The sequence below is a fragment of the Flavobacterium tagetis genome (assembly GCF_016735615.1).
In the GTDB taxonomy this organism is placed as follows: domain Bacteria; phylum Bacteroidota; class Bacteroidia; order Flavobacteriales; family Flavobacteriaceae; genus Flavobacterium; species Flavobacterium tagetis.
The window spans coordinates 1-461373 of sequence record NZ_JAERSF010000003.1; the positions used below are offsets into that span (position 1 = coordinate 1).

Here is a 461373-nt window from a genome sequence, read left to right on the forward strand (position 1 = left end):
GAAGTTAAGCCCGCCTGCGCAGATGGTACTGCATCATTGTGGGAGAGTATGTCGTCGCCTTTCTTTTGAAAACCCTATCCAATTCGGATGGGGTTTTCTGTTTTTATATGATTTTGAAAATTGTTTAATATAAAAGTAAAAGAATTAAAAAGTGCTCTATGATAAAAAGTCTTTAAACCACAGTCCTGAATTTTTTATTGTACGCTTTTGCGTTTCAAAATCTATATGAATCAATCCGAAACGTGCATTGTATCCTTCTGCCCATTCAAAATTATCAGTTAATGTCCAAACAAAGTAACCATCGACATTTAAACCATCTTGTTTGGCTTTTAAAATCTGTTCTAAATGATCCTGAATATAGTGAGTTCGTTTTATATCATGAACTTTTCCATTTTTTACAATATCAGGAAAAGCGGCTCCATTTTCGGTTATAATAATTTTTCTGATTCCGTCATATTCATTAAATTTTTTGAGAACATGATATAAGGCAGCGGGGTAAACTTCCCAGCCCATATCTGTTGCAATGACATTTCTTTTTTCGGCACTTACTAGTTCTGCACCAATATAAGGTATAAGCATGGCAGATTTTACTACTTCTCTAGTATAGCATTGTAACCCAATGAAATCGAAATCGAAATTTAGATTGTTTAAATCGCCATCTAAAATATAATTATTAAGCTTTTTTAGAACTGGAAGATCTTTCTGTGGATAACCTAGTCCTAAAATAGGCTCTATAAAAGTTCTATTTAGTAAAGTATCTACACGTTTTGCAGCTTCAATATCTTTTGTGTTTTCAGTGGCGGGTTCAATATGCGTGCATGAAAATGTAGTTCCGATATTGGCATGTGGAATTCTTTCGCGAATTATTTTAGCTCCAGCAGTAGTTGCCAGAGTAACATGGTGCATGGCTTTGAGGTAATTGGTGATTCCTTTTTTTCCAGGCGCGTGGATGCCTAAAAAATATCCCGCTCCAGTAAATACGGAAGGTTCATTAATCACCATCCAATTTTTAACACGATCACCAAAGTATTGTATGCAAACTTCGACATATTCTTTGAACCAAGAAACAGATTCGCGATTTGTCCAACCTCCTTTGACTTCAAGTTCATGTGGTAAATCCCAATGATAAAGTGTTATCCAAGGTTCGATTCCCGAAGCCAGCAAAGTATCAATAATTTTGTTGTAATAATCGATTCCTGCCTGATTTATAGGATGAACACCAGTTGGCATAATCCTTGGCCAGCTGATAGAAAACCTAAAATTGGGAATATTTAGTTCTTTAATTAGAAGAATGTCATCTTGATAACAGTTGTAAAAGTCACAAGCAGTTAGAGCATGATGTCCGTTTTTGATTTTTCCTTTTTGAGAAGTAAAAACATCCCAAATAGAAGAACCTTTTCCGTCGGCGTCATGTGCCCCTTCAATTTGGAAAGCAGCGGTAGAAATACCCCACAAGAAGTCGTTACCAAATTGGTTTTTGTTTAAAAATGAGCTTTCAATTTTATTCATTCAATAATACTTTCCTTTGTTTATAATGGTTTATTAATGCAGGAAAGAAGATTGCATTGCTCTTAAAAAAAGCCATTCTTTGAAAGATACTAGAAATTTTAAATTAAAGAATTTCATGACGATTAGTTTTATATCAAATTAAGAAAACTAATGTGAAATTATTGTAAAGTGATTATTATTAAATGATTAAATATGGTAGGACGGAAAGATAATTAATCTTCCCATCCACAAAGTGTCAATCGTAAGCCTTGAGCTTGTTTAAGCGATGTTTTTACAGTTTCACTGCGACAGCTCGATAAGCCTCGGCAGGTTTCTTTATAATGATATTTTTTTGCGCCATTTGATCCGCAAATGTAGACATTGGTCTGTGGTGGTCGAAATGAAGTTGCAAAAACAAAAAATAAGAGTAGAGTATATTTCATTAGATATTTTATTTGACAATTAATTGATATTCATTTCCTTTTTTATCTGTAGCTTTTAATTTTCCATATGAAATCCATTCGGTATTTATTTCGATTTCTGAAACCGTATCAGTGGTTAAAACTCCTGCGCCGTATTTACCCTGAACGTTAATATTCCCACAAACAGAATCTCCTGCGTTATTAATTCCTTTCACATCATAATTATACTCATAATTTCCAGGATTTCCTGTTCGATATTCATAGTGATAGGTTTTATTTACATGATACGTTCTGGCTTCTTCTGGAGTGATTGTCTTTCGGTCATCTGCAGTAATTGCCGATTTATAAAATGAATTTATTTTTGGCAATGGAGGCGGAGAGTCTGTCTCCTTACAGGAAAAAAATATAAATATTAAAAGTAAGATTGAGTAGTTTTTTTGCATAGGCAATTGCGGTATTTAGTTGGACAATTTTTTTTTGTTTTACTGTTTTATTGCTTCATCTATTTTACTAGATAAAAAGACATTTCCTAATATGCCAAAGCCAATGGTTTTGTTTTTTCCTTCGATAGTAACATTTGTTGTAGAAAAAACAATGTAATTTGATGAAGAAACTATATTGTCTACCAGAATGTTTACCATTGATTGTGCTAGAGCATCTCCTAATATTCCTCCAGCTTTTGACATTTCATCGTTCGAAGTTGTATTTTCTTTGTCAATTTCTTTTTCTAAAAATACATTCATTTTCAATTTTACTTCTTCTTTATGTTTTTCAGTTCCAGGATTAGTAAGTGCGGCGACCAATACAAACAAGCAAAATCCAACAATTATGTAATGTTTTGGTTTCATAGTGTTTTGGTTATTAGGTTAGTATTTTTTGTAATAAGATAAATCTAATTAGAATTCACTTTTTGAAAATGAGTACTTATACGGGATTTAGTTCTGTCTCATAAAGTGCCACCGTTTCTAGTAATTCTTTTTCATATTGATAAATATCATCAATTGATGAAATTGCAATTTTGGCCTCGGTTTTATTATTGTTGAAAAGGCTTATGTATTTTTTACCGCTGTTTAGGTGAAGTCTGCAAAGAGGTTTTCGATTATTATCGTCCAACAGTATTCCAAAATAGGATTGTGTATCACGAGAGACAATTCTGGCAACTGGCAGTTTTCGGCGTAAAATGGCTACTACTATACGATAACCGTCCAGTTCTTCTTCAGTTGTAACAACTTTGTTGTCATCTTCAATTGAGATAATTTCTTCATCTTGTTGTTTAATAGTTTCTTTGCTTAAAGCCGCATTTAAACGATCATTGATTTTGTCGTTAATAAATTGGCTAACCGATTTTTGAACTAAATCTTTAAATTCATCAACAACTTTTTCTGTTAGTCTACCTGTATATATTTTACTTGCAAAGAGTTTTGTAAAATCGTTTGAAGGACTTTCTAATTCAGCATTGATTAGTTTTTTTATTTCCTTAATGTACTTTAATGAACTGGCATTGCTTACAATATTATCGACATCAAAATTCGCTTTATGAAATTTTGCAATTTCGTTTATCGTATTTTCTTTTAGATTACAGATGTCAAATTCTAAAAAAGGCTTTTCATCCATTTTGTTTTGGTCATCTAAATCAGTGAAAAATTGATATTGGATTCCGTTTGTTATAAGTGCAAATCGAGTTTTGGTAACATGGAAATAACGAAATAACTGAGAATTATGAACTGTAAGTTTTTCTTTCCAACTTTTACATTCTACAATAATAATGGGTTCTCCGTTTTGAAAAATAGCATAATCTACTTTTTCGCCTTTTTTTAAGCCAAGATCGGCTGTAAATTCAGGGACTACTTCTAGCGGATTAAATGCATCGTATCCTAAAGCATGTATAAAAGGCAGTACAAAAGCATGTTTTGTAGATTCTTCGGTTTCAATTTTACTTTTAAGCTGATTTATTTTATCTGCTAATGATTTTAGTTGAATATTCATTTCCATTGGTCTGTAGTTTTAAATTAATACTCAAAAGTAAAATCAATCAAAACCAGTATTTTACGGAAATCCATAATCCGAAAATTAATTTGAAGAAATAAAAAAAGCTCCCAAAGGAGCTTTAAAAATTGAATAAAATAGAAATCTAAATTACTCCCATATCTTTTGTAATCGAAACCAAATGGACAGTGTTATTAGCTTTAAAAAAGTCTTTTAGCTTTGCCAATCTTTTTTCCATAGCACTTTTGCTATTTGGTTTTATGTCATTGCTTTTAAATATTTCAATAATCTCATCCTGAGATGTACCGTCAGATAAAAATTTTAGAATTTTTATATCAACATCGTCTATTTCGTAATTGCCTTTTTCTTGAAGTGCAGAAGCAACTTCTTGCGAAATAAATTTTTGATCTGAAGCCGAAATTATGGTAAGCGCTTTTTTAAGATCCTCAATACTATTTCTGCCTTTTAGAACAAAAGCATTAATTTCAGAATCCTCAAAAAGTGATTTTATGCGAGCACTTTTATCTTCAATAGAATAAGCGATGATTTTGATCTCAGGTTGCAGTTCACGAACTTTCTGAATCAGCTCATCGCCGCTGCCAATTTTTACTTCGCGATGGTCTTTTTTAAATGAAAGATCACTAATTAATAGATCGTATGGTTCATTATCCTGAATCGCTTTTCTTATTTTAAGAAATGCATCATCACAATATTTTGTGTGCTGAAAATTGGTAATATTGAAATCACTCAAAGTTTGTTTAATGGCTAAATTGAATTCTTCAAAATCTTCGGCTATAATTACTTTTTTAAACATAGGCTTTTATTTAGGCATTGTTATTTTTACTTTAAAACCCTTGTTAGGTTCTGTTTCAAAAGTAATAGTTCCTTTATTAGACAAAATACGGTTTTCCATATTTTGGAGACCATTTTTTATAATTTTTGATTTTTCGCAACCTTTTCCATTATCACTATAATCAATAAGTAGTGAATTTGAGTTCGTATAAAATTTTATAGATACTACAGGAGCCTCACTATGTTTTTTCATATTGACCATTAATTCATGTAAAACTCTCTGAATGGCAATCTTTTTTAAATCTTCAACCGAATCCCAATTTATTTTTTCAACACCATTTATAATAACATTTGTCTGACTGCTATTATAAGTAGAAAGCATTTCTTTTAAATTATCCGAAAAATTTGATCCAGTATCAATATCATTATTTTCTCGAGAAATTCCGCGAACGCGTGAGTAAATGTCATCGAGTTTTTGAAGCAAGTTTTCTTTATTGCTTTCGTCTGTTAAAGACTGAGTTTGTGTATAGGTTATAGCATGAAAAACATCATTTGCTAGTCCGTCATGGATATCTTTGGCAATTCGGGTTTCTGTACTATATGCTGTTTTTATTTTTTCAATTCGATTTCGGTTTTGATAAAACTTTCTTAAATAAAGCAGTAAAAGAAAGAGAGATGAAATGCCTATTATGAAAAATATCTTTTGATAATGCGCTTTTTGTAATGCAAGAGAAGTCTCGGCTTGCTCTAATCGCAGTTTCTGGTTTTCCTCCTTTTCTTTTTTTGAATCGTATTTAATTCGGGCAAACTTGTTTTTAAAGTTGTTTCGAACTTTTATTATGCTATCGTTTAAAAAAATGAATTTTTGCGCATAAGCATTTTGAGTTTCAGAATCGTTTGAAATGAGAAAAGATAATGCTTTTAAGCGCTCGTCAATACTGCGAAGTTTTGAGGCAGTTTCATATGCTTTTACGGCGTATTCATTTGATTTCTGAATATTGTTTTTTGAGTAATATTGAGCAAGATGCAGATTACTTCCAATGATTCCATATAAGTCCTGAACTTCATTTCTAATTTTAAGGCCTTCCTGCATTAAAGCGAGTCCTTTATCATTATTTCCAATTTGAAAATAGGCAAACCCCAGATTGTCTAAAACACGTGCTTTACTTGTTTTTGAAATTTGTTTTTCATTTAAAATCGATTCTAAAATCTGAATTGCTTTTTCATAATTTTTCTGCTCAATGTAAATAACAGCAATATTATTTAGAGGAGAGAATTTAGAAACATTATTTTCGGCATCTTTTATTGCTTCGTTATAATAATAAATTGCATCATCATAAATTGCCAGTTCTTTGTCTGCAATCCCGAAAAAGTTATTTATAGAAACGGTATAAATATCTTTCTTTTTAACATACGGAAGAGCTTCTGTGAGTGTTTCTTTACTTCCGTAATAATCGCCATTTATCTGTTGGATCGAAGCCATCTGAATTAAATTATAAACAATATTGGCGCTGTCTTTTAAAATTTCAAAATCTAATTTTGATTTATTGAAATTGAAAAAAGCACTATTGTAATTTTTGTTTTGGAGATTAGTTATGCCCAGATCTCTTACTTTAAAAGCTTCCTCACGGTTGTGGTCTACCTTAATAGGTGCAATTGTTTTTTCTTTACAAGAAAAGAAAAAGAGAATAATTAGCAGACAAAAAAACGGGGATCGTAACATAAATCTTACTTTCCCCGAAAATAGTAATTTATTATAAATTACAGTTTTTTTTCTAAAATATTACATTATTTTTTTGGCGGTGGCGGCACCACAACTGGATCGTCATCTGGTCCAGTGGCCTGCATATCTTTCGCCGGAATTGTATCATTTTTGACTTCTGTTTTGTTTTTAGCTGTTTCGAGTTCATCAGCAGTGCAAGAAAATAATGTAGTTGACAATAGCGCGCACGCTCCCAATAAATATAGAGTTTTCATTTTTTTATAGATTAAAAATTAGACATGAGGATTGCTGTCTGGAGTTTTTCCAGATTGTTTTTTAATGACAGCAATGCCAAATTTTGTTTGGGAAGTGAAGTGCGTAGAACCGTAAGATTTTCATCTATACTTCCCGGAATAAAATCCGTCTTACGGTTTTCCACACCTGGTACATGAACTAGTTTTGTACATTTGCTTTTGACCTGCAGATCAAAGCGATAACTAATTTTGTTGAGGCAAAGTAACAACCGTTTTGGCCCTGTGTTAATACGGAATTCCGGGATTTCCGATTAAATTTTGTAAAATCCCTGTTTTTCCCTATAAATCCTTAAAAACCCAAAAAAATGAAGCCTATGCATAACAATACTTTGGAAGATTTATATAAAAAAGCCATTAGGGAAAAATATGAAGAAGTAAAAAATGGTGATGATTTTTATTTCTTGAATGCTCCAACAAGAGGAAAACTAAATAAGTTATGTTGGGAAAAATTTGCAAATAACGATATGCATTCAAATGATTTGACTGTATTCAATTCTTTACTAGGACTTTCTTTTGATATTAGTTCAAAAAACAAGTTTAAGCAAGAGACAGATCTATTTAGACCAGTAGAAAAATTTTTTAAAGGAGAAACAGATCCAGATAAAATCGATGTTGTTGATATGGCAGCAATTTTGGTAGATTTTAATCCGAGACCTTTTAATAAGTTTAGAAAAGAAATTGATCCAGAGAATTTGAAATTGATAGAAGAGCTAAGAAATACCAAACATTATAAACCTGAATTTTCTTCTATTGGTTTTATTGATAATGTCGAAATGGAAAAATTTCCTAGTTTAAAAACTGAAGAGGTAAAAGAAGATTTAACCGAAGAAGTAAAGCAAGATGAAGCTGAAGTAATAGAACAAGACGAAAATCAGAACTTGGAAACAATTCCAGCGGGTATATCAACTTCTCTTAATGTAAGTGGAGAGGGGGGAGGAAAATCTGGAATAATAAAATATTCTATAATTGTAGCTTTTTCAGCTGGATTAGTGATGCTCATTTATTTAGCCTTCTTTCAAAAACAGTGCATGCAATGGTCGGGTGAGCATTATGAAAAAGTAAGCTGCGATTTGGAAGTGAATGGTTTAGCAAGCTTTAATGTTGTAGAACCTTTTGACAAAACCGTTTTTGACTTAAAAAAAATAAATGTATGTGATACAACGGCTTTTTTTGATAAAAATGGAGAAGCTATTGTCTGGTATGGCAAAACAGCAAATGGAATAGACTTCTTTAATGGACATGGAAGACATCCTGAAAATAATAGTTCTTTAAAACCTGTAACGAGATATATTTTGAATAAATATGTAAAAAAGTAAAAATCTATGTAAAATGCGATTTATGTAAAATATTCGTAGAATCATGAAATTTTTTGTAAGTATATACTTTTAATTTAGCATTATTGAATTAAATTAATAAAAAACAAAGAAATCATGAAAAATAGAAACTTTTTATTCGTATTAGCCTTAAGCGCGGGAATGTTCGTAACCTCTTGTAGTAACGACGATAATGAAGGAGAAACAATAGTTCCAATTCAAGGGAAATATAATCTAAGCCAAAAAGGAACAATTGTTAATGGACAGGAAGTATTGGTTGATGCACCAGAGAATGCGGCGGGATGTAACAGGGATTATTTAGATTTAAGATTAAGTAATGCCGCTGTTATTGGTGATTATAATGGATCTGATTGCGCTTTAACAGAAACTACTGGTACTTATGTAAGATCTCATAATGATTTGACTATCACGGTAGGAAATGTAAGTTCAACAAGTGATATCATGAACCTTACTAACAAAGAATTAAAAATTAAAGACAAAACAACTGGTGTAATTACAGTTTATACTAGATAATAAAATTGTTTTGAGATAATTTCAATTTCCTTTGAAATGAAAAAACGGAAACAGCTTATTTGCAGTTTCCGTTTTTTTATGGAATTTAGAATTTGAAATTTCAAAAAATCTTATTTTACAGGAATATAAATATCAAAAGAAGCTCCTTGATTTTGAATACCTGAAGCGGTGATAATTCCGTTATGGTTTTCAATAATTTTTTTCACAATCGCCAATCCGATTCCAGTTCCGTTGTAGCGGTCTCTGCCGTGAAGACGCTGAAAAACTTCGAATATTTTTTTGTTGTATTGCGCTTCAAAACCGATTCCGTTGTCTGAAACCTCTATGTAGCAATATTTTTTAGCAGGAATCAGTTTTTCGTTTTCTAAATCTTTTCCAAGGGCAATTTTACTTCTAATTTTAATTATAATTGGAATATCAGGATTTGAAAATTTTAACGAATTACTGATAAGGTTATAAAGTAATTGCTTGAATTGAAACGGAATAATATCAACTTCAACGCTTTGTTCAATTTCAATTACCGCACTTTTTTGATCTAGTTCTTCGGTTAAATCTTCTTTTACCTCATTTATAATTTGAGCAAGATCTGTTTTTATGAAAATGCGTTCCTGAATATTTGTTCTAGAATAAGCCAACAAATCATTAATTAAAGTTTGCATTCGCTGTGCTGCGTTTTGCATTCTTTTAAATTTATCTTTTCCGTTTTCTGATAAATGTTCTGCTTCTTTCTCTATAATCTGAGAAGCAAAAGTCTGTATTTTTCGAAGTGGTTCCTGTAAATCATGACTTGAGATATAAGCAAATGACTGAAGTTCTTTGTTCATTTCTTCCAATTCATTGTTTTTCTGCTCTAGTTCGAGGGCGTTCATTTTTAATTTATCATCGGCTTTTTTTCTTTCAGTTAAGTCATGTGTTACTTTTGAAAAACCAATGATATCGCCCTTTTTGTTATGAACTGCCGTAATAACTACACTTGCCCAAAATAGATTTCCGTTTTTACGCGCGCGCCAGCCTTCATGGATTACCTTTCCTTTTTCTCGCGCCAGTTCCAAAAGTTTCTCAGGTAGTTTAGCTTTCTGATCTTCTTTGGTATAAAAAACAGCAAAATATTTTCCGATAATTTCTTCTGCTTTGTAGCCTTTAATCTTTTCAGCTCCAACATTCCAGTTTTCTACAATGCCATAAGGATTCAAGTAGAGGATTGAATACTCTTGAACTTCTTCGACCATTAAATGATAACGTTCTTCACTTTTGCGAAGCGATTCGTTAATCTGAATTAATTCTCTTGTTCTGGCTGTAACCTGTTGTTCAAGTTCATGCGTAAAAGCCTTTTCGGTATGAATATCAGTAAAGGCACCTACCCATTTTACAATTTTATTGTCGGGTCCAAAAACAGGTTCGCCAATAACAGTATGCCATCTGTATGAACCGTCTTTTCTTCTCATTCGCACATCACAGCGGTACATTTCTCCCGTTGCGAGCGCGTGCTGCCAGATTTTGACATTTTCATCAAAATCATCTGGGTGAATCATTTTCTGCCATGAACCTTCTATTCCAGGTTCAATTCCAGTATATTCCAACCATCTTCCCGAAGTGAAAAGAGCATTTCCATCAGCATCGGTTTCCCAGATTAATTGCGGAATACTTTCGGTAAGCAATCGGAATCTTTTCTCGCTTTCTTCGATTTTCTTTCTTGCTTCAACTTTTTCCGTAACATCAATAAGCGTCATTCTAATTCCGGAAATCGAATTATCACTTTCGCGAAGCGGAGCAAATTCAAAATCTACATAAAATTGATTGCCAAATTTTTCATTATCAATAAAAAGTAAAGATTCAGATTCAGCATATACATTTCCAGATTCATAAACTTGTTTTAATAAATCTGCATATTTCTGTTTATTGAGTTCTGGAAATATTTCTAATATCTTTTTTCCTTGAACCTCGGTTTCTTCTTTTTTCCAGATATTCTTCAACAACACGAAATTGGCCATTTCGATCACAAAATCATTTCCTCGTAAAATGGCTTTTGGAACAGGCGATTGCATGATAAGATTGCGAAGTTTCTTTTCGCTTTCTTCAATTTTCTGCTGGTATTTTTTTTCTTCAGTGATATCCCGAATAGTCCCAATTAATTTTTCGGGCTGACGGTTTTCATCATAAAAAACTTTTCCTTTTCCTTCAATCCAATGTACCGATTGATCTTTCCAGATTACGCGAACTTCATAATTTAAGAAACCTGAACTCAAAGCTTCTTTGAAACCTTTATTTCGAATATGCAAATCATCGGGATGAAGATGCGCCAATAATTCTTCGTGAGTAAGCATTATATCTTCGGTATATCCGCCAATAATTTCAAGATATCTTTTAGAATAAGTCGGAATACGGGTTTTTACATTCAGTTCCCAAGTTCCCAATTCGCTGGCTTCCACAACAATTTTAAGACGATCCTCGTTTAGTTCGATTTTTTTTCTGGCTTCAACTTTTTCGCTTACTTCGGTAACAGTCACTAAAATTCCAGAGATAGTTCCATTTTCTTCTTTCAAAGGATGGTATAGGAAATCAAAATAAGAAGTTTCTATTTTTCCATATCGGTTTAAAGGAACAGGGACTTCAATTCCATGAAACGGAATTCCTGTATTTAAAACGTTGTCTAGTAAAGGACTAACGCTTTCTTTTACTTCTGGAAGAGAATCGTATAATGGTCTGCCAACAAAAGTTTGTTCTTCTCGGTCTATCAGTTTTAGATAAGCTTCGTTTGCCATTTCCACGACGTATTCTGGCCCGCGAAGAATCGTGATGCCAACAGGAGCTTGTCTTACAGTATCACGAAATCTCTTGTCGCTCTCTTCGATTTTCTGTTTGGCTAAATATAAATCTGTAATTTCTACAGCGGTATTCATTACTCCGTAAATTTTTCCAGTCAAATCATACAGAGGTGTAAAGCTATAATTGAAATAAAACGATTGCAAAACATTATCGATAACAATATCTATACGCGAATTTCTGGAGTGAAAGGATTGCCCTGTATTAAAGACCGATTCAACTTGTTCAAATACTGACTGATTTTGCAATTCAGGAAGAATTTCTTTATAAGTTTTTCCAATAACATCAGGACCTTTCCCCCAGATTTTTATGATTGATTCATTTGCGAGTTCAATACGCATTTCTTTCCCTACGTAAACAGCAATCGGAAAAGGAGCGTTTTCTACCAGCTGTCTTATTTTTTGTTCGCTTTCTTCTATTTTCGTGCGAGCCAAAACTTGAGCTGTAACTTCTGTAGCAATTGCTGCAACGCCAGAAATAGTTCCGTCAGGTTCACGCAAAGCTTCGTAGACAAAGTTGATATAAGTATTTTCGGTTTGTCCATTTCGATTTAATTGGACAAATAATTCGTCTGTGGTAATTTTTTTTCCGTCTGTAAAAACGTTCTGGAGAATTTCATCAAAGCCTTGTTTTTTTAATCTGGGCAAAGCTTCAAAAATAGGCTTATTAATTACATTTTCGGCTTTTGTTTCCCAAAGCTGGAGCATTTGTTCGTTGGCGATTTCAACAACATGATTTTCACCTCTAAAAATACACATGGCAACGGGAGCCTGCATAATATTATTGACAAATCTTGCATTACTTTCCTGTAACGCATCAGCAACAATTTTCTTTTCGGTGGTTTCGATAACCGTAACCAAAATTCCGCCAATAGTACCGTCTTCTATTTTTATCGGACTATAGGAAAAGTCAAAAAAACAATCTTCTGTATAGCCGTTTCGATGAAGCGGAACTTTAAAATCAGGAAAACTTACAGCATGTCCTTTCATAACATCGGCAAACATTGGTCCTATGGTATCCCAGATTTCAGCAAATGTATCTTTAGAACTTCCGCCTAAAGCTTCTGGATGTTTAGAAGCGCCAAGGATAGGACGAAAAGCATCATTGTAGAGTTGAGTATAATTTTTTCCCCACGCAATGTACATTCCAAACGGATTGCCGAGCATCATTGCGGTCATTGTTTTTAAACTTTGTGGCCATTTTTCAGGATCTCCCAATGGCGTTTGGCTCCAATCTGCAGAACGAATTAATTCTCCCATTTTTCCTCCTTCGGAAAGAAAATAATGTTCCTTTTTTTTGCGGTTCATTTCCAAAGAAGATTAAGGTTGCAGTATGAAATTGGCTCTTTCGGGCTGTTTAAATTTATTTTCTGATGCAATTGTCAGTGCTTTTTCGATTACGCTTTTAAGTTTAGAAAACTCACCTGGTTTTCTAATATAATAAGAAGCGCCTTTTTGATAAAGTTTATTTACTATTTCACTATCAAGCGAAGTAGAGAAAATGATTATAGGTAGGTTTTTCAGTTTCTCGTCATCTTTTATTTCATCCAAACATTCAATACCATTTTTCCGAGGCATATTTAAATCCAAAAAAATAACTTCTGGAAGATTAGAAATATTATTTTTTAAATAATCCATTAATTGTACGCCATCATGAACCGTTAAAAGATCGGCGCTGAAAGTTATTTCGTCGAGAGCTTCTTTAAAGAAAAGGCAGTCGTCTTCGTCGTCATCAGCCAGTAAAAGATGGTAACGCTCTTTACTCATTTTGTAGTCTCCTTAATTTTAGGGTTAAGTTTGTTTTGATAAATTTAACTTTTTTAAGTAAGATTTCCTGATTTTTTAGGAAGAATGTTTCTTTAAGGATGCAAAAAAGTGTTTTTGAGATCTATTTATTCTTTTAGACAATTTTATTTTGATAACAGCGTTTTATTAATTCTCACCATTTTTTCGTCAGAGAATTTGTTTTTTTGAGATTTACACTTTTTAAAAATTAAGAAATCAAAACCGCTCTAAACCCTTTCAAAATCTCACTTTTCAATTCCGAATTCTACAATTTTAGTGTATACCGTATCCAAAAAGTGTGAAATAATTACACACTCTTTTTTGTGTCTGTTTTTGTAAATCGCTCTATACCAGTTTAAAATCGTGTTGGCACGCCGCTTGCAAAATGTGTTAATGTCAAAATCTTTGATGTGTTTGTTTTTTTATTGTTTTTCGAAAGAGATTCAGATAAACTAGAAAAGAAAAGATTTTGCTAAAAGCCAAATTAAGCAAATTAAAAAAGGAGTATAAGCATGGAAAGCGAAACAATTATCTCAGAACAATTTTACACGAACAGCAGTTCAGCGATTAGCGAAAAAACAATAAACGGTTCTTTTTTCGGAACTAAACAAAAATCCCAAAAAATACATGTAGAAAGACCAACAAGTCCGTTTGGATTAGCGGTTCTTATCGGAACTTTTTTATTGCTCCTAGCAGGTGTTGGAGTAGTAATTCTGTTGCAAGATGATTTTGAGAAATTTCATTTTGAAAGAATTGCCTCAACTTGGGGATTACCATTTTTAATCATAACTACAATTTTATTCTTTTATCAGGCAGGAGTTTTCTTGTACAGTTCTTTCTTGTATTTGAGATATAAAGCAATTCCATCAGTGTCAGACGATTTATTGCCAACTTGTACGATTATCGTTCCAGCATACAATGAAGGAAAATTAGTTTGGGATACTTTATTGAGTCTTGCAGACAGTGATTATCCAGCAGAAAAATTACAGCTTTTAGCAATTGACGATGGAAGTAAAGATGATACTTGGTATTGGATGCAGGAAGCAAAAGCAAAATTGGGAGATCGTGTAACGATTTTTCAGCAACCAAAAAATCAAGGAAAACGTCAAGCCTTATACAGAGGGTTTAAATTAGGAACGGGGGAAATCTTTGTAACAGTAGATAGTGATTCTATTGTGAAAAAAGATACTTTAAGAAACTTAGTAAGTCCGTTTGTAGTAAACAAAAAATGTGGAGCCGTTGCAGGAAACGTTCAAGTTTTGAACAATAAAAAAGCGATTTTACCAAAAATGCTTAATGTAAGTTTCGTAATGAGTTTTGAATTCCAACGTTCTGCAGAGAGTGAGTTAGGTTCTGTATTATGTACGCCAGGCGCTTTGGCAGCTTACAAAAGAGACGCGGTTTTTAACTGTCTTCCAGAATGGATTAACCAGACTTTTATGGGAGAACCATCAGATATTGGAGAAGATCGTGCTTTAACTAATATGATTTTGAAACAAGGTTTTGAAGTGAAATTTCAAAGAAATGCAGTTGTGTTAACCAATGTTCCAGAAGAATATAAAGGGTTATACAAAATGTTCATTAGATGGGCGAGAAGTAACGTTCGTGAGAACCTTATGATGGCAAAATTTGTATTCAAAGATTTTAGAAAAGACTCAAAATTTGGACCTAGAATGTTATTCTTAAATCAGTTTTTCAAAATTGCAATGACGTATCCATTCTTATTGTTTATGTTTTATTTTATTGCAGTTCACCCAGTATTATTTTTGAGCTCAACATTAATGGCAATCTTAATCTTTTCAAGTTTTTCAATGTTGTTTTATGCAAAAAGATACACACTTTCAGAATCATTCTGGGCCTATTCATACAGTGTTTTTTACACTTTCAGTTTATTCTGGATTGCGCCTTATGCCATTGCAACAGCCAACAAAAAAGGCTGGTTGACAAGAGGCTTATAAACAAGTACACTTTCATTCTATATAAAACTCCACCCAAGAAAAAACCCGTTGCAAATTTTACAACGGGTTTTTTAGTGTTTTTATTTCGAATCTAAGGCAGCAATAATTTGCTTTTTCATTGTCGTATTTATATAGTCTAAAGCTTCAGCATAAGAAATTGAATATTTTCTTTCTATGTTTTGAAAATGCTCTGGAAAACTGCTTAAAATTTTATCATAATAAATATTGAGCTGTTTTTCTGAAGGCATTTCATACTTCAAACGAAGCTGAAATCTTCTTAATAAAGCACTATCAATTATCTCATAATGATTGGTCGCGCAAATCAATAAACTATCAGAAGGAAAATAATCAAAAAGCTGAATGATGGTATTGACCAAACGTCTCATTTCGCCCACGTCTTTATCGTCACTGTCACGGCTTTTTCCGATCTGGTCAAATTCGTCTAAAAATAAAACTGCTCTTTCTCTGATTGCTTTATCAAAAATGGCTTTCAAATTCTTAGAAGTTTCACCAATTCTCGAATCAACAACAGTGCTGAGGTTTACAATAATAATGTTTTTGCCTAACGTATTGGCAATTGCTTTTGCCGTTGTTGTTTTACCGCAGCCAGAACTTCCGTGCAGTAGAATTTTATTATCAACTTTAAGATTGTACTTTTTTAATTCTTCGATATATTGATGTTCTTTGATAATCTGAAGCAACGCTGCTTTATTTTCATCACTAAAAAATAAATCGTCTAAAGCAATTTTTTCAGTATCAATTACAGTAAGATCATTCAGGTTCATCTGTTTATTATTTGCTGCAAAATTAAGTTTTATTCTGCAATGTTTTCGTTCCAGATTTCTTTTCCTAAAAAGCGGTTTCCGAATATCGAAGTGCCAACTCGCACCATATTCGAACCTTCGGCAATGGCAAGTTCCAAATCTTGAGACATTCCCATAGAAAGTTTTAGATCGGTTAAACCTTCAATACTTTCTGAATAAATTTCATCTCGAATCGTTCTTAAAAGCCGTAGAGACGGAATCATTTTTTCTTTTTCAACATCCAACAGGCCAATTGTCATTAAACCTTTTATATTTAAGGTCTCACAAGTTTTTATTTTTTTTATGAAAGGTAAAACTTCATTTGGCGCCAATCCAAATTTACTTTCTTCGTAAGACGTATTTACTTGTACAAAAACGTCTAATTTTCGGTTTTGGCTTTGGAGTTGTTTATGAAGTTCTTCGGCTAGACTTATTCGATCCAAAGATTGAATGCAAGTAGCGTATTTCAAAACATCTTTTACTTTATTGGTCTGAAGATGTCCAATAAAATGACGCTCAACTGGAAGATCTTTCAAAATATCGTTTTTATCCCTCAATTCCTGCATTTTGTTTTCGCCCATTAATGTTTCGCCAGCTTCAATTGCAATGCGTATTTTTTCTGCAGGAACAGTTTTGGTTGCCAATAAAAGCTGTACTTCATCAGGATTTCGCCCAGCCATTTTACAGGCATTTTCGATACGCTGATGCACTTTAATCAAATTAAAAATAATATCGTTTTTCATACTGTAAAATTATGTTCAAATAGCAAAATCTTGCTGGACCAGTATATTTTAAAAAATGAAAAAACTGGATGATTTTCAACTTTTAAATCCTATGTAAATTTGCATCATAAAACAATAAAACTTAGTCCCTTAGTGACTTAGTAACTTAGAAACTTAGGAAATGAAAATAGCAGTTTGGGATACTTATGTAACCCGCAAAGACGGAAAAATTATGCACTTTGATATTTTGGTTGATGAAAATGTTAACGATGCAGAGCAAGTATATGAATATGGTAAAAAATACCTGAAAAGTGTAGAACAAGAAGGACAGGCTTTATCTTCTAAAGAATGCCGTTTCTGCCACATAGACAAAGCGCCGATTGAAGTTGAAAATCAGATTCGGGCAAATGGATTTTCTATTATTGAAATGGAAAACTGTAATTAACTTGTTGTTAAGTTAATTGAACGCTGATAAAAAAGATTCGCTATCGCGAAAACGCAGATTCACGCAGATTTTTAAAATCAGTTTTTTTCCGCGTCTTTGCAATAGCAAATCCGTAAAATCTGCGTCTAAATTTTAGTTATAGTAATTTAGCAATAGCTTTAATTCCTTCTTCCATTTGTTTTTCGGAAAGAGAAGCATAACCCAGACGAAAGCCTTTAATAGTTTGATCAAAGCTAAATCGACTCGGGCTCATAATCTGAATGCCTTGCAATTTTAACTTTTCAAAAATGTCTAGAACGTCAATTTCTTCTTTTGGTACAATCCAGAATGCAAGTCCGCCTTCGGGTTTTGTAAAAGTGATTTTATCTTGAAGATATTCATTTAGCAAACTTTCGAAATAATCTCTTTTGTTTTTATAAACCAAATTGGCTTTTTTAAGATGACGCTTTATTTTGCCTTCGTTGATGAGGTTTAAAATTGCTTCTTCCATAATATTATCGCCCTGAACATCGATTATCTTTCTATGATTTCCAATCTTCTGAATATTTTCATGAGAACTGGCTAAGTATCCAATACGAAGCGCTGGAGCAACAATTTTACTGAAAGTGCCAATATAAATGTAGTTTTTTAAAGCAGCATAACTTGAAATAGGAAGTATTGGGCGCTGTCCAAAATGAAACTCATTATCATAATCGTCCTCAATAATCGTAAAATTATATTGATTAGAAAGTTCAATCAATTTTAATCTCTTTTTTAGAGAAAGCGTTACCGTGGTTGGAAATTGATGATGAGGTGTAACATAAATGGTTTTTATATTTTTATGTTGGAGATATTTCTCAACCTGATCAATATCCAAACCGTCTGAGTTTACATTTACGGGAAGTAATGTTGCGCCAGCATTTTCAAAAGCTTCCCAAGCAGGTTTGTAACCCGGATTTTCGACCAAAACAAAATCGCCAGATTTTAAAATACAATGTGAAGCCAGATACATAGCCATTTGGCTTCCGCGTGTAATACAGATTTGATCCTGCGAAATACTCATACCGCGTTTGAAGTTCAGCATTTGAGCAATAGATTTTCTAAACTCCAAATTTCCCAATTCACTGCTATAACCCATAATCTGCCAGCGCGATTTTCGGCTAAACAATTCTCGATACGCTCTTGCCAAATCATTCATTGGCGCAAGACGGCTGTCGGGAAGCCCGTCATCAAAAACTAAAAAACTTTTAGGTTCTTCAATAACAATTTTCGGATCTATTTTATTTTCTGATAAATGATTGATGGTTGGAAGTGAATCTGTTACAAATGTTCCTTTTCTATCAATTGTTACGAGCCAGCCTTCGGTAGTTAGAACATCTAAAGCTTCTACAACCGTATTTCGATTTACTTTCAATAACTCGGCAAGCTGTCTACTTCCCGGAAGTGCATTTCCGCTTACGAGTTTACCAGTTTTTATGGCATCAATTACAGCATCGGCAATTTGCAGATAAATGGCTTTATCGGATTTTTTATCAAGCTGAATTTCTAAAGGCCAAGGACGAAGCATCTGGACTATTTATTATTTAGTAGAATGATTTTATTAGATAGTCCAAAGGTAATTTTTTCTGATGAATAAACGACATTGTTTGAGCTGAAAAAAAATCTTATTTTGTTGTTTTTTAGTCTTTTACGAATACTTTTATGAAAATCAGAGCTTTAGTTTTGCAGCGTTAAATGAATGATTATTAATGCTTTGAAATTGAAAAGGTAGATTTATGAAACTAGTATACTTATTATTCTTGCTTACCATGTGTTTTTGGGGAAATGCCAAACCAAAAGAAAAAAATGCAATAAACGATTCTGAAGAAGAACGTTTTAATCAGCAGATTGAAAATGTTAAAAAAATGATTGCCTCTGGCGCTTATAATTCTAAAACCGCATTCTTTATCGATATGAGAATTAAATCGGGTAAAAACAGATTCTTTGTTTATGATTTAGAAAACGATACAGTAATTGACGAAGGTTTAGTCGCAAATGGTGCAGGTTCTGAAACAGGTATAAAAGGAGAGTTGAAATTTAGCAATGAGCCCAATTCGAAGTGTACATCATTAGGACGTTATGCCATTGGAAAATCGTACAGAGGAATGTTTGGTAAAGCCTATGTTTTAAAAGGATTGGATCAAACCAATAATAACGCGGTTAAGAGAATGATTGTTCTGCATTCATATTCTGCAGTTCCAGAAGGAGAACAGGACCATTATATTTCCCTTAGCCAAGGTTGTCCAATGGTAAGTGAGGTATTTTTTAAAAGGCTCGAAAAAATAATAGACAGTTCGAAGTCGAATATAATTATGAACATTTATTATTAAAAATATACTTTATTTGGGATGTAATCTAAAAGAGGGTTTTTATATTTTTATTTAAAAAAAGAAAAGAGAGTATTTTATTTAGGAAATTTTGAGTTAAAAAATAAAACATAAAAAACTCAATTTTAGATTTAAAGAAATTGGCTACGTCATTTTGTTGAAATTTAATAAAAATACAATTTTAACGTAACAAGAATTTGTTTTTAAGATTTTAAAAAATTCGTTTTATTTTAATTCTGAATCTTACTTAAGTTTAAAAAATAAAGCAGTTTGGTAGTTAGAATTGAAAAATATACAAAGTTATAGTGTTTGTATAATTGAGGTTTATTGCGAAGATAAAAAGGTGTTGTCGAGAACAAATTAGGATTATTAACGGAATTTATTAAGTTTGTTGCGAATTATTCAATCTTCATAATCAATCATCATTGCCAAATTCCATCTTAAACCAGGATCAGATTTTAATTGATCGTCTTCGCGACGGCGATGAATTGGCATTGACAGAATTGTATAATAAATTTTGGCAGGCACTTTTTATGTCGGCTTACAATGTGATTAAAGACAAAGAATTGTGTGAGGATATCATTCAGGATATTTTCATGAATATCTGGCACAATCGCGAAAAAATAGAAATACGCATTTCACTGAAAGGGTATATGTATGCTTGCGCGAGATATCAGGTTTTTAATCATTTGAGAAAAAACAAAGATAAAGTTCATGTCGAACTTTTTGAGGATTTAGAAAAACGTTTCCTTTCTACAACTCCAGAAACACAATTAATGCACGACGAATTGGTGCAACAGCTTAATTTAATCATTGCAGGACTTCCTGAAAAATGTCAAGCTGTTTATAGACTAAGCCGTGAAGAACAGCTGAGTCATAAGGAAATTGCTGAAAGACTTAATATTTCTACAAAAACTGTCGAAAACCACATTACAAAAGCATTGAATACCATCCGCTCTTCTATGGGCGAAAGCATGAGTATGGCAATGATTTTATGGCTTTCAAAAAATATCTTTTAGCAAAATTAACAATGAAGTGGTTGGTTTGATGGTGTGTGGTTTTTCTTCTTTTTTAATTCTTTTTCAAAAAAAATCAAAAAAAAATACAATTTGGACTAGGGGGTATATTCCTTTTTGGTTACTTATCTCATATACTCCCGAAATAATACAATAAAAAATGAAAAAAGAGGATTTCTTACTGTTACTAAATAGATATCTTTCCGGTGATACGAATCTCGAGGAGAATAATAAATTATTGAATTATTACGAAAGTTTCCAAACCGATAAGGATTGGGATGAAACTTTGGGTTCTAAAGAAGAGCTTGAGTTTAGAATGAGAACGCGTCTTCAAAACGCCATTCGATCTGAAGAATCTCAAGTAATACCAATTCAGCCATTCTACACCAAAACAGCTTTCAAGCTAACAGCAGTGGCGGCGTCATTATTATTGCTGATTTCAATTTCATTAATAATAAGCAAAACAAATCCGCTTAAGATTGAAACTCCGCAAGTGGCACACAAAGAAATTTTGATCGGAAGCGATAAAGCCACTCTGACTCTGGAAGACGGCTCTGTAATTGCATTAGAAAAAGGAAAATCTTATACCAAAGGAAATGCTTCTAGTAACGGAGAAAAATTGGTTTACAATTCGAACGGAAAATCTGTAGCAATTGCCAATAACCTTTTAACGATTCCGAGAGGCGGACAGTTTTTTGTACAGCTTGCCGACAGTACAAAAGTTTGGCTAAATTCTGAATCACAATTAAAATATCCTGTTGCTTTTGTTGATGGACAAACCAGACAAGTAGAACTGGTTTATGGAGAAGCCTATTTTGAAGTATCGCCAAGTACTAAACATAAAGGTTCAAGATTTAAAGTTAAAACCCAAGAGCAGAATGTTGAAGTTATTGGAACCGAATTTAATATTAAAGCTTACAGAGACGAACCTGCAATTTACACCACTTTGGTAGAAGGAGTTGTTGCTGTGAGCAATGCTGCTAAAAAGCAAATTCTAACTCCGAGCCAACAGTCTAAAATAACGGAGTACAACGGAAATATCAGTGTTTATGAAGTCGATGTTTACAATGAAATTTCTTGGAGAAAAGGACTGTTTGTCTTTAAAGGAATGCCTCTAAAAGATATTGCGAGAGTATTGTCAAGATGGTACGATGTTGATATTGTATTTGCAGATCCAGCGCTTGGCAACGTTAAGTTTAATGGGGTTTTAAATAAGAATCAGAAATTAGAAGACATATTAACCACGATCAAGAATATTAATTTTATTAATGCCTATGAGAAAAAAGACAATAAGATTATAATCAGATAAAAAAGAAAAGGGATTAAAGTTTAGACCTCTCACCGTACTGCGCTTTATCCCTTTCTGTGTATCAACCAGTAAGTCAGTTTTATTAACCAACCAACCAATTAACATGTAAATTTATGAAATTTAAATTAACCAGTGCCTATTTCTATTTTAGAAAGCGGCTAATTATTAACATTATGAGAACTTTTATCTTCTTGTTTTGTACTACAATTTTTGGTTTTTCTCCCGTAAATCTATTTTCACAAAACACGAAAGTTGTAATTACAGCTGATAAAACAGTATCTGTTGACGAAGTTTTTGACATCATAAAAAAACAGACCAACTATACTTTTATTTATCAGGAAGATTTATTTAAAAATTTACCTAAAGTACATTTAAAAAAAGGAAAAATTAAAGTGAATGATTTATTGGAAGCTAGTTTTCCTGATAAAGATTTTGATTTTAGTTTGTCGAACGGAAACACAATTTTGGTTAGAAAACTGCCAAAAGATGTAGTGGTTTTTCAGTCAAAATTAATTGAAATTAAAGGTACTGTTACAAATGATAAAGGAGATCCTATTCCTGGTGTAAATATTAAAGTAAAAGGTACAGGTGCTGCTACTCAAACTGATTTTGACGGAAAGTATACTATTACAGCTCCAGAAGACGGACAGATTTTGTTTACTTATATCGGACACAAAGCACAAATTGTGGAGGTTAATAAAAGAAAAGTAATTAACGTTAAACTAGTTGAACAGAGAAATGAACTGGAGGGTGTTGTGGTTAATACCGGAGTTACTGTTCGTAAAAAGGAATTGATTACTGGAGCAGTTTCAACTTTTAGAGGTGAAGAATTAAGACAAATTTCGACACAAAATGTCGTTCAAGCTTTAAAGACATTAGATCCTTCATTTATTGTTTTGAGTAATAATATTGCAGGTTCTAATCCGAATGTGTTGCCAGTAATTGAGGTGAGAGGACAGACAAGTTTATCTGTTAATCAGGTAGACGATCAATTTAAAGAAGATCCAAATCAGCCACTGTTTATTTTGGACGGATTTCCAACTACTCTACAGCAGATCGTTGATTTAGATATCAATAGAATTGCAAGTGTTACTTTGCTTAAAGATGCGGCTTCTACAGCATTATACGGTTCACGTTCAGCAAATGGAGTTGTAGTTGTGGAGACAATTAAGCCAATTCCAGGAAAATTACAGCTTTCTTATGTTTATAATTCTTCTTATGAGTTAGCAGATTTGAGTGTTTATAATCTAATGAATGCTGAACAAAAACTGGAATTTGAAAGAATTTCTGGCGCTTATACTCCAAATATAGGAACTCCTTTGCCAACAGTTTATAAATGGGATGAGGTTTATAACCAGCGCTTGGCTGCGGTACGTCGTGGCGTAAATACATACTGGCTTAACGAACCAATTCAGATGGGATTAACATCTGGACACAGTTTAACAATTGGGGGAGGATCTGAAGAACTTCGATTTAATTTGGCTGGAAATTACAAAGCTGTTTCAGGAACAATGAAAGGCTCTGAGCATAATACTTGGGGCTATAATGTCAATGTAACCTACAAGCGAAAAAAAATTAGCATTAATAATAATTTATTTGTTGCAGGAGCTGATAATCAGGAATCTCCATACGGTGATTTTGCTACTTGGGCAAGAGTGAGCCCTTACTACGAAAAGTATAATGAAAATGGAGTGGCAACCCGCTATTTAGACGGTTCTTCTCTGCCATTGTCACCAAGCGAATTGGTTATTAATCAACCAGCAAATCCTTTGTATAATGTTAAATTAAATAGTTATGATAAAACAGGCGAATTTAATTTTACAAACAACTTCGCAATTAATTATGATTTTAATCCGCATATAAAAACAACTGCGGCTATTTCTGTTTCAAGAAATGATAAACAGAGAACAGCATTTATTTCGCCAGATGATACGCAGTATATCAATGATATTCCATCTGAGAAAGGACGATATAGAAGAAGGGATTATTTAACCAATAAATGGAATGCAAATATTGGAGGTACATATTCAAATGTTTTCAATAATGTTCACTCTGTAAACTATACAATGCGAGCTTCGGCATACGAAACCAATTATAATGCTTATGGATCAACTTTAAGAGGATTTCCTTTAGGAGTTCCAGGTGATCCGTCTTTTGCTTTTGGATTTGAAAAAAATTCACAGCCGTTTGTCGATAATGAATTAGTTAGAAGCGTTGATTTGACTAATCAGGTTAACTATGCTTATGACAGAAAATATTTGTTTGATTTTACTCAGACAATTTCTGGAGCAACCAATTTTGGAACCAACAAAAAATATTCTCCATACTGGGGTATAGGTTTTGGATGGAACATCAATAATGAGTTTAAGATGGACCAAGACATTGTCAACATTTTTAAAATTCGTGCCAATTTTGGACAAACAGGAAACCAAAATCTAGTAGGATATGCATCGCATGATATTTATGCATACGACCCTAACACGAATATTTTTGGCGCAGGATTAAACATTGTGCAATTATCAAATGCCGATTTGGAGCCTCAAAAAACAGAAGATTTATCTTTAGGATTAGATCTAGCAATGTTTAGAAACAGACTTACAGTGACTTTGGGAGCTTATAAGCGTCAGACTTCGCCACAAATTGTTGCCATAGATCTTGCAGCTTCTACTGGAGTTACTGCCTATCCGTTAAACGTAGGCTATATCACGACACGTGGTTTAGAGCTAAAAGCAAATTACAATATCATTAGTAATTTTAAACAAAACATCGTTTGGGGAATTGGTTTAACAGCGACCACAAATGAAAATGAATTGGGAGGTTTTAATAATGCATTGGCTTCTTTAAATGATGCTGCTAAGAAAACAACCAGTTTAACTAGATTTTACGATGGAGCAAGTACAAATGACCTTTGGGCTGTGCCTTCATTAGGAATTGATCCTGCAACAGGAAGAGAAGTTTTCTTAAAGAAAAACGGAGAACGCACTTTTGTTTTAGACAAAAAAGATGAGGTTGTAATGGGGAATTCTCGTGAAATTGCTACAGGTGTGGTTTCAACAACTTTTAATTACAAGAACTTTAATTTTGGAGTTTTCATCCGTTACAGTTTTGGAGCAGATCGATTTAATACTGCATTATATAATAAAGTTGAAAATATTACTTCAGACAATGTTTTTGACAATCAGGATGCAAGAGCATTTTCTGATCGATGGACAACGCCAGGACAAATGGCTCAATTCAAGGCTATTAGCATGACAAGTGTAACTCCTATTTCTTCACGTTTTATTCAAAAAGATGACTATTTAGCTGGAGAATCTCTTCGTATAGGATACCGAGTAACCAATAGAGAATGGCTTAACAAATCTGGTATGGCTGGATTAGGAATTAATGCTTATGCCAATGATTTTTTCAAAGTTTCGACTATAAAAGCCGAACGAGGAATTAGCTATCCTTTTTCAAGAATTTTCTCTTTAAGTCTAAACGTAACATTTTAATACCACTTAGTATGAATCAGTATTTAAATAAAATTGCATTATCAATCCTGATAGCATTTTCGGCAGTAAGCTGCAGCAATTTCTTGGATGTGGTGCCAAAAGATAAAATTTTAGAATCTCAAATATTTGAAAATGAAGCCGGAATGCAGAATGTGCATAACGGACTTTACGTAATGCTTGCATCTGATGAGCTTTACGGCAGGCAGCTAACAATGGATGCCGTAGATATTTTGGGACAGCAGTACAATATGCCAGCTTCGCATACTAAGACTAAAATGGCGACATATGCTTATGCAGAAGCCAATCCAAAAAAAGTTTTTACAGATATTTGGCAGAAAGCTTTTACCACAGTTTTATCAGCCAATAAATTTCTGGAAAGTTTAGATGAACACAGCGGAATTGTCTCTCAAGAAAAGGCTAATCTTTTAAAAGGCGAAACAATTGCAATACGAGCTATGCTGCATTTTGATATGCTAAGATTATTTGGCCCAATTTACAAAGTAGATCCTTCAATGCCTGCAATACCATATTATGATGCACCTGTAACTGCAAATAATCCGATCTTATCAGCAAAAGATGCCATGAGTAAGATATTGGCAGACATTGATGCTGCATTGGCACTTTTAGAAAAAGACCCCATTCTGACGACAGGAAAGTATAAAGCAACTACAGATTATGATTCAAACCCTTATTATTCTCAAAACAGAGGAATGAGAATGAATTATCTTGCTGTAAAATGCTTAAAAGCGCGTGTACTTTTATATGCGGGAGATAAAACAGGAGCTGCGACCGTAGCAAATGAAGTGATAGCTTTTACAAAATCGACTCCATTTTTCCCTTGGACTCCATTTCTAGATGCCACCAATGCTGCAAATCCGGATAGAATTTTTTCTTCAGAGAACTTTTTTGCTTTAAGTGATTATACTTTGTATAAAACACAAGAGGATCTGTTTGATTCTAAGTTGGCAGAACCTATGATTTATGCTCCTTTATTGAACAGATTGACCGCTGTTTTTGAGTCGAATGATAATGATTACAGAAGCTTGCCGAGTTGGAAAATCCCTGTAGTGGGAGGAAAAACTCAGAAAACCTTTTTTAAATATGCAGACGTGCCAGAGACCAAAATGGTTTTCCGTATGCAGATTCCAATGTTCAAACTTTCAGAAATGTATCTTATCGCTGCAGAAACTACACCAGTACCTGCAGATGGTATTGCTTTGTTGAATACACTTCGTTATAACAGAGGTCTGACAAATCTAGGAGCTACAGCAGTTTTGGCAACAGAAATAACAAAAGAATATAGGAAAGAATTTATGGGAGAGGGACAGTTATTCTTTTATTACAAAAGAAATAATACTACTGCAATTCCAAATGGTTCAACAACCTCTGGAAATATTACAATGGGACCGCTTCAATATGTTGTGCCTTTGCCAGATGCCGAAATCAATTTTCAATAATTTAAAAAGAGGAACATGAAAAAAATAGTGATTTTAAGCGTTGCATTTTTATTCTTTTTAGGATTTACTTCATGCAATCAAGATGAAATTGATACCTATCACGATACAGATAATATTTACTTTTCTCCATCTGTTTTTACAATTCCTGTAAACGGAGCATTGATTACGACAGATAGTACAGGATTTAGTTTTGCATTAGACAAACCAGCAATTGTAGATCGCATTTACAAAATTCCGATTAGAGTGCAAGGAAAAGTAAGTGATGCTGACAGAAAAGTAAAAGTTGTAATCGACTCAAAAAGTACTGCCATAGAAGGTACTCATTTTAAGCTTCCAGATAATATTGTCATGCATGCTGGCAAAGCAGTAGATACGATTGATGTAAAAGTATTTAGAACTGCTGACATGAAAACAAATTCTTTTTTACTGATTTTAAATTTGGAAGAAAATGAATCGTTTACCACTAATATGAAAAGTAAAGTGATTAATTCGCTTACAGGTAAAACCATGAGCCATATTTCATATAAATTAACTTTTGATGATAAATTATCGCAGCCTCCAGGATGGTTCGCAGGTTTTTTAGGAGTTTTTACAGAAAAGAAATTTTTCTTAATGTGCGATTTAATGCATTTAGATCCAAGTATGTTTAATCAGAAATTGGGCTCGACAGGATTATCAATTCCAGATATTCAATATTATCAAAACTTTATGAAACGCTATTTGGCAGATCAAAAAGCACAAGGGAATATTATTTATGAAGACGATGGAAAAGAAATGTTTTTTCCTTAAAACGCATTTATTTAAACTAAAAAATATAACACGATGTTAAAATATATAAAAATTCACTTAGCGCTTTCGGCATTGCTTGTTTTGGTTTACAGTTGTGCCGATGATGAAGGAAATTATAACTATAGCGAAATCAACGAAGTTCACGCAACTGGAATATTAGAATCATACACTGCTTATACAGGTGAGAAACTGACCATTAAGCCAGATTTAAATGTGACTCATGATGACAATACCAATCCTGATCGTTACACCTACGAATGGGCAGCCGTTAATACCTCAAAATTAGTGATGGAGTCTAAAACAGTTATTGGAACAGACAAAAATTTTGATACAGAAGTAAAGCTGCCTCCTGCAAAGTATTTAGTTTATTATTTTGTAAAAGATAAAGTTACAGGTATAACTTGGCAGCATGAACCTTTTACTTTAAATGTGGTTTCTTCCATTTATGAAGGTTGGTTGGTTATTGGAGATGTAAACGGAAAGCCTCGTTTAGATATGATATCTATGCTTCCTGGTGTAGAAACCCCTCGTATCATTACAGATGTTTTAGATGCATCAGGTTCAAATCTTAAGCTAATAGGAAAAGCTGTAGATGTAGAATGTTTTAACCAGCCTATATCTTCTCCTTTAATTTATGGAGTTTATGTAACCACAACAGAAAGCGGAAGTGCAAGATTAGATCCAGATTCTTTCGGGTGGACTTTAAGCCAAAATTTGGCATATGAAACCGTAGGAGGATCGCTGCCTACAAATTTTGGAGTCGATTTTATGAAATCGACTGGAAGTGGTGAAAACTTCATTTACAGTAAAGGAGATATTTACTATTTCTACAGAGTATTACAGGTAAAATATGGCTTGCCTCAAAATAAATTAGAATCTGAAACCAAAACTTTTTACGCAGCACCATTTATAGCAGAGAATGGTGGGTCATTAGGAACACCTGTTTTTTATGATCAGACAGCCAGACGTTTTGTGAGATACTCAACTTCAAAAGGAAGCTGTGCGCCAATGCCTCCTATTGCAGCCTCAGATAACTCTCTAGATTGGAATGATACTCACGCTGACTTGGTTTACATGACTACTTCTGGATTCAATCAAAATGAGAATTTTGCAGTTTTGAAGAGTACAATTAGCGGAAAATACCATCTGCTTCGTTTCAATAGAGCTTTGGCACAAGTGTATTACAAAGAAATTTTGAACGCACCCGATTTTGATAAAGCCACAAAATTTGCTGTGAGTCCAGATTCTGGTTATTTGTTTTATGCAGTTGGAGGAAAACTATATGAATACGATAACGGAACCCAGTCTGCAAAATTAATGTTGGATAAAGGCAGTGAAGAAATCACTTTTTTAGATTGTAATGCAAGAGCCAATAAATTATACAATAAAAAATTAATTGTTGGAAGTTATGGCACAACAGGAAAATTAGAATTATTTACAGTTCCTCCCGTAAATGGAGATTTGGTACTTGATTATAGTTACTCTGGTTTGTGTAAAATTGTCGACGTTGCTTACCGAGCGAGATAATTAAAAATTGTTAAATCAAAGCCGAATGGATTCTTAAAATTCATTCGGCTAAATAACCACATTTTATGAAACGATTTATTAGAATCGCAAGCGCAGTTTTGCTGCTTGCCTGTCCATCTATTGCCTTAAAAGCACAAGCGCAATCAACTCAAGAAAGTTGGGAACAAGCTAAAAAACAAGCACAAACAGAGAAGAAATTAATCTTTGTCGATTTGTATTTTACAGGCTGTATGCCATGTGCACAAATGGATAAAGAAGTATTTCCAGATCCAAAAGTTGCTTCGGTTTTAAATGCTGATTTTGTCACTTTCAAATCAGATATTTTAAAAGAAGAAATCGGTAAAAAGTTATGCATGAAATATGGCGTTACAGGGTTTCCGACTTTTTTATTGATGAATGCCGATGGAAAAATAATTGACATTGCAGGCGGTTTTCATAACGTGGAGCAATTTACTGCACTGCTTCTAAATGCAAAAGAAGCAGCCAAAAAAGGAATCTTCAAAAAGTATAGCCCAGAAATTCAAGAAAAAGATTATCCTGATTTTTACAAGCAAGCCTATCTAGACGGAAAAAGAAATGTTTCATTCGATGTTATCGATGCATATTTAAAATCTAAAGATGCTTCTGATGAAATTTCTTTCGTAATTATTACAGGTTTAAGAGTGGGTAAACAATACGATGATCCATTTCTTTTAGCAAGTAAAAAATTAGCAAAAGATTACGGAACATGGAATGTGACAACTCATGTATTCGGTATTTTACAGCGCAAGAAAAAAGAGTTCGAGAAAAAGAATGATTTAAAAGGATTTACAGAATTAGTAAATGACTCAAAAGAACTTTATACGCCAGAAGAGTTTACCAAATATTCTGGCATTTTATTAAAAGATTTTGGAGTAGAAAAAGTTGTAGTGAAACCAAATACGGCACAAAAGTAATTCGAAATGAAAAAGATACTATTCTTTTTAATACTGATTTTTAGCTGTACAATTCAGGCTCAAAACAGCATTCAAAAATCTATTAAAACTTTCGAAAAAGCTTTTCAGAACAAAAATTATAATGAAATTAAAGATCTTCTGGCGCCTCAGTTTACTGTTGGCGTTGGAGATTCTTCTTCAAACGAATTTTATTTGAACGGAATTTTTAAAGCATTTCCAGCTTTAGATTCTATTCAGGTTGGAAAATCTGTGGCGATTAAAAATGAAACTTTTGTACTGGTAGATTTTTGTTTTAATGGAAAAGAAAAAAAGCCGTCTCAAATTGTTTTCAACTCAGAAAATAAAATGCTGTACGTGACTTTCTTTGATTCTTTATACAGAGTTGACCGACATGCAGAAGTAAAAGAAGTAGCGAGCATTCCGTTTCAAATTATCGAAAACGGAATCACCATTAAAATAAAACTAAACAAAGCCGATCGTGAGTTTTTAATGCTCTTTGATACGGGTGCCGACGGAATGGCGCTCAATCCAGATAGTGCTTACAAAGCTGGCGTTGTCGTTACCAAAAGCAAATCGGCTTCTGTAGTTGGCGGAAGTCAGCAAGTGGATTATTCTGCAGACAACACTATTTATATTGGCGATCAGGTTCTCAAGAATCAAGGCTTGGTTATTTTCCCTAAACACGGTGTTTACGACGGATTATTTGGCGCAAATCTGCTTCGCAATTTTATCACATCGGTCAATTTTGATACGATGACGATTGACTTGTACAATTTTGGAAATTTTAAGTATTGGGGAAAAGCAAAACCATTGGTTTTTGATTATAAATCGGGACTTCCGGTAGTAAAAATGAATCTGACTTTTGAAGATAAAAAAACAGTCGAAGGCAGTTTCACTTTTGATACTGGAGCAGGTTACGATTTAATTGCTTATGGACCTTTCAACCATAAAAATAATCTAGAAGCAAGTTTAAAAACCGAATATTCGTCAGTCAATTATAGTTTAGGTAAACAAACCAAAATTGTGGGAGGAGCCATTCCAAATATTGCCATAAATGGAAACAATTTTCCAAACGTAACAATTGCCTTGCAAGAATATGACGAAGCTAATAAAAATTGGGCTTTTGCAGATGGTTCTCTCGGAATTGACTTAATCAGACGATTCAATTTTACAATCAATTTATTGGATAAAACCGTTTATCTCGAACCGAATAAGAATTTCAAAAAAGCATCTTCTATCTATTTGAGCGGACTTATTTTAGATTTTGACGAAAACCAGAATCTTCTAGTAAAAAGAATTATCGATCAGGAAAATGAAGATTTGAAGAAAGTCAAAATTGGCGCAAAAGTCACACAAATCAATGATTTTGAAGCCAAAGATTTATTGAATCCTGAAAATCTTAAAAAGCTGAAAGAAACTAAAGAAAGCAAAGATTTTATTATAGAACAAGGAGATCAATCCATGAGAATTTCAATTTAAAACTATCAACCAAAAAACAAAGAAACTATGAAAAAACACATTTTTTATTTCATTTTTACCTTCATCATGGTTCAAATGAGTTTTGCTGCAAATCTTTCAGAATATGCAGTAATTAGAGGAACAATTTCAATTCCAGATTTCAAAGCAAAAGAAATTACACTTTACAATGTTGAAGATGGAAAGCCAGCCGTTGCTGCTACCGCAAAAGTTAATTCGCTGGGGGAATTTGGCTTTATGACACCAGTTTCAGCTGCTGGCTTTTATTATGTAGATTACAGTCAGTTTAAAAGCAAAAAACAATTAATTCGTTTATATCTAGAACCTAAATTGGACATTAATTTAGCAGTAAATCAAACAAGTTATGTTTTAAGCGGAAAGAATATTGGACAAAATGCTTTAGTGCAAAAAGCAAACGAAATCTACAACGAGTTTGCTCCTTTTGCCCGTCTTGGCGAAAATATAACGTATTTGCAATTTTATCCATTTATTGATAAAGGTCTTGCTAAAGCAGATGAATTTTCAAAATCTATTAAAACGAAAGATGCTAATTTCAATAAATTATTAAAATTAGCAGTTGCAACAGATGTTGAAGAATTAACATACACTTTTTTCAGAATGCCAAGAACCGCATTTCCTGATAAAGATGACCGTCCAGCGGTAATCAAAACCTGGATGGCAGACAAAAAATTTACAGATCCAGATTTATTGAAATTAGCGAATGGAGTTTCTTTGATGACAAATTATTTTTTCTACGTAAGCGTTAATGGTAGCGAAAAACCAAAACGTTTAGACTTAACAGAATCAATTACTCATATTACAGATCCAGCTTTAAAAGATGTTTACCTTCGTGAAGAAGTTGCCACTTCAAGAATGAAAATTGAAGAATACGAAAAAATTGCGCCAAGCATTAAGCCTTTCATGATTTCTGATGCAAGCAAAGCATTTTTATTAGAATATGAAAAAGTATTGCATAAAAATGTAGGACAGAAAGGATTAGATTTTACGTATAATGACATTAACAATAAACCGGTTTCGTTTTCAGATTTTAAAGGTAAATTTGTGTACATCGATTTATGGGCAACTTGGTGCGGACCTTGTAAAGCAGAGATTCCTCACATGAAAAAAATCGAAGAAGATTATCACGGAAAAAATATTGTTTTTGTAAGTCTTTCATTAGATAAGCCAAAAGATGCTCAAAAATGGAAAGATTACGTTACCAAAGAACAATTAAAAGGAATTCAGTTAATGGCTGATAAAGATTTTAGTTCTGATGTAGCTAAAAACTATGATGTAAATGCAATTCCGAGATTTTTATTGTTTGATCCAAAAGGAAACATTATCAATGCAGATGCACTTCGTCCGTCAAATCCAGAGTTGAGAGAGCAACTGGATAAATTATTGAAGAGCTAAATAAGCACCTAATAATATTTTAACACATAGAATCATAGATCAAAAAAATGGAGAAAGATATTTTTAGAATCAAGATTTTCCACATAGTCACTATGTTTTTTACGATTAAGTGAAACGCCTTTTATAGGTAGCTAAACTATGTTTCTATGTGTTTAAAAATATTTAAAACATCAAACAAAAAACAAATGAAAAAAATATCTATAGTTCTTCTGCTTCTGACAGGTTTTATAAACTTGTCGCAAGCGCAAAACTTTAAAGCAACAGATCCGATTGCAGTCAACCAAAAAATAAAAAAAGGTGTTCTGTCAAACGGAATGACGTATTATATTTACCCGACAGATGTCAATAAAAATACGGCAAGTTATTATATCATTCAAAACGTTGGTTCAATTTTAGAAAACGACCAGCAGAAAGGTCTGGCGCATTTCTTAGAACACATGGCGTTTAACGGAACGAAAAATTTTGAAGGAAAAGGAATCCTGAATACGCTTCAAAAACAAGGTGCTGTTTTCGGCAGAAATATCAACGCATATACAAGCACAGACGAGACGGTTTACAACCTAGACAATATTCCGTCAAAAGATGGCGGAGTTGTCGATACTTGTTTGCTGGTTTTGCACGATTGGTCTAATTTCTTATCGCTTACAAATGAAGAAATCGATGCCGAACGTGGTGTAATTACCGAAGAATGGCGTACAAGACAAAATGCAAGAGCGAGAATTTACAATCAGTTAGCGCCTTATTATTACAATAATTCGCTTTATGCAGATCGTATGCCAATTGGCGATATGGATATTGTAAAGAACTTTAAATATCAAGTTTTAAAAGATTTCTATAAAGATTGGTATCGTCCAGATTTGCAGGCAATCGCAATTGTAGGAGATATTAATGCAGATGAAATTGAAGCAAAAATAAAGGAGCTTTTTGCAGATATTCCGACACCAGTAAATCCTAAAAAACGTTTTGAAATTGCGATTCCAGAAAGAACTGAACCAACTTTTAAACTGGCTTTAGATAAAGAAATTTCGGCTTCGAATATTAGCTATATGATTCGTCATACGGCTGAAAAATCAACAAATAACTATGCCGAATTAGAAAAATCTACTCAAAGAAACCTTGCTTTTTCTATCCTAAATAATCGTTTGGCAGAAATGGCGCAGAAACAAGAATGCCCATTTAAAAGTGCTTCAATTGGTTACCAAAATTTTTCTCGTTTAAATGATATTTGGATTTTGAATGTTTCTCCAAAACCAGAAAAACAAGCCGAAGCTTTTGCAATGGTCATGAACGAATGGGTTAGAGCTTATAAATTTGGTTTTTCTAAAGGAGAAATCGAAAGAGCGGTTGCAGAAAACATTTCAGGTTACGAAAATTATTTAGAAAAACTAAATGAGATTTCGCATAAAGATGTTATCGGAATGGTAAAAGATGATTATCTAAATCACGAAGTTATTGCCGATCCTAAAGCTGAATTTGAAATGGTTAAAAACATTTTGAAAAATGTGGACACCAAAATTCTTCAAGAGCAAATCAGTAAATTATATACGGCACAAAATCGTGTTGTAGCAGTTACAGGCGTAGAAAACGAGAATAACTTAACTCAGGAAAAAGCTTTTGATATTATTCAGAAAGCCGAAAACGATGCATCGTTACAGCCTTATGTGGATACTTTTGAGGGAAAAACACTTTTAGGAAATCTGAAAATCAATTCAGGAAAAATTGTTTCAGAGAAAAAAGAAACGGCAATCGATGCGACCACTTTTGTATTGAGCAATGGCGTAAAAGTGCATTATAAATTTGCAGATAAAAACAAAAAAGAGGTAGAGCTTAAAGCCGAAAGTTTTGGCGGAACTTCGTTGTACGAACCGCAAGATCTTCCATCAATTGGACGTACGACAACTTTGGCGATGATGTCTGGTGTTGGCGAACTTTCTAATGTTGATTTGGATAAAGTCTTAAAAGGAAAAATTGCCAATTCTTCTGTAAGCATCGGTTCGCTTAAAGAAACCGTTTCGGGATCTGCAAACGTGAAAGATATCGAAACGATGATGCAATTGGTTCATTTGCGTTTTGTGCAGCCAAGATTTGATAATCAGATGTATGCGCTGTTAAAGCAAAGATTGGAAAATTCGCTTAAAAACAGAGCAAATGATATCAATGCAAAAATGGATGATAGTTTATCTGTTGTGATTTATGGAAAAAACAATCCAAGAGTACAGCCATTTAATCAAAAATATATCGACGGTTTATCTTTTGATAAAATGAAAGCTTTCTATCTGGATCGTTTTGCAGATGTTTCAAACTTTGAATTTTATATTGTTGGAGATGTTACGCCAGAAGTTTTAAAACCTTTGTTAGAAAAATATATTGCGAGTATAAACGGAATTAAACGTAAAGAAAAATTTAAAACAGACATTCCGAAATGGACATCAAATAAAATTGATAGAGATGTTTTCATCAAAATGGAAACTCCGAAAAGTTCTGTTCGAATTGCCTTTTTAAAAGATGTTGCCTTTTCTCAAAGAAATAGAATCTTGGTTTCGTATTTAAGTGATGTGCTGACTTTGCGTTATACTGAAAGTCTTCGCGAAAAAGAAGGCGGAACTTACGGCGCACAAGTAAAAGGGAGCATCGATAAACTTCCAATTTCAAAGGCAAATCTTCAGATCAATTTTGATTGTGACGCTGATAAAGTAGAGCATTTACTGCCAATTGTGTATCAGGAAATTGATAAAATTAAAAAAGGAGAAATCGCTCCTGAAGACATTGAAAAAACAAGAACAAACTATTTGAAATCGAGAGAAGACAGCAAAAATTTTAATAGTTATAGCATGAACTTGATTTATAACTATTTTGAAAATGCTTACGATATGAATGACCCTAAAAATTATGTTGATATTGTAAAAAGCATCACAGCAAAAGATATTCAAGAATTTGCTAATTCATTTTTAGATAAAGCTGATTCTATGGAAGTCGTTTTCAAACCATTAAAATAATCTGATCCCTTTATTTATTAGAGTTTAATTTGTATTTCCCTATCAAATAGTTATTTTGAATTAGTAAGCAATTTAGTTTGTATAGCGGATTACTTAGAGGGTTGTTTTTTGCTATTCAACCCTCTTTCTAAAGATTTTTACCCATGAAAAAGAATATTTTTTTACTGGGCTTTTTCCTACTGTTTTCCATATTCGTAAAGGCTCAGATATACAATCCCATAAAATGGAAAACCAGTGTCGAGAAAATTTCTGATACTGAATACGAATTGCAGGCAAAAGCCATTATAGAATCGGGTTGGCATTTGTACAGTCAAGAAGTTGCAGACGGAGGACCGATTCCAACTCATTTTAATTTTATAAAAAGCGCAGATTTTCAGTTAACGGATGCTGTAAAAGAAGAAAAAGGAAAAACGGTTAACGATCCTGTCTTTAAAATGCAGATTAAGTTTTTTGAAAAGGAAACTACTTTTAAGCAGCGCGTTAAAATACTTTCGTCCAAACCTTTCAAGATCAAGGCTGAAGTCGAATTTATGGTTTGTAATGATGAAAATTGTTTGCCGCCAAGTTCAGACGAATTGGAGTTTGCCGTTAGCCCTTCCGCGAAAGCGAAAACTTTAATAGAAGCTGCTGTAAAGGAAGAAACAAAAGCAGAAGTAATAGATTCTTCGGTTACCGAAATAAAAAAAACAGTAGAAATTATTCCTGCTGAAGCTGTAAAAACACCTCAGAAAGAAATCAAAAAAAGAGAACCAAAGACCGAATCTAGAAGTTTGTGGACGATTTTTCTATTGTCGTTTTTCTCTGGATTTGCGGCATTGCTAACGCCTTGTGTTTTCCCTATGATTCCGATGACGGTGAGTTTTTTTACCAAACAAAGCAAAACCAAATCGCAAGGAATAAGAAAAGCCATTTTTTACGGAATCGCCATTATTGCTATTTATATCTTTTTGGGAGCCGTTGTAACTTGGGTTTTTGGAGCAGATTCGCTTAATGCACTTTCTACCAACGTTTGGTTTAATCTGATCTTTTTTGTGCTTTTAATGATTTTTGCGTTTTCATTTTTGGGTGCATTCGAAATCATGCTTCCAAATGCATGGGCAAACAAAGTCGATTCGCAAGCCGATAGAGGCGGAATCGTCGGAATATTGTTTATGGCTTTAGCTCTGGCAATTGTGTCTTTTTCTTGTACAGGACCAATCGTAGGCACTTTATTGGTCGAAGCTGCGTCACGCGGAGGAATTGCACCTTTTGTCGGAATGTTTGGTTTTTCTCTGGCTTTGGCTTTGCCATTTACTTTATTTGCTGCTTTTCCAGGCTGGCTGAATTCGCTTCCGAAATCGGGTGGATGGTTAAATTCTGTTAAAGTATTTTTAGGATTTTTAGAGATGGCTCTGGCCTTCAAATTCCTTTCTAATGCCGATTTGGTTTTGCAATTGCATTGGCTGGAAAGAGAAACTTTTCTAGCAATTTGGATTGCCATTTTTGGAACATTGGCTTTTTATTTATTCGGAAAAATTCAGCTGCCGCATGATAGTCCAGTTTCGAGTATTAGTGTTGGAAGATTAGGATTGGGCGTTTTGGTTTTGGCTTTCACTATTTATTTAATTCCGGGTATTTGGGGCGCGCCTCTTAAAATGATTAGCGGTTTTCCGCCACCGATGCATTATAGCGAAATTCCAAATGGTTTGAATAATTCCAGTCCAAAAGAAATAACTCAAAATCTTCCAGAAGGAGCAGAGCTTGGACCCCATAATATTATGGCATTTACTGACTATGATTTAGGTATGAAATATGCCAAAAAGATTGGAAAACCGGTTATGATAGATTTTACAGGTCACGCTTGTGTAAACTGCCGAAAAATGGAGGACAATGTTTGGTCTGACGAAAAGGTTCAGAAAATCTTAAAAGGCGATTTGGTTCTAATTTCGCTTTATGTAGACGATAAAAGAGAACTGAATCCGAGCGAACAGATTACTTCTCAGATAACTGGGAAAAAATTAAAATATATTGGTCAGAAATGGAGCGAATTTCAAACGCTGACATACAAAACCAATGCACAGCCATTTTATGTTTTAGTAGATCATAACGGAGAAACACTCAACGAAACCTCGGCTTATAATCCAGATATCGAAGAGTATTTGAATTGGCTTAAAAAAGGAGTTTCTAATTTTGAGAAAAGCTAAAATTCAGAATTCTTATTTATAATTATGTTGTTAATCAAAAAGGGAATAGTTTGCGAGCTATTCCCTTTTTTGTTCTTAGTATAGTAAGAAATTATTGCGTCTGGTAGAACACAAGTTTTTGCACTCCCGATAACTATCGGGATAAATTGATTTTCACAGATTTTTTTAGTTGCCACGAATTACACCAATTAACGCGAATCGGTTTTAATTTGAAGCTAAAAAATAATCTTTTTAATCCTTGAAATCTGTGGCAGAAAAATATTAAGAAAGCACTGTGTCTGGCAGAACACTAGTTTTTTGTGTAAAATTTAAAGTCAGCTGATCCAAATGCCCAAAGAAAAAAGTATCTAAAACCTGCTGAAAAACAGGATGCGCATTTTCAACCTGAACAAATAAACTCATAGAAGAATGCAATTTTTTGGCGCCTAAATCTCCCAGAATTCCCTCAGCCGATTTTTTGTTTAAAGTCAGTAAAAGTTTCGAAATCTCAATTAAATGTTTCGACAAAATCGGATGATTTAAGAATTCAGTAGCCTCTTTTAAATCGGCAACAGCATAATAATCAGAAATAGTGCTTTTCCCTAAACCTTTAATCTGCGGAAAAATAAACCACATCCAGTGTGTTTCTTTTTTGCCTTTTTTAATTTCAGAAAGAGCAGTCAAATACAATTTGTTTTGCGCGTCTAAAAATCGCGTCAAATCATTCTTAGCGTAGATCATGTTTTGATTCTGTATTAAATCGTTTATATATGGAGTTTCTTTAATAGGTAACACGGTTGCACTGCTTTAATATTCTTTGTCAAAATTTTCGAACATCAAAAGTAAAGCACCAATTTTATTAGAAGTTATAGAATTGCAGTTGGGCGTTATATAATTCCGATAACCCTGTAAGAATGCCTTGTTAATATAATTTTAAAGTTTTGAATGATTCTAAATTCTAATGTTATTTTAATGTTCCAGAAAAAAAATGGCTCTAACTTGCGCGCTCAGAAAAAATGTAATAAACGCCTTAAATCACTGGTATTTTCAATCAAAACAAGGTGATTTAGTTAAACTTTCAGCCTTTTTTAGAATATGTTGAACAAAATTAAAAATAGCTTTTTATGTAAATGCCTTCAGGTGTTACTAGTCGGCTATTTTCTAATTAGCAGCTTAAATATTTCTAATAGCGTAGGCCGAATCTTAAGCGATAATGCTGAAACTTATACGGTAAAAGGCATTACCTGCAACTTCTTGAAAAAAATCTTTAAATGTGATGGAGTTCCAGAAGAACTGGAAGACTATAAAACAAAAGATACCAAAACAGCTAAATTGGCAAAAGGAATTCCCTTAATGGAATATTTAGTTTCATCAGAATCTTTGATGCCTAATTTTTATTTTTTAATAGAATCAGAAGGGAAAAAATATATCGATAATACAATCTTCTCGTTTGGTTTTCATGGTAAAATAGACATACCGCCTCCTCGGTTGAATTCATAAATACTTGTTTTTTAAGGATTAGGATGAGAATCTTAATCCATATCTGCGGTTTTTGCCGTATATTTATTCTATGTAATAATCTTGTATTTATACTTTAAATTCATGACACCATTCAAACGATTTTACAACTTATTGCAGCTAGATAAGCGCGATGTGTATCAAATTATCTTCTATGCTGCATTTGCAGGGTTAGTAAATCTTTCTCTGCCTTTGGGAATCCAAGCAATTATTAATTTTATTCAAAGCGGACAGTTGAGCGTCTCGTGGATCGTTCTCGTAATTCTGGTTACGGTCGGAGTAGGCTTTGGAGGAGTGCTGACTATTTTGCAGCTTCGTATTGTAGAAAATCTGCAGCAGCGAATTTTTGTTCGATCTTCTTTTGAATTTGCTTATAGGATGCCCTTAATTAAATTTAAAGAAATGTACTCGGAGTATGCTCCAGAAAAAGCAAATCGTTTTTTCGATACTTTGATGGTACAGAAAGGAACTGCAAAACTATTGCTTGATTTCTGTACAGCGTTCCTTCAGGTTGGTCTGGGTATCATTTTATTAGTGCTTTACCATTCTTTCTTTATGGTAATCGGACTCCTTTTTATTGTCATATTATATGTCATTTTTAAATTTTCGTACAGAGACGGTTTAGAAACCAGTTTGAACGAATCGAAATTTAAATATAAAGTAGCAGCATGGCTTCAGGAAATTGCACGCAACAGAGAAAGTTTCCGCAGAAAAGGAGCTTTTGAATATGCTTTGGAAAGAAATGACGGCTACGTAACCAATTATGTCAATTACCGCGAAAAACACTTTCAGGTAATGAAGAAACAATATATTCAGCTTACTATTTTTAAAGTAATTGTTACTGCTGCCTTATTATCGATCGGTGGTTTTCTGGTAATTCACCACCAAATGAACATAGGGCAGTTCGTAGCAGCTGAAATTGTGATTGTATTATTGATCAACTCGGTCGAAAAAATTATTTTCGGACTGGAGTCTTTCTATGATGTTTTGACTTCTGTTGAAAAAATTGGTCAGGTGACCGATATGGAAATTTCGTGTGTTCCTCAAACTTCAGACAAAACAGAAAAAGGAATCAATATCGAAACCGAAAGCATCAGTTACAATTATCCAGAACACAATAAAAAATCACTTAAGAATATTAATCTAAAAATTGCTCAGGGAGAAAAAATCATTCTTACAGGAACAAATGGTGCGGGAAAAAGTACTTTACTGCGACTTCTTTCTGGGGTTTTAGAACCTGAAAGCGGTGCAATGTATGTGACTGATAATTATATGAATCGTCTTAACGAAGATACTTATAGAGCACAATCGGGAACACTTTTGCAAGGTGATACACTTTTTGCGGGAACCATACGCGAGAATATTGTTTTTGGAAATGAAAAACTAAATAGCGATGATTTAAAATGGGCTTTAGATAATGTTGGACTGACACCATACATTAAAACTTTTGAGAACGGATTGGAGAATCAAATCCATCCCGGCGGTCGTGAACTTTCTGCTTCTGATGTTCAAAAGATTCTTTTGGCAAGAAGTATTGTGGGTAAACCAAATATCTTATTCTTAGAAGATCCGGTTGATAAAATGGACGAAATTACTTCGAGTAAAATTGTTGATTTTTTACTTTCTGATGAAAATGACTGGACGGTTATTGTAACTTCTAAAAATGATGTTTGGAAAAGCAAATGCAGTCGTATGATTACGATTGATGACGGAAAAATTATTAACGACATAAAGCTTTAATCATGCTCAACCTATCTAAAGATAACAACGTACTTATAACGCCGGGCAAATACAAATCGATTACAAGCGTTGCCCGAAGACCTCATTACGAAATTTTAAACAAAGTCATAATCGGATTTTTGATTTTTGGTGTTGCCTGTCTTTTTCTGCCTTGGACACAGAATATTTCGGGAACTGGTTCTGTTACGACTTTAAAGCCAGACCAAAGACCGCAAACTGTTCACAATGCTATTGCTGGTAGAATCGAAAAATGGTTTGTAAAAGAAGGTGACTATGTAAAAAAAGGAGATACAATACTTTATATTTCGGAGATTAAAGAAGATTATTTGGATCCTAATCTTGTTGATAATACTAAACAGCAGGTAGATGCCAAAAAAATGGCGGTAGAATCGTATGGAGATAAAGTAAATTCTCTTGATGTTCAGGCACAATCGCTTAACACAGAAAGACAGTTGAAATTGCAGCAAGCGCAAAATAAAATTCGTCAGTCTCAGCTTAAAATAAAAAGTGACAGTATGGATTTGGTTGCGGTAAAAACACAGCTTCGAATTGCAAAAACACAGTTTGACCGTTCGACTGCTTTAAATAAAGAAGGTTTAAAACCAATGACAGATGTCGAGCAGAAAAGATTAAAACTGCAAGAATCTGAAGCGTATGTAATTACGCAGGAAAATAAATTACTGAGCAGTAAAAACGAATTGATAAATGCAAAAGTAGAAATCAGTAGAATCACTGCTGAATATGCTGAAAAAATATCAAAATCGAGAAGTGATAAGTTTACGGCTTTAAGCACGCAATACGATACAGAAGCTCAGGTAAATAAATTAGAAAACCAATATACTAATTACAGACTTAGAAATGGTTTGTACTACATTACAGCTCCACAGAGCGGTTATGTAAACCGTGCTTTGTTGGCTGGTCTTGGAGAAACAATTAAAGAAGGAACTCCTGTTGTAAGTATCATGCCGTCTAAATATGATATTGCCGTAGAAACGTATGTAGATCCAATCGATTTACCGCTGGTGCATAAAGGGGCAAAAGTTCGCGTTTGGTTTGACGGTTGGCCGAGAATTGTATTCTCAGGATGGCCAGGATTGTCTTATGGAACTTACGGAGGAAAAGTTGTTGCGATAGAAAACTTCATTAGTCCGAACGGAAAATACAGAATTTTGGTTTCGCCGGATGGAGAAGATCGCCATTGGCCAAAAGAATTGAGTATTGGTGCTGGAGCACAGAGTATTGCATTGTTAGAAACCGTTTCAGTTTGGTATGAGATTTGGCGAAACTTAAATGGTTTCCCGCCAAACTATTATAATTCAGGAGAAAAAGAAGAAAAAGGAAAGGAGAAAAAGTAAAATGAGAAATCTTGTAAAATTGTTTTCTTTCTTATTTCTATTGAGTTTTTCTACACTGCAGAGCCAGAATTTTAATCAAGAGGAGCTTACTTTTATTGAGTATTTGGGATATGTGAAAAAATATCATCCGCTCGTAAAACAAGCCAATCTTGAAGTGACAAACGCTCAGGCAAAATTGATGCTGGCTCGAGGTGGATTTGATCCAAAAATCGAAGTAGATTATAATAAGAAAGAATTTAAAGGCACAGAATATTATTCGTTATTAAACAGCAGTTTCAAAATTCCGACTTGGTACGGAATTGAAGTTAAAGCAGGTTTTGACGATACAGAGGGACAATATTACAATCCGCAGAACAAAACTCCAGAAGCAGGTTTAACCTCGCTAGGAATTAATGTTGCTTTGGGGCAGGGAATGTTCATTAACCAAAGAATGGCTGATGTTCGTGAAGGAAAACTTAACGTGAAACTAAGTGACGCACAGCGTAAATTGAGAGCAATTGAAGTTTTATACCAAGCAAGTGAAGCTTATTTTGAATGGAGAAAAAGCTACAACGAGGCTGAATTGTATAAAAATTACTTAGGTTTTGCCAGCACTCGCTTTGAAGGTGTTAAAAAATTAATTGCAGCTGGAGACGCGCCAGCAATTGATAGTGTTGAAGCTAAAATTACTGTACGAAACAGAGAACTGAATGTTGAAAACGGAAATTTAAAACTGGCAAAAGCAAAACTGAAACTAGCTAATTTTTTATGGATAGAAAATGTTCCGGTTGAATTGGGAGATTTAGTGAAACCAGAGCAGAATTTAATTCAGACCATAGAAGAGACTTTAAAAACAGATGCCATGATGGTTGATGTTGAATCATTAGATTCGCACCCAAAAATTCAGTCTCTGGAAACTAAAATAGATATTTTGGAAGTCAACCGCCAGCTGAAAGCCAATTCGTTGCTTCCAAAAATTAATGTGGGTTATAACTACATTTCAGAACCAAATTACTGGAATAATTTCAACGCTGATGATTATAAGTTTAATATCGATTTCAGTTTTCCGATTTTCTTAAGAAAAGAACGCGGAAGTTTAAAAATGGCAAAACTGAAAATTCAGGACATGCAGTTTGATATCGGACAGCAGCGATTAGAATTAAAAAATAAAATCAAAGCACAGCAGACTGAAATTGCTTCTTTAAGAAAACAGAAGGTCGTAATCGACAATCTGGTAAAAGATTATATGACTATGCTGAATTCAGAAGAGAAATTGTTCTCATTTGGAGAAAGTTCAATTTTCTTGATCAATTCAAGAGAAAATAATTTGGTTAGCGCAAAATTGTCTCAAATTAGTTTAGAAAACCAGTTTTATCTGTCTAATGCCGAGTTGTACAAAATATTGGCAAATCCAGATTAATTTAAAAAATATGTAGGCTGTACCAATCTGCATCATATTAATTTTCAGAATTTGAGTTTAAAAAGCTTTAGAAATTTTTCTAAAGCTTTTTTTGTTTTATAGAAATGTTTAGAAAAGCGGTTTCATGTTATAATATGAAACCGTTTTTTCAAAACTTGAAATAGTTCTTTCTTTAAATTTGATAGACTTTCGTATTTCGCAGCCGTTAATTTAATCTAGACCACATATGAATTTATTAAAAAGAAGTTTTCTTTTATTCTGTTGCATCATCCTTTCTCAAGTTTTAAAAGCCCAAGACGCTCCTTACACAATGGGATTTATTCCTGCATCTATAAGCGAAGTTGACGTTGCATTTCCGTTAATAGAAAAATGGCATTTGAGCGGTCAGGCTGATATGCAACTCGTTACTCAGGGAGCTTACACAAATGGAAATCCTTTTGAATACACACAGCGAAAAGTAATACGACCTTGGATTATTTATTCTGGTTTTAAAAATATGAAGCTTTGGTTAGGATATGCACACAATCAGAAATATGCGATAGAAGAAGCTGGGAATTATAAAACTTTAGAAAATAGGCTTATCGTTATGGGAACTTATACCCAAGAAATGCCGAAAGGATCTCTTTTTGAACAAGTGCGTTTTGAAACTAAATTTTTTGACGATAGAAACGGTAATCATCAAACTATACCAAGGCTAAGAGCTCGTTTTGGAGTCAATCATTATTTAAGACAAAGCAAAGAAAAACCAATTTTTCTAGCGCCCAATATTGGGTATTATACCGAATTGATGCTCAAATTTGCGTCGAAAGATTATGCTGAAGAACATTTTGATATTTTTAGATTATCGGTTTATTATACTGCTGGAATTACGCCAAATATCCACTTCTTAGCAGGCGTGATCGGACAAATGCAGCTGCGAACCAACGGAACTCAATTTGATGTTTACTACGGACCAATGGTTTCAGTAAAATACAGCGTAAAACCTAAAGAACGTGAAACTTTCGATAGCGTTGATGGTGGCGCAGATTAGCCAAATTATTTCTGACGATTTTAAAACAGTTTGTTTTGGTAAAAACTTATAATATTTAACTTTGGAATGTTATAAGAAATAAACCAAAAATGAAACAAGCGATTATAAATGCTGTCGTACACACAGGAGAAGAAATAATAGACAATGGAGTTGTAGTTGTAGAAAACGGAACTATTATTTCGGTGCAGAAAGAAATTCCAAACGAAATTAAGACAATAGATTTGGGCGGAAATCATCTTTCAGCAGGATTTATAGATATTCAAATTAATGGAGGGGAAAAATATTACTTCAGTCAGACACCAAACGAAGAAACCATTCAGGATATTTACGATGCTAGTATGAAATACGGCACAACGCATGTTTTGCCTTGTTTGATATCTTCATCAAGAGAAACTATTTTAGAAGGAATTGAAGCGGTTCGCAATTACATGAAAAAGCATAAGAATGGTGTAATTGGAATGCATTTAGAAGGGCCATTTTTAAATCCGCAAAGACGTGGAGCACATAGCATCGATCAGGTTAGAAAACCTACTGATGAAGAACTTGAAGAAATCATCAGCAAAGGAAAAGACGTTATCAAAGTCATTACGATAGCTCCTGAGTGTTTTACAGAAAAACAATTAAATATGCTGATTGAAAGTGGCATTACGATTTCAATCGGACATTCTACCATTACACATAAAGAAGCACAGCCTTATTTTGCAAAAGGAATCAATCTCGTAACCCATTTATTTAATGCTATGACACAGTTTGGACATCGTGAGCCAGGATTGGTGGGCGCTGTTTTTGAAAATGAAGAAGTTTATGCTCCAGTAATTTTAGATGGTGTGCATTGTGATTATGCTGCTGCAAAAATCGCTTATAAATTAAAACAGGACAAATTCTTCTTAATTAGCGATGCTACATTTTTAGGGCGTAAAGTAGCCAATTTTAAATGGGACAATTTTGATGCACACTTAGTTGATGGTTTCTACAGAAATGACGACGGGAATCTTGCTGGCGCTTCAATTTCAATGGCAGAAGCTGTGCAAAATGCTTATAATCATCTACATGTTTCTGCTGATGAAGCGATAAAAATGGCGACCACAAGAGTAGCCACTGCTATTGGTTTGCAAGGAAAAGTAGGAAAAATCGAGAAAGGTTTTCCTGCAAGCTTTGTTGAATTCGATTCTGATTTAGCTACAATCAAAACTTTAGATTTTAGGGAATAGAGACTTTAAAATCTGACCTTTAAGTATAGTAGTAGTTTACAAAAATTTACTTTTAGTAAACTTTTGGTTCGTATTTTTCTTGCAATCAGCTTGTATATACAAAGTATATTTATAGTTTTGCACGGATATTTAACCCCAAACCTACTTTACTTACTGATGAGAAAAAACACTCACTTTTTTGTATTTGCCTTATTGGCAAGTATTCTTTTAGGCTGTAGTGACGATGGAGATTCGTACAAGCCAAATTACCTGTCAAGCATTGATGCCACAGCTTTGCCTGCAGAAAATAAGCCAATGACCATGTTTGAAGATAACGAAGATCCTTCAATTATGTACAATAAAGCAGATCGCTGGTTTAGAGTAAATGAACCATTTCAGGTTATTCAAAAAGGAAAAGATTCTGTACAAGTTTCACTTTATTCTCCAGTTGGACTGACAGATGTAAAAGTTTACGCAAAACTGCCGAATTACGATAAGAAATTTTTGCTTTTTAGTTTTTCAAAAGTTCCTGCTTTTCACCGTTCATTTCATAAAATTCCTTTGACGGAACAGAAAAATGATTATTTGTTGGAAACAGGAAACACTGTAACCATCGATAAAATTGAAGGGTTTTCATCTGGAGCAATTGAATTTTCTGTAGAATCAGAAGATCCTTTATTTCAAAAATTCAAAAAAATAAAATCAAATCATTTGGTTCAGTTTCACGATGGCTATCATATTAATGAATTGGGTAAATTTCTTCCAATGAATCCAGCTTTAGCAAAAGAAGCCATTACCATGATTATCAATTATTCTTATGCCTTGAGCCACCCATTGTATTACAGCACATTTACCAATTTTGATAAATACAAACAAGAACAAGCTGCTACAGCTGGAACAGGAATAAACGGCGCATTAAACTGGCACGGAAATGCTGAAGATGTAGATGGTGTTTACGATTATTATTCTAAAGAAGAAATAGAAAAAATATACTGGAATTATCTAGATAAAAGAACCGTTTGGATGGCTATGGTAGGAGGAGATTCTGCTTGGGGCGGAGGAAATCTTGCATCACAATGGGAATCTGGTTATGTAACTGGACATTGGGTTGGAGAAATGTCGGTTTGGTCGCACGAATATTCACATCATATTGGTTTTAGCCATAGCAGTAATTTAGCAAATAGTGGAGAAGGCGGGGGCCAGCAGGAAATGCTGACAGATTTTTATAAATACTTGATTCATTTAAATGATCTTCCATTTACAGATCCAGACGTTTTGAAAACGTATGAAAAAACAGCTTACGTAAAAGGAAGTTATAAAAAACCAGTGTTTAAAATTAATCCGAAAAATCCATTTTTAGTCAAATATAAAGGCGAAGGAAAATGGAATTAAAATATAAATTACACATGAAACATATTCTGCCCCTAATTCTAGCACTTTGTTTGTTTACAAATTGTAGTAAAGACGACGCAGCATCTAAAGATTATACTTACTATTATCCAACAGATGAAGCTTCAATTACTAACGAAAATATTCCAGGAAGCACAGAAGCTTTTGATCCGAAAGGAATCGCTATTGCAAACGAGAAATTATACGTGATTAACGGAAATGTGCTAGAGATTTTTAATGCTTTGACATTGGCTCACATTAAAACAATAAAAGAATATACAAAAGGAGCAACAACAATTCCTTTAATGAGTTTGACATCAGTTTCTATTGATAACGGACGCATTTACGTAGGTAGTACAGAATCAAGACTATTTGTTTTTGATGAAATTACAAATGCTGGAATCAGTACGGTTGGAAATGGTCAGTGGTGGCAAACATTTGTTCACGTTTTTGGTGTGGTAGCAAAAGACGGATTGGTGTTCGTAAAAGAAAAAGAAAAGAGTATAAAAGTTCTTGATGCTACTCAAATTACAGAAACAAGCGATTGGAATTTAAAGCCTATTGCCAAATTGAATACTTTAAACGGATGGACAGAAGTGTATTCAATGGATGTTTTTGACGGAAATCTAGTGGTAGCAGGAAGAGATGCAAAGAGCTATTTGTATTATAATATTGCGAACATTAAGGCTAATGCGGCAGCTTCGTTAACAACTCCTATTGAGCCGCAAAAAGTTCAATTTGTAGATATTAAACCTATTGCAGTATCATTCGCTAAAGATTGGGCAGTTACTTCAGAAAACATAGGAAGTGCATCTTATTTAAAATTATATCCAAAAACTGAATTCAATAAAATGAATTACAAAGCGGTTTTAAGCGTTTCTGATATTTTAGGACAAAATCCGTTCGGAACTATAGTAGGCACTGCTCAGCTTGACGATCGTATTTTCTTGTCGGATAATACCAATAAAAAAATCAGAGTAATAAAACTGAACAAATCAGTAATTGCAGAACAGAATAATTAAGATTTTAATTTTCAATATTTAAAAATCCAAATTCCAAACTTCAAATCGGAATTTGGATTTTTTTTTGTTTAATTTTTAAAAAGTCTATTAAATTGATAGGTTAATAAAAGTTTTAAGGATTTATAGCTATAAATTGAAAATAACTATTTAAATTTGCACTCGCTATGAAGAAACAGAACCAGAAAATGAATAATTTTTATCGTTACAACATGATGTGCTGTGTTGTTGTAATGGTATTTATTGATCTGGCTTAATATATAAAATGATAAAATTTATTTCAAGAAAGCCTTTCAACTAACTTATGGAAGGCTTTCTTGTTTTTAAAGTGTAAAGAATGATTGAATTAAAAAATGTAACCAAAACTTTTCATCAGAAAGACAGAATTGTTGCTGCTTTGTCTGATGTCTCTTTAAAAGTTCCTGAGGGGAAAATTTTTGGTGTAATTGGAACTTCAGGAGCAGGAAAAAGTACGCTGATTCGCTGTGTGAATTTGTTGGAAAGGCCAACTTCTGGCGAAATTATCGTTGACGGAAAAGCTTTGATGCAGTTATCAAACGCAGAACTGGCGATTGAAAGAAGACAAATCGGAATGATTTTTCAGCATTTCAATTTACTTTCTTCTAGAACAGTTTTTGAAAATGTGGCTTTTCCGCTAGAATTGGCTGGAACGTCAAAAAGCGAAATCAAAACACGCGTTTTAGAATTATTGCAGTTGGTTGGATTGGCAGAAAAAGCCAACGATTATCCGGCAAGTCTTTCTGGTGGGCAAAAGCAAAGAGTTGCAATTGCAAGAACTTTAGCCAATAATCCGAAAGTTTTATTGTGCGATGAAGCGACAAGTGCGCTTGATCCTGCAACGACAAGATCGATTTTAAATTTATTGAAAGATATTAACAAACGTCTTAATATTACCGTTTTGCTGATTACGCATCAAATGGAAGTCGTAAAATCTATTTGCGATGAGGTGGCGGTTATCAGCCACGGAAAATTGATAGAGCAAGGAAGTGTGGGCGAAATCTTTGCAGATCCAAAACATGAATTGACAAGAGAATTTATTTCTTCTTCGCTTCATATTGAAGTTCCTTCTGTTTATCAGGAAAAATTACAAAAAGAAGACAACGGAAATTTGAATCCGTTGTTGAAACTGGAAATGACAGGAAAATCGGTTAACGAACCTGTTATCTCAGAAGTTTCAAGACTTTTTGATACTGATTTCAAAATTGTAAGCGCACAAATGGATCAGGCAGGAGAAGTTAATTTTGGCGTAATGCTGATTGAACTTTCAGGAAAACGCGAAAATTACGATGCAGCGATTCAATATTTTAACTCAAAACACATTAAAACAGAAATAATAGGTTATGTCTGATTCTCTTATAGATTTATTGTTAAAAGGAACATGGGAAACCATTGTTATGACTTTTGTATCGGGCTTTTTCGGTTTTTTATTAGGATTGCCAACAGGAATTTTACTGTTCTTAACCCGTAAAAATCAGATTCTTGAACAGCCAGTTTTAAACAGAACTTTGTCAGTTGTGGTAAATATTTTTCGTTCTATTCCATTCATTATTTTAATCGTTTGGATGATTCCGTTTACACGTGCAATTGTTGGAACTTCAATTGGCGTTAGTGCGGCTTTGGTTCCGTTAAGTATTGGTGCAGCGCCATTTATTGCCCGATTGGTAGAAAATAGTTTATTAAGTCTTCCGTCAGGATTAATTGAGGCGGCTAGAGCCTTGGGAGCAACTCCTTTGCAAATCGTGTACAAAGTATTATTGCCAGAAGCTTTACCTTCTTTAATCAATGCAGCTTCAATTACTTTAATCACACTTGTCGGATATTCTGCAATGGGCGGAGCTGTCGGTGCAGGTGGTTTAGGACAAGTAGGTTATCAATACGGATATATTGGTTATGATGCCGTAACAATGAACTCCGTTTTGGCTTTATTGGTCATTCTGGTATTCGTGATTCAGTTTGCAGGAGATAGATTATCAAAAAGATTCGATCATAGATAAAGTTTAGTCGAAAGTCGAAAGTCAAAAGTCAAAAGTCGAAAGTCAAAAGTTTAAAAAATTAAAAAGATACAATTATTATGAAATTAAATATTTTAAAGTCTGCTGGAGTTTTGGCTTTGGCGCTTGTTTTATCCAATTGCGGAAATAAAAAAAATAACGATCCTCATTTCATAAAAGTGGGTGTGGCTTCTGGACCAGAATTGAAAGTAGCAGAAGCGGCTAAAAAAGTAGCGAAAGAAAAATTCGGATTGGAAGTAGAATTGGTTTCTTTTAACGATTATGTAATTCCAAACGAGGCTTTAAGTCAAGGAGATATCGATGCAAATGCTTTTCAGCACAAACCATATTTAGACGAGCAATCGAAACAAAGAGGATACAAATTGGCTATTATCGGAAATACATTCGTATATCCAATTGCTGGTTATTCTAAAAAAATAAAAAGCCTTTCGGAATTAAAAAACGAAAGCACGATTATTATTCCAAATGATCCAACAAACGGTGGACGTTCGTTATTGCTTTTACAGAAAAACGGATTATTAAAACTAAAAGATGGCGTTGGTTTATTGCCAAAAGTAACAGACATTGTAAGCAATCCTAAAAACTTAAAAATTTTAGAATTAGAAGCGCCTCAATTGCCAAGAGCTTTAGATGACCAAAATGTTTCTATTGCAATTATCAACAATACTTTTGCTTCTGCAGCTGGACTAGTTCCATCTCGCGATGCTTTATTTGTTGAAGATAAAGATTCACCTTATGTAAATTTGGTGGTAAGCCGTGAAGACAATAAAAACGAAGAAAAAGTAAAACAATTTTTACAGGCATTTCAATCTCCAGAAGTTGAAAAAGCTGCCGAGCAAGAATTTAAAGGTGGAGCTGTAAGAGGCTGGTAGTCTTTTAAATTATGAGTTATGAGTTATGAGTGAGACGAGTCTTACTTATAGCTCCTATTTTTTTGTTTGTAGCCTATAACTTTGTAATAATAATGCATTGATTTTGTAATGTTTAAAAGTGATTTCTAGTTTAATTTTAGGCTTATTTCTAAAACAAAAATTATGAGATCAATTTGGACAGGTTCGGTAAGTTTTGGATTAATTAATATTCCAATAAAAATGTTTTCGGCGGTACAGGAAAGCAGTTTGGATATGGATATGCTTGATGCTAAAGATCATGCGAATATCAAGTTTAAACGCGTCAATGAAAATACGGGAAAAGAAGTTGATTTTGCGAATATCGTCAAAGGATATAATCTAGAAGGCAAATATATTATTCTGGAAGATTCCGATTTTGAAGCTGCAGATGCCATTAAAACCAAGACAATCGATATTGAAAGTTTTGCTTTCGAAAAAGAAATTCAAAGTATTTATTACGAACAACCGTACTATCTTGAACCTGATAAAGGCGCACTGAATGCGTACGGATTGCTTCGCGATGCGCTTGAAGCTTCAGGAAAAGTGGGGGTTACCAGATTTGTATTGCGAAACAAAGAAAGTCTGGCAATTTTGAAACCTTATAAAAATGTCATTGTTTTAAATAGAATTCGATTTGAACAGGAAATTAGAAGTACAGCGGAATTAAAACTGCCGCCAATGTCCAAAAAATCAACAAAAGAAATGGATATGGCCGAAAAACTAATCGATCAGCTGACTGAGAAATTTGATATTTCAGGTTTTAAAGACGAGTATACTGCCAAGCTTTTGGATATCATTAAAAAGAAAGCCAAAGGAAAACCACAGAAAGCAGCTCCAAAATTAAAAGTCGTACACAAACAAAGCGACGACTTAATGGAAATGCTGAAAGCAAGTTTAGAAAACAAAAAGAAAAAATCGTCTTAACCGTTTTGATCATTTTCTAGTTTGTGAATAATCTTCTTAATATTTGCGCCTTTAGATAAAACAGGTTTCCACAAATCTCCTTTTTTCTCAAAACGACTTAATACATTTTTGATGGTAAATTGCGACGGATGCAGTTTTTCATTCACTTCACTCCATTCTAAAGGCGTAGAAACTGTTGCGCCAGGTTTTGGACGAACAGAATACGGAGCCGCCAAAGTTTGTCCACGTCGGTTTTGTAAAAAATCAATATATAATTTATTGTTTCTTTTTTTAATGCTTCTGTCAACCGTGGTAATATCAGGAAGTCTAGATTGCACTTCTTTAGCAATTAATTCGCCTAGAATTTTTATAGAATCATAATCGTATTGCGCGCCAAGCGGAATGTAAATATGAAGACCAGAAGATCCAGAAGTTTTGCACAAACATTCCGTTTCCAATTCGTCTAAAACTTCTTTTACGACCAAAGCAGTTTGCACTACTTGGGTGAAATCATCTTTTGCAGGATCTAAATCAATTACGAGCCAATCTGGATTCTGAATATGTTTGATGGTCGAATTCCACGGATTCATTTCGATACACCCCAAATTTGCCATATAAAGCAACGTTTCTTTATTATTGCAGATAAGATAATCAATATCAGCATTGTTGGATTCTGAGAAGATTTTTTTGGTTTTAAGCCATTTCGGAATTTTATCGACATCAACATCTTTCTGATAAAAACTTGGAGAATCAATTCCGTTCGGAAAACGATTCATCGATTCTGGACGGTCTTTTAAATACGGTAAAATCAATTCTGAAACTTCATCATAATAATGAACAATATCGCCTTTTGTGATGCCGTCTTTAGGAAAATATACTTTGTTTTGATTGGTAAGATGCAATACCGTTTTACCGATTTTTAAATCGTAATCGTTCTCTGTTTTTTCCTTTTTATTTTCTGGTGTAATGGTCATTTCATCTGAATTTAGTTGGGTTGAATTGTCTTTTTTAAAGGATAAAAATACTTCCTCTGCTTTTTTGTCTACTCTTGTTCCGAGATAAACAGGATGTCGCAAATGCTGATCTTGCGTCCATTCTGAGAATTTAACTTGGCAAACCACTTTTGGCCGTAACCATTGAATTTTATCTCGAATTGGGATTTTTTCGTCAAGCGGAGATTTATCAATGAAATAAGGTTCTAATTGAGTATAAAGGTCTTTCAAAACAGTTTCTGTAAAACCTGTTCCACATTTTCCAATATATTCCAGTTTTTTGCCATCATATTGACCGAGAAGAATAGCGCCGAAATATTTCCTCGAGTTTTTAGGTTCGGTAATTCCAATAATTATAGCTTCTTCTTCGTTTGCAGTTTTTATTTTGAGCCAGTTTGTACTTCTTCGATTGATGGTGTAAGTGCTGTCGGCTTTTTTGGCAATTATGCCTTCGGTTTTATTTCTAACCGCTTTTTCAAATTGTTTAATTCCATCTCCGACAGTATGTTCAGAGTAAAAAACATTCGAAAAAGGATATTTATTGAAGAGAATTTTGAGCAGTTCTTTTCGTTCCAAAAGCGATAATTCGGTAATCAGATTTCCGTCCAAATTCAATAGATCAAAAACGTAATATTTGAGATTTCCTATTCCCGTTTTAATGTAGTTTTGAAGCAATTGGAAATCGGCTCTTCCAGCATCATTTTCCACTACAATTTCGCCATCAAGAACTACAGTATGATCTATTTGTTTTAATTCGTTGGCAATAGGTTTGAAATTAGCATTAAAAGAAATTTCATTTCTGCTGAATAAATCGACCTGCTGTGTATTAATAACCGCAATAGTTCTATAGCCGTCGTATTTATTTTCAAAGATCCATTCATCATCATCAAAAGGCTTTTCTCGAACGCTGGCAAGCATTGGTTTTATAAATTCAGCTATTTCAACTTTTGGATTAGACTTTTTTTTTACGGTTTTTTTCTCAACTGTTTTTTCTTCTGTTTTTGAAGCTAGTTTTTCAGCTTTTTCAATCAGCTGTTCCAAACTTCTTTTAGAAATTACCGATTTGTTTTTTTCTAAAATATCTTCAGTCGAAGTATATTTATCATTTTTCTTGATTAAAAGCCAAGCATTTTCCTGTTTACCGTGAAGTTTAACCAACGAAAATTCGCCTTTTAGTTTTTTTCCTTTTAAAACAAAACTCAAACGACCTTTTGCTAAATCGCTTAATAATTGTTTTTCATCAGAAGCTGTTTTTTCATCAGACGTATACGTTCCGTTATCCCATACAATTACATTTCCGGCGCCGTAATTTCCTTCTGGAATTGTGCCTTCAAAATCCTTATAACTGTACGGATGATCTTCGACCATCATGGCGAGACGTTTTACTTCAGGATCCATTGACGGGCCTTTTGGCACTGCCCAGCTTTTTAAAACGCCATCCATTTCTAGCCTAAAATCATAATGAAGATGCGACGCGGCATGTTTCTGCACAACAAAAATCAATTCGTTAGCCGATTTTTCAACTTTTCCTTTAGGTTCACGAGTTTGTTTAAAATCTCTTTTTTGATAGTATTTAGACAGTGACATAAGCTTTCATAAGTATTAAAATGGTTAATGAAAGAGAGTAAAGCGCCGTTGCTGTGACAGCAAAAATAATATGGGCAAAGAACAGCTGAATATAATAACCTTTAAAATCAATTGGGGGTTGATGATTGGTCATTTTAAATATGATAATCCAGCTGAGTATGCCAATTACACCACTGATAACTCCTAATATAAGAGCACTTAGTGGAGAAATTGGCAAAATATTCTTCACCCATACTATATGATATCCCATAACAAATAGAAAACCAATAATGTAATGTATCAGCCATCCCCAAGTTTTCTGAGATTCTTCGGAAAGGCTAATGTTTGTTTTTTTTAAAGCAAAACTCAATAAAACAGGTTCTTTGTACAATTCTCTAAAATTCTTCGACATAGCATAACTAAACCAAGTCATAGCTGATGTAGCCCCAATAGAAATTAAAATTAATTGTATAAAGATGTAAACCATACCGACCTTGTTTTTTAATTAAAACTCTATTCCAAAGTTACTTTAAAAAGGCTTTTTTCTTTTATAGGATTAAAAGTGGTACTTATATAATTATCAGTAATGTGTTGATTTAATTTGTGTTATGGTTCGAATGTTATAATCCTTAAGCTGAATTGTATAAATTTTAACTTGAAAAGCAATCTAACTTTGTTAGACTATTATTTGGGAAATACCTCACAAGCTAGAAATAATTCATTGAATGCTAAAATGTAAAATCAACAGAAAATGAAAAATTCAAAAAAAACAAACCAAGACAATTCTGATGGAAAACAGAACGATTTAGAATATAATAAATCAAATGCCGAGAACGAATTTTTAACCACCAACCAAGGCGTTAAAATAAACGACAACAACAATTCTTTAAAGTCTGGAGAAAGAGGCCCTTCTCTTTTGGAAGATTTCATATTGCGAGAAAAAATAACCCATTTTGATCATGAAAGAATTCCGGAGCGCATTGTTCACGCTCGTGGTTCAGGAGCTCATGGTTATTTTGAATTGTATAAAACCATGGAAAAATATACCAAAGCAGGTTTCTTAAACGATACAAGTATAAAAACACCCGTTTTTGTTCGTTTTTCGACTGTAGCGGGTTCAAGAGGATCTACCGATTTAGCTCGTGATGTTCGTGGTTTTGCAGTTAAATTTTATACTCAGGAAGGCGTTTTTGATTTGGTTGGAAATAATATGCCCATATTTTTTATTCAGGATGCTATGAAATTTCCAGACTTAATTCATGCCGTAAAAGCAGAACCGCATAATGAAATTCCACAGGCCGCTTCTGCACATGATACGTTTTGGGATTTTATTTCTCTAATGCCCGAATCGATGCACATGATTATGTGGGTAATGAGCGACAGAGCGATTCCGAGAAGTTTAAGAATGATGGAAGGTTTTGGCGTGCATACTTTTAGATTTGTAAATCATAAAAATGAATCGCATTTTGTAAAATTTCATTGGAAACCAAAATTAGGAACACATGGAGTTGCGTGGGATGAAGCACAGAAAATATCAGGAAAAAATTCGGATTTTCATAAACAGGATTTATGGGAAGCTATAGAAGCAGGAAATTTTCCAGAATGGGAATTGGGCGTGCAGATAATTCCTGAAAGCGACGAGCATAAATTTGATTTTGATTTGCTTGATCCAACAAAATTAGTTCCAGAAGAATTGGTTCCAGTAACTATCATCGGAAAGATGGTTTTGAATAAAAATCCAGATAACTTTTTTGCGGAAACAGAACAGGTGGCTTTTCATCCTGGACACATTGTTCCGGGAATTGATTTTACAAATGATCCTTTATTGCAAGGAAGGTTATTTTCTTATACCGATACGCAATTATCAAGATTAGGAAGTCCGAACTTTCATGAAATTCCAATTAACAGAACTATTGCGCCAATGCACAACAATCAGCGCGACGGGCATATGCGTCAGGAAATTGCTAAAGGCAAAGTGAGCTACCATCCAAACTCTTTAGGAGGCGGATGCCCGTTTCAAGCCAAAATGGATCAGGGCGGATTTGTGAGTTTCAATGAACGAGTAGATGCGCATAAAGTGCGAGAAAGAAGTAAAAGCTTTTCAGATCATTTTAGTCAGGCAGCGCTTTTTTACAACAGCCAAACCCCTATAGAACAAGATCATATTGCAAGTGCATTATCTTTTGAATTAGGAAAAGTAGAAACGGTTTCCATTAGAGAAAGAATGCTGGGACTTTTAAATCAGGTAAATGCTGACTTAGCGGCAAAGATTGCTAAAAATTTAGGAATTCCAGTTCCGAAAAATATCGAAAAACCAATTAATCATGGCGTTGGGGCAGATGATAAAGGAAATCAAGAACCTACAAAAGTAAAACCGAACGTAGGAAGTTCAGATGCTTTAAGCATGCTTAAAAATCCAACCATTTCGAATACAATTGCAACTCGACAAATAGCTTTTTTATGTGCTGACGGTGTAAGTGCAAATTCCATAAAAGTAATGAAAACAGCTTTGCAGAATGCTGGGGCGAAAGCCGTTATTATAGCACCGCATTTAGGAACTATTGTTTCTGCGGAAGGAACAGAAATTCCGGTAGAGCAAACTTATAAAATTGCGGCATCAGTACTTTTTGATGGTGTTTTTATTCCGGCTGGTAAAGGAATTGCAGATCTTTCAAAAATTAAAGAAGTAAAAGAATTTTTAAATGATTCGTATCATCATTGTAAATTTATTGCAGCTGAAGTCGAAGGAGTACAGGTACTAAAAAACAACAGCGATATAAAAGCTAAAGATCCAGGAGTTTTGACAAGTGAAAATAGTGCAGACAAATTACTAAGCACTTCGTTTATAAAAGCTTTGGGAAGACATCGTTTCTGGGAAAGAGAAAAAACTTTGTAAAAAATAAAACAAAATTCTAAAAACCATTCATTGATGTGAATGGTTTTTTGTTAAAAATAGGTTTCATTTTATAATATGAAACATTTTTACAAGTTTTTGATTATTAGTAATTTGTAATTTAGTGCGATTGTTAAAAACCACAGCCATGAGAAGAATTAATATTTTAGAATTTGTTTTCATTGCAAGAAATAATGCATTATTTATTCTTGCATTCTTTTGCATACAGGTTGGAGTAGGTCAAGAAAGTGGTAAATCTGAAACTCCAAAAGTATTGCCTCAGCCCGATTTTCATTTTCCAGGTTATGTAGGGAGGACTTATTTAGATTCCGATCCGCCACAATTTCCTCAACCAGTCAAGGCTCCAAAAGGAGCTCCAAATGTGGTGCTTATTTTATTGGATGATTCAGGATTTGGGCAATTCAGTACTTTTGGTGGAGGCGTGCCTTCTCCAACGATGGATAAGTTAGCAGCGGAAGGTATTCGTTACAATAAATTTCATACTACAGCACTTTGCAGTCCGACACGAGCGGCTTTAATCACAGGAAGAAATCACCATACAGCTACTTTTGGAGTTATTTCAGAAACGGCTACAGGATATGATGGCTACACTTGTGTGCTGCCAAGAAGTTGCGGTACAATTGGAGAAGTGCTTAAACAAAATGGCTATATGACCGCTTGGATTGGTAAAAACCACAATACGCCACCTTGGGAAACCAGTGAAGCAGGACCTTTTGACCGTTGGGCAAATGGTTTAGGTTTTGAATATTTTTACGGATTTAATGCGGGCGATATGAATCACTGGAATCCTGTTTTATACGAAAACAGAAATCTTGTTCCAGCTTCAAAAGATCCAGATTATCATATGACGGTTGATCTTGCGGATCATGCCATTTCATGGGTTCGAAAAGTAAAATCAATTGCGCCAGACCGACCATATTTTCTATACTTGGCACCAGGTGCAGCACATTCGCCACACCATGCGCCAAAAGAATGGATTGATAAATTTAAAGGCAAATTTGATATGGGTTGGGATGCTTACAGAGAACAGGCTTTTGAAAGACAGAAGAAATTGGGAGTTATTCCTTCTGATGCCAAATTAACAGCAAGACCAGAAAGTCTTCCTGCTTGGAGTTCGCTTAATGACGATCAAAAACGTTTGTATGCCAGAATGATGGAAGTATTTGCTGGTTACGGAGCGCATTGCGATTACGAAATGGGAAGAGTAGTAGATGCGGTAAAACAATTACCAGATGCAGATAATACGATTATTATTTATATAGCTGGAGATAACGGAGCCAGTGCAGAAGGCGGTATTGAAGGATCTGTAAATGAAAATCTGTTTTTTAATGGTATTTCAGAAAAATGGCAAGATAATATTAAAGTGATTGATGAATTAGGAGGACCGAAACATTTTAATCATTTTACTGCAGAATGGGCTTGGGCAATGTGTACGCCTTTTCAATGGACAAAACAAGTGGCAAGTCATTTTGGAGGAACTAGAAACCCGATGATTATTTCTTGGCCAGCAAAAATTAAAGACAAAGGAAGTTTAAGAAGTCAGTTTACGCACACTATAGATATTGTGCCAACTTTGTATGAAATTATCGGAATTACACCTCCAGAAACCATTAATGGGATAACTCAAAGTCCTATTGAAGGTATTAGTTTTGCCTATACTTTTAACGATGCTAAAGCCAAAGAGAAACATAATACTCAGTATTTTGAATTGGGCGTAAATAGAGGAATTTACAGTAAAGGCTGGATGGCATCGGCATTGTCTTTTGCGCCTTGGAATCCAAATAGAGGTGCATTTGATCCTGACAAACAAAAATGGGAACTTTATAAAGTAGATGAAGATTTTACACAAGCAAATGATTTGGCAGCGAAAAATCCGCAGAAATTGAGAGAATTGCAAGATTTATGGTGGGTTGAATCGTCTAAATATCATGTACTTCCTTTAGACTGGCGCGCCGTAGAAAGATTGAATGGTGAATTAATGGGAAGACCAACACTTGCTGGCGATGCTACTACTTTTACATATTATCCAGGACAAGTTGGATTGCCAAATGAAGCTTCTCCCCGTATTTTAAATAAATCTTGGTCGATTACAGCAGATTTAAATATTCCTGATAATGGCGCAGAAGGCATGATTGTTACTCATGGCGGTTTAGTTGGAGGTTATGGTTTATATGTACAGAACGGAAAACCTAGTTTTGTATACAACAATTTAGCATTAGAACGTCCTACAATTACAGGAAAAGAGGAATTACCAAAAGGGAAAGTTAAATTGGTTATTGATTTTAAATATGAAGGAAAAGAAAAAGAAATTGGTAAAGGTGCTACAGTAACTATGCTTGTAAATGGAAAAAAAGTAGCAGAAGAACATCTTGACCGGACAATCCCAATTCAAATATCATTAAATGAAGGTTTAGATGTTGGTATGGATGTAGGTTCTCCTGTCGATTTTAATTACAAGCTTCCTTTTGAATTTACCGGAAAAATTGAAAAAGTGACTTATAATCTTGAAGGTGCTAAAGAATCAAAATCAGCAAAAACTAAATAAATTTTAACACCTTGATAAAAGTATCAAAGTCTTCTAAATAAGGAGATTTTGATACTTTTTTCGTTTACTCTAATGTAATAATAGTTTCCAAGCTTTTGCTCAAAATAGAAACTGCTTTTTCCATTTCTTCTTTCTCCAAATTCCCAAATCCTAAACGTGTGGCAGTAAGATTTTTGGTTTGATATAAAATGGTCTTTGGCAGAAATAAACCTTGTTTGGAACATTCTTTTTGAAACTGAATCAGATTAAAATGATCCAGCCATTCGACCCAAATTGCCAATCCTCTTGGCGGAATCTTAAATTTGATTTTGCCTTTTAGTTTATCATTAAGAATTGAAATAAAATGATCGCGTCGTTCTTTATAGATTTTTTTATTTTTCTTTGAAAGACGATGCACCTCACCTTCGGTAATCCATTCGGTTAAAACTTGTTCTTTTATGACATCAATTCTTGGTTCGAGAATGTTTTGATGTTTTTCGAGTTCTTTGATAAACTCGGCAGGCGCGGCTACAAAACCATAGCTAAATCCTGATGGCAATGATTTTCCGAAAGAGCCAATATAAACCACTTTCTGATTGGAATCAAAAGCGGCCAAAGGCAAAACAGGATTGTTGTCGTAATGAAATTCAAAATCGTAATCGTCTTCCAAAATCATAAATCCGTATTGATTGGCCAATTCCAGAACTTCAATTCTTTTTTTAGCGCTAAGCGAAATAGTCGTTGGATAATGATAATTGGATGTTAAGTATAAAACCCTGATTTTGGTTGTTTCACAAATTTCCTTTAAACGCTTGGTATCAATTCCGTCTTCATTTACCGGAATAGAAATTATCTGCGCTCCCGTATTGGTTAGCGTCATGTTTGACATATAATATCCCGGCGAGGCAACTACTACTTTATCGCCTGGAGTAATAAGTACTTTTGTAACTAGATACAAAGCAATCTCGTGGCTGCTTGTTGTCAGAAGATTTGAAGTCGAAATACGAACTCCGCGAGTTAGATTCAGATAATTAGAAAAATGAGTTTTAAAATTAGAATGCGAACGTAGTTCTATTTGCTCATAAGTTTTAGACGTTTTTCGTCTTTTTAGTTTTGAAACGTATAATCTCGCCAAAACATCGGTTTGAACTAATCTTAAATCAGGCATTCCGTCATTAAATTGATACGGCAGATTACTGATTTCAATCGGACTTTCGAGAATGGTCGAACGCTGAAAACCAAAGCCAATATTGTCTTGAGAGACATTTTGCTCTTTCGCAGAAACAAATTCAGCTTTGTTTTTTTGCTTTTGCTGCGATAAAATAAAAGTTCCTTTGTTCGGAAGAGTTTCAATCCAGCCCTGTGATTCTAAATCCTGAAAGGCTTTGATTAAAGTGTTTCGGTTAACAGAAAGCACTTTACATAAAATTCTAGTGCCGGGAAGTTTTGTGCCTTCGGGAAGAAAACCTGTTTGTATGGCTTTGATAAATTCAAAAACAAGCTGCAAATAAATAGCTGTGCTTTCTTCTGGTTTAAGCTGAATAAAGCTTTTAAAAGGAATTTCAACCGGACTATCCATAATTTATAAACTGACACTTTTGTTGGTACGGCAAGATACTGCTTTTCTTAAAATTTTCAGGAAAAAAGAAAAGTGATCTTTACATAAGTGTTAGAACGATGACCAAATCAAACTATTAAGTCCGGCTGAAATTATTTAATTCATTCCGTAGGTAGAATCAATTTGTAATTGCAGTTTATCGTTCCGTAGGAACGTTTGATTCATATAATAGAGCGCTGTTATATAAAATCAGGTGTTCCTCTGGAACACAATGCAAAATGACATATTCTTTTTCTACCGACCAGATATTCCTGCGGAATATTAAACTAAACTTTAAAAATCAGTTTCTTTTTGTAGAAAATCCATAAAATAAACGACCAGAAAACAGCATAAGATAAAGCATAAGCGAGTGATGCGTTTAATGGGTTTTCAAAACAAGGAACAATTCCATGATTATAAATATACGCTTGAAGCCCGATTTCTTCGCCAGCTTTTTCAGGATCGGCTACTTTTATGCCGCTTAAAACTCTCGGAATTATTCCAGAAAAGAAAAATACAATCATCGGATTTACACCCCAGATCAGGAATAATTTGGTCCATTTTTTATACCCTTTAATATCGATTACAAAATATAAAAGTGTTAAACAGAGTGTTGCAATTCCGGCTGTATATAAAACATAAGAACTTGTCCAAAGCGATTTGTTAATAGGGAAGAAGATATTCCAAATTAAACCTCCAATTACTAAAGCAGTTCCTGCAATGGCGGTCTTTTTTACGATTTCCATTTTATCAACAGATAAGTTTAATAGCTGACCAATGTACATTCCTAGAATTCCAGTTCCAATGGCTGGCAAAGTGCTTAAGATTCCTTCTGGATCCCAAGTTTTAGAAGATGCCCATAAATGTCCGTTCAAAAGCGTATCATCGATCCAAGCGGCAAGATTGGTTCCTTTGTCGAAATTGGCAGGACCAAATCCAGGAACGGGAACAAAAGCCATTACAAGCCAATATCCAATTAAAAGTGTGGCTAAAACTAAAAGCTGTGTTTTCAAATTAGTTTTTAAATACAAAATAGAAGTAAAGAAATATACAATCGCAATTCGCTGTAAAACGCCTGGAATTCTGGTGTCTTCAAAATGTTCAAGTCCGCTAAATGATAATGAAATAAGAATTAGAAATACGCCAACGGCAAGAATGGTTTTTACTTTCATCGAAAAGTTTCCTAAAAGGGCATAAGCAACCGCAAAAGCAATTACTAATCGTAATCCTAATAACGGAATTCCTTCTAAACCAAATAAATGGATTCTGCTGAAAACACTTAAAAATAATCCTAAGCAGAAAATTCGAAGCGAACGAACTAAAATTTTATTGAAAACACTTCCGTCAAAATGTTTAACAGGCATTGCAAACGGAATTGCAGTTCCCATTATGAAAACAAAAAACGGGAAAACTAGGTCAGTAGGCGTACAACCATGCCATTCGGCGTGTTCTAGGGGCGGATAAATAGATGACCAGCTTCCCGGATTATTGACAATCGTCATTAAGAGAATGGTAAATCCTCTAAAGACATCGAGTGAAGTTAAACGTTCTTTTGTCATTGGGTTTGATAGTTTAGATTTTTTTTAAAGATGCAAGAAGCAAGATTATAGATTTTTGTTTTTTTGGAATTTGGAATTTAAATTTTGGAATTTTTATTTCATAATTGCATCTTGAATGATCTGTTGAATTTCTTCTCTGATTTTTCCTTTGGCTAATTTATTTTCGTCATTTACTACTTCTGGATAGGTTCTGTTAGATAAGAATACATAAACGATTTCTGTTTCTGGATCTGCCCACGCCATGTTGCCTGTAAAACCTGTGTGACCAAAACTTGCTTCAGAAACACAGTCGCAGGTTGGTCCGCCTTTGTGCACTCTTTTATCAAATCCTAAACCTCTTAGAACGCCTTGATTTTTATAATAGCAAGTATTAAAAGCATCAAAAGTCTGTGGAGAAAAATATTCAATGCCGCCGTAATTACCTTTTTGTAAAAACAGTTGCATCATTTTGGCAACATCCATCGCGTTAGAAAAAATTCCTGCGTGACCTGCAACTCCACCTTCCATTGCCGCGGCCATGTCGTGTACATAACCTTGAATTACCTGATGTCTGAAATAATTGTCAATTTCAGTTGGAGCAATATTGCTTTTATCAAATTTGTCTAAAGGATTGTAAAGCGTATTAGTCATTCCTAATGTGGTGAAGAAATTTTCTTTGCTCAGATCTTCTAATTTTTTATGTGTTTTTCTTTCTAAATATTCTTTTAAAATGATAAAAGTAAAATCACTGTATTTGTATTCTTTTTTTAGCGCTACAGGACTTTCAGCAATGATTTTCATAATCGTATCATGATAATCATTTCGAATATAAAGATTGTCGGCAACTTTTGTTGTAAAACCATTTTCGGCTGCTTTTCGATAATATTTTTCAGAAGGTTGGTTGTTGCTGTCTAATGTCGCTTTGTAAAACGGAATCCAAGCTTGAAGCCCTGCATAATGATTTAGGAGATCTTTGAAAGTTATATTTTCTTTGTTGGTTTTGGCAAAAAAAGGTAACATATCTTTCAGTTTGGTATCTAGCTCTACTTTATTTTTATCATATAATTGCATCACATTTGGCAATGTCGAAATCATTTTTGAAATCGAAGCCACATCGTATAAATCCGAATCGGTTACTTTTTTTCCGTTATCGTAAGTCTGAGCTCCGTACGATTTCTGAAAAATAACATTTCCTTTTCTAGCCACCAAAACCTGCATTCCTGGAGCCATTTTTCCGTCAATTGCTTTTTGCGCTACAGCATCAATTTTAGATAAAATGGCAGGATTCATTCCAGCATTTTCTGGAGCTGTAAATGCTAGGCGATTTAGTTTCTCTGTAGTTAAACCGTCATTTACATGGAAAGCATCATTGATAGAAACAGGCAATTTTCCTTTAGCTTCAATAGCACCAAAAAGCAATTCTGCCGAAACAACTTGACTGATATCAGAGTTTTGATATGACACTACCAATCCTTCAATATCATCAAAATTGTTGATTGATAATAGCGAATATGGTTTTGCAAAAATGTCTAAAATCACTTTGTTGTGTTTGGCAATTTCTTTCAACCAAAGCATTTCTTGTAATGTGAATTCTTGTTTTTCCCAAGCTTTATTTACTTTATGATAGCTGATAATAACCTTGTCGAACTTTTTCAATTCTTTATTCAGACTGTCAAGATTGGTATCTTTAACTTCTGTGATTTCGGTATATTTTTTCAGCGTAGAAATAAAAGAGCTGTTGATATCTTCACCCAGTTTTATGTAGGCAATTTTTTCACTTAAATCTTTTATTGGAAGAATTTCTTTTTCGTTTTTTAAAACTGTAATCGCATTTTCATACAATTTATAATGTAAAGCATCATTTTGCGACGGATTCAAATCATTATATAAATTATTTAAATCAATCGGTTTGTATTTATTTAATCCTGCTTTGTATTTAAAATGAAGAATTTTTTTAACAGAATGTGCCAATCTTTCTTCAGTAATTACTTGCGTATTGTAAGCCTCTTCCAATTTTTGGAAAGCCACTGGTACATTTTCAGGACAAAGTAAAATATCATTTCCAGCTAAAAGAACCGCAATTTCCAAATCTCCAGGTCCTTTAAAATTGGCAGCGCCTTTCATCGCCAAACCGTCTGTAAAAATCAATCCGTTGAAACCTAATTCTTTTTGAAGCAGATTGGTCACCACATTATAAGAAGCAGAAGAAGGGCAGTTTGGCTGTGTTTCTAAACTCGGAATATTAAGGTGTGCCACCATTACAGAAGCCAGACCTTCGTCGAATAATTTTTTGTACGGATACAATTCGACTAACTCTAGACGTTCTTTAGAAAAATTAACGGTAGGCAAGGCGTGATGTGAATCGGTTGAGGTATCTCCATGTCCAGGAAAGTGTTTTCCGGTACAGAAAACGCCATTTCCTTGTATTCCTTTCATTAAAGCAAGAGCTTTTTCGGTTACATTGACTTTATCTTCACCAAAAGAGCGGTTTCCAATAATTGGGTTTTTCGGATTGGTATTAATATCTAAAACAGGTGCAAAGTTAAAATGAACGCCGATTCGTTTATTTTCGGCTGCCATATTTCTTCCCACATTTTCAATTAAACTTAAATCCTGAATTGCGCCCAAAGTCATATTCCAAGGATAACGGTATGTAGAGTCCAATCGCATGGCTAATCCCCATTCGGCATCGATTCCGATCATCAAAGGCACTTTTGCTTTCGATTGATATAAGTTGGTCAATTTCGCCTGACGAACTGGCCCGCCTTGAAAGAAAATAACGTTTCCTATTTTGTAATCTTCAATCATTTTACTGATTTGGTTCACGTGTACAGAATCTTTGTTGGAATAGGCAGAAACCATAAACAATTGCCCGATTTTTTCTTGTACAGTCATTTTATTGTAAATGCTGTCAACCCAAGCCGTTTCTTTATCAGAATCTTTAAAGAAGGTTTTTTTATCTGAAGTATTTTTGGGTACGTAAACAACAGTGTCTGTTAAAGGAATATCCTTTTTATCATTTGTTGCTCCATTATTTTTTTTGGATGCGCAATTGGTAATTAAAAATATAAAAGCGGCGTATAAACTGATTTTTATGAATGAATTTTTCATATAATTTTTTTTTAAAATCAATTTGAGTTTAATACACTTAGACTCAAATTGATTCATCAATATTGATATGCTGAATTAGAAACTTATTTCTTTCTCACTTCGCGTACTAGTAACAAATAAACCTAAATAAGTAATTAATCCGTTTAGTATAATTAATTCATTATCAAAAACATATCCTGCAAATAAAACTTTAGAATATTCATTGATAAAATAGGTAAATAATGGAGAAAGCAAACAGATAAACGGAACCAGTTTGTCGTTTACGTGTCTTGATTTTTGGAACAAACCAAAAGCATATAATCCTAATAATGGACCATAAGTGTACGAAGCAACCTTAAAGATCATTCCTACGACCGAACTGTCATTGATTGAGTTGAAAATTAGGATGATAAAAAAGATTAAAATAGAAAAACTAATATGTACTAGATGTCTAATTTTTACGGTGTTTTTCTTATGGCTGTTTTCTGCTTTGTCCATGCCTAAAAAGTCAACACAGAAAGAAGTTGTTAAGGCTGTAAGGGCAGAATCTGTGGTTGCAAAAGTGGCAGCAATAATCCCTAATAAAAATACGATTGCAGGAATTAGCGCTAAATGATTTAATGCAATTTCAGGGAAAAGTAAATCGGTTCTAGGTTTTCCGGTAATTAAATCGGTTGGAACAGCGATTCCGTTTTTGTTGGCATAGATGTATAATAGTGCTCCAACGCTCAAAAAGAAAATATTGATTACAACAAAGATTCCTGTAAAAGTGAACATGTTTTTTTGTGCTTCGCCAATGTTTTTACAGCTTAAGTTTTTTTGCATTAAATCCTGATCTAAACCTGTCATGGCAATGGTTACGAACATTCCACCCAGAATTTGTTTTATGAAATGGAACTTGCTTCCCATAAAATCATCAAAGAAAAAAATCTTAGAATAATTACTGTTTTTTACTTCTTCAAAAGCGCTGATGGCACTTAAATCCATTCTGTCGCAAATGAAATAAATAGTAAGAAAAACAGAAGTAACCAAAAAGAATGTCTGTAAAGTATCGGTAATAATAATCGTTTTTAATCCGCCTCTGTAAGTATAAGAGAAGATTAAAAGCAGCGAAATTAAAACAGTAAACGCAAAAGGAACATGATAAAAATCGAAGACAAAACGCTGTAAAACGATTACCACCAAATATAGTCTGAATGCTGAGCTGATAGTTCGGCTGATTAAGAAAATTGAAGCTGCTGTTTTATAGCTAAAAAAGCCCATTCTTTGCTCAATATATCCATAAATCGAAGTCAGATTCATTCTATAATATAAAGGCAGCAATAATTTGGTAATGACAATAAATCCAAGCGCATTTCCTAAAACAAACTGAAAATATTTAAATTGTTCACCGCTTGGCGCTCCAACTTCACCAGGAACAGAAATAAATGTTACTCCAGAAAGAGCCGTTCCGATCATTCCGAAAGCAACTAAATACCATTTTGAATTTTTATTGGCAGTAAAAAAGGCTTCATTTCCGCTGTCTTTTCTGCTGACTCTGTGCGATATATAAAATAATGTTCCGAAATAAATGATAATTAGTAGAAGGATGGTACTTGGTGTCATTTTATGGTTTTGGTGATTTTTGGTTTTTTAAAATAATTCAGATCAGAAATTTTTTAAGTGACCTAACAGATTTTAGTCTGTCAGGTCGGTGTTAAAAACTCCAAAAAATGAATTTATTCAGCTTTTGAATTTGTATAAATCTATAAAAAGATTTTGATAGTGTGTTTTTTAGTTTTCCTGATTTTTGGTGTGCGCTAATAAAACAGCTCGCACACTTTTATGTTTTTGCAATAATTCATCGGCTGCCTCATATTCTAAATCAAGTTCTTCCATTATCATTTTGATAGCGCGTTTTACCAGTTTTTCGTTAGAAAGTTGCATGTCAACCATTTTGTTTCCTTTTACTTTTCCTAATTTGATCATTACCGAAGTAGAAATCATATTTAAAGTAAGTTTTTGAGCTGTCCCTGCTTTCATTCTCGTACTTCCCGTTAAGAATTCAGGACCTACGATCAATTCAATCGGGTAATCAGCTTCCTGAGCGATAAGTCCGTTACTGATGCAAGAAATACTTCCTGTCTTAATATTGTGTTCTTTTGCTTTTTTCAAAGCACCTAAAACGTAAGGTGTGTTTCCAGAAGCTGCAATTCCGATAATCATATCTAAGCTTGAAATTTCATACTTTGCTAAATCTTTCCATGCTTGTTCTGTATCGTCTTCTGCATTTTCTACTGCCTTTCTAATAGCAGTGTCTCCACCGGCAATAATTCCGATAATCATATCATGAGGAACACCAAAAGTAGGAGGACATTCAGATGCATCTAAAATTCCAATTCTTCCAGAAGTTCCAGCTCCGATATAAAATAATCTTCCGCCCAATTGCATTTTTTTTACAATGGCTTTAACCAGTTTTTCTATTTTAGGAATTTGCTCTTCTATAATATGCGGAACCTTTTTGTCTTCTGTATTAATGTTTGTAAGAAGTTCTTTCACGCTCATTTGATCCAAGTCTTTGTACAAAGATTCTTGTTCAGTTTCAGGATTTTTATTTTTCATTTTTCTTTTTTTTGATTGTTGAAACTACAATTCTTCAAATGTCAGTTTCTCTTTTTACATTAATATTTTGATATTTTAATCTAGAATGGAATTTAATTTTAAAACATAGAAACACAGGTTTTGATTTTTGTTTAAAAAGGTAACCAATCTTTAAAAAACAAACCAAAGAGAAATACATTTCTGCATAGCAATATATATGTGTGTGTTTATGCTAATGAAACGCTTTTTTGTAAGTCTATCAAAGTCTATGTTTCTATTGTTTAAAAAATTAAGTCTAAGGGAACTGAAATATTATTTATAAATCAGATATTTTGTTCGCATTTTTTTGAAGGCTTCAAGATCTTTCTGCCAAGTTTTTCTTATCTCTTTTTCAGAAACACCGCTTTCAATTTGCTGCTGTAATTTTTTTGTTCCTGCCAGTTTGGTAAAAAATCCGTTAAAGAATTTTGTTTTGTCGCTGGTATTCTGGTACGCTTTAATAATCCATTTCAGTTCTAATTGTTTCAATTTTGGATATGTCGTTAAATCTTCGCCAAAACATTCTTTTCCATTGTATAAAGGATCTTTTGCGCCAAAATTTGGCTTCGGAGTAAAACTGAAATTGGTTTTAGTCAAATATGGAGAACCGTAGATTTGAAATTGTTTTTCAGTTCCGCGCCCCATACTCACATTTGTTCCTTCAAAAAGACATAAACTTGCGTATAAATTTATAGATTGATCATTTGGTAAATTTGGAGACGGTTTTACCAATAAACTGTATGGCATTGTTCTGCTGTAGTCTACGCAAGGAATAACGGTTAGTTTACATTGAGCGCCATCTTTTAGCCATTTTTCTCCATTTACCATTTGCGCATATTCACCAATTGTCATTCCATGAAGAAGCGGAATAGGGTGCATACCGACAAAACTGGTAAATTCTTTTTCTAAAAGCGGTCCGTCTACGATAGAACCATTTGGATTTGGACGATCAAAAACAATAAGCGGAATGTTATTTTCTGCGCAAGCTTCCATTACATAATGCAAAGAAGAAATGTAGGTATAGAATCGTGCGCCTACATCTTGCAAGTCAAAAATCATGACATCAATTCCAGATAACTGAGTTGGTTTTGGTTTTTTGTTGTCGCCATAAAGCGAAATAATCGGCAATCCTGTTTTCGGATCTTTTCCGTCAACGATATGTTCGCCGGCATCGGCTGTTCCTCTAAATCCGTGCTCGGGAGCAAAGATAGTCTGAACATTAATTTTTTTCTCCAATAGAAAATCAACTACATGGGTTTTATTAGATAGAATTCCGGTTTGGTTGGTTACAATTCCGATTTTTTTATCTTTTAATAAAGGAAGGTATTTTTCGTAATTGTCAGCTCCCGTTTTTATAACAGCGTTATTGATTTCTGCTGAAATAACGGTTTTATTTGGCTGAATGGTTGCCGAATATGACGTAGCACAAAACAGAAATGCTGTAACAAAAGCACTTTTTGCTATAAATTTTATCATTTTAATACAGTTATTAGTTAGAGACAAAATGGACTAATAAAATTAAGATTTTATCGGAGTATATGAATGTTTTAGGCAGATTTGGGGAATCTAAAAACTAACAAGATATAACCTGCATGAATCAGGATTAACTTTTCTATTTGACCTTTTTATTGGTCACAATGTGTCTAAAAAGAGTATTTTAAAATACTGCCTCCGAAAAGTCTCACGTCGGAGGCAGTTGTATTAGATGTGATTTTTCAGTTGTTACCGAATTACCAACCTGGATTTTGTTTTAATTCTACACCTTGTGCTTTGTATAAATCAATGTCATTCGTTGGAATGTTCATTAAATAATGCTTAGGTTCAAAAGTTCTTGTACTTGCTGGGTATATTTTTACATAACCATTAGCATCAACGACAGTTTGAGAACCAACAGGAGTTCCAATTCTAGCACCCAGATTTACATCAGGATTTTTTGATGTGTCTAAATAATCACCTTTTTTCCAACGGTAAATATCAGCTTGTCTTAATGTTGTCCAGCTCATGAACTCGATTTGACGCTCACGACGAACTTCCCAAATCAACGGATTTACAACACCAGAAAGTTGTTCTAACGAAGAAGTTCTTCTTGGATCATTAATTTGTACTCCATTTGCAGAAGCATTTACTCCATCGGTAGTCAAAGGAGCAATTCCAGCACGTGTACGTACTTTATTGATTGATAAATCAAGATCGCTATTGGTTGCAGTTCCTAATTCAGCGCAAGCTTCAGCATAATTTAAATATACTTCGCTTAAAGTAAATAATGGAGCATCTGTATAGTTACGTCCTCCAGTTGTTACATCTGGACCTGTTGTAGCAGGGTTGTTGTATAATTCGAATACATATCCAGACATTGAAACCAAAGCTGCAGTACCAAAAGGTTTTCCTTTGTAACCATAATTAGCTGGGTTTACCGTTTTTGCAAAACGCGGATCTCTGTTTGCAAATGTTTTTGCAGCAGTATCATCACCTGTGTATTGGCTATTTCCAGACTGTTGAATAGGCAATCCGTTTGTTGTTACATAACTGTCAGCAGCCCATTTTGTTAATCCATACTGAATAGTTGAAGTATTCGTATAGTTTTGAAGAGAGTGCATCAATACGTTTGTTAAATAACGTTTTGCTAATATCACTTCTGTATTTCCAAGTAATTCAACTGAATTGTAAAGTCCTTTCCAATCTGCATTCAATTTGTAGCTTGGATTGTTCATAATCATTAATGAAGCTGCTTTTGCTTTGTTTAAGTAAGCGCTTCCATCTTGACCTAAATGGTATTTTCTATATGTACCTTCGTAAAGACAAGCATTACTTAATGCAGCGTAAGCAGTGTATTTGTTTGCAGTAGCGTTTTTATCATCGTTAACCAACATTAAATCTGCTGCTTCTTGAAGTTCTGCTATTACTTTGTCCATAATTTCAGCTCTTGGTTTTGAAGGAGCATATACTTCAGCATCGCCTTGAGCTAAATATTTGTCAGTATAAGGCACATCACCAAATTTTTGCACTAAACGGAAATACGTATAAGCTCTGAAAAATTTTGCAACTCCAATATAATGGTTCTTTTTTTCTGTTGACATGCTTACTGTAGGTACTTTTTCCAGCATCAGATTACAACGACGGATAAGTGTGTAATACTCATTCCAAGAATAAAGATTCGTAGTTGCAGCTGTAACTGGCATTTGGTAGAAAGTAAATGCAGACAAGTTATCATCTACTCTGTAATCACTTCCATGATAGTAGAAAAAAGAAAGTCCGATTGTAGTTCCGTTTCCATAACCATAAAAAGTATCATAATTAAGCCATGAAAAGGTTTTTACGTTATCTTCTGACTGCCAAAAGTTATCGTTTGTGAATTTATCTGCAGGATCATCTGTAAGATAATCTGAACAGCTAACTGCGCTTCCTGCAAGTAAAGCAGTTGCAAACATTAGCAGAAACTTAGATTTTATATTATATTTTTTCATTGTATGAGTTTTGAATAGTTAGAGATTAGAAAGCGATATCAACACCAACTGACCATGTTTTAGTGTAAGGATAAGCTCTTCCCCAGAAAACTTCTGTTTCGTCAATTTCAGGATCTACAGGAAGACGTTTGTCTGCCCAAGTCGCAATATTTTCACCAGAAGTATATAATCTTACTTTTTCTAATCCTGCTTTTTTCACAAGAACCGCTGGCAAATTATATCCGATAGTAAAGTTTTTTAGACGGAAATAAGACATGTCTAATAAATATCTTGTTGAAGTTACGAAGTTATTTTGTCCGTTTGTACCAGAACCAAAGGTATTCGCTTCGTTACCATAATATGGATTTGGCCAATAAGCACCTGTGTTTTGTGGAGTCCAGTAGTCTGCTTGGTTTTCATACATTTGCTGAGGTGCACGGTAGAAAGGCAATACAGCATCTGAAGCTGCCCAGTAATCACGTTTTCCAACTCCTTGGAAGAAAGCAGAGATATCAAATCCGCGGAATTTTCCACCCAATGTGATACCATATCTGTAACGAGGTGTAGAGTTACCAATTTTACGTAAATCCCCATGATCATCAGCAGTTCCAGCTCCACGAGTAATAGCTCCATCACCATCTAAATCTAAATAGTGAACGTCTCCAGCTCCATATTTAAAGTTACCACCCATTGTTTTAGAGTAGTCAACGCCATTTACCGTTTTACCATTGTTAGTAATTACATCATCAGCCTGAAGAAGTCTATCACTAGTTAATCCCCAGATTTGGCCAATTTCGTAACCATCATAATATGGTTTTGTATCAGTTGTTACTAAAGCTAATAATTTAGAAGTGTTGTTCCATTTTGTGATTACCGATTTAGAATCAGATAAAGCAAGATCAACAAAAACAGAAGCAGTTTCGCTAAGATTTTTATTAAAGTTTAACGAAAGTTCCCAACCTTGAGTTCTCATGTTTCCTGAGTTAGTCTGAGCAGAAGTCTGTCCAAATGAACCTGGAAGAGTTATACCAGGAGCAAGCATTCCTTTTGTATCACGCTGATACCAATCGAAAGAAGCACCAAGCATATCCAATATTTTAACATCGATACCCACATCTTTGGTCATTACTTTTTCCCATGTTAATGCAGGATCTACGTTTGTTGGTAAATTTGTAGAAGGAGGAATAGTAGCACCACTGTTAATCCAAGAAGGATTTTTAGCTGTCATAATCGATAAGAAAGCATTGTTTCCAACATTTTGGTTACCAATTGATCCGATAGAACCACGTAATTTAAGGTCGTTTAACCAGCTACGAGTTCCTTCCATAAATTTCTCGTTTACAATTTTGTATCCTACAGAAGCAGAAGGGAAGAATCCCCATTGTTCGTTAGTTGGGAATCTTGAAGAACCGTCATAACGAGCGTTAAGCTCTACTAAATAAATTCCGTTGTAATCATAGTTCACACGTCCAAAGAAACCTGCAATTGAATATTCTGTTACCGTTGGGTTTAAATCTGTGTTTGCAGCTCCAGAAACAAATTGCTCACCTACAGCAAGGTTGAATTCTGGTTTTGATTTATCTAAAAGCGTATTTCTTCTTGCATAGTTGCGAGATAAATTTTGCCATTCTGAGTTGAAACCAGCTAAGAATTTAAAATTATGTTTGTCAAATTGTTTTTTATAGTTACCATAAATGTTTACCACATTTGTAGTTGACTCTTGTTTTGACTGTCCAACAAAATCATTTCCTGTTTCAAGAGTTGCAGGAGTAGCAGTTTTAATTGTGTTGGCATCATATGGCATTGCAGACCAGCTGTCCCATGCTAAGAATTTACCACCATTTTGCTTTCTGTTGTAATAATCGTTTACACTGCTTATTTCAGTGATAAGGTTTAAATCTTTTGTAATATCAGCTGTAAATCTAGCACTTACTCTTGTATTACGTTTATTGTTTTCGTTTCTAGAAGCATTAGATAAATATCCTCCAGCTGTACGGAAATTGTATCCTCTGTAAGTTCCAAAATTCGGGAAATATTGTCCCCAACGAAGTGCGTAACCAAAGTAACCTCCGTAACCTGTATCATCAGTTCCAGAACCACCATAGTAATTAAACGGCTGATCGTAAGAACTGTTGATTGTCATTACTTTGAAATCTCCAGTAAGCCAATCTGCCAATTTTGTTGTAAAACCTAAATTGATGTTGATTCTTTGTCTCTTTTCCTGATTTACTCTTAACATACCATCTTGGTTTGTAAGTCCGAATGAAGCAAAGAATGAACTTTTATCTCCTAAGTTTCCTTGTGCAGAAATATTGTGTGTAGTTTGTAATGCATTGCTAGCATACAATTCTTTATTAGCATCCCAAACTCTGTAAAAATAAGGAACACCATTTTTTATTTCCCAATCTTCTCCATAAACCATTTCACGGCTTGTACGATTGTTTGCGTACTTTTCTTTCCAGTTTTTAATTCCGTCTAATAAAATGCTGTAGTTCTGACCAAAAATCTCTGGAGTAGAGCCGTCAGTTCTTGTTCCTGCAGCAATTAATCCTGGAATCTCTTCTGTTGGATCTAAGAATTTAAGCGTAGAAATCGGATTTACAAAAGCAGTATTTGCTGAATACGAAAATCTCACTTTTCCTTCGCCTGTTTTTCCACTTTTTGTAGTAATAAGAACTACACCAAACGCAGCACGAGCACCATAGATAGATGCAGAAGCAGCATCTTTAAGTACAGACATCGTTGCGATATCATTTGGGTTAATTAATGATAAATCTGTAGGAACACCATCAACTAATATTAAAGGATCATCTGAACCATTAACAGTACCCGCTCCACGAATGTTGATTTTTGCGGCACGGTTGATATTTCCTGAGTTGAAATTGATGTTTACACCAGGTGTAGTACCTTGTAAAGCTTTACTAACATCCGTTAACGGTCTGCTTCCAATTGTTTTGGCAACATCAATATTTGCAACAGCTCCCGTTAAGTTCGTTTTTTTCTGAGAAGCAAAACCTACAACAACAACTTCGTCTAGTTTCGAAGTGCTTTCTATAAGGCCAACATTTATTTTCTGTTGGCTTTCCACTTTAATTAACTGGGTTTCGTAACCCATATAACTAAAGCTTAGCGTACGTCCCGATGCTACAGAAATGCTGTAGTTTCCATCAAAGTCAGTTGTAGTACCGTTATTTGTTCCTTGAATAACGACGCTGACTCCAGGAATCGGAATTCCGTCTGATTTGCTTTTTACTGTTCCAGTAACTGTTTTTGCTTGTCCAAATGCTGTTTGAATGCACAAAACCAACACTGAAATAAAGAGTAACTTTTTCATGATTAATCTGGTTTTTTATGGTTGTTGTTGAGCAAATATATTTATTTATTGCATATAAATGCATTATTTTCTGTTTTTTTTCGAAAAATAATTTAAAAAACGCAAAATAACGCAAATTTTAATAAAAAATTAGAATTGAATTTGTTTTGAAAATCTTACTAATGCATGATTTTGCAGTTTTTAGACTCTTTTCTGATATGGAATGAAATATTTGATATATTTGCGATGAACTTTAACTTTTATAAAAAAGATGCTGAAAGCCGAAAGACATAAATATATAATGACTAAACTTATTGAAGACCAAAAAGTTGTTACAACAGATTTAGCTTTGGCTCTCGATTTGTCTGAAGATACAATAAGAAGAGATTTGAATGAATTGGACAGTAAAAAGCTGTTAGAAAAAGTATACGGCGGTGCGGTTCAGGTTAAAGAGAAATCTGCAAATGTCTTTGATATTGCTATAACTGCAGAAGAACAGAAAAAACAAATCGTGTCAAAAGCATTGTCATTACTTCATGACGATCAGGTTATTATAATGAGTGGAGGAAGCACTAATCTGGTTTTCGCAAAGTTAATTCCGGCCGATTTAAAAGCTACAATATATACGTATAGTTTACCGATAGCCATGCAATTGTCTCAGCATCCAAATATTGATTTGATTTTTATTGGAGGGAAAATGCAGAAAAACGCAATGGTGACAATTGGTATGGATGTGATTCAGGTAGTTTCTAAGATTAAAGCTGATATTTGTTTCATTGGAGCCAGCAGTATTAATATAAAACAAGGACTTACAGAAGTAGGTTATGAAATTTCAATTGTCAAAAAAGCTATGATAGAAGCTTCTGACAGAGTAGTTTCCATGTTTGCTTCAAATAAACTAAACACCAAAATGCCACACGGCGTTTGCGATCTTACCCAGCTGGATACTATTGTAACAGAATTAGATCCAGAAGATGAAAGACTAGATGAATATAGAAAATCTGGAGTCTTTATCTTATAATTTTGAACTTATCGACCGTTATTTTTGCGTTTTGTTGCGGTATCTTAATTTTATTATGTTAAAAAACGCAAAATAATGTATTTGTATGCTTTTTGTATCTATATTTGTTAAAACTAATTTTATTAGTCAGATATATTTATGAAAATCAATCCTTCGTGCACTTGCTATTTTTTCAGGTGTAATTTGAAGAAGTTCAATGCTTCCAAAAGGAACTTTAATAAATATTGAATTCTAAATAAAATTTAGAATGTCTTGTTTTTGCATAATGTCTTTTAGCAAAATGTAGAAATAAAACATGTATTAAAGAACCAAAAGCAACAGAACCAATTAAATGTCCGATTCTCTCCAATTACAAGAATTAGAAACTTCTTTAGAAGGAACTCTTTTTTATGATGACCTTCATAAAAAAATATATGCTACAGATGCCTCTGCTTATAGAATTATGCCTCTTGCCGTGGCTATTCCAAAATCAGAAAATGATATTATAAATATTATTCGGTTTGCTTCAAAAAATAAGATTTCAATAACGCCAAGAACAGCAGGGACTTCACTAGCTGGCCAAACCGTTGGAAGCGGAATCATTGTAGATGTCTCGAAACATTTTAATAAAATTGTTTCTTTTGATCCTAAAAAGAAAACTATAACCGTTCAGCCTGGTGTAATTCGAGATGAACTAAATTTATATTTAAAACCGCACGGACTGTTTTTTGCTCCAACAACATCAACAACCAATAGATGTATGATTGGTGGAATGGTCGGAAACAATTCATCTGGAACAACCTCAATTCGTTATGGTGTTACCCGAGATAAAATTGTAGAAATAAAAGCTGTTTTGAGTGACGGAACTACGGCGGTTTTTAAAGATTTAACTTCCGAAGAATTTATAGAGAAAACAAAAGGAGATTCTTTAGAAAATAAAATCTACAAGACTATTTACGAAGAACTTTCGAACAAAGAAAACCAGGAAGAAATCTTAAAAGAATTTCCAAAGCCAGAAATTCACAGACGAAATACAGGTTATGCGATTGATGTTTTATTGAAATCAAAACTTTTTTCGGGAACAGAAGATACCATCAATTTAGGAAAACTCCTTTGCGGAAGTGAAGGAACTTTGGCATTTACGACAGAAATCACTTTGAAAGTAGACGATTTGCCACCAGTAAACAATATTATGGTGGTGGCGCATTTTCATACCATTCAAGAAAGTTTGGAAGCCGTTGTTACAGCCATGAAACATCATTTGTACACTTGCGAAATGATGGATGACACCATATTAGATTGTACCAAAACCAATAGAGAACAGGCTAAAAACCGATTTTTTATTGTGGGCGAACCAAAGGCAGTGATTATGCTCGAAGTGGGATCACACATTAGTATGGAAGATGCCGAAATGCAAGCCGATGCTTTAATTAAAGATCTTCAAATTAATGGTTTCGGATATGCCTTGCCAAAAATTTACGGAACCGATATTGACAAAGTAAACGAAGTAAGAAAAGCAGGTCTTGGACTTTTAGGAAGTATTGTGGGCGACGACAAAGCAGCCGATTCTATTGAAGATACAGCGGTTGAATTGAGTGATCTTCCCAATTATATTGCTGATTTTGCAGCGATGATGGAAAGGCACGGACAAAGTGCGATTTATTATGCGCATGCTGGAGCGGGAGAACTGCATTTGCGTCCGAAGATAAATTTGAAAACAAAAGAAGGGTTGCATCAGTTTAGAAATTTATCTACTGAAGTAGCGCATTTAGTAAAAAAATATAGAGGTTCATTAAGCGGTGAACATGGTGACGGAATTCTACGCGGAGAGTTTTTGCCGTTTATGATTGGCGATAAAAACTACGAACTGCTGAAAAGAGTAAAAAAAGCATTTGATCCTGACACTATTTTGAATGTTGGCAAAATTGTAAATGCTTCTAAAATGGATGAAAACCTTCGTTTCGAAGCAGGGAGAGTAGAGCCTGAAATAAAAACGATTCAGGATTTCTCTGATAGTTTAGGAGTTTTGCGTGCTGCCGAAAAATGCAACGGATCGGGCGATTGCCGTAAAATGCCTTCAGCAGGCGGAACTTTATGTCCAAGTTATCGTGCCACAAGAAACGAAAAAGATACTACGCGTGCGCGTGCAAACGCTTTAAGAGAATATCTGACGAATTCTGAAAAAGAAAATAAATTCGATCACGAAGAATTATACAAGGTTTTTGAATTGTGTGTAAGCTGTAAAGCCTGCGCAAGCGAATGTCCGAGCAATGTAGACGTAGCAACTTTAAAAGCTGAATTTTTATACCAATACCAAAAAGCAAACGGATTTTCTTTCCGAAATAAAATCTTTGCTTTCAATTCAAAATTGAATGAATTGGGAAGCATTGCGCCATCTGTTACCAATTGGGCTTCTAATCTTTCATTCGTTAAAAAAAGAATGGGAATTGCGCCTGAAAGACAAGTGCCTTTATTGGCTCCAAAGACCTTTAGAAAATGGTATGAAAAGAACAAAAAAAGTAACATAAACAGTTCTTTTGAAAATGGTAGTGTTTATCTTTTCTGTGATGAATTTACTAATTACTATGATGTTTCAGTCGGAATCGATGCGTACGAACTGTTGACAGAATTAGGTTACAGAGTAATTGTAATTGATCATGAAGAAAGTGGAAGAGCTTTTATTTCAAAAGGTTTTCTGGAAGAAGCACAAGAAATTGCCAATAAAAATGTCAATACGTTTAAAAATATAATTTCTGCAAATACGCCTTTAATCGGAATCGAACCTTCAGCTATATTGACTTTCAGAGATGAATATCTCCGATTGGCTGCAGATAAAGAAAGTGCTGAAAAAGTAGCCCAAAATACCTTTACAATTGAGGAATTTTTTAAAAGAGAAATTGGAAACGGAAAAATTCACGCAGATCAATTTTCTGAAAAAGAGAAAAATATCAAAATTCACGGCCATTGTCATCAAAAGTCATTAAGCTCAGTTGAAGCTTCTTTTGCGATGCTGAATGTTCCAAAAAATAATACCGTTACGATTTACAATTCGGGCTGTTGCGGAATGGCGGGTTCATTTGGTTATGAAAAAGAACATTACGAAATCAGTATGAAGATGGGAGAAGATACGCTGTTTCCGAAAATCAGAGCGACAGAACCATCAACAGCAATTGCGGCGGCGGGAACTAGTTGTCGCCATCAAATTTTTGACGGAACGAACAGAAAAGCCATGCATCCCGTGACCATTTTAAAAGATTGTTTGAAATAATTTTTTGTATTTTCCCTGTGCTTTTCAGAAATATTATTTAAAAAAACATCAATTATGAAAAAAACAATTTATTCAATCTTATTACTGCTTTTTGTTTTTACGGCTAAAGCTGCTAAGGTTGATACTTTACAGGTTTTTAGTCCTTCGATGCAGAAGAATATTAAAACCTGTGTAATGGTTCCGGATAATTATAAAAAGAGCAAGAAAGCATTTCCTGTTGTTTACTTGCTTCACGGCTATAGCGGAAATTACCGTTCATGGGCAAAAGATTTTAAGGAACTAGGAAAACAAGTGGATCAATACGGTTTTATAGTGGTTGGTGTAGACGGGAATTATTCAAGCTGGTATTTTGATAGTCCGATAGATCCGAGTTTTAAATATGAAACTTATGTGGTAAAAGAGCTAGTTCCGTTTATGGACAAACAATACAGAACAATTGCAGACCGGAAAGCAAGAGCCATTTCAGGTTTGAGCATGGGGGGTCATGGTGCTTTGTATTTATCATTCAAACATCAAGATGTTTTTGGAGCAGCAGGAAGTATGAGTGGTGGAGTAGATTTTCGTCCGTTTCCTGAAAATTGGGATATCAAAAAACGATTAGGTTCAATTACAGAATTCCCAGAAAACTGGAATCAGAACACCGTTACCAATATGTTAGACTTGGTAAAAGACAATAAATTAAAACTGATTATTGACTGTGGAGTTGATGATTTCTTTATGAAAGTAAACAGAGAGCTTCATGCAAAAATGCTCGATCTAAAAATAAATCACGACTATATTGAGCGACCAGGAGAACACAATCTCAAATATTGGGAAAACTCATTAAAATATCAGCTTTTGTTTTTTCATGATTTCTTCAACGAAAATATAAAAACAAAGTAACGTTAAGTGTATTGCGAAACTACCGATAATTCATAATACACAAATTTTGGTTGGTTATCCCTAACAGGTTTCAAAACCTGTTAGGTATTTTTTTGCCACAGATTAAAGGATTAAAAAGATTTTTTTGTCAAAAGTTAAATCTATTGAATCTGCTAAATCTGCGAGAGAAAATAACCGACAAAGAATAAAAAAGCTTAAAAAAGAAAAAACTTTGCGCCTCTGTGCCTTTGCGAGATTAAAAAAAAGAAAATAAAACTTTGCGAAAATAGCGTAAACCACTGCGTTCTTTGCGGTTAAAATTTTCTACAAACAATATTATACTAACTACCTAAAATAATAATTTATGAAAAGCCTAAAAATTATGATTTTGGTATTGCTGATACAGACCAAAATTTTCAGTCAGCAATCTCCAAAAAGAGAAATGCGAGCCGCTTGGATTTCTACAGTAGAAAATATCGACTGGCCGTCTAAACCTGGTTTATCAGATAAAGAAATGAAGAACGAAATGATTGCCATTTTGGATAATCTACGTTCTTATAATATGAATACTGTAATTTTTCAAATTCGTCCAACTGCCGATGCGTATTACAAATCAACAAAAGAGCCAGCATCGCATTGGATAACAGGAACTCAAGGCGTTGCCCCAGGTTTTGATCCTTTGCAGATGATGATCGATGAAGCAGGAAAACGCGGAATGAACGTTCACGTTTGGCTGAATCCGTATCGTGTTCAGAAAGATACCGTGAGAGATGTGCTTTCAAAAAATCACTTATACTTTAAAAGACCAGATCTTTTCCTGACTTACGGAAAAACCAGATATTTTAATCCAGGTTTAAAAGAAACCAGAGATTTTGTGGCTTCTGTTGTGGGCGAAATTGTTCGTAAATATGATATTCAGGCTGTACATATGGATGATTATTTTTATCCATATAAAATTGCAGGACAAGAATTTCCAGATGAAAAAGCATTTGCTAAAGAACCACGTCAGTTTAAAGATAAAGATGATTGGAGAAGAGATAATGTCGATTTAATCATCAAACAAATCAGAGATACAATTATTGCCAATAAACCAGAAGTTGAATTCGGAATTTCGCCATTTGGAGTTTGGAGAAATATTGCCAAAGATTCTGAAGGTTCTAAAACTGTTGCTGGAGCTACAAACTACGATGATTTGTATGCGAATATCTTAAAATGGCAAAAAGAAAACTGGATCGATTATGTAACACCTCAAATATACTGGCACATTGGTTTTGACCGCGCCAATTTTGAAGTTTTGGCAAAATGGTGGGCAGAGCACAAATATGGAGCAAATGTTTACGTTGGCCATGGCGATTATAAAATTTCAACTTCGGCTAAAGAGCCAGAGTGGAGAAGTCCCGACCAAATTGTGAAACAGATTGAAATGATTCGCAAAATGCCTCAAATTGATGGGTCAATGCATTTTACAGCTTCGACTTTTCTGAAAAAAGGAGATACTTTGAGACAACCACTTCTTCAAAAAGAATATAAATACATTGCTTTAACTCCCGAAGCAAATAGAATCACAAGATTAAAACCAAAACCGCCAACAAATGCAGTAATATCTAAAAAAGGTGAGAAAGCGGTTTTAACATGGAAAGCGGCATTAAATGATAAAAAATATGTAATCTACAGATTTCCAAAAGGAAGAATTACCGATTTCTCAAATCCAGAGAATATTTATTATGTGACAACGGCTCTAAAATTAGAAGTGCCAAATCCAGATTTGGAAAACTACGTTTATGCGCTCACCGCTTTAAGTCAGACCCAGACAGAAAGCAGTCCGATAGAATTTTCAATAAAATAAAATATAAAAGAAATGAGAAAAAGTATTCTTCTATTAGCCATATTTCTAAGCTCGCTTAGTTTTGTACAAGCCCAAAAATTAGATATAATTCCGAAACCTGTATCGGTTCAGCAAAGTGCGGGACAATTTGTTTTTCCTTCGCCATTAAAAATTGTTGTCGATAAAAAACTAAAAAACAGCATCGATTATATCACCGCAGATTTTTCAAAAAATACTGGAATTAATCCAATTGTTTCCATCGGGAAAAAACACGGGAAAAATAATATTTCATTTCTAGTAGATAAAAAATTAGATCTTCCAAACGAAGGTTATCAATTGGAAATAAACCAAAACGGAATTTTCGTAAAAGGAAAAACAGATAAAGGAGTTTTAAACGGATTCCAGACTTTATTGCAAATTTGTTCAGCAAAAGAAGTTAAAAAAGGTTCTGTTCCTTTCGTAAAAATAGAAGATTATCCACGTTTTGACTGGCGTGGCATGATGCTCGATTGTTCTAGGCAATTCTTCGACAAACAAACCGTAAAAAACTATATCGATTGGCTGGCTGCGCATAAAATGAATGTTTTTCATTGGCATTTAACAGACGATAACGGCTGGAGAATCGAAATCAAATCGTTGCCAGATTTAACTTTAAAAGGCGCATGGAGAGGACCTGGCGAAGTTTTATTGCCATCTTACGGTTCTGGTGACAAACGTTACGGAGGGTTTTATACGCAAGAAGATATTAAAGAAGTCGTGGCTTATGCTGCAGATCGTGGTATTTCTGTAATGCCAGAGATTGAAATTCCGGGACATTCTCGTGCGGTAACGGCTTCGTATCCAGAAGTGGGTTGTGCGATTACGCAGGAACTAAAAAGTGTTCAGGGTGAAGTGAAAAATGTTTGGTGTGTAGGACGCGAAGAAAATTATGATCTTCTGGATTCGATTATCAGAGAAGTTTCAGGATTATTTCCATTCGAATATATTCATATTGCAGGAGACGAAGTCAATCGTGCCAATTGGGAACATTGCCCAAAATGTCAAGCTTTGATGGCAAAAGAAGGATTTACAGACAGTTTTCAGCTTCAGAATTATTTCTTTAGAAGGGTTCAAACCATTGTTGACAAATACCATAAAAAAACCGATGGATGGAACGAAATTCTGAAAGGAGGAGAAATCAATCCAAATACTTTGATTTCTGCTTGGCAAGGAATTAGTTACGGAATTGAATCGGCTAAAAAAGGATACAAAACCATCATGATGCCAGGACAGTTTACGTATTATGATATGGCGCAATCAGAAACAGAACGCGGCCATCGATGGGCGGCAATTACCGATACAAAAAGAGCGTATTCTTTTGAACCAATTCCTGATACCGATTTAACTCCAGAAGAACAAAAAAATGTAATTGGAGTTCAAGGTGCTTTGTGGAGCGAATATTTGGATCGTCCTGCAAGAATTATGGAATATCAAAGTTATCCGAGAATCAGCGCATTGTCTGAAATTGGCTGGTCTAAAAAAGAAGATAAAAACTGGGATGATTTTTATGGAAGATTAACAAACAGCCATTTAAAAAGATTGGCTGATATGGGAATTGCTTTTAGAGATTTTCCGCCAACAGCTATTTATAAAAACGGAACTATTACTGTAACGCCGCCTTATGAAGGTGCAGTTATCAGATTTGATAAAGACGGAAATGAGCCAACAAGACAATCGACTTTGTATACGGGACCGATTCAGACGAAAGATTATGAGCGTTATATGTTTAGAGTATTTTTTAATGAATATTCGGCAAGTCCTGCGGTGAAAGCTGAGAAATTGCCTGTTGCCAATTGGAATACTTCAAAAGCAGAAGTTTTGACTATTTCTGAAAATATTTCAGAACATGTTGATAAAAAAGGGATTTGGTATTTGACATTTAATCCGACAGATGATGGAGCAAACGGAACAATCAAAAATGTTTCGCTTTTTGAAAATGATAAATTAGTGCAGACTTATGAAGATGAAAAAGCTCTAAAATCAAAACCTCGTTTGAGATTTTTGATTGATAATTACAATGAAAAAAATACATACAGATTAGATTTTACAGTAGAAAATAAAGAAGAGAAAAAGTCGACTGCAAATGTAAAATTTAACTGTACGCCATACCAAGAACCAGAAGTAAAAGTGACTTCGTCGATGGCAGAAAATCCGAAGTTTCCAATTGCGAATCTGCAAGATTATAATGAAGAAACTTATTTACGTACTGATGTTGCCTGTAAAGATGGCGACTGGATTTTGTATACTTTTACCAATCCTGTAACTTCTTCTAAAATAGATGTTTTAACCGGAATTCCACATCATCCGAGATTCATTATTAATAATGGTTTTGTGGAATATTCATACAATGGAACTGATTTTATAAAAGGAGCTGATTTTGATTACGGAAACGCATCAATTTATCCGAAACAGCCTGTAAAAGCAGTTAGAATACAAATCACAGGAACCAATAATGAGCCTTTGATGGCGGGACAGGACTTAAAAATAAATCCATAGTGCTATGAAAAATATTGGTATTAAAATTATAATGGTTTCCTTGATTTTTCTTGGAACAAAAGGTTATTCACAGAAAAAAGCAAAGCAATCTTTTGATGTAAAAAGAAATGAGGTTTATATTGATTCGATGATGACAAATGCGCTCGAAAAAGGTTTTTTTCCAGGAGCTCAGATCATTGTAGGTACAGGAGATTCTAATCTCATATCTAAAAATTATGGTTATCATGATTATGCTAAAAAACAATTAGTAAAATCAGAAGATGTTTTTGATTTGGCTTCAATGTCAAAGGTTTTAGGAGCAACGATTGTTACGATGCGTTTGGTTAGTGATGGAAAGATTAAACTTACCGATCAAGTAGATGAAATTGTTCCAATGTATAAAAATACAGCCATTGCCGATTTAACTCTTTTTGAATTGCTAACACATACTTCTGGATTAACGCCAAGTATTACTTTTTATCAAGCATTGCTTTCTACACCAGACAATTCGCCTTTATTGAGCAATCAAAAATCGGAGCAATATGTTGAGCCTTTTGATAATATGTTTGTGAACAAAAATATTGTTTACGATTCTAAATATCTGGTTTTTGAACCAAAAGAAAATTGGGTTCAGATTTATAAAAATATGTGGCTGAATCCAGAATTTTATCCATCTGTTTATGAAAGGATTGCGAAAGCGAATACAAATCCGAGAGGAAAATATCTGTACAGCGATTTAAATTTGCTTTTGGTGAAGCAAATGATTGAAACGAAAACGGGCAAAAAACTCGATGAGTTCACAAATGAAATTTATACCGAATTAGGCATTTCAAAAATTGGATATAATCCGTTAAAATGGACTTCGATAGACAATGTAATGCCAACAGAAGTAGATAATTTCTTCAGAAAAGATACTGTAAAAGGTTATGTGCACGATGAAGCGGCCGCGATTTTTGGAGGAGTTTCTGGAAATGCAGGTTTGTTTGCCAACGCAGAATCGATTGCTGTAATCTGTAAAATGTTAATGAATAACGGAAATTATAAAGGAAAACAAATTCTAAAAGCCAAAGTTGTAAAAGAGTTTACAGATTCACCACTTGCAAAAGAAGGTATTTATAGAGGTTTAGGTTTTGATAAAAGAAAACCAGATGAGTTTTTCACCAAAGACGATTTTGGACATACGGGTTTTACAGGAACTTTTTTCTTTATGAATAGAAACACAAACCGATTTTTAATCATTTTGACCAATCGAGTTAACCCAACCAGAACAAACAGATTAATGTACAAAGACGATTTTAGTGCAAAAATCTGGAGACAAATTAATAAATGATTTTTTTCGCCACGAATTCACGAACTTTCAATATTAGATTAGTGTAATTCAGCATGTTTTTTAAACACACAGATTATAAAAAAAAATAATTCGTGAATTCGTGGCGAAAAAACTTTAAGCAAAAATATTCTCATGAAAAATATCATAATCTGCATACTAATTTCGGCAGTTTCTTTTGCGCAGCAAATAAAAACGGGAGCTGAGAATTCTGAAAAATATCTCCCTTTGTTAAAAGGTAAAACCATTGGAATCGTTACCAATCAAACGGGAATTATCACTAAAGAAAAACATCTAGTTGATTTTTTAGTAGAACAAAAAGTAAAAATTAAAACAATCTTCGCTCCTGAACACGGTTTTAGAGGAACGGCAGATGCAGGAGAACATGTATCGGACGAAATCGATTCTAAAACAGGTTTGTCAATTGTTTCGCTTTACGGGAAAAACAATAAACCAACTCCAGAGCAATTAAAAGGAATCGATATTATGATTTTTGATTTGCAGGATGTTGGAACGAGATTATACACGTATGTTTCTACTATGCACCGCATTATGGAAGCCTGCGCTGAGAACAATGTTCCACTGATTGTACTGGATCGTCCCAATCCGAATATCGCGATTGTCGACGGTCCGGTTTTGGACATTGCTTTCAAGAGCGGTATCGGAATGCATCCTACACCTTTGTTGCACGGAATGACTTTGGGTGAAGAAGCTAAAATGATCAACGGACAAAAATGGCTGAAAGATGGTGTTCAATGTAAATTGACTGTGATTCCATGTTTAAATTATACTAGAAAAAGCTCTTATAGTCTTCCTGTAAGACCTTCGCCAAATTTGCCAAACGATCAGGCGATTAATTTATACGTGAGTTTATGTCTTTTTGAAGGAACCAATGTGAGCATGGGACGTGGAACTGAAAAGCAGTTCCAAATTTACGGTTCGCCATATCTTCCAAAAAGTGATTTCGCTTTTACTCCAAAACCAAATTTTGGTGATAAAGATCCTTTGTATAATGGAGTGGAATGCAACGGAGAAGATTTATCTGCAATTCCAAAAATAAATAGATTAGAAATAAAATGGCTTATTAAAGCATATCAGACCACTGCTGATAAATCTAAGTTTTTCGACAAAAGAAAATTTGCTATTCGTGCAGGAAATGAAAAATTGCAACAGCAGATTGAAGCCGGAATTTCGGAAGAAGAAATTAGAAATAGCTGGAAAGAAGGTTTGGTAGCATTTAAAAAAATGCGAGCTAAATATTTGATTTATAAGTAATATCTCTCAGTTTTGCTTAGATTTTAGCAAAATAGATCATTTATTCATCCGGACTAGTTATAATTATAAAACTGGTATGCTTTATTGGTACGGTAAGAAACTACTTTTGCCAAAAAAATAGTAAACCAAAATGAAAAAAATCTATTTTGCTGCCTTTGCAGTAATTTGTACCAATTTTTACGCACAGACAAAAAAAGATTCCATCAACCAAATGGATGAAGTCATTATTAACGAAGGCCGTTTTAATACACCAATTTCTAAACAAAACAGAAATGTATATGTTATTTCGAGCGAAACCATTAAAAAACTGCCAGGAAGAACATTGCAAGAGGTATTGCAATATGCTAACGGAGTAGATATCAGACAAAGAGGGCCATTTGGAACTCAAGCCGACATTAGTGTTGATGGCGGAAGTTTTGAGCAGACTGTTGTTTTGCTGAACGGAGCAAAAGTAATCGACTCGCAAACTGCACACAATATGCTAAATTTACCTCTTCCGGTTGAAGCAATTGAAAGAATTGAAGTAGTTCGTGGTCCAGCTGCCAGAATTTACGGAATTAACAGTTTAACTGGAGCAATTAATATTATTACTAAAAAACCAACCGATTCTGGTTTTATGGTAAGCACTTATGCAGGTTCTAATTTCGAAAAAGATACGCAAGATACAGGTGATATTTTTTACGGAACAGGAATTCAGGCTGGAGCTGTTTTAGGTAAAGAAAAACAACAGCATATACTTTTTGCTTCGCACGATAAAAGCAATGGTTACCGTTACAATACAGCATTCGAAAACAATAAAATTTTCTATCAAGGAAATGTGCAGATCAATGATAAAAACGAAATCTTAGGTTCCGCAGGCTACATCAACAACGGATTTGGAGCAAACGGATTTTATGCTGCGCCAGGAGATAAAAACTCAACCGAAATTGTTCAGACTACCTTTGCCAATATTCAGTCCAATCATCAGATTACAGATAGCTGGAAAATTATGCCAAGAGTTACGTATAGATACAATTATGATGATTACCGTTATTTAGGAAACTCAAATTTAGCTGTTGGAAGAAGTCAGCATTACACAAATTCTATTGCAGGAGAATTAAACTCTACAGTTAAATTATCTAAAGGTGAAATTGGTTTTGGAGCTGAATTTAGAAACGAAAACATTCATTCTTCAAACATTGGAGATCACGATCGCGAAAACGTTGGGTTGTACGCAGAATACAGAAGAAGTTTCACTGAAAAATTAGACATTAATATCGGAACATATTTAAACTACAATTCAGATTATAAATGGCAGATTTATCCAGGAATCGATGCTAGTTATGCTATTACTGATGCCTTTAAAATTATTGGAAATGTAGGGACAAGCCAAAGAATTCCATCGTTTACAGATTTATATTTGAAACAAACAGGAAATGTTGGAAACCCAGATTTAGATTCAGAAAATGCTTTCCAAAGCGAAATCGGATTTAAATACAACAAAAGAGCTTTAAGTTTGAATGCGAATTATTTCTACAGAAAAATTGACAATTATATCGACTGGATGCGTAATGCTACAAATGTGCCTTGGCAGAGTCAAAACACTGGAGATTTAAATACAAACGGAATCAATTTACGTGGAACTTACAGATTTGATTTTTCTAAAGATTCTAGATTGAACATTCTTTTAGCATACACTTATCTAGATTCTGAATTCAAAAGTGCGCGTACAGAAATATATTCTAAATATGCAATTTCGTCATTAAAACATCAAATTACCAACACAATAGATTATCAGTTTAAAAACTTGTCTGTAATGTTTGCAACTCGTTTCAACGAAAGAATTACAGGGCCATCTTATTGGGTAAATGACTTTAGAGTAAGTCAGGCGATTAACAAGTTTACCATTTTCTTAGATGGACAGAATATTTTTAATGCAACTTATTACGAGGTAGGAGCGGTTCCGTTACCATCACGCTGGTTTACTTTGGGGGTAAAACTGGTAACTTTTTAAAGAGAATTTTTTTCAGAACTTTAGATTGTTAGAAACAGCCTGTAAGCTTTATGTTTGCAGGCTGTTTAATTTTTGAATGAATTTAAAACGGTTCTTTTTCTAAAATGTTAATTTTTTTTTAATTGGGAAATCATATAAACTTTTTTAAAAATGATATAATAATTTTATGGTTTAATTTGTTGAATTTTACTGAATTACGAATGAAATAATAATCAAGCTTTCAATTTTAAGAAAGTGTAAACCAGAAAAAAATGGACAGAAGAAATAATCAAAGCGATTTAGATCGAGAAGGTGTAGATCGTACTCAGGAATCAAATTGGGATCCAATTTTAGGATATCATATGTACTTTCCGCATGAGGAAAGTATAGATGAAGATTTAAAGGAAAGAAGCGAAGCTGTTCAAAAACCTAATACTGGAGATTGGGGAGATGATAGTGATTATGAAGAACTAAGGCATAAAAAGAGTTCTGACATGAATATTAGCACTTTTGGAAATGAAGACACAAAAACAGATTAATTTTAAAAAATAAAGGCTAACTTATCGATAAGTTTAGCCTTTGTTTTTTTGAAATAGTGTTGATTGAAGCAAAAATATAATTTGAGATCATTAAAAAAACATCTGCACAATTTTGCACAGATGCTTTCAAGTAAAAAAATGAAAAAGTGGGGGTGTTTTTTAATTAAATAATCTGAAGATGAGGTCTTACCTGCATACTGACAATATCACAACGTATAGGTTGTGATAAACAAAATAAAACGCTCATGGCAATGTCTTCTGCTTCTAGCATTTTCATTTCTTTTATTTTTTCTTTTTGAATTTCTTTTGGATCAGGCTGCATATCGCTTGTTACCGCGCCTGGCTCAATATGTGAAACTTTTATCCCTAATGGATTAATTTCTTTGCGAAGCGCAGTGCTAAAACCTCTTATGGCAGTTTTGGTTGCTACATAAATAACACCTGTTTTTTCTTTTGCTTCAGCGCTCATTGAACCAATGTTTACAATATGACCTGATTTTTGCCCTTTCATTCTGTTGACTGCTTCTTTTGCAAAAGTGATATATCCTAAAATATTGGTTTCTAAGATATATTTCCAATCTTCATATTCACCTTCAATGATCCCTCCGGCAGGCAGAGCGGCATTGTTTATTAAGATGTCTATTCCGCCTAGAACTTTATCAACTCTTTCCCAAATTCTGGTAATATCTTCTTTTTTGGTAATGTCTGCTGTTTCTCCATAAATTTCACCTTTAGATGATTTGGTTTTAATATCATCCATTGCGTGATAAAAATCGGTTTCATCTCTTCCAAAGATAAAAACTCGACCGCCTAGTGAAACCAGCAGATCTGCAATTGCTTTGCCAATTCCAGTTGTGCCGCCTGTTATTACAATCCGTTTTTGGGTAATAGTATCGGTAAAGTACTTTGATAAGATTTCCATACGATATACTTTTTGTTATTTAATTTTAATATTGCTTAAATTACTTTCAGCTGGCCCATTCAAAACCGTTCCGTCAGATGCAAATCTTGAACCGTGACACGGACAATCAAAAGATTTTTCGTCTGAATTCCATTGTACAATACAACCCAAATGCGGACAAACGGCAGAAAAAGCATGGAGCGTTTTATCGTAATCTCGATAGACTGCTACTTTTCGTAATCCGAAAGAAAGAATACCGCCTTCTCCGGGGGCTAAATCGGCTGTATTATCAAGATCAGATGCCGTAATCCAGTCAAGATATTGCGATGCCATATTTCCAGCTTCTTTCATGTAATCGCCAATTGCTTTAAAAGTAATTCGCGACGGATTGTATAATTCTTGCCATTTATTTTCAATTCCCTGAATCATGTCAGAAATAATCATGGCTCCAATAGTGGCATGCGTCATCCCGTTTCCAGAATCTCCCGTAATGATAAAAACATTCTGATCTCCCGGGTTTCTTCCTAGAAAGCCTAAAGAATCAAAAGGTTCCATCACTTGACCAGACCATTTATAACTGATTTCATCCAATAGAGGAAAATATTTTTTTGCCCAAATTTCTAAGAGTTCATAGCGAGAAAATTCAGAAATTCCTTCTTCGTCGGCTTGTCCCGTTTTATGATCTTCACCGCCAACAATTAGCAAATCATGTTCATCATCAAAATTTTGCAATCGCACGTAATGATAAGGTTGAGCAACCCATTTAGATTCTGGATCACCAGTATCCCACCACAAAGCATGAGGCAGACTGCCTTTCGGAATTTTCCCTCCAATAACGTAAGTTCTATAAGCATGCTGTTTGGTGTGCATAGTCAAGACATCATTTATTGGCGTATTGGTTGCAACCACAACATATTTGGCATTAAAATCAAAACCGTTTACAGTAGCGCCTTTTTCGGTTATATTTTCGGCGTGTGCTTCAGTATAAATAATTCCGCCCAAATTGATAATGGCTTTAAAAAGTCCTTTCAGGTAATGTAAAATATGAAATTGTGCCTGATTTTTAAAAGCCAAACATCTTTGATCCTGTGCTTCTGCCAATGAAGGAGTATGATTTAGTAGAACAGTTTCTAATCCGGCATTTTGAGTGGCTTCAAATTCTTTATCGAGATTTTTTTCTTTGTCATTAGGATGAAGGAATAAATAGCCATTTACTCTTTCAAAATCACAGTCGATGTTTAATTCGGTAATAATTTTTTCGATTTCATCAATCGCGGCAGAATGGCTTTCGGCAGCAAGTCTTGCATTTTCTTTTCCAAAAGTATTCTGAAGATAATAATATCGATCATCCAAAGCGCAAGTTAAATGAGCTGTAGTTCTTCCGGTTTCTCCGCTTCCTATAAAACCGTCTTCTACTAAAACTATTTTTTTTCCTGCTTTTAAAAGTTTGTAAGCAGTTGTGAGACCAGCAATACCTCCTCCGATAATAAGAACTTCGGTTTTAACATCCTTATTTGGTTTTTCGAAGGCAATTATATCAGTAGAATCAATCCAGAAAGATACATTATCACCAGAAGTAATGCTGCCTTCATTTATATTTTGATTTGAATTTTCCATTTTTAATCCTTTTAAAGAATGCAATACATTCATTTCAAAGCTACTAAGTAAATGTTGGAGTGTACTTACAGCTTTAATTCTAAAATTTTATAGGATTTCCAGCAGGGTTTTATGTAAGAATTAAAATAAATAGTATAAGCCGAACCATTTTAATACTACTTACTTAGCATAAATCTTACTTAGCATAAATCGTAAAATAGGTAATTATGAAAATAGTTTTGAGATTAAAAATAATGATTGTAATAGCTTTAATAGGAGCATTAAGTTCCTGTAAAAAAAATGATGGTTATAGCGACGAAATAGAAACTGTGGTATCGCCACTTGACAGCGGGAAAAATAAAACAGATAGCATAAAAATTGAAAACAAAATATCTACAGGAATTAATTCGACTCAAAAAAATGGATCCGAAAGTACAGTTGGAACAGGAAGCGGACCTAGTGAAAGTTCGCAAGATGGCGCTCTTTATACCCCCGCGACAGGCGTGCAAAAAGATAGTGTAAAAGCCCAAAAAGATAGTATAAAACGAAAAGAGAAATAGCATTATATAAAAAGCAGTTGAAATTGTGTAAAAAGCACATTTGTAAAAAAGACTATTTTTATAAAATCAAATAAGAAAATATTCATTTAAAAATATAATTATGAAAACGCAAATAACAACTAAAGCTGCATTTCTGATTCTTTTGGCAGGAGTGGCGTTCTCTTCTTGCAAAAAGAATGAAAGCACTACAATAGATTCATACGAAAATGATTCTATTCAAAGCACTATTGATACCGCCGGTCCAGAAGTGGATACAATTAGTATGGATTCAACAACTACAGTTAGAACCGATACTATTGCAAAATAAATTATTCGGTAATAAATAGACAAAAAGCTGAATCTTTAATGATTCAGCTTTTTTGATTTAATGATTAGATAAAAGTATTTAACGAATGTTAAAAGTAAAAACGTTTTTCTCTATATTTGAGAAAGAATTTAACAGTTTAAATGCCTTTTATATAGAAACAACTTTAGAAAAATACCTTTACTTAGTACGATAATGGAGCTAATAAATAATTTAGACCTTTTTCAGACCGTTTTTAATTCTGCACCAAATGGAATCGCGGTTTTAAAGTCTTTGTACGATAATAAAGATAAAGTAGAAGATTTTTCAATATTGCTGTTTAATACTTATATTATTAACTGGATCGACGACAAGGACTACAAAGGCAAACGATTCAGTAAAGTTTTCTCTAAAATTAAAGAAACCAACATTTTAGAACAGTTTATTGCAACAGCAGAAACTGGAACTGCAGCCAATTTTGAGCAATGGTATGGTAGCGAAACCGCCAAGCAATGTTTCAAATTTACTGTTGTAAAGCAAGATGAGGTGCTCGTGGTAACAATGGAAGATATCACAGAAAAGAAACACGCCGAAACTGCTCTTAAGAATGCATTGCTTAATGCAGAAAAGCAAAAAAGATTATACAATTCTATAATAAACGGAACTCCCGATCTGGTTTACGTATTTAATCTTGATTATAAATTTACTTACGCAAACAAAGCTTTGTTGACAATGTGGGGAAAGTCGGCGGAAGAATCAATTGGACGCGGATTAATTGAAAATGGTTACGAAGATTGGCATGCCGAAATGCACGAAAGAGAAATAGATTTTGTAGCAGCCGAAAAAAAATCAATTAGAGGAACTGTTTCTTTCCCGCATGCTGAATTAGGAAGAAGAATTTACGATTATATTTTGGTTCCCGTTTTTAATGAAAAAGGAGAAGTAGAGTTTGTTGCTGGAACAACACGAGATATCACTGAAAGTAAGCAAGCAGAGGAAAAATTACAGCAAAGTGAGAATCGTTTTAGAAAAATGATTCATCAAACGCCAGCCCCGACTTTAGTACTTAAAGGCGATGATCTTGTTATTGAGCAGATCAATAAACATATGCTGCAAATGATAGGTCGCGGAGAAGAAATTATAGGCAAGCGACTGATTGACGTTTTGCCAGAATTAGAAGGACAATATGTTTGGGAGCAAGTTTTAAAAGTTTACAATGAAGGAATTCCTTTTGATCAAAGTGAAGTTTTGGTTCCACACAACCGTACAGGAGAATTAAAAGACTACTATTATAATTTGGCTTATCGTCCGTTAATTGAAGACGGACAGATAACAGGAATGATTCAAGTGGCCGTTGAAGTTACGGAACAAGTCGTGGCACGCCAAAAAATGGAAGAAAGTGAAAGCCGTTTCCGAGCTTTAGTCAATGCATCATCAGATTTGGTTTATCGTATGGATGCCGATTGGATGATTATGCAAGATTTAGAAGGAGATGGGAGTCTGGCTGATCAAAATGAACGAGGCATCAATTGGCTGGATAAATTTATTCATGCTAGCGATTTGCAGATGGCCGTTCATCTTATTTCAAAATCAATAGTAGAAAAATCCATTTTTGAAATGGAGCATAGAGTCATTAATAAAGATGATTCTATCAGCTGGGTTTTTTCGAGAGTGGTGCCAATATTAGACGATCAAGAAAAAATTATAGAATGGTTTGGAGCATCAAGTGATATTACTTCGCAGAAAGAACTTCAAAATGTTATTGCAGAAAGTGGCGAACGATTTAGGCAACTAGCAGATTTGGTTCCGCAAATTATCTGGACAGCCAATTCAGAAGGTTTTGTTGATTATTACAATAGTCGTTGGTACGAATATACGGGTTTTGTAGAACAGGAATTTGGAGACCCAAGCTGGATTTCAAAATTACATGTAGATGATGTTTATTTAGTATCAAAAACTTGGTACGAAAGTGTTCATGCGGGTCTTCCGTATCAGCTTGAATTTCGTTTAAAAAATGCCAGCACAGGAGAATACCGTTGGTTTTTGAGTAAAGCGTTGCCTATTAGAGATAAAGAAGGTATAATTATCAATTGGTTTGGGACTTGCACCGATATTCATGAACAAAAGTCTATTACCGAAAAGTTAGAAATTTTAGTAGCAGATCGTACCAAAGAATTGCAGCGATCTAATGAAGATTTACAACAGTTTGCGCACGTTGCTTCTCATGATTTAAAAGAGCCGGTGCGAAAAATAAAAACTTTTTTAAGCCGTCTAGAAGATCATATGGAGGGACAGTTTGACGAATCTTCATCAAAATATATTGAACGAATTCATGTTGCTGCAGATCGGATGTTTAATATGATTGATGGTGTACTCGCATATTCTAAAATGAATGCCGATTTGCAAAAAGCAACAATTGTAGATTTAAATGTAGTTATTAAAAATATAGAAGCCGATCTCGAAATTGCACTTCAAGAATCAAATGGTAAAATTTATTTTGAAGAGCTTCCAACTATAGAGGGAGCTTCAGTATTGCTGTATCAGCTTTTTTACAACCTTATTAATAATTCAATTAAGTTTGCTAGAGAAGAAACTCCACCAGAAATTAATATTACAGCGACTGAGCAAATTGAAAATGGTGGGAGAGTTGCGATTATTACAGTAGAAGATAACGGAATTGGTTTTGATCTTGATCAAACAGGACGCATCTTTGAAACTTTTACCCGTTTAAATTCTAAGGATCGATATGAAGGAACAGGCCTAGGATTATCACTTTGTAAAAAAATAGCAGAGCGTCACGGAGGCAGTATTAATGCAACAGGAATTTCTAATAAAGGAGCTATTTTTATTATAACACTTCCATTTGAGCAAAAAGCAAAAGACATTTAATTATGCAAGAAAAGATGATTTTATTGGCGGATGACGATCAGGACGATGCAGAAATGTTCTGCGAAGCATTGGCAGAAATAGATAAAAGTATTGTTTGCCATTGTTCGGAAAACGGTAGCGGGATAATAAATGCCCTGAAAAATCAGGATATAATTCCAGAGATTGTTTTTTTGGATTTAAATATGCCAATTATGAATGGTTGGGAATGTCTTAAGCAATTAAAACAGGAGGAACGTTATAAAGATATTCCCGTAATAATGATTTCTACGTCGTCACATAGAAATGATATGGATACTGCAGCCAACCTTGGAGCAATGTGTTATTTTGTGAAGCCCAATAATTTTAACGATCTAAAACAAGTATTGCGATTAATTACCTTAAACCTTGAAAACGGATTACAAGAAGCTTTTTCAAATCTTGAAAAAAATAAATATCTGCATGTTTTTATTTGAGTCGAACTAGATTTTCTCCTTTGAAAAGTAAAACGTATGAATTTCTTTTATAAAAAAAGGATACATTAAAAATAAATATTTATCTTAACGTGTTGATTTATATCTGTTTGTATTGGATGTAAATATGTTTTTAAATAAAAAAATCAAAAAAAACACAATTTAAACTTGACTAATTCGGTAGAATTAATATATATTTGTGTCACAGAAAATTTATATAATGATACTTATCCAGAAAGACTGAGGGAATAGGCCCATTGAAGTCTTAGCAACCTGTTGCCGAATAAGGTGCTAAATCCTTCCGCTGTATGCGGGTAGATAAGAAAGATTTCTCCGTAAATCTGTTTAAGATCATCCAATAAAATCTTTATTATGAAAGCAGAATCAATTTTTTACGCCGGTTATGAACTCTTGAATTCCATTTTTGAAGAAAACAGCTTTGCGTTTTTCTAAATGAGAAAACATTAGTCTTTCCCAGATTCCCTTTATAAAAATAGCAATAACGCTAATGCTTTTGGCATTGGCCTGAAATTCTTTTGTCTAATCTTAAAAACTAAAATAAAATGAAAAAAATACTATTAGGTTTTGCTTTGCTTTTTGGAGCTGTTCAAACTCAAGCTCAGGAAAATAATTTACAATTAAAAGGAACTGTTGTCGACACCGTGGCACAATATGTCTATTTGCAGAAGTTTCACAATAAAATGTTTACCACGATAGATTCGGCAAATGTAAAAGACGGAAATTTTAGTTTTAAAACGAAAGTAAAAACACCAGAGTTATATGGACTGAGCGTCAATACAGAAAGTTCTCCATTGTATATTTTTCTTGAAAAAGATCCGATTACAGTAAAACTAAGTCCGAAGAAATATTATACGGCTTCTGTAGTTGAAGGTTCAACTTCTCAAGATTTGTTTGAAACTTATAAAAAGACGAAAGATGTAGAAATCAGTAAATTCATAACAGAACATCCAAAATCTATTGTTTCGGCTTATGTATTATATAGAAACTGGTCTTATAGATTAACGCCAGAACAAATTACACAAAATATTGCTTTGCTGGATAAAAGTCTTCAAAATACTACTTACGTGAAAGAATTAAAAGAACTGGCTATTGTTTTAGACGGATTAGCAGTAGGTAAAAAGGCCCCAGATTTTACAGCAAATGATCCTGACGGAAAGCCAGTTCGCCTTTATGAAAATTTGAAAGGTTACACTTTGGTTGATTTCTGGGCGTCTTGGTGTGGTCCATGTCGAAAAGAGAATCCAAATATTGTTGCGGCTTACAAAGAATTTCATGATAAAGGATTCAATATTGTGGCAATTTCTTTAGATAAAAAGAAAGAAAATTGGATTAAAGGAATTCAAGATGATAATTTAACATGGACACATGTTTCTGACTTGCTTTTCTGGAACAGTGCAGTTGCCAAATTATACGGTGTTAGAGCAATTCCTGGTAATTATTTAATTGATTCTAAAGGAATAATCGTTGCCAAAAACCTGCACGGAGAAGAATTACAATCTACATTAAAGTCACTTTTGGAGAATAAAATTTAATAAAGTTTCAAAAGAAGAAAAAGTAATAATACAATTTAGTTAATTTAAAATGGTAAGGATATGAATGCTATTGAGTCAACAACAAAACCAACAGAATCTGAGTGTTACTTCTCTAAGTTTAGAGAAAATACAGTAGGAATTGATCATATTTTCGAATCGGTTTATGGAGAACAAAATCTAGTTTACGCAGACTGGGTTGCCAGCGGAAGATTATACGCCCCGATTGAAGATATAATGCTCAATAAAATTGGTCCAATGATAGCCAATACACATTCATTTTCGAGTCAGACGGGAAAAACGTCTACTTATGCTTATCAGTATGCGAGAGAAATCATTAAAAATTCGGTTAATGCCAAAGAATCAGATGTTTTGGTAACAACGGGAAGCGGAATGACGGCTGCATTATCGAAACTGCAACGCATTATGGGAGTGAGAAAAAATTACGAATCTGAAATAGATAAACCAGTGGTTTTTATTACTCATATGGAACATCATTCCAATCAAGTTCCGTGGTATGAAATTAATGCAGATGTTGTGATTCTCTCCCCTGATGAAAATAATTTGGTCGACCCAAAAGTTCTTTCAGAAGAAATAAAAAAATATGCTGACAGAAGTTTAAAAATTGGCTCGTTTACAGCTTGTTCGAATGTTACGGGAATTATTACGCCATATCACGAATTAGCCAAAATTATGCATCAAAATGGTGGACTTTGTTTTGTAGATTTTGCTGCTTCAGCGCCGTATGTCAAAATCGATATGCACCCAAATGATCCAGAAGAACAACTAGATGCAATTTTCTTTTCTCCGCATAAATTTTTAGGAGGACCAGGAACGTGCGGTATTTTGGTTTTCGATGAAAAATTATACCAATCTGATTTTCCTGATAATCCGGGCGGCGGAAATGTAAAATGGACAAATCCGCTAGGAAAATATTGTTATAGTGATGTGATAGAAGTTAGGGAAGATGGTGGAACTCCAGGATTTCTGCAGGTTATTAGAACGGCATTGGCTTTAGAATTAAAAGAGCAAATGGGAGTTGAGAATATCAAAAAGAGAGAAAAAGAACTGCTTGATCTTTGTTTTTCTAGACTTCAAAAAATAAAAGGATTATCTATTTTAGGAGATTTAACAACAGAGAGAATTGGCTGTGTTTCTTTTATAATCGAAGATATTCACTACAATTTGATCGTGAGACTTTTAAATGACCGTTTCGGAATTCAGGTTCGTGGAGGCTGGTCGTGTGCGAGTACTTATGCGCATTATTTGTTCAATATCAACGAAAAGAAATCGACTGAAATTACAAATGAATTATTACAGCGAAATCAGACCAATAAGCCAGGTTGGGTTCGCTTATCATTGCATCCAATTACGACCAATGAAGAGCTTTTTTATATCTGTGATGCGATTGAAAAAATAGCTACGAATTATAAAAAATGGAAGAAAGATTACGAATATAATGCGGTTTCAAACGAATTTGAAAATCCGAAGATTAAAGATAACATCGAAAGAGATGTAAAAGAATGGTTTGAGTTAAGTTAGTTTTTAACCCGACAGAATTTATCCTAAACTTAGGAATTGTCGGGTTTAAAAAAAAGTTATTTGACTGAAATAAAAAAAAAGAATATAGTATGAAAACAATTCCGAGAAGAATCGTAACAGGTTTACGAAACGGAAAATCAATTATAGAAAAAGATGAGGTTGTAACGAATGTTTCAGAACATTTTCCAGGTTTGATTATTTCTGATATCTGGTCTACACATTCGACTCCTGCAAAATTTGAAGAAAAAGTTATTGAGAATACTGCTTTTCCAAATACGCCAAAAAACGGAAGTTATTTTCGTTACGTACAGATTCCGACCGATAAAGATTTGGGAGTGATAGCCTTAGAAGGAGAACCGCATCCGCTGATGCATCAGACCGATACTTTAGATTACATTATCATTATTTCTGGTGAAATTTATTTGATTGTAGACGAAGAAGAAACTTTACTGCAAGCTGGAGATATTGTAATTCAGCGCGGAACTAACCACGCGTGGAGCAACCGATCCGACTCGCCCTGTATTCAACTGGCGATTTTATTGGACGCCGCAAAAGCAGAATAATATAAATTACACGCCGATAACTACATTTTGATTTATTTGTAAAATTGCAATGATCTATTTGATTGTTGCAATTTTTTTATGGCTTAAAACAGGGCTGGAATTTCTTAAAATTGTTCCATTTTATAAAATGAAACAATTTTGATTGTTTATAGTATAAAGTATTGAATAAGAATTGTTTAAATTTATACGAAAATCATAATGTTGGAATAGCAGAATCCAAATTAACCATCGTAATTTTTCCGCCTAGCTAAAATTTAATTCTCTCGAAAGTTCTGCTAATGTTGATTGCAAATTTCCCAAAAGTGCAAAATTAAATCAATATCATCTCATGAGCTATTGGCGGTTTAAAGTTTTTCGTTTAAAGCATTTAGCTCTTTTTTTATTGAGCTGCAGTCTCAATGTAAGTTTTGCGCAGCAGGATGCGATCAGTCTGGCGTCTGCAAAAAAAATAAGATTGGATGAAGCCATTTTATTAGGCATTAAAAATAACCGTCAATTAAAATTGGCCAATGCAGATTTGGCTATTGCGAATGAAAATGTCAGTCAGGCCAAAATTGCAAAAGCGCCAAGAATAAGCTTAAATGGTGGCTATAATTATATTGGTGATCCCAAAATCTATGAAGGATTTTATGCTAGAAATGTTACCGTAGATTATTACGATCATCAAGGTTTTGCCAATATTGTTTCTTCACTCCCAATTTATGCTGGAAATGCCATTAATACCAGAATTAATCAGCAGGAATTAATCAGTGAGATGCAGGAATCTGCTGTGAAAATGACAGAAGCCGATGTCAAGAATGCGATTACAGAGCAATATTTTACACTTGAGAAATTATACCGTCAGATTGAGGTCACGAAACAGAATATTATCAATACCGATATCCGAATAAATCAGTTAAAATCGCGTGTAAAAAATGGTCAGAATCTTACGAGTGATCTTTTGAGAACCGAATTGCAGCAATCTAATTTTAAAGTTTCGGTTTTTAGAAGTACCAATACTATTCAGCTTATTAGCAATTATTTGGACATTTTAATCGGTTTTCCAACCAATACGATTCTGAAACCAGAAGTGACAGAAAGCATGATTCCGACAGAAAATATGAATCTACAGCAAAGTTTGGAAGAGGCTTTTCAGAATAGAGAGGAAATAAAACGGGCGGGAATAAGAATCAAGTTATCGGAATCGTCATTGAGTTTGACCAAAAGCGGATTTAAACCCAACTTAAATGCAAATATTATTCTGAATACCGAATATCCGGCGCAATGGCCCAATTATGTCAATATTCTCAATTATTGGGCGGCGGGACTTTCTTTGAATTGGGATATTTCGAGTTTTTATAATTTGAAACATCGCATTAGCGGCGATAAACTGGAAATTGATAAAAGTAATATTGCCCTAGAAGTGACCAAAGACCAAATTACTACCGAAGTTAAAAATGCTTATGTGAGATATGCAGAAAGCAAAGAAAATATCAAAACCTACAAAAAAGATGTAGAGTTGTCGATGAGCAATTATAAAATTGTGAAAAGCCGTTATGACAACGATTTTGCTTTAATCAGCGAGATTGTTGATGCAGAATTACAGCTGAACAACTCTAGAATTTCACTTGTAAACGCCAATTTAGATTTAATCATTCAATATTACTCACTTCAATATGCAATGGGCAAACTTTAATACATCTTGTTATGAGCGAAGCAGATACACAAAACGGAGCGGTTCAGAAAAATGAAAAAAGAAGAAACACAATTCTAACGGTATTGTCATTTGTTTTTTTGATTGCGGGCGGTTTGTGGATTTTAAGTTTATTCTTTGATTTCAGTTCTTATGAAACCACCAATAATGCCCAAGTTGAAGCTTACATCAATAATGTCGTGGCACGTGCTACGGGACATATTAAAGAAATACGTTTCGAAGCCAATCAGAAGGTTCAGAAAGGAGATACATTGGTTGTTTTAGACGATTCAGAATATATTATTAAAGTCAAGCAGGCCGAAGCAGATTTGGCTATAGCCGAAGGAAATTTGCATTCGTTGCAGCAAAATATTACGACTTCTATTTCTAATCAGGCTTCGGGAAAAGAGAAATTGGCTGGGGATTTGGCGAGTTTAGACAAAGCGCAAAAAGACTATCAGCGTTTCAAAAATATGTATGCCGATTCGGCCGTAACGCGAAATCAGTACGATCAGGTTATTTCCAAATTAAAATCGGAAGAAGCGTATGTAAAGGCGGGCAGAAAAGGTTTGGACGCGAGCAGTTCGATTACCAAACAGAGTTCTATTAATCTTGAAGCTGCCACGGCGACGGTTGCCAGAAAGAAAGCAGATCTGGATGCGGCAAAACTTCAATTGTCATATACAGTCATTATGGCTCCAACCAGTGGTTTTGTGGGCGAACGAAATTTGTCTATTGGCGAATTAATCAATGCTAACCAAACCATTGCGACAATTGTGCTAACTGAAAAATTATGGATTTCGGCCAATTTTAAAGAAACGCAAATAGAGAAAATAAAACAGGGACAAGAAGTAACCATTACGATTGATGCCTTGGATGGAAAAGAGTTTAAAGGAAAAGTAGTTGGTTTTTCTCCTGCCACGGGAGCCAAATTCTCAATGGTAGAACCCGATAATTCAACTGGAAATTTTGTAAAAATCACACAGCGTATTCCTGTTAGAATTGAATTTGAAACTCCCACAAAAGAGCTTCAGGAAGTAAGACCTGGAATGAATGTAACAGTTGATGTAAAAAAATAAAAGATGTTTGCAGGAAAAAAAGGAAGCGTTTTTACACTGACAGGATTGTACATCCTGACGATTCCTTTTTTTAACGGACTCAATGTTACGACTTATGATAATTCGCAGATATTAGGACATTTTGGTCCCTCTACAACCGCTTTTAGCTATGCGGTTTACGTTCCCATTTTTGTTATGCTAGCTTTTCTGCCTTTAGGTTTGAAATTAGGAAAACAAATCAAGGTTAGAACCATGATTTTATCGGTTTCATTTTTATCCTTAATCTTCAATACTGCTTCATTGTTTGCACCAACAATTGCTTGGTTTGTTTTATGCCGTTCTCTTTTGGCAATGGTTTCGGTTATAGGAATATTTGCTTCGATGGTGCCTATTTTATTAAAATACAATCCTGCTTTAAATATGGCTTTGCTGTACGGAATTTTTCAGTTTATCCAGAAAGGAAGCCAGCATTTGTATCAATATTTGGGAGCGCATTTTGTAAGTTTTCATAATTGGACGTTTGGAATTTATTTCCTGAATGTCAATTTTTTGATCTGCATTCTTTTGGCTTGGTATTTTTATAAAGCCGATGTGGCACCCATGAAAACCAAATTCCAATTTGATTGGCGAGGTTGGATCATCCTGATTTTATTTTTTACGATTATTCTTTTTTTATGTGCCGAAGGACAAACTAGAAATTGGTTCAGCGATCCTAAAATAACGCTGGCTTTTACAGTTTTATTTATTGTGGCAGGAATCTATCTGCTTCATGTTCGTTTTACGGAAGAACCTTTAATTAATCCCGATGTTTACAAATTTAAGAATGTGATTCCAGGCGCATTTTTGATGTTTTATATCGGATTAATAAATGGAACGGGAAGCGTCGTAACAGGATATATGACTAATATTTTAGGTTTTGATTCTGTTTTGGGAGCAGTAACGCATCTTTCGCTTTTAATTGGATTGTGCATCTCGATTCCGCTTTCGACTTATCTTTTATACAAACGCATTTATCTGGCTACGATTTGGGTAATTGGTTTTGCCTGCTACGGAATGTATCATATTATACTTTTTTTCAGATTTTATCCCGGAATCGATGCGTTTGATTTTTATCTGCCTTTAATTTTTAAAGGGTTAGGAATGGGGTTTCTTTTCCCTGTTTCACTCTTATATATTTCAGAAGGAATTCCTCCGTTTTTGAGCACGTCTCGCATGATGACGGGAATTATTGCTCAGGCTGTTTTTGCTTCTTTACTTGGAGGGGCTGTTTTAGGAACTTTTATTTCGAACATGAATGTACAGCATAAAACAGGTCTGAGTCAGCAATTGAGTCCGCTAAACAAACAGGCCGAACAACAGCTGGAAAACTCAAAAAGGCAATTTTTATTCATGGGATTATCAGATGCCGAAGCGCAGAAAAAAGCAGAGAAAAGCCTTTCCAATCAAACTTCTCAAGCTTCTATGTTATTGGCTTACAAAGATATTTATCTCGTAATGTCGGCAGTTTGTTTTCTTCCAATTTTTGTAATACTGATTTTCAAACTTTGGCGAAGACCAATTGGAAGAGTAGAAGTAGAGCCGATACCGATTTGAGGGTGAAGAGTAAAGAAGCAAGAAGCAAGAAGCAAGAATATAGAATATAGAATATAGAATATAGAATATAGAATTTGTCCTTAGGCTTTGATATTGGAATTTAGAATTTAGTTTTTTGGAATCTTAGGCTTCGGGATTGGAATTTGGAATTTAATATTTAGAATTTATATTATGATAGTTAAAAAAAGCCGTTTTTTATATCGCTTTTGGACACAAGAAAGCGGACTGAGTGGTATGCTGATACTTCTGTTTATCATGCACTTTATTATCATTCCGTTTTTTGGTGGTTATACGCGTTTTATGGCTGCGGTAAATATATTTTGGATGCTATTTCTCTTTGCCGGAATTATTGCATTATCCAAACATAAAAAGCAAGCTGTTCTGATCTCGATAATTCCCTTTTTGTTTATTATAACACAATGGATTAATTATTTTGAACATAATATTTTCATCCTCGTTGCCGATTTAATTCTCTCGGTTGCGATTATGCTGCTTTTGATCACTTTGGTTTTAATAAAGGTTTTAGAACCTGGTCCTGTAACAACTTATCGCATTGTAGGGTCAATTGTTGTGTACATGCTTTTGGTTCACTTTTGGTCTACGCTTTATTTATTTCTTTTCCAGCATATTGAAGGCTCTTTTCAAATAACCGAATCTAAATTTTCGAGTAATAGCGATCTAGCTAGTTTTATGTATTTCAGTTATGTCTGTATCACTTCTACGGGCTTTGGTGAGATTGTGCCTCTCCATCCTTTGGCTAGATCTTTAGTCCAAATCGAAGTGCTTACGGGCGTTTTATATCCCGTAATCTTAATTGGAAGACTGGTTTCAGATGCCAATTTTGCGACTAATAAGACTGGGAAGAATCAAGATTATAGAAGAAAGAGTAAAGATTAGAGAAGAAAGAGGCAAGAAGCAAGATTAAAGAAGTTAGAGTAGAGATTTATAGAGAGAATTCATTTACTATTAACAATTCACAATTCACAATTTACAACTCACAATTACCATTCACCATTAAAAACAATAACCATGAAAACAACCAATTCGACTAAAAAGAAAGAACTCTTTGATACTATTTTGCAGTTATTTTTTATTTTTCTCCTTGTGGGATTCTGTCTTAAGTTGCTGCTGCCTTTTTTTATGCCTATTCTTTGGGCTGTAATATTGTCTGTTGTGTTTTATCCTTTGTTTAATTCGCTGCAGCGAATATTAAAAGGACGTAAAGCACTGGCATCGGTTGTTATTACTATCTTGCTTATTGCTATTATGGTGGTGCCTCTTATTTATTTTCTTAAAGCGGCAAGCGGTAATTTTATAGAACTGAAAAACAGTTTTGAAGCAGGAACATTAAAAATTACTCCGCCAGGAGCTTCTATAAAAGAGTGGCCGATAATTGGTAAACCGCTTTATGAGTTTTTACTTTCTTTATCAACAGATTTGGAACAAAGTGTTGTAAAGTACCAAGATCAGATACGAGAATTGTCGTCTAAAATTATGGCCAGTATTTTGAGTTCTGGTGCTGCATTTCTTCAGTTTATATTGTCAGTAATTATTGCAGGAGTTTTATTAGTATCGCCAGGTGGTAAAACTTTCTTTATGAAATTTCTTAGAAAAATTGCAGGAAGTGAAGCCGAAGAAATTATGACCATTTCGGTTTCAACTATTTACCAAGTGGTTAAAGGTATTTTGGGCGTTGCCGTTATTCAGACCATTATTCAGGCAATTGGATTGTTTTGGGCCGATATTCCATACGCCGGAATTTTGACGTTGATCTGTCTGATATTTTCTATTCTACAGATCGGACCAATTATAATTAATATTGGCGTTATTATTTACCTTTTTTCAACAGGAGATTCTGGTTATGCTATTTTTTGGACGGTGTTTTTCATTATCAGCGGATTATCAGATAATGTTCTAAAACCATTATTGCTAGGAAAAGGCGCTCTTGTACCCATGCTCGTGATTTTTTTAGGTGTGATAGGCGGATTCATCATGTCAGGTTTTATAGGATTATTTGTTGGACCAATTGTGTTTTCAATAGGTTACAAACTCTTTGTTGCTTGGCTGGATGATAATTCAGAACCCATTGAAGAACCTGCCGAAGATATTGAGATTAGTTAATTGTGAAATGTAAGAGGTGAGAAGTGAAATCTGTTACGCAAGTAGTTTTTACATCTCACAATTCACATTTCACACCTTAAACTTTTTACACTTGAATTAACAATTAACAATTTATAATTCACAATTAAATAAAGTATTTTTGCAGGATTATAATTCTAGCAAATGAAACGTTCCGGTACAGCAGATCTTCCTTTACATTATGGACATGTTCCATTATGGCTTGCTGAACGAATGTCTAAACTTGGTTTTGCGATTGTAGAAACCATTGCGATGGAATTTTCGACTGCCGAAGTTATAAGTAAATTAAGTAATCCGTTTTGGTTTCAGAGTTTTGGAGCCGTAATGGGTATGGATTGGCATTCGTCTGGAATTACAACTTCGGTGCTTGGAGCATTAAAAAAATCGGTTAATCCGCATTCAAAAGAACTCGGAATTTATATCTGCGGAGGAAAAGGAAAATATTCTATGGCAACGCCGCAGGAACTTTTATTTGTGGGCGAAAAAACAGGTCTCGACGGAATTAATCTTGCCAGCTGTAGCAGACTTACCGCCAAAGTAGACAATACCGCCATTCAAGACGGATTTCAATTGTATCAGCATAATTTTATTGTTGATAATAAAGGACATTGGGCCGTTATTCAGCAAGGAATGAATCCGAATTCTCGAACAGCCAGAAGATATCATTGGCATTCGCAAGATTTAAAGTCTTTTATAAACGAACCTCACACTTTTATTTATGGCGAAAATCAAGGCGCAATTTTAAATCTTACTGCCAATGCCGCTACAAAATCTCGAGAAGGTATTTTAGAATTGGTAAAAGAATCACCAGTTAAAATCATAAAAGAAATGCAGCATCTTTCTATGCCCGCGCATCATGATGTGAGAATGGAAGATGTCAATATGAAAAGACTGGGCGCAATGCTTTGGACTACCCATGAAAACAAACCAGAAGATTTTGAAGAATTACTGCTTTTAAAAGGAATGGGACCAAGAGCTTTGCAGTCTTTAGCATTGGTAAGCGAAATAATTTACGGAACTCCAACACGATTTGAAGATCCAGCACGTTTTTCATTTGCTCATGGCGGAAAAGACGGACATCCGTTTCCTGTTCCCGTTAAAATCTATGATGAAACTATTGATACGCTTCAAAGAGCTATAAATCGTGCTAAAATCGGAAATAGCGATAAATTGAGTGCTATTCAGAAACTATCTGAGATTTCGCGGAAAGCAGAAGAAAGTTTTACACCAAACTCCAATTTCGATGCTTTAATTCAGAGAGAAAGAGAGGAATCGCATAAATACGGAGGAAGAACCGTTTTTGGCGATGCGAAACCTCCTAAAAAGAAACCTATAAACCCAAACAATCAGCTGGAATTATTTTAAAAATTATAATTTTCTATCAGCCTTTAGTTATATAAAAATCCAATAATGTCACAAAACGAAAAATCAATTTATACCTTACAATTCATTTTACTTTGCTTGAGTTCTTTATTATTTTCATCAAGTTTTAATATGATGATACCAGAGCTTCCAAATTACTTAAGCAGTCTTGGAGGAGCAGAATACAAAGGACTTATCATATCATTATTTACATTAACAGCTGCAATTTCCCGTCCGTTTAGTGGAAAACTTACAGACAAATGGGGACGTGTCCCTGTTATGGCAATAGGTTCTTCGGTTTGTGTGGTATGCGGATTTTTGTATCCTATTTTAAGTTCTGTTTCAGGATTCTTGCTTTTGCGTTTAGTTCATGGTTTTTCGACAGGATTTAAACCTACGTCAACATCAGCTTATGTCGCAGATATTATTCCGCAACACAGATGGGGCGAAGCACTCGGAATGCACGGATTATGTTTTAGTATTGGCGGAGCAATGGGACCAGCATTAGGCAGTATGATTGTGAATGCTTATGGAATGAATGCAATGTTTTACAGTTCGTCTTTTTTAGCTTTTTTATCGATTATTATTGTTTTTAATATGAAAGAAACGCTGGCGACAAAAGAGAAATTGAACAAATCTATGTTTTATATTGGACGAAATGATATTGTAGATAGAAATGTGTTCCCAGCAGGAATTATCACTTTTCTTTCGTACACCGCATTCGGACTTATTTTAACTTTAATTCCAGATTGGAGTGAACATTTAGGCGCAACGAATAAAGGATTGTTTTTTACAGCTTTTACAGTAGCTTCGGTTATGGTTCGTTTTGGCGCAGGAAAAGTTTCCGATAGGCATGGAAGACCAAAAGTAATCATGGCTGGATTAATCATAACTTCAATCGCTCTTTTTGTAATAAGTGCAGGACGAGATATCAATATGTTACTAGTCGGTGCCGGAATTTACGGAGTTGGTACCGGTATTTTATCACCAGCGATTAGTGCATGGACTATTGATATGAGTAATCCTGAACATAGAGGAAAAGCGGTTGCAACTATGTATATCTCAATGGAACTCGGAATTGGTTCTGGCGCTCTTTTAGGAGGAACTTATTATAACGATCAAATCAACCGTATACCGCAAATTATCAGATTCGACATACTCGTGTTAGTTCTAGGAATTGTGTATCTTACGTATTGGGCGAGAAATAAAAGGAGAATTAAAGCGTAATTCTAATGCTTATTTTTTTGAATGTTTAACTGCACTTTAAAATTGCCGTAATACGGATTGTCAGCCATTAAAGAATGCCCAATTACCAAAATATGATTTCCTTTTTGTTTGAGTGGAATTTGCATGTCCATTCCAAAAGGGCCGTCTGAGGTTTTATCAGGAAAAATAATTTGATTAAAACGAATGTTTCCTTTTCCTGCATCTGGAATTATTTGGGCGTTTAATTCGCCCAAATCTTCATTTTTAAATTGAACATATACTTTTGAATTGAGAGAATCTAAATGGCCTTCCGCTAAAAAAACATTTGCTTCATTCTTAAAATTCATAGCAATAGTGTCGCCAATTTGTTTATTCTCCTGCTTTTTTTCTTTTTGAGCAACGGGCGCTGGTGATTCAGCAGAAGCTTCTTTATTTTCCTTCTGCTGACATGAAAAAAAGAAAATTGAAATTAGAAGTAAAGACAAATTTTTCATAACAGTATTTTTTTAGCTTCGCATTTCAAAACTCCCAGGTTCTTCTTCATTCTCATCGTATTCGCCTACTGGTTTTTCATTTAAATCTTCTTCTTCCTCCCAGTCATTTTCATCATACTCTGAATGAAAATCATATTCAAGATTATCTTCCAATTCTCCAAGCTCTAGATTGTAATGGTTAGAAGCGGTCAGTCTATTGGTATAGTCGCCGTCTAGATAATCATCATAATTTAATAATAGCTGTTCCTCATAAGAATTCATTTCAAATCCAAACTCTTCTGACATGTAATTTTCTGATCTCATATAAATAACTTTTTAATGAATGAATAATCATATCTAATTTTCTAATTAGATTATTCTAAAATTACAGCCTTGGGACGCTAGCTGTCTTATATAATTTTCTTGCAGTATTGTCAAATTTTCATTTAATATGATATTAAGTTATAAAAAAAATGGAAGGAATTAAAATTTCCTGCCATTTTAAAGTAATGAATTGATTTGTTCAAGATTTAATTATCAAAGAAATAAACAATGAGCATCTTACATGGTTTAGAACTTTTGTTTAAAGGCACGTGTTTTAATCTTCCGTCAAAAAACAGAGAATCGCCTTCTTTTAAAGTATACGTTTCGTTTGCAATTAAATAATCTACTTCGCCAGATAAAATATATTTGTATTCATAGGCATCAGTAGTAACTTGATCTCTATAGCTGTTTGGCTCCAATGTCAGAAATACAATATCAACCGTTGAATTTTTTATGGTGCGTGTTAAAAAGCGCTCGTATAAAAATCCGCTTGAACCTTCTTTTTGAAACTGATCATAATCGTCTTTTCTCTTCACAATTACCAATTCTTCATCTTGGCTGATATCTTTAAAAAATTCGCTGAGGTTAATCTGTAAGGCAGTCACTATACTTAAAAGAACGGTTAGCGACGGAATACTTCTTCCGTTCTCAATCTGCGAAATCATTCCTTTTGTGACCCCGCTTAAATCGGCAAGTTCCTGTAACGTAAAGCCTTTCTCGGTTCTATATTGTTTGATGCGTTTGCTAATCTCTAAAATTACAACTCCTTCCATGTTTAGTATAAGTATACAAAGTTTATTTTAATTAAACATTATTTTACCTTTTGTTTACATATAGTAAACAAAGGTATAGTAATATTGCACTGTAAAAATAAACAAAAAATATGGAATTAATTGTATTTGATATGGCTGGTACTACAGTCCAAGACGAAAATAAAGTTGGCTTAACATTACAGACTGCTTTAAAAGAATTTGGTTATGAATTTTCTATCGAAGAAATCAATGTTGTAATGGGATATGAGAAACCAGTTGCCATTTCGATTTTAATAAATGACGAAAATGTAGATGCATCTTTAATAAATAAAATTCACCAATCGTTTGTAGAGAAAATGATTGCGTACTACAAACAAAGCAACGAAGTTCAAGCCACGCCAAACGCCTATGAAACCATTCAGTATTTAAGAAATAATGGAATTAAAGTAGCTTTTGATACCGGATTTTCTAGACCCATTGCCGATGCGATTTTCGAAAAATTAAATTGGAAACAAGGAGTTGATTTTGATTTCAGCATTACGTCAGACGAAGTAGAACACGGACGCCCTTATCCAGATATGATTTTTAAAGCGATGGAACATTTTAATATTTCTGATTCTTCTTTGGTTGGAAAAGTAGGCGATACAATGTCTGATCTTCAGCAGGGAGAAAATGCAAAATGCGGACTTGTGGTTGGAGTTACAACGGGCGCTTACAGCAGAGAAGAACTTCAAAATCACTATCACAATTATATTATTGATAACCTTTCAGAGTTAAAAAACATTTAATTTTTTAATAAATCATGAAAACATTCCTGTATGTTGTTATTGCATTGATCTTTAGCTCTTCTTACGCGCAAGAAGTTAAAGGTAAAATTAGTGCTGAATCTGGACCATTATATCCGGCTTCCATTTTGATTGTAGAAAAATCAAAAACGATAACCAATGACCGTAATGGTAATTTCTCTATAAAATTAGAACCTGGAGTGTACCATTTAGAAATTTCGAGCGAAAATTATGTTGCAAAACATATTTCGGTAACGGTTTCCAATAAAAATGTTGATTTAGGAAATGTAATAATAGGACAGGAAGAAAAGTTAGATGAGGTTGTTTTAGAATATTACACCAGCGGAGAGAAAAAGGCAATAGAAATGCGACAGAAATCTAACGCGATTATGGATGTAGTAAGCGCAGATGCAATGGGCAAGATGCCAGATATAAGTGCAGCAGAAGCAGTTCAGCGAATTCCTGGTGTGAGTATAGACCGAGATCAGGGAGAAGGAAGATATGTTACCGTAAGAGGTACGCCGTCTCAATGGAGTTCGGCAACCATTAATGGTGATCGTATGCCAGCAGCAAAAACTTCGGGAGATTTGTTAGGAAATCGTACCGTTCCGATGGATTTATTGCCGACAGAATTTCTGGAATATATTCAGGTAATTAAAGCGATTACTCCAGAATATGAAGGTGATGCAATTGGAGGAACAATCAATTATATTCCGAAATTTTCTCCTAAAAAAGAAACACTTCGTATTACGGGAAGTATTCCAGTTAATCTTCGCGCTGACGATAAAGTAGGTTTCAACAGTACAGTTTTGTACGGAAATCGATTGTTTAATAAAAAGTTTGGTTTTTTAGTAATGTCCAATTACAATCGTCGTACTTATTCTACAGATGATTACGAAGTGGTTTACGGAAATGAATTGCATAACGTAAACACGCTTGATGTGCGAAATTATCAAGGTGTGAGAACCAATACGGGATTTAATGCTGCGACAGATTTTCGTTTCAACAAAAGAAATAAAATCTATGCAAGAGGATATTATAGTCAGTTTTTGGATGAAGAAGACAACAGAAAAACGATGCATTATTTTAATAAAACAACGAGTAATGCGGTTTTAAGATGGAGTACAGTAGATTATTTATTTAAGAATTACGGAGGTGAATTTGGATACGAAAGCAAATTGACTGACAAATTGAAAATGAATGCAAAAGTAGCCTCATATACATCATGGGCAGGTTACAACGGGCCTTCGTCTGCAACTAAAAACGATCGTGGTTATTATTACGGAAACTGGATTCAAACTGTAAAATATGATAATCTGGTTAAAGTTGATGGTAAAGATTATAAATTCCTTCAAGGTGACGGACCAGCGGGTTATGTTGGTGATCCAGCAAATAACATTCAGCCGCATTTTGCTACGGCTTATAATCCAGAAAAATACTATTTAGATAGGTATGTAACTTCGATTCGTAATGTGGAAGAAAAAGATAAAGTTGCCGCTTTAGATTTTGATTATGATGCCAATGAAGATTTAAAAATCAAATTTGGAGGAAAATTTAGAGATAAAAGAAGCACTTACGACTATCGTTACATTACTTGGATTTACGATACAAAAGCACCAAAAGCGTATTTAAATCAGTGGGAAAGAGAACCTTTTCCGACGAATAATTGGTTTCCTGAGCTCAACAATACTTACGATAATCTGAAATTCAATTATCCGACAGAACGTTCTTTTATTGACCCGATGGGAAATCCTGCGATTGCAAAAAACTTAAAATACAATTATCAGGATGCTACAAACTCAAGTTATGCGACAGGTAATTATGATGCAACCGAAAAAGTTTGGGCAGGTTATGCATCTGGTGAATGGGATATAAACGAAGATTTCCGCTTGGTTGGAGGTATTCGCTACGAAAATACAGCGGTAGATGCCAAAAGTTATGAGTTTAATGACATTACAAAAGTCGTTACGCCAGTTTACGGAACTAAAAATTACGGAGCCTTTTTGCCAATGGCGCATTTAATTTACAAACCGTCTAAAAAGTTAGATTTAAGAGCGGCTGTAACCAGAACTTTTGCCCGTCCGGCTTTTAACGAATTAAGTCCGAGCACGAGAGTAAATCCAGATAATCATACTGTGGTAGAAGGAAATGTGGATTTAAAACCTACTTTTTCTTGGAACTACGATGTAATAGGAAGTTATTATTTAAACAAAAGTGATTATATAACAGGAAGTGCATTTTATAAAGATTTGTCAGATCTGATTTATACACAATCACATGATGAAATTAGAACTGTCGGCGGTGAAACGTTCTTATACAAAGTCTCAAAACCATTAAATTCTGATAATGCTTTTTTATACGGATTTGAAGTTGGTTTTAATAAAAAGTTCTCTGAACTGCCTGGGTTTTTGAGCTGTTTTAGTTTAAAAGGAAATTATACTTTTACCAAATCTGAAACGACATTGGAAGGAAGAGGAAATGAAAAAATAGGATTAATGAACCAGTCGCCAAATATTTTCAATGCATCGCTTATTTACGAATACAAAGGATTTGCGGCGAGATTAGCAGCCAATTATCGTGAAGCATTTTTAGTGGAGATTCGCGATAATCCGGGAGCCGACAGATATCAGGATAAAGATTTTCATTTGGATATGAATCTTTCTTACACGACGCCAAAGAATATTACTTTTTTCATTGACTTGAATAATCTTAATAATCAGGAATTACGCTACTATCATGGAGTAGTTTCAAGACCAGAACAAGTGGAGTATTACGGATTAAGAGGTCGAGTAGGGGCAAGTTATAGATTTTAATATTCAATAACATACAGATAACATTCAAACAGTAATATTGCCTATTTTATATTAAGATGAACAGAAGACGTTTTGTAAAACAATCAATGCTGGGGATGATGCCGTTGCTTTTTCCTTCATCATTTTTATCGCTGCTAAAATCCAATGAAAATAAATATTTTATTCATGGAATAGCTTCGGGAGATCCAACAGAAAATGCAATTATAATTTGGACACATATCAATACTTATTCGATTGGAGATTGCAAAATAGAATGGCAGGTTTCGACCGATAAAAATTTCGCAAGAGAAGTAAAAAAAGATTTTGTGACTACTTCTCAAGCAAAAGATTTCACGGTTAAAGTTGATGTTTCTGGCCTTAAAAAAAATCAGACTTATTATTACAGATTTATTTATGACAATGTTATTTCTGATGTTGGAGTATGTAAAACTCTTCCAGATTCAGCTGTAAAACCTTTGCAGATTGCGGTAATCAGCTGTAATAATTACGAGGATGGTTATTTTACTTCTTTTCGTCATATTGCAGATAATCCAGATATCGATTATGTTTTTCACTTAGGTGATTACATTTACGAATACGGAACGGGAGAATATTGCAATAAAGTTTTCTTGGAACAAAGCAACAGAAAAAATGATCCGTTGCATGAACTCGTTTCGCTAGGAGATTACAGAAAAAGATATGCTCTTTATCGTAAAGATAAAGAGCTTCAAAAAGCGCATCAGCATAAACCTTTCATCTGTATTTGGGATGATCACGAATTGGCTAACAATGCCTATAAAGACGGCGCCAAAAATCATCAGAGCGATGAAGGAAAATGGACAGAAAGAAGCGCGGCAGCAATGCAGGCTTATTTTGAATGGATGCCAGTAAGAGCGAAATCGGCTGAAGAAATGATTCGTTCCATAAAAATTGGAAACGATGCCAATTTTATTTTTCTGGAAGAAAGATTAGATGGAAGAGATAAACAGCTTTTAAGCAATGATCTAGGAAAACAAAGTCCAGACCGTAAAATGATTTCGTACAAACAGTTTAAATATTTATCTGACGAATTAAAAAATAGCAATGCACGTTGGAATTTTCTGGTCAATCAGGTTATGTTTACGGGCTATAAAAGCAAAAAAGAAGAATCGGTTAAAGAAGAAGATTGGTGGACAGGTTATCCATATCAACGAAATAGACTAATTGAAGTTTTCCAAGGATTAAAAAATCCGCCCATTATTTTGACAGGAGATCATCATCAAAGCCATGTTTTAGAATTATATGCGAAAGATGAGTTTTCAAAAGAAAATTTTGCAGGATGGGAGTTTTTAACGCCTTCGATAACTTCAAAAAATGACGATCGCCTTTCTGAAGAAAAGATCATCAAGAAAAGTGAAATGCTTTATAAATTAAATCCGCATATGGTGTACAATAACATCGCGGCTCATGGATATTTTATTTTGAATGTAGCTCAGAAAGAAATAAAAATAGATTACAAATTCAACAAAGATATTCTGCTGCCTAATAGTGGAGAAAGAAACGGACCTCAATTTAAAATTGATAATTTAAACAACTTAACAAAAAATGTGTAATTCTTGCGTAATGCTGTTTGATGACAGAGAAAGAAGTATTCTTCCTGAATTTACGGCACTTCCTGAGCTTAAAAAGGGAGAAATTTTAGTAAAAAACAAATACGCAACCTTATGCGGAAGTGATTTGCACACTTTTACAGGAAGACGAAAAGAACCATCGCCAATAGTTTTAGGTCATGAAATTGTGGGAGAAATTAGAGAAATGGCTTCCAATGAACCTTTTTACGATTTAAATGGAAATGTCTTAAAGTTAGGAGACATCATTACTTGGACGATTTTTGCCGCGCCAAATGAAGATGAATTTGTAAAAGATAAAATGCCACAAAAATCGGCTAGTCTTTTTAAGTATGGACATGTGAAATTTACTGAAGAGGAAAAATTTAACGGCGGATTAGGAACGCATTGCGTGCTAAAAAAAGGTACAGGAATTTTGAAACTGCCTTCATCTATAAACCAAAAATTTGCTCCAATAATCAATTGTGCCGGAGCAACTGCAATGGCTGCTTTTCGATTAATCGATAAAATTGAAAACAAAAACGTATTGATTCTTGGTGCCGGAGTTTTAGGTTTAATTGCAGCATCAATCGCAGATCAGAAAAAAGCGGCTTCGGTTACCATTCTGGATATTGATGATGAAAGACTCACAAAAAGTAAAGATTTTGGTGCAAAATATATTTATAATGCACAATCGCCAATTGCTGAACTAGAAAATATTACTTCCCAATTTTATAAAAAAGGTTTTGATGTTATAATAGATATGAGCGGTTCTGTTGAAGCTATAAAAACAGGATTGAACTTTAGCGCAATAGGGGCACAGCACATTTGGATTGGAGCTGTAACGCCAACAGAAGATATTGCGATAAATCCCGAAATGATGATCAGAAAATTATTGAGCATAAAAGGAATGCACAATTACAATTTTGAAGACTTTGTAAATGCCGTTTCTTTTTTTGAAGATCATTTTGAAGATTATCCTTTTCAAACTTTCATCGAAAAAGAATTTGAACTTAAAGAAACCAAAGAAGCATTTGAATATGCTATAAAACATAAGCCTTTCAGGGTTTTAATCAATATTTAAAAATGAGAACAATCTCAAAAAAATATCAAATGCTTTTTTTAACCATGTTTTGCTACCTGTTTTTCTATACAGGCAGACACAACTTCGGATGGGCAACAAAAGCAATGAGAGAAGATCTCGGAATTTCGTATACTTTTATTGGCTGGATTAGTTTTGCCATGCTGATTGGTTATTCAATTGGACAGTTTATTAACGGAAATCTGGCCGATCGCTTTAGTCCAAAATATTTGGTTCCGCTTGGAGCTTACCTTTCAATCGCTTGTAATTTAGGAATAAGCTTTACGCATTCGCCATACATGATTTTAATTTTATGGTTTTTAAATGGCTATTTTCAATCGATGGCCTGGGCGCCAGGCGGAAGAATTATTGCCAACTGGTTTTCTAGCGAAGAAAGAAACAAAGCATTCGGAATGTATACCATGGCGGCAGGATTTTCGTCTGCTGTAACTTTTGCGATTTCTATCTACATTACTTCGCTGCATTTAGAATGGCGAATGCTTTTTAGAATTCCCGTTTTATTGCTTTTAGTTTCAGCTACTGTTTTTCTGATATTCATAAAACCTTCGCCAGTTGCCGTAGAGAAAAAGTCCGGAGGATTTAATTTTGCTGAAATCAAGAAAAGCTACAGCGATGTTTTAGGAAATAAGAGGTTTAGAATTGTCTGTCTTGCGTTCGGTTTAGAAAGTATGGCACGCTACGGATTAATATTTTGGATTCCCGTACACTTTTTAGGAAACGATTGGCAGAAAGATCCTTCCTTAATTTGGGTAACATTCTTGTTGCCACTTGGCATGGCATTAGGCGCTTTTTCTTTTGGACAGCTTTCGACGTATTATTTTAAAAGTAATTATCGCTCCATTTTTTTCGGGATGCTTATTTGTTCGTGTCTTTCATTTCTGCTGTTTTTTACGCACAATGCAAATTTACTTGTAATAAGTCTGTTGCTTATAACCTGCGGGTTTTTTGTATACGGCCCTCAAGCAAACTTTTGGGCACTTTGTCCAGAAATTATGGGAACCGAAAGAACTGGAACTTCTATCGGAATAATGAATATGTGCGGTTATTTATTTGCCGCTTTGGGCGAACCGCTCCTCGGATTCATAATTGAAAAAACGGGAGAAACTAAATTCCTGTTTGCAATAATTGCTTTAATCTGCCTTCTTTCTTCACTGATTATTTATACCGTACAAGGAAAAAAGAAACTTTAAAATATTGTGTTTATGTTTTGATAATTTTTGTCAGGTGAATTTTTTGCTTGGCAGAAATTATCTTTTTTATGGGAAAAGAGAGCTAAGTTTTTATTACGTTTCTATTTGGACTTAGATACTTTTAGGGGGGAGTTACTTTTTTTTGATTTTGTTATATTTGTTAACTAACTATTATCTTTAAATATGATTGATTTTTTACTAAAGCATATTAATCCACAATACGTAATAATTGGTGGTGCACTTTTAACAGTATTCGGTAGTTATTTGGCATCAGAAAAAGCAGATAAGGAATCTGCTGAGAATGGACAAAAAGTTAGCTTGATTAAAGACTTAACTGTACAAATTAATAAATTATCAGTTATAAATAAAGATTTAGGAGAATTGAATATTGATTATTCTAAGAAAGCTGCTAGTGAACTAGATGAAAATAAAACTAGAGTTAAATTAATTGGATTGCTTTCGAGAGAAACAAAAAAACTAGCTGAAATTAATAATGTCTTTGCCAAACAAAATATTGAGTATTCAAAAAATAATGAATTTTTTGTAAAACAATTACAAGAAAAAACAGATGAACTTAATCGACAAGTAACAGGTGGCGATAGTTATCCTTATTTTGACGTAGCTTTCAATAGAGGCGATAATAAGATTTTGCTAAATGTCTATAATAATGGTGACGTAAAATTAGAGAATGTAAATATGGAAATACGGGACAATGTAAAAAGGAATTATCTCCTTTCTCTTGAAAAGGTAAATTTAGTGGAGATTAATAGTGAGAAATATTCAAAGTTTTTCGAAGTTTTATATCCTAATAATTCTACTAACGAATTTGATTTTAATCTTGACGGAAAATTTGATAATATAGAGTTAGGTATTGATTTTAAATTTGGTAACAGACATATTATTCAATATATTTTTGTTTATAATTATAAAAATTTAAACACTCGACTTGGGGAAGTGAAAATTGAAGAAAAGGGTAAAACTATTCTTCATTATACATATGGAGCGGATTTTGTACGACATTATTTGGTGAAGTAAAAAAATCCTAGTTTTTTGATGTGTTTCTAGACTTAGAAAAGAGTTGCCTCTATTTAATAAATGGCAATAAAAATGATAATTAACAAACAAAAAGCCTGTAAACAAATAGTTTACAGGCTTTTTTGTGGAGTCGCCGGGAATCGAACCCGGGTCCAAACAAGCAACTAAAGAGCTTTCTACACGCTTATTTCCTGATTGAATTTTCGATGTTGAGCTAGGCCAGAAACAACCACCCAACACTTATCTTCTTAATTTTCGAAATCCACCCGAAGCTCATGGAAATCTAGGTTTATTTTTACGGTTCCCCTGAACGGAACGCCACAAACCAAGGCTTTCCAGGAGAATCCAGCTTCTCTACCTTGTAGAGACGTGGCGCAATCTTACTATGATTCGGATTATGCAGCTAAAGCGTAATTATTTTCGCCGTGTAAAAGTTCGAGATCTTATATTTACGAGCAAGGTCTCAATGCTCGACGTGCTTACTGTTCAATTCGACTTGCTGTCAAAACCAGTCGACCCCAAAAAATAAGTCTGCAAATTTAGAGTATTTGAAATTACTTTCTGCTAAAATTTTAAAAAAAAGTCATAAAGTCCAAAGTTGAAAGTCCAAAGTCAGCATTGGCAACTGTTTTTAAGACTTTTGACTTTTGACTTTCGGCTTTACGACTATAATTTTACTCTTCGTCTTTAAAATTAAAAGGATAATCTCCAAAGATAGGAGCTAGTTTACGAACCGCATAAGTGTTTCTTGTCATCTTATTAGATAGCGCGATAATCGTAACACCTTCTTTCATTAAAGTAATGTAAGATGAGGTATTTCCGTGCCACCAGCCGTTATGGAAATAGAAATTTTGTCCTGTTTCCCAATTAATCATTCTAATTCCAAGGCCATAATTTTTAGTTCCTTTACGTTCATTGCTGTAACCAGTATAAACTTGTTTCAACAATTCAGGTTTTAAGAAATCAGGAGATTGTCTTGCGCGATCAAATTTTAAAAGATCTCTCGCTGTCGAAAAAATATTTTTGTCGCCATAGACATTGTCCAAATAATCAAAACCAATTTCTACACCATTTCCTTTATAAGAAGGAACGATTTTTTTTCTGTCTTTATCATCATCAAAAACATAAGTGTTTTTCATTCCAAGAGGTTTAAAGATCATTTCAGACATTGCTTCTTTATAACTTAAACCTGTAATTTTTTCAATAATAAGCGCCAGCATTGCATAATTGGTATTGCAATAGCTAAAACGAGTTCCAGTTCTAGATTCCAAACCAATATTTTTTGTTGCTAAAATATCCAAAATGTCTTTATTGGTCAATTGGTTATGTCTATCCCAAATTGATTTATCGCGGTCCGTGAAGTAAGCATAGTTGCGCATTCCTGTACGGTGATCCAATAACATTCTGATCGTGCATTCTTCGTATGGGAAAGTTTTTAGAATCGTATTTACTTTTTGGTCTAAGTCAATTTTGCCTGCATTGGCCAATTTTAAAACCGCTGTTGCAGTTAGTACTTTACTCACTGAAGCAATTTGCACAGGTGTTTCAGGAGTTATTTCCGTTCCTTCATTTTTATTGGCAAAACCATTATATTTTTCAAATAAAATCTGCCCATTTTTGGCCACTAAGAAGCTTCCATTCATGGTATTATTAGGCCAATTTTTGTTGTAAAAGTGATTTATTCTGCCAACAACCGAGTTTTTATAAGCCTGCGAAACTTTTGGTTCAGCTCCTAACGGCTTCATTTTAGGTAATGTATCTTCGACTGTTTGAGTTGTATCTGTTGCTGTTGTTTTGTTTTGACCACATGAACTTAAAACAAGCATTGAAAAAAGTAATTGTGGTATCTTTGTCTTTTTAAGGAAAATCATTTGCATCGTTCTTTAAAAACAAATATATCGAATTCAATTTTGTTGTATTCTTGGTTCTGAGGCTTTAATTTGTGTTTTTTAACATTTTTTTAAGAAAAGTAAATTTTAGTCGGTTGTTTTTCAGCTTTTAACGGTTTTTAAACATTTTAAATTGAATTTTTGAAACAAAATTTTAACTAAATTTGTTATATTTGAAACAAATACATCACAAAAAGTTATATTATTAAATACTAAAAAACCACACTAAATGAAATTTGGAATCATAAAAGAGAGAAAAAACCCGCCAGATAGAAGAGTTGTATTTTCTCCAAATGAATTGACAAAGCTAAAACAGCTTTATCACGATGCCTCTGTAAAAGTTGAAAGTTCTGATATCAGAATATTTTCTGATGATGATTATAAAAATATGGGAATTACCGTTGCAGATGACGTATCTGACTGCGATGTTTTATTTGGTGTAAAAGAAGTTCCTGTAGACGATTTGATTCCAAACAAAGCTTATTTCTTTTTTTCTCATACCATTAAAAAACAGCCTCATAATAGAAAACTGCTTCAGGCAATTTTAGAAAAAAATATCGATTTATACGATCATGAAACGATTGTAAACGAACACGACCATCGTTTAATTGGTTTCGGAAAATATGCCGGAATGGTGGGCGTTTATAACGGAATTCGTGCTTTCGGAATTAAATTTGAATTGTTTAAACTTCCAAAAGCAGAATCGCTTTCAGGAAAAGAGGATTTGATAAGGCATTTAAAACGCATTACAATGCCAGCTTTAAAGTTTGTGTTAACAGGAACTGGAAAGGTTGGGAGCGGAGCAAAAGAAATTTTGGATGCTATCAAAGTGAAAGAAATTACGATTGATAATTATTTGACTAAAAAATATGCTCAAGCGGTTTATGTGCAATTGGATGTTTTAGAATATAACAAAAGAAAAGACGGTCAGGTTTTAGATTTTGTAGATTTTGTTAAGCATCCTGAAGAGTATGAGTCAGATTTCGAGAGATTTACAAAAGTGTCTGATATTTATTTCGCTGGACATTTTCATGCCAATAATGCTCCAATGATTTTAACCAAAGAAATGCTGAATGCGAGTGATTGTAAATTGAAGGTTGTAGCTGATATTTCTTGTGATGTTAATGGACCGATTGCTTGTACAATACGTTCATCAACAATCGAAGAACCTTTATATGGGTATTTTCCTTTAGAAGATCGAGAAGTAGATTTCTTTCATCCAGCAGCGGTTGCAGTAATGGCAGTAGATAATCTGCCTTGCGAAATTCCAAAAGATGCCAGTGAAGGTTTCGGAGAACAATTTATGGAACACGTAATTCCAGCGTTCTTCAATGGAGATAAAGACGGAATTTTAAAACGCGCCAAAATCACTGAAAATGGAAAATTGACGGAAAGATTTAGCTATCTGCAAGACTATGTAGACGGTAAATAAGTTATGAGTTATGAGTTAGAAGTTAACCAACTTTGGCTATAAATAAAAAGGAGAAACATAAATGTTTCTCCTTTTTATTATTTACGATAGAGCAAAAACTCATAATTCATAACTCATAATTTAAAATTACACCATATCCTCAGGTTTCACCCAAGCATCAAAATCTTCTGGAGTTACGTAGCCAAGACGAACGGCTTCTTCTTTTAAAGTTGTTCCGTTTTTGTGAGCAGTTTGCGCAATTTCTGCAGCTTTATAATATCCAATTTTAGTGTTTAATGCGGTAACTAACATCAACGAATTATCTACTAATTCTTTAATTCGTTTATGATTTGGCTCAATTCCTTGTGCGCAATGTTCATCGAAAGAAACACAAGCATCGCCCAGCAATTGTGCCGATTGCAAAAAGTTGGCTGCCATTACAGGTTTAAAAACATTCAATTCATAATGTCCCTGCATTCCTCCAACTGCAATTGCCATATCATTTCCGATAACTTGTGCGCAAACCATTGTTAAAGCTTCACATTGCGTTGGGTTTACTTTTCCAGGCATGATAGAAGATCCTGGCTCGTTTTCAGGAATGTGAATTTCACCAATTCCAGATCTTGGACCAGAAGCTAACATTCTGATATCATTAGCGATTTTGTTTAAAGAAACGGCTAGTTGTTTTAAAGCTCCGTGTGTTTCTACAATGGCATCGTGTGCTGCAAGTGCTTCAAACTTGTTTTCTGCTGTTATAAAAGGATGTTTGGTGAATTTTGCAATATATTCGGCAACTTTTACATCGTAACCTTTTGGTGTGTTTAGTCCAGTTCCAACAGCGGTTCCTCCAAGGGCGATTTCAGACAAATGGGCTAAAGTATTTTTTAAAGCTTTTAATCCGAAGGCTAATTGTGTAGCATAACCTGAAATTTCTTGTCCAAGGGTTAAGGGTGTAGCGTCCATTAGGTGTGTACGCCCGATTTTGACAACATCTTTATATTCGGCTGCTTTTTTGGCTAAAGTAGCATGAAGTTTTTCTACACCAGGAATTGTTGTTTCTACAACCATTTTGTAAGCAGCAATATGCATTCCGGTTGGAAAAGTGTCGTTTGAAGATTGTGATTTATTTACATCGTCATTGGCTTTTATGAATTGTTCGCCTTCACCGATTTCAAAACCTTTAAGAACTTGAGCACGGTTGGCGATTACTTCGTTTACATTCATGTTGCTTTGCGTGCCAGAGCCTGTTTGCCAGATTACAAGCGGAAACTGATCGTCAAGTTTTCCTTCAAGAATTTCGTCGCAGACAGCAGCAATGGCATCTCTTTTTTCTATTGGCAGAACGCCTAAATCGTAATTGGCATAAGCAGCAGCTTTTTTTAGATAAGCAAAACCTTCAATGATTTCTTTTGGCATAGATGCCGCTGGTCCGATTTTGAAATTATTTCTGGAACGTTCTGTTTGCGCACCCCAATATTTATCGGCTGGGACTTGAACTTCTCCCATGGTGTCTTTTTCTATTCTGTATTTCATTATGTTGTTTGTAAAATGTTATCTGTAAAATGTGAAATGTCTAAATATGAATTGAAAAGTTTCTTTTGAAAATGAGTGTTTTAGCCCTGATGGGAGCGGTATCCTTTTGTGGCGGGGTTCGCCACAAAAGATATAGCGGACAGCAGGAAACAGCTTCTCGAAATTATTGTGATTTGTCTGAGCTCTTTATTTAAAAGGATTTCAAGTTCAAAAAAAGCTTATTTAAAATGAGTATAAATATACGTATAAATGTTATTTAACGAAAATTGATTTAGATTTTATTGCTGAGAAAAAATATATACCCTACATTTGTCGTAACATTCAAAAATTCCGGAAAACATGTTTGAATTTTCACAGTACTTAGGCTTTTTACTTTTCTTAACCATACTAACTATAGGGTTTTGGTTAATGTTTTTCTTAGTTGGTTTCGTATCTTACTGGGTTACGGGTGCTAGCTGGGAAATGATCAAAGAAAAAAGAGCCAGAAAAAGACAAGAAGAACAATCTATTTAATTTTAGATTGATGTCATAAAAAAAGAACCCAAAAGGTTCTTTTTTTTTGTGCCAAAAAAAAGAAATTCCAATACTGAAATTCCAAATTCCAATCCTTTGCGTTTAGAACTTTGTCAAAGTTTAAAACTTTGACAAAGTTGGATAATTAAGTAGATAGACTTAAAAAGAAAAATTCCAAATTCCAATGATAAAATTGGAATTTGGAATTTTTGTATTGTTATTTTTTATCCAGATTGGAATTTGGAATTTGGATTTTCAGTATTGGAATTTAAAAAGTTTTATCCCGGAAAATCTCCACCACCTTCTCCGCCGCCATCGTTTCTTGGCTGTGCGTTTTTATCTCTTTCGCTTTTTGGTTTGTTGAAACGGTAAGTGAATGATAAATTGAACTGACGTTTACGGAACTGGAATTCGCTATATGAATTTACATCATCTAGATACGTGTAAGATCTCATTTTTCTTGAATTGAATACGTCGCTAATGTTGAAAGCAATAGTTCCTTTGTCTTTCATAACATCTTTGCTGAAAGCAGTATTCATTCCGAATTGACCTAAGTTTTTACCTTGAGCCGTTTTTTGCTCTCCGTTGTACATTGCTGTCAACTGCCAGTCAATTTTGTATGGAAGGGTCACTTTAGAGTTTACTCTTGCAAACCAAGAATTAGCTTGATTGTCTAAATCCTGAACGATTAGATTTCCTTTAGTATCTGTGTAACTGTGTTCCCCTGTTGTTTTTACATTAAAGAAATTGAAGTTACTATTTAATTTCCACCATTTGTATGGAGTGTAATTGAATGTAAATTCGAAACCAAATTTTTGCTCTTTTCCTAAGTTGATAGGCTGGCTTTTGATTACAGGAACTCCATTAACTTCATCTCCTGTAGGAGATCGTACAAAGCTGAAAACATCTTTTGTGTCTTCAAAATATGCCGATGTATTGAATGTTACTTTATCCCATTTTTTGATGTAGCCAATATCATATTTATCTGTCAAAGAAGGGTCTAGATCTGGATTTCCTTGAAAGATGTTAACGTTACTAGCATAGTTAACTGCTGGGTTCATGAAACGTCCTCTTGGTCGAGACAAACGTTTACTATAGCTTGCAGAGAAGTTGCTTTGATCTGAAATTTCATAACTAATAAAAGCACTTGGAAACAAGTTGTTGTATTTTTTAGTATTGAAATCGCTGTTGTCTAATAAGTTAACGTGAATATCTGTATCTTCCCATCTTAAGCCAAATAAATAAGAGAATTTATTTACTTTGAAACCATACTGTGTGTAAAGCGCATTGATATTTTCTTTGTATTCTAAAGTATTTGATAGGTTAGGATCTTTTGCTCCTCCATTTTCAGTTACATAGTATTCGTTGTTTAAATCACCAAAACTTCCTTTGTAACCTGCTTCAAACTGACCGCCTTTTCCTAATGGAAGAACGTAATCTGCCTGAAATAATACTTGTTTTTGTATTTGATCGTTTAGCGTGTTATTGAAATTTGGTGAGGCAGTAATAGTACTGTTGCTGTCATCAGTATTTCTTGAAATAGAAAAATCAGCAGTAAGTTTGTGTCCCTTATCGTTGAAATTTTTAATCAAATTAGAAGTATACTCAAAGTTTTCACTTCCTGTATCTGCATTATTTAAACGATATGTTGTTCCTGTAAAATTGTGAGCAGCATCGTAGTTGTAATAGTTGATCAAGTCTCTATCGTCACCAGTGTTTTTTTGGTAATTGATGGCATTTGTCCAAAATGTAGATGGCGTTATGGTCCATTCAACACCAGCTCTTCCGTTAAAACCTTTTCTAATACGTTTTGTATCACGGTCTTCGTCTAAGAAACTTTTTGTTGTACCATCTGGATTTAAATATTCAGAATTTGTTTGTCCAGCACCTTCTGTAGTTCTGTAGTTGTAACCAGCAGTAGTGAAATAGTTTAGCTTTTCTGTTTTATAGTTTAAATTACCGCTTAAACCGTATGTTTCTGGTAAGCCTGTTGAGGCAATAAAAGTTCCGTTGAAGCCTTGGTTTTTACCTTTTTTAAGAATAATATTGATGATTCCAGATCCACCTTCTGCGTCGTAACGTGCTGATGGATTGGTAATAACTTCTACTTTCTCTATTGCATCTGCTGGGAGCTGTCTTAAAGCTTCTGCCATGTTTATAGCTTGCGAAGGTCTTCCGTCAATTAAAATGCGAATGTTGTCGCTTCCTCTTAAACTTACATTTCCTTCTGTATCAACAGAAACAGAAGGAACGTTGTCTAAAACATCGCTCACGCTTCCGCCTTTTACAATCATATCCTGACCAACGTTGTAAACTTTTTTGTCCAGTTTGATTTCTACGGTAGATTTTTCAGCGCGAACTACAACTTCATTTAGTTGTGCAGCATCTTCCGATAGGTTTACGACACCTAAATTGGTGTCATCTTGAATGCTTTTCTGTTTAATTTCAGTCGATTTGAATGAAATAAACTCGACTTTTATATCGTAAGTTCCAGGTGCAACCGCAACTTCAAATTCCCCTTTCGGATTTGTTATGCCGCCAGCAACAACTTTTGTGTCATTTGGTTTGGTAAGCGAAATTGTAGCGTATTCTAATGGTTGTTTGCTTACTTTCTCAAAAACTTTTCCAGTGACTTTTACTTTGTTTTTGCCACCTGGGCTTCCTTGTTGAGAGTAATTGTAAAAGCTTGTAAACAAGAATACAAGTAATACAGCAAATTTGATTTTTTTCATTTTCTGGTTTTCTTTTTCTCTTTAGACGGCAAATGTAGTTTTTGGTTTAAAGAGAGAAATCACAAAAAAATGTTAATAGGGTATTTTAGAATCAATCTAAAAAAGAAGCGACAAGTTCTGGATCTCGGCCAATTATCGCCTTTCCGTCTTTTACAACAATAGGACGCTCAATCAAAATCGGGTTTTCTACCATTGCCTTAATAATTTCGTCGTTGCTTAAGGTTTTGCCTTTAAAATTTTCAATCCAGATTTTTTCTTTGGTTCTTACAAGTTGGATTGGTTCAAGATTCAACTGGGCTAAAAGTATTTTTAACTGATCAAAAGTTGGAGTTTCGGTTAAGTAAGGTATAATTTCAAAATCTTGTTTTGATTGTTCAATAAAAGCAAGGCAATTTCTTGATTTTCCGCATCTCGGATTATGGTAAATTTGTATCATTTTGTTATATTTAATCGTTTCAAATATTCTTACAATAAAAAAGAGGTATTTTCGCATATCAAAAGTAAGATTAACTTATCGAATTAAATTCTCATTTTTTAAAATTTTAAATTTATGTTTTTAGAGCAAGGGATTAAACCCGAAAATAAATTTTGGAAATATCTTTTAGGATCAGTCTTTATTATTTCAGCGTCTTTTGTAGGGCAGATTCCATTAATAGCTGCTATAGAATTTAGAGCAAATCTAGGGCGTGAAATTATTTCGACTTCTAATGGAAATTACATGAAAATATTTGAACCCAATATTACGCTTTTCTTAGCATTGATTTCTTTTGTTTTTGCTATTGCTGCAATTTATTTTGTGGTAAAATACAAGCACAATCAAACTTTTTTATCAGTTACAACTTCAAGGCCAAAAGTAGATTGGAATCGAATTCTTTTTTCTTTCTTTTTATGGAGTTCGATTTCTGTTATAAGTTTTTTTATTGTTTATTTCATTTCTCCAGAGAATTTTGTTTTAAATTTTAAATTAGAGCCTTTTCTTATTTTGGTCGTTATAGGAGTTATTTTAATTCCCGTACAAACCAGCACAGAAGAATATGTTTTTAGAGGTTATTTAATGCAGGGATTTGCCAATTTAGCACACAATAGATGGTTTCCGCTTGTTATGACTTCAGTTATTTTTGGGTCTTTGCACTGGGGTAATCCTGAGGTAACTAAAATGGGTAATATAGTGATGATTTATTATATGGGTACAGGTTTATTTTTGGGAATAATTACTTTAATGGATGAAGGAATAGAATTGGCGCTTGGTTTTCACGCTGCTAATAATCTTGTAGGAGCATTATTAGTAACCTCCGACTGGTCTGCATTTCAAACCCATGCAATATTTAAAGATCTTTCAGAACCGTCAGCAGGAATAGACGTGCTTCTGCCTGTTGTAGTTATTTATCCAATTCTGCTTTTTATTTTCAGTAAAAAATATGGATGGACAAATTGGAAAGAAAGACTCACAGGAAATATTAATAATGTCGAATTAAAAGCTTAACAATATGCAAAACTTAACTCATAATAACGTTCATAATTATTTCAAATTAAATGGCTATCATTTAAATGCAAAAGATCTGTGCCGTGTCGCTTATAGTTTTATAAAAGAAGGTGATGCTTACGAACAGTCAATTGGAGAATTTTTTTTGGATTGGTTTGATAAAAAGGATTATGTCGAAATGACAACTTCTGGAACAACGGGACTTCCAAAACTGGTCAGATTAAAGAAACAGGCCATGATCCAGTCAGCTTTGGCAACAGGTGATTTTTTTGATTTGAAACCTGGCGATAAAGCGTTATTATGCCTGCCGACGCAATTTATAGCAGGAAAAATGATGCTGGTGAGAAGTTTAATTTTAGGTTTAGAATTAGATGTGGTTTCACCAAGTTTGCATCCATTGCAATTTAATACAACAACTTACGATTTTGTAGCAATGGTTCCGCTTCAGGTTCAAAATTCTATTGAGGGACTTTCAAAAGTGCGTAAGTTAATTATAGGTGGTGCAAAATTAGATTCGGCTCTTGAAGAAAAATTATTGTCGCTTAAAACAGAAATTTACGAAACATACGGAATGACCGAAACGATTACGCATATCGCTGCAAAACGTTTAGGCGATTCTGTTTTTTCGATTCTTCCAAATGTGAAAATTTCTCAGGATGATCGCCAATGTTTGGTAATTAATGTAGCTACAATTTCAGATGAACCAATTGTAACCAATGATTTGGTTGAATTGTTAAATGAACAGCAGTTTAAATTTTTAGGTAGAATTGATAACGTAATCAATAGTGGAGGAGTAAAGCTGATTCCGGAGCAGATTGAGGCTAAACTTATCGGAAAAATAAACAGCAGGTTTTTTGTAACAGGGCTTCCAGATACTACTTTAGGAGAAAAATTGGTTTTAGTTATTGAAGGAGAAAAAGAAGAATTTGCTCCTGATTTCTTTGACGTTTTAGGAAAGTACGAAAAGCCAAAAGAAATAGTTTTCGTTTCAAAATTCAAAGAAAATGAAAATGGAAAGTTGCTTCGTAAACCTACCCTTCAGGATTAAAATGTCAATATTTAAATTGCTTCGCCTGTTCGCTATCGCTCGAGTCCAAATTCCAATGCTGTGCGTTTAGAACTTTATCAAAGTTTTAAACTTTGACAAAGTTGGAATAAAAATAAAAAATCCCAAATTTCAATAACTCAGATTGAAATTTGGGATTTTAAATATTAAGCAATTCCAAGGTTGGAATTTGAAATTTAAATATTGGAATTTTCTATTTTTTACGTTCCATTAGCGCCATATAGAAACCATCAAAACCAGATTCTGAAGCTAACATTTTACGATCTTCAATAAAAGTAAATTGCTGTCCGATTTCTGTCTTTAAAAACTTCTCTACTTGTTCTTGGTTTTCTGATGGAAGTACTGAACAAGTTGCATAAACTAATTTCCCGCCTGGTTTTACAATTTTAGAATAGCTTTCTAAAACTTCGCTCTGAACTTTACGAATGTTGTCGATAAATTCAGGCTGTAATTTCCATTTAGAATCAGGGTTTCTTTTCAAAACTCCTAATCCGCTACAAGGTGCATCAATTAAAACACGGTCTGCTTTTTCGTGTAATTTTTTGATCACTTTTGTGCTGTCGATAATTCTGTATTCGATATTAAAAGCGCCATTTCTTTTTGCTCTTAATTTCAATTGTTTTAATTTGCTTTCGTACAAGTCCATTGCAATCAATTGCCCTTTATTTTCCATTAAAGAAGCCATATGCAATGTTTTTCCGCCCGCTCCAGCACAAGTATCAACAACGCGCATTCCTGGTTTTACATCCAAAAATCCTGCAACTAATTGAGAATTGGCATCTTGAACTTCAAAAAGTCCTTGCTTGAAAGCATCTGTTAAAAATACATTGGCTCTTTCTTTTAAAACAAGAGCTTCTGGCTGGTCTTTTAAATATTCAGTTTCAATATTTAAGTCCATTAAAGTATTGCGAAGGCTTTCTTTTGTGCCTTTTAAAGTGTTGGTTCTAAGGATAACTTTTGCTGGCTGATTTTGTGCCGCAATTTCTTTTGCCCAAACTTTTTCTCCAAGTTCTTTCACACCCAATTCATCCATCCAATCTGGAATAGATTCTTTGATAGCTCTAGTCTTGGATAATTCGTCAAAACGTCCTTTTATTTTTCTTTCAGGAGTTCCTTCCAATTGTCTCCAATCTGGAATTGGATAACCGCGTAAAACAGCCCAAACAGCAAACATTCTCCATAGATTGTCTCTGTCATAAGGTTCTTTTACTTCGGCAATTTCTGCGTATAATCGTTTCCAGCGAACAATTTCGTATATGGTTTCAGCAACAAACTTCCTGTCAGAACTTCCCCAACGTTTGTCTTTTTTTAATGCTCTAGCTACCACTTTATCGGCATATTCTCCTTCGTTGAAAATTGCATTTAAAGAGTCAATGGTAGTATAAACTAAATTTCTGTGTAATCTCATTTCTATAATTTGAGTTGCAAAGGTACTATTAATTGATTGAAAGTTAAATTTTTAATACTGAATCTTACTTTAGACTTTCACTAAATGAAAAAAACACTCTAATTTAGAGTGTTTTTTGAAATTATTGTTAAGCTTTTTATTCTTTTGAAATAATTCGCGTTAATCCAATATTTTCTGGAGCATGAAGCACCATTGGGAATTTTTCTATCTTAACAGAGCTGCTGTCTAGACCAAAAGCTCTTTCTTCAGACAAACTCAGTTTTTTGATAAAGAAGTAAGAATTCATGATAATGTTTTCATGCCATCTTAAATCATTGTCATTTGATAAGAATTTCTCGGACAATACAAATTTAAAGTCTCCAATAATATTGTTTTTGTTTAAAGATTCGTAACGGCTCGTAATATCTACTTCGCCACGTTTTACCATGTCTTTGATAACTTCTCTAAACATCAAATTGATTTTGGTTGGTTCTCTAAAACCTAAATTGAAATCAATTCTGTAAATATCGTCTTTCGCAATTTCTGTTACTTTGTATTGCGTTTTGTAAGGTTCGGTTAAAATATTAACGTGAACAAACCAATAAATATCAGCTCTTTTCGGGCGTTTTTGAAGGATCGAATAGATGATTTTTTCCTCCAATTCGTCAACACGATTTGCATTGGTCATATAAACCAAATGCGTAGCGTATTTCGGGATAGATAAATCTTGGCTTAATTCTACAAGAACTTGTTTGTAATCGTCAACCTTAACCACTTTAGTGTAGTTTTTATTGATTTTCTTAGCTAAATACCAGATTGTCATTACAGAAATCAATAAACTCGCGATGATTAATGTTACGTAACCACCTTCTGCAAATTTGGTAATATTAGCAAAAAGGAAACTGAACTCAATCAATAAATAAATAGTAATCAACGGTACCATGAAGTACAGTTTTACACGTTTCATGATTAAGTAGTAATTCAATAATATGGTAGTCATGATCATACACAAAATGATAGCAAGACCATAAGCATGTTCCATGTTTCCTGATTTCTCGAAATGTAGCACGATTCCAACACACCCAAAAAACAATAACCAGTTGATTGACGGAATGTATAATTGACCTTTTACTTCTGTTGGATATTTGATTTTTACTTTTGGCCAGAAGTTCAGACGCATTGCTTCGTTAATTAATGTAAACGAACCTGAGATAAGCGCTTGAGAGGCAATTACAGCCGCAAGAGTTGCAACTACAATTCCGAATGGCAAAAACCAATGTGGCATAATTAAGTAAAATGGGTTTCCATTTTCTCCTCCTAATTGTTGTAATGTGCTTCCTTCATGGTGAATTAAATAAGCTGCTTGACCAAAATAGTTTAAAACTAAAGTCGTTTTTACAAACATCCAGCTAATTCTGATATTTTTTCTACCACAGTGACCCATGTCAGAATATAAAGCCTCGGCTCCAGTTGTACATAAGAATACAAAACCAAGAACAAAGAAGCCATCAGGATGTATCGATAATAAATGATAAGCATAATATGGATTAATCGCTTTAATAACTTCTGGATAATTCAGGACCTGAATTGTTCCTAAAGTTCCCAACATGGCAAACCAGATTAACATCATTGGAGCAAAGAATTTACCAACCAATTTAGTTCCGAACTGCTGAATGGTGAATAAAACGAATAGAATTGTAATTACGATATACACGATAGTTTGTGTTTGCATCGTCGGGTAGAATGCTCTAATTCCTTCTACTGCAGATGAAATCGAAATAGGCGGAGTTATAATTCCGTCTGCGAGCAGGGCGCTACCTCCAATAATCGCGGGTACTATGAGCCATTGAATTTTTGTTTTCTTGACTAATGCATATAATGCAAAAATCCCTCCTTCACCGTGGTTGTCTGCACTTAAAGTAATAAGTACATATTTAATTGTAGTTTGTAATGTTAAGGTCCAAAACACACAAGAAATACCACCTAAAACAATATCGGCATTTATCGTGTGATCGCCCAAAATAGCCTTCATTACGTATAATGGAGAAGTTCCGATATCTCCATAAATAATCCCTAAAGTAATCAATAAACCCCCAATAGACAACTTACTATGTAAGTTTTTATGCGATGCGCTCATGTATAGTTTTATAAAAAGACGGTTGCAAATTTACTGTTTTAAAACAAATTAGCAGCAATTATAATTAAAAAGATAAAAAAAAGCACAATCGTAAAATTGTGCTTTCTTTTTTAAGTATTATTTAATTTGAAAATTAGCCTCTTCTGCCATTTCCTCTAGAACTTGAACCGTTATCTCTTTGGCTTTGTCCGCCTCTAGATTCTTGGTTTCCTCTAGAAGATTCTTGGCTCATATGTGGAGATTCTGAACGTTGACTTTGCTGTGGTCTGGCAGAATAATCTCTATTGGTACTGCTAGGCTGATTTTCTGAGTAACTTCTTGAACTTCTTTCGGCTCTTGGAGCAGACGCTCCACTATTAGAATAACCTCTTGATGTACTAGAAGTATTACTGTTGCCGTAATCTACTCTTTGAGTATTTTGAGTTCTTGGAGTAGTCTCAGCTCTTTGTGAATTATTTACTCTAGTTGAATAATCACGATTTGTACTTCTCTCTGTATTTACGCTTTCAGAACTTCTGCCTGTTGAGTTATAACCTCTATTGTTATTACTGCTTCTGTCAGCAGATGATCTGTTTGTTGTGTTTCTATTTTCAGCATATGTTCTGTTAGAAACACCATTATCAGATGTTGTTCTTCCTGTATAATTTCTGTTTGTATTATAAGTATTTCTATTAGCTTCTCTGCTTGCAACACGTCTTTGATCAAGTTCATATCTGTTTGATGTGTTGGCATGTCTTTCAGCAAAACTGTAGTTTGGACGCATTCTTTCGTAACCGTAAGTACGTCTTGTTTCATAGATTGCGGGAGCTCTATAGCTTCTTCTCGTATTTACATAATTGTATGTGTTATGTACATTGATGCAAACATTGATATTGCTTCTGTATCTATAAACAGGATAAGGTCTCCATGCAGCATAATACGTTGGATAATAACCCCAGTACCAAGTTGAATAATAAGGTCTGTAATTTGTTACCCAAAATGAAGTGTAAATAACAGGAACAACACTATAAACAGGCTCATAAATGTAATTTGCTCCATACAAGTAAGTATTTCCAACAATTTGAACGCTTACTTTATTATAGTTGTCTCTTTCCACATCTATAGTCGCAACGTCTTGGTAAACATCACGATCTAGAACCGCTTGGATAATAACAACGTGAGTTCTGTTTTCAACACTTTCGATTACACGTAAATAATCTACTTGGTCATCTCCATTAAGGTCAAGATTTGATATTTGATATTTTGGATCATTTAAACGTCTTTCAAAATCTTGAAGGTTAGCTGATTCTCCAAACATCGAAGCAACAGCTCTTAAATCTAAGTTATCGCTTATATCTGAGTTTTTTGCATATACAGTAGTCTGGCCTTGTACAGCACAAGAACTAAAAACTAAGGCTGATATCGCTATTAAAAGTAAATTCGCTTTCATGGCTAATTTGTATTAAATTATTTTGTGTTATGAGATATCCAATTACTGTGCCATAAAATTTATTTGTTATAGTCTTGGTGTTAATGTTTTGGTTTTTAATGTTTTAAAAGTTTGTGAAAATGGATTGATTAATTTTTTATATAAAGTTCTGTAAATGAAACAATAAATAGTCTTGTCGAAAAAAATAAGAAAATTAATTTTCTATGTGGGAATTAATTGTATTTTAGCATTAACCAAATTTTAAATTTCCTATGAAAAAACTCGCTTTATTTTGTGTTATTTTTATTTTGCTGATGTCTTTTAGGACATTTAATTATAAAACTGACGTTGTTTACAATAATGGCTTTACATCAATGACAATAGATACATTATTTAAAGACAGAATAAGTATTAGAGCGATTCTAATTGATAAAAATAAAGTTTGGTACGGAGCAGATAATTCTCGTTTTGGTTATTATGATTTGGATAAAAAAGAAAAATTTGAAGAACATATTTACCGTGATACGCTTAAATTGGAATTTAGAAGCATAGCGCAAACTTCAAAGGATATTTTTTTGCTGAGTGTGGCAAATCCAGCGCTTCTTTATTCAGTTTCTAAAAAAGACCGAAAAGTTAAATTGGTCTACAAAGAAGTTAATCCGAAAGTTTTTTACGACAGCATGCAGTTTTGGAATGATAAGGAAGGAATTGCAATTGGTGATCCAACAGAAGACACATTCTCAATTATTGTTACTCGCGATGGAGGAGAAACGTGGACAAAACTGCTTTCTGATAAATTGCCGACAAATAGCACAGGAGAAGCGGCCTTTGCTGCTAGTAACACTAATATTGTTATAAAAGGAAATGATACATGGTTAGTTTCAGGCGGAAAAAAAGCGCGTGTTTTTTATTCTCCGGATAAAGCAAAAACATGGAAAGTTGTAGAAACTCCTATTGTACAAGGAAAACAAATGACAGGAATTTTTACTGCCGATTTTTACGATTCTAAGCAAGGTTTTATTGCGGGAGGAGATTACGATCTTCCTAATAATAAAGCCAATAATAAAGCTTTTACAAAAGACGGTGGCAAAACTTGGCAATTAATTGGCCAAAATATGGGATTTGGTTATGCATCATGCATTCAATATGTCCCTGGGGGCAATGGAAGAGAAATTGTTTGTGTAGGTTCTGAAGGAATACAATATTCTCAAAATGGAGGAGAAAACTGGATGCAGCTTTCTACAGATAACAGATTTTTTACCATTCGATTTGTGAACAGAAACACTGCAATCGCTGCAGGACATAATAAAGTGGTTCGACTTAATTTTAAATAAAAAAATAAGAACCCTAAATAATAAAGTAAGTATTATTATATAGGGTTCTTATCGCTGTTGTTTCGTTTAGGTCAATCTTTGCCTTTATCTCGATATTGCTGCAATAGTTTTCGATTAAAATCGTCTTCAGATTTTTTAAGCAATAGTATCTTTTTGGCTGGAAGTACTTTTTTCAAGCTGTTCATGTATTTTTCACGAAGCTGATATATTTCTTTATCAGTACTTTCAATTTGAGATAATAATGTTGTTGCTTCTTTATCTGTAAGATTTTTAAGATTTTCATCTTTTAGCTGTCTCAGATACGTTTTCATTTTTAAATACTTTAATTCATATTGCTTATCATCATAAGCATTATAAATCGGCCAGAATTTTTCAGCTTCAGTTGAAGTCAATTCTAATTCTGTTGTTAAAAAAGACACTTTAAAAGCTTTAATTTTTTCTCGCTTTTCATCAATTTTTCCGCTTTGGGCAAAAATTGAAAAACTTGTCAGAAATAGCAGGAGTGGTAAAATGTTTTTTATTTTCATTGTTAAGCTAAGTTGTTGAGTTAAGTTTGATTTAATTTTGTTCTGAAATTAAGTGTTCTAAGTTTGGACTTGTTGCCAAGATATCTTCTAATGTTTCATCTTCCAAAGTAACATCGTTGCCTAATTTTTCAATATCGTTATCATCTAATTTTTGAATTAAATCATATTGGCTAATATTAGAATGATAGGATAAATAATTTTCTAAAGTAGCTTCATCAAGATCGTTTGAATTTGCTCTGTAATTATTTATGACAGGAACTAATAATGCAAAGCCAACTACGGCAGCGGCAGCGGTCCAAAGTGTTTTTTTACGTTTGTAAAAAGGAATTACTTTAACTTCTTTTTCGTTTAATTGCTGTAAAACCTTTTCTGAAAAATCATCAAAATAATGATCTGGAGCTTTAAAACCAGATTTTATTTTGGGTTCGTTTTCTAATTTAAATGTTTTCATAATACTTATAAGATAGTTTTAGTTACAAAAGGTTTAATTTGATGTAACATATAATTCGATTTTTTTTACTGCGTGATGATAAGATGCTTTAAGAGCTCCGACAGATGTCCCTAAAATATCTGCAATTTCTTCGTACTTTAATTCTTCAAAATATTTCATTTTAAAAACCAATTGCTGTTTCTCTGGAAGTGTTACAATTGCTTTTTGAAGTTTGATTTGAATTTCGTCTCCGTCAAAATATAGATCGGCTTTTAAACCATCAATAGTTTTGTTTTGCAGATCTTCAGATGAAATCCCGCTTAATTTTGCTTTTTGCGATAAAAAAGTCAAAGCTTCATTTGTGGCAATACGATACATCCAGGAAAAAAGTTTACTTTCTCCTTTAAAGTTTTTAAGATTTTGAAAGACTTTTACAAAAGTGTTCTGTAATACATCATCAGCATCATCATGATTCAAAACAATGTTTCGAATATGAGAATACAATGGGCGCTGATAATCAGACAAGAGTTTTTGAAACGCAGCATTTTGCGTTTCAGGGGTTAATAGTTGTTTTATAAATTCTTTCTCGTCTATCAAACTTTTTGTTTTGTAAACTTTTTTAATAGAAGTTAGACAGAATTTAATGCAAAAGGTTTAATGAACCTTTGGAAATTATTTAAAACTCTGAGTCTTCTTCTTGTGCAGGTGTTTGCGTTGGAGCAGGAGCTGGTGCTGCTGGCTTGCGTTTTACAGGTTCTGTGCGTGGCTGTTCAGTACGTGGTTCACTTGTTGTTTCGCCAGTATTTTCTGGAGCATAAACAGGATCGGTAACTGCAGCAGCAGGAACTACTTTTGGTTTTATTGGGAAATAAATTTCGGTTACCAATTTAGATGAAGCTTTTACATCCAATTTGCTTAATGTCAAAATTTCAAGATGCGACCAGCTTAAATCCGGAATAATCTTTTGATTGTTGATATAAGCTGTTGTTTTTGCAATAGCTTCATTTCTATGAGAATAATCTCCATTAAGCGTTGTTTTTACAGCATCAAAACCATTTAATTTTCCTGCTAAGATATCACTTCCTGAACTTGTTGAAATTTCTTTATTTATAGGAAGACAGATCGAAATTTTTGCTAAACCAGTTTTAGTGTCGTAAGTATGATAAATGATAAAAGGTTTTCCTACTGCAGACAATCCATTTGTTTCACTAAAATGAATAAGCTTCGGAATTACAATTCTGGCATTTTTGCTCACCTTGGCAATTTCGCTAGTAAAAGTCTGTTTGATATAAGGAGTTTCTGTTTTCTTTACCACTCCGTCTAGTGTAACGGCAAAAGTTTTGGTTTCGTAATCTAAGTTTTTATCAATATTGGCTAAGCTTTTTTCATAGATAGTTCCAATAACTCTGTCAGAACCGCCATGAAGAGCAGTATATATTTTAAACAAAAAGCTCATTGTTCCTTTTCCTTTCCAAGTAACTTTTGTTTTTCCGTTCAAAGTATCTTTTAAAGTCCAATTTACATCAGCTTCTGTGCCATCAAACTGCATTTTCTGGTCAATGCTTTCACCATCTTTCGTTTTAAGGATAATAGAATTTCCTTTTCCGTCTGCACCATCCCAATAAAATGTAGCTCCATTTCCGCTGGTTTTATTAGCGTAGGTCATTTTAATAGTTGGATCTTCAACCGACCATGATTCAAAATCCTCGTAATTTCTAAAGTCGTTCAGGTAGTTATAAACCGTTGCGCGAGGCGAATTGATAACTTTACTTCTTTCTACAGAAAAATCTCCTTTCTGAGTAGCAACAAAAACAGTAAGAGCAACAAAGCTTAAAAGTGCAAAAAGAAATAAATACTTTAGAATTTTCATGGCAGATTAATTGGTTTCGGTAAAGTTATAAATTTTATTATGAGTCTTACTAATAACCCAGAATTATTAGGTTTTATTTTATTGCGACCAGAATAATTTATCTTTTTAGAAAGATTTTAATTACGAATAAAAGGACAATGAAAAGCAGAAAGGCAAGGAGTACTTTGTAATTTCCTTTATAAAAGACTTTGTGTAATTTCAAATCTTTTCGATAAGCAAATATCATAATGATTACAAATGCAATAAAAAAACATACTCCAAATAGTATTTGACCTTGACTGAACATAGTTATAAAAATTTTTAGCAAATTTAGAGATTTGTAAACGATTTGCTGCTAAATTGCCTTTTCATTTCATTGAATAAATTTTCAGATTTATTAGAAAGAGACTTAAATTAGCAAAAAAAGAAAGACTACTATATGAAAAAACAACTTGACGCCGTAACCGAATTTCACACTGCTTTTAAAATTGGCCACAGTGCAACTCCAATTGCCGATGTAGGAGCAGAGAAAAAATTACTTCGTTATAATTTAATGAAGGAAGAAAATGAAGAATATTACGAAGCGGTTCAAAATAATGATTTGGTTGAAATTGCAGATGCACTTGGAGATATGATGTATATTTTATGCGGCACAATTATCGAGCACGGACTTCAAGATAAAATAGAAGCTGTTTTTGATGAAATCCAACGCAGCAATATGAGTAAATTGGGTGAAGATGGAAAACCAATTTATCGCGAAGACGGAAAAGTAATGAAAGGTCCAAATTATTTTAAACCTGATTTTTCTAAATTGTTGTAAAGAAGATTAAACGCAAAGAACGCTAGGTTTTTTTCTGTGGTTCTTGTAAAAGGTTAAGTTCGCAAAGCTTTGCGTTATTTTTGTCTGAGTTTAATCTTATTTCCACGATAAAATTTTATAATTAAGAAAAATAAAAAACCCGATAAAACTAAATTTATCGGGTTTCTTTTTAATATGGTTTTGGATTATTGAACTTTCACTGTCCAACCAAAAGTATCTTCAGAAAGTTTGTTTTGAAGACTTGTTAGTTTCTCTTTTAAGAAAGAAGCATAAGAATTTTCGATTGGAGCCATTTCGAAGTATTCATCTTTATAAGAGAATCCTTTGATAACACTGATTACAGCAGCAGTTCCTGCACCGAAGATTTCTTTCAAAGATCCGTTTTTAGCAGCTTCAACCAATTCTGAAACAATTACTGGACGAACATCAACTTTCAATCCTTCTTTTTCAGCCATTGCGATCAAACTTTTTCTAGTAACACCATCTAAAATTCTTTCGCTTGTTGGAGCAGTTAATAAAGTATCGTTGATTCTGAAGAAAACGTTCATTGTTCCAGCTTCTTCTAATTTTGTATGCGTTGCATCATCTGTCCAGATAACTTGTTGGAAACCATCTTTGTTTGCCAAGTTAGTTGGGTAAAACTGAGCAGCGTAGTTTCCGGCAGCTTTTGCAGCACCGATTCCACCATTTGCAGCTCTACTAAAATGCTCAGCAATGATAACTTTTACTTCACCTCCATAATATGCTTTTGCAGGAGAAAGTAAAATCATAAATTTATATTCGTCAGAAGGATTTGCAATAACTCCAGGACCTGTAGCAATCATAAATGGACGAATGTACATACTAGCTCCGTTTCCTCTTTGAATCCAATCTTTGTCTAATTTCAATAATTCATTTAAACCATCCATAAAAATAGCTTCAGGAACTTCTGGCATTGCCATTCTTAAAGCCGATTTATTGAAACGGTTAAAGTTTTCATCTGGTCTAAACAACCAAACATCATTATTGTCATCTTTATAAGCTTTCATTCCTTCGAAAATCGCTTGCCCGTAATGGAAGACTTTTGATGACGGATCCATTAAAATTGGTGCATAAGGCTTAATGACAGGGTTTTGCCATTGTCCGTTTTTAAAATCGCATTCGAATAAATGGTCTGTAAATACAGCACCAAAACTTAAGTTGTCAAAATCTACCTCGTTTATTTTTGTAGAAGCAGCTTTAATGATTTCAATTTTGCTCGTTTGAGTTGTACTCATAGTTATGTAAGTTTTTTGTGAGATATTCTTCACTATCAGAAATCTAAAGTGATGATATCGTGTAAATGGAATTTATTGAATGCAAAATTACGTAAAAATCTCTAAAACGTTTAGTGAAAATTCATTATTTATAGGTTTTGACTGAGATTTATTTATCCTATAATAAACTCAAATATTTGATTGATTTTTATAAAGAATTTATGAAAAAAGTGTCGTTTTTTAAGGCTTTACGCATTTGTTTTGACTAAATTTGATTATTGAAATAGCTTGAAAATCAATAAAAAGCTATTATTAAATTATTAAAAAGGTGAAAAGGGAAATAATTAAAACGCTAGATGGCTCAACTACAATTCGTTTGCCTGAATGGGACGAATGTTATCATTCTAAACATGGTGCAATTCAAGAAGCGAAGCATGTTTTTATTAAGAATGGATTGTCATTATTCGATAATCCTATAAGTATATTAGAAATAGGTTTCGGGACTGGTTTGAATGCTTTTATCACGTATTTAGAAGCTATTAGAAAAAATCAGAAAATTGATTATGTTGGAGTAGAAGCGTATCCTGTTGATTCAGATGAAATCTTGGAAATGAATTATGCAGCAGAACTTGACGCATTGGAATTTGAGAACATTTTTGAGAAAATGCATAAAAGCGAGTGGAATGAAAAAGCAGAAATTTGCGACTTGTTCTCGTTAACCAAAAGGAAACAATTTTTTCACGAAATAAACGATTTTGAAATTTTTGATTTGATTTACTTTGACGCCTTCGGATATAGAGTGCAGCCGGAGCTTTGGAGTACTCAAATTTTTCAGAAAATGTACAATAGTTTAAAACCAAATGGAGTTCTGGTTACATACGCAGCTCGAGGGGTTGTTAAAAGAAGTATGATCGAAGTCGGATTTACAGTAGAAAAATTAGCAGGGCCTCCAGGGAAAAGAGAAATGTTTCGAGCTTTTAAAAAGGTTTAAATGAGTAATTTAGAATAATTCTACATTGATTTATTTGTTTTAAGAAAACGTATTCGTTGCTAAAGTTTTTAAAAAAATAAGTTAAAAGTAATATTTATGTTAGTTATTTGTTTAAATTTGGTTCGAGTTTAAAAAAATAGATAACCCCCGAAAATCTTATTTTATTATGTCAAAAATGATGTTTGATTACACGAAATCAATACTTGAAAGAGTTAGTTTCGATCCGATACTTTTCTGCAAAGAGTTAGAAAAAGCTATCAAAACACTGTTACCTTACGAAATGGAACAATTGCAAGAGTGGTTACTTAATTTCGTTGTCGGAAAACCAGAATTAAAGCCAAGTCTACAGCTAATTAAAGTATAAAAGAAAGGAGCCAAATTGGCTCCTTTTTTATTACGCTTTCTTTTGTAATGGACTAATGATTTGAACATTCTGAAAAACAATTGCGCCTTTTACAACGCCTGCAATTGTAGATCTAAGTGCATCAATGATTTGCATTTTTAATTCGCTCTTTGGGTAAATTAAACTTACCTCTCGAGCAGGTTTTGGCTCCTTAAAATTACGGAGCTTCAGTTTGTCGGATTCTTTTAAGTCTAAGGTGTGCAAGTACGGAAGTAACGTTGTACCAAGGCCTTCATCTGCCAATTTAATCAAGGTTTCGAAGCTACCGCTTTGAATTTGGAAATTAGTTTGATCGGCGTCTGAGACATTTTTGCACAAATTCAAAATGCCGTCTCTAAAGCAATGTCCATCTTGTAACAGTAGGATTTCATTTAGATTTAAGTCGGCAACTTCAATTTCTTCTTTCTGGAAACTAGCGTGATGCTCTGGAATGTAAGCTACAAAAGGTTCAAAGTATAAAACAATTTCTTTAATTTTTTCGTCTTCAAGCGGAGTTGCGGCAATTGCAGCATCTAGATGTCCGTTTTTTAACTTCAGAATAATTTCTTCTGTATTAAGCTCTTCAATCAAGAGTTTTACTTTTGGGTATTTCTTAATGAAATTATTCAAAAACATTGGCAGAAGCGTAGGCATAATCGTTGGAATAATTCCTAGACGAAATTCTCCACCAATAAAACCTTTCTGCTGTTCTACAATATCTTTTATACGATCAGCCTCGTTTACGATGTTTTTTGCTTGACTTACAATTTTTTGTCCTATATCGGTAAGTTGGATCGGTTTTTTACTTCGGTCAAAAATTAAAATATTAAGTTCTTCTTCAATTTTTTGTATTTGCATACTTAGAGTTGGCTGAGTAACAAAGCATTTTTCTGCAGCAAGTGTAAAATTTTTATGCTCAGCAACCGCTAACACATATTGCAATTGAGTTATAGTCATGTTGATAGTAATTTGTGATGCAAAAATAAGAAAATATAATTTTTATTTATGTTTATTTTAATAAAGTTACTCTAAATTTGTAGTAAATTAGTGTAAAAAAATAGATTATGAAGACAAATATTTTAGGATTACCAGTAAAAGAGTCAGAATTATTAGTAAAAGAATTGAATGTATTATTGTCAAATTTTCAAGTGTATTATCAAAACTTGAGAGGAATTCACTGGAATATTCGTGGAAAACGTTTCTTTGATTTACATGTAAAATTTGAAGAGTTATATACAGATGCACAATTAAAAATTGATATGATCGCAGAAAGAGTTTTAACAATAGGAGGAACGCCTCTGCATACTTTCGAAGATTATATTAAAAATAATAAATTAACGGTTGGAAAAAATATTTCTAACGATGAAAAAGCAGTTCAATTGATTGTTCATTCTTTATCAGATTTATTAAAAATAGAAAGAGAGATATTGAACAAATCTGACGAAATAAACGATGAAGGTACCAATTCTATGATGAGTGACTTCATTGCTGAGCAGGAAAAAACAATTTGGATGATGAATGCTTGGTTAGAAGAATCATTATAAAATATTGGTTTTTAATAAAATAGAAGCAGAATGGAATGAAAATTGCATTCTGCTTTTTTGTTTATGTTAAATTTCTATAAAAATCTCTTTGATTTTATTTGTTTAACGCTATTTTTGCTTCAATGAAATTTATAGCTCGCATATTATTATTCATATTTATTGCCTTCTTATCGACCCCGACAATTGTTCAGGCGATTAAGAAAGGAAATAATACGGCTATATCTTTTAGTATCGCTGAAGAAGAAGTGCATAAAGAACTTAAAAATATAGTTCATCCTACTATTCTTGAGCATGAAGTTTTGATTCCGGTTTACATCGAGAAAAAAACAATCATTTCTGAAAACATTGTCAAACTAGACAACATCTCTCCGAGCATTTTTGCTCCACCACCTAACGTAGCATAATACTTCCGATTATTTCGAACTTTAGCCGCATTTCTATCGAGATGGGGTAAATCTTTAATGAATAATTTTTTTAGTATTATATTATGACAAAAAAAATCAATCTTTTTGCCAACCTTAAATCTGATTTTGCTTCAGGTTTAGTGGTTTTCTTGGTGGCTCTTCCGTTGTGTTTAGGTATTGCAATGGCTTCTGGAGCACCATTATTTTCTGGAATTATCGCTGGTGTTGTGGGTGGTATCGTAGTAGGATATTTGAGCCAGTCACATATTAGTGTATCGGGTCCAGCTGCTGGGTTAACAGCTATCATTTTAACCGCAATTACCGATTTAGGAGCTTTCGATGTATTTTTAATGTCTGTTTTTATTGCTGGATTAATTCAATTAGCATTAGGATTTTTAAAAGCAGGAAGCATATCGAACTATTTCCCGACAAACGTAATCGAGGGAATGTTAGCGGGTATCGGAATTATTATCATCTTAAAACAAATACCGCACGCTTTTGGTTATGATGCAGATTTCGAAGGAGATCAGGCTTTTATTCAAAATGATGGAAGTAATTCATTTTCATTTTTGTTTGATGTTCTAAATCATATTCACTTAGGGGCTGTGGTAGTTTCGGCAGTTTCATTGGTAATTTTATTGGCTTGGGAAAAAGTGCCTTTCTTAAAAAGAATTAAACTAGTTCCTGGAGCTTTGGTTGCTGTTATTGCTGGAGTAGTTTTAAACGAAATATTTGTATCTACAGGAAGCACTTTGGCAATTGCGAAAGAACATTTGGTTTCTTTGCCAGTTCCAAAATCTTTTGAAGACTTTAAATCAATTATAATTACACCAGACTTCACCGCTGTTACAAATCCGCAAGTTTGGGTAGTTGCTATTACAATTGCCATTGTCGCTTCTATTGAAACTCTTTTATGTATTGAGGCTTCTGATAGAATGGATGTGCAAAAACGTTACACAAACACCAATGTTGAACTTAGAGCACAAGGTGTGGGTAATATTGTAAGCTCTCTTTTAGGAGGTTTGCCAATGACATCTGTAGTTGTAAGATCTTCTGCGAATAATAATGCAGGAGCAAAATCTAAAATGTCAGCCATTATTCATGGTGTACTTTTATTAATAAGCGTATTGTCTATACCAGCAATTTTAAACAAAATTCCTTTGGCAACATTGGCTACTGTTTTGATTTTGGTCGGATATAAATTAGCAAAACCAGCAACCTTTATGCATTTCTGGGAAAAGGGGAAATACCAGTTTGTACCTTTCATTGCAACTTTGGTCTTTGTTGTTGCGACAGATTTGCTAAAAGGGGTTGCGCTGGGAATTATTATCAGTATCATCTTTGTTTTGAGAGGAAACTTAAAAAGAGCTTATGTTTTCAAGAAAGAAGAATATGAGGATGGAGATATCATTCATATTGATTTAGCTCAGGAAGTTTCGTTTTTAAATAAAGCGGCGATCAAACAAACATTGGCTGAAATTCCAGAAAATTCAAAAGTAATTATCAATGCTCATGATACCGAATATATTGCGCATGATGTTTTGGATTTAATTCGCGAGTTTAAAGAAACAAGAGCAGTTGATGAAAACATCAAAGTGAAGCTTAAAGGTTTTAAAGAAGCGTACGAATTAGAAAATACACCAGAAAATAGTAATCATGTTACGATTGAACATTATTATGATGTAGCGAAAAGGGAACTGGTTAAAAGAGAAGTTGTTAAAAGCGAATAATTAAAATAAGGTGTTTTTAAGGCCAAAGAAATGTCAAAATTTAGGTAACTTTACATCAAGTTCGTTTTTTGCGACTATTATAACTTAGAAATTACCACACAAAAAATAAAAGAAATGAGAAAATTTTATGAGCAGTTATTAGAGAACAATAAAAAGTGGGTAGAAACTTCATTAGCAAAAGATCCTAATTATTTTGCTGATTTAGCAAAAGGACAGCAACCACCATTATTATGGATTGGATGTTCTGACAGCCGTGTTCCTGCAAACGAAATTGTTGGTGCAAAACCAGGTGAAGTTTTTGTACATAGAAACATTGCCAATATGGTTGTGCATTCTGATATGAACATGCTTAGTGTTCTTGATTATGCAGTAAACGTTTTGAAAATTAAGCATATTATCGTGTGCGGACATTACGGATGCGGTGGTGTGAAAGCTGCAATGGGGCATCAGTCTGTTGGAATTATCGATAACTGGTTACGTCATATTAAAGATGAATACCGTCTGCATGATAAATACTTGAATTCTATTGAGAATGAAGAAGAGCGTTTTAATGCTTTTGTTGAAATCAATACTAAAGAGCAAGTTTACAACTTAGCAAAAACATCTATTGTTCAAAATGCTTGGAAAAATGGACAAGATTTAATGCTTCACGGATGGGTTTACGGATTAAATTCTGGTTTTGTAACCGATTTGAATGTAACAATCAGCTCAAATGATGAATTGGATTCAGTTTATCAATTAGATCTTTAATAGATAATGATAGAGATAAAAAATCGCCCTGAAAAGGGCGTTTTTTTTTTTATTCGTTTTCGTCTAAATTCTCATTAAATGCCGATGGAAGCATTGTTGGAATAAACTTAATTAGTATCGGTAATAGTAAACTTCCGCCAGGAAGTAAAAATATGGTTAGTGATGGAATGGTTTTGCAAATATCCAAAAGCTGTTTTTTTACCTTTTTCTTTTCCTTTGCATCCAAATCTCTTGTTGTAGAATAGGCAAGCAAAACCATTAATTCTTTACTCTGAACAATTTCCTTAATTAATCTATTTTTATTTCTAATGATCAGTTTTACAACGCTATGCGTCATTTGGTCATAAAAATGCTTAACAGGATTTGAATAATTAAAGTACGGAATCTTCTTTTTATGCGTGGTGATAAAAGTATTGGTTGTGTCCATACTTTTTGTTACAAAATCATCAGGAACTCCCATTGTTGATCCTAAAGCATATAGGAAATACGATTCTTCGTTTTCTACTACACCATCACTCCACAATGCCATTCCGGCCATGTCGATTAGATAATATTGTTCAAGCCTGTTTTTAAAGTAATCAAGATTTAAAGTTTCTAAAGTTTCAACCGTAACTTTTGAGAATTTTGAATAACGTATAGAAGCTTCAAAAAGTTTGATCAATAAATCGTCGTGTTGCGATTTTACAGTTTTAGTTTTTAAAGCCAAGCCAACAATTCCTAAAACAGTTTCTTCAATTCGTTTTAAATATTTTTCAGGAATTTCTCCGTGTTCTAAATATTGTCTAAAAGCTAAAACATCAATAAACAAAAGAGCATTCGTTACCAAATGCGAAAAGTTTTTACTGATGATACTGTCGTTGGTTTGAACTCTCTGATCAATAATGTTTTCCAGAGATAAGGAAGGGGTATCTTTAGGCAATAAAATTTTAAACAAATTAAAGCCTTCCGGGTTCATTTGTTTGTAAAACTTTAAAACTTCAGTAATAAAATTTTTAGGTTCCGAATTTCTTTTCTCTAAACAAAAAACATGATAGAGTGTATTAAGTAAAGCAACTTTTGAAATTTCGGTTTTAAACCAGCCTTTTATCGGAATCGGAATTTGAGAATCTATCGCAATAATATGTCCGTAAATGAATCCCGTTTCTCTCACTTTATAGTAAAACGAGTCCACTGTTTCAAAAGGAATTGCTTCTGAAAACTTCTGTTCACTAAAAAATTTATCGATCCAGCCTGGTGCTGATGGGTTAATCATGGACTTTATTTTGCTGATGCAAAGCTATGTCTTTTTCTTGTTTTAGGATTCATTTTAAAATGAAATAACCGCTAGATTTTGTTAAAAATAGCGGTTATTATGATTTTTCTTATTTGATGATTCCTGCGCAGGCAACTCTTCCTCCTGCATTTCCAGTTGGCTGGGTTGTAAAATCGTCTGTTCCGGCGTGTACAATTAAACCTTTACCAAGAACATCTTTGTTAGAATCTCCACATCCAACGCACCATTCGTCGGTAGTTAAAGTGATAGATCCGTTACCTTTTGCATCAGCGGTAAAGTTTCCAATATCACCTTTATGATATTCTCCAATTCCCCATTTTCCATGTTTTTTGAAAGTCGGATTCCAGTGTCCTCCAGCAGAACTTCCGTCTGCAGAACTACAATCTGCTTTTTCATGAATGTGAATTGCGTGAACTCCAGGTTCTAATCCAGTGATTTTTGCTGTAAAAGTTACTTTGCTATTTTTCTCAACAAAAGTAGCAGTTCCGGCTACTTTGCTGTTGCTTTTTGGTTCTAATGCAACAGTCAGAGTTTTAGCATCATTTGATTTGTTATTTGTTTTACAGCCAATGATTAAGGCTGTAATTATAGCGAACGAAACAATTAGTTTTTTCATATCTACGGGCATTTTTAGTTAAAGATTAAGTAAATTTAACATAAAATAACGGAATTGATTAACTCTAAAAGTTAAAAAAAAGTCAAACTATACGTTATAATTTGATATTGATTGAGTTAAAAACCGAAAATATTGTTTAAATTCGTATAGGTTTTTAACGAATAATTTCTGAAAACCATTTGTCTAATTCGCTCACATTTAATTCTTAATGTTATGATGAAAAAGATTTTTACCCTCGTTTTTTTTAGTTCGTTTTTAATTTCCTGCAAATGCGCAAAAACATATTCAGTTTCTAAACTTGATGGAACTTGGGAATTGAATTACATTTCTGGACCACGAATTGCTTTTGATGGATTATACCCAAATAAAAAACCAACCATACAATTTGATACCAAAACAAATCAGGTTTCTGGTAACGCAAGCTGTAATTCATACACAGGGAAATTGGTTGTTGATGGCAACAAAATTGATTTTACTCAGCCAATGGCAGTAACCAAAATGATGTGTTTGGATGGATTGCAAGGTGAACAAACTTATTTGAGTACGCTTCAAAAAATAACTTCTTACGATGTAACTGATGATGGTAAGACTTTGAATTTTATTTCTGGAGATATTGCCATGATGCGTTTTACTAAAAAATAGTGTTATGAAAACTACGATGTCTGTTTTACTGTTTTTGATTGTAATTAACTTTTCGGTTTCTGCACAGGAAAAGACAAAAAAAGAACTCAAACAGGAAAGAGAATTAAAGAAACAAAACGAAATTAAAGCGCTTATAGATAGTCGAAATTTTGTTTTTGAAGCTCAAAAAACAACGCCTCAAGGTGGGAGATTAATTCAGCTGGACTATAATACTTATTTTTTAAAGTTTAAAGTTGATAGCACAACTTGCGATCTTCCTTTTTTTGGACGTGGTTATAATGTAGGCTATAATACTGATGGCGGTATAAAATTTGAAGGGAAGCCGGAGAATATTAGAGTCGAAAGTAAAAAGAATAATACCATTCTAAAGGCAACAGTAAGAGGTAGAAGCGATGTCTATGATTTAACGTTTTCTATATTCTATAACGGAAGTACAACACTTTCTGTGAGTAGCAATAATAGAGGTCCAATTAGTTATGATGGAGTAATATATGCTCCAAAAACAGCAGAGAAATAATGATTTAATTCAATACTAAACTTGTCACAAATTCATCTGACTATATGATAAGAAAGTTTTTTTGGTTATTAAAGTGGCAGTTTTCGGTTTTGTTTTTCTTTTTTGGTGTGTGCAGCGTATTCGCTCAGGATTTGGAACCCAGAGTGTATGCAAATGTTCCTAAAGGTTTAAATGTAATTGCGGCAGGTTATGTTTTTATGAATGGAAATGTGCTGACAGATCCTTCTCTACCCATAAAAGATTTTACACTTCAAAGCCACAATATGGCTGTAAATTATATCAGAACTTTTGGGATGGCAGATAAACTGGCTCGTATACAGGTAGCGTTACCTTTTACGTTTATGGATGGATCTGCTGTAATTAGTGATCAGCTGATTACTGGCTCAAGAACTGGTTTTGCAGATATGAAAGTGCGTTTCGGAATTAATTTGCTAGGTTCTCCTGCACTTGATAAATCTGAATTCAGAAGTTTTGAGCAAAAAACAATTCTTGGAGTCAGTTTAGTTACTTCAATTCCAACAGGAAGATATTATGGTGATAAACAAGTAAATATTGGAACAAACCGCTGGGCTTTTAAACCTGAAATAGGGGTGTCGAAACGGTTTGCTCATGTATATGCCGAGGCCTATGGCGGGATGTGGTTTTATACGGATAATAATGATTATTTAGGAAAAAAATTAGAGCAAAAACCAACCTATAGCCTTCAGGCGCATGCAAGCTATTATTTTAAAAACCAAATGTGGGTTGGCTTCAATACGACTTGGTTTTTTGGAGGACGAACTATTACTGATGGAGTTTCAGATGATAGCCAGATTGATAACTGGAGAGTAGGAGGAACTTTTTCTACTCCAATTGCGAAAGGACAGTCGGTCAGATTTCAATATCATATTGGAGCATATACCAACAACGGACTAAATTATTATGCCTTATCAGCAGTTTATCAATATTCTTTCTTTTAAAATTTTGATTATGATTTAATGTGTTTAAAATCAGTATATTTGAGTATGCATATATTTTTAAAAACAAATTTAAAATTGAAACTATGAAAAAATTAAGTCTTATTCTTATCATGGCGATAGCCTCATTTTCATCGTATGCGCAATCTTCTTATAAAGAAGATTTGGAAGTAGTACAAAGTGTTTATGGAAAATCTAAAGCTGAATTGGTAAAACAGTACATGAATTTATCTGATGCGCAAGCAGCAGCTTTTACTAAAGTTTACGATAATTATGAAACGTCGCGAAAAGCTTTAGGGCAGACTAAGTTTCAATTGATAAATGATTATGCGGCTAATTATGAAACTTTAACCGATGAAAAAGCGGATCAATTGGCTAAAGCAACTTTGAAAAACCATATTGATTATGAGAAACTTTACTCTAAAACTTATAATCAGGCAAAAAAAGCGATTGGTTCTATAAATGCGGCAAAGTTTATTCAGCTTGAAGTATATCTTCAAACCATAATAAGAAGCGAAATTTTAGAAGCAATTCCGTTTATTGGAGAATTAGATAAGAATAAGGTGCAGTAATCTTATACGATTTATATAAAAAAAGGGAATCATTATGATTCCCTTTTGTATTATTTCTCAGTTTTAACTTTGTAAATTTCATTTACCATTCCGTCACGGAAACTATCTAAAGTAAGCTCCCAGAACATTATTCCTCCTAATTTTTTAGCTTTTACATATTCAGCTTTTGCTTTAATAGACTTTAAATCATCAGATGTTGCAAAAGTTTTCGTTGAAGCATTGTACCAATATGGTGCTTGAGCTTTTTCATCATAAAAATATTTCCAGCCGTTTGCTTCTGTATATGTTGTAGCGTAGTTTTTAAAGTCAACACCTTGAAAGTGTTCTCCAGCTTGATACAATCCATTATTGATGTTTTCTACATTTTTCCATTGTCTGGTATAAAATGCTCCTCCAATTACTAGTTTTTCAGCAGGAACACCAGCTTTTAATAAAAACTCAACAGCTCTATCTGTAGATTCTTCTTTAGGATTTGTGCTGTATAATGGAGTATGATGCCCCGTAACTTTTGAATATCCGTTTACTAAATCGTAACTCATGATATTGATGCGGTTTACATAAGGAGCAACAGCTTTCCAATCTATAGACTCATCTAAACATTTTTGAAAACCTCCTGCAGCAAAACTTAGTTCATATTTTTTTCCCAATGTCGAACGTAAAATTTTAAGAAGTTCTGTAAAATTAGGTTTGTCAGCAGCTTGGTATAAATGTCCAGGAAGTCCTTCGATTGATGGATATTCCCAATCTAAATCTAAACCATCAACTTTAAAATAATCGCTTACTTCTTTTACAGATTTTGCAAATTTTAAGCGTCCTTCAGCAGTTGAAAATGCTTCCGAGCATGGCTCACAGCCTCCCCAGCCACCAAGAGATAAGATAATTTTAAGTTGCGGATTTTTTGCTTTAAGCGAAACCAAATGCTTGATAGTGATAGAGTCTTTAGCTGAATCAACGCTTAATTTCCCATCTTTTAGATGGCAAAAACTAAAGATAATCTGGTTTAATTTTCCAATCTCATATTGGTCAATAAGTTGAGAATCGCCAGTATAGTAGGCAATGATATCCATTTTTTTGTTTTTCTGTGCGAAAGTAGTAGTAATACAAAAGCACAATAAAAATGATGCAATTAGGTTAATTTGTTTCATTATTTTGTTTTTTATAGTTTTTAGAATGTTAAATATACTGTAATACATTTAATATTTAACACCCTGAATGCTCTAGAAAGTCAATTTTAACGAATATTTTGCAAATTTCTGCAAAAATATTGCGTCTTGTAAGTGATGTCTTTCACTGATGTAACAAAAAAATAAGCCCGCGCAGTTTCGGACTTGCGCGGGCTTAAACAAATTAAAAGCTAAAAACTATTGTGATATTAGAAGCAGTAAGTATCTTCTGCTACTAATTTTGCTGCGATTTTTTCTCTCAATGCGACAACGTTTGGCAAGTTTGTATATTTTGTGAAACGTTTTAATCCCATTAACATCATACGTTGCTCGTCACCTTCAGCAAAAGAAGCAATTCCTTCTTTTCCTCTTAAGTTTACGATATCTACAGCTTTGTATAAGTATAATTTTGCCATAGCGATTTGCTCTTGAACTTTATCTTCTCCTTGAGCTTTTGCTAATTTTTCAGTTCTCAAAATTGTACTTTCAGCCATGTAGATTTCGATCAAGATATCAGAAGCAGCCATTAATAATTGTTGGTGAGCATCTAATTCAGGACCATATTTTTGAACGGCGCTACCAGCAACCATTAAGAAAACTTTCTTAAGGTTAGCAATAATTCCTTTTTCTTCAGAGAATAATTCAGAGAAATCTGGAGTATCAAAAGATGGAATTCCCATTAATTCTTCTTGAACTTTCATTGCTGGTCCAAGTAAATCAACGTGTCCTTTCATTGCTTTTTTGATCAACATACCAACAGAAAGCATTCTGTTGATTTCGTTTGTTCCTTCGTAGATACGAGCGATACGAGCATCTCTCCAAGCACTCTCCATTGGAGTATCTTCAGAGAATCCCATTCCACCAAAAATCTGAATTCCTTCATCAGAACAAGATTGAACGTCTTCAGAAACCGCTACTTTCAAGATAGAACACTCGATAGCATATTCTTCAACACCTTTTAATTCTGCTTCTTGATGAGAAGTTCCTTCTGCTTCACGAGCTGCAATTCTGTCTTCGATATCTTTTGCAGCACGGTAAGAAGCGCTTTCTCCAGCATAAGCGTTAGTCGCCATTTCAGCTAATTTAGAACGGATTGCTCCAAAAGATGAAATAGAAGTGTTGAACTGAATTCTTTCGTTAGCATATTTTACAGCTCCAGAAGTAACTCTTCTTTGAGCATCTAAACAAGCTGCAGCTAGTTTAATACGACCAACATTCAAAGCATTCATTGCAATTTTGAAACCGTTTCCTCTTTCAGACAGCATGTTTTCAACCGGAACTTTTGTTTCGTTGAAGAAAACCTGACGAGTAGAAGAAGCACGAATTCCTAATTTATGCTCTTCTTCATTCATAGAAATTCCGTTTGAAGGATCGTTTTCTACGATGAAACCTGTAATATTTTTATCATCTCCAATACGAGCAAAAACGATGAAAACGCTGCAGAAACCTGCATTCGAAATCCACATTTTTTGTCCTGTGATAGAGTAGTATTTTCCATCTTCAGATAAAACTGCTTTAGTTTTTCCTGAGTTAGCATCAGATCCTGCGCCTGGCTCAGTTAAGCAATAAGCACCAAACCATTCTCCAGTAGCCAATTTTGGAACGTATTTTTTCTTTTGTTCTTCAGTACCATAAAGGGTAATTGGCATAGTTCCAATTCCTGTATGCGCCCCAAATGCAGTTGAGAAAGAACCTGTTGCTCCAGAAATGTAGTCACAAACTAACATTGTAGAAACAAATCCCATTCCTAATCCGCCGTACTCTTCTGGAACCGCAACTCCAAGAAGTCCAAGTTCACCAGCTTTACGCATAGATGATTCTGTATAAGCGTAATCTTTTTTCTCAAAACGATCTTTGTGCGCCCATAATTCTTTGTCAACGAACTCTTTTACAGAGTCACGCATCATTAACTGCTCTTCCGAGAAATCTTCTGGTGTGAAGATATCTTCGCATTTTGTTTCTTTAACTAAAAACTGACCACCACGAGTCACGTTTTTTTCGATTGTATCTGCCATTTTGTTTTTGTTTTTTATGAAAGAAAATAGAATATAGAGTACAGAAAATAGACTTTTACTTTAGTCCGTTTTGAAAACCCATTGTCATCCTTTGGAATTCTTCTATTTTAATTTCTAATTGGTTAAATTGTATCTCGTTTATATATTTTCTATGTTTAGCAATCAATAATTGTGTAACTAGTTCAAATGAAGAACCAAGAGAAATGTCTAAAAAGTGACTAAAAGACTTATCAGTTCTGGAAGATCCTTCAGCAATATTACTAGGCATCGAAACCGAACATCTGCTTATTTGAGAACTCAAATCGTATCGTTCGTGTTTTGGAAATTCTATTAATATATCTGAAATTTCATTAGCAATCGCAATTCCGATCATCCAAATTTTTAAGTTCTTATAATTGTGTCTCATGTTTTTTTTGAGTCAATTTAAGAAATTAAAACAAAAAAGTAGGATTAGTACTATTTTTTTGTTTCATTTTTAAACATTTTATCATTTAAAAAATTTTATCTCTTTATTCTCAAAGAAAAACATCTATTCTCTTTGTTCTATATTCTATTCTCTTTTTAAATAACCTCGTAAATCCCAGCGCTTCCTTGTCCAGTCCCCACACACATCGAAACGATTCCGTATTTGTTACCTCTGCGTTTCATTTCGTCGAATAACTGAACAGAAAGTTTAGCTCCTGTACATCCCAGAGGGTGACCTAAAGCAATTGCTCCACCGTTTACGTTTACGATTTCTGGATTAATGTTTAATTCACGAGTTACTGCTAAAGCTTGTGAAGCAAAAGCCTCGTTTAATTCAATTAACTCAATATCGTTTAATGTTAATCCCGCTTGTTTCAACGCTTTCGGAATTGCTTTTACAGGACCAATACCCATAATTCTTGGCTCAACACCAGAAGAAGCAAAGTTTACCAAACGTGCAATTGGCTCAAGGTTTAATTCTTTTACCATTTCTTCGCTCATAATTAAAACGAATGCAGCACCGTCGCTCATTTGAGAAGAGTTACCCGCAGTTACACTTCCGTCAGCAGCAAAAACTGGTTTTAAACCTGCTAAAGCTTCTTTAGAAGTTCCCGCTCTTGGTCCTTCGTCTTTATTTACAACGTATGATTTTGTTTCTTTTTTACCATTTTCATTAATGAAAGTCTGTTCAACAGTAATTGGAACGATTTGTTTATCGAATTTTCCTTCTGCCTGCGCTTTTAACGCTTTCATGTGCGAGTTGTAAGCAAATTCATCTTGGTCTTCTCTAGATATTTTATATTGGTTAGCCACCGCTTCAGCAGTTAAACCCATTCCCCAATAATAATCTTCGTGACCTGCAGCAGCAACTTTATAATCCGGAGTTGGTTTGTAACCTCCCATCGGAATATAACTCATACTTTCTGCACCACCAGCGATGATACAATCTGCCATTCCTGATTGGATTTTAGCAGTCGCCATTCCGATAGTTTCTAATCCAGAAGCACAATAACGGTTTACTGTAACTCCAGGAACGTCTTCCACTTTTAATCCCATCAAAGAGATTAAACGTCCAACGTTTAAACCTTGTTCCGCTTCCGGCATGGCATTTCCTACCATCACGTCGTCGATACGTTTTTTGTCAAAATCAGGCAGTTCGTCCATCATAAACTGAATGGTTTCTGCAGCTAATTCATCAGGTCTTTTAAATCTAAAAACACCTTTTGGAGCTTTTCCAACTGCTGTTCTATATGCTTTTACTATATATGCTGTTTTCATTTGTTTTATTTTTTAAGAGTATAGAAGATAGAGTATAGAAAATAGACTTTTCGAAGTCTTAAATCTATATTCTATTCTCTTTGTTCTATTTTCTAATTTCTAAGTGGTTTTCCTTTAGTTAACATATATTGAATACGCTCCAGCGTTTTTCTTTCTGTACATAAACTCAAGAAAGCTTCACGTTCGATATCTAATAAGTATTGTTCAGATACTAAAGTTGCCTCAGATAAATCACCACCAGCCATTACATAAGCCAGTTTGTTAGCGATTTTCTTGTCGTGCTCAGAAATGTATTTTCCAGCTTGCATTTGATCTGTTCCAACTAAGAACATACCCAAAGCTTGTTTTCCTAGAACTTTAATATCATTTCTTCTGATTGGCTGTGTATATCCAGCTTCCGCTAATAATAAAGCATGTTTTTTAGCTTCTGCAATCTGACGATCTTTGTTTACGACAATAACGTCTTTTCCGTGCTGTAAAAGTCCAGTATCAAAAGCTTCATAACCAGAAGTCGAAACTTTAGCCATAGCGATTGTCAAGAAATACTCTTGAAGAACGTTCAATTCCACATCATTTTTGCGGAATAAATCAGAAGCTCTTAAAGTCATTTCTTTAGAACCACCACCGCCAGGGATAACTCCAACACCAAATTCAACTAATCCCATATACGTTTCTGCGGCAGCAACCACTTTATCAGCGTGTAAGCTCATTTCGCATCCACCACCAAAAGTCATTCCGTGAGGCGCAACTACAACTGGAATAGAAGAATAACGAACTCGCATCATGGTGTCTTGGAACAATTTAATCGCCATGTTCAATTCGTCGTATTCCTGCTCAACCGCCATCATGAAAATCATTCCGATATTAGCTCCAACAGAGAAATTCGCTGCTTGGTTTCCAATAACAAGACCTTGATATTCTTTTTCAGATAAGTCGATTGCTTTATTGATCGCTTGAAGAACATCACCACCAATTGTATTCATTTTAGATTGGAATTCTAAATTTAAGATTCCGTCTCCTAAATCCTGTATGATTGCACCACTGTTGCTCCAAACTTTTTTGCTTTCGCGAATGTTGTTCAGAATAATAAATGAATCTTGTCCAGGAACTTTTACTTGGGATTTTGTTGGAATATTATAGAAATAAGTAGCTCCTTCTTTTACAGTATAGAAACTATCGCTTCCAGAAGCCAACATTTCAGTAACCCATGCAGCAGGCGCTAAACCTTCTGCTTTCATGATTTCAATTCCTTTGGCAACACCAATAGCATCCCAGATTTCGAATGGACCATTTTCCCATCCAAAACCAGCTTTCATGGCATCATCAATTTTGTATAATTCGTCTGAGATTTCAGGAACTCTGTTTGACACGTAAGCAAACATTCCAGCGAAACTCTTACGGTAGAATTCTCCCGCTTTATCAGTACCTTTTACTAAAACTTTGAAACGATTGATAGGTTTATCGATAGTTTTAGTTAATTCTAAAGTTGCAAAATTTGCTTTTTTCGCAGCGCGGTATTCTAATGTATCTAAGTCTAAAGAAAGAATATCTTTATCTACTTTTTTGTAGAAACCTTGTCCAGTTTTGCTCCCTAACCAGTTATTTTCCATCATTTTGTTGATGAAATCAGGAAGTTTGAACAATTCATGTTGTTCGTCGTTCGGGCAGTTTTCGTAAATACCATTGGCAACGTGTACCAAAGTATCCAAACCAACAACGTCAACGGTACGGAAAGTAGCCGATTTTGGACGACCAATTACAGGACCAGTCAATTTATCAACTTCTTCAATTGTTAATCCCATTTCTTTTACCAAGTGGAATAAACTTTGGATTCCGTAAATACCAATTCTGTTTCCAATAAACGCCGGAGTATCTTTTGCAACAACCGAAGTTTTTCCTAAGAATTTTGATCCGTATTCGTTTAAGAAATCCAATACTTCAGTAGAAGTTTTTGGACCAGGAATAATTTCAAATAATTTTAAGTAACGCGCAGGGTTAAAAAAGTGAGTACCGCAGAAGTGTTGTTGGAAATCTTCGCTTCTTCCTTCACTCATAAAGTGAATTGGAATACCAGAAGTGTTTGAAGTAACTAAAGTTCCCGGTTTACGGAATTTCTCGATTTGTTCAAAAACTAATTTCTTAATGTCTAAACGCTCTACAACAACCTCGATAATCCAGTCAACATTAGCAATTTTTGCCATATCATCTGTTGTATTTCCAGTCGTAATTCTATTTGCGAATTTCTGACTGTAAATAGGAGATGGTTTCGATTTTAATGAATTCGCCAAATGTTCGTTTACCACACGGTTGCGAACGGCTTTACTTTCAAGTGTTAATCCTTTTTTAGCTTCAGCTTCGGTCAGTTCACGCGGTACAATGTCCAGAAGTAAAACTTCGACACCAATGTTAGCAAAATGACAAGCTATACCTGAACCCATAATTCCGGATCCAATTACAGCAACTTTTTTAATTGTGCGTTTCATACTTGTTATTATTTGTTTGTAGGAGAAAATAAATGCTTTTTAAAAACTATTTATTTTCTGTGTTTTCTGTTTGATTAAATATGTTTTTATCGTGAATCAGTTCATTGATAATTTCAGAAACCTCGATAAAATGATTCAGCTTTTCTTCCGAAACATGTTTTCTAACGGTTTCATTAAACTTTAGAACTGTATTTTTAGATAAATCTCTTTTTTCTTTTCCAAAATCGGTTAGGTAGATTAAAACGCCTCGCCCGTCGCTTGGGTTTTTCTTGCGAACAATTAAACCTTTTTCTTCCATAGATTTTAAGGTTCTTGTTAAGCTGGTGGCTTCCATTCCCATTCTTGGGCCAAGAGCCGTTGATGGAGTTCCTTCTTCCTTGTCCATACTTAAAAGAGCAAATCCTGTTGCCATTGTTGCATCATATTTAGCAGCCTCTTCATTATACATTCTTGAAACAGCCTGCCATGTTGCTCTCAAAATATAATCTATCGTTTTGTCTTTCATAGGTAACTATATCGATTTCAAATATAATTAAAAAATACTATGCATGCATATAATTTTTTAATAATTTTTTGGTTAGTTATAAAATATCCCTGATTTAGAGGGTTTTGGTTGTTTATTTTAAGTGTAATATACTATTCTTTTTTTAGATTTTAACATTTTTAATGCTGTAAAAATCCTTTTTTAGTTTTTAAAACGCATTTAATTCTGTATTCTGTAAAAAATTATGCATTTATTTCAGTTGGTTTTTCTGAATCGTAGCGTGTAATAGCGTCTTGAAGCATCTTTTTCATACGATTTCTCAGACCTTCTGGCTTTAAAATCTCCAAACAGCTTCCAAAACCTAACAGAAGTCGTTCCATTTCATAATTTGGTATTACATATATATGTATAATAATACTGCCGTCTTCATTTTCTTTGATTAATCGCTGAGAAGTATGCAAAGGTTTTGTAAGCACATAAGGCGCATTCGAAGCATCAACCCATAATTCAATACGTCTTGCATTTAATCCTGAATTTACTGTAACGCCAATTACATCTTTATAATAAATGTCGGCATCAAAATCTTCTTCTAAATAAGGATGATTAAAATCGTAATCAATAGAAATGATTCTGTCTAAAGCCAAATTGGTAATTGGTTGAGAAGTTTTTTTCTTTCCGATTAAAAACCACCGATTATTAAATTCTTTCAAGATAAAAGGATGAAAATGGAATTTCGTTTCTTCGGTAGATTTAAAAGATTTATAAGTAATAATGAGAACCATTTTCTTAATTATCGCCTGATAGATTTCATCCAAATAATACAGTCCTTTTAGTTTCTCATTTTTATCGAGATAAATAACAGGTTTGGTATGCGACTTTTCGGCGTAGATTTTATCTTCTAACCGCTGTAAAATATCCGATACATCATTAAATAGTGAGAAATCTTTAAATTGTTTCAGCATCGAAACGGTTTCCGTCAAAACATTCATATCGGTTTCCGTCAACGGAATATCGGTTATCGAAAAATCTTCGTCTTCATATTTATAATACTTTTTATCGTAAACCACGATTGGCGCATTATAACCCAATTTTTCACTTCGCATCAGCTGAATATCCATTTGAATGGTTCGTTTGCTGATTGGGTTTTGACGTCCTTCGTATTCAAATAGAGCTTCAGAACATTCTTCGATTAAATCTTCGAGTGTCCATTGTCTGTATTTATTTTGAAGGCATTTATCGATTGTTTTGTACCGAATTAAGGCGTTTTTGTTTTGTGACATTGCTTTGTGTGTTTTTGCTCGCAAAGTCGCTAAGACGCAAAGTTTTTTAATTCAATGATTATTAAGATTTGTTTCACGCAGATTAAAAATGATTTAGGCAGATTCAGCAGATTATTTTAAAAATAAAATCTTTTTAGATCTGCTCAAATCTGTAAAATCTGCGTGAAACAAAAAACTTTGCGTCTTAGCGACTTTGCGAGATTCAATTCTTTAGCTTAATAACTTTATTTCTTTTTCAATATTAACCCGAGCTTTTTCCTCATACAAACTCCTAAACGCATCAGTCTGAAAAATAAACGCATTCTCCAGAAAATGCTTCAATGCTTTCGCGCGTCCGGGTTTGTAGAGAAAATCAGGATAAATGCGGTATTCTTTTCGAATTTGTTCGAAATAGATTTTATAATTTTCCCAGTCTTTAGCAAGGATTTTTAAATCAAAATCGATTAACCAGTTAATGTCTTCAATTGCATTTTGCTGATGTTGCTGTGTTGCGCAGATTGCATCAAAAACTAATTGTTTATTTAGGGTGCTATTTTCAGATAGAATTGACAAAGCATATTCAGCACTTTTGAGTTCGTTATCTTTTTTGGAAGCCGAATACACAAAATCATGATAAAAGATTGAAAATAATATTTCATCTGGGTTTTGAAGTTTGTCTTTATAAATTTCAAAACTCTCAATCATTTCTTTTAAATGCGTGAGATTATGATAATGTCTTGATTTTTTGGAATATGCCTTTTCTAAATCCAGCCAGTTTTGCTGAATTTCATTTGCTGAAAAACCAATATTCAAAAGTAAATCAGAATATATTTTCTCTAAATTCATCTTGTTTTTTACTCAAATTTAAAATTCTTTTTTTACTGCGCAAAATAATTGCGTAGTAGTTTTGAAATCTTTGCTCAGGAAATAAAAACAAATAGTATTTCTAAAAAATGAAACAAAAATTTTACTACGCAAAATAACCGCGCACTAGTTTTAAAATCTTTGTTCAGAAATAAAAAACATACGTTCATAGAAATAGAAAAAAATAAAACAGGTCAAGTTTGAGTTACTTCGAAAACACTTTCCAATGTACCACTTACACCATTACCTTTTTATTTTATAATCATAATTGGGGCAGTAGCTCAGTGGTAGAGCAGGTAGTTTTGAAATTATCAATCAAAGGTCAATCAAAATTTACTTCTTACACTTTTAATGTCCGGGTCGTGGGTTCGAATCCCACCTGTTCCACAATTAATGGACAATTAAAACTTACTTCAGACAACGGCTACTTTTCGGTTCGAATCCGAACATAGTTTTAAAATCATCATTAATAAAAAAACGAGGGTCAAGATTAGCTTACTTCCGGGGTTTACCCCACCAAATTACGACTTTGAATCAGCTAATTCATTACACTCCAATTTCAGGTCAAGTGTTTCTTACTTCAAAATCTTTTAGGTAGAACTCAGAAACGCAATTATCTAAATTTTAAAAATTAAAAAAATGAAAACAAAAGAATTATTAAAAATCAGTTTACGTCAAAATGCTATTTTCATTCCGTCAGAAATGATTACGAATGACGTTAAAAATTTATCAGGAACAACATCCGTTTTGTTAGCCAATGTTTCAAAACTTGGATTTACATTTTCTGAATCATTGCTTCACGCTTTAAACAACGTAAACCCAAAATATAAAATTGAGGTTTTAGAAGTTTTGAGAGAAGTTTTAGGAACAGATAAAAATTGGACGCCATTGGTGAAAGAATGGAATGTTCCAACAGGAGAATCTGTTGTAGATCATATCATCACGTATTTCGGAAACGTTTTTAAAACTAAAAACGGAACAACTTTACAATGTGGGCATATTATCCCAGATAATACTTTCCCATTAGAAAGATACAACGGTTGTCCGTTCTGCGGAACTCCGTTTGAATTTGGTAAACTGGAAAATATCGGACAAGGTAGCAAATTGAAAATGTTGGAATTATGGACAGAAAAAGATTTAAATGATTTCTATATATCGTTATTACAATCTAAAACTGCTTTAGACGCTACTCAGGTAGATAGTTTAAAAATGGCGATGCACTATTTGCCTTTACCAAAAACCGAAGTAGCAATGAAGGAAACTTTAATGCTAGTGATCGATCTTTTGATTGAAAATGGTAAAGAAAATGAGGCTTCTCAGTTTTTGAAAACACCAACCGATATCTTACGATACTTATGGTACAAAAACACAGGAATGCTTCAAATTATCGAGCCAAAAACGATTATCAAAAGAACTTCAAAAAATGCACAGCATTTCCATAATGTTTTAGATACAAGCGTTCAGGCAAGAATTGCATCTCAAAAAGATTTGAAACTAAAATATTCCCGAAAAGAATGTTTAATGGTGGCAAACTGGTTGAACAATATGGATATGGACGTTGAAGCCATGTGCGAAACGATGCATCCAAAAAGAGGAATGTGGGTTCGTTTTATCCGTGCGTTGCGTTTGGCAGAATACAGCAAAAGAAAAGGGTTCGAAAAATTGAATTTTTTAATGGATGTTTTCTACAACCAAGTGTACGACGTTTGGCAAAGCAAAGTAGATTCGTCAAGATTGAAATTTGATGCCGATAAAACATTTGCTTTGTTAAAACAGCGTCCAGGATTATTTGCTCGTTCGTTATTTTCGAATATGCTATGGTTTGGTGCGGATGAAACAATTGCCCATTTTGAAGAAATCATCGATAAAGTTCCGGCTCGATTGGTGTTTACATTGAATATGTATGCTCAAAATTATTTTGATAAAAACATGCAGAGAAGTGTGAAACCTTTGGGTGGAACAAACAAACGAATTGAAGCAAACGCTTTATTGAAGTTGTACGAAGATTTTCAGTTGGAAGTAATGAAAAATCAAATCGAAGAATTGTGTCTTTTAGCCATGAAAAAACGATTTGCGAAAATTGCTAATACCAACAAAACAATCTATATCGATCCGCAATTGTTTAACATTCCGGTTTCTATAGGAGATCGAAGCGAAACCGTTCAGGATTTACCAGTTGCTTTAATGGGAACACGTTTCTCGGTTGAAGGTAGCGAAGTGCGATTGTTTATGCAATGGGGTAAAGATTTACCAGCGCAACATTTAGATATGGATTTGAGCTGTCATATCGCTTATGAAGATAAAGCCGATATTTGCTCTTTCAGCCGATTAACGACTACAGGTTGTCAGCATAGCGGCGATATCCGAAGCATTCCAGATAAAATTGGAACAGCCGAATATATCAACATCAACATCGATGAATTGGCGAAAGCCAAAGCTAAATTTGTAACTTTTACTTGCAACGCGTACAGCAATGGAAGTATTACGCCAAATCTGGTTGTAGGTTGGATGAACAGCAAACACCCGATGAAAATTTCGGAGAAAACAGGTGTAGCATACGATCCGTCGTGTGTAGATCATCAAGTTCGTGTGACGCAGAATGTGGCCAAAGGTTTGGTTTTTGGAGTGTTGGATATAGCCAAAAGAGAAATCGTTTGGTTAGAGATGACTTTCGGAGGTCAGGTTGTAGGCGGATTGGATTTCAAAGGCGTTCAGGCGTTGTTGTCAAAACTAAACAGCAAATTGAATATTGGTAGTTTGTTACAGCTTAAAGCGGAAGCCCAAGGTTTAACAATCACCGAAAATGAAATTGCCGATGAGGTTTATACGGCGCAATGGGCGATGAACCCGGCAGTTGTGACGCAATTATTAATTGATTAAAAGGTTCTAAGAGACTAAGATTCTGAGGTTCTAAGGTTTTTGTAGAGGCGCACTGCTGTGCGTCTTTGCAAAGATTGATAAATTTAATCTCGCAATCCCGATAGCTATCGGGAGCGAAGGGGCGAAGTTTTTTTTGCCACAGATTATGAGGATTAAAAGGATTTTTTATCTGCTGAATCTGCAATCCCGATAGCTATCGGGAGCGAAAAAAAATCTTTAAGTTACAGTAATCACAAAGTTTGTCATTTCGACCGAAGGGAGAAATCTCTACAAGTGACTCCGCAAAGAGAAGCCAATCTTTGTAGAGCTTCTTGCGGAGATTTCTCCTCCGTCGAAATGACAAAATTGAGGAGAAACTAAAAGAAAATTAATCTGCGCAAAATAACCGCGCAGTAACATTTAACCTTTGTACTATTAAAATAAAACAAACAATGAAAACACAAATAAACGGTACAGATATATTAGAATTAGGATTCCCAGAAGGAAAAATAATAGGAATTGCCTTAAAAATAAATAGCAAAAGAAACGGATTTACAAGAGAGGAAATGATCACAAATTTCAAAAACGTCTTAGAAACTCCAGAGAATTATATCGACGATAAAATCTTCAGCAAATTGGCTGTGGCTTTAATCGAAAAATCGAATGAAAAACCAGAAGATTTCATTGCTTTAAATGAAACTCCAAATGCGTATTCGGCTTACGGATTGGATCATATCGAAGACGGAGCTAGAAAACAAATGGAAGTGGCCATGAAACTTCCCGTTACAGTTGCGGGCGCTTTAATGCCAGACGCGCACCAAGGTTACGGATTGCCGATTGGTGGAGTTTTAGCCACAAAAAATGCCATTATTCCGTATGGTGTTGGGGTTGATATTGGGTGTAGAATGGCATTGTCGGTTTATGATATTCCAGAAGATTTTTACTTTGAAAACGAAGCAAAATTCAAAAGAGAATTAATTGCCAATTCGATTTTTGGAGCGGGTCACGGATTTCATGGTCAGTACAAATCAGATCATGCGGTTTTGGAGAATGAAACGTTTAATATGAATCCGTTTGTGAAGAACTTGAAAGATAAAGCTTGGTCGCAATTAGGATCTTCTGGTGGTGGAAATCACTTTGTCGAATTCGGAATCATGGAATTTGCACAAGACGATGCGGTTTTGAATATCCCAAAAGGGAAATATGTCGCTTTGTTAACGCATTCCGGTTCACGCGGAATGGGAGCAACCATTGCCGGACATTATACTAAAATTGCCAAAGATGAATGTAAACTTCCAGAAGTAGCCAAAAACTTGGCATATTTGGATATGAATTCGCAATTGGGTCAGGAATACTGGATGGCGATGAATTTGGCGGGAGATTACGCTTCGGCTTGTCACGAGATTATCCATAACAAAATGGAACGTGCTTTGGGTGCGACGATTTTAGCCAAAGTCGAAAACCATCATAATTTCGCATGGAAAGAAACCTGGAACGGCGAAGAAGTGATCGTACATAGAAAAGGAGCAACCCCAGCCGGAAAAGGCGTTATGGGAATCATTCCGGGAAGTATGACCGCACCGGGATTTTTGGTGAGAGGAAAAGGCGAGGAGAACGCCATTAATTCGGCTTCGCATGGAGCAGGAAGACAAATGAGCAGAACCCAAGCCATAAAAAACATCACACAAACCGAAATGAAATCGATCCTGAAAGATCATGGCGTTACGCTTATCGGAGCAGGTCTAGACGAAGCCCCAATGGCGTATAAAGATATCAATCAGGTGATGGAAGCGCAGAAAGAGTTAGTGGATGTTGTAGCGAAGTTTACGCCGAAATTGGTGAGAATGGCAGATGATGGGAGTAAAGAAGATTAATCTTCTTTTAGGTTCAAAGGGACAGAGTAACAAAGGGGCAGAGGTTTTTCCGCATTTTATGTCATTTCGAGGAACGAGAAATCACACGCGGGATTCGACAAAGATTGGAGACATTCTATGCGGAATTTCTAGTGCGATTTCTCCCTTCGGTCGAAATGACAAACTTTACAAAAAAAACTTAGCGACTCTGCGCCTTTGCGAGATTAAAAAAAAAACTTAGCATCTCAGAACCTTAGCAACTTAAAAAAAATAATAACCAACACAAAGAATAAAAAAAAACTTTGTGTCTTAGTGCCTTAGTGGCAAAAAAACAAAAAAAAATGAAAACATATATAGACATAGGAATCAACCTAACCAACAAACAATTCCAAAACGACATAGACGATGTCGTACAAGACGCGCTCGACGCCGATGTATCGCAAATGATACTCACGGGCACCAGCGTGCGAAATAGTGAAGAATCTGCGAAGATTGCGAGGCAGTATCCGGGCGTGTTGTACGCTACGGCGGGAATACATCCACATGATGCGAAGAGTTTTGATGCGCAGAGTATTTCGAAACTCAGGAAATTATTAGAACTGAAACACGTCGTTTCGGTTGGGGAATGCGGACTCGATTTTGATCGTGACTTTTCGCCCAGAAACAAACAGGAAGAATGTTACAAAGCCCAATTAGAATTGGCGATCGAAGTACAGAAACCTTTGTTTTTGCATGAAAGAAGCGCTTTTAGTTCTTTTATGAATATTACCAAAGACTATTTACCGCAATTGCCAAAAGCTGTTGTGCATTGTTTTACGGGAACCTTGCAAGAAGCCAAAATCTATCTCGATAACGGATTTTATCTCGGTTTTACGGGAGCGATTTCAGATGCCAAACGTTTCAGTCATTTAAAAGAAGTCATTCAGTACGTACCGCTCGATCGAATGCTGATTGAAACCGATGCGCCGTTTATGCTTCCTAAAAATGTACCAAACAGTCTCTTGAAGAAATACCATGAACGCCGTTGCGAACCGGCTTTTCTGCCGTATGTTGCCGGAACAATTGCACAGTTTAAAGGAATTACTTTGGCTAAAGTCGCGGAGGAAACCACTAGGAATTCTAAAAGCTTTTTTGGGATTTAAGTTCTAAAACTTTTATATAGATTTACAGAAAAATATAGCTATGGAACAAGAAAATGAAGATTTCAAGATACTCACAGATTATATATTGTCGATTAAATTTATGCAACGATTTGATTTTATTGATTTTATTGATTTTATTGATTTTGATTCAATTGAAGATTGGGCAATACAATTAATCAATTTAGGATGTGAGAATGAAGCTCTTTATACCTTAGCTACTTTTTATAAGCCTATTAATCCTGATGAGATTATGCCTTATTTAAAACGTACTTTTTTAGAATTGAATTTAAAAGAAAAGGAAGGAGATGAAGCGGAAATATGTTATGCTCGATATCATTTTAATAGAGTTATAAAAGGAGAAGATGTGGAAACAAATTCATTCTATGCTTCAATATTCTGTGATGGAGATGGTCTAAAATCGCATCCTGAAACGGAACTTGATTTTGGTGTTCTTAGTGAAATTTGGCTAGATATGAAATATGATCCTAACTATTGGTATAGAGGAGTTAATATTAGCAATATTGAGCAAAAAGTTATAGAAAAGGCTAAATGGTGGTTAAAAAATAATCCTATAAGTTAGAATATTTACGACTCAATTGAAATAGAAAGTTTTATCAATGACAAATCTTAAAAATAGAGGTAAAGAAGCAAGTGACGATGACTTATTCGGAACGGAGAAAATACAGTTGAAACTAAAAGAAGCTGTAACAGATTTGTCTTATTTTCTGAGCAGAGGTTATGGCGAAAAAGCAACATTAGCTTTAGTTGGAAACCGATATCGCTTAAATTCTCGACAGCAACAGGCAGTTCGTGGAATGAGCGCTTCTCAAAGTCAGATTGAAGATCGGCAATCTAAAGAAATTCAAAGTTCCGATTTAGAAGGAAAAGAAATTGCTATTGATGGTTTTAACGCTTTGATTTTATTAGAAAGTATTTTGTCAAACGCTTATGTTTTTAAAGGACAAGATGGTTTTATTCGTGATTTGTCAAGTGTACACGGAACTTACAAGAGAGTACAACAAACATCTCAGGCAATAGAAATGATTGCTGATTTTTACAAAAAAGAAAAGATAAAAACAATGTATTGGTTTTTTGATAAACCTGTTTCAAATAGCGGAAGATTGAAAAAGATGATAGAAGAAATAGCTATAGAAAATCAATACGATTGGCAAGTGGAATTGGTTTATAATCCCGATAAAGTCATTGCAGAAAGCAATTGGATTGCTGTCACTTCAGATGCCTGGATTTTGGATCATGCATCGTCGAATTTTAACCTTATGAAATATATACTGTCACAAATGAGTATAAAAGAAACTTTAATTAGTCTTGAGTAAAGAATAAAACCTTGCTTCGGCAGATTTTTTGTTTATATTTCTAATGACCATTTAATATTGATTATGGAAAGCCGTAAAGCATTTAATAGAATTTTATTCATTTTTGACGAAAAGAATAAGATAAATTAAGAAGTTTAAAATTAATAATTATGAAAAAGGGTTACGATATAATTATTCCTCAAAGTGATAAATTCAATGATTATTTTTTAAATGAAGAAGATAAGCCGATAATTTTACTTCCACATTTTAATTTTATAAATATTATAATTGGTGCTAATAATAGTGGTAAAAGTAGGTTTATTCGAAATTTAATGACTTTTGAAAAATTTGAAGCTATAAAAGACTTTCATAATAGTAAAGCTCTAGTGGACAGATATAATGAAAATGTCATTAAAGTAAATGAAACAATAAATATAAGAATACGAGCATTCAAACTCAGAGCTTCCTCTACAAGATATTTAGATGGAAGTCAACCAGATATTGAAAATGCTAATATATTAACTAAAAACATTTTGAAAGAGATAAAAGGAGACTCGCTCCAAGATTTTTTATCCATAGAAAATGGCAATAAAAAGAAATTCTTAGATTTGAATAAATACGATATAAAAAATCAATTTATTGAAGAATTTCAAGATATTGATGAGTCTTTCTTTAAAATTTATGAGAAGATTAAACGTTATTATATTCCTACATTGAGAACAGCACATTCTTTGTTTAATTATGAGGCAAAGAATTATTCTAAAATTGAGAACGATATTTATTTAGATACTCTAAATAATTATTATCATTTAAATAAGACTGATATTGATGTTTTTACAGGACTTCACCTATATAAAGAAATTTTAAATACAAGAAATTCGAAACGTGAAATAAGACGTAAATTTGATGATTTTGAGGAGTTCGTAAGGATTAATTTTTTTGATGGTAAGAAAATTGATATTGTAGCTGAATTTGATAAAGATCAGAGCTTGATTGGGAATAATAATTCTGAAATTATTAGTGTTCACATAGAAGGGGAAAAAGAAACTAGAAAACTTTATGAACTGGGGGATGGCATACAGGCAATAATAATTTTAATGTATAAAATTTTCATGGCCGAAATTAATTCATTTATATTTATTGATGAGCCGGAGTTAAATCTTCATCCAGGAATGCAAAGATTATTTTTAGAGCAAATTACTAAAAATGAAAATTTAAGAAGTAAAAATCTAACTTACATAATTACTACTCATTCAAATCATTTTTTAGATTTAACAATAGAAAAAGATAATGTTTCTATTTATTCGTTTTCACCAAAGAATAATGAATTAAATGATAAACAATTTACTATAAAAAATGTAAATGCAGGAGATAACTCATTGCTAAGAGAATTAGGTGTAAATAACTCTTCAGTTTTCATGGCAAATTGTAGTATCTGGGTTGAAGGAATATCAGATAGAAATTATATAAAAGCTTTTTTAAGGTCATATAAAAAGTATTTATTCGAGAATGAGAATAAGAAATATTATAGCATAAAAGAAGATATTGATTTTGCATTTTTTGAATATGCAGGTTCAAATATTGACCATTACATTTTTGAAAAAGAAGTTGAAGACAAAGATGAAAAAAATATTATTGATGATATACAGGCATTAGCTTTAAGTAATCGAATTTTTCTTTTAGCTGATTCAGATAATGAAATTAATGGTAAAAAATCTTCTTCAAAAAAAGCGAGATTACAATCTTTAGAAAATGCTAGAAACGAAAACTTTTTACCCAAAATAATTTGGAATTTTAGAGAAATAGAAAATTTACTTACAAATGATATCTGGGAAAAAGTTTTAATTAATTTTTGTCATGAAAATTTAGTACGTGATAATAAAGCAGACATTCAATTAAAGATTGAAGCTGCATTGTTGAAGCATAAGTATGGTGATTATAAGCAAAAATATATTGGCGAATTTTTAAATGTTCTAAGAGAAGAAATAGGTAGGATAGATAAAACTTACATTCTTAATAAATCATTTTATGAAACTAAAAAAGATAAAGTATTTGGGACAATCATAAATAAGAGATATCTAAGCGAGAGAGTTTTTGAGCAAAATTTTACGTGGGAAATTTTGTCGAAGAGTAAAGAGATTGAAAAATTAACTATTGAAATTTATAATTTTATAACTCGAAAATAATTAAGCATTAAAACGATAAAAAACGTAGGTTATTTCTTTCTTTTTTAAAGAAAAAACTTATATTTGCGCTGTCAAAATAAATCTAGGATTATATCCTGAAAACTTAATATAAGTTAATAATAAGCGAATCCCTCATTCACGTTGCTGGAGCTAGTGATAGCCCTAACGCATTTCCTAGAGATGTTTTGACACAACCGAAAATGAGGGATTTCGTGCGTTTAAAATTTTCCGTTATGTCAAAAGAAAATCAAAAACCAACACATCGTGATGTAGTGCCATCCGTAATTAATTTCCTTTCAGACGAATTGTTTGAGGGAGATTACAAAGAACAGCCCATGTATTTGCAGGAAATCTTCGAGCTATTAATGCATACAGAGTTTGGCGACGATATCAATTTAAGGCAAAAAATATTGAGCTGTTTAAGAACCAGCCGAAATCTGGCAGAAACGTTATCGCCATTTTCAGAGAAGCAGATTCAGAAGGCTTGTGTAAGCAATCGTAAATTATCCGAATAAAAACCCAAACCCTGCCAATACCAATTGGCAGGGTATTTTTTTGAGATCGATTTGTAATTTTATAAGAAATAAAGTTCTGTAAATAATATTGACATAACCTACACAATCTTGTCATTTCGACTTAAGGAGAAATCTTCGCAAGTAACTCCGCAACGTATATTGCCAATCTTTGTAGAGCTACTTGTGGAGATTTGCTTCGCCTGTTGGCTATCGCTCGAGTCTCCCTTCGGTCGAAATGACAAACTCGACGAAAAAAACTTTGAAAATAGCTAAACTATGTGAATTTAAATTAGTGAAACGCCTTTAAACATAAGAAAAGACTATGTTTCTATGTGTTGAAAATAATTATGTTCAAGAGTTTATTTCTAATATTTTTTTAACATTTAAAAGACATTATTTTAAGGACAAATCACTCTAAAATTCTTACATTACCCTTTCAAAATAAAAGCCGATAAAGATGAATATAAACATCTCAGTTAAACAATTAGGAAAAAAACATCCGCTACTTCAGGAAAAGAATATAGATCTAGCAGTAGAAAATCCTATTATTACTACCCAAAAACTCATAGAATCGATTGTTGATCATCAGGTACAATTGTTCCGTTCTTCATCCTTTGAGTTTGAAGACGAAGACAAAATCCATCTTCCAAAAGAAAATTATTTACCTATTCTTACCGATACCGGAAAAGTTGGTTTTGGCGCGCTGTACAATCACAACCAAGTAGATTTGGCCAAAGCGCAAGAAAATGCCATTGTAGCTTTTGAAGATGGTTTGTACGCTGTTTTCTACGGAGACGATCAGCTAGAAACGTTAACAGAGGAAATCGATTTATCTCAGAATAAAAACCTCACTTTTATCAGGCTTACGTTTTTGGCGGGAAGCTACTGGTAGTTAAATTCCAAAAAATAAATCCCAAATTCCAAAATCTGTTTGGGGAAATCCTTCGACTTCGCTAAGGAAGACAAAGTGAAGTAATCTAAAATCTAAAATCAGAAATCTAAAATAAACAATATGACAATTGAAGATTTATTAAAAAGTAAAGTAATAGAAAATCCAATTAAGAGATTTAAAAAAGAATTGGAAGAAATTGTAAACAGTAATTTGCTTTCTAAATTACTTTCTGGAAAAAAACTGAAAAAAGAAGTGGCGGAGTTTGGTCTAGAACTCTTGAAACTTCAGGACAATTATTACAGCAATTATATTTCGCTGGGTTCTAAAGAAGCCGAAAAGTTTGCCACTTTGGTAAAAGAGGATATATGGGAAGATAAAAACTATTACGACTTGCTGCTTTACTTTTTTGGCGAAGAAAATGCCGCATATGTGAAAGAAGCTTGGAGCAGATTGCCTCAAAAAATGTATCAGAACGGGTATACGCGAAGAGCTTTTAGAGCGCCTAATCATAAAAGTTATTTGCTGGTCAATCAGATTAATTTTCTGCGTTCTTTGCTTAACGGACCTTACAAATACAATTATCAGGACAGCACCACTTTTTATTATAATTTGAGTATTGAAGATGAAATTCGTTACGATACCGAGATTTCAAATACCATTACTAAATTCATGGTTTGGTCTGCTGCATTGGATTCTGGTAAAGAAGGACTTTTTCAATTATTTGAAGACATTATTTTCAATAAAGATCCGCACGGGAAAGTGTCTAGAAATATCATCAAAGCCCTTTTAAACAGCGAAAAGCAGGAAAACTGGGAGCTGGTAGAAAAACTGCTTCTGGCGGCTCAGCGTCAGGAAGGTTTGCGCCAGACGATTCTGGAAGCTTTAGACGAAACGAGTATCGGCGCTTTGCAATACATGATCAAAGTGCTTATTGATAATAAACTGACTCGTTTTTCATCGGTTGTAAGAGCGATTGACACGTGGACAGGTTTGGGTTGGGATTCTGAAAAAGAAACTACAGTTCGTAATATTATCGAGTTGGCTTCGGGTTATTTTTCAAAACCAGAAACGATTGCGACTGGTGTAAAAAGCAAAAATAATAACGAAGTCTACATGGCGCTTTGGGTTCAAGGTGTTTTAGATGTCGAGAAAACAGTTCCGTATTTGCACGAATTATTAGAAAAAGGTTCGGTCGAAAAGAAATCGCTGGTATTAAAATTTGCAGGAGAAACCAACGATCCTTATATCGAAATGCCCCTTTATTTTAAAGCGTTAGAAGATGAGAATTTACAGGTTTTGGCATTTGCAGTTCCGAGAATGAATGCTTTGTTGGAAGCCAATACAAAATCGAAGTTTTATATCGAAAACACAGATTATCCGAACTTCTTTGATAAAGTTTACAATCTTGCACAAAGCATTACAGAAAAAGAAAAAACTTTTGAAGGAAAAGTGTTTTCGTGGTTAAATGTAAAGTTCGAAAGAGATACGCTTTATGCCGCAGCGATTAATTTGGTTGGCGATAACAACGAAAGATTAGAAGCGGTTTTGCAACATTTTGAAGGCTTCTCGATCAATTTAAGAGAGAAACTTACTAGAAATTTATTGGGAAGTTTTTATAGCTATTCTTACTATAGCAATCAAAACAATCCAACCAAAACAGAGCCAACTGAATTTCAAAGAAATTTTGCGTTGCGTATTTTAAAAGACAGGGGCGAATCTCTTGTGGCTTCGGCGGTTAATGTTTTAAAAGATTTGAGTTTAACGGAAGATGAGTTGCTTATTTTTCAGGAATTATTTAAACGTAAAAATTCTAATTTAAAGAAAAATCTAACGTCGATTCTAATCAAACAAGAAGATCAGAAAGTAGTCAATTTTGTTAATCAGACCATAGAAAAAGGAGATTTAGAACAACGTATGTCTATGTTGGATGTGATGTTGCAGCTTCAGAAAAACAATAAACTGACGGATAAGGTTAATGATTGGGTAAAAGATTATTTGCAAAGACCAAAAATTACCGAAAAAGAAACCAAATTTATTGAGCAGTTAGAACCTTCAAAAAAACAAGACCTTTTAAGTGCAGAAAACGGTTACGGATTTTTTACGCCAAACGAAATTTCGGCTTACGAATTGCCAAAACCAAAAGCTGATTCTTTGTATGCAAAAGCGGTAAAAGAACATCAATACGGTTTCTCCAAATCGATGTCGCATATTAAAGGCGAAATTGCGAAGCTTTATAAATTGTTTGAAGAAAACAGAAATTACGAATACGAAACTGAAAATTACGATAATAGTAAATCGACTGTTTTATTAGGAAACTCTTTTAGACCATTAAAAAATCTAAAAGACGAAAAGAATTCAGAATTAGCAGCGACTAATTATCCATTGTATGAAGTTTGGGAAGAATGGTTTACCAAATCAGGTCTTGCCAATAGAGATTTGTTTTTAATGACGCTAGTAAGCAATTGCGATCGAAAAATATGGAGAGATTTTCTAGAAAAGCATGTTTTTTATTATAAAGAATTACTGCCTCACCAAAATAAAAGAGGTTACGATTGGGACAATGCAATTTTGAATATTCTGAATGCATTGCAGATTAAATATGTTTTTAGTGAAAAGGCTGATTTCTTAATCGACGCTTGTAGTGCATTATATGCCGATCTTCCGGACTCTGTAATAGAGTTTGAGTATAAGCCTGCTAAAGATGAGTATTATTACAATAACAACAACGGAAATGGCTGGCAGAGTCAAGGCTTTTTTGATATTTATCTGAACAAAATTGGTTTACTTGATTTAACAGAAGAACAAAATACTAAAGTCTGGAATCTATATAGATGGAGACAATTAAACGGTTTAGAAAAAAACAGATCTTTTGCCAAACCGCCAATTCATTTGTATTGCGTTGCGTTTGAGCAAAAATTAATTACCGAAGGCGAATTGTACGAGGGAATTTTAGAACCAGAAAGAATTTCTGTTTTAACCAGCGAGAAGAAGCATTACAGACATTTTGGAAGCGAAGATTTAATTAAAAAGTTTCCATTCTTAGTTCTGATGATTGATAAAATCAGAGAAACATTTTTGGATGTTGAGGTCAAAAGAGGAGATTCTAATACTACGGTAACGCATTTGGTGCAGAGTTTCCAAAAGGTTTTTGGAGCAAACCGCTTAGTCGAATTGATTACTGCGCTTGGAAAAGCAAGTTTGTACAAAGGTTATATTTATTCGTGGAGTTACACCGATTTAACGAAACAGAAATTATTTAGTTTCTTATTGAAAAGATGTTATCCGTTAGAAACTGATACACAGGCAAGTTTTAATGCTTTAATTAAAAAAGCTAAAATCTCTGAAGAGAGACTGATTCAGACTGCAATTTATGCCCCACAATGGCAAAAGTTTATCAGCAGTTATTTGGATTGGAATGGTTTGGACGAAGGAATTTGGTGGTTTCACGCGCATACCAAAACGGCATCTTACAGTGCTACAAATTCAGAATTAGAAAGTGAAGCGGCGAGATTTTCGACTTTAGATTTGCAAGATTTTAAAGATGGTGCTGTAGATAAAGATTGGTTTGTTTCGGCCTATAAAAAATTAGGCAAAGCCAAATGGGAAATGCTGTACGAATCGGCTAAATATGTAACAGATGGAAACGGACATCGTCGCGCACGATTATATGCAGACACCATTACAGGCGATTTGAAAATTAGAGAAGTTACGGCCAAAGTAAAAGACAAACGCGATCAGGATTATTTGCGTGTTTACGGTTTGGTGCCTTTAAGTAAAGCAAGTCCAGAAAAAGATATTTTGGCGCGTTACGAATATTTACAGCAGTTTAAAAAAGAAAGCAAAGAATTCGGTTCGATGAAACAGGCGAGCGAAGCTTTGGCGATTCGTGTGGCTTTAGAAAACTTAGCGAGAAATGCGGGTTATCCGGATCCAGTTCGTTTGACTTGGGCGATGGAAACGAAGCAAGTTCAGAATATTTTATCTAAAGAAACCGAAGTGGTTTTAGATGATGTTACGATAAGTTTGGTCATTAATAATGAAGGAAAAGCTGATTTGGTTACTTATAAAGCAGGAAAAGAATTAAAATCGATTCCGCCGAAATACAAAAAAGACAAAGGAATTCTAGAACTGACGAATTACAGAAAAACGATGCGCGAGCAATGGACTCGTTCAAGAAAAGGTTTGGAAGAAAGTATGATTCGCGGCGACGAGTTTTTATTCGCAGAAATGCAAAACCTTTTTGAGCATCCAATTATTTCAAAACATCTAGAGAAATTAGTTTTTATTTCTAATGACAATCAGATTGGTTTTTATGTTGATGGAAGTTTAGTTACTGGTTTAGGAGAAATGATTTCGTTAAACGAAAAACAGACTTTCAGAATTGCACACTGTTTCGATTTGCATAAAAATAATGTTTGGGTAGATTATCAGAAATATTGTTTTGATAATAAATTACAACAGCCTTTTAAACAGATTTTCAGAGAATTGTATGTTCCAACGCCAGATGAATTGAAAGAGAAATCAATTTCAAGACGTTATGCAGGACATCAAGTTCAACCAAATCAAACTTTGGCTTTATTGAAAACAAGAGGCTGGAAAGTAGATTACGAAGAAGGATTGCAGAAAGTTTTCCATAAAGAAGGCTATCAGGTAAAAATGTATGCGATGGCAGATTGGTTTTCGCCTGCAGATGTTGAGAGTCCGACTTTAGAAACTATCGAATTCCATTCTTTAAAAGATTTTAAAAACATTGCTTTTGAAGATATTAATCCGAGAATTTTCTCAGAAGTAATGCGCGATATTGATTTAGTTGTGAGCGTTGCCCATGTTGGCGGAGTTGATCCAGAAGCGAGTCATTCTTCTATCGAAATGAGAGCAGTATTGTTAAGAGAAACATTGCGCTTATTTAAAATTAAGAATGTAGAAATTACAGGAAACCATGCGATAATAAAAGGACAATTGGCAGAGTATAGCGTTCATTTAGGAAGTGCCGTTGTACATCAGATTCCAGGTAAATATTTGTCGATACTGCCAATTCATTCGCAACACAGAGGACGTTTGTTTCTTCCATTTGCAGATGACGATCCGAAATCGGCTGAGGTAATGTCTAAAGTTTTGTTGTTTGCTAAAGACAATGAAATTCAGGATCCAACAATTTTGAGTCAGATTGATAAGACGTATGCTTAAGATTGTAATGTTAGACACATCGAAAGAGTTTTGTCTCAAAAATTATAACAAAACCTGCAATATCAATTTGCAGGATTTTGTTATAAAAAAATATATTTTAGGTGTATTTTGTTAAATTATAACAAAATATACTACATTTGTATCTGCAATTAATAATAGAAAATACATATGATACTTTTAGCAAGCAAAAATTTTGAACGTTCGGCCGGAGATATTCCAGCTGATTGTACAGGATGCTATATGTATTTTTATGAAATTTAATTTAAAAATTAGAGTCAAACTCATCATAAAATAAAAAAGCGTCCTCATTTGAGGACGCTTTTTTTGCTTTATAGCACTTCGACTTCGCTCAACATGATAAGAAAATGATAGAAAAACAAACTAAAACTAGAAAAAACTAAAAAAATATTTAACCAAAATGTTTAATGATTAATAAAAATAGAGAGATATAGTCTTGGAAAGTAATCCGATGAGTAACAGTCATTTGATACAAAATAGAGATCTGCACCAGTTTGCGGACAGGAATTTCTTTGCTTTCATTTTGAAGTTAACTAATTGATAGTCAGAAAATTATTCTTGAAAAATATTTGGAAATATGAATTTTTCCATCATATCTTTGCCAAACAAATTTGAAACAAAGCATTTCAGAAAACAACAACAACAACAACAACAACAACAACAACAACAACAATTTCAATTTAAAGAATAAATAAAATGAGTTTTAAATTATACATACACAACCCAGAATTAGTAGCCGCGACTTCGTTTCGTGAATGCTTTTACATGTCGGTGCATCAATATAGGCAATAGGATAGTTATATCGTATTTGTTATAGAAGCACCTTTAATTGGGTGCTTTTTTTTTGTTTAGGTGTAAAGGTTCAGAGGCTCAAAGGGGCAAAAGAGAAAAACTGGGAAGATAACGGTGGTTGTTTACCCGCCTTGGACGCGGGAGGTCGCAGGTTCGAATCCTGCTTCCCAGACAAATGTTAAGAATACTTAGTATTTAAAAACTTAGTCTCTTAGAATCTTAGCAGCTCAGAAACTTAGAAAAATGTACGCAAAATAACTGCGCAGAACAATTGTAATATTTGTTCATGAAAGAATAAAAATGAAGTAAAAAATAGGAACGGTTAGTAGTAAGTACTAACGGATTAAGTTTAACAATAAAAATTTAAGGATGAATCAAGAAATAGGATTTACGTCGGACCATAGTGGTCAAACAGATAAACTCGAGACAAGTGAACTGTCGTTTGCCTCAATTAAAAAGAAAGATTTGGAACTGATTAACCTATGGAAAGAAAAGGTAAGTTTTAAGGAAATTATATATATCATATAGAGATTTTTCTCTGGTAAAGCAAGGGTGCTTTTAAACTTTTGTGATATTGGATTTCCCAGAAAACCTTCGATTTCCTGAGATTCCCATGAATTGCAAAAAAAAAAATGCCATGCAAAACAATACACTAGAAAAATACAAAAAAGCAATTAGAAAAAAATACGAGATAGAAAAAGAAGGTAAATACTTTGATTATTTGTACAAACCTTCTCGTGGAAAACTTCGTGATTTGTGCTGGCTAATTTTCGAAAACAACCCAACAAAGGATGACTTGAATGTTTTTAGTAATCTTTTGGGTTTAGATTTCGATCATAGCAAAAAGAATAAGTTTAAGGAGAAGAAAGATAAGTTCAGACCTATCGAAACTTTCTTCAAGGGAGAAACAGATCCGTCAAGCATTGATGCTATAAACATGGCAGCTATTTTGGTTGATTTTGAGCCACGTCCTTTTAAAAAGTTCTATGAAATGTCTAAAACGGAAGAAATAAAACCAGTTAAACGGATTGAGAAAGCTAAAGCAGTTTTTGAAAAAAAGAAATCTGCTAAAAAGGAAAAGCCTGAAAAAAAGTCTAAGAAAAGAAGTTTCTTTCTAGATTTTAAAAGCATGTTCTTCTAATGGTTTGCCACGAAGAAGCTAGTAAAAAAAAAAATTAGCCATAGATTTCAGAGATTAAAAGGATTAGATTATTAAAAAACCTGCCAAATCTGCTGAAACTGCTTGAAACTAATCTTAGCGTTGCTTAGCGTAAAACCTAGCACTCCTTGCGGTTAAAAAATCTCGCAAAGACGCGAAGACGCAAAGTTTTTAGCCACAGATTATAAGGATTAAAAAGATTATTTAAAAAAAATCTGCTCCAATCTGTTAGATCTGCGTGAAACAAATCTGAGCGCTCTTAGCGGTTAAAAAAACAATTATTTAAAAATTAAAAAAATGAAAACAACAGATAAAATTATTATTATCGATTTAGAAGCCACGTGTTGGCAAGGAGCAGTCCCGAAAGGTCAGCAGAATGAAATTATTGAAATAGGATTGGCGGTTTTAGATACCGAAACTGGAGAAATTTCGAAGAACAAAGGAATTTTAATTAGACCACAGCGTTCTAACGTTAGTCCGTTTTGTACCGAACTGACAACTATTACCCAGGATTTGCTGGATAAAAACGGAGTGAGTTTTGAAGAAGCTGTTGATTTGTTAATTGACGAATATAATCCTGATTTGTACACTTGGGCAAGTTATGGGCAATATGATTTGAATATGTTGACAAAACAATGTAAATCGTTTGGTATTCCATATCCGATGGGAGAGGAGCATATCAATGTAAAAGAGCATTTTGCTGAGAAGTTTGGCTTAAAGAGGTCTACAGGAATGAATGGCGCTCTACAATTGCTAAATATTCCATTGGAAGGAACACACCACCGCGGCATTGATGATGCTAAAAACATCGCTAAGATCTTGTATTGGTGCCTGAGAAACTAGAATGGTTTAAATCCACTCTCCAGTTGCATTATAATCATCTGGAAGATAAGTGAGATATTGAACCATTCGCGGTTTTTCACCTTTATTTGGTGTTGCACAATGCGGAAGTGCCTGATGCCAAATGATAAAATCTCCAGCATCTCCTACAATTGGTTTTGCTTTAAGAGTCTGTAACGCTTTTGTTCTTGGATTTTCATGAGGTGCTACTTTGTCCAACCATTCATCGATTTGGTTATGAAACCCAGGAACGCAATGAAAAGCTCCGTCATCTGGTCCACAATCAGTTAAATAAAGCAATCCTTGAAGGCCAAAAGTTAAAGGTTTTTTCAAACTCATATCCCAATGAAGCGGACTTCCCAGAAAATTAAAATTGGCTGTTTCAGGCGGATTAAAACTTACCTTGTCAATCGTTTTGTAAATTTTAGTGGTTTTATAAAGCTGTTCATATGCTTTTTTTACCCTTGGAGAAAAACGGTTCCGATTTAAAGTTTCGTGATCAGAAAAATTAAGCATAAGGCCTTTTTGATCTGCATGTCTTTCATACCAGCTTTCTTTGTTATTAGGATCCATTTTAAGATATTCCCAAATGGCTTTTTGAGTTTCCTCGCAGTCTTCTTTAGAAATGGCATTTTTAATAATTACATAGCCATTTTGGTTCCAGAATTCTAGATCTTGTTCAGACAGGACATTTTCAGTTAAATTTTCGATTTCGGGAGCAGAGTTTCGTTTTCGGCTATTAACCCATATTTTAAAAGTTTCAAAATCGGGTTTTTCGAAAAATAAAAACTGTAAAGTATCTTCCATACTAATACCCAACTGATACAAGGTTTTGATTTCGTTGTTCCAGTTTGTTTGATCGAGATCAGCATTTTTTGGCTCAACAGCACGTTTCCATAATTGTTCAAGGATATTCCAAGGCATAGCTTTTCAGTTGTAGAAGATAAAGCTAAAATACAGGATTTATGGTTTGATGTTCAAAGTAAAAATACCTGTTTTTTAATACTAAAAAAGGCTGTCTTAATTAAGACAGCCTTTTCGTTTGGTTATATTATTCTGATTTATTAATTGTTTCCGTAGATTTTTCCGTAAAGATCTTTATAAATCTCTTTAATAATTTTACGTTTCAATTTTAGAGTCGGAGTAAGCTGTCCGCCATCAATAGACCAAACATCTGGAGTAAGTTCAAAACGTTTTACTTGTTCCCAGTGTCCAAATTTTTTGTTGATGCTTTCCACTTCTTCATCGATACGTTTAATTACATCAGCATTAGCACTAATTTCTGCATCAGAACTTCCTAAAGTAATTTTATGGATTTTTGCCCATTCTTTTACAAATTCAAAGTTTGGTTGAATAAAAGCACCTGGCATTTTTTCGCCTTCACCAATAACCATAATCTGCTCAATAAAACGAGATTGTTTCATGGCATTTTCGATCATTTGCGGAGCGATATATTTACCGCCAGAAGTTTTGAACATTTCTTTTTTACGATCTGTAATTTTTAAGAAACCTTCACTGTCAATTTCTCCAATATCTCCTGTATGGAAATAGCCATCAATAACAGCTTCAGCAGTTTTCTCAGGATCTTTGTAGTAGCCTAACATTACGTTTGGTCCTTTTAACAGAATTTCTCCGTCTTCGGCAATTTTCACTTCTACATTACGAATTGGTTTTCCAACAGTTCCAATTTTAAAGCCTTTGTTTCTTTGATCGTTTACGGCAATTACCGGAGAAGTTTCAGTTAGACCATAACCTTCCATAACCGGAATTTCTGCAGCAGCAAAAACTCTTGTCAAACGTGGCTGTAAAGCGGCACTTCCAGAAACCATTAAATCTAAATTTCCTCCCAAACCTTCTTTCCATTTGCTGAAAATCAATTTGCGGGCAATTTTTAATTGAAATTCATACCAAGCACCATTTGCTCCGTATGGTTCATATCTTAAACCTAAATCGATAGCCCAGAAAAATAGTTTTTTCTTGATTCCTGTCAATTCAGCTCCTTTAGCATAAATTTTATCGTAAACTTTTTCTAAAAGTCTTGGTACAGCTGTAATTACAGTTGGACGAACTTCTTTTAGGTTATCACTGATCTTATCAATAGATTCTCCAAAATAAACCGATACACCATAATATTGATAGATGTATAAAATCATTCTTTCAAAAATATGGCAGATAGGCAAGAAGCTTAATGCAGTGCTTTTTCCTGGATCAAACGGAATTCTTGGCGAGCTGTCTAAAACATTCGACACAATATTTTTGTGTGAAAGCATAACTCCTTTTGGTCTTCCTGTAGTTCCAGAAGTGTAAATGATTGTCGCTAAATCATCCGTTTTGATGCTGTCTTTTCTAGCTTCAACTTCGCTTTGATTACTGTTGTCTTCACCTAAGACCAATAAATCTGACCAATGTTTGCATCCTGAAATTTCATTAAAAGAATAAACCTCTTTTAAAGAAGGCACATTGGCTTTAATAGCATTTACTTTCTGTAAAACTTCTTCATCAGAAACAAAGCAATAAATACTGCCGCTGTGATTTAAAATATATTCGTAATCTTCTTCTGCAATAGTTGGATAAATTGGAACGTTCTGCGCACCGGTTTGCAAAATACCAATATCCATTATATTCCACTCGGTACGGTTATTTGAACTAATTAAAGCAATTTTATCATCTTTCTGAACGCCCATACGCAATAATGCTCTCGAAATAGCATTTGCTTTTGCAATATATTCCTCGCTAGATGTTTTTTCCCAGACTCCATTTTTTTTGGTTGCAAGAGCAACTGGAAGGTTGTAAGTTTCTTGTTGATAATAGGGAAAATCAAAAAGGCGTGTGATTGAAACCATGTTTAATATATTGAATTTTATTGCAAATTAAATAAAATTTGGGTATGATTTTCAGTTTTATAAAATTTAATGGGAAAATTTATAGAGACTATTAAAAATCAACGAAAACGTTTTCTTTTTGATAGGAATTATTATCAAAAATGAAGAAATGTTTAAAAGGAAGGCAAAGTTTTATATGCTATTGAACATTATAATCCACATATTCTTTTACTCTTTCGCCCATTAAAAACATTTTTTTCTTGGCAAAGTGAATAGAAAATTGAGAATAATACCATTCTTCACTATCGTTTGGCCTGTACCAAAATGTGTAAGACGCACTATTGAATCCTTCTTTAAAAACAGGAACACCTTCATCTGTACATTCGATTCCCCAATTGATTTTTTGTTTGGTTAAATCTTCAGCTTGAATAAAACCTGTTCCATCTGGATTTAAAACTGTAATAGGCTGTTTTTGATTTAAAGGAGCGTAAGTTCCTTGAACTGGATATCCAATTGTAGTCGTAATATAACGTTCTTTTGAATTGTAAGTAATCTGATCTACGTGAACTTGCGAATGTGATGGCGTAACAGCAATAAATAAGCTGAAAACAAAAAGTAATTTTAAAAATTTCATTCTATGTAGGTTTAAGTGTTTTTGGGCCGAAAAAATCGAGTGGCTGATTTTTTACTGGGCGAATATAATCCAATTTTTTTATAGAATGGAAGCTTAAAAATACAAGAATGAAATTTTTATGTTTTATTTATTTTAAGTAAGTTTTTACTCTGTAGAAAACTGATTTTCGAGTAATTTTTCTTTAAAATCAGATCTGAAAGTGTAGGCAAAAGTAATCATCAAAGCACGTGTATCTGATTTGTTGGTTCGGTGATTGCTAAACAAAAGGGTATTGTTTTTATAACCGCTTTCTAAAGTGTTGAACATATCGGTGACAACCAAACCTAATCTAGCATTTCCTTTTCCTAATTTTTGCTGAAATCCCATATCAACATTGTAAATCGGAATTCTTTTTCCTTGCGGAGTTGCAACTGCAGAATTGTAATTTCCTATAATCTGAAGTTTTCCACCCTTCCACGGAACAAAATTATTAATTATTTTTCCATACCAGCTGAAAGCGCTGTTTACAATATCTTGTGCCTGCGGTAAATTGTCTGCATTGATGTTTTGCTGAAAAGCTGTCAAACTAATATTAGCATCATAAAAGCCAACTGGTTTAAGGGTGAAAATTGTTTCTAAACCATATGTAACAGTACTTCCAATATTTTGTGGCTGAAGTAAAATTACGCCATTGTCCAAAAGCTGTGCATATTGTCTAATTGCATCAGTTGCATTTCTGTAAAAGGCATTGGTTGAAAAGGAATAATTTTTCCAGTTTTTGTTATAGCTCATTTCAGCAATATGAATGATTTCCGGTTTTAAGTACGGATTTCCTCCATGCGGATTCAGGGCATCTGTAATGTCAATAAACGGATTTAAATCATCTAGATCAGGACGATTAATTCGTTTGCTATATCCTAGTTTGATAAATTCATCTGACTTTAAATTCAACTGTAAAGAAGCCGATGGAAAGATTTTTAAATAATTATTGCTGAATCGGTCACTATTATTTTGCGTCGCTCCGGCATTAGAAACATTTTCTGCACGCAAACCTAAATTGTATTTCCATTTCGGATTTTCGCTGTCGCCAATATAAGAATTCATCAGGCCATAAACGGCATTTATCTGTTCGTTAAATTTAAAAGTATTACTCGCTAACGGATTTACGACATATTCGCCATTAATCATATCAGCACTTTCAAAATCTGAATTAAAAAATCTGAAAGTTCCTTTGTAACCCGTTTCTATGATTGATTTTTCAGAAACTGGAAAAGTATAATTTACAATAGCATTAGAAATATTTTGATTTTCGTAATTGTGTGTTCGCTCTAATTGTGCGTCGCCAATCTGCTGCTGATATTCATCGTAATTATAAGTATCAATATCAGTGTTTTCTTTGTGTTTTCCGAAAGAAGAAGTAACTGAGGTATTTAAACTTTTTCGGTCATCATCAAATTTGCGATCATAAGTAAAAGCAAGTTCACCAACTTTTGAACGTTCCAGTTCTAAAGAATGTCTTCTGTTGCTGGAGTAAAATGCATTGGAGCTTGTGTTTACTTGTGTATATAAAGTTTCATCATTGTCTTGAGTTTCAATATTTCCCAATGCTTCAAAAGAAAAGCTGTTTTTTTCATTTGGAGAAAAATCGATATTTAATTTCAAATTCTGCAGACCTTCAGTTCGTTCGTCATTTCTATTTTGATGAATATAATGCTCATCATCAATAAAATAATTTGTTCGGTCGGCATTTATTTTTTTTGTTCTTCCTGCAAAACGATTATCATATCCTAAACCAAAATTCCATTTTTCTGTTTTATGATTAAATAGAACAGAACTATTGACTCTTCCTTTTGCTCCAAAACCTGCACCTAAAGCTACGGCACCATTTGTACCGCTTAGGTTGTTCTTTTTAAGCTTTATATTGATAATGCCACTTTCGGCATTGGCATCATATTTAGCGGTTGGACTGGTAATAATTTCAATGCTTTCAATACTGCTCGCCGCAATTTGATCCATGTTGGTAATAGCAGAATTTTTTCCATTTATCAAAATCATAGGAGATTTTCCTCTCAACGTAATACCTCCTTCGGCATCAACGGCAACAGTTGGAATGCTTTTTAGCATATCTGTGGCGGTTCCTCCTGTTTGCGAAATATTCGAAACAGCATTAAAAACAAAACCCTCATTAGTTTTCTGGATCTGTTTTTTCTGTGAGTTTACAACAACGGTATTAAGTTGATTGGCATCTTCTTGTAAAGTAATTATACCAAGTGAAATGGCATTGCCCGTATATTTTATTTTTTTAGAATTCGTTTTAAAACCTATAAGTTTAAACTGAAGCAGATAATCTCCTGGGGTTAGATTTTCTAAAAAGAAATTTCCAGAAGCATCTGTTACACTATAATTAACTGTTTTTGTTGAATCGATAGCATTTTTTAAAATAACATCAACAAATTCTACTGGATTTTTTCCGTCAGTAACAGTTCCTTGTAAAGAAGTTTTTTGACCAAATGTAAACTGGCTTGTAAGAATTATTAAAGCAATAAGGGCTGTATTTTGAATCATTTTTTTCATGAGACAAAGATATTTATCGAATGAAATGAAGCCTTATAAACAGCCTTAAGATATCATTAAGCTATTCTTATATGTTAATTAGAGTATGGTTAATGGATTAAAAAACAGGAATTTTCCCCTTTGAAAAACAGTAGTTTACCTTGTGAAATCAAATTTAGCTTGTTCTAATTTTACCTCAATCAAATGCGTAAGCCGAAAAGCAAAAGAGTAGGTACAAATTAAATCATGAAATTATGGAAACTGCTTTATTTTTAGCAATGGGCTGGTGCGGAACCAAGTACCCAGGCTGGTGGAGACGTTTTTGGAAAAATCCGCCACCACCTCCAGATCCAGAACCTTGGTGGACAATTGCATTAATCGGAATTGGTTTGGTAGCAGGAGCTGCCGGCGGATTATTCTTTAGTAGTGCCATCGCGGAAAATCAATTTTTTGCAGGTCAAAATGCAGTTGCTTCAGGGCTGTTTGCTTTTGGTGCTTCAAATGTTGTAACCGGTATTGCTTCTAGTTTTAGAAGTTAAAAAAAATGCTTCGACTTAGGGATAGCGTCGGAGCATTTTTTTATTTAGGTATTTTTTCGCATCGAATTTCACGAAGTTACTTTTCGCCACAGATTAAAGGATTAAAATGATTTTTTTTTAAGTAAAATAAAATCTGCGATAATCTTTTAATCTGTGGCTATAAAAAAAGAATTAGTGAAAATTAGTGTAATTCGTGGCATATAAAAAAAACGCCCGATAAATTCGGGCGCTTTTTGTAAAAATATATTTTCTTAGTTTTTCTCAATCCATTTTCTTGCATTGACAAAAGCTTCATGCCAAGGCGTAACCTCGTCATTTCTATCTTTTGGATAATGCGCCCAGTTCCATTGGAAAGTCGAACGCTCAATATGAGGCATCATCACCAAATGTCTTCCTGTTTTATCACACATCATAGCCGTGTTGTAGTCAGAACCATTAGGATTTGCAGGATATCCTTCGTAAGCGTATTTAGAAACAATGTTGTATTGGTCTTCTGCATAAGGTAATTTGAATTTACCTTCTCCGTGAGAAACCCAAACTCCTAAAGTGCTTCCAGCAAGAGTTGACAACATAACAGAATTGTTTTCTTGAACTGTTACAGAAGTAAAGATACTTTCGTGTTTCTGGCTTTCGTTATGAAGCATTTTTCCGTGAACTTCGTGCTCTGGATTAATAACTTCCAATTCCATAAACAACTGACATCCGTTACAAATTCCGACAGATAAAGTATCTTCTCTTTTGAAGAAATTATCTAAAGCTGTTTTTGCTTTTTCGTTGTATAAGAAAGCTCCAGCCCAGCCTTTAGCAGAACCTAAAACGTCAGAGTTAGAGAATCCACCAACAGCTCCAATGAACTGAATATCTTCAAGCGTTTCACGACCAGAAATTAAATCCGTCATGTGAACGTCTTTTACATCAAATCCAGCTAAGTACATTGCATTTGCCATTTCACGCTCAGAGTTACTTCCTTTTTCACGGATAATAGCTGCTTTTGGTCTTGGTTTAGAATTGTCGATTTCTGGTTTCTTTCCTGTAAAATGTGTTGGGAAAGTATAATTTAAAACCTGATTTTTATAGTTTTCAAAACGTGCTTGAGCTCTTCCGTTTTTAGATTGTTTTTGATCTAATAAATAAGAAGTTTCAAACCAAACATCTCTGTACTCCGCAATATCCAAATTATAAATTCCAAATTCCAAGCTTGGTTTGCTTTGAACTGTACCTAATTTGAAGAATTCAACATTATTAGCTTTTAATTTAGCTTCAACAGCTGCATCAGATTTTGCTTGGAATACGATTCCGATGTTTTCTGCGAAAAGGATTTTCAATAAGTCTTTTTCCGCGAAAGCGCTGAAATCAATTTTAGCTCCCAAATTCACATCAGCAAAACACAATTCTAATAAAGTAGTGATCAAACCACCGCTTCCGATATCATGTCCAGCTAAAATTTGGTTTTCACCAATTAAATCTTGGATTGTATTAAATGCATTTTTAAAGAAAGCCGAATCTTTAATAGTAGAAGTTTCGTTTCCGATTGTATTTCTGATTTGTGCAAAAGATGAACCTCCAAGTTTGAAATCGTCTTGAGACAAATTGATATAATAGATTGAATCTCCGTTTTTCTGTAAAACTGGTTCAACAACTTTTCTAATATCTGTACAGTTTCCAGCCGCTGAAATAATAACCGTTCCTGGTGCGATTACTTCGTCGTTTGGATATTTTTGTTTCATTGAAAGCGAATCTTTTCCAGTCGGAATATTGATTCCTAATTCAATTGCAAATTCTGAACAACCTTCAACAGCCGCATATAAACGAGCGTCTTCACCTTCGTTTTTACAAGCCCACATCCAGTTTGCAGATAAAGAAACTCCTTTTAACTGATCTTTAATTGGTGCCCAGATAAGGTTTGATAATGATTCTGCGATAGCATTTCTAGATCCAGCAACTGGATCAATCAAAGCAGCAATAGGAGCGTGGCCAATAGAAGTTGCAATACCTTCTTTTCCTAAATAATCCAGAGCCATAACTCCAACATTATTTAAAGGCAATTGTAACGGACCTGCATTTTGTTGTTTAGCTACTTTTCCTCCAACGCAACGGTCAACTTTGTTTGTTAACCAGTCTTTTGAAGCAACAGCTTCTAAACGTAAAACGTCTTTTAAATAGCTTTCGAAATCTGCAGCGTTGTAAGCAACTTCAGCATATTTTCTGTCTACTGTATTATCTGTCATAACCGTTTTTGGAGAACTTCCGAAGAAATCTTCTAAAGCATAATCCATAGGTTTTGAACCGTTAGTTTTTGATTGAAAAGTAAAACGGTGATCTCCCGTTACATCTCCAACTTCATACATTGGAGAACGCTCTCTGTCAGCAATTCTCTGTAAAGTATCGATATCTTTTTGACCAATAACCAATCCCATTCTTTCTTGAGACTCGTTACCGATAATTTCTTTTGCAGAAAGAGTAGGATCTCCAACTGGCAATTTATCTAAATCGATTAGACCTCCAGTTTCTTCCACTAATTCAGAAAGACAGTTTAAGTGTCCTCCAGCTCCGTGATCGTGAATAGAAACAATTGGATTGTTGTCGCTCTCTACTAAACCACGAATGGCGTTTGCAGCACGTTTTTGCATTTCAGGGTTTGAACGCTGAATCGCATTCAACTCAATTCCTGAACCGAAAGCTCCTGTATCTGCAGAAGAAACCGCAGCACCACCCATTCCGATTCTATAGTTTTCACCTCCAAGAATTACGATTTTATCGCCTTCTTTTGGTTTGTGTTTGATTGATTGATCTAATTTTCCGTAACCAATTCCACCCGCTTGCATGATTACTTTATCGTAACCAATTTTTCTGTTTTCTTCTTCGTGTTCGAAAGTCAAAACAGAACCTGTAATAAGCGGCTGACCAAATTTATTTCCAAAATCAGAAGCTCCGTTTGAAGCTTTGATTAAGATATCCATTGGTGTTTGGTACAACCATTTTCTTTCTTCCACTGCATTTTCCCATTTTCTATCTTCTTTCAAACGAGAGTAAGAGGTCATGTAAACAGCAGTTCCAGCTAATGGTAAAGATCCTTGACCTCCAGCTAAACGGTCACGAATTTCTCCTCCAGAACCTGTTGCGGCTCCGTTGAAAGGCTCAACTGTTGTTGGGAAATTGTGTGTTTCTGCTTTTAATGAGATTACAGAATCAAATTCTTTTATTTCGTAAAAATCAGGTTTATCTGCCGATTTTGGTGCAAACTGCTGCACTTTTGGCCCTTTTACAAAAGCAACGTTGTCTTTGTAAGCAGAAACAATATCGTTAGGATTTTCCTGAGATGTTTTTTTGATTAATTTGAAAAGAGAAGTTTCCTTTTCTTCGCCGTCGATCACAAAAGTTCCGTTGAAGATTTTGTGACGGCAGTGCTCTGAATTTGCTTGTGAAAAAGCAAAAATTTCAGAATCAGTTAATTTTCTTCCAAGTTTAGTAGAAAGATTGTTTAAGTATTCAACTTCTTCTTCGCTTAAAGCTAAACCTTCCACTTTGTTGTAAGCAGCAATATCATCAATCTCCAAAATTGGTTCTGGCTGAATATTGATAGTGAAGATTTCTTGATCTAATTCGTTGAATTTTTGAGAAAGCATTGGATCAAAATCAGTGAAATCTTCCGTTGCTGGATGAAATTCTTCGATTCTGATAATACCTGAAATACCCATATTTTGAGTAATTTCTACAGCATTTGTACTCCAAGGTGTAATCATGGTAGCGCGAGGACCAACAAAGAAACCTGTCAATGCAGATTTTTCGATCTTACTTGCGTCGGCAAAAAGCCAGTTTAATTTTGAAATGTCTTGAGCTGAAATTTCGTTTTGCGTTTGTACGGCAAAAACAGTTTTGCTTTGGTTTTCAAAGAAATGGATCATTTGTGTAGTTTGTTGTATTGAGCTGCAAATTTAATGTAAATAAATAGTAAGCGCAAATTTGAAAACCATCTCTTTTCAAAAAAAATGAAATTGCTTTTTTCTTGCATTTTTTCTACCAAAAAGACGCAATATCAAGAGGTTTCGGTCTATGATAAAATTTAAAGATTTAGTAATTTTTCTTTTTTGATATGTTCTGTAATATTAAACTTTTAGAAAGGAAAATATCAAAAATAAAACGGGCACAATTTTGAAGTTTACACTTCAGCAGATTTGCAAAATTTGCGAAATGCTGGATTAGACGAAAAATGATTTTCTAAAGAAAAATCTCTCAAGATTATGAAAAAAGCGGCAATTTGCCGCTTTTTAAGTTGATGAAAATCTAATTTTTAATTAATAATAACCTTTTTAAAAGCTGTTTTTTCTCCTTTTGTAATGTTAATAATATAGATTCCTGTTGGAAGATTATGTACTGAAACTTCGGGAGAAGTTGTGTTTTCTTGTTCGAAAACTTTCTGACCCGCGAATGAGAAAATTTCAACTGAATAAGGACTGTTTACAATCCCTGGTTGAATATCAAAATTTCCATTAGACGGGTTTGGGTAAATTGCAATTTCATCTGTAGCAACTTCTTCTTCGATTTCAGCAGTCTGAACCATTTTGCTGGCTAAGTTGTTGCAAGTGTCTTGCGAATACGAATCCCATTGTGCACTTAAATTGAATGTCGTGCTTGGAGAAGTTACAGTCGATTTTCTTCTTAAAGTAACATCTATAGCAAAATTGGCTGTTCCGCCATTGAAAGTTCCAATGATATCAATTAAAACACCGTTTTTAAATAAACCTACAGCATCATTTCCGTTAAAAGTGAGTTCAGTTGCTGTTGTTGAAATATTGGCAGCACTTGTAGAAAAACAGCTTGATGACATAGAACTGTTTACAATTACAAATTTGCTTCCAGTTACTAAAGTTCCGCTTAAAGCTAATCCTGTGCTCCAAGAACCCGCTCCGTTTGTCTGTTTTTTAATGGTATACGCAGACAAATTAACAGAGGCTCCCGTGTTGTTTGCAATTTCTAAAGCTTTGTTGTTTCCAGAACCTTCAATGTACTCAGAGAAAAGCAAATCAGTTGCGGTTCCTGTTCCGCTGCTGTTGGTGGTAACTGAAATCGTATTGCTTGAAGCAGAAGTATTTCCAGCAGCATCTTTTGCTTTTACATAAATAGAATATGCTGTAGAAGCGGTTAAACCAGTAATTGTTGCTGTTGTACCAGAAACAGTTGTTTTTAAAACACTATTCGCATAAACATCATAACTCGTAACCGCTACATTATCTGTTGAAGCTGTCCATGCAAGCGTAATTGAAGTTGCAGTTTTTGATGTTGAAGCTAAACTTGTTGGTGCACTCGGTGCTTGAGTATCGCCAGAAGGAGTTCCGCCCCAAATTTGATTCACATATTCTGGATGATCAATAAACGGATTACGATTATTTTGGCGTGAATAAATTGCATTATTTCTCGCTATTTCTCTTGCGCTTACAGGATCTTGCGCATGCCAAGCCAAAAGCATATTTAAGAAATCTGTTGTAAAAACTTGATTGCTTGAACCATTAAACATAGCGTAAGAATATCCTGCAACGGTGTTTTCGTATCGTGTTGCAAAATAAAAATACATTCTTGCAATATCGCCTTTAAAATCATTGATAGGTTCGAACACCGTTCCTGAATATCCAGAAACTGCACTTGATCCTAATTTGCTCCCGTTTTGTGATGTGTAGGTTGCAGAATTGACATTTCCATGCGGATAATTGGAACGCATTCCGTTTACTTTTCCGTCGGTTGGTGTAATAAAATGAGCATCGGCAACCATTGGCGACTGTTCATTAAAAACGGATTGTGGAATAATATGTTCTCTATTGTAACAATCGCCTTCAACAGAATAATTTCCGCATCTTTGAGTAGTTCCAGTTGTATAAGTGTACGGATCTGTTCCTGAAGGATTTTCAGAATACATATCTAAAACAGTTCCGTCATTCTCATAGAAATTGTCAACGTCTGAAGTTTGATAAGTGGTGTACAAACCAGCATATCCATTGTCAGTATGACCTTTAATAATATTATACAATTGTGTTTTTAAAGTGTAGCCCGTTCCTGTCGCAGTGCTGTAATATCCAGACGGAATCTGAGCGAAACCAACTGCAGTAAACATTAATAACCATAAAAAGTAGTTTTTTTTCATAAGTAATAGTTTTAAGATTTGGTTCAGAAATTAATTTTTAAAAACTTGATTGTTAGGTTTTTAAAAATATATTATAACAAATCTACTACTTTTATGAATGCGTTGCGTTAAGTGATGTTTAATTTTGGATATATTTTCTTACGCATTGTTTTTGTTGCCACTAAGGCGCTAAGGCACGAAGTTATTTCGACAGATTAGATTTTCGTTCCAATATTCAGTAGAGACGCACTTGAGTCTATGCAACGAATGTCCACAATACGTTAGACGCACTGCAGTGCGTCTCTACAGATATACTTTGTGACAAAAAGAAACCTTTGCGCCTTAGTGCCTTCGTGGCAAAACCATTATTTAGGAAAATCTTGACTTTGATAAGCACCCAAATCTGGCGGAGAAGTTCTTGTAATTCCTAAAATATCTGTTGGAATGATATATGCCTGATTCCCTTTCGCGAAAGCGGAAGATGTTTTATCAATATTAAACTTATTCTGCGAAACATTATAAAACTTCGGATTTTCATTCAGAATAATGTTGTTATAATGTTCTGTGTCAGTTTTAAACTGATAATCTGGATTTGTTGTGGAACTGCTAAATTTTAAAAGACAATTATTTAATTGGTACACAAATGCTGTGTTCGCATTTTTACTCAAATTAAATTCATTTGTAGCCGAACCGTAAATAATGCAATTATTAAAAGTTGCTTGAGTAAGCGGATTGGTTTCAGGAGTTACTCCAGCCAATGAATTGCTCAGGTTAACTGCAAATTGCGAAGGAGTCGACCAGTTATTGTTGAAAGTGCAGTGCGTAAATTTGTAATTTCCGCCATAAACACAAGACAAACTAGCTAATCCAGCATAATTGATAACAATGTTCTCTCCTTCAATTTGAGAGTTTTGAGCCAAAATTCCATATTCAGCACAATTGTAAATCTGCGAGTTTTTAATTCTTATTGTGTTTGAAGGACTTCTAAAATCTAAACCAATAACAGCATTTTTTAAAGTCAAATGATTGATAGCATTGTTGGCGCTTCCTTTTTCAAAAATAACCGATTTCCATTGTCCTGGAATATCAGAGTAAAGAGATTCTAAACGATCTCCTTCAAAAATAACTTCATTTTCTAATTTATCGGTTGAAGAAGAGGTTCCATTAATTTCAAGAGAAGCATTTTTAGCAACATACAATCCAGAATTGGCGTGAAAATGAACTCTTGCGCCAGCCGCAAAAGTTACGGTTTTATTTTCAGGAACTCCTGCGTAACCGTAAATAACATAAGGTTTGTCATTGGTAAAAAGAAGTTCATTTCCGTTTGTAGGATCGCTTTCACTTAAATAAAATCCGTCAACATCTTTGCCGTCTATTTTAATTTTTTCTTTTGTTCCGTCAGGATTTTGGTTGGGATATAAAAATACAGCATCTTGTATCAAAGTAACCAAAGCCACTTCTTGTAAATTAGTGCCACTATCAAATTGGATTTCGTCGGTATATAAAAAATCAGCTGGATTGGCATCTGTAATATCTGCAGTAGTTTCTATAAATATGTACAAACTGTCTTTTGCTAAAAGCGTAACATCTTTAAAAATTTTCCCTTCGTTGCCACTCATTCCGTCAACAGTCATTCTGTATTTAGAATTCAAGCCTTTTTTAAATTGTACAGTCGGAATGGAAATATCATTTTTACTTTGATTGTATACTTTTAATTGATACGTGCTTGAACCAATATTTTTAAAAACAGTATCTAAATAAACAGTGTCTTTTGAGAACTTTAAATCTCCAGTGCTGGCAACGGTATCAAAGTCAGTTCGACAAGAACTGAAAGCTAGAATTAAACCCAGAACGAAGATTGAAAAGTATTGACGCATTGTTGTTTTTCTTTTTTTTGCCACAGATTAAAAGAATTAAAAAGATTTTCCGCAATGCGTTAAAAAAATAAATCTGTGTTAATCTGTGTAATCTGTGGCAAAAAAAAGCCAAAGATTAATTTTGATTGTTTTTGTAAAAATAGCAAAAAACTGACAAGTTCATAATTGATTTTCAATTTTAGAATCCGATTTTTCGATTTATGTCTTATCTTTCTTTAATTTTACGATTTTAAAGAATGTTTTAATGAATTATACAAAAGAACAGATTTTAGCACGCTGTAATGAGTTTTCTAAAAACACATTAATGGAAACGCTAAAAATTGAATATATCGACGCTGGAGAAGATTTTTTAACTGCAAAAATGCCTGTAAATCCAAGCGTTCATCAACCAATGGGATTGTTGCACGGCGGCGCTTCTGTAGCTTTAGCAGAAAGTGTTGGAAGTGCGGCTTCTTTCTTTTTTATCAATCCGAAAGAGCAGGAGGTAAGAGGCATTGAAATCTCGGCAAATCATCTAAAAAGTATTCGTGAAGGTTATGTTTTCGGAACAGCCAGAATTATTCACAAAGGAAGAAGCCTTCATCTTTGGGAAATTAAAATTACCGATGAAGAAGGTAACTTGGTTTCGCTTTGCAAATTGACGAATATGGTTTTGGATAGAAAGAAAAGCGAATAAATATGAATTCATTTTTCTTAAAAATTAAAAAGCATAAAGAACAGAATTTACCTTTTGTACTTTATTCAAAACCCAATACAGAAAATTATGTTGGGATTTTACAGCAAAATAGTATTTTAAATACCGTTTTAGATTACAGCGAAAAAGGATTTGTTTTTGCTTCTTTTGATGAAAAACAATTGATCCTGATTCCAGAAAATGAATCGGAAATTATTACTGCCAATAAAGAAGCGACTTCATTTGAACCAATCGAAATTGATGATTTGAGTTTTGATCCAGAAGCTAAATTTCAGTATGAATATTTAGTGGCTCAGGGAATTCAGGCCATTAAAAATGAAGAATTCAAAAAGGTAGTTTTGTCACGAAGCGAAGAAGTGCCGTTGGCTGAATTTGATTTTATTGAAACTTTCAAGCATTTGGTTCAATTGTATCCAGCGACATTCTGTTATTGTTTTTTTCACCCGAAAATCGGACTTTGGATGGGAGCAACGCCTGAAAAACTTTTAAAGGCAAACGGAAATGTTTTTGAAACCATGGCTTTGGCGGGAACGCAAAAAGATAATCAGGAAGTAGAAATTGTTTGGCAGCAAAAAGAAAAAGACGAACAGCAATTTGTAACTGATTTTATTGTAAAAAGGCTTCGTGAATTTACGGCTTCGGTTATAGTTTCTGAGCCTTACAGTTTAAAAGCTGGATCGATTTGGCATATTAAAACAGATATTTCTGGAGTTTTAAAGGAAAATTCAACTTTAGAAGAAGTAATCGATACTTTGCATCCAACCCCAGCAGTTTGCGGACTTCCTAAAAAGAAATCGAAAGCATTTATTCTGGAAAACGAAAATTACGACAGAACTTTCTATACTGGTTTTTTAGGCGAATTAAATAGCACTTTTGACGGGAATAATTCAAGTTCTGATTTATTTGTAAATTTACGATGCATGCAAATTCAGGAAGATAAAGCTATTCTATATATGGGTTGCGGTATTACCAAAGAAAGCATCCCTGAAAAAGAATGGGAAGAAAGCGTCAACAAATCGATGACGATGAAAAGAGTTTTGAAAATAACTTATTAAATTGTTTCAAGTTTCAGGTTTCAAGTTTCACGTTCTGGTGACAACTTGAAACCTGAAACTTGAAACTTGAAACAAAAAAACAATGAAACTAGACATATTAGCCTTTGGCGCACATCCAGACGACGTAGAATTAGGTTGTGCTGGAACAATTTTAAAAGAAGTATCACTTGGTAAAAAAGTTGGCATTGTCGATTTAACGCGTGGTGAGTTAGGAACTCGCGGAACTGCAGAAATTAGAGATCAGGAAGCAAAAGATGCTGCGAAGATTTTAGGAGTTCTTGTGCGTGAAAATTTAGCTATGCGTGATGGTTTTTTTATTAATGATGAAAAACACCAATTGGAAGTCATCAAAATGATTCGTAAGTATAAACCAGAAATTGTATTATGCAATGCAATTGACGATCGCCATATTGATCACGGAAAAGGGAGTAAATTAGTTTCTGATTCTTGCTTTCTTTCGGGATTAATGAAAATTGAAACTATCGTTGATGGTGAAAAACAAGAAGCATGGAGGCCTAAAGTTGTATATCATTATATTCAGTGGAAAAATATTACTCCAGACTTCGTTGTGGATATTACAGGATTCGAAGAAAAAAAGGTAGAAGCGATTATGGCTTATAAAACCCAATTTTATGATCCGAATTCAAATGAACCAGCAACGCCAATTACGAGTAAAAACTTTTTTGAAAGCCTAAATTATCGTGCGCAAGACCTAGGAAGACTAGTTGGGAAAGATTTTGCCGAAGGTTTTACAGTTGAAAGGTGTTTGGCAGTCAATGGCTTAGGGAATCTGATGTAATTTTTATGAAAATTTTTCATTTTTTTCTTTGTAGAACTCAACCTTTGTTCTATATTTGCACTCGCTAAGCAGAAAAATGGTGGTTGTAGCTCAGCTGGTTAGAGTAGCGGTTTGTGGTGCCGCGGGTCGCCGGTTCGAACCCGGTCAGCCACCCAGATTTAAAGCCTTGAAGAAATTCAAGGCTTTTTTTGTTTTCTGAAGAAAACTAAAAAGTAAAATCCTAATTTTTTGAAATTCCAAATTCCAAAAGAATAGCAACTTGGAATTTGGAATTTTTTTATTGGAATTTCATTAAAAAAGCCCAACTGCATAGTTGGGCTTTTCTTGTGGTTATTATATTTGGTTTATGTATTATCTAATTTCTTGAAATGTAGTACCTTGTTTAATATCACCGGTTTTGTAACCTTTTTTAAACCAATACATTCTTTGTTCGGAAGTTCCATGAGTAAAAGAATCGGGAACAACATGTCCTTGCATTTTACTCTGAATAGCATCGTCTCCAACAGCATTTGCAGCACTTAATGCTTCCTCGATGTCTCCAGCATCTAAATTTTCCTGATTGTAATGCGCCCAAACGCCAGCGTAGAAATCAGCTTGTAATTCTAATGCTACAGATAATTTATTAGCTTCGGCCTCACTTTTTCCTTGTTGTTCCTGACGCATTTTTGCAGACGTTCCTAGCAAAGTTTGTATGTGGTGACCAATTTCATGGGCAATAACATAAGCAATGGCAAAATCGCCACCTTTTGCACCAAATTTACTTTTTAGTTCTTCAAAGAAACCTAAATCCATATATACTTTTCTGTCTCCTGGACAATAAAATGGACCAGAAGCCGATGATGCGCCTCCGCAGGCAGTTTGTACTCCGCCTTTAAAGAGCACTAACTTAGGTTTTTCATATGTCATGCCATTTTCGGCAAAAATTTTACTCCAAATGTCTTCATTATCGGCCAAAACAACTCTCACAAAATTCCCCATTTCTTCATCTTCCTTGCTCAATGGAGCAGCGGTTTCGGTTTGTTGACCTTGTCCGCCTTGCATTTGTTCTAGAATTGGTGCGATCTGTTGACCAGTTTCACCACCAAAAACATTCAGAAGCAAAACAATGATCCCAATAACTCCTCCGCCAATTATCGCTTTTCCTCCACCGGATATTGATCTTCTATCTTCGACATTATCACTTTGTCTTCTGCCTTGCCATTTCATATTGATTTTTTTTTTATTTTTTGTTTAAACTTTGTACGAATTTATGGATTTTTCATGATAAATTTTACAATTGAAACGTTTATGTTTTAGTTTCATTCTCAGCAAACGGTCTACGACAAAAAACTAAAATTTATCCTAGCCATTTAATTAAAGCTTCTTCAACACTTCCTTTCATAATTGGTTTAGAAATATAATCGTCCATTCCGGCAGAAATACATTTGTTGCGTTCTTCTTTTTCTGCTCCGGCGGTAACAGCGATTATAGGAACATCGCGTCCTTTTTTAGTATTTCTTATCGCTTTGGCAGTTTCGTAACCATTCATAATAGGCATCTGGATGTCCATAAAAATAATGGTTGGATTAATTTTTTCAAATTGCTGGATGGCTTCGTATCCATTTTCACATTCAAAAATAAAAGCATTATTGTAGAGATTTTTTATAATGGTCTTCAGAAGAAGCATGTTTACTTTGTTGTCTTCTACAATTAAAAAAGTAATATTGGTGCCGTTTGTTTCTATTTCGTCAGAATCTAGATCGATGTTTAAACTTTTGAGTTCGGCATTGTATTTATCATTAATGCTCTGGTTGCTAGTTTTTAGATTTAAATCAAAGAAAAATGTACTTCCTTCGTCAATTTTGCTTTCTAGCTGTAAACGGCTTTCCATTAAAGCTAGCAATTGGTTGGATATGGTTAAGCCTAATCCAGTTCCTCCAAATTTTCTGGTTGTAGAGCTATCTTCTTGTAAAAAAGCTTTAAAAATTTTCTTCTGATTTTTTTCTAAAATACCAATTCCAGTATCGATTACCGCAAAGCGAATAACACAGTTGTTGTTGTGATTTTTTTCTAAAACAGAAACGTTTAATTTGATAGAACCTTCAGTTGTAAATTTAACTGCATTTGAAAGCAGGTTGATCAAAATTTGCTTGATTCGAACAATATCTGTCCATATATATTTAGGTACATCAGGACTAATGTTTAATTCGAGTTTCAGGTCTTTTTTATTAGATTCATAAATAATTAAATCAAAAACTTGTCCTAGTATTTTTTTTATATCATATAAGTCAATAAAAAGTTCCAGTTTTCCAGCTTCAATTTTTGAGAAATCCAAAATATCATTAATAATTTCAAGAAGAGAATGGGCCGACTGGTTAATTGTGGTCATATATTTTTCTTGAATTTCCTCCAATTCTGTTTTCATTAATAAGTGTGTAAAACCAATAATTCCATTTAATGGAGTCCTGATTTCGTGAGACATATTAGCCAAAAAGTCAGATTTAGATTTGCTTGCGGCTTCGGCCAATTGCTTAGCTTTTATAGCGTCTTCGATTTCTTTTTTGCTTGTAATGTCAAAATAAATACCGCCAACAAATTCAATTTCATCATCTCGTTTAATTACATCTCCAAATTCTTCTATCCAAATAAACTCGCCACTCTTGCGTTGAATGCGATATACATTGTGCAAAGGCTTTCCGTTTTGCAGATTATCGATTTGATTGTTGATTACTTCATCTTTATCGTCTGGATGAATTAACGACAGAAAGGATAAATTATTTTCAATAAATTCAGATTTTGAATATCCTGTAAGATTTAAAACTTCATCGTTTAAGAATATTTTGGTAGAAAAAGCATCAAATTTTGATAAGTAAACCGTTCCAGGAATGTTGTTTGCAATCAATTTGAATTTTTCCTCACTTTCGATAATTTTAGTCTCGTTTCGGTTTCTTTCTAATGCAGAAGAAATGTTGTTTGCTAATACCTGAAAGATGTTAATTTCGTCTTCAGACCATTTTCTTTCAGATGTGCAATCGTCAAAACCGATAAAACCTGTAAAAATATCGTTAATGTAGATGGGTAAAATTAGGATAGATTGAATTTCATTGTCGATCAGAAGTTTTTTGAAGAATCCGTCATTAAGATTTTGAGTCAATGTGTTTAGGATTTTTCTTTGCGATGCGGCATCATAAATCTCTCTCAGATTTTCTTCTGTCATATGACGAAGAGGCGTTATTTGATGTGTGACTCCTTCGCGCGACCATTTATATTTTTGGCTAACCGTATTGTAGATTGGATCTTTTTCGTAATAATACATATGATCTACCTTTGCCGCTTTTCCAATAATGTTGTACGTTTCCTCAAACATTTGGTGAGTGGTTTTGCTCAGCAGGAACTTTTCGGTACATAAAGAAAGTGCAGATAAAAGCTGACTTTTCAGCTCTAATTTTCTTTCGGCCTCTAAACGCATTTGAGAAGAAATCGCAAGAGAAATAACATCTGATATGGTTTTTGCATAATTGATGTCCTCATTATCCCATTCTCGTTTCTGTTCGGTACTTTCAAAACAAGCAACACCGGCCAATTGGCCCGTTAAGAAAATGGGCACGTCAAGCATTGACTTGATATTGTTTGTTGTAAAGTAAAGTTTTTGAAATTCCGATGTTTCCAATTTATTAAATACGTCTGGCGCATTAATAATTGCTTTATTGTTTAATGTTTCAAAATAGATAGGATACGATTCTTTGTTTAAGATGTTTTTGTCATTTAAACTCTGATTGTCGAGACTGAAAAGATTTTTACAAGTAATCAAATCATTGTCATACTTCCAGAAACTTACGCGATTGGCATTGCTTATGGAAGCAGCTTCTTTTAATATTAAATTAATAACAGTATCTAATTCGTCGTATTTGCTAAAGTCTGTAGTTGATAGTTTTTTGGTGGAATTATTATAGGCTTCAATTTTTTTGAGACGTCTTTTTTTCTCGTTTTCGATATTTTTTTTCTCTGTGACATCTCTTGCAATTCCAGAAAATCCGATTGTTAATCCTAAATCATTTTTTCGGACAATAATTTTCTGTGACATCCATATTTCTTCTCCATTTTTCTTTAAAATAGGGATTTCAATTATTGGATAATTACTCTCGTTAAGCACTAAATTTTCGTAAAAATCAACAGCGCTATTGATGTAGTTTTCATGGATGAAATTTGAGTAGTGTTTTTTGATTATTTCGTTTTCAGTGTAACCGAGAGTCGAGATTCCAAATTCATTTATAAAAGTGAAATAACCTTCAGCATTAATTTCAAAAATAATATCGGTTGCGGTCTGAATTAGATTTTTATATTGATCCTGAACGATAACCTGTTCTGTAACATCTTGGCCTATACTTATAATCAAATCATCTGAAAACTTTTTATCTTTCCATTGAATGTATTTGTATTCACCACTTTTGGTTTTTAATTTTCTGATGTAGAGTTTGTTTTCGTGGTTTTTGATAGGGTCTAATTTTTCTTCTGAATCTTCAGTTAATTCCCAGAATTTTACGCCCATAACCTCTTCAGGCTGATATCCTAAAATGGGAGTTATGGTTTCGCTACAAAAGAGTATTTCGCTTTTTTGATTGGAAGCTATTGTAAGCGAATTGCCTTTGTGAACAATTTCATTTGCAAATCTAAAATTATCACGATTGTTTAATAAAACAGCATATTTTACTTGGTTTATAATGAAAATTAGAATGCAGAAATTAAGCAGTAAGATAGAAGATTTTATTGGAATAAGTTGAAATGATAACGTTGTAATTAGAAAGGCAAACGTTAATGCAACAAAAGTCCAGTAAATCTTTATTGGCTTGAGGATGTTGTACGAAAAGAAAAAAGAAATAAGGAAAACAATAATCGGTACAACATCATTTCTTAAAGTTACAATGTTGTAAGCAACATAACTGATATAAATGAAGAAGCACGAAATGAAAATCTGCTGGATTTGATCTCTCACCCATTTGATTCTATCTGTTACAGTGTAAATAATAAGAACAAAAACGCCAATGAGAACATTTACTACCAATAAACTTTTGGGTCTAATTTTGAAGATCTCATTTATAATCTCGATCACAATTACCGCAATGCCAAAGAATAAAATATAAAGCTGATATTCTCTGCTAACAGTATCTTGTTCTTTCTTTTTTTCTATGAAGTATCCAATTTTGGCTTTGATTCTGAAAAATTGATAAACCAAAAGCGAAAGAAAAGCAAAGAGCGATAATCCTAAAACAATAAGTTTATGATTGTTGTAGAAAATGATATCAGAATTAAACACATACCATCCAGTCATAATTGATTCGAAGGCACTTCCGCTAGCGGAAATTCCTGCGATAACCGAATTTAAAAAACTATAGTTTGCGGCCATAGATTTTGGGGTATGTTGGTTTAGTAAATAGCGTTTTGAAAATGCTTAAGAGAAGTGGTTAGATTCTCCGTAAATAAGAATTTTCGATTTTAATCTACATTGTATTTTCCAATTGAATCAATTGAATCTTCTTCTTCAGATTGTGTTCCAAAAATGGCAAAATAAGTAGCATATATCATAGAACTGTTAAAAACAACAGTAAAAATGACTCCTACGCAACAGCCAATAAAACCAACCATTGAACCAAGAAAACCGATGATAAAAAAAGCAAATATGTTGAGCGGGTTTTTAGTGACGATCACAATGCTAGATTTTATGGCATCTATAGCTCTAAGATTTCCGAAAACAATTAATGGAATTGATAAAAACATAAAGTAAGAAACCATAAATGAAATTAGATTTCCAACCAATAAGATTCCTGAACTTTCAACTAAATTGGCAAGAGCTGTTCCCAACAAGGCAGGAATGAATGCTGCGACAAAAATTTCTCCGAAATATGGAGCTTTGTAATAGCTGAAAATAGTTGAAACATTAAACTCAACATCTTTGTCTGCAGAATCGGCCATTTTTAAAAATCCAGCACCAAAAGGAGCTGTAAGTCCTGCAATTAAAGAAATGGCAACAGTTTGTATTACAAGCTGAATAGAGGTGAATTGTTGGTTCTCAAAGTCTTGAATAAAATCTTTTGTCATCGCTTCGGCTCCAAAGTAGGCAATCATTATACCCATAAAAGCTATAGCAGCAATAATTGAAAAAACTAAGATAATAAGGCCAGAATAAAGAGCTATTTTTTTATAGTTTTCGAAAGCGTGATTAAAAACCGTAGCAAAATCAAGGGAATAGCCATTTTTTTTGATGTCCTCAATTTGATCAAGTGTAGATTTCATTTTTATGTAAGATTGTTTTATAGACTTATAATATTTGAAAGGTATCTTGACGTAAATATAATATTTTTAATCAATTCCGTGTAAAAATCTATAAAACATTCCGAAATGTTTTTAACTGATTTATAGCCAGTCTAAAATTCTTTTTATTGAAGCCAATTTATCTTTGTAAGGAGCATAGCGCATAGGTAGATCCAGCCAGTTTCCTTTTTTTACGATTGCTTTATGATGAGAAAATGTGTCGAAGCTTCGCTTGCCATGATAGGCTCCAATTCCGCTGTGTCCGACACCACCAAAAGGCAGTCTGTTGTTAGAAAAATGAACAACTGTATCGTTTATACAGCCTCCTCCAAAAGAGTATTTTGAAATTAGTTTTTGTGAAAAAGAATTATTTTCGCTAAAAATATAAAATGAAAGAGGTTTCTCATAACGGCTTACGACTTTTTCGATGTCATTTTCATTTTCGTAAACCAGAATTGGCAGAATAGGGCCAAAGATTTCTTCTTTCATAACAGCGCTTTCCAAATCTGGTTCTTCCAGAAGAGTAGGAGCAATATAGAGTTTGTTGGCATCGCTTTCGCCACCAAACAAAACGTGCTCGCCTTGAATCATATTGGTTAATCGATACCAATTTTTTGTATTTATAATTCGTGCGAAATCAGGAGATTTGTCAATTTTCTTTCCGTACGCTTTTATGATTTCTTCAATCATATAGGAAATGAAATTGACTTTCATATTTTTCTGAATTAGGATATAATCAGGTGCAATACAGGTTTGTCCCGCATTGATAAATTTTCCCCAGACAATTCGTTTTGCAGCAAGTTTCAAATTTGCAGTTTCATCGATAATACATGGATTTTTTCCGCCCAATTCAAGAGTAACTGGTGTTAAATTTTCAGCAGCTGCTTTTGCGACAATTTTACCGACAGCGACACTTCCTGTAAAAAAGATATAATCCCAGCGCTGTGCCAGCAATTTATTCGAAACATCAACACCACCTTCAAAAACTTCTACGTGATTAATGTGAAATGTTTTTTCTATAATTTTTGCAATTACGGCTGATGTGTGAGGTGTAAGTTCAGACGGTTTTAAAACTACTCTGTTTCCTGCAGCAACTGCAGCAACTAGCGGACATAAAGCAAGCTGGAAAGGATAGTTCCAAGGAGCAATAATTAGTACATCCCCATAAGGTTCTTTATAGATATAATCGCTAGAAGGAAAGTTAAGTAGTGATGGGAAAACGCGTTTTGGTTTTGCCCATTTGTTGATGTTTTTGATAGCATCTTTAAGTTCCGAAATAACATAATTGGTTTCGGTCAAAACAGCTTCAAACTCTGGTTTTTTAAAGTCATCATACAAAGCTTTCACAATAAGATCTTCACTTTTCTGAATATTATACAATAACTTTTTTAGAGTTTCTTTTCGATATTTGATGTCGCTTTTAAAGTCCATTTTTCGATCTAGCTTGTTTTTTTCTCCCTGCAAGTTAATCGATAAAATTTAAAAATTTAACAATTAAATCATAAAAATCATACAGCATTCCAAATCGGATCATCTGGAGTGGAAGCAATAATTATGATATTCTCTTTTGAAACAGGATGTACAAAAGTTAGTTTTCGTGCATGAAGATGAATTCCGCCATCAGGGTTGCTTCTATCTGCACCGTATTTTAAATCTCCTTTAATAGGCGATCCAATTGCGCTTAATTGCGCGCGAATTTGATGATGACGTCCCGTATGCAAATTAATTTCCAATGCCGTATAATTTTGAAGTTCTTTGATTATGGTGTAATCTAAACTCGCTAATTTACTGTCAGGAACTTCTTTTAAGTGTGCTTTAGAAGTATTGTTTTTTTCGTTTCTTTTTAAAAAATGAATCAATTTTGCTGATGCTTCTTTAGGTTTGTTTTTTACAACAGCCCAATACGTTTTTTTAGTTTCGCGATTACTAAATAATTCATTCATTCGAGACAAAGCTTTGCTAGTTCGAGCAAAAACCACAATTCCGGTTGTAGGTCGATCCAAACGATGAATTACACCCAGAAAAACGTCTCCCGGTTTGTTGTATTTTGCCTTAATGTATTCTTTTACTACATCAGATAACGGTTTGTCGCCCGTTTTATCGCCTTGCACGATATCACCTACACGTTTGTTAACCACAATAATGTGATTGTCTTCATGAAGTATCTGTAAGTTATCTTTATTTGAAACGATTTTCATATTAGAATTTCGAATTATTTGGCTAAGCCCTATAACATGGCTTAAAAATAAACCTCCAGCTAAAGCTGGAGGCAATTTATAAAACTTTTGAACCTTTGTTACTTTGCCTCTTTGAATCTGAAAAATCTTAGTCCCGATAGCTATCGGGATAGGAACTTAGAACCTTAGCATCTTTAAAAAATTAATATTGTTCTTTCTCGTTAGGAAAATCACTAGCCTTAACATCAGCTGCGTATTGGCCAATTGCTTTTGTCATTTCTTCGTAAAGGTTTAGGTAACGGCGTAAGAAACGCGGACTAAACTCATTATTCATTCCCAACATATCGTGAATAACCAACACCTGTCCATCAACACCACCTCCAGCTCCAATTCCGATAACAGGAATAGAAATACTTTCGGCTACTTTTTTGGCAAGAGCTGCTGGAATTTTTTCCAAAACAACTGCAAAGCATCCTACTTTTTCAAGCATTTGAGCATCTTCGATTAACTTCTCAGCTTCTTCTTCTTCTTTAGCGCGAACCGTATAAGTTCCGAATTTATAGATAGATTGAGGAGTTAGTCCTAAATGTCCCATAACTGGGATTCCAGCATTTAATATTTTTTTGATAGACTCTTTAATTTCTTTTCCGCCTTCAAGTTTTACAGCATGCGCGCCACTTTCTTTCATGATTCTGATAGAAGAACGCAAAGCCTCTTTTGAATCTGACTGATAACTTCCGAAAGGCAAGTCAACTACAACCAAACCTCTTTCTACAGCACGAACTACAGAAGATGCATGATAAATCATTTGATCTAAAGTAATTGGCAGCGTTGTTTCGTGACCAGCCATTACGTTTGATGCCGAATCACCAACTAAAATTACATCGACACCAGCGGTATCAACAATTTTAGCCATTGTATAATCATACGCAGTAAGCATAGAGATTTTTTCTCCATTGCTTTTCATCTCAATTAATGATTTTGTTGTGATTCTTTTATAATCTTTCTTTGCTACTGACATTTTATTGTTTTTTTGATAATGTAAAAGTATTGAATAATTGTAAAATGGGAATCAGCAATAATAGAATATTTCGACAGAAAATTGTTTTCCGTCTTTAAATTCTAATCGGAATTGGCTGTCTTTTATTATAATACTGTAGATGTGAGGTGATTTTAGAGAAGCTTCAATATAAGTTCCATATTTTTCAATGAAAGCTTTTTCAGACAGTGAATAACATAAAATATTGTAAAGATTGAAAACTTTCTCCCTGATTTTGTTTTTTGCCACAGATTAAAAAGATTCACGCATATATTTTATTTCACGCAGATTTAAAAGGATTTAAGAAGATATTCGCAGATTTTTTATTTTAATCTAGAATCTGCAAAATCTGCGTCAAAAAATCATTTTAATCTTTTTAATCTGTGGCAAACAAATATTCTAGCAATCAGCCATATTTACGGCAACTGCAAGACCTCCTTCAGAAGTTTCTTTATATTTTGAATTCATGTCTTTTGCTGTTTCCCACATAGTATTAATCACTTTGTCTAGAGGAACTTTAGCATTTTTTGAATCTGTTTCTAAGGCTAATTCAGCAGCATTTATTGCTTTAATTGCGCCCATTGTATTTCTTTCTATACATGGAATTTGAACTAAACCTCCAATAGGATCGCAGGTTAAACCTAAATGATGTTCCATTGCAATTTCAGCAGCCATTAAAACTTGAGCAGGAGTTCCGCCCATCAATTCGCATAAAGCTCCCGCTGCCATAGCAGAAGAAACGCCAATTTCGGCCTGGCATCCTCCCATTGCTGCAGAAATAGTAGAACCTTTTTTGAAGATACTTCCAATTTCGCCTGCAACCATCAAAAATTGTTTGATTTCTTTTTCGCCCGCACTATGGTTTTCAATTACCATGTAGTACATTAAAACAGCAGGAATTACACCAGAACTTCCATTAGTAGGAGCAGTAACAACACGACCTAGAGACGCATTTACTTCATTCACGGCAAGTGCAAAACAGCTAACCCATTTTAGAATCTGACGAAATTTAACTTCAGTTTTTCTAATTTCTTCCAACCAGCTTTGCGGATCAGTATAATTGGATAATCCAATTAGGTTTTGGTGCATGTCAAAAGCTCTTCTACGTACGTGTAATCCACCAGGAAGAATACCTTCAGAGTGACAGCCAATGTACATACATTCTAGCATTGTATTCCAGATACGCATTAATTCTGAATGAACTTCTGCTTCTGGGCGCATCGAAATTTCATTTTGATATACAATTTCAGAAATTGTTTTATTTTCAGTAATCGTATAATTCAACAATTCAGCTGCGTTTTGAATTGGGTAAGGAAACGCGCATTTTATTGCTTTTTTTTCTTTCGCATTTGTACGTTCTTCTTTAACGACAAATCCGCCTCCGATAGAATAAAAAGTAGATTCATATTCAGAATCATCAGATTTGTAAGCTGTAAATTTCAAACCATTGGCATGAAACGGAAGAAAGTCTTTGTTGAAAACAATATCTTGAAGAAAAAAGAACGGAATCACTTTTTGGTTCCCCAAATTGATTTCGTTTGTAGTTTCTATCTTTTTAATAATTCCTGCAATATCTTCTACAGGAATATATTCAGGATCTTGTCCGCTCAAACCGAGCATAACGGCAAGATCTGTTGCGTGGCCTTTTCCAGTTAAAGAAAGTGAGCCATATAAGTCGACTTTTACTCTAGTAATGTCGTCTAAAATTGCTTCGTCTTTGAGCTCTTCAAGAAAACGTTCGGCAGCACGCCAAGGACCTAAAGTATGTGAGCTTGAAGGACCAACGCCAATTTTAAGCATATCAAAAACAGAGATACATTCTTCCATTGTTCAATTTTTGTTAAGACAAAGATAATCGAATAATGCAATTATGATTATTTTTTGAATGTTAATCTTGCATATTTGTTAAAAAAGATATTAAAATTTAATAATTCGGCAACGAAATAAATTTAAAACCTTAATATGCACATTAAGTAAAAAGTTCGCTATTTTTAGGTATTTTTGTGAAAGAACGAGTTGTGGAAAATACTCGATTCTTCAATATTAATACTTCTGGATTTTGTTTGAATTCTGAAAAATGTCTTTTTACAAATTATAATGCCACAAGAAGATAAAGTTACCATATGATAGAATTTTTCAGACATCTATTACAAGAATTCGAATTACCTTTAAGCAATCCAGTATTAATTTTTTCATTAATACTTTTTATAATTCTGCTTTCACCAATTTTACTTAAAAAGATTAATATTCCGGGAATTATCGGACTTATTATTTCAGGGGTTATTATTGGTCCGCACGGTTTAAATATCTTGGCAAAAAACTCTGCAGTCGATCTTTTCTCGACAATTGGACTTTTGTACATTATGTTTATTGCAGGGCTAGAATTGGATATGAATGAGTTTAAAGCCAATAGAAATAAGAGTTTGCTCTTCGGTTTTTTTACGTTCATTCTACCACTTTCAATTGGTTTTCCAGTTTGTTTTTATTTATTGAAATATGATTTTAATGCTAGCTTCTTAACAGCAAGTATGTTTGCAACGCACACCTTGGTGGCTTATCCTATTGTCAGCAAATTAGGAATAGCAAAAAATCAGGCAGTTGCTATTACAGTCGGCGGAACTATTTTGACAGATACTGCCGTTTTAATTATCCTGGCTGTAATTATGGGAAGCAGTCAAGGGAATCTAAATCAGGCATTTTGGGTTAAATTGATAATTTCTTTAGCTATTTTTTCTGCTATAATGTTTTTGATTATTCCACGTGTTGCAAAATGGTTTTTCAAGAAACTAGAAAGCGAAAAACATGCTCATTACATTTTTGTGCTTTCAGTCGTTTTCTTTGCAGCCTTTTTAGCTGAAGTAGCAGGAGTAGAGCCAATTATTGGAGCTTTCGTTGCTGGTTTGGCGTTAAATCCTTTAATTCCACATTCTTCGGCATTAATGAATAGGATTGAATTTATTGGAAACTCATTATTCATTCCGTTTTTCCTAATTTCAGTTGGAATGTTAGTTGATGTCAGCGTTATCTTAAGCGGACCAACTGCTTTAATCGTAGCAGGAACTTTGAGTGTTGTAGCAATATTTGGAAAATGGATTGCAGCATTTTTTACTCAAATTGTTTTTAAATATACTAGAACAGAAAGACAGCTTATTTTCGGGTTGAGCAGTGCGCACGCGGCGGCAACTTTAGCTGTGATTTTGGTTGGTTATAAAGCCAAAATTTTAGACGAAAACATTTTAAACGGAACTATTATTCTAATCCTGATTACATGTATTGTAGCTTCGTTTGCGACTGAAAAAGCAGCGAAGAAAATTGCAATTTGCGAAGAAGAGTTTTCTCATGAAGATGCTGAAAGAGATCAAATTTTAGACGAACACATTCTGATTCCACTGGCTAAGACTTCGGCCGCAGCAAGTTTATTGGATTTTGCCCTTTTGATAAAAGATAAAAAATCATCCAATCCAATTACTTTATTAACGATTGTTCCTAATAATAATCAGGCAGAAAAAAATATTTTAAAGTACAGAAAAGCGGCTGATAAATTTGTTATTCAAGGTTCAGCTTCAGAAGTTAAAATTAACACCATTGCCAGAATTGATCATAATCCTGCGAGTGGAATTGCTAGAACTTCAAAGGAAATCATGTCTGATATTGTAATTGTTGGATGGCCGAGAAAAACAGGATTTATTGATAAAATCTTTGGGGAAAATGTAGATTCCATAATCAATAATGTTGATAAAAATCTGTTTATCTGTAGATTCCAAAAGAATTTTATCGAAGAAAAAAGACTAGTTTTTATTTGTCCGCCATTTTCTGAGAGAGGCGTTGGATTTCATTTGTTGCTTCAGAAAATATGCCGTTTATCTCAAGAATTGAGCATTCCGATCGTACTTCATGCCGAATATAAAACGCATGAAACTATTCAGCAAATTGCCAATAATTTGAAATTGAACGCCAAACTAGGATTTAAAAATGTTTCTGATTGGGAAGATTTCGAAAGTATTTCAGACGAAATAAAACCAACCGATTTAGTAGTTTTCAATCTTTCAAGAAAAGGTTCAGTCTCTTATCAGTCTATTTTTGATAAACTGCCACAGAAATTTGAAAAATATTTCAACGATAACAATGTAATTTTAGTTTATCCGCAAGACGATAGGAAAGAAAGTTCAATGGATGCTTATGAAGATTTTACATCATCGCCTTTAGCAAAAGGAATCGAAGCTATAGAGCAGATTGGACGTGGTATTGGAAGTATTTTGAAGAAGAATTAAATTTCATTTTTATGAAAGTTTCTGGCGCGATATTATTTTTTGTTTTTGCTTCTGTTTTTTTGAGCTGTACAAGTAAAGTAAAACAAGAATCAGACATAAATTATCATAAGAATGATAGCGTTGTAAAATTTGTAAAACAAGAATTGCCTGAAAGTTTTGAAGAATTCAATAAAAAGTTTCATTCAGATTCGCTTTTTCAGGTTTCGAGAGTTGATTTTCCTATTGAAGGAAAGCATGTTGCTGGTTTTGAGCAATACAATTGGACACGAAAGAACTGGCAGTTTCAAGCAATTCCAGTTGCCGAAAAAACAGAAATTGGAGAATATCAGCATTCATTGGTAAAAACCGACACCTTGGTTACAGAAAGATTTTGGATTGATAACAGCGGTTTTGAGGTAGAGAGGCAATTTAAATTGATAGGTAATAAATGGTTTTTAATTTATTATAATGATATAAACTTGTAATGCTTCAAGGGGTATTCAATAAATTTTTAGAAAGAAAATAAATGAGAGAAAAAGCATTATTAATTACATTGTTGTTATCATGTTGCGCTTTTGGACAAAAAAACATTACTCATAAAGTTCGTTTACCATCAGATTTTACTGCCCCTTCTAGTTTAAAAGATGGTAAAATAACTAGACTTACGAAAAATGATAGTGTAGAATTAATTGGAAAATGTAAAAAGGGATGCGATTTTAATATTATTAAACTTGAAAAATATAAAGATGAGGCGTTCTCAATTACACAAGTTAGATCATTTGATAAGGAAGTTGTGCTAGAGATTTTACTAGATAAAAATGACGTTTATAATCTAACTACGCAACAAAATTATTTATTGAGTGATACTCTCGATACCAATAACTATAAAAACATTGATTTTGTAATTCCTGTGGGAAAGAGAATCGAGTTGCTATCTAAAGGAAGTAAATATTCGAGAATTTCTGTGTTTAAAGATAAAAGCTGTTTTGTTGGATTTGTTGAGAGTGAAGCAATAAAGGATGTTAAATTTAATAATAAATCTAAAACTATTTCTGTCGATTGTAGAGATAATTCATTGGTAAGAAAAGAAATGTATGACGATTTTGTAGAAGGAACTTACAAAGCAGTCGTGCATTATGGAAATCAAGTAAAACAAGAAACACAATTTGATGTAAAGTACGATCAAAATTTGTTAAAAGTTAGAGGTATAATTTTTAACGAATTTTACAATGAAAAGAAAACAGACAATTCTTCAAAATATGATTCCTTTATCTCTATTCTGATTTATGATAGAAAAGACAAAACATTAAAATATAATGATTTTGTTTATCAATTTGGCGTCGTAAATGATAGAGAAACGAGAGATGGTTTAAAATATAAAATTGTGAAAGTTAAATAATAATATTTTGAAATTTTTAAGCTCAGTAAAACTAGAATCTTAAATAAATATTGAAATGAATCACAAAATAAAATCAATCAGACCTTTTATTGGAGCTAAAAATTTCGAAATCTCAAGAAGCTTTTATCGTGATTTAGGATTTGAAGAAACAGTTTTAGAATCTAATTTTTCAGTTTTTAAATGGGGAGAAATCGCTTTTTATCTTCAAGATTATTACGATAAAAGTTGGATCGAAAATACCATGATTTTTGTCGAAGTTGATGATGTCGAACGCTATTATAGTGAGCTTTCAGCTTTAAATCTCCTTGAAAAGTATGAAGGAGTAAAATTAACTCCAATAAAATATCTAGATTGGGGAAGCGAATGTTTTCTACACGATCCAGCTGGCGTTTTATGGCATTTTGGAAAGTTCAAATGATATTTTTATCACGAATTTATTTTCAATAAAAATTAGTAAAAATTCGTGGAATTAGTGGCAAGCAAAAAAATCATCTCAATACAAAATCACCCAAAACACGCGTTGTGCTTTTGCGCTGATACCAGTCATTATAAACCAATTCTAAATTTTTGACTTCGAATTCTCCAAAATCATAATCACGGAATTTTTCTGCAATTTCTATTAGTTTTTTTGGATTTTGAAGTTTTTCCTGAAAGCGCATTATGGTCGAATGTGCGGTAGAAATTTCGTATCGGCTGTCTATAGATTGCTGTAATCCTGAATTTTTGAAATTTTCACGTAGTCTGTTTCGCAAATTATTCAGCGTTTCATCACTTGGAAATCCCTGAATCATAATTGCCGAAGGAGAAGCAGTTATGCCTTTGTAATGAATTTTTATTTTCTCCACATCAACAAGACTTCTGCAGATTACCTCAATATATTCGTTTGGCGAGATCTGATTTAAAGTAAATTTATCTGAACAAGAAATAATCGACATTACTGTAATATGAATATCTGAATCCGGATAAAAATACTGTCCAGGTTCTGCTTTTTTCAATTCGTTAATAAAAGTCTGAATATTGGCTTTAATTTCATCATTTGGGCGAATAAGCAGTGTGATTCCAAAACGCGAATCGGATTCGTTTTTAAGCTCAGAATCGATAGAGTATTTTCCTGCCGAAATGATTTCAGAAGATGTTTTATAAAGTTGGTTGTAGTGTTCGGTTAAATTCATTTATGGTATTATTTCTTTTTTGCTTTTTGCAGATTTTCTTTGACTCTAAATTTGACAATCTCAGTAATCAAATCATAAGGCATTGGATCTTTTAATGGAAATTGCACAGAACCTTTTCCTGATTTATATTTAGCAAGTTTTTCTGTAAAAGCTTCATGTCCGCTTGGTAAAGCATAAAGTCCAATATGATTTTTAAATGCGGCAAAATAAACCACAATTCCATTCTGTTCAAAAGCCGGCATCGAATAACTGATTTTCTCTTTAGCATCAGGTGCCGCTTTCTGAATTGTCATTCGAACTTTTTCTAAAACTTCCTGAACTTCATTCGGAAATCCACCAATGTATTCGTCTATGTTTTCGGGTTTTTTAACTTCCATTTTCTTTTGTTTTTTGAAGTTTCAAGTTGCCTTTCTTTGCAGTAAAATTTTTTGCGAAGAGTTCGCTAAGATATTTTAATTAGAGACCTAAGTTAAATCCTATATATTAAGTTCGCAAAGCGTTGTCTGTAAAAAGTTTTATCTGCCACAAAGCTTTGTGAACTTTTTCATTTTAAATGGCCTCAAAAAATACTTAGTGTACTTTGCGCAATCCTTCGCGATCTTTGCGGTAAACAAACACACACAGATTTTGCAATTAAATAAGATTAAGCAAGACCTTTCGGAAAACGATCCAAAACCAAATTCAACCGTAAATTATGCTCTAAATAAGCTTTTGCTCCAGCCAAAACCAAAGTAAAACCTTCAGTTGAATTACGAACTTGATCTATAATTTTATCTGTATCGCCATGAAAACCAGAATTGGTAATGCTCACAAAAGTTTCATTTTCGTTTAACGGACTAAAAACCCATTCTACTAGAGTAATTTCGTCAGGATTTCCCCATTCGATCACAATCTTTTTATTTTCTTGAATAACAAGTGTAGTAACAGAAAGAGAGAAACCATACATTTCCCAAGTCCATTCGGTTTTTTGGTTTTCTTCTAATTTCCCTGATCCTTTTGTAAACCAAAATTTACTTGTAATTTGTGGATCAATAAAAGCCTGAAAAACTTCTGAAACAGGTTTTCTTATCAGCATTTCGGCCTTTGCATATTTGTTGTTTTCTGTTTTCATTTTTTTTGAGGTTAGAGGTTGTTTGTTAGAAGTAAGATGGATTTGTAAATATAACTCTAAATTTTGTAGTTTTTGTTCTGAGGAGGCAACTCTTAACTCATAATTCACAATTTATAACTTTTTCTTATCGATCCATTTTCCTACAGTTGGTGCAGTATAACTTCTCATTTTATGCAATAAATCTTCAATAGAATCACTAACCAAAAGCATTTCTCGATTCACTTCTTTCAATAGTCCTTTTTCTGTCATGGTTTGCAGTAATGTTATTAGCGAATCGTAAAAACCGTTTACGTTCAAAATAGCGATTGGTTTTTTATGCAATCCTAATTGTGCCCAAGTCAGCATTTCAAAAAGTTCTTCTAGTGTCCCAAAACCGCCTGGAAGAGCAATGACACCATCACACAAATCGTTCATTTTGGTTTTTCTCTCGTGCATACTTTCTACCAAAATTAATTCGGTTAAACCTAAATGAGCGATTTCTTTAGATCTTAAAAAGTTAGGCAATACACCAATTACTTTTCCGCCAGCATTTAAAGCTCCGTCTGCAACCGCACCCATCAAACCTACATTTGCACCTCCATAAACTAGTTCTATATTTTGTTCTGCTAAAGTTTTGCCTAAAGCTGTTGCTTGTTCTTCGTAAATCTTTTCAGTGCCAAAACTTGAAGCACAGAAAACGGTAATTCTTTTCATTTTTTTTTATTTTTTGAGAAGGAAAAGAGGTAAGAAGAAAGAGATAAGACAATTTTTCCAGCTTCTTTCTTCTTGCCTCTTTCTTCTTTTATTTATTCTTTTTTCTTCAACTCATATTCAAAATACGGCACTTCGACACCATTAACGGTAAATGTCAGCTCATTGATTTTTTCTGCTCCAAGTTTAAGAACGGCTTTTTGCGAACGGAAATTTTCTGCGCCAACGTGAAAAAGTACCGAATTGACGTGTTGAAATGCGTAATCGATCATTGATTTTTTGTTTGCTTTATTGTACGGACCACCCCAATATTTTCTAGTAATAAAAGTGTACCCGATTCCAACATTCGATTTTTCTGGATTATAATCGTAGAAACTCGTTGTTCCCATTACTTCATTGGTTTGCTTGTCAAGAATTAGAAACGGACTTTTTGTGATTATTATATCAAAATAAGTTTTAAAAGAGCCTCTTTCATGTCTGTCCTTAGCCGGGTTTTGTTCCCAAATTAACGGATCTGAAGCGGCTTCAAATAATGCTTCAAAATGTTTTTCTTCTAAGGGAATTAATCTTGAGACTTCGTTTTCTAAAAAGTCTGGTCGTAAATTGAAGTTTGAAGTTTGCATTTTTATATTTTTTTGATTTTTAGTTAAAGACTAAATTTTTCTAATCTGCACACAGGAAACATCTTGCATCTTAATCTCTTTTCCTGTTTTTTTCAATAATCCAGTTTTAGAATCTCTTTTAAAAACGATAATATTTCCAGTTAGCACATTTGATGCAACTAAAAATTTTCCGCTTTCGTCTATGGCGAAAATTCTCGGATGTTTACCTAAAGTAGATTGATAACCAATGTTTTTCAAAAGCCCGTTTTCATCAATAGAGAAAATGGCAATATTATTTTCTTTCCCCCGATTTGTCGCATATAGAAACTTTCCGTCATGAGAAATATGAATATCTGAGCTTTCAAAACCTTCTGTTATTTTATCAGAATGTGTGGCAATGCGCTGGATTTTGTTCAAAACACCATTCTCATAATTGTAAACACTTATTTGTCCAGCCATTTCTTCAATGCAATATCCCCATTTTTGATTGGGATGAAAAGTAAAATGTCTTGGGCCAGCTTCTAAATCAGTTTTGGTAAATGGATTTTTAGTTTCTATTAAAGGCTTTTTCTGATTGTCATCAAAGGCATAACAGCGTATTTTATCTGCTCCTAAATCGGGTAAAAATAAATAATCGCATTGTGGAGAAAATACTGCCGAATGCACATGAGATCGGGTTTGTCTTTGTTTATTTACACTTCCGTCCATATATTGAAAATTCTGTGCAATAGAATCGATTTTACCGTTTTCCAAAAGCGGATAAATAGAAACACTTCCTTCTGTATAATTAGCATTGGCAAGCCATTTTCCGTTTTTATGAACAGAAACATAAACTGGATTTTCGCCACCGCTTCTTTGGCTATTTAAAAAAGTCAAAGTTTTTGCTGACGGATTAAATTCAAAACTGCTTACGCTTCCTGCATTTGGAGTTTTAGTGTCTGTGCAGGCGTAAACATATTTTCCGTTTGGAGAAATAGTTAAATAAGACGGATTTACAATATTTTTTGCAGAAGTAAATTTGGTCAGTTTCCCGTTTAATGTGTCCAATTGATAAACTTGAATAGCTTCAGCTGTTTTATCACGATTATATGATCCTAAAAAAATATAAGTATTTTGGGAAAAGATATTGGCTGTTATAAGAAAGCAAAAGGATAGAAATGTTATTTTTAGTTTCACGGTTTTTAGTTTATTTTGGTTTCAAGTTTCAAGTCTTGTATTCGTTGTCAGGCTGAGCGAAGTTGAAGCCCTAATGCTAATTGAAACGCCCTTCGACTTCGCTCAGGATGACATTACAATTAACAATTAACGAACATTTCGCCACCATTGTTTAAATTCTTGTTTTTCATTTTTTAGTTCTACTGCTTCGCCGATCATTGGTGTAATTAATGAAATCGGATTTTCAGATAAACGATTTAATTCAGTCACTTTATTTAGAGGTTCATCCCAAGAATGTAGCGATAAAGCAAATTTTGAAGAATGTACTGGAAATACTCTTTTTGCTTTTAAGTCTTTCATGGCTTTTATCACATCTTCTGGCATATTATGGATGTATTTCCATTTCTCGTTGTATTGGCCATTATCGAGCAAAGCAATATCAAAAGGCCCATATTTTTCGCCAATTTCAGCAAAATGAGAATCGTAACCGCTGTCGCCGCCCAAATACATTTTAAAATCGTTAGTTTCCAAAACAAAAGAAGTCCACAGTGTGTTGCATCTTTTAAAACCTCTGCCAGAAAAATGTCTTGATGGTGCGGTATGAATCGTAATGTTTTTATCTAATTGAATGGTGCTGTACCAATCTTTTTCGATGATACTTTCTGTTGGAAAACCCCAAAATTCGAAATGTGAACCAACTCCTAGAGCAGTAATGATTTTTTTTGTTTTGGGTTTTAATTTTAAAATTGTATCGTAATCCAAATGATCATAATGATCGTGTGTAATCAATAAATAATCAATTTCTGAAAGATCATCTACGGAATAAATATCAGAACCTTTGAAAGATTTTGTTGTGCCAGGAATAGGAGAGGCGTTTCCGCTGAAAACAGGATCTATTAAAAAACGCTTTCCTTCCAATTGAATAAAATAAGACGAATGTCCAAACCAAACTAAAATATCTTGATCAAGAGGAAGTTCGTGTAAATTGGTTTTTATGGACGGAATCAAATCTGTCGGGATTTTTCTTTCTACTTTTTTAAAGAAAAACTCAAACAAAACTCCAGCCATACTTTCACCTTCTGCAAGATCGGGTGTAAAAGATTGATTTTCGAATTTTCCATTTTTATATTGAGGAGAATTTTGAATTAAAGTTAATCTTTCGCCAGAAGGAGCTTTTCCAAATTTTGGATGCTGAAGAAATCTGAAAATAGCAAATAATAGTAAAAAGACTAGAATTAAGAATGTAATCATTTTATTTTGAGGGATATAATTTTTGAGTGTATTGAATAGAAAGTAAAATTATCTTTTTTAAGATTTCGATATCTATATCTGCTAATTTTTTGATGTAAATACAAGCTTTTGAAGAAGTATGTTTTCCTAATTTTGATAAAAGTTCCTCTCTTTTTTCTTCAGGCAGATAAAAATAGACGGTCATTGCTGTTTTCCTTGGCGAAAAACCAGCCAACGGAGCGTCACCTTCGTGACCACTTTCGTATTTGTAATGGTAACTTCCAAAGCCAATAATGCTTGGTCCCCACATTTTGGGTTCAAAACCTGTTATTTCTTGCATTATTTTTAGGAGTTCAAAAGCGTCATTTTTTTTAACTTCGTTTTCTACAGCGTTAATAAAATCAGTAACACTGTTTTGAGTTTCTGTGGTTTTATTTTTTGCCATTTTATTTACTTTTTACTTAATAAATCACTTCTTAAAAGAAAGTTTTTGATTTTGAATTCAGAAGCATAAAACAAATTAGAATCTTCCGGCATTTGATTTTCTAAAACAATTAGATTGATATCACTTTCGGGGAAATACAAATTTACAGAAGAAAAACCATCTCCTAATCCTGTATGCCCAAGATATTTAACGGATTCTTCTTCTACAATTCGAATTCCGTATCCATAAGGTTGTTTTTCTTTTCCGAAGAAATTGTGCTGAGATAAAATGGTATTTTTAATTAATAATTGATACGATTCTGGCTTTAGAATCTTTCCTTTATGGAGATTATTGTTCCAAATTGCTAAATCAGAAACTGTTGAGATAATGCCATCTGCGCCTAAAGTTTCATCTGTGATTTGTCTTGAGGTATCAGGTTCCAATTGATTTTTTACATTATAATAACCTGTTGCCAGATTTTGTTTTTTATCTTTTGAATAACAAAAAGTGTGATTCATTTTTAATTTCTTAAAAAGGGATTCGGCAACCTCTGTATAGCTTTTTTTAGAGCTGAATTCGACAATTTTTGCAACCAGATTAAAACTTAGATTCCCGTATTTAAAATCGGTTCCAGGTTTAAAAGCCAACGGTTTTTGTAAATCGATAATTCCGTGAGAATGGTTTAAGAGCTGATGAACCGTCACTGAATCTGCCCAAGTTTGAGTTAGTTCTGGCAAATATTTTTTGATTGGTGCATTCAAATCTACTTTTCCTTTTTCGACTTCCAATAAAAGTAAAACGGCAGCAATTAATTTGCTGTTAGACATGATTTCAAATTGGGTATCCATTTTTAATAGTTTTTTGGTTTCGAAATTCGAAAAACCTTCCACTTTTGAATACAGCGTTTTCCCATTTTTAGAAATTAAAACTACACCATTAAATTTTGGGTTTGAGTTTTGAATTATACTATCAATACTTTTTTTGTAATCCTCTTTTTTCTGAGCTGATGAATTGCAAGAAGCAAAAATTAAAACTAGGAGTAAAGAGATTTTGGCGATGCAGTTCATTTGTTTTGAATGGTGAATTGTTAATTATGAATTTTGAAATGTTGCGAATACGTTTTGTTGTTTATAGATTTAGTTTTTGAATTAATAATTTGCCATTAACAATTCACAATTAACTAAAACATTCCGTTTTCATTGATAGAATCTTTTGGAACGGGTTGTCCTAAATCCCAGAGTTCTACAATTTTGTCTTCTTTGAATTTGAGAATATGCACTACTGCAAAACCAATGTCTGAAGGCGTTTGTTTAAGATGAGAATGCACGGCAACCAAGTTTCCGTCTTCTAAAATATGATGTATTTTAAATACCTTATTCGGATTTGTTCTGGCAGATTCTTCCATGGCAAGCATTAAAGTATCTGCATCACCTTTGAAATAGGCGTTGTGATGCTTGAAATTCTTTCCGACATACAATCGAAAACCTTCATGAGAATGTCCTTTTGCTGCCAATTTCAGGAAGTTTTTAGCGATTTCTTTCTTAGTCATGATTCCAGATTTAAAAACGAACTAAGTTATGAAATTAAGTGCTACAAATTTTGCAGAAAAGGATTGGAATTTTATAAAATTAAATGACTTCAGATTTTATTTGACTAATATCTACGCCAAGTTTGAGGAATTCTTTTTCGCCTAATTCGGTTATATAAAAATGCTTTTCTGTGGGATTATTTTTGGCAATCCATTTTTTGTCGGCAAATGTTTCCAGAAGAATTTCTCCCAATTTACCGCCAATATGCTCATAGCATTTTTTTGCTGGTTTTATTGTTTTATCTCTCATTTGTTTTCTTTTTTACAGCAATTCTAGAAGCTAAATAAGCCATTGGAATGTATGCGAAAATTAAATCGACAAAACCAAACCAAATTGGCGATGGTAGTGTAAACATTGTTACAATACCTCCAAATAAAAAAAAAGCTCCAATTCCAAAAGCTAATTTTGTTTTATGATGAATTGCAGTTAAAGCCGTAGTTAATGCGCCGGCAAAGGTGCCTAGCGCATGGGCTAAAAATGGAAAAAGAAAATGCTTTGGCTCGAATAAATGCATTGTTGCTTTTAAACCTTCGGTAGTAGTAACGTCTGCACCATTTGGCGCTGGAATTATAGAGCTACTAATTAGAATGATGCTCATATTGACAACGCTTCCGATGACAAGACCTGCAATTATGGCCAAAGTATTTCTTAAAAATGGATTCATAGCTTTCGTTATTTATTACTACAACGAAAGTAAGAAAATTATTCTTTTGATGATAATGCTCTTTCGGTTTCTATTTGAGGTTTTCCAGTAGCATTAGGCTGTCCTTTGCCAGTTTCGATCAGTTTTTTCAAACTGTTTTCAATGTAATTGCTCCAGCCAGCTTTGCAAACGTCAAAACATTCGTATTCTGGTACTAAACCTACGTGTGTAAAAGTCAGTTTGGTTTTGTTTTCTTCTTTTGAAATATCAAAAATCGCTGTTGTATTAGTCCATTCTGTATCGTCTTTGGTAAAACTGAAATAATTTTCTTCAATCAGCCAGACGATTTTCTGATTCGGGATTACTTCAGTCAATTTTATTTTGCAACGGTGAACGTCTTCGTAATGGTATTTAAATTCGTCACCTTTGTTTGCTGTTTTTCCTTCAATTTCTTCAGACCACCATCCTCTAACATTTTGTATAGCTTTAAAAACTTCTTCAGGTGATTGATTAACAATTATTGTTGTGGTAAAATCGTGCGAGTTCATAATGAATTGATTTTTAAATTAGTAAAGTAAAATTACAATCTAAAAGTCAATTAGTTAAGGTGTTTTAGAGACAAATTTAAGGGGTGTTTCGGACAGAAAAATTATCAAACATTTTCGGTCAATAAGACAATACTCATAATGATTCCAAAAAAAACAATAATGCTTAATAAACCTATTAAAGTAACTCTCCATCCGCCAAAAGTTTCTCCGCCATTTTGAATATGATTTAGAATGTCCTGTTCTTGAAATTTTTTCAAGAAATAAGAAGCCACAACGGAATAAAGTACTGGAAAAAGAATGCTTGGAAAGTTATCAGGAATGATAAAAATAAGCCCAATAATTGCAATCATTGATAAGGCTGTAATAATCCATGTGTTTTTTGCTTTTTCAAAGTCGTTAAATGCTTTGAAGTTTTCTGCAATGCAATAACCTGCAACTAACGGACCTGCAAAAAATGTTCCTATCCTTATAGCTTTTTCTGAGTATATTTTCTCAGTTGGAATTTCTTCAAAAACTGATTTTTCTGTTGTGTCGTTTTGTATCATTTGAGGTTAGTTTATTTTTAAGGGATTATTTTATTGCTTTAATTCTTTGAGGAATTTGATTAATCAGTTCGAAATGTTTTACCATTACGTTTTCTAGTTCTAAAGTTCCTCCCAGAATAATCATTTCTTTTTGGGCAAAACGTTTTCCGAGTCGGTCTTCGAGCATTATTTTTTCCATGCTTTGTGCCATTTCAATTTCGTTAAGAAAATCATTCGGATGACCAGCTGTACAAATTACAAGTCCAAACGGAATGGTTTTCATTTTTCTCGAAGTTTCATTTTGCCCGTAAGCATATCCAACCGAATAAACACGATCGAACCAGCCTTTTAATTTTGCAGGACAATCGCTCCACCAAACTGGGTAAAGAAAAATGATGCAGTCTGCTTTTTCTATTTTTTCTTGTTCGTTTAAAACATCTTGCGGAATAGGAAGTTGTGTTTTTGCAAAACCTTCACGCTCATATTCTGCTTCAGACATATCACTTTCAAAATTGGAAGCATACAAATCTGAGATTTCAACATTCCAATTTTCATTAGCCAAAACAGATTTTAATCTTTCCAAAACCTGAAAAGTGTATGACTTTTTACTAGGATGTGAGTAAACAATTAAAATATTCATTTTTAGACTTTTTAGATTTATAATCGTTTCAAAGTTTAAATCAGTTCTGTACGAAAATACAAATTAAATCGAAATGAAATTATTCTTCTGAAAATTCTAAAATATCACCAGGCTGGCAATCCAAAACTTTGCAGATTGCTTCGAGTGTGCTAAAACGAATGGCTTTTGCTTTTCCTGTTTTTAAAATGGAAAGATTTGATAAAGTTAAATCTACTTTTTCTGAAAGCTCATTTAATGACATTTTTCTCTTTGCCATCATGACATCTAAATTTACTATTATGGGCATAATTTTTTGTTTAAATGGTTAAGTCAATTTCAGATTGAATTTCGATTCCTCTTTTAAAAATCTGACCTACAACAAACATCACAATTGCCATAAAGATCCAAATGCTATGACCTTCAAGATTTAGTGATTCTAAAGTTGGGAGTTTTACTCCATTTGAAGTTATCCAATTATTGAACTTGAAGGCCCAAAAAGAAAACAATCCGATTCCGAAAGCCAAGTACGAAAGATAAGATATAAAACGTCCCATTTCTGCTGTAAAAGGCTGCTCTATATTTAATTTTTTTTCATGCAACATTTTTACAATTAGATAAAACATAATTGCTTTTAAGGTTGCCACAATGCTGATAAAGCATATTTCTTGAATGTAAAAACTAGGGCTGAAATTATATAAATCTAAGAGATCAAGAAAACGTGCATTGTATGAATTTATAGTCATTGTATAAATCCCGTTAAAAAGATACATACCAGCTTCTACACATAAGCCAATAAAAATAATCCATGATAAAACATTCAGGATTTTTAGAATCTGTGGTGTTCCAATTTTTATTTCCATAATAAGCAAGATTAAAAGTAATGCTGCTAAAATAATAAAAATTTATTGATAAACAATAAATAAATGTCTTTTATCAAAAAAAAACTCCAGCATAAGATTTGCTGGAGTTGCTTTTTTTATGTTTGGAAAATATATTATTTGAGCACTTTTCTTTCGTTTTCAAGCATTTTTTCGATATTAAAATAAATTCCATCAACATTGTAAACGCCTTTTTCGAAACTTAAATAATCGCAATTATCTACAAGAGATTGTCCTTTTGACTCGATTTCAAAAAGGTTAAGCAGAATATATTCGTGATCGACCATTAGAACATGAAAGCCAGTTTCGCACTTTTTTCCGTCACCCGAAGAAAGAATGACGTTTAGAATGCTGTGAAATTTAAAGGATGCAATTTTTGCAGAAGTTTCATCGCCCTTTAAGTGATAAATATAGGCTAGATAGTTGAGCTGTCTTAAATCAAATGGGAAATCGTTTAAAGTGTTATTGGCCAGTTTTATGATTTCATCATAATCTGAAGTTTCAAGTTTTTCTTTAGCATAATAAGTGCGAAGTTTTTCGTCTTCGGGAGAAGTCCAAAATGCATTATATTTTGGTTGAAAAAAGTAGCCTAAATATAAATGACGATATTCATCATGCGTTAAAAGAGTATCATTTTTTACCAGTCTTTCCATTAATTTCGGATAAAAGAATTTCGAATTTTTATCATTGATTTCTTTTTCAATGGCTTTGTAATCTGGTTTTGTAAATCCAATTTCTTGTGAATGTAATTGTATTCCGAAACAAAAAAGGAGAAGAAAGATTAGTTGTTTTAGCATGATTTATAAGGTTTTAGGTTGAGTTTTAGGTCTAACTAAAATACAAATTATTTTAACACAAAATCTTCTTATAACTACAGATGCGTGAAGGATGGGAGCGGCATCCTTTTATGGTGGGGTTCACCATAAAAGATATAGCGGACAGCCTGACCCGGAGGGGGACGCCATATCAATTAAACTTTATTTTCAAGATTATTCAATATTCCACTTTCCTTTTTCTTTTGCAATATCGATTAATTTCTGACCGTGTTCTGTCATTAAATTTTGCTGAATCATGCGTTCGGCTCTTTCAATATTGGGTTTGCTCCATTTGTTGGTTTTCGGATTTCGGTGTGAGAAAGTAAGGTAATAGCTTTCTGTATCACGTTTTTTGCAAAGACTGTCAATCCAGCCAAAACAAAGCGCTTCTTCAGTTGCTTCAACTAAATTGACGCTTTGTGTTTTACTTTTTTTATGATACAAAATAAGCCAAACCGATTTTTCTATTTGACTATTTTTTTCAAGCCAATTGCGCCAATCTTGTCTGGTTGGAGCATATACAGCCAATTTTCCGTCTTTAGTTTCCATCTTTTTAGTTTTATTTTATAAAAGTAAAAGGAGTTTGTGACAACAGTGTGTCAGTAATAAAGTTAAAACTAAAAAACTGAAAATTAAAATATTATGTTTTTTTTGGGTTAATGTCCAAGTTGTTTTCGGAGATCTAAATTAAGGTTGTATTGTTCTTCAATAGGAATCATTTTTCTCTGAACTTTGTTGATATCGTTTCCTTCTTCAGTCCATAGAAAAGGATAAAAATTAAAAACCTGATCGCCATGTAATGCTGTAAGGTCTTTTTTCCAGTTTTCCCAACGGTTTCCAGCATAATATTTGTCTAAATCATTATTGAAACAAAACTCTAAAAACTCAGAATAAGTAATATCAAGTTGTTCGTATTCTAGATTGTCTGGGGCAAAATAATATACTTTTCCAAGATCTGTTCCCAATGCGCCTCCGTTTAATAGGTAAAAACCGCCTAGAGCATCGTCTGCAATTAAAAAGAAAGAAGGAGCTTCTCCAAACTCTTTAAAAGATTTTCCTTTGTTCCAATCAGGTAGGCTTCTATTAAGTTTTTGGCTTCCAGAACCAAGAATTCTGATCCAGCCATTATCAATTAAAATTCCGCCAGTTTTATACACTATAGCCCCCATTGGCGAACTGGTTGTAACTTGGGTGTTGTATAAAGCGTCTTTAGCTTTTTGAGGATCTGCTGGAAGAATTTCTACTTTGTTTTTGGCTGTATTTGCCCATTCTTTTACTAATTTCCAGCCAGAATCTGTCTGATCGATAAGTTCATTTAGTGGTCGCATTTTTGTTTGTGAAAAGGTTGTATGGGTTAAAAAAATAAAGGCGATTAAGGGAAAAAATTTCATTTTAGGTTTTATTGTTTTTGAGTTAATTGGTTATTTTAGTCGAAGCAGAACTCCTTTTCGTTTGACGATATTTTTATAATCCCATTGAATTTCTATGCTTTTTTCGAGCCAGCGTTTTAAATCTTCTTCGTTAATTTGATTAGCGTTTGTATAACGCATTTCTGCTGCTTTAAACGATCCTTCGTTTTGTAGTTTTTCTTCTTCAAAAGATTGTCCGCTCCAGAAAAGCAATCTAACAGAACCTTTTAGTTTACTGTAGCCTACAATTGGATTTCCGTCTAAAAACCAAACAGGATGCGCATGCCAGATTTTGTTTTCAGATTCGGTTAAATTCTGGTCTATTAAGTTATAAAGAAGATCGCAGATTTCTTTATCTTCAGCGGTCTGTGAATTATTATAAGTCTGAATTTCTGATTTCATAATAATTGATTTTTAATTAGGTACTGATTTTTGATAAAGTTATAAAAGATCTCAGGATTATTTTTATTGTAATCTTGTTATGAAACTGACAAGATAAATAAAAAATCCGATCTGCTAATACAAATCGGATTTTGCTACATTTATTGATTTTATTGTTGTAATTTTTTCATGAACTCATTTGAAGCAAGTTCTAAGGCTTTGTAATAATTCCCTTTTTTAAGTTCTGGAATAGAATACGTACTAATTATATTTTGTGTTTCCTCTTCGGTTAATTTATATTTTATAAAATTTACGCTTAAAACTTGAATTTGGCGTAATGATTTGCTGACAACAATTAATAGGGTAGGATCTAATCGTGGATCTTTTGATAAAAATTTATCAAGATCCATTGCAAACTCATCAAAAGACTGAAATGGCGCGAAAGAAGGAGTTGTTATAATAACAATTTTGTAAAGGTATTTTTTTTCGAAAGTGTTTAGAGTAGTGTTTAAATACTTGAGTTCTTCTGGTTTTAATACTTTTTCGAAATCGTTGACACAGTCAGTTGATTGAGCAAATGTGCCTTTTAAACGTGAAGCAAAATCGGTGTCGGTTTTTGTTTGGGCAGATAAAAGAACTGAGGTGAACAGCACTAGCGTAAAGAATAATTTTTTCATTCTGTGGCATATTAGATTTGGTGCAGCAAAAGTAGCATATTCTTTAATTTTAAACAGATGAAAAATAGAATAGTTTTGATTTGGATTTGAAAAAAAAGAGTTTTTATAAAAATGAAAATCCGACCTGTTTTTCACAAATCGGATTTTAAAGTTTTCTATTGCAATAAAGGCAATAAATGATCCCACTTTAATTCTTTTGCAAAATCTAAAGCAGTTTTGCCTGTTGCGGTTTTTGCATTTCTATCTGCGCCAGATTCTAATAAAACTTCAACAGATGTCTGATTGCCTGCAATAGTTTCACGATGTAGAAAAGTATAGCCTAATTCGTCTTGGTTGGATACTTCTTCGGGGTTATTGGCAACGAATTCAATAAGACTTTCTTTCATGTTTTTGCTCATTGGGTGTTCAATCAGATTTTCAGGTTTTTCTTTTTGTTCATTCACAACTAGAACATCATTGAAATCTCCAAAATCTAATCCCCAAGCTTCATCATGCGATTCTCTTTCATCTTCGCTCATCTCAGAGCGCATTGCTTGAATTGTAAATGCTCCATAAGTTTGGCCATCAATAGCAAACAGCCAGTCACTAATCTGATTTATCGGAATTGCAATTTCGTCTCCATTGTTTACATTAGTTAGTTCATCGGGATCATTTACTAAAATTCCGTATATGTTTTCACCATCAAAGTTTACATCGTTAATCCACATATGTTCTACGATAGTTTCTCCGTCTATTTCTTGAGTAAAAGCCAGTTTTACGCAAGCTACATCCAATCCTGGAACTATTCGTCTATATTCCCAAGATAATTCTCTCCAGAAATATTTAAAGGTTTCTTGAGCCTTTTTGTAAGCCTCAATCATTTTTGGATTTTCTCCGTCGGCGTAGAATATTTTTGTTTCTTCCATAAAAATGAATATTTATAATGATTTATAAAAGTAATCTTTTTATTACTTTGACAGAAATCTAATTTAGTTGTTTTCGATATTTGTTTGAAGCCCTTTTTGATGACCAAACCAGACGATTATCTTAATTGAATTTGAAGGAATAAAAAAATCCGATCTGTTTTCACAAATCGGATTTTATAAATTGAGAATTATATATAACCGTAAAACGGTATATTTTTACAAGTGAATTACTTCGCCGTAAGCATCAGCTACAGCTTCCATAACAGCCTCGCTCATTGTTGGGTGAGGGTGGATAGATTTAAGGATTTCGTGACCTGTAGTTTCTAGTTTACGAGCTACAACTGCTTCAGCAATCATATCTGTAACACCAGCACCAATCATGTGGCATCCTAACCATTCTCCGTATTTAGCATCGAAGATTACTTTTACGAATCCGTCAGCATTTCCAGCAGCTTTTGCTTTTCCAGAAGCTGAGAATGGGAATTTACCAATTTTTAATTCGTAACCTTTCTCTTTTGCTTGTTTTTCTGTTAAACCAACAGAAGCGATTTCTGGAGTTGCGTAAGTACAACCAGGAACGTTTCCGTAATCGATTGGGTCTACGTGAAGACCTTTAATTTTCTCCACACAGTTGATTCCTTCAGCAGAAGCAACGTGCGCTAAAGCTTGACCTGGAGTAACGTCTCCAATTGCGTAGTATCCTGGAATGTTAGTTTCGTTGTAAGCATTAACTAAGATTTTATCTCTGTCAACAGCAATTCCAACTTCTTCTAATCCGATATTTTCAATGTTTGTTTTAATTCCAACTGCAGAAAGTACGATATCAGCTTCTAGAACTTCTTCTCCTTTTGCTGTTTTAACGAAAGCTTTAACTCCAGCTCCTGTAGTGTCAATACGCTCAACAGAAGAGTTAGTCATTACTTTAATTCCAGATTTTTTCAAAGAACGCTCAAATTGTTTTGAGATATCTTCGTCTTCTACAGGAACTACGTTTGGCATAAATTCTACGATAGTAACATCTGTTCCCATTGAGTTGTAGAAGTGAGCGAACTCAACTCCAATTGCTCCAGAACCAACAATAATCATAGATTTTGGTTGAGTTGGCAAAGTCATTGCCTGACGGTATCCAATTACTTTTACACCATCTTGAGGTAAGTTTGGCAACTCGCGAGAACGAGCTCCAGTTGCGATGATAATGTGATCAGCGCTATATTCTGTAACTTTATTGTCTTTATCAGTAACGTCAAGTTTTTTCCCTGGTTTTAGTTTTCCAAAACCTTCGATAACGTCAATTTTGTTTTTTTTCATTAAGAATTGAACACCTTTGCTCATTCCTTCAGCAACACCACGGCTGCGTTGAATAACTGCAGGAAAATCTTTGTCAAATTCAGAAACTTTCAATCCGTAGTCAGAAGCGTGCTTAAGGTAATCAAAAACCTGAGCAGATTTTAAAAGCGCTTTTGTTGGGATACATCCCCAGTTAAGGCAAACTCCACCAAGATTTTCTTTTTCTACTACAGCAGTTTTAAAGCCTAATTGCGAAGCTCTAATCGCTGTTACATATCCTCCAGGACCACTTCCTAAAACAATAACGTCGTATTTCATTTTTTTTGCTTTTAGTATTAACTATCGAAAATGAAGTTTGTATTTCCGAAACTCATCTTTCGATTTCTTCTTTTGTTATTTGTGTTTGCGAATTTAAGGATTTATTTTAAAAAAAGGTAAGATGTAAAAAAGTAAAATGTGAAATGTTGATTTGAATATCATACATCTCACATTTTACCTTTAACATTTTACAAACACAATTAAATTTTCACGTGTCCCCAGTTTTCTCCGCTGGCAATTCTTCTGATCTGCATTTCGCTTACGCCAAATTGTTTTGCAATCATTTTAAGACGTGTCTTTTGTTCAGGTCTTGCTAGGATTTTCTTAATTAACATCACTTTTGTAGTGGTTAATTTTCGTCCGTCGGCTTTTAGATTGTGTTCAATTAAGTTCTTTTTTGCCTGAATAACGCGCGGACTTTTACGGCTGTGCGCCATCATTTCCTGCTTTGTTGCCCAGCGAAGATTACGTACATCATCGTTGGCTCTATTGTAATCTAAGTGCAGCACATATGTTTGTTCTTCCGATTCTTTCGGAATAAAATATTGAGCAACTAACTTATATAAGAAGAGATATTTATTTACGATTTTATCGTCTTTTTTAACCTTAAAACGGAAAGTCGGATATCCGTCGCTTAAACCTCCTTTAAGAATGCGGCCGTTTTCAATTTCATCGGTAAAACTTATTAATCGACCTCTATTTGAAATGGCGTATCTTAATTGTAATGAGGCATTTATTTCTATTTCTTTAAATTTTTCATCAGGATAAAATCTATTTTGTGGCATTGTCTTTTACATTTGATTTCTATACTCTCAAAGATAAAGAATAAACCAAAAATTTTTGCTATCTAGTTGATTGTGAAAGGTCAATTTTATGATTTCTATAACGCTAATTTAACGTTTTAAAGCGTTTTTAGCAGTTTTTAGTCGGATTTTAATTCACAATTTGTGAATACTGCAGTTTTTTAATTTAGGAAACGAATGTCAATTTATAGCTAAATAATTATTAAATTATTGATGTAGCCAATTTTTGAAATTATTAATTTTCTTTTTACTTATGAAAATCGTCTCAATTCGACGATCATATGAAAAAGGGTTTGACTTTAATTAAAAGTCAAACCCTTTTATTTTTAATCTTACACACTTTTTAGGAGTGTTTTTGATTTCCTATATTGTATTTGAAGCTTGAATAAACAATCGTATCAAAATCCAGTTTTAAAACGTATTTTAAATACTTAGTTCTTTTTTTAAGAAACAAATTAATTACAAGGAGGAGTTCTAAGAATCATGTGCACTGTGCTTTCTTTTGGGATGTTATAATCAGACAGTGTTCTGCCATCTTCAAGTTGTTTTCCTGCAAATATGATTCTTTGGCATTCAACAGGAATTCCTTCTTTATCGAATATTTTTGCCTTAAGATTTTCAATAGTATCCGAACTTTCGATCTCAATAGTTATAACTTTTCCAGTCAAAGTTTTTACAAAAATTTGCATTGAGAACGCATTAAGCGAAAACGCTAAAAATAAAACGATAAAAAGTAATTTTTTCTTCATAGGTTTTTTTCAAAAATGATTATTTATTCATCAAACTTAGTTATTTGTTTGTAAGAATGCAAGCGGTATTATTGAGTTATTATTAAATAACTTTACCTTAAATACAGGGAATAATCATGGTTTTAGTATTTAAATCTTTGTAAGATTTTGAGATTAAGTGATGTAGGATATTTCGCAAGTCTAATTAGCTACTGAAAATTGCGAATCGTACAGGTTTTTGTAATAGCCATCAGTTTTAGTGAGTAATTCTTGATGCGTTCCTTGTTCTACAATCAAGCCTTTATCCATCACCACAATTTTATCTGCATTTACAATTGTTGCTAATCTATGTGCAATAATAATAGAAGTTCTTCCTTTTGTAATTGTTTCTGTCGCACGCTGAATCATTTCTTCAGAATAGGTGTCGATAGAAGAAGTCGCTTCATCCAAAATTAAAATACTTGGGTTGCTCACATACGAACGCAAAAAAGCAATCAGCTGTCTTTGTCCAGACGAAAGCATAACGCCTCGTTCTTTTACATCAAAATCATAATTATCTGGAAGATTCATAATAAAATCATGAACACCAATTTTCTTTGCAGCATCAATAACTTTATCTCTCGTAATTGCAGGATTATGCAAAGTAATATTGTTGTAAATTGTATCGGCAAACAAAAATACATCTTGTAAAACAACAGCGATTTGTTTTCTTAAAGAAGCCAAAGTATAATTTTCGATATTTTCTCCATCAATGCAGATTGTTCCGCTATTGATTTCGTAAAAACGATTTAATAGGTTAATAATCGTCGATTTTCCTGCTCCTGTAGAACCTACAATGGCAATAGTTTGTCCTGCAGAAACCGATAAATCAATTCCTTTTATGACTTCTTCTTCTGGAATATAACTGAAACGAACGTCTTTAAAGTCAATTCGTCCATTAAAAACTGGCGCTTCAATTGTTCCAGTGTCTTGAATATGATCTTGTGTATCGATAATATCAAAAACACGATTGGCAGCAATCATTCCTAATTGCATTTCGTTAAATTTATCTGCAATTTGTCTCAACGGATTAAACAGCATTCCGATAAACATGGTGTATGAGAACAAATCTCCAAAAGTCGTGAAATGATCTCCATTTAAAATTCTAAATCCGCCATAAACTACAACCAAACCTAAAGTAATAGATGAAATAATATCTGCGATCGGGAAAAAGATCGAGTTGTACAAAATGGTCTTAATCCATGCTACTCTATGTTTGTTGTTGATTTCTTTAAAGTTATCGGCTTCGATTTTTTCACGGTTAAAAAGCTGAACGATTTTCATTCCTGTTACACGTTCCTGTACAAACGAGTTCATGTTGGCAATCTGCGTTCTTACTTCTTCAAAAGCCACCTGCATTTTGCGTTGGAAAATTCTGGTAACATAAACTAGAATTGGCATTGCAATTACAACAATCCAAGTTAATTTCCAGTTCATGTAAAACATGAAAATTAAAACTACGACCATTTTCATCAAGTCGCTTATAATCATAAACAAACCTTGGCTGAAAATACGCGCAATCGATTCAATATCCGAAACGGCACGCGTAACAAGTTGTCCAACCGGAACCAAATCAAAATACTTCATTCTGAAACTCAAAATATGTTGAAAAAGTTTGGTTCGAATGTCTTTTACAATATCTTGTCCGAGCCAGTTTGCCCAATAAACGAAGTAGAATTGAGAAAAAACTTCCATCAATAAAACTACTCCCATCAAAATGATGTACATCAGCAATCCCATTTTATCATGAGTTTTGATATAACCGTCGACCGTTTCTTTAAGCAAGTAAGGACGAAGTGCGGCAAAAATAGACAGCGAAATAGCAAAAATAATTACGCCGTAATAACGCCATTTATAAGGGCGGGTATATTTTAAAATTCGTTTGAATAATCCTGTGTCGAATGCTTTTGCTTTCATTTATTTTTTTGATGCTTTAAGCTTTAGGTTTTAGGCCGTAAGTTATTAGCTGTAAGTAGTTAGGGATAAGCTTAAAGCTTATTGTCTAAAGCCTAAAGCTTATAAATAATCGTAATAAATATTGGTTAAATATAAACCATGTGCTGGGACAGAAAACCCTGCTTTTTCTCTGTTTTTGCTGGCAATAATATTTTCAAAATCTGCCAGTGTGATTTTGTGTAATCCTATATTAATCAAAGTTCCCACAATTGCGCGAACCATATTTCTTAAAAACCGATTTGCCGAAATGGTAAAAATCAGTTTTCCATTTTCTTGTTTCCAATATGCCTCAAAAACCGTGCAATAAAATGTGTTTACGTCAGTATTAACTTTTGAAAAACACTGAAAATCGGTATGGTTCAATAATAACTGCGCTGCTTCATTCATTAAATTCACATCTAATTTTTGTGTAACATACCAGCTCAATTCCTGTAAAAACGGATTTTTTACTGTATTAATATGGTATTCGTAAGTTCGCTTTGTTGCGTCAAATCGGCAATGGGCATCGTCATGAACCGCGATGATGTCAAAAATCGCAATGTCTTTTGGTAAATACGAATTCAATTTATGAATTAATACCGGAATGTCTAAAGTCTTTTCTGTGTCAAAATGACCATACATTTCACTTGCATGAACTCCAGTATCTGTTCTTCCAGCACCCATAATGCTGATCGTTTGATTTAATAAAACCGAAAAAGCCTTATTTAAAGTTTCTTGAACTGAAGAAGCGTTAGGCTGTATTTGCCAGCCATGATAATGGGTTCCGTTATAAGCGAATTGAATAAAATATCTCATTTTAAGGGACAGAGGTTCTGAGGTGTAAAGGTACGAAAAAAAGTTACTAAGCTTCTAAGCTTCTAAGTTGCTAAGTTTTTTCTTTTTTAGTGACAAAGTAGATCTGTAGAGACCTTTCTGAAGTGCGTCTCACATCAGATTGTAAAACAACAAAATTGTAAACAACATGAAAGATATACTGGGGTTCATCTCTGCAGAAAAAAACTTAGTATCTTAGCACCTCAGAATCTTAGCCTCTTAAAAAAATGATCAAAATCCTACTTCTGTCAGACACCCATAGCCACATTGACGATACAATTTTAAAATATGTTGCTCAAGCAGATGAAGTTTGGCATGCGGGAGATATTGGCGATTTGGTTGTGACAGATACAATTAAAAAGCTAAAACCTTTAAGAGCGGTTTATGGAAATATTGACGATGCTAAGGCGCGATTAGAATTTCCGTTAAATAATCGTTTTTCATGCGAGAACGTATCGGTTTGGATTACGCATATTGGAGGCTATCCTGGTAAATACAATCAAAATGTTAGGGAAGAATTGGCTGCGAATCCTCCAAAATTATTTATTTGCGGTCATTCGCATATTTTAAAAGTTATGTTCGATAAAAAGAACAACTTATTGCATATGAATCCTGGTGCGGCTGGTAAAAGCGGTTTTCATAAAGTGAGAACCATGCTTCGATTTGTAATCGATGATGATAAAATTAAAGATTTAGAAATTATCGAAATAGGGGCGAAGTAATTAATGAGGCAACGGAATCTGAATTTTTATTTTAGTTCCTAGATTTTCTTTAGAAACAATTGATAAAGAACCTTTGTATTTTTTAATTCGAGCTCTAATTCTGTTTAGACCATAACCTTCAGCTTCTTTCAATTTCTGAGTTTTAAAACCAATTCCGTCATCATAAATGCGAAGGATTAATTGATTCTCTTTTTCGTTTAAAGAAAGTTTTGCCTTTTGGGCATTACTATGGTTGGTAATATTGCTGAATAGTTCTGTGACAATGAAATAAATCTTCATTTCAAATTTCTCGACGTATCTTCTGCTTGTCGAAATGGAGCTTGAAAATTCAAATTCAATGGCAGAATTAGAATTCTTTTCGCATAAATCTTCCAAGGCATAAATTAGTCCAAAACGGACCAAAAGAGAAGGAACAAGATCGTGAGACATATCTCTTAAAAGTTCATGTGCTTCGGAGAGAATGGTCTTTGCTTTTTGTATTTCGTCCGATTTTATATTGTTTTGCGCTGTAAAAGTATTTAAATGTAATCCTACAGAAGACAAAAGTGAATTGATGTTGTCGTGCAGAAAAGAAGCAATTTTTTTGCGTTCTACTTCTTGAGAATCTATGCCAGAATTAATAATGTCAAGAAGGATTTTCTGTTTGGTGTCTTTTCGTTTTATCTTTTGTTTTAGTTTGTTATTCTGGTATAAAAAGTAAAACAAAAGAAAAATGATAACAGTGAGTATAATAGATAAACTGACGATTTTTTTGTTCCGTAACTGTTCTGATTTGGTAAGATTATTAAATGCACTTTTGCCGTTTATTTCAGTTTGCGGAACTTCTGCCAGGTCTTTTGGCTGTGCGATACTATTTCCTTCAAAAATAATCAGCAAAAGGAGAGTTATAAAGAACTTTAGGCGAATCATAAAAAGCAATTTTTAAGGGTTAATCAAATTGTTTTTGAGGGCATATTTTACCAGGCCTATTGTGCTTTTTATATTAAGCTTTTTCATGATATTTTTGCGATGTGTTTCGACAGTATGTGAGCTGATAAAAAGTTTTTCGCTGATTTCTTTTCCGCTATATTCTAAACCAATTAAAATGATAATTTCAATCTCTCGTCGGCTTAAGACTGGATTTTCTATAACTATATTTGAGTTTAGTTTTGGGTTGTCTCTAAAAGTGTTGAAGATTTTTTCTCTCACGCCGTCGCTAAAGTATTCTTGTCCTTGATAAACAGCTTCAACGGCTTCGATAATATTTTCGCCAGCGCAGTTTTTTGTCAAATAGCCTTTTGCACCTAATTTCATTACTTCTTTTATGATTTTTAGATCATCATAGCTTGATAAAATAATGACTTTGCAAGGCAGTTGTTTTTCGTTAAATTCTTTCAGAGTTTCAATGCCATCTTTTTTGGGCATGCTGATATCTAAAATCAAAATATCGGCTTCGTCTTTCATAACATCATCATAAACAGTAGTGCCGTCTAGTGAAGTTCCTGCCACTTCAAAGTTTGAAACAGTTTGAAGCAAGTTGGATAGTCCATCAATTAAGACCTGATGATCATCTGCAAGATGAATCCTTATTTTTGGTGTCATGATTATTTGAATTTGAAAATACAAATTTATCACGAAAGGTATATTCTTATTGTACTCTTTAGGCTTGATTTATAATATAATAAGACAAAAAAAACCCGAATCAAAATTCGGGTTTTTCTTCGCACAAAATAAACTAAGTTTATAGGTTTACCTCAAACGATCAACAGATTTTACAAGATCTTCGTCCTTTTTGATGGCCTTATTAGCTAAAACTAATAACACGATAGCGACAATTGGCATGAACATCCCAATACCTTTCTCAGAGACCTCAGTCCCTCCAGATAAATTTAGTGATCGATATACAAATAATCCTAATAAAATTAAATTTAATATTATATTAAGTCTGTTTAGCACAAACTGATTTTGTCTCTTTTTAAATGAAATAATGCTGACAATACTAAGCATAGTTGTTAAGCCTAATAAAACCGCATAAAGTTGATCCTGCATAAAAAAGAATGGTTTTCCTGCACTAGTTGTCCAAAGCGGAACAAAAAGCATTAAAATGCCAGTTGCAGCAAAAGCTAGAAATAAATATACAGTCTGAATTCTTTGTATCATGGTCTAAAAATGTTTTACAAAAATATATTTTCTTTTTTTAAAATACTATTGTATGATAAAATTTTATTCGTATTATTGCATCATAATACCGTAAGCACTTCATACTGCGGTCAATTCAAATTAATTATCTACCTATTCTTTTTACAGTATTCCTTAAAATAATTAAATTCATAGAACATTCATGTTTGATATTTCTGCATTAAAAGAAATGAAGCTTTCTGAGCTTCAAGAAATAGCTAAGTTAGCTAAAACAATAAAGATTACCGGTGTCAAAAAAGAGACTTTAATTAGTCAGATTTTAGCACACCAAGAGAGCACTACTGCGCCTGCTGAAGCTTCTCAAACAAAGGTTGTTGCTGAAGCTAAAGAAGAAAAGCCAAAACGTGCTAGAATTGCGCCAGTAAAAACCAAAGCAGCAAATACAAAAAATGCTCCCGTTTTAGAATTTGATAAAGTAGAGGAAACTGTTCAAAAAAACGATACTGCTGAAACAGCTCAGCCAATTGCAGAAGTGGCAACTGAAGTAGTAGAGGAAAATAAAACACCGGCGATAAAAAAGGAGCCAAAAGGTGGAAAATTTAATAAACAGGCATACGAGAAAAAAGTAGCGCTGAAAAAAGAGAAAGAAACAGTAAAAGAAGTAGCTGCTACTGACGAAACTGTAGAGTCAACTCCATCAGAATCAATTGTTTCTGAGCCAACAGCAGAAACAGCTGAAAAAACTACACAAGCTCCTGCAAAAAAGATTAATCCGAATCAGAATAAAAATCAGAACCAGAACCAAAATCAAAACCCGAATCAGAACCAAAATCAGAACGGGAATGGCAATGGAAACGGAAATCACAATAACCAAAATCCTAATCACAAGAATAAAAAGAACAATAATAACTTCAGAGATTCAGACTTTGAATTTGATGGGATTATTGAAAGTGAAGGTGTTTTAGAAATGATGCCAGACGGTTACGGATTTTTACGTTCATCAGACTATAATTATTTAGCTTCTCCAGACGATATTTATTTATCAACTTCACAAATCAGATTATTTGGTTTAAAAACCGGAGATACTGTAAAAGGAGTAGTTCGTCCTCCAAAAGAAGGAGAGAAGTTTTTCCCATTGGTTCGTGTATTAAAAATTAACGGACACGATCCGCAAGTAGTTCGTGATAGAGTTTCTTTCGAACACTTGACACCAGTTTTTCCTTCAGAAAAATTCAAACTAGCCGAAAAAGGCAGTTCTATTTCAACAAGAATTATAGATTTGTTTTCACCAATAGGTAAAGGTCAGCGTGGTATGATCGTTGCACAGCCTAAAACAGGTAAAACAATGCTTCTTAAAGATATTGCAAACGCAATTGCAGCTAACCACCCAGAAGTTTATTTGATTGTTCTTCTTATTGATGAGCGTCCTGAGGAGGTTACAGATATGCAAAGAAGTGTTCGTGGAGAAGTTATCGCTTCAACTTTTGATAGAGAGCCACAAGAGCACGTTAAAATCGCAAATATCGTTCTTGAAAAAGCAAAACGTTTAGTGGAATGCGGTCATGATGTTGTGATTCTTTTAGACTCGATTACACGTTTAGCAAGAGCGTACAATACAGTTCAGCCAGCATCTGGAAAAGTATTAAGTGGAGGTGTGGATGCAAACGCATTGCAAAAACCAAAACGTTTCTTTGGAGCGGCTAGAAATGTAGAAAACGGAGGTTCTTTAAGTATCATCGCAACTGCATTAACAGAAACTGGTTCTAAAATGGACGAAGTTATCTTCGAGGAATTTAAAGGAACGGGTAACATGGAACTTCAATTAGACCGTAAGATAGCTAATAAACGTATTTTCCCTGCAATCGATCTTACATCGTCAAGTACACGTCGTGATGACTTATTATTAGACGAGAAAACATTACAAAGAATGTGGATTATGCGTAAGTATCTATCAGATATGAATCCAGTAGAATCTATGGACTTTGTAAACGACCGTTTCAAGAAAACGAAGAATAATGAGGAGTTTTTGATTTCTATGAATGACTAATTTAAGGAGCAAAGGTTCAAAGTTACAAAGGTTCTGAGGTTTTCTTTTGGAATTTATAAATATAAAAAAGGGATGAATTTTAAAATTCATCCCTTTTTGTTTTTTTAATTTTTGCAGTATAGGTTCTTGTCTAATAATCTTTGAACCTTTGCACCTCTGAACCTTTGCACCTATTTTTTATCAACTACAGGTCTATTCTCTCTATTAGCTAAATCCCAAGCTACAACAAAAGCCAGTTTTGTTCTTTTAGTTAAAGCGTCATATTCAATTTTTTGAGGTTCGTCGCCTTTTCCGTGGTAGTCTTCGTGAACTCCGTTGAAGAAGAAAACAGCTGGAATACCGTGTTTTGCAAAGTTGTAATGGTCAGAACGCTCATAGAAATGGTTTGGATCTTTAGGATCATTAAATTTAAAATCTAAGTCCATTTTGATGTATTTTTCGTTTTGAGCTACAACAGCATTGTGTAAATCAGAAGATAATCTGTCAGCACCAATTACATAAACGTAGTTGTTTGTATTTGAATGCTCAACGTCGCGGCGTCCGATCATGTCGATGTTGATATCGGCAATTGTGTTTGCGATAGGGAATAATGGATTTTCAGAATAATAACGAGATCCGTGTAAACCATGTTCTTCACCAGTTACATGAAGAAACAAAATAGAACGTTTTGGGCCATGACCTTGTTTTTTAGCTTTAGCAAAAGCTTTAGCCATTTCTATCACAGCTACAGTTCCAGAACCATCATCGTCAGCACCATTATAAACTTCACCATCTTTAATTCCCACGTGATCATAGTGTGCAGAAATTACTAAAACTTCATTTGGTTTTTCTGAACCTTCAATGTAAGCCCAGATATTTTCAGAATCTGGAAGGTTTTGATTGCGTCTTGCATTCATAAATGTAGCAGGAACTGGCTGATAGAAGTCTGAAGCTCCTTTTGGAAAAGAAATTCCGCTTTTTTTGTATTGTTCGATCATATAAAGACCTGCTTTTTTCTGTCCTTTAGAACCAGTTTCGCGGCCTTCCATTTCATCAGAAGCAACAGTATAAAGCATTTTTTTAAGATCTTTTTCGCTGATAGCTTTTACGTATTTTGTTGGATCCGAATTGTCTTTAGTTGTAGTTGACTGCGCAGTTTTACAAGAATACGCAGAGACAATTAAGAATAAAATGAGTATTTTTTTCATTTCTTATAGTTAGTGTAAATTAATAAATGTGTAAAGAACGTATAAAGTGAGTAAAAATAGGATAAAAAGAGAATTTATAATAAACAAGAAGAAGCTTTTTATAAAAGATACTATTCTTGACTCGCCATAAAAACGGTGATGTGCAGGATAAAAATAATAGCACATCCAAATGGTTCCTGCAAATGTTGTAATTGATGATATAAAAGACAGCGGACTATCTTCTCCAAAAAGACCAATTACTCTGTCGATGATAAACATGATGAGGAAAATCAGTAATAGGAAAGAAAAATAGTGGAGTGTGAAAATTCCATGATCAAAATAATACCATCTCTTTTTATTATGAAAAAGCCACAGGAAAAAAGCAAAAAACGGCATGATTATGAAGAGGATTTTAGGCAGGTTATGAAAGAACGATTCAACGAATTTTTCATAAATCTCTTTTTTGGTATATTTTTCCGTTACGTGTATTGCTTTTTTAGAAAACCAATAAGATGAAGCATTTAGCTTTTCATTTGGTTTTCCATATTTTTGAATCGAATCAATTTCTTTCATCGTTTTAAAATGAAAGTATCTTTTGTCGTCCTTTCTGCTTATATTTAGACTGTCAGTAGCCTTAGAGAGTTCTTTGTTAAGTGCTTCTTCACTTTTATCAATTTTTTCACCTACATTGTTTGGAAACATTGCAATTAACAAAAAGGTAATAAAACTTATAAAAATGTAAAGTCGAACCGGTGCAAGATAAGACAAACGTTTTCCTGAAAGGTATTCTTTTGTAAGTGTTGAAGGCTTGAACAATAGATTTTTAATGGTCTTCCAAAAAGCATTTTCGTAATGCGTTAAATCTTCAAAGAAATGAACAAATAAGTGATGAAAAGTTTTTCGGCTATCGCTGTTTTCTTGTCCGCAGTTGGGGCAGTATTTTTGTTCGACAACATGCCTGCAGTTTAGACAAGTTTTGTCTTCTCTAATTTTATTATGTGACATTGGTTTATGTAAATTGATTTGTTCTGGTAGTTTTTAAAATTATTTTTTCAGGACTTCGTTTAAGAAAAGCTGTAAATGGTCAAAAGATCTTTTTGCGGCAATAGCATTATATGCAGCGCCTTTAGAGTTATCGCTTCCAGCTTCAGGGTTTGTAAAAGAGTGAACCGCATTTGCATAATAAATCATTTCCCAGTCTGCTTTGCCATCACGCATTTCCTGTTGAAAAGCGGTAATTTCGTCTTTTGAAACAAAAGGATCATCAGCTCCATGGCAAATAAGAACTTTTGTAGAAATTGGTTCATTTTTTCTGCTCGCATCTTTTCCTAAACCGCCGTGAAAAGAAGCAATACCTTTTACATTCAAATGCCCTCGGGCAGCTTCAAGAACCCCGCTTCCTCCAAAGCAATATCCAATAGCAACAATATTGTCAGCATTTGCACCAGATTTGACTAATTCTTTCAAAGCAGCATCAATACGTTTTTGATAAGCTTCATAATTAGTTTTATAAAAACCAGCCTGTTTTCCTGCTTCACCTGTGTTTTTTGGATAATTTCCTTCACCATAAATATCGGCGATAAAAACGTGATAGCCCAGTTTAGATAATTCTTCTGCAATTCCTTTAGAAGCATTATCAATTCCTAGCCACGCTGGTAAAAGTAAGATTCCTGGATTGTTACTGCTTTTTTTAGCAGATTTTATAAATAAGCCGTTTAGCTGTTGGCTTCCTTCTGTATATTTTACTGGTTTTAATTGCGCATTCATAAGATTTGAGAATAAGATTGCACTGAATAAAATGATTATGGAGTTTTTCATGATTTCTTCAATTTTTAACAAATATCAGAAATATTATGTTACAAAAAAACCTCACAAGTAAATTCTTGTGAGGTTTTGTAGCCAATATTTTAAAAGAATATTTTCTTTTTTATAATGATATATTTCGTTTAAAAGCACAGCCCAGTTCCACAATAGAATCGGTTTTGTCAATGCCTGGAATTCCATCAATTTTTTCATAAAGGATTCGGCGCATGTGTTCATGATTTTTCGCAATGATTTTTATATAAAGCGTAAAAGAACCAGTTACATAATAGCATTCTGTAATCTCAGGGATTTCTTTAAGAGCTTCTATAATTCTTTCAGAATCAGAATCTTTGTTTAATGAGAGTCCAGTAAAAGAAGCCCAGTCGTACCCAATTTTCTTTTCTTGAATAATGGGTTTTATTCCGCCAATTACACCTTGTTCAATCATTCTATTAATACGCTGATGCACCATTGTATTTGATATTTTAAGATTAGTGGCGATAGAAGAGAAAGCCATTCTTCCGTCTTTTTCTAATTCTTTTAGGATACTAATATCAAATTCGTCTAATAATTCCATTCAGTAAAAATCGTTTTAAAATTGAGTCTTTTGCGATTCATAAAAGTAATTCTTTTTTTTAATAAACAGACATTGAATCACATTTCTCAAAAATAAATATGCCTTTTTCGAGGTGTTTAAATTTAAGTTTTGACTTTTATTTTGTTACATTTAAGTCAAAATTATGTTTTTTGGATTGTTATTTGTTTAATTTTAATATTTTTGTAGAAATAAAAAGCATATTTATGATAAGTACTGAAAAAACACTTTCGTCAAAATCAGAAGTTTTGATTGAAAAAGAAAACAAATATGGAGCTCATAATTACCATCCGCTTCCTGTAGTTTTAGAACGAGGAGAAGGTGTATATGTATGGGATGTTGACGGAAAGAAATATTATGATTTTTTATCTGCTTATTCTGCGGTAAATCAGGGTCATTGCCATCCAAAAATTGTGAATGCAATGGTAGAACAGGCGCAAAAACTGACTTTGACTTCTCGCGCTTTTTACAACGATAAATTAGGAAACTACGAAGAATATGTAACGAATTATTTTGGTTTCGATAAAGTTCTTCCAATGAATACAGGTGCTGAAGCAGTTGAAACAGCTTTGAAAATTTCTAGAAAATGGGCTTATGAAGTAAAAGGGATTCCAGAAAATCAAGCGCAAATTATTGTGTGCGAGAATAACTTTCACGGAAGAACTACAACTATCATTTCATTTTCGAATGATGAAACAGCACGCAAAAACTTCGGACCTTTTACAGATGGTTTCATTAAAATTAAATATGATAATTTGGAAGCTTTAGAAAACGCTTTAAATTCATCTAAAAATATTGCAGGATTTTTAGTAGAACCAATTCAAGGTGAAGCAGGAGTTTACGTTCCCTCTGAAGGCTATTTAGCGAAAGCAAAAGCACTTTGCGAAAAACACAATGTACTTTTTATTGCAGATGAGGTTCAGACAGGAATTGCGCGTACAGGAAAACTGTTAGCAGTTCATCATGAAAATGTACAGCCAGATGTTTTGATTTTAGGAAAAGCAATTTCTGGCGGAGTTTACCCAGTTTCGGCTGTTTTATGCAATGACGAAATCATGAATGTGATTAAGCCAGGACAGCACGGATCTACTTTTGGAGGAAATCCTGTTGCGGCGGCCGTAGCGATTGCAGCTTTGGAAGTGATTAAAGACGAAAAACTGGCTGAAAATGCAGAACGTTTGGGAGTTATTTTAAGAGATGGATTAAATAAAATCGCCGAAAAAAATAACTTAATTACGCTGGTTCGCGGAAAAGGTCTTTTGAATGCAATTGTAATCAATACAGACGAAGAATCTGATTTGGCTTGGGAAATCTGTTTGAAATTTAGAGATAACGGATTATTGGCAAAACCAACTCATGGAAACAAAATTAGATTAGCACCACCTTTGGTAATGACCGAAGAGCAAATTAATGAATGTCTTGAGATTATCGAGAAATCTTTGAATGAGTTTAAATAATTCTTTCTAATAATTTAAAAATAAAAGCAGCAAATTACTTGCTGCTTTTTTTGTAGACCATTTTTGTTTAAAAAGCGACTGCTGTAGTGACAATTGCTTTTTGTCATAATTACTAAAATATCAAAAAAGTAATTATTTCTTTGGAGCTGAGCCCGGAATCAATTCTCCTTTTTGTTTGAATTTGCTGTATTCTACAACTCCTGTTTTATCTGCCCAGTCGAAGTATTTTGCCGAAAGATCATTTACAATTCCAGGATTTTGTGCCGCAACGTTTGTTGTTTCCCCACGGTCTGTTTCAAGATTGTAAAGCTCCCATTGATAAGACGGATAAATAGAAACCAATTTCCATTTTCCTTCTCTAACGGCTCTGTTTCCAGCTCTTTCCCAGAATAAAGGAGCGCCACGGTTTACTTCTGAAACATTGTCAAATAAAACTGGCAGTAAACTTTTTCCAGGAAGCGGATTAGAGTTTATTCCATTTAAAACTTTAGGATATTCAATCCCGGCCAATTCGTAGAAAGTGGGAGCAAGATCTATAATATGTCCGGTTCCTTTATCGATTCTTCCTGCTTTAATTTTTGAAGGATACCAAGCGATGAATGGAGAACTGAATCCGCCTTCGTGCATATTGTTTTTATAATCTTGTAAAGGTGTATTTGATAAATATGCCCAGTTTTGCTCCTGATAATCAAAAGAGCCAGAAGAACCCACAGGTCCGTCATTTCGAACCAAACCTCTCCCTAACGGATTGTAGGTATTAAATCCGCCTTGAGCGCCATTATCAGAAATAAAAATAATTAGTGTGTTTTTATCCTTTTTCAGTTCTTTTAGCTTATTCAAAACTTTGCCCACATTCTGATCCATATTGTCAACCATTGCAGCATAGACTTCCATTTTTGCTTTCCAGAATTGTTTCTCATCATAAGTCAGTTTGCTCCATTCTGGAACTTCAGGATCTCTTGCCGAAACAGTTTGATTTGGTGGTAAGATGCCATTAGCTTTTAATTTCTCAATTCGTTTTTCTCTTAAAACATCCCAACCTTGATCAAATTTGCCTCTATATTTTGCAATATCAACAGGTTTTGCCTGTAATGGCCAGTGAGGCGCTGTAAAAGCTAAGTACAAAAAGAAAGGCTTATTTTCTTTGTTTTGTTCGTCTAAGAAAGTGACCGCATTATTACCGATTTCATCTGTAAAATAGTAAGAATCATCTTTTGGGTGCAGCTCTTCATTATTACGAATTAATTTTACTGGATAAGGCGTTTTTCCAAAAGGCAAAGGTTTGGTGTCAAAATAATTAGAAGCGCCTTTTAAGATGCCATAAAATTTATCAAAGCCTCTTTGGTTAGGCCACTGCGCTTGATCTTCAGAACCAACATGCCATTTTCCTGATAAAAGCGTGCTGTATCCGCCTGAGCGAAAAACTTCACCTAATGTCAGAGATTCTTTGTTTAAATAACCTTGATATGCTGGCAAACCCAGATTAACATCAAAAAAACCTACGCCAGCTTTATGCTGATATTGTCCCGTTAATAAGGAAGCTCTCGTAGGCGCGCAGATGGAGTTATTGTAAAATTCGCGAAGGCGTGTTCCTTCTTTTGCCAATCGATCTAGATTTGGAGTGCTAATTTCGGAGCCATAATTTCCTAAATCCGAATAACCCATGTCGTCGACCAAAATCAAAATAATATTTGGTTTTGAAGCATTATTTTGTGCATTTAATTTGTAAATACATGCCGTTCCTGAGAGAAGGAAAGAAAGTAAAATGTTTTTTAGTTTGGTATTCATAGTATTATATTTTGTTTTAAAGCTCTCTTTAAATTATTTGCTAAAGAGTAAAAAAGCAATGATAAGCGTAATGATGATATTAAATAACTGTGCGATTAAGAAAGTAATCAGAGGTTTTTTGCTATTGTTTTGAAGCAAATCTTTGAAATTGGTTTCTAAACCGATACTTGTAAATGCCAAAGCAAACCAAAGTCCCTGCAGATTCTTTAAACTTTCTTTTACAGTTTCTCTAGTTTCGGGTGTAATAAAAAAAGAGAAAACTATAGAAGCGCCAATAAACCCAATAACAAATTTTGGAAAACGTTCCCAGATGACATAAAGTGATGGTTTTGATTCTAAAACTTCTCCCGATTTGTTGTGTGTATAAGTCCAATAAATAGAAATGGCAAAAGCAGCAATTCCTAATAAAACGTTTTGAGAAAACTTTACAATGGTACTGATTTTTAATGCCGTTTCGCCAACCAAAGTTCCAGAAGCAACCACAGCGCCAGAAGTATCAATGCTTCCTCCGAGCCAAGCTCCTGTGACTTCTTCAGGAAAATTAAAATATTTAGCAATCATAGGCATAAAAATCATCATTGGAATTGCTGTGACCAAAACGATAGAAATTACATAAGATAATTTTTTAGAATCTCCTTTTATAGCTCCAGAAGTTGCAATCGCCGCCGAAACGCCACAGATAGAAACAGCACTCGAAATCATCATAGTTAATTCATCATCAATTTTTAATTTTCGGCAAAGCCAAAAAGCGAAATACCAGACGGATAAAACAACAACCAAAGCTTGAATTAACCCTAAAGATCCTGCTTTTAGAATGTCTGAAAAAATAACACTCGAGCCCAATAGAACCAAGCCAATTTTGACAAAAAGCTCAGTTGATAAAGCAGAACGAAACCATTCTGGAAGGTTGAATAAATTTCCAATTATTAATCCGATTATTAAACTGAAAATAACTGCTTCCAGATTTAATGCTTTGATTTTTGCATTTCCGGCAAGAATTAACGCAATTAAGGTAAGGAAATAAACTATTGGAAATGCAAGAATGAAATTTCTAACTGATTTTCCAACTAAAAAAGTTCCGATAATTCCAATTAAAAGGAAATAAATAAATTGGAGCCCTATAATTTGAAGGTTTTTGATTTGGAATACATTGGCAATTAAATCAGTTTCGTTTGTCCATTTAAAAATGGGAACTTCTGGAAGAAAAATAAAAAGTGAGATTCCGATAATGAGAAAACCGAGAATAACGACAGTCCAATCTTCGTGAATGGTAAATTTTGTTGCGGTTGACATTTGATTTTTTTCTTTCCTGCAAGGTTTCTAAAACCTTGTAGGTATTAAATAATTATTTCGAGCAGTTAAAAATTAAACCTACAAGGTTTTGGAAACCTTGCAGGTATCATGAACTGTGCTTACAAATCAACAAAGTACTTCTGTTTTCCAAAATTGAACTCATAATACGTCAAGTTTGGCCAAAGAGGTTTTATTAAACCATTTTCCCAAGTTTGCAGCGCAGTTTGCAATTCTTTTACCTTTTCAGGATTTTTTTGTGAGAGGTCTGTTGTTTCCGATTTATCTGAGGCTAGATTATACAGCCATTTTTCTTGTGTTTTTCCGCTAATGATTAATTTCCAGTCACCGCTTCTAATGGCTTTTGCATCGCCAGAACGCCAGTATAAATCTTTGTGCGCTGTTTTATTTTCATTGACCGTTTTCACTAAATCTACTCCGTCATAAACTCTGTCTTTTGGTAAATCAGAGCCAATCGCAGCTGCAATAGTTGTGAAAAAATCTAAAGTACTGACAGGCTGTTTGTATATAGTGTGCGGTTTTATTTTTCCTTTCCACGAAAGTGCAAACGGAACATTGATTCCGCCTTCAAAATGCGAAAATTTGCCACCCTTTAAAGGTGCATTTGTGGTAGCAAAAGTATAATCAGCACCACCGTTATCGCTGGCAAAAATGATTAAAGTATTGTCTTCAAGTCCTTCCTTTTTTACTTTCTCACGAATTCTTCCAATCGCATCATCTAAAGCACTGATCATGGCAAAATAAACACGTTTATTTTCGTCTTTGACATTCGAAAAACGATCGTAATATTTTTTGCGAACCTGAAATGGCGTATGCGGCGCGTTAAAAGGAATGTAAAGCAAGAAAGGTTTGTTTTTATTTTTATCAATAAAAGCTTCGGCTTCTTCAGCAAATTTTTCAGTTAAATAGGCTTTTTCGTCAATAACAGTAGTATCGCGACGAATTTTTCCGATTCCGACACGTCCATTACCCCAAATCATTTTATCGGTAAAATCTTTATGATGATGATTAATGATATCGGGATTGTCGTCTTCTGGAACATACAATGAAAATGCTTGATAAAATCCGTAATGATAATCGAAACCACGGTCTAAAGGAAAGAAACCTTTGTTGTGGCCTAAGTGCCATTTTCCAATAATTCCGGTGCTGTAACCTTGCCTTTTGGCTAAATCGGCAAAAGTAATTTCAGATTTCGGAAGACCTTGTGTTTTGATAGAAGCTTCATTTGGGTAATTGATTTTATTATTCAATCTCCAACCATCGGTATTCAGTAAATACTTAAAAGCATAATATTCCAGATTGTTTTTAGGATAACGGTCGCCAGGCTGATATTCGTGTCCAAAACGTTCTTGATACCTTCCCGTAATTAATCCAGCACGCGATGGCGAACAAATTGCAGCTGAAGCGTAACCGTCAGTAAAAGTAACGCCAGAAGCAGCCAGAGAATCAATCTGCGGAGTAGGAGTCGATTTTCCGCCGTAGAGCGAAATATCATATTTTCCTAAATCATCAGCAAGCAAGATAATGACATTGGTCTTTTTTCCTGAAACTGAATCAATAGTTGGCTTAGATGCTAAAAAAGTTTTTTTACCCTCTGCCAGTTTCTGATCTTCTTGTATTAAAGTGCCATCGGTATTAATTGGCCATAATAAAAACGCTGCCAGAATGAGAAGCACTATTAAAATGGGGATAACAATTTTTGTTATTTTTTTATAGGTTGCCATAGTTTGCTTTTTGGATGGTTTGTATTAGTATTTTGTCATCCTGAGGAACGAAGGATCACAAAAGTAATTCCGCAATCAGAGTCGACAATCTTTGTAGATTTTCGAGTGTGATCCTTCGTTTCTCAGGATGACAAACTGGATGAAAAAACGTTATTTAGAAGCCAACGCAACATCAACTTCGTTTTTCAAATCGTTAATTCCTTCTTTCTTAAAAATAATTTTCCCATTTTCATATAAAATCAAAGTAGGAAAGACTTTTACCGTTTTTAAATCGGCAATAACTTGCGGACTATCTTCTAATTCAATCTCTACGATTTTTAAATTATTTCCGTATTCTGCTCTAATGGTTTCTAAAATTGGTTTCACTTTTTTGCAAGCACCACAGTATTTCGAACCAATATCAACTAAAACTGTTTTATTTTCAGCTATAATTTTATTGAATTCGGCTAATGACAATTTACTTTTCAGATTAGAATAAAAGGGTTTTCCGTTCCCAATCCAATTTGCAATTCCGCCCTCTAAACTATAGGCTTCTGAGAAACCATTTTTTAATAATTCTTTTTCTAAAGCAACACTTCTGCCAGCTCCGATAGAATAAATAAAAACAGGTTTTGATTTATCTAGTTTAGCAACAGATTGCGCATAATTTTCAGATTGAAGATTAAAGTTTACTGCGCCTTCAATATGGTTTAAAGCAAATTCTTCAGACGTTCTAGCATCAACAATCTGTGGATTTTTTTGGCTTTTTATTTTCGAATAAAATGAATCTAACGGTAAAGAACTGTGGTTTTCATTTTGTGAAAAAGCAGCAACTGCCCAAAAGAAGGCAATTGCTGTTATACTGGTTTTTAAAATTTGATTTTTCATCTTGAGAAATATTAAACCTGTTCTAAAACTGGTGCAGGAGTTTCTTCTATAGCTAACTTAGGTTTTGACGGAAGTGATAATACGCCTTCGGCAAGCGAACTTCCTTCTTTTTTAGATTTAAAAATTGGCCAAAGAAACTGAGCGTACCATTCTTCTTGTTTGTATGATTTTGTTCCGAACGATTTTGGATATTTACGAGTTATTAGTCCAGTTCCGAAAATGATATCCCAGATAAAAAACATATTTCCAAAGTTTCCTTTAAAATGTCCAACGCCATCTCCGCTTGTGTCTGCATGATGCGCTTGATGTGTTGCAGGAGTAGAAATCAGTCTTTCTAAAACCCATGCTATCGGATGTAATACTCTGTATTTGTAAAAAGGTTTATCCCATGGAATGCTTGAATGCGCTCCTAAAGTGATGAAACTTTTGATTACTAAAACAAATAAAGCAGGAAGCCCTAAACCTAAATAAGTTAAAGTGGCTGTCAAATAAATTTGAGAAAAGAAAATTGTATAAATAAAATTTTGTCTCGAAGCCATCGCCATTCCCATATATGGAGCTGAGTGATGTGTTCTGTGAAAACGCCATAAAAAAGGAACTTGATGATGCAATCTATGATACCAATACTGCGTTAAATCATCGGCAATTGCGATCAAGAAAAAGCCTCCCCAAAACGGAACCCATGATAATGAATTAGCCAGATTTGGTAATAAATAAGGTAAAGCTGTTAAACTGAAAAAAGCGATTACAGGAGGCAAAAGCAATTTTGGAGCTAAGAAACAAACAATGTCTATTTTACGTTCTTCGCCTGTCCATTCGTCATCGTATAGACCAGCGGCAAATTCTATGATTCCCAAAACGATCATAAATACCGTTAATCCCCAAGTTCTGATATTAGAAAAAACAGGTTGTGCAAATTCTAAAAATGAAGGCAGTGTAATATGCGATTCACTTATAGCTCCACCTGTTAATTTAAAATAAAGGTAAATTGCCACTACAGGCAATGAATAAATGAAGAAACTTATTGTTAAGTCTCTTGTTAGTTTTTCTTTTTGAACTATTGCCATGATTTCTTATTTTAAAAATTGATTTACTACTGCTAATCCACCAGCCAGAATCGCTAGCGGAACTAAAAACAAGATTATCCCGACGACAATCTTTTTTCCTATAATTTCATAATCTACTCGTTTCATAATTATTCTTTTTTATAACCTGCAAGGTTTCTCAAACCTTGCAGGTTCTGTTATTAATTATTGGTTCCTCCAGGTTTAGTTGCTTGTTTGATTAAGTCAGAAACTGTTTTTCCTTTATCGGCACCAGTATTGTGAATTCTTCTGTTGTAAACATCCTGCCAGTCAATCAGTGGATATAGATTGTTTTCTTTTGCTTGTTCGTCAAATAATTTTTGAAGTTCAGCCAGTTTTTCAGGATATTTTTTCGCCAGATTATTACGTTCGTTAAAATCTTCGTTTAGGTTATACAATTCCCAAACATCAGTATCGAAGTTGCTTGGAGCAGGTTTTTCGTTGCTTCCTAAAGACTTTTTCACAGCAAAAGAATCTGGTAAATGCGCAGCCGAAGCTTTCCATCCGTCTTTATAAATGGCTCTGTTTCCGAAGATGTAGTAATACTGAACTTTGTGCAATGATTCTGCTTTTGGATTATCTAAAGAAGCTTGGAATGAAGAACCTTGAATAATGTCTTGTTTAATTCCTTTGATATATTCTGGTGCTTTAATTCCAGCAATAGCCAAAGTGGTAGGAAGCAAATCTGTCACGTGGCTATATTGATTTCTGATACCACCTTTGTCTTTAATTCCGTTGGGATAAAAAACAATCAACGGATTACGAGTTCCACCTTCTGAATGTGCATCTTGTTTCCAGTTTTTGAAAGGAGCATTTGTTGCCTGTGCCCATCCTAAAGGATAATTCGTGTTTAAACCTTTTGCAGTTCCGATTTCACCAATATTATTCAAATTGCTTTGGAAGTTTTCTTCATCCGTTTTTCCTTGAGCAAATAAACTTTGGTTGATTGTTCCTTGCAGAGTTCCTTCTTTACTAGCGCCGTTATCACCAATCGCAACAAAGATTAAAGTATTATCCAATTGTCCGCTTTGTTTTAAGTAATCTACAACTCTTCCAATTTCATAATCGGTATACGTTAAGAATCCTGCGTAAACTTCCATGAATCTTGCGTATACTTTCTTTTGGTCTGGAGTTAATTTTTTCCATTCTGTAATTAAAGCGTTACGATCTGGCAGTCCTGCATTTTGAGGAAATATTCCTAATTTCTTTTGGTTTGCCAATACTTTTTCGCGGTAAACATCCCAGCCTTCGTCAAATTTTCCTTTATATGGTTCAACCCATTTTTCGGCAACCTGATGAGGTGCGTGAACCGCTCCTGGCGCATAGTATAAGAAGAATGGTTTTCCCGGCGCTGCTTTTTGCTGTTTCTGGATATAGCTGATGGCTTTGTCAGTAATCAATTCATTCAAATGGCGTCCGTCAGGTTTAATGTGAACTTGATCTTCTACCAAATCAGGATTATATTGATCAGTTTGAGAACCTAAGAATCCGTAGAAATGATCGAAACCTTTTCCAGTCGGCCATCTGTCAAACGGACCTGCATCTGTTGCATCTTCATCTGGTGTAACTCCGTATTTTCCAACTGCAAAAGTGTTGTATCCGTTATCACGTAAGATTTCTGCAATGGTTCCTTTATCAGAAGGAATTCTTCCATCCCAACCTGGGAAACCTGCAGATAAAATAGTGTGCGAAAACCCACTTACGTGAACTCTTCCTGAATTTCTTCCCGTTAATAAAGCGGCACGGGTAGGAGCGCAAATTGCTGTTGTATGGAAGTTGGTATAACGCAAACCATTATTTGCCAGATTATCAAAAGTAGGAGTGTTGATCAATCCTCCAAAAGCGCTTGAAGCTCCAAAGCCAACATCATCCAAAAGAATCCAAACAATATTCGGAGCGCCTTTTGGTGCAGTTACAGGATCTGGCCAATATTCTTTAGAATCTGCTAAAGTTTTGCCGATAGTTCCTTTAAATTCTGTTTTTTCTTGTGCTATTCCCAATTGTGCAATTAGGAAAGCTGTAATCAAAAGCCCTTTCTTTGGGCTTTTGACAGCGATACTATTTTTAAAATTTTTCATTGTTTTATAGTTTTTTTAGTTAAAAGGTCCTTTTAATAATCAAGATTTTTTTAACACATAGAATCATAGTTTTTAGAACCGATAAAAGGCGTTTCACTTATTTCAATTCACATAGCAACTATGTGTGGAGAAACGAGTTTCTTTTTTGCTTTCTTTTTTAATAATTTAAAATCTATGTTTCTATGTGTTTAATTTTTTTTTAATATCCAGGATTCTGAGGTAATCCATCAGGGTTGATATTTCTCTCACTTTGCGGAATCGGATAAAGATTATTTCTTTCTGAAACTGAGTTTTTGGCTGTTACTTTTTTCACTTCGGTAACCAATGTTCCCCATCTTACCAGATCGTACCAGCGCTGTCCTTCCTGAACAAATTCCTTTTTGCGCTCTTCCTGAATTGCTGCTCTAAAAGAGGTCTGATTTAATCCAACTAAATCAACAGTTGCATCTGGAGTTGTAATAGGTTTTCCAAAAGCTCTTCTGCGAACTTGATTGATTAATTCGTATGCTTCGGCGGTTGGTCCTCCTTGTTCATTTATCGCTTCCGCTAAAGACAAAAGGATGTCCGCATAACGAATAACCGGAAAGTTGATCGCTACGTTTCCTGGAGTAGCCAAATTGGATAAATCCATGTATTTTTTGAAGATTGGTTTTGGAAAAGTGTATAGTGTTCCTGTTGCTGGGTTAAGCAATTGTTTGGCATAACTAACATCTCTTCTTTTATCTCCTGCAGCATAGATATCGTAAAATAAAGCAACGTCTGAAATAATATCTGCTGGCTCTGTCGCTGTAAAGCCAGTTAATGATGTTGCCTGAAAAGTGCTTCCGCTAGAACCATTTCCTGCTTGATTTGGCTCAAATTGAACCGAGAAAATATGCTCTTTTCCGTTCTTTTTTGTTTTAGTGAAAATATCTTGAAAATCTTCAAACAAAGCGTATCCGTAACCGCCATCGATTACTTCTCTAGATTTTGCAATAGCATTTGGCCAGTCTTTTCTAGTGAGATATACTTTTGCTAAAATCGCTTTTGCTGCTCCCGATGTAGCGCGTCCAGCATCTGTTGCAGTATACGTTTTTGGAAGAGCTTCAGCATCTGTTAAATCTTTAATGATTTGATTGTAAACTTCGTCAACCGTAGAACGATTTGTTTTTAAATCTCCTAAATTGATAGAAGTTGCTTCATGCAAAACAATTGGAACTCCACCCCAAAGACGAACTGCTTGAAAATATAGGAGACCTCTAATAAATTTAGCTTCGTTAATCAATCTGGTCTTGATCACATCAGAACCAGATACTTTCGGAATATTGTCAATAGAAACATTGGCTCTATTAATTCCATTATAAATTTGTCGCCAAGCCACTTGAACACGATCTGAAGTCGCATCATGCGTTAAACTGCTCAAAGCTCTAACCTGCGGATTGGTTGCTGAAACTCCCGCCGCCGCATAATCTGAAGCCATATCGGTTAAGAAATAAAGGTTTCTACCAAACAAACTCTGCTCGCCTGGATCAAGACTTAATGAAGCGTAAACAGCAGTTACACTGGCAGTAGCATCATCTTGCGTAACAAAATAATTGTCTTCGGTTACAAAAGAGGTAGGTGTTACCTCTAGATCAGCGCACGATACCAGTAGGCCAGCGCTTAAAAGGAATGTTATAATGATCTTTTTCATTTTGATATTTTTTTACTTAGAAAGTTACGTTCAAGCCCGAGATGAATGTTTTGGAGTTTGGATAAGAGCCAAAATCAATTCCGGGATATAAGTTGTTTTGTTCGTATGAACTTACCTCTGGATCATAGCCAGTGTACTTGGTCCATGTGATTAGGTTTTCTGCTGAGATGTAAACTTTTACGCTTTTTGTTCCCAGCTTTTTAGAAACGCTTTTAGGTAAAGTGTATCCTAATGTGATTAATTTCAATCTGAGGAAAGAAGCATCTTCTACGTATCGTTCCGAAACAATTCCTAGTGGTGAACTAGAAGCTCTTGGAATTTCATTACTTGGATTTGTTGGTGTCCAGCGATCATTTAGAGTCGCAGCCGCATTGGTTCCAAGTGTAGAAATTTCTAACTGCTGATTTAAAGCATTAAAGATTTTTCCGCCGTATGCTCCTTGAAAAGAGAAATTCAAGTCAAAATCATTGTATGAAACCGTATTACTGAAACTTCCAACAAATTTTGGCTGAGAAGTGCCTAAGTTTCCTTTGTCAAGAGCCGTAATTACACCATCTCCGTTTGTGTCAACATATTTTCTATCCCCAACTTTTGTATTCGCTAAACTGTTGATTTTAGGTTGTGTATTAACTTCTTCTTGCGTCTGGAAAATTCCGTTGGTTTTATATCCCCAAAAAGTTCCTAAAGGCAATCCTACTTTTACAATTACGGGTTGTTGTTGTAGCAAGGATCCGTTTGGCACTACAGGAAAAAACTCGTTTACACCATTTCCGATTTCTGTAACTTTATTTCTATTTAAAGAAAAAACGATGTTCGAATTCCATGCAAAGTTTTTTGTTTTTATATTTTCAGTTGTTAAACCAACCTCAAAACCTTTATTTTCAACTCCACCAATATTCTGAAGTACGGTTGCATAACCAGAACTCAAAGGCACAGGAACGTTGATTAAAAGGTCTTTTGTTTTCTTATAATAAACATCAAAAACAAAATTGATTTTTCGATCTAATAATGATAAATCCAATCCAACGTTGTATTGATTCGTTTTTTCCCATTTCAAATCTGGATTTGCCAATCGGGTAGGAGCAAGACCTGTGTACAAAGTTCCTCCGAAAGAATAATTTACAGAGCCCATTGAAGCCAGTGGAAGATAGTTTCCAATTTCTTGGTTTCCGGTGGTTCCTGCTGTAATTCTAAGTTTTGCTTCGGTTACACCTTTAATGTTGTTGGCAAATTCTTCGTCTGTAATATTCCAAGAAAATCCTGCAGATGGGAAATAGCCCCAAAGCGATTCTGAACCAAATCTAGAAGAACCGTCTGCACGTCCAGATAAAGTGAAATTGTATTTTCCTTTATAAGAATAATTTACTCTCGCTAACCAAGATTTCAGAACACTTTCGTAAGCATCACTATATGGTTTTACAGGAACACCATCTTGAATTGCGTTGTAAGTATTAGCATCATTAACAAAAGTTTGTGCACCTGCATTTACAACCTCGCCTTTTGTATATTGAAGCGTGTAACCTCCTAGAGCAGAGAATTTATGATCTTCGCCAAAATGAGTATTATAATTCAGCGTATTTTCATTCAAAACAGAACTTACCAATCTTTCACCAATAGAAGCTAGACCTTTTGTTCCTGCGCCAGTAGTGGTGTTTGAAGGCGCGTAATAATTTTGTTTTGTATTTAAAACATCGCCGCTTACAGCTACTTTTGCAGTTAATTCCTTATTGAATTTATATTCACCAAACAAACTGGTCAGAATTCTATTTAATTTGGTTTCGTTAGTTGTATTATCCAAATCGTTAATCGGATTCGGAACATAACCATTTACAGAAGTTGCGTAAGGATTGTTCGTTACATTATAACTCCCATCTGCATTTTTGATAGGAACAACCGGAGCAGTTAAAACAACGCTAACCAATGGGTTTGGATTTCTTCCAGCGGCCGCGCCACCATTTGTACCAACACCATTTGCAATCGAATTGGTATAATTGGCATTTACGCCAAATTTAAATTTCTGAGAATAATTTCTTTCATAGTTTGCTCGAAGCGAAATACGTTTAAAATCAGATCCTAAAACAATACCATCTTGATCAAAATATCCTGCAGAAATTGCATATCGTGATTTCTCATCTCCGCCTGAAAAAGACAAATTATGGTTTTGCACAGGTGCTGCAGTTACAAATGCTGCAGATTGCCAATCATAGTTTCCAGAAGTTTTTAAAGCTTCAATTTGAGCTGGTGAGAAAGAAGGTGCCTGTCCAATACTTGCCTGAACATCGTTTCTTAAACTTGCCCATTCGCTGGCATTCATTAACTTCAGTTTTTTTGAAATATTCTGAAATCCGAAATAGCCTTGGTATGAAATATTATCCTGTCCTTTTGTTCCTTTTTTAGTTGTAATAATTACAACTCCATTGGCACCTCTAGAACCATAAATTGCTGTTGCCGAAGCGTCTTTTAGAACTTCAATAGATTCTATATCAGCAGGATTAATGGTCGAAAGAACATTTACAGTTGCCCCAGCATAAGTTACTCCAGCTCCACTGTTGCTGTTATCGTTGTAAATTAAAATCCCGTCAACCACATAAAGCGGTTCGTTACCTGCCGTAATGGAGTTCCCTCCTCGAATACGAACACTTGAAGAAGCACCAGGACGGCCAGAACTTTGTGTGACTACAACTCCTGCTACAGCGCCTCTTAAAAGATTATCTGCGGATGAGGTTACCTGAGATAAATTGGCTTTTGGAACCGAAGCTACAGAACCTGTAATGTCTTTTCTCTTTTGAGTTCCATAACCCACAACTACTAATTCGTCTAGTTCTTGACGTTCTTCTTTAAGATTAATAATGACTGGATTTTTCTCAACAATGATTTCTAATTTTTTATATCCGATGTAACTTACAATCAAAGTATAAGGGAATTTTTGCCCTGTTTGAAAGTAAAATTTTCCCTCAGTATCTGTTACGACACCGTGAGTTGTTCCTTTAATATTAACAGAAGCGCCAATAATTGGCTGATTGGTAATAGCGTCTACTACAGTTCCGTCAAGTTTAGATTGAATAAGAGGCGTGGTATTTTGGGCTTGTATTCCTGCCGTTATAAAGAGTAACTGCAAGAGTATATATAGGTTTAATTTTTTTTTCATTTCTTTGTACTGGTTTTAAGTAATTAACAAGACGCCCTGAGCACTGTTTATACAGCACTCTAAAAAGTGTTCTTGATTTAGTGATAAATGTTCTTTAAGCCTCGCCATTTCTGTTGCCGCAGAAATGGCTTTTTTTATTTACAGCAACAGCTTTGCATTGTTTTCATTTTAGTTCTTTTAATTGTTAGTTATTTATTTAATTATTGAATAATACATATAGTTTCAAGAATCTGACCCCAACACAAATAAATGTATTGGAAGAGATCTTAGGTTAAATTCAGTAAATATTTTTGGTGGTGTTTTTTATGTTTTGCTTCGATATGAATTCTAAAGGCAAACAAAATAAAAGTAGATTATTAACAACAGAAACACATATAACAAATAGTGCTATAAGTGTATTTTTTAGGAAGAATGTAACGCAATATGCTTTCTGTTGTTTTCACAATAATAGTTTTTAAGGTTTGAAATATTATTTTAAACTCTACTAATCCTATAGACAAAGTTAAATTTTATATAATAAAAACCAAAAGTTTGTAAAGTTTTTTTCTAAAAAATATTCATTTTAATTAGAACTTAAAGATTTATTGTCACGGAATGCCTTGTTGTAATTGATTTCGTGCCTAAATTACTGATTTATTTAAATGTTAAATTTAGAATTAGAAATACAGAAAAATGTAGTATTTATCTCTTTTTTATAAATTTAAAAGCTATCGAGAGGGGCTACATTGATATCGAAAAACTTCTGAAAAACATCTTTTTAGTTTTAAAATAAGTTTTTTTTATACTGTTCTTTTTTGATGTTGGTTATAACAACTCTGCAGAAATAAAGTCATGTTGAATCTCAATTTTATTAATATTTGTTTTATAGCAGTTTATGCAATACTTTGATAAAATACTCTTTTATCCTTTAATATGATATTTGTCATTTTTAGCAAGAATTTAAGCATGTAGTTTTGCTTTGTAATTGAGGAATATTATTCTCAATCTAAATCAAAGTAATTTTCTATTTATGGGCAATTTATCTCAGTCTCACAGAATTTTATTCCTTAACACACTTGCTTTTACAATTTGTTTTGCTTGTTGGACTTTAAACGGCGTTTTGATAACTTTTTTGGCAGATAAAGGAATATTTAATTTCACTGTGGTAGAAATTGGTTGGTTATTAGGAATTCCAATTCTTTCAGGTTCTATATTCAGACTTCCAATCGGGATTTTAACTGATAAATATGGAGGAAAAGTTGTGTTTTCTGCTTTACTATTGCTTTGCTCAATTCCATTTTTTTTGATGCCATTCGCAAGTTCATTCTGGACCTTTGCCATTCTTAGTTTTTTCTTTGGTTTAGTAGGAACCAGTTTTGCAGTAGGAATTGGTTATACCTCAATTTGGTACCCTAAGGAATGGCAAGGAAGAGCTTTGGGAATTTTTGGAATGGGAAATGCAGGTGCAGCAGTTACTACTTTTATTGCACCAACCTTATTAAATAATTTATCAGAAGGTGATTCTGTTAACGGTTGGAAGATGCTTCCTGTTATTTATGGAATAACACTAGTACTTGTAGGGATTTTATTTGTTGTTTTTGCTAAAAATAAAACCAATAAGGTCGCTTCTAAAACGATTGTCGAATTAATATCACCTCTTAAAAAAGCTAGAGTCTGGAGATTCGGGGCTTATTACTTCTTAGTTTTCGGATTTTTTGTTGCCTATTCGCAATGGCTTCTTCCAAACTTTATGAATGTCTATAGTACAAGTTTAGTCATGGGAGGAATGTTTGCCACAATGTTCAGTTTGCCATCTGGTGTAATTAGAGCTTTAGGAGGGTACTTATCAGATAAATTCGGAGCCCGAAAAGTTATGTATTGGGTTTTAGGTTCTTCAATTGTAATTAGCTTTTTGTTGATGTTTCCAAAGATGGAAATCATTACGACTGGTCCTGGTGTTATGTCTCTTACCACTGGAACAGTTACAGAAATTACTGCAAATGAAATAACCGTAAACGGAAAAAAACATCAAATCAACAACAAAAAAGATTTTGAAACTAACAGTGAGTCTTCTGTTTTTCCTGTAAAAAAATCATGGCAGGAGATTGTCGTAGAGCAAAATCAGGAAGTTAAAAAGAAAGAATTATTAGCTCATGGAATTACACAAATTAATTTCAGCGCGAATCTTTGGGTATATCTCGTTCTGGTAATACTTATTGGGATTTCATGGGGAATTGGTAAAGCAGCAGTATATAAACATATTCCAGAGTATTTCCCTAATGAAGTTGGAGTTGTGGGGGGAATGGTTGGTTTAATTGGAGGTTTAGGAGGGTTTTTAGGGCCTATAATATTTGGATACCTCCTTAATTATACCGGACTCTGGACTAGCTCATGGATTTTCATATTTCTTGTTTCTGTACTTTGTTTGGTATGGATGCACAGTACAATAATAAAAGCTATGAGAACTAAATCTCCAAATTTTGTGAGACAAATAGAAGATAATCAATAATTAAAAACAAAATAAAAATGAAAACTTGGTTAGAAAAATGGAACCCGGAAGATGAAGCATATTGGAATTCTGAGGGAAGTAAAATAGCATGGAGAACTTTAATTATAACAACAATTACCTTAACATTATCATTTGCGTCATGGTTTATGATGAGTGTTATTGCAGTCAAATTGCCAGGTTTAGGATTTAATTTTTCTAAAGATCAGCTTTTTTGGTTAACAGCAATTCCAGGGCTAGCAGCAGGATTATTAAGAATTATACACACCTTTCTGCTTCCAATATTTGGAACTCGTCATATTATATCTTTTGCGACAGCAATTAAATTAATTCCCGTAATAGGAATTGGTTTTGCTATTATGAATGTAAATACGCCTTTTTGGGTTTTTGCTGTTTTAGCCTTTACAACTGGTTTTGGAGGAGGAGATTTTTCTTCTTATATGCCAAGTACAAGTTTGTTTTTCCCTCAGAGATTAAAAGGGACCGCATTAGGAATTCAGGCAGGAATTGGAAATTTTGGCGTTTCAATAGCGCAATTCGTTACGCCGTTAGTTATTAGTGTCGGAATTTTTGGAGCATCAACTATTTTTACAAGCATTGACCCAAAAGAAACATTGGCTGTATTTCAAAATTCATCAATAGAAAAACAAAAAGAAGTTTTTGGAGCTCTAGATACCGAAGTGCAAACTAAAATTTTATCTAACGTAAAGAAAAATATTGTTGATTCTGTAAGTACAGCCGTGAAGTCTAATGATAACGTAATTGTTTTTACTTCACTTCCCATTAAAGCAAAAGCAAAAGCGATTGCAAACGCAAATCCAAAATTGGCTGAAAAAATAATAAACAATATTAGTACTGAAAATGCAGCGGTAAAAAACAAACCAATCTACCTACAGTCTGCAGCATTTTGGTACGCGCCATTTCTAATAATTATGGCATTTATAAGCTGGTTCTATTTAAGAAGCATTCCAATGAAAGCTTCGGTTAAGGAACAATTTGATATTTTCTCAAATAAACATACTTGGTATTGTACAATTACTTACGTGATGACTTTTGGAACTTTTGCAGGTTTATCTGCGGCATTTCCTTTAATGATTAAATTTTTATATGGAGATTTTCCTAATGCACCAGATCCTTTAGTATATGCTTTTTATGGTCCGTTGATTGGATCAGCAAGTAGAATTGCTTTTGGATTTGTTGCTGATAAAGTCGGAGGTGCCATTTTGACAACCATAACAGGACTAGGAATTCTGGCAGGAGCCATTATTTTGGTTACTCAAGGATTAGTTGCGCCTACAAGTTTGGATCAATTTCCTCTTTTTGTGACTGTAATTCTAGCAATGTTCTTTTTCACAGGAATTGGAAATGCAGGTACTTTTAGACAATATCCAATTATTTTTAAAGAAAATCCTCGTCAGGCTGCAGGAGTTATAGGATGGACTGCAGCAATTGCAGCTTTTGGACCTTTTATCTTTTCTAAGTTAATTGGAAATAATATTTCTGCTAACGGTACTGTAAATCAGTTTTTTATTGGGGTTTGTTTCTTCACTATAGTAGCTACAGGAATAAATTGGTGGTTCTACAATCGTAAGAATTGTGAGAAACCAAGTTAAATAAAGTAATCATTTAATTTTATTAAAGATGAAAGATAAAACATTTAATGGAAAAGCTTTATTTGTGGCAACACTGGTTTCTATACTAACTATTGTACTTGTTTTTTATGGTTCCAGAGAATTGCAAAATTTTGATGCAGCCCTTGTTACTTATTTATTCGGAACCGTATTTGCTTTCTTCGGAATTGTTTATCGATACACAGTCTGGTTGCAGCGTCCTCCGACTTGGATGTATTTTAAAAGAAGTATCAAGTTCCTCTTTACCGGAAAAATATTTGCGCATTTATGGTTTTTAGGAAAAGAATCTGTTCAGAATATTTTACTTCAAAAATTCATTTATCCAAGAAGTAAATGGAGATGGTTTGCGCATTTTTGTATTGCACTAGGATGTTTATCAGCTTTTGCAATTACAATTCCGCTAACATTTGGATGGATTCATTTTACATTAGCACCAAATTCCATTTCAATATACGAAGCTCATTTCTTCGGATTCAAAATGATGGATTTTCAAATAAATTCCTTTTTGGCTTTCTTAATATTTCATGCATTAAACTGGTCTTCATGGCTAGTTATTATTGGCTCGGTTTATTATTTAAGAAGAAGATTAACTAATCCAGGATTAATTGCAACACAAACTTTTGAAGGAGATTTACTGCCACTAATTTTATTAATCGCAATCTCAGTAACGGGATTATGTTTAACCTATTCTTATCAGTTCATGAAAGGCTTTGCGTATGACTTCCTAGCTGTAATTCATGCGGTAACAGTAATTATGTTTTTGATTTGGATTCCGTTTGGAAAATTCTTCCATATTATTCAGCGTCCGGCTCAAATAGGAGCACACATTTACAAACAGGAAGGGATTAAAAAAGGAATGGCAGTTTGTCCACATACCGGGGAAGAATTCGCAACAAAACTTCATATAGAAGATTTAAAAATCGTTACGAGTCAGTTAGGATTCGATTTTACTCTTGAGGATGGAAGTTCTCATCTTGATTTGAGCCCAGAAGGGAAAAGATCACGATTAGCCCAAGCACATCTAAAAGCCAGATCTCAAGGAGGTAATTTATTTGGATAATTTCAAAAGTTTTAGACTTAAAGTTTCAAGGTTTTGTGTGAAACTTTAAATAAAAAATAATTTCATGTTTTAGGTTTCAAGTTTCACCTTTTACGGATAATTTGAGGCCTAAAATAAAAAATAAAAAATATGGCAAAACTACCAGTATCACCAGAAAAAATCATAGAAGTTTTCGGACCTCATAAAAATTATGCGCCTCAAGACGGTTATGAAGGAAAAGACGAGCCAGACGAAATTGTAAAAACGCATTGTTGTTTTTGCGGTATGCAATGTGGTATTCAATTATTAATAAAAGAAAATAAAGTGGTGGGTTTTGAACCTTGGATGGAATTTCCTTTTAACGAAGGACGTTTATGCCCAAAAGGTGTACAGCGTTATCTTCAAAATAATCATCCGGACAGACTTTTGCATCCGATACAAAGGGTGGAAGGAAAAGGATTTGAGAAAATGTCATGGGATGATGCAATGGATAAAACCATTTCTGAGATTAAGCGAATTCAGGAAAAATATGGGAAAAATGCTTTTTCTATGCTTTCGGGGGTTTCACTTAGCAATGAAAAAAGTTATTTGGTAGGAAAATTTGCCCGTGTCGCTCTTCAAACAAAGAATCTGGATTATAATGGAAGACTTTGCATGGTCAGTGCCGGTGCCGGAAATAAAAAAGCATTTGGTCTGGATCGTGCTTCAAATAATTATTCAGATCTGGAATATGCCGAAGTAATTATCGTGACAGGTGCAAATATCAGTGAAACTTTTCCAACATTGACACACTGGATTTGGAAAGCAAGAGATCGTGGTGCTAAATTGATTGTTATTGATCCAAGAATGATCCCAATGGCAAGAACAGCGGACATTCACTTGGATATAAGACCTGGTACAGATTCTGCTTTGTACGGTGCTATGTTGAAATATTTGGTAGACCATGACATGCTAGATCATGATTTTATTGATAATTATACATCAGGTTTTCAGGAAACGATAGACGCTGTGAAAGATTATACATTAGAATGGGCAGAGGAAATAACAGGTATTGATAAAAACAAAATTAAAGAAGCGGCAGAATTATGGGGTAAGGCCAAAACAAGTTTCTTGCTTCATGCACGAGGTATCGAACAGCATTCTAAAGGAGTAGATAATGTTGTGGGATGCATCAATTTAGTTTTGGCAACAGGCAGAATTGGAAAACCTTATTGCGGATATGGAACAATAACAGGACAAGGCAATGGACAAGGAGGAAGAGAACATGGTCATAAATGTGATCAATTGCCAGGAAATAGAGATATAGAGAATCCAGAACATCGTAAATATATAGCTGGAGTATGGGGAATTGATGAAAAGGATATGCCTGGAAAAGGTCTTTCAGCTTATGAAATTATTGACGCTATTCATAGAGGAGAAATAAAAGGTTTGCTTTCGATCTGTTTTAATCCATTAGTATCACTTCCAAATAACAATTATGTGCGAGAAGCGCTGGAAAAGTTAGAGTTTTACGTTTGTATTGATTTCTTTTTAAATGAAACTGCCCGCCACGCCGATATTGTTTTGGCAGGCTCTTTACAAGAGGAAGAAGAAGGAACTACAACTTCTGCAGAAGGGCGTGTTATAAGAGTAAGACAAGCTGTAACGCCTCCAGGAGAAGCACGAACAGATACTTCTATACTATTAGAAATTGCTAAAAGACTGGGGAAGGAAGATAAATTCTCCTATGATAACAGCGAGGCCATTTTTAATGAACTTAGGGTGGCTTCAAAAGGTGGCACAGCAGATTATTTTGGAATTTCATATAAAAAAATAGAAGATAATATGGGGGTGTTCTGGCCTTGTCCAACAGAAAGCCATCAAGGAACTCCGAGATTATGGGAAGATAAAAAGTTTAAAACGCCAGATGGAAAAGCGCATTTTAACCCAGCACCATACAGATTGCCGAGTGAAGTTACAGATAAGGAATATCCAGTTACTTTAACAACAGGACGGGTAGTTTCTCAATATTTAAGTGGAACACAAACCCGTAGAATTGGAAAATTAGTAGACCAATTTCCTGAACCATTTATAGAAATTCATCCAGATTTGGCAACAAAATACGGAATAAAACAGAGAGAATTAGTGAAGGTGTCAACCAGAAGAGGTCAAGGAGTTTTTCCGGCAAATATTGTAGAAACAATTAGAAGGGATACCGTTTTTGTGCCTTATCACTGGCCTGGTCTCAAATCAGCAAATCAATTAACAATTGCGACCTTGGATCCTGTTTCTAAAATGCCTGAATTCAAAGTTTGTGCGTGTCAATTGGAACCGCTCGGAACAATTGCCCCACCGTCTAAAGAATCTGAAGCTTTTGCAAGTGTTTAATCTATAGAAGTAACCATGAATTTGACCAATTTTAATACAAAAGAAGAGTTTTTTGTAGATATGCAACGTTGCATTGGTTGTAAAGCCTGTGAAATGGCTTGCGCCGAATGCGAAACAAACGGACAGCAAACCTTAATAAGTGTAAACTATGTAGATCGTTCATCGACAATTCAAACAACCGTTCAGGTTTGCATGCATTGCGAAGATCCTGTTTGTGCAAATGTCTGCCCGGCTGATGCTATTTCGCAAGACGAATTTGGCGTTGTACATACCGCAAGTACAGAAAGATGTATAGGATGTTCTAACTGCGTTATGGCTTGTCCTTTTGGCGTTCCAAAAAAAGTAGAAGAGTATGATTTAATGATGAAATGTACTATGTGCTACGATAGAACAAGTGTGGGCAAAAAACCAATGTGTGCCACAGTTTGTCCAAGTGGTGCATTGTTCTACGGAACGAGAGAACAAATTGAAGAAATGAGACCAAACAGTACACCAATCAATAACTTCATTTTTGGGCAGGAAAAAGTCAAAACAAAAGTCAATATTATGATGCCAAAAGGAAGTACAGAATTAAGAATTTATTAAATATCGAGTCATGTCAAAAGAAGATAATTTAAATCAAAACTGGAAAAAAGATTTCCCCATAAAAAAACAGGAATCCATACAGGTGAGCAGACGCGATTTCGCTAAATTCCTGACTTTTGTTTCTGGCGGATTAATGGTAGGAAGTGGTTTTGTAACCGCAAAAGCTTTTTTGTTGCCAAAAGAAGAAGTACAAGGCGAACATTTTATCTGCAATAAAGAAGATGTTCCAATAGGAGGAACAAGAGGTTTTGTTTTAGAAGGAAGTACAATTCCATACATATTAATTCATTTAGAAAGTGGCGAATTTAGAGCTTACGAGCAAAAATGTACCCATCTTTCCTGTTCTGTGTTTTATAAACCGGGAACTGGGATCATCCATTGCCCTTGTCACGAAGGTTCATTTGATGCCATGACAGGAGACGTAATAGCCGGACCACCGCCAAGAGCTTTACCACAATTAGAAGTGGTTTTTAAAGAAAATGCTGTTTTTGTAAAAGCATTAATAGAAAAAAAAGATAGCTGATTTTAAAATTTTGAATTATGAGTACTTTTAGACGAAGCCAAAATGAGGCAAATCCTAATAAGCTGAATAATATACTTTCAACACTTATTTTTATTTTAATTTTAAACGTAAGTATTCAAATCTGGCTTTTATATGCATCACTGAATAATGCACTAGAAAACAATAAAGAAATTTTGATTCCAGCATTTATAGCTTCAGCAATCTTATTTTTTATTGGTTTTGCATGGTTATATTATCTTCCAAAAGGCAATTTTAGAAAGAAATAAGCAAAATCTCTTAAACTTTAAAAGCTATTTCAGTTTTTATGAATCTATTTAAAAGAATTGCGTTAAATTTATATTTAAAAAAAAATAGATACTTAATTGATTGAACTAAGTAAAAATACTTATATTTGTGATAAGTATTTTTTTGCTTATAAAAAATAGTCTAAATGATAAAAGTTGAAGAAGCCATAACGATAATTGAAGCAAACAGCAATAGGATGCCAGCAAAGCTAGTTTCTGTTAGTAAAGCATTAGGTTTTGTCTTGGCCAAAAAAGTAATTTCGCCAATAAACATGCCACCGTTTCGACAATCAGCTATGGATGGATACGCTTTTACACACAGTATTAGACATCAATATGATATTATTGGAACCTCGCAGGCTGGAGATCATTCTAATATAAAGTTAAAAAATACCGAAGCAATTAGAATATTTACGGGTGCTTTTGTTCCAGATAATGCAGATACAGTGGTAATGCAGGAACATGTGATGGCAAATAAGGATTCGATTTTGATTGCCACAATGCCGGAAAAGTTTTCAAATGTTCGTTCAAAAGGTGAGCAGATTGGAAAAGATGAAGTAGTTTTTGAAGCCAATACTTTAATTACTCCTGCGGCAATTGGATTTTTAGCTTGTCTGGGAATTACAGAAGTTGAGGTTTATAAAAAGCCAAAAGTGGCCATTTTAGTGACAGGAAATGAATTAATACAGCCTGGCAAAAAATTAAGAAAAGGAAAAATATTTGAAAGTAATTCGATTATGCTCCAAGCTGCGCTTCAAACAATAGGGATTGAAAAAGCAAAAGTTTATCGCGTAAAAGATAATTTGAAAGCAACAAAAAAAGCTTTAAAAGATATTTTAAAAAAGTATGATATTGTTCTAATTTCTGGTGGAATTTCAGTTGGAGATTATGATTTTGTAAAAGAAGCATTACTGCAAAATGAAGTAAAGGAACTTTTTTATAAAATCAATCAAAAACCAGGAAAACCAATGTTCTTTGGCTCGAAAAATGAAACTTTAGTCTTTGCATTACCAGGAAATCCAGCTTCTTCGCTAACAAACTTTTACATTTATGTTTTGCCGGCGATAAAAAACAGAATGGGATTTTCTGAAATTCATAAAACAAAAGTAGTTCGAAAATTAAATTCAGAAATTAAGAATGATACAGGAAAAACATTATTCTTAAAAGCAAAGTACGACGAAACAAATGTTACAGTATTGAATGGTCAGAGTTCAGCAATGCTCAATACATTTGCTGTTGCCAACAGTTTATTGATTGTCCCTGAAAATGTTGAAGAATATAAAAAAGGTCAATTGGTAACATTATTGCCAATAGACTAAATTTTAGATTTTAAGAATAAAGAGAATAGATTTTTAAGAAAGATGCTGAAAACCGCTGTATAAATAAAAACATATAGGAGAAGCGATTAAACAGTTAACCCAAAAAACGATTAAACAAAAAATGAACCTATTAAGTTCCGAAAATATAGTATTATTCAGCTTCGCATTAATTGTAATTGCGTTTTTATATTCAAGCGTAGGGCATGGAGGAGCATCAGGATATTTGGCCTTGATGAGCATTTTTGCTTTTCCAGTTTCAGTAATGAAACCATCGGCTTTATTGTTGAATTTGTTTGTTTCGAGTATTTCGTTTTTGTTTTATTATAAAAATAATTATTTCAAGCCCAAATTGTTTTATCCGTTTGCAATTGCATCGATTCCGGCAGCATTTATTGGAGGTTTTATAACTTTAGATAATGCGATTTATAAAATTGTTTTAGGAATTGTTTTGGTTTTTGCAGCGCTGAGATTGTTTGGTGTATTTAATTTTAAAGAAAAGGAAGAGGTAAAAATTAATCTTCCGTTTGCTTTGGCAATTGGTTTTGCCATCGGATTATTATCTGGAATGCTGGGAATTGGCGGTGGAATTATATTAAGTCCGATTCTGTTATTTTTAGGATGGGCATCAGTGAAAGAATCGGCTGCGATTTCGAGTTTATTCATTTTTGTAAACTCATTTGCTGGAATGATGGGATTCTTTTTAGGAGGAAAAACGATTCCGATGGAAAGTTTCTATCTCGTTCCAATTGCTGTAGTAGGAGGAATATTAGGGGGATTTTACGGAAGTGGCTCTTTCTCTAACAGAACATTAAAAATGGTTTTAGGAACAGTGATTTTAATGGCAAGCGTTAAATTGATTTTTCCTTGAAATAGAATAAGATTTAAGTCCAAAATTCTATGAAATTTGTGCCTAAATAATAACAGAAACCTGAAACATAAAAGCTATGGAAACACTAACAGTATTTATTCTTTGCGGAGGAAAAAGCACCAGAATGCAGTCAGAAAAAGGATTGGTTTTGTTTCAGGATAAACCATTTATTGAGCACATCATTCAGGCGATTTTACCAATTACAGATCAAATTAAACTAATTACGGCCTCAAAAGAATACGATTATTTAGAGTATGAAAAGATATCAGATTTAATTGCAGATAAAGGACCTCTGGGAGGAATTTACACGGCATTATCACATTCAGAAACTGAGTTCAATCTTATTTTAAGTTGTGATATTCCGTTAATTTCAACCGAATTATTACAGGAATTAATTTCAAAACATACACAAGAAGCTGGAATTACAGTTTTTGCATCCGAGAGCAAAACACATCCATTGATTGGAATTTATTCAAAAAATATTGTTCCGATTATTAAAGAAGCGATTGATTCCGACGAATTAAAAATGATGGATTTGCTAGCGAAATTACCGCATCAGATTATTAACATAGAAGAAAGTGAGAACTTTCATTTAACCAATATTAATTCGGCTGACGAGTTAAACGACCTGAATATCAATTTAACTTAAAAGACTATGCGAAATTTAAAAACACCAAAATTAACGATTGTGGGCGCAGGTCCAGGCGACGTTGAATTGATTACGGTAAAAGCGATTAAAGCTTTAAAAAGTGCCGATGTAGTTTTGTATGATGCTTTGGTAAACGAAGAATTATTGGAATACGCATCAAATGCAGAAATTGTTTTTGTTGGAAAACGTTTAGGCTGTCACGTTTACACACAAGATCAGATCAATGATTTGATTGTTTCTATGGCAAAAACTCATGGACATGTGGTTCGTTTGAAAGGCGGCGACCCGTTTGTTTTTGGAAGAGGAAGTGAAGAAATCGAATTTGCAGAAGATTTTGGAATCGAAACAGCTATTGTCCCTGGAATTTCATCTGCTTTAGGAGTTCCAGCCTCAGTTGGAATCAGTTTGACACAGCGAAAAGTTGCCGAAAGTTTCTGGGTTATCACAGGAACGACTTCAGACCATAAATTGTCAAAAGATATTTTGTTAGCATCAAAATCGGCAGCAACGGTGGTTATTTTAATGGGAATGCATAAATTAGACGAAATCATTTCAATCTATCAGCAAAATAGAAATGACGATCTTCCAATTGCGATTATCCAGAACGGAACAAAAAACTCAGAGCAAAAAGTGATTGGAACTATCAATACAATTACTAAATTGGTAGCAGAAAAAAATATATCATCACCAGCCATTATCGTGATTGGTGAAGTAGTAAGAAATACATCGAGTTGGATTTCGTATTTTCAAGAACACTTTGAAGACGAGTTCATTTTCCAAAATTTAAATTTATAAAAATGATAGAGGTTAAATATTTTGGAGCTGTTGCTGAAAAAACAAAATGTGAATTCGAAAAACTATCTTTTTCAGAAGAATTATCATTGCAAAAATTGTTGCAGGATTTGAACGGAAAATACGATTTCGAATCTCTGACTTTTAGTGTTGCAGTAAATCAAAAAATAGTTTCTAAAACTTCAGATTATACTTTACAGACCAGAGATATTGTAGCACTATTGCCACCATTTGCGGGTGGTTAATTAAAAAAGAATGAAAAAATCAACAAGATATAACCGACAGACTATTCTTCCTGAAATAGGAGAGGAAGGCCAGTATAAATTATCAAAAGCGAAAGTTTTGGTGATTGGTGCAGGTGGCTTGGGTGCTGCAGTTTTGCCTTATTTGGCCGGTGCAGGAGTTGGTGAAATCGGAATTGTTGATGATGATATAATTGATGTTTCAAATCTTCATCGTCAGGTTATTTATAAAACTTCGGCTGTTGGAAAATCCAAAGCAGAAGAAACTAAAACGATGATTTCAGAATTAAATCCAGAAATAAAAGTCAATGCTTTTTCTGAAAAATTATCTGGAAGAAATGTCATTTCATTATTTGAAAAATATGATATTATTGTTGATGCAACAGATAATATTGCAATAAAATATTTAATTAATGATGCTTGTCTTGTAACCAATAAACCAATGGTTTACGGATCTATTTTTAGATTTCAGGGACAAGTTTCTGTTTTCAACTATCAAAACGGACCAACTTACAGATGTTTATATCCTGACGAAAATTCGAGTGTGGTAAATTGCGAAGACGCTGGTGTAATTGGAGTTTCTGTTGGAATTATCGGAATGTTTCAGGCTAATGAAGCCATAAAAATGATTCTTGGAGTTGGAGATGTTTTAAGCGGAAAGATTCTGGTTTATAATGTTTTGAAAAATGAGCAACAGAAATATGATTTCGAAAAGAGTTCAGAACTAGAAATGGCTAAAGAAGATTTCGAACAGAAATACAATTCATTTGAAAATCAGGTTGAAGAAATAAAATTTGAGCTTATTTTGGATGAAATAGAAAATGATGAGGTTCTTTTTTTAGATGTTCGAAATGATGATGAGCAACCAAAAATAAATTTGAAAAACGGCTTTCAGATTCCATTGATGAATCTAGAAAATGAAATTAGAAAACTGAATTCAAATCAAACTATTTACATTTTTTGCCAATCTGGAATCAGAAGTAAAATTGCGGTAGAATTGCTTCAAAAGCATCAATTTAAAAATATAAAAAGCATTGCTGGAGGTGCCTTGGCAATGAAGAAGTTATTAGCAACGGAGATAAATTTATAGCCACAGATTTTAAGGATTAAAAAGGATTATAAGTTAGCATGTCACCCTGAGCGAAGTCGAAGGGCGTTCCAATTGGACGTGGGCTTCGACTTCGCTCAGCCTGACAAAAGAAAAAAAACTTTAAAATTCGTGAATTCGTCGCTATCAAAAAAATATAAAAAATGAGTAAAAATGTATTTGTAGAAGGACCGATTTCTCCAGAATTTATTGCAGAATCGATCGCCAAACATCAATCCAAACATACTATTGGAGCACATAATATTTTTCTAGGACAAGTTCGTGCCGATGTTATTCACGACAATACCGTCGTAGCAATTGATTATTCGGCGTATAAAGACATGGCAAATGAAGCTTTATATGCAATTCGAGAAAAAGCTTTCGCCAAATTCGATTTAACCTGTATGCACATCTACCATAGTTTGGGCGTTGTAAAAGCGGGCGAAATATGTTTGTTTGTTTTCGTTTCCGCAACGCGACGCAAACAAGTTTATGAAGCAACAGAAGCTATTGTAAACTGGATTAAAACAGATGTTCCGATTTTTGGGAAAGAAATGTTTGAAAATGATACATTCACTTGGAAACAAAATACCTAAGAAATTATAATGGTAGATATTACGCATAAAATAAGCACTTTAAGAGTCGCAACTGCAACCGCAATTGTAAAAGTCAGCAAACAGGAAACAATTGATGCTGTTGTGAATAATCTAGTGCCAAAAGGAAACGTGTTTGAAATGGCCAAAACGGCTGGATTGTTTGCGGTAAAAAATACCCATTTATCCATTCCTGATTGTCACCCGCTACCAATTGAATTTACTTCTGTAGAGTATAATATTGAAGGTCTAGATATTCATATTATTTTCAAAGTAAAAACAGTTTACAAAACAGGGGTTGAGGTTGAAGCGATGCACGGTGCATCGATTGTTGCATTAACAATGTACGATATGCTAAAACCAATTGATAAAGAAATTGAGATTTCGACCATCAAATTAATAAATAAAGAAGGAGGAAAATCTTCTTTTAAAAATAAATTCCCAAATGCTATAAAAGCGGCGGTTTTTGTTTGTTCCGATTCGATTTTTGCTGGAGATAAAGAAGATCGTTCTGGAAAAACAATTGTAGAAAAATTAGATTCGCACGGAGTTGAAACTTCTCATTACGAAATCATTCCAGATGAATTAGATATCATTCAGGAAAAAACTAAGGCTTTCGCCAAAGAAAATCAGCTGGTAATTTTTACAGGCGGAACTGGATTATCTCCAAGAGATGTAACTCCAGAAGCTTTAGAACCAATTTTAGAAAGTAGAATTCCTGGAATTGAAGAAGCTATTCGCAATTACGGTCAGCAAAGAATGCCGTATGCGATGCTTTCTAGAAGTGTTGCGGGAACTTTAGGAAAAGCTCTAGTTTTGGCTTTGCCAGGTTCGACAAATGGAGTAAGAGAATCAATGGATGCTATTTTTCCGCACGTAATGCACGTTTTTCATATTTTAAAAGGAAAAAATCATGACAGCCTCTAACACTATTTTGACGGACGGTTTTGGTCGCAAGCATAATTATCTGCGCATTTCGCTGCTGGAAAAATGCAACCTGCGTTGTACGTACTGCATGCCGGCAGATGGAATCGCTTTGTCTCCAAAGGCCAGTTTAATGACGACTGAAGAGATTTTTGCAATTGCTGAAACTTTCGTAAAAAATGGTGTTGATAAAATAAGATTAACTGGCGGTGAGCCTTTACTTAGAAAAGATTTTCCAGAAATCATTTCAAAATTATCTGAATTAAATGTTTCACTTTCTATTACCACAAATGGAATTTTAATTGATAGGCACATTGAAGTCTTAAAGCAATCCAATGTAAAAAAAATCAATTTAAGTTTAGATACTTTAGTTTCTTCAAAATTTCATTCTATAACGCTTAGAAACCAGTTTGAAAAAGTAATTGATAATCTGCATTTGCTTTTGAATAATAATTTTCATGTAAAAGTAAATGTCGTTTTGATGAAAGGTTTCAATGATAACGAAATTGTTGATTTTGTAAAATTGACTCAGTTTCTGCCTATTTCTGTACGATTTATCGAATTTATGCCTTTTGCAGGAAACGAGTGGGACAGAAGCAAAATGGTTTCGCAACAAGAAATTTTATCTTTGGTTGAAACTCAATTTTCTTCAGAAGAAATTCTGAAATTAGAAGACGAAAAAAACTTCACTTCAAGAAACTATAAAGTAAAAGGTTTTCAAGGCGATTTTGGTATTATTAGTTCCATCACAAATCCGTTTTGTGATAGTTGCAACCGCATCCGCTTGACGGCAGACGGAAAAATAAAAAACTGCCTTTTCTCTAATTCAGAAACTGACTTATTGACTGCTTTTAGAAATGGAAAATCTATTACTGATTTGATTTCAGAATCGATTCAGAATAAAAAGAAAGTAAGGGCAGGAATGGTTACGATGGATGAAATGGACGATCCTACAAAACATTTTGATAATCGCAGTATGATTGCGATTGGGGGGTAAGTAATTGTGAATTGTCAGGCTGAGCGAAGTCGAAGCCTAATTCGCATGGTTTGTGATTGTGAGAAGCGAAGCAATTACGTTTGTTATGACTTATTGTTAGTGCATTTTGCTTCGTAATGATTTACTTAGTGGAATAAAAAAAGGTTCAACTCGTAAAGTCAAACCTTTTCAAAATTATTTTTTCTTTTTCGCTTTTGCCTTTTTCTGAGCCTTAGCTTTTTTGTCAGCAATTTTTTTGGCTTTAGCTTTCTCTTTTGCCTTTTTTGCTTTTTCTTTTTCCTTTTCGGCCGTTTTTAGTTTTGCTTTTTTAGCTTTTTCTAATTTTTTGATAACAGCTTTAATTGTTTTTTCTCTTTTCTTTTCTTTCTCTTTTTTGGCTTTGAGTTTAGCTTTAAGCTTTGATTTTATGTCGTTTTTTTCTTTGCCAATTTTCTCAACAGTTACAACAGGTTTGTTTTCTGAAACATCATTGGTTTTAATTTCTACAATTTCAGAAACAATAGGTTCTTTTTTTGCAGTGACTGCTGCTGCTTTTTTTACAGTTGCACTCGGAGTTGTTTTAGAAGCTGCTCTTACTGGTGTTTTTGCTACAGGTTTTACAGTTGCGGCTGGTGCCTTAGTTGCAGTCGATCTTGCGGCAGTGGATTTTGAAGTAGTTGTTTTTGCTGCAGGTGTTTTTGCAGCAGTTCTTGTCGTTCTTTTAACCGTTGTCTTAGTTTCTGGTTGCACTTCTGTAGTGGTTTCTACAGCTGTTTCTGCTGGAATATCAGTATTATTTACAGCAGGAGTACTTGAATTTCGTTTTATCATAACTGTATTTTTTATTGAGTAATAGATGTTAACCAAGTGGTTTTAAAGCTTATGAAGTATGATACTTTAATATAAATTCTTAGTTAAGCTAAATATACGCAATTTTTGAATACAAAACACTAAGGTGATTTAGAACTCATTAATTTTCAACTGTTTCCAAAATTATAAAATTACTTTTTGGCGCTTCACAAAGAGAACAGCAGTAACTTTCAGGAAGATTTTCAAACAGAAGACCTTTTGGAATTCCCTGAGTCTCGTCTCCGTATTCAGAATTGTAAAGTGTTAAGCATTCTTGGCATTGGTAAATATCCAACTGTGGCTTTTCTTTTTTCGTTGTATTTTCTGTTGTTTCTACAGTCGTGTTGCCCAGTTCATCGAAATATTTTCTGCTTAGTTCAATTAAAATTGTTGGCAATTCTAGTTTATCAATATCTTGAGAATGCACAATATATTCACGCGTATTTGGATCGAAATTCTTCGCAAATAATACATTATAAGTATCTCTGATTTTGATAGATTCTAAAGCAGCCGGAAGTTCATTTTTTTCGATGACAATCGAAGTAAAATAATGTCCGTCGCGGTTGTATTCTGAAATTCCGAAATTTAAACCGTAGGTGCTGATGTCGAATTGATCTAAAGTTCGAACCAAGAAAGTTTTAAGATTCAATGCCCATTCCATTGCAACGGGTAAATGCCAGTTGAGTTCTAATAACGAATGACGAACGTTGATTCCTCTTTTTCCTAAAAACTTTTCCCACTCCAATTTTCGGTCTTTAGGAATTCCCTTGATAATGAAAGATTTCCATGGTGTGATACAGATTTTTCCGATTTTGCATTCAAAACACAAATCGCACATTTCTTTTAGGAAATCCAAATCGTATAAATTATTTCTCCAGTATAACCCCAACCAATATTGATCGATTCCCATTCGATTCATTCCTTCGTAATACGGAAATGGATAAAATGGAATATTTAATGGTTTGTCAATTGTTCTATTATTAGTATCTAAAGCTTCACTCACTAAAGCAAAAAGGGTCTCTATATCAGCAGAATCTTCTTCTGAAATTTTTTCAATTTCGTAATAAATCTTAGCCAAATCCCAGCTATAAAGCAAAACAGGATAAACTTTTATCTTTTCCCATTTAGGAAGACGAATGTATAAATACCAATAATCTTCATGCTCTGAAGCGATAAAGTTTAAATGCCCTGTAAACAAAGGAACCAATTGCTGTTTCGGATCAGTTATATTGACTTTAAGTTTTGGCTGTTCTTTAAACTCTTCCAAAATATATAAAAAACGGTTTCCCGTAAGCCAGTTAGTATTTCTAAAAATATCAGTAGAAACATAAGAAGAAACGATATTGTTGCCACTTTTTTGATCAGGATAAACAAAATGATGTTTCCCTAAAGTAGTTTTATCCAAAGATTTAAACCCTTTAGGAAAAATAATATCCTGTCTGGAACCAAACGAAATTGAATCCAGACCTTCTTCAAAAGCGATGTTTACAACTTCTCTAAGTTCTCCTGGCGAAATAACGCCTCCTTTTACTATTAATCTTGTTAGTTCCATCTTGTTTTTTTGTTTCAGGTTTTTCTTTGTTTCAGGTTTGACGTTGCTTTACTTTGAACATGAATTTTACCGCAAAGTTCGCAAAGGTTTTCCGCAAAGTTTCGCAAAGTTTTTTTTGTTTTATAATAAGTTGCCAAAGTTCACAAAGCTTTGGGTAAGGATTCTAGCGCATAGCTTTGCGAACTTTTTTCAATAGAAAACAAGTGTATGCACATAATATTATTCTTTGCGAAACTTTGCGGAAAACCTTTGCGAACTTTGCGTTTAGATCAACACAATATAACAACTACACTTTACACTTTGCCAATATTTCCTTTACCTCTGTTTTACAGCTTCCGCATCCTAAACCTGCGCCCGTATTTTTGCATAATTCGGTGAAATCATTTACGCCACTTTTAATGGTTTCTTCAATATTTTCAGCGCCAACTTGACTGCATGAACAAACTAATTTTCCTAAAACTGGTTTTGCATTTGAACTTCCTCTCAAAAGCGTATTTCGTTTGTCTGATAATTCAATTTTGCTTTCGATCATGGTTTTGAATTCGGCAAACTCATTTTTATCGCCCATCAAAATAGCACCAACCAGAAGATCGTCTTTTACGATACATTTTTTGTAATAACGTTTTTTCAAATCAGCAAAAACAATTTCTTCATACGAATCGTCATTTTCTGGAATTGTAATATCACCAATACTACAAAGATTAATGTCTTCTAATTTTAGAATATTCATTAAAATCGAACCTTTGTAATAACTGCTAATATCGCCCGCTAAAAAGTTAGCCAAAATATCGGCTTGTTCTTCGGCGGCAGAAGTAATTCCGAACAGTTTATTATCAAATTCAGCTATTTCGCCAATCGCAAAAATATCTGGATTTGAAGTCTGTAAATATTGATTCACTTTAACGCCTCGTCCGCAAGAAAGTCCGCTTTCTCTCGCAATTTCGATGTTTGGAATCGTTCCAATTGTATACACAATGGCATTTGCGGTGATGATTTTTCCACTTTTTAAAGCAATTTCAATTTCGTTTGGATTATCAGTTTCGAAGACCGTACTTACTTCATTATCAAAATAAATTTGAATGTCGCGAAGCTGAACTTCTTCTGCCAATAATTTACTTGAAATTAGATCCAATTGGCGTTCCATCAAACGCGAAGCGCGCTGAATAATCGTAGTTTTTACTTTTTTATGTTTTAAGGCTGCTGCTAATTCTAATCCTAACAATCCACCGCCGATAATTACGACATGTTGTTCTTCAGGCGGAAGATTGGTGCTGTCCAAATGTTTTTTTAAACGATCAGCATCTTCTTTTCTTCTCACGGTGAATCGACCTGGAAGATGAAGCTGTGCATTTTCTGGAATAAACGGACGGCTACCGGTTGCTATAATCAAAGAATCGAAAGTATGAATTTCGCCCTGACTGTCAACAATTGTTTTTTGTTTTGAATCTAATTTTTCAATTGCTACGCCGGCTTTCATAGTAATTTTTAGTTTATTGAAAGCTTCGCCGTCTTTTACTTTTAAAAGCTGTTCCCAACTGAATTCTCCCGTCATATATTCAGGAAGCAAAACGCGGTTGTAAAATGGATTCATTTCATTAGAAAAAACAATAATTTCATCGGTTAAATTGAATTCGCGATAGTTTTGAATGAATCGGAATGAAGCCGCTCCAGCGCCAACAATGGCAATTTTCTGAAATGGTTTTACATATTTTTTAATCGAAACGGTTGTGAACTTAAAATCAGGTTCTTTTGAAATTGGATCGACAACAGTATTTGTTAAATTATTGGTTCTATTTAAATCATTTTCAAGCTGTTTTCCCCAATGCATCGGTAGAAAAACGACTTTTTCTTTGATCGAATCGGTAACTTTTGCTTTTACACGGACTTCTCCGTTTTTGCTCGAAACGATGACAATGTCACCATTTTTGATGTCGTTTTTAAAAGCATCAATCGGATTTATTTCTAATACTGGACTTGGAATATGAGTTAATAGTCTCGATACTTTTCCAGTTTTTGTCATCGTATGCCATTGATCGCGAATTCTTCCTGTTGTTAAAATAAAAGGAAATTCGTCATTTGGTTGCACTGATGTATTTTCAATGGAAACTGGCAAATTAAAAATCGCTTTCCCAGAAGGTGTATAGAATTTTTTATCTGTAAATAATCTAGGTGTTCCAGGATGATTGTAATCTGGAACTGGCCATTGAAAAGTACCTTCGTTTTTTAAGCGATTATAATTTAAGAATGAAATATCAATATTAGTATTTTTAGTAAGCGCACAATGCTCTTTATAAATTTCTTCGGCACTGTTGAAATTGAAGCCATTGAAATTCATTTTCTTAGCAAATCGAATTAAGATTTCAATATCTGGAAGAGCTTCTCCAGGCGCATTAATTCCTTTTGGCAGATAAGAAATGCGACGCTCCGAATTGGTCATCGTTCCTTCTTTTTCTAACCAACCTGCTGCAGGTAGTAATAAATCGGCAAATTTTGCTGTATCTGCATTATGCGAAATATCCTGAACGACTACGAATTTTGCGTTTTGAAGTGCTTTTTCTGCTCTTCTCGAATCGGGTAAACTTACTAACGGATTGGTGCAGATAATCCAAACTGCTTTCATTTTTCCAGATTCTAGGGCTTCAAACATTTCTGTTGCCGTTAGACCCGGTTTGTCTGAAATCTCGTCAACGCCCCAAAAGTCAGCAACTTCTTTGCGATGTGTTGGGTTTGCAATGTCTTTGTGCGCCGCCAAAAGAGTTGCCATTCCGCCAACTTCACGTCCTCCCATTGCGTTTGGCTGACCTGTTAATGAAAATGGCCCAGAACCTGGTTTTCCAACTTGCCCAGTTAATAAAGATAAATTAAGCAATGCTGTATTTTTATCAACTCCAACAGCGCTTTGGTTTAATCCCATTGCCCAAAGAGAAATAAATCCTTTAGCTTTTCCGATAATATCTGCAGCAAGCTTAATATCGTTTACAGAAATTCCGCAAAGTTTCGAAGCTTTTTCAAGCGAAGTACCTAAAACTAAGTCTTTGTATTGTTTGAAATTTTCGGCGTGATTTTTAACGAAATCATGATCTACATAACCTTTTTCGATAATACGTCTGGCAATAGCATGATATAAAATAATGTCTGAACCCGGAATAATCTGCAGATGCAAATCGGCGAAAGCGGCAGTATCTGTTCGTCTTGGATCAATACAAATTATTTTAGTCTTCGGATTTTTTTCTTTGTGTTTCTCTAGTCGTCTGAAAAGAATAGGGTGGCACCAAGCAGGATTTGCGCCTGTAATTAAAAAAGTGTCAGCCAGTTCGATATCATCATAAGCAATGGGAACAGAATCTTCTCCGAAAGTCTTTTTATATCCCACAACTGCAGAACTCATACAAAGTCTAGAATTGGTGTCGATATTATTCGTTTTCAGAAAGCCTTTTACGAGTTTGTTGACTAAGTAATATTCCTCGGTTAAGCATTGTCCTGAAATATAAAAGCCAACGCTGTCTGGCCCGTGTTTTTTAATAATGGAAGAAAAAACAGCTGCAGCTCGATCAAGAGCTGTATCCCAGTTTACGCGTTCGAGTGGATAAGATTTACTTCCTCGCATTTCAGGATATAAAATTCTGTCAGACGTATCATTAACTACGTAATGCAAATTCATTCCTTTAGAACATAACATTCCTTTGTTTACAGGATGATCTTTATCGCCTTCTACCATTACGCCATTTTTAGCATCGTTGGTTACGATTATACCGCAGCCAACGCCGCAGTAGGAACAGGTAGTTTTGATCTTCGTAGTTTGCATTAGAGTTCTATTTAGAGATACTACTTTTATTGATTGGTCTGACTTCATAAAAAGTACTTATGCAAAAATAAGTATTTTTACGTATTGATACGTATTTTTTGGATTTATTTTTTTAATTTTGATGAAAATAAATGAAGGACAACAAATTAGTTTTTAATCTGCTAAAATTTAGACTCATGAAAGAAGAGCAAACCATTTGTTATTCCTGCGTCAATGAAAATTGTTTTATCAAGAAGCATCTGCATTTAGAACAGATGGCAGGTTATGTTTCTAAAAAGCAAAACATTATCTGTAAAAAATCAGATCGGTTTATTACAGAAGGCGCGCCATTGCAAGGACTTTTTTTTATTTGTAAAGGAAAAGTGAAAACAGTAAAAACCGGAATTAACGGTCGTGAACAAATTGTTCGTTTAACCAAAAACGGTGATATCATAGGTTTCCGCGGATTTGGAACGAGTAAGCGTTATCTTATTGGTGCTTATGCGCTTGAAGATACCGTTTTGTGTAATTTCAGCAACGAAACAATGCTCGAAATTTTACAGCATATTCCTGAGTTTACTTATGCTTTAATGTTATTCTACGCAGAAGAATTAAACAAAAGCGAAAACAATATCCGTAAAATTGCACACATGAATGTTCGTGAACGTGTAATTGATTTGCTGCTTTATATTCATCGTAAATTTGGACAAACGAATGGTCTGATTGATATTGAGCTTTCGCGAAAAGAAATTGCCGATTTTGCTGGAACTACAGAAGAGCAAGCAATACGTATTTTATCAAGTCTTAAAAAAGAATCGTTGATTAAAACGGAAGGAAAGCGTGTTGGGATTTTAGAAGTTTCAGAGTTAAGATCTGAAATTATGGAGCATAAGTATTTTTAAGGTTCTAAGTTGCTAAGATTCTAAGATGCTAAGGTTTGGTGTTGATGTAAAAATTTTGATTTTTTTTGTAGAGACGCACTGCAGTGCGTCTTTAGTGCAGTGCGTCTCTACGTCGAGTGTAATTTATTTTTTTCTTCCCACAAATCGAATTACAGATCCTGTGCCGTTGTGGAACAGACCTTCACTGAGCTCGATTTCTTTTTCTTCCAATTCTATGATTTCATAATTTGGAAAATCAGCTTTGATTTCTTCGATTGAAAAAAGAGATTCAATGTCTTTTGGTCCGCCAACTTTTTCATTTTTAGTAACATATTCTAAATGTTTTTTGCTGAAAGCTTCAAAAATTATAATGCCATTTTTTCGTAAAAGTTTATCAAGTTGTTGATGAATTTCAGATTTAATTTCAGCAGGGAAATGAGCATAAATCAAAGCAATTGCATCAAATTGTTCTTCTTGAAAATCTAAAATTTCCAGTTCGCCAACTTGATAATCAATTGAAACATTATTTGCTTCTGCTAGTTTTAAAGCTTTGTTTCTTCCTTCTTCACTAATATCAAATGCAGAAACTTCCCAACCTAATTTTGCAGCAAAAACGGCATTTCGTCCTTCTCCTTCGGCAGGAAAAAGAATAGTACCTGTTTCTAGTTTTTCAATTTGTTCTTTAAGGTAATTGTTAGGTTCTTCGCCGTATGCAAATTCTTCAGTTTTATAACGGTCATCCCAACGTTGAGTCCAGTTGTTCATAGTTTATATATTGAATTTAATTATTAAAGGTTTGTGATCGCTGTACAAAGTCCAATCTTTGTAAGTGCCGACTTCAACACTTTCTAAAACTTCAATAAAATCATTAGAAGCAAAACAATAATCGAGATGATAAGGTTTGTTTTCATGACGATACAAGTACCAAGTCGGATGCTCTTCTTTACCTTGAATTTGATTGAAGTATTTGTGATAAGTGCTAAAAATGTTCTTTTCGGCTAATTTATTTACTACCGTTGTATGATTTCCTTCTCTTCGAGGTTTGTCCCAAATCGTGTTGCTGTTGAAATCTCCAATTAAAATGGTTTTGGTTTCTTTGATTAAATTTTCATAATAATTAATCGCTTTCCAAATCTGCGTTACATAAGCGCCATCTTTATCCGCTGGATTATTTGCCCAAATAGCAAATAGGGTGAAGTCAATTTTTCCGCCTGTTACTGCAATTGGAAGAATGTTTTTAAAATTAGGATTATGACATTTTAAAAGTTGGAATCTATAATCTCCATATGAAAAAACACCAACTCCTTTATTCGGATTTGTTCCATACCAAAGTACATCTGAAGGTAATTTTGTGTTGTTTAGGAATTTGAGCTTTTCGTTATTTTCACACTCAGAAATTACAGCAATATCAGGATTAAAAGCTTGAATAAACTGAGCTTTTTTTCTGAATGCCATATTGCAATTCCAAGCGATGAGTTTCATGTTTAAAATATCTCTTAAGAAATTAAAATAGCCGAAATGCTTATCAAATATACTTAATTAGAAGTTTAAAACCAGTTTCTTCAAGAACAAAAATGCCTTTTCTCAATTTTGAAAAAAGGCAAATTAAAGATGTATTTTAATCATAGTTTAATCTTAACCAACAAGTCTTGTTGTACCGCAATTGATGTCAATTTCTGCAAAATGATGTTTTCCTATCACAATAAGAAGTTTGTCTGTATTATAACCAACGTATCTTATTTCAGGTTCGCCTTTTTGAGGTTTTCCGCAGATCGAAATTACATTGGTTTGCCATTTCAATTTTTTTCTTTTGTAAGCAGAGATTGTTTGTAAATCATTTTCAACATAATAAACAATATTGTTTTTCTTGATTCCTCTTTTTTGCGTTTTCGCAAAATTTATTTCTGAGTTTTTAGAAATTAAGGCATCATTGTACTTTTGCGCGATGCCTGTTTGCGTGACAATAAAAGTCAGCAAAGACAATTTTAGAAATGGTTTCATTAGGATAGAATTGGGGGTTCATAATCGATTCAAATATAAATAATTAAACATATAATTTACATTATTATGAAATAAAAAAAATACCCTTTTCCAGAAATAGGAAAAGGGTAAAATATTCTAGTTAATTTTAAAGAAAAATTATTTTTTCCAGCTAAAAATTTTAGGATCAACAGATATCATCAACCAAGCCCAATTATTGGTGTGGCTAGCATCTCCGTTTTTAATAAATTCCATTGTTTTAGATCCAAACATTTGAGAATAACCTCCACTAAGAGTTATATTTTTTTTGAAATTATATCCAAAAGTGGCATCAATTTCAGTTCCTAAATAAGAATCTAATTTTTCATTTGTAGGTGTAACTACATCAGCAGCTGATAAGAATACGTGCGGAATCAAAGCAAATTGCCATTTGTTTACATTGTAATTCAATTTTAAGAAAGCGTCTTGTAAACCAACACTGTTTAAGTGGTTTCCAACATAAAAATAATCCATATAGCCATTGAACCCGTGGTTAGTTCCAAAAATCGGGTTAAAAGATTTGATTACTGTACTTCCGTCATTTGAAGCTTTTCCAGATAAAAATTCGTAACCTAAACCGGCTTTGAAAGAATCTGTTATGCTATAATTAAAATTTGCTGCCGCATTCCACGCGCTTACTTGTAAATCAGTACTTTTTCCAGTTTGTCCGTATACCCAAAAATTACTGTCTATTTTGCCTGTTTTATAAGTTAAATACGGACCGAAAGTTTGTTTGTAATCAACTAAAAGTTTCGCATCAGCATTCGCATATTCGTAACCAGTGTTAAGTGCTAAGAAGCTTAAACCTAATTTTTCGCTAAATTGATTATGATACCAAGCATACTGCATAGCTTTATAATTGGCAACTGTATAAGGAGTTTGAACTACATTTTCGGCATTTGAATTGTAAGCGCCTCCAAAATCTAATTTTTGAGTTTCATTATGAAAAGAAACTGTTAATGCATCATGACTTTGGCCTTGTTGTGCCCAATCCATTTCACCCAGAATACGCTGATTATCATAAGAAAGAACCTGACGTCCCATTCTTGCGCTCCATTTTTCGGTAAAATTATATTGTGCCCAAGCTTCAAAAACTGCGACTCCATTTTTATCGGCAACTGTTGCAGGAGCAACATCACCCCATGTTCTGGTATTTTGAAAAGTCAATTTTACAATCAAATCTTCTTGTTTATAATTAAAGTTCAGACGAGAACGCTGCGAAATTTGTGAGGTTCCTTTTTGTCCTTCTGGAAGGAGGGTTTTGTAACCGTTACGATATTCAAAACGCGGTCTAATTTGTAGATTTACATCTAATTCTTGGGCTTGTATTTCAAAACTTAATCCCACGATAAGTATTAAAATTAGTTTAAGTTTTTTCATAAATTCTTGTATTTTTATCGGAAGTAAATTTATAAGAAAATACCATCATAAAATATGATTACGGTCATGTTTTTAATTTTTTTTTAATCTAAGTTTAATACGCAGGCTCCAATTTTGCTTTATTTACTTTAACTTCTTTTTTCTTAGATAGTTGTGTAATAGTGTAATGCATCCAAACTAAACAGGCCGTTGAAAAGATTAGAATAAAAATCCATGAACTTGACCAGATTCCAGTTGCAGTTAGTAAATATCCGAAGATAATAGGACCTAAAAATCCACCTAAACCACCAATCATTCCGACCATTCCCCCCACAACGCCGACTTCTTTTGGAAAATATTCAGGAATATGTTTGTAAACTGCCGCTTTTCCAATTCCCCAAGAAATCCCGATCAGAATAACCAAAACCAGAAACACCCACATATTAGCATCGAACTTAATAACAGTCACGCCTTTTGCGATTAGTTCTTTTTTGGCAACGCTTTGATTGTGTGCTACAACCACATCCTGCCAGCTTGAAGTAGTAGGGAAAATGGTATTTTCAGCTGTATTAGTTGTTTTTTGTGCAATAGGATATTCTTTATCTCCAACTTTTACCGTTTTATCACTGATTTCATTTACAACACCTTTTTTAGCAGCTAATATTCCTGGGCCTGAAGTCGTAATTTCCATTTTAGGAATAGATAATAATGCACTTAAAACTACTGAAGAGCTCAAAACCCAATACATCACTTTTCGGGCACCAAATTTATCTGATAAATAACCACCAAAAGCTCTAATTACTCCAGAAGGCAAACTGAACATCGTCGCAAACAATCCTCCCATAACCAAACTTGTTTGGTACACGTTCATGAAGTTTGGCAATAACCATTGAGAATAGGCTACAAAACACCCAAAGACTAAGAAGTAATAAGCTCCAAAACGCCAAACTCTTTGTGATCTTAGAGGCGTAAGCATTTGTGAAATAGTTTTACCATTGCTTTCTATTTTTTTGTTTTGAGCGAAAATTAAAAAGGCAACACCAATTACTACTAATGAAATGGCGTAAATAACAGGAAGAACTTTCCATCCATTTTGCGGGTCATCTATTGAGAAATGATTTAATAATGAAGGCGCTAAAAAGGTTGTGATAGCTGCGCCAGCATTTCCCATACCAAAGATTCCAAGTGCGCGACCTTGCCATTCTTTTGGATACCAAATTGAGGTATATCCAATTCCTACTGCAAAACTAGTTCCTACCATTCCGAAGAAGAAACTAAGTACAGCAAACATGAAAAAACTGTCAGCATAAGGAAGAAGAAACAACGGAATTGAACTTAAAAGCAGTAAAAGTGAAAAAACGTATTTTCCGCCAAATTTATCTGTCAAAATTCCAATTGGAAGACGCATAATCGAACCTGTTAAAATTGGAATACCCAAAAGCCATCCAACTTGAATAACGTCCCAGTGGAAAATTCCGTTATCGACTAAAAAAGTTACTAGAACTCCGTTTAATGTCCAACAAGCAAAACACACTGTAAAAGCCAATGTGTTCAAAAATAAAATTTTGTGTGATTGCGATAGTGATTTTGTATTTTTCATAGCACTTATATTTTTTATGTAAAAATAAGTACTACGACTTAGTTAAATCCTGCCAAAACGCAGTTTTTGAAAAAAAAATACGTATTTATACGTATTTTTTTAAATTAAGGAATACTCTGCCGCTTTATTAGAAAGTTCCATTAGGTTTTTCACTTTTAGCTTTTTCATCAGGTTAAAACGATGTACTTCGGCAGTTCTTTTGCTGATATCTAGTGCTTCAGCGATTTCTTTGTTTCCTTTTCCAGATAAAAGAAGTGTAAGGATTTCTTTTTCTCTTTTAGTAATCATCATCTCTTCACCTAAAGTTTGTTTAGGTTCTAATGATGCAGAAGAATTAGTCAGTTGACTGATTAAAATAGAAGAAATATCACCACTGAAATATTTTCCTCCAGCAGAAACTGTATGCAATGCCTTTAAGAATTCTTCTTTGCTTGAACCTTTTAATAAATAACCGTCGGCTCCAGCTTTTATCGATTTCAATACATATTCTTCCGATTCGTGCATTGAGAGCATGATGATTTTTACGCTATTATTTTCGCTTCTAAGTTTTTCTACTACCTCGATACCAGTTAAGTTTGGCATGCGAATATCTACTATAAGTAAATCTGGTAGGGTTGCAGCAACTACTTCCAAAGCATCTGTACCATCAATTGCTTCGCCTACAACCTCGATGTTTGCTTCGTTTTCCAGTAAGGATTTGATTCCATCTCTAACAAAAACATGGTCATCTGCCAGTACTACTCGAATGATATTGCTCATGGTTTACTTAATTTAGATTCTAAATTTTTACGTATATTCATCTATAAAGAAGACGCTAATATACGTACTTTTTTTATTTAAAATTCCAATTTTTTGAAATTCCAAATTCCAATATTAAAAAATCATTAGAAGTAATTGTAATATCAATAGAAATTGCAAAAACAATTTTAATATCTAAATTAAAATCTCAACAACTGGTATTGTCAGGCTGAGCGGAGTCGAAGCCCGCGCTAAGAAATTCTGTAATCCAAATCGCCAATCTTTGTAGAGCTACCTGTGGAGATTTCTCGTTCCTCGAAATGACAAGATTGTGAGACAGTTTTGTAGTGAACTTTGAAAAAGTTTTTTATGTAAAGTTTGTCATCTCGACGAAGGAGAGATCTCACTAAGAATTCGACAAAGATTGACGATTTAGATTGCGGAGCTTCTCGTGTGATCTCTCCTTCGTCGAGATGACAAAAAATGCTGAAAAGATTTTGTAATAACTTAAATGATCTTTTGAAAATGATTGCTCGCGAGAGGGATAGGAGCAAGCTACCGAAGTAGCGCGGATAGCCCGACAGGATTAGAAAAAGTGAGCGTATATAGACAAAGTTTGTTTGCCACTTTTTCTAATCCTGGCTCGCCCTAATTATAATGTGACAATTTGATAATTAGAAAATTACTTAGCAGATTTACTTTGCGAGGCTTCGACTTCGCTCAGCCTGACAAATGGATATTAGATTTTTAGGTAAATTATCAAATTTTGTAATTTACACATTGTCTCATTTAAGAATAGGGATGTTGAAGGTAATTCTGGTTCCTTCGCCCGGAATGGAGTTCATGAAAACGCGTCCGTTGATGTATTGAATTCTTTCTTTCATAAACAAAAGTCCCATTCCGGATTCGCTGTTGCGTTTTTTGTCTACTGAACTGACGTCAAAACCTTTTCCGTTATCATCGACAATTATACTTAGAAGTGTTTCACTGTGCGAAAGCTGTACAATTATATGTGACGATTCGGCATATTTGATAGCGTTGTTTATGGCTTCTTGTGTTAATCGATAAATATTGATTTCGATTAAGGAATCAAGGCGCTGATCAAAATCGGTTTTATTGTAAAAAAGAATTTCTTTTCCTGTTAGTTTAGAAAGTTCCTGTGTAAGTTTTGAAAGTGACGAAACGATTCCGTGATCACTTAATTCAGGTGGCATTAGGTTGAAAGTTGCCGTACGAACACCTTTTATAATGTCTAGTGAGAGTTTCTTTAAATATTCAATTTTTTGTTCTGATTTTTCTCTATCATCCAGATTGATGCTTTCCAGACTAAATTTTAAACCTGTTAACATTTGACCAATTCCGTCGTGAATTTCTTTGGCGATTCGATTTTGCTCATTTTCTTGATTTTCAACTATTTTACTTGAAATAATCTTCTGCTGATTGATTTTTTCAGTTGTATTTTCAAGATTTAAACGTTCTACTTCGCGCTGTGCTTTTTTGCGTTCGGTGATATTGAAACAAACAATCAAAAGTTCCAGTTCGTCTTTTTTGATCATCACAGGAACCATCGATAAATCAAGCCAGATTTCTTTTTCGTCTTTATTTACAATTTTAATTTCGCCTTGCCAGCCACTACGCTGTTTTTCGAAAATTAGACGATCGAAATTGACTTGTTCTTTTTCGTCTTCCGTTAGAACTTCAGAGAATTTTTTATTGGATGAAAACTTTGTATAATTAAGAAGTTTGGCAAATTTTTCTCCAATATGAATTATGGAACCGTCTGGTGAAATTCGGCAATAAAGTAAAGTGTTTTCCATCGCATAATTGAGCGATTTTAATTCTTTTACCGAGTTTTCTTTGATCTCACTTATAATTTCGGTGTCGTATGCCAGTTTTAAAGCTTTCTTTTCAGAAGATAAAAGTTGGGCAATTAACTTTTCGATTTTTTTGTTGGTTGGTTTGAAAATGAAGAAAAATTCTAGAAGAAGGACTAAAAGCGTAAAGCCGAAAATCCAATATTCTATTCGGCGTTGTTCAGTTACTTTTTCGTGCGCTTCAAGATCGTATTGGGTTACAATCTGATTCATTTTCGAAAGGAAAATGCCTTCGTTTTCTAAAATAATCTGAACCAATTTTTGATTTTCGGAAGTTGATTTTTTCTGTTGTAAATTCAACAAAAAAGAATCTGTAGTTTGTGCAATTTTATTGAAAATCGGATTAATTTCAAGATATAATTTAGAAAGTGTTTCTGATTTTTCTTTTGGAAAAGCCAAACTATCATTTCCGTTTTCCAGTGCATTTTGGTTTTTCTCCCAAAGCTCTAAAACCTCTTTTAAATGCGAAGCTTTTTTGGCTGTCGCCGAATCAGAAACGTAATGTAATATCAGAACTTCTTTTACGATTTTCTGGCTCAACATTCTCTGTTTTCCAGAAAAGTTTATGATTTTAGAATCGCTTAACTGTTGATTCAGATTGTATTGTACTAAAAATTGACTGACAATTATAGTTAAGGCAATAGTAAGAAGCGCAAAAAAATACAGACGGCGTAAATTTTTGAAAGTGATTTTTTCTGCAGCTTCTTGATTGCTTTTTTTCATATCTTTTTACAATCCTAAAGAAGCTTTTATAAGGTTTAAATTTTCTTTAGAATATTTTATTTTTAAGGCTTCTTGATGTCCTTTATCCGACATTTTATCCCAAGTTTTCTTGATGATGTTTTTAAGCTTTTCTTCGTCGTGTTTTTCTACGAAAGGTTCTAAATAATATTCAAGGAAAACAAGGCAAATTACATCTTCCAATAATTGGGTTTCAGCATCTTTTTTAAGTAGTTTTTTCTCAATTAAGAAAGAAACGCGATCGATAAAAGTTTGATCATAACCTGCTTTTGTTAGAATCTCGGCAGTAGTTTTTGCGTGGAATTTTTTTAATTCTTCTCTCCATTTCAAATAACCAACACGATCCATTGGGTATGATTCGCGAGCAACTTTCCATCGGCAAATATGTTGCGCTTTTGAAGCAATCTGAATTTCTTCTGATGCATTCGGTTCAAACTCCATTAGTCTTTTGTACATCCTGTCTGAATACAATAATTCTTTTGGATATTCTTTGTTTTGGTCTAATTCGATGTTTGGATCTTGAGCGTTTTCAGCATCAATCCATTCGCTTGCTTTTTGAAAAGGTGTAGTCATTTTTTGGTTTGATAATAGAATTTCAAAGATACGGAATTTGTTAAAATGTGAAATATGAAATGTGAGTTGTAAAAAGTGAAAAATCAGAATAGACGTTTTACATCTAACTTTTTACATTTCACTATTCACAATTTTTCTAATCCACAAACCCAACAAAAACTTCATCTTCAACAATTTTAATCGGATAAGTTGCAATGCTGTATTCTTCGCCGTTTAAGTTCGAGCCATCAACAAGTGAAAAGGTTTTTTTATGCATCGGACATGCAATTTTCGGAATATCATCTGTAGATCCTGTCATTCCTCTTGATAATACCATTTCCATTTTGTGTGGACAGGCGTTTTGGCAAGCATACCATTCGTTTCGGCGTGTGAAATTGAAAATGGCGATTTGTTTGTTTTTGTATTTGATGCATCCGCCTCGGTTGGTCGGGAAATCTTCAACTTTACCTGCTTTGAACCAAATTGTTGCATCGCTCGCGTGAACTGTTTCGTATTGATTTAAGATTTCTTCCATTTTGTTTAAATTTTGATTTCCTGTTTCTTGTCCCTCTTTTTACAATCAAGAGAGTTTTGATGGCGCAGTAAAAAAGAGGGCAAGAAGGACAGCAAACGTTTAATGATTTTTTTTCTTTTTTTTGGAGCTTATTATTTTTTGAAACACATAGAAACATAGTTTTTTTGTTTGAGAAAAAGAAAATTAAAAGAAACTAGTTTCTAACACATAGCTATGTGTATTTATGCAAGTGAAACGCCTTTTAAGGTTTAGTAATTCTATGTCTCTATGTGTTTAAAAAATTTATTTACGACCAAGCTTTAGGCATTTTTTGATCTCTTAATGGCACAAAAGCAATGTTGTCATCTTTCTCGTCTGAGTTCACAAAATGATTGAAACGTTTTAATAATCTTGGTTTTTCCAAAACTTGTTTCCATTCACATTCAAAAGTGTTTACTAAAGTCTGCATTTCAGCTTCAAGCGTTTCGCAGATTCCTAAACTGTCTTCGATAATTACTTGTTTCAAATACTCTAAACCTCCATCTAGTTTTTCCAACCAAGTTGAAGTTCTAATTAGCGGGCCAGCAGTGCGGATGTAATACATTAAAAATCTGTCCATGTATTTGATTACGGTTTCTTTGTCGATTTTCTCGGCTAGTAAAACTGCGTGTTTTGGATTTGCACCACCATTTCCAGCGATGTATAAATTCCATCCGCCTTCAACAGCGATTAATCCGAAATCTTTTCCGCGCGCTTCTGCACATTCGCGAATGCAAGCCGAAACGCCACCTTTTAATTTATGCGGAGAACGAATTCCTTTGTATCTGTTTTCTAGCTCGATGGCAAATCCAGCGCTGTCGTCCATTCCGTAACGGCACCAAGCATTTCCGACACAGCTTTTTACTGCACGCAATGATTTTCCGTAAGCGTGACCGCTTTCAAAACCATTATCGATTAATATTTTCCAGATTTTTGGCAAGTCACTTAAATGCGCTCCGAATAAATCAACTCTTTGTGCTCCAGTGATTTTAGTATACAAATCGAATTGTTTTGCCACTTCGCCAATTACGATTAATTTCTCGGCTGTAATTTCTCCTCCCGCAACTCTTGGAACAACGGAATAAGTTCCGTTTCGTTGAATGTTTGCTAAAAATCTGTCGTTTGTATCTTGAGTTGTTACATGCTTGTTTGCGGTATCGTTGTATATACTTGAGAAAATAGAAGCAACAACTGGTTTACAAACTTCGCATCCGTCGCCTTTTCCGTGATGATCTAGAACGTCGTAGAAATTCTCATATTTGTTGATTTTTACCAAATCAAATAATTCCTGACGTGTGTAGCTAAAATGTTCGCAGATCACTTCTTTTACTTCTTTTCCTAAAGATTTCTGTGTTGCTTTTACCAAATCAGAAACCATTGGTTTACAGCCTCCACAGCCAGAAGTTGCTTTAGTCGCTTTAACGACATCTGAAAGTGAAGAACAGCTTTCATCTAAAATTTTACAGCAGATAGCGCCTTTTGTAACATTTTCACAAGAACAAATTACGGCAGTATCTGGTAAATCCATTACGCTTCCTAAGGAAGAACCTTCAGAACCATCGCGAGAGCCTAAAATCAAATCTTCTGGATTTTTAGGCAATGCCATTTCGTTGATGTAAATCTGAAAAAGCGAATTGTAATCGCTGGAATCTCCAACTAAAATTCCGCCCAATAGTTTTTTAGAATCTTTGGTAACGTTGATTCTTTTATAAATGCCACTTAATTTATTCTCATAAATAATAGCCGTAACGTCATTATTTTCAATAAAAGGATCACCAAAACTCGCAACTTCAACACCAATTAATTTTAATTGTGTTGACATATCGATGGTTTCTCTCATGGTTTTGTCACCATTTAAGATCTGCTCCGCGGCTACATCGGCCATTTCGTAACCTGGCGCAACGAGTCCGTAAATGTTATGGTTGTAAAGTGCTGCTTCTCCAATCGCAAAAATCGAAGGATCTGATGTTCGCATTTGATTGTTTACCACAATTCCGCCTCGTACACCAACTTCAAGTCCTGAAACTCTAGCTAGTTCGTCACGAGGTTTAATTCCAGCAGATATAACCAGCATATCTACTTTTAACAATTCGTCGTTGGCAAACATCATTCCTGTTATACTTTCGTTTCCGTCAATATATTGTGTTACTTTATTAAGATGAATTCCGATGTTTAATTCTTCAATTTTAGATTGCAGCATATCACTCGCGCCTTGATCCAATTGCCTCGGCATTAAACGAGGAGCAAATTCCACCACATGCGGATTCAATCCCAAATCTCTAACCGCTTTTGCCGCTTCAAGTCCTAATAAACCGCCACCTAAAACGGCTGCTTCTGTTGCACCTTTTTGTTTTATTTTTTTGGCGTATGCCATAATTGCATCTAGATCTTCGATGGTTCTGTAAACAAAAACACCTTCTTTTTCTACACCTTCAATTGGTGGTACAAATGCCGAAGAACCTGTGGCTAAAACTAAGTAGTCGTACGTATGCGTTTTGCCTAAGTGTGTATGAATTGTTTTTACATCACGATTAATATCTGTAATTAACTCTGATGTATTTAGAATAATATTGTTTTCTGCGTACCAATTGGTCGTTGATAGTGATAAATCATCTGCTGTCTTTCCTCCAAAGTACTCGCTTAAGTGAACGCGATCGTAGGCGCGTCTTGGTTCTTCTCCAAATACTGTGATTTGATACTTTTCTTGTCCTGATTTTGCAACAAACTTTTCGCAAAATTTATAACCAACCATGCCGTTTCCAACTACTATTACTCTAATCATGATTTCTTTAATTAAGTATTACTATGCAAATATAAGTATTTGTACTTATAAAAATACGTATTCTATTATTTTTTGAGCAATAATTATGTTTTGATTACTACGTATTTTGACGTAATCTTTTACGTAGTGCGGATTTCGAATGATTTTTTACTTACTTAGTTTTTTAAATTTGAAAGGATTCTAAATAAGCATTTCAAAAAAATGTTGTAAATTCATAAGAATTTTACAGGTATTTTATGCACAAGAACTTTTTTAAACTAAAATCTCATGAAAAAAATACTTTCAATATTGTTGTTTTCATTTTTAATAATAGGATGTAAAACGGCTGCAAATAAAGAAACTGTCGGAAGCACTTCGACAAGTTCTACAGAAGAGGATTTAAAATGTTATTTTAAAGGAACAGGAAACGAGCCGTTTTGGGGAATTAAAATAGGGAATGAGGAAATTGTTTTTACCTCATTAATACCAGGAAAAGAAAAAATCATTTTTCCTGCCGTTGATGCGATTAGAGCAATGGATGCTAATGTGAAAATGTACAAAGTCAATAATGAAACGGCTTCTGCGACTATTACGATTCAGCAGTTAGATTGTCAAGATTCCATGTCTGGTGCGATTTCTCCCTATAGTGTAAAAGTCGAAATTAGAAATAATTCAGAATTAGAAGCAAAGAAACTTAGCGGGTGCGGAAAATACATCACCGATTATCGACTTCACGATATTTGGGTTTTGGAAGAATTAAACGGCTATAAAGTCTTTGCAACAGATTTTCAGAAAGAAATGCCGCGAATTGAAATTAATTCATCTGAGAATAGATTTTCTGGCTATGGCGGCTGTAACGCAATAAGCGGTTCTATCTTTTATGAAAAAGATTTGCTTCGATTTTCAAAAGTACTTTCAACTCTTATGGCTTGTCCTTCTGGAAATAAGGAAAGTGAATTTACTAAAGCTTTGCAAAGTACAACAACCTATTCGATTGGAAATAATCAATTGACGTTATCAAATCCTTCCGGGAAATTGGCTGTTTTTAAGAAGGTGGATTAGTTTTTTGTCTTTTTTACACATTTTTTTGTCATTTCGACGAAGGAGAAATTTCCACGAGAAGCTCCACAAAGATTGGCTTATTGGAACGTAGCTACTTGCGAAGATTTCTCCTTCGTCGAAATGACAATATTGTGTTGAACTCTTTGTCTTCAACGGATTGAAATCCGTTGCTACCAATATTTTGTTCCTACGGAACTTTTTAAATATGATGTTTTTTATTCCGTTAATTCCTTAGGCTCTTCATCTTCCGCCTCTTCTTCAATAAAATCCAATTCTAAAGCTTTTACGCTCTGAACGGCATTTCCAGCAATACCTCGAATCGAACCATACATTCCTAAAGTATTGTGAACCACTTTTTCGATTTGTTTTTCGCGCTGCTTCCAGATTCTCTGCATTGCTCTTTTTTCAGAATCTAAGTCGCTTTGCATTTGCGTAAAACCTTCTACAATTCCTTCAATCTGCAAACGGAATTCGTTGCTGGTCAAGAAATCGTATAGCATCGACATTTTATCGCCTTTGTTTTCCTGAGCCTGGACCGCTTGATTGATCTGAATTAAAGACTGACGTAAAACAGCGCTCAAACCTTTAAACTCTTCATATGTACAAATCCAGATTCCGTCACGCATTCCCATTCGATCCATTCCTGAAGGCATAACTTCAGTCACTAAAACTCCAATATTCGCTCTTTTGGTTCTAATATCGTTTTTGAATTTCTCAATCCATGAAGGTTGAAACGCTTTGGTTCTTTTACTTTCGTAATAAATAGAACCGCAGTTTTGATGTTCTCGTGTATTTACAACTTGAAGACAATCAGCACCATTGGCCCCTTTTTTAATTTCATCAATACTATCAAGAGGGAAATTGTTTGCAAGCCATTCTTCGATTGCTAATTCCATTACTTCTCCTTGCAATTGCATAGAACCTTGTTCCTGCTTGCGTTTCATTTCTTCCGTCAGCTTTTTTTGTTCTTCCAGCTGTTTCTGAAGTTCTTTGAATTTTAACTCGTTTTTATCGTCTTCCTGTTTTCTAATTTTTTCACGTTCCAAAGCCAATTGAGCGTTCAATTGTTTTTCGGCTTCGGCCTGAATGGCTTCTTTCATTTCCAGTTTTTCGCGCTGCAATTTTGCGATTTCCCCTTCCATTTTATTTAATTCTCTGATTTTTTCCGATTTTTCAGAGAGTTCTTTTTCCATTAAAAGCAAACGATCTTTGTTTTCTTCTTCAAGTTTTGCCTTTAGTTTTTCGGAGATTTCTTTTTCGGCTGTTTTTTTCTCGCGTTCTAAACGTTCAGCAAAAAGTTCATTTTCCTGTTTTTTCTTCGCTTCAAATTCGGATTTGGCTTTTTCTAATTGTTCATTTTTAAGCTCTAATTCACGGTTTTGAATATTCGCTTTTTGTTGAAATTCTTTACGGATACTATCTTCTAATTGATGTTTTAAGACATCATTTACGTCGATAGGAGTTCCGCAGTTTGGACACTGAATTGAAGATTGTTCAGCCATTTTTTATTGAAGTTTTATTGTAGAATTTGAATTTGCTAAGATATTTAAAAGTTCTCTTTTTATGATGTGGATTTCTGTACTAATTTGTAACGAATTTTTGTTATGGCTACGAAGTCGCTAAGAGACTAAGTTTTTTTGCCACAGATTATAATGATTAAAAAGGATTTTCTCTCATTTTTGTCATTTCGACGAAGGAGAAATCTTCGCAAGTGACTCCATTCCTAATAAGCCAATCTTTGTGGAGCTTCTTGTAGAGATTTCTCCTTCGTCGAAATGACAAATTACATGGGTAAATGTGTACTAGAAAAAGCTTAGCGCTTTTGTTGCAACAAAAACTCTGAGGCAGATCGAGTAATCTCAGAATCATCGTCTTTTGAAGTAATCAAGGAAACATTCGTATATAAATTCACTTTTTTCAATTCAATAAACCCGATCTCAGAATCCTGATTGTTTTTGGTAACGTTTGAGGGAACAATCGAAATTCCCAAGCCGTTTTTTACTAATTGTACGATTGAGTTAATATTATTCGCTTCGTGAATAATCTTTGGTGTAAATCCATAAAAAGCACAAAGTTCTAATAAAACTTCATGATAATGTGGAGCATAATCTTTATTGAAGAATACAAACGTTTCGTCTTTTAGATTTGCAATTTCATTTTCGGACTTTATATGAATGGATTTTTTATTATAAACTAATGAGAAACCATCTTTAAACCATAAATGTGATTTTATTTTTGGCGAATGAATGGGCGACCGAATAATTCCCATTTCGATTTTTCCTTGTTCTAAAGCATCAATTTGTTTAGTGGTTGAAATTTCGAAAAGTTTGAAGTTTACATATGGAAACTGCGCTTTCAGATGTTTGATTAAATCTGAAATCACAGCAGAATATATTGAACTAATGTAAGCGATCCTGAATTCGCCAGAAACGTTTTCTGCTATCTTTTTTGTTTTCGTAGAAATGTGTTCTAAGTTCTGGAAAAGAGTTTTAACTTCTTTTTCAAAATATTTACCGGCTTCAGTCAGTTCTACTTTTTTGTTGTTTCTGATAAAAAGTTTTGCCTGAAGTTCTTCTTCCAATTCTGCGATTTGTCGGCTTAATGGAGGTTGAGAAATAAAGAGCTTTTCTGAAGCTTTGGTAAAGTTTAGTTCTTCGGCTACAGCCAAAAAATATTTTAAATGACGTAATTCCATGATACTTTAAAAGTATTATTAATTGATAAAAATAGTATTTTTAAAGTATTTATGAAAAGAATAGTTTTGGAAAAGCAAAAAATAAGTCTCTCGTAGATTGAGTAGATACAGTAGATTATTAATTTTAGATAAATCATCTTAATCATAATAATAACCCAATCATATAATAGCAAAAAGATTAGCTCAATCTGCTTGACCTGCGAGAGATTAAAAAAAAAGACCATGAAAAAATCAACTATTGCAGAAATCAAAGAACGATTTGACAATGATGTCGAACGATTTTCAAATTTAGAAACAGGACAAGTCGCTACAATCGACGCTACTATTTCTTTAGAATTAATAACTGAAGCTTCAAAACGCATTGTTCCAAATGCTACGAATGTTTTGGATGTAGGATGCGGAGCTGGAAATTATACTTTAAAAATGTTGTCAAAACTACCAAACTTAAATTGCACTTTGGTCGATTTGAGTTTGCCAATGTTAGATCGCGCTTTTGAAAGAGTTTCAGCAGAAACAAATGGAAAAGTTGAAATAAAACAGGGTGATATCCGAGAAATAGATTTAGAAGAAAACAGTTTTGATATTATCTTGGCTGGAGCGGTTTTGCATCATTTGCGTGACGATCAAGATTGGGAAACGACTTTCACAAAATTATTCAAATTGTTGAAACCAGGTGGCTGTCTGATGATTTCTGATTTAATCACGCAAGACACAGAATTATTGAACGAATATACTTGGCAACGTTATGGAGAATATTTAGAAGGAGTAGGAGGGGCAGAGTACCACCAGAAAGTTTTGGATTATATCGAAAAAGAAGATTCACCAAGATCTATGAATTATCAATTGGATTTGATGAAAAAAGTAGGTTTTTCAAAAGTTGAAATCTTACATAAAAATATGTGTTTTGGAGCCTTTGGAGGAATAAAATAAGACGTCAATTAAATATAAAAAAGTATAGATATTTTAATGAAACTGCCTTACGGGGCAGTTTTTTATTTTCTGGTAGTAAGTTGAAAATTTAATAGGAACTAGTTAATATACAATTGCTTTACAATAAGATAATATCATTTTCTTGTATCTCATTTAAATATTTTTATCAAAAAAAATAACAATACATAAAATAATAAAGGGATAAAGTGACGCGTCTCTTTATTGATTTTATGGGAATTAACCAGTATCACTAACCTAATAACTACCATTTTGAAAAAACACTACTTATTTGGAGCAGTTTTTCTGCTTCAGTTTTTTGTGTCCTTTGGACAGAATCCGACCCGATGCGGTACCCAATTATCTCAAAAAGAAGAAGCCGCTTTTGTAAAGTCATTATCAAAAATTAAAACCTGGAAAAAAGGGAGTACGTCAAAAATGACGGTGGTTCCTTATATTATTCCGGTGGTATTCCATATTCTAACTGATGGAACCAATGTTAGTAGTGGTTTAACTAAAGAGAAAATGAAATGCAGAATTGATGATGCTTTACTTACTGTAAATAAAGATTTTAATGGTTTGTTTCCAGAATATGCCAATACTGATCCGCGTTTTGATGGCGTTAAAAGTAAGATGAATATTCAGTTTGTTTTGGCTACTGTCGATCCAGATGGAAACCCATTAGAAATACCTGGTTTAGATTGGCATCCAGAGGCACATGTGAGTGATGGATATGATCCTAAAATCTACAATTATATTTGGTATGGTAAAAATAACAGATATTATCTGGATGTTTTAGTTGTTGATGAACCTAACACAGGTCAAGGATCTGTTGGCTCTGGACATGCATTTTTGCCAATTCAAGATGCTATTCCCCGAGTAACTTACAATCATAGATATATTGGAAGCACATGCGGATCTGATGCCAGTGCTACTTTCGCAAAAGTAATGACGCATGAGTTCGGCCATTATTTTGGATTAAAACACACTTTTCAAGATGATTGCGATCCTATTAATGATGGTATGGCCGATACTCCGCCAACAAAAGTTGGTGAAGGCTGTGCTAGAAATGTACTCAATAGTTGTGGGGTTTATGCCAATGCTGAGAATCACATGGATTACAATGTAGACTGCCAAAATATGTTTACAAGAGATCAGACCAATGCCATGACATATTGGTTAGATGATGCTTCTGTGGCGCGATACCCAAGAGGTTTTTTATGGCAGCAAAGCAATCTTAGCTCTGTTGGAGTGATAGAATCTGTACCTGTAGCAAATTTTACTAGTAGTACTACATCGGTTTGTTCTGGAAAAGCAATTGTTTTTAAAGATCGCTCTTTAGGTTTGCCTACTTCAAGGTTGTGGACTTTTGAAGGCGGAACTCCTTCTACATCTACAGAATCTAATCCGACTGTTGTTTATAATACTTCAGGAGTATTCAAGGTAAAATTGGAGGTTACAAATTCTTTAGGAACAAATGCCAAAGAAACACCTAATTATACTGAAGTAGACCAAAAATCAGCTGTAAATTTAACGGAGAGTTTTTCGGGAACTTTTCCTCCACGAGGATGGGAAATTTCTAATCCTGATAATGGATTAGAATGGGAAAAGCGAAATGGTATTGGACATAACGACAGTTCTTGTATGATTATGAACAATGCAGATAATGCTGTTTTGGGTTCTTTAGATTATATAAGATTGCCGTATTTTGATTTTACGGCAGGACAAAATAGTCAGATGTTTTTTGATGTAGCTTATACAAAATTTGATGATTCGAGTCCGGATATTCTAAAAGTGCAGGTTTCAACAGATTGTGGACAAACATGGAATGATGTTTACTCTAAAACACATACGGTTTTGCAGACTACTGAAGTGCCAACTGCTTTAGCAAATAATTGGGTGCCAACTTCCGATGCTAATTGGAGAAAAGAAGTGGTTGATTTGAGCGCCTATCAAGGAAATGCAAACGTTTCTATTCGATTTGCAAATGTTTCTGGGTATGGAACTAGAATTTGGATTGATAACGTAAATGTAGCCGTAACACAAGCAACGACTCCAGTTTCTGATTTTGCTTCGAATGTAAGAGACACAAGATGTACGAATCTGACTGTTCCGTTTCTAGATGTTTCAACAGGAAACCCTACATCTTGGGAATGGTCTTTTCCTGGAGGAACACCTGCAACTTCTACAGATAAAAATCCTGTGGTAACTTATAATTCGCCAGGTTCTTATGCGGTTACACTTTCGACAAAAAATACAAATGGAACAGGAACAGTTTTAACTAAAAGCGACTTTGTAAAGATAGTTGATCCAGACAGGATTTCTTATACTGAGAATTTTGAAAATTCTTTTCCTCCTGCAGAATGGGAGATTGTTAATCCGGACAATAAATTGACTTGGGAGAAACGAGCAGATGCAGGGCATAATTCTTCATCATGTATGGTAATGAATAATGCAGATAATGATAAAGTTGGTGCAATTGATGAAATTATTCTAAAACCAATCGATATGTCTGTTGGAGTAACCGATTTTTCATTTGATGTTGCTTATGCAAAATTTGATACAGAGAGCCCTGATGTTTTAGAAATTCTGGCTTCTAAAGATTGCGGTACTACTTGGAAAAGTGTTTATTTAAAGACGCATATGGAATTAGAAACATTTGTAAGTAGCGACCCGAATAACTGGATTCCAACAGCAGAGTCGCATTGGAGAACAGAAAGAGTATTGCTGACAGAATTTAAGGGTTCTTCTAATGTTTTGCTTAAATTTAAAAACACTTCAGGATATGGATCTAGAATATGGATTGACAATGTTAAATTTACTTTTGACAGTAAAGAAAGCCCGTTCTCAGAATTTGCCATAGAAAATGATAAAATATGCAGCGATTTGCCAATTGCATTTAAGGATATTTCAACAGGAGAACCAACTTCTTGGTTGTGGTCATTTCCAGGTGGTTCTCCGTCTTCTTCTACAAATAAAACGCCAGCCGTTATTTATGAAAACCCAGGAACTTATGATGTTTCTCTAACGGCTACCAATGCTTATGGAACTGGAACTGTAATGCATAAGACAGGAGTGGTGGTTGTAAAAGAAAAAAATAGTATTCCGTATTTTGAAAATTTTGAATCAAGTTTTCCTATTCAGGATTGGGAGATAATTAACCCTGATAAAGATGCTATAACTTGGGAAAAACGTTCTGATGTTGGAAAAGGAGATTTGTCTTGTCTGGTTATTAATAATGCAGATAATCCTTCAGGTTTGATTGATGAACTGATTTTAAAACCATTTGATTTTTCTTCTGTTTCAAGTCCATTTTTATATTTCGATTTAGCATATACTCAATATTTAAATGCCTTTGACCCAACACCTGCTCCTGATCAAATTGAGATATTCGCATCTTCAGATTGTGGAGCAACATGGACGTCAGTTTATTCAAAAAATCAATTGCAATTGCAGACTGTTTCGCCTCCAATTCAAGATGATAAATCGACTCCATCAACAAATGAAACAAATGATTGGATTCCGACCAAAAATTCTGATTGGAGAGAAGAGAAAATTGATTTAGGCATTGTAAAAAATCAAAAGAATGTGTTGCTTAAAATAAAGAATACTTCTGGGTACGGAACAAGAATTTGGTTTGATAATTTGAAAATAGATAATGGACCAAATTTATCTACAGCCAAATCTCAGAAACCAATTAATTTAGATGGCGTTCAAATATATCCAAATCCGTCAAGCGATGTATTTTACTTGACAACACCATCTTCTGGGGACGATTATACTGTTACGGTTCTTAATGTTGCTGGACAAGTGATTTATAACGAAAAATTCCAAACCAAAAATAATAACAGTAAAGCTATCAATTTGGGAGGGCAAGCAAAAGGAGTATATTTTTTAAATTTGACTTCTTCGTCTAAAAAGACTTTTAGCCAGAAAATAATAAAGCAATAGCTTAAAAATTAAAGACAAAAAAGACTGCATCCATAATAAATAGGTTGCAGTCTTTTTTTGTCTTTTAAATATATTTATTCTATTTCTGAAGTGTTTTTTGCTTTCGGAGCGGGAAATTTAGATCTAAAATCAAAAACTAATTCTGACGCTCCATTTTGCTGCAAATAATCTAATTTTTCTACAGCTTCTTCAAGAGTAGGGATGTGTCCTTTTGGAATCCACCACATAGCGGTATGCGCTTTTCCGAATTTTTGAAACCATTCTTTTCGACGTTTTAAAAAGTCACTGTGAAAAGTTTTGTACATGTAATGTTCTAAAGTTTCAATGTTTTCCCAAACCGAAACATTGATAATAATCTGTTCATCATTGTACGGATTCAGACTTGTAGCATTATCAGTTTCGTCTTTTAATCGCCAGACAAAACCTTCACTTTCTTCAGCTATGGTATTTATAACATCTAAATTATCTACAAATTCTTTCATAATTGGGTCGTTAATATCGACGCCTTTCATTTTGGCAATATTGATTTCGGCAAGATGGTAATTGCTCATAAAATATAGATTTCTGAATTTTAGGCAATTTAGCTTTTTTCTGAATATTGTGTAGGATTTTTTTTCGCCACGAATTACACGAATTGCACTAATTTTTATATCCTCAATTGAAAAATTAATTCGTGAAAATTTATGTAATTCGTGGCAAGCAAAACTTATAAAGTTTGTACTGTTTTGTAAACCTGAATCGGGCTTGAAACTAGGTGTTCGGTTTTTTTGATGAATTCTTGCAAATACGACTGATTGTTATGCAAGTCTAATCCTGGTTGATCTTTCCATTCTTCCCAAAGAATAAAAATATTCTCGGTAGTGTGTAAATCGTAACGAATACATGCAGCTTCTTTTCTAGTTTCGGTTACTAGATGTGTCAGCAGGTTTTGAACTTCAATTAAATGCTCTGGTTTACTTTTTAAAATTGCTGTAATCGAAATCATAATTATAAGTTTTTAAAAGTTTGTTCTAAATGTTTCGTATAATTCTCTTTAAATATAGCAATATTTTCTGGTGTTGCGCCTTTTTCCACATCATGAAAATGAAATCCATTTATTTTTTCCATTCCTGTGAATTTGTTCATTTTGTGGAAACCAAACATTACGCCATCATCGACAGAAGTTTGATCGAAGAATTCTCCTGGAAGAGTAAAAGCAGTTGCAGGTGCGTTCCAACTTGTGGTAAGCATGTATTTACGACCGTGTAAAAGTCCGCCAGTTCCGTAGTTGATGTCAGGATTTACACGACTTCTTCCGTCGCTTTTATAAATTCCTTTGTTGTGGCCTGCTGTGAAAACATCGTCTATGTATTTTTTGAAAAGGTTTGGCAACTGAAACCACCACACAGGTGTGTGGTAAATAATTATATCTGCCCAAACAAATTTTTCTACTTCTTTGTCAAGATTGATATTGTCTTCTACATGAGTTGTTTTAATTTCGTATTCGTTATTTTTTGAAAGAAAGTCAATCGTCCAGTCTTGAACTGTTTTATTAAATTTTCCTCCTGAATGGGCAAATTTTTGTCCGCCGTTAATTATAAATATCTTTTTCATTTTAATTGTTACTTCTTTTGAAAATGGACGCGTAAGGGATTGAGGCGGTATCTCCCGATTTAGAAAAACAAGGTCTTTTAGCCGTAGTTTTTGTTAATTGGGAATTTAGCTGAAAGCCCGATTCGCCGCGGCAACACGCCCAAATTCTATTTATTTAATTTTTTGAGATTTTTTTTTTAACACATAGAAACATAGAATTTTTTTTCTGGAAAAGAGAATGGAAAGAAACTAGTTTCTAACACATAGTTCACAAAGTTTGTCATTCCGAGGAACGAGGAATCTCCACGAGAAACTCTACAAAGATTGGCAACTCACCGTGCGGAGTTACTTGTGGAGATTCCTCGTTCCTCGGAATGACAAGATTACGTTGACTATGTTTATTAATGCAAGTGAAACGCCTTTATAGACAAAGTATAACTATGTTTCTATGTGTTTAAAATATTATTTTATTTTAGCAATAGCCTGATTGATGAATTCTAATTCTGAAGCAGATAGGTCGAAATCCATTGTTTTGGCGTTTGAAATAGCTTGTTCTGCGTTTCTTGCTCCTGCTAGAACAATTGAAATTCCTTTTTGTAAAGTCGTCCAGCGTAAAACCAATTGTGATAAGCTTGCTTCTTTTGCATGTGCTAAAGAAGTTAATTCTTCAACTAAAGTTTTTACTTTTTGAAGATCAAACTGATTGAAATAACCATTTCTATGATCGTTTTCTTTCAATTTGCTATCAGTGAAATATTTCCCAGTCAATAAACCTCTTTCCATTGGACTGTAGGCAATGATTCCGATGTTTTCTGCAACTGTGAAAGGAATTAGTTCTTCTTCAATTTTGCGATTCAGCATGCTGTATGCCACTTGATTTGAAGCCACTTGAATTGTTTTCTGTGCTTCCTGAATTTGTGCTGTATTATAATTACTTACTCCAAAAGCTCTAATTTTTCCTTGTTGAATTAAAGTTTCAACAGCTTCCATTGTTTCAGAAATTGGAGTTGTTGAATCTGGCCAGTGAATTTGCAGTAAATCGATATAATCCGTTTGAAGACGTTTTAAGCTTTCTTCAACCTCTTTAATTACGTTTGCTTTTGATGAATATTTGTAAATCGGAACTTTTTTACCGTTGTCGTCTGCATCGAAAAAGAAATCACCTTTTCCGTTATTACTTCCGTCCCAAACCAAACCGAATTTAGTAAGTAATTGAATTTTAGAACGATCATAAGGTTTTATGGCTTCGCCTATCATTTCTTCGCTTAAACCAAATCCGTAAAAAGGAGCAGTGTCGATTGTCGTAACACCGTGGTCAATTGAAGCTTGAACAGATTCTATTGAATCTTTCTTTTCTGTTCCGCCCCACATGGTTCCTCCAATGGCGAATGCACCATAAGTAATAGCTGATAATTCAAGTTCTGAGTTGCCTAGTTTTCTATATTCCATGATTGTGATTTTTTATGTTTAAAATTGATGAGGCAAAATTATACCGTTTTTACGATTCTTATTTGGTATATATTTGTCTTTTTTAGGTATATTTGCATCTTCAAATAAATGGAATTATGAAAAAAGAAAACTTATATGAGCCTTTTACGGTTTCTTTTGAGACGCTGAATGAATATCCAGACGTGGGAGATCGACATAATTTTTTCGAATTGGTTTATATTCTGGAAGGTACAGGAAGACAATGTATTAATAAGAATATTTTTGAATATGATCCTGGGCATTTGTTTTTATTGACGCCTGAAGATTGTCATAATTTTACAATTGAAACTGAAACGAAATTCTTCTTTTTAAGATTTAATGATATTTATTTGAAAAATTCGAGTCTGCAGAATGAAAATATTCAGCGATTGGAATATATTCTTCAGAATGCCAATCATCAGCCAGGTTGTATTCTAAAAAATGATCCTGATAAATGTCTGGTAAAAGTGATGATTGAAGCAATTTGCAGAGAACATCAAGATAAAGATGTTTACAATCAGGAATTGATTCAGCAGTTGGTGAATACATTGATTATTATTGTGGCAAGAAATATTGCAAAATATCTTCCTGAACAAGTAACAATCAATACTGAAGCTAAAGCGATGGATATCCTGCAATATATTCAGAACAATATTTATTATCCAGAAAAGATTAAAGCGGAATCAATTAGTGATTATTTCGGAATTTCGAATACTTATTTAGGGCGTTATTTTAAGAAACATGCCAGCGAAACGATGCAACAGTATATAAGTAATTATAAAACGAAACTGATAGAACATCGTTTACAGTTTAGTGATAAACGCATTAATGAAATTGCATACGAATTTGGTTTTACTGATGAAAGCCATTTCAATAAGTTTTTTAGAAAACAAAAAGGCTATAGTCCATCTGAGTTTAGAAAGTCGATTCGATTGAGTGCGTAGTTTTTGTTTGCCACAAATTACAATACTTAGCGCGAATTTTTTTTGCCACAGATTATAAGGATTAAAAGGATTTTTTATTTTACGCAGATTTTAAATGATTTTGGTAGATTTAAAAAAGATTTTTTAAATAAATTAAATCTGCGAGAGAAAAAAAAATAAAAAAAACCTTTGTAAGTCAGCGTTTTAATAAAGCGAATTTGTTTTATTCGCGAACTTTAATTCTCTTTTCCAATTATAAAATCAAAATGCTCGGTTTTACCAGCTTTTAAATTATTGATTTCATTCTGAATTAATTCTTCTATTGAATCTGCTACTATGAGACGTGACCAGGATTCATTTTGTAGTTCGATAATTTGTCCAAACTTTCCTTTTTCGGCTGGATTTGTATCGTAAAGAAGATAGTCTCCGTTTCTTCCAGTAGCAAATGGAATCCATTTTGGGTTTGCGTAATTATTGGTTTGGATTTTTTCGAAATCTATTTCCTGTTCTGGTAAATCTTCTTCATCAAATTGCAAATCTTGTATCGAATTCCATTCTTCTGCAATGTCTTGAAACGGAATTAAATCATAACTCCAATTGTTTACCCCAAACTGAAAAGCAGCTGTTACAGGATCGTAATCTACATTTTGAACTTTGTAAAAGTTGATAAGTGCCGGAGGTATTATAATATTGTCTTCTAGTTCTGCGTGTTCTTGAATATCTTCTACAGAAATTCCTTCCGCAAGATTGTAATAATCATTGTTCGTGGAGACGATTTTATTGATTTCAGAAATCCATTCTTGCCATAAAGGTTTAAATGATTGAAATTCAGGATCAAGTGATGCACTGATTTTCTTTTCTTTTTCTTCAGCAGCTGAAATGCTTAAACTTGTAATTTTTCCATCTTCTTTATCAAACCAAACACTAATGCCACTTAATATAAAAGCGCCGCTTCGGTCTCCTTTAAAGAGTTTTACAAGCTGATTTTTGTTGCTTTCGTAGTAATGAAATAATTCTTGGCCGTCAAAAATAAATTCTCCTGAAAAGATACTTTTTGCGCAATAATCATATTCGCTAAGTTCGAGTTCAACAGCAAGGCTTTCGACTTTATTTCCTTCTTTAGAAAAAGCCATAATTCCTTGGTTGTCCCAAGTGTAAATATGATTGTATTGTTTTTTAAGATATCTGGATTCTCCTAAAGCTTGTTTTAAAACTGTTATATCAATTGGGAATTCGATGTTTACATTGTTAATCAGAAAGCCTGTTTTGGATAATTCAAGTTTTGTCATTTTGCTTTTTTGGGAATTAGATAATTTTCTTGATTACACGAAGTTTGTGAGTGTGTTTGTTTAATTCAGGGTTGTAAATTCCGGTGTGGTCTAAACGGTCAATGCGTACTTTTCCACTTGCGTGAATGATGTAATTGTTTTCCATTATGATGCCGACATGGGTAATATTTCCTTCTTCATTATCAAAAAAGGCTAAATCTCCAGCTTCGCATTCTTCAATAAAACTCAAAGGATCGCCTTCAAGCGCTTGTTGAGAAGCATCGCGATGAATTTTATAACCGTTCAATTTGTAAACCATTTGAGTAAAGCCTGAGCAGTCAATCCCAAAAGGTGTTTTTCCTCCCCATAAATACGGAGCATTCAAGTACATAAAAGCGGTTTTAATTAAGGCGCTTTTAGGTTTGATGCCACTTGTTTTGGTTCCTTCAAAATCAAAGTTTGAAGTATTGATTTCGCTGTTATTTAAAAAGGATAAGGAAGCTCCAAGCGGAATAGGAAGCAGTAGATTATTTGGAGCACTGATGTAATCAATTAAATCGGCATTTAAAATAATTGACTCTTTGCTCAAAAGGTCAAATTGCTCTTTGGTAATTTCCTGATATTGCTTAGAATCTACCCAGCCTTCGTAATCATCATATTGAATTCTGATTCGCGCCCATTGATTATGACGTTCTAAAATTTCGATATGCTCGCCAAACAAGAGCTGTGTAACAATTTCACTTCTGTCGCTGGCTTCAGCTCGAACAGGTACTATGGCTAAATTGCAAATTCCAAACATTTAAGGAAATTTATTAGTTGAAAATCAGGAGTCATACTTATAACTCCTGATTTTTTAAGATATTGTTTTAAGCTCTTTCGATAACAATTGCCGATGCGCCACCGCCACCGTTGCAGATTGCAGCAGCTCCAGTTTTTGCATTGTTTTGTTCTAAAACATTTAGTAAAGTTACAATAATACGTGCTCCAGAAGCTCCAAGAGGATGCCCTAAAGAAACAGCGCCACCATTTACGTTTACTTTATTGTTATCTAAATTTAAAATTTTAGCATTGGCTAATCCAACTACAGAAAAAGCTTCGTTGAATTCGAAGAAATCAACATCTGAAATTGAGATTCCTGCCTTGTCTAAAGCTTTTGGTAATGCTTTTGCTGGACTTGTTGTAAACCATTTTGGTTCTTGAGCCGCATCTGCATAGCCTTTTATGTATGCTAAAGGCTTTAAACCTAATGCACTTGCTTTTTCTTCAGACATTAAAACTAACGCGGCAGCTCCGTCATTGATTGTTGAAGCGTTCGCAGCGGTTACAGTTCCGTCTTTTGTGAAAACTGGTGCTAAAGATGGAATTTTATCTAATTTCACATTAGTATATTCTTCATCTTTTGAAAATATAATGGGTTCACCGCGTCTTTGTGGTACTTCAACAGGAACAACTTCATTGTCGAATTTTCCAGCGTCCCAAGCTTTGGCACTTCTTTCGTATGATTGGATAGCGAAAGCATCTTGTTCTTCACGAGTGATTTTATATTCAGAAGCACACAAATCAGCGCAAACTCCCATTGCATTGTTGTCGTAAGCATCTGTCAAACCATCTTTCTGCATTCCGTCAAGCATAGTTGCAGGGCCAAATTTGTTTCCAGCACGCATTTGTACATAGTGAGGAATCAAGCTCATGCTTTCCATTCCGCCCGCTACTACGATTTCTGCGTCTCCACATGCGATTGCTTGTGCAGCAAACATTACAGCTTTCATTCCAGAAGCACATACTTTGTTTACTGTTGTAGCAGCAACTTCTTCAGACAGACCAGCAAAAAGTGCTGCTTGGCGAGCCGGTGCTTGCCCGACACCTGCCTGAATTACATTCCCCATGAAAACTTCATCGACTAATTTTGGGTCAAGATTAATTTTTGAAAGCGCTCCTTTTATGGCAGCAGCTCCTAATTTTGGTGCAGGTACAGTAGATAACCCGCCCATGAAACTTCCGATAGGTGTTCTAACGGCAGAAACGATAACAACTCTTTTGTTCATTTTCTGTTTAATAATAGTTAGTAAGCAAATTTAATGTTTATTTGAATAAATTCAAATTTTGTATTGAATCACGATGATTTTAAATTTAAGGTGAAATTTTTGTTAATTCTATTTGTTTGATTGTGAAGTGGTTTTGAAAAAAGATGAAAAAAAACTAAAAAAACTCAAAAAAAAGCTTGTGAGAAAAGGAATGTTGTTATACATTTGCACTCGCAAAACGGAAGCAATTCCACTAGCAAGGAGAGGTGCCAGAGCGGTAATGGAGCAGATTGCTAATCTGTCGACGGGTAACCGTCGCCAGGGTTCGAGTCCCTGTCTCTCCGCTTAAATTTTGCCTCGGGGTGTAGCGTAGCCCGGTTATCGCGCCTGCTTTGGGAGCAGGAGGCCGCAGGTTCGAATCCTGCCACCCCGACTACAATTGAAATAATGGACGCATAGCTCAGCTGGATAGAGCACCTGCCTTCTAAGCAGGCGGTCGAAGGTTCGAATCCTTCTGCGTTCACAAAAAGTCACTCAAGTAGAGTGACTTTTTTGTTTTTTATGTATATAGGTTTGATTTCTATTCTTAGAAATTTAAAAATAATGGTTCCATAGCTCAGCTGGATAGAGCAACGCACTTCTAATGCGTAGGTCGAAGGTTCGAATCCTTCTGGGATCACTTTATAGGATGATCATTTTTTGATCATCCTTTTTTGTTTTGTACCTATTTTGCTTATTTTTAGTTTTTCTTGATTAAAAAGCATTAATGGTATGAGAATAGCAATACTTGGAGCTCATAAGGTTGGTAAAACCACATTGGCGGAAAAACTGCATGAAATTCTTCCTGATTATGAGTTTTATTCAGAACCGTATTTTGAACTGCAGGAAATGGGTTTTGATTTCTCTGAAATGCCTATTGCGGATGATTATATAATCCAGTTAGAACATTCTTTAAAGCAAATTGTAAGAAGTAACAGGAACGCTATTTTTGACCGCTGCCCCATTGATCTTTTAGCATATGCTTTAGCGGTCGATGATAAATTAAATTTCTCGTCAATATTTAATAAAATTCAAAATACAATTAAAGAAATTGATGTGTTTGTATTTGTTCCTATTGAAAAGCCAGATAGAATTTTATGCTCAGATTCTGATTTACCTGAACTGAGAGATAAGGTGAATGATATTATTGGCGAACTAATTCTTGATTTTGATTTGGAAGTAATTGAAGTAAAAGGAAGTTTATCTGAAAGATTAGATCAAATTCAAAATAAAATATTAAAGAGAAAAAATAAATAAAGACCAAACATTCTTGAACGCTTGGTCTTTATTCGTTTGTAATATTTGTTTTTAATGAAAATTACATTTATCAATAATTGTCAAATTCTCTTCGTTTGTAAAAAGTATCGTCATTACTTTCAGAAGCAAGGCGCGATTCTTCAGTAGGATAATAAGAATTCAATACTCTTCTTTCGTATTCCCTGTCAAAATCATTTTGCCAGTTATATCTGCTTGTTTTTCTAAATGTATCATATCCAATATTGTTGGCCATGACAATTTTAGTGTCTTTATTTATACTCACAGAACCAATTGGTATAATAATGTGGCTGTCTCCATCTTTATAGATAAATTCCTTTCCATTTTCATTTGCAATTGCATCATGCACTTCATTACGACTGTCTTCAATTAATCCTTTGTCTAAATTAACGTCAAGATAAACAACACGTTGCATATCTTTATTAACCCAAAGGTTATCAATTTTTCCTATTGTGCGGTTGTCTGCGTCTACAATTTTCCAACCTCTTACATCAGAATAGTTTGAAGCAACTTTATAATCAGAAAGCTCGTCTAATCTGTATAAATTTCTATCTTTATTTTCCATAGTTTCTTAATAATTTGCTGTGCTATCTACACTAGAATTGTTTTCGATTTCCATTCTGTTTTCGTTTTGCACTTGATCATCTCTCAAAAAGACATAGTATACAAGTGCTGAGATCAATAGGACTGCTACAATCCATGGCCAAATTGGCTTCTTTTTCTCAATCTTAATTTCTGCCATAACCTATATTTTTTATTGTGAATATTTAATTTTATAATAAAGGTACAAATGAGGGAAGTCTTGGGAAGTATTTAATTTTTGATAGAATTTATACAATTCCCAGTTAGCTGAAAAAAGATTTTTGCAGGCTTAATTGCTTGAAATATGTTTATTTGATCTTGTGATATTTTAAATATTTCCAATGTTTACGGGCATTTCTTACTTTCTTAAAATATTTTGCACTAAATTGCTTCTTCATTTTTAATTCTAATAACAAATAAAATTTTTACTACGCCCCATGAATGAAGAAATAAATTTTTACCGAAACGCCAAGAAAACAAGAAGCTTACTTTTATATGCTAGTGCATTAAGTTTTTTATTAGCAATTGCATTTTTATACGGAATAGGAACTTTTGATGGAGTATTTAAAATAAAACTATCTATTGCTTCAGGTGCTATTCTTTTGATAATGCTTGTCTTGATATTTAAAATGCTTGCAAGTATAAAGGACAAATCTCCATTAATTCAAATAGATTCAAATGGTTTTTCTGGAAGAGCAACTCCAGTAGCTAAAGCTTTCGGAAGAATAGAGTGGCAAGATGTTATCGATTTACAATTAACGAAAGTAGGAGGTGATACTTTGATAGCCATTACTATTGACAATATATCTAAGTATGATGGTCGTGTTTCTAAATTTCTTTGGAAAATGGCTTATGACGAACAAAATTCGAAATTGAATATAATGTACTCGGCTTCAGAAATTGGAATTAATGCAGATGAATTGTATAGGCTGTTTTTAGAACATTGGAAAAAATAAAATAGTCAGTTATAAAATTTAAGGAGCCACTTTAATGAAGTGGCTCTTTTGTTAATTCTAAATGCAAAATTGGATATGGTTTTCCACAGCCGTCTAAATCAGAGGTAGATTTTATCTCAAATCCAAAACGTTTGTAAAACGCTGTGGCTGTTTGGTTATCTGTATTTACGTCAACTTTCGAGATTTTAAGCTCTTCAATTGCATACAATAATAGTTGTTTACCAATTCCTTTTCCAATTTGGTTTGCTGTTACAAACAACATTTCTAAGTTTTCTTCATGAGTTCCGACAAAACCAATAATTTGTTGTTGGTCATTTTTTATGCAGTGCAAAGAAACATTGTCAAAAAAGTTTGGAATAATCTCTTTGTAAAATATAAAATCTTCGGGTTTTAAGAAATCATGTGTCGCTTTTACCGAAGATTCCCAAACCGAAATCAGTTCAGGATATTCTGTTTTATTTACTTTTTGAATCACAGTCTTGATTGTTTAATTTTTTGATGACTGGCAAAAATAGCAATTATGTGTAATATTGAATTTATCTTTTGCCTGCTGCCCAGAAAATTGAATTTCTCAAAAGAGTAGTGTAAGCTTCGTTTTCAAATAATTCTGGCGCATGTCCCATAAAAATGTAAACATTTCGCGAAGCAAAGCGATCGTTTGTCCACACTACAGGATGATCTCCCATTTTTATTTTTGAATCAGGCTGGTAAGTAGATTCATCAACTGAAGCTAGAACATGAACATCTGGCCGCGGACTTTTATCATAAATATACCATTCTTCTTTTTGTATGAGAAAATCAGAAGGCATTCCTTTCGTTACAGGATGAAATTTATCTTCGATATTTACTTTTCCACTTGCAAAATCAGGAATGTAATTCACAAATCTGATTCCGCCCATAAAATCAGAAAACCAGTTCCACATTGGGTATCCATCAAACTCCCCAAGTAAAGTAGCATGATGCAAACCAACCCAACCGCCTTTTCCGCTGTTCATGTATTTCTGAAATGCCTGCATCGATTCTTCGCTCCAAGTATACGGAGGATAATCTAATTGTATAAAAACTTGATATTGTTTTAAAAGTGCTTCATTGATTGTTTTGGTGCTTTCAATATAATCAATGGTAAAGCTGCTATCAATGGCGAGTTTGTTCAGCCATGGTTTTGCTGCTTTTGTAAACGGAAGATGATGTCCGCCATTTTCGTATAAAACTAAAGCTTTAAAATGTGTTTTTTTCTGTTTTTGAGCCAGACTGTCCTGCTGAAAGAAACAGCTTAAAATAAGTACAAGAAATACTATCGAATTTTTCATGAAAGCAATTTGTTAAGTCGAATTAATTACGGTTCAACCGTTGCAGTTATAGCTTGTAAAAACCACGCAGAATGCGGAATCCATTGTTCGGTCCAGCGCCATTCATTGCCTTTGTCTTCCATTTTAAAATCAATTCCAGAACCATCGCCATTTCCATCTTTTCCTGTAATCCCGTTAGAAATACCGCCTTTTTCAGATCCATGTCCGTAATTAGAATGCATGTAAGGCACATTGTTTTCTCCAAATTTGGACAAAAAGCACATAGAATACGGATTGCAACCTAAAATCCAAGATAATTGCTGTGCGGCATACAAATCAAGCGATTTTTTTGTGTCACTATTTTTTTGAATTGAAAGACTTTTTCCGCCTTCTATAGCCGCAGTTGCCAATGAAGCCAATCTAGCATTTTCGCCTTGCCACCACCAGCCGGTTTCATTATCGTGCGGAATAAAAATCCGTCTTGGATTTTATTATTAAATAAAAAACTTTGCCTTGCATAACCAAACGGATTAGCGACATTGTTTGTAACGTTTAAATTGTATTCCAAAGCTTTTTTGATAATATTTTCTGCAGCAGTTCTTTCTTTACCGTCAGATTCTTTTTTCAGATATCTCGTTAGTGCTACAATCGGCAAACCTGCATCGGATGCATGCCAAAACGGACGATTTCCATCGTTGCTTCTAAACCAGCCTTTATCCGTCATTCGGCTTTCAAGTTTATGAGCCCATTTTCTGGCTTCATCTTTATAAAAATTATCATTGGTGGCAATCCATAATTCTGTTGCCGCCATTAAAGCACAATAATCATCTATGATGTTTTCTTTTCCGTCGTCATCATATTTTGTGTTATTGATTAAAAGGTGGGCATAAGCTCGTTTTGCTCCATCCAAATATTGTTTTGAAGTAAAATCTCCGCTCTTATTCCATTTTGAAATTCTAGCAAGTGACGCTATTGCCATTCCTGCGCCTTCACGAAAAGCAGATTGATATTCGTCAGTAGTAACACTATTGGCTTTTAATCCAACAATTCTTCGTGCTGAAGGATTTTTGTCAAAGTAGCTGAAAACAATCATATAAAAATAATCTTCATCAGAAAGACAGCGCATCATGTAATCGGCTCCCCAAATGGCTTCATTATCCAAAGAGTCTTTTATTTTCCATTGCACGAGCTTTTTTGAAATGGTTTCGGATGTATTTATAAGAGACCAAGTTACCAAAGGAGTTTGTTGAGGCGATACAAAATTAGCGTAAGCCAAATGCGAAAAATACTTGCTTACATCTCCAGATGCATCACACCATCCGCCGTGAACATCTACTTTTTTTGTGCTTCCAAACAATAACATGTTTTTGTCAGCTTCAAGTTCTTCGGGTGTGTTGGCTCTTTGTTTGTTGTAATAATGTATAATTGAAGAAATGGTGCGTTTTGCCAGAATGTTTTCCTCAATTGAAAAACGGACAGAAGTATATATCTGATCTGCAATTTTGAATGATACTTTGTAATTTCCAGGTTTTTGAAAAGATGAAAAATTGGCTTTATAATAAAATTTGCCCAATTTCCAGTCATCGACACTTTCAGCTTTTCCTATTTTAGAAGTAAAAACTGTTTTTCCAGAATCAGCATCTATAATGTCAAAAGTTGAATTCAAAAGATTGCTGTGATATTCAATAATAGCAATTTTTGGACTTTTTGGATCAAAGCCTACTTGGTTTACGTGTATGATAGTTTTGCTATAAGCTGAAATAGAAATGAGCAAAACTGTTAGAGTGTATCTTAATTGTTTTCTGAGTTTTAGCATGGTTTTAGTTTTTTAGCTAGTAGAAGAGGCAAATTACAAAAAAGGGAAAATTTTTCTAAGCTAAATTGTCTTACGCTAAAAACTGAAATTTACAATGCAAACAAGTTTTATTGGGGTTTGTGCTAAAATTGAAAAACCAATGATGTGTATTTGATGTGATTTTTGGGAGCAGATTAAGATTATTTTAATTCATCATCCTTTTCACTTTTTCCATCTGATTAAAACATTTAGAGTGTATTTCTAGACCTTCTTTGTATTGTTCAAGACTCATTCCGTATAAATTAGGAATATATTCTAAATCCATTTTATTTGCTGATGATATTTCAAATTGGTTTTGAATTGTATCTGGGTGGCTGTTTTCTTTTTTATAGTTGCGGTTGGACATAAAATTAAAAATTTGATTGTGGAAAGGTTTATAATAATTTTCTAGGCTTCTGAGGTTAAAAGTTTTATTTTTTCAATTGCTTGTTTGTTTTCATATGCTACTTCTACTAATGCTAATAAAATATCATTTCTAAGTATTGTTTTGTTTCTGACGTTTCTAATTACAGCTTTAGTTGGAGCGCGCTGTCCTTTTTTAATAATATGAGCAATAGTAAGATCAACATACGTTACAGGTAAATGCTTATCTATAAATTCATAAGCTTTTTTATTGTGAGAATTATCTTCTTTAAAATTGCTATTATTGATTAATTTTGACATATATTTGCTAATTATTATTTACATGCTTTTAAGTTATGTAAATGTAGGAATATTATTATATTTATTATTCTTTTTAATGTTAAAAAATATATTTAAGCTATATTTTGTTTGAATTTAAATGATGATGTATCACGAGAAACTAAGCAAATTCTTTAAGGATAAAGGATTAAAGCAAAAGGAAGTTGGGGCAATCTTAGGATTTAGCCCAGCAATGATTGGAAGGTATTTACATGGAACGGCTAGTATAGGTTCTGAATTTATTCTTAGTTTAAGTAAAAATTTTCCGGATGTAGATTTGAATGACCTTTTTGCTCCTAATGAGCAAAATATGGTTAATGAAGTTGGAGCAGTTTATGAAAAACAGACTATTTTGAATGATTTACAAGAAATAGAAGGTAGAATTCATAATATTAGACTGCGTTTGGCCGACAAAAAGTTTGAGGAATAATAGAAAATTTTCCAAAAAGAAGTCTAACAATTCTAATTTTAACAGCAACAAAAAACCACTTTTTCAGAGTGGTTTTTTGTTATAAAATACTTGATTTTTAATTGAATCTATACAGAGAGGTTAAGTTTTTTTTTATTAAATTTGGTTAACAATTTCTAGCAGTAACCAATATGGAAAAATTAAAACGACCGGTTTATGTTAAACCAGGAGCAGATGATTTTTTTAAAAAGATGCGTTTAGAAGTGAATGAAACGGTCTTAAAAAACTCGTCTTTGTATGTATTAAATGTTGTGAAGTCTTTAGGGCTTCTGGCAGTATTTTTTTTGTTCTATGCCTGTATTTTATTTTTCGGGAACCAGACTCCCTTGTTGTTTCTTTTTTATATTTTGTCTGGTATTACAATGATCGTTTTATTTATAAATGCTTTTCATGATGCTGCACATGGAGCTTTGTTCAAAAAGCCAAAGCATAATGAATGGTTTTTATATGTTTTAGAACTTTTTGGGAGTAATCATTGGCTTTGGATGCGACGTCATATAAGTCTGCATCATGCTTATCCAAACGTGCCAGATTGGGACGTAGATATCAAACAAAGCGATATTATTAGAATATTCCCAAACAGTCCGTTGTTTAATTATCACAAGTATCAACACATTTATATGTGGTTTATTTATCCTCTTTATAGCCTAAACTGGCTTTATATTAGAGATTTTAAAGATTTCTTTGGCACAAAAGATAATTATGTAAAGAAAGTTGTAGATAAAATCCCGAGACAAGAAGTTTACAGACTGTTTGCGGCTAAGATTATAAATCTTATTTATTTGCTTTTTATCCCGATGATGCTTTTAAGCCAGCCTTGGTATATGGTGCTTTTTGCTTGGCTGTCTATGCATTTATGCGGTAGTGCAATTGGTGTTGTGGCATTGGTTTCGACACATGTTGATGAAGATGCTCACTTTCCTCATACAGATGAAGACGGAAACCTTTCAGATACATGGGTAATGCATCAAATGATTGTTACTAAGGATTTTAGTACAGAAAGCAAATTGGCTAATTTTCTTTACGGCGGATTTACACATCACGTAGCGCATCATCTTTTTCCCGCCGTTGGACATACATACTATCCGTACATTACGCCAATAATAAGACGTTATGCAGAAGAATATAATTTGCCATACACCTCGTATCCGTTTTATCATGCTGTTCGTTCTCATTTTAGAATGCTGAGAGATAAAGGTGTAAGAGAGAATATTTTAGTTACGGGAGAAATATAACTTTGAGGATATTTAATAAAAAAAAAGCGGTTCAAAAAACCGCTTTTTTTATGATGTATTATTTTTTAGTTTCTGTATTCTCCTTTTTGATATTTAAATCTTTTAAAAAATTGCCTTTAATCTCAACATCAAAATTGTCTTCTTTAAAAATGGTTAGTTTTGACTCAGAAAATTTGTAGACATTGATTTTATTGTTTTTAACGTCAATATACAAATCGTAAGAATACGTACTGCAATCGTGTTGTTTACAACCCCACGCATGAAGTACGTTATCTTGTTTTTCAAATGGAGTTTCGGTATTCCAATTTTTTACCATTTGATCATAATCTGCAGCTAACAATTTTTTCAACCTAGGAGCTAAACTGCTTTTGGTTAAAAACTGTGTTCCAATGACACTTTTATCTACTAAACCATACAAAGTGTCATTTGGGTTTAGAACAATGCTGTCTTCTTTTAAGGCTTCAGTTTTTATAGAAGTAGAATCTGTTTTAGGAACTTCTTTTATAATTTCTTTTTTGCAGGAAAATAAGATTAAACTGCTTACAAGTGCTGCTGAAATGTATTTGGCTCTGTAATTCATAATATAACTGGTTTTTAGAATTAATAATTTAATTTACAAAGTCGTAAAGAGCTTATTTTCATAAAGATATTAAAAATAATGTTTAGATTGAAAGGAATTTATGACGAATTATGGATTTATAAAAAGCATAGTTTTGTCCTTAAAGAGAAATCGTAGAATCGGTTTTTAGGATTTTTTTGTTTAATTTCAATTTTTAAAATCATCTGATAATGAATCATACTTTCAAAATATTAGCTTTTTTTCTTTTTGGAATAGGCTGTTTACATGCACAAAATGAAACTTATACAGCATCAGCTGAAGTAAAGATTTCGGATACCACATTTGTGAATCTGCGAGATTATAGCAACGATTTTGTGTATGATATGAAATATGCAACAGAAGATAATTTTTTAAAAACTAAAGTTTACGACTGTGCCGAATGTATGCTTCGTTTAAAGACCGTAAAGGCATTAATTGCGGCCAATAAAGATTTTTTAAGGAAAGGTTATAGAATCAAATTATATGATTGTTACAGGCCTTTGGATATTCAAAAGAAAATGTGGGAGATTGTATCGAATCCTATCTATGTAGCAGATCCAAAAAAAGGCTCCATCCACAATAGAGGAGGAGCCGTAGATATTTCTTTGGTTGATATAACCGGAAAAGAAGTTGATATGGGAACTTCTTTTGATTTTTTCGGAATTATGGCCAGTCATAATTTTAAACAGCTCTCAAAAGAAATTCTTTCAAAAAGAGCTTATTTAAAGAATACAATGATTAAAAATGGCTTTAATTCATTTGATTCTGAGTGGTGGCATTATAACTTAAAAGCAGGTTTAAAAGATAAAGTTTCCAACCAGAAATGGAAATGCGATTAATTACTCAACGCACCTGATATTATCCATAAAATAAGTATTCGGATTGGTTACCTTTCCTGTTAATTCAGAAGTTAGTTCTCGTTTTACGATATAATCTTCTGTATTAGTAAGGTATTTTATTCGCATGATTGAAATTGGAGATTTTTTCAGTTCTTCATAATTATCTTTCATAAACATAAAAATCCCAGTGTTGATACGGTTGTCAAAACCTTTTTCATCACGTACAAGTGTACCGCAGTTTTCTTGATTGATGTGCATTAGCGTGACAATCTTTCCATTTTCTAATTGCAAAAATATTTTTGAGTTTTTGTCAAAACAGTTTGCTTTGATGAAATCTTTGCTTTTTTGAATAGATTGAAGGTTTAATGTTGGTAAACCATCAGTTTGAGCCAAAGAGAAGAAAATATAATTAAAGCTTCCGCCAAAATATTTCTCACTCATCAAATATTCATTTGTTATTTTATAAGATCCGATAGAGTCATTTACATTTACACTGTATTCACATGGTTTTTGTGCAAATGCGGTAATAGTCAATAAAAAAAGAGTTAGTGTAATTAGTTGTTTCATTGTATTAGTTTATTTTGGTGCAAATTAAAACTATTTTGTTATCTTTTACATCAGTTGTAAAAAAACAATACAAATTACCTCCATTTTTTATTTTCCACTTTTTTCTAATGTTTTCAACCGTTTCAGGAAAATTACGAGTAGTAATATTTGCCTGTTTATTTGCCAGTTCGTTTTTCATCTCATTTTTGTTGTACGAAAAGGCTCTCTGAATCTCAAATTTTCTTCCAGGAAAATCTATTAAATCTTCAGAAGTATATAGGTGAGAATGTTTATGAAGTTTATCAATTTGAAAAGCGATGCTTACTTCATCAAAACCACCAGATTTCATAATTGCTGCATTTGGCTCATAAAGATATTTCTTTGGAAAATCATAAAGCGGATATGAAACTTCTTCGCCTAAAACAAACTCAAAAGTCTCAAGTTTTTCTTTTAAAATATTAGCAGTTTTTAAAGTTATTTCGTTTGAATACCCTTTGTGAATTTCAAAAAGCAATTCCTTAACTTCATTTTCGAGCGCTATAATATGAATGGTTTTTACATTTTTTAATTCCGACAATCCCGCTGAAATATCTAATAAAGGTGCAGTTTTAATTAAAATATGATCTGATTTTTCGAAATAGAAATCAAGTAATTCAGGAACATTTGGCAGACAGTCTTTTAGCATAAAAACTTTGCCTTTGCTGTCGTTTCTTCGCGAAGGATCAATATAAATCCAATCGTATTTTTGTTTGGTTTCTTCTAATAAATGAATAGAATCACCAGCGTAAAAAGTGCAATTTTCAACCTGCAGCTGTTTGAAATTGTGCGATACTATTGCTGATAATTCTTCATTAATTTCGCAATGCGTTATCGATTTAAATTTCTTCGAAAAATAATAATCATCAACGCCAAAACCGCCAGTTAAATCAATTAAAGATTCACCAGAAATTAAAGAAGCTTTGTACGCAGCCGTTTTTTCCGAAGATGTTTGTTCTACAGATATTTTGCTGGGATAAATGATGTTTTCGGCCGCAAACCAAGTCGGAAGTTTTTCTTTAGCTTTTGTTCGGGATTCAATTTGATTCAATATTAAAATCCAGTCCACATTGGGAAATGGATTTTTTTGTAACGCCAATTTTGTTATATCTGCACCAGTATTTTGAATTATATATTCTTGAATTTCTGGATGCAAAATAGGATTGTTCAAAGCTAAATTCTTTCGGTTAATACGGAGACAATTTTATTATCAGGAAAAAATTCTTTTAAAATTACTTTAATCATTGTAAACGCAGGGATAGCGATTATCATGCCTACAATTCCAAACGTAATACCACTGATTAAAATAACCAAGAATATTTCTAACGGATGCGAATTTACGCTTTTTGACGAAATTATTGGCTGGCTAATATTATTGTCAATTGCTTGAACCAATAAAAATCCAATAATAACATAAATGGTTGTTGGTAGAATTTCTGATTGAAAATCTTTTCCGATCATGCTTATCATGGTAAGAATTCCAGCTAAGGTGGTTCCGATAATTGGGCCCAAATATGGAATTATATTTAGAATGGCACACAAAAAAGCAATTACAAAGGCATTTTTATTTCCGAAGATTAGCAATACAATTAGATATAGAATAAATACGACAATTAATTGCAATAACAAACCAACAAAATATCGGGTTAGCAAGTGATTAATCTTTTCGATTGAGTTCAAAATTTTATCTTCATTAGAATCTGGTAATATTCTTCTTGCTTGATCTTTAAAAATATCTTGATCTTTAATAAAAAAGAAAGTAATAAAAAATACAGATACCAATCCCATTCCCATATCGGCCATAAAGTTGATTATAGTATTGATAAAACCTGTAAAATAGCTGAAATCTAAGAAAGAAATAAGCTTAGAATCTTTTATAACTTTATTTAAGTCAATATGCGGAATATTAAAATACTCTTCAAGATGTGTTTCTGTTTCTATAAATTTAGTTTGAAGATGTGCTGTATCAAGAAGTGCTAGATTGTTTGCTTGAGAAATAATTAAAGGAACAAACAATAGAATAAAGCCTACAATTAGAAAAATAAAAAAGATAATTGTTGTTGTGGCGGCCATCGAATTGCTGAATTTTAATTTGTTCCTTAAAAACAAGACCATCGGATTTGCAATGAGACACAATATTAATGAAATACATAAATAAACAATTACGGTTTGGATTTCATATAAAAAATATAAAACGATACCAATTATCAATATGGTTGCTAAAGCTCTTAATATTCCGTTCGAAATAGTTTTTGATGTTATCATGCTTAAAATTTAGACTATAAATATAGGAAAAAGCATTCTAAAATTTAGTAGTAAACAAAAAAAGCGAGATGAAATCATCTCGCTTTTAATTAAGTTTTTTATTATTATGGTTGTGCAAAAGATGCTCTAGCACCTCCAGTTGTAAAAATAGCCGATATTCTATTTTTCTGTCCTGTTGAGAACATATACATTGCAGCATCATCCACATAATCCATGTAGTTCATTGTCATTTCTACAGGTGTTCCAGAACAAGTGCTGTAGTGTGGATATGCAGGAACTCCATAGTTTGCAGTATTATGAGTAGGAGTATCTGCAACAAGATCGCTTCCGCATGTTGCATCTCCCCAAATGTGACGTAAGTTCATCCAGTGACCAACTTCATGTGTAGCTGTTCTTCCTAAGTTAAATGGAGCATTTGCTGAACCAGATAAGCCAAAGTATTTAGGATCGATCACTACTCCATCAGTAGATGAAGCACCTCCAGGAAATTGTGCATAACCTAAAATTCCGCCACCAATAACGCATGACCACATGTTTAATTTTGTAGTTGGAGAAGTTGGTGCAATTCCACCCTGAGCAGTTTTTTTCATAGCATCATTTGTTCCCCAAGAAGTTTTAGTTGTAGATTTTCTAATAACCTGATCTAAAACAAAAGTAATTCCAATGTTCGCTTTAACTCCTGAGAATAATGCTGGTACATTATTGTAATCAGAGTTTAATGCATTAAAATCTTTGTTTAAAACATCGATTTGCGATTGAATTTGTGCATTCGAAATGTTTTCTGCAGTAGTTCTGTAAAGAACATTCACTACTACTGGAATTTCAATTTTTCCATTTACTAAACGTCCTGTAAAACCTGAACCTGCATGTGCTGCAGTAAAAGTTTCAATTTCGTTCATTCTGATTGCCAATGATGGATCAGCTTTTAATTGAGCTTCTAAAACTTCTTGTGTTGCACATCCTCTTCTAGAAGCAACACTAGTATCTGCATTAGCAGAATCAGATGATTGGTCATTTTGGCAAGCAAACAGCATTAATGTTGCAAATGTGGTAATAATAACTTTTTTCATAATAATTTGGGTTTTTTGTTATAAAAATGTTGATTAGTTGAATAATGCGACAATTTTATAACAAAATACCTTTCGTGCAAAATATTAGAATAGAAATTTTGTGAGAAATTTTACAACCCCTTACAAACATTGATTCCTACAAAAAATAACTCATAAAAATTATACAGTATTTTCTTTCTTTTGTATTTTTGAAATGCATTTGGTCGTGATTATCTGTTGTTTAACGATAATTTAAATAAACAAATCACTAATAAGTCAGAATATTACTTCAAAGGAAGTTTTTCAGAATTCGATTTTTTTTACAAAGAAGTAATCTCATAAAGTGCAATACTTGCAGCTTGTACAACATTCATGCTGCTGTTTTTGCCAAACATATTGATATGCACAATTTGATGAGAAAGTTTTAGAAGTTCTTCAGATATTCCATTAATCTCGCTTCCAATCAGAAGGGCGATTTTTTTGTCGAAAGGGATCATAACTTCTCTTAGAGGTTTGCTGTTAGAAGTAATTTCTAAAGCAATAATCTCAAAATTATTATCATTCAGATAAGAGTGAAGTTCAGTATAATTTTCAATTATAGAATGAGGCACATGAAGATGTGTGCTTCGTGAAGTTTTATTGATTTTACGAGGCGTCAGCGGAATATCTTTTCCGAAAAATATAATGTTTTCAACTCCAAAAGCTTCAGAAATACGAAACAAAGAACCGATATTTTGCTGAAAGTAAATATGATCGCATACCAAAGTAATGGGAAACGTTTTTCTTTCAAATTGATTTTCTTCGTGAGTCAGCTGCACTTTCTAAGATTTAATTAGTAAAAATATAATTGATAATGTTGGCACCCATTTTAAGCGCTTTATCTCTTACGTTCGCAGGATCATTATGTACTTCTGCATCTTCCCAACCATCACCTAAATCACATTCGTAAGTATAAAGTAAAACTAGTTTATTGTCTATGAAAATTCCAAATGCTTGAGGACGAGTTCCGTCATGTTCGTGAATTTTTGGTAATCCGTTCGGGAAGGGAAATGGCTTCTGAAAAATAGGATGATTTGCAGGAAGCTCAACTAAATTATTGTTTGGAAATATCTTTTTGATTTCTTTTCGAATAAACTGATCCATTCCATAATTATCATCAATATGCAGAAAACCTCCAGCAGTAAGATAATTTCTCAAGTTTGTTACGTCAGCATCACTAAAGACAACATTTCCGTGTCCCGTCATGTGTACAAAAGGATATGAAAATAAATCTGGATTGCTAGGTTCTACAGTTGAAGGTTTGCTTTTGATACGAGTATTAATATTGGCATTGCAAAAATTGATCAAATTTGGTAGCGAAGTCGGATTTGCATACCAATCGCCGCCGCCACTGTATTTAAGCAAAGCAATTTCTTGAGAAAAAGAAGAGATTGAAATCAATAAAAGCAACAGATATATTTTTCTCATAATACTTTAAATAAAACAAATTAATTAGGAACCTCATTAAAAAAAACAATACTATGACAAGCTACAACAGCTGCTGTTTCTGTTCTTAAACGTGTATTTCCTAAAGTTACAGGCTTGTAATTATTTTCTAATGCCAATGCAATTTCTTTTTCAGAAAAATCACCTTCTGGTCCAATTAAGATAGTAACGTCTTCATTTGGTTTTAAAACCTCTTTCAATGATTTTTTATCGGTTTCTTCGCAGTGTGCAATTAATTGGAGACCATTTTGTTTTTGTTTAATGAATTCTTTAAACGAAATAGCTTCATTCAATTTCGGAAGAAACGTTTCGTTGCATTGTTTCATTGCCGATAGGATGATTTTTTCAAAGCGATCACGATTAATTACTTTTCGTTCAGAACGATCACAGAAAATTGGCGTGATTTCCTGAATTCCAATTTCGGTGGCTTTTTCCAAAAACCATTCAAAACGATCATTCATTTTAGTTGGAGCAACAGCCAAATGCAAATGGAATTTTGGTTTTTCTGCATTCGTAATATTAAGAACTTCAACCGTGCATTTATTGTCTGAAGCTAATGTAATTTGGGTTTCAAATAAAAGTCCAAAACCGTTTGTAACATGCAGAATATCTGCATCTTTCTTTCTGAGAACTTTTATAATATGACGGCTTTCTTCTTTGTCAAAAGAAAAGCTTTCGGTTGTCGAGTCTATATTCGGATTAAAAAATAACTGCATGATTAAAATTCGATTCTTGCTTTAGAAACGACAGCAGAAGTTTCAAAACGATTAGATAAGTATTTTTGGTATCCTACAATTCCAATCATTGCAGCATTATCGGTTGTGTATTCAAATTTCGGAATGAATGTTTTCCATCCGTATTTGCTTTCGGTCTCTTTTAGTGTGTTTCTAATTCCTGAATTTGCTGAAACTCCACCGCCAATTGCAATTTGTGTAATTCCCGTTTCTTTTACAGCAAGTTTTATTTTATCCATCAAAATCTCGATAATTGTATGCTGAATGGAAGCGCAAATATCATTTAAGTTTTCTTCAATAAAATTAGGATTCTGCTGTTTATTTTTTTGAATGAAATATAAAATGGCTGTTTTCAGTCCAGAGAAACTAAAATCTAATCCCGGAACTTTCGGTTTTGTAAAAGGAAACGCTTTTGGATTCCCCTCTTTAGCATATTTATCAATCAAAGGCCCGCCAGGATAAGGAAGTCCAAGAATTTTAGCGCTCTTGTCAAATGCCTCACCAACCGCATCGTCTGTCGTTTCTCCGATAATTTCCATATCAAAAAAGCTATTCACTTTTACAATCTGAGTGTGTCCTCCACTAATCGTTAAAGCTAAAAAAGGAAATTCTGGTTTATCGTAACCTTCTTCATCAATAAAATGAGCTAATATATGAGCATGCATATGATTTACAGCAATTAGCGGCACATTTAAGGCTAGTGATAACGATTTGCTAAAAGAAGTTCCGACCAATAAAGAGCCCATTAATCCTGGACCTTGCGTGAATGCGATTGCGCTTAACTGTTCTTTTTGTACATTTGCTTTACGAAGTGCAGCATCTATCACTGGGACAATATTCTGCTGATGCGCGCGTGAGGCCAATTCAGGAACAACACCTCCGTATTGATTATGAATTAATTGATTGGCTACAACATTTGACAATACTTTGTCGTTATGTAAAACCGCGGCAGCAGTATCATCGCATGAACTTTCGATGGCTAGAATAAAAACCTCTGGATTTTGCATATAAAGGCACAAATTTTGAATTATATTTGACAAATCAAATTATTATATTTCTTTGATTTAAGCAGTGCCCCAAAATTAAAGAATTTTTATCAAAAACAGCCGTTCTTTGTCTGTTCAAATAAATTAAAAGAAAACTAAAATTAAAGAAGCTATCAAAAAAGTAAAGAAAATAATATCAAGGACCTTAATTGTGTTGATTTTACTTTTGTTAGCACTTGCTATCATACTATCTCTTCCTGTGGTTCAAACACAGATTGCTAATTATGTTACAAACTCGTTAAACGAAGATTATAAGGTTAATATTAATGTTGAAAAAACAGCAATTAATATTTTTGGTGGAGTAAAATTAAAAAAAGTAACGATTTTAGATCATCATAAAAAAACGATGATTTATTCGGATATCATTACAACGGATATTGCCAGTTTCAGTAGGCTGTTAGACGGAGATTTAATTTTTGGAGATTTGCGTTTGACAGGTTTAATTTTTAATCTGAAAACCTACAAAGGCGAAGATGAAAATAATATCAATAAATTCATTCAAGCTTTTGAAGTTGAAGATACTCCTAAGAAAAAATCAACAAAGCATTTTTTGCTAACAGCTAAAAACGCTTATATCGAAAAAGGAAGATTTTCTGTTGTTGATGAAAATAAAACTACTCCAAAATTTCTGGATTTTACGAAATTGAACGCTTATATCAGCGAGTTTAAATTATACGGGCCAGATGTAAATACAAACATTCACCGATTTTCATTTATGGATCATCGCGGTTTGTATGTTTCTAATTTTGCAGGGAAATTCAGTTATACCAAAAAGCAGATTAAAGTTGAAAATCTGGCTATTAAAACCAAAAGATCTTCAATTTATGGTGTAGCAATTTTAAATTATAAACCATCAGATTTTCTTGATTTTACAGATAAAGTTCGATTCGATGTTTTAATAGATTCTTCTTCTATTGCAACAAACGATATTCGTCATTTTTATGATGGTTTGGGTAAAAATCAGCATTTTAAACTGAAAACCAAATTAGACGGTCCGTTGAATAATATGACGCTTACAAGATTGAGATTAAGCGATACAAACGGATCAAAAATTAACGGAACAATCAATTTTAGAAATCTTTTAGGCAGTAAGGAACAGAAGTTTTCTATGGATGGAAAATTTGATAAACTGCTTTCTAGTTATAATGATCTGGTAATTTTACTTCCTGGGGTTTTAGGAAAAAGGCTTCCTAAAGAAATGAAAAAAATAGGTAAGTTTAATATTGTCGGTAAAGCTAAAGTTTCGACTACAGCATTAGAAACAGATTTTAAAATGGCAACCGATATTGGAAATGGTCAAGTCGATCTTCATATGAATAATATGGATTTTATTGACAGAGCATCTTATTCTGGAAATATTATTTTGACAAATTTTGATGTTGGAACTGTTTTAAGCAGGAAAGATATTGGCAAAACTACATTGAATCTTGATGTTGATGGAGTTGGTTTTACAGAGAAATATTTGAATACGGTTGTTAAAGGAGATATTTCTAAACTGGATTACAATAAATACACCTATAATAATATAGTAGTAAACGGAAATTTTAAGCTTCCTTATTACAAAGGGCAAATTGCGATAAACGATCCAAACTTGAACTTAAGTTTTGATGGTTTGTTGGATTTGAGTAAAAGAGAGAATCGTTATGATTTTCATATCAATGTTGAAAATTCAGATTTAAGAAAACTTAAGTTTGTAAGCGATTCAATCTCACATTTTAAAGGAGATGTAGTAGTTCAGCTGACTGGAAATTCTATTGAAAACCTTCAGGGAGATATATTTATAAATGATGCAGAATATCAAAACCCAAAAGCGACTTATGCTTTTGATCAAGTCAATCTGAATTCTAGTTTTGATGGCGATCGTTTGAGAACCATTACAATCAGTTCAAATGACGTTGTGGATGGAAAAATTGTGGGTAAATTTAGATTCGACCAATTAGATAAATTGGTTATGAATTCTGTAGGTAGCTTATATACTAATTACAAACCTTATAAAGTTAGAAAAGGACAGTTTTTACGCTTTAATTTTCGTGTTTATGATAAAGTGGTTGAAATGCTTTATCCAGAAATAAATATTGATTCATCTACGGTTGTACGAGGAAAAATAGATTCTGATTTGCAAGAATTTAAATTCCGTTTTAGATCTAAAAAAATTACCGCCGCCAAAAATACATTTGATAACATCCGTATTAATATTGACAATAAAAATCCGCTTTACAATGCGTATGTCGAATTAGATAGCATTAAGACGCCTTATTATAAAATACGTGATTTTAATTTGATTAATGTTACTGCAAATGATACTCTTTATGTGCGTTCGGAGTTTAAAGGAGGAAATGAGGGAGAAGATTACTTTAATCTAGATTTGTATCATACAATTGACAAGAGTAAAAATAATATTGTCGGAATTAAGAAATCTGAAATGAAGTTTAAAGACTATATATGGTATTTAAACGAAGATGCTGAAAAAGACAATCAGATTATTATTGACCAATATTTTAAAAACTTCACGTTCGATAATATCGTTTTATCTCATGAAAATCAGAAAATTGATTTAAATGGAGTTATAAAAGGTACCGATTATAAAGATTTGGAGCTGACTTTTGAAGATGTTGATATAAATAAAATCACACCTGTAAATTCCAAATTTGTATTTGATGGTAATCTGAATGGAAATGTCAATTATAAGCAGAATAAGAATGTTTATCAGCCCACGGCGTCTATAAAAATTGATCATCTGGTCATGAATAAGACAGAATTGGGTACGCTTAATTTTGATATCTCTGGAGATGAAAGCTTCAAAAAATTTACGGTTAATTCGTCGATTCAAAATGGCTTTACCGAATCGTTTAGAGCAAACGGAACTTTCGCGGTAGAGAATAAAGAAACTATCATGGATATGAGTCTGAAACTTGAAGGTTTTAATCTCGCTACATTGGGCACTATAGGTGGCGATGTCTTGTCGAACGTTCGAGGTTCTGTTTCTGGAAATGCTGCTGTTATCGGGAATTTAAAAAAACCAGAAATAAATGGGCGTCTATATGTAGAAAAAGCTGGAATGACAATTCCATATCTAAATACAGATTACGAACTTAGTGATCGAACGGTAATTGATTTAACCAATGAAAAATTCTTGTTTAGAAATAATCAGTTAACCGATACTAAATATGGCACAAAAGGTTTGCTGAACGGGAGTATAGAGCATAATAATTTTGGCGATTGGAAATTAGATTTAAATATTACTTCTAAACGACTAGTTGCGCTTGATACAAAAGATAGTGATGATGCCGCTTATTTTGGAACAGCGTTTATAAATGGTACTGCCAGTATAAAAGGTCCTGTAGAGAGTCTTTTTATTAAGGTAGATGCAAAATCTGAAAAAGGTACAGAAGTTAAGATTCCAATTAATAATGCGCAAAGTGTTGGAGAAAGCAATTGGATTCATTTTGTAACGCCAAAAGAAAAGTATAATCTCGAGAACGGAATTGTTGAAAAAACAAGAGACTATAACGGACTTGAGCTGGAATTTGATTTTGATATTACGCCAGATGCAGAAGTAGAAGTTATTCTTGATCGAAATTCTGGACATGGTATGAAAGGAAAAGGATATGGATCTCTTTTGTTTAAAATTAATACATTAGGTAAGTTTAATATGTGGGGAGATTTCCAGGCATATGAAGGTACCTACAATTTTAAATACGGCGGACTTATCGACAAAAAGTTTACGGTTAAAAAAGGTGGTTCTATTATTTGGGAAGGAAACCCAATGCGTGCTCAGCTGAATTTGGAAGCGGTTTATAAAACGCAAGCCAATCCAGCAGTGCTTTTAGATAATACTTCGTCATTCAATAAAAAAGTGCCGGTAGAGGTTGTTATTGGATTGAGAGGAGATTTGGCGAGTCCAGAACCTAACTTCGATATTCAGTTTCCATCGGTTAGTAATGTTTTAAAATCGGAGATACAATATAAACTTGACGATAAAGATATTCGTCAGACACAAGCGCTTTACTTATTATCAACAGGTTCGTTTATGAGTACCGACGGATTCAGTCAGGGAGATTTTTCTGGAACATTAACAGAAACTGCTTCGAGTTTATTAGGAGGAATTATTAAATCGGATAATGATAAAGTAAATATAGACTTAAATTATATTGCAGCAGATAGAAGAACAGGGCAGGAGGTTGATGGTCAGTTTGTGGCTAATATATCTTCTCAGGTTAATGAACGAATTACTATCAATGGTAAATTGGGAGTTCCTGTTGGTGGTGTAAACGAATCTGCGATTGTTGGAGATATCGAGATATTGTATCGTGTAAATGAAGACGGAACAATGAACCTTCGTTTGTTCAATAAAGAAAACGATATTAATTATATAGGACAAGGAATTGGTTATACACAAGGAGTAGGTATTTCTTATGAAGTAGATTTTGATACCTTTAGCGAGCTTGTAAATAAGCTGTTTAAAAATCATAAAATAGAAAAAGCAGTAAAAGGTTCTTCTCATGACGATGTTCAAGACTCATATCTTCCTGAGTACATGAGTTTTTCAAACAAGAAAGATTCAGAAAAAAACAAGAAAAAAGCGAAAGAAGACGAGGAGAAACGAAAAAAAGAAGAAGAAAAGAAGAAAAAAGACCAGAAACAAACCGATCCGACTAATAATCAAGGGTTAATTCCAGACAACGATTATTAACACTTTGTTAAAAATACACTTTTATAAAACCATTATTCTCATAATGGTTTTTTTTGTGCTAAATTTAAGCACTCTAATAAAATTTTCCATGTGAGCGGGAAATTCTGATTTTTATAACACTTCATCAGGGTATTGTTAATTTTGACGATTTAATTAAAAAAATACTGTTTTATTATTTTTAATGAAATTTTTTCCTAGAAAAAACTTATTAACGAAAACGTTTGAATTTAACAGATTTTATTAATTTATGATAATCGTAACCCGAAAAGTGCTGAATGTTTGCTAATTTTACACTTTAATACTTAAATAATGCCAAAAACAATAAAAAAAGTAGGTGTTCTTACCTCAGGAGGAGATTCACCTGGAATGAATGCTGCAATACGATCAGTTGTTCGAACTTGCGCATACCATAATATAGAATGCATCGGAATTTATAGAGGGTATCAAGGAATGATTGAAGGAGACTTCAAAGACATGGGACCACGAAGCGTAAATAATATTGTAAACAAAGGTGGAACGATCTTAAAATCGGCTCGTTCAGTTGAGTTTAGAACCCCTGAAGGTAGAAAGAAAGCACACGAAAACTTAGTAAAGGCTGGTGTAGATGCTTTGGTTGTTATTGGTGGTGATGGTAGTTTTACTGGAGGATTAATTTTTAATTCAGAATTTGGTTTTCCGGTAATGGGAATTCCTGGTACAATCGATAATGATATATATGGTACAAGTTTTACTTTAGGGTATGACACAGCTTTAAATACCGTTGTAGACTGTATAGATAAAATTCGAGATACAGCAAGTTCTCATAACCGTCTTTTCTTTGTAGAAGTTATGGGTAGAGATGCTGGTCACATTGCTCTTAACGCTGGTATTGGTGCGGGAGCAGAAGAAATCCTTATTCCTGAAGAAGATTTAGGTTTAGATCGTCTTTTAGATTCACTTCAAAAAAGTAAAGCGTCAGGAAAATCATCTAGTATTGTTGTTATTGCTGAGGGAGATAAAATTGGTAAAAACGTATTTGAATTAAAAGATTACGTTGAAGCTAATTTGCCTGAATACGATGTGCGTGTTTCTGTATTAGGACACATGCAACGTGGTGGTTCTCCATCTTGTTTTGATCGCGTTTTAGCAAGCCGTTTAGGAGTTAAAGCTGTTGAGTCTTTAATTGAAGGAAAATCGAACTACATGGTTGGACTTCGTGAAGATAAAGTGATTCTAACGCCACTTGAGCAGGCTATCAAAGGTAAATCAGAAATTGATAGAGAATTATTAAGAGTGTCAGACATCATGTCGACATAACCAATATAAAGTTTAAAAAAGAAAGAGAAGTTTATTGTGAGGAAATTAGACTTTGAATTAGTGTAATAAAAACAAAAGCAAAAAATTTAGTAAAATGTCAAAAGTAAAATTAGGAATAAACGGATTTGGACGTATCGGAAGAATCGTTTTTAGAGAATCTTTCAATAGAGATAATGTAGAAGTTGTTGCAATCAACGACTTGTTAGACGTAGATCACTTAGCTTATTTATTAAAATATGATTCAGTTCACGGTCGTTTCAACGGAACTGTAGAAGTTAAAGAAGGGAAACTTTATGTAAACGGAAGAAACATCCGTATCACTGCAGAAAGAAATCCAGCTGACTTAAAATGGAATGAAGTAGATGTAGATGTAGTAGCTGAATGTACTGGTATCTTCACAACTATCGAAACTGCAAGTGAGCATTTAAAAGGTGGTGCTAAGAAAGTAATCATTTCTGCTCCTTCTGCTGATGCTCCAATGTTTGTAATGGGAGTTAACCACGAAACTGCAAAAGCTTCTGATTTAGTTGTTTCTAACGCTTCTTGTACTACAAACTGTTTAGCTCCATTGGCTAAAGTTATTCACGATAATTTCGAAATCGTTGAAGGTTTAATGACTACTGTTCACGCAACTACTTCAACTCAAATGACAGCTGACGGACCTTCTAGAAAAGACTGGAGAGGTGGACGTGCTGCTGCTATCAATATTATTCCTTCTTCAACAGGTGCTGCTAAAGCGGTTGGAAAAGTTATTCCATCTTTGAATGGAAAATTAACTGGAATGTCTTTCCGTGTTCCTACTGCTGACGTTTCTGTAGTAGATTTAACTGTAAAAGTAGCAAAAGAAACTACTTACGAAGAAATCTTAGCTGTATTGAAAAAAGCTTCAGAAAACGAAATGAAAGGTATCTTAGGATATACTGAAGATGCAGTTGTGTCTCAAGATTTTATCTCAGATAAAAGAACTTCAATCGTTGATGCTGGTGCAGGAATCGGATTAAACTCTACTTTCTTTAAATTGGTATCTTGGTATGACAATGAGTACGGATACTCAAGCAAATTAATTGATTTATCTGTACATATTGCAGGTTTAAAATAATAATATATATTTTTGCAAAATCCCGTTACTTTACAATAACGGGATTTTCTTATTTTGTTACCTCTATAATTAATGTAAAAAATACACTTTTAAATTAAAAATAGAAAAACCTAATTCCAAAAACTAAACAAATGAAATTAATAGTTGACAGTGGATCTACTAAAGCCGATTGGATTGCGATAGATGATAATGGAAAAGTATTATTCACAACACAAACTTTAGGATTAAATCCTGAAATTCTAGACGAGCCAGAAATCATAGAAAGATTAAATGACCGTTTCGATATTTTACAAAACAAAAAAAACGCTACACATTTATTCTTTTACGGTGCCGGTTGTGGTACAGACAGAATGAAAGAGTGGTTAAAAAGAATCTTTCAAGAATATTTTTCTAACGCGATTGTAGACGTTCAAGAAGATACTTATGCTGCTGTTTATGCAACAACTCCAAAAGGAGAAGAAGCGATTGTTTCTATTTTAGGAACGGGTTCTAATTGCAGTTATTTTGATGGAAAAGTATTGCATCAAAAAGTACAATCATTAGGGTATATCGTTATGGATGATTGTAGTGGTAATGTTTTTGGGAAAGAATTAATTAGAAAATACTATTTTAATAAAATGCCAAAAGAATTAGCGGTTGAGCTTGAAAAAGAGTACGACGTTGATCCAGATTTTATTAAAAACAAATTATATAAAGAACCAAACCCGAATGCTTATTTAGCTACTTATGCTAAATTCTTAATTAAGCATAAAGACACAGAGTTCTGTAGAAAAATTATCTTCAAAGGAATGAAGTCGTTCGTTAAGAATTACATCAAACAATTTGATAACTGCAAAGAAGTTCCAGTACATTTTGTTGGTTCTATTGCATTTTATTTGAAAGATGAATTACAAGAAACATTTAACAAATATGAACTTCAATTAGGGAATGTTTTAAGAAGACCTATTGATGGATTAATTGCTTACCATGTCGCTAATCAATAGTTCTGGTTTTATGGAAATTGCCATTATTGCTCATGATGGAAAAAAAGCTGATTTAATTGATTTTTTAATCAAAAATGAAGCTGTTTTACACAATGAAAAAATAAGGCTTATTGGTACTGGTACTACGGGAGGAAAAGCAGAAGCTGCTGGATTTAAAACTCAGAGAATGCTCTCTGGACCTCTTGGAGGCGATGCACAAATTGCAGGAAGAGTTGCGGAAGGAATTACACAAATGGTTTTCTTTTTTAAAGATCCTTTGTCAAGTCATCCGCACGAAGCTGATATTAATATGCTAATTCGTGTTTGCGATGTGCATAATGTGCCGCTGGCAACTAATGAAGCAACGGCACAATTATTATTAGATGCTATTGCACAGCAATTATAGAAATTTCTACATTAACATTTTTTGGCAAACATGCCACTTGAACCGTTTCACGAGCTGGAGCGGTTTTTTCGTTAAAATAAGAACCGTAAACGGTATTTATTGCTCCAAAGTTATTCATGTCCATAATGAAAATAGTTGACTTTACAACGTTCTCAAAAGTCATGTCTGCAGCTTCAAGAATAGCAGCGATGTTTTTCATAACTTGATTGGTTTCGTCATTGATATTGTCTGTAACCAATTCTCCTGACTCAGGATTGATTGCAATTTGTCCAGAAGCATAAAGTGTGTTTCCAGATAATACGGCTTGATTATACGGTCCGATTGGAGCCGGAGCTTTCTCGGTAAAAATGATTTTTTTCATAATGAAATTTATTTTGATTCGAAAGTAGTTTATCTATTTGAAACGCTTCGTTTGTTCCATTTGATATCGCTAAGCATGCCAGATTTAATTCCGATAAAGAAGTTCCAGTTAGAATTTGTTCCCAATGGCTGCCAGTTAAACGCCATTCTCCAGCTTAACAAATCTCTTTCAAAACGGAATTGTGTAAAGGTAACCCCTTTTTGTACGAAATCATAACCTGTAGAAACCCCTGCTTTCCATTTAGGAGTAAGGTCGGTATTGATAGAAATCATGATAGAGTTTCCAGAAATAGTGTTTTCTCGTTTTACGTTTGAATATGTTAGCGAGTAGGCAAGTGTCATATCCCACGGAACTTTAGAATTGAAGAATTCCGTAATTACATCATCTTTTTCAGGTTCATTGGCAAACTGGCTATTACGGCTGTCATTTAAGTCTGTATTCGTTCCAAACAAGTCATCGCTTCGTCCACCGTTTCGTTGGCTCTGAGTATTCTTTTCTTTTTCTTTTCCAGTTCCTTTGTTTGAGAATGAATAGTTTACTGTTACGTTTGCACTTGTCATTCTAAATAAGCTTCCGCCATTGTCAATGTTGAATTTATCAATTTTGTTACCTCCATTATCAATCGCATAAGGATCTAATGTTGCACCAAAATTCATATTCATTTTATTGTCAAAAAACTGAGTTCCACCACTGACTAACACAGGTTGCCATCCGAAAGTTGATTTCCCATCAGCATTGAAATTGTAACTTGTGCTAAAGTTTAAGTTGTTTAACAGCATGATCTTTTTAGGCTCTGTTTTTGTGCTGTCTCGATCTCTTACTTTAGCTTCAAAAGTATTACTCAAGGCAAAACCAACAATGTTTGAGTTATCTTTTCCTGGTGCTCCGTATAATCCGTTTTCAAATCTTGTATACTCAGAGGTAATTCTTCCTGAAGCATCGACTGCGTATGTGTCGTAGTATTTTTCAAAACTTGGAGTATAGGCGTAGGTAATACTCGGACGCATTACGTGTCTAATAGACTGGATTCTTTTATCGTCACCAAAATTAAAGGTTCCGTAAATCGTAGTACCTAAATTGGTGCTGAAGTTGTAAGTTCTAAAAGAATCAAAACCATTTACATTTTTGTTAACTGTTTGCGCAGAACTAGGGTCGTAAACTTTTTGAATGGTTTTATTGACCCATGTTTCCTGATAAGTTGTAGATGCTCCTGCACTAAAATATTTGAAAATTTTGAAGTTAGTGCTCAACGGAATTGTATGCTGCATTCCTAATTGGGCGTCATCAAACATCTGTGGCTTGAAAAACAAAGAATCTTTTGTTTTAAAATAGTTTTTACCGCTTACATTATACTGTAAGTTGATATTTTTGATTAATCCTTTCTTTACGCCATTTTTTCCAACAAAAGGATATACACGATCAATACTTCCTTGTAAAGACGGAAGTGTCATGATAATATCTTCTGTTTGCGTATTCTGGCTATGAGTTGCAGATAATGATATACGCGAACCAGGAATAGTGTTAAATGTTTTGTTGTATGAAATAGACGAACTTAATGTGTTATTTAAGTTAGAGCCAATGTTTGCTTGGTTGATGGATTGTTTAAAATACTTACTACTACCCATGTTGACAGAAGCGGAGAAAGTAGAATTTGGATTTGATTTGGTGTCTTTAGAGTGTGACCACTGAATATTGTAAATATTTTGTTTTGAATAATCAGGATAACCACGTTCACTATTAATTAAATTCTCGAAACGAATGTTTACATTTCCTCTATACTTATATCGTTTGGCATACGCCGATTCGAATCGCATGGCATAACTTCCATTGGTGTAATAATCTCCAAGTACAGTCAAATCGTAATTATCGCTTAGTGCGAAGTAATAACCTCCATTTTGCAATGAAAATCCACGTGTGTTAGAATCGTTATAACTTGGAATAATAATACCAGAAACGCTTTTTTCTTTACTTAACGGAAAAAAACCATAAGGCAGTGCAAGCGGAGTAGGGACATCAGCAATTACCATTTGGGTTAAACCAGCAACAATTTTTTTACCAGGAACAAATTTAATTCTGCTGGTCTGAAAGTAGTATTCAGGGTTGTCGATATCTTGAGCAGTTGTAATACGGGCTCCTTTTAAAAAGTATACAGAGTCGTTTTCTTTTTTAGTGACAGAAGCTTTAATGTTTAACTCGCCTTGTTTTGTTCTCGAATTATAAATTAATGCTTTTTTTGTTTTAAAATTAAAACGGATAGAATCGGGTTGTACCTCACTTGCTCCCTGTTTGAAGTTAGGATATTGAGTTAAAACCCCTGCAGAATCCTTAATTCTTCCTGCATAAACTTCATCTTTTTCATAATTAAGAACAATTATACCCGATTTTAATTCTACATCTTTATAGTATAATTCAGCCTCGTTATATAAAGTGATCAGCTTTTTTTTCTGGTCAATTTTAGCATAATCTTTGGCTACATATCTTACTTTTCCGTCCAAAAAAGTCTTTTTGGGTTTAACTGTATCAAGTTTTATGGTGTCTGTAATCGCAGTATTTTCTTTATCTGTTTGTTTTACAGCAGGTAAAGGTTTTTTTTTGTTTTTTATTTCTTGCGAATATAAATTACCACAACCTATAGTTAGGAAAAATGATATTAAAACGATATTAAATAAGTTTGTATGCAAAGGTTTAAATGCTATTTTTGTAAAATTATGGCTTGTTTTTTGACATGTCAAACTTACATATAATTTTTTGGCAAAAATAATCAATTCTAAAAATTATAACAGCTGCATTTTATTAAAATTAACTTTTAGATTTATGAATAGAATTAACAAATTTAAAGTAATATTTACTTTATTTCTAATAATATCGTCATTTTGTGCTCATAGTCAGTCAAATGTGTTTAAGGTTACGCTAGACGCGGGACATGGAGATCACGACTTTGGGGCTGTTTATAGCGGACGAATTGAAAAAAATATTGCTTTAGCTATTGTTTTGAAAGTGGGAAAGATTTTAGAACTTAATCCTAATGTTAATGTAATATATACTCGTAAAACAGATGTTTTTATAGATTTGGTTGAAAGAGCTAATATTGCTAACAGAGCAAATTCGAATATTTTTGTTTCTATTCACTGTAATGCCAATAAAAATACTGCTGCCGACGGAACTGAAACTTATGTAATGGGTTTAAGTAAAGTAGCATCAAACCTTGAAGCGGCGAAAAAAGAGAACTCGGTAATTACATTAGAGAAAGATTACAAACGTAAATATGAAGGTTATGATCCTAATTCTCCGGAGTCTATGATTGGTATGACTTTGATGCAGGAAGAATATTTAGATAATAGTATTACGCTTGCAACTAAAATCGAGGAGAATTTTGAGAAATTAGGTAAGAAACTTCGTCACGGAGGAGTAAAGCAAGCTCCTTTTATGGTACTTCATAAAGCTTATATGCCAAGAGTTTTGGTTGAAACAGGATTTGTTTCTAATCCGACAGAAGGAAATATTCTGAATTCTGAAGAAGGTCAAGATGATATTGCAAAAGCAATTGCAGAAGCAATTTTAAGTTATAAACGTGAATACTTTGGGACAGGAGCGGAAGCTGCTGAGAGTCGGCCCGTAAGAGATACCACTCCTGCAAAACCAAAAACAACTGCACCAGTTGCAGTAGCGAAGAATGCTCCAAAAGGAACATTTTTTAAGGTGCAACTTATTGCAAGTATCAAAAAAACACCTTTAGAGGCTAAAAACTTTAAAGGTTTGAAAAATGTAACGATGGTATACGAAAATAATATTTATAAATATTTCTACGAAGAAACTTCAAGTTACGAAACAGCTCAAAAATATCTGCAAGAAGCTAAAAGTAAAGGATATGGCGCTGCGTTTTTAGTAGCAACTAAAGATGGAGAAAAAATCAGTATTCAGGACGCGATTAAATAATAAGCACAAGTTCGAATATTTATATTAATTTTGTACAAACACTTAGAATTTTGAAACTAACAAGAGAAATTAAAACGGCTATTTTAGTCATCGTATCTATTTTATTATTTATCTGGGGATATAGTTTTTTAAAAGGTAGAGATCTTTTTACTAATTATACAGTATTATACGCTGAGTATGATAATGTTGAGGATCTGTCTCCGTCAGCACCAGTAACATTAAATGGACTTGCAATTGGTAAAGTAAATAAAATTACAATTGATGAAGTAACTGGTAAATTACTAGTAGAACTTCAGCTTAAAACAGATTTTCCAATTTCTAAAAGTAGTACAGCGGCAATTTATTCTCCGAGTTTAATTGGAGGAAAACAAATTAAAATTGTTCCAAATTTTGCTGACAAAGAGTTGGCACAAGACGGACAGAAATTAGTATCTACTGTTGAATTGGGATTGACAGAATCATTGGGAGGAAAAATTGAACCAATTCAGCAAAAGCTTGATAAAATGCTTTTGAATATTGATAATCTGGTTACAGGATTAAATAATACTTTAGATAAAAATACTCAAGAAAATCTGAAGAAAACAATTGCTGAGCTAAGCCAGACTATGACTCAATTTCATAAAGCTTCTGGAAGTCTTAATAATATCTTGGATACTAATAAAGGACAGATTAATGGAATGGTTACAAATTTCAATAAAATGTCTGGTAATTTCAATAAAATTTCAGATTCATTAAACAAAGCAGATTTAGGTAAAACGGTTCGTAACTTGAATCAAACTCTAGCTAAAGTTGATGTTTTAATGAGCAACTTGAATTCAGGAAAAGGTACAGCAGGAAAAATACTTAACGATGAGGCTTTGTATAATAACCTGACTAAAACTTCAAAAGAACTTGAATTGTTATTACAGGATCTTCGTCTTTATCCAACTCGTTACGTAAATGTTTCTCTTTTTGGAAAGAAAAACAAACCATATGTAGCACCAACAGAAGAAACAAACTCAACTGATAAAAAATAATTGTAAATGAGTTATTTAGATAATATTTTATTCGCGGTACTTCTTATAGTAGGTTTCGGTTTTTTTGCAGCGAGCGTAAAAAAAATCATCCGAAATATTAATTTAGGAGTCGATGTAGATCGAAAAGATAATCCTAAAGCTCGTTGGAAAAACATGGCATTGATTGCTCTTGGGCAGTCAAAAATGGTGAGACGCCCTGTTGCAGGAATCCTTCATATTTTTGTATATGTAGGTTTCGTAATAATTAATATCGAATTACTCGAAATCATCATAGACGGGTTATTTGGAACTCATAGAGTTTTTGCGCCTCATTTAGGTGTAGTTTATGATGTTCTAATTGCTTCATTTGAAATATTGGCAATACTTGTAATTATTGCTGTAGTTACTTTCTGGATCAGAAGAAATGTAATTCGTTTAAAACGTTTTATAAATTCTGATTTGAATGGATTTCCAAAAAGTGATGCCAATTACATTCTGTATTTTGAAACAGTTTTAATGATTCTGTTTTTATTAATGAATGCTTCAGATTTGCATTTGCAGAATGTTCCAGGAGGATATTCTCATTTTCATAAAGCAGGAAGTTATCCAATAAGTCAATTTATAGCGCCAATTTTTAATGGTACGTCTAACGAAGCAGTTGGATTACTATTTGAAGTTTTCTGGTGGCTACATATTGTGGGTATTTTAGTTTTTATGAACTATTTATACTTTTCAAAACACTTGCACATTCTTTTGGCTTTCCCAAATACATATTTTGCAAACTTAAAACCAGAAGGACAATTTGATAATTTAGCTTCTGTTACAAAAGAGGTGAAATTAATGATGGATCCAAATGCTGATCCGTTTGCGGCAGCTCCGGTTGATGAAAACGCGGCTCCGAGTAAATTTGGTGCAAGCGATGTTCAGGATTTAAACTGGGTTCAGTTATTAAATGCTTATACATGTACAGAATGCGGACGTTGTACTTCGTCTTGTCCAGCAAATCAAACGGGTAAAAAATTGTCTCCACGTAAAATTATGATGGATACAAGAGATCGTTTAACAGAAGTTGGAAAAAATATCGATGCCAATAAAGGTGTGTTTGTTCCAGATAATAAATCACTTCTAAACGATTATATTACTCCAGAAGAATTATGGGCTTGTACCTCTTGTAATGCTTGCGTTGAAGAATGCCCTGTAAATATTAGTCCGTTATCTATTATTATGGATATGCGTCGTTACTTGGTTATGGAACAAAGTGCTGCTCCAATGTCATTAAACGCAATGATGACTAACATTGAAAATAACGGTGCACCATGGCAATATAGCCAGCAAGACCGTTTAAATTGGAAAAACGAGAATTAAGATTTATTGTTTAATCGGTTAGTTGTTTAACCGTTTGATCGATTTTAAAATAATATTTCGGTTTTTTATAGAATTGTCATGCTGCTTTTAGCAATTAAACAATTTCACGATTAACCGATTAAACAAAAGTGAGAGAAATGTCAGAAAATTTAGTAGTACCAACAATGGCAGAAATGCTTGCCGAAGGAAAACAGCCAGAAGTTTTGTTTTGGGTAGGTTGCGCAGGAAGTTTTGATGATAGAGCAAAAAAAATTACTAAAGCGTTTGTGCGAATTTTAAATCGCACCAATGTTTCTTTTGCGGTTTTAGGTACAGAAGAGAGTTGTACTGGTGATCCTGCAAAGAGAGCTGGAAATGAGTTTTTATTTCAAATGCAGGCCATGATGAATATCGAGGTTTTGAATGCTTATGAAGCTAAAAAAATCGTTACGGCTTGTCCGCACTGTTTTAATACTTTAAAAAATGAATATCCTGAGTTGGGAGGAAATTACGAAGTTATTCATCATACAGAATTTTTGAAATCATTAATTGATGATGGAAGATTAACTGTTGAAGGTGGACAATTTAAAGGAAAGAAAATCACTTTCCACGATCCTTGTTATTTAGGAAGAGCAAATAAAGTCTACGAAGCGCCAAGAGATTTAATTCAGAAATTAGACGTTGAATTAGTAGAAATGAAACGTTCTAAAGCAAATGGATTATGTTGTGGAGCAGGTGGGGCGCAAATGTTTAAAGATGCTGAGCCTGGAAACAAAGAAGTAAATGTTCTTCGTACAGAAGATGCATTAGAAGTAAAACCAGATATCATTGCAGCGGGATGTCCATTCTGCAATACGATGTTGACGGACGGAATTAAACATCAAGAAAAAGAAGGACAGGTTAAAGTTCTGGATATCGCTGAATTAATTGCGAATGCACAGGATTTGTAATCTGAGGTTCTAAGATGCTAAGGTTCTAAGATTGAATCTTAAAAATCTAAAATTACCAATCTAAAATCTAAAATTAAAAATGTATATACCTTTTGAAAATTTACCAGGTGAATCTAGAGTCTGGATTTACCAGTCGAACAGAAAATTTTCTGAGGAAGAGTTTTCTGAAATAGAAACTGATTTAAAAGCTTTTGTAGAGCAATGGGCTGCACATGGCACAAGTTTGGAAGCTTCATTTTTATTGAAGTACAATCGATTTATAATACTAGCAGTAAATCAAGAAGTGCAAGCGGCTACAGGATGTTCTATAGATAGTTCGGTTGAGTTTATTCAAAGTTTAGAGAAAAAGTACAACGTTGATTTGCTTGATAAAATGAATGTTACTTTTAAACTAGGAGAACATATTGCACATAAACCATTAATTGATTTCAAGAAAATGGTAAAAGATAAGTCAGTTTCTGAGAATACAATTGTTTTCAATAATTTGGTAAACAATATAGAAGAATTCAACGAATCTTGGGAAGTTCCTGCTGCTGACAGTTGGCACAGTAGATTTTTCTAAGAAGAAATAATTAAAATATTTAAACGGCATGAAATAATAGATTTTGTGCCTTTTTTTATGGTTTCAAGTTTCAAGTTTAAAACTTGGCAGGTTAGTTTGAAGTATTAGAAGTTTCTGAAAATATTTATTAACTGGAATTAATCTAATTTTGTCAAAAATCTAACAATTTAAACGGTTAATTAAACGCTATTTTTGAGTATTTTCGTAGAATTAAATTTAATCCATGAAAATAGCAATCGTCTGTTATCCTACTTTTGGAGGTAGTGGTGTAGTAGCCACAGAGTTAGGTCTCGAATTAGCCAGAAGAGGACACGAAATACATTTTATCACATATAGTCAGCCAGTTAGATTGGCACTTTTGAATCCGAATGTTCATTATCACGAAGTAAACGTTCCGGAATATCCTTTGTTTCATTATCAGCCTTATGAATTAGCGTTATCGAGCAAATTGGTCGATATGGTGAAATTGTACAAAATAGAGCTTCTGCATGTGCATTATGCCATTCCTCATGCTTATGCAGGTTACATGGCAAAACAAATGCTGAAAAATGAAGGTATTAATCTTCCGATGATTACTACGCTTCACGGAACTGATATTACGCTTGTAGGAAATCACCCGTTTTATAAACCTGCGGTGACTTTCAGTATCAATAAATCAGATTATGTGACTTCAGTTTCTCAGAGTTTAAAAGATGATACTTTGAAATTATTCAAAATCAAGAATAAAATTAAAGTGATTCCAAACTTTATTGAACTGGACAAAGTAAAGAAAGATCCAAATGCGCCTTGTCATCGTTATGTAATGGCAAATGAGAATGAGCGTATTATTACCCATATCAGTAACTTTAGAAAAGTAAAACGTATTCCAGATATCATTAAGATTTTTTATAACGTTCAAAAAGAAATTCCAGCTAAATTAATGATGGTTGGAGACGGACCAGAAAAAGAAAAAGCTGAATTGTTATGTCAAGAATTAGGAATTTTAGATAAAGTGATTTTCTTTGGAAATAGTCATGAGATTGATAAAATCTTATGTATGACCGATTTATTTTTGCTTCCTTCAGAAACTGAAAGTTTTGGTTTGGCGGCATTGGAAGCGATGGCGTGTGGTGTTCCAGTTATTTCGAGTAATTCTGGCGGATTGCCTGAAGTTAATTTTGATGGTTTTTCTGGATACTTAAGCAATGTTGGAAATGTTGAAGAAATGGCGCAAAATGCTTTAAAAATTTTAAAAGACGACGCAGTTTTAAGTCAGTTTAAGGCAAATGCATTAGAAGTGGCGAGAAAATTTGATATTAAAAACATATTGCCTAAATATGAAGCTTTATATCAGAAAGCAGTTGATGATTATAAGTTGGAAAAGCACTAATTTAAAAGGATAAAATGAAAAAAGTAATTTCTGTTTTAGCGATTTTTGTTATGATTTCTTGCGGAGTGAAGAAAATTGAAAGTTCAAATGCGTTGTACGAAGTTCTAACGAAACAATCGGACGGCGGTGGAAATATTAAATTTTTTGAAATTCTGACTGAGCCGAATGAAATTAAAATGCTTGAAAATGATCCTCTTTTGGCTGATAAAATGAAAGATCCAAATATTCATGATTATAATTATGTGATTTTGAATATGGGCGAAAAAAACACAAGCGGTTATAATATTGATGTTGAAAAGGTTGAAGAAACAGATAAAAATATCATTATAACTGTAAAAGAAAACAGCCCTGCAAAAGACGCAATGACCATGCAGGTGATTTCATATCCTTATACGGTTGTAAAAATCCATTCGAAGAAAGAAATTGTTATTAAATAAAATTATATAAAGATTGAGCTTCGACTCCGCTCAGTCTGACATTGATTGCTTTTAGGAAGCGATTTCAAAGTTTGTCAGGCTGAGCGGAGTCGAAGCCCTTTTTTAAATTTGTTTTGAAACCATAAAAAAAGCCTGTCGCTTTAAACGACAGGCTTCTTCTTACAATTATTTTTTATTTTTATTTAGAATCTGAATTTGACACCTAAACCAACGTCAAATCCAAAATTATCATCATCGTAATATCCTGAACCAATTTCCGGTCTTGCGTCTAATGATAAAGTAAGTGGCACTTCTTTAAATCTATATTCTATACCGATATCTCCAGCTGCAAAAACATAAGTTCCGCTATCGCTGTATCTGTAATTGTTGTTGTAGTAATCGTGATCCCAAGCAGCTAGTCCACCTCCGACACCAGCATACCAGTTAAAACCTCCGTCGATATTCCAAACCCATTGGTAAAGAGCAACTCCTTTTATAGCGTCTACATCACTGCTGTTTCTCCATCCTAAATCAAATTCAAGTCTGTTTTTTTGATTTAATCCTAATTGGTATGATATTTCTCCTCCAAATCCGTTGTTGTCGCCCAAACGTAATCCTAAAGCGTGTTTCGAAATTTCTTGCGATTGAGCCGTAAATGCTAAACCAAGAAGCATAATGGCAGATAAAAGTATCTTCTTCATAAAAGTTGTAAATTAATTTTTTTCAAATGTATTATTACAGTCAGATAGAGAACGTATAATATTTTTGAAAATTGTTATATAATTTACATTTTTAGAAATTTGAAGCGTTAAAATTCTTAAAAAACTGTTTCTGAGCGTTCTATTTTAGTATTATCGAAGAAATTAGCTGAGAGGTGAGAAGATCTTCCATTTCTAATAGATTTTCTTCTTCGGCAAAATTACTGGCTTTATAAGAAAACAGTTTCCAGCGTTTTTTATGGTATTCTAGAGCGGTTAAGTTTTCTACCCAGTCACCAGAATTAAGGTATAGAGTAGAACCGTGTTTGTTTTCTTTTGTAACGATTTTGGGTTCATGAATGTGCCCGCAAATAACATAATCGTAATTTTTTTCTATTGCTAGATCGGTTGCAGTAGTTTCAAAATCAGAAATAAATTTTACCGCTTTTTTAACGCTTGCTTTTATTTTTTTAGAAAAAGAATAAGGTTCACGTCCTAATTTTGCCAGACACCAGTTGGCAAATCGGTTTGTTAAAATCAGATAATCGTAACCTAATCCGCCTAGTTTTGCAATCCATTTTGAATGCTGAACAGAGGCGTCAAAAACGTCTCCGTGAAAAATCCAGGCTTTTTTATCGTCTAATTCTAAAACCAATTTATCAACCAGAGCAAAATTTCCCATATTCATATCACTGAATTTTCGAAGTATTTCGTCATGATTTCCAGTAATATAATACACCTTTGTTCCTTTAGAAGCCATTCCGATAATACGCTGAATAACGCGCAAATGTGCTTTTGGAAAATAAGATTTACGAAACTGCCAAGCATCAATTATATCGCCATTTAAAACTAAAGTTTTGGGTTTAATGCTTGAAAGATAGTTGTTTAGTTCTTTCGCGTGACTTCCGTAAGTTCCTAAATGAACATCAGAAAGAACGACCAATTCGACATTTCTTTTTTTCAATTTTTCTTGATTTGAAGTTTTACAAATGAAAGAAAGTTTGTGAAATTTGAGTTTATTAAAAGGTTATCAAAAAGAGGATAATTTTACCAAATTGTGATTTTTATCCCATTTAATGTTTCGTTAATAATACCAGTTTTAAATTTTTTAATTTAATTCATAAAACTTACATTTGCTCAAAACAAAACACAATGGCAGGAAACAGCTTCGGCACACTATATAAAGTAACTACATTTGGAGAATCTCACGGTGAAGCTTTAGGCGGAATTATTGACGGATGCCCTCCAGGAATACAATTAGATTTTGAAGCAATTGAAGTAGATATGGCTCGTAGAAAGCCAGGTCAATCAGCAATTGTTACACAAAGAAAAGAACCAGACAGCGTTCAGTTTCTATCAGGAATATTTGAAGGAAAAACTACTGGAACTCCAATTGGTTTCATTATTCCAAATACCAATCAAAAATCAGACGATTATTCACATATAAAAGATAACTACAGACCAAGCCATGCTGACTATGTTTACGATCAAAAATATGGTTTTCGCGATTATCGAGGTGGTGGAAGAAGTTCTGCAAGAGAAACAGCAAGCAGAGTAGTAGCAGGAGCAATTGCAAAACAAATGTTGCCTGAAATTAAGATTAATGCTTATGTTTCTTCTGTTGGACCAATTCATTTAGATACGCCTTATCAGGAGTTGGATTTTTCTAAAATAGAAAGTAATCCAGTGCGTTGTCCAGATGAAAAATCTGCAGCGATTATGGAAGAATATATTCGTGACATTCGTAAACAAGGAGATACCGTTGGTGGTGTTGTAACTTGTGTAATTCAGAATGTTCCAGTTGGTTTAGGAGAACCAGTATTTGATAAGCTTCATGCAGAATTAGGAAAAGCAATGCTTTCTATTAATGCGGTAAAAGGTTTTGAGTACGGAAGCGGTTTCTCTGGTTCTGAAATGAAAGGAAGTGAACATAATGATTTATACAATCCCGACGGAACTACAAAAACAAATCTTTCTGGTGGAATTCAAGGTGGTATAAGCAACGGAATGGATATCTATTTCAGAGTTGCTTTTAAACCTGTTGCAACCATTATGCAGACTCAAGAGTCTTTAGATAATAAAGGAAATATTACACCAATGACAGGAAAAGGGCGTCATGATCCGTGTGTAGTGCCTCGCGCAGTGCCAATCGTAGAAGCGATGGCCGCAATTGTTTTGGCAGATTTTTATTTAATCAACAAAACATATTAATAAAAGGTAAGACAGTGAGGGTCTTATTATTTTAATAATTAAAAAATAATTTAATGCAAGAAGTTACAGAAACTAAAAAACAATCATTTCTTTCGGGATTAACAGGGCAAATTATAATTGCGATGGTTCTAGGAGCCATTTTAGGAATTATATTGCACAATAGTATTTCACCCGAAGCAGCGCAGGCATTTAGCAATAAAATTAAGATGCTGGCGACCATCTTTATTCGTTTGGTGCAAATGATTATTTCTCCATTGGTTTTTACAACTTTGGTGGTTGGAATTGCAAAATTGGGAGATATTAAAACCGTTGGAAGAATTGGAGGAAAAGCCATTGGCTGGTTTTTTACAGCGTCATTTATTTCTCTTTTAATTGGATTGTTTTATGTAAATGTTTTGCAACCGGGCGTTGGTCTAAAATTAGATCACGTTGATATGGCAGCGGCTTCTGAAGTTACAGGTAAAACACAAAATCTATCTTTTGATAATTTCGTTGAGCATATTGTGCCAAAAAGTATTGTCGAAGCTATGGCAACTAATGAAATTCTGCAGATTGTAGTTTTCTCAATCTTCTTCGGATTGGCAGCTGCTTCTTTAGGAGATACCGTAAAACCAATTATTGGTGCTTTCGATAAGTTATCGCACGTTGTTTTGAAAATGGTAAACTATGTAATGAAGTTTGCGCCAATTGGAGTTTTTGGAGCCATTGCAGGTGTGTTTGCCATTAGAGATGCAGAAGAATTGGTTATTACTTACTTTAAATTTTTCGGTTCGTTTTTAATTGGTATCAGTACTCTCTGGGTTATTTTAATTGCCATTGGTTATATTTTCCTTAAAGGAAGAATGACTGAATTATTAAGACGTATTACTGGGCCTTTGGCGATTGCTTTTGGAACAACAAGTAGTGAAGCTGTATTTCCAAAATTGACTGAAGAATTAGAAGGTTTTGGTGTAAAAGATAAAATTGTTTCTTTTATGCTTCCTCTTGGGTATTCGTTTAATCTTGACGGAAGTATGATGTACATGACTTTTGCAAGTATTTTTATTGCTCAATTCTACAATGTGCATTTAGATTTAGGAACTCAAATGGCGATGCTTTTAGTTTTAATGCTTACGAGTAAAGGTATTGCAGGTGTGCCAAGAGCGAGTTTGGTTGTAGTTGCGGCAACTTGCGGAATGTTTGATATTCCGATTGAGGGAATTGCTTTAATTCTTCCAATTGACCATTTCTGCGATATGTTTAGAAGTGCTACTAATGTATTAGGAAATGCATTAGCAACATCTGTTGTAGGACAATGGGAAAACAATAAAGAATAATAAAAGAACTGAGATTTTAATTTTTTTATCCAGTTATTGAAATAATATTTGAAAAGCTGTATTTTTTTATGAAATACAGCTTTTTTTTATTTTAAAGTGTATATTTGATCAAATTAGCCGATTAATGCCCCACAAACGGATTTTTTTACTTTTTCTATTGGTTCTGAATTGCTTTGCCAATTCAGCAATCGCGCAATCTAATTGTAACCTCGATCCTAAAATTGATAAGAATGTAAAGAAAGCGCTTTTAAATTTTAGAGAATCTAACTTCGAAAAATCACTCATCTATTCCAGAGTTGCTTTAAATGCTGCGACAGCAATAAAAGATTATTGCCTTACAGCTCGTTCGTATAATATTATAGCTGCAAATTATAATGAATTGGAAGAGTATGATAAAGCCATTTTTTTCTATAAAAAAGGTTTGTATTATGCTAATAAAACTAATAACGATTCCTTAAAATGTAACCTTTATAATAATTTAGGAAACATGTATTGTTTTGGAAAAGAACAATTTGATGAAGGAATTCGGAGTTATAAAAAAGCAGTAGCTTATGCTTTGAAAATAAATGATTTAAAAGAGGTTTATTTTACAAACGTAAATATTGCATGGGCTTATTTTGATATTGGAAATTACAATCAGGGTTATCTCTTTTTAAAGTATGTAAACAGTACTAAAATAAAGTATAATGACGAATCAACAGAGGTTATTGTTGCTATGTTGAATGGTATTTACTCTAGTTATAAAAATGATAGTAAGGAAGCTAATGCTTATTTTTTGAGTGCTATTGAATCGGGCAAAAAATGTCAGGAGAAAATAGATCTGTCACGTGCTTACTTAGAATATTCACATTTTTTAAATAAAACCAATAGGCATAGAGAGGCGTACGATGCACTTGTTAAACATTATGATCTTTCGGCTAAACTATACGATGTTAAGAAAATTAAAAAAGCTTCTCAAGCTGGTTTAAGTTTAGAATTGGATGAATACAAAAGGCAGATTGATAAAGTTGAGGGAGAAAAAGTAGAGCAATCTCAAAGTTTAAGAAAATCAAAAATCATTGTAATTCTTTTTATTTTGATTTCGCTGATTCTTTTAATTTTGATAGTTACCCTGATAAAGAACATCAGATACAAGAAAAAACATAATTTAGAGCTTCTTAAAGCGAAAGAAATTGCAGAAGAAGCCTCTTTGCTTAAAACACAATTTATATCGACTATAAGTCATGAATTGCGCACCCCACTTTATGGTGTTGTGGGCATTACTAATATGTTGCTCGAAGAACACAAAGAGATATCAAGAAGCCAGCATTTAAGTTCATTAAAATTTTCTGCAAGATATTTATTGTCTCTGGTAAATGATATTTTACAGATTAATAAGATTGAAGAAAACAAAATCGTTTTGGAGAGCTTGACTTTTAATATTTCTGATGAAATTACGGTAATCAAGAACTCTCTTTCTTTTCTTTCTCAGAAAAACAATAATAGCATTTCTATTGATATAGATTCTCATATTCCAGAATATTTAATTGGAGATAAATTGCGTTTGGCCCAGATTTTAATGAACTTGGTCAGCAATGCATTGAAATTTACCAAAGACGGGCAAGTTGAAATTATTGTAAAACTTAATAAAGTAGAAGGAAAGCTCCATTATTTAGATTTTTTGATAAAAGACAACGGAATAGGAATCGCAGTGGTAGACCAAAACAAAATTTTTGAAAAGTTTGTTCAAGTTGGTCGAAAAGATGAAGATTATCAAGGTACAGGTTTAGGACTTAGTATTGTAAAAAGACTTTTAGGACTTTTTGGAAGCACCATTACTTTGGACAGTGATTTAGGAAAAGGAACTGCATTTTCTTTTACAATTGCCTTTGAGCATGATTTAGCGAAAACGAAAAGTATTATTGATGAAATTGAAGTTGACTTGACTTCAAGTGAGGTTTATAAAATTTTAGTAGTCGAAGATAACTTGATTAATCAGCTTGTGACTAAAAAGATTATCGAAAAGAATAATTATTCCTGTAAGGTAGTCGATGATGGTTTTGCAGCGCTTAAAGCTTTGGAAAATGAAACGTTCGATTTGATTTTAATGGATATTAATATGCCTTTAATGAACGGATTTGAAACAACCAAACGAATACGTCTTCAAGGTATAGAAACTCCAATTGTCGCTTTGACGGCTTTTGATAAAGATGAAATTACAGATGAAGCAATTTCTTCAGGAATGAATGATATTATTATTAAACCTTTTGAACCAGTTAAATTATTTAAAATAATCAATTTCCTTATAAAAGAAAAAAACGCTGTTTAATACCAGCGTTTTTTGTTTTTTTTAGCGTTTGTTGATTTTCTCGATTTGTGAGCTCCACCGCTTCTGTTTGAGCTTTTAGGTTTTTCTCCAGCTTCTGGACTTCCAGAATGCCATTGATACGGATGATCTGCAATCGTTTTTACGTCAACTTTTATTAATTTTTGAATGTCTTTCCAGTAAGGGAGTTCATCTTTTCCGCAGAAAGAAATTGCAATTCCGCCATTTCCTGCGCGACCTGTACGCCCAATTCGGTGAACATAAGTTTCAGGAATATTAGGCAAATCAAAATTGATTACATACGGCAATTGCTCAATGTCAATTCCTCGTGCCGCGATATCGGTTGCAACCAAAACGCCAACTTCTTTATTTTTAAAAGCGTCAAGAACTCTTTGTCTTGCATTTTGCGATTTGTCTCCGTGAATTGCCTCAGCAGGAATATCTTTTTTACGAAGCGCTTTTACAACATTGTCAGCACCGTGTTTTGTTCTCGAAAAAACAAGTACGTTTGATAAGTTTTCCTCTTTTATTAAGCTATAAAGCAAGTTTCTTTTTTCTGTTTTATCAACAAAATAAATGCGCTGTTCGACATTTTCTGCTGTAGAAGAAACTGGAGAAACTTCAACTTTTTCTGGATCTTGAAGAAACATTTCTGCAAGTTCGCGAATTGCAATTGGCATTGTTGCAGAGAAAAGTAACGTTTGTCTGTTTTTAGGAGTCAGTTTTACGATTTTTTTGACATCGTTTATAAAACCCATATCCAGCATCTGATCGGCTTCATCTAGTACTAAAGTGTGCAAATGATTTAAATCAAGAAAACCTTGTTTATGAAGGTCTAATAAACGTCCTGGAGTGGCAACTAAAATATCAACTCCATTTTTTAAAGCATCTACTTGCGGATTCTGAGAAACTCCTCCGAAAATAGTCAGCTGCGTTAAGTTGGTGTATTTTGCATAAGTGTCAAAACTTTGACCGATCTGCACTGCTAGTTCGCGAGTAGGCGTAACCACAAGCGCACGAATCACTTTTGCTTTTTTTGATGAACCGACAATTCGGTGTAATTGATGTATGATTGGAATAGCAAATGCTGCCGTTTTTCCTGTTCCTGTCTGTGCACAGCCAATTAAATCACGCCCTTCTAATACAATCGGAATTGATTTTTCCTGAATTGGAGTCGGATTTAAGTAGCCTTCTTCAAATACGGCTTTTTGTATACTTTTTGAAAGTGATAGATCTTCGAATAACATATCTTTGGTATTTAGTATTTCAGTTTTAATAACTAAAATGCTGTGCAAAGATATGTTTATTCGTCCAATCGTTTGTTTGAATTTGCTTTTATTTGGCAAACAGTCCTTACGGCTTAATCAAATAGGATATTTATAATCAAGCTGGTTCGATATTCGCTTTGATAAAATCGGTTACCAAATAGCCAATCAATTTACCTATTAAATTATTGTTTGGAGAATTGTCTAAATCTGGTGCGCCTTCGCAAATGTGCAGATATGTAGCGTGCTTATGTTCTCCAAAGAATGAAACAAACTGTCTCAATTCTTCGACAGAAAATCCGCTAATTGTCATGGCACTGCTGGCAATGTTTGGAATTGCGTCTAGGTCGACTTCGATTCCGAAAGCATCATTTTTAATAAAATCCAAAGCCGTAATCATTTCACGGTTAAAGTCTTTTTCTTTTCTAATATTGACGCTGTCATAGGTGTTATATCGAACACGATCCTCCAATTTTTTTATAATGTCCAAAACGCTTTTGGAAGTGTAATTTTCGTGAAGTCCAAAAATGAAATATTTCTTTAAAAAACCTTCTTCATAAGCGTATGAAAATCCATTTCCGCTATGACGACCTTCTAAAATCCTAAAGTCAGAGTGTGCGTCAAAGTTTACAGCGTTTACAGGTTTTCCTTTCGCAAGAGCGGCACCTTTAATATTTCCGTATGCATTATTATGGCCTCCTCCGATAATAATTGGCGTTTTTCCAGCTTTAATTATGGTAAAGATGATATGAGACACTTCTTTGTCTATTTTTTCAACGAGCTGGCTTAATTTTGAACGATCGTCAATATCATTAAAATCAAGATTTTCTACTTCGCGCATTTCATTTGCAACATTAATTTGTCCTAAAACAATGATGTTGCTTCCTTTACAAAATCTATTATGCTGAATGTTTGCAATGCTTTTTATGGCACATTGCCATGCTGAAGCAGCTCCAGGCCTTCCGTAATTGGCGCGCACACCAATATCTTCAGGAATTCCTAAAAGAACATATTTTGCTTCACTTTCTTTGAGAAAATTAACTTTGTCAGCTCCTGGCGGAATGACAATCATCTTTTCTCCGAACTTTATTTCACCACTTCTATGATTTGTAACTTTGGCTAAATCATTTATAGTGAAAGGGATTAATTTTTCCATGAAAAAAATTTATTTTCCAAAAATAATATAATTGTAGAAACTTACGTTATTACCTTATATTAATTCTTAAATTTGTTATTAAAGAAAATTATTTAAATATGGAAAACCCAAAGAACAACAATTCAAGTCTAAAGGCGGTAATCGCAGTTTTAGCAGTCCTACTGATCGGTAGTTTAGTGTATATTTTTAAATTATCTTCTGATACAGAAGTAGTTAAAACTGAGCTTACAACAACTTTGACAGAAAAAGAATCTGTAATGAAAGATTTACAGGAGTTAAAAGCGACTTATGATGCTGCAATTGCTGAAAACACTTCAATGTCTGACGAATTAATCCAAGAAAGAGATAAAGTAGTGGCTTTAATGGATGATTTGAACAAGTCTAAAGGAGATGTTTCTAAATACAGATCTCAAGTTCAAGCAATGCAGAGCAAAATGAAAACTTTGGTTGCTGAAAACGATGAGTTGAAAAAACAAAATGGTGTTTTAACTACTCAAAGAGATAGTACTATTGTAGTTTTAGGAGAATCTAAGAAATACAACGAAGTATTAGTTGGTCAAAATGAAGAACTAGCTAAAACTGTAGAAAAAGGTTCTAAATTATCTGTATTAAATACTAAAACTTCAGCTTACAAATTGAAAAGCTCAGGAAAACAAATCGAAACTGATAAAGCAAGCCGTGCTGATGTTTTGAAAGTTAGTTTTACAATTGCAGAAAATCAAATTGCAAAATCTGGAGATAAAACGTATTATGTTCAAGTTATTGATGCTAAAAACAATGTTTTGGGAGAAAAGAAAACAGAAAGTTTTGGAGATAACACATTAACTTATAGTTTTAAAACTACAGTTAAGTATGAAAATAAAACTGTACAAGTAAGTGAAGATCTTCCAGGAAAAGATTTTGCTAAAGGAACTTATTTTATCAATGTATTTGATAATGATGAGTTAGTTTCTAAAACTAGTTTCAGTTTAAGATAATTTTGCCAAAGGGAATAAAATACCACTAAGATATTAAAGGTCTGTGATTTTTTCACAGGCCTTTTTTTATGGGATAATGTGTGGTGATTTTTTCAATTTAATCTGTATATATCTGCCATAATCTTTTTACATCTGCGTGAAACATTTTGCGCATAGAATTTTTTTTACGCAGATGTAAAAAGATTTTGGTTGATCTAAATTAGATTTTGCAGATTAGATTAAATTATTTTAAGTAAGTATGCTTCTTTAACTAGAATCTATTCGTTGGTGGTTGCTTGTAAAAACAGCAATTGATTGCGAAATTGCAATAATGCATTATGTTGTATATCAATCTGATTTTGAAAAGTACCAATATTGCTTTTAGTATAATTTTGATTATTTTTTAATTCCTCATAAACTTTATCAGATAAATCTTTTTCAAAACCTTGTTTATACATATCCAATAAACGTTGAAAAGTTATGTCAGGATAAATAAAATGTTCAGCTCCATTATTATCGTCTATGTATTTTTGCAGAAGAGATTGAACTTCTTAATGAAGTTTTTGCGTGGTTAGAAAAATACCTAACAAATTATTTCTTTCTTCATCAGGTTTTGAGTGAAAAGTTTTCTTATATGTTAACCAAGCAATAAGAAGTCCTGCTATACCTATAAAGATTTCCATATTTGTTTTTGTTCAAATATAGTAAATAAAAAAACCTCTAATTAAAGAGGCTTTCATTTCATATTGTTGCATTTTAAGTTTGTCCTTTGTTTGATGTAAAGTGGGTATCTTACCTTATTTTATTCTATTTCACCCACTGAATTATTTTAAAATTTCACCTTCAATGAAAACAGATTCTATAAGATTGCTTCCAAAAGCGTAAGGAATTTGGTAATAAGAGGAAATTGGTTTTGTTAGAATCAGATTGGCTTTTTTGCCTTTTGTGATACTTCCGTGTGTTTCTGAAAGTCCCATTGCGTAGGCGCCGTTTATGGTTGCTGCATTAATTGCTTCTTCTGGCGTCATTTTCATTTTGATGCAGGCTGTTGCTACAACAAAATTCATATTTCCTGATGGAGTAGAACCAGGGTTAAAATCTGTTGCTAAGGCTAGAGGTAAACCAGCTTTTATCATTTCTCGGGCAGGCGTGTACGGAATGCTTAAAAAATAAGAGCAAGAAGGCAAAGCAACAGGCATTGTTTCGGTATCTTTTAAGGCTTCAATATCTTCTGGGTTCATAATTTCAAGATGATCTACAGAAAGTGCGTTAAATTTAACGCCAGCCTGAATTCCGCCAATAGAATTAAATTGATTGACATGAATTTTTGGTTTCAAGCCAAAGGCCAAACCTGCTTCCATTATTTTTTCGGTTTCTTCTACAGAAAAATAACCGCTTTCGCAGAAAACATCTACGTAATCTGCTAGTTTGTTTTTTGATATTTCTGGTAGCATTTCGTTAATCATTTCGTCAAGATAGCCTGCTTTATCGTTTTTGTAATGTAAAGGAAAAGCATGTGCGCCTAGAAATGTAGCTTTGATGGCGATAGGATGGTTTTCTGCCAATTTTTTAATTACACGAAGCATTTTCAATTCCCCATCGACCGTTAATCCGTAACCCGATTTAATTTCTACAGCACCAGTTCCCAAATGCATTACTTCTTCTAAACGAACTTTAGATTGCTCATAAATTTCTTCTTCAGAAGTTTCGTTTAGTTTTTTAGCCGAATTTAAAATTCCACCACCACGATTGGCTATTTCTTCATAAGAAAGGCCATTGATTCGGTCTACAAATTCTTGCTCGCGATTTCCTGCATAAACAATATGCGTGTGGCTGTCGCACCAAGACGGAAGAACAACTTTTCCAGTTGCATCAATAATTTTAGCAGCTTTGATTTCTGGAAGATTATCCATTGAGCCGAAATCTTCAATTAAATTGTCTTTTAATACCAAAAAAGCATTTTTAATTGTTGGAAGTTTGGCCATTTCCGCACCCGAAACTTTAGTGATAGAAGTTTCGCGAACTTGTAATAACTCTTGTATGTTTATGATTAATGTTGTCATTTTTTGTGGGATATATGTAAAAACACAAATTTGCTTCGTCTATTCCCTTCGGTCGAGTCACAAATTTTCACTTATGAATGAGTGAAAATTTATGAAATTTGTGTCAGATTGGAATTTAGAATTTTAAAAATTCAATATTATTATCTTTATTCAGAAACGGTAATTTCGAACATTTTGCTCCAGTTTTTACCCGTTACAAAAATGGTTTTAGTTTTAGGATTGTATGCAATACCGTTTAAAACATCATCTTTTGTAATGTCTGTCATTGTTTTTCTTAAATCAGATAAATTTAAAATGGCTTCAACAGCTCCCGAATTAGGATTTACGACAGCAATAGCATCTTTAAACCACACATTTGCATAGATCTTCCCATTGATCCATTCGATTTCATTAACGGCTTTAATTTTAGATTCTCCCGAATAAACATTGATGTAATCAATCATTTTTTGAGTAGCAGGGTCAACTTTCCAAATTTTTTCCGTTCCATCAGTTTGGTAAATATGTTTTCCGTCATTTGTCATTCCCCAACCTTCAATATCTTTTTCGTAGTCAAAGGTTTTTTCAAGTTTTAAAGTTTTTGCGTTGTAAATAAATCCTTTTTTGTTTTTATACGTCAATTGGAATAATTTATCATTTATAAATGTAATTCCTTCTCCAAAATATTGTTGGTCAAGATCTATTTGTTTGTAAACTTTACCTGTTTTATAATCGTATTTTTTTACAAAAGATGCTCCTTCTTGTCCAGTGCTTTCATATAAAGTGTCTTTATAAAACTCTAAACCTTCTGTAAAAGCTTTTTTGTCGTGAGGAAAAGTATTTACAACTTTATATTTTAACAATTTAGGTTCGATATCTGAAACGACCTCAATTCTTTTAGTTGCGTCAGAAGAATCTCCACCAAAATATACCGTAGCTTTTAAGTATTGGTATCCTAATTTTTGATCTATTAATTCAAATCTAAAGTTTTCGGCACCCTTTTTTCCTCCGACTCTTTTGTCGTTTATGAAGTAGGCAACACTGTCGATTTCTTTCGAATTTGGGTTTAAAATTCCGATATTAAGCGCTTCTTTTTGGGTAAGATGAGCCGGAAATGCAGAATCATCGATAGTAAATAAAGAATTTTCACCTTTATTTTTCTCTTTACATCCAATTAATGTGATTCCTAATAAAATGACAGCTAGGAAGTTATATTTTTTCATAGTTTAAAATTTGAATAAGGCAATATACGACGATATTTTTATTGCCGCAAAGGTCTTGCAAAAATATAAAAAGGTTGTATATTTGCACCGGCAAGTCCTACACGACCAGCTCCTGCAGACTCCCCCAGGATGGGAACATAGCAAGGGTACGTGGTTGAGCGGTGCGATGTAGGTCGCTTGCCATTTTTTTAGAATTTAATTAGTTTTGTAATCTTCCTTTCAGGAGGATTTTTTTATTTTTGGACCTTTCAGGAGTTAGAAGTTAAACCGACAACGTTAAATTCTACTCATTAGATAATCATATTTAACTTATAACATTTAACATCTAACTTAGAAATGAGTAAAGTCGTTTTAATTACCGGAGGATCATCAGGAATTGGAAAATCTATTGGAGAGTTTTTACATCAAAAAGGTTTTATTGTATACGGAACAAGCAGAAATCCTGAGAAAGTTTTAAATTCAGTTTTTCCTTTGGTGGCTTTAGATGTCAGAAATTCTGATTCTATTAAAAACGCTGTAAATAAAATTATTGAAACTTCTGGAAGATTGGATATTGTGATCAACAATGCTGGAGTTGGAATTACAGGGCCTCTTGAAGAAATTCCGACAGAAGAAATTCGAAACAATTTTGAAACGAACTTTTTTGGTCCGATTGAAGTCATGAAAGCTGCGCTTCCGCAGATGCGTAAACAAAATTCTGGACTTATCATCAATATAACTTCAATTGCTGGTTATATGGGACTTCCGTACAGAAGTGTTTATTCGGCTTCAAAAGGAGCTTTAGAATTAATCACAGAAGCTTTGAGAATGGAAGTGAAGTCTTTTGGAATTGAAATTACAAATGTTGCGCCTGGAGATTTTGCGACGAATATTGCTGCTGGACGCTATCATGCGCCAGTTATTAAAGATTCCGCTTATGAAAAGGTTTATGGTGAAGTTCTGGCAACAATGAATGATCATGTTGATGCAGGAAGTAATCCAAATGAAATGGCTGAGGCTGTTTACAAAATTATTCAGACTAAAAAACCAAATGTGCATTATAAAGTTGGTGCTTTTATGCAGAAGTTTTCGATTGTATTGAAACGTGCACTTCCAGATAAAATGTATGAGAAGATGCTTATGAATCATTATAAGTTATAAATCGCAATTAATTACTTGATTTTAGATTTAAATCACAAATTGATTTAATTTTTGAAATTGTTATTGGTATTGATTTCGTAATTTTGCACCTGCGTTTGCGTGAGGGATAGGAGCAGACTACCGAAGTAGTGCGGATAGCCCGACCAGATTTGAGAAAGGCGCTTATAAACGTTCTGATGAGTGCGCCTTTTGCAAATATGGTCACGCCCAGAATAAATCAACACAATTTAAATAATATAAATTATGAAATTTTTTATTGACACAGCTAATTTAGCTCAAATTAAAGAAGCACAAGCTTTAGGTGTTTTGGATGGTGTGACGACTAATCCGTCATTAATGGCAAAAGAAGGAATCACTGGAAAAAACAATATCCTTAAGCATTATGTTGACATTTGCAATCTTGTTGATGGTGATGTAAGTGCAGAAGTTAACGCTCTTGACTTTGAAGGTATGGTTAAAGAAGGCGAGGAGCTAGCTGAATTGCATGAGCAGATTGTTGTAAAACTTCCTATGACTAAGGAAGGTGTTATGGCAGCTAAATATTTTTCTGATAAAGGAATTAAAACTAACGTAACTCTTGTTTTCTCTGTAGGACAAGCTATTTTGGCTGCTAAAGCTGGAGCTACTTATGTTTCTCCGTTTGTTGGCCGTTTAGATGATGTTTCTACTGACGGATTGAATTTAATTCAGGAAATTAGAGAGGTTTATGATAACTACGGTTACGAAACTCAAATTTTAGCAGCTTCTGTACGTCACACAATGCATATTGTAAACTGTGCTAAAATTGGTGCTGATGTTATGACAGGACCACTTTCTGCAATTTACGGTTTATTGAAACACCCATTGACAGATATCGGTTTGGCTCAGTTTGTTGCTGACTTTGAAAAAGGAAATAAATAATCCTCAGATATTTGCAAAATTTAAATCGCCTTTTTTCTAACGAGAAAAGGCGATTTTTTTTACTTTTATATTGAATCTTAAATAGTTAAATATGAAAGTTGTCTTATTTATGTTGTCTTTTTTTGTAGCGAGTTTTTCTGTAAACGCTCAGGCCGCTAAAGTCATCACTTCAGTAAATGAAGCGGGCGATGTTGCTACTTATGAATTGGATTGTTCTGTTAAATTTCAAACTCTTGCTAAGGGGCTTCGGTATAACATTACAAGGCACGAATTTAAAGGTCCGGAATTGAAAAACTCTTACCGTCTTTTATTGGTAATGGACGGATTTTATTCGAAAACATTAAACAGTGAGATGACTATCTCGGCTGTTTTAAGTGATGGAACAAAAATAGAAGCAAGAAAAACAATAGAAGATGACGGCTTTTTTGACGGAGCCTGCACTTTGAAAATAAAAGACCCGCAAGCACTTTTAAATGCCGATATTGACAAGGTAATTGTTCATGCCGACAAAGATGTTGTTTATGTTTTAACGGCTCAAAACAAGGCTGTTTTTAAGAAGAATTTGAGCAATATTATTAATGCGAAGTAAGGTTCTAAGATTCTAAGATACTAAGTTTCTAAGGCTTTTGCTTTACGATAAAAAAAAATCCAAATTCCGATAGTAAATTGGAATTTGGATTTTTATATATTGGAGTTTTTTAATTTTTAGTGTCCGCCACCAGCGCTTTCGATATGGCTGATTCCTTGTCTTTTTAGAATTTTAGGGCAATAGAAACCGTAGAATCCTAAATAAGCAAAACCAAGAAGTGGTATGATATAAGAGAAATGTGTGTATGTAATGCCGAAAATTCCGTCTGGATTTGTAGCGTCTAAATCACAGATACTTCCTTGCAATAACGGAATTACTCCACCTCCAAGAATCATCATGATTAAGAAAGATGATGCCTTTCCTGTGTTTTTTCCTAATCCAGCGATTGCTAAATCGAAGATTGAAGGCCACATGATAGATAGGAATAATCCTCCAGAGATAAAGAAGAATTTAGCGATTTCTGGGTCTGGCCAAGCTAATCCTAATGCCATCATAGTTAATCCTGAAATTCCGAAAAGCATTAATGTTTTTCCAGCGTTTTTACCACCAACAAAACTTACTGCAATAAATAGTAAAATCCAGAATGGGTAGATGTAGAATGAAGAAACATCGTGAGCGGCAAAGATATTAGCTCCAATGATTACTCCAAATGCTGCAGCTGGTACGATAAATTTAAGAGCCGTATTTACTAAGTTTGAAGTGTTAAACACGTTTGCTCCACCGTTCCAACGACCAATCATTAAACTTCCCCAATAAAGAGCAATAAATGGTGCTACTGCGTCTTCTAATATGTTTCCGAATTCGTGAGTGTGTAATAACGCAGGTAAATTACTAATGATAGTTACCTCAGTTCCAACATAAATAAAAATCCCTAACATTCCCAAATATAATTGCGGATAGTCAAGGATATTAAAACTGCTGTGTTTGTCTTTGATGATTGCTTCTTCCTCTTTTACTGGATCTTCAATTTTAGAAAAATTCATAAAAACGGCAACAGCGATAAATGCAAGACCTAAAATGATGAATGGCAATTTAATATCTTCTAATGAAAGAGCTGTTTTTTTGTTGTCTCCCATTCCGAATAAAGCGATACCTAATAAAATAGCTCCGATTGTTGTTCCAAAAGAGTTGATTCCTCCTGCAAGTGTTAAACGGTGCGCTCCAGTTTCTGGACTTCCCATTTTAATAGCTAATGGGTTTGCTACAATTTGCTGAATTGAGAATCCTAATCCCACTGTAAATAAAGCTGTTAAGAAGAAAGGGAAACTTTGAATTGTAGCTGCTGGAACGAATAAAAATGAACCTACAGCAGACAAAATTAATCCTGCAGATAAGGTTCTTTTGTAGCCGTATTTTTGTAAAACGTCTACTTTTAAAGAAACGATAAAGAATATAATTGATCCAACAAAATAAGCTGCATAGAAAGCCCATGCTACTAATTGAGATTGTACTTGCGATAACGTAAATACTTTTTTGAATACTGGAATCAGGATATCATTGGCAGATCCAACAAAACCCCAAAAGAAGAAGACGATTATCAAAGAGATAAATTGCCCCCATTTGGTTTGCACATTTTCTGAACTCATAATAATAAGGTTAATTTTTTATTTTATTGTTTTTTGAAGACCGTAAATATATTTGTTAGGATTATCAAAAAAAAATAAAAAGGTATAAATAATGTTAAATTTAAACCAACGACTATGTTTTTTCAACAAAGTGTTAATTTTAACCTACTTAGAAAATGTAATTCGTAATTATATTTTATTCCAATATCTTGTTTTTTACCTCTTTGCTGTAGTTTCTGCCTATCGGAATGTTGTAAGATTGTATTTGAACGCGGTTTCCTTCTATAGATTTTACTTTATTTAGAGCAATTACATAAGATTTATGTATTCTAAGGAAACGATCTGCAGGTAATTCTTCTGATAGTGATGTAAGAGATTTATGAGTAATATAAGTTTTATCTGGTGTGACCACTTTGATATATTCTTTCATTCCTTCAACGAATAGAATTTCTTCAATATTAATTTTCATCATTTTTTTATCGACTTTGATAAAAATATGTGAATCGCCTTTTGCTGTTTCGACCTTAATATTGTTTTTGAGATTGTATTCGGTGGTGATTTTATTAATGCATTTTATGAATCTTGGCAACGGAATTGGTTTTACCAAATAATCTAATACATCCAAATCATAACTTTCGGCTGCAAATTCTCTAAAAGCAGTGGTAATGATGACTTTCGTTTTATTTTCGATGAGGCTGATAAGTTCAAAACCTGTCATCATTGGCATGTTAATGTCTAAAAAGACGGCATCGACAGGAGTACTGTTTATAAAATCGAGCGCCTCTAAAGAGTTAGTGAATGTTCCTACAACTTCAAAGTCTGTAAAATTGGTAAAATAATTTTCTAGAACTTTAATCGCTAAAGGCTCATCATCAATTAACACACATTTAATTTTCATTCTGAGTAGGTATTTGTAATCTAATTATATAGAAATTTAGTTTGGTCTGGTGTTTAAGACTAAAATTATTTTTGTAAATCAGTTTTAGTCTTTTTTTTGTATTTACCAATCCAATTCCTTTTTTTGGATTATGATTTTGTGAAATTACAAAATTATTTAAGATTTCAAAATCGAGTATTTTGTTGTCGATAACTTTACAGTTGATTTTTATTTTTAAATTTTTGTTATTTAAACCGCCATGTTTGAAAGCATTTTCGACTAAAGAAATAAAGATCAGTGGCGGAACAACTACATCATCAATATTCGATTCTAAATTAATGGTTACTTCAACATTTTCAAAACGGAGCTTTTCAATTTCAATATAATTCTGGATATAATCGATTTCCTTTATCAACGGAACAAATTTAGTTCCTTTAACATCATATAAAACGTATTCCATCAAATTGGAAAGTTTGATGATTACATCTGGAACTTTCTTTGAAGACTCTAATGATAAAGCATACAGATTGTTTAAGGTATTGAAGAAAAAATGAGGCTGAATCTGGTTTTCAAGATACTTAAGTTTAATTTTAAATTGGTTTTCTCTTAAAGATCTATTTCTTTCACGCTCTCTTAGCCATGTTAGTGTAAGATAAACTGATGAAGCCATTGCCAATACGTACAACTCTCCAATGCAAACGGCAACTATGTGATTAATTTCAAAAGGATGGTATTCTCTATTGGCTTCAGGCCAAATATTTTCAGATATAATGTAATAAGTAAGTGCTGTTTTAGCTAAATAAATGGCAAATAAACTCAGAAGCAGTAAAAAAGTATACATAATATACTTTTGCTTAAGTACATATCTAGGAACTAAAACAAATAAATTTAGATATACTAATGGTATAACCAGTGAAAATTCAATCAAATTAGATTTAAAGGCATACGGGTAATCATTGAAATAAGCTCCCCATCTTAAAAAGTTTAAAGTAAAATATACTCCCCAAAACCAGATATGATTTTGTAGTTTAATGTCAAATTTAACTTTTCTTATTTCTTTCAACTGGCTTTAAGTTCTTTATGGATTTTTAGTTTTTCTTAACAATACTGAAATATTGTGCAACTTTAAACAATTAACTGCTAAAAGCCAATTTTTTTGAATAAAATTTCGCAAAAAAAGGATATTGGTGCTTAATTTTTCTATTAGAACGTTTTCGTAAAGCGTATTATTGAATGATTTATGTCGTTCGTTTAAATTTTATTGCTGTTGGTTTAATTTATTTTTTTTAACAATGCCTTAAGAATAATTTTACTTCATAACTAACAAAATAAAAATAAACATGAAAAAAATTTTCTTAATCTTTATGATTGTTTTTACGGCGCAAGTTTCTCTTGCACAAGTAAAAAATGTCAAAGGTGTGATTACAGATTCTGACGGTATGCCATTACCAGGAGCTTCTGTTGCTGTACAAGGAGGTCAAAAGGGAACAACTACCGATTTTGACGGATTGTATACTATTGAAGTTCAAAAAGGTCAGAGCTTGGTTTTTACTTATGTAGGACTAGAAACTCAGACGATAGCTGTAGGTGACGCTTCTACAATTAATGTGAAGATGGTTCAAGGAGCTTCAAATGCATTAAACGAAGTTGTAGTAACTTCTTTAGGTGTTAAGAAAACAAGAAAATCTTTGACTTATGCAGCTCAGGAACTTAAAGGAGAAGAGTTGACTCGTGTAAAAGATGCCAACGTTATTAATACAATTGCAGGTAAAGTTGCGGGTGTTGCAGTAACAAAAAGTTCTGGTGGTACTGGAGGATCTACAAAAGTTGTAATTCGTGGTAACTCTTCTATCATGAACAGCCAGCCGCTTTATGTTATTGATGGTATTCCTATGTATAATGGTACTTCAAATCAACAGGGTAATACAAATGCTTCAAATGATTCATTTGGTAGTACTGCTGGAGGTAACCGTGACGGAGGAGATGTTATTTCTTTGATTAATCCAGACGACTACGAAGGAATGACTGTACTTAAAGGTGCAGCGGCTTCTGTATTATACGGATCTCAAGGAGCAAATGGAGTTATTTTATTGTCTTCTAAAAAAGTTAAAGAGAACACTGGAAATTTAGCTATTTCTTCTGTTACTACTTTTGAATCTGTTCATTCATTACCAGAATTTCAGTACGAATATGGTACTGCTGGTGCACAAAAATCTTGGGGAGGAAAAGTACAGTCAAATGATTTTGTAAAAGACTTCTTTGGTACAGGAGTTACTCAAATTACTTCTGCAGCTTTTACAACTGGATCTGATGTTTCTTCAACAAGTATATCTTACGCTAATACTACAGCTTCAGGAGTTATTGAAGGTAACGGCTTAAAGAAAAACAACTTTGGAATTCGCCAGACAGGTAAATTTTTCAATAATAAATTGACTGTTTCTGCTGATGCAAAATATACATCTCAAACAATTAATAACAGACCTGTAAACGGACTTTACTCAAACCCATTAACGGGAGTTTATTTGTTCCAAAGAGGAAATGACTTTAATTATTATAGAGATAATTTCGAAACATTTATTCCTTCTAGAAACCTATACGGTCAAAACTTTTACAGCGCACCAAATGCTGATATTTATGTTCAGAATCCTTATTGGCTAATCAACAGAAATAAATCTATTGATAAAGATAATTTCTTCAATGGAAATTTAGCTTTAGAATACAAAGCAAACAATTGGTTAAGCATTGCTGCAAGATATAGCTATAACAGAGTTGAAAACGATTATGATAAAAAGATTTATGCTACAACTAATACTTCTTTATCTAATATAAACGGTAGATATATAAATGTTGGTAATTTAAGCACACAACGTTACGGAGATTTGATTGCTAAAATTAATACTAATTTCAACGAAGATTTTAGCTTTAATGCTATCGTAGGAGCAAGTATCAATAATACATTAGCAAATCAACAGACTACGTTAGATTCTGGTATTGTTGGCGGACTTGTAAATGCTAACTTGTTTACATTGGGGAATTTTGCAAATGCTAGTGGTTTAGATAACTTAAGCCTTCAGGCTACAGGTTCTTCAAGAGAGGTTCAGTCAATTTTTGCTTCTGCAACTTTTGGTTATAAAAATATGTTATACTTAGATGTTACAGGACGTAATGATTGGTCTTCTACTTTAGTAAATACTGATACTCCATCTTATTTTTATCCATCTGTAGGGGTTACTGCTCTTATTAGTGAAATGGCAACAATGCCAGAATGGATTAACTTCGGAAAAGTGAGAGGAACTTATGCTCAAGTGGGTAATGACGTTTCTGCTTTTGTAACTTCTCCAAAATCAACTATCCAGGGTGGTAATATTATTCCTCCAGTAGTTGGGCCAAGACCAGGTGAAGGATTAAAACCTGAATTAAAATCAGAATTTGAATTTGGTACTGAATGGAGAATGTTCAACAATAGATTAGGTTTTGAAATTTCTTACTATAACTCAGAAACTAAAAATCAATACATCCAAGTTCCTGCTCCAGCAACAAACCCATACGGTTATACTTTCTACGGAATAAACGCTGGTAGCATAGAAAATAAAGGACTTGAGCTTGTTGTTAGCGGAAAAATTATTGAGGGGCAAAAATTCTCATGGGAAACTATGGTAAATTATTCTCACAATAGAAATAAAGTAAAAGAAATTCCAGCAGAATTAGGAGGTCAAATTCCATTAACTCCTGTAAATAATATTAATTACAGATACTCTTTAACTGAAGGAAGACCATTTGGTGTTATTGAAGGAAAAGGTATCGTGAGAAATGATAAAGGGGAAATTGTTTTAGATGATAAAGGAAACTTAGCAGTTGAAGCTGATTTCCACGAAGTAGGTAATGCAAACCCTGATTTTATGTTAGGCTGGTCAAATACATTTAAATTTGGTTCTTTCACAGCTAACTTCTTGATCGATGGTCGTTTTGGAGGAGATGTAATGAGTATTACTGAAGGTATGAATGATTTTTATGGAGTATCAAAAAGATCTGGAGATGCTAGAAATGCTGGTGGTGTTGCTGTAAATGCAGTTATGCCTGATGGTACGAAAGTAACTAAGATAGATGCTCAAAAATATTATGAAGCTGTAGGTGGTCTTAACGGTGCTACTGCTGAGTATGTGTATGATGCAACAAACGTTAGTTTAAGAGAGGTTTCACTTGGATATACTTTCAACAAAAAAGCAATTCCATTTGTTAATACAGCAACTTTATCATTAATCGCAAGAAACTTATTCTTCTTTTACAAAGATGCACCATTCGATCCAAACATTGCTTTAAGTACAGGTCAGGGCTTACAAGGAGTTGATATTTATGGTTTACCATCAACAAGAAGTATTGGTCTTAATTTAAATGTAACTTTCTAATTAAAACATCATGAAAACAAATAATATAAAAAAATCACTAATCTGTCTTGGTCTTTTGGCTTTAGTTGGTTGTACAGATAATTTTGACGAGATTAATAGTAATCCTGATGGTTTTACACAAGAGGAACTAACGCAAGACTTTAATCATATTAAAGGGCCTTTTACTACGATGTTTGACAACGTGATGGTAAATGTACCAGGGTGGAAGTATCAGGTGGCTATTGATTTATCGGGTAACACTTGGGGTGGATATACTACAGCACCAGGTTTTGACGGTAATAATAATCTTTCTTATGCGCTTGCTGACAACTGGAACCTTTGGGGTTGGGAAGCTATTTACACGCAAGTAATGGCAAATTACTTAAAAGTTGAAGCGGCATCTAAAGGAAAATATGATGAGTTTTATGCTTTGGCAACAATAGTTAAAGTACAGACTTTACATAAAGCTGCAGATTCATGGGGACCAATAGTTTATTCTAAATTAGGTACTACAGATGCAGCAATTGGGTATGATTCTCAAGAAGAAGCTTATGGCTTAATGTTTAAAGATTTAGATTTTGCTGTTACAGAATTAACAAAAAGAATTGATGCAGGAGAAGCAAGTTCTTTTACAAAAATCGATCGTTCGACTTATAAAGGAGACTATACAAAATGGGTTAGATATGCAAACTCTTTACGTTTAAGATTAGCAATGCGTATTGTAAAAGTTAATCCAACATTAGCTAAAGCGGAAGCCGAAAAAGCAATTAGCCAAAAATTTGGTGTAATGACAGTAAATGCAGACAGCTTTATTGTGAATAAAGATGTTTCACAACACCCACTTAGAGTTGCTGCTTACGAATATAATGATAGTCGTATGTCTGCAGATATGGAGTCTATCATGGGAGGTTACAGTGATCCTAGAATAAGTGTTTATTTTAAAACTTCAGAAGAGTTTCCTGGAGAATATAAAGGAATTCGCACTGGTGGTATTCTTGGTGATAAGTCAAAACACATTAAGTTTTCGAACTTTGGTAAGATAATAGATGAAGACAAACAAGTTGTTTGGTTAAATGCAGCTGAGATTTACTTCTTAAGAGCAGAAGGAGCTTTAAGAGGCTGGAATATGGGCGGTGACGCAGCAACATTCTACAAAGCAGGTATTACGGCTTCTTTTGAACAGCTTTCTGTAGGTGGTGCTTCTGACTATATTGCAAATAATGTAAAAACAGCTAAAGATTATGTAGATCCAGTTGCTCCATTCAATAGTGGTTTAGCTGTAAATAAAGTAACTGTTGCTTGGGATGAAGCTGCAAGTAACGAAGTGAAATTGCAAAAAATCATTACTCAAAAATGGATTGCTAATTTCCCTGACGGTATGGAAGCTTGGGCTGAGCACCGTAGAACAGGTTACCCTAAATTATTACCAATTCTTAACAACCAAAGTGCTGGCGCTATTACTACAGAGTATGGTGTAAGAAGAATAAACTTTGTTTCTACTGAAAAAGACGGAAATCCAGAAGGTCTTAAAACAGGTATTGCAAAACTTAACGGTCCTGATAATGGTGGAACTAGAACTTGGTGGGATGTTAATGCTCCAAATTTCTAAAAACGAGAATATTAAGTTTGGTTAGTAGTATGGTATAGATGGCGAAAGCTATCTATACCATTCTTAAAGCCAAAATGGTAATTACTACAAAAAAGAAAAGAAATGAAAAGTGCTTTAGAAATAAAACCTGATATTAGTTACAAAAGCGCGGGAAAGTTTGAAGAAACTCGATTTGAAAAAATTCATATCGAAATCTTTAAAAATTCTATTGAGGCTTCTGTAATTGTAGCACAGGAAATTGCGCAGCTAATTAGATCTAAGCAGGAGAAAAATAAATCTTGTGTTTTAGGTCTTGCAACAGGTTCTTCTCCTATCAAAGTTTATGAGGAACTAGTGAGAATGCACAGAGAAGAAGGACTTAGTTTTAGCAATGTAGTTACCTTTAATTTGGATGAGTATTATCCAATGACTAAGGAGAACAATCAGAGCTATCATTATTTCATGCATGAGCATCTTTTTAATCATATTGATATCAAACCTGAAAATATTAATATTCCTGATGGTACAGTGGCAATTGATGAAATTAATCAATATTGCATTGACTATGAAATGAATATTAAAAATGCTGGAGGTCTTGATTTTCAATTGTTAGGAATTGGTAGAACAGGACATGTTGGATTTAACGAGCCAGGTTCGCATATCAATTCAGGAACAAGAATTATTACCTTAGATCATATCACAAGAGTCGATGCATCATCAGCTTTTAATGGTATTGATAATGTGCCGAAACGTGCCATAACAATGGGAGTTTCAACCATTATGAGATCAAAACGTATTGTTTTGATGGCTTGGGGACAAAACAAAGCGGATATTATCAAAAGAACAGTTCAAGGCGATATTAGTTCAGAAGTTCCTGCTACATTTTTACAAAATCATCCAAATGCAACTTTTGTTTTAGATCAGTCTGCTGCATCAGAATTAACTCGTTTCAAAACACCTTGGTTAGTTGGCGAATGTCTTTGGACACCTGAACTAAAAAGTAAAGCTATTGTTTGGCTTTGTCAAAAAACAAAACAATCTATTCTAAAGTTAACAGACCGCGATTATAACAATAACGGAATGTCTGATCTTTTGGCCCAAGAAGGTTCTGCTTATGATATGAACATTAACATGTTTAATATTCTGCAACATACCATTACAGGATGGCCAGGAGGTAAACCAAACACAGATGATTCATTTCGTCCAGAAAGGGCAAATCCTGCAAAAAAGAGAGTAATTCTTTTTAGTCCGCACCCAGACGATGATGTGATTTCTATGGGAGGAACATTTTCTAAGCTAATCAAACAAGGGCATGATGTTCATGTAGTGTACCAGACTTCAGGAAATATTGCAGTTTCAGATGATGAAGCTTTAAAATTTGCAGAAGTAGCCAGTGATTTTATCGGTGATGAAAAATCAGATATCAATTTCAAATCGGTTATCGAGTTTTTAAATAACAAATCTGAAAACCAAATCGATTCTTTGGAAGTTCGCAAATTAAAAGGATTGATTAGAAGAAGAGAATCTTACGGAGCAACAAGATATATTGGACTGAAAGATGAAAACACACACTTTTTAGATCTTCCTTTTTATGAAACTGGACAAGTTAAAAAGAATCCGTTAGGACCAGAAGATATTGCTATTGTAAAAGATATTATCGCAAAAATAAAACCGCATCAGGTTTTTGCTGCTGGAGATTTAGCAGATCCGCACGGAACGCATGAGGTTTGTTTAAATGCCATTTTTGCCGCATTAAAAGAACTTAAAACAGAACCATATATGAATGACTGTTGGTTATGGCTTTATAGAGGAGCTTGGCACGAATGGGACATTCATGAAATAGATATGGCTGTTCCTTTAAGTCCGTCTGAAGTTTTATTAAAACGTCATGCCATTTTACATCATCAGTCTCAAAAAGATAGAGTAATGTTTCAAGGGAATGACTCTCGTGAATTCTGGGTTAGAGCAGAAGATCGAAATAAAAATACAGCCATCTTATATGATGAATTAGGTTTGGCTGAATATGAAGCGATTGAAGCATTTAAACGTTTTGATTACTAAAAAAATACCGATTCATTTATAATGAAATGAATCAAATAGCAAAATTCAGATTGATCTCATAGCAAAGTGAGGTAAAAGCTGAAATCATTCTGAGTTTTGTTTTTTATATAAATTTAGGATACTTATTAAAAACTATCCAAACCCAAAAAAAAGAAAAATGAAATATCTATTTGTACTATTATTTGCAGGTATATCAGCAGGAGCTCAAGTCCAGAAAGAGCAACTGAATCTTATGCCTTGGCCTCAGAATGTTGTTATTAATGACGGTAATTTTAATTTGAATAAAAATTTTAAAGTAAACATTACAGGAAATCCAAATCCAAGAATTTTTGGAGGAGTAACTCGTTTTTTGCGCCGTTTAGATGGTAGAACAGGTATATTTTTCGAACAAGGTTTTATTGAAAAATTAAATGAAGTTCCAAATGCAGAATTACAGATCAATTGTACCAAAAGCGGTAAAATTGGTTTATACGAAGACGAAAGCTATCATTTAGATATCGCTTCAAATAAAATCACTCTAAACGCTTCAAGTGATTTAGGTGCTTTACATGGTTTGGAGACATTGTTGCAGATGCTTCAAAACAATTCAAAATCATTTTATTTTCCAGTTTCAAAAATTTCAGATTTTCCAAGATTTACATGGAGAGGTTTGATGATGGATGTTTCTAGACATTTTCAGCCAATTGATGTTGTTAAAAGAAATATTGATGCATTGGCGGCTATGAAAATGAATGTTTTTCATTGGCATTTGGTTGATGATCAAGGTTGGAGAATTGAAATGAAAAAACATCCAAAGTTTACTCAATTAGCTTCGGATGGAATGTATTACACACAAGAGGAAATTAAAAATATCGTAAAATATGCTGATGAGCGCGGTATTTTAATTGTTCCAGAAATAGATGTTCCAGGTCACGGATCTGCAATTTTAACGGCTTATCCAGAAATTGGCAGCAAAGTAATCACGTTGACAGGAGGAACATCCGAAAAAAATATTCAAGGTACAGCAATCGCTACCTATGGAATTGAAAGAAATGCGGGTATTTTTTCGCCAACATTAGATCCTTCAAATCCTAAAACATACCAGCTTTTAAGTGAAGTTTTTGATGAGGTTTGTCCTTTGTTTTCAGGTGCTTATTTCCATATCGGAGGAGATGAGAATGAAGGGAAAGATTGGGATGCAAACCCTAAGATTCAAGAATTTAAAAAGAAACATAATTTAAAAACCAACCACGAATTGCAAACGTATTTCACAATGCAATTAGCACCGATGTTAAAGAAACACGGAAAACAATTGATGGGTTGGGAAGAAATTTTAACCAAAGATTTGTCTAAAGAAGCTATTGTACATTCTTGGAGAGGTCCAAATGAAGGAATGCCTGCTGGACAATCTCTTGTAGATGCTGTTAAAAAAGGATATAAAACAGTTTTATCAAACGGATATTATATCGATTTGATGTATCCAATTGCAAGCCATTACTTAAACGATCCAATGCCAAAAGGAGCTAATTTGACCAATGATGAAAAAGCAAGAATTCTAGGAGGAGAAGCTACAATGTGGACAGAATTGGCTACACCGACAACTATTGATTCAAGAATTTGGCCAAGAACCGCAGCAATTGCAGAAAGATTATGGTCGGCAGAAGATGTTGTTGATGTTGAGAATATGCGTAAACGCTTAGAAAATATTTCTTTTAGATTAGAAGAATTGGGTATTACACATATTCGAAACAAAGATGTGATTTTAAGAAATATTGCAAACAATCAAGATATCAAATCATTGGAAGAGTTCTCTAATGTAAGCGAACCTTTGAAAGGATATACTAGAAATAAAGGCGGAACAGAATATCAAATGTATTCTCCGTTTACCTTATTTGCAGACGCTTGCGGGCCAGACGCAAAAGATGCTCTTGCATTTGATGCAGCTGTAAGCCAATATTTAGCAAATAAGTCGGCAGATAACAAAGCCAAAGTAGTAGCCTTTTTTACAAAATGGATTGCAGTTCACAAAGGATTAACAGAATTAAGCAATAATGCGCCATTGGTGCAACCAATATTACCATTGTCTAAAAAACTAAATGATGCTTCTCAGGAATTATTATTGGTTTTAGATAATAAATCAACTTTAGCGCCGGCAGATCTGAAAAAATTGATTGAACAATGCAATACAAAAGATCATGCAGATGTAGAACTGTCTGTTTATGAGAGTTTGAAGAAATTAATTTAGAGTTGGATTTGAATTAGTATTTAGTACGTTTTTAAGACTGCTAATGTTTTTTTAGAGTGTTGATTATCTCTGCCATGATTTGTGGCAGAGGTAATTACGATTAAAATTTTAAGATCTATTTTGTAGATCTATATATAAAGTAATTATTCATAAACTAAAAAAAATAACCAATAACGGAGTATTAACCTTAAAAAAACCAAATAGAGAGAATACAACAAAACATGACAAAAAAAAGAGTATAGATTGATGAGTCGTCCCAAATTTATCATTTGTATTTAACATTAATTTTTTAAAAAATTATAAATAAATATCAATCACTACTATTGGCTAATGATTATGTAAAAATCAGTAATAGTAATATTTATCTATAGAATTTAATTTGAGTTTATTTCCAATCGACAGCAGCCTTCCAACCTGCAGTTGAGCGAAACCCAGAAGCTTAAAGCTGCTGTGGCCCAATTACTTATTTTCTATTAACTAATATTTATTAATTATGAAACATTATTACAGATTGCTCTTTTTGTTACTGTTTCCCTTACTTGCGTTGGCACAACCAGCCCATGGAAAAAAAGTAGTGGGGTATTATGCGCAATGGTCTATTTATGCTCGGGATTTTAATGTTCCGAAAATCGATGGAAGTAAATTGACGCATTTAAATTATTCTTTTTATGGGACAACTTATGATCCCGCACATCCTGAGAATACAAAATTAAAATGTTTGGACACTTATGCTGATTATGAGCATATGGAAGGCGGTATTCCGTGGGATGCTCCAGTAAAAGGAAACTTTTATGACTTAATGAAATTGAAAGAAAAGTATCCTCATTTAAAAATTTTAATCTCTGTAGGAGGCTGGACAAAAGGTCAAGATCTTTCTCCAATTGCTGCAAGTCCTGTAGCAAGAGCAGCTTTAGCAGCAGATATGGCAAACTTCATTACTACATATCCATTTATTGACGGTTTCGATATTGATTGGGAATATCCTCTTTCTGGCGGAACTGATGGTACAGAAATAGTAAATGGTGCGCCTGTTCCTCCACAAAAATATAGTCCTGATGATAATAAAAATTTAGTTCTTTTATTAAAAGCAATGCGTCAGGCAATGCCAAATAAACTGGTTACGATTGCTGCTGGAAACAATGTTAGAAATGTTGCTAAACAGTATTTAGGGCCAAACAATAGAGCACAATACGGAATGACAGAAGACATTTCAACTTATTGTGATTATATCACTTATTTCGGATATGATTTTGGAGGTAACTGGTATGATAAAACTTGTTATAATGCTCCTTTATATGCAAGTGGAAATCCAAACGATCCGTTGTATGGCGCAACGCAATCAGAATCATTAGACGAATTAACCAATCAATATCTAAACGTAATTGGTTTTCCTGCGAATAAATTAATCATGGGATTGCCTTTCTATGGAAAAAAATTCGATAATGTTGCTGCAAATTCTACAAACGGATTATTTGTTTCTGCACCAAGATATGTAGTTCCTGGATGTACAAATCCGCAAAACCCAACAGGAACGTGGGATGGTTCTGGAGCTTGTGAAAAATCTGGAAGTATCGAAATCTGCGATTTAGTCGGAAATCCAGTTACTAATTCACATGCTTACTTAGATCCAAATACAATGATGGTAACGCCATCTGCAGCTTCGGCAGGATGGGTTCGTTATTTTGATAATACTACTAAAGTTCCTTATTTATATAATGCTACTAGAAAAGAGTTTATTTCTTACGAAGATAAACAGTCAATGGATTTAAAAGTACAATACATTAAATCTAAAAACTTAGCGGGAGGTATGATTTGGGAATTATCTCAGGATACCAGAGGTGCAATTCCGAATTCATTATTAAACCAAGTTGATGCTTCTTTCGGTAGCGTTGTTCCTGGAACTGTAAGCATTTCGGGTTCTGTAAAAAACGGATCTGCTTTGGTTACAAACGTTACTGTTGAATTGCGTAATGCAGCCAATGCAGTTATCCAAACAGTGGCTTCTCAAACAGGAAACTTTACATTTAATAATTTAACTTCTGGACAAAATTATTCGTTAACAGCTGTAAAAGCTAGTTATACTTTTGTTCCTGTAAGTTTAACAAATGTTACAGTTAATCAGACTGGCGTTACAATCAACGGATCTCAGCCAACTTATACTGTAAGCGGAACCGTTTTAGACGGAACAACAGGAGTTTCGGGCGTAACCGTTTCTGCAGTTTCTGGAAGCACAACTTTAACAGCAGTTTCGAACACAAGCGGAACTTATAGCGTTGCAGGATTAACAGCAGGTTTAAACTTTACAGTTACCGCTGCAAAATCTGGATTCTCTTATACTCCAGCTTCAACGGTTTACAATGCAATTGATGCTAATAAAACGTTGAACTTTACACAAGGTGCTGCAGTGGTAACGTATACAGTAAGCGGAACAGTTCTTAACGGAACAACTCCAGTTTCTGGCGTAACAGTTACTGCATCTTCTACTGCAGGAAATGTTACTGCAACAACCAATTCAAGTGGAGCATATTCATTGACTTTAGCTTCTGGTGGAAATTATACAGTAACGGCAGCTTTAACTGGTCAGACATTTACACCAGCTTCAACAGTATATTCTAATTTGAATGCGAATAAAACGTTGAATTTTGCTCAAGATGTTGCAACAACTACAAGTAAAATTAGCGGAACGGTTAAAAACGGAACTATTCCTGTTGCGGGTGCAAAAGTAGAGATCGTTTTGCCATGGACAGATAATGCACATCCGTGGAAAAGTGTTCTGGCAACAACAGATGCACAAGGAAAATACAGTTTTGATAATGCTGTTACAGACGGTTATACAACTATTACAAGTTTAAAATTAAATACTTGGTCAAATGGAGAAGTAAATTATTACCCAAATAATTTGGCAAACTTTCCTGTTCCATCAACTCCAACAGTTTACAACTTTAATACAAGTTCAACGGCTAAAGCAGCATTAGCGGCAGCGACGAACTTAATTAGCGGAACTGTGAAAAATGGTTCTACGCCTGTTGCGAATGCAAAAGTGGAAATCGTTTTACCATGGACAGACAACACACACAATTGGAAAAGCGTTCTAGCAACAACAGATGCTTCAGGAAACTATACTTTTGATAATTCAGTTGTAGCAGGTTATAATCAGATTTTAAGCTTGAAATTAAATTCTTGGCAAAATGGAGAAGTAGCTTATTACCCAAATAATCTGGCAAACTTCGCAGTTCCAACAACGCCAACGGTTTATAATTTCAATACACAAACAACGGTTGTGACTAAGCCAGTCGTGGCTATTACGGCTCCAACAGCTTCGACGGTAGCTATAAACTTAGGATCATCAATTAATTTTGTGGCAACTATTGGATTAAGTGCTGCAGATGCGACTACAATCTCATCTGTTGTATTTAATTTAGACGGACAAACTATAAGTGCTACCAATTCATCAGGAACTTATACATCGGTTTGGACACCGGTTGCTAATCAGTTTGGAGTTTCTCATACGTTAACCGTTACTGCTACTGCATCAAACGGACAAACAGATGCAAAAACTTATAGTTTTACATTAACTTGTTCAGGTGCAAATTGTCCAAACACATTACCTGTAATTACTTGGAATTCGCCATCAAATACAACTGTTTACCAAAGCTCTTTCCAAGCTGTGCCAATTTCAGTTACAGCTGTTGATAGTGACGGAACAGTTTCTGGTGTTACAATTACCATAAATGGTGGCACGTTTAACATGACAGCTGGTACAAATAATACTTATACATATAATTTTACTCCAACTGCTTATCAGGATTATCCAATTGTAATTAAAGCAACCGATAGTAAAGCGGCTGTAACTACATTAAACAATACTATTAAAATTGCTACAATAAGTGGTAATAGATTTATTCCGCTTCCATCTAAAATTATTTTAGGGTATGCGCACTCTTGGGAAAATACTTCAGCTCCATTCTTATATTTTTCTCAAATAAAAGGAAGTAAATTTAACGTAGTTGATTACGCTTTCGTAGAAACAGTTAATCGCGATGGTTATACGCCAATATTAACTACAAATGACGCTAGATATTTGACCAATGGCGTTTTTGATAAGCAATTGTTGAAAAATGATATAAAAACTTTAAGAGATAGCGGAGTTCCTGTTATTGTTTCTATTGGAGGTCAAAATGGGCATGTTGTTTTAGAAAATGTAACTCAGAAAAATATTTTCGTTAATGGTTTAAAAGCAATTATCGACGAATATCAATTTGATGGAGTTGATATTGATTTTGAAGGCGGATCTATGAATTTTAGTGCAGGAGGATTAAGAGATATTTCTTATGTGGGTATTTCTGCTTATCCAAGATTGAAAAACGTAGTAGATGCTTTCAAAGAATTAAAAGCATACTATGGACCTGGATTCTTATTGACTGCAGCACCAGAAACACAATATGTACAAGGAGGATATACTACTTATACAGATACGTTTGGTTCGTTCTTGCCAATTATTCAAAACTTGCGTAACGAATTGGATTTGTTAGCAGTACAATTGTATAATACAGGAGGAGAAAACGGATTAGACGGCCAGTATTATGGTACAGCTAAGAAAGCAAACATGGTTACAGCCTTAACCGATATGATCATAAAAGGGTATAACATTGCTTCAACAGGAATGCATTTTGATGGCTTGCCAGCTTCTAAAGTTCTTATTGCATTACCAGCTTGTCCGAGTGCAGCAGGTAGCGGATATCTAACTCCGACAGAAGGAATCAATGCTATGGATTATTTAAGAAACGGAACCAATTTTTCTGGAAGAACATATACTATGCAGCCAGGCGGACCATATCCTTCTTTAAGAGGTTTAATGACTTGGTCTGTAAACTGGGATGCCTCTTCTTGCGGAAATTCATCTGAATTGTCTAAAGCATATGCAGCTTATTTTGCATCGCAAGGCACAGCAAAAACATTGGTTCTAGACGATATTACGGCTGAAAGTAATACAACTGTGGCTTATTTTAGAAACAATACTTTATCGGTATCTAATGAAACAGAAGACATTGCTCAAGTTGATGTATTCAATACGATAGGGCAGAATGTTACAAGTCATAGAAACATTCAAAACAATAAAGAAGTACTGCTTAATTGCCCAAGTTTTGCTAGTAAACAGATTTTTGTTGTGATAGTAACCGATAAATCGGGACATAAGAAATCACTTAAAGTAATGAACTTTTTAAACTAAAAAATAATTGAAAATCTAGAAATAAAAAAAACGGGACGATTAAAATTGAGTTTGGTTATTTATGTTTTAATCTATTTTATTTCTAACAAATGTGGCTTTAGGTAATTTGTTATTTGGTTTTTGCCTAAAGATGCACATTATGAACCTGGTAGTTTTTACTGCCAGGTTTTTTTATGTTATATTGATAAAAAATGGAATATATAGTGCTCTGTAATTTCTTTTAAAAGTATTTTGCAGTAATATTTAAATTTAAAGTAAGATGAAAAATAGCATCTCTATTATGAAATATATTTTCTGTATAATTGGTTTGATAATATGGGTGCAAGCCTTTTATATTTATAAAGAAAAACAGACTTTTTTAGAAAAGTTAAGTACCGTTCCGGGTATTGTGGTAGATGAAGTAGAAACCAATAGTCCAACTATATCTTTTGTTACAAAAGACGGCACACAGATTCAATTTACGCCTGATAGCAATAATAATCCGTTAAATTATAGTCCAGGCGAAAAAGTTGAAGTTTTGTACGATCCGAACAATCCTAAAACAGCAAAATTAAATGCTTTCTTTTTTTTATATCTAGGAATATTAGTTGTAGGAATTATGGGAGCAATTTTCGTTTTAGTTAGCTTCTCATTTTTTAGATCCGATTATTTAAAAAGGAAGAAAAAACACTTTTTACAGCAAAATGGCAAACGCATTGTGACAAGATTTAAAGGACTACAGCTTAATATGCATGTGACTGTCAACAGCAGTCATCCTTATTTTATTTGTAGCAAATGGTTGGATTCTATAAATAATAAGACCTATGTTTTTAAAAGTGAAGATATTTGGCTTGATCCTAAAGATATTGTAATTCCTCAGGAAATTGAAGTTTTAATTGATCCATTAAATCCGGAAGAATATTATATGGATATTTCTTTTTTATCTGTAAAGAATTAATAATTAAAGCTTTTCTTGATTAGGATTTAAAGACAAATACGGAATTAAAACTTTGGGAAAATCATTTGTGTTCTTTAGGGTTAAAAAAATCGTACTTTTGAATTCAGAATTATTGCCTTAAATCTAATGAAGAAATCAATCACCATTATTATTACATTTCTAGTTTTTACTTTTTCTTTTGCTCAAAATAAATTCGGAAATCCAGAAGTTGATCCATTACAAATTCAGAAAACTTACGAGCAATGGTCGGTTTATAATAAAGGAATTATGCTTTCTAGAGATTTCACTTCACTTGATAGTGAATCAAAAGAAATCTCAAAAGAGGCTTTTCTAGATAAATTAGCAAACGAAAACTACATTCCAATTAGATTAAAATCTGAAGCGAATATTTATGTTTATAAGCTTTTCAAAATTCAGCCCAAAACCGATACAAGTATAAAAGCAACAATTAACCAGATTGGTTTTGATGCTTTTAAAAACTACAAAATGGAAGGAACCGCTTTTCCGCAATTCTCATTCAAAGATTTAGACGGAAATCTGGTAACCAACGAATCCATGAAAGGAAAATTCATTGTAATAAAATGCTGGTACATTCACTGCACACCATGTATTAGAGAATTCCCTCAAGTCAACAAACTAGTTGAAGAATATAAGGACAGAAATGATATTGTCTTTATGAGTTTAGCCGAAGATTCAGCAGAACAATTAAAAACATTTTTAGCCAGAAAACGACTTTCATATTCTGTAATTCCCGATATGAAAGAATATATGAATAATGCTTTACAGCTAAATTCATTCCCAACACATTTCATTCTAAATAAAGAAGGAATGATTGCAAAAGTGCTTCCTAATTTTGAGAGTTTAGAAGTGGCTTTGGCTAAGGAAAGTAAGCTTTAGGTGAATTTAAGAAACAGTTTGTCATTTCGACTGAAAGGAGAAATCGCACGAGAAACTCTACAAAGTATATCTTCAATCTTTGTCGATCAACTAGTGCGATTTCTCCTTTCAGTCGAAATGACAAGATTACCTAGCAATCAGATTGGTAAAACAAAACTCTGCGCCTTTGCGCCTCTGCGAGAACCCATCATCAGCATAAAAAACTTTGAACCTTTGCCTCTTTGCAACTCTGAACCTTTTTCCGTACTTTTGCACCAAATTAATTAAAAAGACATTCATGTTAACAGTCAATAATTTATCAGTTCAGTTTGGTAAAAGAATTTTATTCGACGAAGTAAACACTACGTTTACTCACGGAAATATTTACGGCGTTATTGGAGCAAATGGTGCAGGAAAATCTACTTTCTTAAAAGTGATTTCTGGCGACATTGATCCAACTTCGGGGCATATTCATTTAGAGCCAGGAAAACGTATGTCGGTTTTAAACCAGAACCACAACATGTTCGACGAGCATACTGTTTTGGAAACCGTTTTAATGGGAAATAAAGTTCTGTATGCTGTTAAAAAAGAAATGGATGAACTTTATTTAGATTATAATGATGCTAATGCAGATAGAATAGGGGAGTTACAAGTTCAGTTTGAAGAAATGAACGGATGGAACGCCGATTCTGATGCAGCAGCCATGTTATCTAACTTAGGAATCACAGAAGCAGATCATTATACTTTAATGAGCGACATGGAAGGAAAAATGAAAGTACGTGTGCTTTTGGCGCAGGCACTTTTCGGAAATCCTGATTTGCTTATTATGGATGAGCCTACCAACGATTTGGATTTCGAGACAATCGCTTGGTTAGAAAACTTCTTAGCAAACTACGAAAATACTGTAATCGTTGTATCTCACGACCGTCACTTTTTAGATGCGGTTTGTACACATATTTCTGATATTGATTTCGGAAAAATCAATCACTACTCAGGAAACTATACTTTCTGGTACGAGTCTAGCCAATTAGCGGCAAAACAGCGTGCGCAGCAAAACAAAAAAGCAGAAGAGAAGAAACAAGAGTTGGAAGAATTTATTCGTCGTTTTAGTGCAAACGTGGCGAAATCGAAACAAGCTACTTCTCGTAAAAAAATGATTTCGAAATTGAATATTGCCGAAATCAAACCATCTAGCCGTCGTTACCCTGCGATTATTTTCGATCAGGATCGTGAAGCTGGAGATCAGATTTTAAATGTAGAAAACTTATCTGCTTCTGTAGAAGGAGAAGTTCTTTTCAAAGATGTTGATTTGAATATGGCAAAAGGCGATAAAATCGTTCTTTTCTCTAAAGATTCACGTGCTACAACAGCTTTCTACGAAATCTTAAACGGAGAACAAAAAGCAGATTCTGGAACTTTCGATTGGGGAATTACAACCAATCAAGCGTATTTGCCAGCTGAAAATCATAAATACTTTGAAAACGATTTGAGTTTAGTTGACTGGTTACGTCAGTATGCTAAAACGGAAGAAGAGCGCGATGAGGTATTTATTAGAGGTTTCTTAGGAAAAATGATTTTCTCTGGAGAAGAAGCTCTTAAAACATCAAGAGTTTTATCTGGAGGAGAAAAAGTACGTTGTATGTTGTCTAGAATGATGATGGAGCGTGCAAACGTTTTAATGTTAGACGAACCTACAAACCACTTAGATTTGGAGTCTATTACAGCTTTCAATAACTCATTGAAAAACTTTAAAGGTTCTGTAATCTTTACAACGCATGACCACGAATTCGCGCAAACTGTTGGTAACAGAATCGTAGAATTGACACCAAACGGAGTTATCGACCGTTACATGACATTTGACGAATATCTTGATGATGAAAAAATTCAAGAACAAAGAAAAAAGATGTACAATCTTTAATTTTTAAATTGCAATAATATTAAAATCCCAAATTCCAATTTTTGTGAATTTGGGATTTTTTATTCTATATCTTTTACGCATAGTTTGTCATTTCGACCGAAGGGAGAAATCTTCGCGAGAAGCTCAACAAAGATTGACCTTTGTTCCATACCCGTAAAAAAATCTCAGAATCCATTTTTAATTTGGGATTTTTTTTGTCTTAATAATTTTTCGTGTGAATTTTCATTCAATCATAAAGTGTTGTATTTGTAAGAAAAATATATTTATTTTAGAAAAAGCAAGTGAGCATGAAGAACATTCAAAAAGGTATAAAAGTACTATTGTTGATGGCTACATTCCATGTAGGCATAGCGCAGGAGTATAATAAAATTAATTCGTCGTCGATTTCATATTTAAACAATGGCTTCTTGTCGAATAATTTTATAAGCATAGAAAATGCAAATAAAACGAAACTCAAAAACGGGTTTTATGAAATGAATAGGGATGGTAGAAAAATGCAATTTTATATTAACGAAAAAGGAAATGTAGACGGAACTTTTAAAGAATACAACTCAAACGGGACTTTAGGAATACAAACATTGCTTAATAATGGCAAGTTAATAAGTACGACTGCGGTTGATTCTAATGGAAAAACTATAGAGAGTTTAAATGTTGGAAAGGATGCGAAAAGTGGACATCAATTTTTCAATAGAAAAAAGTATGATTCTTTGGGAGCGTTAGTTGAGCAAATCGATTATAATTGGGATAAAAAAGAAATAAAAACGTCAAATTATGAAAATAAGAAACTTGTTTCAGAAACTATCATTTTTGATGAATATAAGATTTGGAATTCAAATGGAGATATAACTGAAGCCAAGTTAACTCATCCGAAAAATACAAGCTATAAAATAGAAAAGAAATACTATCCAAATGGAAAATTGAAAAGTTCTAGATTTACAGACAGTCAATCTATTGAAGGAGAATTGAAAGAATATACAGAAGCCGGCGTTTTGATAAAAAGTAAAAAGACCTCTACGGACAAAATTAACAATGAAAAAATATATAAATTAGAAGAAGTTGAGGTAAAACCAAGCTATCCATCAGGAATAGATTCATTCTATAAATTTTTCTCCAAAAATTTTGTAAAGCCCAATCAAGAAGGGCTGCAAGGAACAATTTATATGGATTTTGTTGTTGAAAAAGACGGTTCTTTATCTGCTTTTCGCTGTTTTAAAGATATTGGATATGCAACAGGAGCAGAAGCAATTCGGGTTTTGAAACTATCTCCAAAATGGAATCCCGCCAAGATAGACGGTAAAAAAGTCAGATGTGTTTATGTATTAAAAGTTCCAAGTAAATAAAAAATAGAAAAATCCCAAACGCCAAGTTTTAAATTGGAATTTGGGATTTTTTTTATTGTTTATTGATAAACTATTTGCTTCCGAACATTTTAGCGAAAATCCAGATAATAATCGCAATAATAAAAATTACGATAAAAATCCCGAATCCCATTCCGGCTTTAAAAATGTCTCCTATAACTTCACAGCTTGTAAATGAAAACAGTATTACAAAAACCATTAACAATCTTAGTATTTTATTTTGCATGATTCTGATATTTTAAATTGATACTTAAAATTACTTCAGGAATAGGCAAAATGTGTTATAGAATTTTTTGGAAATGTTTTAGGATTTGGAGCTATTGAATTAAAATAAATACTTATTTTGAGACCTATAAATTATATTGTCGAATTGTCATTCTTTTTAACGAAATTAAAAATTCCTAGACCAATATAAGCAACAAGAAATGTTATCATAAACGCGATTAATGTGTTGTTATATGATGAAATACGATCAACTTCTCTTTTTATTGATTCATCATTAGATTTAATCTCTCTTTTTAAATCTTCTATATCTCTTTTCATTGCTGCTATTTCTACAAATTTTCGAGGATTATCTTGCAATAAAGAGTTTAGGGAATTCACATTTTCAGACAATTCAGAATACTGTTTTTGAATTTTTAAGATTTCAATTTTAATAGTATCGGATTTATTATATTTTTTTTGGGGAATGATGTATGCTCTATTAATTTTTTTCTCAAGTTCTCGAATTTCAAAGTCTAGTTTGTTTTGTATTTCAATATCTTGATTTTTGTCTGTTAAAAGATTTGTTATTTTAGGAAACATTGAAAGTACAGAAGCTATTATACCTATAATTAAGGGGAAAACCAATTTGTTAAAATCAGAATTTAAAAGAATGTGAAATTTATACTTGTTTTTTAGTCTAAAAAAATCATTTCTATTTAGTGAGTAAATGTTATTTTTCTCCAGAATGATGTTTTTACTTATTAATTTATTTAATACTTCTTTTATTTCTTCTTCAGAATAGGTTTCATAATTAAAAAATCTATATAATGCTGAAAATGTGTATCTTTTTGGTTGGTTAGGATTGTCAAGAATCATTTTCTTAAGTAAGATTTTTTCAAGATTTTGATTTTCTATTTCTTTTTTCTTCATTTTAATATGTGAAATTTATAATTAATTATTTTACTTGCCGTAAGATTTCTTTTGTAATAAGATTAATTTGCATAATTACGAACTTCAAGTAAGATTAGAAAAAATATAAATATTTTAATAAAGAATATTTCCCCAGCCGACACCCCAACAAATAAAATCAGATTCCGTATATTTGCGCAACCAAACATTACAATTACTTATGAGTCAAAAAGTATTACTTAATTCGAAAGAAGTTACTATCATACTCCATCGTTTGGCTTGTCAGTTAATCGAAAAACATCTTGATTTCTCTGAAACTATTTTAGTTGGAATTCAGCCAAGAGGTGTTTTTTTAGCTGAACGTTTAAAACAAATATTAGAAAACGAATACAAGGTTCCTGAAATTTCTCTAGGATATCTGGACATCACTTTTTTTAGAGATGATTTCCGTCGTACTGATAAACCGCTTGAAGCCAATAAAACCCAAATCAATTTTATAGTCGAAGACAAAAAAGTCATTTTTATCGATGACGTTTTGTTTACTGGACGAAGCATTCGTTCTGCCTTAACTGCCATTCAATCTTTTGGGAGACCTTCAGAAATTGAATTGTTGGTTTTAATAGACAGACGTTTCAGCCGACATTTGCCAATTCAGCCCGATTATAGAGGCCGTCAGGTAGATGCTATTAATGGTGAAAAAGTAATTGTAAGCTGGAAAGAAAATGATGGTGAAGATGTTGTTCACCTAGTGACGAATTAAGTTTAATCGGTTAACCGGTTAATTGTTTAATCGGTAATAACACCGATTAAGCGATTTGAAAAAAAAACGATTAAACAATTCAACGATTAAACATATAAACACACACAATGAAAGAATTAAGCGTAAATCATTTATTAGGAATAAAATATATCAATGAGAATGATATTAACCTGATTTTTGAAACGGCAGATCATTTTAAAGAAGTCATTAATAGACCGATTAAAAAAGTTCCTTCATTACGAGATATTACTATTGCTAATATTTTCTTCGAAAACAGTACCAGAACCAAACTCTCTTTCGAATTAGCGCAGAAACGTTTATCTGCTGACGTCATCAGTTTTTCTGCAGCTCAGTCATCGGTTAAAAAAGGAGAGACCTTGATTGATACTGTAAATAATATCCTTTCGATGAAAGTTGATATGGTTGTAATGCGTCACTCTAATCCTGGAGCGGCTTATTTTTTATCTAAAAATGTCAAAGCAAGTATTGTAAACGCCGGAGACGGAGCGCATGAGCATCCAACTCAGGCTTTATTAGATAGTTATTCGATTAGAGAAAAATTAGGAGATGTTGCTGGAAAAAAAGTAGTTATTGTAGGTGATATTCTGCACTCACGCGTAGCGCTTTCAAACATATATGCTTTGCAGATGCAAGGCGCAGAAGTAAAAGTTTGCGGACCAAAAACATTGATTCCGAGATATATTGAATCGCTTGGTGTTACAGTTGAACCAAATTTAAGAAAAGCATTAGAATGGTGTGATGTTGCGAATATGCTTCGTGTACAAAACGAACGTATGGATGTGAATTTTTTTCCATCAACGCGTGAATACGCACAACAATATGGAGTAGACAAACCACTTTTGGATTCGCTAGGAAAAGAAATCGTAATCATGCACCCAGGACCAATTAACAGAGGAGTAGAGATTACTTCTGAGGTGGCCGATTCTGATCATTCGGTTATTTTGAATCAGGTGGAGAATGGAGTTGCGATTAGAATGGCGGTTATTTATTTGCTGGCTTCTAAGATTCAATAGTTTTTTAGTTTTCAGTCGCAGTTTTCAGTTTTGAAATAGGTGTTACACTGAGCGTAAAACTTGAAACCTGAAACTTGAAACAACAAAAAAACTTAGTAAATTAGCATAACAAATATAAGCCCCTCAAAAATATAAAATGAAAGTAGATCAAAAAGGACATACCGTTACGATTAAAGATACGCAAGGAGATGTAAATGCTTTCTTGGAAAAAGTAACGCAACAATTTAAAACCTTTGAAAAACAAAATATTATAATCGACTTATCGGCAGATTCTAATATTTCAGAAAATGATTTAAAAGCTTTTTTACCACTTTCTAAAGTTCAGAAAAAAGCAAAAAAATCGTTTGTAATTGTAGCAACCGATCTTGATTTTAATGCTATTTCAGATAAATTGGTTGTAGTGCCTTCTCTTTTAGAAGCTCATGATATTATCGAAATGGAAGAAATCGAAAGAGACTTAGGTTTTTAAGAATTAACAATTGATAATTAATAATTGTCAATTATCAATTATCAATTGAGAAATGAAGTTAACTATACTTGGCTGTTATGCCGCAACTCCCAGAACGCTTACTAATCCGACTTCGCAAGTTTTAGATATTAAGAACAGATTGTTTTTAATTGATTGTGGAGAAGGAACTCAAGTACAGCTTCGTAAAAACAAGATTAAATTCTCAAAAATTAATCACATTTTTATCTCGCATCTTCATGGCGATCATTTGTATGGATTAATAGGAACTATTTCGACTTTTTCGCTTTTAGGTAGAACCACAGATTTGCATATTTATGGGCCAAAAGGAATTAAGGAATTGATCTTAATTCAATTAAAATTGACAGAATCTTGGACGACTTATTCTTTGTTTTTTCACGAATTAGAATCGAATCAAAGTGAAGTCATTTTTGAAGACAAAAAGGTCATTGTGAAAACAATTCCGCTAAAGCATCGTGTTTATACCAATGGTTATCTTTTTCAGGAAAAGCCAGATGAGAGAAAATTAGATGTCGAAGCTGTTCAGCGCTATAACATTCATGTTGCTTATTATCAGAAAATAAAAAATGGTGGAGACATTACGCTTGATGATGGAACAGTAATAGAAAACGAAAAACTTACTTTTGATCCACCTCCAGCAAAAAGTTATGCTTTTTGCTCAGATACGGTTTACAACGAAGAGATAATTCCGATTATACAAAATACAGACATTTTATATCACGAATCTACGTTTTTAGAATCTGAAGCAAGATTGGCAGAAAAAACACTGCATTCGACAGCAAAAGAAGCGGCAAGTATTGCTTTAAAAGCCAATGTTAAACAACTTATTTTAGGTCATTATTCAACGCGTTACGATGGTTTGGAGCCATTTAAAAAAGAAGCAGAAGAAGTTTTTCCAAATGTACTTTTAGCAGATGATGGAGTTAGTTTTGAGTTTTAAAAAAGATGCTAAGATACTAAGGTTCTAAGATGCTAAGTTTGTATGTAATTATCGCCCTGAGCGGAGTTTAAGGGTTGTTGTAATGAGAAGGACTTCGACTTCGTTCAGCCTGACAAACTAGAAACAAAAAAAAATCTAAAATCTAAAGTCTAAAGTCAACAATCTAAAATAATAAATCATGAATGATTTAAGTAATTATAGAAAATCTTACGAGAAGAGTGAATTATTAGAAACGAATATTCCGGAAGATCCGATTAATCTCTTTAACCGATGGTTTCATGAGGTGGAAGATTTTGGTGGAAGCGGAGAGGTGAATGCTATGACCGTTTCGACAATTGGATTAGATGGTTTTCCAAAATCGCGTGTGGTTTTATTGAAGAAATTTTCTGAGGAAGGTTTTATATTTTATACGAATTATAATTCTGAAAAAGGAAAAGCGATCGAAGCAAACCCGAATATTTGTTTGTCCTTTTTTTGGCAAGAAATGGAGCGCCAGGTTATCATTAAAGGAATCGCTCAGAAAACATCAGAAATTATTTCTGATAATTATTTTGATTCTCGTCCTGATGGAAGCAAACTTGGAGCAATTGTTTCTCACCAAAGCGAAGTAATTCCGTCAAGAACATTTTTGGAAGAAAACTTAAAAAAACTAGAAACTGAGTTTGAAGGAAAAGCAATTCCTAGACCTGAAAACTGGGGCGGTTATATTGTAACTCCGCTTCAAGTTGAATTCTGGCAAGGAAGACCAAATAGACTTCATGATCGAATTCGTTATACCAGTCAGTCAGATTTTTCTTGGAAGATTGAAAGGTTATCTTCGTAAAAGTATTTTTACGTAGGAATTTTATATATGAAATAAAAAAATAAGTGCATTTCATCGATTATTTTTGCACTTTAACGGTAAATTGAATACGTTTGGAATACAAATAACGCAAACGATATTTATTCAAAGATAAATTTAAAGGATTTGCCCCAACATTTACTTTAAACCGCTAAAATGCTGATGATTATGAAAAAGATTATGCGCACCATGTTGTTCATTGCGATTTTAGTCGCAATGAACGCATGTTCTGCTGACACTGCCGAAGCAAGCTCGGATTCTACAACTCCAACAGAAACGCTTGTTGCAAACTACACATATAACGATACCGAAATAGAAACAATGAGGTTGATAAACGAATACCGTGTGAGTGTTGGTTTAAATGCCTTAGAAAGAATTAATCATATATCTTATAAATGTGAGGAACATAATAAGTATATGATTGAAAATAATGTTGTAGACCATAACGATTTTGTTGCTAGGTCTACTAATATGACTAATGTATTAGGAGCGAAAAAAGTAGGAGAGAATGTTGCTTACAATTATAAAACTCCTGAGGCGGCAGTAAGAGCTTGGCTTGATAGCCCAGGCCACAAAGAAAATATTGTTGGCGATTATACCCATTTCGGATTATCTGTGACAACAGATTCTGCTACAGGAAAAAAATATTATACTAACATATTTGTTAAGCTTTAAAGATTTATTGAACAGGTTGGTTTTTTAAAAGTCGTTGTGATTCATAGAATTGTAACGACTTTTTAAATTAAAAAAAGCCGCCGATAGGCAGCTTTTTCTGTATGTCTTTTTAAGGTTATAATGCTGTAATAATAAACTCACTTCGTCTGTTTGCCTGATGTTCTGCTTCAGTACATGGAACTCCGTCAGCACATTTATTTACAAGCTCGGTTTCTCCATAACCTCTTCCGGTTAATCGGTTTGGAGCAATTCCGTTTTTAACGAGCCATTGTACAGTTGATTTTGCTCTTCGATCAGATAAAGCTTCGTTGTATTGATGAGAAGCTCTGCTGTCTGTGTGCGAACGAATGTCTAGTTTCATGTTTGGATAATCGTTCATAACAGCTAGTATTTTTTCTAGATCTAAAGCAGCTTCTGTTCTAATGTTAGATTTATCTAAATCAAAATAAATCATTTTAATACCGAAACATTTTCCTAAATCATCACCAACTGTAACTTTGCAGGTTGCTTTTTCCAGAGCGATCGGAAGATTAGTTTTGCCACTTGTTTTTTCAATAGTAACACTCAATTCTCTTGTTGTGTACTCAGGTTTCTCTGCTCTTACGTAATACGTTTTTCCGCATTCTACATCAAAGGTATATAAGCCAGTGCCATCTGCAACTGCAGAATTTTTTAGATTCATTTGATCATCATATAATGTAACTTTTGCCCCTGGAAGCGCAGCTCCTGTTTCAGCATCTGATATTATTCCGTACAGCTCTTGTGTACATCTGAGTCTTCTTGTTTCCAGGAATTTATAAATGTCGTCAGATCCTTGACCGCCGTCTTTATTGGAAGAGAAGAAGCCTCTTCTTGTTTCAGGATCAATAATATAAGCAAAATCATCTTTTGGAGAATTGACATCTGCACCTAAATTTTGAATATTACTTATTTTTCCATTTTTATCAATGTTGGCAACAAAAACATCTAAACCTCCTAAACCAGGATGTCCGTCAGAAGCAAAATAAATCTCGTTCTCAGAAGTTAAATAAGGATATGTTTCTTTTCCTTCTGTATTAATTGTATTTCCGAGATTTTCCGGCGGACCATAACCACCGTTAGAATTTATGTTTACTTTATATAAATCAGATTCTCCAATAGAACCAGGCATATCAGAAGCAAAATACAAAGTTTTTTCGTCTGGACTAAGAGCTGGGTGAGCCGTGCTATAATTATTGCTATTGAAAGGAAGCTCGGTAATATTGGTCCATTTATTATCTTTCCCTAGTTCTGCTTTATAAAGTTTTATTAATGTGACTTTGCTTTCGTCTTTTCCTTTTTTTCCATCAATAAAATTGTTTCTGGTAAAATAGACTGTTTTTCCGTCTTTTGTAAAAACAGGAGAAGCCTCATGAAATTTGGTATTTATAGCCGACTTAAATTTGTTTACTTTAGATGTTCCGCCTGTTGCAGGGTCTAAATCGGCATCATAGATATTGGTAAAATATTCTCCTGTCCATTTGTGTTTACGTTTTATAAAATTTCCGGTGTCTCTTGCAGAAGCAAAGTAAATTTTGTTATTGTAAACAAATGATCCGTAATCTGAGTACCTACTATTTATACCAGCGTCTTCTATCTGGTACCTCCCAGAATTAGCTTTTATCTGGTCCATATAGTTTGCATCTTCTTTATAAAGCTTTCCTCTATTATCATTTTTTGAAATGGCATTAAAATCTTCCAAAAGCTTATTGGCTTTGGCCATATCACCAGTTGACTTTAGGGACTGCGCATATCGAAAAAAGTATTCTGGTTCGGGATTCGGATTCATTGCAAATAATTCGCCGTACCATTTTGCCGCATTTTGAAAATCTGAATTAAAGTAATAGGCATTTCCCAGTTTTTTAAACATGTCTTCAGATTTGTAGCCCTTATTCGCAACTTTTTCATAAATTTTTATTGCGTCTACATAGGCATAGCTATCGTATTTCTTGTCTGCAGAATTTATTTTTGACTGCTGAGCATAACAGCTAAATGAAAAAGCGCCTATAATTGTAACGAAAAGTAGTGTATAGTTTTTCATGATACCTTATTTTTAGAAGAAACGAGGAGTTGTCATTTTGCCTTTGTTTGAGAAGAATTCATAACGCAGGAATATCTCATGTGAACCTGAATTATAATTATTTAATTTGGTAGTTTCTCGATCATAGCCATAACCTAAATAAAGTCCGTCTGTAATCTGAAATCCGACCATAGCACTCAAAGAAGCGCTCCATCTATAGGCTGCACCAATCATAAATTTATCATAGAACATGAAATTTGCAGATACATCTACCTGAAGCGGTGCCCCTTGAACCATTTTAGTTAAAATAGCGGGTTTAAATTTTATATACTGATATTTATCAAGATCGAAAACATAACCTCCAATTAAATAGTAATTGATTTTGTCTTTGTAAATCGCAACATCATTATCGTCGTAACGATTTGTTTCAATAAAATTAGGGACAGAAAAGCCTATATATGCTTTATCAGAATGCCAATAAACTCCAGCACCAACATTTGGAGAGAATTTATTATTTAAATCCTGAAACTGAGGATCGCCTTGATCTGCAGGATTTAATTTGTTTACATCTAAGTTGAAGATATTTGCAGTTCCTTTAATACCAAATGAAAGTTTAAAATCTGCAGATGTCTGAATTGTATAAGATAGATCGACTGAGATGTTGTTTTCATTTGTAGGACCAATTTTGTCATTTACTAATGAAGCTCCTATACCTAGTCTGCTATTATTTAGTGGAGAGTTAACTGAGAAACTGCTTGTTTCTGGCGCTCCGTCAAGACCAACCCATTGAGTACGGTAAAGACCAAAAATACTAAGTGCTCCACGAGAACCTGCATAGGCAGGATTTATACTGATTGTGTTATACATATATTGTGTATACTGAGCGTCTTGCTGTGAATACCCTGAACATGTAACTAACAGAATGACGAAGAAAAATAATTTTGTTCTCATAGTAGATTTTATTAATTTAATAATTACTATTGACTTTTAAATCGCTGAAATTCAGTGTTGTTAATCAAAATTAATCAAAAATTTCGGATTTTTTAGCACGCTGCGAAAAAAGGTTTCGCAGCGTGCTTTTTGGTTATTTTGATAGATATAAATATCCGTCTAATTTATGATCTTGAACATTGTTGTTTCCATCCAGAGATTTATAGTTAATAATGTAAAAATAAGTTCCAGTTGGTAGTCCGTCAGATTGCTTAACAGTTGTTCTTCCTCTTGAAGTTCCATCAAAAGCATTTGTTGTATTGTTGTAATTTGTAGTTTCAAACACTAAAACTCCCCAGCGATTATATATTTCAACAGAATTGCCTGGATAACAAGTTGTGTCATCAATATTATCAATTTTGAAGAAATCGTTTATGTTGTCGCCGTTTGGAGAGAATGCATTATGTACTAATACATTACCACAAGCTAAGACTTTACAATCATCATTTATTTCCATGTTTAGAACTATGCTTCTAGGGCATTTTTCATCGGCTATTATATATTCGAAAACATATTTGCCTAATGCTAAACCAAAAGGGTTAAGAATGCCTCCTTGTAGGGCGTTGGTATTGTTTCTATCTTGCCAAACTCCCGTTGTAGGACTACCTTCAGGTAGCAAGTTGCTTAAATTAACCAATGTAGAATCATCGTTACATGCTGTGCCGCTAACCTCTACAACTCCATTTGGAACTACTATGATAGTAACAATTGCAGAATCACAATTTTCAGAACTTGACTTATCACAGATTGTGTAGTTGTAAGTATAAGTACCAGCAGGTGTTAAGCTAGATACGTTTACGTTTCCAGAAGCATCAACTGTAATGTTTGGATCTGTTTTGGTATTATTTCCTGCGGCAATAAGTGTAAAGTTTACTAAATCTATAGTTACAGGAGTTCTTCCTTTTAAATCGTTACTCAATATATTACCCACTACTCCAAAAGAGTTACATCCAATATTATTGAAGGTATCATCATTTGCAACTAGAGGAGAAATTATAGTAACAGTCACTATTGCAGTATCACAGTTTCCAAAATCTGCTTTTTCACAAATTTGGTAAGTTAATGTATATGTACCGCCTTGTGTATTTGGTGCAACATTTATAGTTCCGTCAGGACCTATTGTTATTGATCCTGTTGGGTCGGCAATAGTTGTTGTTAATGTTACATCATTTATGTTTACTGCCGTACCGTTTAGCGTATCATTAGTTAAAACGTTACCTACAGTAGTTTGTGTTGGACCTCCTATTATTGGCGCAGGATTATCATCATTAGCAACTATTGCAAATGTTGGTCTAGCAGTACAATATGGATCTGCTGGCGGATAATTTAATGTAATTGTCTCGCTAGGGTTTACAGATATAGTCACATTAGCTGTTGGGCGTAATTTCTCAAATCCATCAGGAGCTTCAATCCATTTGTTATTCTCAAAAACCCAGCCTGGCCAGTCAATTCCATTTCCTTGACCATCTACTATTGCACCTGGCCATAGTACACGTCCGCTTAATGGCAGATCGGTCATTGTTGTTACAATATTGTTATTACTGTCTGCCCATGCAATGGTCACTCCATTTACAGGAGTAAAGTTTACAGGTGTTACTACATAATCAACATAAGGAACATCATTAACACATATTGAGGTCGCTGTAACGGTCATTACTGGAGCTTCAATTGTAACTGTAACAGTTGCAGTATCGCAGTTGTCTGTCTGATCAGCTTCGCAAATTTGATATACCATTGATAATGTTCCTACTGGAGCATTTGGTAATACATCAACTGAACCATCAGCATTTAATTGTAAAAACTCGTTTGGTGTTACAGTTGTTATAATAACTTCGGATACAGTTACAGGATTTCCTTCCAAAGTATCATTTGTCAACACATTTAATACATTAGTTGTAGTATGATTTACTCCCGCAATTGGACCTGCTGTATCATCATTAGCTACAATGTCTTTGTATTCTTTACAGCTTACGCCGAAATCAATATCTAAATGAACTAAATCTTCTGGTGTAATTGTTACGACATAGCCACTATCTGTTGTTGTTGTACAAACGGTATGCAATTGCGTTTTATTTGTTTTTCCAGTTATGTTTTTAGCAGACATTGAAGGAATAACTTTTACCAAGCCAGTAAATCCTAAGTTTGCGGCCACAGTATCGAAATTAGCATCTCTTACCAATTTTACTGTATATTGTCCGTAAGGATTTTCTGTTTCTGGACGTTCTCTCCAGAATCCTTCAATTCCGACAATAACTTCTGCATGGAATCCATTTGGTCCATCAACAATTACATTGGGACTAAGTGCGTTTCCGAAACCACCTGCATTTAATTCCCCAACATTTTGAGTGCCAGTATAGCTTCCGTCTCCGTTAAGATCTATCCATTCCCATTGGCTGTAATCTATAGCTCCATTTGAATCTGGAATATTTTTAGTTACAACTCCGTCATTATTAGCATCGTACCATTCATCTTGAATTCCGTTGCTGTTAGTATCGTACCAAACATAATCTCCAAGAACAGGAAGTTTTGAAGCTCCGTATTCGAAGTTATGAACTTGGAAAACACATTCTTCTAGAGTAGTAAAGAATAAGCTGGAATCAATAGGATATAATTGATATGCACTATTTAAATTAGCATCTTGTACTTGTACTAAATAACTGCCGGCAGGCATTCCTGTGAAGCTGTACATTCCGTCTGCACCTGTAATATGCATTTGTATTGGTCCTGTAGTTGTTCCTTGAGGAATCAATGTTACAGGTACATTTGCAAGAGGAGTATTAGTATCTACATTTATGATTTGACCAGATATTTTAACTCTATAATTTGGCTCTGTAATCACAACTGTTGCAGTTGCTGTACAAGTTTCATTTTCAGTATTTACTGCAGATGTAGCAGTAACTGTATAGGTTCCAGCTGGTAGATTAGTATTTCCAACTACCTCATTATTTTGATTGGTAATAACCACAGTAGCTCCAGGACTGCTGGTAACTGCAATTGAACCATCGCTTTCTCCTTGGCAACTTACATTTGTTGCAATACCGCTCACCGAAACTTTATTTTCAACTGTAAAGGTTTGCACCAATTCAGTTTTATTACCTGCACAGTCTGTTAGAGTATAAGTTCTGGTTAAAATATAAGCCTCTCCATTGCATCCAGTGCCTCCATTGTTAGTGTCGCTTACAGTGATATTTACAGTTCCTGAGCAGTTGTCTGTCGCATCTTTTATATCATTTGGACTTCCTGCTGGAATGTCTGCTGCACTTTGTAGATTAGCAACATCTGCTGGTGCGGTACCAGTTGGAGGTGTAGTATCTCTTACAGTAATAATTTGAGTATAAGAAATTGAATTTCCTCCACAATCACTTGTTGACCAGTTACGAGTTAAGGTATATTCTGTACCGCATTCGTTTTTGATATCGCTTTTAGTTTCACTGAAAACAATTGGTAAGTTTCCATTGCAATTATCAGAAGCTTCCATATTAAATGGTTCTGGAACTGCATCACAAGAAACTGTAATGTCTGCTGGAAGGTCACCAACGAAAGTTGGTTTTGTAGTATCCTGAATTGTAATTACCTGAGTAAAAATGTCAGATGTATTACCGCAGCCGTCTTTTACAGTCCATGTGTTGGTGTAAGTTCCAGCGTTTGCACAATTTTCAGAAGCTACGAACTGTCCGCTAACTTTAGTGATGTTAGTAACATCAGCATCACATAAGTCAGAAGCTGTTGGGAACTGAGCCTGAGCAGTGGCAAGTGCTTCTGTATTACTGCACTCTAAAGTTACATCTAGAGAACCTGCTTGAGTTGTCCAAGTTGGAGCAGTTGTATCTTGAATTGTAATTATTTGAGTGAAAATCTCAGAAGTATTTCCGCAGTCATCTTTAACTGTCCAAGTGTTGGTATACGTTCCTGCATTTCCGCATCCTTGAGAAGCTACGAACTGTCCGCTAACTTTAGTGATGTTAGTAACATCAGCATCGCATAAGTCGGAAGCTGTTGGAAATTGAGCCTGAGCAGTAGCAAGACCAGCCGCATCACTACATTCTAAAGTTGCATTTAGAGTACCTGCAACAGTATTCCATGTTGGTGCTGTAGTATCTTGGATTGTGATTACCTGAGTGAAAGTCTGAGAAGTATTTCCGCAGTCATCTTTAACCGTCCAAGTGTTGGTATATGTTCCAGCATTTCCGCATCCTTGAGAAGCTACGAACTGCCCGCTAACTTTAGTGATGTTAGTAACATTAGCATCGCATAAGTCAGAAGCTGTTGGAAATTGAGCCTGAGCGATGGCAAGACCTTCAGGGTCATTGCATTCTAAAGTTGCATTCAAGGCTGTTGGAGCAGTTGTCCAAGTTGGAGCAGTTGTATCTTGAATTGTAATTATTTGAGTGAAAATCTCAGAAGTATTTCCGCAGTCATCTTTAACTGTCCAAGTGTTGGTATACGTTCCTGCATTTCCGCATCCTTGAGAAGCTACGAACTGTCCGCTAACTTTAGTGATGTTAGTAACATCAGCATCGCATAAGTCAGAAGCTGTTGGAAATTGAGCCTGAGCAGTAGCAAGACCAGCCGCATCACTACATTCTAAAGTTGCATTCAAGGCTGTTGGAGCAGTTGTCCAAGTTGGAGCAGTTGTATCTTGGATTGTGATTACTTGAGTGAAAGTCTCAGAAGTATTTCCACAATCATCTTTAACTGTCCAAGTGTTAGTATATGTTCCGGCATTTCCGCATCCTTGAGAAGCTACGAACGGTCCGCTTACTTTAGTGATGTTGGTTAAATCAAGATCGCAAGCACCTGAAGCAGTTGGGAATAAAGCCTGAGCAGAAGCTAAACCTTGTTGGTCGCTACATTCAACAGTACGATTTAAAGAACCTGCTTGAGTTGTCCAAGTTGGAATACTTGTATCTTGAATAGTGATTACTTGTGTGAATACGGAAGATGTATTATTGCAGACATCTTTTGCAGTCCAAGTGTTGGTGTACGTTCCAGAATTAGCACAATTACCTACAGTGAAAGTTCCACTTGTTTTTGTGTAAGTCACGGTTCCTCCACAATTATCTGTAGCAACGGGAGCTTGGCTTTGAGCAGTATTCAATCCTGAAATATCACTACATTGTAAAGTAACATTTAAAGAACCCGCTTGAGTTGTCCAAGTTGGAGCAGTATTATCCTGAATAGTGATCACCTGAGTGAAAACAGCAGATGTGTTATTGCAGACATCCTTAGCAGTCCAAGTGTTGGTATAGGTTCCAGAATTTGCGCAGTTTCCTGCAGTGAAAGCACCGCTTGTTTTTGTGTAAGTCACGGTTCCTCCACAATTATCTGTAGCAACGGGAGCTTGGCTTTGAGCCGCTGTTAATCCTGCCGCATCGCTGCATTGCAGAGTAACATTTAGTGTTCCAGCTGCAGTATCCCAAGTAGGAGCAGTATTATCCTGAATAGTGATCACCTGAGTGAAAACGGCTGATGTGTTATTGCAGACATCCTTAGCAGTCCAAGTATTGGTGTAGGTTCCAGAATTTGCGCAGTTTCCTGCTGAGAAAGCGCCGCTTGTTTTTGTATAAGTCACAGTTCCTCCGCAATTATCTGTAGCAACAGGAGCCTGGCCTTGAGCCGCAGTTAATCCTGCTGCATCGCTGCATTGCAAAGTGACATTCAGTGTTCCAGCCGCAGTATCCCAAGTAGGAGCAGTATTATCCTGAATAGTGATCACCTGTGTGAATACTGAAGATGTGTTATTGCAGACATCCTTAGCAGTCCAAGTGTTGGTGTAGGTTCCAGAATTAGCGCAGTTTCCTGCTGTGAAAGCGCCACTCACTTTTGTATAAGTCACGGTTCCTCCGCAATTATCTGTAGCAACGGGAGCCTGGCCTTGAGCCGCTGTTAATCCTGCCGCATCGCTGCATTGCAGAGTAACATTTAGTGTTCCAGCTGCAGTATCCCAAGTAGGAGCAGTATTATCCTGAATAGTGATCACCTGTGTGAATACTGAAGATGTGTTATTGCAGACATCCTTAGCAGTCCAAGTGTTGGTGTACGTTCCAGAATTTGCACAGTTTCCTGCAGTGAAAGCACCGCTTGTTTTTGTATAAGTCACAGTTCCTCCGCAGTTGTCAGTAGCAACAGGAGCCTGGCCTTGAGCCGCTGTTAATCCTGCCGCATCGCTGCATTGCAGAGTAACATTTAAAGAACCTGCTTGAGTTGTCCAATTCGGAGCAGTAGTATCTTCAATAGTGATTACCTGAGTGAAAACAGCTGATGTGTTGTTGCAGACATCTTTCGCAGTCCAAGTGTTGGTATAGGTTCCAGAATTTGCGCAGTTTCCTGCAGTGAAAGCACCGCTTGTTTTTGTATAAGTCACAGTTCCTCCGCAATTATCTGTAGCAACAGGAGCCTGGCCTTGAGCCGCTGTTAATCCTGCCGCATCGCTGCATTGCAGAGTAACATTTAAAGAACCTGCTTGGGTTGTCCAAGTTGGAGCAGTATTGTCTTGAATAGTAATCACCTGAGTAAAAACAGCTGATGTATTATTGCAGACATCTTTCGCAGTCCAAGTGTTGGTATAGGTTCCAGAGTTTGCGCAGTTTCCTGCTGAGAAAGCGCCGCTCACTTTTGTATAAGTCACAGTTCCTCCGCAATTATCTGTAGCAACGGGAGCTTGGCCCTGAGCAGCTGTTAATCCTGCCGCATCGCTGCATTGCAGAGTAACATTTAAAGAACCTGCTTGGGTTGTCCAAGTTGGAGCAGTATTGTCTTGAATAGTAATCACCTGAGTGAAAACAGCTGATGTATTATTGCAGATATCCTTAGCAGTCCAAGTGTTGGTATAGGTTCCAGAATTTGCGCAGTTTCCTGCAGTGAAAGCGCCGCTCACTTTTGTATAAGTCACAGTTCCTCCGCAATTATCTGTAGCAACAGGAGTCTGGCCTTGAGCCGCTGTTAATCCTGCCGCATCGCTGCATTGCAGAGTAACATTTAAAGAACCTGCTTGGGTTGTCCAAGTTGGAGCAGTATTGTCTTGAATAGTAATCACCTGAGTGAAAACAGCTGATGTGTTGTTGCAGATATCCTTAGCAGTCCAAGTGTTGGTGTAGGTTCCAGAATTTGCGCAGTTTCCTGCTGAGAAAGCGCCACTTGTTTTTGTGTAAGTCACAGTTCCTCCGCAATTGTCAGTAGCAACGGGAGCTTGGCCCTGAGCCGCTGTTAATCCTGCCGCATCGCTGCATTGCAAAGTGACATTCAGTGTTCCAGCCGCAGTATCCCAAGTTGGAGCAGTATTGTCTTGAATAGTGATCACCTGTGTGAAAACAGCTGATGTGTTATTGCAGACATCCTTAGCAGTCCAAGTGTTGGTGTAGGTTCCAGAATTAGCACAATTACCTACAGTGAAAGTTCCGCTTGTTTTAGTATAAGTTACGGTTCCTCCACAATTATCTGTAGCAACGGGAGCCTGGCCTTGAGCGGCTGTTAATCCTGCCGCATCACTGCATTGAAGAGTAGTGTTAAGAGCAGTTGCTGCAGTTGTCCAAGTTGGGGCCGTGGTATCGTTAATTGAAATAGTTTGTACGGCGGTGACATTTCCACAACTTGTTGTAACTTTAAAAGTACGAGTAACTACAATTGGACATGTTCCTGTTGCAAAATCAGAATAAGATATGGTGTAAGATCCAATTGAGCCACTATTAGAGATTGATCCTCCGGCTGTGTTTAATTGGGCAAGCGTTATATTGGTGCTTGCAGCACTATATGGAAGTCCTGTTATTGCAGCAGTACTACATCCTGAAATGCTTGCATTTGCAGGCGCGACAAGAGCAGGTGCTGGGCTAATTGAAACAGTTACATCAGCAGAAGTTAATTCACAGTTAGTAACGCCATTTTTTACTTTTACTTTATATACTCCGCTAGCTGTAGCCACAAGAGTAGAAGAAGTTTCGTTTGGCAATACTGAATTATCTTTATACCAAACATAAGTTGGTGAGGCTGCATTTGTATTCGCAGTCAAAGTAGTAGACCCGCATGCTGTTAAAGTTCCTGTAATCACAGGTGCACACGGAACAAAATAACTAGGACTGGTTATTGCCTTCGAATCATTGGCACAAGATGAATTTTGATAATTCAAAGTTGAGGTGCTGACAGTTTGATTTCCGCAAGCAGATCCAGTTGGAGTCAATTGATAATTTAAAGTAATGGTTTCTGAGTTTAAGAAATCGGTATTCCATGTAATTACTTGTCCAGATAATGAAGCTGTACCTTTAGTTGTTGTAATTGCACTAATTGTAAAGCCTGGAATAATGGTTTCTTTAGCAACCAAACTTTGAGCAACCCATGAGATTTGAGTAGCAATCTGGTTGTAAATAGCAGTAAGATTAGCTCCGCTTTGTGTAATATAAGCAGCACTTCCCTGAATATTATCTAAAGTATATTTAGCAATATTTTGATCACTGTTGTTCGTATTTATATTTCCGCTGATACCACCAAATAGACCTACAGAAAAAACTTGATTGTTGTATACAACACTATTTTTTGTTGTAGTCTTAGCGTTTGTTGCAGCATTTATAGCATCTGTAACGCATTGAGATGTTTTACTAACATTACAACTAGTATTTCCATTTGTGCCAGTTCGATTCGTAACCCCATCCGTAAGTAAAATTATTGCTCTTGCTGTACTACAATCAAAACGGCCATTGGTTTCCAATTCTGTTTCAGATCTTACAATACCAGCATAAATATTGGTTAAATCAGTAGCCTGTAAAGAATTAATTTGATTCGTGATGAGAGTTACACCATTAGCATCTAAATAAGTTAAGCCTATTTTTAGCGTAGCAGTAGTACTGTAAGCAACAATTGCAATTCGGTTTTGAGGATTTGCTTTTGCTTGATTAAGAAAAGCCAATGCAGCATCTTTAGCATAATCCATGGAGGTTTTAAAATCCCCTTGAATTGTGTTACCCATACTACCCGAAATATCAATAGCAAGAACTACATCAGAATTTCGAGTAATCGGATTTGCACCTGTAATATCTACTTTTACATTTACAACACCGCAATTAGTTGAATTAGCCGTTACGGTTTTGTTTGTAGTTATTGTTTGTGCAAGACCTACTGTTGATGACAGAAGAAATAATACAACAAATTGTATTTTTTTTATATCTCGTAAAAAATTGTTTAAAAAAAGTAATTGTTTTTCCATTTTAAATCATTTTAAAAGAACTTGATATATCTCGTTTAATCATTAACTGGATTAATGATGTAGGTGTGTAAAACAGTAGCAACAGAATAGTTGGTACAGTTTTTTGAAGTTGCGGTAATCTCATTGCAAGACCATTTTTGTATTGAAGTGCCTGCAGGAATTGTGATGTGGATATAAAAATTTGCAGATTCTCCAGCGCTAAGTGTTATTTCACTTAAAGAATTTCGCGAAGAATTTATAAAATCAGTATTGATCGAAACATTTCCTGAAGCAGAACTTCCGTCAGTATTTGTGCAAGAAGAATTAATATTCTTAGAGCTTAAAACAAAAGTGTCTGCAGATGAGCTGTTGTTCGTCAGAACCATAGAGTAGTAAGTCCCATCGAGAGGAGTGCTCCTGATGTTTCCATTGTTTTCCACAATCAACGTCGCATTGCACGAACCTGATTGCGCTGATGAAATTGTAGCGACAAAGAGAAAGAGTAATGTCATTAAATTTTTCTCAAAAATATTTTTCCAAGAAAAAATCGACATACAATCGCTTACAAATTTCACTGCTTTTTCAAGAGTAGATTTAGTTTTCATAACTTAAGATTTTATTTTAAAGTATTTATGAAATTTTAACAGAATCAAAGTTATATTAGAGTTTTTCTAATATGATTTTTTTATCTGTAACTAACCAAAAAACTCGTTGAAGTGTTGTTTTTTTATAAAAAATTGACTCGAAAACGCATTTTTTTAACTCAAAAAAGTAAAATTTTTTCGTACATTTTTTTGCTTTTTTGGTGAAAACGACTTTGTTTTAAATGTTGTAAATGATTAAAAATCAAGTATTTAGTTAAAATTTTAAAAAAATGCATAATATCGATTAAATGCTAATTTCATGGATGAATGACATAAAATAAACATTCTTCTTTTTCGATTTTATGTTAATGTTAATGTTTTGCGAATAATGTATTCTTGTTAAAATTTTTGTTATAATGTTAACAGAAGTAAAAAAAAGAAAAGGTTTAAAATTTCTTTTGTAAATTAGAACTTAATTAAAAAATGACCTGCAATTCAGGTTTTTAAAATTTGCTACTTATGAAAAATCTTATATTAATACGTCATGCCAAATCTAGTTGGGAAGCACCATTGAAAGATTTCGATCGCCCATTAATGAAAAGAGGAATTTTAGATGCACATGATGTTTCATTAAATATTTCAGAGTATCTTCCAAAAACGTATATTATTTGGAGCAGCCCTGCGGCGAGAGCCACAGAAACTGCTTTAATTTTTGCGCAAAACATATCTTATCCATTAGAAAGTATTATTTTTAAAGATGATCTATACACTTTTGACGAGAAACAACTCGAAAAAGTTATTAAATCGTGTGATAATAGTTTTGAAAGCGTTATTCTTTTTGGACATAACGAGGCTATTACAAATTTTGTTAATAAATTTGGGGATGTTTTTATAGAAAATGTACCAACCTCAGGCTTTGTTTCGTTACAGTTTGATGCCGAAAGTTGGGACACGATCCATAAGGGCAAAACACATAAAACTATTTTCCCCAAAGATTTAAAATAATTACAGTGTACGAACAGAAATATATCGATAGAGAAAAAAGCTGGTTAGCGTTTAATGCAAGAGTACTTCAAGAAGCAGCAGACAATACAGTGCCACTTTTAGACAGACTGCGTTTTGTTGGAATTTTTTCAAACAACTTAGACGAATTTTTTAGAGTTCGGTACGCGGCCATTCGACGATTGAGTCTCTCAGGTATTTCTGGAGAAAAATATTTAGGTGGTATTTCTGCTCACCAATTAATTAAAGATATTACCGAAATCGTAATTCAGCAGCAATCCGAAAGTTTGCGTATTCTAGGAAATATTGAAGCTGAGTTAGAATCTGAGAATATTTTTATTATCAACGAAACTCAGATTACACCAAAACAAGAGTGTTTCTTAAAAGACTTCTATACCCAAAAATTGAGTCCGGAATTGGTAACCATCATTTTAAATGATTTGGCCGTTTTTCCAATTCTAAAAGATACTTTAGGATATTTGGCAGTTCGTTTGGAATTAGCTAATGATGAGGTTCGTTATGCTTTAATTGAAATTCCAAAAAACATTAACAGATTTGTTGTGCTTCCTTCTGAGGACGAAAAACAATATGTCATTTTAATTGACGATGTTATTCGTTTCAAATTGAAAAACATCTTTAATATATTTGATTATAAGAGCGTTTCTGCGCACATGATCAAAATTACGCGTGATGCGCAATTGGATATAGATAGTGATTTGAGTAAAAGTATGCTCGAAAAAATTTCGAACTCTGTAAAAGATCGTCGAATAGGAGAACCTGTTCGTTTTATTTACGATAATTTAATTGAAGAAGATACCCTACAATTTTTCTTAGATAAAATGAAAATTGTAGAAACAGATAGTATAATCCCTGGAGGAAGATATCACAACCGCCGAGATTATATGAGTTTTCCAAATCTTGGCAGATATGATTTGTTGTATAAACCAAACGAACCGTTGCCAGTTCCAGGTTTGAGTTTGGAAGGAAGTATTCTGGAAAAAATCTCTAAGAAAGATTATTTGGTTCATGCACCATATCAATCATTTTCATATCTGACTAAATTTTTGCGTGAAGCTGCTTTAGATCCAAAAGTAACCAGCATTAAAATTACCTTATATCGTTTAGCTAAGAACTCGCAAATCATCAGTTCACTAATAAACGCTGCCAAAAACGGTAAAAGAGTAGTGGTGCAAATTGAACTTCAGGCACGTTTTGATGAAGCTTCGAATATTTCGTATGCAGAACAAATGCAGACAGAAGGTATCGAACTTATTTTTGGTATCAAAGGATTGAAAGTACACAGTAAAATTTGTGTAATCGAAAGATTGGAAGAAGGCAAAAATCGTCGTTATGGATTTATTTCAACTGGAAACTTCAACGAGTCAACAGCTAAAATTTATACCGATGTAACGCTATTTACTTGTCATCAAGGAATTTTAAAAGATACCTCTAAAATATTTGAATTCTTTGATATCAATTATAGAGTTCACAGATACAAACATTTAATTGTATCGCCTCATTATACAAGAACTAAATTCATCAAACTGATTGATCGTGAAATTCTTCATGCACTTGCTGGAAGAAAAACGCATATCAAATTAAAAATGAATAGTTTATCCGATTTTAAAATGATCGATAAATTATATGAAGCAAGTAATGCAGGAGTAAAAATTCAGCTTCAGGTAAGAGGAATATGTTCTCTAATTCCAGGAATTCCAGGTATGAGCGAAAACATCGAGGCCATAAGTATTGTAGATAATTACTTAGAACATTCGCGAGTTTATATTTTCGGAAATGCTGGTTTGACCGAAGTTTACATTTCGTCTGCTGATTTCATGACCAGAAATCTTGACGGAAGAGTAGAAGTAACCTGTCCGATTTACGACCTTGAAATCAAAAAAGAATTGATTGATAACTTTAATATTGCGTGGAAAGGAAACGTAAAAGTGAGATATCACTCCTATAAATTAGATAATAAATATAAGCCTAAAAATCATCATGCCCCATTTAGAGCACAATTTGAAACCTATAAATATTATCAGAATAAAGTAGCCATACTAGAAGAGGTGCCTCAAAAAATAAATTAATAATAAATACCAATTTCAAATCATAAAGTGAGCATGATTAATATTAGGAAGTTTGCAGCGATAGATATCGGTTCAAATGCCATGAGGCTTTTGATCGCTAACGTTGTGGAACAAGAAGGTAAAGAACCGCAGTTTAATAAAAGTTCCCTTGTTCGTGTGCCAATTCGTTTAGGACAAGACGCCTTCACAGTTGGAGAAATTTCACCAGAAAATATAGATCGAATGGTAGATGCCATGAAAGCATTCAACCTTTTGATGAAAGTACATAAGGTAGAACGTTATATGGCATTTGCAACTTCTGCAATGCGCGAAGCCTATAATGCAAAAGAAGTTGTGGCTTTAATTAAGAAAAAAGCCGACATTAAAATCGAGATTATCGATGGTAAAAAAGAAGCGGCAATTATTGCTTCTACAGATTTGCATCATTTAATTAAATCTGATGAAACCTATCTTTTTGTAGATGTTGGAGGTGGAAGTACCGAGTTTACGTTATTCTCTGACGGGAAAATGATTACTTCAAGATCTTTTAAAGCGGGAACTGTTCGTTTGTTGAACAATATGGTTCATGATTCAGTTTGGGATGAAATCGAAAAATGGATTAAAACCAACACGGCAGATTATGATGAGGTAACGCTGATTGGTTCTGGAGGAAACATCAATAAGTTGTTTAAAATGTCTGGAAAACAGCAGGAAAAACCACTTTCGTACATTTATGTTAATTCACAGTATGCATTTTTAAATTCACTGACTTACGAACAGAGAATTGCCGAATTAGGTTTGAACTCCGACCGTGCCGATGTAATTATCCACGCAACCCGTATTTATCTGAATGCAATGAAATGGAGTGGTGCACGCCAGATTTATGTTCCTAAAATCGGACTTTCCGATGGTATCGTAAAAGCAATGTATTACGGTAAAATTTAATATTTTATTTAAATGAATAAAGGCAGACTTGAAGCTTTCAGTGATGGCGTTTTGGCAATCATTATAACTATTATGATTCTGGAAATTAAAGCGCCTGAAGGGCATGAGTTTTCAGATTTAAAACCGCTTATTCCGAAGTTTTTGAGCTATATTTTGAGCTTTATTTACGTCGGGATATACTGGAATAATCACCACTATTTACTTCATAGTTTGTCAAAAGTAAACGGAAAAGTATTGTGGAGTAATCTGCATTTTTTGTTTTGGCTGTCTTTAATTCCCGTTTCTACTGCTTGGATGGGAGAACATAATTTTGAAAAAGCTGCAATGACAATGTATGGTGTTGTGTTGCTTCTTTCGGCAATCTCTTATATTATCTTGCAATACACTATTATGTGCAGTGAAGGAAGCAATTCTGCTTTAAGAAAAGCACTTAACAAAGATTATAAAGGCAAAATCTCCTTAGTTCTATACATTATCGGAATTGTTACGGCATTCTTTAACCAGTGGGTTTCTGGAGCTGCTTATTTTACAGTTGCAATGTTATGGCTTATTCCAGACAAAAGAATCGGAAGAATTTTTTCTTCAAACGAATAATATATGAAATCTGTCTTTCAGTCCATTCAAGATTTTTCTGCCGATGAAATAAATCTTTTAGATAGTTTGATCACATTTCGAACAGTAAAAAAAGGAGAACTTTTATTGGCTGAAAATCAGGTTTGCAATGAAATAGTTTTTATCGAAAAAGGAATTCTTCGTTCCTTTTTTTTAAATCATAAAGGAGACGAAATCACCAACTGTTTTGCTTTTGAAAACGAATTTATGGCTTCTTTTGCCAGTTTTATCACAGGAGAAAAAGCAGAAGAAAATATTCAGGCTTTAACCGATACAGAATTACAAATTCTAGACCGAAAATCTTTAGAAAAACTCTACCAATCAGGTTTTAACTGGCAAGAAACAGGTAGGAAATTAACCGAATTAGAATTTGTAAACCTGCACAAAAGGATGGTTTCTTTTCAGAAACTATCAGGAGCACAACGTTACGAAGAACTTTGCCAAAATCATCAAAAGTATATTCAGTTAATTCCGTTGCAATACTTAGCTTCTTATCTAGGAATCACCCCAAGACATTTAAGCAGAATTAGAAAAGCTGTGATTTGATATTTTTGTTTCACGCAGATTTAGAATGATTTGAGCAGATTTCTATCTGATTTTTTATTCATTTTAAATAGAAATTTGCATAAATCTATCACAGATCAAAATATCTGCATAATCTGCTCAATCTGCGTGAAAAATTATTTTTAGCTTACCAAAAGACTATGTGTTCAAATCAAGATTTGTTTTTTGCTCTTTTACATGAGAATAAAAACTATGTTTCTATGTGTTTAAATTTTAGGCTGAGATTGAAAATATTCTTTTAATCTGTGATCTCGATAGCTATCGAGGCGATAAAAAAAGCTTTTTAGGACATTTGTCCAGTAAAAGAAAATATCCTAATAGTATTTTTGAAAAAACATAAACATGAAAAAAATACTGATTATAAACGGACACCCGAATGCAGAAAGCTTCAATTTTGGAATTGCAGAATCGTATCAAGAAGGTGCAATCGCTTCTGGCGCAACAGTAGAAACCATTACAATTGCCGATTTAAATTTTAATCCAAATCTTAAATTTGGGTATCAAAAGCGAACAGATTTAGAACCAGATTTACTGGAATCTTGGAAAAAAATCAAAAGAGCAGATCATTTGGTTTGGATTCATCCTGTTTGGTGGGGCGGACTTCCAGCGATAACAAAAGGTTTTATTGACCGATTATTTCTGCCGGGAATGGCTTTTCAATATCGTGAAAATTCAGTTTGGTGGGATAAATTGCTAAAAGGCAAAACGGCTCATATCATCACAACTCTAGATCAACCAAGTTGGTATTATAGATTGTTTTTCGGAAGACCTAGTGTAAATCAGTTAAAGAAATGTACTTTAGAATTTTGCGGTGTAAAACCCGTAAGAGTAAGTTATATCGGAATTATAAAAGGTTCTAAGGAAGAGCAAAGAAAGAAATGGCTTGAAAAAGTCTACAATTTCGGACTTAAAAACAAATAATTTTTGTTACAAATTACCAGAATAAATTGATTCGCGGTAGAAACAAGAGATTAAAGATTTATATCCAATCCAAATGTAGTGCGTAAAAGTTCAATGCTTGGATTGATTTCTAAGAAGCGATTGTATCGATCTTGATCGTTAAGAGCTCTTACTGCTTTAATCTCTTCGTTTACAATTACTTCAATTGTAATGTCATGATTATGTAAGTGACCTTTTAAATATCCTAATAAACCGTTCATCTGACCCTCAAAATCCAATTTGGAACCTTCATTTGGCAGCTCATAATAAATTGTTGTGCCGTCCAGAGTAGGGTCACTAATCAATAGAATCGATTCCATAATCTTAAGACCTTTTTGGCCTAAACGTTCCGCATATTTGTTCCAATGAAGACGCATATCGGTTTCGTTAAATTCTTCAGTTAGAAAAACAGTAGTAGGCTTAACGTACGATTTGCTGTTTGCTTCCATTTCTTTTTTCTTGCGAATACTGGCAAGAGAAAAAGCAGAGACTTTGGGAGCACCATTTGTTTCTGTTTTTGGAGCTTCTGGAGTTTGAACTTCTGGAGTTTCAGCAACTTGCTGCGGTTGAGAAACGGCAGTTTTAGTTTCAGTTACAGCTTGAGAAGTTGGATTCTGAGTTGCAGTAGAGCTTTCGACTTTCTGCTTTGGACTTTGGACTTCTACAATAGAATAGCCTCCATTTTTAAAGTAAACAGGCGGAATTATGAATTGCTCAACTTTTTTTTTTCTCCATCAAAGTTGATAGAGGCCAATTGCATCAAGCATAATTCAATTAAAAGGCGTTGATTCTGGCTTAATTTGTATTTTAAATCGCAGTCGTTTGCAATGTCAATTCCTTTAAGTAAAAACTCTTGAGAACATTTTTGAGATTGAACGGCATACATTTGCTGCGCTTGTTCGCCAACTTCTAATAAAGTAATAGTAGAAGGTGTTTTGCTTACTAATAAATCTCTGAAATGAGAAGCCAAACCAGCAATAAAATGATGTCCGTCAAAACCTTTGGCTAAGATATCATTGTATGCCAATAAAAGCTTCGGAATTTCATTTTCCAGAAGTAAATCGGTAATCGAAATGTAAGTCTCGTAATCTAAAACGTTTAGATTTTCTGTTACTGCCTGACGCGTTAAGTTGGTTCCGCAGTACGAAACTACACGGTCAAAAATAGACAGAGCATCACGCATCGCACCATCAGCTTTTTGAGCAATAATGTGCAATGCATCGTCTTCAAAAACGATTCCTTGACTTTCAGCAACATCAGCCAAATGTTCTTTAGCATCTTTTACTGTAATTCTTTTGAAATCAAAAATTTGGCAACGAGATAAAATCGTTGGAAGAATTTTGTGTTTTTCTGTTGTTGCTAAAATGAAAATAGCATGTTTTGGCGGTTCTTCTAACGTTTTAAGAAAAGCATTAAAAGCAGCCGAAGACAACATATGGACCTCGTCAATGATATATACTTTGTATTGTCCAGTTTGTGGCGGGATTCTAACCTGATCGATAAGGTTACGAATATCATCAACTGAGTTGTTTGAAGCAGCATCTAGCTCAAAAACGTTAAATGCGAAATCTTCGGTAGGATCGTCATATCCAGGCTGATTTATCTTTCTAGCCAAGATACGGGCGCAAGTAGTTTTACCAACTCCACGTGGTCCTGTAAATAAAAGAGCAGAAGCTAAGTGATTGGTTTCAATAGCATTCAACAAAGTGTTTGTAATGGCTTTTTGTCCCACAACATCCTTAAAGGTTTGCGGGCGATATTTTCTTGCCGATACTACAAATTGTTCCATATTCTCTTTTATTGGATAGCAAATATAGAGTATAATTTAATGATTTAAAAATTTAAAAATTGAAAGATTTTTAAGTGATTGAATTGTAGAAAGAAAAAAAAATTATCTGCAACGTTTAAAGAAAAAGTAATACTTTTAATGCAAAATATTTAACAGCCTATTTATTATTAATTAGAAAATATGAACGCAAAACAAATCGTTAGATTAAGTAATATTATCGGAATCACTTCTATACTTTTATTAGTGTATTGGGTTTTTACATTTATTGTAATTGAGGTTTTCGGATTAAAGGTTTTTAGGGAAAATATGACCGAAAGCTTTTATTTGAGCATTCTCGGAATTCTTGCTCTTATGGCTGGATCTCTTATAGTGAATCTCATGTTTAATTTAACGAGAATTGCCGAAAGAAAAAATGAAGAAGCAGTAAATGTCAAATCCACCAGACGTAAAGTTTTGACTTTGCTTTTAATTTTTCCATTAATCCTGATTATACTTTTTGGAGGCAATTATCTGACTTCTGCTAAAAAAGAAAAAATGCTGATTGATTCTGCAAAATCTATTATAGAATCAAACAAGTCAAATAGTGATAAACTTCTAAATTATACTTTTTCTAAAGCATATATCAAGGAAACCACTGGTATTTTAAGAGTTTTGTCTGAAACAGATAAAAACTTCCCAAGTGTAACCTTAATTGTAAAAGATTCCATTAAAGGTTCTTCTGTTTTTCTTGGTTTTAATGCATATTACAATGAAAGTTTGGATACAAATGATAGTGTACAGCCTAAGAAAGTAAATTATATTTATAAGACAACTAAAGAAGAAAGAGCTTATTTGAATGAGGTTTTTGATAAAAACAATGATGAATTGCGCTATAGTTCGAGAAAAGGAAATTATGAATTGTTTTATCCATATAAAAAGAATGGAAAAACGATCATTATCTACTTTTCTGAACAGCAGCGATATGGCAAAATAGGAAGCTGATAAATTTATAAGTTATGAAGAAGTATTTTCTACTGTTAGTTTTGCTTGCATCATTTGGCGGAAAAGCACAAAAAACGCGAACGAGTCCAATTTATCAGTTGCGAATCTATGAGATTTTCGAAAGCAATAAAAAAGAATTTCACGAACGTTTTCGCGATCATGCCATGCGTATTATGAAGAAATACGATTTTAAGATTATTTCTATTTACGAATCAAAATCAGATAAAAAAACCGAGTTTGTCTATTTTCTAGAATGGCCAAATGAAGCAACAATGAAAAAAGCTTGGGAAGATTTTAGAAAAGATCAGGAATGGATTGATATCAAAAAACAATATACAGCAAAATATGGTGATGTTGTTGGGAATATAGAAGATCGGGTTTTGACGAAGCTTGATTATTCACCTAATTAAAGTTTTTGTCGATAGAATTTATTGAAACCTTAAATTGAAAAATTTGAGGTTTTTTTATGTGCTTCTATTAAGAAAAGAACAAAATTCAATTACTGAAAAACTTATAAAACTCATCCTAATATCATATAACCTTTTGATATTTAATCTGTTTAATTTTAAATGGTTAACTATTAAAAGAAAATATTATGAAAATGAGAACCATTTTATTAGGAATGAGCCTTAGTATTGCTTTAGTGTCATGCAAACCAAGCGATGCTGATGTTGAAAAAGCAATCAATGAAAAATTAAATGATCCAGATATCCAAGTTACAGTGCATGAAGGTGTGGCCACAATTACAGGTGTTTGTGATGACGAAATTTTCAAAAAAAACATTGAAAAAAGTGTAAGGGCTACCAAAGGCGTTAAATCTGTGGTTAATACTTGCGAATTGGCCAGAGCCAATCAAGAGCCAGCTGCCACTACTGTTGTTATTAATTCAGATGCCGATTTGGATAAATCGGTTAGTAAAGTTGTAGATGCTTACGATGGCGTTAGTGCTACAGTTGTTGGCGGTGTTGTGACACTTTCTGGAGAAATTAAAAAAGACAAACTCCAATCTCGTATACAGCGCATTCAGGAACTGAAACCTAAAAAAGTAGATAACAAATTAGTTGTAAAATAAGTTAAAAAAAGAATTGCAAGGTAAGTTGAGGAAATATAATTGATTTACTAAGTTAATCAATCGTGCTTAAGTGTTGATAATAAGGATTAAAGGTATTCTTTAAGTAGTTTTTTATCTATTAACTTGATTTTATTTGTAAGATTTTACACAATATATTAGAGTTGTTTTCGTTTTGAGATTATATTAATTTAAAAAATCTTATGAAAACTAAATCTATTTTATTAGCAATTTGTATTGCATTTTCGGTGGTAGCCTGTAAACCTAATGATGAAAAAATTCAAAAAGAAATCACAGCAAAAATGGCTAATATGCCAGGAATGCAAGTTTCTGTTGTAAAAGGAGTCGCAACAATTTCAGGAGTTTGCAAAGATGAATCTTGTAAAGAAAGTTGTGAGAATATTGTTAAAGGTGTGAAAGGCGTAAAGTCTGTAGTTAATAACTGCATAATTGATGCTCCTAAATCTGTTGAAGAAGTTGAGGCGGTAAAAATTAATCCAGATGCAGTTTTAAATACAGCTGTTGGTGAAGTGGTAAAAATGTACGGTGGTGTGAGTGCATCAGTTTCTGATGGAATTGTTACTTTGACAGGAAGTATTAAAAAAAGTCAGTTGCCAACTTTGATTAAAAGTGTTCAAGAATTAAAACCTAAAAAGGTTAATAACAAATTAATTATAAAATAAAGTTGTTATGAGTTTACAAGATAAATATAAAGAATTGACAAATCTGGCTTCTCAGTTAGAAATAGCTAATTTACAGGTAAGAGAACAGGATAATGTTTTGTATATTGATGGAGAAGCAAATTCTGCGTCGGACAAAGAAAGGCTTTGGAATGTTTATGGAGAAATAGATCCCGATTACAGATCTGCAGATGTAGTAATGAATATTGAAGTTGCTGTAGGTGCTACAACGGGCTATACAGTTAAAAGTGGTGATTCTCTTTCTAAAATCGGAAAAGCACACGGTGTTTCATGGCAGGCTATTTATGAAGCCAATAAAGATATTATTAAAAACCCAGATATCATTCAGCCAGGCTGGAAGTTGAAAATACCAACAGCATAATTTATTTATGCTGTGTCATGAAAGTCCATCTTAATGATGGGCTTTTTTATTATGATTCAATTGTAAAGAGCGTAAGATTTTGTTTGTTTTATGTCATTCCTAGTTAAGAAAGAATTTCGATTTCTAGGAATGACATAGATTATTGAATCATTTTTTGTTCTCATTTGCTTTTACTTGATTTATAAAAGATTCTTTCTTTTGAAACCGATTGCTCTAGCCCTGATGGTAGCGGCATCCTTTTGTGGCAGGGTTCGCCACAAAGATACAGCGGACAGCAGGTTCCCGGCTCCTAAAAACTATCTTCTCTTAATGCTTAAATCTAATAAAAACTGCGCTGTTTCCTGATCTGAATCAGCTGAGAAACCAGCGACATAAACTCCTTTTTTCCCCGTAGTCGACTTAATTCCGTATACAACTGCCTCATCCGCTGGGTCTGACTCACCCTCGTATCGATACACATGAACAATTTCAAATTTCTCAGGATTCTTTTTAATCGCGTCTGCATTTCGATTAAAATCACATGTAAATCCTTTTTCATTCAATTGATCTAAAGCCTTTGAAACAGTTGCGTAATGATACATTCTTTTCATGATAAACTGAATTTAAATTATAGATTTTTAAAGATAACTATTTTAAAATTAAAAAGTTATGATAAAATTCATAAAATCTGAAATTTAAAATCATTATTGTTAGTTCTTAAATCGCTACTTTTGCAGCGCAGACCGCCTTATCGTCGTTCCGTCCCGATAGCTATCGGGATCGGGAGGGAGGAAAGTCCGGACACCACAGAGAAGCATAGCGGGTAACGCCCGTCGGTTTCGATGAAAATCGGGATTAGGACAAGTGCAGCAGAAAGTATGTACAGGTAATGCTGTAGTGAAACCAGGTAAACTCTATGCGGTGAAATACCAAGTATATCGGCATTTAAGGGCTTCTCGTTCGTTGCCGAAGGGTAGGTAGATTGAGTCCCGAAGTAATTCGGGATCTAGATAAATGATAAGGTATTGTCGCGTTGCAAAACAAGACAAGAACAGAATCCGGCTTATAGGTCTGCATTTTTTATATATTTGTGAACTATCTAACTTAATTTCATGAATATTACCACTCCAAATTCTTCTTCAAAACCTCAAAAAAGTCTTTTTAGGACTGTTGTAACCAATCTTACTTTTTGGGTTTTAATTGCTATTATTACGGGCGTTTTACTCGGACATTTTTCTCCAGAAAATGGCGTGAAAATGGAATTTCTAGGCAAGAAATTTATTCAGCTTATTTCACTTTTTATTGGTCCGATTATCTTCCTGACAATTGTTTTGGGAATTTCGGGAATGGGAAATCTAAAAAAAGTAGGACGAATAGGCGTAAAAGCTTTAACTTATTTTGAAGTGGTTTCGACCGTTGCTCTAGCAATTGGCGTAGGAGTTGCCTATTTTTTTAAACCTGGAAAAATTGATAAATCGGGACTGACTTTTGGCGATGCAAGCCAATATACAAATGGCGCAGCAAAGGATTTTTCTTGGTTGCAGTTCTTTTTATCCAATTTTACGTTGCAGGTTTTATTAGCGGCTATTATCTGCGGAATTGCCTTGAATTTTTACCAGAAAAGAGAACAGACTATTTTGGTTTTGGAACGATTTTCTAAAGTGGTTTTCTTCGGATTAAAATATGTAATGTATCTCGCTCCAATTGGTGCTTTTGGAGGAATGTCGTACACAATCGGGAAATTCGGTCTGGCAACTTTGATTCCGCTTGGTAAATTGATGCTTTGCGTTTATTTGACGATGGCATTGTTTGTCTTTTTGGTTTTGGGAAGTATATTGAGATATTATAAAATCAGCATTCTTTCGATTTTAAAATATATTAAAGAAGAACTTTTGCTAGTTCTGGGAACTTCATCTTCGGAAGCTGCTTTGCCAAGTATTATGGTAAAATTGGAGAGAATGGGATGCAGTAAATCGGTCGTAGGATTGGTGATTCCGACGGGTTATTCTTTTAATCTGGACGGAACTTCGATTTATCTTTCGATGTCGGTGCTTTTCATTGCACAATTATACGATGTTCATTTGAGTTTTTTCGAAATCCTAACCGTTATCGGAATTTTAATGATTACTTCAAAAGGCGCAGCAGGCGTAACAGGAAGCGGATTTATTGTTTTGGCTTCAACCTTAACGGCTTTGCATAAAATTCCAGTTGAAGGATTAGCATTTTTATTGGGCGTAGATAAATTTATGAGCGAAGCCAGAGCGATTACCAATTTAATAGGAAACACAGTTGCGACGATTATAATTTCTAAAACAGAAAGAGATTTTGTAGAGTTGGATTTGAGCAATCCTGAGGGTAAATGAAATTGATTATGTTTTAATTTTTCCCGCAGATTGAGCAAATTTAAGAGATTTTTTAAAATTACAATCTGTGAAATCTGCAAAATCTGCGAGAGAAAAAACTTTGAGTCTTAGTGCCTTCGTAGCAATTCTTTTTTAGCTCTCGTCTTTTGTAGTTCGCACCAAGCTGATGCCTGATGTGAAAAATACGATTCCTAATATTCCGTAAATAATAAGCGATTTTATATCTCTGGTTTCTCCAGACGTGCCAGCAAAAATAACAGCTGTATAAATAAGTCCTATAATTCCGAGGATTGTAAGCAATCCGCCGAAAAATCTTTTTAGGTTCATGATTGTTAGATTTAAAAGTTCTCTAACAAAGTTAAATTCCGATAAGTTAATTGCTGTTATACAATTGCTTATAAGAAATTATATGATTTACAGGATGTTATTTTTCAATTTTAAATTCCAACCCGATGTTTCTAACGCTTTCTATTTTGATTTTAGGATCTGAATTAAAATATTTTCTAAGCCTGCTGATAAAAACATCCATGCTGCGCCCAGAGAAATAATCGTCTTTTTTCCAGACAGACATTAAAATTTGATCTCGCTTTAGTAACTGGTTATGGTTAAGATACAAATACTCAATAAGAGATGCTTCCATTTCGGTGAGTTGCTGAACGTGGTTTTTATTGTTAAGCGTTAAACGTTCGTTATCAAAAATATACGAACCAATTTCGATGATATTATTTCCGTCTAGACTTCTTTTTTGCTCGATTCGCTTTAGAATGTTCTGTAAACGAAGAACCAGTTCGTCGACTTCAAAAGGTTTAGCGATGTAGTCGTCTGCACCAAGTTTTAGACCGATGATTTTATCTTCTTTCAACTTTCTTGCCGTTAGAAAAATAAAAGGAATTTCAGGATTGATAGTAATTATTTTTTCAGCCAATGAAAATCCGTCCATCTTGGGCATCATTACATCAAAAATGCAAATATCAAAAATCTGATTTTTAAAATAGTCTAAAGCTATTTCGCCATTTTCTGCCCAGATTACTTCAAATTGATGCAATTCTAGGTATTGTTTTAAAATTGCCGCAAAGTCAAAATCGTCTTCGGCTAAAAGTAATCTTTTCAAAATAAGGGAATTAAACTTTTAATAAAATAGTAAACTGAGTTCCTTTTCCTAAATCGCTAATAACGTTAACAGAACCCTGATGTGCTTTTACGATTTGGTCAACATAATATAATCCTAAACCTAAGCCTTTTGTATTGTGCAGATTTCCTTGTTCGACGCGATAAAATTTCTCGAAAAGAAAGGCTTGTTTGTTTTTGGCAATTCCAATTCCGTCATCTTCAAAACTAATTGAGAATTGTTTTTCCGCAATTTTTGTTTTTATTGTAATCGTATTTGAACCGTATTTTACAGCATTTTCCAGAACATTCAAAAAAGCAGTTGTTAAATGAAATTTATCTAAAACTAGAATTGTTTTCTGAGTTTGAAAATCGGTTTTAAGATTGATTTTTGGAAAAGTAATTTTAAAATCATTGACAATAGAAAGCAGGAAATCTTCGGCATCTATTTTTTCCTTTTGCAATTCAATTTCATTTTCTGCCAAAGAATTTGCCATAACCTGATCGATCAAATTTTGCAGACGGTTATTCTGACGTGAAATTGTGCTTACAATCGCGTTGAAATTTTCTTCGTTTTCACGAATGCTTTTCTGTGCTAGAATCTTTGTAGAAATTCCTAAAGTTGCCAATGGCGTTTTAAGTTCGTGCGTAATATTATTGATAAAATCGGTTTTTACATCACTCACTTTTTTCTGTTTGATTAAAGCTTTTAAGGCAATGACAAAAAGCGTGATTAAAGTTAGAATTGATAATAAAGACAGAATAAGAATAAAAGTCATTCGCCTCAAAATAATCATTTCCCAATCAATTACAGAAACGTACATAGAATCTTCTGTCAGCAATTGATATTCCTGATTTTCAAACGTTCCGTTGGTTGTTCCAACATAATTTCTCACTAAAAAAGCATGATTTAGCGAAGCCAGATTTCCATACAATTTATTCTGGATAAAAGGTTTTTCCGAGAAAATCGTATCGGCTTTTTTAGCACTTTGATACAGAATAAACTTGTTGAGGACAATCGCAAAATCAATTTTGAAATTCGGTAAATCTCGTTCAAATTTTCGCTGAAGATCGTGCGTTACAGCATTTTGATATTCATTTCTTAAAACGCCAATCTTAATATCGAGTTTAGTGTTTTTTCCTTTTATATATTTTTCAGAAAGGCTTTTGTAAAGTGCTTCTTTTTTTGCCACCAAGGCCGAATCAATATCGCTATAGTTATTAGAAATCTGGGCAATTTCATTTTTAATCTGCGTATGAAACTGCGCGACTTTATATTCGTAGGCTGTTTTTACCAAATAACATTGTACCGTCATAAGCACGATGAGCGCTATGACAGAAAATGTGATTAATAAATTGATTCTTTGTTTCATATTCTTTTAAAATTCTGTTTCAAAAATACGGCTTTTACCATACAAATAGCAGATTAACCCTGCATTAACCTACGATTAACTTTCGGAACTAGATTTTCAAAGCATTTTTGCAGCAACATTAATCAATTTCAATTTTAAAATGAACCTTTATCTGCCACTTAAACTTCTAATAACACTTTTGCTTTTTTGTCTTTCATTTATTGCGAATGCACAGAATGAAATACCAAAAGATTCTATTTCAAATCAATTAGATGAAATTGTCATCGCCCAGGAGAAAAAGACATTTACAAACTCAAACGGAAATATAAAAGTTGACGTTGCCAATTCGGTTTACAATTCAATTCCAAATCCGGTCGATTTGCTTTCGAAACTGCCATCGGTTCAAGTAAGTACTGATCGTGAAAGTATTTCGATTGTCGGAAAAGGAAATCCGCTCATTTATATTGACGGCCAAAAAGGAACGATAACTGATTTGAATGCCTTGAGCGTCGCTGATATAAAGACTATTGAAATTATAAAGAATCCGTCTTCAAAATATGAAGCCGAAGGTCGCGCCGTGATTTTAATTGCCAGAAAATTGAGTAAAAAAGACAGTTTTAGAACTGAAATTTCTGAAGTGGCATCTTTCAAAAAGCATTATAATAATTATTTAGGGTTCAATTCTAGTTTTAAAAAAGGTAAATTAGAATGGAAAGCCAATTTTAACTACAATAAATTAAATCCTTGGGAAAGACATACTTTAGAATATGAGATTCCAAAAGCTTCAATTGTTTCCGATTATGATGTTATGGCGAATACACACCGCAATCAATACGTTTTTGGAGGCGGAATGTTTTATAAAATAAAGGAGGAGGATTATTTCTCGATTAATGTAAATGGAAAACTTCAGAATGATACTTTCGATATTAATACTTTTACGTTCAATCAAAATCAGGATCAGATCAATAATGTTTTTACGCTGAGTGATAATTCGAGTAAAAAGGATTTTGTCAATGCATTTGTAAATTATTCAAAAAAAATAAAATCGATCAACACGCAGCTTTTTGCTGGTTTTCAGTATTCAAATTTTAATCAGCATCTGGAAAGTTTAGTAGCCAACAATTATAACGAAACCGATTTTGAATTGTCGCAAAACCGCGATCAGAAATTTAATGTTGATGTCTTTTCTGGAAGAATCGATTTGGAGAAAAAGTTTAAAAATGAAATGAATCTAGAATATGGTGCACTGTATTTAAAGGCAAAATCGTTATCAAACGCAGACATTTTTGATTTTGAGAAAAACATTAACGAAATTTCAGATTATGATTTTAAAGAAGAAAACCTCGCTGCTTATATCCAGTTTTCTAGAAAACTCAAAAAAGTCGATTTCTCATTCGGATTAAGAGCGGAAAACACCAATGTTTATGCAAAGTTTAGAACGCAAGTTGCACCTTCAATCGATAAAAATTATACCAATTTGTTTCCGAAAGCCAATATTACTTTTCCTATTGACAGCACAAAAAGTATTATTCTAGATTATGCGAAAAGCATTGTGAGACCTAAGTATTCTTCATTAAGTCAGATTGCTACCTATATAAATCCGTATTTTTTATATGGCAGTAGTATAAATTTAGGACCAGCATTTGTAGATGAAATTTCGAGTACCTTCCAATATTTAGACAAAACTTTAAAATTTGGTTATTATCATACTAAAGATGTCGTTAATCCGACTTTTGTATTCAATGATGAAACAAATGTGCTGATGATTACCGATATTAATTTTAAGCGAGAAACGGGTTTTACAATAGATTTGACGCTTCCCTTTACTTATAAATTCTGGACTACAACAAATTCTCTTGTTTTTGCAAAAAGTAAGACTGAAGATGACAGAGCTTTATTGCATCCATCAAAACCTTATTTATATTATTATTCCAATAACACTTTTAAACTGCCGAAAGATTTCAGTTTTGTTCTTTCTTTTTGGGGAATGACAAAACAAAACGATGGAATTTTTGAACGAAAAGCCAATTTTATTGTCGATTTATCGCTGGTAAAAACATTCGGCAAAAACTGGAGCTGTACTTTAAATTATAATGATATTTTTAAAGCTACGACTTATACAGATGCTTTTAGCATTAATAATATAAATTCAAAGTTTAAATATTGGGTTGATGCAAATGAGATTTCTATTGCAGTTCGTTATTCTTTCGGAAAGATAAAAGATTCAGAATACAAAGGAAAAAGCATCAATGAGAGTGAAAATAGAATCAGATAAGGTTTGAAAAACCAAAAAATAAAATCCCAAATTCCAATTTCTCAGAAGCATTGAGATTGGAATTTGGGATTTCAATATTTTAATATTTAAAAATTTACCCTTCGTCTTCTTCCGTTTCTTTTTTAGAAATATCGTGCGGTAATTCTTCGTCATCGTCAGTAGAATTTAGTTCGAAGAAACTAAAAAACGAACCACCGTAACTTTTCTGGAAAGAAAAGTTAATCATGTGGTCTAGTTTTGTATACTTTGAATGTTCGATAATCATCATGCCGTCTTCTTCCAATAAATCTCTTTCAAAAACCGTTAGCACAATTTTTTCAAAAGTTGCTTGGTCTAAGCCATAAGGCGGATCTGCAAAAATAATGTCGTAAGTTGTTTTAGAGTTTTCTAAGAATTTAAAAACATCACTTTTAGTTGCAGCAATATCAAAATCGTATTCCGATGAAACTTGTTTGATAAATTTTACGCATCCGAAATCACCATCAACAGAGGTAATAGGAGCACTTCCGCGTGAAGCAAACTCATAACTGATGTTTCCTGTTCCCGAAAATAAATCTAAAACCTTTAAACTGTCAAAATTAAAATGATTATTTAAAACATTAAATAATGCTTCTTTACTCATGTCAGTCGTTGGTCTTACAGGTAGATTTTTTGGCGGAAAAATTCGGCGTCCTTTGTATTTTCCTGAAATGATTCTCATGATTGAAATAAGATATAATGTTTTTGATTTTGAGCAGTTGTAAAGCTGTTTTTCTCTTTTAGTTTTGATACATCCATAAAAGAAATATGGCGCACGTATTTGTAAGCTATAGCGTAAAAAGGATCATTTTCTGAAATCGTTCCTAATAATTCTAATTTGAAACTTTCAGGATTCATGCTCATTTGCTCTGCCGTAAATAAAATGTAATAGATGAAATCTTCTGGAGTATTGTATTCGAACGAATTAAACAATAAAAGTTTTTGATTTTGTACCACGATAATTTCAAAATTACCATGATTAAAATTCACGATCATTTTCTTGTCGTCATTGTTTCTTGAGTTATCTAGAATTTTCTCGACCAAAATGCTGTTGGCATGTTTAGAATTAAAAGAACCCACATTGTCAATCAGGAAGTTGTTGATATTCACATACGGAATATAAACCGAATTCATCTGGTAATTAGGAATTTGATCAAAAGTAAAGTGATCTGTTTCAAATACTTTTGTAGTGTATTGCAGATAACTTCCTAAATAATTCTCATCAAATAAAGCAGTGGGAACAAAAGTCGAGAAATTGTTATTATGGATAACCATTACTTCGTCGTAAGTTTCTTTTAATTCAGGATTAGTCTTGAAAGCATTGCTGAATAAATCTTCAATTCGAGGCGTTTTGTTGGTAGTGTCAAACTTTATTTCTTTAAAAGAAGTAATGACATTGTTTAAAGTATCAAAACAGCAGAATGAAAATCCAGTCAGGGAAACCTGAATAGAAAGTTTTCTGTAATTTTTTGAAGTAATGTTAGTATTTTGTAATGACATAGTTGATTTACAATTCGTTACCTGTTTTAAATCAAGAAAGAATTTAAGCGACCACAAACTTACAAATTAAAAAGGAACAATTATAATTGCAATTTCAAAAAACAATTTGAATCTAAGTTTAAAACAAGGTTAAGAAAAAGTATATTTATTTGGAAATTAATTAGTTAATATATTTTGCTCTTTTGATTGTTGAATGTGTCTTATTATTTGAAGAATTTTAAAGTTTGGAATTTAAAGATTGGAATTTAAAATTTAAAAAGACGACCTTTGTATTTCAATATTATTTTATGAATTCTGCACAGTTTTACGGTATTTTACAAAAGCGATTTCCTTTTCCTCCAACTTATAAACAGGATATTTTTTTTCAGAAAATTGCCATTTTCCTAACCGAACCTCAAAACGACACCATTTTTGTTTTGAAAGGATATGCCGGTACGGGAAAAACAACTGTAATTTCTACCATTGTCAATAATTTAAGCGATATCAATAAAAAGTACGTTTTATTGGCACCAACGGGACGTGCGGCAAAAGTAATTGCCAATTATTCTAATAATCCAGCTTTTACAATTCATAAAAAAATATATTTTCCGAAGAAATCTTCTGGTGGTGGAGTAGCTTTTACCAAACAAGTCAACAAACACAAAAACACCATTTTTATCGTCGATGAGGCTTCGATGATTTCAGACAGTACTTTAGACAGCGGTTCACTTCTGGACGATTTGATTAATTATGTCTATTCTGGGCAAAACTGTAAAATGATACTTTTGGGAGATACAGCTCAGCTTCCGCCAGTCAATTTGGATGTTAGTCCAGCTTTGGATATTGATACTTTGGGTTTTCATTACAGTAAGGAAATTGATCATATCGAATTGGATGAAGTAATGCGTCAGGAAGAAAGTTCAGGAATTTTATACAATGCGACAGAATTGCGTGAATTGCTCAAAGAAAGCTTCATTACCGAATTCCGATTCAATGTAAAGAAGTTTAAAGATATTGTTCGTTTGACCGATGGTTATGACATTCAAGATGCGATCAATATGGCGTATAGCAATTATAGTATTGAAGATACTGCTTTTATTGTTCGTTCTAATAAAAGAGCCAATCAATATAATGAACAGATTCGAAGCCGAATTTTGTTTAAAGAAAGCGAACTTTCGGTTGGAGATTTCTTGATGGTGGTAAAAAATAATTATTTCTGGCTGAAAGAAACTGATGAAGCGGGATTTATTGCCAACGGTGATATCATAGAAGTTTTAGAACTTTTCGGAATTAGAGAATTATACGGCTTTAAGTTTGCGAAAGTAAAAATCAGAATGGTCGATTATTCAGAACAAAAGCCTTTTGAAACGGTTTTAATTCTAGATACTTTAACCAGCGAATCACCATCTTTGACGTATGAAGAATCAAATCGTCTATACGAAGAAGTGATGAAAGATTATGAAGACGAACCAACCAAATACAAGAGATTTCAAAAAGTAAAAGAAAACGAATATTTCAACGGATTACAGGTGAAATTCTCATATGCGATAACGTGTCACAAATCGCAAGGTGGACAATGGAATACGGTTTTTATAGAACAGCCATTTCTGCCAAACGGAATTGATACTGATTACATTAGATGGCTTTACACCGCTATGACACGTGCTAAAAATAAGCTATATTTGATAGGCTTTAAAGACGAGAGTTTTGAAGAATAATTGTTTGCCACGAATTTCACGAATTAGCACGAATTATTTTTTTTAAGTTATGTAAATTAGTGTAATTCGTGAAATTCGTGGCAAAAAAAAGTTTTACCAAATGACAACATTAAACGACTTACATTCGATTTCGTCGACGTTTTCGAATACAGATAAAATGCCGGTTCTGTTTTTAGGACACGGCAGCCCAATGAATGCTATTGAAGAAAATCAGTTTGTAACTGGTTTTCGTAATTTGGCGAAAACACTACCACAACCCAACGCTATTTTATGTGTTTCTGCGCATTGGTTTACAAAAGGAACAAAAGTAACGTCAATGGAAATGCCAAGAACCATTCATGATTTTGGAGGTTTTCCACAAGCGCTTTTTGATGTTCAGTACCCAGCAAAAGGAAGTCCGGAATTGGCCGTTGAAACGCAAAAGATTTTAGATCCCGTAATGGTCGAATTAGACGAGCATTGGGGTTTAGATCATGGCGCTTGGAGTGTGATTAAACATTTGTATCCAAACGCAGATGTTCCGGTAATTCAGTTGAGCATCGATTATACCAAATCGGGGCAATATCATTTTGAATTGGCTCAAAAACTACAGGCACTACGCTACAAAGGCGTTTTAATCATCGGAAGCGGAAATATTGTCCACAATCTAAGAATGGTTGATTTTAGAAATTTTGATAAAGATAATTACGGTTACGATTGGGCTATAGAAGCACGAGAAACCGTAAATAATTATTTATTAGATGGAAATTTCCAACCTTTAATTGATTTCGAAAAACTAAATAAAGCTGTTCAATTGGCAGTTCCAACACCAGAACATTATCTTCCGTTATTGTATACTTTAGGTTTAAAAGATAAAAAGGATGAATTGGATTTGTTTAATGATAAACTATTAGCAGGTTCTCTAAGTATGACTTCTGTAAAAATTATGTAATTTATTTCCTCAAGTTGTAAGCATAGAGATAACCATCGGCACTTCCGTAAAAAATAACATTATTGCTAATAAATGGAGAAGAAACAATTGGCCCTAATTTGTAAAATTCATTCATTACTCTTTGATTCTCTGCATAAATTGACAAATCGGTTGCTTTTGCTGCGTGACTAAAATCTAAAAGATCATTGTTTAAAATTGTTTTTGCGTACTTGTCTCTATTTTCGGTTGGAGTAACTTGGAATTCTTTTTTAGAAAGTAAATTCAGGCTGAAGAAATTCCCCGAAAAATCTCCAAAATAAATTGTATTGCCAGCGATGGCGGGTGAAGAGTAAATATATCCATTTCCTTTAAAACGGTACTTTTCTTCTCCAGTTTTTGCGTCCAATGCCAATAGAGCATAAGTGTCTGAAGTTCCTACATAAACGGTATTGTCTTTTATAACAGCCGAACTCAGAATCCAAGAGTTTTCGGCATTGTATTTCCATATTAACTTTCCAGTTTTAGTATCGAGTGCAAAAAAATAAGGATCTCTTGCTCCAAAATAAACGATGCCATTTGAGACAGTTGCAGAAGCTTGAATTCCTGTAAAACCTGTTTTTATTTCGGTTGAGAATTTCCATTTTTCTTTTCCTGTTTTGCAGTCCAAAGCATAAAAAATACCATCCCATCCGCCAAAATAAACGGTGCTTTTATCTAAAACTGGTGTACTATGTATAGCGGCTTTTGTTTTGAAAGTCCATTTCAAACTGCCTTTTTTGGCATCAACAGCATATAGATTTCCGTCGCTGCTGCCGAAAATTACCAATGCAGTTTTAGGATCTAAATAAATAACAGGCGTTGAAAGGTAAAAGTCCCATAAGTCAGCCATTAATAAATTGCTTGGTTTCATGCCCCACATTCCAATTTCACTGTACCAATGTTCGCCTTTGGTTTTAAAACGCCATATCTCTTTTCCTGTTTTAGCATTTAGAGCATAATAATGACCATCAAAACTCCCGAAATAAACAATATCATTGTAAAGGCTTGCAGAACTGTGAACGGCGCCATTGGTTTTAAATTTCCATTTCTGTTTTCCCAATTTTTCATCGATAGCATAAAAATAACCATCTTCACTTCCGATATAAACCATTCCGTTTTGTGCGATGGGAGAAGAAAAGATTTTACCTTCGGTTTTAAATTTCCATTTTAAATCTTGTAAAGGCTGATAATCTTTTCCTGAAAAAAATCGGTTAGAAAAAGCATTTACAATAGTAGGTTTGCTGTTTTGAGAAAAAGCATTTGAGCTTAAAATTAAAAAGAAATAGAGCAGGAGGGAAGTAAACTTTCTTTTCATGTTGTTTTTTTCTTATAAAAGTAAAAATATTATAACATATTAAAATACAATGGTTTAATAAAAGTGTTATAAATATATTTTAGAATGCGTTTTGCAAATAGTATATCTGTTTTTAGATGGAAATAGCCAAAGAAGGCTTCAAAGTTTTCCAATCGTTTTCCATTTAATTTGTTTATTTTTGTGTAAGTAATTGTTAGTCAGTTGATTATTTTGTTTTTATCTTCTTTTTTTAAGTAGTTTTTTAAATGCCTTTTGTGATTAACTGGTGATAATTTAAAAAAGGATAGAAGATGTTTACAAATCAAGTAAGAGTGCGGCATCAGCACTATAATCACTGATAAAATTAAGATGAATCCAAACAAGGCATTATGGGAAAAAGGCGATTTTACGCGCGTTGCAGAATCTATGAGAGAAAGCGGTGCAGAATTGGTTGCCAAAATAGGAATTAAAGAAAATAGTAACGTTCTAGATCTCGGCTGTGGCGATGGTACTACTGCGATACCTTCGGCAAAATTTGGTGCCAATGTTTTAGGTGTTGATATAGCAAGAAATTTAGTTGAAGCTGGCAATATTCGAGCAAAAAAAGAAGGATTGGATAATATTGTATTTCAAGAAGGTGACGCAACCGATTTGAATGAATTGGAAAATCAATCTTACGATGTTACAATGAGCATTTTTGGAGCAATGTTTGCCCCAAAACCTTTTGATGTTGCTAAAGAAATGGTTCGTGTTACAAAACCTGGAGGTAAAGTTATTATGGGTAATTGGATACCAGGAGATCCAACATTGATTGCACAAATCTTAAAAATTAGTTCTGAATTTACACCACCGCCTCCTGAGGGTTTCGTAAGCCCAATGCTTTGGGGTATTGAGGATAACGTAATCGAAAGATTCACAAATGCAGGTGTTCCTAAAGAGAATATTTCTTTTGAGAGAGATACCTTTACATTTAAAGCAGCATTCCCGCCTTCGGAGTGGCTAAATCGATTAAAAAATTATTATGGTCCAACTATGAACGCTTTTGAAGCTGCCGAACAAAACGGGAAAACTTCGGATTTGTATGCTAAACTTGAAGGATTAGTTAATAGCCAAAACCAAAGTAATGACAATTCTACATTAATTCCAGCAACTTATCTTCGTGTTACAGTTTCGGTTTAATTTTTTGTCTTAATATTCTTAAACATGATTTTCAACTTTTACAGAAATTGAAAAACAGAAAATTTAAAAGTAATTTTTGCATATTTGCAAACACTTAAAACCAGTGAAAGTTAAATTACTAATTTTTGAGTTTTTTAAACTCAGTAAAATATAAGAATGAAAATAATAGCAGTAATTCCAGCCAGATATGCTTCAACACGTTTTCCAGCAAAATTAATGCAGGATTTAGGTGGCAAAACAGTGATTCTGAGAACCTATGAAGCAGCAGTTTCGACAGCATTGTTTGATGATGTTTTTGTAGTAACTGATTCTGATTTAATTTTTGACGAAATTATTTCTAATGGCGGAAAAGCCATTATGAGCATCAAAGAACACGAATCAGGAAGTGACCGTATTGCAGAAGCAGTTGCTAATCTTGATGTTGATATTGTAGTAAATGTTCAGGGTGATGAGCCTTTTACAGAAGCAGAACCTTTGGCACAGGTTTTATCTGTCTTTAAAAATGATCCCGATAAGAAAATCGATTTGGCTTCGCTAATGCGCGAAATCACAAATGAAGATGAAATCAATAATCCGAATAATGTAAAAGTGGTGGTAGACCAATCGCAGTTTGCATTGTATTTTTCAAGATCTGTAATTCCGTATCCGAGAGAGAAAAATGTGGGAGTAAGATATTTTCAGCATATCGGAATTTATGCTTTCAGAAAACAAGCATTATTGGATTTTTACAATCTTCCAATGAAATCTTTAGAAGCTTCTGAGAAGTTAGAGCAATTACGCTATTTAGAATTCGGAAAACGTATCAAAATGGTCGAAACGACTCACGTTGGAATCGGAATTGATACAGCTGAGGATTTGGAAAGAGCGAGAGCGATGTTGCGAGATATTTAATTCTTGGGATGTAACGCAGACGAAACGGATTCGCTTTAGACAAAGCGCTAATTTTAGTTTTCTATTCTTTGCATCTGTCAGGCTGAGCGAAGTCGAAGCCTATATTCCAATTGGAGTACCTTCGACTTCGCTCAGGATGACAAAAAATGAGAAAAATTAAAAGCTCCAAATCTAAATTGAGATTTGGAGCTTTTTTAATATCTAAAACAAAGTAAATTACTGATATAAAGCAGGATATTTTGCAGGGTTAACTTCGTGCATCATGGCGTAAATTTTCTCATAAATATCTTCTGCAGAAGGTTTAGAGAAGTAATCGCCATCAGTTCCATAAGCAGGTCTATGTGCTTTTGCTGCTAAAGTTTGCGGTTTGCTGTCTAAATATTTGTAAGCATCTTGTTCTTCTAAAATCTGCTGTAAAATAAACGCTGAAGCTCCACCAGGAACATCTTCATCAATTACTAAAAGACGGTTTGTTTTAGCAATACTTTTTACGATGTCTTTGTTAATATCAAATGGAAGTAAAGATTGAACGTCAATAACTTCGCAATCAATTCCTTTTTCTGCTAATTCATTAGCTGCTTGCATAACCAATCTTAAAGTTGATCCGTAAGAAACCAAAGTAATGTCAGAACCTTCTCTTAAATTCTCTACAACTCCAATTGGCGTTTTGAATTCGCCAAAATTTAGAGGAGTTTTTTCTTTTAAACGATATCCGTTCAAACATTCGATAACCAAAGCAGGCTCGTCACATTCTAACAAAGTGTTGTAAAAACCAGCTGCTTGTGTCATATCTCTCGGAACCAAAACGTGAATTCCACGAATTGCATTGATAATCATTCCCATTGGAGAACCAGAATGCCAGATTCCTTCCAAACGGTGTCCGCGGGTTCTAATGATTAATGGTGCTTTTTGTTTTCCAACAGTTCTATATTGTAAGGTAGCTAAATCGTCACTCATGATCTGAATAGCGTACAATAAATAATCTAAATACTGAATTTCAGCAATTGGGCGTAAACCTCTCAATGCCATTCCGATTCCTTGACCAATAATAGTCGCTTCACGAATTCCCACATCGGCAACACGAAGTTCTCCGTATTTTTCTTGCATTCCTTCTAGACCTTGATTTACGTCTCCGATGTTTCCAACATCTTCACCGAAAATTAAAGTCTCAGGATATTTTGCAAATAGAGCATCAAAGTTATCACGAAGAATCATTCTACCATCCAAATCTGCTTTTGCATTTTCAGCATATTTAGGAAGAACTTTTTGTACAGAATATACATTTTGTTCAGACTCAGAATGCAGATTACTGCTAAATTTTTCCTGAGTTTCATTCAAGAAACTTGTAATCCAATTTGATAAAAGAACTTTGCTGTTTGGCACTTCAATAAAACGAAGAATCTTTCTAGCGTAAACTAATAATTCTTTCTTTAAAGGCGCTTTAATTGCTGCCAATTCAGAAATTAATTTTTTGATTCTTTCTTTATGATTAATGCTTGCTTCGGCAATTTGCTCCAATAAAGCTAAAAGATTTTTTTGCTCATCAATAATTGGATTGATGAAGCTGTTCCAAGCTTCTTTTTTAGCTTCTAGAACTTCTTTCTTTAATTCGAAATCAAGTTCTGCCAATTCCTCTGGAGAAGCAATATTTATGGCAATCATCCAAAGACGCATTTGACGAATACAGTCAAAATCTCTTTCCCAAGCTAGTCTTTCTGCACTTTTGTAACGTTCGTGAGAACCAGAAGTAGAATGACCTTGTGGCTGCGTTAATTCGTTTACGTGAATTAAAACAGGAATATGTTCTTCGCGTGCAATTGCTCCAGCTCTTTCGTAAGTAGAAACCAGTTCGGCATAATCCCAGCCTTTTACTCTAAAGATTTCATAACCTTTAGAATCTTCATCGCGCTGATATCCTTTTAATATTTCAGAAATATTTTCTTTAGTAGTCTGATGTTTAGCATGAACAGAAATTCCATATTCGTCATCCCAAACACTCATTACCATCGGAACCTGAAGAACTCCTGCAGCGTTTATGGTTTCAAAAAATAAACCTTCAGAAGTGCTGGCGTTACCAATAGTTCCCCAAGCTACTTCATTTCCATTAACAGAAAACTTGTCTTTAATAGTAATTCCGTCAACCTCTCTATAAATTTTTGATGCTTGAGCCAAACCAAGTAACCTTGGCATTTGTCCTGCTGTTGGAGATATATCTGAACTTGAATTTTTTTGTTTTGTTAAATCTTTCCAAGAGCCATCTTCGTTTAAACTGTGCGTTACAAAATGTCCTCCCATTTGTCTTCCTGCAGACATCGGATCAAAAGCTAAATCGGTGTGACCGTATAAACCGGCAAAAAACTGTTTAGCGTCCAATTCGCCGATAGCCATCATAAAAGTTTGGTCGCGATAGTATCCAGAACGGAAATCTCCGTTTTTAAAAGCTTTTGCCATTGCCAGTTGTGGGACTTCTTTTCCGTCTCCGAAAATCCCAAATTTAGCTTTTCCTGTTAATACTTCTTTTCGACCTAAAAGACTACATTCACGGCTTGTTACCGCAATTCTATAGTCATTCAATACCTCAGTTTTGAAATCTTCAAATGTCAGTGTAGTATTGTTTTTTTCTTTTATCATAATCTTGTAGGGTCATGTTGTTTATGTCGCGAAATTACTTAAAAACAATCAATAATCATAATTCTTTGAAATAAATATAATTTAATTATTTGTATTCAAATCTATAAACTAAGTATTTTATATGTGTTATTTTTATGTAAAATTTAATTTTATTGATAATTTCGCAAGTTTTTATTTAAAATTCATTTGATTAAAACCATTTTCGGGTGAAAAGAGTAACTAATGTTTTTGGTGAGAAAGTGATGATAAATCGTATTTTTTCATTGTATTTAGGCTGTGTTATTTCCCATCCATTATTAGAATAAACAGGAAAATATAGTTCAAAGTAGTCAGGCACAAGGTTTAAACGTACTCCAGAATCATACGCAAAGAACTCGCCTTGATGCTTATTTTTCAAGAAACCAATATCTCCATAAAGTTCCACCCAGTTCCATATCGCGTAGCTGGCATTTAAAGTTGTCATCCATTGGTTAGCGTATGAAGGTTCTAGTTGCGATTTAAAACCTCCTTCTGCAATAACATATTGTTGGCTAAAAAAGCCTGTACTTTCAGATCTTCCAAACAAATTGTAATCAAATAAATAATCTGTTGGACGATCTAAACCAAAACTAAAATAGTCTGAGTTTGTTGTGTTGTACAAGAAACTTCCAGCATATAATCTTAAATTTAACTTTTTGTTATTTTGAAATAATCTTCTGTATTCTACTTCTCCAGAAACTTTTCCAAATCCGCTAGAAAACTGCAAATCGGTCATAAAACTAAAATGATCGATTAATTCTGTTTTTGTGTTAGAGTAGCGGGCATTAAAAATAGAATAATTAGGTGACGAATTGTCTGTAATATAATCGCTTGCTTCACGGTTCACGATAACCTGTCGAAACATAAACATTTGCTTTCTATTGTCTCTGAAGTCTTTTTCGCGAATGCGAAACACTACCATTGGATTTAATCTTAAATAAGTAGCATCTGGGGCATAATGAAAATAATTCTGACTGATAGAATATCTAACATTATACAAGGTGCTGTTTCTGTAATATTGATTCCATGAAAAAGCTGATGAACCAGAAATTGTCCCTGCTTTTATAGAATATGCGGGGTTAATGTCAAAGTTAAAAGGCTTGTCTAAAATGGTTTTATTATGAAAACGAATTCCAGGCGTAAAACCATCATAATAATTATAATTTAATGTCGGAATATATAGGATCTGATTATAATCTGGATCTTCTAAATCTTTAGCAAAATTAAATTTTATAGGACGATTCAGAGAAACATGTTTTAGAGATCTCCAGTTGTTTCGTTGATTGTATTCTGGAACCTCATTATTGTAATTAATGACGATTTTGTCCGCATTTTTTCGGCTGAACTCATAAACAGAATCTTTTTTGGTAGGTTCAATCCATTCTTTAAATACGACTTCTTTCTTTTTAATGCCATAAATCGGAATAGGAGCATAGATTCCAGTTTTATTTTTAACCGAAAATTTAACGCTGTCTGCAGTCCTCGAAACATTCGAAAATTTATAATCTATAATATCTCTAGAATCAATAATAGTTTTAAAGAACCAATCGATATTTTTTGGACTTTTTTGAGTTAAGATTTTTTCAAAATCCTCACGATTTGATTGCCCAAATTGGTTTAGATTGTAAAATTCTTTTACACTTTTAGGAACAATATCATGATTAAGATAATCGTCTAAATAACTCAAACTTAAACCAGCGCGATATTTACTGGCAATCTGTTCGTTAAATTTTATTAGCGTGTTTTTTGGATCTCCCAGTGGCTGATCCAGATTTTTTCGTGCCATCAGCATATAATAATAGCTGTATTGCTCATTAAAAGTCAGATTGGTAATATTATAACTTTTAAAGAGCTTCATGTCTGAAAGTCTTCCTAGCATTTTTTCGTCCTGATGATGCTCTTCCATATATTTCATCATCGTATAAATCTGGATTCCGTCATAGACCCAATTGTCTTTTCGTGGATCTAAACGCAGACTATTTTTGAGATAATTATTTAAAAAAGTTTTCAAAAACTGAATTTCAAACATAAAATCATCCTCAAAAGGACTTATAAACGATGGCAGCTGATTTAAACCATAAAACGGATTTCTATCATAATCTGCTTGAGAAACCGTGATTTTTTCATGCGGATATTTCCCAATAAATTTTTCAGCATAAGAAACTACTCGGTTAATAATAATAGCTTTCTGAAATTCGTCTATTTTTTTGTTTTTTAAATTGGTTTCAACCTGTAGAGATCCATTATCATAGATTCTAAAACTGTTTTGTTTTTCGATATAAAGGCTAAAATCGGTTCTATTTCTACCAGAAAAAGAGTAAACATTGTAGCTCTCATTGCTTGTGTCTTTGGTAACCGAATTTAAATCGGTAGTAATAAAATACTGATTCGGGACTTTAATTTCCACCTCATAATCACTCACCGCATTGGCAATATCATCCAGATTGAAATTGTTGTATTTTACAAAAAGTCCATTTTCAAAACGAGCAGGGCTTAAAAACCAATTTTTTAATGCCATGCCGCCATTTTGAGTAAACCCAAAATGAGTGAATTTGTCATTCGGTATTTTGACAATATAATTAAGGTGCAGATCAATTTTTTCGTTAGGAAGAAGTTTGCGATTCAACTTGACAATAATGTAATCTGGATTCTGGGGATTTCTTTCCCATTCTAGAGCAGAATAATTGGTTTCAGTTAAATTTATGATTGTTGTTTTTCCTCTATCAGCAGCCTTTGCCAAATGAAAACCTCTGTAAAATTCATCAGAAAAACGTTTTGCCAAAGGTGTATTTTTGTCAACAAAAGCGTTGTTCCAGTCATTTAAAACAATCGAAACCAACGTATCATTTGTAGTATTATGATAAGTAAGATCCTGTTTTATATTCAGTGTTTTAAGTTCAAGATTTACCGCCACTTCCATCTTTGAGAGATGTTGTGCAGTTAGTTTTATCGAAAATGATAAAGCTAAAAAGAGGTAAATAATTTTATAAAGTGCTTTCAAATAATGGCTTAAAAATTATAAGAGATACTTATGTTACGGACATATTGAAGTTACGGATTTTTGTAAAAATAGTATAAAAAAAGCTGTTTAAAAAAACAGCTTTTAATTTTTGCGTATTTGCAGTATAATTTAACCATATCAGTGATATAAGTTCATTTAAAAGAATCGCTTTGAACGTTGCGATTAAATATAGTTATAATCACTTTGATGCTTTGAAAAATTAGAAATTCGGACTTAAATCGTACTTTTTGTAGAATTTATCCAATGCCTCTACAACTTCGTCTTCTGTATCTACAATTTTAAACAAATTCAAATCTTCTGGGCTTACTGTGTGCATTTTTTCAACTAAAACAGTTTTAACCCATTCAATTAAGCCAGACCAGAATTCAACTCCAACCAAAATAATCGGAAACTTTCCAATTTTCTTCGTCTGAATCAAAGTGATGGCTTCAAACATTTCGTCTAAAGTTCCAAAACCTCCTGGCATAACCACAAAACCTTGCGAATATTTTACGAACATTACTTTTCTCACAAAGAAATAGTCGAAATTTAAGTTTTTATCATGGTCAATGTACGGATTGAAATGCTGCTCAAACGGAAGTTCGATATTTAAACCAACCGAAGTTCCTCCGCCCAAATGTGCTCCTTTATTACCAGCTTCCATAATTCCGGGACCACCTCCTGTAATCACACCGTAACCTGCTTTACTGATTTTATAAGCGATTTTTTCTGCCAACTGGTAGTACTTATCCTCTGGTTTTGTTCTCGCCGATCCAAAAATAGAAACACAAGGACCAATACGTCCCATTGCTTCGTAACCATTTACAAACTCAGACATAATTTTAAAAATTGCCCAGCTGTCATTGGTTTTAATTTCATTCCACGTTCTTTGTTTCAAACGGTCTTGAATTACTTTATCTTCATCATTATCAAAATCTTCTAATCTCATTTTAGGTATTTTAATTTATTATTATGTTTTATGTAATCGGAAGAAGGAGCTGATTCCTGCTGTCCGCTATATTCCCGATAAACAAAAACTACGGCTAAAAAGCCTTGTTTTTCTAAATCGGGAGATGCCGCTCCCATCAGGGCTAGGGCAGTTGGTTTCAAACAAACATTCGGTTTAATTGAAACATGTTTTCTTTAAAAAAGCATGGATTTTTCAAAAAAAGCGGACACTAAATTAACGCTTTTTTCTAGAATTGTTACAAAAAGCAGTAATTATAATCCAAAAGTAATACTGCGATAATAATCAAATTCGGTTTTTGATTCATTATCAGGTGTATAGTGTGTATGTAAGCAGGAAGTTTTTTGGACTTAAATCTTTGTCAAAATTTTAAACTTTGACAAAGATCATTCTTACTCTAGCTCTTTTTTCAAAAACTTAGCCGTATAACTCTTTTTATTCTGAGCCACTTCTTCTGGAGTTCCTTTGGCAACCAATTGACCTCCCCCTTTTCCGCCTTCTGGGCCGATATCTATAATATAATCGGCAAGTTTGATAACGTCCATGTTGTGTTCTATAACTAGAATAGTATTTCCTTTATCAACCAGTTTATTGATTACTTCCATCAAAACTCGAATGTCTTCAAAGTGTAAACCTGTAGTTGGTTCATCAAGAATATAAAATGTATTTCCTGTATCTTTTTTAGACAATTCACCTGCTAGTTTTATACGCTGCGCTTCACCACCAGAAAGCGTTGTACTTTGCTGCCCAAGCGTAATGTAACCCAAACCAACATCTTGAATGGTTTTTATTTTTCTATAAATCTTCGGAATATTCTCAAAGAATGGAACCGCTTCATCAACCGTCATATCCAAAACATCCGAAATAGATTTTCCTTTGTATCTAATTTCTAAAGTTTCTCTATTAAAACGTTTTCCTTGGCAAGTCTCACATTCTACATAAACATCTGGTAAAAAGTTCATTTCGATTGTTCTTACGCCAGAACCTTCGCAGGTTTCGCAACGTCCACCTTTCACGTTAAAACTAAAACGCCCCGCTTTATAACCACGTATCATGCTTTCAGAAGTCATTGTAAATAGATTTCTGATTTCTGTGAAGACCTCTGTGTATGTTGCCGGATTTGAACGCGGTGTTCTTCCAATCGGACTTTGATCAATATCAATTACTTTATCAATATGTTCTAAACCTTCAATCTTTTTATAAGGTTGTGGTTTTTTTACTCCATTAAAATAATACGCATTTAAAATCGGATATAGCGTTTCATTAATCAAAGTCGATTTTCCGCTTCCTGAAACTCCCGTAACACAAGTTAATTGCCCTAACGGAATTTCTATCGAAACGTTTTTAAGATTGTTTCCCGTTGCTCCAGTCAGTTTTAAGAATTTGCCATTTCCTTTTCTTCTTTTCTTCGGAATATCAAATTTCATTTTACCATTCAAATATTGAGCGGTAATAGTGTCTGAAGCTAAAGTTTCTTTTGGAGTTCCTATACTAATAATTTCTCCCCCGTATTTACCAGCTTTTGGACCAATATCAATAACATAATCCGCTGTTTCAATCATGTCTTTGTCGTGTTCAACAACAATAACCGAATTTCCGATATCTCGTAATTGTTCCAAAGAATGAATCAGTTTTTCATTATCTCTTTGGTGCAGACCAATACTTGGTTCATCCAAAATATATAAAACACCAACTAACTGAGAACCAATTTGAGTTGCTAGACGAATGCGCTGTGCTTCACCACCCGAAAGCGATTTTGAACTTCGGCTTAAAGCCAGATAATTCAAACCAACATTCATCAGGAAGTTCAAACGGTCTTTGATTTCTTTTACAACTTCAGAAGCAATTAAAAGCTGTTTATCAGTCAAATTGTTATTTAGATCTTGAAACCAAGCTGTCAAATCCGAAATATCCATATCACACAATTCGGTGATATTTTTTTCATTTACTCTAAAAAATAAAGCTTCTTTTTTAAGACGTGAGCCATCGCAAACAGGACAATTAATTTCGTCCATAAAATCTTTTGCCCAACGTTTTATGCTGGTTGTGGCACTTTCATCATATTGATTTTTGATGAAATTAGAAATTCCTTCAAAATCAATTTTATATTCTCTCGTTACGCCAAGATCTTTTGAGTTGATAGAAAATTTATCTTTTCCGCCATACAAAATCATTTGCATTGCTTCCTCAGGAATTTTCTCAATTGCATCGGTTATTTTAAACCCGAATTTTTCTCCAATGGTTTCCAATTGTTTGAAAATCCATGAAGATTTGTATTCGCCTAGAGGAGCAAAAGCGCCTGCTTTTATAGATAATTTCGGATTTGGAATGATCTTCTTGACGTTGATTTCGTGTACAGTTCCCAATCCGTTGCAATGTGGACAAGCTCCTTTTGGAGAGTTAAACGAAAATAAATTAGGTTCTGGATTCTGATACGATATTCCTGTTGAAGGACACATTAAGTTTCTACTGAAATAACGAACTTCATTAGAATCTTGATCCAAAATCATCAAAACATCTTCGCCGTGATGCATCGCTGTATTGATGCTTTCAGATAATCGTTTTTGAGTATCAGGATTATCTTCAATTACCATTCTGTCTACAACAATCTCAATATCGTGTGTTTTATAACGATCCAATTTCATTCCCGCAACTAAATCTTGAACTTCGCCATTTACACGAACTTTCAAGAATCCTTGTTTGGTAATTTGTTGGAATAATTCGGCGTAATGACCTTTTCTGGCTTTAATTACCGGCGCTAGAATATTGATTCGTTTTTCGTTATAATCCTGAATAATCAGATCTTTAATCTGTTCATCAGAATACGAAACCATTTTTTCGCCAGTGTTGTAGCTGTATGCATCTGCACCACGCGCGTATAAAAGCCTTAGGAAATCGTAAATTTCAGTAATAGTCCCAACGGTAGAGCGCGGACTTTTACTGGTTGTTTTTTGTTCAATCGCGATTACAGGAGAAAGTCCATCTATTTTGTCTACATCAGGACGTTCTAATCCGCCAAGGAATTGTCTAGCGTAAGCTGAAAAAGTTTCAACATAACGACGCTGACCTTCAGCATAAATCGTATCAAATGCCAAAGAAGATTTTCCCGAACCTGATAAACCAGTAATTACTACCAATTTTTCACGCGGAATAGATATATCGATATTTTTTAGATTGTGAACCCTTGCACCAAGAACTTCAATAGTATTGTCTTTATCTAACATAATTTTGAGCAAAACGCAAAGTTACCACTTTGATTTGTTCTTTTAGTGCTCGATAGCAAAACTTTATGTTACAATTAGTAACAAAAAACGTTGATTGTAAATCAGCGTTTTCTTTTTCGGGTTGCCATATAGTTTTCTATAGCTTCTTTTGTGGTGTACCAATTTCGGCCTTCTTTATAGGCGTCAATTTTGCCTGTTCTGGCCAATAAACTAACATATTCTTGACCATAAGGGGTGTCTGGTTCGCTCACAATATTTTGAATCGATTGATAGTCATAAGGGCTTTCAGGCATCGCACCAAGATAAATATTAAGCGTTCTTTCGAGTGCTTGGCACATCAAAAGTGTCAGTTTTTGATAATTTCCATTATTAGCTTGATTAAGTGCTTCGTAATATTTCTTTCTATCATTTTTTAAAATAATCGCTGGTGGAAAACCACATCGCATCAATAGTAAATTCATGCTTAAACGAACCGTACGCCCGTTTCCATCAAAAAATGGATGAATCCAAACTAGCTTATGATGGTAAATTGTTGCGAGTTCTATATCGTTTAAATTTAAAGGATTTGTATTGATAAACTCAATCAGTTCATCTAAATAGTCTGAAACTTTATTAGCATTTGGAGGCATGAAATTAGCTCCTGAAATTCGAACTCCTCCGTTACGAATTCTTCCAGCAAAATCTTCTTCGATAGAACGCATTACCAAACCATGAATGGAAAGAATATCAACACTTCTTAGCTTGTATTCTTCATCAACTATTGAATAAAGATAATCAATAGCTTTGTCGTGATTATGAGTTTCAAAATGTTCACGAAGCGATTTTCCCTTAATGGTAATGCCTTCTTGAATGACCATTTGGGTTTCTCTCAAACTAAGCGTGTTTCCTTCAATACTATTAGAATTGTAAGTCCATTCTAGAGAAAGGCTTTCTCGTATTTTATTCAAAGCAATATTAGGCAATGGTCTGCTGTTTTTCAGTTCTTGCCTTTTTTGGTACAATCGATCAAATGTTGATTGAAATTCTTCGCGGTATGTTAGGTCAATATTAAACATAATCCTACAAAGATACTTCTTAATATCGGATAATAAAAATTTTTAACGTATCCGATACTAAGCTTATTCAATTGTCATTGAACGAAGTTTTGTTCTGTAGGCTTCTAGCGCTATTGATTTAGAAATAAATCCGTGGTATTTTCCGTCTCTTAAAACAGGAAGAAAAGCAGATTTTGTAGTTTCAAATTTTCTCATTACAATTTCCATGCTGTCTAACGTAGAAATTGTAGCCGATGGTGCTTTCATTACATCTCTAATGAAAGTATATTTCACACGATAAGAATTGAATATGATTTCTCTAATGTCATTAAAATGAACAACTCCAACCAGATCTTTCTCATTATTAACAACGGCAAAAACAACTTGGTTGGAATGCGAAATAAGATCTACCAATTTACTTAGATTTTCATCTGGATGGACAGTTAAATAATCACATTGAATAATCGAGTCGATATCTAAAGTCGATAAAATGTTTGAATCTTTATTGCTTGTAAATGCGTGGCCTTTTTTAGCTAATCCTTTTACGTCAAGCGAATATTTTTCAAAACGTTTAGAAATGGCAAAACTGATGGAAGAAACGATCATCAACGGAATCATTAATCCGTAACCTCCTGTAATTTCTGCAATTAAGAAGATTGCAGTTAAAGGTGCATGAAATAAACCGCTCAAAATTCCAGCCATTCCAACCATTGTAAAATTACTGATAGGAAGTTTTGATAATCCTATCATCGTAACTAGTTTAGAAAAGAAATATCCTAAATATGATCCTAGAAATAGAGAAGGAGCAAAGTTACCTCCATTTCCACCGCTTCCTAGAGTTAATCCTGAAGCAAATACTTTAACCATCATAGTGGCTCCAATAAATAAAAGTAAAACCCACTGATTATTTCTAAAATCGGCAAAAAGAGTATTATCCAATAATTTTCCTGGATCGGTTTCAGATAAGGTTTTGATGCTTTCGTATCCCTCACCAAACAGAGTCGGAAAAATAAAAATTAACAAAGCAAGAAGAGAGGAACCAATTAAAGCTTTTCTATAAGGATTGATTTGTTGTTTGGCAAAATAATGCTCTACTCTCTGAAAATTTCTTGAATAATAAATCGCTGCCAATCCCGTAAGCACACCCAAAATAACATAAAATGGAATGTTATGGTAATCAAATGTTTCTTGTTTTTTGAAACTTAATAAAATGCTTTCGTCCAATACAATTGCAGAAACCAAAGCGCCAGTTGCAGCAGAAATCATAATTGGAGTAAAAGCAGAGATGCTCACGTCTACCAACAGAACTTCAATTGCAAAAAGAACTCCAGCAATAGGTGCGTTAAAAGCGGCAGCAATACCAGCGGCAACCCCGCATCCAATTAATAAAGTTCGATCCTTATACTGCATCTTATAATTCTGGGCGTAATTTGAACCAAATGCTGCTCCAGTAATAACGATTGGACTCTCTAAACCAGCAGAACCTCCTAAACCAACTGTTAACGAACTCGTAACAATTTGAGCATACATTTGCTTTCTTGGAATAATACTAGCTTTTTTGGCAACCGCATACAAGATTTGTGAAGTTCCTTTTTGAATGCTTCCGTTAAGAACTTTGTTTACAACAAAAACAGTTAATGTAATACCAATAATAGGCAGAATACTGTTAATGAAGCTCAATTTTAGAATTCCATTAATATAAGTTGCAAAAGAGAAAACGCTATGTGCGAAAGTTTTAAGTACGATAACGGCAAGAGAGCAAGATATTCCAATAAGAACGCTTGACAAAAAAAGAAACTGCTTTGGAGTCATTAAGGATTGTGCCAAAGCAATGATGCTTTCGAGTCTTCTGAAATATTTTTTTAGCATTCGGTTTTAAAATTATCGTTCTTACAAAATTAGTTCATAATGTTAGATTAAAAAAATAAAAACTTAGAACTATTAAAAACCAACAGCTTTATCATCGCCTCTAAAGTCGGCTCCGCCTTCTAATTTATTATCTGGTAAAACCAAAATGGCATCTACTTTTCCGATAATTGGAGTTGGCTTTTCGTTGATGATATAACTTTTTGCTTTAAGGCTGTCTATAGTTTTAGTTTCAAAAGTATTAGGCTCGAAAGTAATTAAATCTGGCAGCCATTGATGGTGAAAACGTGGAGCATTAACTGCTTCTTGCATGCTTAAATTGTATTCATAGACATTTAGAATTGTCTGTAAAACAGAAGTAATAATCGTTGAACCTCCCGGTGTTCCAACTACCATAAAAAGTTTTCCGTTTTTCTCTACAATTGTTGGTGTCATAGAACTCAGCATTCGTTTCTGGGGAGCGATGCTGTTGGCTTCATTTCCAACCAAACCAAACATATTTGGAGAACCAGGTTTAGCACTAAAATCATCCATTTCATTGTTTAAAAAGAAACCTAATTCGTCACAGTAATATTTAGAGCCATAACCGTCATTCAAAGTTGTTGTGGCAGCAATAGCGTTTCCGAATTGATCGACAATTGAGTAATGAGTAGTTTCGGTACTTTCAGCATAATTCACTTTCCCTTCTTTTATTTCGCTAGACAAAGTTGCTTTTTCAGGATTGAAACTTGCCATTCTTTCACGAAGGTAATTTTCGTCTAACAATTCTTTTATCGGAATTTTGACAAAATCTGGATCGCCTAAAAAATAACTCCTATCAGCATAAGCTCTTCTTTCGGCTTCAACAATTACCTGAATTGCTTCTGCAGAATTATGTCTCATTTTGGCTAAATCATAAGGCTCTAGCATTTTTAAGATTTGAGCTAAACAGATTCCGCCGCTGCTTGGCGGAGCCATCGAAGTAATTTTTAAATCTTTATAAGTAAACTGCAAAGGTTTTCTCCATTTAGCTTCATATTTAGCTAAATCTTGCATTGTGATAATACCGCCTTTTTCCTTTAAATAATTGACTAAGATTTTTGCCGTTTCGCCTTTATAAAATTCGTTTCTCCCTTTTTTCTGAATTCTTCTTAAAGTTTTTGCAAGCGCCTGATATTTTATAGTGTCGTTTTCTTGGTAAGCTTTTGATGCCGGAGAATTCTCTCCGTTTATTTTTACAATACTTTCATGATAATCTTTTAAGCTTTTCTCTTGTTTTTTAGTCACTATAACACCTCTTTCTGCCAAAGTAATTACAGGCTCAAGGATTTTAGAGATAGGCATTGTACCGTATTTTTTATGAACAGCAAAAACACCCGCAATTGTACCTGGAACGCCAATAGCAAGTGCTGTCTGAGTGCTTTTTCCTTTTATTACATTTCCTTCGCCATCCAAAAACATATCTTTTGTAGCTGCCAGTGGAGCTTTTTCGCGATAATCTATAGAACCTACTTCGCCATTTGCTTTTCTGTACACCATAAATCCGCCACCGCCTATATTTCCTGCAAACGGAAAAGCAACCGCAAGAGCTAACTCTGTTCCGACCATGGCATCAAAAGCGTTTCCTCCATTTTTCATAATATCAGAACCTATTTTTGAAGCTTCCTCGCGGGCAGAAACCACCATTGCTTTTGTAACTACCAATCCAGTCGGATTTGGATTTGTCTGTTGTGCATTGCTGCTGCTTATATATAAAAGGGCGATTAAAAGTGTAATTTTTTTCATGTGTACTAAAATTAAATTGGCTCAAAGAGAAAGCAGTTTTTCTTTGGCTTGTTCTCTCATTTCCTCAAAGAACAGTGTAAATTCTTCTTCAAATTCATTATAAAACTCAGTAAGCTCTTCGACAGCAAACTGCATTTGAGAAATATTTTTAGATCTTCTGTCCATTTGGGTTAATATATTTTGGATTCCTTCGGTAGTACGATAACTCAAAAGCCAGTTTCTTTCAATCATATAAGGCATTAAACCTTGTGTTTTTTCGGTTAAAATATCATAATTATTATGTAAAGAATGATAAAAGCGTTTAACAAAAAGTTCTAATTCTTCATCAGAATATTGTGTCCAGTTTTTGGCTAAGAAATGATCGTAAACAATATCTACAATAACTCCCGCATAATGATGGTATCGCTCGTGAAGACGTTTGGTGCTTTTTCTAAAAATATCGTGAGAATCGGTATAGGTGTCAATGAATCGATGCAGTAGAATTCCTTTTTGCACATCTTCAGGGAAATGCTCAAACTGTTTACCGCGAATTCCATCCGCCATAAAATTCCCGATTTTAATTAAATCATTGTCTCCAGAAAGATATATATGGGCTAAGAAATTCATTTTTTGTAAGTTTCTAAGAATCTAAATGCTCTAAAGATTCTAAGTTATTTAGTAAATGTATAAAAACTTTTTTAAATCATTTTGTTATAAAATCGTGTCTTTTTGACTTTATACGGCATTATAATTTGAAAATCTTAGAGCCTTAGTAACTTAGTAACTCAGTAACTTTTCTATATTTGTAATAAAAATAACCCTAACTCATTAAAATGACTCTAATAAAATCTATTTCTGGAATCCGCGGAACGATCGGAGGAAAAGTAGGAGATAATTTAACTCCTGTTGATGCTGTAAAATTTGCATCGGCATACGGAACTTTCTTAAAAAATAATATTGCTAAAGATAAATTGACAGTTGTAATTGGCCGTGATGCAAGAATCTCAGGACCAATGATTCATAATTTGGTAGTAAATACTTTAATCGGTTTAGGAATCGATGTAATTGATCTTGGACTTTCTACAACGCCAACTGTTGAAGTGGCTGTTCCTTTAGAAAAAGCTGACGGTGGAATTATTTTAACAGCCTCTCACAATCCAAAACAATGGAATGCTTTAAAATTATTAAATGCTAAAGGTGAATTTTTGAGTGGAGCTGATGGAGCAAAAATCCTTGAAATTGCTGAAGCAGAAGCTTTTGATTTTTCTGATGTGGACAGTTTAGGTGAAGTTATTTCTAATGATGCTTATATGGATATTCACATCGATGAAGTTTTAAACTTGCCATTGGTTGATATCGAAGTAGTAAAAGAAGCTAAGTTTAAAGTGGTTGTTGATGGTGTTAACTCTTCAGGAGGAATTATTATTCCGAAACTTCTAAAATTAATGGGAGTTGAAGTAGTAGAATTATACTGCGAGCCAAACGGACATTTTCCGCATAATCCAGAACCTTTAAAAGAACATTTGACTGATATTTCAGAATTAGTAGTAAAAGAAAAAGCAGATTTTGGTATCGTAGTAGATCCAGATGTTGACCGTTTGGCATTTATTAGTGAAGATGGTGAAATGTTTGGTGAAGAATATACTTTGGTTGCCTGCGCAGATTATGTTTTAAGCAAAACTCCTGGAAATACAGTTTCTAACATGTCATCTTCTCGTGCTTTAAGAGATGTTACTAAAGCGCACGGCGGAAGCTACGAAGCAAGTGCAGTAGGAGAGGTAAACGTGGTAGAATTAATGAAGAAAAACAATGCTGTAATCGGTGGTGAAGGAAATGGTGGAATTATCTATCCTGAATTGCACTACGGAAGAGATAGTTTGGTTGGAGTTGCTTTGTTCTTAACGCATTTGGCAAATAAAAAAATGCCAGTTTCTGCTTTGAGAGCTTCTTATCCTGAATACTACATGAGCAAAAACAAAATTGAATTGACACCACAAATTGATGTTGATGCAATTTTAACTCAAATGACTGAGAAATATAAAAACGAAGATATTTCGACAATTGACGGTGTAAAAATTGATTTTGCTACAGAATGGGTTCATTTAAGAAAATCAAACACAGAACCAATTATTCGTATTTATACTGAAGCACCTTCTCAAGATGCAGCAGATAAATTAGCACTTCGAATTATTGATGAAATTAAAGTGATTGCTGGAATCTAAATTTCAGTTTTTAATTAAAAAAAGCCTCTTAGGAAATTTCTAAAGAGGCTTGTTTTATTTTGGAGATTATTCTATGCGGTGTTTCCATCTTTTGTGTGTCCACAAATAAAATTCGGGAGCTTCTAGAATTTGTTTTTCTACTTCTTTAAGATACATTTCAGTGATTTTAAAATTTTCAAATTCTTTCGGATTATCAGCAAGAGGAATAAATGTAGCCTCATAATAACCTCTTCTAACTTTTTTAACCTCTACAAAAAGTACTGCCAAATCATATTTTTTTGCTAATGTTTCGGCACCTGTATGCACAGGAACTTCGACTCCCATAAATTTCATCGAATGAAAAATTCTTTCCATTTTTGGCGATTGGTCGCTTGCTAAACCGTAAAGGCTTAAAATGCCCTCACGCTGGTTTTTTGCCATCGTTGGAATCGCTTTTCTGGTTTCGATCATTTCGGTATTGTATTTAGAACGAATTTTTCGAATTAATCTGTCAAAATAAGGATTAGCCAGCCTTTTGTAAACCGCAACCCCTTGAAATCCGAGTTTGGGATTAATGGTTAAAAGCCATTCATAACTTGCATAATGTGAAGCCACAAGAATTACGCTTTTTCCTCTTTTAGCATAATCAAGCACAAGATCAATGTTTGTTACATGAAATCTTCCTTCCATTTCTTCAGGAGACATGCTCATGGTTTTCACCATTTCTAAAAACAGGTCACACATATGTTTGTAGAATTTCTTTTCAATTACTTTTCTTTCCGCATCATTTAAATGAGGTAAAGTAAGGGCAAGATTCTCACGAACTACTTTTTTACGATATCCGATCACTCTATATACCAAAAAACAGACGAAATCTGAGAATAAGTAAAATATCGGAAAAGGAAGTATAGAGATAAGCCAAAGTAATGGGTAGGCTAAAATATAAACAAGAAACTGCATTTAAATTTTTTTGACAAAGATAAATTAAAAATGATTAGCGACTGCTATTTTGCATTCTTGCTAACTTATCTTTAAGAATGATTATATTTACAATTCTGAATTCACACTAATTATTACTTATGAATATTATTTTAATAGCGATTATCGTTGCGAACGTTGTTATTAGTTATAAAGGTTTTAACGACCTTTATTTTTTTAGAAAATACGAATTTCATGTAGGAAGCATTCGTTCTGGAGAGCAAATTAGAATGTTGTCTTCTGGTTTTCTTCATGTAGACATGATGCATTTGATTTTTAATATGCTGACTTTGTATTTTTTTGCGCCCGTAGTTTTAAATTGGCTTGGTAATTTTTCTTTTGTTCTGGTTTATTTCGGAAGTTTAATTTTCGGAAGCCTTCTTACCATGTTATTTCATAAAAACGATTATAGCTATAGAGCCGTTGGAGCATCAGGCGCTGTCACTGGCGTTTTGTATTCGGCAATATTACTGCAGCCTGACATGATGCTCGGAATATTTTTTGTCATTCCGATGCCTGCTTATATTTTTGGAATTTTGTATTTATTATACTCAATTTATGGAATGAAAGCCAAAAATGACAATATTGGACATACAGCACACTTTGGAGGTGCTATAGGAGGGTATCTGATTACTTTAATAAAAATGCCATCATTATTTACAGACCATACATTGATGGTAATTCTGCTTGCGATTCCGATTTTGATCCTCTTTGGAATGGCAAAATTGGGAAAACTCTAAGCTTGGCACAACTTTTGGAATGCTCTAATCAAACATTAAAATATAACAAAAATGAAAAAACTAGTATTATTTTTAACAATCATGTTTATGACTATGTCTTACGGCCAAGAAATCAAACAAATACCTCTAATTAATGTTAATGGAGAAGGAAAAGTAAAAGTAGCACCTGATCAGGTTTGTATTTCAGCTTCGGTTGAAACAAAAGGGAATAATGCTAAAGATGTTAAAAAACAAAATGACGAAAAGATGGATGCTGTTTTAAAATTCATCAAAAAAATGAATATTCCGACAGCAGATTTCAAAACAAAACAAGTAGCGCTTAATCCGCAGTATGATTACGAGAAAAAGAAAACTTCTTATAATGCTACACAAACGGTAGAAATTGTAGTAAAAGATTTAGCTAAGTATGATGAGTTAATGGAAGGTTTGGTTCAGCAAGGAATCAACAGAATTGACAAAGTTTCTTTTGAAACATCTAAATTAGCGCAATATGAATCTGAAGCTAGAAAATTGGCGATGAAAGATGCTAAAACAAAAGCTGAGGAATACGTTTCAGTTTTAGGGCAAAAAGTAGGTAAGGCGTTTACAATTTCTGATAACTCTCAAATTTACCGTCCACAGCCAATGTACGCAGCTATGAGAATGAAAGAAGCAGACTCAATGGGAGGAGCTTCAAACGAAACTTTAGCAATTGGCGAAATCGAAATTACAGCAAATGTTAGTGTAAGTTTTGTTTTAGACTAAACGGTTCTAAAATTCCAAATAAAAAAAATCCAAATTCCAATTATACTGGGATTTGGATTTTTTTATTTTGTTCGAGATTGGAATTTAGAATTTAAGATTTGGAATTTAATTTAAAAGTAGAGGCAACGTAAATTTAAAAGAACTTCCTTTGCCCATTTCGCTTTCTACCCAAATAGTTCCTTTATGAGTATTTACAAACTCCTTACAAAGTAATAGTCCAAGTCCGCTTCCGAGTTCGTTTTCTGTTCCTTTCTGCAATACCTTTCCGTTAATTTTAAATAACTTTTCTTTTATCGCGTCAGGAACTCCAATTCCGTTGTCTGTAATAGAAATTTCTACTTCTTGATTTGTTTTGATTAGTTTGACTTTAATCTCGCCGTTTTTGTCCGTAAATTTAATGGCATTGCTCAGCAAATTTCGTAAAATAGTACTGATCATATTTTTATCGGCGGCAGTTTCTACAAGCTCATCCGATTCAAATAGGATAGATATATTTTTATTTAAAGCTACATTTCTGTTTAGTTCAATATTCTCCTCAATTAAGGCATTTAGCAATATGTTTTTAGGATGAAAAGTAATCATTCCAGTTTGGACTTTAGACCATTCTAAAAGATTTTCAAGCAGTTTGTAAATATTTTTATTGGAGTCATGCAGCAGTTCTGATATCTCTTTTATTTCTTCACGGCTATACTGATCTATATTTTCCAGCAAAATTTCAGAAAGAGAAACCGATGAACCTAAAGGTCCTCTTAAATCGTGTGAAATAATAGAGAAAAACTGGTTTTTGTCGTTCAAAAGCTTTTTGATTTTGTGATCCTGTCTTTCTTTTACCAAAAGCAAAAAGCCAACAATTCCAATCAAAGTCAAAAGAAACAAACAGATGCTGTAAAAGCTATCAAAAGTATCATTGGAAATGATAAGATCTTGAGGATGCAAGTATCTGTGGATTATTCGTATTACAATTAGAATTTCGAATCCTGTATAGCACAAAACATAGAAAGTTTTGAAAAAGCTTTTTTCTTTTTCTATAAAATAAATAATTGTAGGCAATAAGTAGATGGCAAAAACACCAATACCGCCAATGATAACACGAGTATTCATTGAGGCATAAAAAAATGTTGAAATATTAAAAAGCAATATCGCTATTGCTGTAATGGCTATCTGAATTTGAAACTGTCTTTTTGCATGGGCTTTAATGAGTGACAGCATTGCAAGCGTTTCGAAACAGCAAGCGCCAAAAATCATAGAATTGGCAATATTGATAGAAATAAAGTCTGGAATAATATTTCGTAAAAGAGCCAGTATCCAAGCAAGAGTCAGTATTAATTTACCTAATCCAAACCATTTTAATATTTTTCTGTTATCACTATTGGCATACGAAAACGAAAAACTAAAAATAAGGAGGCAGGTAAAAAAAATACCCCAGAAATAAAGCAGAAAAATGGTTTTTGGATCTACTGGTAAAAGTTCAAACATTAAAAGGATTTTGCTTTTTGGAAATCGATTTTACAAATATACAAATAAAGTAAACATTCAGACCAGAGTTGGCGCTTCATGAGCCGTGTTCTTGCATATTTAACAATTAGTTTTCTTTAGAATTGTTACTGTTTTTTTAAATTTACATAAAGTTAAATTATTCAAAAAAGGAAATAATTAAAAGAAAGAATTAAATTACATATTGAATGATTTCTTAGATTTGTAAAAAGTACCACAAAACTCTTTGTTATGCCATTAATTGAACAATCAGAATATAATTCTCCATCGATTATTCATCGCAACAGGCATGTTTCTACCATTTATGCTGCCTTGATAAAAAGGTTCGAAGTACCTGAATATACAAGAGAAAAACATGAATTGAATGACGGAGATTTTATCAACATCGACTATATTCTAAATGACTCAAAAAAAGCAGTTATTTTATGTCATGGCTTAGAAGGAGATTCGCGCAGAACCTACAACAACAGCTGTGCAGCTTATTTTCTGCAGAAAGGTTTTTCGGTTTTTGCTTGGAACAATCGCACTTGCGGTGGAGAGATGAATCGTCTTCCGAGGTTGTATCATCATGGAGCAGTTGACGATCTTGATGAAGTGGTACGTTTTGCATTGAGAAAAGGAATTAAAGATATTTATTTGATAGGATATTCAATGGGAGGCGTTCAGCTTCTTAATTATTTGGGCTGGACAAAAATAGACGAGCGTATAAAAGCTGCGGTTTCAATTTCGGTTCCTACTCATATTGCCACAAGTGCCGAGGTGCTTAAACAAGGTTTTAATAGAGTTTATCTAAAGAATTTTACAATCGATATCAAGAAAAAGCTCAAATACAAAGCGGCTCAATTTCCAGATTTCATCAACCGCGATCAAATAGATAATATTACTTCTTTTGACGAAGTAGATCAATATTTTACGGCACCACTTCATGGTTTTGCTAGCCGAGATGATTATTACGAACGTGTTTCTCCAGAGTTTTCTCTAAAGGATATTACTACTCCAGTTTTAATTATTAATTCACTCGACGATCCTTTTTTGGGCGAAAGATGTTACCCGAGAACTATTGCCAAAGACAGTGCATTTGTTTATCTGGAAACCCCAAAATATGGCGGACATTGTGCTTTTCCGCTTCGAGATTCTGATTATTCTTATGCCGAGAAAAGAGCTTTTGAGTTCTTTGAATCTTTCAAGTCTAATGATACTTTCAATTTAGGAAAGCTTTAGTTTATTCATCACCAGAGTTTTCAATCGTAGGAATGGGCTCTTTTCTAATGCTCGTATTGAGATAGAAAAACAGTCTGATAGTATGGTTCATATCATACTGATATCCAGAATATTTTTGCTGATACACATTCATATACCCAAAATCGTAACTCCATTTTGGATTGATGCTCTTTCTTATTCCAATAAAAAAACGATTTTGATCAAAAGTATTATAAACTACTTCTTCGCCAAAATGTATTAGAATTTCATCTGAAAGCACCATTTGAGGCCATGATTTTTTATCAGAAATGGGAAAAGTAAAACTCATCAGATAACGAACTCTATTGGTAAAACGCCAATCGCCGCTAGATTTGTCATTGACTATTTTTTCCTGCCAGCGCTGTTCATTTCGCAAACGCTGCAAAATGCTCACATTTCCAAATTTTATGTTGAATTGTGCCTGCTGGTAAATCCTGTTTTCATCAGAAAAAGTACTCCAGTCCGGATTTGACGGAGCAAGCCACATGTGTGCATATCCGAGATTTAAGGAAATATTTGAATTTGGAATATAACTGAAACCTCCTCTTATGAAATAAAAACTCGGATCGGAAACAAAATCATTTCGTCTAATGTGAAAATCGCCAATTACAGCCCATTTATCTGCAAATCGAGTAACCGTATTGATGGAAACCCAAGTTTGAAGCTGTTGGTTAATTTCTTTTTTCTGAGTTTGTCCAAACACATTTAAAGAAAAAAGTAAAATCAATATTCCGACAAAATTGTTCTTCATAGAAAGCACGCTAGAAATTAATGAAAAAGTAAATTTCTTTTAAATCGGTAATAAGTAATGAATTGTTAAAGTAAAGATATTCTTTTTTAACGAGAAATTATGTCTTATATTTAAGTTTTAATTTGTTTTGTATCAGGCATTTATGTGTTTTAAATCAAAGATATTAAACACGTTAAACAAAATTTTTAATCAAATGATTAAAAATTTTGTTTAACGTGTTTGTAAAAAACTTAACTTTGCCTTTAAAAATATTAAATATGAGTGCTTCAGCATCTGAGAAAAAAGATTCTACTACAGAAGAAAAGATAAAAACAGCAGCCAAAACTGTTTTTTATAAAAAAGGTTTTGCAGCAACGCGAACAAGAGATATTGCTGAGGAAGCAGGTTTGAATCTTGCTTTGCTTAATTATTATTTTAGAAGCAAGGCTAAACTTTTTGAAATCATAATGGCAGAAACTTTTTCTGGTTTTATAGGAAGTATGAAAGTGATTTTGGATGATGAGAAAACTTCTTTGGAACAAAAAGTAATAACTATTGCCAAGCGATACATTGATTTTATCAGTGTAGAACCTGAAATTCCAACCTTTATTTTAACTGAAATTCGTAATAATCCAGAAGAACTTTTAAAAAAACTGCCCATTAAAGAAATCGTAAATGATTCTGTTTTTATTAAGCAATTTCAAGAAGCAATTCAAAATAAAGAAATAACAGAACCTAATCCGTTGCATTTTTTGATGAATCTGTTGGGGTTGGTCGTTTTTCCATTTATTGTCAAACCCATTATTATGGGAAGCAGAAATCTAGAAACAGAACAGTTTGATGCGTTAATGCAAGAGCGCAAGAAAAAAATTCCGATCTGGATCAATATGATGTTTAAAGCCTAATACTAACCTGAAGTTAATTTATACTGTAATGAGAAGGAAATTATACTTTAAATATATTGGAATCTTGTCCTTTATAACAGCACAGGCACAGACCTTGACAATTGATCAAAGTTATCAGTTGGCTGTTGAGAATTATCCTTTAATAAAACAATATGAACTTATTGAAAAAAGTAAAGAATATACTTTGAGTAATGCCAATAAAGCATATTTGCCACAAATAAGTCTAACCGCAATTGAAGGATATGTTTTTGGAGATTTTCCAACCTTGGGAAGTTCAGGAAGCGACAGCAAATTTAAATTTATTGGTCTCGGGCAAGTCAATCAGACGATTTGGGATGGAGGAGCTACGAAAACACAGAAAAAGATTATTGAGGCATCTTCAAACACAGATAAAGCTTCTGTAGAAGTCTCACTTTACGATTTACGTTCTCGCGTAAATCAGCTTTATTTCGGCGTATTGCTTATTGACGAGCAATTGAAGCAGCTTCAAATTCAAAATGCCATTATTGCCAATAATATTGATAAGGTTAAAAAACTTCACGAAAATGGTTTGGTATACAAAACGGATGTTGATGAAATGAAAGCTGAACAGCTTAATCTCAGCAGACAGAAAAAAGATTTTGAGTATACTAAGAAAGGTTATCAAACCATGCTTTCTTATTTGATTGGTAAAAACATCAGTCAAGAAAAATTTGGGAAACCTTTCAATTCTTCTAGTCTTGACACCATTATCAAACGTCCTGAACAATTGCTTTTTGCCAGCCAGCGAAATCTGGTAAACGCACAATCCGAAATGCAGAAAGTTAGTCTTATGCCTAAAGTTGGATTACTTGGCGCAGGCGTAGTTTTGGCGCCGGGAATTAATTTGGGAGCCAATAAAATTTCTACGGTTGGAGTGGCTGGAGTAAGTGTCGGGTGGGATATAAAAGGTTTGTACAAAAATTCAAATGAAAAACAGCTGACACAGCAGAATTTGAAAAAAATAGAAGTTCAGAAAGAGACATTTTTATTTAATACAAGATTTCAAATGAATCAAAAAACGGCTGATATTGAACGACAGAAAGCCATTTTGAAAGATGATGATGAAATTGTAAAACTTCGTCAGACTATTCGCGAAGGATATCAGCTGAAATATGACACTGGCGCTGGCCCGCTGATAGATTTATTGAATGCAACTGAAAAAGAAGGAAATGCACGTGCAGAAAAAGCATTGCATGAAATTCAGTTGCTTATGGCAGAATACGAGTATCAAACAATCAAAGGAAATTAATACTATACACTATGAAAAAGATAAAGCTTTTATATTTTCTTATTCCAGCAATATTCATGTTCTCATGCAATAATAAAGAAAATGATTTTGATGCTTCGGGGTCTTTTGAAGCTGTTGAAACCATTCTGTCAGCAGAAGCAAATGGTCAGATTTTACAATTGAATGTAGAAGAAGGCCAGCAATTAGAAGCAGGACAAAAAGTAGGTTTTATAGACAGTACGCAGCTTGCTATTAATAAAATGCAATTGCGTCAGAACGAAAAAGCAATTCTGAGCGGAAGGCCGCAGATACAAATACAGACTGAAAGTTTAAAAAGACAGCTTGACAACGCCGTTTTAGATCGTAATAGAACTGAAAAATTGGTAAAAGGCGGAGTCGCTTCTCAAAAACAATTGGATGATATAAATTCTAAAGTTGCCGCTTTACAGGCTCAGATTAAAGCTCAAAAAAGTTCGTTGGAAACCACAACTGAAAATTTAACTCAGCAGGGAAATACAGTTGGAGTTCAGTTAAAAGGAATTGAAGATCAATTGAATAAAAGTATGATTGTTAATCCGATTAAAGGAACGGTCTTGACAAAATATGCAGAACAATATGAAATGGCAGTAATTGGAAAACCGCTTTATAAAATCGCTAATCTTGAAACACTTGATTTGAGAGCCTATATTACAGGAACCCAATTGCCACAAATTAAAATTGGGCAGCAGGTTAAAGTGCGTATAGATGAAGGCGAGAAGAAATACAAAGAATATCAAGGAACAATTGCTTGGATTTCAGATAAATCAGAGTTTTCTCCAAAAACAATTCCGACCAAAGATGAAAGAGCCAATTTGGTTTACGCCATAAAAGTAAGGGTGAAAAATGATGGTTATCTGAAAATTGGTATGTACGGAGAAGTACTTTGGTCAAAATAAAACAATAGTTTATGCCTTCAGTTACATTAAAAAATATTACTAAAAAGTATGGTGATTTTGTCGCTGTAGATGAGGTGTCTTTTGAAGTGCAGAAAGGAGAACTTTTTGGATTAATTGGTCCCGATGGCGCTGGAAAAACTTCCATTTTCAGAATCTTAACGACATTGCTTCTTGCCGATGGCGGAACAGCTTCTGTTGAAGGGCATGATGTTGTAAATGGATTTCAGGAAATTAGAAATAAAGTTGGCTATATGCCTGGAAAATTCTCCTTGTATCAGGACTTGACAGTAAAAGAAAATCTCGAGTTTTTTGCCACTATTTTTGGAACTACAATCGAGGAGAATTATGAATTGATCAAAGATATTTACGATCAGATAAAACCTTTTAACGACAGACGTGCTGGAAAACTTTCTGGAGGAATGAAACAGAAACTGGCTTTATGCTGCGCACTGATTCATAAACCCGAGATTTTATTTTTGGACGAACCTACAACCGGTGTCGATGTGGTTTCTCGAAGTGAATTTTGGGAAATGCTGGCAAAACTTAAAAAGCAAAATATCACAATCGTAGTTTCGACTCCTTACATGGATGAAGCAAAATTATGTGACCGAATTGCTCTAATCCAAAACGGAAAAATAATGAGTGTTGATGAACCGCAGGAAATTATAAACCGTTTTCCTAAAATGCTTTTTGCCGTAAAAGCAAAGAATATTTATAAGCTTTTACAAAATCTTAGAACCGAAAAAGAGGTGGAGAACTGTGATGCATTTGGAGAATTTCTTCATTTAACATTAGTCTCAGAACAACCAGATGTAGAGAAAGTAAAAGCGATTGCACAAAAATACAATCCCGAAGATTTAGAAGTAAAAAAAATAGAACCTACAATCGAAGACAGTTTTATTCGTCTAATGCGGGAACAAAACCATTTCAATGAACCAAAAGAAATGCTGAATGGAAAATAAAGCTATAATTTGTAAAGACCTAACGAAACAGTTTGGTGATTTCAAAGCGGTTGACAAAATTAGCTTTGAAGTGAGCGAAGGCGAAATTTTTGGTTTTTTGGGAGCTAATGGAGCAGGAAAAACAACAGCCATGCGAATTCTCTGCGGACTTTCTTTTCCTACTTCTGGAGAAGCCAGTGTAGCAGGTTTTGATGTGTATAGACAGCAGGAAAAAATTAAAAAGAATATTGGTTATATGAGTCAGAAGTTTTCGCTGTATGACAATCTGACTATTTTGGAAAATATTGAATTTTTTGCGGGAGTTTATGGCGTTTTCAGACCTGAAATAAAAGAAAGAAGCAAGGATTTAGTTTCGGCTTTAGGTTTGGAGAAAGAAGCTAAAAAATTGGTTGGCGGTTTGCCTTTGGGTTGGAAACAGAAATTGGCTTTTTCTGTTGCCGTATTTCATCGTCCAAAAATTGTTTTTCTGGACGAACCTACAGGCGGTGTAGATCCGATAACGAGAAGACAGTTTTGGGAAATGATTTACCAAGCGGCAGCCGACGGAATTACAGTTTTTGTCACTACACATTATATGGACGAAGCTGAATATTGTGACCGAATAAGCATTATGGTTGACGGGCGCGTAGCTGCAATAGATTCTCCGACAGCCTTAAAAAAGCGCTTTAATGCGGTTTCTATGGATGAGGTTTTTTATGAACTGGCAAGAAATGCCCAAAGAACATCAGATTAGTATGAAAAGATTATTGGCTTTTATTCGAAAAGAATTTTATCATGTTTTTAGAGATCAAAGAACACTTTTGATTCTCTTTGGGCTTCCTGTTGTGCAGATTATTCTTTTTGGTTTTGCTTTGAGCAGTGAAGTCAAGAATATCGGGATCGCCATTCAGGATAATTCGCACGATATTCATACTGAAAAAATGATACAAAAGATACAGTCCAGTTCTTATTTTCATGTAGAAAATCCAATCTTGAATTACACTGATGTTGAGAACAGATTTAAAGACGGAAGCATAAAATGCGCAGTCATTTTTCCGTCCAATTTTGGTTCTGATATTCAACGTCTTGGAGGAGCAAAAATTCAGGTAATTGCAGATGCATCAGATCCTAATACAGCGACAATAGTTACCAATTATTTGAACGCGATTATTAGAGATTATCAGCAGGAATTAAATCCGACAACGAAGTTAAATTATCAAATAGTTCCAGAATTGAGACAGCTTTATAATGAACAGCAGAACGGTTCGCTTAACTTTATTCCCGGCGTAATTGCCTTGATTTTTATGATTGTAAGTACAGCTTTGACTTCGGTTTCTGTTGTGCGTGAAAAAGAATTGGGAACGATGGAAATTTTGCTTGTATCGCCTTTCAAACCCATCATGGTTTTAATCGCAAAAGCAATTCCGTATTTAGTGCTTTCCATAATTAATTTTGTTATTATTATATTTCTTTCAGTATATCTGCTAGATGTCGAGATTAAAGGAAGTTTTCTGCTTCTTTTTGCCGAAAGTATTTTGTTTATCATTACTTGTCTTTCTCTAGGTTTGCTTATTTCAAATGTAACCGATTCACAACAGACTGCTATGTTAATATCCATGATGGGAATGATGCTTCCGACTTTACTGCTTACAGGATTTATGTTTCCGTTAGAAAATATGCCTTGGATATTTCAAGCTATTTCTCATTTAATTCCATCCCATTATTATTATATCATTGTAAAAGCTGTAATGCTCAAAGGTTTAGGCTTTTCTTATATCTGGAAGGAAACTTTAATACTTGTTGTAATGACGATTCTTCTGCTGACGATTTCTTTGAAAAAATTTAAAATTAGATTGTCATGAAAGTGCTGGGTTTTATATTACAGAAAGAATTTCGCCAGATATTTCGAGACAAAACGATATTGGCTATGATGTTTTTTGTTCCGATTTTTCAGCTCATTATTTTGCCTTTAGCGGCTAATTTTGAAGTGAAAAGCGTAAATATTGTTTATGTCGATCACGATCATAGTTCGTATTCGCAAAAACTAATTAATAAAATTGGTTCTTCTGGATATTTCCATATTGTTGGAGCTCCAGCTTCTTATTTAGAAGGCTTGAAATTTATTGAAAGAGCAGATGCTGACTTAATTCTAGAAATTCCTTCTGGGTTTGAACGCAATTTGGTAAGAGAAGGCAGTCAGAAAGTAAATATTGCGGCAGACGCCATTAACGGAACCAAATCGAATATTGGAAATGCTTATCTCAATGTTGTGCTGGCAGATTTTAGTAATGATTTGGATATACGATTTAAACTAACGCCACAATCGGCTTCAGCAGCACCTTCATTAATTACTTTGACAAGCACAAATTGGTACAATCCAAGAGCGGAATATAAATATTATATGGTTCCAGGTATTTTGGTTTTATTGCTCACTTTGATCGGAGGATTTATTACAGCATTGAATATTGTAAAAGAAAAAGAAATAGGAACAATCGAACAGATTAATGTAACGCCAATTCAAAAATGGCAGTTCATTCTCGGCAAACTTATTCCGTTTTGGATTGTCGGAATGACTGTATTTACAGTTGGCCTTATTGTAATGTATCTGATTTACGGAATATATCCTTTGGGAAGTTTTGCAGTGCTATATCTTTTTGCAGGAGTTTATCTAACCGCCTTATTAGGATTAGGACTTTTGATTTCGACATTTGCTGATACGCAATTGCAAGCCATGTTTATTGCTTTTTTCTTTATGATGATTTTTATGCTGATGAGCGGTTTCTTTACTAGTACCGACAGCATGCCGAATTGGGCAAGAACCATTTCAGAATTTACTCCTGTAACTCATTTTATAAAAGTAGTCCGGCTTATTGTTCTAAAAGGAAGCGGTCTGCAAGAAGTTGGAAGAGAGCTTTTATACTTATTAATTTTTGCTGTTGTTTTGAATTCATTGGCGATTTATAATTATAGAAAAACGAGTTAAATGAATTTTAAGACTTTTTTATCAATAGTAAGGTCTTCTTTGGCAAGAAATGTTATAGAAAAACATTGAAAAATAATATCTTTTGATTTTAATTTATAAGAAAAAAATGGTAAATTTTTAACGTATGTGCTTGTTTGTTAGTGTTTTATATTTTTCTGTTTGCATGTTGTTGTATTGCAGTACGGGAAACCGTATTTAAACCATAATTTAAAAGACTACTTTTGCTTTTTTAACATGGAAATAATTATATCTTATGTCCCCAAATAAGTTTATTTTTTTCTTTTTATTATTCATATCGGTATCCTATTCACAGACTAAACGTGCTGTTGTAATGGTCAATGCCAGAGCGCAAAAAGATAAAATTTTAATTCGCTGGGCTGTTAATTCTGCAGCAGAATGGCAGAAAGCAAATAAAAAAGGGTTTATAATTACCAGGAGTACGATCTTGCGTGATGGTAATGTGTTACCTAATCCAGAAAAAATACTTCTTACTTCTAAACCATTAACTCCCGAACCATTAGATTCTTGGCTTGACTTTGTTCAGAAAGACAATAATGCGGCCATTATTGCACAATCTATTTATGGCGATAGTTTTGAAGTGACAGATGCAAAAGAAGGCGATTTAGCCAAAATAGTAAATATGGCTGACGAGCTGGATCAGCGTTATACTTTTGCTTTATATGCTGCAGACATGAGCTTCGAGGGTGCTCTAAAAGCTGGTTGGGGCTATGTTGATACCAATGTAAAACCGAATGAAGTTTATGCTTATCAAGTAAAGGTATTTGAAAGTCCTCAGGTAAAAGAATCCTCTTACATGATTGGTCTAAAAGATTATACCGCTCTGCCTGCCCCAACAGATTTTATAGCGATTCCAGATGATAGAAAAGTATTGCTTTCTTGGGATTATGAAACCTTCAAAAGAATTTATACCTCGTATATGGTAGAGAAATCTTCGGATGGAATCAATTATACGCCAATATCAGGTACAGCGCTTGTTAACTTAAACGATAAAGACGAAAATCCAGCGAAAAACATGTATTATGTTGATACGCTGAGTGTAAATGACAAAATTTATCATTATAGATTATATGGTATAACTTCGTTTGGCGAAAAAGGAGAATATACCAAACCTATTACAGCGACGGGTGTTGCCGCTATAGTAACTCCTGCAAGATTGGTCGATTATGCTATTATAAATTCTAATGAAGTTAATCTTGAGTGGGATTATCCAAAAGAATCTGAAGGTTTCATTCAAGGTTATGAAATTAATTTAGCAAATAATGATAAAGGACCTTATAAGGTTGTTTCTAAACTTATTCCGCCATCTCAAAGAAAACTTAATTTTAAGGAGAATTTATATCCATCCAACTATTTTACAATTTCTGTTGTTGGAAAAAACAATCAGAGATTAACTTCTCAAAGCATGCTTGTGCAGCCTGTCGATTCTATACCGCCAGCCAAACCAATTGGTTTAGAAGGAGTAATTGATAGTCTTGGAACGGTACGGCTAAAATGGAAACCAAATCTAGAAAAAGATTTACGCGGATATCGAATTTTAAAAGCAAACACCGAAGGTGAGGAGTTTGTAGATATTTATCATCAATCTTATATCGGTACAGAGTATAAAGACAGCGTGAGCTTAAAAATGACCAACAGCAAAGTCTATTATAGAATTGCCGCAGAAGACATGCGTTTTAATGTTTCTGAGCCTTCTGATATTTTAATTTTAGATAAACCCGATAAAATTCCTCCCGCTGCTCCAATTTTCAAGGATTACGATAATAAAGACGGTAAAGTACATTTGAAATGGATACGAAGCTATAGCGAAGATGTTGTTGCTCACAGTTTAAGAAGAAGAGAAAAAGGTCAGGAAAAATGGCTAGAAATTAAACAAATCAACGATACTATTCAGGAATTTACAGATGATAGGGTTGAGAATAGAAAGACTTATCAATATGCCATTTTAGCTAAAGATAAAAGCAATCTTTGGTCATCACTAGATCATTCTACCATAACCGTTAATGTGCTAAACTTTACGCCTGTAAAGGTTATTACATTTTTGCAGGGAACTGCAGATAGAGAAAATAAAAAAATAGTACTTTCTTGGGATTATACAAAAAATAAAGGCAAAGTTTTAGGACTTAGCATTTATAAAAATGAAAAAGGAATTCCTCCAACTTTATGGAAGGAATTGAATGGAAATATTTTCACTTTAGAAGATAAAAACCTAAGTATTAATAAAGAATACGAATACCACTTAGTACCAAATCTAGAAAGTGACAGTCCTGCAAAAGCAGAGACTTTAACGGTTATTTATTAAGCCTATGAAGAAATTTTACTTATTTGTTATTTTATTGGTTTCAGGATTTGGGTTTGCTCAGGTAAATTTGACCGGAAATGCTTCGTATGCATTAAAAATTAGTGGCGAGGTAGGTGCAGATGGAAGCTCCTGTGGAAATAATGTTACAAGAGGTTTGCAATGGATCGCTTCGAATGATATAAATAATAAAGCAAAAACAATCGTTCAGGGAACAGCCTCATATCCTGATAACGGACACGGACTAACTGCACAGAAATTTGATCCTGCTATTGTTTATTTTACAGATACTGATAAAATAAAAGAACTCTTTGTTGGAACTACAAAAAGGGATCGAGGGACTAGTGGATGTAAAGATGTGCAATATAGTACTGCTACTATTCCTGTTACCACAGATAATTTTAGTCAAAATTTCGTTTTTTCTGATTTAGCTTTGAATCAATCAGGAAATGTTCAAGTAGATGTATATCCTATAATTAACTTAATAAATCCTGATACGAATAACAATATATTAGGAACTGAAACTTCAATAGTAATTCCACAAATAAAGGGTATAGATCCAAAATACTTTAATTGGATGTATCATATAGATGGAGATCAAAAGAAAATTAAAGTAGGGCCTATTACACTTTTGATAGATGTTTGGAGAAGTTTACCTGATGAATATCAAGGAAAAAATTCACTAGATATAAAATGCAAAGAATTTCTAGACGTTTCAGCAATAGGGAAAAAGATTTGGTTAAGAGCAAATACTACTGGAACTACTGTTGAGTTTCTTTGTGCTAAATCTGCACCATATATTGATGCGGTTGATGATGCCCAGACAAGTTGTTTTAATGGAAAAGACGCTCGAGCAATAATGAAGTTTAGTTCAAAATTAATAGAGGGTGAGACTTTAAGAATTACGGTTTTACAAGTAACTGCTGCTGGAGAACCAATGAATGAGGTTTTTTCTATGGATCCTGATCAATCGATTACTATTGGAGATGATTTATTGTTTGAAATTCCTCGTGATTTAAAAGAGGGACATTATCGAGTATCATTAATTGGTTGGTATAAAGAACCAAATAAACCTGGAGCAAATACTTATGTAATGGATCCAAACCATCAAAAAGTGTTCACAATAACTTCTCCAACTGCTGTTGATTTTTCTGCGACCAAAAAGAATGATGTTAATTGTTATAACGGTAATGATGGAGCTATTAACGTTGAAGCTTCTGGGGGTATTGACAAAGGTATTTATCAATATTCTACAAATGCGGGTGTAAGTTGGAACAGCTTCACAAATGGTGATAAAACGACAATTGAAGGCCTAGTAAAAGGAAAGTATGTTGTAAGAGTCAGAAAATTGAGGAATGATAAAGATACTGTAGGATGTTTGGCTCTAACCCCTAAAGAAGAAG

At 33.8% G+C, this 461373-nt stretch carries 373 protein-coding genes, 7 tRNA genes, 3 other RNA genes, 1 pseudogene and 1 riboswitch (1 of these 385 only partly in view); of the genes and pseudogenes, 197 read left to right on the plus strand and 187 right to left on the minus strand.

The window, feature by feature from the left end:
• Window positions 1–156 precede the first annotated feature (156 nt).
• The 7 genes from JI750_RS14225 to JI750_RS14255 form a co-directional block, all read right to left on the minus strand.
• Window positions 157–1509 (minus strand): GH1 family beta-glucosidase, encoded by a 1353-nt coding sequence (locus tag JI750_RS14225; RefSeq protein WP_202003172.1) that lies wholly within the window; start codon window positions 1507–1509, stop codon window positions 157–159.
• Window positions 1510–1939: 430 nt separating this feature from the next.
• A complete protein-coding gene (locus tag JI750_RS14230; protein ID WP_202003175.1) occupies window positions 1940–2353 on the minus strand; it encodes a hypothetical protein in 414 nt (137 codons plus the stop codon).
• A gap of 39 nt (window positions 2354–2392) precedes the next feature.
• Window positions 2393–2758, minus strand: coding sequence for a DUF4359 domain-containing protein (locus JI750_RS14235; protein WP_202003178.1), 366 nt, complete (start codon window positions 2756–2758; stop codon window positions 2393–2395).
• A 76-nt stretch (window positions 2759–2834) separates the two neighbouring features.
• On the minus strand, window positions 2835–3902 hold the full coding sequence (locus JI750_RS14240; protein WP_202003181.1) for a type I restriction endonuclease: 1068 nt from the start codon (window positions 3900–3902) through the stop codon (window positions 2835–2837).
• Between the two features lie 139 nt (window positions 3903–4041).
• On the minus strand, window positions 4042–4710 hold the full coding sequence (locus tag JI750_RS14245; protein WP_202003183.1) for a response regulator transcription factor: 669 nt from the start codon (window positions 4708–4710) through the stop codon (window positions 4042–4044).
• 6 nt (window positions 4711–4716) lie between these two features.
• Window positions 4717–6171 carry a tetratricopeptide repeat-containing sensor histidine kinase gene (locus JI750_RS14250; RefSeq protein ID WP_369410029.1) on the minus strand — a complete coding sequence of 485 codons (1455 nt, stop codon included), beginning with the start codon at window positions 6169–6171 and terminating at the stop codon, window positions 4717–4719.
• Between the two features lie 305 nt (window positions 6172–6476).
• Window positions 6477–6665 carry a hypothetical protein gene (locus JI750_RS14255; protein ID WP_202003189.1) on the minus strand — a complete coding sequence of 63 codons (189 nt, stop codon included), beginning with the start codon at window positions 6663–6665 and terminating at the stop codon, window positions 6477–6479.
• A gap of 344 nt (window positions 6666–7009) precedes the next feature.
• Here JI750_RS14255 and JI750_RS14260 point away from each other — a divergent pair, with 344 nt between their 5' ends.
• Both JI750_RS14260 and JI750_RS14265 read left to right on the plus strand, forming a co-directional pair.
• Window positions 7010–8020, plus strand: a complete 1011-nt coding sequence (locus tag JI750_RS14260; protein WP_202003192.1) for a hypothetical protein — start codon at window positions 7010–7012, stop codon at window positions 8018–8020.
• Between the two features lie 114 nt (window positions 8021–8134).
• Window positions 8135–8551: a lipocalin family protein gene (locus JI750_RS14265; RefSeq protein ID WP_202003196.1), complete on the plus strand. Its 417-nt coding sequence runs from the start codon at window positions 8135–8137 to the stop codon at window positions 8549–8551.
• Between the two features lie 110 nt (window positions 8552–8661).
• Here the strand turns inward: JI750_RS14265 and JI750_RS14270 are convergent, their stop codons facing one another.
• Together JI750_RS14270 and JI750_RS14275 are read right to left on the minus strand one after the other, a co-directional pair.
• Window positions 8662–12681 (minus strand): PAS domain-containing sensor histidine kinase, encoded by a 4020-nt coding sequence (locus tag JI750_RS14270; protein WP_202003199.1) that lies wholly within the window; start codon window positions 12679–12681, stop codon window positions 8662–8664.
• A 12-nt stretch (window positions 12682–12693) separates the two neighbouring features.
• Window positions 12694–13140: a response regulator gene (locus tag JI750_RS14275; RefSeq protein WP_202003202.1), complete on the minus strand. Its 447-nt coding sequence runs from the start codon at window positions 13138–13140 to the stop codon at window positions 12694–12696.
• Window positions 13141–13670: 530 nt separating this feature from the next.
• Here JI750_RS14275 and JI750_RS14280 point away from each other — a divergent pair.
• Window positions 13671–15116, plus strand: a complete 1446-nt coding sequence (locus JI750_RS14280) for a glycosyltransferase family 2 protein (protein ID WP_202003205.1) — start codon at window positions 13671–13673, stop codon at window positions 15114–15116.
• Window positions 15117–15196: 80 nt separating this feature from the next.
• Here the strand turns inward: JI750_RS14280 and JI750_RS14285 are convergent, their stop codons facing one another.
• A complete protein-coding gene (locus tag JI750_RS14285) occupies window positions 15197–15901 on the minus strand; it encodes an AAA family ATPase (protein ID WP_202003207.1) in 705 nt (234 codons plus the stop codon).
• A gap of 29 nt (window positions 15902–15930) precedes the next feature.
• Complete coding sequence (locus tag JI750_RS14290; protein WP_202003209.1) at window positions 15931–16662, minus strand: YggS family pyridoxal phosphate-dependent enzyme; 732 nt, start codon at window positions 16660–16662, stop codon at window positions 15931–15933.
• A 160-nt stretch (window positions 16663–16822) separates the two neighbouring features.
• Here JI750_RS14290 and JI750_RS14295 point away from each other — a divergent pair, with 160 nt between their 5' ends.
• A complete protein-coding gene (locus tag JI750_RS14295; RefSeq protein ID WP_202003211.1) occupies window positions 16823–17086 on the plus strand; it encodes a DUF2024 family protein in 264 nt (87 codons plus the stop codon).
• A 136-nt stretch (window positions 17087–17222) separates the two neighbouring features.
• Here the strand turns inward: JI750_RS14295 and pdxR are convergent, their stop codons facing one another.
• A complete protein-coding gene (pdxR, locus tag JI750_RS14300) occupies window positions 17223–18632 on the minus strand; it encodes a MocR-like pyridoxine biosynthesis transcription factor PdxR (RefSeq protein ID WP_202003213.1) in 1410 nt (469 codons plus the stop codon).
• Between the two features lie 208 nt (window positions 18633–18840).
• Here pdxR and JI750_RS14305 point away from each other — a divergent pair, with 208 nt between their 5' ends.
• The 12 genes from JI750_RS14305 (at window position 18841) to JI750_RS14360 (ending at window position 38023) form a co-directional block, all read left to right on the plus strand.
• Entirely contained in the window at window positions 18841–19434 is a 594-nt protein-coding gene (locus JI750_RS14305) for a murein L,D-transpeptidase catalytic domain-containing protein (protein WP_202003214.1), read from the plus strand.
• A gap of 422 nt (window positions 19435–19856) precedes the next feature.
• Window positions 19857–20450, plus strand: a complete 594-nt coding sequence (locus JI750_RS14310; RefSeq protein WP_202003218.1) for an RNA polymerase sigma factor — start codon at window positions 19857–19859, stop codon at window positions 20448–20450.
• A gap of 157 nt (window positions 20451–20607) precedes the next feature.
• Window positions 20608–21756, plus strand: coding sequence for a FecR family protein (locus tag JI750_RS14315; protein WP_202003220.1), 1149 nt, complete (start codon window positions 20608–20610; stop codon window positions 21754–21756).
• 173 nt (window positions 21757–21929) lie between these two features.
• Complete coding sequence (locus JI750_RS14320; protein WP_202003222.1) at window positions 21930–25247, plus strand: SusC/RagA family TonB-linked outer membrane protein; 3318 nt, start codon at window positions 21930–21932, stop codon at window positions 25245–25247.
• Between the two features lie 11 nt (window positions 25248–25258).
• Complete coding sequence (locus JI750_RS14325) at window positions 25259–26704, plus strand: RagB/SusD family nutrient uptake outer membrane protein (RefSeq protein WP_202003224.1); 1446 nt, start codon at window positions 25259–25261, stop codon at window positions 26702–26704.
• Window positions 26705–26719: 15 nt separating this feature from the next.
• Window positions 26720–27493, plus strand: a complete 774-nt coding sequence (locus JI750_RS14330) for a DUF4843 domain-containing protein (RefSeq protein WP_202003226.1) — start codon at window positions 26720–26722, stop codon at window positions 27491–27493.
• Window positions 27494–27526: 33 nt separating this feature from the next.
• Entirely contained in the window at window positions 27527–29020 is a 1494-nt protein-coding gene (locus tag JI750_RS14335; RefSeq protein ID WP_202003228.1) for a PKD-like family lipoprotein, read from the plus strand.
• A gap of 65 nt (window positions 29021–29085) precedes the next feature.
• Window positions 29086–29955, plus strand: coding sequence for a thioredoxin family protein (locus JI750_RS14340; RefSeq protein ID WP_202003230.1), 870 nt, complete (start codon window positions 29086–29088; stop codon window positions 29953–29955).
• Between the two features lie 6 nt (window positions 29956–29961).
• Complete coding sequence (locus JI750_RS14345; protein ID WP_202003232.1) at window positions 29962–31434, plus strand: aspartyl protease family protein; 1473 nt, start codon at window positions 29962–29964, stop codon at window positions 31432–31434.
• A gap of 27 nt (window positions 31435–31461) precedes the next feature.
• A complete protein-coding gene (locus JI750_RS22045) occupies window positions 31462–32844 on the plus strand; it encodes a TlpA family protein disulfide reductase (RefSeq protein WP_236673058.1) in 1383 nt (460 codons plus the stop codon).
• Window positions 32845–33029: 185 nt separating this feature from the next.
• A complete protein-coding gene (locus tag JI750_RS14355) occupies window positions 33030–35840 on the plus strand; it encodes a M16 family metallopeptidase (protein ID WP_202003235.1) in 2811 nt (936 codons plus the stop codon).
• A 143-nt stretch (window positions 35841–35983) separates the two neighbouring features.
• Window positions 35984–38023: a protein-disulfide reductase DsbD family protein gene (locus JI750_RS14360; RefSeq protein ID WP_202003238.1), complete on the plus strand. Its 2040-nt coding sequence runs from the start codon at window positions 35984–35986 to the stop codon at window positions 38021–38023.
• Between the two features lie 261 nt (window positions 38024–38284).
• Here JI750_RS14360 and JI750_RS14365 read toward each other — a convergent pair whose 3' ends face one another.
• Window positions 38285–38743 (minus strand): DUF1810 domain-containing protein, encoded by a 459-nt coding sequence (locus JI750_RS14365; RefSeq protein WP_202005197.1) that lies wholly within the window; start codon window positions 38741–38743, stop codon window positions 38285–38287.
• 399 nt (window positions 38744–39142) lie between these two features.
• Here JI750_RS14365 and JI750_RS14370 point away from each other — a divergent pair, with 399 nt between their 5' ends.
• The 12 genes and pseudogenes from JI750_RS14370 to ku form a co-directional block, all read left to right on the plus strand.
• Entirely contained in the window at window positions 39143–39502 is a 360-nt protein-coding gene (locus tag JI750_RS14370; protein WP_369410030.1) for a hypothetical protein, read from the plus strand.
• Window positions 39503–39604: 102 nt separating this feature from the next.
• Window positions 39605–41260, plus strand: coding sequence for a peptidase domain-containing ABC transporter (locus JI750_RS14375; RefSeq protein WP_202003245.1), 1656 nt, complete (start codon window positions 39605–39607; stop codon window positions 41258–41260).
• 2 nt (window positions 41261–41262) lie between these two features.
• Complete coding sequence (locus JI750_RS14380) at window positions 41263–42615, plus strand: HlyD family secretion protein (RefSeq protein WP_202003247.1); 1353 nt, start codon at window positions 41263–41265, stop codon at window positions 42613–42615.
• 1 nt (window position 42616) lies between these two features.
• Window positions 42617–44014 (plus strand): TolC family protein, encoded by a 1398-nt coding sequence (locus tag JI750_RS14385; protein ID WP_202003250.1) that lies wholly within the window; start codon window positions 42617–42619, stop codon window positions 44012–44014.
• 226 nt (window positions 44015–44240) lie between these two features.
• Window positions 44241–45044, plus strand: coding sequence for a DUF2490 domain-containing protein (locus JI750_RS14390; RefSeq protein WP_202003254.1), 804 nt, complete (start codon window positions 44241–44243; stop codon window positions 45042–45044).
• Window positions 45045–45133: 89 nt separating this feature from the next.
• Entirely contained in the window at window positions 45134–46255 is a 1122-nt protein-coding gene (nagA, locus tag JI750_RS14395; protein ID WP_202003256.1) for an N-acetylglucosamine-6-phosphate deacetylase, read from the plus strand.
• Window positions 46256–46411: 156 nt separating this feature from the next.
• Window positions 46412–47626, plus strand: coding sequence for a hypothetical protein (locus JI750_RS14400; RefSeq protein ID WP_202003258.1), 1215 nt, complete (start codon window positions 46412–46414; stop codon window positions 47624–47626).
• Window positions 47617–48645, plus strand: a complete 1029-nt coding sequence (locus tag JI750_RS14405) for an NHL repeat-containing protein (protein ID WP_202003262.1) — start codon at window positions 47617–47619, stop codon at window positions 48643–48645. The genes JI750_RS14400 and JI750_RS14405 overlap by 10 nt, the downstream gene beginning before the upstream one ends.
• Before the next feature lie 334 nt (window positions 48646–48979).
• Complete coding sequence (gene metN / locus JI750_RS14410; protein ID WP_111426488.1) at window positions 48980–50011, plus strand: methionine ABC transporter ATP-binding protein MetN; 1032 nt, start codon at window positions 48980–48982, stop codon at window positions 50009–50011.
• Window positions 50004–50657 (plus strand): methionine ABC transporter permease MetI, encoded by a 654-nt coding sequence (locus JI750_RS14415; protein ID WP_202003265.1) that lies wholly within the window; start codon window positions 50004–50006, stop codon window positions 50655–50657. Before metN ends, JI750_RS14415 begins: the two co-directional genes overlap by 8 nt.
• A gap of 77 nt (window positions 50658–50734) precedes the next feature.
• A complete protein-coding gene (gene metQ / locus JI750_RS14420) occupies window positions 50735–51547 on the plus strand; it encodes a methionine ABC transporter substrate-binding lipoprotein MetQ (protein ID WP_202003268.1) in 813 nt (270 codons plus the stop codon).
• 162 nt (window positions 51548–51709) lie between these two features.
• Window positions 51710–52402 (plus strand): annotated as a pseudogene (ku, locus tag JI750_RS14425) (non-homologous end joining protein Ku); the annotation flags it as partial.
• Window positions 52403–52485: 83 nt separating this feature from the next.
• Here the strand turns inward: ku and ligD are convergent.
• Entirely contained in the window at window positions 52486–55047 is a 2562-nt protein-coding gene (gene ligD, locus JI750_RS14430; RefSeq protein ID WP_202003276.1) for a DNA ligase D, read from the minus strand.
• Window positions 55034–55513 (minus strand): hypothetical protein, encoded by a 480-nt coding sequence (locus tag JI750_RS14435; protein ID WP_202003279.1) that lies wholly within the window; start codon window positions 55511–55513, stop codon window positions 55034–55036. The genes ligD and JI750_RS14435 overlap by 14 nt, the downstream gene beginning before the upstream one ends.
• A 264-nt stretch (window positions 55514–55777) precedes the next feature.
• On the opposite strand from JI750_RS14435, the gene JI750_RS14440 reads away from it, so the two are divergent.
• Window positions 55778–57922: a catalase gene (locus JI750_RS14440; protein WP_202003281.1), complete on the plus strand. Its 2145-nt coding sequence runs from the start codon at window positions 55778–55780 to the stop codon at window positions 57920–57922.
• Between the two features lie 145 nt (window positions 57923–58067).
• On the plus strand, window positions 58068–60485 hold the full coding sequence (locus tag JI750_RS14445; RefSeq protein ID WP_202003283.1) for an arylsulfatase: 2418 nt from the start codon (window positions 58068–58070) through the stop codon (window positions 60483–60485).
• A gap of 64 nt (window positions 60486–60549) precedes the next feature.
• Here JI750_RS14445 and JI750_RS14450 read toward each other — a convergent pair whose 3' ends face one another.
• The 8 genes from JI750_RS14450 to JI750_RS14485 all read right to left on the minus strand — a co-directional run bounded on the left by JI750_RS14450 (window position 60550) and on the right by JI750_RS14485 (window position 76085).
• Window positions 60550–62043 (minus strand): aminotransferase-like domain-containing protein, encoded by a 1494-nt coding sequence (locus tag JI750_RS14450; protein WP_202003286.1) that lies wholly within the window; start codon window positions 62041–62043, stop codon window positions 60550–60552.
• A 305-nt stretch (window positions 62044–62348) separates the two neighbouring features.
• Window positions 62349–63620, minus strand: coding sequence for an acyltransferase family protein (locus JI750_RS14455; protein WP_202003288.1), 1272 nt, complete (start codon window positions 63618–63620; stop codon window positions 62349–62351).
• Window positions 63621–63713: 93 nt separating this feature from the next.
• Window positions 63714–66710, minus strand: coding sequence for a serine hydrolase domain-containing protein (locus JI750_RS14460; RefSeq protein ID WP_202003290.1), 2997 nt, complete (start codon window positions 66708–66710; stop codon window positions 63714–63716).
• A gap of 75 nt (window positions 66711–66785) precedes the next feature.
• A complete protein-coding gene (locus JI750_RS14465) occupies window positions 66786–68294 on the minus strand; it encodes a sodium:solute symporter (protein WP_202003292.1) in 1509 nt (502 codons plus the stop codon).
• Between the two features lie 168 nt (window positions 68295–68462).
• Window positions 68463–69290, minus strand: coding sequence for an N-acetylmuramic acid 6-phosphate etherase (murQ, locus tag JI750_RS14470; protein WP_202003294.1), 828 nt, complete (start codon window positions 69288–69290; stop codon window positions 68463–68465).
• A 291-nt stretch (window positions 69291–69581) separates the two neighbouring features.
• Complete coding sequence (locus JI750_RS14475; protein WP_202003298.1) at window positions 69582–70784, minus strand: exo-beta-N-acetylmuramidase NamZ family protein; 1203 nt, start codon at window positions 70782–70784, stop codon at window positions 69582–69584.
• A 254-nt stretch (window positions 70785–71038) separates the two neighbouring features.
• Window positions 71039–72772 (minus strand): RagB/SusD family nutrient uptake outer membrane protein, encoded by a 1734-nt coding sequence (locus tag JI750_RS14480; protein ID WP_202003300.1) that lies wholly within the window; start codon window positions 72770–72772, stop codon window positions 71039–71041.
• Between the two features lie 25 nt (window positions 72773–72797).
• Window positions 72798–76085, minus strand: a complete 3288-nt coding sequence (locus JI750_RS14485; protein ID WP_202003303.1) for a SusC/RagA family TonB-linked outer membrane protein — start codon at window positions 76083–76085, stop codon at window positions 72798–72800.
• Window positions 76086–76335: 250 nt separating this feature from the next.
• Here JI750_RS14485 and JI750_RS14490 point away from each other — a divergent pair, with 250 nt between their 5' ends.
• The 10 genes from JI750_RS14490 (at window position 76336) to JI750_RS14530 (ending at window position 90645) form a co-directional block, all read left to right on the plus strand.
• The gene (locus JI750_RS14490) at window positions 76336–77085 is read left to right on the plus strand and encodes a DeoR/GlpR family DNA-binding transcription regulator (protein ID WP_202003305.1); all 750 of its coding nucleotides are present in this window, start codon (window positions 76336–76338) and stop codon (window positions 77083–77085) included.
• Between the two features lie 331 nt (window positions 77086–77416).
• Window positions 77417–80332, plus strand: a complete 2916-nt coding sequence (locus tag JI750_RS14495) for an FAD-binding and (Fe-S)-binding domain-containing protein (protein WP_202003307.1) — start codon at window positions 77417–77419, stop codon at window positions 80330–80332.
• A 54-nt stretch (window positions 80333–80386) separates the two neighbouring features.
• Window positions 80387–81214 carry an alpha/beta hydrolase gene (locus JI750_RS14500; RefSeq protein WP_202003310.1) on the plus strand — a complete coding sequence of 276 codons (828 nt, stop codon included), beginning with the start codon at window positions 80387–80389 and terminating at the stop codon, window positions 81212–81214.
• 124 nt (window positions 81215–81338) lie between these two features.
• Complete coding sequence (locus tag JI750_RS22115) at window positions 81339–81467, plus strand: hypothetical protein (protein WP_255566638.1); 129 nt, start codon at window positions 81339–81341, stop codon at window positions 81465–81467.
• 90 nt (window positions 81468–81557) lie between these two features.
• Window positions 81558–83039 carry a glycoside hydrolase family 10-like protein gene (locus tag JI750_RS14505; protein ID WP_202003312.1) on the plus strand — a complete coding sequence of 494 codons (1482 nt, stop codon included), beginning with the start codon at window positions 81558–81560 and terminating at the stop codon, window positions 83037–83039.
• A gap of 12 nt (window positions 83040–83051) precedes the next feature.
• Complete coding sequence (locus JI750_RS14510; RefSeq protein WP_202003314.1) at window positions 83052–85553, plus strand: beta-N-acetylhexosaminidase; 2502 nt, start codon at window positions 83052–83054, stop codon at window positions 85551–85553.
• Between the two features lie 4 nt (window positions 85554–85557).
• On the plus strand, window positions 85558–86862 hold the full coding sequence (locus JI750_RS14515; protein WP_202003315.1) for a serine hydrolase domain-containing protein: 1305 nt from the start codon (window positions 85558–85560) through the stop codon (window positions 86860–86862).
• A 132-nt stretch (window positions 86863–86994) separates the two neighbouring features.
• Window positions 86995–88134, plus strand: a complete 1140-nt coding sequence (locus JI750_RS14520; RefSeq protein ID WP_202003318.1) for an exo-beta-N-acetylmuramidase NamZ family protein — start codon at window positions 86995–86997, stop codon at window positions 88132–88134.
• A gap of 130 nt (window positions 88135–88264) precedes the next feature.
• The gene (locus JI750_RS14525; protein WP_202003320.1) at window positions 88265–90127 is read left to right on the plus strand and encodes a TonB-dependent receptor plug domain-containing protein; all 1863 of its coding nucleotides are present in this window, start codon (window positions 88265–88267) and stop codon (window positions 90125–90127) included.
• 251 nt (window positions 90128–90378) lie between these two features.
• Window positions 90379–90645, plus strand: a complete 267-nt coding sequence (locus JI750_RS14530) for a hypothetical protein (protein WP_202003323.1) — start codon at window positions 90379–90381, stop codon at window positions 90643–90645.
• A gap of 163 nt (window positions 90646–90808) precedes the next feature.
• Here JI750_RS14530 and JI750_RS14535 read toward each other — a convergent pair whose 3' ends face one another.
• The gene (locus JI750_RS14535; RefSeq protein ID WP_202003325.1) at window positions 90809–91567 is read right to left on the minus strand and encodes an SDR family oxidoreductase; all 759 of its coding nucleotides are present in this window, start codon (window positions 91565–91567) and stop codon (window positions 90809–90811) included.
• A gap of 15 nt (window positions 91568–91582) precedes the next feature.
• Entirely contained in the window at window positions 91583–93163 is a 1581-nt protein-coding gene (locus JI750_RS14540; protein WP_202003328.1) for an FAD-dependent oxidoreductase, read from the minus strand.
• A gap of 206 nt (window positions 93164–93369) precedes the next feature.
• Here JI750_RS14540 and JI750_RS14545 point away from each other — a divergent pair, with 206 nt between their 5' ends.
• The 14 genes from JI750_RS14545 to JI750_RS14610 all read left to right on the plus strand — a co-directional run bounded on the left by JI750_RS14545 (window position 93370) and on the right by JI750_RS14610 (window position 110029).
• A complete protein-coding gene (locus JI750_RS14545; RefSeq protein ID WP_202003331.1) occupies window positions 93370–93702 on the plus strand; it encodes a hypothetical protein in 333 nt (110 codons plus the stop codon).
• A 100-nt stretch (window positions 93703–93802) separates the two neighbouring features.
• Window positions 93803–94009 (plus strand): hypothetical protein, encoded by a 207-nt coding sequence (locus JI750_RS14550; protein ID WP_202003333.1) that lies wholly within the window; start codon window positions 93803–93805, stop codon window positions 94007–94009.
• A gap of 192 nt (window positions 94010–94201) precedes the next feature.
• Entirely contained in the window at window positions 94202–96874 is a 2673-nt protein-coding gene (locus tag JI750_RS14555) for a PAS domain-containing sensor histidine kinase (protein WP_202003336.1), read from the plus strand.
• A gap of 2 nt (window positions 96875–96876) precedes the next feature.
• The gene (locus JI750_RS14560) at window positions 96877–97326 is read left to right on the plus strand and encodes a response regulator (RefSeq protein WP_202003338.1); all 450 of its coding nucleotides are present in this window, start codon (window positions 96877–96879) and stop codon (window positions 97324–97326) included.
• 221 nt (window positions 97327–97547) lie between these two features.
• Window positions 97548–97648: riboswitch (SAM riboswitch) on the plus strand.
• 238 nt (window positions 97649–97886) lie between these two features.
• On the plus strand, window positions 97887–98876 hold the full coding sequence (locus tag JI750_RS14565) for a TlpA disulfide reductase family protein (RefSeq protein ID WP_202003341.1): 990 nt from the start codon (window positions 97887–97889) through the stop codon (window positions 98874–98876).
• 60 nt (window positions 98877–98936) lie between these two features.
• A complete protein-coding gene (locus tag JI750_RS14570) occupies window positions 98937–100415 on the plus strand; it encodes an aminotransferase class V-fold PLP-dependent enzyme (RefSeq protein WP_202003343.1) in 1479 nt (492 codons plus the stop codon).
• An 89-nt stretch (window positions 100416–100504) separates the two neighbouring features.
• Window positions 100505–100978 carry a cupin domain-containing protein gene (locus JI750_RS14575; RefSeq protein ID WP_202003345.1) on the plus strand — a complete coding sequence of 158 codons (474 nt, stop codon included), beginning with the start codon at window positions 100505–100507 and terminating at the stop codon, window positions 100976–100978.
• A 454-nt stretch (window positions 100979–101432) separates the two neighbouring features.
• Entirely contained in the window at window positions 101433–102653 is a 1221-nt protein-coding gene (locus JI750_RS14580; protein ID WP_202003347.1) for a TolC family protein, read from the plus strand.
• Between the two features lie 11 nt (window positions 102654–102664).
• Window positions 102665–103729: an HlyD family secretion protein gene (locus JI750_RS14585; RefSeq protein ID WP_202003349.1), complete on the plus strand. Its 1065-nt coding sequence runs from the start codon at window positions 102665–102667 to the stop codon at window positions 103727–103729.
• Window positions 103730–103732: 3 nt separating this feature from the next.
• Window positions 103733–105301, plus strand: a complete 1569-nt coding sequence (locus JI750_RS14590) for an efflux MFS transporter permease (protein WP_202003351.1) — start codon at window positions 103733–103735, stop codon at window positions 105299–105301.
• A gap of 171 nt (window positions 105302–105472) precedes the next feature.
• A complete protein-coding gene (locus tag JI750_RS14595) occupies window positions 105473–106198 on the plus strand; it encodes an ion channel (RefSeq protein ID WP_202003353.1) in 726 nt (241 codons plus the stop codon).
• A 132-nt stretch (window positions 106199–106330) separates the two neighbouring features.
• A complete protein-coding gene (locus JI750_RS14600; RefSeq protein ID WP_202003355.1) occupies window positions 106331–107422 on the plus strand; it encodes an AI-2E family transporter in 1092 nt (363 codons plus the stop codon).
• Window positions 107423–107584: 162 nt separating this feature from the next.
• Window positions 107585–108805 (plus strand): DUF763 domain-containing protein, encoded by a 1221-nt coding sequence (locus JI750_RS14605; protein WP_202003357.1) that lies wholly within the window; start codon window positions 107585–107587, stop codon window positions 108803–108805.
• A 45-nt stretch (window positions 108806–108850) separates the two neighbouring features.
• Window positions 108851–110029 carry an MFS transporter gene (locus JI750_RS14610; RefSeq protein WP_202003360.1) on the plus strand — a complete coding sequence of 393 codons (1179 nt, stop codon included), beginning with the start codon at window positions 108851–108853 and terminating at the stop codon, window positions 110027–110029.
• A gap of 2 nt (window positions 110030–110031) precedes the next feature.
• On the opposite strand, the gene JI750_RS14615 is transcribed toward JI750_RS14610, so the two are convergent.
• From JI750_RS14615 to JI750_RS14625, 3 genes are all read right to left on the minus strand, one after another.
• Window positions 110032–110502, minus strand: a complete 471-nt coding sequence (locus JI750_RS14615) for a hypothetical protein (RefSeq protein WP_202003363.1) — start codon at window positions 110500–110502, stop codon at window positions 110032–110034.
• A 12-nt stretch (window positions 110503–110514) separates the two neighbouring features.
• A complete protein-coding gene (locus tag JI750_RS14620; RefSeq protein ID WP_202003366.1) occupies window positions 110515–110805 on the minus strand; it encodes a hypothetical protein in 291 nt (96 codons plus the stop codon).
• Window positions 110806–111011: 206 nt separating this feature from the next.
• Entirely contained in the window at window positions 111012–111578 is a 567-nt protein-coding gene (locus tag JI750_RS14625; RefSeq protein ID WP_202003369.1) for a helix-turn-helix domain-containing protein, read from the minus strand.
• A gap of 110 nt (window positions 111579–111688) precedes the next feature.
• Here JI750_RS14625 and JI750_RS14630 point away from each other — a divergent pair, with 110 nt between their 5' ends.
• The 6 genes from JI750_RS14630 (at window position 111689) to JI750_RS14655 (ending at window position 120047) form a co-directional block, all read left to right on the plus strand.
• Window positions 111689–112345, plus strand: coding sequence for an HAD hydrolase-like protein (locus JI750_RS14630; RefSeq protein WP_202003372.1), 657 nt, complete (start codon window positions 111689–111691; stop codon window positions 112343–112345).
• A 14-nt stretch (window positions 112346–112359) separates the two neighbouring features.
• On the plus strand, window positions 112360–115155 hold the full coding sequence (locus JI750_RS14635) for a TonB-dependent receptor (RefSeq protein WP_202003375.1): 2796 nt from the start codon (window positions 112360–112362) through the stop codon (window positions 115153–115155).
• Window positions 115156–115211: 56 nt separating this feature from the next.
• Complete coding sequence (locus JI750_RS14640; RefSeq protein WP_202003377.1) at window positions 115212–116726, plus strand: alkaline phosphatase D family protein; 1515 nt, start codon at window positions 115212–115214, stop codon at window positions 116724–116726.
• Window positions 116719–117804 carry a zinc-binding dehydrogenase gene (locus JI750_RS14645; RefSeq protein ID WP_202003380.1) on the plus strand — a complete coding sequence of 362 codons (1086 nt, stop codon included), beginning with the start codon at window positions 116719–116721 and terminating at the stop codon, window positions 117802–117804. The genes JI750_RS14640 and JI750_RS14645 overlap by 8 nt, the downstream gene beginning before the upstream one ends.
• A 2-nt stretch (window positions 117805–117806) precedes the next feature.
• Window positions 117807–119012 carry an MFS transporter gene (locus JI750_RS14650; RefSeq protein WP_202003384.1) on the plus strand — a complete coding sequence of 402 codons (1206 nt, stop codon included), beginning with the start codon at window positions 117807–117809 and terminating at the stop codon, window positions 119010–119012.
• A 183-nt stretch (window positions 119013–119195) separates the two neighbouring features.
• On the plus strand, window positions 119196–120047 hold the full coding sequence (locus tag JI750_RS14655) for a hypothetical protein (RefSeq protein WP_202003387.1): 852 nt from the start codon (window positions 119196–119198) through the stop codon (window positions 120045–120047).
• 122 nt (window positions 120048–120169) lie between these two features.
• On the opposite strand, the gene ssrA is transcribed toward JI750_RS14655, so the two are convergent.
• Both ssrA and JI750_RS14665 read right to left on the minus strand, forming a co-directional pair.
• Window positions 120170–120567, minus strand: a transfer-messenger RNA (tmRNA) gene (ssrA, locus tag JI750_RS14660).
• Between the two features lie 154 nt (window positions 120568–120721).
• Complete coding sequence (locus tag JI750_RS14665) at window positions 120722–121924, minus strand: serine hydrolase domain-containing protein (RefSeq protein WP_202003390.1); 1203 nt, start codon at window positions 121922–121924, stop codon at window positions 120722–120724.
• Window positions 121925–122165: 241 nt separating this feature from the next.
• On the opposite strand from JI750_RS14665, the gene JI750_RS14670 reads away from it, so the two are divergent.
• The gene (locus JI750_RS14670; protein WP_202003392.1) at window positions 122166–123368 is read left to right on the plus strand and encodes an NAD(P)-dependent oxidoreductase; all 1203 of its coding nucleotides are present in this window, start codon (window positions 122166–122168) and stop codon (window positions 123366–123368) included.
• A gap of 126 nt (window positions 123369–123494) precedes the next feature.
• Here the strand turns inward: JI750_RS14670 and fumC are convergent, their stop codons facing one another.
• Window positions 123495–124880 carry a class II fumarate hydratase gene (gene fumC, locus JI750_RS14675; protein ID WP_202003395.1) on the minus strand — a complete coding sequence of 462 codons (1386 nt, stop codon included), beginning with the start codon at window positions 124878–124880 and terminating at the stop codon, window positions 123495–123497.
• Between the two features lie 71 nt (window positions 124881–124951).
• Here fumC and JI750_RS22120 point away from each other — a divergent pair, with 71 nt between their 5' ends.
• Window positions 124952–125074: a hypothetical protein gene (locus JI750_RS22120; RefSeq protein ID WP_255566640.1), complete on the plus strand. Its 123-nt coding sequence runs from the start codon at window positions 124952–124954 to the stop codon at window positions 125072–125074.
• A 597-nt stretch (window positions 125075–125671) separates the two neighbouring features.
• Here the strand turns inward: JI750_RS22120 and JI750_RS14680 are convergent.
• Window positions 125672–128125: a TonB-dependent receptor gene (locus tag JI750_RS14680; RefSeq protein WP_202003398.1), complete on the minus strand. Its 2454-nt coding sequence runs from the start codon at window positions 128123–128125 to the stop codon at window positions 125672–125674.
• Window positions 128126–128216: 91 nt separating this feature from the next.
• Window positions 128217–128561, minus strand: coding sequence for an arsenate reductase (glutaredoxin) (arsC, locus tag JI750_RS14685; RefSeq protein WP_202003400.1), 345 nt, complete (start codon window positions 128559–128561; stop codon window positions 128217–128219).
• 114 nt (window positions 128562–128675) lie between these two features.
• Here arsC and JI750_RS14690 point away from each other — a divergent pair, with 114 nt between their 5' ends.
• Window positions 128676–129608: a CPBP family intramembrane glutamic endopeptidase gene (locus JI750_RS14690; RefSeq protein WP_202003403.1), complete on the plus strand. Its 933-nt coding sequence runs from the start codon at window positions 128676–128678 to the stop codon at window positions 129606–129608.
• A 4-nt stretch (window positions 129609–129612) separates the two neighbouring features.
• Window positions 129613–130656: an AMP-binding protein gene (locus JI750_RS14695; RefSeq protein ID WP_202003406.1), complete on the plus strand. Its 1044-nt coding sequence runs from the start codon at window positions 129613–129615 to the stop codon at window positions 130654–130656.
• A gap of 211 nt (window positions 130657–130867) precedes the next feature.
• On the opposite strand, the gene JI750_RS14700 is transcribed toward JI750_RS14695, so the two are convergent.
• The 3 genes from JI750_RS14700 to JI750_RS14710 all read right to left on the minus strand — a co-directional run bounded on the left by JI750_RS14700 (window position 130868) and on the right by JI750_RS14710 (window position 135627).
• Entirely contained in the window at window positions 130868–132082 is a 1215-nt protein-coding gene (locus JI750_RS14700) for an RsmB/NOP family class I SAM-dependent RNA methyltransferase (protein WP_202003409.1), read from the minus strand.
• Between the two features lie 136 nt (window positions 132083–132218).
• Window positions 132219–134198, minus strand: a complete 1980-nt coding sequence (locus JI750_RS14705; protein ID WP_111379013.1) for a KUP/HAK/KT family potassium transporter — start codon at window positions 134196–134198, stop codon at window positions 132219–132221.
• A gap of 133 nt (window positions 134199–134331) precedes the next feature.
• Window positions 134332–135627 (minus strand): hypothetical protein, encoded by a 1296-nt coding sequence (locus JI750_RS14710; RefSeq protein WP_202003412.1) that lies wholly within the window; start codon window positions 135625–135627, stop codon window positions 134332–134334.
• A 251-nt stretch (window positions 135628–135878) separates the two neighbouring features.
• Here JI750_RS14710 and JI750_RS14715 point away from each other — a divergent pair, with 251 nt between their 5' ends.
• The gene (locus JI750_RS14715) at window positions 135879–136940 is read left to right on the plus strand and encodes a beta propeller repeat protein (protein ID WP_202003415.1); all 1062 of its coding nucleotides are present in this window, start codon (window positions 135879–135881) and stop codon (window positions 136938–136940) included.
• A gap of 71 nt (window positions 136941–137011) precedes the next feature.
• Here JI750_RS14715 and JI750_RS14720 read toward each other — a convergent pair whose 3' ends face one another.
• The 4 genes from JI750_RS14720 to JI750_RS14735 all read right to left on the minus strand — a co-directional run bounded on the left by JI750_RS14720 (window position 137012) and on the right by JI750_RS14735 (window position 139767).
• Window positions 137012–137467 (minus strand): sensor of ECF-type sigma factor, encoded by a 456-nt coding sequence (locus JI750_RS14720; protein ID WP_202003418.1) that lies wholly within the window; start codon window positions 137465–137467, stop codon window positions 137012–137014.
• Between the two features lie 31 nt (window positions 137468–137498).
• Window positions 137499–137918: a hypothetical protein gene (locus JI750_RS14725; protein WP_202003421.1), complete on the minus strand. Its 420-nt coding sequence runs from the start codon at window positions 137916–137918 to the stop codon at window positions 137499–137501.
• 33 nt (window positions 137919–137951) lie between these two features.
• Window positions 137952–138494 carry an RNA polymerase sigma factor gene (locus tag JI750_RS14730; protein ID WP_202003423.1) on the minus strand — a complete coding sequence of 181 codons (543 nt, stop codon included), beginning with the start codon at window positions 138492–138494 and terminating at the stop codon, window positions 137952–137954.
• A 79-nt stretch (window positions 138495–138573) separates the two neighbouring features.
• Window positions 138574–139767 carry an SRPBCC family protein gene (locus JI750_RS14735; protein WP_202003424.1) on the minus strand — a complete coding sequence of 398 codons (1194 nt, stop codon included), beginning with the start codon at window positions 139765–139767 and terminating at the stop codon, window positions 138574–138576.
• Between the two features lie 418 nt (window positions 139768–140185).
• Here JI750_RS14735 and JI750_RS14740 point away from each other — a divergent pair, with 418 nt between their 5' ends.
• Window positions 140186–140566: a pyrophosphohydrolase domain-containing protein gene (locus JI750_RS14740; protein WP_057116704.1), complete on the plus strand. Its 381-nt coding sequence runs from the start codon at window positions 140186–140188 to the stop codon at window positions 140564–140566.
• A gap of 185 nt (window positions 140567–140751) precedes the next feature.
• Here JI750_RS14740 and JI750_RS14745 read toward each other — a convergent pair whose 3' ends face one another.
• Complete coding sequence (locus JI750_RS14745) at window positions 140752–141822, minus strand: branched-chain amino acid aminotransferase (RefSeq protein ID WP_202003425.1); 1071 nt, start codon at window positions 141820–141822, stop codon at window positions 140752–140754.
• 307 nt (window positions 141823–142129) lie between these two features.
• Between JI750_RS14745 and mnmC2 the strand changes: the two genes are divergently transcribed.
• Both mnmC2 and JI750_RS14755 read left to right on the plus strand, forming a co-directional pair.
• Entirely contained in the window at window positions 142130–142792 is a 663-nt protein-coding gene (gene mnmC2, locus JI750_RS14750; protein ID WP_202003426.1) for a tRNA (5-methylaminomethyl-2-thiouridine)(34)-methyltransferase MnmC2, read from the plus strand.
• 166 nt (window positions 142793–142958) lie between these two features.
• Window positions 142959–143156, plus strand: coding sequence for a hypothetical protein (locus JI750_RS14755; protein ID WP_202003427.1), 198 nt, complete (start codon window positions 142959–142961; stop codon window positions 143154–143156).
• A 30-nt stretch (window positions 143157–143186) separates the two neighbouring features.
• Here the strand turns inward: JI750_RS14755 and JI750_RS14760 are convergent, their stop codons facing one another.
• Window positions 143187–144131 carry a LysR substrate-binding domain-containing protein gene (locus JI750_RS14760; RefSeq protein WP_202003428.1) on the minus strand — a complete coding sequence of 315 codons (945 nt, stop codon included), beginning with the start codon at window positions 144129–144131 and terminating at the stop codon, window positions 143187–143189.
• 107 nt (window positions 144132–144238) lie between these two features.
• On the opposite strand from JI750_RS14760, the gene JI750_RS14765 reads away from it, so the two are divergent.
• From JI750_RS14765 to can, 4 genes are all read left to right on the plus strand, one after another.
• Window positions 144239–144718 carry a Dps family protein gene (locus JI750_RS14765; RefSeq protein WP_111379024.1) on the plus strand — a complete coding sequence of 160 codons (480 nt, stop codon included), beginning with the start codon at window positions 144239–144241 and terminating at the stop codon, window positions 144716–144718.
• A 122-nt stretch (window positions 144719–144840) separates the two neighbouring features.
• Window positions 144841–145122: a hypothetical protein gene (locus JI750_RS14770; RefSeq protein ID WP_236673059.1), complete on the plus strand. Its 282-nt coding sequence runs from the start codon at window positions 144841–144843 to the stop codon at window positions 145120–145122.
• 83 nt (window positions 145123–145205) lie between these two features.
• Complete coding sequence (locus JI750_RS14775) at window positions 145206–146852, plus strand: SulP family inorganic anion transporter (RefSeq protein ID WP_202003430.1); 1647 nt, start codon at window positions 145206–145208, stop codon at window positions 146850–146852.
• Between the two features lie 114 nt (window positions 146853–146966).
• Complete coding sequence (can, locus tag JI750_RS14780; RefSeq protein ID WP_111366243.1) at window positions 146967–147602, plus strand: carbonate dehydratase; 636 nt, start codon at window positions 146967–146969, stop codon at window positions 147600–147602.
• A 49-nt stretch (window positions 147603–147651) separates the two neighbouring features.
• Here the strand turns inward: can and JI750_RS14785 are convergent, their stop codons facing one another.
• Together JI750_RS14785 and JI750_RS14790 are read right to left on the minus strand one after the other, a co-directional pair.
• A complete protein-coding gene (locus tag JI750_RS14785; RefSeq protein ID WP_202003431.1) occupies window positions 147652–148854 on the minus strand; it encodes an LETM1-related biofilm-associated protein in 1203 nt (400 codons plus the stop codon).
• Between the two features lie 109 nt (window positions 148855–148963).
• Window positions 148964–149491 (minus strand): superoxide dismutase family protein, encoded by a 528-nt coding sequence (locus JI750_RS14790; RefSeq protein ID WP_202003432.1) that lies wholly within the window; start codon window positions 149489–149491, stop codon window positions 148964–148966.
• Between the two features lie 213 nt (window positions 149492–149704).
• On the opposite strand from JI750_RS14790, the gene JI750_RS14795 reads away from it, so the two are divergent.
• The 4 genes from JI750_RS14795 (at window position 149705) to JI750_RS14810 (ending at window position 152178) form a co-directional block, all read left to right on the plus strand.
• A complete protein-coding gene (locus tag JI750_RS14795; RefSeq protein ID WP_202003434.1) occupies window positions 149705–150133 on the plus strand; it encodes an META domain-containing protein in 429 nt (142 codons plus the stop codon).
• 4 nt (window positions 150134–150137) lie between these two features.
• Complete coding sequence (locus tag JI750_RS14800; protein ID WP_202003435.1) at window positions 150138–150650, plus strand: DUF4251 domain-containing protein; 513 nt, start codon at window positions 150138–150140, stop codon at window positions 150648–150650.
• Between the two features lie 44 nt (window positions 150651–150694).
• Window positions 150695–151609, plus strand: a complete 915-nt coding sequence (locus tag JI750_RS14805) for a transporter (protein WP_202003436.1) — start codon at window positions 150695–150697, stop codon at window positions 151607–151609.
• 83 nt (window positions 151610–151692) lie between these two features.
• Complete coding sequence (locus JI750_RS14810; protein ID WP_202003437.1) at window positions 151693–152178, plus strand: hypothetical protein; 486 nt, start codon at window positions 151693–151695, stop codon at window positions 152176–152178.
• A gap of 50 nt (window positions 152179–152228) precedes the next feature.
• On the opposite strand, the gene JI750_RS14815 is transcribed toward JI750_RS14810, so the two are convergent.
• The 8 genes from JI750_RS14815 to JI750_RS14850 form a co-directional block, all read right to left on the minus strand.
• Window positions 152229–153323: a glycoside hydrolase family 18 protein gene (locus JI750_RS14815; protein WP_202003438.1), complete on the minus strand. Its 1095-nt coding sequence runs from the start codon at window positions 153321–153323 to the stop codon at window positions 152229–152231.
• 227 nt (window positions 153324–153550) lie between these two features.
• Window positions 153551–155356 carry an acyl-CoA dehydrogenase FadE gene (locus tag JI750_RS14820; RefSeq protein WP_202003439.1) on the minus strand — a complete coding sequence of 602 codons (1806 nt, stop codon included), beginning with the start codon at window positions 155354–155356 and terminating at the stop codon, window positions 153551–153553.
• Between the two features lie 55 nt (window positions 155357–155411).
• Entirely contained in the window at window positions 155412–155762 is a 351-nt protein-coding gene (locus JI750_RS14825) for a four helix bundle protein (protein WP_202003440.1), read from the minus strand.
• A gap of 155 nt (window positions 155763–155917) precedes the next feature.
• Window positions 155918–157099: a thiolase family protein gene (locus JI750_RS14830; RefSeq protein WP_202003443.1), complete on the minus strand. Its 1182-nt coding sequence runs from the start codon at window positions 157097–157099 to the stop codon at window positions 155918–155920.
• A 92-nt stretch (window positions 157100–157191) separates the two neighbouring features.
• Complete coding sequence (locus JI750_RS14835) at window positions 157192–159582, minus strand: 3-hydroxyacyl-CoA dehydrogenase/enoyl-CoA hydratase family protein (protein ID WP_202003488.1); 2391 nt, start codon at window positions 159580–159582, stop codon at window positions 157192–157194.
• Between the two features lie 46 nt (window positions 159583–159628).
• Window positions 159629–160087: a MarR family winged helix-turn-helix transcriptional regulator gene (locus tag JI750_RS14840; RefSeq protein WP_202003504.1), complete on the minus strand. Its 459-nt coding sequence runs from the start codon at window positions 160085–160087 to the stop codon at window positions 159629–159631.
• A 221-nt stretch (window positions 160088–160308) separates the two neighbouring features.
• Window positions 160309–161346, minus strand: a complete 1038-nt coding sequence (locus JI750_RS14845; RefSeq protein ID WP_202003507.1) for a helix-turn-helix transcriptional regulator — start codon at window positions 161344–161346, stop codon at window positions 160309–160311.
• Window positions 161347–161556: 210 nt separating this feature from the next.
• A complete protein-coding gene (locus JI750_RS14850) occupies window positions 161557–162171 on the minus strand; it encodes an HD domain-containing protein (RefSeq protein ID WP_202003510.1) in 615 nt (204 codons plus the stop codon).
• Between the two features lie 288 nt (window positions 162172–162459).
• Between JI750_RS14850 and JI750_RS14855 the strand changes: the two genes are divergently transcribed.
• From JI750_RS14855 to JI750_RS14915, 13 genes are all read left to right on the plus strand, one after another.
• Window positions 162460–162576, plus strand: a tRNA-OTHER gene (locus tag JI750_RS14855).
• A 252-nt stretch (window positions 162577–162828) separates the two neighbouring features.
• On the plus strand, window positions 162829–165069 hold the full coding sequence (locus JI750_RS14860) for a hypothetical protein (protein WP_202003514.1): 2241 nt from the start codon (window positions 162829–162831) through the stop codon (window positions 165067–165069).
• 431 nt (window positions 165070–165500) lie between these two features.
• Complete coding sequence (locus JI750_RS14865; RefSeq protein ID WP_202003517.1) at window positions 165501–166922, plus strand: RtcB family protein; 1422 nt, start codon at window positions 165501–165503, stop codon at window positions 166920–166922.
• Window positions 166923–167242: 320 nt separating this feature from the next.
• Window positions 167243–168043, plus strand: coding sequence for a TatD family hydrolase (locus JI750_RS14870; protein WP_202003520.1), 801 nt, complete (start codon window positions 167243–167245; stop codon window positions 168041–168043).
• A gap of 40 nt (window positions 168044–168083) precedes the next feature.
• Window positions 168084–168623, plus strand: coding sequence for a hypothetical protein (locus JI750_RS14875; RefSeq protein WP_202003523.1), 540 nt, complete (start codon window positions 168084–168086; stop codon window positions 168621–168623).
• Window positions 168624–168660: 37 nt separating this feature from the next.
• Window positions 168661–169377, plus strand: coding sequence for a DUF434 domain-containing protein (locus tag JI750_RS14880; protein ID WP_202003526.1), 717 nt, complete (start codon window positions 168661–168663; stop codon window positions 169375–169377).
• A 149-nt stretch (window positions 169378–169526) separates the two neighbouring features.
• Window positions 169527–171542, plus strand: a complete 2016-nt coding sequence (locus JI750_RS14885; RefSeq protein ID WP_202003529.1) for an AAA family ATPase — start codon at window positions 169527–169529, stop codon at window positions 171540–171542.
• 233 nt (window positions 171543–171775) lie between these two features.
• Window positions 171776–172057 (plus strand): hypothetical protein, encoded by a 282-nt coding sequence (locus JI750_RS14890; protein WP_202003532.1) that lies wholly within the window; start codon window positions 171776–171778, stop codon window positions 172055–172057.
• Between the two features lie 457 nt (window positions 172058–172514).
• A complete protein-coding gene (locus JI750_RS14895) occupies window positions 172515–172949 on the plus strand; it encodes a hypothetical protein (protein WP_202003535.1) in 435 nt (144 codons plus the stop codon).
• 120 nt (window positions 172950–173069) lie between these two features.
• Window positions 173070–178136 (plus strand): DUF4132 domain-containing protein, encoded by a 5067-nt coding sequence (locus tag JI750_RS14900; protein WP_202003538.1) that lies wholly within the window; start codon window positions 173070–173072, stop codon window positions 178134–178136.
• A 910-nt stretch (window positions 178137–179046) separates the two neighbouring features.
• Window positions 179047–179118 (plus strand) — tRNA-Pro (locus JI750_RS14905).
• A gap of 465 nt (window positions 179119–179583) precedes the next feature.
• Complete coding sequence (locus JI750_RS14910; RefSeq protein WP_202003541.1) at window positions 179584–180087, plus strand: hypothetical protein; 504 nt, start codon at window positions 179584–179586, stop codon at window positions 180085–180087.
• A gap of 315 nt (window positions 180088–180402) precedes the next feature.
• Window positions 180403–180948 carry a 3'-5' exonuclease gene (locus JI750_RS14915; protein WP_202003544.1) on the plus strand — a complete coding sequence of 182 codons (546 nt, stop codon included), beginning with the start codon at window positions 180403–180405 and terminating at the stop codon, window positions 180946–180948.
• A gap of 6 nt (window positions 180949–180954) precedes the next feature.
• Here JI750_RS14915 and JI750_RS14920 read toward each other — a convergent pair whose 3' ends face one another.
• The 4 genes from JI750_RS14920 to JI750_RS14935 form a co-directional block, all read right to left on the minus strand.
• Window positions 180955–181869: a phytanoyl-CoA dioxygenase family protein gene (locus tag JI750_RS14920; protein WP_202003546.1), complete on the minus strand. Its 915-nt coding sequence runs from the start codon at window positions 181867–181869 to the stop codon at window positions 180955–180957.
• Between the two features lie 140 nt (window positions 181870–182009).
• Window positions 182010–183788 (minus strand): AMP-dependent synthetase/ligase, encoded by a 1779-nt coding sequence (locus tag JI750_RS14925; protein WP_202003549.1) that lies wholly within the window; start codon window positions 183786–183788, stop codon window positions 182010–182012.
• Window positions 183789–183966: 178 nt separating this feature from the next.
• Complete coding sequence (locus JI750_RS14930) at window positions 183967–184401, minus strand: hypothetical protein (protein ID WP_202003552.1); 435 nt, start codon at window positions 184399–184401, stop codon at window positions 183967–183969.
• Window positions 184402–184545: 144 nt separating this feature from the next.
• A complete protein-coding gene (locus JI750_RS14935; protein WP_202003555.1) occupies window positions 184546–186954 on the minus strand; it encodes a TonB-dependent receptor domain-containing protein in 2409 nt (802 codons plus the stop codon).
• Window positions 186955–187187: 233 nt separating this feature from the next.
• On the opposite strand from JI750_RS14935, the gene JI750_RS14940 reads away from it, so the two are divergent.
• Window positions 187188–187472 carry a hypothetical protein gene (locus JI750_RS14940; protein WP_202003558.1) on the plus strand — a complete coding sequence of 95 codons (285 nt, stop codon included), beginning with the start codon at window positions 187188–187190 and terminating at the stop codon, window positions 187470–187472.
• Between the two features lie 251 nt (window positions 187473–187723).
• Here the strand turns inward: JI750_RS14940 and purL are convergent, their stop codons facing one another.
• The 3 genes from purL to JI750_RS14955 all read right to left on the minus strand — a co-directional run bounded on the left by purL (window position 187724) and on the right by JI750_RS14955 (window position 195464).
• The gene (gene purL, locus JI750_RS14945) at window positions 187724–191377 is read right to left on the minus strand and encodes a phosphoribosylformylglycinamidine synthase (protein ID WP_202003560.1); all 3654 of its coding nucleotides are present in this window, start codon (window positions 191375–191377) and stop codon (window positions 187724–187726) included.
• 386 nt (window positions 191378–191763) lie between these two features.
• Window positions 191764–193608 (minus strand): endonuclease, encoded by a 1845-nt coding sequence (locus tag JI750_RS14950; protein ID WP_202003563.1) that lies wholly within the window; start codon window positions 193606–193608, stop codon window positions 191764–191766.
• Window positions 193609–193952: 344 nt separating this feature from the next.
• Entirely contained in the window at window positions 193953–195464 is a 1512-nt protein-coding gene (locus JI750_RS14955; RefSeq protein ID WP_202003566.1) for a hypothetical protein, read from the minus strand.
• Between the two features lie 244 nt (window positions 195465–195708).
• On the opposite strand from JI750_RS14955, the gene JI750_RS14960 reads away from it, so the two are divergent.
• From JI750_RS14960 to JI750_RS14975, 4 genes are all read left to right on the plus strand, one after another.
• Window positions 195709–196140, plus strand: coding sequence for a PaaI family thioesterase (locus tag JI750_RS14960; protein WP_012026684.1), 432 nt, complete (start codon window positions 195709–195711; stop codon window positions 196138–196140).
• A 2-nt stretch (window positions 196141–196142) separates the two neighbouring features.
• Window positions 196143–197213, plus strand: coding sequence for a chorismate-binding protein (locus JI750_RS14965; RefSeq protein WP_202003569.1), 1071 nt, complete (start codon window positions 196143–196145; stop codon window positions 197211–197213).
• 82 nt (window positions 197214–197295) lie between these two features.
• Complete coding sequence (gene bshB1, locus JI750_RS14970) at window positions 197296–198012, plus strand: bacillithiol biosynthesis deacetylase BshB1 (RefSeq protein ID WP_202003572.1); 717 nt, start codon at window positions 197296–197298, stop codon at window positions 198010–198012.
• Between the two features lie 79 nt (window positions 198013–198091).
• Window positions 198092–198165, plus strand: a tRNA-His gene (locus tag JI750_RS14975).
• Between the two features lie 198 nt (window positions 198166–198363).
• Here the strand turns inward: JI750_RS14975 and ypfJ are convergent.
• The 7 genes from ypfJ to JI750_RS15010 form a co-directional block, all read right to left on the minus strand.
• Entirely contained in the window at window positions 198364–199218 is an 855-nt protein-coding gene (gene ypfJ, locus JI750_RS14980; RefSeq protein WP_202003575.1) for a KPN_02809 family neutral zinc metallopeptidase, read from the minus strand.
• Window positions 199219–199348: 130 nt separating this feature from the next.
• Window positions 199349–203395 (minus strand): PAS domain S-box protein, encoded by a 4047-nt coding sequence (locus JI750_RS14985; protein ID WP_202003578.1) that lies wholly within the window; start codon window positions 203393–203395, stop codon window positions 199349–199351.
• Window positions 203396–203484: 89 nt separating this feature from the next.
• Window positions 203485–204282: a DUF2189 domain-containing protein gene (locus JI750_RS14990; RefSeq protein WP_202003581.1), complete on the minus strand. Its 798-nt coding sequence runs from the start codon at window positions 204280–204282 to the stop codon at window positions 203485–203487.
• Between the two features lie 120 nt (window positions 204283–204402).
• Window positions 204403–205731, minus strand: coding sequence for an aldehyde dehydrogenase (locus JI750_RS14995; RefSeq protein ID WP_202003584.1), 1329 nt, complete (start codon window positions 205729–205731; stop codon window positions 204403–204405).
• Between the two features lie 77 nt (window positions 205732–205808).
• Window positions 205809–206498 (minus strand): RluA family pseudouridine synthase, encoded by a 690-nt coding sequence (locus tag JI750_RS15000; protein ID WP_202005200.1) that lies wholly within the window; start codon window positions 206496–206498, stop codon window positions 205809–205811.
• 181 nt (window positions 206499–206679) lie between these two features.
• Complete coding sequence (panB, locus tag JI750_RS15005; RefSeq protein ID WP_202003587.1) at window positions 206680–207498, minus strand: 3-methyl-2-oxobutanoate hydroxymethyltransferase; 819 nt, start codon at window positions 207496–207498, stop codon at window positions 206680–206682.
• Window positions 207499–207915: 417 nt separating this feature from the next.
• Window positions 207916–209343 (minus strand): L-serine ammonia-lyase, encoded by a 1428-nt coding sequence (locus JI750_RS15010; protein ID WP_202003590.1) that lies wholly within the window; start codon window positions 209341–209343, stop codon window positions 207916–207918.
• Between the two features lie 296 nt (window positions 209344–209639).
• On the opposite strand from JI750_RS15010, the gene JI750_RS15015 reads away from it, so the two are divergent.
• Genes JI750_RS15015 through JI750_RS15030 form a run of 4 tightly spaced genes read left to right on the plus strand, consistent with a single transcriptional unit; the run spans window position 209640 to window position 213583 of the window.
• Window positions 209640–211787, plus strand: coding sequence for a cation:proton antiporter (locus tag JI750_RS15015; RefSeq protein WP_202003593.1), 2148 nt, complete (start codon window positions 209640–209642; stop codon window positions 211785–211787).
• An 11-nt stretch (window positions 211788–211798) separates the two neighbouring features.
• Window positions 211799–212251, plus strand: a complete 453-nt coding sequence (locus tag JI750_RS15020) for a hypothetical protein (RefSeq protein WP_202003595.1) — start codon at window positions 211799–211801, stop codon at window positions 212249–212251.
• Between the two features lie 41 nt (window positions 212252–212292).
• A complete protein-coding gene (locus tag JI750_RS15025; protein WP_202003597.1) occupies window positions 212293–213165 on the plus strand; it encodes a hypothetical protein in 873 nt (290 codons plus the stop codon).
• A 55-nt stretch (window positions 213166–213220) separates the two neighbouring features.
• Complete coding sequence (locus JI750_RS15030; protein WP_202003600.1) at window positions 213221–213583, plus strand: VOC family protein; 363 nt, start codon at window positions 213221–213223, stop codon at window positions 213581–213583.
• A gap of 70 nt (window positions 213584–213653) precedes the next feature.
• Here the strand turns inward: JI750_RS15030 and JI750_RS15035 are convergent, their stop codons facing one another.
• The 28 genes from JI750_RS15035 to truA all read right to left on the minus strand — a co-directional run bounded on the left by JI750_RS15035 (window position 213654) and on the right by truA (window position 234463).
• Complete coding sequence (locus tag JI750_RS15035) at window positions 213654–214337, minus strand: 2'-5' RNA ligase family protein (RefSeq protein ID WP_202003603.1); 684 nt, start codon at window positions 214335–214337, stop codon at window positions 213654–213656.
• Between the two features lie 8 nt (window positions 214338–214345).
• Entirely contained in the window at window positions 214346–214714 is a 369-nt protein-coding gene (locus JI750_RS15040) for an iron chaperone (protein WP_202003606.1), read from the minus strand.
• Between the two features lie 266 nt (window positions 214715–214980).
• A complete protein-coding gene (locus JI750_RS15045; RefSeq protein WP_091133198.1) occupies window positions 214981–215448 on the minus strand; it encodes an SRPBCC family protein in 468 nt (155 codons plus the stop codon).
• Between the two features lie 111 nt (window positions 215449–215559).
• Entirely contained in the window at window positions 215560–216141 is a 582-nt protein-coding gene (locus JI750_RS15050) for an LOG family protein (RefSeq protein WP_202003609.1), read from the minus strand.
• A gap of 92 nt (window positions 216142–216233) precedes the next feature.
• Window positions 216234–216761, minus strand: coding sequence for a GNAT family N-acetyltransferase (locus tag JI750_RS15055; protein ID WP_202003612.1), 528 nt, complete (start codon window positions 216759–216761; stop codon window positions 216234–216236).
• 30 nt (window positions 216762–216791) lie between these two features.
• Entirely contained in the window at window positions 216792–217916 is a 1125-nt protein-coding gene (locus JI750_RS15060; RefSeq protein ID WP_202003615.1) for a lactonase family protein, read from the minus strand.
• Window positions 217917–218042: 126 nt separating this feature from the next.
• Window positions 218043–219146, minus strand: a complete 1104-nt coding sequence (locus JI750_RS15065; RefSeq protein ID WP_202003629.1) for an MBL fold metallo-hydrolase — start codon at window positions 219144–219146, stop codon at window positions 218043–218045.
• 1 nt (window position 219147) lies between these two features.
• The gene (locus tag JI750_RS15070) at window positions 219148–219570 is read right to left on the minus strand and encodes a DUF1801 domain-containing protein (RefSeq protein WP_202003632.1); all 423 of its coding nucleotides are present in this window, start codon (window positions 219568–219570) and stop codon (window positions 219148–219150) included.
• Window positions 219571–219575: 5 nt separating this feature from the next.
• Entirely contained in the window at window positions 219576–220616 is a 1041-nt protein-coding gene (locus JI750_RS15075; RefSeq protein ID WP_202003635.1) for a serine hydrolase domain-containing protein, read from the minus strand.
• A gap of 113 nt (window positions 220617–220729) precedes the next feature.
• The gene (locus tag JI750_RS15080; RefSeq protein ID WP_202003638.1) at window positions 220730–221098 is read right to left on the minus strand and encodes a nuclear transport factor 2 family protein; all 369 of its coding nucleotides are present in this window, start codon (window positions 221096–221098) and stop codon (window positions 220730–220732) included.
• Window positions 221099–221177: 79 nt separating this feature from the next.
• The gene (locus JI750_RS15085; RefSeq protein WP_202003641.1) at window positions 221178–221387 is read right to left on the minus strand and encodes an ArsR family transcriptional regulator; all 210 of its coding nucleotides are present in this window, start codon (window positions 221385–221387) and stop codon (window positions 221178–221180) included.
• Entirely contained in the window at window positions 221377–221802 is a 426-nt protein-coding gene (locus JI750_RS15090) for a hypothetical protein (protein ID WP_202003644.1), read from the minus strand. The genes JI750_RS15085 and JI750_RS15090 overlap by 11 nt, the downstream gene beginning before the upstream one ends.
• Before the next feature lie 38 nt (window positions 221803–221840).
• Window positions 221841–222329: an SRPBCC family protein gene (locus JI750_RS15095; protein ID WP_202003648.1), complete on the minus strand. Its 489-nt coding sequence runs from the start codon at window positions 222327–222329 to the stop codon at window positions 221841–221843.
• Between the two features lie 104 nt (window positions 222330–222433).
• A complete protein-coding gene (locus tag JI750_RS15100) occupies window positions 222434–222874 on the minus strand; it encodes a hypothetical protein (protein WP_202003651.1) in 441 nt (146 codons plus the stop codon).
• 25 nt (window positions 222875–222899) lie between these two features.
• Complete coding sequence (locus tag JI750_RS15105; RefSeq protein ID WP_202003655.1) at window positions 222900–223493, minus strand: NAD(P)H-dependent oxidoreductase; 594 nt, start codon at window positions 223491–223493, stop codon at window positions 222900–222902.
• 79 nt (window positions 223494–223572) lie between these two features.
• The gene (locus JI750_RS15110) at window positions 223573–223779 is read right to left on the minus strand and encodes a helix-turn-helix domain-containing protein (protein ID WP_057116634.1); all 207 of its coding nucleotides are present in this window, start codon (window positions 223777–223779) and stop codon (window positions 223573–223575) included.
• A 10-nt stretch (window positions 223780–223789) separates the two neighbouring features.
• Window positions 223790–224332 (minus strand): DUF2975 domain-containing protein, encoded by a 543-nt coding sequence (locus tag JI750_RS15115; RefSeq protein WP_202003658.1) that lies wholly within the window; start codon window positions 224330–224332, stop codon window positions 223790–223792.
• Window positions 224333–224466: 134 nt separating this feature from the next.
• Window positions 224467–225147: a DUF4919 domain-containing protein gene (locus JI750_RS15120; RefSeq protein ID WP_202003661.1), complete on the minus strand. Its 681-nt coding sequence runs from the start codon at window positions 225145–225147 to the stop codon at window positions 224467–224469.
• A gap of 192 nt (window positions 225148–225339) precedes the next feature.
• Window positions 225340–225714 carry a YdeI/OmpD-associated family protein gene (locus tag JI750_RS15125; RefSeq protein ID WP_202003664.1) on the minus strand — a complete coding sequence of 125 codons (375 nt, stop codon included), beginning with the start codon at window positions 225712–225714 and terminating at the stop codon, window positions 225340–225342.
• Window positions 225715–225821: 107 nt separating this feature from the next.
• Window positions 225822–226556: a DUF2625 domain-containing protein gene (locus tag JI750_RS15130; RefSeq protein ID WP_202003667.1), complete on the minus strand. Its 735-nt coding sequence runs from the start codon at window positions 226554–226556 to the stop codon at window positions 225822–225824.
• Window positions 226557–226586: 30 nt separating this feature from the next.
• Window positions 226587–226976, minus strand: a complete 390-nt coding sequence (locus JI750_RS15135) for a DUF1801 domain-containing protein (protein ID WP_202003670.1) — start codon at window positions 226974–226976, stop codon at window positions 226587–226589.
• 149 nt (window positions 226977–227125) lie between these two features.
• Window positions 227126–227632, minus strand: coding sequence for a TPM domain-containing protein (locus JI750_RS15140; RefSeq protein ID WP_202003673.1), 507 nt, complete (start codon window positions 227630–227632; stop codon window positions 227126–227128).
• 155 nt (window positions 227633–227787) lie between these two features.
• Window positions 227788–228537 (minus strand): DUF2314 domain-containing protein, encoded by a 750-nt coding sequence (locus JI750_RS15145; RefSeq protein ID WP_202003676.1) that lies wholly within the window; start codon window positions 228535–228537, stop codon window positions 227788–227790.
• Window positions 228538–228753: 216 nt separating this feature from the next.
• Complete coding sequence (lpdA, locus tag JI750_RS15150; RefSeq protein WP_073416603.1) at window positions 228754–230142, minus strand: dihydrolipoyl dehydrogenase; 1389 nt, start codon at window positions 230140–230142, stop codon at window positions 228754–228756.
• Between the two features lie 200 nt (window positions 230143–230342).
• Window positions 230343–230927, minus strand: coding sequence for an NUMOD4 domain-containing protein (locus JI750_RS15155; protein ID WP_202003679.1), 585 nt, complete (start codon window positions 230925–230927; stop codon window positions 230343–230345).
• Between the two features lie 473 nt (window positions 230928–231400).
• A complete protein-coding gene (locus JI750_RS15160; protein ID WP_236673060.1) occupies window positions 231401–231694 on the minus strand; it encodes a ubiquitin-like protein in 294 nt (97 codons plus the stop codon).
• 180 nt (window positions 231695–231874) lie between these two features.
• Entirely contained in the window at window positions 231875–233629 is a 1755-nt protein-coding gene (locus JI750_RS15165; RefSeq protein ID WP_202003682.1) for an ABC transporter ATP-binding protein, read from the minus strand.
• Between the two features lie 99 nt (window positions 233630–233728).
• A complete protein-coding gene (gene truA / locus JI750_RS15170) occupies window positions 233729–234463 on the minus strand; it encodes a tRNA pseudouridine(38-40) synthase TruA (protein ID WP_202003685.1) in 735 nt (244 codons plus the stop codon).
• A 245-nt stretch (window positions 234464–234708) separates the two neighbouring features.
• Here truA and JI750_RS15175 point away from each other — a divergent pair, with 245 nt between their 5' ends.
• On the plus strand, window positions 234709–235203 hold the full coding sequence (locus JI750_RS15175; RefSeq protein ID WP_202003688.1) for a metallophosphoesterase family protein: 495 nt from the start codon (window positions 234709–234711) through the stop codon (window positions 235201–235203).
• Here the strand turns inward: JI750_RS15175 and JI750_RS15180 are convergent, their stop codons facing one another.
• From JI750_RS15180 to JI750_RS15190, 3 genes are all read right to left on the minus strand, one after another.
• Complete coding sequence (locus JI750_RS15180; RefSeq protein WP_202003691.1) at window positions 235204–236112, minus strand: sensor histidine kinase; 909 nt, start codon at window positions 236110–236112, stop codon at window positions 235204–235206. It lies immediately after the preceding gene.
• 12 nt (window positions 236113–236124) lie between these two features.
• On the minus strand, window positions 236125–236784 hold the full coding sequence (locus JI750_RS15185) for a response regulator transcription factor (RefSeq protein ID WP_202003694.1): 660 nt from the start codon (window positions 236782–236784) through the stop codon (window positions 236125–236127).
• Window positions 236785–236931: 147 nt separating this feature from the next.
• Window positions 236932–237342 carry a DUF4293 domain-containing protein gene (locus JI750_RS15190; RefSeq protein ID WP_202003696.1) on the minus strand — a complete coding sequence of 137 codons (411 nt, stop codon included), beginning with the start codon at window positions 237340–237342 and terminating at the stop codon, window positions 236932–236934.
• A gap of 181 nt (window positions 237343–237523) precedes the next feature.
• On the opposite strand from JI750_RS15190, the gene rho reads away from it, so the two are divergent.
• Window positions 237524–239368, plus strand: a complete 1845-nt coding sequence (rho, locus tag JI750_RS15195) for a transcription termination factor Rho (protein ID WP_202003699.1) — start codon at window positions 237524–237526, stop codon at window positions 239366–239368.
• 170 nt (window positions 239369–239538) lie between these two features.
• Here the strand turns inward: rho and JI750_RS15200 are convergent, their stop codons facing one another.
• The 4 genes from JI750_RS15200 to JI750_RS15215 form a co-directional block, all read right to left on the minus strand.
• Window positions 239539–240555: a M28 family peptidase gene (locus tag JI750_RS15200; RefSeq protein WP_202003701.1), complete on the minus strand. Its 1017-nt coding sequence runs from the start codon at window positions 240553–240555 to the stop codon at window positions 239539–239541.
• A gap of 9 nt (window positions 240556–240564) precedes the next feature.
• Window positions 240565–241539 (minus strand): DUF3667 domain-containing protein, encoded by a 975-nt coding sequence (locus JI750_RS15205; protein WP_202003704.1) that lies wholly within the window; start codon window positions 241537–241539, stop codon window positions 240565–240567.
• Window positions 241540–241578: 39 nt separating this feature from the next.
• Window positions 241579–242352 carry a dienelactone hydrolase family protein gene (locus JI750_RS15210; RefSeq protein WP_202003707.1) on the minus strand — a complete coding sequence of 258 codons (774 nt, stop codon included), beginning with the start codon at window positions 242350–242352 and terminating at the stop codon, window positions 241579–241581.
• A 109-nt stretch (window positions 242353–242461) separates the two neighbouring features.
• Window positions 242462–242914 carry an Lrp/AsnC family transcriptional regulator gene (locus tag JI750_RS15215; protein WP_202003710.1) on the minus strand — a complete coding sequence of 151 codons (453 nt, stop codon included), beginning with the start codon at window positions 242912–242914 and terminating at the stop codon, window positions 242462–242464.
• Between the two features lie 224 nt (window positions 242915–243138).
• On the opposite strand from JI750_RS15215, the gene rocD reads away from it, so the two are divergent.
• Window positions 243139–244389, plus strand: a complete 1251-nt coding sequence (gene rocD, locus JI750_RS15220; RefSeq protein ID WP_202003713.1) for an ornithine--oxo-acid transaminase — start codon at window positions 243139–243141, stop codon at window positions 244387–244389.
• A 132-nt stretch (window positions 244390–244521) separates the two neighbouring features.
• On the opposite strand, the gene JI750_RS15225 is transcribed toward rocD, so the two are convergent.
• The 8 genes from JI750_RS15225 to JI750_RS15260 form a co-directional block, all read right to left on the minus strand.
• Window positions 244522–246177 (minus strand): arylsulfatase, encoded by a 1656-nt coding sequence (locus JI750_RS15225; protein WP_202003716.1) that lies wholly within the window; start codon window positions 246175–246177, stop codon window positions 244522–244524.
• A 33-nt stretch (window positions 246178–246210) separates the two neighbouring features.
• On the minus strand, window positions 246211–247470 hold the full coding sequence (locus JI750_RS15230; RefSeq protein ID WP_202003719.1) for a YeiH family protein: 1260 nt from the start codon (window positions 247468–247470) through the stop codon (window positions 246211–246213).
• A gap of 119 nt (window positions 247471–247589) precedes the next feature.
• Window positions 247590–249212 carry a sulfatase-like hydrolase/transferase gene (locus JI750_RS15235; protein ID WP_202003722.1) on the minus strand — a complete coding sequence of 541 codons (1623 nt, stop codon included), beginning with the start codon at window positions 249210–249212 and terminating at the stop codon, window positions 247590–247592.
• 150 nt (window positions 249213–249362) lie between these two features.
• Window positions 249363–250079, minus strand: a complete 717-nt coding sequence (locus tag JI750_RS15240; RefSeq protein ID WP_202003725.1) for a thioredoxin domain-containing protein — start codon at window positions 250077–250079, stop codon at window positions 249363–249365.
• 11 nt (window positions 250080–250090) lie between these two features.
• Window positions 250091–251146: a sterol desaturase family protein gene (locus tag JI750_RS15245; protein WP_202003728.1), complete on the minus strand. Its 1056-nt coding sequence runs from the start codon at window positions 251144–251146 to the stop codon at window positions 250091–250093.
• Between the two features lie 179 nt (window positions 251147–251325).
• Entirely contained in the window at window positions 251326–253242 is a 1917-nt protein-coding gene (locus tag JI750_RS15250) for an arylsulfatase (RefSeq protein ID WP_202003731.1), read from the minus strand.
• Window positions 253243–253441: 199 nt separating this feature from the next.
• Complete coding sequence (locus JI750_RS15255) at window positions 253442–254914, minus strand: RagB/SusD family nutrient uptake outer membrane protein (RefSeq protein ID WP_202003733.1); 1473 nt, start codon at window positions 254912–254914, stop codon at window positions 253442–253444.
• 16 nt (window positions 254915–254930) lie between these two features.
• Window positions 254931–258062, minus strand: a complete 3132-nt coding sequence (locus tag JI750_RS15260; protein WP_202003736.1) for a SusC/RagA family TonB-linked outer membrane protein — start codon at window positions 258060–258062, stop codon at window positions 254931–254933.
• Between the two features lie 1009 nt (window positions 258063–259071).
• On the opposite strand from JI750_RS15260, the gene JI750_RS15265 reads away from it, so the two are divergent.
• The 16 genes from JI750_RS15265 to moaA all read left to right on the plus strand — a co-directional run bounded on the left by JI750_RS15265 (window position 259072) and on the right by moaA (window position 274447).
• Window positions 259072–260550: an MFS transporter gene (locus JI750_RS15265; protein WP_202003739.1), complete on the plus strand. Its 1479-nt coding sequence runs from the start codon at window positions 259072–259074 to the stop codon at window positions 260548–260550.
• A 17-nt stretch (window positions 260551–260567) separates the two neighbouring features.
• The gene (locus JI750_RS15270) at window positions 260568–262160 is read left to right on the plus strand and encodes a magnesium transporter MgtE N-terminal domain-containing protein (protein WP_202003742.1); all 1593 of its coding nucleotides are present in this window, start codon (window positions 260568–260570) and stop codon (window positions 262158–262160) included.
• Between the two features lie 28 nt (window positions 262161–262188).
• On the plus strand, window positions 262189–263238 hold the full coding sequence (locus JI750_RS15275; protein WP_202003744.1) for an MFS transporter: 1050 nt from the start codon (window positions 262189–262191) through the stop codon (window positions 263236–263238).
• 129 nt (window positions 263239–263367) lie between these two features.
• Window positions 263368–265584: a molybdopterin oxidoreductase family protein gene (locus tag JI750_RS15280; RefSeq protein ID WP_202003747.1), complete on the plus strand. Its 2217-nt coding sequence runs from the start codon at window positions 263368–263370 to the stop codon at window positions 265582–265584.
• A 15-nt stretch (window positions 265585–265599) separates the two neighbouring features.
• Window positions 265600–266169, plus strand: a complete 570-nt coding sequence (locus tag JI750_RS15285) for a 4Fe-4S dicluster domain-containing protein (RefSeq protein ID WP_202003751.1) — start codon at window positions 265600–265602, stop codon at window positions 266167–266169.
• 10 nt (window positions 266170–266179) lie between these two features.
• The gene (locus JI750_RS15290; protein ID WP_202003754.1) at window positions 266180–266692 is read left to right on the plus strand and encodes a Rieske (2Fe-2S) protein; all 513 of its coding nucleotides are present in this window, start codon (window positions 266180–266182) and stop codon (window positions 266690–266692) included.
• A 17-nt stretch (window positions 266693–266709) separates the two neighbouring features.
• Window positions 266710–266958 (plus strand): DUF6755 family protein, encoded by a 249-nt coding sequence (locus JI750_RS15295; protein WP_202003757.1) that lies wholly within the window; start codon window positions 266710–266712, stop codon window positions 266956–266958.
• 164 nt (window positions 266959–267122) lie between these two features.
• Window positions 267123–268295 carry a molybdopterin molybdotransferase MoeA gene (locus tag JI750_RS15300; RefSeq protein ID WP_202003760.1) on the plus strand — a complete coding sequence of 391 codons (1173 nt, stop codon included), beginning with the start codon at window positions 267123–267125 and terminating at the stop codon, window positions 268293–268295.
• Window positions 268296–268416: 121 nt separating this feature from the next.
• Window positions 268417–269163 carry a sulfite exporter TauE/SafE family protein gene (locus tag JI750_RS15305; protein ID WP_202003762.1) on the plus strand — a complete coding sequence of 249 codons (747 nt, stop codon included), beginning with the start codon at window positions 268417–268419 and terminating at the stop codon, window positions 269161–269163.
• 76 nt (window positions 269164–269239) lie between these two features.
• Window positions 269240–269812: a molybdenum cofactor guanylyltransferase gene (locus JI750_RS15310; protein ID WP_202003765.1), complete on the plus strand. Its 573-nt coding sequence runs from the start codon at window positions 269240–269242 to the stop codon at window positions 269810–269812.
• A 6-nt stretch (window positions 269813–269818) separates the two neighbouring features.
• Window positions 269819–270607: a uroporphyrinogen-III C-methyltransferase gene (gene cobA / locus JI750_RS15315; protein ID WP_202003767.1), complete on the plus strand. Its 789-nt coding sequence runs from the start codon at window positions 269819–269821 to the stop codon at window positions 270605–270607.
• Window positions 270608–270609: 2 nt separating this feature from the next.
• Complete coding sequence (locus tag JI750_RS15320; protein WP_202003770.1) at window positions 270610–270849, plus strand: MoaD/ThiS family protein; 240 nt, start codon at window positions 270610–270612, stop codon at window positions 270847–270849.
• A 10-nt stretch (window positions 270850–270859) separates the two neighbouring features.
• Window positions 270860–271936 carry a HesA/MoeB/ThiF family protein gene (moeB, locus tag JI750_RS15325; RefSeq protein ID WP_202003773.1) on the plus strand — a complete coding sequence of 359 codons (1077 nt, stop codon included), beginning with the start codon at window positions 270860–270862 and terminating at the stop codon, window positions 271934–271936.
• Between the two features lie 161 nt (window positions 271937–272097).
• Window positions 272098–272529, plus strand: a complete 432-nt coding sequence (locus JI750_RS15330) for a molybdenum cofactor biosynthesis protein MoaE (RefSeq protein ID WP_066034044.1) — start codon at window positions 272098–272100, stop codon at window positions 272527–272529.
• 9 nt (window positions 272530–272538) lie between these two features.
• Entirely contained in the window at window positions 272539–273453 is a 915-nt protein-coding gene (moaCB, locus tag JI750_RS15335; protein WP_202003777.1) for a bifunctional molybdenum cofactor biosynthesis protein MoaC/MoaB, read from the plus strand.
• A complete protein-coding gene (gene moaA / locus JI750_RS15340; protein ID WP_202003780.1) occupies window positions 273440–274447 on the plus strand; it encodes a GTP 3',8-cyclase MoaA in 1008 nt (335 codons plus the stop codon). The genes moaCB and moaA overlap by 14 nt, the downstream gene beginning before the upstream one ends.
• A gap of 174 nt (window positions 274448–274621) precedes the next feature.
• On the opposite strand, the gene JI750_RS15345 is transcribed toward moaA, so the two are convergent.
• The 3 genes from JI750_RS15345 to JI750_RS15355 all read right to left on the minus strand — a co-directional run bounded on the left by JI750_RS15345 (window position 274622) and on the right by JI750_RS15355 (window position 280632).
• Entirely contained in the window at window positions 274622–275257 is a 636-nt protein-coding gene (locus JI750_RS15345; protein WP_202003783.1) for a hypothetical protein, read from the minus strand.
• Between the two features lie 139 nt (window positions 275258–275396).
• Entirely contained in the window at window positions 275397–276827 is a 1431-nt protein-coding gene (locus tag JI750_RS15350; RefSeq protein WP_202003787.1) for a rubredoxin, read from the minus strand.
• 286 nt (window positions 276828–277113) lie between these two features.
• Entirely contained in the window at window positions 277114–280632 is a 3519-nt protein-coding gene (locus JI750_RS15355; protein ID WP_202003790.1) for a nitrate reductase, read from the minus strand.
• Between the two features lie 176 nt (window positions 280633–280808).
• Between JI750_RS15355 and JI750_RS15360 the strand changes: the two genes are divergently transcribed.
• The gene (locus JI750_RS15360; protein WP_202003793.1) at window positions 280809–281513 is read left to right on the plus strand and encodes a Crp/Fnr family transcriptional regulator; all 705 of its coding nucleotides are present in this window, start codon (window positions 280809–280811) and stop codon (window positions 281511–281513) included.
• 123 nt (window positions 281514–281636) lie between these two features.
• Here the strand turns inward: JI750_RS15360 and JI750_RS15365 are convergent, their stop codons facing one another.
• The 10 genes from JI750_RS15365 to nirB form a co-directional block, all read right to left on the minus strand.
• Complete coding sequence (locus tag JI750_RS15365) at window positions 281637–282257, minus strand: class I SAM-dependent methyltransferase (RefSeq protein WP_202003796.1); 621 nt, start codon at window positions 282255–282257, stop codon at window positions 281637–281639.
• Between the two features lie 3 nt (window positions 282258–282260).
• Window positions 282261–282974, minus strand: coding sequence for an exonuclease/endonuclease/phosphatase family protein (locus tag JI750_RS15370; protein ID WP_202003800.1), 714 nt, complete (start codon window positions 282972–282974; stop codon window positions 282261–282263).
• Window positions 282975–283127: 153 nt separating this feature from the next.
• Window positions 283128–283493, minus strand: coding sequence for a hypothetical protein (locus JI750_RS15375; RefSeq protein WP_202003803.1), 366 nt, complete (start codon window positions 283491–283493; stop codon window positions 283128–283130).
• Window positions 283494–283631: 138 nt separating this feature from the next.
• Complete coding sequence (locus JI750_RS15380; protein ID WP_202003805.1) at window positions 283632–284891, minus strand: alginate export family protein; 1260 nt, start codon at window positions 284889–284891, stop codon at window positions 283632–283634.
• Window positions 284892–284985: 94 nt separating this feature from the next.
• Window positions 284986–286470: an MFS transporter gene (locus JI750_RS15385; RefSeq protein WP_202003808.1), complete on the minus strand. Its 1485-nt coding sequence runs from the start codon at window positions 286468–286470 to the stop codon at window positions 284986–284988.
• A gap of 99 nt (window positions 286471–286569) precedes the next feature.
• Complete coding sequence (locus JI750_RS15390; RefSeq protein ID WP_202003810.1) at window positions 286570–287229, minus strand: response regulator transcription factor; 660 nt, start codon at window positions 287227–287229, stop codon at window positions 286570–286572.
• A gap of 764 nt (window positions 287230–287993) precedes the next feature.
• Window positions 287994–289805: a sensor histidine kinase gene (locus JI750_RS15395; protein WP_202003813.1), complete on the minus strand. Its 1812-nt coding sequence runs from the start codon at window positions 289803–289805 to the stop codon at window positions 287994–287996.
• Between the two features lie 6 nt (window positions 289806–289811).
• Window positions 289812–290396, minus strand: a complete 585-nt coding sequence (locus JI750_RS15400; RefSeq protein ID WP_202003815.1) for a DUF4202 domain-containing protein — start codon at window positions 290394–290396, stop codon at window positions 289812–289814.
• A 136-nt stretch (window positions 290397–290532) separates the two neighbouring features.
• Complete coding sequence (nirD, locus tag JI750_RS15405) at window positions 290533–290910, minus strand: nitrite reductase small subunit NirD (RefSeq protein WP_202003818.1); 378 nt, start codon at window positions 290908–290910, stop codon at window positions 290533–290535.
• Between the two features lie 286 nt (window positions 290911–291196).
• On the minus strand, window positions 291197–293710 hold the full coding sequence (gene nirB, locus JI750_RS15410; RefSeq protein ID WP_202003822.1) for a nitrite reductase large subunit NirB: 2514 nt from the start codon (window positions 293708–293710) through the stop codon (window positions 291197–291199).
• Window positions 293711–293977: 267 nt separating this feature from the next.
• Between nirB and JI750_RS15415 the strand changes: the two genes are divergently transcribed.
• A complete protein-coding gene (locus JI750_RS15415; protein WP_202003825.1) occupies window positions 293978–294751 on the plus strand; it encodes an META domain-containing protein in 774 nt (257 codons plus the stop codon).
• 215 nt (window positions 294752–294966) lie between these two features.
• On the opposite strand, the gene JI750_RS15420 is transcribed toward JI750_RS15415, so the two are convergent.
• Both JI750_RS15420 and JI750_RS15425 read right to left on the minus strand, forming a co-directional pair.
• A complete protein-coding gene (locus JI750_RS15420; RefSeq protein WP_202003827.1) occupies window positions 294967–296253 on the minus strand; it encodes a DUF2130 domain-containing protein in 1287 nt (428 codons plus the stop codon).
• A gap of 311 nt (window positions 296254–296564) precedes the next feature.
• The gene (locus JI750_RS15425) at window positions 296565–297446 is read right to left on the minus strand and encodes a LysR family transcriptional regulator (protein WP_202003830.1); all 882 of its coding nucleotides are present in this window, start codon (window positions 297444–297446) and stop codon (window positions 296565–296567) included.
• Window positions 297447–297668: 222 nt separating this feature from the next.
• Between JI750_RS15425 and JI750_RS15430 the strand changes: the two genes are divergently transcribed.
• Window positions 297669–298376: a class I SAM-dependent methyltransferase gene (locus JI750_RS15430; RefSeq protein WP_202003833.1), complete on the plus strand. Its 708-nt coding sequence runs from the start codon at window positions 297669–297671 to the stop codon at window positions 298374–298376.
• A gap of 270 nt (window positions 298377–298646) precedes the next feature.
• Window positions 298647–302324, plus strand: a complete 3678-nt coding sequence (locus tag JI750_RS15435) for a PKD domain-containing protein (protein WP_202003836.1) — start codon at window positions 298647–298649, stop codon at window positions 302322–302324.
• 74 nt (window positions 302325–302398) lie between these two features.
• Here the strand turns inward: JI750_RS15435 and JI750_RS15440 are convergent, their stop codons facing one another.
• The 4 genes from JI750_RS15440 to JI750_RS15455 all read right to left on the minus strand — a co-directional run bounded on the left by JI750_RS15440 (window position 302399) and on the right by JI750_RS15455 (window position 305345).
• Entirely contained in the window at window positions 302399–302875 is a 477-nt protein-coding gene (locus JI750_RS15440; protein ID WP_202003839.1) for a DUF3291 domain-containing protein, read from the minus strand.
• A gap of 155 nt (window positions 302876–303030) precedes the next feature.
• The gene (locus JI750_RS15445; protein WP_202003853.1) at window positions 303031–303309 is read right to left on the minus strand and encodes a putative quinol monooxygenase; all 279 of its coding nucleotides are present in this window, start codon (window positions 303307–303309) and stop codon (window positions 303031–303033) included.
• 2 nt (window positions 303310–303311) lie between these two features.
• Window positions 303312–303917, minus strand: coding sequence for an NAD(P)H-dependent oxidoreductase (locus tag JI750_RS15450; RefSeq protein ID WP_202003856.1), 606 nt, complete (start codon window positions 303915–303917; stop codon window positions 303312–303314).
• A gap of 441 nt (window positions 303918–304358) precedes the next feature.
• A complete protein-coding gene (locus tag JI750_RS15455) occupies window positions 304359–305345 on the minus strand; it encodes an aldo/keto reductase (protein ID WP_202003859.1) in 987 nt (328 codons plus the stop codon).
• Window positions 305346–305461: 116 nt separating this feature from the next.
• Between JI750_RS15455 and JI750_RS15460 the strand changes: the two genes are divergently transcribed.
• Entirely contained in the window at window positions 305462–306307 is an 846-nt protein-coding gene (locus JI750_RS15460) for an AraC family transcriptional regulator (protein ID WP_202003862.1), read from the plus strand.
• Window positions 306308–306522: 215 nt separating this feature from the next.
• On the opposite strand, the gene JI750_RS15465 is transcribed toward JI750_RS15460, so the two are convergent.
• The 3 genes from JI750_RS15465 to JI750_RS15475 form a co-directional block, all read right to left on the minus strand.
• Complete coding sequence (locus tag JI750_RS15465) at window positions 306523–307575, minus strand: SMI1/KNR4 family protein (RefSeq protein WP_202003865.1); 1053 nt, start codon at window positions 307573–307575, stop codon at window positions 306523–306525.
• A gap of 16 nt (window positions 307576–307591) precedes the next feature.
• Complete coding sequence (locus tag JI750_RS15470) at window positions 307592–308353, minus strand: C40 family peptidase (protein WP_202003868.1); 762 nt, start codon at window positions 308351–308353, stop codon at window positions 307592–307594.
• Window positions 308354–308420: 67 nt separating this feature from the next.
• Entirely contained in the window at window positions 308421–309599 is a 1179-nt protein-coding gene (locus JI750_RS15475) for an acetyl-CoA C-acyltransferase (RefSeq protein ID WP_202003870.1), read from the minus strand.
• A gap of 239 nt (window positions 309600–309838) precedes the next feature.
• Here JI750_RS15475 and JI750_RS15480 point away from each other — a divergent pair.
• The 5 genes from JI750_RS15480 (at window position 309839) to JI750_RS15500 (ending at window position 310874) form a co-directional block, all read left to right on the plus strand.
• Window positions 309839–309922, plus strand: a tRNA-Ser gene (locus tag JI750_RS15480).
• 14 nt (window positions 309923–309936) lie between these two features.
• Window positions 309937–310011 (plus strand) — tRNA-Pro (locus JI750_RS15485).
• A gap of 16 nt (window positions 310012–310027) precedes the next feature.
• Window positions 310028–310101, plus strand: a tRNA-Arg gene (locus tag JI750_RS15490).
• Window positions 310102–310183: 82 nt separating this feature from the next.
• Window positions 310184–310257 (plus strand) — tRNA-Arg (locus tag JI750_RS15495).
• A 92-nt stretch (window positions 310258–310349) separates the two neighbouring features.
• Window positions 310350–310874 carry an ATP/GTP-binding protein gene (locus JI750_RS15500; protein ID WP_202003873.1) on the plus strand — a complete coding sequence of 175 codons (525 nt, stop codon included), beginning with the start codon at window positions 310350–310352 and terminating at the stop codon, window positions 310872–310874.
• A gap of 70 nt (window positions 310875–310944) precedes the next feature.
• Here the strand turns inward: JI750_RS15500 and JI750_RS15505 are convergent, their stop codons facing one another.
• Complete coding sequence (locus tag JI750_RS15505) at window positions 310945–311457, minus strand: PRC-barrel domain-containing protein (protein WP_202003876.1); 513 nt, start codon at window positions 311455–311457, stop codon at window positions 310945–310947.
• Window positions 311458–311463: 6 nt separating this feature from the next.
• Window positions 311464–311634 carry a hypothetical protein gene (locus tag JI750_RS15510; protein ID WP_202003879.1) on the minus strand — a complete coding sequence of 57 codons (171 nt, stop codon included), beginning with the start codon at window positions 311632–311634 and terminating at the stop codon, window positions 311464–311466.
• Between the two features lie 277 nt (window positions 311635–311911).
• On the opposite strand from JI750_RS15510, the gene JI750_RS15515 reads away from it, so the two are divergent.
• Window positions 311912–312430, plus strand: coding sequence for an STM3941 family protein (locus JI750_RS15515; protein ID WP_202003882.1), 519 nt, complete (start codon window positions 311912–311914; stop codon window positions 312428–312430).
• Between the two features lie 31 nt (window positions 312431–312461).
• Here the strand turns inward: JI750_RS15515 and JI750_RS15520 are convergent, their stop codons facing one another.
• The 6 genes from JI750_RS15520 to JI750_RS15545 form a co-directional block, all read right to left on the minus strand.
• On the minus strand, window positions 312462–312905 hold the full coding sequence (locus tag JI750_RS15520) for a GNAT family N-acetyltransferase (protein WP_202003896.1): 444 nt from the start codon (window positions 312903–312905) through the stop codon (window positions 312462–312464).
• 61 nt (window positions 312906–312966) lie between these two features.
• Window positions 312967–313740 (minus strand): ThuA domain-containing protein, encoded by a 774-nt coding sequence (locus JI750_RS15525; protein ID WP_202003899.1) that lies wholly within the window; start codon window positions 313738–313740, stop codon window positions 312967–312969.
• Window positions 313741–313766: 26 nt separating this feature from the next.
• Window positions 313767–314138, minus strand: coding sequence for a glycoside hydrolase family 9 protein (locus JI750_RS15530; protein WP_202003902.1), 372 nt, complete (start codon window positions 314136–314138; stop codon window positions 313767–313769).
• A complete protein-coding gene (locus tag JI750_RS15535; protein WP_202003905.1) occupies window positions 314111–315535 on the minus strand; it encodes a glycoside hydrolase family 9 protein in 1425 nt (474 codons plus the stop codon). Before JI750_RS15535 ends, JI750_RS15530 begins: the two co-directional genes overlap by 28 nt.
• A 184-nt stretch (window positions 315536–315719) precedes the next feature.
• Complete coding sequence (locus JI750_RS15540; protein WP_202003908.1) at window positions 315720–315920, minus strand: hypothetical protein; 201 nt, start codon at window positions 315918–315920, stop codon at window positions 315720–315722.
• 41 nt (window positions 315921–315961) lie between these two features.
• A complete protein-coding gene (locus JI750_RS15545) occupies window positions 315962–316237 on the minus strand; it encodes a hypothetical protein (protein ID WP_202003911.1) in 276 nt (91 codons plus the stop codon).
• 118 nt (window positions 316238–316355) lie between these two features.
• Between JI750_RS15545 and JI750_RS15550 the strand changes: the two genes are divergently transcribed.
• Window positions 316356–316685, plus strand: a complete 330-nt coding sequence (locus tag JI750_RS15550; protein WP_202003914.1) for a helix-turn-helix domain-containing protein — start codon at window positions 316356–316358, stop codon at window positions 316683–316685.
• A 170-nt stretch (window positions 316686–316855) separates the two neighbouring features.
• Complete coding sequence (locus JI750_RS15555) at window positions 316856–317959, plus strand: fatty acid desaturase family protein (RefSeq protein ID WP_202003916.1); 1104 nt, start codon at window positions 316856–316858, stop codon at window positions 317957–317959.
• A gap of 58 nt (window positions 317960–318017) precedes the next feature.
• On the opposite strand, the gene JI750_RS15560 is transcribed toward JI750_RS15555, so the two are convergent.
• The gene (locus JI750_RS15560; RefSeq protein WP_202003919.1) at window positions 318018–318539 is read right to left on the minus strand and encodes an Ivy family c-type lysozyme inhibitor; all 522 of its coding nucleotides are present in this window, start codon (window positions 318537–318539) and stop codon (window positions 318018–318020) included.
• Between the two features lie 209 nt (window positions 318540–318748).
• Between JI750_RS15560 and JI750_RS15565 the strand changes: the two genes are divergently transcribed.
• Entirely contained in the window at window positions 318749–319396 is a 648-nt protein-coding gene (locus JI750_RS15565) for a M15 family metallopeptidase (RefSeq protein ID WP_202003921.1), read from the plus strand.
• Here JI750_RS15565 and JI750_RS15570 read toward each other — a convergent pair whose 3' ends face one another.
• The 8 genes from JI750_RS15570 to tsaD all read right to left on the minus strand — a co-directional run bounded on the left by JI750_RS15570 (window position 319397) and on the right by tsaD (window position 326518).
• Complete coding sequence (locus tag JI750_RS15570) at window positions 319397–319963, minus strand: hypothetical protein (RefSeq protein ID WP_202003924.1); 567 nt, start codon at window positions 319961–319963, stop codon at window positions 319397–319399.
• A gap of 4 nt (window positions 319964–319967) precedes the next feature.
• A complete protein-coding gene (locus JI750_RS15575; protein ID WP_202003926.1) occupies window positions 319968–321149 on the minus strand; it encodes a THUMP-like domain-containing protein in 1182 nt (393 codons plus the stop codon).
• A gap of 2 nt (window positions 321150–321151) precedes the next feature.
• Window positions 321152–322243, minus strand: a complete 1092-nt coding sequence (locus JI750_RS15580) for an AI-2E family transporter (RefSeq protein ID WP_202003929.1) — start codon at window positions 322241–322243, stop codon at window positions 321152–321154.
• A gap of 104 nt (window positions 322244–322347) precedes the next feature.
• Complete coding sequence (locus JI750_RS15585; protein ID WP_202003932.1) at window positions 322348–323313, minus strand: zinc metalloprotease; 966 nt, start codon at window positions 323311–323313, stop codon at window positions 322348–322350.
• Between the two features lie 299 nt (window positions 323314–323612).
• Window positions 323613–324110 carry a TrmH family RNA methyltransferase gene (locus JI750_RS15590; RefSeq protein ID WP_202003935.1) on the minus strand — a complete coding sequence of 166 codons (498 nt, stop codon included), beginning with the start codon at window positions 324108–324110 and terminating at the stop codon, window positions 323613–323615.
• A gap of 10 nt (window positions 324111–324120) precedes the next feature.
• The gene (locus JI750_RS15595; protein WP_202003939.1) at window positions 324121–324759 is read right to left on the minus strand and encodes a DUF4159 domain-containing protein; all 639 of its coding nucleotides are present in this window, start codon (window positions 324757–324759) and stop codon (window positions 324121–324123) included.
• A gap of 20 nt (window positions 324760–324779) precedes the next feature.
• On the minus strand, window positions 324780–325493 hold the full coding sequence (locus JI750_RS15600; protein WP_202003941.1) for a 16S rRNA (uracil(1498)-N(3))-methyltransferase: 714 nt from the start codon (window positions 325491–325493) through the stop codon (window positions 324780–324782).
• A gap of 2 nt (window positions 325494–325495) precedes the next feature.
• On the minus strand, window positions 325496–326518 hold the full coding sequence (tsaD, locus tag JI750_RS15605; protein ID WP_129745714.1) for a tRNA (adenosine(37)-N6)-threonylcarbamoyltransferase complex transferase subunit TsaD: 1023 nt from the start codon (window positions 326516–326518) through the stop codon (window positions 325496–325498).
• Window positions 326519–326711: 193 nt separating this feature from the next.
• Here tsaD and JI750_RS15610 point away from each other — a divergent pair, with 193 nt between their 5' ends.
• The 5 genes from JI750_RS15610 (at window position 326712) to JI750_RS15630 (ending at window position 335013) form a co-directional block, all read left to right on the plus strand.
• On the plus strand, window positions 326712–331250 hold the full coding sequence (locus JI750_RS15610) for a translocation/assembly module TamB domain-containing protein (protein WP_202005206.1): 4539 nt from the start codon (window positions 326712–326714) through the stop codon (window positions 331248–331250).
• A gap of 309 nt (window positions 331251–331559) precedes the next feature.
• A complete protein-coding gene (gene pfkA / locus JI750_RS15615; protein WP_202003945.1) occupies window positions 331560–332546 on the plus strand; it encodes a 6-phosphofructokinase in 987 nt (328 codons plus the stop codon).
• Window positions 332547–332640: 94 nt separating this feature from the next.
• Window positions 332641–333645, plus strand: coding sequence for a type I glyceraldehyde-3-phosphate dehydrogenase (gene gap, locus JI750_RS15620; RefSeq protein ID WP_012026555.1), 1005 nt, complete (start codon window positions 332641–332643; stop codon window positions 333643–333645).
• A gap of 131 nt (window positions 333646–333776) precedes the next feature.
• On the plus strand, window positions 333777–334628 hold the full coding sequence (locus JI750_RS15625) for an N-acetylglucosamine kinase (protein ID WP_095930500.1): 852 nt from the start codon (window positions 333777–333779) through the stop codon (window positions 334626–334628).
• A gap of 10 nt (window positions 334629–334638) precedes the next feature.
• Window positions 334639–335013, plus strand: coding sequence for a methylglyoxal synthase (locus tag JI750_RS15630; RefSeq protein ID WP_044048067.1), 375 nt, complete (start codon window positions 334639–334641; stop codon window positions 335011–335013).
• Here JI750_RS15630 and JI750_RS15635 read toward each other — a convergent pair.
• Window positions 334994–335374, minus strand: a complete 381-nt coding sequence (locus tag JI750_RS15635) for a RidA family protein (RefSeq protein ID WP_202003948.1) — start codon at window positions 335372–335374, stop codon at window positions 334994–334996. The two genes, JI750_RS15630 and JI750_RS15635, sit on opposite strands and share 20 nt — an antisense overlap.
• 29 nt (window positions 335375–335403) lie before the next feature.
• The gene (locus tag JI750_RS15640; RefSeq protein WP_202003951.1) at window positions 335404–338106 is read right to left on the minus strand and encodes a putative LPS assembly protein LptD; all 2703 of its coding nucleotides are present in this window, start codon (window positions 338104–338106) and stop codon (window positions 335404–335406) included.
• Window positions 338107–338188: 82 nt separating this feature from the next.
• On the opposite strand from JI750_RS15640, the gene JI750_RS15645 reads away from it, so the two are divergent.
• From JI750_RS15645 to JI750_RS15675, 7 genes are all read left to right on the plus strand, one after another.
• Entirely contained in the window at window positions 338189–339310 is a 1122-nt protein-coding gene (locus tag JI750_RS15645) for an N-acetylmuramoyl-L-alanine amidase family protein (RefSeq protein WP_202003954.1), read from the plus strand.
• A gap of 50 nt (window positions 339311–339360) precedes the next feature.
• Window positions 339361–340326 carry an MlaD family protein gene (locus JI750_RS15650; protein ID WP_202003957.1) on the plus strand — a complete coding sequence of 322 codons (966 nt, stop codon included), beginning with the start codon at window positions 339361–339363 and terminating at the stop codon, window positions 340324–340326.
• 6 nt (window positions 340327–340332) lie between these two features.
• A complete protein-coding gene (locus JI750_RS15655) occupies window positions 340333–341670 on the plus strand; it encodes a 4Fe-4S dicluster domain-containing protein (RefSeq protein ID WP_202003960.1) in 1338 nt (445 codons plus the stop codon).
• A gap of 137 nt (window positions 341671–341807) precedes the next feature.
• Complete coding sequence (locus tag JI750_RS15660) at window positions 341808–342599, plus strand: (Fe-S)-binding protein (protein WP_095930505.1); 792 nt, start codon at window positions 341808–341810, stop codon at window positions 342597–342599.
• Between the two features lie 79 nt (window positions 342600–342678).
• Window positions 342679–343161, plus strand: a complete 483-nt coding sequence (locus JI750_RS15665; protein ID WP_026730146.1) for a hypothetical protein — start codon at window positions 342679–342681, stop codon at window positions 343159–343161.
• Between the two features lie 223 nt (window positions 343162–343384).
• Window positions 343385–344530 (plus strand): N-acetyl-alpha-D-glucosaminyl L-malate synthase BshA, encoded by a 1146-nt coding sequence (bshA, locus tag JI750_RS15670; RefSeq protein ID WP_202003963.1) that lies wholly within the window; start codon window positions 343385–343387, stop codon window positions 344528–344530.
• A 14-nt stretch (window positions 344531–344544) separates the two neighbouring features.
• Window positions 344545–344967 carry a protease complex subunit PrcB family protein gene (locus JI750_RS15675; protein WP_202003966.1) on the plus strand — a complete coding sequence of 141 codons (423 nt, stop codon included), beginning with the start codon at window positions 344545–344547 and terminating at the stop codon, window positions 344965–344967.
• A gap of 182 nt (window positions 344968–345149) precedes the next feature.
• Here the strand turns inward: JI750_RS15675 and JI750_RS15680 are convergent, their stop codons facing one another.
• Together JI750_RS15680 and JI750_RS15685 are read right to left on the minus strand one after the other, a co-directional pair.
• Window positions 345150–345647, minus strand: coding sequence for a hypothetical protein (locus JI750_RS15680; protein WP_160783663.1), 498 nt, complete (start codon window positions 345645–345647; stop codon window positions 345150–345152).
• A 139-nt stretch (window positions 345648–345786) separates the two neighbouring features.
• Window positions 345787–346608, minus strand: a complete 822-nt coding sequence (locus JI750_RS15685) for a UDP-2,3-diacylglucosamine diphosphatase (protein ID WP_202003969.1) — start codon at window positions 346606–346608, stop codon at window positions 345787–345789.
• A 188-nt stretch (window positions 346609–346796) separates the two neighbouring features.
• Between JI750_RS15685 and aroC the strand changes: the two genes are divergently transcribed.
• The 3 genes from aroC (at window position 346797) to JI750_RS15700 (ending at window position 351479) form a co-directional block, all read left to right on the plus strand.
• Window positions 346797–347855: a chorismate synthase gene (gene aroC, locus JI750_RS15690; RefSeq protein ID WP_202003986.1), complete on the plus strand. Its 1059-nt coding sequence runs from the start codon at window positions 346797–346799 to the stop codon at window positions 347853–347855.
• Window positions 347856–347908: 53 nt separating this feature from the next.
• Window positions 347909–349171, plus strand: coding sequence for a dicarboxylate/amino acid:cation symporter (locus JI750_RS15695; RefSeq protein ID WP_202003989.1), 1263 nt, complete (start codon window positions 347909–347911; stop codon window positions 349169–349171).
• A gap of 124 nt (window positions 349172–349295) precedes the next feature.
• Window positions 349296–351479 carry a response regulator gene (locus tag JI750_RS15700; RefSeq protein ID WP_202003992.1) on the plus strand — a complete coding sequence of 728 codons (2184 nt, stop codon included), beginning with the start codon at window positions 349296–349298 and terminating at the stop codon, window positions 351477–351479.
• Here JI750_RS15700 and JI750_RS15705 read toward each other — a convergent pair.
• Both JI750_RS15705 and JI750_RS15710 read right to left on the minus strand, forming a co-directional pair.
• Entirely contained in the window at window positions 351476–352723 is a 1248-nt protein-coding gene (locus tag JI750_RS15705; protein WP_202003995.1) for a DEAD/DEAH box helicase, read from the minus strand. The two genes, JI750_RS15700 and JI750_RS15705, sit on opposite strands and share 4 nt — an antisense overlap.
• A 136-nt stretch (window positions 352724–352859) precedes the next feature.
• On the minus strand, window positions 352860–353897 hold the full coding sequence (locus tag JI750_RS15710) for a formimidoylglutamase (protein WP_202003998.1): 1038 nt from the start codon (window positions 353895–353897) through the stop codon (window positions 352860–352862).
• 98 nt (window positions 353898–353995) lie between these two features.
• Between JI750_RS15710 and JI750_RS15715 the strand changes: the two genes are divergently transcribed.
• Window positions 353996–354874 carry a DUF8428 domain-containing protein gene (locus JI750_RS15715; RefSeq protein WP_202004001.1) on the plus strand — a complete coding sequence of 293 codons (879 nt, stop codon included), beginning with the start codon at window positions 353996–353998 and terminating at the stop codon, window positions 354872–354874.
• A gap of 257 nt (window positions 354875–355131) precedes the next feature.
• Here JI750_RS15715 and JI750_RS15720 read toward each other — a convergent pair whose 3' ends face one another.
• The 3 genes from JI750_RS15720 to JI750_RS15730 all read right to left on the minus strand — a co-directional run bounded on the left by JI750_RS15720 (window position 355132) and on the right by JI750_RS15730 (window position 358115).
• Window positions 355132–355311 carry a hypothetical protein gene (locus tag JI750_RS15720; protein WP_202004003.1) on the minus strand — a complete coding sequence of 60 codons (180 nt, stop codon included), beginning with the start codon at window positions 355309–355311 and terminating at the stop codon, window positions 355132–355134.
• A 366-nt stretch (window positions 355312–355677) separates the two neighbouring features.
• Entirely contained in the window at window positions 355678–356916 is a 1239-nt protein-coding gene (hutI, locus tag JI750_RS15725; RefSeq protein ID WP_202004006.1) for an imidazolonepropionase, read from the minus strand.
• Window positions 356917–357062: 146 nt separating this feature from the next.
• Entirely contained in the window at window positions 357063–358115 is a 1053-nt protein-coding gene (locus JI750_RS15730) for a glutaminyl-peptide cyclotransferase (protein WP_202004009.1), read from the minus strand.
• A gap of 88 nt (window positions 358116–358203) precedes the next feature.
• Between JI750_RS15730 and ffs the strand changes: the two genes are divergently transcribed.
• The 4 genes from ffs (at window position 358204) to JI750_RS15750 (ending at window position 360744) form a co-directional block, all read left to right on the plus strand.
• Window positions 358204–358301, plus strand: an RNA gene (ffs, locus tag JI750_RS15735) — signal recognition particle sRNA small type.
• 150 nt (window positions 358302–358451) lie between these two features.
• Window positions 358452–359255, plus strand: coding sequence for an SDR family oxidoreductase (locus JI750_RS15740; protein ID WP_202004012.1), 804 nt, complete (start codon window positions 358452–358454; stop codon window positions 359253–359255).
• Window positions 359256–359498: 243 nt separating this feature from the next.
• Window positions 359499–360155: a fructose-6-phosphate aldolase gene (fsa, locus tag JI750_RS15745; RefSeq protein WP_202004015.1), complete on the plus strand. Its 657-nt coding sequence runs from the start codon at window positions 359499–359501 to the stop codon at window positions 360153–360155.
• A 91-nt stretch (window positions 360156–360246) separates the two neighbouring features.
• The gene (locus JI750_RS15750; protein ID WP_202004018.1) at window positions 360247–360744 is read left to right on the plus strand and encodes a hypothetical protein; all 498 of its coding nucleotides are present in this window, start codon (window positions 360247–360249) and stop codon (window positions 360742–360744) included.
• 116 nt (window positions 360745–360860) lie between these two features.
• On the opposite strand, the gene JI750_RS15755 is transcribed toward JI750_RS15750, so the two are convergent.
• From JI750_RS15755 to JI750_RS15765, 3 genes are all read right to left on the minus strand, one after another.
• Window positions 360861–362330 (minus strand): MFS transporter, encoded by a 1470-nt coding sequence (locus JI750_RS15755; protein WP_202004021.1) that lies wholly within the window; start codon window positions 362328–362330, stop codon window positions 360861–360863.
• A 175-nt stretch (window positions 362331–362505) separates the two neighbouring features.
• Window positions 362506–363207: a LytR/AlgR family response regulator transcription factor gene (locus JI750_RS15760; protein ID WP_202004024.1), complete on the minus strand. Its 702-nt coding sequence runs from the start codon at window positions 363205–363207 to the stop codon at window positions 362506–362508.
• Window positions 363197–364249 (minus strand): sensor histidine kinase, encoded by a 1053-nt coding sequence (locus tag JI750_RS15765; protein WP_202004026.1) that lies wholly within the window; start codon window positions 364247–364249, stop codon window positions 363197–363199. Before JI750_RS15765 ends, JI750_RS15760 begins: the two co-directional genes overlap by 11 nt.
• Before the next feature lie 277 nt (window positions 364250–364526).
• Here JI750_RS15765 and JI750_RS15770 point away from each other — a divergent pair, with 277 nt between their 5' ends.
• The 9 genes from JI750_RS15770 to JI750_RS15810 all read left to right on the plus strand — a co-directional run bounded on the left by JI750_RS15770 (window position 364527) and on the right by JI750_RS15810 (window position 383745).
• Window positions 364527–367592, plus strand: a complete 3066-nt coding sequence (locus tag JI750_RS15770; protein WP_202004035.1) for a SusC/RagA family TonB-linked outer membrane protein — start codon at window positions 364527–364529, stop codon at window positions 367590–367592.
• A gap of 10 nt (window positions 367593–367602) precedes the next feature.
• A complete protein-coding gene (locus tag JI750_RS15775; RefSeq protein ID WP_202004038.1) occupies window positions 367603–369180 on the plus strand; it encodes a RagB/SusD family nutrient uptake outer membrane protein in 1578 nt (525 codons plus the stop codon).
• A gap of 102 nt (window positions 369181–369282) precedes the next feature.
• Window positions 369283–371220 (plus strand): glucosamine-6-phosphate deaminase, encoded by a 1938-nt coding sequence (gene nagB / locus JI750_RS15780; RefSeq protein ID WP_202004041.1) that lies wholly within the window; start codon window positions 369283–369285, stop codon window positions 371218–371220.
• 157 nt (window positions 371221–371377) lie between these two features.
• Window positions 371378–373444, plus strand: coding sequence for a beta-N-acetylhexosaminidase (locus tag JI750_RS15785; protein ID WP_202004044.1), 2067 nt, complete (start codon window positions 371378–371380; stop codon window positions 373442–373444).
• A gap of 493 nt (window positions 373445–373937) precedes the next feature.
• Window positions 373938–378674, plus strand: coding sequence for a T9SS-translocated chitinase ChiA (gene chiA / locus JI750_RS15790; protein WP_202004046.1), 4737 nt, complete (start codon window positions 373938–373940; stop codon window positions 378672–378674).
• A gap of 259 nt (window positions 378675–378933) precedes the next feature.
• A complete protein-coding gene (locus JI750_RS15795) occupies window positions 378934–379611 on the plus strand; it encodes a DUF3592 domain-containing protein (RefSeq protein ID WP_202004049.1) in 678 nt (225 codons plus the stop codon).
• A 126-nt stretch (window positions 379612–379737) separates the two neighbouring features.
• Complete coding sequence (locus JI750_RS15800; RefSeq protein ID WP_202004053.1) at window positions 379738–380508, plus strand: TlpA family protein disulfide reductase; 771 nt, start codon at window positions 379738–379740, stop codon at window positions 380506–380508.
• A gap of 277 nt (window positions 380509–380785) precedes the next feature.
• Window positions 380786–382405: an ABC-F family ATP-binding cassette domain-containing protein gene (locus JI750_RS15805; protein ID WP_202004055.1), complete on the plus strand. Its 1620-nt coding sequence runs from the start codon at window positions 380786–380788 to the stop codon at window positions 382403–382405.
• A gap of 287 nt (window positions 382406–382692) precedes the next feature.
• Complete coding sequence (locus JI750_RS15810; RefSeq protein ID WP_202004058.1) at window positions 382693–383745, plus strand: energy transducer TonB; 1053 nt, start codon at window positions 382693–382695, stop codon at window positions 383743–383745.
• A 70-nt stretch (window positions 383746–383815) separates the two neighbouring features.
• On the opposite strand, the gene JI750_RS15815 is transcribed toward JI750_RS15810, so the two are convergent.
• Together JI750_RS15815 and JI750_RS15820 are read right to left on the minus strand one after the other, a co-directional pair.
• Complete coding sequence (locus JI750_RS15815) at window positions 383816–383989, minus strand: hypothetical protein (RefSeq protein WP_008468862.1); 174 nt, start codon at window positions 383987–383989, stop codon at window positions 383816–383818.
• A 131-nt stretch (window positions 383990–384120) separates the two neighbouring features.
• Entirely contained in the window at window positions 384121–384897 is a 777-nt protein-coding gene (locus tag JI750_RS15820; RefSeq protein WP_202004061.1) for a DUF5457 domain-containing protein, read from the minus strand.
• 199 nt (window positions 384898–385096) lie between these two features.
• Here JI750_RS15820 and pyrR point away from each other — a divergent pair, with 199 nt between their 5' ends.
• The 6 genes from pyrR (at window position 385097) to JI750_RS15850 (ending at window position 389613) form a co-directional block, all read left to right on the plus strand.
• Entirely contained in the window at window positions 385097–385636 is a 540-nt protein-coding gene (gene pyrR / locus JI750_RS15825) for a bifunctional pyr operon transcriptional regulator/uracil phosphoribosyltransferase PyrR (RefSeq protein WP_008468864.1), read from the plus strand.
• Between the two features lie 107 nt (window positions 385637–385743).
• Window positions 385744–386670, plus strand: a complete 927-nt coding sequence (locus tag JI750_RS15830; RefSeq protein WP_029273654.1) for an aspartate carbamoyltransferase catalytic subunit — start codon at window positions 385744–385746, stop codon at window positions 386668–386670.
• A 136-nt stretch (window positions 386671–386806) separates the two neighbouring features.
• Complete coding sequence (locus JI750_RS15835) at window positions 386807–387139, plus strand: hypothetical protein (RefSeq protein ID WP_008468866.1); 333 nt, start codon at window positions 386807–386809, stop codon at window positions 387137–387139.
• Between the two features lie 52 nt (window positions 387140–387191).
• On the plus strand, window positions 387192–388097 hold the full coding sequence (locus JI750_RS15840; RefSeq protein ID WP_202004062.1) for a ribonuclease Z: 906 nt from the start codon (window positions 387192–387194) through the stop codon (window positions 388095–388097).
• Window positions 388098–388275: 178 nt separating this feature from the next.
• Complete coding sequence (pdxH, locus tag JI750_RS15845; protein ID WP_202004064.1) at window positions 388276–388920, plus strand: pyridoxamine 5'-phosphate oxidase; 645 nt, start codon at window positions 388276–388278, stop codon at window positions 388918–388920.
• A 207-nt stretch (window positions 388921–389127) separates the two neighbouring features.
• Window positions 389128–389613 carry a CAP domain-containing protein gene (locus tag JI750_RS15850; protein ID WP_236673084.1) on the plus strand — a complete coding sequence of 162 codons (486 nt, stop codon included), beginning with the start codon at window positions 389128–389130 and terminating at the stop codon, window positions 389611–389613.
• 115 nt (window positions 389614–389728) lie between these two features.
• Here JI750_RS15850 and JI750_RS15855 read toward each other — a convergent pair whose 3' ends face one another.
• From JI750_RS15855 to JI750_RS15870, 4 genes are all read right to left on the minus strand, one after another.
• On the minus strand, window positions 389729–391672 hold the full coding sequence (locus JI750_RS15855; protein WP_202004068.1) for an OmpA family protein: 1944 nt from the start codon (window positions 391670–391672) through the stop codon (window positions 389729–389731).
• 12 nt (window positions 391673–391684) lie between these two features.
• Window positions 391685–392602, minus strand: a complete 918-nt coding sequence (locus JI750_RS15860; protein ID WP_202004070.1) for a PorP/SprF family type IX secretion system membrane protein — start codon at window positions 392600–392602, stop codon at window positions 391685–391687.
• A gap of 133 nt (window positions 392603–392735) precedes the next feature.
• Window positions 392736–401834 carry an HYR-like domain-containing protein gene (locus JI750_RS15865; RefSeq protein WP_202004072.1) on the minus strand — a complete coding sequence of 3033 codons (9099 nt, stop codon included), beginning with the start codon at window positions 401832–401834 and terminating at the stop codon, window positions 392736–392738.
• A gap of 35 nt (window positions 401835–401869) precedes the next feature.
• A complete protein-coding gene (locus tag JI750_RS15870; protein WP_202004074.1) occupies window positions 401870–402418 on the minus strand; it encodes a hypothetical protein in 549 nt (182 codons plus the stop codon).
• A gap of 498 nt (window positions 402419–402916) precedes the next feature.
• On the opposite strand from JI750_RS15870, the gene JI750_RS15875 reads away from it, so the two are divergent.
• From JI750_RS15875 to JI750_RS15900, 6 genes are all read left to right on the plus strand, one after another.
• Complete coding sequence (locus JI750_RS15875; protein WP_202004077.1) at window positions 402917–403402, plus strand: SixA phosphatase family protein; 486 nt, start codon at window positions 402917–402919, stop codon at window positions 403400–403402.
• Window positions 403403–403407: 5 nt separating this feature from the next.
• A complete protein-coding gene (gene ppk1, locus JI750_RS15880) occupies window positions 403408–405486 on the plus strand; it encodes a polyphosphate kinase 1 (protein ID WP_202004080.1) in 2079 nt (692 codons plus the stop codon).
• A 33-nt stretch (window positions 405487–405519) separates the two neighbouring features.
• The gene (locus tag JI750_RS15885; RefSeq protein WP_111363603.1) at window positions 405520–406410 is read left to right on the plus strand and encodes a Ppx/GppA phosphatase family protein; all 891 of its coding nucleotides are present in this window, start codon (window positions 405520–405522) and stop codon (window positions 406408–406410) included.
• A 12-nt stretch (window positions 406411–406422) separates the two neighbouring features.
• On the plus strand, window positions 406423–407004 hold the full coding sequence (locus JI750_RS15890) for a TMEM175 family protein (RefSeq protein WP_202004083.1): 582 nt from the start codon (window positions 406423–406425) through the stop codon (window positions 407002–407004).
• Window positions 407005–407007: 3 nt separating this feature from the next.
• Entirely contained in the window at window positions 407008–407568 is a 561-nt protein-coding gene (locus JI750_RS15895) for a Crp/Fnr family transcriptional regulator (protein ID WP_202004086.1), read from the plus strand.
• A 360-nt stretch (window positions 407569–407928) separates the two neighbouring features.
• Window positions 407929–408507: an NAD(P)H-dependent oxidoreductase gene (locus JI750_RS15900; RefSeq protein ID WP_202004089.1), complete on the plus strand. Its 579-nt coding sequence runs from the start codon at window positions 407929–407931 to the stop codon at window positions 408505–408507.
• A gap of 50 nt (window positions 408508–408557) precedes the next feature.
• On the opposite strand, the gene JI750_RS15905 is transcribed toward JI750_RS15900, so the two are convergent.
• Window positions 408558–408974, minus strand: a complete 417-nt coding sequence (locus JI750_RS15905) for a DUF8439 domain-containing protein (protein WP_202004092.1) — start codon at window positions 408972–408974, stop codon at window positions 408558–408560.
• A 254-nt stretch (window positions 408975–409228) separates the two neighbouring features.
• Window positions 409229–410314 carry a DNA polymerase III subunit gamma/tau gene (gene dnaX / locus JI750_RS15910; protein WP_202004094.1) on the minus strand — a complete coding sequence of 362 codons (1086 nt, stop codon included), beginning with the start codon at window positions 410312–410314 and terminating at the stop codon, window positions 409229–409231.
• Between the two features lie 180 nt (window positions 410315–410494).
• Here dnaX and JI750_RS15915 point away from each other — a divergent pair, with 180 nt between their 5' ends.
• The 5 genes from JI750_RS15915 (at window position 410495) to JI750_RS15935 (ending at window position 413426) form a co-directional block, all read left to right on the plus strand.
• Window positions 410495–411295 carry a hypothetical protein gene (locus tag JI750_RS15915; protein ID WP_202004097.1) on the plus strand — a complete coding sequence of 267 codons (801 nt, stop codon included), beginning with the start codon at window positions 410495–410497 and terminating at the stop codon, window positions 411293–411295.
• A 14-nt stretch (window positions 411296–411309) separates the two neighbouring features.
• A complete protein-coding gene (locus tag JI750_RS15920) occupies window positions 411310–411705 on the plus strand; it encodes an NIPSNAP family protein (protein WP_202004099.1) in 396 nt (131 codons plus the stop codon).
• A 185-nt stretch (window positions 411706–411890) separates the two neighbouring features.
• Complete coding sequence (locus JI750_RS15925; protein ID WP_202004103.1) at window positions 411891–412367, plus strand: BON domain-containing protein; 477 nt, start codon at window positions 411891–411893, stop codon at window positions 412365–412367.
• A 200-nt stretch (window positions 412368–412567) separates the two neighbouring features.
• A complete protein-coding gene (locus JI750_RS15930; RefSeq protein WP_202004106.1) occupies window positions 412568–413047 on the plus strand; it encodes a BON domain-containing protein in 480 nt (159 codons plus the stop codon).
• A gap of 7 nt (window positions 413048–413054) precedes the next feature.
• Entirely contained in the window at window positions 413055–413426 is a 372-nt protein-coding gene (locus tag JI750_RS15935) for a LysM peptidoglycan-binding domain-containing protein (protein ID WP_202004109.1), read from the plus strand.
• 296 nt (window positions 413427–413722) lie between these two features.
• On the opposite strand, the gene JI750_RS15940 is transcribed toward JI750_RS15935, so the two are convergent.
• Window positions 413723–414016, minus strand: coding sequence for an SH3 domain-containing protein (locus JI750_RS15940; RefSeq protein ID WP_111425466.1), 294 nt, complete (start codon window positions 414014–414016; stop codon window positions 413723–413725).
• Window positions 414017–414140: 124 nt separating this feature from the next.
• Between JI750_RS15940 and rnpB the strand changes: the two genes are divergently transcribed.
• An RNA gene (gene rnpB / locus JI750_RS15945) (RNase P RNA component class A) lies at window positions 414141–414487 on the plus strand.
• A 30-nt stretch (window positions 414488–414517) separates the two neighbouring features.
• A complete protein-coding gene (locus JI750_RS15950) occupies window positions 414518–415768 on the plus strand; it encodes a cation:dicarboxylate symporter family transporter (RefSeq protein ID WP_202004112.1) in 1251 nt (416 codons plus the stop codon).
• A gap of 132 nt (window positions 415769–415900) precedes the next feature.
• On the opposite strand, the gene JI750_RS15955 is transcribed toward JI750_RS15950, so the two are convergent.
• From JI750_RS15955 to JI750_RS15965, 3 genes are all read right to left on the minus strand, one after another.
• Window positions 415901–416095, minus strand: a complete 195-nt coding sequence (locus JI750_RS15955; RefSeq protein ID WP_111377225.1) for a hypothetical protein — start codon at window positions 416093–416095, stop codon at window positions 415901–415903.
• 97 nt (window positions 416096–416192) lie between these two features.
• Window positions 416193–416879 (minus strand): response regulator transcription factor, encoded by a 687-nt coding sequence (locus JI750_RS15960; protein WP_202004115.1) that lies wholly within the window; start codon window positions 416877–416879, stop codon window positions 416193–416195.
• 10 nt (window positions 416880–416889) lie between these two features.
• Complete coding sequence (locus JI750_RS15965) at window positions 416890–418248, minus strand: sensor histidine kinase (RefSeq protein WP_202004118.1); 1359 nt, start codon at window positions 418246–418248, stop codon at window positions 416890–416892.
• Window positions 418249–418387: 139 nt separating this feature from the next.
• On the opposite strand from JI750_RS15965, the gene JI750_RS15970 reads away from it, so the two are divergent.
• The gene (locus tag JI750_RS15970; RefSeq protein WP_202004121.1) at window positions 418388–420502 is read left to right on the plus strand and encodes a TonB-dependent receptor domain-containing protein; all 2115 of its coding nucleotides are present in this window, start codon (window positions 418388–418390) and stop codon (window positions 420500–420502) included.
• A gap of 94 nt (window positions 420503–420596) precedes the next feature.
• On the opposite strand, the gene JI750_RS15975 is transcribed toward JI750_RS15970, so the two are convergent.
• Together JI750_RS15975 and JI750_RS15980 are read right to left on the minus strand one after the other, a co-directional pair.
• Window positions 420597–421202, minus strand: a complete 606-nt coding sequence (locus tag JI750_RS15975) for an RsmD family RNA methyltransferase (RefSeq protein ID WP_202004124.1) — start codon at window positions 421200–421202, stop codon at window positions 420597–420599.
• Window positions 421199–422020: a DUF3822 family protein gene (locus tag JI750_RS15980; RefSeq protein ID WP_202004128.1), complete on the minus strand. Its 822-nt coding sequence runs from the start codon at window positions 422018–422020 to the stop codon at window positions 421199–421201. The genes JI750_RS15975 and JI750_RS15980 overlap by 4 nt, the downstream gene beginning before the upstream one ends.
• A gap of 287 nt (window positions 422021–422307) precedes the next feature.
• Here JI750_RS15980 and JI750_RS15985 point away from each other — a divergent pair, with 287 nt between their 5' ends.
• Together JI750_RS15985 and ygiD are read left to right on the plus strand one after the other, a co-directional pair.
• A complete protein-coding gene (locus JI750_RS15985) occupies window positions 422308–423717 on the plus strand; it encodes an ATP-dependent DNA helicase (RefSeq protein ID WP_202004131.1) in 1410 nt (469 codons plus the stop codon).
• 100 nt (window positions 423718–423817) lie between these two features.
• Window positions 423818–424648, plus strand: a complete 831-nt coding sequence (ygiD, locus tag JI750_RS15990) for a 4,5-DOPA-extradiol-dioxygenase (protein WP_202004134.1) — start codon at window positions 423818–423820, stop codon at window positions 424646–424648.
• 1 nt (window position 424649) lies between these two features.
• On the opposite strand, the gene JI750_RS15995 is transcribed toward ygiD, so the two are convergent.
• A complete protein-coding gene (locus JI750_RS15995; RefSeq protein ID WP_202004136.1) occupies window positions 424650–425981 on the minus strand; it encodes an outer membrane protein assembly factor BamB family protein in 1332 nt (443 codons plus the stop codon).
• Window positions 425982–426329: 348 nt separating this feature from the next.
• Here JI750_RS15995 and JI750_RS16000 point away from each other — a divergent pair, with 348 nt between their 5' ends.
• Both JI750_RS16000 and kdsB read left to right on the plus strand, forming a co-directional pair.
• On the plus strand, window positions 426330–427139 hold the full coding sequence (locus JI750_RS16000; RefSeq protein WP_202004140.1) for a class I SAM-dependent methyltransferase: 810 nt from the start codon (window positions 426330–426332) through the stop codon (window positions 427137–427139).
• A gap of 156 nt (window positions 427140–427295) precedes the next feature.
• Window positions 427296–428030 (plus strand): 3-deoxy-manno-octulosonate cytidylyltransferase, encoded by a 735-nt coding sequence (gene kdsB / locus JI750_RS16005; RefSeq protein WP_202004143.1) that lies wholly within the window; start codon window positions 427296–427298, stop codon window positions 428028–428030.
• 216 nt (window positions 428031–428246) lie between these two features.
• Here the strand turns inward: kdsB and JI750_RS16010 are convergent, their stop codons facing one another.
• From JI750_RS16010 to JI750_RS16050, 9 genes are all read right to left on the minus strand, one after another.
• Window positions 428247–430661, minus strand: a complete 2415-nt coding sequence (locus tag JI750_RS16010; protein WP_202004146.1) for an alpha-ketoacid dehydrogenase subunit alpha/beta — start codon at window positions 430659–430661, stop codon at window positions 428247–428249.
• A gap of 190 nt (window positions 430662–430851) precedes the next feature.
• Window positions 430852–433599, minus strand: coding sequence for a gluzincin family metallopeptidase (locus JI750_RS16015; RefSeq protein WP_202004150.1), 2748 nt, complete (start codon window positions 433597–433599; stop codon window positions 430852–430854).
• A 301-nt stretch (window positions 433600–433900) separates the two neighbouring features.
• On the minus strand, window positions 433901–434629 hold the full coding sequence (locus tag JI750_RS16020; RefSeq protein ID WP_111425481.1) for an LOG family protein: 729 nt from the start codon (window positions 434627–434629) through the stop codon (window positions 433901–433903).
• Window positions 434626–434790, minus strand: coding sequence for a hypothetical protein (locus JI750_RS16025; protein ID WP_202004153.1), 165 nt, complete (start codon window positions 434788–434790; stop codon window positions 434626–434628). The genes JI750_RS16020 and JI750_RS16025 overlap by 4 nt, the downstream gene beginning before the upstream one ends.
• Window positions 434791–435039: 249 nt before the next feature.
• Window positions 435040–437871: an excinuclease ABC subunit UvrA gene (gene uvrA, locus JI750_RS16030; RefSeq protein WP_202004156.1), complete on the minus strand. Its 2832-nt coding sequence runs from the start codon at window positions 437869–437871 to the stop codon at window positions 435040–435042.
• A gap of 101 nt (window positions 437872–437972) precedes the next feature.
• On the minus strand, window positions 437973–438926 hold the full coding sequence (locus tag JI750_RS16035; RefSeq protein ID WP_202004159.1) for a Fic family protein: 954 nt from the start codon (window positions 438924–438926) through the stop codon (window positions 437973–437975).
• Window positions 438927–438989: 63 nt separating this feature from the next.
• A complete protein-coding gene (locus JI750_RS16040) occupies window positions 438990–440774 on the minus strand; it encodes a chloride channel protein (RefSeq protein ID WP_202004162.1) in 1785 nt (594 codons plus the stop codon).
• 72 nt (window positions 440775–440846) lie between these two features.
• Window positions 440847–442535: a gamma-glutamyltransferase gene (ggt, locus tag JI750_RS16045; protein ID WP_202004165.1), complete on the minus strand. Its 1689-nt coding sequence runs from the start codon at window positions 442533–442535 to the stop codon at window positions 440847–440849.
• A 21-nt stretch (window positions 442536–442556) separates the two neighbouring features.
• Entirely contained in the window at window positions 442557–443141 is a 585-nt protein-coding gene (locus JI750_RS16050; protein ID WP_202004168.1) for an acyl carrier protein phosphodiesterase, read from the minus strand.
• A gap of 206 nt (window positions 443142–443347) precedes the next feature.
• Here JI750_RS16050 and glmM point away from each other — a divergent pair, with 206 nt between their 5' ends.
• Complete coding sequence (gene glmM, locus JI750_RS16055; protein WP_202004171.1) at window positions 443348–444736, plus strand: phosphoglucosamine mutase; 1389 nt, start codon at window positions 443348–443350, stop codon at window positions 444734–444736.
• A gap of 66 nt (window positions 444737–444802) precedes the next feature.
• Here the strand turns inward: glmM and JI750_RS16060 are convergent, their stop codons facing one another.
• Window positions 444803–445675 (minus strand): lysophospholipid acyltransferase family protein, encoded by an 873-nt coding sequence (locus JI750_RS16060; protein WP_202004174.1) that lies wholly within the window; start codon window positions 445673–445675, stop codon window positions 444803–444805.
• 119 nt (window positions 445676–445794) lie between these two features.
• Between JI750_RS16060 and JI750_RS16065 the strand changes: the two genes are divergently transcribed.
• Both JI750_RS16065 and JI750_RS16070 read left to right on the plus strand, forming a co-directional pair.
• Entirely contained in the window at window positions 445795–446433 is a 639-nt protein-coding gene (locus JI750_RS16065; protein WP_202004188.1) for a rhomboid family intramembrane serine protease, read from the plus strand.
• A 51-nt stretch (window positions 446434–446484) separates the two neighbouring features.
• Window positions 446485–447177: an SIMPL domain-containing protein gene (locus tag JI750_RS16070; protein ID WP_202004191.1), complete on the plus strand. Its 693-nt coding sequence runs from the start codon at window positions 446485–446487 to the stop codon at window positions 447175–447177.
• A gap of 105 nt (window positions 447178–447282) precedes the next feature.
• Here the strand turns inward: JI750_RS16070 and JI750_RS16075 are convergent, their stop codons facing one another.
• On the minus strand, window positions 447283–448653 hold the full coding sequence (locus JI750_RS16075; protein ID WP_202004194.1) for a sensor histidine kinase: 1371 nt from the start codon (window positions 448651–448653) through the stop codon (window positions 447283–447285).
• Between the two features lie 249 nt (window positions 448654–448902).
• Between JI750_RS16075 and JI750_RS16080 the strand changes: the two genes are divergently transcribed.
• On the plus strand, window positions 448903–449892 hold the full coding sequence (locus JI750_RS16080; RefSeq protein WP_202004196.1) for a YheT family hydrolase: 990 nt from the start codon (window positions 448903–448905) through the stop codon (window positions 449890–449892).
• Window position 449893: 1 nt separating this feature from the next.
• Here the strand turns inward: JI750_RS16080 and JI750_RS16085 are convergent, their stop codons facing one another.
• Window positions 449894–450661, minus strand: coding sequence for a DUF2490 domain-containing protein (locus tag JI750_RS16085; RefSeq protein ID WP_202004198.1), 768 nt, complete (start codon window positions 450659–450661; stop codon window positions 449894–449896).
• Window positions 450662–450918: 257 nt separating this feature from the next.
• Between JI750_RS16085 and JI750_RS16090 the strand changes: the two genes are divergently transcribed.
• From JI750_RS16090 to JI750_RS16130, 9 genes are all read left to right on the plus strand, one after another.
• Window positions 450919–451545: a TetR/AcrR family transcriptional regulator gene (locus JI750_RS16090; protein WP_202004201.1), complete on the plus strand. Its 627-nt coding sequence runs from the start codon at window positions 450919–450921 to the stop codon at window positions 451543–451545.
• 28 nt (window positions 451546–451573) lie between these two features.
• On the plus strand, window positions 451574–452815 hold the full coding sequence (locus JI750_RS16095) for a TolC family protein (RefSeq protein ID WP_202004204.1): 1242 nt from the start codon (window positions 451574–451576) through the stop codon (window positions 452813–452815).
• Window positions 452816–452826: 11 nt separating this feature from the next.
• Window positions 452827–453729 carry an HlyD family secretion protein gene (locus tag JI750_RS16100; protein WP_202004207.1) on the plus strand — a complete coding sequence of 301 codons (903 nt, stop codon included), beginning with the start codon at window positions 452827–452829 and terminating at the stop codon, window positions 453727–453729.
• Between the two features lie 11 nt (window positions 453730–453740).
• Window positions 453741–454691: an ABC transporter ATP-binding protein gene (locus JI750_RS16105; protein WP_202004209.1), complete on the plus strand. Its 951-nt coding sequence runs from the start codon at window positions 453741–453743 to the stop codon at window positions 454689–454691.
• A complete protein-coding gene (locus tag JI750_RS16110; RefSeq protein WP_202004212.1) occupies window positions 454681–455424 on the plus strand; it encodes an ABC transporter ATP-binding protein in 744 nt (247 codons plus the stop codon). Before JI750_RS16105 ends, JI750_RS16110 begins: the two co-directional genes overlap by 11 nt.
• Window position 455425: 1 nt before the next feature.
• Window positions 455426–456532 carry an ABC transporter permease gene (locus JI750_RS16115; RefSeq protein WP_202005209.1) on the plus strand — a complete coding sequence of 369 codons (1107 nt, stop codon included), beginning with the start codon at window positions 455426–455428 and terminating at the stop codon, window positions 456530–456532.
• Window positions 456529–457653: an ABC transporter permease gene (locus JI750_RS16120; RefSeq protein WP_202004215.1), complete on the plus strand. Its 1125-nt coding sequence runs from the start codon at window positions 456529–456531 to the stop codon at window positions 457651–457653. The genes JI750_RS16115 and JI750_RS16120 overlap by 4 nt, the downstream gene beginning before the upstream one ends.
• 331 nt (window positions 457654–457984) lie before the next feature.
• Entirely contained in the window at window positions 457985–459973 is a 1989-nt protein-coding gene (locus JI750_RS16125) for a fibronectin type III domain-containing protein (protein ID WP_202004218.1), read from the plus strand.
• Window positions 459974–459977: 4 nt separating this feature from the next.
• Window positions 459978–461373, plus strand: partial view of a T9SS type A sorting domain-containing protein gene (locus JI750_RS16130; RefSeq protein ID WP_202004221.1) — the start only. Its footprint extends 3773 nt past the window's final position; the window shows 1396 of its 5169 coding nt (coding positions 1–1396); its start codon is at window positions 459978–459980; its stop codon lies off the right edge, out of view.

Coding starts and splice junctions, on each gene's coding strand:
- JI750_RS14225 (WP_202003172.1), bottom strand. CDS start 1,509: ATGAATAAAATTGAAAGCTCATTTTTAAACAAAAACCAATTTGGTAAC.
- JI750_RS14230 (WP_202003175.1), bottom strand. CDS start 2,353: ATGCAAAAAAACTACTCAATCTTACTTTTAATATTTATATTTTTTTCC.
- JI750_RS14235 (WP_202003178.1), bottom strand. CDS start 2,758: ATGAAACCAAAACATTACATAATTGTTGGATTTTGCTTGTTTGTATTG.
- JI750_RS14240 (WP_202003181.1), bottom strand. CDS start 3,902: ATGGAAATGAATATTCAACTAAAATCATTAGCAGATAAAATAAATCAG.
- JI750_RS14245 (WP_202003183.1), bottom strand. CDS start 4,710: ATGTTTAAAAAAGTAATTATAGCCGAAGATTTTGAAGAATTCAATTTA.
- JI750_RS14250 (WP_369410029.1), bottom strand. CDS start 6,171: ATGGCTTCGATCCAACAGATAAATGGCGATTATTACGGAAGTAAAGAA.
- JI750_RS14255 (WP_202003189.1), bottom strand. CDS start 6,665: ATGAAAACTCTATATTTATTGGGAGCGTGCGCGCTATTGTCAACTACA.
- JI750_RS14260 (WP_202003192.1), top strand. CDS start 7,010: ATGAAGCCTATGCATAACAATACTTTGGAAGATTTATATAAAAAAGCC.
- JI750_RS14265 (WP_202003196.1), top strand. CDS start 8,135: ATGAAAAATAGAAACTTTTTATTCGTATTAGCCTTAAGCGCGGGAATG.
- JI750_RS14270 (WP_202003199.1), bottom strand. CDS start 12,681: ATGAACCGCAAAAAAAAGGAACATTATTTTCTTTCCGAAGGAGGAAAA.
- JI750_RS14275 (WP_202003202.1), bottom strand. CDS start 13,140: ATGAGTAAAGAGCGTTACCATCTTTTACTGGCTGATGACGACGAAGAC.
- JI750_RS14280 (WP_202003205.1), top strand. CDS start 13,671: ATGGAAAGCGAAACAATTATCTCAGAACAATTTTACACGAACAGCAGT.
- JI750_RS14285 (WP_202003207.1), bottom strand. CDS start 15,901: ATGAACCTGAATGATCTTACTGTAATTGATACTGAAAAAATTGCTTTA.
- JI750_RS14290 (WP_202003209.1), bottom strand. CDS start 16,662: ATGAAAAACGATATTATTTTTAATTTGATTAAAGTGCATCAGCGTATC.
- JI750_RS14295 (WP_202003211.1), top strand. CDS start 16,823: ATGAAAATAGCAGTTTGGGATACTTATGTAACCCGCAAAGACGGAAAA.
- pdxR (WP_202003213.1), bottom strand. CDS start 18,632: ATGCTTCGTCCTTGGCCTTTAGAAATTCAGCTTGATAAAAAATCCGAT.
- JI750_RS14305 (WP_202003214.1), top strand. CDS start 18,841: ATGAAACTAGTATACTTATTATTCTTGCTTACCATGTGTTTTTGGGGA.
- JI750_RS14315 (WP_202003220.1), top strand. CDS start 20,608: ATGAAAAAAGAGGATTTCTTACTGTTACTAAATAGATATCTTTCCGGT.
- JI750_RS14320 (WP_202003222.1), top strand. CDS start 21,930: ATGAGAACTTTTATCTTCTTGTTTTGTACTACAATTTTTGGTTTTTCT.
- JI750_RS14325 (WP_202003224.1), top strand. CDS start 25,259: ATGAATCAGTATTTAAATAAAATTGCATTATCAATCCTGATAGCATTT.
- JI750_RS14330 (WP_202003226.1), top strand. CDS start 26,720: ATGAAAAAAATAGTGATTTTAAGCGTTGCATTTTTATTCTTTTTAGGA.
- JI750_RS14335 (WP_202003228.1), top strand. CDS start 27,527: ATGTTAAAATATATAAAAATTCACTTAGCGCTTTCGGCATTGCTTGTT.
- JI750_RS14340 (WP_202003230.1), top strand. CDS start 29,086: ATGAAACGATTTATTAGAATCGCAAGCGCAGTTTTGCTGCTTGCCTGT.
- JI750_RS14345 (WP_202003232.1), top strand. CDS start 29,962: ATGAAAAAGATACTATTCTTTTTAATACTGATTTTTAGCTGTACAATT.
- JI750_RS22045 (WP_236673058.1), top strand. CDS start 31,462: ATGAAAAAACACATTTTTTATTTCATTTTTACCTTCATCATGGTTCAA.
- JI750_RS14355 (WP_202003235.1), top strand. CDS start 33,030: ATGAAAAAAATATCTATAGTTCTTCTGCTTCTGACAGGTTTTATAAAC.
- JI750_RS14360 (WP_202003238.1), top strand. CDS start 35,984: ATGAAAAAGAATATTTTTTTACTGGGCTTTTTCCTACTGTTTTCCATA.
- JI750_RS14365 (WP_202005197.1), bottom strand. CDS start 38,743: ATGATCTACGCTAAGAATGATTTGACGCGATTTTTAGACGCGCAAAAC.
- JI750_RS14375 (WP_202003245.1), top strand. CDS start 39,605: ATGACACCATTCAAACGATTTTACAACTTATTGCAGCTAGATAAGCGC.
- JI750_RS14380 (WP_202003247.1), top strand. CDS start 41,263: ATGCTCAACCTATCTAAAGATAACAACGTACTTATAACGCCGGGCAAA.
- JI750_RS14385 (WP_202003250.1), top strand. CDS start 42,617: ATGAGAAATCTTGTAAAATTGTTTTCTTTCTTATTTCTATTGAGTTTT.
- JI750_RS14390 (WP_202003254.1), top strand. CDS start 44,241: ATGAATTTATTAAAAAGAAGTTTTCTTTTATTCTGTTGCATCATCCTT.
- nagA (WP_202003256.1), top strand. CDS start 45,134: ATGAAACAAGCGATTATAAATGCTGTCGTACACACAGGAGAAGAAATA.
- JI750_RS14400 (WP_202003258.1), top strand. CDS start 46,412: ATGAGAAAAAACACTCACTTTTTTGTATTTGCCTTATTGGCAAGTATT.
- JI750_RS14405 (WP_202003262.1), top strand. CDS start 47,617: ATGGAATTAAAATATAAATTACACATGAAACATATTCTGCCCCTAATT.
- metN (WP_111426488.1), top strand. CDS start 48,980: ATGATTGAATTAAAAAATGTAACCAAAACTTTTCATCAGAAAGACAGA.
- JI750_RS14415 (WP_202003265.1), top strand. CDS start 50,004: ATGTCTGATTCTCTTATAGATTTATTGTTAAAAGGAACATGGGAAACC.
- metQ (WP_202003268.1), top strand. CDS start 50,735: ATGAAATTAAATATTTTAAAGTCTGCTGGAGTTTTGGCTTTGGCGCTT.
- ligD (WP_202003276.1), bottom strand. CDS start 55,047: ATGTCACTGTCTAAATACTATCAAAAAAGAGATTTTAAACAAACTCGT.
- JI750_RS14435 (WP_202003279.1), bottom strand. CDS start 55,513: ATGGTTTACATCTTTATACAATTAATTTTAATTTCTATTGGGGCTACA.
- JI750_RS14440 (WP_202003281.1), top strand. CDS start 55,778: ATGAAAAATTCAAAAAAAACAAACCAAGACAATTCTGATGGAAAACAG.
- JI750_RS14445 (WP_202003283.1), top strand. CDS start 58,068: ATGAGAAGAATTAATATTTTAGAATTTGTTTTCATTGCAAGAAATAAT.
- JI750_RS14450 (WP_202003286.1), bottom strand. CDS start 62,043: ATGGATAGTCCGGTTGAAATTCCTTTTAAAAGCTTTATTCAGCTTAAA.
- JI750_RS14455 (WP_202003288.1), bottom strand. CDS start 63,620: ATGACAAAAGAACGTTTAACTTCACTCGATGTCTTTAGAGGATTTACC.
- JI750_RS14460 (WP_202003290.1), bottom strand. CDS start 66,710: ATGAAAAATTCATTCATAAAAATCAGTTTATACGCCGCTTTTATATTT.
- JI750_RS14465 (WP_202003292.1), bottom strand. CDS start 68,294: ATGACACCAAGTACCATCCTTCTACTAATTATCATTTATTTCGGAACA.
- murQ (WP_202003294.1), bottom strand. CDS start 69,290: ATGAAAAATAAAAATCCTGAAACTGAACAAGAATCTTTGTACAAAGAC.
- JI750_RS14475 (WP_202003298.1), bottom strand. CDS start 70,784: ATGATAAAATTTATAGCAAAAAGTGCTTTTGTTACAGCATTTCTGTTT.
- JI750_RS14480 (WP_202003300.1), bottom strand. CDS start 72,772: ATGAAAAAATATAATATAAAATCTAAGTTTCTGCTAATGTTTGCAACT.
- JI750_RS14485 (WP_202003303.1), bottom strand. CDS start 76,085: ATGAAAAAGTTACTCTTTATTTCAGTGTTGGTTTTGTGCATTCAAACA.
- JI750_RS14490 (WP_202003305.1), top strand. CDS start 76,336: ATGCTGAAAGCCGAAAGACATAAATATATAATGACTAAACTTATTGAA.
- JI750_RS14495 (WP_202003307.1), top strand. CDS start 77,417: ATGTCCGATTCTCTCCAATTACAAGAATTAGAAACTTCTTTAGAAGGA.
- JI750_RS14500 (WP_202003310.1), top strand. CDS start 80,387: ATGAAAAAAACAATTTATTCAATCTTATTACTGCTTTTTGTTTTTACG.
- JI750_RS14505 (WP_202003312.1), top strand. CDS start 81,558: ATGAAAAGCCTAAAAATTATGATTTTGGTATTGCTGATACAGACCAAA.
- JI750_RS14510 (WP_202003314.1), top strand. CDS start 83,052: ATGAGAAAAAGTATTCTTCTATTAGCCATATTTCTAAGCTCGCTTAGT.
- JI750_RS14515 (WP_202003315.1), top strand. CDS start 85,558: ATGAAAAATATTGGTATTAAAATTATAATGGTTTCCTTGATTTTTCTT.
- JI750_RS14520 (WP_202003318.1), top strand. CDS start 86,995: ATGAAAAATATCATAATCTGCATACTAATTTCGGCAGTTTCTTTTGCG.
- JI750_RS14525 (WP_202003320.1), top strand. CDS start 88,265: ATGAAAAAAATCTATTTTGCTGCCTTTGCAGTAATTTGTACCAATTTT.
- JI750_RS14530 (WP_202003323.1), top strand. CDS start 90,379: ATGGACAGAAGAAATAATCAAAGCGATTTAGATCGAGAAGGTGTAGAT.
- JI750_RS14535 (WP_202003325.1), bottom strand. CDS start 91,567: ATGGAAATCTTATCAAAGTACTTTACCGATACTATTACCCAAAAACGG.
- JI750_RS14540 (WP_202003328.1), bottom strand. CDS start 93,163: ATGGAAAATTCAAATCAAAATATAAATGAAGGCAGCATTACTTCTGGT.
- JI750_RS14545 (WP_202003331.1), top strand. CDS start 93,370: ATGAAAATAGTTTTGAGATTAAAAATAATGATTGTAATAGCTTTAATA.
- JI750_RS14550 (WP_202003333.1), top strand. CDS start 93,803: ATGAAAACGCAAATAACAACTAAAGCTGCATTTCTGATTCTTTTGGCA.
- JI750_RS14555 (WP_202003336.1), top strand. CDS start 94,202: ATGGAGCTAATAAATAATTTAGACCTTTTTCAGACCGTTTTTAATTCT.
- JI750_RS14560 (WP_202003338.1), top strand. CDS start 96,877: ATGCAAGAAAAGATGATTTTATTGGCGGATGACGATCAGGACGATGCA.
- JI750_RS14565 (WP_202003341.1), top strand. CDS start 97,887: ATGAAAAAAATACTATTAGGTTTTGCTTTGCTTTTTGGAGCTGTTCAA.
- JI750_RS14570 (WP_202003343.1), top strand. CDS start 98,937: ATGAATGCTATTGAGTCAACAACAAAACCAACAGAATCTGAGTGTTAC.
- JI750_RS14575 (WP_202003345.1), top strand. CDS start 100,505: ATGAAAACAATTCCGAGAAGAATCGTAACAGGTTTACGAAACGGAAAA.
- JI750_RS14585 (WP_202003349.1), top strand. CDS start 102,665: ATGAGCGAAGCAGATACACAAAACGGAGCGGTTCAGAAAAATGAAAAA.
- JI750_RS14590 (WP_202003351.1), top strand. CDS start 103,733: ATGTTTGCAGGAAAAAAAGGAAGCGTTTTTACACTGACAGGATTGTAC.
- JI750_RS14595 (WP_202003353.1), top strand. CDS start 105,473: ATGATAGTTAAAAAAAGCCGTTTTTTATATCGCTTTTGGACACAAGAA.
- JI750_RS14600 (WP_202003355.1), top strand. CDS start 106,331: ATGAAAACAACCAATTCGACTAAAAAGAAAGAACTCTTTGATACTATT.
- JI750_RS14605 (WP_202003357.1), top strand. CDS start 107,585: ATGAAACGTTCCGGTACAGCAGATCTTCCTTTACATTATGGACATGTT.
- JI750_RS14610 (WP_202003360.1), top strand. CDS start 108,851: ATGTCACAAAACGAAAAATCAATTTATACCTTACAATTCATTTTACTT.
- JI750_RS14615 (WP_202003363.1), bottom strand. CDS start 110,502: ATGAAAAATTTGTCTTTACTTCTAATTTCAATTTTCTTTTTTTCATGT.
- JI750_RS14620 (WP_202003366.1), bottom strand. CDS start 110,805: ATGAGATCAGAAAATTACATGTCAGAAGAGTTTGGATTTGAAATGAAT.
- JI750_RS14625 (WP_202003369.1), bottom strand. CDS start 111,578: ATGGAAGGAGTTGTAATTTTAGAGATTAGCAAACGCATCAAACAATAT.
- JI750_RS14630 (WP_202003372.1), top strand. CDS start 111,689: ATGGAATTAATTGTATTTGATATGGCTGGTACTACAGTCCAAGACGAA.
- JI750_RS14635 (WP_202003375.1), top strand. CDS start 112,360: ATGAAAACATTCCTGTATGTTGTTATTGCATTGATCTTTAGCTCTTCT.
- JI750_RS14640 (WP_202003377.1), top strand. CDS start 115,212: ATGAACAGAAGACGTTTTGTAAAACAATCAATGCTGGGGATGATGCCG.
- JI750_RS14645 (WP_202003380.1), top strand. CDS start 116,719: ATGTGTAATTCTTGCGTAATGCTGTTTGATGACAGAGAAAGAAGTATT.
- JI750_RS14650 (WP_202003384.1), top strand. CDS start 117,807: ATGAGAACAATCTCAAAAAAATATCAAATGCTTTTTTTAACCATGTTT.
- JI750_RS14655 (WP_202003387.1), top strand. CDS start 119,196: ATGATTGATTTTTTACTAAAGCATATTAATCCACAATACGTAATAATT.
- JI750_RS14665 (WP_202003390.1), bottom strand. CDS start 121,924: ATGCAAATGATTTTCCTTAAAAAGACAAAGATACCACAATTACTTTTT.
- JI750_RS14670 (WP_202003392.1), top strand. CDS start 122,166: ATGAAATTTGGAATCATAAAAGAGAGAAAAAACCCGCCAGATAGAAGA.
- fumC (WP_202003395.1), bottom strand. CDS start 124,880: ATGAAATACAGAATAGAAAAAGACACCATGGGAGAAGTTCAAGTCCCA.
- JI750_RS22120 (WP_255566640.1), top strand. CDS start 124,952: ATGAGTGTTTTAGCCCTGATGGGAGCGGTATCCTTTTGTGGCGGGGTT.
- JI750_RS14680 (WP_202003398.1), bottom strand. CDS start 128,125: ATGAAAAAAATCAAATTTGCTGTATTACTTGTATTCTTGTTTACAAGC.
- arsC (WP_202003400.1), bottom strand. CDS start 128,561: ATGATACAAATTTACCATAATCCGAGATGCGGAAAATCAAGAAATTGC.
- JI750_RS14690 (WP_202003403.1), top strand. CDS start 128,676: ATGTTTTTAGAGCAAGGGATTAAACCCGAAAATAAATTTTGGAAATAT.
- JI750_RS14695 (WP_202003406.1), top strand. CDS start 129,613: ATGCAAAACTTAACTCATAATAACGTTCATAATTATTTCAAATTAAAT.
- JI750_RS14700 (WP_202003409.1), bottom strand. CDS start 132,082: ATGAGATTACACAGAAATTTAGTTTATACTACCATTGACTCTTTAAAT.
- JI750_RS14705 (WP_111379013.1), bottom strand. CDS start 134,198: ATGAGCGCATCGCATAAAAACTTACATAGTAAGTTGTCTATTGGGGGT.
- JI750_RS14710 (WP_202003412.1), bottom strand. CDS start 135,627: ATGAAAGCGAATTTACTTTTAATAGCGATATCAGCCTTAGTTTTTAGT.
- JI750_RS14715 (WP_202003415.1), top strand. CDS start 135,879: ATGAAAAAACTCGCTTTATTTTGTGTTATTTTTATTTTGCTGATGTCT.
- JI750_RS14720 (WP_202003418.1), bottom strand. CDS start 137,467: ATGAAAATAAAAAACATTTTACCACTCCTGCTATTTCTGACAAGTTTT.
- JI750_RS14725 (WP_202003421.1), bottom strand. CDS start 137,918: ATGAAAACATTTAAATTAGAAAACGAACCCAAAATAAAATCTGGTTTT.
- JI750_RS14735 (WP_202003424.1), bottom strand. CDS start 139,767: ATGAAAATTCTAAAGTATTTATTTCTTTTTGCACTTTTAAGCTTTGTT.
- JI750_RS14740 (WP_057116704.1), top strand. CDS start 140,186: ATGAAAAAACAACTTGACGCCGTAACCGAATTTCACACTGCTTTTAAA.
- JI750_RS14745 (WP_202003425.1), bottom strand. CDS start 141,822: ATGAGTACAACTCAAACGAGCAAAATTGAAATCATTAAAGCTGCTTCT.
- JI750_RS14755 (WP_202003427.1), top strand. CDS start 142,959: ATGTCAAAAATGATGTTTGATTACACGAAATCAATACTTGAAAGAGTT.
- JI750_RS14760 (WP_202003428.1), bottom strand. CDS start 144,131: ATGACTATAACTCAATTGCAATATGTGTTAGCGGTTGCTGAGCATAAA.
- JI750_RS14765 (WP_111379024.1), top strand. CDS start 144,239: ATGAAGACAAATATTTTAGGATTACCAGTAAAAGAGTCAGAATTATTA.
- JI750_RS14770 (WP_236673059.1), top strand. CDS start 144,841: ATGAAATTTATAGCTCGCATATTATTATTCATATTTATTGCCTTCTTA.
- JI750_RS14775 (WP_202003430.1), top strand. CDS start 145,206: ATGACAAAAAAAATCAATCTTTTTGCCAACCTTAAATCTGATTTTGCT.
- can (WP_111366243.1), top strand. CDS start 146,967: ATGAGAAAATTTTATGAGCAGTTATTAGAGAACAATAAAAAGTGGGTA.
- JI750_RS14785 (WP_202003431.1), bottom strand. CDS start 148,854: ATGATTAACCCATCAGCACCAGGCTGGATCGATAAATTTTTTAGTGAA.
- JI750_RS14790 (WP_202003432.1), bottom strand. CDS start 149,491: ATGAAAAAACTAATTGTTTCGTTCGCTATAATTACAGCCTTAATCATT.
- JI750_RS14795 (WP_202003434.1), top strand. CDS start 149,705: ATGATGAAAAAGATTTTTACCCTCGTTTTTTTTAGTTCGTTTTTAATT.
- JI750_RS14800 (WP_202003435.1), top strand. CDS start 150,138: ATGAAAACTACGATGTCTGTTTTACTGTTTTTGATTGTAATTAACTTT.
- JI750_RS14805 (WP_202003436.1), top strand. CDS start 150,695: ATGATAAGAAAGTTTTTTTGGTTATTAAAGTGGCAGTTTTCGGTTTTG.
- JI750_RS14810 (WP_202003437.1), top strand. CDS start 151,693: ATGAAAAAATTAAGTCTTATTCTTATCATGGCGATAGCCTCATTTTCA.
- JI750_RS14815 (WP_202003438.1), bottom strand. CDS start 153,323: ATGAAACAAATTAACCTAATTGCATCATTTTTATTGTGCTTTTGTATT.
- JI750_RS14820 (WP_202003439.1), bottom strand. CDS start 155,356: ATGGCAGATACAATCGAAAAAAACGTGACTCGTGGTGGTCAGTTTTTA.
- JI750_RS14825 (WP_202003440.1), bottom strand. CDS start 155,762: ATGAGACACAATTATAAGAACTTAAAAATTTGGATGATCGGAATTGCG.
- JI750_RS14830 (WP_202003443.1), bottom strand. CDS start 157,099: ATGAAAACAGCATATATAGTAAAAGCATATAGAACAGCAGTTGGAAAA.
- JI750_RS14835 (WP_202003488.1), bottom strand. CDS start 159,582: ATGAAACGCACAATTAAAAAAGTTGCTGTAATTGGATCCGGAATTATG.
- JI750_RS14840 (WP_202003504.1), bottom strand. CDS start 160,087: ATGAAAGACAAAACGATAGATTATATTTTGAGAGCAACATGGCAGGCT.
- JI750_RS14845 (WP_202003507.1), bottom strand. CDS start 161,346: ATGTCACAAAACAAAAACGCCTTAATTCGGTACAAAACAATCGATAAA.
- JI750_RS14850 (WP_202003510.1), bottom strand. CDS start 162,171: ATGAATTTAGAGAAAATATATTCTGATTTACTTTTGAATATTGGTTTT.
- JI750_RS14860 (WP_202003514.1), top strand. CDS start 162,829: ATGAAAACAAAAGAATTATTAAAAATCAGTTTACGTCAAAATGCTATT.
- JI750_RS14865 (WP_202003517.1), top strand. CDS start 165,501: ATGAAAACACAAATAAACGGTACAGATATATTAGAATTAGGATTCCCA.
- JI750_RS14870 (WP_202003520.1), top strand. CDS start 167,243: ATGAAAACATATATAGACATAGGAATCAACCTAACCAACAAACAATTC.
- JI750_RS14875 (WP_202003523.1), top strand. CDS start 168,084: ATGGAACAAGAAAATGAAGATTTCAAGATACTCACAGATTATATATTG.
- JI750_RS14880 (WP_202003526.1), top strand. CDS start 168,661: ATGACAAATCTTAAAAATAGAGGTAAAGAAGCAAGTGACGATGACTTA.
- JI750_RS14885 (WP_202003529.1), top strand. CDS start 169,527: ATGAAAAAGGGTTACGATATAATTATTCCTCAAAGTGATAAATTCAAT.
- JI750_RS14890 (WP_202003532.1), top strand. CDS start 171,776: ATGTCAAAAGAAAATCAAAAACCAACACATCGTGATGTAGTGCCATCC.
- JI750_RS14895 (WP_202003535.1), top strand. CDS start 172,515: ATGAATATAAACATCTCAGTTAAACAATTAGGAAAAAAACATCCGCTA.
- JI750_RS14900 (WP_202003538.1), top strand. CDS start 173,070: ATGACAATTGAAGATTTATTAAAAAGTAAAGTAATAGAAAATCCAATT.
- JI750_RS14910 (WP_202003541.1), top strand. CDS start 179,584: ATGCAAAACAATACACTAGAAAAATACAAAAAAGCAATTAGAAAAAAA.
- JI750_RS14915 (WP_202003544.1), top strand. CDS start 180,403: ATGAAAACAACAGATAAAATTATTATTATCGATTTAGAAGCCACGTGT.
- JI750_RS14920 (WP_202003546.1), bottom strand. CDS start 181,869: ATGCCTTGGAATATCCTTGAACAATTATGGAAACGTGCTGTTGAGCCA.
- JI750_RS14925 (WP_202003549.1), bottom strand. CDS start 183,788: ATGGTTTCAATCACACGCCTTTTTGATTTTCCCTATTATCAACAAGAA.
- JI750_RS14930 (WP_202003552.1), bottom strand. CDS start 184,401: ATGAAATTTTTAAAATTACTTTTTGTTTTCAGCTTATTTATTGCTGTT.
- JI750_RS14935 (WP_202003555.1), bottom strand. CDS start 186,954: ATGAAAAAAATGATTCAAAATACAGCCCTTATTGCTTTAATAATTCTT.
- JI750_RS14940 (WP_202003558.1), top strand. CDS start 187,188: ATGGAAACTGCTTTATTTTTAGCAATGGGCTGGTGCGGAACCAAGTAC.
- purL (WP_202003560.1), bottom strand. CDS start 191,377: ATGATCCATTTCTTTGAAAACCAAAGCAAAACTGTTTTTGCCGTACAA.
- JI750_RS14950 (WP_202003563.1), bottom strand. CDS start 193,608: ATGAAAAAAAACTACTTTTTATGGTTATTAATGTTTACTGCAGTTGGT.
- JI750_RS14955 (WP_202003566.1), bottom strand. CDS start 195,464: ATGCGTCAATACTTTTCAATCTTCGTTCTGGGTTTAATTCTAGCTTTC.
- JI750_RS14960 (WP_012026684.1), top strand. CDS start 195,709: ATGAATTATACAAAAGAACAGATTTTAGCACGCTGTAATGAGTTTTCT.
- JI750_RS14965 (WP_202003569.1), top strand. CDS start 196,143: ATGAATTCATTTTTCTTAAAAATTAAAAAGCATAAAGAACAGAATTTA.
- bshB1 (WP_202003572.1), top strand. CDS start 197,296: ATGAAACTAGACATATTAGCCTTTGGCGCACATCCAGACGACGTAGAA.
- ypfJ (WP_202003575.1), bottom strand. CDS start 199,218: ATGAAATGGCAAGGCAGAAGACAAAGTGATAATGTCGAAGATAGAAGA.
- JI750_RS14985 (WP_202003578.1), bottom strand. CDS start 203,395: ATGGCCGCAAACTATAGTTTTTTAAATTCGGTTATCGCAGGAATTTCC.
- JI750_RS14990 (WP_202003581.1), bottom strand. CDS start 204,282: ATGAAATCTACACTTGATCAAATTGAGGACATCAAAAAAAATGGCTAT.
- JI750_RS14995 (WP_202003584.1), bottom strand. CDS start 205,731: ATGGACTTTAAAAGCGACATCAAATATCGAAAAGAAACTCTAAAAAAG.
- JI750_RS15000 (WP_202005200.1), bottom strand. CDS start 206,498: ATGAAAATCGTTTCAAATAAAGATAACTTACAGATACTTCATGAAGAC.
- panB (WP_202003587.1), bottom strand. CDS start 207,498: ATGTCAGTAGCAAAGAAAGATTATAAAAGAATCACAACAAAATCATTA.
- JI750_RS15010 (WP_202003590.1), bottom strand. CDS start 209,343: ATGGAAGAATGTATCTCTGTTTTTGATATGCTTAAAATTGGCGTTGGT.
- JI750_RS15015 (WP_202003593.1), top strand. CDS start 209,640: ATGATAGAATTTTTCAGACATCTATTACAAGAATTCGAATTACCTTTA.
- JI750_RS15020 (WP_202003595.1), top strand. CDS start 211,799: ATGAAAGTTTCTGGCGCGATATTATTTTTTGTTTTTGCTTCTGTTTTT.
- JI750_RS15025 (WP_202003597.1), top strand. CDS start 212,293: ATGAGAGAAAAAGCATTATTAATTACATTGTTGTTATCATGTTGCGCT.
- JI750_RS15030 (WP_202003600.1), top strand. CDS start 213,221: ATGAATCACAAAATAAAATCAATCAGACCTTTTATTGGAGCTAAAAAT.
- JI750_RS15035 (WP_202003603.1), bottom strand. CDS start 214,337: ATGAATTTAACCGAACACTACAACCAACTTTATAAAACATCTTCTGAA.
- JI750_RS15040 (WP_202003606.1), bottom strand. CDS start 214,714: ATGGAAGTTAAAAAACCCGAAAACATAGACGAATACATTGGTGGATTT.
- JI750_RS15045 (WP_091133198.1), bottom strand. CDS start 215,448: ATGAAAACAGAAAACAACAAATATGCAAAGGCCGAAATGCTGATAAGA.
- JI750_RS15050 (WP_202003609.1), bottom strand. CDS start 216,141: ATGAAAAGAATTACCGTTTTCTGTGCTTCAAGTTTTGGCACTGAAAAG.
- JI750_RS15055 (WP_202003612.1), bottom strand. CDS start 216,761: ATGCAAACTTCAAACTTCAATTTACGACCAGACTTTTTAGAAAACGAA.
- JI750_RS15065 (WP_202003629.1), bottom strand. CDS start 219,146: ATGATTACATTCTTAATTCTAGTCTTTTTACTATTATTTGCTATTTTC.
- JI750_RS15070 (WP_202003632.1), bottom strand. CDS start 219,570: ATGGCAAAAAATAAAACCACAGAAACTCAAAACAGTGTTACTGATTTT.
- JI750_RS15075 (WP_202003635.1), bottom strand. CDS start 220,616: ATGAACTGCATCGCCAAAATCTCTTTACTCCTAGTTTTAATTTTTGCT.
- JI750_RS15080 (WP_202003638.1), bottom strand. CDS start 221,098: ATGACTAAGAAAGAAATCGCTAAAAACTTCCTGAAATTGGCAGCAAAA.
- JI750_RS15085 (WP_202003641.1), bottom strand. CDS start 221,387: ATGAGAGATAAAACAATAAAACCAGCAAAAAAATGCTATGAGCATATT.
- JI750_RS15090 (WP_202003644.1), bottom strand. CDS start 221,802: ATGAATCCATTTTTAAGAAATACTTTGGCCATAATTGCAGGTCTTGTC.
- JI750_RS15095 (WP_202003648.1), bottom strand. CDS start 222,329: ATGAACTCGCACGATTTTACCACAACAATAATTGTTAATCAATCACCT.
- JI750_RS15100 (WP_202003651.1), bottom strand. CDS start 222,874: ATGATACAAAACGACACAACAGAAAAATCAGTTTTTGAAGAAATTCCA.
- JI750_RS15105 (WP_202003655.1), bottom strand. CDS start 223,493: ATGAATATTTTAATTGTTTACTCACATCCTAGTAAAAAGTCATACACT.
- JI750_RS15110 (WP_057116634.1), bottom strand. CDS start 223,779: ATGCCCATAATAGTAAATTTAGATGTCATGATGGCAAAGAGAAAAATG.
- JI750_RS15115 (WP_202003658.1), bottom strand. CDS start 224,332: ATGGAAATAAAAATTGGAACACCACAGATTCTAAAAATCCTGAATGTT.
- JI750_RS15120 (WP_202003661.1), bottom strand. CDS start 225,147: ATGCTAAAACAACTAATCTTTCTTCTCCTTTTTTGTTTCGGAATACAA.
- JI750_RS15125 (WP_202003664.1), bottom strand. CDS start 225,714: ATGGAAACTAAAGACGGAAAATTGGCTGTATATGCTCCAACCAGACAA.
- JI750_RS15130 (WP_202003667.1), bottom strand. CDS start 226,556: ATGAAATTTTTTCCCTTAATCGCCTTTATTTTTTTAACCCATACAACC.
- JI750_RS15135 (WP_202003670.1), bottom strand. CDS start 226,976: ATGAAATCAGAAATTCAGACTTATAATAATTCACAGACCGCTGAAGAT.
- JI750_RS15140 (WP_202003673.1), bottom strand. CDS start 227,632: ATGAAAAAATTATTCTTTACGCTAGTGCTGTTCACCTCAGTTCTTTTA.
- JI750_RS15145 (WP_202003676.1), bottom strand. CDS start 228,537: ATGGAAGAAACAAAAATATTCTACGCCGACGGAGAAAATCCAAAAATG.
- lpdA (WP_073416603.1), bottom strand. CDS start 230,142: ATGAAATACGACGTTATTGTTTTAGGAAGTGGTCCTGGAGGATATGTA.
- JI750_RS15155 (WP_202003679.1), bottom strand. CDS start 230,927: ATGCCACAAAATAGATTTTATCCTGATGAAAAATTTAAAGAAATAGAA.
- JI750_RS15160 (WP_236673060.1), bottom strand. CDS start 231,694: ATGAAGAAAAAATTACTTTTTATCGTTTTATTTTTAGCGTTTTCGCTT.
- JI750_RS15165 (WP_202003682.1), bottom strand. CDS start 233,629: ATGAAAGCAAAAGCATTCGACACAGGATTATTCAAACGAATTTTAAAA.
- truA (WP_202003685.1), bottom strand. CDS start 234,463: ATGAGATATTTTATTCAATTCGCTTATAACGGAACCCATTATCATGGC.
- JI750_RS15175 (WP_202003688.1), top strand. CDS start 234,709: ATGATCAAAATCCTACTTCTGTCAGACACCCATAGCCACATTGACGAT.
- JI750_RS15180 (WP_202003691.1), bottom strand. CDS start 236,112: ATGATTCGCCTAAAGTTCTTTATAACTCTCCTTTTGCTGATTATTTTT.
- JI750_RS15185 (WP_202003694.1), bottom strand. CDS start 236,784: ATGACACCAAAAATAAGGATTCATCTTGCAGATGATCATCAGGTCTTA.
- JI750_RS15190 (WP_202003696.1), bottom strand. CDS start 237,342: ATGATACAAAGAATTCAGACTGTATATTTATTTCTAGCTTTTGCTGCA.
- rho (WP_202003699.1), top strand. CDS start 237,524: ATGTTTGATATTTCTGCATTAAAAGAAATGAAGCTTTCTGAGCTTCAA.
- JI750_RS15200 (WP_202003701.1), bottom strand. CDS start 240,555: ATGAAAAAAATACTCATTTTATTCTTAATTGTCTCTGCGTATTCTTGT.
- JI750_RS15205 (WP_202003704.1), bottom strand. CDS start 241,539: ATGTCACATAATAAAATTAGAGAAGACAAAACTTGTCTAAACTGCAGG.
- JI750_RS15210 (WP_202003707.1), bottom strand. CDS start 242,352: ATGAAAAACTCCATAATCATTTTATTCAGTGCAATCTTATTCTCAAAT.
- JI750_RS15215 (WP_202003710.1), bottom strand. CDS start 242,914: ATGGAATTATTAGACGAATTTGATATTAGTATCCTAAAAGAATTAGAA.
- rocD (WP_202003713.1), top strand. CDS start 243,139: ATGATAAGTACTGAAAAAACACTTTCGTCAAAATCAGAAGTTTTGATT.
- JI750_RS15225 (WP_202003716.1), bottom strand. CDS start 246,177: ATGAATACCAAACTAAAAAACATTTTACTTTCTTTCCTTCTCTCAGGA.
- JI750_RS15230 (WP_202003719.1), bottom strand. CDS start 247,470: ATGTCAACCGCAACAAAATTTACCATTCACGAAGATTGGACTGTCGTT.
- JI750_RS15235 (WP_202003722.1), bottom strand. CDS start 249,212: ATGGCAACCTATAAAAAAATAACAAAAATTGTTATCCCCATTTTAATA.
- JI750_RS15240 (WP_202003725.1), bottom strand. CDS start 250,079: ATGAAAAATCAAATTTTAAAAACCAGTATAACAGCAATTGCCTTCTTT.
- JI750_RS15245 (WP_202003728.1), bottom strand. CDS start 251,146: ATGGCAATAGTTCAAAAAGAAAAACTAACAAGAGACTTAACAATAAGT.
- JI750_RS15250 (WP_202003731.1), bottom strand. CDS start 253,242: ATGAAAAATTTTAAAAATAGTATCGCTGTCAAAAGCCCAAAGAAAGGG.
- JI750_RS15255 (WP_202003733.1), bottom strand. CDS start 254,914: ATGAAAAAGATCATTATAACATTCCTTTTAAGCGCTGGCCTACTGGTA.
- JI750_RS15260 (WP_202003736.1), bottom strand. CDS start 258,062: ATGAAAAAAAAATTAAACCTATATATACTCTTGCAGTTACTCTTTATA.
- JI750_RS15265 (WP_202003739.1), top strand. CDS start 259,072: ATGGGCAATTTATCTCAGTCTCACAGAATTTTATTCCTTAACACACTT.
- JI750_RS15270 (WP_202003742.1), top strand. CDS start 260,568: ATGAAAACTTGGTTAGAAAAATGGAACCCGGAAGATGAAGCATATTGG.
- JI750_RS15275 (WP_202003744.1), top strand. CDS start 262,189: ATGAAAGATAAAACATTTAATGGAAAAGCTTTATTTGTGGCAACACTG.
- JI750_RS15280 (WP_202003747.1), top strand. CDS start 263,368: ATGGCAAAACTACCAGTATCACCAGAAAAAATCATAGAAGTTTTCGGA.
- JI750_RS15285 (WP_202003751.1), top strand. CDS start 265,600: ATGAATTTGACCAATTTTAATACAAAAGAAGAGTTTTTTGTAGATATG.
- JI750_RS15290 (WP_202003754.1), top strand. CDS start 266,180: ATGTCAAAAGAAGATAATTTAAATCAAAACTGGAAAAAAGATTTCCCC.
- JI750_RS15295 (WP_202003757.1), top strand. CDS start 266,710: ATGAGTACTTTTAGACGAAGCCAAAATGAGGCAAATCCTAATAAGCTG.
- JI750_RS15300 (WP_202003760.1), top strand. CDS start 267,123: ATGATAAAAGTTGAAGAAGCCATAACGATAATTGAAGCAAACAGCAAT.
- JI750_RS15305 (WP_202003762.1), top strand. CDS start 268,417: ATGAACCTATTAAGTTCCGAAAATATAGTATTATTCAGCTTCGCATTA.
- JI750_RS15310 (WP_202003765.1), top strand. CDS start 269,240: ATGGAAACACTAACAGTATTTATTCTTTGCGGAGGAAAAAGCACCAGA.
- cobA (WP_202003767.1), top strand. CDS start 269,819: ATGCGAAATTTAAAAACACCAAAATTAACGATTGTGGGCGCAGGTCCA.
- JI750_RS15320 (WP_202003770.1), top strand. CDS start 270,610: ATGATAGAGGTTAAATATTTTGGAGCTGTTGCTGAAAAAACAAAATGT.
- moeB (WP_202003773.1), top strand. CDS start 270,860: ATGAAAAAATCAACAAGATATAACCGACAGACTATTCTTCCTGAAATA.
- JI750_RS15330 (WP_066034044.1), top strand. CDS start 272,098: ATGAGTAAAAATGTATTTGTAGAAGGACCGATTTCTCCAGAATTTATT.
- moaCB (WP_202003777.1), top strand. CDS start 272,539: ATGGTAGATATTACGCATAAAATAAGCACTTTAAGAGTCGCAACTGCA.
- moaA (WP_202003780.1), top strand. CDS start 273,440: ATGACAGCCTCTAACACTATTTTGACGGACGGTTTTGGTCGCAAGCAT.
- JI750_RS15345 (WP_202003783.1), bottom strand. CDS start 275,257: ATGATAAAACGAAATTCAAGTACTCCTGCTGTAAATAATACTGATATT.
- JI750_RS15350 (WP_202003787.1), bottom strand. CDS start 276,827: ATGGAACTAACAAGATTAATAGTAAAAGGAGGCGTTATTTCGCCAGGA.
- JI750_RS15355 (WP_202003790.1), bottom strand. CDS start 280,632: ATGCAAACTACGAAGATCAAAACTACCTGTTCCTACTGCGGCGTTGGC.
- JI750_RS15360 (WP_202003793.1), top strand. CDS start 280,809: ATGAAAGAAGAGCAAACCATTTGTTATTCCTGCGTCAATGAAAATTGT.
- JI750_RS15365 (WP_202003796.1), bottom strand. CDS start 282,257: ATGAACAACTGGACTCAACGTTGGGATGACCGTTATAAAACTGAAGAA.
- JI750_RS15370 (WP_202003800.1), bottom strand. CDS start 282,974: ATGAAACTCATCGCTTGGAATTGCAATATGGCATTCAGAAAAAAAGCT.
- JI750_RS15375 (WP_202003803.1), bottom strand. CDS start 283,493: ATGAAACCATTTCTAAAATTGTCTTTGCTGACTTTTATTGTCACGCAA.
- JI750_RS15380 (WP_202003805.1), bottom strand. CDS start 284,891: ATGAAAAAACTTAAACTAATTTTAATACTTATCGTGGGATTAAGTTTT.
- JI750_RS15385 (WP_202003808.1), bottom strand. CDS start 286,470: ATGAAAAATACAAAATCACTATCGCAATCACACAAAATTTTATTTTTG.
- JI750_RS15390 (WP_202003810.1), bottom strand. CDS start 287,229: ATGAGCAATATCATTCGAGTAGTACTGGCAGATGACCATGTTTTTGTT.
- JI750_RS15395 (WP_202003813.1), bottom strand. CDS start 289,805: ATGAAAAAAAGCAATCAAGAAGCTGCAGAAAAAATCACTTTCAAAAAT.
- JI750_RS15400 (WP_202003815.1), bottom strand. CDS start 290,396: ATGACTACACCTTTTCAAAAAGCAAGCGAATGGATTGATGCTGAAAAC.
- nirD (WP_202003818.1), bottom strand. CDS start 290,910: ATGGAAGAAATCTTAAATCAATACGAAACAGTTCACGCGAGCGATGCA.
- nirB (WP_202003822.1), bottom strand. CDS start 293,710: ATGATTAGAGTAATAGTAGTTGGAAACGGCATGGTTGGTTATAAATTT.
- JI750_RS15415 (WP_202003825.1), top strand. CDS start 293,978: ATGAAAAAAATACTTTCAATATTGTTGTTTTCATTTTTAATAATAGGA.
- JI750_RS15420 (WP_202003827.1), bottom strand. CDS start 296,253: ATGGCTGAACAATCTTCAATTCAGTGTCCAAACTGCGGAACTCCTATC.
- JI750_RS15425 (WP_202003830.1), bottom strand. CDS start 297,446: ATGGAATTACGTCATTTAAAATATTTTTTGGCTGTAGCCGAAGAACTA.
- JI750_RS15430 (WP_202003833.1), top strand. CDS start 297,669: ATGAAAAAATCAACTATTGCAGAAATCAAAGAACGATTTGACAATGAT.
- JI750_RS15440 (WP_202003839.1), bottom strand. CDS start 302,875: ATGAGCAATTACCATCTTGCCGAAATCAATATTGCCAAAATGAAAGGC.
- JI750_RS15445 (WP_202003853.1), bottom strand. CDS start 303,309: ATGATTTCGATTACAGCAATTTTAAAAAGTAAACCAGAGCATTTAATT.
- JI750_RS15450 (WP_202003856.1), bottom strand. CDS start 303,917: ATGAAAAAGATATTTATAATTAACGGCGGACAAAAATTTGCCCATTCA.
- JI750_RS15455 (WP_202003859.1), bottom strand. CDS start 305,345: ATGGAATATAGAAAACTAGGCAACTCAGAACTTGAATTATCAGCTATT.
- JI750_RS15460 (WP_202003862.1), top strand. CDS start 305,462: ATGAAAAAAGAAAACTTATATGAGCCTTTTACGGTTTCTTTTGAGACG.
- JI750_RS15465 (WP_202003865.1), bottom strand. CDS start 307,575: ATGACAAAACTTGAATTATCCAAAACAGGCTTTCTGATTAACAATGTA.
- JI750_RS15470 (WP_202003868.1), bottom strand. CDS start 308,353: ATGTTTGGAATTTGCAATTTAGCCATAGTACCTGTTCGAGCTGAAGCC.
- JI750_RS15475 (WP_202003870.1), bottom strand. CDS start 309,599: ATGAACAAAAGAGTTGTTATCGTTTCTGCCGTTAGAACACCTATCGGA.
- JI750_RS15500 (WP_202003873.1), top strand. CDS start 310,350: ATGAGAATAGCAATACTTGGAGCTCATAAGGTTGGTAAAACCACATTG.
- JI750_RS15505 (WP_202003876.1), bottom strand. CDS start 311,457: ATGGAAAATAAAGATAGAAATTTATACAGATTAGACGAGCTTTCTGAT.
- JI750_RS15510 (WP_202003879.1), bottom strand. CDS start 311,634: ATGGCAGAAATTAAGATTGAGAAAAAGAAGCCAATTTGGCCATGGATT.
- JI750_RS15515 (WP_202003882.1), top strand. CDS start 311,912: ATGAATGAAGAAATAAATTTTTACCGAAACGCCAAGAAAACAAGAAGC.
- JI750_RS15525 (WP_202003899.1), bottom strand. CDS start 313,740: ATGAAAAATTCGATAGTATTTCTTGTACTTATTTTAAGCTGTTTCTTT.
- JI750_RS15535 (WP_202003905.1), bottom strand. CDS start 315,535: ATGCTAAAACTCAGAAAACAATTAAGATACACTCTAACAGTTTTGCTC.
- JI750_RS15540 (WP_202003908.1), bottom strand. CDS start 315,920: ATGTCCAACCGCAACTATAAAAAAGAAAACAGCCACCCAGATACAATT.
- JI750_RS15545 (WP_202003911.1), bottom strand. CDS start 316,237: ATGTCAAAATTAATCAATAATAGCAATTTTAAAGAAGATAATTCTCAC.
- JI750_RS15550 (WP_202003914.1), top strand. CDS start 316,356: ATGATGATGTATCACGAGAAACTAAGCAAATTCTTTAAGGATAAAGGA.
- JI750_RS15555 (WP_202003916.1), top strand. CDS start 316,856: ATGGAAAAATTAAAACGACCGGTTTATGTTAAACCAGGAGCAGATGAT.
- JI750_RS15560 (WP_202003919.1), bottom strand. CDS start 318,539: ATGAATTACAGAGCCAAATACATTTCAGCAGCACTTGTAAGCAGTTTA.
- JI750_RS15565 (WP_202003921.1), top strand. CDS start 318,749: ATGAATCATACTTTCAAAATATTAGCTTTTTTTCTTTTTGGAATAGGC.
- JI750_RS15570 (WP_202003924.1), bottom strand. CDS start 319,963: ATGAAACAACTAATTACACTAACTCTTTTTTTATTGACTATTACCGCA.
- JI750_RS15580 (WP_202003929.1), bottom strand. CDS start 322,243: ATGATAACATCAAAAACTATTTCGAACGGAATATTAAGAGCTTTAGCA.
- JI750_RS15585 (WP_202003932.1), bottom strand. CDS start 323,313: ATGAAAAAAGTTATTATTACCACATTTGCAACATTAATGCTGTTTGCT.
- JI750_RS15595 (WP_202003939.1), bottom strand. CDS start 324,759: ATGAGAAAAATATATCTGTTGCTTTTATTGATTTCAATCTCTTCTTTT.
- JI750_RS15600 (WP_202003941.1), bottom strand. CDS start 325,493: ATGCAGTTATTTTTTAATCCGAATATAGACTCGACAACCGAAAGCTTT.
- tsaD (WP_129745714.1), bottom strand. CDS start 326,518: ATGCAAAATCCAGAGGTTTTTATTCTAGCCATCGAAAGTTCATGCGAT.
- pfkA (WP_202003945.1), top strand. CDS start 331,560: ATGCCAAAAACAATAAAAAAAGTAGGTGTTCTTACCTCAGGAGGAGAT.
- gap (WP_012026555.1), top strand. CDS start 332,641: ATGTCAAAAGTAAAATTAGGAATAAACGGATTTGGACGTATCGGAAGA.
- JI750_RS15625 (WP_095930500.1), top strand. CDS start 333,777: ATGAAATTAATAGTTGACAGTGGATCTACTAAAGCCGATTGGATTGCG.
- JI750_RS15630 (WP_044048067.1), top strand. CDS start 334,639: ATGGAAATTGCCATTATTGCTCATGATGGAAAAAAAGCTGATTTAATT.
- JI750_RS15635 (WP_202003948.1), bottom strand. CDS start 335,374: ATGAAAAAAATCATTTTTACCGAGAAAGCTCCGGCTCCAATCGGACCG.
- JI750_RS15645 (WP_202003954.1), top strand. CDS start 338,189: ATGAATAGAATTAACAAATTTAAAGTAATATTTACTTTATTTCTAATA.
- JI750_RS15655 (WP_202003960.1), top strand. CDS start 340,333: ATGAGTTATTTAGATAATATTTTATTCGCGGTACTTCTTATAGTAGGT.
- JI750_RS15660 (WP_095930505.1), top strand. CDS start 341,808: ATGTCAGAAAATTTAGTAGTACCAACAATGGCAGAAATGCTTGCCGAA.
- JI750_RS15665 (WP_026730146.1), top strand. CDS start 342,679: ATGTATATACCTTTTGAAAATTTACCAGGTGAATCTAGAGTCTGGATT.
- bshA (WP_202003963.1), top strand. CDS start 343,385: ATGAAAATAGCAATCGTCTGTTATCCTACTTTTGGAGGTAGTGGTGTA.
- JI750_RS15675 (WP_202003966.1), top strand. CDS start 344,545: ATGAAAAAAGTAATTTCTGTTTTAGCGATTTTTGTTATGATTTCTTGC.
- JI750_RS15680 (WP_160783663.1), bottom strand. CDS start 345,647: ATGAAGAAGATACTTTTATCTGCCATTATGCTTCTTGGTTTAGCATTT.
- aroC (WP_202003986.1), top strand. CDS start 346,797: ATGGCAGGAAACAGCTTCGGCACACTATATAAAGTAACTACATTTGGA.
- JI750_RS15695 (WP_202003989.1), top strand. CDS start 347,909: ATGCAAGAAGTTACAGAAACTAAAAAACAATCATTTCTTTCGGGATTA.
- JI750_RS15700 (WP_202003992.1), top strand. CDS start 349,296: ATGCCCCACAAACGGATTTTTTTACTTTTTCTATTGGTTCTGAATTGC.
- JI750_RS15705 (WP_202003995.1), bottom strand. CDS start 352,723: ATGTTATTCGAAGATCTATCACTTTCAAAAAGTATACAAAAAGCCGTA.
- JI750_RS15710 (WP_202003998.1), bottom strand. CDS start 353,897: ATGGAAAAATTAATCCCTTTCACTATAAATGATTTAGCCAAAGTTACA.
- JI750_RS15715 (WP_202004001.1), top strand. CDS start 353,996: ATGGAAAACCCAAAGAACAACAATTCAAGTCTAAAGGCGGTAATCGCA.
- JI750_RS15720 (WP_202004003.1), bottom strand. CDS start 355,311: ATGTATAAACAAGGTTTTGAAAAAGATTTATCTGATAAAGTTTATGAG.
- hutI (WP_202004006.1), bottom strand. CDS start 356,916: ATGACAACATTAATCATAAACATACAAGAGTTATTACAAGTTCGCGAA.
- JI750_RS15730 (WP_202004009.1), bottom strand. CDS start 358,115: ATGAAAAAATATAACTTCCTAGCTGTCATTTTATTAGGAATCACATTA.
- JI750_RS15740 (WP_202004012.1), top strand. CDS start 358,452: ATGAGTAAAGTCGTTTTAATTACCGGAGGATCATCAGGAATTGGAAAA.
- fsa (WP_202004015.1), top strand. CDS start 359,499: ATGAAATTTTTTATTGACACAGCTAATTTAGCTCAAATTAAAGAAGCA.
- JI750_RS15750 (WP_202004018.1), top strand. CDS start 360,247: ATGAAAGTTGTCTTATTTATGTTGTCTTTTTTTGTAGCGAGTTTTTCT.
- JI750_RS15755 (WP_202004021.1), bottom strand. CDS start 362,330: ATGAGTTCAGAAAATGTGCAAACCAAATGGGGGCAATTTATCTCTTTG.
- JI750_RS15760 (WP_202004024.1), bottom strand. CDS start 363,207: ATGAAAATTAAATGTGTGTTAATTGATGATGAGCCTTTAGCGATTAAA.
- JI750_RS15770 (WP_202004035.1), top strand. CDS start 364,527: ATGAAAAAAATTTTCTTAATCTTTATGATTGTTTTTACGGCGCAAGTT.
- JI750_RS15775 (WP_202004038.1), top strand. CDS start 367,603: ATGAAAACAAATAATATAAAAAAATCACTAATCTGTCTTGGTCTTTTG.
- nagB (WP_202004041.1), top strand. CDS start 369,283: ATGAAAAGTGCTTTAGAAATAAAACCTGATATTAGTTACAAAAGCGCG.
- JI750_RS15785 (WP_202004044.1), top strand. CDS start 371,378: ATGAAATATCTATTTGTACTATTATTTGCAGGTATATCAGCAGGAGCT.
- chiA (WP_202004046.1), top strand. CDS start 373,938: ATGAAACATTATTACAGATTGCTCTTTTTGTTACTGTTTCCCTTACTT.
- JI750_RS15795 (WP_202004049.1), top strand. CDS start 378,934: ATGAAAAATAGCATCTCTATTATGAAATATATTTTCTGTATAATTGGT.
- JI750_RS15800 (WP_202004053.1), top strand. CDS start 379,738: ATGAAGAAATCAATCACCATTATTATTACATTTCTAGTTTTTACTTTT.
- JI750_RS15805 (WP_202004055.1), top strand. CDS start 380,786: ATGTTAACAGTCAATAATTTATCAGTTCAGTTTGGTAAAAGAATTTTA.
- JI750_RS15810 (WP_202004058.1), top strand. CDS start 382,693: ATGAAGAACATTCAAAAAGGTATAAAAGTACTATTGTTGATGGCTACA.
- JI750_RS15815 (WP_008468862.1), bottom strand. CDS start 383,989: ATGCAAAATAAAATACTAAGATTGTTAATGGTTTTTGTAATACTGTTT.
- JI750_RS15820 (WP_202004061.1), bottom strand. CDS start 384,897: ATGAAGAAAAAAGAAATAGAAAATCAAAATCTTGAAAAAATCTTACTT.
- pyrR (WP_008468864.1), top strand. CDS start 385,097: ATGAGTCAAAAAGTATTACTTAATTCGAAAGAAGTTACTATCATACTC.
- JI750_RS15830 (WP_029273654.1), top strand. CDS start 385,744: ATGAAAGAATTAAGCGTAAATCATTTATTAGGAATAAAATATATCAAT.
- JI750_RS15835 (WP_008468866.1), top strand. CDS start 386,807: ATGAAAGTAGATCAAAAAGGACATACCGTTACGATTAAAGATACGCAA.
- JI750_RS15840 (WP_202004062.1), top strand. CDS start 387,192: ATGAAGTTAACTATACTTGGCTGTTATGCCGCAACTCCCAGAACGCTT.
- pdxH (WP_202004064.1), top strand. CDS start 388,276: ATGAATGATTTAAGTAATTATAGAAAATCTTACGAGAAGAGTGAATTA.
- JI750_RS15850 (WP_236673084.1), top strand. CDS start 389,128: ATGTTGTTCATTGCGATTTTAGTCGCAATGAACGCATGTTCTGCTGAC.
- JI750_RS15855 (WP_202004068.1), bottom strand. CDS start 391,672: ATGAAAAACTATACACTACTTTTCGTTACAATTATAGGCGCTTTTTCA.
- JI750_RS15860 (WP_202004070.1), bottom strand. CDS start 392,602: ATGAGAACAAAATTATTTTTCTTCGTCATTCTGTTAGTTACATGTTCA.
- JI750_RS15865 (WP_202004072.1), bottom strand. CDS start 401,834: ATGGAAAAACAATTACTTTTTTTAAACAATTTTTTACGAGATATAAAA.
- JI750_RS15870 (WP_202004074.1), bottom strand. CDS start 402,418: ATGAAAACTAAATCTACTCTTGAAAAAGCAGTGAAATTTGTAAGCGAT.
- JI750_RS15875 (WP_202004077.1), top strand. CDS start 402,917: ATGAAAAATCTTATATTAATACGTCATGCCAAATCTAGTTGGGAAGCA.
- JI750_RS15885 (WP_111363603.1), top strand. CDS start 405,520: ATGATTAATATTAGGAAGTTTGCAGCGATAGATATCGGTTCAAATGCC.
- JI750_RS15890 (WP_202004083.1), top strand. CDS start 406,423: ATGAATAAAGGCAGACTTGAAGCTTTCAGTGATGGCGTTTTGGCAATC.
- JI750_RS15895 (WP_202004086.1), top strand. CDS start 407,008: ATGAAATCTGTCTTTCAGTCCATTCAAGATTTTTCTGCCGATGAAATA.
- JI750_RS15900 (WP_202004089.1), top strand. CDS start 407,929: ATGAAAAAAATACTGATTATAAACGGACACCCGAATGCAGAAAGCTTC.
- JI750_RS15905 (WP_202004092.1), bottom strand. CDS start 408,974: ATGGAAGCAAACAGCAAATCGTACGTTAAGCCTACTACTGTTTTTCTA.
- dnaX (WP_202004094.1), bottom strand. CDS start 410,314: ATGGAACAATTTGTAGTATCGGCAAGAAAATATCGCCCGCAAACCTTT.
- JI750_RS15915 (WP_202004097.1), top strand. CDS start 410,495: ATGAACGCAAAACAAATCGTTAGATTAAGTAATATTATCGGAATCACT.
- JI750_RS15920 (WP_202004099.1), top strand. CDS start 411,310: ATGAAGAAGTATTTTCTACTGTTAGTTTTGCTTGCATCATTTGGCGGA.
- JI750_RS15925 (WP_202004103.1), top strand. CDS start 411,891: ATGAAAATGAGAACCATTTTATTAGGAATGAGCCTTAGTATTGCTTTA.
- JI750_RS15930 (WP_202004106.1), top strand. CDS start 412,568: ATGAAAACTAAATCTATTTTATTAGCAATTTGTATTGCATTTTCGGTG.
- JI750_RS15935 (WP_202004109.1), top strand. CDS start 413,055: ATGAGTTTACAAGATAAATATAAAGAATTGACAAATCTGGCTTCTCAG.
- JI750_RS15940 (WP_111425466.1), bottom strand. CDS start 414,016: ATGAAAAGAATGTATCATTACGCAACTGTTTCAAAGGCTTTAGATCAA.
- JI750_RS15950 (WP_202004112.1), top strand. CDS start 414,518: ATGAATATTACCACTCCAAATTCTTCTTCAAAACCTCAAAAAAGTCTT.
- JI750_RS15955 (WP_111377225.1), bottom strand. CDS start 416,095: ATGAACCTAAAAAGATTTTTCGGCGGATTGCTTACAATCCTCGGAATT.
- JI750_RS15965 (WP_202004118.1), bottom strand. CDS start 418,248: ATGAAACAAAGAATCAATTTATTAATCACATTTTCTGTCATAGCGCTC.
- JI750_RS15970 (WP_202004121.1), top strand. CDS start 418,388: ATGAACCTTTATCTGCCACTTAAACTTCTAATAACACTTTTGCTTTTT.
- JI750_RS15975 (WP_202004124.1), bottom strand. CDS start 421,202: ATGAGAATCATTTCAGGAAAATACAAAGGACGCCGAATTTTTCCGCCA.
- JI750_RS15980 (WP_202004128.1), bottom strand. CDS start 422,020: ATGTCATTACAAAATACTAACATTACTTCAAAAAATTACAGAAAACTT.
- JI750_RS15985 (WP_202004131.1), top strand. CDS start 422,308: ATGAATTCTGCACAGTTTTACGGTATTTTACAAAAGCGATTTCCTTTT.
- ygiD (WP_202004134.1), top strand. CDS start 423,818: ATGACAACATTAAACGACTTACATTCGATTTCGTCGACGTTTTCGAAT.
- JI750_RS15995 (WP_202004136.1), bottom strand. CDS start 425,981: ATGAAAAGAAAGTTTACTTCCCTCCTGCTCTATTTCTTTTTAATTTTA.
- JI750_RS16000 (WP_202004140.1), top strand. CDS start 426,330: ATGAATCCAAACAAGGCATTATGGGAAAAAGGCGATTTTACGCGCGTT.
- kdsB (WP_202004143.1), top strand. CDS start 427,296: ATGAAAATAATAGCAGTAATTCCAGCCAGATATGCTTCAACACGTTTT.
- JI750_RS16010 (WP_202004146.1), bottom strand. CDS start 430,661: ATGATAAAAGAAAAAAACAATACTACACTGACATTTGAAGATTTCAAA.
- JI750_RS16015 (WP_202004150.1), bottom strand. CDS start 433,599: ATGGAAGTGGCGGTAAATCTTGAACTTAAAACACTGAATATAAAACAG.
- JI750_RS16020 (WP_111425481.1), bottom strand. CDS start 434,629: ATGAGATTAGAAGATTTTGATAATGATGAAGATAAAGTAATTCAAGAC.
- uvrA (WP_202004156.1), bottom strand. CDS start 437,871: ATGTTAGATAAAGACAATACTATTGAAGTTCTTGGTGCAAGGGTTCAC.
- JI750_RS16035 (WP_202004159.1), bottom strand. CDS start 438,926: ATGTTTAATATTGACCTAACATACCGCGAAGAATTTCAATCAACATTT.
- JI750_RS16040 (WP_202004162.1), bottom strand. CDS start 440,774: ATGCTAAAAAAATATTTCAGAAGACTCGAAAGCATCATTGCTTTGGCA.
- ggt (WP_202004165.1), bottom strand. CDS start 442,535: ATGAAAAAAATTACACTTTTAATCGCCCTTTTATATATAAGCAGCAGC.
- JI750_RS16050 (WP_202004168.1), bottom strand. CDS start 443,141: ATGAATTTCTTAGCCCATATATATCTTTCTGGAGACAATGATTTAATT.
- glmM (WP_202004171.1), top strand. CDS start 443,348: ATGACTCTAATAAAATCTATTTCTGGAATCCGCGGAACGATCGGAGGA.
- JI750_RS16060 (WP_202004174.1), bottom strand. CDS start 445,675: ATGCAGTTTCTTGTTTATATTTTAGCCTACCCATTACTTTGGCTTATC.
- JI750_RS16065 (WP_202004188.1), top strand. CDS start 445,795: ATGAATATTATTTTAATAGCGATTATCGTTGCGAACGTTGTTATTAGT.
- JI750_RS16070 (WP_202004191.1), top strand. CDS start 446,485: ATGAAAAAACTAGTATTATTTTTAACAATCATGTTTATGACTATGTCT.
- JI750_RS16075 (WP_202004194.1), bottom strand. CDS start 448,653: ATGTTTGAACTTTTACCAGTAGATCCAAAAACCATTTTTCTGCTTTAT.
- JI750_RS16080 (WP_202004196.1), top strand. CDS start 448,903: ATGCCATTAATTGAACAATCAGAATATAATTCTCCATCGATTATTCAT.
- JI750_RS16085 (WP_202004198.1), bottom strand. CDS start 450,661: ATGAAGAACAATTTTGTCGGAATATTGATTTTACTTTTTTCTTTAAAT.
- JI750_RS16090 (WP_202004201.1), top strand. CDS start 450,919: ATGAGTGCTTCAGCATCTGAGAAAAAAGATTCTACTACAGAAGAAAAG.
- JI750_RS16095 (WP_202004204.1), top strand. CDS start 451,574: ATGAGAAGGAAATTATACTTTAAATATATTGGAATCTTGTCCTTTATA.
- JI750_RS16100 (WP_202004207.1), top strand. CDS start 452,827: ATGAAAAAGATAAAGCTTTTATATTTTCTTATTCCAGCAATATTCATG.
- JI750_RS16105 (WP_202004209.1), top strand. CDS start 453,741: ATGCCTTCAGTTACATTAAAAAATATTACTAAAAAGTATGGTGATTTT.
- JI750_RS16110 (WP_202004212.1), top strand. CDS start 454,681: ATGGAAAATAAAGCTATAATTTGTAAAGACCTAACGAAACAGTTTGGT.
- JI750_RS16115 (WP_202005209.1), top strand. CDS start 455,426: ATGAAAAGATTATTGGCTTTTATTCGAAAAGAATTTTATCATGTTTTT.
- JI750_RS16120 (WP_202004215.1), top strand. CDS start 456,529: ATGAAAGTGCTGGGTTTTATATTACAGAAAGAATTTCGCCAGATATTT.
- JI750_RS16125 (WP_202004218.1), top strand. CDS start 457,985: ATGGTCAATGCCAGAGCGCAAAAAGATAAAATTTTAATTCGCTGGGCT.